This window comes from Marinomonas sp. FW-1, assembly GCF_005222245.1.
GTDB classification, from domain to species: Bacteria; Pseudomonadota; Gammaproteobacteria; order Pseudomonadales; family Marinomonadaceae; genus Marinomonas; species Marinomonas alcarazii.
Genome location: NZ_CP025987.1, coordinates 1 through 461,373, shown reverse-complemented (window position 1 = coordinate 461,373; position 461,373 = coordinate 1). Strand labels below are relative to the sequence as shown.

Annotated in this window: 426 protein-coding genes, 2 tRNA genes, 1 pseudogene and 1 riboswitch (1 of these 430 only partly in view); of the genes and pseudogenes, 198 read left to right on the top strand and 231 right to left on the bottom strand. The window is 45.0% G+C overall.

Features of this window, described 5'->3' with window-relative positions:
- On the top strand, positions 1–2,081 hold the 3' portion of the coding sequence (locus C1X04_RS02135) for a GNAT family N-acetyltransferase (protein ID WP_137169067.1). Its footprint begins 313 nt before the window's first position; only the last 2,081 of its 2,394 coding nucleotides appear in the window; the start codon falls outside the window, past its left edge; its stop codon occupies positions 2,079–2,081.
- On the opposite strand, the gene C1X04_RS02130 is transcribed toward C1X04_RS02135, so the two are convergent.
- Both C1X04_RS02130 and C1X04_RS18390 read right to left on the bottom strand, forming a co-directional pair.
- A complete protein-coding gene (locus tag C1X04_RS02130; protein ID WP_137169066.1) occupies positions 2,078–2,461 on the bottom strand; it encodes a septal ring lytic transglycosylase RlpA family protein in 384 nt (127 codons plus the stop codon). The genes C1X04_RS02135 and C1X04_RS02130 overlap by 4 nt on opposite strands.
- Positions 2,462–2,603: 142 nt before the next feature.
- Positions 2,604–2,741, bottom strand: coding sequence for a hypothetical protein (locus tag C1X04_RS18390; protein ID WP_175404879.1), 138 nt, complete (start codon positions 2,739–2,741; stop codon positions 2,604–2,606).
- On the opposite strand from C1X04_RS18390, the gene C1X04_RS02125 reads away from it, so the two are divergent.
- Positions 2,740–3,819 (top strand): AbrB family transcriptional regulator, encoded by a 1,080-nt coding sequence (locus C1X04_RS02125; RefSeq protein ID WP_137169065.1) that lies wholly within the window; start codon positions 2,740–2,742, stop codon positions 3,817–3,819. The genes C1X04_RS18390 and C1X04_RS02125 overlap by 2 nt on opposite strands.
- A gap of 83 nt (positions 3,820–3,902) precedes the next feature.
- Here the strand turns inward: C1X04_RS02125 and cdd are convergent, their stop codons facing one another.
- The 10 genes from cdd to radC all read right to left on the bottom strand — a co-directional run bounded on the left by cdd (position 3,903) and on the right by radC (position 12,753).
- A complete protein-coding gene (gene cdd, locus C1X04_RS02120; RefSeq protein ID WP_110574966.1) occupies positions 3,903–4,322 on the bottom strand; it encodes a cytidine deaminase in 420 nt (139 codons plus the stop codon).
- A gap of 1 nt (position 4,323) precedes the next feature.
- Positions 4,324–5,292 carry an ABC transporter permease gene (locus C1X04_RS02115; protein WP_110574964.1) on the bottom strand — a complete coding sequence of 323 codons (969 nt, stop codon included), beginning with the start codon at positions 5,290–5,292 and terminating at the stop codon, positions 4,324–4,326.
- A gap of 9 nt (positions 5,293–5,301) precedes the next feature.
- Positions 5,302–6,399 carry an ABC transporter permease gene (locus C1X04_RS02110; protein WP_137169064.1) on the bottom strand — a complete coding sequence of 366 codons (1,098 nt, stop codon included), beginning with the start codon at positions 6,397–6,399 and terminating at the stop codon, positions 5,302–5,304.
- Entirely contained in the window at positions 6,396–7,949 is a 1,554-nt protein-coding gene (locus C1X04_RS02105) for an ABC transporter ATP-binding protein (protein ID WP_110574960.1), read from the bottom strand. The genes C1X04_RS02110 and C1X04_RS02105 overlap by 4 nt, the downstream gene beginning before the upstream one ends.
- 93 nt (positions 7,950–8,042) lie before the next feature.
- On the bottom strand, positions 8,043–9,035 hold the full coding sequence (locus tag C1X04_RS02100; protein WP_110574958.1) for a BMP family protein: 993 nt from the start codon (positions 9,033–9,035) through the stop codon (positions 8,043–8,045).
- Between the two features lie 236 nt (positions 9,036–9,271).
- Positions 9,272–10,090 carry a bifunctional DNA-formamidopyrimidine glycosylase/DNA-(apurinic or apyrimidinic site) lyase gene (mutM, locus tag C1X04_RS02095; protein WP_137169063.1) on the bottom strand — a complete coding sequence of 273 codons (819 nt, stop codon included), beginning with the start codon at positions 10,088–10,090 and terminating at the stop codon, positions 9,272–9,274.
- A 162-nt stretch (positions 10,091–10,252) separates the two neighbouring features.
- Positions 10,253–10,423: a 50S ribosomal protein L33 gene (gene rpmG, locus C1X04_RS02090; protein WP_011978459.1), complete on the bottom strand. Its 171-nt coding sequence runs from the start codon at positions 10,421–10,423 to the stop codon at positions 10,253–10,255.
- Between the two features lie 11 nt (positions 10,424–10,434).
- The gene (rpmB, locus tag C1X04_RS02085; protein ID WP_063332439.1) at positions 10,435–10,671 is read right to left on the bottom strand and encodes a 50S ribosomal protein L28; all 237 of its coding nucleotides are present in this window, start codon (positions 10,669–10,671) and stop codon (positions 10,435–10,437) included.
- 228 nt (positions 10,672–10,899) lie between these two features.
- A complete protein-coding gene (locus C1X04_RS02080; RefSeq protein WP_137169062.1) occupies positions 10,900–12,054 on the bottom strand; it encodes an AAA family ATPase in 1,155 nt (384 codons plus the stop codon).
- A gap of 24 nt (positions 12,055–12,078) precedes the next feature.
- Positions 12,079–12,753 carry a DNA repair protein RadC gene (gene radC, locus C1X04_RS02075; RefSeq protein WP_110574954.1) on the bottom strand — a complete coding sequence of 225 codons (675 nt, stop codon included), beginning with the start codon at positions 12,751–12,753 and terminating at the stop codon, positions 12,079–12,081.
- Between the two features lie 103 nt (positions 12,754–12,856).
- On the opposite strand from radC, the gene coaBC reads away from it, so the two are divergent.
- The 4 genes from coaBC (at position 12,857) to slmA (ending at position 16,462) form a co-directional block, all read left to right on the top strand.
- Positions 12,857–14,080, top strand: coding sequence for a bifunctional phosphopantothenoylcysteine decarboxylase/phosphopantothenate--cysteine ligase CoaBC (coaBC, locus tag C1X04_RS02070; RefSeq protein WP_137169061.1), 1,224 nt, complete (start codon positions 12,857–12,859; stop codon positions 14,078–14,080).
- A gap of 35 nt (positions 14,081–14,115) precedes the next feature.
- Entirely contained in the window at positions 14,116–14,574 is a 459-nt protein-coding gene (dut, locus tag C1X04_RS02065; RefSeq protein WP_011978451.1) for a dUTP diphosphatase, read from the top strand.
- Positions 14,575–14,898: 324 nt separating this feature from the next.
- Positions 14,899–15,807, top strand: coding sequence for an acetylglutamate kinase (argB, locus tag C1X04_RS02060; RefSeq protein WP_110574950.1), 909 nt, complete (start codon positions 14,899–14,901; stop codon positions 15,805–15,807).
- A gap of 61 nt (positions 15,808–15,868) precedes the next feature.
- Positions 15,869–16,462, top strand: coding sequence for a nucleoid occlusion factor SlmA (gene slmA, locus C1X04_RS02055; RefSeq protein WP_110574949.1), 594 nt, complete (start codon positions 15,869–15,871; stop codon positions 16,460–16,462).
- Positions 16,463–16,504: 42 nt separating this feature from the next.
- On the opposite strand, the gene pyrE is transcribed toward slmA, so the two are convergent.
- On the bottom strand, positions 16,505–17,152 hold the full coding sequence (gene pyrE / locus C1X04_RS02050; protein WP_110575121.1) for an orotate phosphoribosyltransferase: 648 nt from the start codon (positions 17,150–17,152) through the stop codon (positions 16,505–16,507).
- A gap of 117 nt (positions 17,153–17,269) precedes the next feature.
- Here pyrE and C1X04_RS02045 point away from each other — a divergent pair, with 117 nt between their 5' ends.
- A complete protein-coding gene (locus C1X04_RS02045; protein ID WP_110574947.1) occupies positions 17,270–18,046 on the top strand; it encodes an exodeoxyribonuclease III in 777 nt (258 codons plus the stop codon).
- Between the two features lie 100 nt (positions 18,047–18,146).
- Here C1X04_RS02045 and C1X04_RS02040 read toward each other — a convergent pair whose 3' ends face one another.
- Complete coding sequence (locus C1X04_RS02040; RefSeq protein WP_137169060.1) at positions 18,147–19,067, bottom strand: D-hexose-6-phosphate mutarotase; 921 nt, start codon at positions 19,065–19,067, stop codon at positions 18,147–18,149.
- 224 nt (positions 19,068–19,291) lie between these two features.
- Here C1X04_RS02040 and C1X04_RS02035 point away from each other — a divergent pair, with 224 nt between their 5' ends.
- Positions 19,292–19,795 carry a RimK/LysX family protein gene (locus tag C1X04_RS02035; protein WP_110574943.1) on the top strand — a complete coding sequence of 168 codons (504 nt, stop codon included), beginning with the start codon at positions 19,292–19,294 and terminating at the stop codon, positions 19,793–19,795.
- Positions 19,796–19,873: 78 nt separating this feature from the next.
- Here the strand turns inward: C1X04_RS02035 and C1X04_RS02030 are convergent, their stop codons facing one another.
- The 3 genes from C1X04_RS02030 to C1X04_RS02020 form a co-directional block, all read right to left on the bottom strand.
- Positions 19,874–20,359 (bottom strand): PAS domain-containing protein, encoded by a 486-nt coding sequence (locus C1X04_RS02030; RefSeq protein ID WP_137169059.1) that lies wholly within the window; start codon positions 20,357–20,359, stop codon positions 19,874–19,876.
- Positions 20,356–21,375: a response regulator gene (locus tag C1X04_RS02025; RefSeq protein ID WP_137169058.1), complete on the bottom strand. Its 1,020-nt coding sequence runs from the start codon at positions 21,373–21,375 to the stop codon at positions 20,356–20,358. The genes C1X04_RS02030 and C1X04_RS02025 overlap by 4 nt, the downstream gene beginning before the upstream one ends.
- Before the next feature lie 165 nt (positions 21,376–21,540).
- On the bottom strand, positions 21,541–22,725 hold the full coding sequence (locus C1X04_RS02020) for a GAK system CofD-like protein (RefSeq protein WP_137169057.1): 1,185 nt from the start codon (positions 22,723–22,725) through the stop codon (positions 21,541–21,543).
- 253 nt (positions 22,726–22,978) lie between these two features.
- Between C1X04_RS02020 and C1X04_RS02015 the strand changes: the two genes are divergently transcribed.
- Positions 22,979–23,902, top strand: coding sequence for a DUF808 domain-containing protein (locus C1X04_RS02015; protein ID WP_137169056.1), 924 nt, complete (start codon positions 22,979–22,981; stop codon positions 23,900–23,902).
- A 21-nt stretch (positions 23,903–23,923) separates the two neighbouring features.
- Here C1X04_RS02015 and C1X04_RS02010 read toward each other — a convergent pair whose 3' ends face one another.
- The 9 genes from C1X04_RS02010 to C1X04_RS01970 form a co-directional block, all read right to left on the bottom strand.
- Positions 23,924–24,772: an HAD family hydrolase gene (locus C1X04_RS02010; RefSeq protein ID WP_137169055.1), complete on the bottom strand. Its 849-nt coding sequence runs from the start codon at positions 24,770–24,772 to the stop codon at positions 23,924–23,926.
- Positions 24,773–24,779: 7 nt separating this feature from the next.
- Positions 24,780–25,538: a DeoR/GlpR family DNA-binding transcription regulator gene (locus C1X04_RS02005; RefSeq protein WP_110574929.1), complete on the bottom strand. Its 759-nt coding sequence runs from the start codon at positions 25,536–25,538 to the stop codon at positions 24,780–24,782.
- A 32-nt stretch (positions 25,539–25,570) separates the two neighbouring features.
- Entirely contained in the window at positions 25,571–26,344 is a 774-nt protein-coding gene (locus C1X04_RS02000) for a glycerophosphoryl diester phosphodiesterase (RefSeq protein WP_137169054.1), read from the bottom strand.
- A gap of 7 nt (positions 26,345–26,351) precedes the next feature.
- Positions 26,352–27,419, bottom strand: coding sequence for a sn-glycerol-3-phosphate import ATP-binding protein UgpC (locus C1X04_RS01995; RefSeq protein ID WP_110574926.1), 1,068 nt, complete (start codon positions 27,417–27,419; stop codon positions 26,352–26,354).
- Positions 27,420–27,421: 2 nt separating this feature from the next.
- Entirely contained in the window at positions 27,422–28,270 is an 849-nt protein-coding gene (gene ugpE / locus C1X04_RS01990) for a sn-glycerol-3-phosphate ABC transporter permease UgpE (RefSeq protein WP_137169053.1), read from the bottom strand.
- Complete coding sequence (ugpA, locus tag C1X04_RS01985) at positions 28,267–29,145, bottom strand: sn-glycerol-3-phosphate ABC transporter permease UgpA (protein WP_110574922.1); 879 nt, start codon at positions 29,143–29,145, stop codon at positions 28,267–28,269. The genes ugpE and ugpA overlap by 4 nt, the downstream gene beginning before the upstream one ends.
- 98 nt (positions 29,146–29,243) lie before the next feature.
- Positions 29,244–30,545: a sn-glycerol-3-phosphate ABC transporter substrate-binding protein UgpB gene (gene ugpB / locus C1X04_RS01980; protein ID WP_137169052.1), complete on the bottom strand. Its 1,302-nt coding sequence runs from the start codon at positions 30,543–30,545 to the stop codon at positions 29,244–29,246.
- A 220-nt stretch (positions 30,546–30,765) separates the two neighbouring features.
- Positions 30,766–31,113: an Hpt domain-containing protein gene (locus tag C1X04_RS01975; RefSeq protein WP_137170696.1), complete on the bottom strand. Its 348-nt coding sequence runs from the start codon at positions 31,111–31,113 to the stop codon at positions 30,766–30,768.
- 43 nt (positions 31,114–31,156) lie between these two features.
- The gene (locus C1X04_RS01970) at positions 31,157–34,324 is read right to left on the bottom strand and encodes an ATP-binding protein (protein ID WP_137169051.1); all 3,168 of its coding nucleotides are present in this window, start codon (positions 34,322–34,324) and stop codon (positions 31,157–31,159) included.
- A 428-nt stretch (positions 34,325–34,752) separates the two neighbouring features.
- Here C1X04_RS01970 and C1X04_RS01965 point away from each other — a divergent pair, with 428 nt between their 5' ends.
- Together C1X04_RS01965 and C1X04_RS01960 are read left to right on the top strand one after the other, a co-directional pair.
- Complete coding sequence (locus tag C1X04_RS01965) at positions 34,753–35,724, top strand: calcium/sodium antiporter (RefSeq protein WP_110574912.1); 972 nt, start codon at positions 34,753–34,755, stop codon at positions 35,722–35,724.
- 21 nt (positions 35,725–35,745) lie between these two features.
- Entirely contained in the window at positions 35,746–36,597 is an 852-nt protein-coding gene (locus tag C1X04_RS01960) for a mechanosensitive ion channel family protein (protein ID WP_137169050.1), read from the top strand.
- A gap of 358 nt (positions 36,598–36,955) precedes the next feature.
- Here the strand turns inward: C1X04_RS01960 and C1X04_RS01955 are convergent, their stop codons facing one another.
- The 3 genes from C1X04_RS01955 to C1X04_RS01945 all read right to left on the bottom strand — a co-directional run bounded on the left by C1X04_RS01955 (position 36,956) and on the right by C1X04_RS01945 (position 38,044).
- Entirely contained in the window at positions 36,956–37,459 is a 504-nt protein-coding gene (locus C1X04_RS01955; RefSeq protein ID WP_137169049.1) for a DUF4760 domain-containing protein, read from the bottom strand.
- 349 nt (positions 37,460–37,808) lie between these two features.
- Positions 37,809–37,884, bottom strand: a tRNA-Phe gene (locus tag C1X04_RS01950).
- Between the two features lie 84 nt (positions 37,885–37,968).
- Positions 37,969–38,044, bottom strand: a tRNA-Phe gene (locus tag C1X04_RS01945).
- Between the two features lie 119 nt (positions 38,045–38,163).
- On the opposite strand from C1X04_RS01945, the gene trmL reads away from it, so the two are divergent.
- Together trmL and C1X04_RS01935 are read left to right on the top strand one after the other, a co-directional pair.
- Positions 38,164–38,637 (top strand): tRNA (uridine(34)/cytosine(34)/5-carboxymethylaminomethyluridine(34)-2'-O)-methyltransferase TrmL, encoded by a 474-nt coding sequence (gene trmL, locus C1X04_RS01940; RefSeq protein ID WP_137169048.1) that lies wholly within the window; start codon positions 38,164–38,166, stop codon positions 38,635–38,637.
- A 14-nt stretch (positions 38,638–38,651) separates the two neighbouring features.
- The gene (locus C1X04_RS01935; protein WP_137169047.1) at positions 38,652–39,755 is read left to right on the top strand and encodes a potassium channel family protein; all 1,104 of its coding nucleotides are present in this window, start codon (positions 38,652–38,654) and stop codon (positions 39,753–39,755) included.
- A gap of 12 nt (positions 39,756–39,767) precedes the next feature.
- Here C1X04_RS01935 and C1X04_RS01930 read toward each other — a convergent pair whose 3' ends face one another.
- From C1X04_RS01930 to C1X04_RS01875, 12 genes are all read right to left on the bottom strand, one after another.
- Positions 39,768–41,504, bottom strand: a complete 1,737-nt coding sequence (locus tag C1X04_RS01930) for a potassium/proton antiporter (RefSeq protein ID WP_217494989.1) — start codon at positions 41,502–41,504, stop codon at positions 39,768–39,770.
- 10 nt (positions 41,505–41,514) lie between these two features.
- Positions 41,515–41,766: a YfhL family 4Fe-4S dicluster ferredoxin gene (locus C1X04_RS01925; protein WP_110574892.1), complete on the bottom strand. Its 252-nt coding sequence runs from the start codon at positions 41,764–41,766 to the stop codon at positions 41,515–41,517.
- Between the two features lie 64 nt (positions 41,767–41,830).
- Positions 41,831–42,316 (bottom strand): pantetheine-phosphate adenylyltransferase, encoded by a 486-nt coding sequence (gene coaD, locus C1X04_RS01920; RefSeq protein WP_110574890.1) that lies wholly within the window; start codon positions 42,314–42,316, stop codon positions 41,831–41,833.
- A 169-nt stretch (positions 42,317–42,485) separates the two neighbouring features.
- Positions 42,486–43,028 carry a YggT family protein gene (locus C1X04_RS01915; RefSeq protein WP_110574886.1) on the bottom strand — a complete coding sequence of 181 codons (543 nt, stop codon included), beginning with the start codon at positions 43,026–43,028 and terminating at the stop codon, positions 42,486–42,488.
- Between the two features lie 18 nt (positions 43,029–43,046).
- Positions 43,047–43,874, bottom strand: coding sequence for a pyrroline-5-carboxylate reductase (gene proC, locus C1X04_RS01910; RefSeq protein ID WP_137169046.1), 828 nt, complete (start codon positions 43,872–43,874; stop codon positions 43,047–43,049).
- Between the two features lie 65 nt (positions 43,875–43,939).
- Complete coding sequence (locus C1X04_RS01905) at positions 43,940–44,668, bottom strand: YggS family pyridoxal phosphate-dependent enzyme (protein WP_137169045.1); 729 nt, start codon at positions 44,666–44,668, stop codon at positions 43,940–43,942.
- Between the two features lie 121 nt (positions 44,669–44,789).
- Positions 44,790–45,896 (bottom strand): GGDEF domain-containing protein, encoded by a 1,107-nt coding sequence (locus C1X04_RS01900; RefSeq protein WP_175404878.1) that lies wholly within the window; start codon positions 45,894–45,896, stop codon positions 44,790–44,792.
- A 113-nt stretch (positions 45,897–46,009) separates the two neighbouring features.
- Positions 46,010–47,287 carry a dihydroorotase gene (locus C1X04_RS01895; RefSeq protein WP_110574880.1) on the bottom strand — a complete coding sequence of 426 codons (1,278 nt, stop codon included), beginning with the start codon at positions 47,285–47,287 and terminating at the stop codon, positions 46,010–46,012.
- A 1-nt stretch (position 47,288) separates the two neighbouring features.
- Complete coding sequence (locus C1X04_RS01890) at positions 47,289–48,293, bottom strand: aspartate carbamoyltransferase catalytic subunit (protein WP_110574878.1); 1,005 nt, start codon at positions 48,291–48,293, stop codon at positions 47,289–47,291.
- A gap of 237 nt (positions 48,294–48,530) precedes the next feature.
- Positions 48,531–49,028, bottom strand: a complete 498-nt coding sequence (pyrR, locus tag C1X04_RS01885) for a bifunctional pyr operon transcriptional regulator/uracil phosphoribosyltransferase PyrR (RefSeq protein ID WP_137169044.1) — start codon at positions 49,026–49,028, stop codon at positions 48,531–48,533.
- 56 nt (positions 49,029–49,084) lie between these two features.
- Positions 49,085–49,555, bottom strand: a complete 471-nt coding sequence (gene ruvX, locus C1X04_RS01880) for a Holliday junction resolvase RuvX (RefSeq protein WP_110574874.1) — start codon at positions 49,553–49,555, stop codon at positions 49,085–49,087.
- A complete protein-coding gene (locus tag C1X04_RS01875) occupies positions 49,555–50,127 on the bottom strand; it encodes a YqgE/AlgH family protein (RefSeq protein ID WP_245927022.1) in 573 nt (190 codons plus the stop codon). Before C1X04_RS01875 ends, ruvX begins: the two co-directional genes overlap by 1 nt.
- Before the next feature lie 297 nt (positions 50,128–50,424).
- Here C1X04_RS01875 and C1X04_RS18385 point away from each other — a divergent pair, with 297 nt between their 5' ends.
- Both C1X04_RS18385 and C1X04_RS01870 read left to right on the top strand, forming a co-directional pair.
- Positions 50,425–50,580, top strand: a complete 156-nt coding sequence (locus C1X04_RS18385; protein WP_175404877.1) for a hypothetical protein — start codon at positions 50,425–50,427, stop codon at positions 50,578–50,580.
- A gap of 98 nt (positions 50,581–50,678) precedes the next feature.
- The gene (locus C1X04_RS01870) at positions 50,679–51,524 is read left to right on the top strand and encodes an isopenicillin N synthase family oxygenase (protein ID WP_110574871.1); all 846 of its coding nucleotides are present in this window, start codon (positions 50,679–50,681) and stop codon (positions 51,522–51,524) included.
- Between the two features lie 104 nt (positions 51,525–51,628).
- Here C1X04_RS01870 and C1X04_RS01865 read toward each other — a convergent pair whose 3' ends face one another.
- The 5 genes from C1X04_RS01865 to C1X04_RS01845 form a co-directional block, all read right to left on the bottom strand.
- Positions 51,629–52,540 carry a 5-dehydro-4-deoxyglucarate dehydratase gene (locus C1X04_RS01865; RefSeq protein ID WP_137169043.1) on the bottom strand — a complete coding sequence of 304 codons (912 nt, stop codon included), beginning with the start codon at positions 52,538–52,540 and terminating at the stop codon, positions 51,629–51,631.
- Positions 52,541–52,672: 132 nt separating this feature from the next.
- A complete protein-coding gene (locus C1X04_RS01860; protein WP_254682313.1) occupies positions 52,673–53,485 on the bottom strand; it encodes an NAD(P)-dependent oxidoreductase in 813 nt (270 codons plus the stop codon).
- 16 nt (positions 53,486–53,501) lie between these two features.
- A complete protein-coding gene (locus C1X04_RS01855; protein WP_110574867.1) occupies positions 53,502–54,785 on the bottom strand; it encodes a TRAP transporter large permease in 1,284 nt (427 codons plus the stop codon).
- A gap of 1 nt (position 54,786) precedes the next feature.
- Positions 54,787–55,299, bottom strand: coding sequence for a TRAP transporter small permease (locus tag C1X04_RS01850; RefSeq protein ID WP_245927020.1), 513 nt, complete (start codon positions 55,297–55,299; stop codon positions 54,787–54,789).
- Between the two features lie 114 nt (positions 55,300–55,413).
- Complete coding sequence (locus tag C1X04_RS01845; RefSeq protein WP_110574864.1) at positions 55,414–56,412, bottom strand: TRAP transporter substrate-binding protein; 999 nt, start codon at positions 56,410–56,412, stop codon at positions 55,414–55,416.
- A 274-nt stretch (positions 56,413–56,686) separates the two neighbouring features.
- On the opposite strand from C1X04_RS01845, the gene C1X04_RS01840 reads away from it, so the two are divergent.
- A complete protein-coding gene (locus C1X04_RS01840) occupies positions 56,687–57,412 on the top strand; it encodes a FadR/GntR family transcriptional regulator (RefSeq protein WP_110574862.1) in 726 nt (241 codons plus the stop codon).
- Between the two features lie 53 nt (positions 57,413–57,465).
- Here the strand turns inward: C1X04_RS01840 and C1X04_RS01835 are convergent, their stop codons facing one another.
- Positions 57,466–58,407 (bottom strand): AEC family transporter, encoded by a 942-nt coding sequence (locus tag C1X04_RS01835; protein WP_110574860.1) that lies wholly within the window; start codon positions 58,405–58,407, stop codon positions 57,466–57,468.
- Between the two features lie 146 nt (positions 58,408–58,553).
- Complete coding sequence (locus tag C1X04_RS01830; protein WP_110574857.1) at positions 58,554–59,270, bottom strand: GntR family transcriptional regulator; 717 nt, start codon at positions 59,268–59,270, stop codon at positions 58,554–58,556.
- Between the two features lie 193 nt (positions 59,271–59,463).
- Between C1X04_RS01830 and C1X04_RS01825 the strand changes: the two genes are divergently transcribed.
- The 4 genes from C1X04_RS01825 (at position 59,464) to C1X04_RS01810 (ending at position 64,187) form a co-directional block, all read left to right on the top strand.
- Positions 59,464–60,498, top strand: coding sequence for a TRAP transporter substrate-binding protein (locus C1X04_RS01825; RefSeq protein WP_137169042.1), 1,035 nt, complete (start codon positions 59,464–59,466; stop codon positions 60,496–60,498).
- 108 nt (positions 60,499–60,606) lie between these two features.
- Positions 60,607–62,685: a TRAP transporter large permease subunit gene (locus C1X04_RS01820; RefSeq protein ID WP_137169041.1), complete on the top strand. Its 2,079-nt coding sequence runs from the start codon at positions 60,607–60,609 to the stop codon at positions 62,683–62,685.
- Positions 62,686–62,700: 15 nt separating this feature from the next.
- On the top strand, positions 62,701–62,823 hold the full coding sequence (locus C1X04_RS01815) for a dihydroxy-acid dehydratase (protein ID WP_110574851.1): 123 nt from the start codon (positions 62,701–62,703) through the stop codon (positions 62,821–62,823).
- Positions 62,824–62,915: 92 nt separating this feature from the next.
- Positions 62,916–64,187: a glucarate dehydratase family protein gene (locus C1X04_RS01810; RefSeq protein ID WP_137169040.1), complete on the top strand. Its 1,272-nt coding sequence runs from the start codon at positions 62,916–62,918 to the stop codon at positions 64,185–64,187.
- 113 nt (positions 64,188–64,300) lie between these two features.
- Here C1X04_RS01810 and C1X04_RS01805 read toward each other — a convergent pair whose 3' ends face one another.
- The 11 genes from C1X04_RS01805 to C1X04_RS01755 form a co-directional block, all read right to left on the bottom strand.
- A complete protein-coding gene (locus tag C1X04_RS01805; RefSeq protein ID WP_110574847.1) occupies positions 64,301–65,254 on the bottom strand; it encodes a 2-hydroxyacid dehydrogenase in 954 nt (317 codons plus the stop codon).
- A 22-nt stretch (positions 65,255–65,276) separates the two neighbouring features.
- Complete coding sequence (locus tag C1X04_RS01800) at positions 65,277–66,215, bottom strand: AEC family transporter (RefSeq protein ID WP_137169039.1); 939 nt, start codon at positions 66,213–66,215, stop codon at positions 65,277–65,279.
- 88 nt (positions 66,216–66,303) lie between these two features.
- Complete coding sequence (locus C1X04_RS01795; RefSeq protein WP_137169038.1) at positions 66,304–67,890, bottom strand: aldehyde dehydrogenase (NADP(+)); 1,587 nt, start codon at positions 67,888–67,890, stop codon at positions 66,304–66,306.
- A 158-nt stretch (positions 67,891–68,048) separates the two neighbouring features.
- On the bottom strand, positions 68,049–68,795 hold the full coding sequence (locus C1X04_RS01790) for a FadR/GntR family transcriptional regulator (protein WP_254682312.1): 747 nt from the start codon (positions 68,793–68,795) through the stop codon (positions 68,049–68,051).
- A 67-nt stretch (positions 68,796–68,862) separates the two neighbouring features.
- The gene (locus tag C1X04_RS01785) at positions 68,863–70,188 is read right to left on the bottom strand and encodes an enolase C-terminal domain-like protein (protein ID WP_110574839.1); all 1,326 of its coding nucleotides are present in this window, start codon (positions 70,186–70,188) and stop codon (positions 68,863–68,865) included.
- A 75-nt stretch (positions 70,189–70,263) separates the two neighbouring features.
- Positions 70,264–71,172 carry a 5-dehydro-4-deoxyglucarate dehydratase gene (locus tag C1X04_RS01780; protein ID WP_110574837.1) on the bottom strand — a complete coding sequence of 303 codons (909 nt, stop codon included), beginning with the start codon at positions 71,170–71,172 and terminating at the stop codon, positions 70,264–70,266.
- 115 nt (positions 71,173–71,287) lie between these two features.
- The gene (garD, locus tag C1X04_RS01775) at positions 71,288–72,859 is read right to left on the bottom strand and encodes a galactarate dehydratase (RefSeq protein WP_137169037.1); all 1,572 of its coding nucleotides are present in this window, start codon (positions 72,857–72,859) and stop codon (positions 71,288–71,290) included.
- Positions 72,859–74,364, bottom strand: coding sequence for a tripartite tricarboxylate transporter permease (locus C1X04_RS01770; protein ID WP_110574833.1), 1,506 nt, complete (start codon positions 74,362–74,364; stop codon positions 72,859–72,861). The genes garD and C1X04_RS01770 overlap by 1 nt, the downstream gene beginning before the upstream one ends.
- 15 nt (positions 74,365–74,379) lie before the next feature.
- Complete coding sequence (locus C1X04_RS01765; RefSeq protein ID WP_110574832.1) at positions 74,380–74,817, bottom strand: tripartite tricarboxylate transporter TctB family protein; 438 nt, start codon at positions 74,815–74,817, stop codon at positions 74,380–74,382.
- An 81-nt stretch (positions 74,818–74,898) separates the two neighbouring features.
- A complete protein-coding gene (locus C1X04_RS01760) occupies positions 74,899–75,948 on the bottom strand; it encodes an ABC transporter substrate-binding protein (RefSeq protein ID WP_110574830.1) in 1,050 nt (349 codons plus the stop codon).
- A 260-nt stretch (positions 75,949–76,208) separates the two neighbouring features.
- On the bottom strand, positions 76,209–77,420 hold the full coding sequence (locus C1X04_RS01755) for a Gfo/Idh/MocA family protein (protein WP_137169036.1): 1,212 nt from the start codon (positions 77,418–77,420) through the stop codon (positions 76,209–76,211).
- 103 nt (positions 77,421–77,523) lie between these two features.
- On the opposite strand from C1X04_RS01755, the gene C1X04_RS01750 reads away from it, so the two are divergent.
- Positions 77,524–78,414, top strand: a complete 891-nt coding sequence (locus C1X04_RS01750; protein WP_137169035.1) for a LysR substrate-binding domain-containing protein — start codon at positions 77,524–77,526, stop codon at positions 78,412–78,414.
- A gap of 84 nt (positions 78,415–78,498) precedes the next feature.
- Here C1X04_RS01750 and dctP read toward each other — a convergent pair whose 3' ends face one another.
- Positions 78,499–79,569, bottom strand: a complete 1,071-nt coding sequence (gene dctP, locus C1X04_RS01745) for a TRAP transporter substrate-binding protein DctP (RefSeq protein WP_110574825.1) — start codon at positions 79,567–79,569, stop codon at positions 78,499–78,501.
- 238 nt (positions 79,570–79,807) lie between these two features.
- Between dctP and C1X04_RS01740 the strand changes: the two genes are divergently transcribed.
- Positions 79,808–80,545, top strand: a complete 738-nt coding sequence (locus C1X04_RS01740) for a GntR family transcriptional regulator (protein WP_110575107.1) — start codon at positions 79,808–79,810, stop codon at positions 80,543–80,545.
- Between the two features lie 75 nt (positions 80,546–80,620).
- On the opposite strand, the gene C1X04_RS01735 is transcribed toward C1X04_RS01740, so the two are convergent.
- The 5 genes from C1X04_RS01735 to araD form a co-directional block, all read right to left on the bottom strand.
- Positions 80,621–81,373, bottom strand: a complete 753-nt coding sequence (locus C1X04_RS01735) for a TSUP family transporter (protein WP_110574822.1) — start codon at positions 81,371–81,373, stop codon at positions 80,621–80,623.
- 63 nt (positions 81,374–81,436) lie between these two features.
- The gene (locus C1X04_RS01730) at positions 81,437–82,723 is read right to left on the bottom strand and encodes a TRAP transporter large permease (protein ID WP_137169034.1); all 1,287 of its coding nucleotides are present in this window, start codon (positions 82,721–82,723) and stop codon (positions 81,437–81,439) included.
- Between the two features lie 3 nt (positions 82,724–82,726).
- Complete coding sequence (locus tag C1X04_RS01725; RefSeq protein WP_110574818.1) at positions 82,727–83,275, bottom strand: TRAP transporter small permease; 549 nt, start codon at positions 83,273–83,275, stop codon at positions 82,727–82,729.
- Between the two features lie 10 nt (positions 83,276–83,285).
- A complete protein-coding gene (locus C1X04_RS01720) occupies positions 83,286–84,053 on the bottom strand; it encodes an HpcH/HpaI aldolase/citrate lyase family protein (RefSeq protein ID WP_137169033.1) in 768 nt (255 codons plus the stop codon).
- Complete coding sequence (gene araD, locus C1X04_RS01715; RefSeq protein WP_137169032.1) at positions 84,054–85,775, bottom strand: L-arabinonate dehydratase; 1,722 nt, start codon at positions 85,773–85,775, stop codon at positions 84,054–84,056.
- Positions 85,776–86,016: 241 nt separating this feature from the next.
- On the opposite strand from araD, the gene C1X04_RS01710 reads away from it, so the two are divergent.
- Both C1X04_RS01710 and C1X04_RS01705 read left to right on the top strand, forming a co-directional pair.
- Positions 86,017–87,477: an NAD-dependent succinate-semialdehyde dehydrogenase gene (locus C1X04_RS01710; protein ID WP_110574812.1), complete on the top strand. Its 1,461-nt coding sequence runs from the start codon at positions 86,017–86,019 to the stop codon at positions 87,475–87,477.
- A 74-nt stretch (positions 87,478–87,551) separates the two neighbouring features.
- Positions 87,552–88,316 carry an SDR family NAD(P)-dependent oxidoreductase gene (locus C1X04_RS01705; RefSeq protein ID WP_137169031.1) on the top strand — a complete coding sequence of 255 codons (765 nt, stop codon included), beginning with the start codon at positions 87,552–87,554 and terminating at the stop codon, positions 88,314–88,316.
- 83 nt (positions 88,317–88,399) lie between these two features.
- Here C1X04_RS01705 and C1X04_RS01700 read toward each other — a convergent pair whose 3' ends face one another.
- Complete coding sequence (locus C1X04_RS01700; RefSeq protein WP_175404876.1) at positions 88,400–89,569, bottom strand: beta-propeller fold lactonase family protein; 1,170 nt, start codon at positions 89,567–89,569, stop codon at positions 88,400–88,402.
- Between the two features lie 290 nt (positions 89,570–89,859).
- Between C1X04_RS01700 and C1X04_RS01695 the strand changes: the two genes are divergently transcribed.
- On the top strand, positions 89,860–90,528 hold the full coding sequence (locus tag C1X04_RS01695) for a DsbA family oxidoreductase (protein ID WP_110574805.1): 669 nt from the start codon (positions 89,860–89,862) through the stop codon (positions 90,526–90,528).
- 86 nt (positions 90,529–90,614) lie between these two features.
- On the opposite strand, the gene C1X04_RS01690 is transcribed toward C1X04_RS01695, so the two are convergent.
- A complete protein-coding gene (locus C1X04_RS01690) occupies positions 90,615–92,075 on the bottom strand; it encodes a benzaldehyde dehydrogenase (RefSeq protein WP_137169029.1) in 1,461 nt (486 codons plus the stop codon).
- Positions 92,076–92,403: 328 nt separating this feature from the next.
- On the opposite strand from C1X04_RS01690, the gene C1X04_RS01685 reads away from it, so the two are divergent.
- On the top strand, positions 92,404–94,167 hold the full coding sequence (locus tag C1X04_RS01685; protein ID WP_137169028.1) for a sigma-54-dependent Fis family transcriptional regulator: 1,764 nt from the start codon (positions 92,404–92,406) through the stop codon (positions 94,165–94,167).
- Positions 94,168–94,259: 92 nt separating this feature from the next.
- Here C1X04_RS01685 and C1X04_RS01680 read toward each other — a convergent pair whose 3' ends face one another.
- The 5 genes from C1X04_RS01680 to C1X04_RS01660 all read right to left on the bottom strand — a co-directional run bounded on the left by C1X04_RS01680 (position 94,260) and on the right by C1X04_RS01660 (position 99,173).
- Positions 94,260–95,024, bottom strand: a complete 765-nt coding sequence (locus C1X04_RS01680; protein ID WP_254682311.1) for a coniferyl-alcohol dehydrogenase — start codon at positions 95,022–95,024, stop codon at positions 94,260–94,262.
- 304 nt (positions 95,025–95,328) lie between these two features.
- Positions 95,329–95,922, bottom strand: a complete 594-nt coding sequence (locus tag C1X04_RS01675) for a Crp/Fnr family transcriptional regulator (protein ID WP_137169026.1) — start codon at positions 95,920–95,922, stop codon at positions 95,329–95,331.
- The gene (locus tag C1X04_RS01670) at positions 95,897–96,871 is read right to left on the bottom strand and encodes a DMT family transporter (protein WP_137169025.1); all 975 of its coding nucleotides are present in this window, start codon (positions 96,869–96,871) and stop codon (positions 95,897–95,899) included. Before C1X04_RS01670 ends, C1X04_RS01675 begins: the two co-directional genes overlap by 26 nt.
- Positions 96,868–97,713 carry an arylamine N-acetyltransferase gene (locus C1X04_RS01665; protein WP_137169024.1) on the bottom strand — a complete coding sequence of 282 codons (846 nt, stop codon included), beginning with the start codon at positions 97,711–97,713 and terminating at the stop codon, positions 96,868–96,870. Before C1X04_RS01665 ends, C1X04_RS01670 begins: the two co-directional genes overlap by 4 nt.
- Before the next feature lie 185 nt (positions 97,714–97,898).
- Positions 97,899–99,173, bottom strand: a complete 1,275-nt coding sequence (locus C1X04_RS01660; RefSeq protein WP_137169023.1) for an ABC transporter substrate-binding protein — start codon at positions 99,171–99,173, stop codon at positions 97,899–97,901.
- A 187-nt stretch (positions 99,174–99,360) separates the two neighbouring features.
- Between C1X04_RS01660 and C1X04_RS01655 the strand changes: the two genes are divergently transcribed.
- The 6 genes from C1X04_RS01655 (at position 99,361) to C1X04_RS01630 (ending at position 107,278) form a co-directional block, all read left to right on the top strand.
- Positions 99,361–101,892, top strand: a complete 2,532-nt coding sequence (locus C1X04_RS01655) for a hypothetical protein (protein WP_137169022.1) — start codon at positions 99,361–99,363, stop codon at positions 101,890–101,892.
- A 98-nt stretch (positions 101,893–101,990) separates the two neighbouring features.
- Positions 101,991–103,076, top strand: a complete 1,086-nt coding sequence (locus C1X04_RS01650) for a glycoside hydrolase family 105 protein (protein ID WP_137169021.1) — start codon at positions 101,991–101,993, stop codon at positions 103,074–103,076.
- A gap of 52 nt (positions 103,077–103,128) precedes the next feature.
- On the top strand, positions 103,129–104,220 hold the full coding sequence (locus C1X04_RS01645) for an ABC transporter ATP-binding protein (protein ID WP_137169020.1): 1,092 nt from the start codon (positions 103,129–103,131) through the stop codon (positions 104,218–104,220).
- Entirely contained in the window at positions 104,217–105,206 is a 990-nt protein-coding gene (locus C1X04_RS01640) for a carbohydrate ABC transporter permease (protein ID WP_110574782.1), read from the top strand. Before C1X04_RS01645 ends, C1X04_RS01640 begins: the two co-directional genes overlap by 4 nt.
- Positions 105,207–105,208: 2 nt before the next feature.
- A complete protein-coding gene (locus tag C1X04_RS01635) occupies positions 105,209–106,252 on the top strand; it encodes a carbohydrate ABC transporter permease (protein WP_137169019.1) in 1,044 nt (347 codons plus the stop codon).
- A 3-nt stretch (positions 106,253–106,255) separates the two neighbouring features.
- Positions 106,256–107,278 (top strand): LacI family DNA-binding transcriptional regulator, encoded by a 1,023-nt coding sequence (locus tag C1X04_RS01630; RefSeq protein ID WP_110574778.1) that lies wholly within the window; start codon positions 106,256–106,258, stop codon positions 107,276–107,278.
- Between the two features lie 52 nt (positions 107,279–107,330).
- On the opposite strand, the gene C1X04_RS01625 is transcribed toward C1X04_RS01630, so the two are convergent.
- The 3 genes from C1X04_RS01625 to C1X04_RS01615 form a co-directional block, all read right to left on the bottom strand.
- Positions 107,331–107,840, bottom strand: a complete 510-nt coding sequence (locus tag C1X04_RS01625) for a GNAT family N-acetyltransferase (RefSeq protein WP_137169018.1) — start codon at positions 107,838–107,840, stop codon at positions 107,331–107,333.
- A 22-nt stretch (positions 107,841–107,862) separates the two neighbouring features.
- A complete protein-coding gene (locus C1X04_RS01620; protein ID WP_137169017.1) occupies positions 107,863–108,621 on the bottom strand; it encodes a polysaccharide lyase in 759 nt (252 codons plus the stop codon).
- Positions 108,622–108,786: 165 nt separating this feature from the next.
- Entirely contained in the window at positions 108,787–109,656 is an 870-nt protein-coding gene (locus C1X04_RS01615) for a DUF4394 domain-containing protein (RefSeq protein ID WP_254682310.1), read from the bottom strand.
- Between the two features lie 196 nt (positions 109,657–109,852).
- Here C1X04_RS01615 and C1X04_RS18610 point away from each other — a divergent pair, with 196 nt between their 5' ends.
- Positions 109,853–110,014 (top strand): type II toxin-antitoxin system RelE/ParE family toxin, encoded by a 162-nt coding sequence (locus tag C1X04_RS18610; RefSeq protein WP_368073953.1) that lies wholly within the window; start codon positions 109,853–109,855, stop codon positions 110,012–110,014.
- Between the two features lie 92 nt (positions 110,015–110,106).
- Here C1X04_RS18610 and C1X04_RS01605 read toward each other — a convergent pair whose 3' ends face one another.
- Positions 110,107–111,330, bottom strand: coding sequence for an HNH endonuclease (locus C1X04_RS01605; protein WP_137169015.1), 1,224 nt, complete (start codon positions 111,328–111,330; stop codon positions 110,107–110,109).
- A gap of 340 nt (positions 111,331–111,670) precedes the next feature.
- Complete coding sequence (locus C1X04_RS01600; RefSeq protein WP_137169014.1) at positions 111,671–112,633, bottom strand: helix-turn-helix domain-containing protein; 963 nt, start codon at positions 112,631–112,633, stop codon at positions 111,671–111,673.
- A gap of 226 nt (positions 112,634–112,859) precedes the next feature.
- Here C1X04_RS01600 and C1X04_RS01595 point away from each other — a divergent pair, with 226 nt between their 5' ends.
- The 3 genes from C1X04_RS01595 to eat all read left to right on the top strand — a co-directional run bounded on the left by C1X04_RS01595 (position 112,860) and on the right by eat (position 116,628).
- A complete protein-coding gene (locus tag C1X04_RS01595; protein ID WP_137169013.1) occupies positions 112,860–114,296 on the top strand; it encodes an ethanolamine ammonia-lyase subunit EutB in 1,437 nt (478 codons plus the stop codon).
- Positions 114,293–115,147: an ethanolamine ammonia-lyase subunit EutC gene (gene eutC, locus C1X04_RS01590; protein WP_137169012.1), complete on the top strand. Its 855-nt coding sequence runs from the start codon at positions 114,293–114,295 to the stop codon at positions 115,145–115,147. Before C1X04_RS01595 ends, eutC begins: the two co-directional genes overlap by 4 nt.
- A 74-nt stretch (positions 115,148–115,221) precedes the next feature.
- Positions 115,222–116,628: an ethanolamine permease gene (gene eat, locus C1X04_RS01585; protein WP_137169011.1), complete on the top strand. Its 1,407-nt coding sequence runs from the start codon at positions 115,222–115,224 to the stop codon at positions 116,626–116,628.
- A gap of 89 nt (positions 116,629–116,717) precedes the next feature.
- On the opposite strand, the gene C1X04_RS01580 is transcribed toward eat, so the two are convergent.
- Complete coding sequence (locus C1X04_RS01580; RefSeq protein WP_110574766.1) at positions 116,718–118,154, bottom strand: NCS1 family nucleobase:cation symporter-1; 1,437 nt, start codon at positions 118,152–118,154, stop codon at positions 116,718–116,720.
- 266 nt (positions 118,155–118,420) lie between these two features.
- Between C1X04_RS01580 and C1X04_RS01575 the strand changes: the two genes are divergently transcribed.
- The 3 genes from C1X04_RS01575 to puuE are packed head-to-tail and all read left to right on the top strand — an operon-like array spanning position 118,421 to position 120,787.
- A complete protein-coding gene (locus C1X04_RS01575) occupies positions 118,421–119,086 on the top strand; it encodes a GntR family transcriptional regulator (RefSeq protein WP_110574764.1) in 666 nt (221 codons plus the stop codon).
- 7 nt (positions 119,087–119,093) lie between these two features.
- Entirely contained in the window at positions 119,094–119,825 is a 732-nt protein-coding gene (locus C1X04_RS01570) for an aspartate/glutamate racemase family protein (RefSeq protein WP_137169010.1), read from the top strand.
- A 38-nt stretch (positions 119,826–119,863) separates the two neighbouring features.
- Positions 119,864–120,787, top strand: coding sequence for an allantoinase PuuE (puuE, locus tag C1X04_RS01565; RefSeq protein ID WP_110574760.1), 924 nt, complete (start codon positions 119,864–119,866; stop codon positions 120,785–120,787).
- Between the two features lie 57 nt (positions 120,788–120,844).
- Here puuE and C1X04_RS01560 read toward each other — a convergent pair whose 3' ends face one another.
- The 7 genes from C1X04_RS01560 to C1X04_RS01530 form a co-directional block, all read right to left on the bottom strand.
- Positions 120,845–121,210 (bottom strand): cupin domain-containing protein, encoded by a 366-nt coding sequence (locus C1X04_RS01560; protein WP_110574757.1) that lies wholly within the window; start codon positions 121,208–121,210, stop codon positions 120,845–120,847.
- A gap of 496 nt (positions 121,211–121,706) precedes the next feature.
- Positions 121,707–122,933 (bottom strand): allantoate amidohydrolase, encoded by a 1,227-nt coding sequence (locus tag C1X04_RS01555; protein ID WP_137169009.1) that lies wholly within the window; start codon positions 122,931–122,933, stop codon positions 121,707–121,709.
- Complete coding sequence (locus C1X04_RS01550; protein ID WP_137169008.1) at positions 122,933–124,153, bottom strand: alanine--glyoxylate aminotransferase family protein; 1,221 nt, start codon at positions 124,151–124,153, stop codon at positions 122,933–122,935. The genes C1X04_RS01555 and C1X04_RS01550 overlap by 1 nt, the downstream gene beginning before the upstream one ends.
- A 9-nt stretch (positions 124,154–124,162) precedes the next feature.
- Positions 124,163–124,981, bottom strand: a complete 819-nt coding sequence (locus C1X04_RS01545) for a sulfite exporter TauE/SafE family protein (RefSeq protein WP_110574749.1) — start codon at positions 124,979–124,981, stop codon at positions 124,163–124,165.
- A 118-nt stretch (positions 124,982–125,099) separates the two neighbouring features.
- Positions 125,100–126,692 carry a gamma-glutamyltransferase family protein gene (locus C1X04_RS01540; RefSeq protein WP_137169007.1) on the bottom strand — a complete coding sequence of 531 codons (1,593 nt, stop codon included), beginning with the start codon at positions 126,690–126,692 and terminating at the stop codon, positions 125,100–125,102.
- Between the two features lie 6 nt (positions 126,693–126,698).
- Positions 126,699–127,886, bottom strand: a complete 1,188-nt coding sequence (locus C1X04_RS01535; protein ID WP_137169006.1) for an amidase — start codon at positions 127,884–127,886, stop codon at positions 126,699–126,701.
- 177 nt (positions 127,887–128,063) lie between these two features.
- On the bottom strand, positions 128,064–128,882 hold the full coding sequence (locus tag C1X04_RS01530; RefSeq protein WP_110574743.1) for a MurR/RpiR family transcriptional regulator: 819 nt from the start codon (positions 128,880–128,882) through the stop codon (positions 128,064–128,066).
- Between the two features lie 348 nt (positions 128,883–129,230).
- On the opposite strand from C1X04_RS01530, the gene C1X04_RS01525 reads away from it, so the two are divergent.
- From C1X04_RS01525 to C1X04_RS01510, 4 genes are read left to right on the top strand one after another with little or no spacing between them, the layout of a single operon-like run.
- On the top strand, positions 129,231–130,022 hold the full coding sequence (locus C1X04_RS01525) for a transporter substrate-binding domain-containing protein (RefSeq protein WP_137169005.1): 792 nt from the start codon (positions 129,231–129,233) through the stop codon (positions 130,020–130,022).
- Between the two features lie 10 nt (positions 130,023–130,032).
- A complete protein-coding gene (locus C1X04_RS01520; protein ID WP_137169004.1) occupies positions 130,033–130,695 on the top strand; it encodes an amino acid ABC transporter permease in 663 nt (220 codons plus the stop codon).
- Positions 130,696–130,731: 36 nt separating this feature from the next.
- The gene (locus tag C1X04_RS01515) at positions 130,732–131,382 is read left to right on the top strand and encodes an amino acid ABC transporter permease (RefSeq protein WP_110574738.1); all 651 of its coding nucleotides are present in this window, start codon (positions 130,732–130,734) and stop codon (positions 131,380–131,382) included.
- Positions 131,369–132,097, top strand: a complete 729-nt coding sequence (locus C1X04_RS01510; RefSeq protein WP_137169003.1) for an amino acid ABC transporter ATP-binding protein — start codon at positions 131,369–131,371, stop codon at positions 132,095–132,097. The genes C1X04_RS01515 and C1X04_RS01510 overlap by 14 nt, the downstream gene beginning before the upstream one ends.
- Positions 132,098–132,258: 161 nt before the next feature.
- Here C1X04_RS01510 and C1X04_RS01505 read toward each other — a convergent pair whose 3' ends face one another.
- A complete protein-coding gene (locus tag C1X04_RS01505) occupies positions 132,259–133,479 on the bottom strand; it encodes an MFS transporter (protein ID WP_254682309.1) in 1,221 nt (406 codons plus the stop codon).
- 171 nt (positions 133,480–133,650) lie between these two features.
- On the opposite strand from C1X04_RS01505, the gene C1X04_RS01500 reads away from it, so the two are divergent.
- Positions 133,651–134,262, top strand: a complete 612-nt coding sequence (locus C1X04_RS01500; RefSeq protein WP_254682308.1) for a TetR/AcrR family transcriptional regulator — start codon at positions 133,651–133,653, stop codon at positions 134,260–134,262.
- Positions 134,263–134,470: 208 nt separating this feature from the next.
- On the opposite strand, the gene C1X04_RS01495 is transcribed toward C1X04_RS01500, so the two are convergent.
- Positions 134,471–135,193, bottom strand: a complete 723-nt coding sequence (locus C1X04_RS01495; RefSeq protein WP_110574716.1) for an HPP family protein — start codon at positions 135,191–135,193, stop codon at positions 134,471–134,473.
- Positions 135,194–135,356: 163 nt separating this feature from the next.
- Here C1X04_RS01495 and C1X04_RS01490 point away from each other — a divergent pair, with 163 nt between their 5' ends.
- Complete coding sequence (locus C1X04_RS01490) at positions 135,357–136,208, top strand: LysR family transcriptional regulator (protein ID WP_175404875.1); 852 nt, start codon at positions 135,357–135,359, stop codon at positions 136,206–136,208.
- On the opposite strand, the gene C1X04_RS01485 is transcribed toward C1X04_RS01490, so the two are convergent.
- The gene (locus tag C1X04_RS01485; protein ID WP_137169000.1) at positions 136,191–136,766 is read right to left on the bottom strand and encodes a hypothetical protein; all 576 of its coding nucleotides are present in this window, start codon (positions 136,764–136,766) and stop codon (positions 136,191–136,193) included. The genes C1X04_RS01490 and C1X04_RS01485 overlap by 18 nt on opposite strands.
- 13 nt (positions 136,767–136,779) lie before the next feature.
- Positions 136,780–137,133 (bottom strand): DUF805 domain-containing protein, encoded by a 354-nt coding sequence (locus C1X04_RS01480; RefSeq protein ID WP_137168999.1) that lies wholly within the window; start codon positions 137,131–137,133, stop codon positions 136,780–136,782.
- Between the two features lie 149 nt (positions 137,134–137,282).
- Between C1X04_RS01480 and C1X04_RS01475 the strand changes: the two genes are divergently transcribed.
- A complete protein-coding gene (locus C1X04_RS01475; RefSeq protein ID WP_137168998.1) occupies positions 137,283–138,332 on the top strand; it encodes an AraC family transcriptional regulator in 1,050 nt (349 codons plus the stop codon).
- Here C1X04_RS01475 and C1X04_RS01470 read toward each other — a convergent pair.
- The 8 genes from C1X04_RS01470 to C1X04_RS01435 form a co-directional block, all read right to left on the bottom strand.
- On the bottom strand, positions 138,329–139,345 hold the full coding sequence (locus tag C1X04_RS01470) for an alpha/beta fold hydrolase (protein ID WP_137168997.1): 1,017 nt from the start codon (positions 139,343–139,345) through the stop codon (positions 138,329–138,331). The genes C1X04_RS01475 and C1X04_RS01470 overlap by 4 nt on opposite strands.
- A gap of 87 nt (positions 139,346–139,432) precedes the next feature.
- Positions 139,433–140,422 carry an aldo/keto reductase gene (locus C1X04_RS01465; protein WP_254682307.1) on the bottom strand — a complete coding sequence of 330 codons (990 nt, stop codon included), beginning with the start codon at positions 140,420–140,422 and terminating at the stop codon, positions 139,433–139,435.
- Between the two features lie 82 nt (positions 140,423–140,504).
- Positions 140,505–141,359, bottom strand: coding sequence for a fumarylacetoacetate hydrolase family protein (locus tag C1X04_RS01460; protein WP_137168996.1), 855 nt, complete (start codon positions 141,357–141,359; stop codon positions 140,505–140,507).
- Positions 141,360–141,420: 61 nt separating this feature from the next.
- Positions 141,421–142,368: an ABC transporter substrate-binding protein gene (locus C1X04_RS01455; RefSeq protein WP_137168995.1), complete on the bottom strand. Its 948-nt coding sequence runs from the start codon at positions 142,366–142,368 to the stop codon at positions 141,421–141,423.
- 98 nt (positions 142,369–142,466) lie between these two features.
- The gene (locus tag C1X04_RS01450) at positions 142,467–143,474 is read right to left on the bottom strand and encodes an ABC transporter permease (RefSeq protein ID WP_137168994.1); all 1,008 of its coding nucleotides are present in this window, start codon (positions 143,472–143,474) and stop codon (positions 142,467–142,469) included.
- A 22-nt stretch (positions 143,475–143,496) separates the two neighbouring features.
- Positions 143,497–144,987, bottom strand: a complete 1,491-nt coding sequence (locus tag C1X04_RS01445; RefSeq protein ID WP_137168993.1) for a sugar ABC transporter ATP-binding protein — start codon at positions 144,985–144,987, stop codon at positions 143,497–143,499.
- Positions 144,988–145,043: 56 nt separating this feature from the next.
- On the bottom strand, positions 145,044–145,793 hold the full coding sequence (locus C1X04_RS01440) for an SDR family oxidoreductase (RefSeq protein WP_137168992.1): 750 nt from the start codon (positions 145,791–145,793) through the stop codon (positions 145,044–145,046).
- Between the two features lie 81 nt (positions 145,794–145,874).
- Positions 145,875–147,395 (bottom strand): UxaA family hydrolase, encoded by a 1,521-nt coding sequence (locus C1X04_RS01435; protein WP_137168991.1) that lies wholly within the window; start codon positions 147,393–147,395, stop codon positions 145,875–145,877.
- A gap of 109 nt (positions 147,396–147,504) precedes the next feature.
- On the opposite strand from C1X04_RS01435, the gene C1X04_RS01430 reads away from it, so the two are divergent.
- The 4 genes from C1X04_RS01430 (at position 147,505) to C1X04_RS18605 (ending at position 150,173) form a co-directional block, all read left to right on the top strand.
- A complete protein-coding gene (locus C1X04_RS01430) occupies positions 147,505–148,197 on the top strand; it encodes a GntR family transcriptional regulator (RefSeq protein WP_137168990.1) in 693 nt (230 codons plus the stop codon).
- A gap of 68 nt (positions 148,198–148,265) precedes the next feature.
- Positions 148,266–148,703: an RbsD/FucU family protein gene (locus C1X04_RS01425; protein WP_137168989.1), complete on the top strand. Its 438-nt coding sequence runs from the start codon at positions 148,266–148,268 to the stop codon at positions 148,701–148,703.
- Positions 148,693–149,520, top strand: a complete 828-nt coding sequence (locus tag C1X04_RS01420) for an amidohydrolase (RefSeq protein ID WP_175404874.1) — start codon at positions 148,693–148,695, stop codon at positions 149,518–149,520. The genes C1X04_RS01425 and C1X04_RS01420 overlap by 11 nt, the downstream gene beginning before the upstream one ends.
- A gap of 116 nt (positions 149,521–149,636) precedes the next feature.
- Positions 149,637–150,173: a helix-turn-helix transcriptional regulator gene (locus C1X04_RS18605; protein ID WP_137168987.1), complete on the top strand. Its 537-nt coding sequence runs from the start codon at positions 149,637–149,639 to the stop codon at positions 150,171–150,173.
- 51 nt (positions 150,174–150,224) lie between these two features.
- Here the strand turns inward: C1X04_RS18605 and C1X04_RS01410 are convergent, their stop codons facing one another.
- From C1X04_RS01410 to C1X04_RS01400, 3 genes are all read right to left on the bottom strand, one after another.
- Complete coding sequence (locus tag C1X04_RS01410) at positions 150,225–150,539, bottom strand: 4a-hydroxytetrahydrobiopterin dehydratase (RefSeq protein ID WP_137168986.1); 315 nt, start codon at positions 150,537–150,539, stop codon at positions 150,225–150,227.
- A gap of 147 nt (positions 150,540–150,686) precedes the next feature.
- Positions 150,687–151,109: an organic hydroperoxide resistance protein gene (locus tag C1X04_RS01405; RefSeq protein WP_110574701.1), complete on the bottom strand. Its 423-nt coding sequence runs from the start codon at positions 151,107–151,109 to the stop codon at positions 150,687–150,689.
- A gap of 138 nt (positions 151,110–151,247) precedes the next feature.
- Positions 151,248–151,700 (bottom strand): MarR family winged helix-turn-helix transcriptional regulator, encoded by a 453-nt coding sequence (locus C1X04_RS01400; RefSeq protein ID WP_110574699.1) that lies wholly within the window; start codon positions 151,698–151,700, stop codon positions 151,248–151,250.
- A gap of 139 nt (positions 151,701–151,839) precedes the next feature.
- On the opposite strand from C1X04_RS01400, the gene C1X04_RS01395 reads away from it, so the two are divergent.
- On the top strand, positions 151,840–152,118 hold the full coding sequence (locus C1X04_RS01395) for a putative quinol monooxygenase (RefSeq protein ID WP_137168985.1): 279 nt from the start codon (positions 151,840–151,842) through the stop codon (positions 152,116–152,118).
- 13 nt (positions 152,119–152,131) lie between these two features.
- On the opposite strand, the gene C1X04_RS01390 is transcribed toward C1X04_RS01395, so the two are convergent.
- Positions 152,132–152,971: a LysR family transcriptional regulator gene (locus C1X04_RS01390; RefSeq protein ID WP_137168984.1), complete on the bottom strand. Its 840-nt coding sequence runs from the start codon at positions 152,969–152,971 to the stop codon at positions 152,132–152,134.
- Positions 152,972–153,089: 118 nt separating this feature from the next.
- Between C1X04_RS01390 and C1X04_RS01385 the strand changes: the two genes are divergently transcribed.
- The 5 genes from C1X04_RS01385 to C1X04_RS01365 all read left to right on the top strand — a co-directional run bounded on the left by C1X04_RS01385 (position 153,090) and on the right by C1X04_RS01365 (position 158,001).
- A complete protein-coding gene (locus C1X04_RS01385; RefSeq protein ID WP_137168983.1) occupies positions 153,090–153,710 on the top strand; it encodes a glutathione S-transferase family protein in 621 nt (206 codons plus the stop codon).
- Positions 153,711–153,988: 278 nt separating this feature from the next.
- Positions 153,989–154,750, top strand: a complete 762-nt coding sequence (locus tag C1X04_RS01380; protein ID WP_254682306.1) for an ABC transporter ATP-binding protein — start codon at positions 153,989–153,991, stop codon at positions 154,748–154,750.
- Between the two features lie 12 nt (positions 154,751–154,762).
- Positions 154,763–155,746: an ABC transporter substrate-binding protein gene (locus C1X04_RS01375; protein ID WP_110574689.1), complete on the top strand. Its 984-nt coding sequence runs from the start codon at positions 154,763–154,765 to the stop codon at positions 155,744–155,746.
- Positions 155,747–155,772: 26 nt separating this feature from the next.
- Positions 155,773–156,801, top strand: coding sequence for an iron ABC transporter permease (locus tag C1X04_RS01370; RefSeq protein WP_254682305.1), 1,029 nt, complete (start codon positions 155,773–155,775; stop codon positions 156,799–156,801).
- A gap of 81 nt (positions 156,802–156,882) precedes the next feature.
- Positions 156,883–158,001, top strand: a complete 1,119-nt coding sequence (locus C1X04_RS01365; RefSeq protein ID WP_137168981.1) for a PA0069 family radical SAM protein — start codon at positions 156,883–156,885, stop codon at positions 157,999–158,001.
- A 93-nt stretch (positions 158,002–158,094) separates the two neighbouring features.
- Here C1X04_RS01365 and C1X04_RS18730 read toward each other — a convergent pair whose 3' ends face one another.
- Positions 158,095–159,411 carry a PAS domain-containing methyl-accepting chemotaxis protein gene (locus C1X04_RS18730; RefSeq protein ID WP_137168980.1) on the bottom strand — a complete coding sequence of 439 codons (1,317 nt, stop codon included), beginning with the start codon at positions 159,409–159,411 and terminating at the stop codon, positions 158,095–158,097.
- A gap of 187 nt (positions 159,412–159,598) precedes the next feature.
- Here C1X04_RS18730 and C1X04_RS01355 point away from each other — a divergent pair, with 187 nt between their 5' ends.
- Positions 159,599–160,648, top strand: a complete 1,050-nt coding sequence (locus tag C1X04_RS01355) for a peptidase M42 (protein ID WP_110574680.1) — start codon at positions 159,599–159,601, stop codon at positions 160,646–160,648.
- A 310-nt stretch (positions 160,649–160,958) separates the two neighbouring features.
- Here C1X04_RS01355 and C1X04_RS01350 read toward each other — a convergent pair whose 3' ends face one another.
- From C1X04_RS01350 to C1X04_RS01335, 4 genes are all read right to left on the bottom strand, one after another.
- A complete protein-coding gene (locus C1X04_RS01350; RefSeq protein WP_137170690.1) occupies positions 160,959–162,011 on the bottom strand; it encodes a methionine synthase in 1,053 nt (350 codons plus the stop codon).
- 57 nt (positions 162,012–162,068) lie between these two features.
- On the bottom strand, positions 162,069–163,043 hold the full coding sequence (locus tag C1X04_RS01345; protein WP_137168979.1) for a DUF1852 domain-containing protein: 975 nt from the start codon (positions 163,041–163,043) through the stop codon (positions 162,069–162,071).
- A gap of 271 nt (positions 163,044–163,314) precedes the next feature.
- Positions 163,315–163,824, bottom strand: coding sequence for a hypothetical protein (locus C1X04_RS01340; protein ID WP_137168978.1), 510 nt, complete (start codon positions 163,822–163,824; stop codon positions 163,315–163,317).
- Positions 163,825–163,877: 53 nt separating this feature from the next.
- The gene (locus C1X04_RS01335; RefSeq protein ID WP_137168977.1) at positions 163,878–165,893 is read right to left on the bottom strand and encodes a sigma-54-dependent Fis family transcriptional regulator; all 2,016 of its coding nucleotides are present in this window, start codon (positions 165,891–165,893) and stop codon (positions 163,878–163,880) included.
- Positions 165,894–166,211: 318 nt separating this feature from the next.
- Here C1X04_RS01335 and C1X04_RS01330 point away from each other — a divergent pair, with 318 nt between their 5' ends.
- The 6 genes from C1X04_RS01330 to C1X04_RS01305 all read left to right on the top strand — a co-directional run bounded on the left by C1X04_RS01330 (position 166,212) and on the right by C1X04_RS01305 (position 172,324).
- Positions 166,212–167,300, top strand: coding sequence for an ABC transporter ATP-binding protein (locus C1X04_RS01330; RefSeq protein ID WP_110574671.1), 1,089 nt, complete (start codon positions 166,212–166,214; stop codon positions 167,298–167,300).
- A 2-nt stretch (positions 167,301–167,302) separates the two neighbouring features.
- Positions 167,303–168,460, top strand: a complete 1,158-nt coding sequence (locus C1X04_RS01325; protein ID WP_137168976.1) for an ABC transporter ATP-binding protein — start codon at positions 167,303–167,305, stop codon at positions 168,458–168,460.
- Complete coding sequence (locus C1X04_RS01320) at positions 168,450–169,319, top strand: carbohydrate ABC transporter permease (RefSeq protein ID WP_110574667.1); 870 nt, start codon at positions 168,450–168,452, stop codon at positions 169,317–169,319. Before C1X04_RS01325 ends, C1X04_RS01320 begins: the two co-directional genes overlap by 11 nt.
- A gap of 9 nt (positions 169,320–169,328) precedes the next feature.
- Positions 169,329–170,222 carry a carbohydrate ABC transporter permease gene (locus tag C1X04_RS01315; protein WP_245927016.1) on the top strand — a complete coding sequence of 298 codons (894 nt, stop codon included), beginning with the start codon at positions 169,329–169,331 and terminating at the stop codon, positions 170,220–170,222.
- Between the two features lie 11 nt (positions 170,223–170,233).
- Positions 170,234–170,506, top strand: coding sequence for a DUF2160 domain-containing protein (locus C1X04_RS01310; RefSeq protein ID WP_110574665.1), 273 nt, complete (start codon positions 170,234–170,236; stop codon positions 170,504–170,506).
- 93 nt (positions 170,507–170,599) lie between these two features.
- The gene (locus tag C1X04_RS01305) at positions 170,600–172,324 is read left to right on the top strand and encodes an ABC transporter substrate-binding protein (RefSeq protein ID WP_137168975.1); all 1,725 of its coding nucleotides are present in this window, start codon (positions 170,600–170,602) and stop codon (positions 172,322–172,324) included.
- Between the two features lie 118 nt (positions 172,325–172,442).
- On the opposite strand, the gene C1X04_RS01300 is transcribed toward C1X04_RS01305, so the two are convergent.
- Both C1X04_RS01300 and C1X04_RS01295 read right to left on the bottom strand, forming a co-directional pair.
- Entirely contained in the window at positions 172,443–172,625 is a 183-nt protein-coding gene (locus tag C1X04_RS01300; RefSeq protein WP_110574661.1) for a hypothetical protein, read from the bottom strand.
- Positions 172,626–172,806: 181 nt separating this feature from the next.
- A complete protein-coding gene (locus C1X04_RS01295) occupies positions 172,807–172,989 on the bottom strand; it encodes a hypothetical protein (protein ID WP_110574659.1) in 183 nt (60 codons plus the stop codon).
- A gap of 284 nt (positions 172,990–173,273) precedes the next feature.
- Between C1X04_RS01295 and C1X04_RS01290 the strand changes: the two genes are divergently transcribed.
- Together C1X04_RS01290 and C1X04_RS01285 are read left to right on the top strand one after the other, a co-directional pair.
- Positions 173,274–174,158 carry a phytanoyl-CoA dioxygenase family protein gene (locus tag C1X04_RS01290; protein WP_137168974.1) on the top strand — a complete coding sequence of 295 codons (885 nt, stop codon included), beginning with the start codon at positions 173,274–173,276 and terminating at the stop codon, positions 174,156–174,158.
- A gap of 19 nt (positions 174,159–174,177) precedes the next feature.
- Positions 174,178–174,516: a hypothetical protein gene (locus tag C1X04_RS01285; protein ID WP_137168973.1), complete on the top strand. Its 339-nt coding sequence runs from the start codon at positions 174,178–174,180 to the stop codon at positions 174,514–174,516.
- Here C1X04_RS01285 and C1X04_RS01280 read toward each other — a convergent pair.
- From C1X04_RS01280 to C1X04_RS01270, 3 genes are all read right to left on the bottom strand, one after another.
- Complete coding sequence (locus C1X04_RS01280) at positions 174,513–175,304, bottom strand: class III extradiol ring-cleavage dioxygenase (protein ID WP_137168972.1); 792 nt, start codon at positions 175,302–175,304, stop codon at positions 174,513–174,515. The genes C1X04_RS01285 and C1X04_RS01280 overlap by 4 nt on opposite strands.
- Positions 175,305–175,535: 231 nt before the next feature.
- The gene (locus C1X04_RS01275) at positions 175,536–175,919 is read right to left on the bottom strand and encodes a VOC family protein (protein WP_137168971.1); all 384 of its coding nucleotides are present in this window, start codon (positions 175,917–175,919) and stop codon (positions 175,536–175,538) included.
- A 134-nt stretch (positions 175,920–176,053) separates the two neighbouring features.
- Complete coding sequence (locus C1X04_RS01270) at positions 176,054–176,782, bottom strand: YafY family protein (protein ID WP_254682304.1); 729 nt, start codon at positions 176,780–176,782, stop codon at positions 176,054–176,056.
- A gap of 280 nt (positions 176,783–177,062) precedes the next feature.
- Here C1X04_RS01270 and C1X04_RS01265 point away from each other — a divergent pair, with 280 nt between their 5' ends.
- Both C1X04_RS01265 and C1X04_RS01260 read left to right on the top strand, forming a co-directional pair.
- Positions 177,063–178,157 (top strand): OmpA family protein, encoded by a 1,095-nt coding sequence (locus tag C1X04_RS01265; RefSeq protein ID WP_137168970.1) that lies wholly within the window; start codon positions 177,063–177,065, stop codon positions 178,155–178,157.
- Positions 178,158–178,516: 359 nt separating this feature from the next.
- On the top strand, positions 178,517–179,074 hold the full coding sequence (locus tag C1X04_RS01260; protein ID WP_110574647.1) for a porin family protein: 558 nt from the start codon (positions 178,517–178,519) through the stop codon (positions 179,072–179,074).
- A gap of 123 nt (positions 179,075–179,197) precedes the next feature.
- On the opposite strand, the gene C1X04_RS01255 is transcribed toward C1X04_RS01260, so the two are convergent.
- Both C1X04_RS01255 and C1X04_RS01250 read right to left on the bottom strand, forming a co-directional pair.
- Positions 179,198–180,439, bottom strand: a complete 1,242-nt coding sequence (locus C1X04_RS01255) for a TIGR03862 family flavoprotein (RefSeq protein ID WP_137168969.1) — start codon at positions 180,437–180,439, stop codon at positions 179,198–179,200.
- Positions 180,440–180,532: 93 nt separating this feature from the next.
- A complete protein-coding gene (locus C1X04_RS01250; protein WP_110574643.1) occupies positions 180,533–181,117 on the bottom strand; it encodes a DUF502 domain-containing protein in 585 nt (194 codons plus the stop codon).
- Between the two features lie 168 nt (positions 181,118–181,285).
- Between C1X04_RS01250 and C1X04_RS01245 the strand changes: the two genes are divergently transcribed.
- On the top strand, positions 181,286–182,203 hold the full coding sequence (locus C1X04_RS01245; RefSeq protein WP_110574641.1) for a LysR family transcriptional regulator: 918 nt from the start codon (positions 181,286–181,288) through the stop codon (positions 182,201–182,203).
- A gap of 12 nt (positions 182,204–182,215) precedes the next feature.
- On the opposite strand, the gene C1X04_RS01240 is transcribed toward C1X04_RS01245, so the two are convergent.
- Positions 182,216–183,487, bottom strand: a complete 1,272-nt coding sequence (locus C1X04_RS01240) for an amidase family protein (protein WP_217494988.1) — start codon at positions 183,485–183,487, stop codon at positions 182,216–182,218.
- A gap of 196 nt (positions 183,488–183,683) precedes the next feature.
- Here C1X04_RS01240 and C1X04_RS01235 point away from each other — a divergent pair, with 196 nt between their 5' ends.
- From C1X04_RS01235 to C1X04_RS18830, 16 genes and pseudogenes are all read left to right on the top strand, one after another.
- A complete protein-coding gene (locus tag C1X04_RS01235; protein WP_137168968.1) occupies positions 183,684–184,484 on the top strand; it encodes a putative hydro-lyase in 801 nt (266 codons plus the stop codon).
- A gap of 99 nt (positions 184,485–184,583) precedes the next feature.
- On the top strand, positions 184,584–185,561 hold the full coding sequence (locus C1X04_RS01230; RefSeq protein WP_137168967.1) for a TRAP transporter substrate-binding protein: 978 nt from the start codon (positions 184,584–184,586) through the stop codon (positions 185,559–185,561).
- Between the two features lie 175 nt (positions 185,562–185,736).
- On the top strand, positions 185,737–186,255 hold the full coding sequence (locus tag C1X04_RS01225; protein ID WP_137168966.1) for a TRAP transporter small permease: 519 nt from the start codon (positions 185,737–185,739) through the stop codon (positions 186,253–186,255).
- Complete coding sequence (locus tag C1X04_RS01220; RefSeq protein WP_137168965.1) at positions 186,255–187,562, top strand: TRAP transporter large permease; 1,308 nt, start codon at positions 186,255–186,257, stop codon at positions 187,560–187,562. The genes C1X04_RS01225 and C1X04_RS01220 overlap by 1 nt, the downstream gene beginning before the upstream one ends.
- 34 nt (positions 187,563–187,596) lie before the next feature.
- On the top strand, positions 187,597–188,358 hold the full coding sequence (locus C1X04_RS01215) for a 5-oxoprolinase subunit PxpA (RefSeq protein ID WP_137168964.1): 762 nt from the start codon (positions 187,597–187,599) through the stop codon (positions 188,356–188,358).
- An 8-nt stretch (positions 188,359–188,366) separates the two neighbouring features.
- Complete coding sequence (pxpB, locus tag C1X04_RS01210) at positions 188,367–189,071, top strand: 5-oxoprolinase subunit PxpB (RefSeq protein WP_110574628.1); 705 nt, start codon at positions 188,367–188,369, stop codon at positions 189,069–189,071.
- Complete coding sequence (locus C1X04_RS01205; RefSeq protein ID WP_137168963.1) at positions 189,061–189,984, top strand: biotin-dependent carboxyltransferase family protein; 924 nt, start codon at positions 189,061–189,063, stop codon at positions 189,982–189,984. Before pxpB ends, C1X04_RS01205 begins: the two co-directional genes overlap by 11 nt.
- Before the next feature lie 219 nt (positions 189,985–190,203).
- Entirely contained in the window at positions 190,204–191,397 is a 1,194-nt protein-coding gene (locus C1X04_RS01200) for an ABC transporter substrate-binding protein (RefSeq protein ID WP_110574623.1), read from the top strand.
- A gap of 17 nt (positions 191,398–191,414) precedes the next feature.
- A complete protein-coding gene (locus tag C1X04_RS01195) occupies positions 191,415–195,284 on the top strand; it encodes a response regulator (RefSeq protein WP_137168962.1) in 3,870 nt (1,289 codons plus the stop codon).
- A gap of 38 nt (positions 195,285–195,322) precedes the next feature.
- Positions 195,323–196,366, top strand: a complete 1,044-nt coding sequence (locus C1X04_RS01190; RefSeq protein ID WP_137168961.1) for a two-component system response regulator — start codon at positions 195,323–195,325, stop codon at positions 196,364–196,366.
- A 194-nt stretch (positions 196,367–196,560) separates the two neighbouring features.
- Positions 196,561–197,118 (top strand): alkyl hydroperoxide reductase subunit C, encoded by a 558-nt coding sequence (ahpC, locus tag C1X04_RS01185; protein WP_110574617.1) that lies wholly within the window; start codon positions 196,561–196,563, stop codon positions 197,116–197,118.
- Between the two features lie 145 nt (positions 197,119–197,263).
- Positions 197,264–198,811, top strand: coding sequence for an alkyl hydroperoxide reductase subunit F (gene ahpF, locus C1X04_RS01180; protein WP_110574614.1), 1,548 nt, complete (start codon positions 197,264–197,266; stop codon positions 198,809–198,811).
- 261 nt (positions 198,812–199,072) lie between these two features.
- Complete coding sequence (locus C1X04_RS01175) at positions 199,073–200,737, top strand: P-loop NTPase fold protein (RefSeq protein WP_137168960.1); 1,665 nt, start codon at positions 199,073–199,075, stop codon at positions 200,735–200,737.
- Complete coding sequence (locus C1X04_RS01170) at positions 200,730–200,930, top strand: hypothetical protein (protein WP_137168959.1); 201 nt, start codon at positions 200,730–200,732, stop codon at positions 200,928–200,930. The genes C1X04_RS01175 and C1X04_RS01170 overlap by 8 nt, the downstream gene beginning before the upstream one ends.
- Before the next feature lie 3 nt (positions 200,931–200,933).
- A complete protein-coding gene (locus tag C1X04_RS01165; protein WP_137168958.1) occupies positions 200,934–201,188 on the top strand; it encodes a type II toxin-antitoxin system Phd/YefM family antitoxin in 255 nt (84 codons plus the stop codon).
- A 25-nt stretch (positions 201,189–201,213) separates the two neighbouring features.
- A pseudogene (locus C1X04_RS18830) lies at positions 201,214–201,288 on the top strand (Txe/YoeB family addiction module toxin); the annotation flags it as partial.
- A gap of 75 nt (positions 201,289–201,363) precedes the next feature.
- Here the strand turns inward: C1X04_RS18830 and C1X04_RS01155 are convergent.
- Both C1X04_RS01155 and C1X04_RS01150 read right to left on the bottom strand, forming a co-directional pair.
- Positions 201,364–202,146: an SDR family oxidoreductase gene (locus tag C1X04_RS01155; protein WP_137168957.1), complete on the bottom strand. Its 783-nt coding sequence runs from the start codon at positions 202,144–202,146 to the stop codon at positions 201,364–201,366.
- Entirely contained in the window at positions 202,143–202,472 is a 330-nt protein-coding gene (locus C1X04_RS01150; RefSeq protein ID WP_137168956.1) for a nuclear transport factor 2 family protein, read from the bottom strand. Before C1X04_RS01150 ends, C1X04_RS01155 begins: the two co-directional genes overlap by 4 nt.
- Before the next feature lie 157 nt (positions 202,473–202,629).
- On the opposite strand from C1X04_RS01150, the gene C1X04_RS01145 reads away from it, so the two are divergent.
- The 3 genes from C1X04_RS01145 to C1X04_RS01135 all read left to right on the top strand — a co-directional run bounded on the left by C1X04_RS01145 (position 202,630) and on the right by C1X04_RS01135 (position 203,904).
- Entirely contained in the window at positions 202,630–202,953 is a 324-nt protein-coding gene (locus tag C1X04_RS01145) for a helix-turn-helix domain-containing protein (protein ID WP_137168955.1), read from the top strand.
- A 49-nt stretch (positions 202,954–203,002) separates the two neighbouring features.
- Complete coding sequence (locus C1X04_RS01140) at positions 203,003–203,470, top strand: GNAT family N-acetyltransferase (RefSeq protein WP_217494987.1); 468 nt, start codon at positions 203,003–203,005, stop codon at positions 203,468–203,470.
- 158 nt (positions 203,471–203,628) lie between these two features.
- On the top strand, positions 203,629–203,904 hold the full coding sequence (locus C1X04_RS01135) for a DUF3817 domain-containing protein (protein ID WP_137168953.1): 276 nt from the start codon (positions 203,629–203,631) through the stop codon (positions 203,902–203,904).
- Between the two features lie 108 nt (positions 203,905–204,012).
- On the opposite strand, the gene C1X04_RS01130 is transcribed toward C1X04_RS01135, so the two are convergent.
- The gene (locus tag C1X04_RS01130; RefSeq protein ID WP_110574595.1) at positions 204,013–204,354 is read right to left on the bottom strand and encodes a zinc ribbon domain-containing protein YjdM; all 342 of its coding nucleotides are present in this window, start codon (positions 204,352–204,354) and stop codon (positions 204,013–204,015) included.
- A 220-nt stretch (positions 204,355–204,574) separates the two neighbouring features.
- Here C1X04_RS01130 and C1X04_RS01125 point away from each other — a divergent pair, with 220 nt between their 5' ends.
- The 3 genes from C1X04_RS01125 to C1X04_RS01115 are packed head-to-tail and all read left to right on the top strand — an operon-like array spanning position 204,575 to position 208,964.
- Positions 204,575–205,894, top strand: coding sequence for a DASH family cryptochrome (locus tag C1X04_RS01125; RefSeq protein WP_137168952.1), 1,320 nt, complete (start codon positions 204,575–204,577; stop codon positions 205,892–205,894).
- Between the two features lie 11 nt (positions 205,895–205,905).
- Positions 205,906–207,414 carry a cryptochrome/deoxyribodipyrimidine photo-lyase family protein gene (locus tag C1X04_RS01120; RefSeq protein WP_137168951.1) on the top strand — a complete coding sequence of 503 codons (1,509 nt, stop codon included), beginning with the start codon at positions 205,906–205,908 and terminating at the stop codon, positions 207,412–207,414.
- Complete coding sequence (locus C1X04_RS01115; RefSeq protein ID WP_137168950.1) at positions 207,411–208,964, top strand: cryptochrome/photolyase family protein; 1,554 nt, start codon at positions 207,411–207,413, stop codon at positions 208,962–208,964. Before C1X04_RS01120 ends, C1X04_RS01115 begins: the two co-directional genes overlap by 4 nt.
- 37 nt (positions 208,965–209,001) lie before the next feature.
- Here the strand turns inward: C1X04_RS01115 and C1X04_RS01110 are convergent, their stop codons facing one another.
- Together C1X04_RS01110 and C1X04_RS01105 are read right to left on the bottom strand one after the other, a co-directional pair.
- Positions 209,002–209,520, bottom strand: a complete 519-nt coding sequence (locus C1X04_RS01110) for a glycine cleavage system protein R (RefSeq protein WP_137168949.1) — start codon at positions 209,518–209,520, stop codon at positions 209,002–209,004.
- Positions 209,521–209,639: 119 nt separating this feature from the next.
- The gene (locus C1X04_RS01105) at positions 209,640–210,863 is read right to left on the bottom strand and encodes an MFS transporter (RefSeq protein ID WP_110574585.1); all 1,224 of its coding nucleotides are present in this window, start codon (positions 210,861–210,863) and stop codon (positions 209,640–209,642) included.
- Positions 210,864–211,121: 258 nt separating this feature from the next.
- Between C1X04_RS01105 and C1X04_RS01100 the strand changes: the two genes are divergently transcribed.
- A complete protein-coding gene (locus C1X04_RS01100) occupies positions 211,122–212,756 on the top strand; it encodes a methyl-accepting chemotaxis protein (RefSeq protein WP_175404871.1) in 1,635 nt (544 codons plus the stop codon).
- Between the two features lie 93 nt (positions 212,757–212,849).
- On the opposite strand, the gene sstT is transcribed toward C1X04_RS01100, so the two are convergent.
- On the bottom strand, positions 212,850–214,070 hold the full coding sequence (gene sstT, locus C1X04_RS01095; protein ID WP_254682303.1) for a serine/threonine transporter SstT: 1,221 nt from the start codon (positions 214,068–214,070) through the stop codon (positions 212,850–212,852).
- Positions 214,071–214,293: 223 nt separating this feature from the next.
- Between sstT and C1X04_RS01090 the strand changes: the two genes are divergently transcribed.
- Positions 214,294–214,932, top strand: coding sequence for an NAD(P)H-dependent oxidoreductase (locus C1X04_RS01090; protein ID WP_110574581.1), 639 nt, complete (start codon positions 214,294–214,296; stop codon positions 214,930–214,932).
- Positions 214,933–215,114: 182 nt separating this feature from the next.
- Entirely contained in the window at positions 215,115–215,648 is a 534-nt protein-coding gene (locus C1X04_RS01085) for a DUF3750 domain-containing protein (protein ID WP_110574579.1), read from the top strand.
- Between the two features lie 85 nt (positions 215,649–215,733).
- Here C1X04_RS01085 and C1X04_RS01080 read toward each other — a convergent pair whose 3' ends face one another.
- Genes C1X04_RS01080 through prlC form a run of 4 tightly spaced genes read right to left on the bottom strand, consistent with a single transcriptional unit; the run spans position 215,734 to position 219,754 of the window.
- Entirely contained in the window at positions 215,734–215,994 is a 261-nt protein-coding gene (locus tag C1X04_RS01080) for a YheV family putative zinc ribbon protein (RefSeq protein WP_110574577.1), read from the bottom strand.
- Between the two features lie 13 nt (positions 215,995–216,007).
- Positions 216,008–216,748 (bottom strand): HIRAN domain-containing protein, encoded by a 741-nt coding sequence (locus C1X04_RS01075; RefSeq protein WP_137168948.1) that lies wholly within the window; start codon positions 216,746–216,748, stop codon positions 216,008–216,010.
- Positions 216,741–217,688, bottom strand: a complete 948-nt coding sequence (locus tag C1X04_RS18590) for a hypothetical protein (protein ID WP_137168947.1) — start codon at positions 217,686–217,688, stop codon at positions 216,741–216,743. Before C1X04_RS18590 ends, C1X04_RS01075 begins: the two co-directional genes overlap by 8 nt.
- 35 nt (positions 217,689–217,723) lie before the next feature.
- A complete protein-coding gene (prlC, locus tag C1X04_RS01065; protein ID WP_137168946.1) occupies positions 217,724–219,754 on the bottom strand; it encodes an oligopeptidase A in 2,031 nt (676 codons plus the stop codon).
- Between the two features lie 168 nt (positions 219,755–219,922).
- Between prlC and C1X04_RS01060 the strand changes: the two genes are divergently transcribed.
- From C1X04_RS01060 to C1X04_RS18725, 3 genes are read left to right on the top strand one after another with little or no spacing between them, the layout of a single operon-like run.
- Positions 219,923–220,465 carry a gamma carbonic anhydrase family protein gene (locus C1X04_RS01060; protein ID WP_137168945.1) on the top strand — a complete coding sequence of 181 codons (543 nt, stop codon included), beginning with the start codon at positions 219,923–219,925 and terminating at the stop codon, positions 220,463–220,465.
- On the top strand, positions 220,462–221,088 hold the full coding sequence (locus tag C1X04_RS01055) for an RNA polymerase factor sigma-70 (RefSeq protein ID WP_110574571.1): 627 nt from the start codon (positions 220,462–220,464) through the stop codon (positions 221,086–221,088). Before C1X04_RS01060 ends, C1X04_RS01055 begins: the two co-directional genes overlap by 4 nt.
- A 1-nt stretch (position 221,089) precedes the next feature.
- Complete coding sequence (locus tag C1X04_RS18725; protein WP_110574569.1) at positions 221,090–221,281, top strand: zf-HC2 domain-containing protein; 192 nt, start codon at positions 221,090–221,092, stop codon at positions 221,279–221,281.
- Between the two features lie 26 nt (positions 221,282–221,307).
- Here C1X04_RS18725 and znuB read toward each other — a convergent pair whose 3' ends face one another.
- The 8 genes from znuB to C1X04_RS01010 form a co-directional block, all read right to left on the bottom strand.
- Positions 221,308–222,099: a zinc ABC transporter permease subunit ZnuB gene (znuB, locus tag C1X04_RS01045; RefSeq protein WP_137168944.1), complete on the bottom strand. Its 792-nt coding sequence runs from the start codon at positions 222,097–222,099 to the stop codon at positions 221,308–221,310.
- 38 nt (positions 222,100–222,137) lie between these two features.
- Entirely contained in the window at positions 222,138–222,914 is a 777-nt protein-coding gene (znuC, locus tag C1X04_RS01040) for a zinc ABC transporter ATP-binding protein ZnuC (protein WP_110574564.1), read from the bottom strand.
- On the bottom strand, positions 222,911–223,411 hold the full coding sequence (locus tag C1X04_RS01035; RefSeq protein ID WP_137168943.1) for a Fur family transcriptional regulator: 501 nt from the start codon (positions 223,409–223,411) through the stop codon (positions 222,911–222,913). Before C1X04_RS01035 ends, znuC begins: the two co-directional genes overlap by 4 nt.
- Positions 223,411–224,388 carry a nickel/cobalt transporter gene (locus C1X04_RS01030; RefSeq protein ID WP_137168942.1) on the bottom strand — a complete coding sequence of 326 codons (978 nt, stop codon included), beginning with the start codon at positions 224,386–224,388 and terminating at the stop codon, positions 223,411–223,413. Before C1X04_RS01030 ends, C1X04_RS01035 begins: the two co-directional genes overlap by 1 nt.
- A gap of 113 nt (positions 224,389–224,501) precedes the next feature.
- Positions 224,502–225,122 (bottom strand): MarC family protein, encoded by a 621-nt coding sequence (locus tag C1X04_RS01025; protein WP_110574558.1) that lies wholly within the window; start codon positions 225,120–225,122, stop codon positions 224,502–224,504.
- 36 nt (positions 225,123–225,158) lie between these two features.
- On the bottom strand, positions 225,159–225,794 hold the full coding sequence (locus C1X04_RS01020) for a LysE family translocator (protein WP_110574556.1): 636 nt from the start codon (positions 225,792–225,794) through the stop codon (positions 225,159–225,161).
- 53 nt (positions 225,795–225,847) lie between these two features.
- Entirely contained in the window at positions 225,848–226,414 is a 567-nt protein-coding gene (locus C1X04_RS01015) for a DUF1007 family protein (RefSeq protein ID WP_254682302.1), read from the bottom strand.
- Positions 226,415–226,439: 25 nt separating this feature from the next.
- The gene (locus C1X04_RS01010) at positions 226,440–227,402 is read right to left on the bottom strand and encodes a homoserine kinase (RefSeq protein WP_137168941.1); all 963 of its coding nucleotides are present in this window, start codon (positions 227,400–227,402) and stop codon (positions 226,440–226,442) included.
- A 254-nt stretch (positions 227,403–227,656) separates the two neighbouring features.
- Between C1X04_RS01010 and C1X04_RS01005 the strand changes: the two genes are divergently transcribed.
- From C1X04_RS01005 to C1X04_RS00990, 4 genes are all read left to right on the top strand, one after another.
- Positions 227,657–228,754, top strand: a complete 1,098-nt coding sequence (locus C1X04_RS01005; RefSeq protein ID WP_137168940.1) for a GGDEF domain-containing protein — start codon at positions 227,657–227,659, stop codon at positions 228,752–228,754.
- Positions 228,755–228,896: 142 nt separating this feature from the next.
- On the top strand, positions 228,897–231,650 hold the full coding sequence (gene polA, locus C1X04_RS01000) for a DNA polymerase I (RefSeq protein ID WP_137170684.1): 2,754 nt from the start codon (positions 228,897–228,899) through the stop codon (positions 231,648–231,650).
- 28 nt (positions 231,651–231,678) lie between these two features.
- Positions 231,679–232,665 (top strand): Abi family protein, encoded by a 987-nt coding sequence (locus C1X04_RS00995; RefSeq protein ID WP_137168939.1) that lies wholly within the window; start codon positions 231,679–231,681, stop codon positions 232,663–232,665.
- An 882-nt stretch (positions 232,666–233,547) separates the two neighbouring features.
- Positions 233,548–234,633 (top strand): hypothetical protein, encoded by a 1,086-nt coding sequence (locus C1X04_RS00990; RefSeq protein ID WP_137168938.1) that lies wholly within the window; start codon positions 233,548–233,550, stop codon positions 234,631–234,633.
- Between the two features lie 2 nt (positions 234,634–234,635).
- Here C1X04_RS00990 and C1X04_RS00985 read toward each other — a convergent pair whose 3' ends face one another.
- Together C1X04_RS00985 and C1X04_RS00980 are read right to left on the bottom strand one after the other, a co-directional pair.
- Positions 234,636–235,307: a hypothetical protein gene (locus C1X04_RS00985; RefSeq protein WP_137168937.1), complete on the bottom strand. Its 672-nt coding sequence runs from the start codon at positions 235,305–235,307 to the stop codon at positions 234,636–234,638.
- Entirely contained in the window at positions 235,300–235,701 is a 402-nt protein-coding gene (locus tag C1X04_RS00980) for a hypothetical protein (protein WP_137168936.1), read from the bottom strand. Before C1X04_RS00980 ends, C1X04_RS00985 begins: the two co-directional genes overlap by 8 nt.
- An 858-nt stretch (positions 235,702–236,559) precedes the next feature.
- On the opposite strand from C1X04_RS00980, the gene C1X04_RS00975 reads away from it, so the two are divergent.
- Positions 236,560–237,420, top strand: coding sequence for a DUF6624 domain-containing protein (locus C1X04_RS00975; protein WP_137168935.1), 861 nt, complete (start codon positions 236,560–236,562; stop codon positions 237,418–237,420).
- 102 nt (positions 237,421–237,522) lie between these two features.
- Here C1X04_RS00975 and C1X04_RS00970 read toward each other — a convergent pair whose 3' ends face one another.
- On the bottom strand, positions 237,523–238,458 hold the full coding sequence (locus C1X04_RS00970) for an NYN domain-containing protein (protein WP_137168934.1): 936 nt from the start codon (positions 238,456–238,458) through the stop codon (positions 237,523–237,525).
- A 332-nt stretch (positions 238,459–238,790) separates the two neighbouring features.
- On the bottom strand, positions 238,791–239,651 hold the full coding sequence (locus C1X04_RS00965; protein ID WP_137168933.1) for a DMT family transporter: 861 nt from the start codon (positions 239,649–239,651) through the stop codon (positions 238,791–238,793).
- 129 nt (positions 239,652–239,780) lie between these two features.
- On the opposite strand from C1X04_RS00965, the gene C1X04_RS00960 reads away from it, so the two are divergent.
- The 4 genes from C1X04_RS00960 (at position 239,781) to C1X04_RS00945 (ending at position 242,733) form a co-directional block, all read left to right on the top strand.
- On the top strand, positions 239,781–241,169 hold the full coding sequence (locus C1X04_RS00960) for a PLP-dependent aminotransferase family protein (protein WP_137168932.1): 1,389 nt from the start codon (positions 239,781–239,783) through the stop codon (positions 241,167–241,169).
- 176 nt (positions 241,170–241,345) lie between these two features.
- Complete coding sequence (locus C1X04_RS00955) at positions 241,346–241,942, top strand: hypothetical protein (protein WP_137168931.1); 597 nt, start codon at positions 241,346–241,348, stop codon at positions 241,940–241,942.
- 55 nt (positions 241,943–241,997) lie between these two features.
- On the top strand, positions 241,998–242,153 hold the full coding sequence (locus C1X04_RS00950) for a DUF2256 domain-containing protein (RefSeq protein ID WP_137168930.1): 156 nt from the start codon (positions 241,998–242,000) through the stop codon (positions 242,151–242,153).
- Between the two features lie 196 nt (positions 242,154–242,349).
- Positions 242,350–242,733 carry an STAS/SEC14 domain-containing protein gene (locus C1X04_RS00945; RefSeq protein ID WP_137168929.1) on the top strand — a complete coding sequence of 128 codons (384 nt, stop codon included), beginning with the start codon at positions 242,350–242,352 and terminating at the stop codon, positions 242,731–242,733.
- Between the two features lie 30 nt (positions 242,734–242,763).
- On the opposite strand, the gene C1X04_RS00940 is transcribed toward C1X04_RS00945, so the two are convergent.
- Positions 242,764–243,486 (bottom strand): metal-dependent hydrolase, encoded by a 723-nt coding sequence (locus C1X04_RS00940; protein ID WP_137168928.1) that lies wholly within the window; start codon positions 243,484–243,486, stop codon positions 242,764–242,766.
- A gap of 268 nt (positions 243,487–243,754) precedes the next feature.
- Here C1X04_RS00940 and mtgA point away from each other — a divergent pair, with 268 nt between their 5' ends.
- From mtgA to C1X04_RS00920, 4 genes are all read left to right on the top strand, one after another.
- On the top strand, positions 243,755–244,432 hold the full coding sequence (gene mtgA / locus C1X04_RS00935; protein ID WP_137168927.1) for a monofunctional biosynthetic peptidoglycan transglycosylase: 678 nt from the start codon (positions 243,755–243,757) through the stop codon (positions 244,430–244,432).
- Positions 244,433–244,807: 375 nt separating this feature from the next.
- Positions 244,808–247,783 (top strand): NAD(P)-dependent oxidoreductase, encoded by a 2,976-nt coding sequence (locus C1X04_RS00930; RefSeq protein WP_137168926.1) that lies wholly within the window; start codon positions 244,808–244,810, stop codon positions 247,781–247,783.
- A gap of 107 nt (positions 247,784–247,890) precedes the next feature.
- A complete protein-coding gene (locus C1X04_RS00925; RefSeq protein WP_137168925.1) occupies positions 247,891–249,021 on the top strand; it encodes a glycerate kinase in 1,131 nt (376 codons plus the stop codon).
- Between the two features lie 106 nt (positions 249,022–249,127).
- On the top strand, positions 249,128–251,056 hold the full coding sequence (locus C1X04_RS00920; protein WP_137168924.1) for a radical SAM protein: 1,929 nt from the start codon (positions 249,128–249,130) through the stop codon (positions 251,054–251,056).
- A gap of 43 nt (positions 251,057–251,099) precedes the next feature.
- Here the strand turns inward: C1X04_RS00920 and C1X04_RS00915 are convergent, their stop codons facing one another.
- Complete coding sequence (locus tag C1X04_RS00915; protein ID WP_110574526.1) at positions 251,100–252,311, bottom strand: nitrate/nitrite transporter; 1,212 nt, start codon at positions 252,309–252,311, stop codon at positions 251,100–251,102.
- Positions 252,312–252,444: 133 nt separating this feature from the next.
- Between C1X04_RS00915 and C1X04_RS00910 the strand changes: the two genes are divergently transcribed.
- Entirely contained in the window at positions 252,445–253,314 is an 870-nt protein-coding gene (locus C1X04_RS00910; protein ID WP_137168923.1) for a LysR substrate-binding domain-containing protein, read from the top strand.
- A 136-nt stretch (positions 253,315–253,450) separates the two neighbouring features.
- A complete protein-coding gene (locus C1X04_RS00905; RefSeq protein WP_110574522.1) occupies positions 253,451–255,097 on the top strand; it encodes a diacylglycerol kinase family protein in 1,647 nt (548 codons plus the stop codon).
- Positions 255,098–255,246: 149 nt separating this feature from the next.
- Here the strand turns inward: C1X04_RS00905 and C1X04_RS00900 are convergent, their stop codons facing one another.
- Complete coding sequence (locus C1X04_RS00900) at positions 255,247–255,699, bottom strand: PA2169 family four-helix-bundle protein (protein ID WP_110574520.1); 453 nt, start codon at positions 255,697–255,699, stop codon at positions 255,247–255,249.
- Positions 255,700–255,960: 261 nt separating this feature from the next.
- Between C1X04_RS00900 and adhP the strand changes: the two genes are divergently transcribed.
- On the top strand, positions 255,961–256,971 hold the full coding sequence (adhP, locus tag C1X04_RS00895) for an alcohol dehydrogenase AdhP (RefSeq protein ID WP_110574518.1): 1,011 nt from the start codon (positions 255,961–255,963) through the stop codon (positions 256,969–256,971).
- An 86-nt stretch (positions 256,972–257,057) separates the two neighbouring features.
- Here adhP and C1X04_RS00890 read toward each other — a convergent pair whose 3' ends face one another.
- Entirely contained in the window at positions 257,058–257,519 is a 462-nt protein-coding gene (locus tag C1X04_RS00890) for an Lrp/AsnC family transcriptional regulator (RefSeq protein WP_137168922.1), read from the bottom strand.
- 140 nt (positions 257,520–257,659) lie between these two features.
- Between C1X04_RS00890 and C1X04_RS00885 the strand changes: the two genes are divergently transcribed.
- Entirely contained in the window at positions 257,660–258,700 is a 1,041-nt protein-coding gene (locus C1X04_RS00885) for a zinc-dependent alcohol dehydrogenase family protein (RefSeq protein WP_137168921.1), read from the top strand.
- Between the two features lie 96 nt (positions 258,701–258,796).
- Here C1X04_RS00885 and C1X04_RS00880 read toward each other — a convergent pair whose 3' ends face one another.
- Positions 258,797–260,086 carry a dicarboxylate/amino acid:cation symporter gene (locus C1X04_RS00880; RefSeq protein WP_110574512.1) on the bottom strand — a complete coding sequence of 430 codons (1,290 nt, stop codon included), beginning with the start codon at positions 260,084–260,086 and terminating at the stop codon, positions 258,797–258,799.
- 215 nt (positions 260,087–260,301) lie between these two features.
- Positions 260,302–261,582, bottom strand: a complete 1,281-nt coding sequence (locus tag C1X04_RS00875; protein WP_137168920.1) for an EAL domain-containing protein — start codon at positions 261,580–261,582, stop codon at positions 260,302–260,304.
- Positions 261,583–262,062: 480 nt separating this feature from the next.
- Here C1X04_RS00875 and C1X04_RS00870 point away from each other — a divergent pair, with 480 nt between their 5' ends.
- A complete protein-coding gene (locus C1X04_RS00870; RefSeq protein ID WP_110574507.1) occupies positions 262,063–262,338 on the top strand; it encodes an Lrp/AsnC family transcriptional regulator in 276 nt (91 codons plus the stop codon).
- A 27-nt stretch (positions 262,339–262,365) separates the two neighbouring features.
- A complete protein-coding gene (locus C1X04_RS00865; RefSeq protein ID WP_110574505.1) occupies positions 262,366–262,773 on the top strand; it encodes a GFA family protein in 408 nt (135 codons plus the stop codon).
- Positions 262,774–262,828: 55 nt separating this feature from the next.
- Here the strand turns inward: C1X04_RS00865 and C1X04_RS00860 are convergent, their stop codons facing one another.
- From C1X04_RS00860 to C1X04_RS00850, 3 genes are all read right to left on the bottom strand, one after another.
- Positions 262,829–265,081, bottom strand: a complete 2,253-nt coding sequence (locus C1X04_RS00860; protein WP_175404870.1) for an EAL domain-containing protein — start codon at positions 265,079–265,081, stop codon at positions 262,829–262,831.
- 310 nt (positions 265,082–265,391) lie between these two features.
- Complete coding sequence (locus tag C1X04_RS00855) at positions 265,392–266,549, bottom strand: methionine aminotransferase (protein WP_137168918.1); 1,158 nt, start codon at positions 266,547–266,549, stop codon at positions 265,392–265,394.
- A 179-nt stretch (positions 266,550–266,728) separates the two neighbouring features.
- On the bottom strand, positions 266,729–267,805 hold the full coding sequence (locus tag C1X04_RS00850; protein ID WP_137168917.1) for an alkene reductase: 1,077 nt from the start codon (positions 267,803–267,805) through the stop codon (positions 266,729–266,731).
- Between the two features lie 254 nt (positions 267,806–268,059).
- On the opposite strand from C1X04_RS00850, the gene gss reads away from it, so the two are divergent.
- The 4 genes from gss to C1X04_RS00830 all read left to right on the top strand — a co-directional run bounded on the left by gss (position 268,060) and on the right by C1X04_RS00830 (position 274,639).
- A complete protein-coding gene (gene gss / locus C1X04_RS00845; RefSeq protein ID WP_137168916.1) occupies positions 268,060–269,937 on the top strand; it encodes a bifunctional glutathionylspermidine amidase/synthase in 1,878 nt (625 codons plus the stop codon).
- Positions 269,938–270,092: 155 nt separating this feature from the next.
- A complete protein-coding gene (locus C1X04_RS00840; RefSeq protein ID WP_110574495.1) occupies positions 270,093–270,746 on the top strand; it encodes a TetR/AcrR family transcriptional regulator in 654 nt (217 codons plus the stop codon).
- Between the two features lie 13 nt (positions 270,747–270,759).
- Entirely contained in the window at positions 270,760–273,153 is a 2,394-nt protein-coding gene (locus tag C1X04_RS00835; protein WP_137168915.1) for a glycoside hydrolase family 3 C-terminal domain-containing protein, read from the top strand.
- Positions 273,154–273,253: 100 nt separating this feature from the next.
- Entirely contained in the window at positions 273,254–274,639 is a 1,386-nt protein-coding gene (locus C1X04_RS00830) for an MFS transporter (RefSeq protein WP_137168914.1), read from the top strand.
- Between the two features lie 207 nt (positions 274,640–274,846).
- Here the strand turns inward: C1X04_RS00830 and C1X04_RS00825 are convergent, their stop codons facing one another.
- The 5 genes from C1X04_RS00825 to C1X04_RS00805 all read right to left on the bottom strand — a co-directional run bounded on the left by C1X04_RS00825 (position 274,847) and on the right by C1X04_RS00805 (position 281,956).
- On the bottom strand, positions 274,847–275,815 hold the full coding sequence (locus tag C1X04_RS00825) for a carbohydrate porin (RefSeq protein WP_137168913.1): 969 nt from the start codon (positions 275,813–275,815) through the stop codon (positions 274,847–274,849).
- 403 nt (positions 275,816–276,218) lie between these two features.
- The gene (locus C1X04_RS00820) at positions 276,219–277,877 is read right to left on the bottom strand and encodes a GGDEF domain-containing protein (protein ID WP_137168912.1); all 1,659 of its coding nucleotides are present in this window, start codon (positions 277,875–277,877) and stop codon (positions 276,219–276,221) included.
- A gap of 175 nt (positions 277,878–278,052) precedes the next feature.
- Entirely contained in the window at positions 278,053–280,395 is a 2,343-nt protein-coding gene (locus C1X04_RS00815) for an ATP-binding protein (protein WP_110576549.1), read from the bottom strand.
- Positions 280,395–281,225, bottom strand: a complete 831-nt coding sequence (locus C1X04_RS00810) for an ABC transporter substrate-binding protein (protein ID WP_137168911.1) — start codon at positions 281,223–281,225, stop codon at positions 280,395–280,397. The genes C1X04_RS00815 and C1X04_RS00810 overlap by 1 nt, the downstream gene beginning before the upstream one ends.
- A complete protein-coding gene (locus C1X04_RS00805; protein WP_137168910.1) occupies positions 281,225–281,956 on the bottom strand; it encodes a response regulator in 732 nt (243 codons plus the stop codon). Before C1X04_RS00805 ends, C1X04_RS00810 begins: the two co-directional genes overlap by 1 nt.
- 696 nt (positions 281,957–282,652) lie before the next feature.
- Between C1X04_RS00805 and nhaC the strand changes: the two genes are divergently transcribed.
- From nhaC to C1X04_RS00780, 5 genes are all read left to right on the top strand, one after another.
- Positions 282,653–284,140 (top strand): Na+/H+ antiporter NhaC, encoded by a 1,488-nt coding sequence (nhaC, locus tag C1X04_RS00800; RefSeq protein ID WP_137168909.1) that lies wholly within the window; start codon positions 282,653–282,655, stop codon positions 284,138–284,140.
- 175 nt (positions 284,141–284,315) lie between these two features.
- Positions 284,316–285,563: a DEAD/DEAH box helicase gene (locus tag C1X04_RS00795; RefSeq protein WP_137168908.1), complete on the top strand. Its 1,248-nt coding sequence runs from the start codon at positions 284,316–284,318 to the stop codon at positions 285,561–285,563.
- 92 nt (positions 285,564–285,655) lie between these two features.
- Positions 285,656–286,732 carry a diguanylate cyclase gene (locus C1X04_RS00790; protein WP_254682301.1) on the top strand — a complete coding sequence of 359 codons (1,077 nt, stop codon included), beginning with the start codon at positions 285,656–285,658 and terminating at the stop codon, positions 286,730–286,732.
- A gap of 522 nt (positions 286,733–287,254) precedes the next feature.
- Positions 287,255–288,154 (top strand): hypothetical protein, encoded by a 900-nt coding sequence (locus tag C1X04_RS00785; protein ID WP_137168907.1) that lies wholly within the window; start codon positions 287,255–287,257, stop codon positions 288,152–288,154.
- Positions 288,155–288,257: 103 nt separating this feature from the next.
- Complete coding sequence (locus C1X04_RS00780; protein WP_110576538.1) at positions 288,258–289,115, top strand: PA4780 family RIO1-like protein kinase; 858 nt, start codon at positions 288,258–288,260, stop codon at positions 289,113–289,115.
- Between the two features lie 23 nt (positions 289,116–289,138).
- Here the strand turns inward: C1X04_RS00780 and C1X04_RS00775 are convergent, their stop codons facing one another.
- The gene (locus C1X04_RS00775) at positions 289,139–289,693 is read right to left on the bottom strand and encodes a TetR/AcrR family transcriptional regulator (RefSeq protein WP_110576537.1); all 555 of its coding nucleotides are present in this window, start codon (positions 289,691–289,693) and stop codon (positions 289,139–289,141) included.
- 110 nt (positions 289,694–289,803) lie between these two features.
- Between C1X04_RS00775 and C1X04_RS00770 the strand changes: the two genes are divergently transcribed.
- Entirely contained in the window at positions 289,804–290,301 is a 498-nt protein-coding gene (locus C1X04_RS00770) for an HPP family protein (protein WP_110576536.1), read from the top strand.
- A 154-nt stretch (positions 290,302–290,455) separates the two neighbouring features.
- The gene (locus C1X04_RS00765; protein WP_137168906.1) at positions 290,456–291,121 is read left to right on the top strand and encodes a 7-cyano-7-deazaguanine/7-aminomethyl-7-deazaguanine transporter; all 666 of its coding nucleotides are present in this window, start codon (positions 290,456–290,458) and stop codon (positions 291,119–291,121) included.
- Positions 291,122–291,205: 84 nt separating this feature from the next.
- Here C1X04_RS00765 and C1X04_RS00760 read toward each other — a convergent pair whose 3' ends face one another.
- From C1X04_RS00760 to C1X04_RS00745, 4 genes are all read right to left on the bottom strand, one after another.
- Positions 291,206–291,721 (bottom strand): YgjP-like metallopeptidase domain-containing protein, encoded by a 516-nt coding sequence (locus C1X04_RS00760; RefSeq protein WP_137168905.1) that lies wholly within the window; start codon positions 291,719–291,721, stop codon positions 291,206–291,208.
- Between the two features lie 63 nt (positions 291,722–291,784).
- Complete coding sequence (locus C1X04_RS00755) at positions 291,785–292,555, bottom strand: inositol monophosphatase (RefSeq protein WP_137168904.1); 771 nt, start codon at positions 292,553–292,555, stop codon at positions 291,785–291,787.
- A 37-nt stretch (positions 292,556–292,592) separates the two neighbouring features.
- The gene (locus tag C1X04_RS00750; RefSeq protein ID WP_137168903.1) at positions 292,593–293,594 is read right to left on the bottom strand and encodes a LacI family DNA-binding transcriptional regulator; all 1,002 of its coding nucleotides are present in this window, start codon (positions 293,592–293,594) and stop codon (positions 292,593–292,595) included.
- The gene (locus C1X04_RS00745) at positions 293,591–294,373 is read right to left on the bottom strand and encodes an MBL fold metallo-hydrolase (protein ID WP_110576531.1); all 783 of its coding nucleotides are present in this window, start codon (positions 294,371–294,373) and stop codon (positions 293,591–293,593) included. The genes C1X04_RS00750 and C1X04_RS00745 overlap by 4 nt, the downstream gene beginning before the upstream one ends.
- 183 nt (positions 294,374–294,556) lie before the next feature.
- On the opposite strand from C1X04_RS00745, the gene C1X04_RS00740 reads away from it, so the two are divergent.
- The 4 genes from C1X04_RS00740 (at position 294,557) to C1X04_RS00725 (ending at position 298,588) form a co-directional block, all read left to right on the top strand.
- The gene (locus C1X04_RS00740) at positions 294,557–295,654 is read left to right on the top strand and encodes an ABC transporter ATP-binding protein (protein ID WP_110576579.1); all 1,098 of its coding nucleotides are present in this window, start codon (positions 294,557–294,559) and stop codon (positions 295,652–295,654) included.
- Positions 295,644–296,792: an extracellular solute-binding protein gene (locus C1X04_RS00735; RefSeq protein WP_110576529.1), complete on the top strand. Its 1,149-nt coding sequence runs from the start codon at positions 295,644–295,646 to the stop codon at positions 296,790–296,792. Before C1X04_RS00740 ends, C1X04_RS00735 begins: the two co-directional genes overlap by 11 nt.
- Positions 296,793–296,888: 96 nt before the next feature.
- On the top strand, positions 296,889–297,737 hold the full coding sequence (locus C1X04_RS00730) for an ABC transporter permease (protein ID WP_137168902.1): 849 nt from the start codon (positions 296,889–296,891) through the stop codon (positions 297,735–297,737).
- Positions 297,737–298,588 (top strand): ABC transporter permease, encoded by an 852-nt coding sequence (locus C1X04_RS00725; RefSeq protein WP_110576525.1) that lies wholly within the window; start codon positions 297,737–297,739, stop codon positions 298,586–298,588. The genes C1X04_RS00730 and C1X04_RS00725 overlap by 1 nt, the downstream gene beginning before the upstream one ends.
- Positions 298,589–298,590: 2 nt before the next feature.
- Here C1X04_RS00725 and C1X04_RS00720 read toward each other — a convergent pair whose 3' ends face one another.
- Positions 298,591–299,316 (bottom strand): sulfite exporter TauE/SafE family protein, encoded by a 726-nt coding sequence (locus C1X04_RS00720; RefSeq protein ID WP_110576523.1) that lies wholly within the window; start codon positions 299,314–299,316, stop codon positions 298,591–298,593.
- Positions 299,317–299,444: 128 nt separating this feature from the next.
- On the opposite strand from C1X04_RS00720, the gene C1X04_RS00715 reads away from it, so the two are divergent.
- Entirely contained in the window at positions 299,445–300,350 is a 906-nt protein-coding gene (locus C1X04_RS00715; RefSeq protein ID WP_110576521.1) for a LysR family transcriptional regulator, read from the top strand.
- A gap of 3 nt (positions 300,351–300,353) precedes the next feature.
- Here the strand turns inward: C1X04_RS00715 and C1X04_RS00710 are convergent, their stop codons facing one another.
- The 4 genes from C1X04_RS00710 to C1X04_RS00695 all read right to left on the bottom strand — a co-directional run bounded on the left by C1X04_RS00710 (position 300,354) and on the right by C1X04_RS00695 (position 306,297).
- Positions 300,354–301,169, bottom strand: coding sequence for a DUF547 domain-containing protein (locus C1X04_RS00710; protein ID WP_137168901.1), 816 nt, complete (start codon positions 301,167–301,169; stop codon positions 300,354–300,356).
- Positions 301,170–301,173: 4 nt separating this feature from the next.
- Positions 301,174–303,324 carry an FAD-dependent oxidoreductase gene (locus C1X04_RS00705; RefSeq protein ID WP_137168900.1) on the bottom strand — a complete coding sequence of 717 codons (2,151 nt, stop codon included), beginning with the start codon at positions 303,322–303,324 and terminating at the stop codon, positions 301,174–301,176.
- A 650-nt stretch (positions 303,325–303,974) separates the two neighbouring features.
- The gene (locus tag C1X04_RS00700; RefSeq protein WP_137168899.1) at positions 303,975–305,183 is read right to left on the bottom strand and encodes a nitrate/nitrite transporter; all 1,209 of its coding nucleotides are present in this window, start codon (positions 305,181–305,183) and stop codon (positions 303,975–303,977) included.
- Between the two features lie 184 nt (positions 305,184–305,367).
- Positions 305,368–306,297 (bottom strand): DMT family transporter, encoded by a 930-nt coding sequence (locus C1X04_RS00695; protein ID WP_110576515.1) that lies wholly within the window; start codon positions 306,295–306,297, stop codon positions 305,368–305,370.
- A 122-nt stretch (positions 306,298–306,419) separates the two neighbouring features.
- Positions 306,420–306,581, bottom strand: a riboswitch (FMN riboswitch).
- 190 nt (positions 306,582–306,771) lie between these two features.
- Between C1X04_RS00695 and rarD the strand changes: the two genes are divergently transcribed.
- The 3 genes from rarD (at position 306,772) to C1X04_RS00680 (ending at position 309,252) form a co-directional block, all read left to right on the top strand.
- Positions 306,772–307,680, top strand: a complete 909-nt coding sequence (rarD, locus tag C1X04_RS00690) for an EamA family transporter RarD (protein WP_137168898.1) — start codon at positions 306,772–306,774, stop codon at positions 307,678–307,680.
- 177 nt (positions 307,681–307,857) lie between these two features.
- Positions 307,858–308,295, top strand: coding sequence for a hypothetical protein (locus C1X04_RS00685; protein WP_110576511.1), 438 nt, complete (start codon positions 307,858–307,860; stop codon positions 308,293–308,295).
- A 150-nt stretch (positions 308,296–308,445) separates the two neighbouring features.
- Positions 308,446–309,252 carry a RimK family alpha-L-glutamate ligase gene (locus C1X04_RS00680; protein ID WP_137168897.1) on the top strand — a complete coding sequence of 269 codons (807 nt, stop codon included), beginning with the start codon at positions 308,446–308,448 and terminating at the stop codon, positions 309,250–309,252.
- 127 nt (positions 309,253–309,379) lie between these two features.
- Here the strand turns inward: C1X04_RS00680 and C1X04_RS00675 are convergent, their stop codons facing one another.
- The 7 genes from C1X04_RS00675 to C1X04_RS00645 form a co-directional block, all read right to left on the bottom strand.
- Entirely contained in the window at positions 309,380–309,847 is a 468-nt protein-coding gene (locus C1X04_RS00675) for a hypothetical protein (RefSeq protein WP_137168896.1), read from the bottom strand.
- A gap of 288 nt (positions 309,848–310,135) precedes the next feature.
- On the bottom strand, positions 310,136–312,121 hold the full coding sequence (locus tag C1X04_RS00670; RefSeq protein WP_110576505.1) for a methyl-accepting chemotaxis protein: 1,986 nt from the start codon (positions 312,119–312,121) through the stop codon (positions 310,136–310,138).
- Between the two features lie 154 nt (positions 312,122–312,275).
- On the bottom strand, positions 312,276–312,545 hold the full coding sequence (locus tag C1X04_RS00665; RefSeq protein WP_110576503.1) for an amphi-Trp domain-containing protein: 270 nt from the start codon (positions 312,543–312,545) through the stop codon (positions 312,276–312,278).
- The gene (locus C1X04_RS00660; RefSeq protein WP_137168895.1) at positions 312,542–313,876 is read right to left on the bottom strand and encodes a metallophosphoesterase family protein; all 1,335 of its coding nucleotides are present in this window, start codon (positions 313,874–313,876) and stop codon (positions 312,542–312,544) included. Before C1X04_RS00660 ends, C1X04_RS00665 begins: the two co-directional genes overlap by 4 nt.
- Before the next feature lie 50 nt (positions 313,877–313,926).
- Positions 313,927–315,012 carry an HprK-related kinase B gene (locus C1X04_RS00655; RefSeq protein ID WP_137168894.1) on the bottom strand — a complete coding sequence of 362 codons (1,086 nt, stop codon included), beginning with the start codon at positions 315,010–315,012 and terminating at the stop codon, positions 313,927–313,929.
- A complete protein-coding gene (locus C1X04_RS00650; protein WP_254682300.1) occupies positions 315,009–315,953 on the bottom strand; it encodes a GAK system ATP-grasp enzyme in 945 nt (314 codons plus the stop codon). Before C1X04_RS00650 ends, C1X04_RS00655 begins: the two co-directional genes overlap by 4 nt.
- On the bottom strand, positions 315,943–317,613 hold the full coding sequence (locus C1X04_RS00645) for a phosphotransferase family protein (RefSeq protein ID WP_137168893.1): 1,671 nt from the start codon (positions 317,611–317,613) through the stop codon (positions 315,943–315,945). Before C1X04_RS00645 ends, C1X04_RS00650 begins: the two co-directional genes overlap by 11 nt.
- 105 nt (positions 317,614–317,718) lie before the next feature.
- On the opposite strand from C1X04_RS00645, the gene C1X04_RS00640 reads away from it, so the two are divergent.
- The 8 genes from C1X04_RS00640 (at position 317,719) to C1X04_RS00605 (ending at position 326,453) form a co-directional block, all read left to right on the top strand.
- Positions 317,719–318,357: a Vat family streptogramin A O-acetyltransferase gene (locus C1X04_RS00640; RefSeq protein WP_137168892.1), complete on the top strand. Its 639-nt coding sequence runs from the start codon at positions 317,719–317,721 to the stop codon at positions 318,355–318,357.
- Positions 318,350–318,949 carry a DNA-3-methyladenine glycosylase I gene (locus C1X04_RS00635; RefSeq protein ID WP_137168891.1) on the top strand — a complete coding sequence of 200 codons (600 nt, stop codon included), beginning with the start codon at positions 318,350–318,352 and terminating at the stop codon, positions 318,947–318,949. The genes C1X04_RS00640 and C1X04_RS00635 overlap by 8 nt, the downstream gene beginning before the upstream one ends.
- Positions 318,950–319,103: 154 nt before the next feature.
- On the top strand, positions 319,104–320,402 hold the full coding sequence (locus tag C1X04_RS00630) for a PAS domain-containing methyl-accepting chemotaxis protein (protein ID WP_137168890.1): 1,299 nt from the start codon (positions 319,104–319,106) through the stop codon (positions 320,400–320,402).
- Between the two features lie 258 nt (positions 320,403–320,660).
- Entirely contained in the window at positions 320,661–321,671 is a 1,011-nt protein-coding gene (locus tag C1X04_RS00625) for a LacI family DNA-binding transcriptional regulator (protein ID WP_137168889.1), read from the top strand.
- A 57-nt stretch (positions 321,672–321,728) separates the two neighbouring features.
- Entirely contained in the window at positions 321,729–323,084 is a 1,356-nt protein-coding gene (locus C1X04_RS00620; protein ID WP_110576483.1) for an ABC transporter substrate-binding protein, read from the top strand.
- Positions 323,085–323,291: 207 nt separating this feature from the next.
- Complete coding sequence (locus C1X04_RS00615; RefSeq protein ID WP_110576481.1) at positions 323,292–324,158, top strand: carbohydrate ABC transporter permease; 867 nt, start codon at positions 323,292–323,294, stop codon at positions 324,156–324,158.
- 9 nt (positions 324,159–324,167) lie between these two features.
- Complete coding sequence (locus C1X04_RS00610; protein WP_137168888.1) at positions 324,168–325,130, top strand: carbohydrate ABC transporter permease; 963 nt, start codon at positions 324,168–324,170, stop codon at positions 325,128–325,130.
- 213 nt (positions 325,131–325,343) lie between these two features.
- Positions 325,344–326,453, top strand: coding sequence for an ABC transporter ATP-binding protein (locus C1X04_RS00605; protein ID WP_137168887.1), 1,110 nt, complete (start codon positions 325,344–325,346; stop codon positions 326,451–326,453).
- Positions 326,454–326,464: 11 nt separating this feature from the next.
- Here the strand turns inward: C1X04_RS00605 and C1X04_RS00600 are convergent, their stop codons facing one another.
- Both C1X04_RS00600 and C1X04_RS00595 read right to left on the bottom strand, forming a co-directional pair.
- On the bottom strand, positions 326,465–326,971 hold the full coding sequence (locus tag C1X04_RS00600; RefSeq protein ID WP_254682299.1) for a GNAT family N-acetyltransferase: 507 nt from the start codon (positions 326,969–326,971) through the stop codon (positions 326,465–326,467).
- Between the two features lie 3 nt (positions 326,972–326,974).
- Positions 326,975–327,736 carry a sulfite exporter TauE/SafE family protein gene (locus tag C1X04_RS00595; protein ID WP_110576473.1) on the bottom strand — a complete coding sequence of 254 codons (762 nt, stop codon included), beginning with the start codon at positions 327,734–327,736 and terminating at the stop codon, positions 326,975–326,977.
- Positions 327,737–328,037: 301 nt separating this feature from the next.
- On the opposite strand from C1X04_RS00595, the gene C1X04_RS00590 reads away from it, so the two are divergent.
- The 3 genes from C1X04_RS00590 (at position 328,038) to C1X04_RS00580 (ending at position 331,879) form a co-directional block, all read left to right on the top strand.
- Entirely contained in the window at positions 328,038–329,999 is a 1,962-nt protein-coding gene (locus tag C1X04_RS00590) for a methyl-accepting chemotaxis protein (protein ID WP_137168886.1), read from the top strand.
- A 260-nt stretch (positions 330,000–330,259) separates the two neighbouring features.
- Positions 330,260–331,330, top strand: a complete 1,071-nt coding sequence (locus C1X04_RS00585) for a bifunctional transcriptional activator/DNA repair enzyme AdaA (RefSeq protein ID WP_137168885.1) — start codon at positions 330,260–330,262, stop codon at positions 331,328–331,330.
- A 138-nt stretch (positions 331,331–331,468) separates the two neighbouring features.
- The gene (locus tag C1X04_RS00580; protein WP_245927058.1) at positions 331,469–331,879 is read left to right on the top strand and encodes a gamma-glutamylcyclotransferase; all 411 of its coding nucleotides are present in this window, start codon (positions 331,469–331,471) and stop codon (positions 331,877–331,879) included.
- Here C1X04_RS00580 and C1X04_RS00575 read toward each other — a convergent pair.
- The gene (locus C1X04_RS00575) at positions 331,848–333,023 is read right to left on the bottom strand and encodes an aldose 1-epimerase family protein (RefSeq protein ID WP_110576463.1); all 1,176 of its coding nucleotides are present in this window, start codon (positions 333,021–333,023) and stop codon (positions 331,848–331,850) included. The two genes, C1X04_RS00580 and C1X04_RS00575, sit on opposite strands and share 32 nt — an antisense overlap.
- A gap of 350 nt (positions 333,024–333,373) precedes the next feature.
- Between C1X04_RS00575 and C1X04_RS00570 the strand changes: the two genes are divergently transcribed.
- Positions 333,374–335,359, top strand: a complete 1,986-nt coding sequence (locus C1X04_RS00570; RefSeq protein WP_137168884.1) for a methyl-accepting chemotaxis protein — start codon at positions 333,374–333,376, stop codon at positions 335,357–335,359.
- A 79-nt stretch (positions 335,360–335,438) separates the two neighbouring features.
- Here C1X04_RS00570 and C1X04_RS00565 read toward each other — a convergent pair whose 3' ends face one another.
- Positions 335,439–336,869, bottom strand: coding sequence for a coniferyl aldehyde dehydrogenase (locus tag C1X04_RS00565; RefSeq protein ID WP_137168883.1), 1,431 nt, complete (start codon positions 336,867–336,869; stop codon positions 335,439–335,441).
- Positions 336,870–336,962: 93 nt separating this feature from the next.
- On the opposite strand from C1X04_RS00565, the gene C1X04_RS00560 reads away from it, so the two are divergent.
- The 9 genes from C1X04_RS00560 (at position 336,963) to C1X04_RS00520 (ending at position 345,965) form a co-directional block, all read left to right on the top strand.
- Complete coding sequence (locus C1X04_RS00560) at positions 336,963–337,589, top strand: SGNH/GDSL hydrolase family protein (RefSeq protein WP_110576457.1); 627 nt, start codon at positions 336,963–336,965, stop codon at positions 337,587–337,589.
- Positions 337,590–338,036: 447 nt separating this feature from the next.
- Positions 338,037–338,903 carry an NAD(P)-dependent oxidoreductase gene (locus C1X04_RS00555; protein WP_110576455.1) on the top strand — a complete coding sequence of 289 codons (867 nt, stop codon included), beginning with the start codon at positions 338,037–338,039 and terminating at the stop codon, positions 338,901–338,903.
- Positions 338,904–339,482: 579 nt separating this feature from the next.
- Positions 339,483–341,075: an ABC transporter substrate-binding protein gene (locus tag C1X04_RS00550; RefSeq protein WP_110576453.1), complete on the top strand. Its 1,593-nt coding sequence runs from the start codon at positions 339,483–339,485 to the stop codon at positions 341,073–341,075.
- Between the two features lie 115 nt (positions 341,076–341,190).
- Complete coding sequence (locus C1X04_RS00545; protein ID WP_110576451.1) at positions 341,191–342,201, top strand: ABC transporter permease subunit; 1,011 nt, start codon at positions 341,191–341,193, stop codon at positions 342,199–342,201.
- Between the two features lie 10 nt (positions 342,202–342,211).
- Entirely contained in the window at positions 342,212–343,126 is a 915-nt protein-coding gene (gene dppC / locus C1X04_RS00540; protein ID WP_137168882.1) for a dipeptide ABC transporter permease DppC, read from the top strand.
- Between the two features lie 11 nt (positions 343,127–343,137).
- On the top strand, positions 343,138–344,106 hold the full coding sequence (gene dppD, locus C1X04_RS00535; RefSeq protein WP_110576447.1) for a dipeptide ABC transporter ATP-binding protein: 969 nt from the start codon (positions 343,138–343,140) through the stop codon (positions 344,104–344,106).
- The gene (locus C1X04_RS00530; protein WP_137168881.1) at positions 344,103–345,131 is read left to right on the top strand and encodes a peptide ABC transporter ATP-binding protein; all 1,029 of its coding nucleotides are present in this window, start codon (positions 344,103–344,105) and stop codon (positions 345,129–345,131) included. Before dppD ends, C1X04_RS00530 begins: the two co-directional genes overlap by 4 nt.
- Before the next feature lie 308 nt (positions 345,132–345,439).
- On the top strand, positions 345,440–345,712 hold the full coding sequence (locus C1X04_RS00525; protein WP_110576439.1) for a type II toxin-antitoxin system Phd/YefM family antitoxin: 273 nt from the start codon (positions 345,440–345,442) through the stop codon (positions 345,710–345,712).
- Positions 345,693–345,965, top strand: coding sequence for a Txe/YoeB family addiction module toxin (locus tag C1X04_RS00520; RefSeq protein ID WP_137168880.1), 273 nt, complete (start codon positions 345,693–345,695; stop codon positions 345,963–345,965). Before C1X04_RS00525 ends, C1X04_RS00520 begins: the two co-directional genes overlap by 20 nt.
- Here the strand turns inward: C1X04_RS00520 and C1X04_RS00515 are convergent.
- On the bottom strand, positions 345,962–346,300 hold the full coding sequence (locus C1X04_RS00515; RefSeq protein WP_254682298.1) for an antibiotic biosynthesis monooxygenase: 339 nt from the start codon (positions 346,298–346,300) through the stop codon (positions 345,962–345,964). The two genes, C1X04_RS00520 and C1X04_RS00515, sit on opposite strands and share 4 nt — an antisense overlap.
- A gap of 26 nt (positions 346,301–346,326) precedes the next feature.
- Positions 346,327–346,785: a DUF1456 family protein gene (locus C1X04_RS00510; RefSeq protein WP_110576435.1), complete on the bottom strand. Its 459-nt coding sequence runs from the start codon at positions 346,783–346,785 to the stop codon at positions 346,327–346,329.
- 240 nt (positions 346,786–347,025) lie between these two features.
- Between C1X04_RS00510 and C1X04_RS00505 the strand changes: the two genes are divergently transcribed.
- On the top strand, positions 347,026–347,643 hold the full coding sequence (locus tag C1X04_RS00505; RefSeq protein ID WP_110576433.1) for a LysE family translocator: 618 nt from the start codon (positions 347,026–347,028) through the stop codon (positions 347,641–347,643).
- A gap of 164 nt (positions 347,644–347,807) precedes the next feature.
- A complete protein-coding gene (locus C1X04_RS00500) occupies positions 347,808–348,941 on the top strand; it encodes an acyltransferase (RefSeq protein WP_137168879.1) in 1,134 nt (377 codons plus the stop codon).
- Positions 348,942–349,022: 81 nt separating this feature from the next.
- On the opposite strand, the gene C1X04_RS00495 is transcribed toward C1X04_RS00500, so the two are convergent.
- The 5 genes from C1X04_RS00495 to C1X04_RS00475 all read right to left on the bottom strand — a co-directional run bounded on the left by C1X04_RS00495 (position 349,023) and on the right by C1X04_RS00475 (position 353,908).
- Complete coding sequence (locus tag C1X04_RS00495) at positions 349,023–350,084, bottom strand: class I SAM-dependent methyltransferase (protein WP_110576429.1); 1,062 nt, start codon at positions 350,082–350,084, stop codon at positions 349,023–349,025.
- Entirely contained in the window at positions 350,074–350,682 is a 609-nt protein-coding gene (locus tag C1X04_RS00490) for a gamma-glutamylcyclotransferase family protein (RefSeq protein ID WP_110576427.1), read from the bottom strand. The genes C1X04_RS00495 and C1X04_RS00490 overlap by 11 nt, the downstream gene beginning before the upstream one ends.
- A 170-nt stretch (positions 350,683–350,852) precedes the next feature.
- A complete protein-coding gene (locus tag C1X04_RS00485; protein WP_110576425.1) occupies positions 350,853–352,379 on the bottom strand; it encodes a DHA2 family efflux MFS transporter permease subunit in 1,527 nt (508 codons plus the stop codon).
- Between the two features lie 10 nt (positions 352,380–352,389).
- Positions 352,390–353,454 carry an HlyD family secretion protein gene (locus tag C1X04_RS00480; RefSeq protein ID WP_137168878.1) on the bottom strand — a complete coding sequence of 355 codons (1,065 nt, stop codon included), beginning with the start codon at positions 353,452–353,454 and terminating at the stop codon, positions 352,390–352,392.
- A gap of 22 nt (positions 353,455–353,476) precedes the next feature.
- Positions 353,477–353,908, bottom strand: coding sequence for a MarR family winged helix-turn-helix transcriptional regulator (locus C1X04_RS00475; RefSeq protein WP_137168877.1), 432 nt, complete (start codon positions 353,906–353,908; stop codon positions 353,477–353,479).
- A 204-nt stretch (positions 353,909–354,112) separates the two neighbouring features.
- Between C1X04_RS00475 and C1X04_RS00470 the strand changes: the two genes are divergently transcribed.
- Positions 354,113–354,862, top strand: coding sequence for an SDR family oxidoreductase (locus C1X04_RS00470; protein WP_137168876.1), 750 nt, complete (start codon positions 354,113–354,115; stop codon positions 354,860–354,862).
- Between the two features lie 13 nt (positions 354,863–354,875).
- Here the strand turns inward: C1X04_RS00470 and C1X04_RS00465 are convergent, their stop codons facing one another.
- From C1X04_RS00465 to C1X04_RS00435, 7 genes are all read right to left on the bottom strand, one after another.
- The gene (locus tag C1X04_RS00465) at positions 354,876–356,540 is read right to left on the bottom strand and encodes a tannase/feruloyl esterase family alpha/beta hydrolase (RefSeq protein ID WP_137168875.1); all 1,665 of its coding nucleotides are present in this window, start codon (positions 356,538–356,540) and stop codon (positions 354,876–354,878) included.
- Positions 356,541–356,706: 166 nt separating this feature from the next.
- A complete protein-coding gene (cyoE, locus tag C1X04_RS00460) occupies positions 356,707–357,597 on the bottom strand; it encodes a heme o synthase (RefSeq protein WP_110576415.1) in 891 nt (296 codons plus the stop codon).
- 71 nt (positions 357,598–357,668) lie between these two features.
- Positions 357,669–357,989, bottom strand: coding sequence for a cytochrome o ubiquinol oxidase subunit IV (cyoD, locus tag C1X04_RS00455; RefSeq protein WP_110576413.1), 321 nt, complete (start codon positions 357,987–357,989; stop codon positions 357,669–357,671).
- Complete coding sequence (gene cyoC / locus C1X04_RS00450; RefSeq protein WP_110576411.1) at positions 357,989–358,612, bottom strand: cytochrome o ubiquinol oxidase subunit III; 624 nt, start codon at positions 358,610–358,612, stop codon at positions 357,989–357,991. Before cyoC ends, cyoD begins: the two co-directional genes overlap by 1 nt.
- A 2-nt stretch (positions 358,613–358,614) precedes the next feature.
- Entirely contained in the window at positions 358,615–360,594 is a 1,980-nt protein-coding gene (gene cyoB, locus C1X04_RS00445) for a cytochrome o ubiquinol oxidase subunit I (protein ID WP_110576409.1), read from the bottom strand.
- Positions 360,594–361,637 carry a ubiquinol oxidase subunit II gene (gene cyoA, locus C1X04_RS00440; RefSeq protein WP_137168874.1) on the bottom strand — a complete coding sequence of 348 codons (1,044 nt, stop codon included), beginning with the start codon at positions 361,635–361,637 and terminating at the stop codon, positions 360,594–360,596. The genes cyoB and cyoA overlap by 1 nt, the downstream gene beginning before the upstream one ends.
- Before the next feature lie 776 nt (positions 361,638–362,413).
- Positions 362,414–363,889: a PLP-dependent aminotransferase family protein gene (locus C1X04_RS00435; RefSeq protein WP_137168873.1), complete on the bottom strand. Its 1,476-nt coding sequence runs from the start codon at positions 363,887–363,889 to the stop codon at positions 362,414–362,416.
- 105 nt (positions 363,890–363,994) lie between these two features.
- Here C1X04_RS00435 and C1X04_RS00430 point away from each other — a divergent pair, with 105 nt between their 5' ends.
- The 3 genes from C1X04_RS00430 to C1X04_RS00420 all read left to right on the top strand — a co-directional run bounded on the left by C1X04_RS00430 (position 363,995) and on the right by C1X04_RS00420 (position 367,642).
- Positions 363,995–364,645 carry a pyridoxamine 5'-phosphate oxidase family protein gene (locus C1X04_RS00430; protein WP_110576400.1) on the top strand — a complete coding sequence of 217 codons (651 nt, stop codon included), beginning with the start codon at positions 363,995–363,997 and terminating at the stop codon, positions 364,643–364,645.
- A gap of 245 nt (positions 364,646–364,890) precedes the next feature.
- On the top strand, positions 364,891–366,012 hold the full coding sequence (locus C1X04_RS00425) for a hypothetical protein (RefSeq protein WP_137168872.1): 1,122 nt from the start codon (positions 364,891–364,893) through the stop codon (positions 366,010–366,012).
- A gap of 223 nt (positions 366,013–366,235) precedes the next feature.
- A complete protein-coding gene (locus C1X04_RS00420) occupies positions 366,236–367,642 on the top strand; it encodes a sodium:alanine symporter family protein (protein ID WP_137168871.1) in 1,407 nt (468 codons plus the stop codon).
- 130 nt (positions 367,643–367,772) lie between these two features.
- On the opposite strand, the gene C1X04_RS00415 is transcribed toward C1X04_RS00420, so the two are convergent.
- Entirely contained in the window at positions 367,773–367,988 is a 216-nt protein-coding gene (locus C1X04_RS00415; RefSeq protein ID WP_137168870.1) for a DUF2798 domain-containing protein, read from the bottom strand.
- A 174-nt stretch (positions 367,989–368,162) separates the two neighbouring features.
- Here C1X04_RS00415 and C1X04_RS00410 point away from each other — a divergent pair, with 174 nt between their 5' ends.
- Together C1X04_RS00410 and C1X04_RS00405 are read left to right on the top strand one after the other, a co-directional pair.
- Positions 368,163–369,053: a LysR family transcriptional regulator gene (locus C1X04_RS00410; RefSeq protein WP_137168869.1), complete on the top strand. Its 891-nt coding sequence runs from the start codon at positions 368,163–368,165 to the stop codon at positions 369,051–369,053.
- Between the two features lie 80 nt (positions 369,054–369,133).
- Entirely contained in the window at positions 369,134–369,940 is an 807-nt protein-coding gene (locus C1X04_RS00405; RefSeq protein ID WP_137168868.1) for a sulfite exporter TauE/SafE family protein, read from the top strand.
- A gap of 205 nt (positions 369,941–370,145) precedes the next feature.
- On the opposite strand, the gene C1X04_RS00400 is transcribed toward C1X04_RS00405, so the two are convergent.
- Complete coding sequence (locus C1X04_RS00400; protein ID WP_137168867.1) at positions 370,146–373,037, bottom strand: FAD-binding and (Fe-S)-binding domain-containing protein; 2,892 nt, start codon at positions 373,035–373,037, stop codon at positions 370,146–370,148.
- Positions 373,038–373,282: 245 nt separating this feature from the next.
- Between C1X04_RS00400 and C1X04_RS00395 the strand changes: the two genes are divergently transcribed.
- Positions 373,283–374,062 carry an FCD domain-containing protein gene (locus C1X04_RS00395; protein ID WP_137168866.1) on the top strand — a complete coding sequence of 260 codons (780 nt, stop codon included), beginning with the start codon at positions 373,283–373,285 and terminating at the stop codon, positions 374,060–374,062.
- A gap of 5 nt (positions 374,063–374,067) precedes the next feature.
- On the opposite strand, the gene C1X04_RS00390 is transcribed toward C1X04_RS00395, so the two are convergent.
- Entirely contained in the window at positions 374,068–375,432 is a 1,365-nt protein-coding gene (locus C1X04_RS00390; RefSeq protein WP_368073952.1) for an MATE family efflux transporter, read from the bottom strand.
- Between the two features lie 331 nt (positions 375,433–375,763).
- On the opposite strand from C1X04_RS00390, the gene C1X04_RS00385 reads away from it, so the two are divergent.
- On the top strand, positions 375,764–375,967 hold the full coding sequence (locus C1X04_RS00385) for a hypothetical protein (protein ID WP_110576385.1): 204 nt from the start codon (positions 375,764–375,766) through the stop codon (positions 375,965–375,967).
- A gap of 1 nt (position 375,968) precedes the next feature.
- Positions 375,969–376,394: a group II truncated hemoglobin gene (locus C1X04_RS00380; RefSeq protein ID WP_137168865.1), complete on the top strand. Its 426-nt coding sequence runs from the start codon at positions 375,969–375,971 to the stop codon at positions 376,392–376,394.
- A gap of 151 nt (positions 376,395–376,545) precedes the next feature.
- Here C1X04_RS00380 and norR read toward each other — a convergent pair whose 3' ends face one another.
- Entirely contained in the window at positions 376,546–378,126 is a 1,581-nt protein-coding gene (gene norR, locus C1X04_RS00375; protein WP_175404869.1) for a nitric oxide reductase transcriptional regulator NorR, read from the bottom strand.
- Between the two features lie 205 nt (positions 378,127–378,331).
- Between norR and hmpA the strand changes: the two genes are divergently transcribed.
- Positions 378,332–379,522: an NO-inducible flavohemoprotein gene (hmpA, locus tag C1X04_RS00370; protein WP_137168863.1), complete on the top strand. Its 1,191-nt coding sequence runs from the start codon at positions 378,332–378,334 to the stop codon at positions 379,520–379,522.
- Positions 379,523–379,548: 26 nt separating this feature from the next.
- Here the strand turns inward: hmpA and C1X04_RS00365 are convergent, their stop codons facing one another.
- On the bottom strand, positions 379,549–380,325 hold the full coding sequence (locus C1X04_RS00365; protein ID WP_254682383.1) for a TSUP family transporter: 777 nt from the start codon (positions 380,323–380,325) through the stop codon (positions 379,549–379,551).
- A 163-nt stretch (positions 380,326–380,488) separates the two neighbouring features.
- Here C1X04_RS00365 and C1X04_RS00360 point away from each other — a divergent pair, with 163 nt between their 5' ends.
- Positions 380,489–381,391, top strand: coding sequence for a LysR family transcriptional regulator (locus C1X04_RS00360; RefSeq protein WP_137168862.1), 903 nt, complete (start codon positions 380,489–380,491; stop codon positions 381,389–381,391).
- 90 nt (positions 381,392–381,481) lie between these two features.
- Here the strand turns inward: C1X04_RS00360 and C1X04_RS00355 are convergent, their stop codons facing one another.
- A complete protein-coding gene (locus tag C1X04_RS00355; protein WP_137168861.1) occupies positions 381,482–382,123 on the bottom strand; it encodes a glutathione S-transferase family protein in 642 nt (213 codons plus the stop codon).
- A gap of 179 nt (positions 382,124–382,302) precedes the next feature.
- On the opposite strand from C1X04_RS00355, the gene C1X04_RS00350 reads away from it, so the two are divergent.
- Positions 382,303–383,280 carry a YafY family protein gene (locus C1X04_RS00350; RefSeq protein WP_137168860.1) on the top strand — a complete coding sequence of 326 codons (978 nt, stop codon included), beginning with the start codon at positions 382,303–382,305 and terminating at the stop codon, positions 383,278–383,280.
- Positions 383,281–383,310: 30 nt separating this feature from the next.
- On the opposite strand, the gene C1X04_RS00345 is transcribed toward C1X04_RS00350, so the two are convergent.
- The 5 genes from C1X04_RS00345 to C1X04_RS00325 form a co-directional block, all read right to left on the bottom strand.
- Positions 383,311–384,471 carry a GNAT family N-acetyltransferase gene (locus C1X04_RS00345; RefSeq protein WP_137168859.1) on the bottom strand — a complete coding sequence of 387 codons (1,161 nt, stop codon included), beginning with the start codon at positions 384,469–384,471 and terminating at the stop codon, positions 383,311–383,313.
- A gap of 40 nt (positions 384,472–384,511) precedes the next feature.
- On the bottom strand, positions 384,512–385,312 hold the full coding sequence (gene aroE / locus C1X04_RS00340) for a shikimate dehydrogenase (protein ID WP_110576369.1): 801 nt from the start codon (positions 385,310–385,312) through the stop codon (positions 384,512–384,514).
- 40 nt (positions 385,313–385,352) lie between these two features.
- A complete protein-coding gene (gene hemF, locus C1X04_RS00335; protein WP_110576367.1) occupies positions 385,353–386,297 on the bottom strand; it encodes an oxygen-dependent coproporphyrinogen oxidase in 945 nt (314 codons plus the stop codon).
- A gap of 104 nt (positions 386,298–386,401) precedes the next feature.
- Positions 386,402–387,340 (bottom strand): lauroyl-Kdo(2)-lipid IV(A) myristoyltransferase, encoded by a 939-nt coding sequence (gene lpxM, locus C1X04_RS00330; protein WP_137168858.1) that lies wholly within the window; start codon positions 387,338–387,340, stop codon positions 386,402–386,404.
- An 81-nt stretch (positions 387,341–387,421) separates the two neighbouring features.
- A complete protein-coding gene (locus C1X04_RS00325; protein ID WP_110576363.1) occupies positions 387,422–387,985 on the bottom strand; it encodes a TetR/AcrR family transcriptional regulator in 564 nt (187 codons plus the stop codon).
- Between the two features lie 140 nt (positions 387,986–388,125).
- On the opposite strand from C1X04_RS00325, the gene lpdA reads away from it, so the two are divergent.
- Positions 388,126–389,529, top strand: a complete 1,404-nt coding sequence (gene lpdA / locus C1X04_RS00320) for a dihydrolipoyl dehydrogenase (protein WP_137170677.1) — start codon at positions 388,126–388,128, stop codon at positions 389,527–389,529.
- A 68-nt stretch (positions 389,530–389,597) separates the two neighbouring features.
- On the opposite strand, the gene C1X04_RS00315 is transcribed toward lpdA, so the two are convergent.
- Positions 389,598–389,951, bottom strand: a complete 354-nt coding sequence (locus C1X04_RS00315) for a hypothetical protein (RefSeq protein WP_137168857.1) — start codon at positions 389,949–389,951, stop codon at positions 389,598–389,600.
- A gap of 214 nt (positions 389,952–390,165) precedes the next feature.
- Here C1X04_RS00315 and C1X04_RS00310 point away from each other — a divergent pair, with 214 nt between their 5' ends.
- Genes C1X04_RS00310 through C1X04_RS00295 form a run of 4 tightly spaced genes read left to right on the top strand, consistent with a single transcriptional unit; the run spans position 390,166 to position 394,398 of the window.
- Positions 390,166–391,140 (top strand): dihydrodipicolinate synthase family protein, encoded by a 975-nt coding sequence (locus C1X04_RS00310; protein ID WP_137168856.1) that lies wholly within the window; start codon positions 390,166–390,168, stop codon positions 391,138–391,140.
- Between the two features lie 4 nt (positions 391,141–391,144).
- Positions 391,145–392,095, top strand: a complete 951-nt coding sequence (locus C1X04_RS00305; RefSeq protein ID WP_302629046.1) for a proline racemase family protein — start codon at positions 391,145–391,147, stop codon at positions 392,093–392,095.
- Positions 392,092–393,339, top strand: coding sequence for an FAD-binding oxidoreductase (locus C1X04_RS00300; RefSeq protein ID WP_137168855.1), 1,248 nt, complete (start codon positions 392,092–392,094; stop codon positions 393,337–393,339). The genes C1X04_RS00305 and C1X04_RS00300 overlap by 4 nt, the downstream gene beginning before the upstream one ends.
- 39 nt (positions 393,340–393,378) lie before the next feature.
- Positions 393,379–394,398: an Ldh family oxidoreductase gene (locus C1X04_RS00295; protein ID WP_137168854.1), complete on the top strand. Its 1,020-nt coding sequence runs from the start codon at positions 393,379–393,381 to the stop codon at positions 394,396–394,398.
- A gap of 21 nt (positions 394,399–394,419) precedes the next feature.
- Here C1X04_RS00295 and C1X04_RS00290 read toward each other — a convergent pair whose 3' ends face one another.
- On the bottom strand, positions 394,420–395,091 hold the full coding sequence (locus C1X04_RS00290) for a GntR family transcriptional regulator (protein WP_137168853.1): 672 nt from the start codon (positions 395,089–395,091) through the stop codon (positions 394,420–394,422).
- 140 nt (positions 395,092–395,231) lie between these two features.
- Complete coding sequence (locus C1X04_RS00285) at positions 395,232–395,636, bottom strand: TonB-dependent receptor (protein WP_254682297.1); 405 nt, start codon at positions 395,634–395,636, stop codon at positions 395,232–395,234.
- Positions 395,637–395,890: 254 nt separating this feature from the next.
- On the opposite strand from C1X04_RS00285, the gene C1X04_RS00280 reads away from it, so the two are divergent.
- Positions 395,891–397,357: an NAD-dependent succinate-semialdehyde dehydrogenase gene (locus C1X04_RS00280; protein ID WP_137168852.1), complete on the top strand. Its 1,467-nt coding sequence runs from the start codon at positions 395,891–395,893 to the stop codon at positions 397,355–397,357.
- A 91-nt stretch (positions 397,358–397,448) separates the two neighbouring features.
- On the top strand, positions 397,449–398,726 hold the full coding sequence (gene gabT, locus C1X04_RS00275; protein ID WP_137168851.1) for a 4-aminobutyrate--2-oxoglutarate transaminase: 1,278 nt from the start codon (positions 397,449–397,451) through the stop codon (positions 398,724–398,726).
- An 81-nt stretch (positions 398,727–398,807) separates the two neighbouring features.
- Here gabT and C1X04_RS00270 read toward each other — a convergent pair whose 3' ends face one another.
- The 7 genes from C1X04_RS00270 to manD all read right to left on the bottom strand — a co-directional run bounded on the left by C1X04_RS00270 (position 398,808) and on the right by manD (position 406,631).
- A complete protein-coding gene (locus C1X04_RS00270) occupies positions 398,808–399,791 on the bottom strand; it encodes a TRAP transporter substrate-binding protein (RefSeq protein ID WP_137168850.1) in 984 nt (327 codons plus the stop codon).
- Between the two features lie 216 nt (positions 399,792–400,007).
- On the bottom strand, positions 400,008–401,465 hold the full coding sequence (locus C1X04_RS00265; protein WP_254682296.1) for a mannitol dehydrogenase family protein: 1,458 nt from the start codon (positions 401,463–401,465) through the stop codon (positions 400,008–400,010).
- 17 nt (positions 401,466–401,482) lie between these two features.
- Positions 401,483–402,757, bottom strand: a complete 1,275-nt coding sequence (locus C1X04_RS00260; protein WP_137168848.1) for a TRAP transporter large permease — start codon at positions 402,755–402,757, stop codon at positions 401,483–401,485.
- Positions 402,757–403,302: a TRAP transporter small permease gene (locus tag C1X04_RS00255; RefSeq protein ID WP_110576338.1), complete on the bottom strand. Its 546-nt coding sequence runs from the start codon at positions 403,300–403,302 to the stop codon at positions 402,757–402,759. Before C1X04_RS00255 ends, C1X04_RS00260 begins: the two co-directional genes overlap by 1 nt.
- An 85-nt stretch (positions 403,303–403,387) precedes the next feature.
- The gene (locus C1X04_RS00250) at positions 403,388–404,344 is read right to left on the bottom strand and encodes a TRAP transporter substrate-binding protein (protein WP_110576336.1); all 957 of its coding nucleotides are present in this window, start codon (positions 404,342–404,344) and stop codon (positions 403,388–403,390) included.
- 46 nt (positions 404,345–404,390) lie between these two features.
- Positions 404,391–405,413 carry a Zn-dependent oxidoreductase gene (locus tag C1X04_RS00245; RefSeq protein WP_110576334.1) on the bottom strand — a complete coding sequence of 341 codons (1,023 nt, stop codon included), beginning with the start codon at positions 405,411–405,413 and terminating at the stop codon, positions 404,391–404,393.
- A 6-nt stretch (positions 405,414–405,419) separates the two neighbouring features.
- Positions 405,420–406,631, bottom strand: coding sequence for a D-mannonate dehydratase ManD (gene manD / locus C1X04_RS00240; RefSeq protein WP_110576332.1), 1,212 nt, complete (start codon positions 406,629–406,631; stop codon positions 405,420–405,422).
- A gap of 217 nt (positions 406,632–406,848) precedes the next feature.
- Between manD and C1X04_RS00235 the strand changes: the two genes are divergently transcribed.
- The gene (locus C1X04_RS00235) at positions 406,849–407,574 is read left to right on the top strand and encodes an FCD domain-containing protein (protein WP_110576330.1); all 726 of its coding nucleotides are present in this window, start codon (positions 406,849–406,851) and stop codon (positions 407,572–407,574) included.
- A 46-nt stretch (positions 407,575–407,620) separates the two neighbouring features.
- On the opposite strand, the gene C1X04_RS00230 is transcribed toward C1X04_RS00235, so the two are convergent.
- Complete coding sequence (locus C1X04_RS00230) at positions 407,621–408,559, bottom strand: LysR family transcriptional regulator (RefSeq protein WP_110576328.1); 939 nt, start codon at positions 408,557–408,559, stop codon at positions 407,621–407,623.
- A gap of 357 nt (positions 408,560–408,916) precedes the next feature.
- Between C1X04_RS00230 and C1X04_RS00225 the strand changes: the two genes are divergently transcribed.
- The 4 genes from C1X04_RS00225 (at position 408,917) to C1X04_RS00210 (ending at position 414,182) form a co-directional block, all read left to right on the top strand.
- Positions 408,917–410,806: a methyl-accepting chemotaxis protein gene (locus tag C1X04_RS00225; protein WP_137168847.1), complete on the top strand. Its 1,890-nt coding sequence runs from the start codon at positions 408,917–408,919 to the stop codon at positions 410,804–410,806.
- 397 nt (positions 410,807–411,203) lie between these two features.
- A complete protein-coding gene (locus tag C1X04_RS00220) occupies positions 411,204–412,229 on the top strand; it encodes a TRAP transporter substrate-binding protein (RefSeq protein WP_175404868.1) in 1,026 nt (341 codons plus the stop codon).
- 79 nt (positions 412,230–412,308) lie between these two features.
- Complete coding sequence (locus tag C1X04_RS00215) at positions 412,309–412,863, top strand: TRAP transporter small permease subunit (protein ID WP_110576324.1); 555 nt, start codon at positions 412,309–412,311, stop codon at positions 412,861–412,863.
- Positions 412,860–414,182 carry a TRAP transporter large permease subunit gene (locus tag C1X04_RS00210; protein ID WP_217494985.1) on the top strand — a complete coding sequence of 441 codons (1,323 nt, stop codon included), beginning with the start codon at positions 412,860–412,862 and terminating at the stop codon, positions 414,180–414,182. Before C1X04_RS00215 ends, C1X04_RS00210 begins: the two co-directional genes overlap by 4 nt.
- 84 nt (positions 414,183–414,266) lie before the next feature.
- Here C1X04_RS00210 and fabF read toward each other — a convergent pair whose 3' ends face one another.
- Entirely contained in the window at positions 414,267–415,535 is a 1,269-nt protein-coding gene (fabF, locus tag C1X04_RS00205; RefSeq protein WP_137168846.1) for a beta-ketoacyl-ACP synthase II, read from the bottom strand.
- Positions 415,536–415,662: 127 nt separating this feature from the next.
- On the opposite strand from fabF, the gene C1X04_RS00200 reads away from it, so the two are divergent.
- Positions 415,663–416,265, top strand: a complete 603-nt coding sequence (locus tag C1X04_RS00200) for a TetR/AcrR family transcriptional regulator (RefSeq protein ID WP_137168845.1) — start codon at positions 415,663–415,665, stop codon at positions 416,263–416,265.
- A 4-nt stretch (positions 416,266–416,269) separates the two neighbouring features.
- On the opposite strand, the gene C1X04_RS00195 is transcribed toward C1X04_RS00200, so the two are convergent.
- From C1X04_RS00195 to cysQ, 4 genes are all read right to left on the bottom strand, one after another.
- Complete coding sequence (locus tag C1X04_RS00195) at positions 416,270–416,857, bottom strand: hypothetical protein (protein WP_137170673.1); 588 nt, start codon at positions 416,855–416,857, stop codon at positions 416,270–416,272.
- Between the two features lie 133 nt (positions 416,858–416,990).
- Positions 416,991–417,578 carry a hypothetical protein gene (locus tag C1X04_RS00190; RefSeq protein ID WP_137168844.1) on the bottom strand — a complete coding sequence of 196 codons (588 nt, stop codon included), beginning with the start codon at positions 417,576–417,578 and terminating at the stop codon, positions 416,991–416,993.
- Positions 417,565–420,447, bottom strand: a complete 2,883-nt coding sequence (locus C1X04_RS00185) for a DUF2235 domain-containing protein (protein ID WP_137168843.1) — start codon at positions 420,445–420,447, stop codon at positions 417,565–417,567. Before C1X04_RS00185 ends, C1X04_RS00190 begins: the two co-directional genes overlap by 14 nt.
- Positions 420,448–420,634: 187 nt before the next feature.
- Entirely contained in the window at positions 420,635–421,480 is an 846-nt protein-coding gene (gene cysQ / locus C1X04_RS00180) for a 3'(2'),5'-bisphosphate nucleotidase CysQ (RefSeq protein ID WP_137168842.1), read from the bottom strand.
- A gap of 44 nt (positions 421,481–421,524) precedes the next feature.
- On the opposite strand from cysQ, the gene C1X04_RS00175 reads away from it, so the two are divergent.
- Complete coding sequence (locus C1X04_RS00175) at positions 421,525–421,941, top strand: RNA-binding S4 domain-containing protein (RefSeq protein ID WP_110576310.1); 417 nt, start codon at positions 421,525–421,527, stop codon at positions 421,939–421,941.
- 71 nt (positions 421,942–422,012) lie between these two features.
- On the opposite strand, the gene dprA is transcribed toward C1X04_RS00175, so the two are convergent.
- Positions 422,013–423,296, bottom strand: coding sequence for a DNA-processing protein DprA (gene dprA, locus C1X04_RS00170; protein ID WP_137168841.1), 1,284 nt, complete (start codon positions 423,294–423,296; stop codon positions 422,013–422,015).
- 232 nt (positions 423,297–423,528) lie between these two features.
- Here dprA and def point away from each other — a divergent pair, with 232 nt between their 5' ends.
- From def to gmhB, 7 genes are all read left to right on the top strand, one after another.
- Positions 423,529–424,044 (top strand): peptide deformylase, encoded by a 516-nt coding sequence (gene def / locus C1X04_RS00165; protein WP_110576562.1) that lies wholly within the window; start codon positions 423,529–423,531, stop codon positions 424,042–424,044.
- Positions 424,045–424,129: 85 nt separating this feature from the next.
- Positions 424,130–425,116, top strand: coding sequence for a methionyl-tRNA formyltransferase (fmt, locus tag C1X04_RS00160; RefSeq protein ID WP_137168840.1), 987 nt, complete (start codon positions 424,130–424,132; stop codon positions 425,114–425,116).
- Positions 425,113–426,462: a 16S rRNA (cytosine(967)-C(5))-methyltransferase RsmB gene (gene rsmB / locus C1X04_RS00155; RefSeq protein ID WP_137168839.1), complete on the top strand. Its 1,350-nt coding sequence runs from the start codon at positions 425,113–425,115 to the stop codon at positions 426,460–426,462. Before fmt ends, rsmB begins: the two co-directional genes overlap by 4 nt.
- Positions 426,463–426,833: 371 nt before the next feature.
- Positions 426,834–428,207: a Trk system potassium transporter TrkA gene (gene trkA, locus C1X04_RS00150; RefSeq protein ID WP_110576302.1), complete on the top strand. Its 1,374-nt coding sequence runs from the start codon at positions 426,834–426,836 to the stop codon at positions 428,205–428,207.
- Between the two features lie 160 nt (positions 428,208–428,367).
- Positions 428,368–429,816, top strand: coding sequence for a TrkH family potassium uptake protein (locus C1X04_RS00145; protein WP_137168838.1), 1,449 nt, complete (start codon positions 428,368–428,370; stop codon positions 429,814–429,816).
- Positions 429,817–429,837: 21 nt separating this feature from the next.
- The gene (ybaK, locus tag C1X04_RS00140) at positions 429,838–430,311 is read left to right on the top strand and encodes a Cys-tRNA(Pro) deacylase (protein ID WP_110576298.1); all 474 of its coding nucleotides are present in this window, start codon (positions 429,838–429,840) and stop codon (positions 430,309–430,311) included.
- A gap of 70 nt (positions 430,312–430,381) precedes the next feature.
- The gene (gene gmhB / locus C1X04_RS00135) at positions 430,382–430,939 is read left to right on the top strand and encodes a D-glycero-beta-D-manno-heptose 1,7-bisphosphate 7-phosphatase (protein WP_137168837.1); all 558 of its coding nucleotides are present in this window, start codon (positions 430,382–430,384) and stop codon (positions 430,937–430,939) included.
- 75 nt (positions 430,940–431,014) lie between these two features.
- Here gmhB and C1X04_RS00130 read toward each other — a convergent pair whose 3' ends face one another.
- The gene (locus C1X04_RS00130) at positions 431,015–432,145 is read right to left on the bottom strand and encodes a sugar MFS transporter (RefSeq protein WP_137168836.1); all 1,131 of its coding nucleotides are present in this window, start codon (positions 432,143–432,145) and stop codon (positions 431,015–431,017) included.
- Between the two features lie 202 nt (positions 432,146–432,347).
- Here C1X04_RS00130 and C1X04_RS00125 point away from each other — a divergent pair, with 202 nt between their 5' ends.
- The gene (locus C1X04_RS00125) at positions 432,348–433,091 is read left to right on the top strand and encodes a siderophore ferric iron reductase (RefSeq protein ID WP_137168835.1); all 744 of its coding nucleotides are present in this window, start codon (positions 432,348–432,350) and stop codon (positions 433,089–433,091) included.
- Positions 433,092–433,116: 25 nt separating this feature from the next.
- Here C1X04_RS00125 and C1X04_RS00120 read toward each other — a convergent pair whose 3' ends face one another.
- From C1X04_RS00120 to C1X04_RS00095, 6 genes are all read right to left on the bottom strand, one after another.
- On the bottom strand, positions 433,117–433,821 hold the full coding sequence (locus C1X04_RS00120; protein ID WP_137168834.1) for a glutamine amidotransferase: 705 nt from the start codon (positions 433,819–433,821) through the stop codon (positions 433,117–433,119).
- A 27-nt stretch (positions 433,822–433,848) separates the two neighbouring features.
- Positions 433,849–434,658 carry an ABC transporter permease subunit gene (locus C1X04_RS00115; protein WP_110576288.1) on the bottom strand — a complete coding sequence of 270 codons (810 nt, stop codon included), beginning with the start codon at positions 434,656–434,658 and terminating at the stop codon, positions 433,849–433,851.
- Positions 434,658–435,590, bottom strand: coding sequence for an ABC transporter permease subunit (locus C1X04_RS00110; RefSeq protein ID WP_110576286.1), 933 nt, complete (start codon positions 435,588–435,590; stop codon positions 434,658–434,660). Before C1X04_RS00110 ends, C1X04_RS00115 begins: the two co-directional genes overlap by 1 nt.
- Positions 435,587–436,741 carry an ABC transporter ATP-binding protein gene (locus C1X04_RS00105; RefSeq protein ID WP_137168833.1) on the bottom strand — a complete coding sequence of 385 codons (1,155 nt, stop codon included), beginning with the start codon at positions 436,739–436,741 and terminating at the stop codon, positions 435,587–435,589. The genes C1X04_RS00110 and C1X04_RS00105 overlap by 4 nt, the downstream gene beginning before the upstream one ends.
- Positions 436,742–436,816: 75 nt before the next feature.
- On the bottom strand, positions 436,817–437,908 hold the full coding sequence (locus C1X04_RS00100; RefSeq protein WP_110576282.1) for a polyamine ABC transporter substrate-binding protein: 1,092 nt from the start codon (positions 437,906–437,908) through the stop codon (positions 436,817–436,819).
- A 123-nt stretch (positions 437,909–438,031) separates the two neighbouring features.
- Positions 438,032–439,366, bottom strand: coding sequence for a glutamine synthetase family protein (locus tag C1X04_RS00095; protein ID WP_110576280.1), 1,335 nt, complete (start codon positions 439,364–439,366; stop codon positions 438,032–438,034).
- 542 nt (positions 439,367–439,908) lie between these two features.
- Here C1X04_RS00095 and C1X04_RS00090 point away from each other — a divergent pair.
- Positions 439,909–440,727, top strand: coding sequence for a response regulator transcription factor (locus C1X04_RS00090; RefSeq protein ID WP_110576278.1), 819 nt, complete (start codon positions 439,909–439,911; stop codon positions 440,725–440,727).
- Between the two features lie 25 nt (positions 440,728–440,752).
- Here the strand turns inward: C1X04_RS00090 and C1X04_RS00085 are convergent, their stop codons facing one another.
- The gene (locus C1X04_RS00085) at positions 440,753–441,406 is read right to left on the bottom strand and encodes a TetR/AcrR family transcriptional regulator (protein ID WP_137168832.1); all 654 of its coding nucleotides are present in this window, start codon (positions 441,404–441,406) and stop codon (positions 440,753–440,755) included.
- A 104-nt stretch (positions 441,407–441,510) separates the two neighbouring features.
- Positions 441,511–442,788 (bottom strand): FAD-binding oxidoreductase, encoded by a 1,278-nt coding sequence (locus C1X04_RS00080; protein ID WP_137168831.1) that lies wholly within the window; start codon positions 442,786–442,788, stop codon positions 441,511–441,513.
- Positions 442,789–443,026: 238 nt separating this feature from the next.
- Here C1X04_RS00080 and C1X04_RS00075 point away from each other — a divergent pair, with 238 nt between their 5' ends.
- The 4 genes from C1X04_RS00075 to C1X04_RS00060 all read left to right on the top strand — a co-directional run bounded on the left by C1X04_RS00075 (position 443,027) and on the right by C1X04_RS00060 (position 448,667).
- Complete coding sequence (locus C1X04_RS00075) at positions 443,027–444,370, top strand: glutamine synthetase family protein (protein ID WP_110576272.1); 1,344 nt, start codon at positions 443,027–443,029, stop codon at positions 444,368–444,370.
- Between the two features lie 83 nt (positions 444,371–444,453).
- Positions 444,454–445,575, top strand: coding sequence for an extracellular solute-binding protein (locus tag C1X04_RS00070; RefSeq protein WP_254682295.1), 1,122 nt, complete (start codon positions 444,454–444,456; stop codon positions 445,573–445,575).
- A 199-nt stretch (positions 445,576–445,774) separates the two neighbouring features.
- Positions 445,775–447,265: an aldehyde dehydrogenase gene (locus C1X04_RS00065; RefSeq protein WP_137168830.1), complete on the top strand. Its 1,491-nt coding sequence runs from the start codon at positions 445,775–445,777 to the stop codon at positions 447,263–447,265.
- Positions 447,266–447,383: 118 nt separating this feature from the next.
- Positions 447,384–448,667 carry an FAD-binding oxidoreductase gene (locus tag C1X04_RS00060; RefSeq protein WP_137168829.1) on the top strand — a complete coding sequence of 428 codons (1,284 nt, stop codon included), beginning with the start codon at positions 447,384–447,386 and terminating at the stop codon, positions 448,665–448,667.
- 153 nt (positions 448,668–448,820) lie between these two features.
- Here C1X04_RS00060 and C1X04_RS00055 read toward each other — a convergent pair whose 3' ends face one another.
- Positions 448,821–449,234, bottom strand: a complete 414-nt coding sequence (locus C1X04_RS00055) for a helix-turn-helix domain-containing protein (RefSeq protein WP_110576267.1) — start codon at positions 449,232–449,234, stop codon at positions 448,821–448,823.
- 84 nt (positions 449,235–449,318) lie between these two features.
- On the opposite strand from C1X04_RS00055, the gene C1X04_RS00050 reads away from it, so the two are divergent.
- Positions 449,319–450,164 (top strand): SDR family oxidoreductase, encoded by an 846-nt coding sequence (locus tag C1X04_RS00050; RefSeq protein WP_137168828.1) that lies wholly within the window; start codon positions 449,319–449,321, stop codon positions 450,162–450,164.
- Between the two features lie 87 nt (positions 450,165–450,251).
- On the opposite strand, the gene C1X04_RS00045 is transcribed toward C1X04_RS00050, so the two are convergent.
- The 4 genes from C1X04_RS00045 to C1X04_RS00030 all read right to left on the bottom strand — a co-directional run bounded on the left by C1X04_RS00045 (position 450,252) and on the right by C1X04_RS00030 (position 453,755).
- The gene (locus C1X04_RS00045) at positions 450,252–451,139 is read right to left on the bottom strand and encodes a LysR substrate-binding domain-containing protein (protein ID WP_110576263.1); all 888 of its coding nucleotides are present in this window, start codon (positions 451,137–451,139) and stop codon (positions 450,252–450,254) included.
- A gap of 37 nt (positions 451,140–451,176) precedes the next feature.
- A complete protein-coding gene (locus tag C1X04_RS00040; protein ID WP_175404972.1) occupies positions 451,177–451,896 on the bottom strand; it encodes an amino acid ABC transporter ATP-binding protein in 720 nt (239 codons plus the stop codon).
- Positions 451,897–451,930: 34 nt separating this feature from the next.
- Entirely contained in the window at positions 451,931–452,878 is a 948-nt protein-coding gene (locus C1X04_RS00035) for an amino acid ABC transporter permease (protein ID WP_110576261.1), read from the bottom strand.
- A 70-nt stretch (positions 452,879–452,948) separates the two neighbouring features.
- Entirely contained in the window at positions 452,949–453,755 is an 807-nt protein-coding gene (locus C1X04_RS00030) for a transporter substrate-binding domain-containing protein (protein WP_110576259.1), read from the bottom strand.
- A 280-nt stretch (positions 453,756–454,035) separates the two neighbouring features.
- On the opposite strand from C1X04_RS00030, the gene C1X04_RS00025 reads away from it, so the two are divergent.
- A complete protein-coding gene (locus C1X04_RS00025; RefSeq protein ID WP_217494984.1) occupies positions 454,036–454,935 on the top strand; it encodes a homocysteine S-methyltransferase family protein in 900 nt (299 codons plus the stop codon).
- Between the two features lie 96 nt (positions 454,936–455,031).
- On the opposite strand, the gene gyrB is transcribed toward C1X04_RS00025, so the two are convergent.
- From gyrB to dnaA, 4 genes are all read right to left on the bottom strand, one after another.
- Positions 455,032–457,455: a DNA topoisomerase (ATP-hydrolyzing) subunit B gene (gene gyrB, locus C1X04_RS00020; RefSeq protein ID WP_110576257.1), complete on the bottom strand. Its 2,424-nt coding sequence runs from the start codon at positions 457,453–457,455 to the stop codon at positions 455,032–455,034.
- The gene (gene recF / locus C1X04_RS00015; protein WP_110576255.1) at positions 457,456–458,562 is read right to left on the bottom strand and encodes a DNA replication/repair protein RecF; all 1,107 of its coding nucleotides are present in this window, start codon (positions 458,560–458,562) and stop codon (positions 457,456–457,458) included.
- 98 nt (positions 458,563–458,660) lie between these two features.
- Complete coding sequence (dnaN, locus tag C1X04_RS00010) at positions 458,661–459,758, bottom strand: DNA polymerase III subunit beta (RefSeq protein WP_110576253.1); 1,098 nt, start codon at positions 459,756–459,758, stop codon at positions 458,661–458,663.
- A 32-nt stretch (positions 459,759–459,790) separates the two neighbouring features.
- Entirely contained in the window at positions 459,791–461,341 is a 1,551-nt protein-coding gene (gene dnaA, locus C1X04_RS00005) for a chromosomal replication initiator protein DnaA (RefSeq protein ID WP_110576251.1), read from the bottom strand.
- Positions 461,342–461,373: the final 32 nt, after the last annotated feature.

Below are 461,373 nucleotides of genomic sequence, written 5' to 3'. Positions count from 1 at the left end.
CAGGAGACAGTCAGGAGTCGCTGATAGAAGCGCTGCGTAACCACAATGTGCGCTTACTTGGACCAAACAGCTTTGGTATTTGTCGTCCGAAACAAGGCGTCTTTGCTTGGCTTGGCCTGACTCAGCCATTATCAGGGCGATTAGCCTTAATGTCACAATCTGGGACGGTCGCCAGCGCCCTTGTAGACTGGGCGACTTGGCAAGGCATAGGCTTCTCACAAGTCGTCTCTATGGGATCACCAGTGGATGTGATGCCATCGCAAGTATTGGATTATTTATCCAATGATTTCGACAGTCAGGCTATTTTAATGTATCTGCAAAAAATTGGTCGCCCGACACGTTTCCTCAGCAGCTTACGCGCCACAGGGCGAAGCAAACCGGTTGCGGTTGTAACAGAGCATTCTATTGGCGCTGATGAACGCGTGTTGGACGCGGCACTCAGCCGAACAGGGGCCGTTCGCGGCCGACGCTTGAATGATCTAATCGCTGCGGCTTCGGTCATGACCAACGCCCGTCGTGTCAAAGACGGTTCCTTGTTAATCATTGGAAACGGCGCTGGGCCGGGCGAATTGGCAGCACAACGCGCCACCGAACTTGGTATAGATTTGCTCACGCCAGAAGGCGAGCTGCGTGATAAATTAGAAAACACCATGGCGGGTCGTGGCGGCATTGGCCCTGTGACAACCGTTTGGGCAAGTTGCGCGACAGATCTTTTCATCGACCTCGCTGCCGATGCGTTAAGCAGTCCAGACTGCGGAGCCGTGTTATTAACACTCAGCCCGACCGCTCTTATCGATATCGATTCCTTATACGATCTCATCATCAAATTACATCGCACCCAGAAAAAACTGGTCATGGTGTGTTTGCTAGGCGGTGGCAACATGACCAACATGCGCACGCGTATTAACGAAGCAGGAATCCCAACATTTAGAACGCCAGAAACCGCCATCGAAGGCTTTCAATTTTTAGTGCAGTTTCAGCGTAATCAATTACTCGCCAAGCAATCACCAGACAGCCATGCGTTTCGCTTTAAGATCGATGTATCAGAAGCCACAAACACACTTAACCGGCTTTATAAGCAAGGGGATAAAGCGCCCACAGCAGATGCTTTACGAGATATTTTTGAGCTGTTTCATATTCGATTAATTACTCGTCGTCAGTCATCCAATCAGCTGAACGCCCCTATCCATTTACGCGTCTTTCAAGACGCTGTGTTTGGCCCAGCCATTGGCTTATCTTTGGAAGGTGCCCAGCAGCATAAACAAGCCGAAGCCGTGGCTTTACCACCACTCAATACCATCTTGGCAAAGGATTTAATCCAACGCGCCTTTCCCGGGGAAGAATCCTTTGAATTAGAAAGCTTGCTACGCAACTTATCCACCATGGTGTGCGAACTGCCCGAGATTGAAAACTTAGAACTGGCCGATGTGAGACTTCACGACAGCGGCAGTGTTTACGCAGATGTCACAGCCAATCTCCGTCTTTGCAAAAACTGGCGACGCTATGAACACCTCGCCATTCACCCCTACCCAAGACAATGGGTATCGGAACGCATTTTAAAGAATGAAGAAATCGCTACGGTTAGACCCGTTTTACCGAGAGATTCTGGCATTTTGGCGGATTTTGTTCGAAGCATGTCTCACGAGACTCGTTACTTTCGCTTCATTTCGAATATCGAAGAGCTGACACCTCGCATGCTCGCAAGCATGTCCCACATCGATTACGACAGAGAAATGGCCTTACTCGCGGTTATCCAGCGAGATGACAAAGATTTACTTATTGGTACAGCACGCTATATCGACAACTTTGATGATCAGAGCTGTGAGTTCGCCGTGGTGCTGGGAGATGAATTCCAAGGTTTAGGCTTGGCCTCTTATCTAATGCGACGCCTGATGCAAGTCGCCGCAGACAAAGGCATTCGCGTGATGAAAGGGATCGTCTTGGCCGAAAACAAGCGCATGATCGAATTTTGCCGTCATTTAGGCTTTACGATTCAGCGAGACCCAGACGATTTCGGTCAGATGGTAGCGAGCATAAAACTCACACCAAGCATGCTGGAAAAGTGTCGAGATGCTTGCTAGTTCAAGACCTCAATATCAACCTCAACCACCCCTTCACGCGTATTAGCAATGCGCTGAAAAGCCGACTTACTAAGGTCAATAATCCGACCACGAACGAACGGCCCACGGTCATTAACTCGCACGACGACACTTTTGCCATTCTGAACGTTGGTGACTTTTACCCTAGAACCAAACGGCAAACGCTTATGAGCAGCAGTCATGGCTTTTTGATCAAACAATTCTCCACTGGCGGTTTTACGGCCTTGATACTTCATGGCGTAATAACTGGCTCCGCCGCTTTCTTCGAACCCGACTGAATCAGAGCGACTAATTGGGCCACTGGCGCACGCAGTTAAAACGAGCGAAGAGATGACCCAACATAAGATACTAATTGTTCGCATGGTTTTTTCTTTTCCTTTCAGTCGCATGGATTTTCAGACACTATGGTAACAGATACCTTCACCTAACAAACTCAACCTAACGAAACTTCCGTCAGCTTCTTGTCAGGGTTTTGGCGTATCTTTCTATGCGCTGCCTTAATGCTCACGTCAATTCCCAACATGACAATACATCAACATAAGTTGCGAGTATGGTTAACATCACCAGAGGCGCCAATAAAACCAGCTTATTTAAGGTATGCTTAGCACCATTAAACCACTGCTTTTTTCGATAGATAGACATGATCTCTCGCTTTTTATTACTTTGTAAAACCCCCTCTCGTTGGCCTACCACTTGGCGATTATCCGTCTTATTAGCCGTGTCTTTTGTTTTAGTGGTGTGCTTTGAATACGCCAATTTACCCGCAGCGCTTCTGCTCGGCCCCATGATTACAGCGATCATCTTAGCGGTTAGCGGAGCCGGAATGACAATGCCCAAGCCAATGTTTTTAATGGCTCAAGGCATTTTGGGCATGATGATAGCAAACAGCTTGCCACTCACAGTATTTGCGAAAATTTCCATGGAATGGCCGCTATTTCTGATGGGGACCGTCTCGACAATTTTGGTGTCTAGCTTTTTAGGTTGGCTGCTTAGTCGTAGTGGATTATTACCTGGCACCACGGCCATTTGGGGATCATCTCCCGGTGCCGCCTCGGCAATGACCATTATGTCTGAATCCTACGGAGCAGATATGCGATTAGTCGCCTTTATGCAATATTTACGTGTGGCGTGTTGCGCTATCGCAGCGACAGTCGTTGCAGCAACCTTTCACGTCGATGGTGTTGCGGCTGAACCGATTGATTGGCTGGGCGTTCCTTCGTGGTCAGGTTTTGCCATCACGCTTTGCACCATCTTGGTGGTGAGCATTATTGGCGTCAAGCTTCGCCTTCCCAGCGGACCGTTACTGCTTTCGCTTGCGATAGGGTTGGTGATCAAGTTTACCGGTGTTTTGCCTATTGTTCTGCCCCATTGGTGCTTGGCAATCAGCTTTGCCATATTGGGTTGGGGCATTGGTTTTCGTTTCACTCGACAAGTATTACAACATGCCTGGCATGTCTTTCCTCACGTGTTAGGTGCGATTCTAGCTCTCATTGCCATTAACGCTTGCTTGGCCATGCTGTTGATCACTTTTGCCGATATCGACCCACTCACAGCGTTTCTCGCCACAAGTCCTGGTGGTGCTGACTCTGTTGCCATTATTGCCGCATCGACCAGTGCAGATGTGTCTTTTGTCATGGCCATGCAGGTGGCGAGGTTTCTGCTGGTGCTGATTGCTGGGCCAATGCTTGCTCGCTGGCTTTCGACGAATAAGACCGCATAAATCAATCAAACGACTAAAACGAAAAAACCACCCGAAGGTGGTTTTCATAAACATCAAGCTTTCAATCAATATAGATAATGATACTAGCTAGCTGCTTGTTCTAAATTTTCAGGGCCGAAGGAAAATGGCAGCAATTCATTCATAGTAAGGGATTTTCTTACCCCTTCCTCACCACAAATATGAATCATAGTGTCCGCAGAAGAGAACTCACGAATCTTCTGACGGCAACCGCCACAAGGCGTGACCAGTTCTTCACCTTTACCAATAACATAGATGTCTTTAATCAAGGTTTCACCGCCCAGCACCATAGACGCAATTGCACCTGCTTCGGCACAAGTGCCTTCTGGAAACGCGGCGTTCTCTACGTTACAGCCGGAATAAAACTGACCATCCGCCGTTAAAATTGCAGCACCAACATGAAAACGAGAATAAGGCACGTAGGCTTTATTCATCGCCGTTTTCGCTAGCTCAAAAAGCTCAGTATTTTGCGCCCTATTAGACATACTAAGCTCTCTCTTTCACGTAAGGACGACCTATGGCCTTAGGACCAATGGCTTTGCCGATGAAGCCCGCAAGCAACAAGACAGTTAATACGTATGGTAACACTTCAATCGCCTGCACTGGCACTTGGCCAATACCTGGAATCTCAACGCCCTGCATACGAACCGCCACAGCATCTAAGAAACCAAACAGCAAACAAGCGAGCAACACAGGGACTGGACGCCACTTACCAAAGATAAGCGCTGCGAGTGCCATGTAGCCTTTACCTGCGCTCATGTCTTTCAGGAAGCCTGCATTGTGGGCTGTAGACAAGTACGCACCTGCAAGACCACACAAGATGCCACAAATGATCAAAGCACGATAACGAATGAAAGCCACCGAAATACCAGCCGTATCGACCGCATGAGGGTTCTCACCCACGGCACGAAGGCGTAAACCAAAACGAGTCTTATAAATCACCCAATAGGTCACAGGCACCATAGCGAATGCCAAATACACCAAAATGTTATGACCGCTGAGCAAATTCGAATAAATAGGCCCAATCACTGGCACACTTGCTATTGCGTCAGCAAATGGGAAGGTAATATCTAAGAAGCGCGCATCACCAACCAATGCTGGAGTTTGCCCTCCCATACCAAACCAGTACATAGATAAGGTCACCGTCAAGCCGGCAACTATGGTATTAATCGCTACACCAGACACGATGTGATCACCACGGTGAGTGATACAAGCAAAGCCATGGATCATCGCTAAGCAAATGGAAGCAACGATACCGAAGCACAAACCTATCCAAGCAGACCCAAAAACAGACGCTGCCGCTGCCGCTGCAAAGGCACTGCCTAGAATTTTACCTTCTAGACCAATATCAACAATGCCCGCACGCTCAGAAAATAAGCCAGCTAATGCAGCAAAAATAAGCGGAGTAGAAACGCGCATTGTCGCGTCCAACATAAGTATCAATGTTTCAAACATAATCTTCCCCTACGCGACCGCTCTGCGAATAAAAAAGCCTTCGATACGATCTTTGAACATATGCTCAAGCGCACCAGAGAACAAAATCACCAAACCCTGAATTACCACAACGATTTCAGGCGTAATGGTTGGTAGCTCGAATGCCAATTCGGCACCACCTTGATACAAGGCACCAAATAAGATTGCCGCCAAAATGATACCAATCGGATTGTTACGCCCCATCAAGGCCACCGCGATACCCGCAAAACCATAACCTGCTGTGAAGTTAAGCAATAAATTATGGTTCACACCCATGATTTCATTCAGACCAACAAAACCAGCCAAGCCACCAGAAATCAACATCGCCCAAATGGTTACTTTAGCAGTATCAATACCAGCATAACGTGCCGCCGTTGGATTGGTTCCCAATGTTCTTAACTGGTAACCCCAACGAGTATGCCAAACCAATCCCCAGACAAAGACACAGCACAACAAAGCCCAAATGAACGACAAGTTCAATGGCGAGTCACCGATATTAATACCTAGAGGCGAAAAGATTTCATGCAAATACGGCAGCCAAGCATTTTCTTCAAATGTTCGACTGTTTGGCGCCATACGGCCGTCTTCTTTTAACCAGTTCACTATCAAGTAAACCATCAACGAAGACGCAATAAAGTTAAACATGATGGTGGTGATAACAATGTGACTACCACGACGAGCTTGTAAATAAGCTGGGATGTAACCCCATGCGGCACCGAAAACCGCCGCCCCGATCACCGCCAAAGGCGCAATCACATACAACGGCATCGTGTGGTCCAATGACAAACAGATCAAACCAACACCTAGACCACCGATATAGGCCTGCCCCTCACCACCGATGTTGAATAAACCGCCTTTAAAGGCAACAGATACCGCCAAGCCAGTAAAGATCAAGTTGGTCGCGTAATACAATGTATAACCGATACCTTCATCGTAACCAAAAGCGCCATAGATCAAATAGCCAGCGGCCTCAATCGGATTTTCACCAATAGCAAGAATCACCAAGCCAGATACTAGAAACGCCAATAAAATATTTAACAGCGGGATAAGGGCGACATTTACCCAAGCAGGAACTTTTGCCTGACTCATGCAGATACCCCTTCTTCTTCATTAAAAGCGTTAGCCATCATCAAGCCAAGGGTTCGCTCGTCAGCGTCTTTTGCATCAAGCTCGCCAACAACCGCACCATCAAACATCACAATGATGCGATCACTTAGTGCCATAATTTCATCCAATTCAACGGACACAAGTAAAATGGCTTTACCTGAGTCTCTTAGTTTTACAATTTGTTCGTGAATGTTTTCGATTGCACCAATATCAACACCGCGAGTTGGCTGCCCAATCAATAACACTTCAGGGTTTTGTTCAACTTCGCGGGCAATAACGATTTTCTGCTGGTTACCACCAGAAAAATTCGCCGTTTTAAGGTGCGGGTTAGGTGGACGCACATCCCAAGCAGCCATACGCTCGTTACATTCATCAAGCATTGCCTTACGGTTCATTAGAATTTTACCGTTATAGACAGGCGAGTTATGGTAACCAAGAACCGCTGCCTCATAGGCTTCAAAGCCCGTCACCAAGCCCATTTTATGGCGATCTTCGGGGACATGAGCCATTTTTAAATCACGCATCTGTGCGGCATTTTTCGGTGCTTTTGCGTTAATCACTTGACCGGCAAAGTGAATCTCACCTTCGTCCATCGGCGTAATACCTGACAAAACATTCAATAATTCGCTTTGCCCATTACCTGACACCCCCGCAATACCTAAGATTTCACCAGCACGCAGCTCTAAACTCACATTTTTTAAACGCTTCACGCCCTGACTATCAAACTGAGACAAGTTTTTCGCAGACAGCAAAACATCGCTTGGCTGAGCGTCATCTTTATGAACAGTAAGACGGACTTTTTTACCTACCATCAATTCAGCCAGGTCTTCCGTACTGGTATTAACGGTTTCTCGGTGCGCAACCATTTCACCTTGACGCATCACCGATACATTGTCGGTGGAAGCCATGATTTCGCGCAGCTTGTGAGTAATAAGCAACACAGTTACGCCCTGTTCTTTTAGGGCTTTTAGGATACGAAATAGGTGATCAGCTTCCTGCGGCGTCAATACACCCGTCGGCTCATCCAATATAAGAATGCGTGCGCCACGATATAAGGCTTTTAAAATCTCAACACGTTGCTGTAAACCAACCGGAAGTTCTTCTACGATTGCGTCTACATCAATATCTAAACTGTATTCATGAGCTAAGCGCTGCAACTCTAAGCGCGCTGCACCGATACCATTCTTTAGTACCGCACCGCCTTCTGCGCCTAAAATAACATTCTCAAGAACACTAAAATTTTCCACCAACATGAAGTGCTGATGCACCATGCCAATTCCGGCATTGATCGCATCTTGAGAGCTACGAATATCAACACGCTTGCCATCCACTTCTATATGGCCCGTGTCGGCTTCATAAAAGCCATAAATGATACTCATCAAGGTAGATTTACCCGCACCGTTTTCACCGATGATACCGTGAATCGTACCCGCTGGAACTTGTAAGCAAATGTCTTTATTGGCCTGAACGGCACCAAAACGTTTACTGATGTCTCGCAACTCAATTGCGTATGGCATTGTTTTATTCGTCATATCTAAAAGTAATTCATCTGCTTAAGAATCAAACACACTAAAACAAAAAAAACAGTTACTCACATAACGCGAGTAACTGTTTTTCTTGGAAAGTTAGTAGTTACATGTGTTGTCAGACATGTAATCGTGAACTTTGATGTCACCACTGATAATTTTTGCGCGAATGTCTTCCATTTTCGCTTTCATATCAGCCGTGATTAGATTGGCATTATTATCATCCAACGCCCAATCAACACCGTCTTCGGCAAGACCCAATACAACTAGACCAGGTTTCCATGTGCCAGCGGCAGAATCCGCATAGGTTTTGAAAGCCGCTTCATCAACGCGCTTAACCATAGACGTCAACATAGTGCCTGGCTGAACATGGTTTTGGTTTGAGTCAACACCAATCGCCAATTTACCTTCGTCTTTTGCTGCTTGGTAAACACCAATACCTGTACCACCTGCAGCCGCAAACACAACGTCAGAACCCTTAGAGAACTGGCTCTTCGCAAGCTCTGATCCTTTAGTTGGGTCATTAAACGCTGCGCCAGTGGAACCCGTCATGTTTTGATAAACAGTTGCGTTAGGAGACTGATATTTAACACCTTGCTCGTAGCCACATGCAAACTTACGAATAAGAGGAATATCCATGCCACCAACAAAGCTTACTGTATTGGTTTTAGACGCCATCGCTGCCAAGGCACCAACAAGGAAGGAACCTTCATGCTCTTTGAAAACAACAGACTGAACGTTTGGAAGATCGATAACACCATCGATGATAGTGAAGTTGATTTCAGGGAAATCTTTCGCGACTTTCTCAACAGCAGAGGTCATGTTAAAGCCAACGGTAACGATTGGAGAGTAACCACGTTTTGCTAAACGACGTAGGCCTTGCTCTACTTGAGCTTCGTTTTTAGGTTCGAATTCGCGAACCTGAATACCCGTTTCAGCCGTGTATTTTTTAACGCCGTTATAAACACCTTCGTTAAAAGATTTATCGAATTTACCCGCTTGATCATAAACAACTGCAGGTTCTGATGCCGCTTGAGCTAAACTTGATGAGATAGCCAATGCAGTTACTGACGCAAGAAAGACAGCTTTCATTCCAATTCCTCTTATTTATGTAATATTTCCTAGGCAACCAAAAAATCTTGCCTAACTGGTCAAAAATAAACCGATTAACTCTATACCGCAACGCAATATGCACATTTTTAGCAATATTCTTACGTATATAGCAAAAAGCCAATCCAGAAAACACTTTTTCTAGGTAACGACAATTACCGATCATAGCTGAACAGCAATTCTTATGCCGCCATTCTTATGCAGACACAAACCATGGATCAAGATTGACAGTTTACACAAAAAACCGTGCTGCGCTGAGCCTGACGAATTTCTTTTAAGGGGGCATTACATGAGATACACGGCTTGTCCGCTCGACCATAAACCGCTAACTCTTGTTTAAAGTAGCCAGGCTTACCATCACCACCGACAAAGTCTTTTAGCGTCGTTCCGCCCTGTTTAATGGCAGCAGCAAGCACTACTTTAATGCATTCAACTAAGCGCGCTAAGCGTACCTTACTGATTTTACCCGCCATACGATCTGGACGAATGCCCGCTTTAAAGAGCGCTTCATTCGCATAAATATTGCCAACACCCACCACAACCTTGCTGTCCATAATAAAGGTTTTAATGGGCACTTTTCTCCCTTTCGCCCGCGCATACAACATATCAGCATTAAACAGGTCTGATAGTGGCTCAGGGCCTAAATGCGCGATTAGCTCATGCTTATTCCAATCATCTGTTGTCCACAAAATCGCGCCAAAGCGTCGTGGATCTGTGTATCTTAACCACACATCGCCATCGGTAAAGCAAAAATCAACATGATCATGAAATAGCGGTGGCGTCTCGGGAGGCACAAAGTACAAGCTACCCGACATACCGAGATGAACAATCAAGGTACCTTTTGATGTATGAATACCAATGTATTTACCACGACGAGAAAGATTCGTAATTTTCTCTCCCACCATGTCCAAGCTTAGATCAGGCGTGATCAACCAGCGTAATTTAGGCTGGCGAATATCCACTCTAGCAAGAGTGCGCCCAACTAATTTGGGTTCGATACCACGTAACGTGGTTTCTACTTCTGGTAATTCAGGCATGCTTGACCTCAATGATGACTAGATACACACAAACAATACTGAGTAAAAAATACAGTTCAGCTAATGGCCACAGAAAATACGCTGACCAAATGAACAAGGTGTTGCTACTAGATATAAAAAAACCGACTCAATGAGTCGGTTCCTTTTGACAAAGACCGAAAATTATTTAATTTTCGCTTCTTTGTACATAACGTGCTTACGTACAACTGGATCAAACTTTTTCATTTCTAGTTTGTCAGGAGTATTTCGCTTGTTCTTGTCAGTTGTGTAAAAGTGACCAGTACCAGCAGAAGATACCATGCGAATTAGATCGCGAGCGCCTTTAGAAGCCATGATTCAGATCCTTATACTTTTTCGCCGTTGGCACGAATTTCAGCAAGAACTGATTCAATACCTTTTTTATCGATAATACGCATACCTTTAGAAGATACACGCAAACGGATGTAGCGGTTTTCACCTTCAACCCAAAAACGGTGCCAGTGAAGGTTAGGAAGAAAACGACGCTTAGTACGACGCTTTGAGTGAGAAACGTTGTTACCTGTAACAGGACGCTTCCCAGTAACTTGACATACGCGAGACATAATTAAATACCTTTTGCTATCCAGAAAGTTTATTGGAAGTGTTTCACTTCCTCAGGCGGAGCATGATTCCTTATGAATCAAAAAAATCCCATACCGAGGATATAGCGGCGCGCATTTTCCCATAAGCCAACCCATTGAGCAATTCTTTTTGTTAAAAAATGATCAATTAACTGCCACTAGAGATGAATAGCAGCCATTCAGCCGATCATAATAGTCAATACAACATCGTTAACTTGGCCAATGCCACACAGGAATATCGAAGCGCTCTAACGAAGGTATCTGAGTCTGGCCGAGGTACTTTTCCAAACGAATTGAATTGCATTGCCCATGATCTTCTAGCCATTGGGTTAATATATCAGAGTGGGAAACAACCCACACTTGGCTACGCTCTGCAGCATACAGAATTAACCTAGCTAATGAAGGTATAAGATCTGGATGCAAGCTAGTTTCAGGCTCGTTTAAAACCATCAGTTCTGGCGGGCGCGGTGTAAGTAATGCAGCGACCCAAAGAATATAGCGCAAGGTACCATCCGATAATTCAGCGACAGACAAGGGCCTTAATAATCCTTTCTGATGGAACTCTAACGAGAATATCCCCTCATCCGAACGCCGAATAGTAAGATAAGCGCCAGGGAAAGCATGATCAATCGCTTGAACTAATGCATCAGGATCACCTGTTTCGAGAATGGTTTGAATGGCGGCCGCGAGGTTTCGACCATCATGATAAAGTACAGGGCTACGAGAACCTAGCTGTGACTGTCTTGCGGGTGCATTTCTATCAGTACGGAAATGATCATAAAACCGCCACTGGCGCATACGCTCTTTCATTAAATATATTTCTGGAACGGACTCAATATTAGACACTTGCTCAAACAAAGAGTCGAATGTAGATATATGATTCGAAATAACTTTCCAATGTCTGCCCTCTCGAAGAGTAATCACATTATTTTTACGTTCAACTAAGGCATTTTGAGGACGGTAGCTGCCAGCTGGCCAAATAGATTCTCTAACAATACCTGGATCCAAAAGGAACATGGAAGTAGAGCGGGGTTCGTATTCTGGCCGCCCAAATGCCACTGAATAACTATAAGAGTCCGAGGAAAAACCTAGTCTTAGCTGATTATTAGACGGTTTCTGTTCACCGACAATAGGCATTTTATCATTTGGCTTAGATTGTCCCGCCCAAAACGCCGAATCCAAACCGCCATCTATAGCTAAGGACTCTACAACACTCCCTCGCCCAGCTCTTGCCAACAAACTCAGTGCTTTATATAAATTAGATTTACCGCTGCCATTGGGACCAGTAACGACATTGAGCCGATCAAGTGGAATGATCAACTTCAAAATAGAACGGTAGTTTTCAATAGCAATGGTTTCAATCATAAACAATCCATCTAAAATTTGTATTTATACCAACCCTCTCTCTGCTAACGATACAGGCGAACCATCGCCGACCACAAAGTGATCGAGTAATCGCACATCGACAAGATCTAACGCACGTTTGATTCTTTCAGTAATACTGATATCCGCTTGGCTCGGCTCCGCCACGCCACTTGGATGATTATGAGCGAGAATCACCGCAGCGGCATTGTACTGCAACGCCGCTTTAACCACTTCGCGAGGATACACTGCGGCAGCGTCAATGGTGCCCATAAAAAGCTCTTGATAACGAATCAACCTGTGTTGAGTATCTAAAAAAAGCACGGCAAAGACTTCGCGTGGCGAATGACGCAGTTGAGAAGAAAGATAGGTTCGAACATGTTCAGCACTGGTAAACACGGTTTCGCGCATCAGCTGTTCTTGCAGATGTCGCTTGGACATTTCCAATACTGCTTGTAGTTGGGTGTACTTTGCATCACCAAGACCAAAACCTTGGCAAAACTCTTCACGGCTGGCAGACATTAATGCACGCAACCCACCAAACTGGCTCAACACTTGCCGAGCTAACTCTACCGCACTGATCCCTTGCGTTCCGGTACGAAGAAAAATGGCTAATAACTCTGAGTCACTTAACGCGCTAGCGCCTTGCTGAATTAACTTCTCTCGCGGCCGCTCTTGTTCTGGCCAATGCTTAATACTCATGATCTACTCCTTGATCCATGTTAATCTTGCACTCATTTTAAAGAAAAAGGCGTCCTGCCTCTTGCTAACCTTATCTATCACAGATCGGATTGAGAAGTTTTTTATGTCAAATCTCGCTCAAAAACGCATTCTATTAGGCATTACTGGTGGCATTGCAGCTTATAAAAGCATCGAATTAATTCGCTTACTAACCAAAGCTGGCGCAGAGGTTCAAGTCGTTTTAACAGAAGGTGCAAAAGCTTTTGTGACCGAGATGACACTGCAAGCCATTTCTGGTCACCCAGTTCGCAGTACATTATTAGATCCCAATGCAGAAGCTGGAATGGGACACATTGAATTGGCAAAGTGGGCAGACTTAATTGTCATTGCACCCGCTTCTGCCGACTTTATGGCTCGTTATGCTCAAGGCATGGCAAATGACTTACTAAGCACTTTATGCATCGCCACAGAGTCGCCCGTTTTACTTGCACCGGCAATGAACCAAGCCATGTGGCGCCATCCTGCAACACAAGCCAATGCGGCACTGCTCACTGAACGAGGTGTCTTAAGTATAGGGCCAGCTGATGGTGCACAAGCTTGTGGAGACATTGGACCTGGCCGCATGAGCGAGCCGAGTGATATTTTTACCGCCATAAATACCCATTTTCAATACTCGCACATCGAACAAGATTTATCCGGACAGCACTGGGTTATTACCGCTGGCCCAACTATGGAAGCCATCGACCCCGTTCGCTTTATCAGCAATCACAGCTCAGGCAAAATGGGGTACGCCCTTGCCAAGGCGGCGATTGCCCGTGGTGCGAAGGTCACCTTAATCAGCGGCCCAGTGCAAATAGCACCACCTGCTGGCGCAACAATCATTGCCGTAAAAAGCGCCGATGAGATGCTGGCGGCTTGCGAGCAGAGCATGACAACACAAGCGAATGTTTTCATTGGTGCCGCTGCGGTTGCCGACTTTAAAATGAAAGTTGCCAGCAGCCAAAAAATGAAAAAGCAGTCTGACACAGAAGAAGTGACTCTGACGTTAGTTAAAAACCCAGACATCATCGCCACGCTTGCCAAACACAAACGCGCAAAAACCATCGTTGGCTTTGCCGCAGAAACGCAAAATGTGATCGAGTATGCAAAAAGCAAACTAGAACGCAAAGGGCTGGATATCATCATCGCCAATGATGTCTCACGCAGCGACATTGGCTTTAACCAAGACGAAAACCAAGTCACCGTTATCACGCAAGACGCAACGTGGTCGCCTGACAAAGCCGCAAAAAGCGAACTGGCAACCCAACTTGTTGCGTTTATTCAGCAACACATTAAATCTGCGCTTTAAACACATACTGAATTAAGAGAAAAGAGAAGATAACCATGAAACAAGCGATTCAATTAAAAATCCTGAGCGACAAAATTGGCAAAGAAATCCCACTACCAACCTATGCAACGGAAGGTTCTGCTGGTTTGGATTTGCGCGCTTGCCTTGATCAGGCAATAGACCTTGCACCTGGCGAGACAACACTTCTACCAACAGGTTTGTCTATTTATATCCAAGACCCAAATTTAGCAGCAACTATTTTGCCTCGCTCTGGATTAGGTCATAAGCACGGTATCGTATTAGGCAATCTTGTCGGCTTAATCGATTCTGATTATCAAGGCGAACTTATGGTTTCTTGTTGGAACCGTGGCAACACGACCTTCACTATTGAACCAGGTGAGCGTGTTGCTCAATTGGTTTTACTACCAGTTGTTCAAGCAGAATTTAACATTGTTACAGAATTCGAAAGCACCGAACGTGGCGAAGGCGGCTTTGGTCACACAGGCACCAAATAAGCACAGAACACTTAGAAAAGGTGAGAATATTTCACCTTTTCTAAGTGCCTTACCACATTCACTCATCCATCTCCCGTTAGACTGATAATATTAAGTTTCATAAGTCAAAACTTCGTCAGTTTCCTATAAATTTCTATAGTTAATCCTTCAATATCACGCTATTATTTCAAACCTAAGTGGTTGCTTACACTCGTTACTGGCCTTATCTGTCATCGTTTTATCAAACTGGATAGATAAAATGCTTGTCTTAAAATAAGTATCGCCAGCAAGATTGTTTCTATTTTTTTGTGTGACCCATTCTTTGTTTACAGGAGTACATAACCCGTGGCTTTTTCTCGTGAGTCTGCTTTAGATGTTGCTAAGGTACTAAGCGAATCGCTTCCTTATATCCAACGTTTTGCCGGTAAGACGCTGGTCATCAAATACGGTGGCAATGCGATGACAGATGAAACCCTACAAGCAGGGTTTGCACGAGATATCGTTTTGATGAAAGCCATTGGTATTAACCCAATCGTGGTTCATGGCGGCGGCCCTCAAATCGGCGACATGCTAACGAAGCTGAACATCGAATCAAAATTCATCAATGGCATGCGTGTCACCGATACGGCAACCATGGATGTGGTTGAGATGGTGCTAGGTGGCCAAGTAAACAAAGAGATCGTTAACTTGATTTGTGAAGCGGGTGGTAAAGCCATCGGTATCACAGGTAAAGATAGCCGTTTTATTAAAGCGAAAAAGTTATTTGTCAAACATCAAGCCGAAGGCATGTCTACTCCAGAACAAGTGGATATTGGCCACGTTGGCGAAGTTGCCAGCGTCGACACCAGCTTCCTAAAGTTCTTTGAAAATAGCGACCTAATTCCAGTTATTGCCCCCATCGGTGTGGATGACGAAGGTAACTCTTACAACATTAATGCTGACCTTGTGGCTGGCAAAGTAGCGGAAGCCGTTGGAGCAGAGAAATTAATGCTGCTCACCAACATTTCAGGCGTACAAGACAAGCAAGGTAAGGTTTTAACAGGATTAAGCACAGCGCAAGTAGACGCGCTGATCGCTGACGGTACGATTTATGGTGGCATGCTGCCAAAAATCAGCTGTGCCTTGTCTGCAGTGAACGCAGGCGTAACAAGCGCACACATTATTGATGGTCGCGTACCGCACGCAACGTTATTAGAAATATTTACCGACACAGGTGTTGGTACGCTAATTTCCAATACCAAAGTAGGCGAATAGTCTCGGTAAACGTAATCAGCACAAGCAATGAATATCACTGGCAGAAAACTGGACTCGACACATGAGCAATAAGAAAAACGATCGCCGCACTCAAATACTGCAATCTCTAGCACAAATGCTAGAAAGCAGCCCAGGAGCACGTATAACAACGTCTGCGCTGGCAAAACAAGTTGGTGTATCGGAAGCTGCTCTGTATCGTCACTTCCCCAGTAAAGCAAAAATGTTTGAAGGTTTAATCGAATTTATTGAAGAAAGCCTTTTTACACGGATCAATTTGATCATCCAAGAAGAGTCGAATGTGGTTTCTCGTATAGAAGTGATCATGAAGCTTATTCTTGGCTTTGCTGAACAGAACCCAGGCATGTGCCGTTTGTTAACAGCCGATGCGTTGGCTGGTGAGACGGAACGACTAAGAGTTCGTATTGCACAAGTATTTGACCGTATCGAAACCCAACTAAAGCAGATCATTCGTGAAGCAGACTTAAAACAAGGTCTTCGACCTGCTATGGGCGTTGCGCCATGTGCGAATTTTCTGATTGCGATCATCGAAGGTAAGATCCGCCATTACGTTCGCAGCGAATTCAAAGTCAAGCCAATGGATATTTGGCAAGAGCAATGGGAAATATTGGCACAGAACTTGATGTTAAATCGTTAAGATTTTAGATTATCTCCTAAAATCTTAACGAGATGTTTCGCATCAAATGCCGTATTTATGACGGTATTCTTTAACCGCATTAAGATGTTTTGCAAATTCAGGAGAATCCTGTTCTGCTAAATACGTCATAATGTCATTTAAAGAAACAATGCTAATAACTGGCATTCCGAAGTCACGTTCGACTTCTTGAATGGCAGACAATTCACCCTGGCCTCGTTCTTGACGATCTAGGGCGATAAGAACACCTGCGGGAGTGGCATTAGCGTCTTTAATAATCGCCATCACTTCTCGAATAGCGGTTCCTGCGGTAATAACGTCATCGATAATCATGACATTACCCGCCAAAGGAGCACCGACAAGAGAGCCGCCTTCACCGTGAGTTTTTGCTTCTTTACGGTTGAAAACGTATGGTGTGTCTACATTATGATGGTCATATAAAGCAACTGCTGTTGTGGTTGCCAATGGAATGCCTTTATAGGCTGGACCAAACAGAACATCAAATGGAACATTTGCTTCCATTAATGAGGTTGCGTAAAAGCGCCCTAACTTTGCAAGTGCTTGGCCAGAACTAAATAAGCCGGCATTAAAAAAGTAAGGACTTACGCGTCCTGATTTAAGCGTGAATTCGCCAAAACGTAGCACATTTTGCTCAATAGCGAATTCGATAAAGTCTCTTTGGTAAGGTTTCATGCCAACTCCAGAAAGATAAAATAATACACAACAAAGCGCCGCCAAGAACGAGCGAAGCCATGCCAACATTGGATAGGTGCTAATATAACACACGGCTAGGAATTGTAGGGACCAGAAATGAAGGTCATCAGCCTTAATGTAAACGGTATAAGACAAGCAGCAGAACGCGGCTTTTTTGAATGGATGGTTCGTCAGGACCCAGATGTTGTATGTCTACAAGACATACAGGCAGACGAACGCTCGTTAAATGACAGTGTTTTTTTCCCTCCTGGGTACAACACATACTTCTTTGACTCCATGGAAAACCCAGAGCAAGCTGGGGTTGCGATCTATTGCAAAACCATGCCTAAAGCCATTATGACAGGAATGGGATTCCCTGAATGCGACTTTGAAGGACGCTTTATTCAAGCAGACTTCGATAAAGTCAGCATAGGTGCTTTTCTAACGCCTCATGGCTCCAATCATGAAGAAGCTCTGCAAGAACACAAATATCGCTTCATGGAAGGCTTTAAAAACCACTTAATAAAAACACGCCGCAAGCGCCGTGAATTTATTTTCTGTGGGACAGCCAACGTGGCGCGTTCACCTATTGATGTGAGCAGCTGGTTCGTTAACCAACGTAACTCTGGCTTCTTGCCAGAAGAGCGCAAATGGATAAACGAAATATTCAATGAGTTGGAATACGTCGATGCCTTCCGCCAAGTAAATAAGCAAGACAAGCAATACACTTGGTGGCCTGACTATGAGCGTGCTTGGAAATTGGATGAAGGTGGTCGTTTAGATTATCAAATCGCTACGCCTGGCATCAAAAACCTAATTCAAGGTGGCACGATTTATAAAGGTCAGCGTTTTTCTGACCATGCGCCATTAATAGTAGAATACAACATTGACTAAACGCGCTTAAGAACACGTCTTCTTAAACGTCTTTATTTGATGATCAAAAAAGCCCGCTAGGATCACCTAGCGGGCTTTTTGCGTTTAAGGAAAGTGAAGGCTATTCGCTCACCAGCGGCTTGTGCCTCACTTTCAGTTTAAGCTGATGAATTCCGCCCGGAGGAATATCGTATTCGTCTGTGAGAGCGTTAGCCGCCTCCACGCAAACAAATCGTCGATAGTCTTCGTCTTCCATATCTACGCGTTGTTTTGCCAAATCAGCACCTGGGTTCCACAACACAGTACTATGGCTCCCTTCGGTACTAATCACTAATTTTCTTTGTAAGCCTGGATCATGGATTTCGCACACATCTGGTGCAGATACATAAACACGATCCATATAATCACACGGCGTCACAGCACCTTGTTGAAGATAGCGACTACCATTATCAAACTTATCCACGTAAGTGACTTTATCTAGTCCATGCACTTCTGCAGTTTGGTTGTCAGAGATATTGAAGTAGGTGTGCAGCGCTTCGCTGACTGGCATGGCTTTATCGGATAAATTAGCGGCTGAGAAATTAATTCGGAATCCCTTGCTTGAAAAACGGAACACTTGGCGTAATTCAAAGGCAAATGGCCACATTTCTTCAATCAAGGGATGGTTTTCAGAGGCCAGACGAATCACAATTTTCACATCGCCATTTTTAAAACGCCCAGCTTCGATCAATTCCCAACGAAAATAGCGCGCTAGGCCATGTGCTGGGTAGTCATCATGAACATAATTGGCTCCAAACCAAGGCCAACATACAGGAACACCAAAATGACGGCGACCAAAGCGCCCTTCTCCACCTTGATTTGCTGATTGAAAAAGAAGGTCTTCTTGACCGGCAGGAATAAAGCTTTCTAAATGCCCGCCCCATAGCGCGATAGATGCGCTAAAGCCCGGTTGCTCAATAATGATTTGATCGCATTTTCTAAAGCTTGATGGGCGAATTTCACCACCCAGCTCTTCCAACTCTTGAATCAGTCGGCCATTCATTTATAACTCCAAAAAGTATTTTAATACGCCCATATTAACGGCAGTCGATATGATTACAATAGTTTGCAGTTATACTAACAATTCAGCGGAGTAGATAAGCGATCAGAACTGCAATTAAAACTTAACCTCGCCACACTTTTAAGCTATAAAACACAACAATCTAGCCGGTCTTTCCCTGATCCCTAGACTATTCTATTTTTCTTTCTAGAGGCGCTGTATTTTTTATGAATCAACAAAATGATCCAAAAATAGTCATTGGTTGTGAGGAGTGGTGTGCATTTCCCTCTCTAAACATCCCAGCCATTAAAGCAAGAGTAGATTCAGGAGCAAAAACCTCTTCTATGCACGCGCTTCACATCGAGCGCTTTACCCGCAACGATGAACATTGGGTGCGTTTTGAGGTTCATCCAATACAAAAAAATCGCAAAACAACCGTGCATTGCGAAGCTCAGCTTGTTGATCAAAGAGTCATTAAAAGTTCAAGCGGAGACAAAGAAAGCCGCCCTGTTATTCGTGTACCTCTGACACTTGGAGATAAAACATGGGAAGCAGAAGTCACCCTAACCAACAGAGATACCATGGGCTACAGAATGTTACTGGGTCGTGAAGCGATGAATGGGCGCGTGCTCATCGATCCTGAGGGACTCTGCCTACAGGGTGACAAGCAAGAAGAAACACTGGTGGAAATTTATAAAATTCCTGCCAAGAAAACAGCGAAAAAGAAATAGTAGCAAGCGCCTTCCTTTTCCAAAAACACGCAAAAGGAAGGTACTATTTAGAGAACAGTCATTTAAATTTATAGAACGCTATTTAGAAAGGGCTTGGCTCAAGCGTCGTAATTTGTGGTTAGCAGCAGATAGAGCCATTTTATTGGTCGCAATATCTGTAACATCATAGACAACCAAGCATATATTTTTGATTGACCCATCGGGGTTGGAAATCGGGCGTATTGCCACATTCTGATACATCTTATTTGCCATGCCAGTAATTGGACGATAACTTTTAAATGGAAAGAAGTGCGGTCGCTGCTCCCAAGATATAAAAATGGGTGTGTTCAAAGCAAAAACGTTATCCAACTTCTGGTGTAGCCATCCCGTATCCAGTTCTGGATAAAGCGCCAGCAAAGATTGCTCCTTAGCGATCGATGAACTCACACCGCTGTGATTTTCCATAAAGTTGTTCCACAGCTTTACGCGATATTTCGAGTCCAACACCACAAGCCCAACATCAATATGGTGAAGCATATCAAACATCCAATGAAGATCTACCATTCCATCCGCTGCATTACTCATTCGTCTTCCTCAACCAAAAAGGACAATAAATTTTCTAGTGTTGGCACAGAGTCTTCGGTGAAAAGCATAATTAAATCGCAACTAATCTGATAGTTTTCCACTTCATAGACAATTTCAACCGCTAACGTTCTTTTCCACGTCGCTTTCTTTTCATTAATCAAGTCGGCAATTTTAACGTGCTGCCCCAGTAAAATTGGATGGCTGTGACTAAAATCGATATTAAGCTGCTTTCCAATGGCAGCCATAAATGGGCCAACCAAAACGGAAGAGACATCCATCAAGAGCTCTGTTTCTAACTCTCTCGTAATCGCATCCGTTACACCCAATAGTTTCGCCATATCTGGGAAGCTGGAATCACTAAAAATGAGCAAGGTTTCAAACGCGATACCGGAGCCAACATAACCTTGTGACACAGCAGAGCAACTGTCTTTTTTAACGCTGTAGTCCAGCGCCATTTGCAGTTCACTGACTTCTAAAATATTCACAGTTGGCACAGGCAGCTTAATAAATACATTTAGCATCTCTGCCAGTACGCTGGCGGCACGCCCCATCGCAATGTTCGAAATTTCTTGTAAACATTCATTGAGAGTAAATTGCTCTGCAGCCGTCGGCTGCTCAACCACCTTGCCCTGCCAATTATCACCATCAACAGAAAAAAGGTTTAGCGAAATCAACAAACGACGCAGTTCTTCAGCAGAGGCTGGTTTTTTATGAAAGGCGATTGCCCCCATATCCTTTACCCGCTGAATCGCTTTAGGCTGCACGTCGCCAGAAACAACAATCACTGCTGGCGTCTTCGTAAAAGACTGCAACGCTTCAAGGGTTTCATAGCCGTCTTTCACTGGCATATTCAGATCTAGAAATAAGATATCAAAAGGTGTGGACGTCAACATATCCAGAGCCTCTTGACCATGCTCAGCAAATTCTACACTCACCTCCCAATCGGTAGGCAACGCTCTTGCGAGTTGCTTCCTAGCAATCTTAGAATCATCACAAATCAGTACTCGTGTACTCATTATTACTCTCTTTTGGTACGTTCCATATTTAGTGCGTTACGACATGAAAAACGATGCTCTCAAATTACAAATAGGCCGTTTGCACCCAATCAGTATATAACTAGTCTAAAAACGCTGCTTTTAATAAACGCAGCATATACTTTTTTTGTAAACCGAATAGACCCTTTATACAAAAGATAACAAAGCTCTAGCAACCAGATGTTCATCGTATTTGTGCTGCTTGCAAGTGATCAAAGGTGTTTTGATAACGGTCACTTTCAACTCATCCAAAAACGCGCTGTCTATTTCGCCATAATCATAAGCATCATCTAACAATAAATAATCCAATGAAGAATATGGCCCTGTATCATTAGTATCGGCCGATATCGTAGAAATTAAACGAGAAACACGTTCCATCAAGGATAAACCTTGCTGCTCAGGATCAACGCCCAAGTTTGGTAGGTAGACCTTGGGATTGGGGTTCGCACAAATTGAACGGCCAACGCCCTCGGGCATAAGGTTTGCCAACAAACTGCTATAAAAGCTCCCCGGAGGAAAACAAATCAAATCGGCGGTTTTAATAGCATCAACACGATCATCCGCAATATGACAATTGGTTGGCATAACATGGCGTAAACCTTTATTCAGCCACATACGCTTGATTGGACTGGGTAATATATCGGTTTCTTTTCCCGTTATACGATGCTGACCTAGCACATACTCCCCATTCTCAAGCTCCACACCTAGATGAAGGCTCGCATTTAATGTCGTCTTAACCTCGCCCAATGCTTTTACCAAACGAGAAAATAGAAAAACAATCGGATCTAACTGGTGCTGGTTGTTTAAATAACCACCCGCCATGATCAGGTTACCAATGCTTGCCCCACGTAAATCAAAATCCTCGTTGATATTTGCCTGCGTAACAGCAAGTTGATTCTGAATTAACGCTTTCATTGGATTAGGAATGGTTTCAATAAGCGGATGAGCGCCCATCACCAACTGCTGCAGTTGGTGCTTCAACGCCATAGGATCGGCTTTTTGCTCAAGCCGATGAGTAAATAGCGCATAGACCTCTGGCTGACCCATGACGGTTTCATCCGCCAGCGCCATTAAACGACTGCGCAAATCTCCCACAGCAGGAATATCAAACTCGGCACGCAAACGCGCTGAACTGCCGCCTGAATCAAACGGCGTGACCAAATGCACAGAGTGGTGCGTGTATTTTTTAAAAACTCGGCTAATTTTGTTTAACGCCGAGCCACCACTAAAAAAAAGCACTTTAGGGCCTTGTTCAGGCAAACTTTGATATCGATGAACACGAATAGGATCTGGCATTTCCATACGACGCCAAATGCGTAAAGAGTTCGTCATAAAAAACCTCTTATAAAAACCATAAGGCGAGCGATAACTAAGAGCGCCAAATCACTAACCAAGATTCCCCTATATTACAGAAGGCGAAACCGAACATACAAACTACTCAAACAATAACACGTATGTAGACAGTAAATGTTATGGAATCAATGAACGCCTATCTATAATATTCAAAAAGCGTCACTCTATACTTAAAAGCATAATTCCTAACCCTTACTTGTAAATATTTTATTTACCATCAGAGCAAACGATCATGGCAATGACAGGCTTATTGGCACTTCTTGATGACATCACAACCTTATTAGATGATGTCGCTGTTTTTTCGAAAGTCGCGGCCAAAAAAACCGCAGGCGTTCTTGGCGATGATCTTGCTTTAAATGCTGAGCAAGTGTCTGGCGTCAAGGCAGACCGAGAACTGCCTGTCGTTTGGGCGGTGGCCAAAGGCTCTTTTCTCAACAAGCTAATTCTAGTGCCTTTAGCATTAGCCATCAGTGCTTTTATGCCGTGGTTGATCCACCCCTTATTAATGGTTGGCGGCCTATATCTGTGCTTTGAAGGCGTGGAAAAAGTCCTTCATACCTTCAGGGACAACCACGAAGAAAAAGAAGCCTTAAGGAAAAACGTCAAACAAGCCACTTCAGCAAAAGAGCTATTAGCGTTAGAAAAGAGCAAAGTGAAAGGCGCTATTCGAACCGACTTTGTTTTATCTGCAGAAATCATCGTCATTGCCCTTGGAACGGTTGCAGAACAAAGCTTGTTAACACAGGCCATGGTAGTGAGTGTGGTCGCTTTTATTGTCACCGTCGGTGTGTATTTCTTGGTGGGATTAATTGTGCGCCTTGACGATATTGGCTTACACCTTAATCAGTCAAACAGTACCATCGTTAAACAGCTGGGCTTTGTCATATTGAAAGGCGCGCCAATGCTGATCCGACTGCTAACCATTGTCGGCACCATTGCTATGTTTCTAGTCGGTGGCGGCATTTTTGTTCATGGACTGCCAGCGCTGCACCATCTTGCAAACATCGCCGTGTCTGGTGGCATCGCCCAATTCCCTCTTATCACCAGCTTGATAAACACGGGGGTTAGCTTTTCGGTTGGCTTAATTTTAGGAGGCTTGGCCGTCGGTGTTGTGTCACTGTTCAATAAAATAAAACAGAGCAAGAAAAAAACCTGAGACACGCTATCGAGGGATCATTTAAGCCTGTCTTGCAGACAGCACAAACTCTGCTAGCTCGGCAAAGCCTAAGCCGCCCGGTTGCGTCGTCTGATAACGAGGTCGATGACGCATCATAGACAAATGCTGAGCAATATTGGCGACACCAACACTCAGTGGAAAACGCGCAAACATACTTTCATCATTCGGCGCATCACCAACATAAAGCACTTGTGCTTGCTGCTGCGCTTCACTCAGACCATACACATCGCTTAAAACGCGCTGCGCCATAGCAAACTTGTCATACCCTTGCGAACACACGTTAATGTGTATCGAACTGGCCTTAGCGTTGAGCCCCATACCAATGAGAGCCGCCAAACAGGCGTCTTTGTCAGCCACTGCGGCAGGTTTAACGTCTTGCGCATAATCAATAGCCACATCGGTCAAGCGATAAGCCTGATCCCTTGCCAAACGTAAACGCGGAAATTGGGTAAGCACCTCATTCACTTGAGCAAGAATCGCCGCTTGCTCTGCACGCATTTCATACTCATTACGCCAAAACGAATAGGTCAAATGACGATCCGCTGTCCGGCCAATAAAACACGCCCCGCCTTCAGTAATCACACCATCAACAGGCAGTGCTCTGGCGATCATGTCAGACCAGCCAGCACAACCACCTGTTACTGGAATCACCTTGATACCATGGCTTTCAAGTTGTGCTAAAGCGTGCAATGTTTCAACGGGTAACTGACCTTCCCATGTTAACGTGTCATCAAAGTCCGTTAAGATAAAACGTAAACTTTGACAGATGCTTTTGTCTATTGAGGAAAGAGCTAAAGCGGATCGCTCCAGACCAGAAGAGCCTAACGAAGAAGAATCAGGTATAGACATATTCGTCCTAAGAACAGAATTTAATTTGAACACCATGAGAGGTGAGCAATTGGGTTTGCGATTCGGTAAGCGCATCAGTAAAAAGCCAATCAATCGCAGAGAAAGGCTGCACCCGTGCCATGGCTTTGCGACCCCATTTATGTTGATCTGCCACCAATAAACAATGACGACTTTGTTCCACTAAAACGCGGCTCACGGCCGCTTCCTCTGGATCAAAATCCAATACACCTTGCGCTTCGTCCATGCCTCCACAACCCAATACACCGTAATCGAAATAGTATTGTCGTAATCCAGACAAGGTTTCCTCACCCACTAAGTCATGGTGCTGATGGCGCAATTTCCCAGCCAACACGCGCACACGCACCTCAGGGTAGTTACCCAAAATGCTCGCCACTGTTAAATTGTTAGTGAAGACTTGCAGATCATGATGAGACACTAACGCTTTCGCCACATATTCCACTGTGGTGCCAATCCCTAGAAACACAGAAGCGCCGTCGGGAATCACCTTAGCAACGTCAGCGGCAATCGCTTCTTTCGCATCACTGTTCAAAAACTGGCGATGGTCGAACGGCAAATTTTCGGTACTAGAAACCGGAGCGATACCACCATGAGTACGACGAACAAGATGACGCTCAGCCAACTGATTAATGTCTTTTCGAATGGTCTGTGGTGACACATTAAAACGCGCCACCATTTCTTCCACCAGCAACGCGTCTTCTTGTTGCACCCAGTTTAAAATCTGGTTTTGTCGCTCGTTCAAACCCACAAAATGACCCTAGTAAAATAGTTAAAAAATGGCTAAGCCAATAAAAAAGCAAATTTCGTCGGGTCATCGGTAATCACCGCATCCATCCCCCACTCCCAATGCTGTTCCACTTTCTTTGGGTCATTGGCGGTATAACACAGCAACTTATAGCCAGCGGCTTTTACCGCTCGCGCTTGAGCCTCGGTCAATCGTGAGTAATCACAATTCAGGCTGTAGGCTTTGATGGCCTTCAGCTGCTCCAGCCAATCTTCCGGTATATCTTCATACAATGGCGCAAGGTGACGCTGGGCATCAATCTCATAACACATTTCTAACGCCGCAAGGTTAAAGCTGGAAATCATCAGCTTATCATTGTCTTGCCAATGATCACGCAACATCGCCATAACAGCTGGCACAATGTTTTCCACATCAGAACCATCGTGCTTAATCTCCAGATTCAAGCCCAGACCTAACGACTGAATGCATTCCAACGCGTCCAACAAGGTTGGCACTTTCTCACCAGCAAACTTGTCCGAGAACCAAGCACCTGCGTCTAAGTTAGCCACATCCACCGGCCTTGCTTCACGAGTTAAGCCAGAACCATTGGTACAACGATCCAATGTGTCATCGTGGAAAATAACCAAACCACCTTCAGCGATCAGGTACACATCAATCTCAACCCAAGTCGCGCCTACTTCGGCAGCCGCTCGGATAGACGCCAAGGTGTTTTCGGGGGCCAATAACGCGGCACCGCGGTGCCCCATTACTTTGGTATCTAATACCTTATCTTTCACAATATAACCGGTAGAAACAGTGTCATTTGTCATATCGATCTCACAGTCGTTGTTGAGTTTTTGCATCAAATAAATGCCAATGCGACATCGGTGCTGTTAGCCACATAAGGCTATTTACGTCTGGCAAATGCGGCCCAGACAAACGCACCACCATCGACTCGCCGTTAGCAGATTCAGTCTCTATTTTGCCATGAATGAGCGTCTCTGCTCCCAAGGATTCTACCGCTTGGATACGCAAAGCGAAATCGCCATTTTGCTCATCACTTACTTCCAAATGCTCAGGACGAATCCCCCACACAATGTCGCCTCGGTGTTGATGAGACAAAGGTAAGGTTAGCGCCTCAGAAATTTTAACGCCTTGCTCTGTAAGGGTCGCATCAATCAAGTTCATCGAAGGTGAACCAATAAAGGCCGCCACAAAAGGCGTTGCCGGTTTATTGTATAAATCCATCGGCGTACCAATCTGTTCCGCCTTCCCCTTGTTCAGCACCACCAAACGATCCGCCAAAGTCATGGCTTCCACCTGATCATGGGTCACATACAAGGTTGTCGTACCTAATTTGCGTTGCAACTGACGAATCTCGACACGCATTTGCACGCGCAACTTAGCATCCAGATTAGACAAAGGTTCATCAAACAAAAACACCTTCGGATCTCGAACCATAGCGCGTCCCATGGCAACACGCTGACGCTGTCCACCGGATAATTGACGCGGTTTACGCTGTAACAATTCGGTTAATCCCAGCATTTTTGCCACATCACTGACTTTTTCTTCGATCAGATTCTTCGCTATTCCGCGGTTTTTCAAGCCATAAGCCATGTTGTCGTATACCGACATATGCGGGTACAAGGCGTAATTTTGGAACACCATAGCGATATCACGCTCAGCAGGCTCTTTTTCATTCATGCGCTCACCACGAATGCGTAGCTCGCCCGTGGAGATACTTTCCAGCCCCGCTACCATGCGTAACAAGGTGGATTTGCCACAGCCAGAAGGCCCAACCAAAACAATAAACTCGCCTTCTTCAATCGATAAATCAACACTGGGAATGGCTTGGTAGCCATTCGGGTACGTCTTACCCACTTTCTCTAAAATTACGTCCGTCATTACTACTTCTCCGAATCCACTAAGCCTTTAACAAACAGTTTCTGCATGCCTATCACTACCGCAACAGGTGGCAACATCGCTAATAAGGTGGTTGCCATAATTTGGTTCCATGCGATATCACCATCGGTCACCGACAGCATGCGTTTAATACTCATCACCAAGGTGTAATAAGCATCGTCTGTCGTAATCAACAAAGGCCATAGATATTGATTCCAGCCATAAATAAACAAGATCACAAACAAGGCCGCGATATTGGTTCTCGACAAAGGCAGCAAGATGTCAAAGAAGAAACGCCATGGCCCAGCACCATCGATTCGCGCCGCTTCCACCAGCTCGCCAGGAATACTCAAAAAGCATTGACGGAACAAAAACGTCGCGGTTGCACTGGCAATCAAAGGCAGCGTTAACCCTGTATAGCTATTGAGAAGGTCCAAATTCGCCACCACCTCGTAGGTTGGCACAATCCGCACTTCAACTGGCAACATCAAGGTCATGAAGATGATCCAAAAACACAGGTTACGAAACGGAAAGCGAAAGAACACAATGGCGTACGCTGATAACAAGGAAATGATGATTTTACCGAAGGTAATACCAAGCGCCATGATCAGAGAGTTCAGCATCATAAACCAGACTGGCGTATCGACGCCGTTACCGGCCTCTTCAAACAACACCGTTCCCCATGTTTCTGCACCGGCATCGCCAAACCATAAGGGAATGTGCCCAACACCAAATGCCGAAGCAGGATGCGTCGACGCCACCAGTGCCATCCAAACGGGTAATGCAACCAAGCCAATACCCAGCAATAATGTCGCGTGGCTAGCAAAAGTTAACCAAGGTCGATTTTCGATCATGAGTACTGCACCTTACGCTCAATAAAACGAAATTGAATAACTGTCATCAAACCGACAATCGCCATCAGCACAACAGATTGCGCTGCCGACCCGCCAAGATCCAAACCAACAAAACCGTCATCGAACACTTTATAAACTAGGGTTGTGGTGCTTTGCCCTGGACCACCTTTGGTCGTCGCATCAATCACACCGAAAGTTTCAAAGAAGGCATAAACTAGATTAACAACCAATAGGAAAAAGGTCGTCGGAGACAAGAGCGGAAATACAATCGTCCAAAACCGCTTAAAAGGGCTGGCACCGTCAATCGCAGCCGCTTCAATAAGCGAACGCGGCACCGCTTGCAAACCCGCTAGGAAGAATAAAAAGTTATAGCTAATTTGCTTCCAGGTCGAGGCAATCACCACTAAGATCATCGCTTGGTTGCCATCAAGATAATGATTCCAGTCGACACCCGCCGACTTCAACCACAGGGCAATCGGCCCCATGCTCGGATCAAATAAAATCCACCACAACACACCCGCCAATACTGGCGCGACAGCGTATGGCCAAATCAATAATGTTTGATACGCTAACTTGCCACGAATCACACGGTCCGCCATCACAGCTAAAAACAGCGCCAGCGACATGCCCACAATGGCAACGGAAAAACTGAATACCAAGGTCGTTAACATAGACTGGTAATACAAAGGGTCGGTAAACAAATCGATAAAGTTTTCCAAACCGATAAATTCACGACTCAAGCCAAAGGCGTCTTCTTGATAAAACGCTTGTTCTAAGGCTTGTTCAGCAGGCCAAAGAAAGAAAATCGCTGTGACCAACAATTGTGGTAACAACAACAGCCAAGGTAGGCCTTTTTGAGGAAAGGTAACTGTCATCGGACAATCCAAACAAAAGAGAACAACAAATAAAAAAACGAGCCAACTCAGAAAGAAAAAACGCCCCTATGCAAAAAACATAAGGGCGCGATTTTTATTTACTTGTTCGCTTTTTCAAATCGACGCAGTTGCGCATTACCACGTTCAACAGCCGTATTAAGAGCTGTTTGTGCGTCTACTTTACCGCTCCAGACAGACTCTAAAGCCTCATCGATAATGCCACGAACCTGTACAAAGTTGCCAAAACGCAAACCTTTCGTATTGGCCGTAGGAGTGCCTGTCGTCATTTGCTTAACGCCGGTTTCTGTGCCTGGGTTCGCCTTGTAGAAGCCTTGCTCTTTGGTCAAATCATAGGCCGCTTTAGTAATTGGCAAATAACCAGAGAACTGATGCCAGTCCGCCTGCACAGACGCTTTAGACAAATAGCTTAGGAAAGAAGCCACGCCTTTATATTCTTCTTTAGAATGACCTTGCAGCACCCACAAAGATGCGCCGCCGATAATGGTGTTGGAAGGCTGCTTAACCTTTCCTTCCCAATATGGAAGTTCACTCACACCAAAGTCGAATGTCGCGTTACGTTTAATGCCCGCGTAACCAGCTGAGGACTCAGTAAACATTGCGCATTCTTGGCTGTAGAATTTTGCAGCGCCATCGTTGGTGCGGCCAGAGTAACTAAAAATGCCACTCTTTTGCCATTCGCCCATTTTTTCTATATGAGCAACTTGCAAAGGACCATTAAATTTAAATTCTGTACCCAGACCTGCAAAGCCGTTTTCCAACGTTGCAAAAGGAACATTATGACGAGCGCTTAGGTTTTCCAATTGCACCCAAGACTGCCAAGCGGTTGTAAAGCCACAGCTAACGCCAGACGCCAACAATTTCTTCGACACACTTTCTACTTCTTGCCATGTTTTAGGCGCTTGGCTAATGCCTGCTTTTTTGAACAGATCTTTGTTGTAATACAAAACAGGTGTGGAACTGTTGAAAGGCATAGAAAGCATTTCGCCGTCAGTGTTCGAGTAATAACCCGTCACGGCGCTCAAGTAAGCACTTTCATCAAATGCCTGACCTGAATCTTTCATCAATTTGTAGACAGGATAAATCGCGCCTTCGGCCGCCATCATGCTCGCCGTACCCACTTCGAATACTTGCACAATGGCAGGCTGCTGTTTCGCACGAAACGCAGCAATCGCTGACGTCATCGTTTCGGTATAGTTGCCTTTATAGACAGGTTTTACTTCATAATCGCTTTGTGAATCATTAAAGGCTTTGGCAATCTCGTTGACCTTTTCACCATTTGCACCACCCATTGCATGCCACCATTCCACCTGCGTGGCAGCAAAGGCTGAACTTGCCATAGATAAACCAATAACAACTGACGCTAACTTCAAATTATGCATTTCCGTGTTCCTCACAATGAGTTTTTATTAGAAAAGAAAGAACCACTATAGAAAGAAAATATTTCACTTTGATGATAAATAGGTTTCATTTGAAATACAATAAACATTCAAATGAAACCAAAAACCGAAGAAAGGATAAAATTAAGCCAACGAAATCACCCGGTACAGCTGTATAAAAACAGCCATACCTGTGGATAATGAGAAAAATGAAGGGAAGGAATTAATGTAAAACGTGTTGTTTAAGCGCATAGACAAGCGCGTCGAATTCTTCTTTTAACATGCCATAACGGGATGAAATTACCTCAACACTGCCCTGCTTATAGAGCATTTCCATTTCTGCAATCAGCTTACAAAAACGATTACCAGACACTTCTAATGCAGCGCCTCTTAAACGGTGCGCCACTAATGAAAATTCCCCCCACTCTTGGTTAACAATATGCGCATGCAATATGTCCAATAAGCCTTGTGCTTCCTTAATAAACTCAGCAGCCACCAGCGCCATCAATTCTTCATTGCAGGCTAGGCGATTACTGTAATCGGTGCTATCAAACACTTGCGGCTCAATCATCACGAAAAATCCCTATATCTATGAGCATATTCAACATATCGCCTTATGAAAGCCACTTTGTAAGAATCGCTGTTAACTTTTCCTGTGAAATCGGTTTTGCAATATGGTCATTCATACCAGCAGCAAAACATTCGTCTTCATCGCCTTTCATCGCATTGGCACTAAGCGCGACAATCGCAACATCAGACGGCGTTGCGCCCCCTGTCGATTGACGAATCACCCGTGTTGCTTCATAACCGTCCATTTCTGGCATCTGACAATCCATAAAGATCATATCAAACTTAGTGGCTTGGGCTTCTTCCACGGCTTTTTGACCATCACTAGCCACCACAACCTCGACGCCATATAAGTTTAATAATCCTTTAGCCACAATCTGATTGGTTAAATTATCTTCTGCTAACAAAACCTTGGCATTAAAGACAGGACGCCCTTCTGGTGTGTTTTCCGTTTCTTTCGCAGTCATTATCTCCTCTCCTTCCAATACAGGTTTTATATTCTCTAATACTTTCAACAAAGACCGGATAAAAACAGGCTTAGTTAACCTATCGATGTATTTCCCTTTCTCAGGCTCTACATCGGAACACCCATGCAATAAAATTTGCGGCACCGATTTATCCGCACAAACGGCCTCCCATGCCAACACATCAGACTGGCTTCCAGCCGCTAAAGCATCGGCATCCAAGAACACAAACTGACCCATCACCTCTTTTTCAGACAAGGCTTGTGTAAGATCGCAGCATACGTTGTGAGCAATACCAAGCGAGTCAAGTAACCCACTAACATACTCTCGACCAGTGTCATTAATATACACTAACGTCGCCTTAAATTTGGGCATTAGCGGCGCGTCTTTAGCAGGCAAAGCACGTGTTTCAAATGGTATACGGAACCAAAAAGTGGCCCCTTTACCCTCGTCCGATTTGACGCCGATTTCCCCCGACATGGCCTCGACAATGTCTTTGCTAATCGCCAAACCTAAACCAGTCCCGCCAAACTTACGCGTCGTCGAACTGTCCGCTTGATTAAAGCGCTGGAACAACCGACGTTGACTTTCCTCAGACACACCAACGCCGGTGTCCTCAATACTAACCAGTAAAACCATATCCATATCAGACAGCGGCTCTACCTCGATACGTAAAGATACCTCACCCTGGCTCGTGAATTTAACTGCGTTACCCAACAAATTCACCAACACCTGCTTGAGTCGTAATCGATCTCCAAACAAGGCGACTTCAGGAACCAAAGTCGCAGGTGAATTTAATACGATGCCTTTATCCTCTGCTCGGAGCACAAAGATATTAGTCACTTCTTCAATTAACTCTGGCAATTCAAATTCGTGCTTATCTAACACCAACCGACCCATTTCGATCTTAGATAAATCTAAAATATCATTAAGAATATCCAACAAAGACTCAGCGCTTTGCTGAGATAAGCGCACTAATTTAGATTGCTCTGATTGCAACTTGGTATCCATCAACAAAGACAAGCTGCCAATTACGCCATTCAACGGTGTGCGAATTTCGTGACTCATGTTCGCCAAAAATTCACTCTTCGCACGATTCGCCTCCTGCGCCTCTTCTTTCGCCTTACTTTGCTCTGATTCCGAAATTTTTAGGCTTTCATTCGCTAGCTGCAAATCACGAGTTCGCAATCTAACGCGATTCTCAATTTCCGACGTATGACTACTGACGATCAATAAAAACCAACCAAATAAACCCGTGAACAAAAAGCCACATGCCAAAACAAATTTAACAATCCAAGGCGCTTTAAAGAAATAGCTGTCGCTCACCTGATAAAGTTGCCAGGACTTGGCGCCTACCTGAATATCAGACCGGACAGCATGTTCAAATTTTCCCGCGTTATAACGCGTGACTAATTCTTTGCCTGATAAAGCGGCCCCCGTACTTTTTGCCACAATAATAGGATCAGGAGTGCCGTTATCAGCGTCCACCAAATACAGACTTGTATTAGGCAGTCCCCCTTGTTTAACCAAGGTCTCAGTTAACGAACTCAGCTCAATCACCGCCGTTGCCACACCAATCACCGTATCTGTTTGACGGTCAAAAAACGGCAAAAATAAAAGTATACCCGTGGCATTTTGCACCAGCTTAAGCGGAGATGTTGGATAGGCCTGACGAAGAAAAATAGCCTTATCTAAGGCAAATCGCCGATCTGACTGAGAATAGACATCGTAACCCAATGCCGCCTCATTCTTCTTAAACGGGCTCACAAAGGTCACAACAATATGTTTCGGTCTTGGTGTCGCCGGTTTTAAGCTTCCTGTACTGTCTTTCTCTTTTACGCGAAACACATGCTCTGGATAATTTTTTTGGATACTTGCTTCAAAACTCGGAATATCTTCCCCGGCAACCACAAAATTCAGCGACACCGCTAAAATAGAATTGTCCCGCTGCATCACACTTTTCGCAAAAATATCAAACTCATTAGCTTGTATTTTTTCGCTGCCTTTCACCAACCCAACAAAACTGTGCAGCATATCCACACTATTTTTAACACGGTTTGCCAGTATCGTTTCTAACAATTCTGCATTAGTACGAAACTCTTTAGACTGCTTATTCCATTCTGAATAACTGGTAACCCATGACAAGATAATAGTAATGAATAAAACAAATATAAAACCGCCTATTAAACGCAACGGACGATGGGAATAATTACCAAAATACTGAGGGAAACAAACGGCAAGCAAAGGCACCATCACCAGCACGCCCATCATGTCTCCTCCCCACCAAACAAACCAATTGGTTAGAAAGGCTTCTTTGCCAATTACACCAAAAGCAAGTAACGAAGAGGCACCCACACTCGCGCCAATAAGAGAAGAAAGAACACCCGCTAAAAAGATAAACCGCACAACCAAAGCCGTACGATGAAACTCAAAAGGCACACCGACAAAACGACGTACAAGATAACTGGCAACGATAGACTGTAACGTCGACCCAAAAGCGATAAATGCTGGCAGAGCAAAAGCCCAAACATGATGGTTATACCAAGTCGCACCAATATTAAGCGACAAGGACCCGATGAAAATCCCCAGGGGCGCAAATTTAGGGTAAAAAATAGCCGCAGCTACCGCTAACCCAGAAGCAGGCCAAATGATTGTTGAATAGCCAGGGGAAATTGCCACAGCAAGTCCAACCACACCAAGGGCAAAATACCCCAGCGCCGTCACAGCAACGACGAACATCGCTTTCATCATATTTACTTGCTCCATCAAAACCAACTAATCATAGCGAAATCGAAGCGCCTTGAAGATTTAATATTAGTTACTTTATGTAAGAAAAAGCAATTTAGCTAAAACGGCTGTGATTCATACCTCAAACGAGACCATAAGGGACACAAGGGAACAGATAGGAAGCGTAGTAAAGAGTGTAGAACACTGTTTATTGACAACTCAAAGGAAGGTTACTGCCGCAAAAAACGAAAACAATGAAGAGAACACTCTGCCAGTGAGTTAGATGCTTAATTGATATTGCTCGCCGTAAGATTGAGGAATAAGATGCCATTTATTACTTTCAACTAACAGAACAAGCAGGTGCTTTAACGATTATTTTCACCTAAAGTGATCCAATAAATTATGCACATGACTCTACTCTCTCGTTTCTCTTTTTTCATTTAAGGTATGTTATGACTCTCGCTATTTTAGCAATATTAGGTGGCTTTGTTCTATTGGTCTGGAGCGCTGACCGTTTTGTTGAGGGCGCAGCTGCGACCGCTAGACATGCAGGAATGCCTTCGCTACTTATCGGTATGATAATTGTTGGTTTTGGAACATCTGCTCCTGAAATGGTCGTTTCTGCAATGGCTGCATTAGATGGTAATCCTAATTTGGCATTGGGTAATGCTATAGGTTCGAACATTGTTAATACTGGATTAATACTTGGTGTAACAGCACTGATTACGCCAATCATAGTTCAATCCAAAATAGTTCGAAAAGAAATACCTTTGTTGCTACTTATTGGATTGCTGTTGGGCTACTTTCTCTGGGATGGAAATCTAACGCGTTTTGAGGCTGTACTTCTACTCATTGGATTTTTTGCTTTGACAGGCTGGAGTATTTTTTCTGCAATCATGGGAGATGGCGACTCACTAGAAGGAGAAATAGAACAGGAGCTAGTCGTTCATGCCATGCCCATCAAGAAAGCTATTTTTTGGTTAATCTTTGGCCTTATATTATTGATTATAAGTTCGCGCGTTCTCGTATGGGGCGCAGTAAATATTGCTCATGCTCTTGGCGTTAGTGACTTGATCATAGGCCTAACTATCGTTGCATTAGGGACATCATTGCCTGAACTTGCGGCTTCGATTATCGCAGTACGCAAAGGAGAACATGACATTGCTATTGGTAATATAGTTGGGTCGAATATGTTTAACATACTGGCAGTAATAGGGATCGCGGGCGTTATAGCACCCACGACCAACATGTCTGCAGATATTTTATCTCGCGACTGGTTAGTCATGATGGCAATGACGGTGGCATTATTAATTATGGCATATGGTTTTCGTAGAACAGGTCGTATTAATCGATTTGAAGGCGCAGGTTTGCTAGTCGCTTTTTGTGCATACAACGTTTGGTTGGTGTCATCAGTCATTGGTTAGCATTAATTTAAAGAGAAGCATATGAAAGAAACACTCATTCAATTCTGGCAAAGCCACTCTGAGACAGTTATTGAACTCAGCTATAACTTAATATTGGCATTCGTTATATTTATTGCGAGTTCACTCATCGCTCGAGCTATTCGTAAAACAATCCAAAATACCAATTCGAAACTACAGAAACTGGACGCAACACTAATCCCCATATTTTCAACTGTAGCCAGCTACGTTGTTTACATTATTGGTGGTGTGTTTATTTTAGATATATTTGGTGTAAACACAGCAAGTTTAATTGCGCTTGTAGGTGCAGCGGGTCTTGCAATTGGATTAGCATTAAAGGATACGCTTAGTAATATTGCAGCAGGTATTATGCTACTAATACTGCGTCCATTTCGTACCGGAGATTTTATAGAATGTGGTCCAACACAGGCTACGGTTCGTGAAATTAACCTATTCACAACGGTTCTTGAAACAGTTGATGGTTTATATATCGCCTCACCCAACAGTGTGCTCTGGGGTGGGAGTATTAAAAACTTTACTAGAAATGGTAAGCGAAGAATGGATATAGTTGTTGGTATTTCTTACTCAGACTCTATTAACGAAGGGTTTGCAGTACTAGAGAAAATTGCAGAGAATGAATCTAGGCTATTGAGAGATCCAGCTCCTCAAATCATGGTCGTATCAATGATGGATAGTGCAGTTAATATCCAACTTAGAGCCTGGGCAAAAAATGAAGACTACTGGCCAACTTACTGGGATTTAAACAAACGAGTAAAAGAGTCTATTGAAGAATCTGGTTTGACAATTCCATTTCCACAAAGAACGTTACATGTTGTTACTGGACAAAGCTCCCCTATTGCCAATAAAAAACAATGAAATATTGACTCTTACCACCCTGTGAAAACAGTTTGCTAACAAACGACTCTGAGGCTTGCTAGTCAGGGAGGCAGGCCATTGAGAGAACGAGCATGCAGAGGAAAAGCCAGTCTGACAATCGCGGTGAGAAGCTTTATAAGGCATGGGGAAAACACTCTGTCAGTGAACTGGATGACTTGATTGATATTGTTCGTCGTAAGATCGATTGAAGAAAAGCGGCAGGCATGAATAAAGCTAAAGCAGTATCAAGATTTGAAAGGGAAATAATTTTTCATCTGCCTCTAAATTTCTAATGATATAGCCACTAACTAGCGAACACACCACGCAGCTAAGCCTACTTTTCTTTAATCAGCAGGATTTAATTTTTTCTTTTTTTTAGAGGATTATGTTCAAGCTTTTTAGCTAGCCATTCAAACTCTTGATACATCGTGGGATGTTTATTGATTTTACGCAGTTCATAGATAAAAGGCTGAAACTCAGCCCAATCTCGCAAGACTGTACCACATCGCATTCTTTTAAAGAGGTTAAAATCAAACGCTTCTTCTCGTATGCCTGTCGCTACGAATTCATAGTTATTAAGAACAAAAAGAATTGCTGTCCGTTCTTCTGAGCCAACATGGGTTTTATCCGAATACTTGGTAATGCTAATACTTTCATCACGCAGCAGTGGATTAACAACCAGGTTTGCAGCTTTCAAATCAGAGTCATTTTTTTGATGTAACACTAGATCAACCGTAGCGCGCCTACGGTTGATTACTGTATTTCTACGAATTGAATATAGTGCCGCAATGGCGGTGGCTGCCAATATGACAGTATCGATATCAAAATGGCTTAGGTAGGTTTGTAGTAACGTAAGTTCCATTTAGAGAAGAGTTATCTGTCTTCCCATTCATCTCGAATATACATAATTATCTCCTTTTTTGGCTCACGTTGTTCGCTTCGATGTTTATGCTTTTGCTGTTAACAGCGAAGCGATTCTTGATCAACCGTTCGAGATTTTTTTCAATCTCAGACCTAAATGTTATTGCATAAAACGTGAACTATCGATTGTTATTAGATGAAAGAATGCACAGATGACTACTTTTCAGCCACTTTTACACAGTTCTACCATACATCACAAAAACGCACTAAATAGCTAACTTATCGCGCCGAAAAGCTGGTTTTTCTTCGATAATCAGGCTTTTTATTAGGGTTTGAGAATCACTAGGAAGTGGTGCCCAGAGACGGAATCGAACCGCCGACACGAGGATTTTCAATCCTCTGCTCTACCGACTGAGCTATCTGGGCAAACAGAAAAAATGACTGTGGAGATATGAAAGCCATTTCGACCAAAAAAAAGCCTGCTAAATTAGCAGGCTTTCTTTTTAATCATGGTGCCCAGAGACGGAATCGAACCGCCGACACGAGGATTTTCAATCCTCTGCTCTACCGACTGAGCTATCTGGGCAAGTGGGGCGTATTATAGAGAAACCTTTTTTAGGGTCAATAGTTTTTTTGAAAAAAAATTAAAATCTTAGTTTCTTCTGTTGCTCTGGTATTATCTCTCTATATCAAGGAGATAAAACCATGCTGCATATTGTACTTTACCAACCAGAAATACCGCCTAACACAGGCAATGTCATTCGATTGTGTGCGAACACGGGCTATCACCTTCACCTTATCGAACCGTTAGGCTTTGAATTAGAAGATAAAAAGCTACGTCGAGCCGGGTTGGATTACCATGAGTTCACTCGACTAAAACGCTACCCCGATTTTCAGGCGTTTGTTGATCAAAATGAGATTGGCACTATCTACGCATTGACGACCAAAGGCAGCCGCACACACAGTGAAGCAAACTTTGCTGAAAATGATGTGTTGGTGTTTGGCCCAGAAACTCGTGGACTGCCTGCCGAGTTTATTGATGCATTGCCACCAGCTCAGCGTTTGCGTTTGCCTATGCAGCCGAACTCTCGTAGTCTGAATCTATCCAATACTGTTGCCGTGATGGTATACGAATCTTGGCGCCAGCTGGGTTATGCCATGCCAGCAGACAACGACTAATCAACAGAGGTACGATGAATTCTCTTTCACTGTTCTTAAAGAAAAAAAACAGTCGTCGCCAATTTCGTAAAAAAGTACACCTTCACGATACCGGCGATTTAAAAAAACGCCTCATCTTCTTGGCGGGTGTTATTGGCTTCCACAGTTTGGCGATGGTGTTCTTTGAGGACCTAAACTGGTGGCAAGCTTTTTGGTTAACCATGACGTCAGCCAGTACCACAGGTTATGGTGATATTTCTGCCGCCACTTTTTGGGGGCAGTTTTCGACCGTAGTTTTAATTTATGGCATGGGAATAACGCTGCTTGCTCAAATTGCTAGTGACTATGTTGAAATCAGGCTATCACGCAAAGAGATGCGTATTAAAGGCCGTATGAGATGGGATGATATGCAAAACCATATTCTTATTATCAATACTCCGCAATATGACTCGGAGCGCTATTTAGAGCTCTTAGTAGACCAGATCTGCCAAACCCCCGAGTTAGTCGATGTACCAATCCAAATCCTAACAGAGGCCTTCCCAGACGGCTTACCGTTGACGTTAAGATCTCAGGGTGTCGTTCATCACACTGGTGATGCTTTGGTAGATGGTATGTTGGAATCCGCTGGAGCACACACAGCAAAATACATTATCGTGCTCTGTCGAGATAACCAAGAAATCCATTCTGACAGCTTAACCTTTGACATATTACACCGTATCAAAGCGCTTAATTCATCCGCGTTCATTATGGCGGAAGCGGTAAATGATTCGAATCGCCCTAGATTCAAGGACGCTGGCGCACAAGCCGTTATTAGGCCCGTTCGCGCTTACCCAGAAATGCTCGTGCGTTCCTTGATTGCGCCTGGGACAGAACAAGTCTTAGAGGATCTATTTCGCCATCAAGGCGATCACACGATTCGACTAAATGTGACCTTGAAGAATGTGGAATGGGCAGAAGTTGTCACCAAACTGATCCAGCAGGACATAGGAACAGCACTAGGCTATGTTCATAAGAATGGCAGTATTGTGACTCACCCACAGGCGAAATCGGTCATCGATGCCGAGGGGCTTATTGTGCTGATCAATTATGATCAAACCGTACCATCCAGCGAAACAATAAGACGCTTATTTAACGCGTAATTGGAATTGGGCTTAGTTGTTCTGCAATTTAAGCCCAATGACTTCGATTTCCCCACCGTTCATTTGCCTTATCGTTAATCGAATATTGCCAAAACGCACTCGGTCACCTACCACCAAATGCTTGCCTAATTGGCGCTGCAACAATTCTGCGGCAGTGTCTGATTCGTCAATACCATCAAGCGGCACACCATACACTTTTGCCAAATCAATCAAAGACGCATCACCACGGATGGCAAATTCACCAAAGAAGTTTTGCAATAAGAAAGATGAAGAGGCTTTCTGCGAAAATATTTGCGCTACATCATTCACATCACCAGGGTGAAGTAGCATCCAAATACGGTCACCGGACTTTAGCTCTGTTTGTGCGTCAACGACCATAGGCTGCTGATTACGTATCAGCGATACTAGCTGAGGCGTAGAAACGGTTTCACTCGGCACATTGTGGAGAATAGTACTTGGAATACGTACACCGTCGGCTTGCACTAAGAACTCATACAATTCTAACGAGCGGTTCGCATCCGCATCATTGATCAAAGAAAAGCTTGTGATGGGTGCAGGCGCTGGTGGCACTTCGATTTTCAACCAACGCGCTACTTGTGGCACGGTTGAGCCTTGCAACAATAAAGAGATCAGCACGACCGTGAAGGTAATCTCGAATAGCAATTCCGAATTAGACAACCCTGCAATGACAGGATATAGCGCCAAGACAATCGGCACCGCGCCACGCAATCCGACCCAGCTGATATAAACACGTTCAGGCCATCGAAAATCAAATGGCAACAAACATAAAATTACCGCAATAGGACGAGCAACAAAAATCAAGAAAGCCGCTATCGCAACAGCCTGCCAACCATGGGTCAACAGACTAGATGGCGTTACTAACAAACCAAGCAATAAGAACATGCCAGCTTGGGCTAGCCATGCCAAGCCATCCATAACTTGTGAAATGGCTTCTTGCTGTTTGATGCGGCCATTACCAACAGTAAGCCCAACAAGATAAACCGCCAGAAAACCACTACCGCCTATCATATTTATGCCAGAAAACATCGCCAGGCCAAATGCAATAATAAGCAACGCATGCAAGCCTTCAACTAAAGGGATTCGACGCAATACCATTAATAGCAGCTTGCCGCCCAGTACACCTAACGCGCCACCTATCGCAAACTGTTGCACCATTTGCCCTAGGAACGCCAACACACTTAGCGGCTCAGAACTTTGCAACAAGCCCGTCAGCATCACCACCAGCAAGATGGCCATCGGATCATTGGCACCCGACTCAATTTCTAACGTGCCGCCCACGCGCTCGTTAAGTTTAACGCCGCTATTGCGCAGTAAGCTGAATACCGCAGCCGCATCAGTGGAACCAACAATGGCGCCCAGTAATAAACCATAAATGAGTTTAACGTCTAAGAGCCAAGCTGCGAATGTACCAACTGAGGCGGTGGTTAACACAACGCCAAGGGTAGCAAGAGATAAAGATGGCCATAAAGCCACTCGGAAGGTGCTAGTTTTGGTTTGCATGCCACCATCAAGAAGAATGATAGCCAATGCAAGATTACCTACGAAGAAGGCAAGATTTGGATTGTCGAAATCCAACCGGCCTACCCCGTCTTCTCCTGCCAACATCCCGATACCGAGAAAGACAAGTAATAAAGGTAAGCCGACACGAACAGTAAATGAGCTGGCGAGAATACTAACTAATAACAATATCCCCGCTAAAAAGATAAAACTATTAGCGTCGATAGCCACATCCTATAAGCTAAAGCTGACCTGTAAGCGTTAAATATTTTTCCATTAACTGCTCTTCTGTTTCCTTATGATTTGGATCCAGAGGAATACAATCAACAGGACAAACTTGCTGACATTGAGGTTCATCAAAATGACCAACACATTCGGTGCATTTTGAAGGCTCAATTACATATATTTCTTCACCTTGAGAAATGGCCTCGTTCGGACATTCAGGTTCGCACACATCACAATTGATGCATTCATCTGTAATAATAAGAGACATACTTCTCTCCTAAAACCGCCACACTATTCGGCGGTATCAATAACGACAATGAACAAAACCAAGATTAAATGGTTTTATAGTGTTCCTGTAAAACACGTTTGACTTCTGGGTTAACGAATTGCCCAAAGTCACCATTCAACGACGCAATTTCTCGAACTAATGTTGAAGAAATATAAGAGTGTTTCTCTGAAGGCGTCAGAAAAATACTTTCTACATCAGGTGCAATCGCACGATTCATATTGGCTAATTGGAATTCGTATTCGAAATCAGATACTGCTCGAAGACCACGAACAACCACCTGACCATTCACCGAACGAGTAAACTCGGTTAATAAGTTATCAAAACCCACAACTTCAACATTGGGCAAATGACCCAATACCTTTTTTGCCAATGAAATACGCAGTTCATGAGACAGGGCTGGACGTTTTTTCGGGCTCGCGGCCACCGCTACAATAACTTTGTTAAATAGCTTTGACGCGCGTTCAACCAAATCCGTATGGCCGTTTGTAATAGGGTCAAATGTCCCAGGATAAACCGCAATCGTACTCATAGCTTTCATCCAAAAAAATTAATAAAGGAGAACATGTCGGGCTGCTGGCGCTATAAATGCGCTCTAATTCCCGTTTAGGGGTCGCATCATATAGGAATACGACCTTGTTCTCAATTCGTCGAAACACAGTCCCCTATGTATCGACGTCATTGCGACTCATTTTATAGAATTAAATGCTGTAAGGTGCCAGCATTTGCTTCAAGAATGAAATCGCCAAGAAAATAAAGATCGGTGACAGATCAAGGCCACCTAAGGTTGGAATGAAACGCTGGCAAGTGCGATACAAAGGCGCGGTAATTTGCCCTACCAACATAGCGCCAGGATGATTTGCGCCCGGCGCCACCCAGCTCAGGATGACAGAAATAAGCATGGCCCAAAAATACAGATCCAGCAGATGATAAATGGTTCCTGCAACCGTATAAATAGCATAGCTGGTTGAAGAAATAACAGCACCACTAATCACGACAACTAATGCCACCGTAATAAACTGCACGAGAAACGCCAACACAAGAGTCGCTGTATCTAAGCGACCGATCGATGGAATCACTTTGCGCAAAGGCAACACGATAGGGCTAGTTGCTTTCACAATGCCTTGGCTAATTGGGTTATAAAAGTCGGCTCTTGTCAGTTGCAAAACCAAACGCAACAGCACAATAAACAAGTAAAGGTTACAAATAACCTTTACGAGCATTACAAATGGATCTGAGTACATGTTATTAATGTCCTTAAATTAATCTTTCGTGGCAGAAAAAGTTTTTGCCATTTCTTTCGAGCGCTCAACACACGCATGCATAGCATTCGCAACGATTTTATCAATATCAGCCGCCTCAAAAGACAACAAAGCCTGCTCTGTCGTTCCCTTTGGCGAAGTAATATTTTTTCGCAACTGATCAATAGGGTCTTCTAATTCAACAATCATTCGAGCCGCACCTAACATGGCATGGCTGGCTAGCTGACGACTTGTTTCTTCATCTAAGCCTTGTTCTTTCGCATTTTTCACCATGGCTTCCACAAAACGGAAGAAATACGCTGGCGCACTTCCTGATAATGCCGTTACTGTGTGCATGTGCGCTTCGTCTTCTATCCACACGGAGCTACCAATGCTAGCAAAAAGTTCGCTTACCCACTCTTTCTGAGAGTCGTCTGTATATTGGTTAGCAATCAAGCCTGTCATACCCGCACCGAGCTGAGAAGGCGTATTTGGCATACTGCGAACCACCGCTACCGATTTCCCCAACCAAGTCGCCAGTGAATCAAGCTCCACACCAGCTGCCACGGAAATGAATAGCTGATCTTCACGGACAAAAGAAGCAAATTCCTTCACCACTGATTGCATTTGCGCTGGTTTCACACACAGCACAACCACATCCGCTTCGCTCACGGCTTGCTCATTCTCCGAATACATTGAAATGCCGTATTGCTGCTGGTAATACTCGCGTTTCTCTGGTGTTCTAGACGTTCCCATAATTCTATCAGCTGGGTAACCGCTCGCCAGCAAACCACTAAAAATGGCTCTGGCCATATTTCCAACACCGATAAAAGCAATACTTGGTTTCATTTCAAATCCTATTATTTCATTCTTTAAGCAGAGGCTTTATCGCCGTCTATTTTAAAACTCTATTTTCATGCCTTAGCAGAATAATCACGCGCACCGAAAATCGCTGTTCCCACCCGAACCATTGTACTACTAGAGGCAACCGCTGCAGGTAAATCACCAGACATACCGATTGATAAGGTATCTATCATGCTATCGGATTTAGATAATTCAATGAACGCCTGCTGTAAAGGTTCATACACAAGACATTGCGCGGCAAAGTTTTCTTGTGGTGCCGGAATCGCCATTAGACCTCTGAGCTGTAAATTTGGCAAACTGGAAACGAGAGCGACCATGTCGTTTAACTGTGACAATGACACGCCTGCTTTGCTTTCTTCACCGCTGATATTAATTTGGATGCAGACATTTAATGGCGGCATGCTCTCTGGACGTTGTTCACTTAGACGACGAGCGATTTTTTCACGATCAATAGAATGAACCCAGTCCATAGATTCAGCAATTAATCGTGATTTGTTAGATTGGATAGGGCCGATGAAATGCCATTCAATATCGGCTAAATGCGCCAAAGCACTGCGTTTTTCTACGGCTTCTTGCACGTAGTTCTCACCAAATGCTCGCTGCCCTACATCGTAAGCAGCTTGAATTGCTTCAATGGGTTTGGTTTTACTTACCGCCAATAAACGAACGCTGCCCGCCGCTCGATCAAATTGCTGTTCAAGCTCTTCGATCTGTTGAGTCACGACCGCTAAATTCGCTCTAATCTCTTCAGTGTCGATGCGCTCTGCTTCAGTTGTCATATCGCCACGCCTCTTTGTTATCGATGTTAAAACCTAACGATCATTCCAATACATCAATCGATGATAAAGGAAGCGCCTCAAAAGGCGAAGCATAGCATTATTTTAAAAGACTGAAAAAAACTTAGAGGGTATAAAAATCCGTACTGGATTGAAAATATTTGCCATGGAATTCCATTCGGTAGCCGGGAGTATTTTTTAAAGAATCCGCAGCTGACGTTGCCGCGCTATAAAGCGCATCAAGAGATGAGTGCTCAGGATAAAAAGCAATACCAATAGACAAGCCGCCTTGTAACAGACTTTTGCCCGAGAACTGTTTGGCATTCAGAGACTGCAGTAATTTTTGCGCCACGATTTCAGCATCGGCTAAGTTCTGAATACGAATCCCCATCACCAGTTGACGTCCACCAAAATAGGCAATTAAGTCATTATCACGCACCGTTTCCTGCATCACCTCAGCCAAGATTTTTAACTCGGCGTCTTTGATTGCTGATGAAGAAAGAATTTTTATTGAAAATACTGCAGCGCGCAAAAAATGACGACGCGCGTCTTTCAAAATAATGTTAAAACTGTTCTCGAAACTGTGTCGTCGTAGCAAACCAGTTATGGGATCTCTATGACTATCTTCTAGTAATGATAGATCAGCTTGCTCCCTTTCAAATACGGCACTGAGCCAAGACGCATAACTGTCTAAAGCCAATGTCACCAGGTCATCAGCTAATCGATGGCGGTCTTGCTGAAATACCGCCAATAAATAAATCGTCCCCTTGCCATCCGACACACTAACCATAGAGACATCAGAAAAATCTTGTTTATCAATAAACGAATGCCAAACTTTCCAACCAGCGGCAGTTTGAATATTTTCCTCATGGCGTATTGGACAAGAAGGGCTTGCCGCAAAAGTCACTAACGCTTGGGGAATCTTACTAAGAAGGCTATTGGGAGTGAGCAAAGCGGCATTAACAGCGTCTGTATATTGCAGGCGCCATTGTAGGCAATCTTTGTCACTGGTAAGAAACAAACAATACGCGTTCGGCAGCTGCGCTTGCATCTTCACCCTGAAGCTATCCAGTAAACTACTGAGAACAGCGCCTTTGGCAATTGTTTGCAGCATGTGAGGCATGTCGCTGTACAATTTCTTTATGAAGTCTCGTTCTTTTTCAAGGCATGCAATACGAGACAGCATGGTCTGCTGCTGTTCTGACTGTATATTTAAGGTGTCGATAGACATAAAAACCACATCCGTTTGTAATTCAAACTAGATTAACGGGCGAATATCAAAAGTAAAGAAATAGTAAGGCCCGACCAAGGAAAATCTTGGCCAAACCATACTAAAAAGAACGTTTATGCAACTTGATAAACGCGTTGGCCAGAAATATATGTGGTCAACACTCTTCCCACAAATTCTTCACCAAAGTAAGGGGAGTTATGACCTTTTGTTCTACGCCCTTCATAATCCCAAGTCCAGCGCACAGTGCTATCAAACAAAACAAAGTCAGCAAAGCTACCCACAGACAAAGACCCTGCCTCTAAACCAAAGCAGGCAGCTGGGCCCGAGGTTAAGCATTTCAGAACGGTGGTGAAATCCAAATCCCCTTCGTCCATCAGTAACATGGCCAATGGTAACAAGACCTCGACGTTTGCCATGCCCGGTTCTGTTGCCGCGAAAGGAGCAGTTTTCGCCATCTTTTCATGGGGCTGATGATCAGAGCAAATCGCCGTAATCACACCTGCTTTGATCCCCTCAATAAGCGTCAAGCGATCTTCATCACTGCGCAAAGGTGGCAACACATGATAATGCCCATCAAAGCCACTTAACACTTGATCATTTAGCAGCAAGTTATGTACCGCAACATCGGCCGTCACATCCAAACCTGATGCTTTTGCATCGGCAATCATTTCAACAGACTTGGCGCAAGACAGTCGAGCAAAATGCGCGCGTACGCCCGTTTTCTCAACCAACAATAAATCTCGCATTAGAGCGATGGTTTCCGCTTCTTCAGGAATTCCTGCCAAACCGTGCATTGTCGACATCAAGCCTTCATGGGCGCAGCCCCCTTCTGAAAGACTGGACTCATCAGGATGGAAGACGACCAACAAATCATGCGTCGCTGCGTATTCAAGCGCTCTGGACAATACTTTTGTACTGGCCATTGGGTGACGATGATTCGACAGCGCAATACACCCCGCTTCCGTTAAGGCAACCATGTTGCTAAGTTGTGCGCCTTCTAACCCTTGGGTCAATGCACCAAGAGGAAACACATTCGCCATTCCGGCTTCATCGGCTTTATCTTGAATCAATGCCGCCACTGCAGGCGTATCGACAATTGGTCGCGTGTCTGGTGGGCAGACCAAGGTAGTAATACCGCCGGCGACAGCTGCACGACCTTCTGTCGCAATGCTGCCTTTTTGCGTTTGACCAGGCTCACGCAATGACACGGCAAGATCCACCAGGCCAGGTAAAATCCACTGACCAGAGGCATCAACCACTTCGGCATTCTCGAAGCCTTCTGGCGCCTCACCGATCGCAACGATTTTTTGATTATCGATGAACAATTCCGTTACTGCGTCGATGTCTTGACTTGGGTCGATCAAACGACCGTTTTGAATACGTAATTTCATACTATTCTTCATCCTTCACAGCTGGCGATTCGTCTCTTTGCAATTGCCCACTCATGGCCATAGACAATACCGCCATACGCACTGCAATACCGTTTGTCACTTGGTCTAAAATGACCGATTGTTTACCATCAGCAACGTCCGAGGAAATTTCCACGCCACGGTTAATCGGGCCTGGGTGCATCACTATCGCATCCGGTTTTGCCCAAGCGAGACTGTCTTCGGTCAAACCATATAAACGATAAAATTCGCTTTCGCTCGGTAGCAAGGCACCTTTCATGCGTTCTTTTTGAAGGCGCAACATCACCACCACGTCTACACCGTTAAGGCCCGCTTCTAGGTCGTGGCAAATTGTCGCGCCCATCTCAGCAAAGAAACTAGGCACTAAAGTTTTAGGCCCCACTAAACGCACTTCGCTCACGCCCAAGGTTGTTAGTGCTTGAAGCTGAGAACGGGCGACACGTGAATGAAGAATATCACCAACAATCGCGACTTTTAGCCCTTCAAAGCTACCTTTGTGACGACGAATCGTCAGCATATCTAGCATGGCTTGCGTTGGGTGTGCATGACGACCATCGCCAGCATTAATAATCGCGACATTCGGCGTGCAATGCTCAGCAATAAAATGCGCCGCACCGCTGTCGGAATGACGAACAATAAACATGTCGCTTTGCATCGCTTCTAAATTTTTTAGAGTATCTAGTAAAGATTCCCCTTTCGAAGTGGCTGATGTTTCAATATTTAAGTTGATAACATCGGCAGACAAACGCTTGGCGGCGAGTTCAAAAGTAGTACGTGTACGAGTGGAGTTTTCGAAAAATAAATTGACTACGGTTTTGCCACGTAGCAGAGGAACTTTCTTAACGGATTGCTCACCCATAGAAAGAAAGGAGTCGGCTCGATCCAGAATCTCCGTCAAAATGGTTTTATCTAATCCATCCAACGTTAGAAAATGCTTAAGCTGGCCGTGTTCATTTAACTGTAATGCCCGAGGCTCGGATCGCATCATGGTTTGCTTTCCTCAAACTGCAAAGACGACATGGTCGTCATTCTCTATTTTAAATAGGAAGTCTAGATAGGAAAATGCCCGGTACAGACAATCTGCAGCCGGGCATTAGTAGCACGAAACGGTTATTCCATCTTGTGTTCTGATGAAATGTCATTCTTGCAACCGCCGCACCGTTAATCTTATCCATACGTTAATTGTCGTACGTGTTCGACAAAAAATAAAGCTTTGTCGCGCATATTAATTAGCATCAATGATTGAGACACTCAAGTTTTCAGGGCCCACCAACTTGACCCTTTGCTCAGGATTAAGAGTCAATCGCTCACCGACAATATCCGCCGCAATCGGCAGCTCATGCTGACCAAGGTCATACAGAATGGCTAGAGTCACACTGGCTGGTCGGCCAAAGTCGAATATCTCATTCATCGCTGCACGAATAGTACGACCTGACATAAGCACGTCATCCACTAAAATAACATGACGGTCTTCTGTTGCAGGCAACAAGGTTTGATTCACTTTAGGGTTCAAACCTGCTTTGGTAAAATCATCGCGGTAAAAGGTGATATCCAGTGTCGCCAAAGGCTCACTGGTTGGCACGGCTGACATTAAACGCTCTGCCACCCACACGCCGCCAGAATGAATACCAACGACAATCGCGTCTTCAATGTTTTTCTGCTCACAATAGGCTGCTAATTGCGTTTGCATTGACGCTAGAGATTGCTCTAAATCTAACTTCATTATTTCTCAAACCTTGCTAATAAATTCTTTAAAAACCGCTACTCAAACCCGTTTGCTTAATGAGATTCTGCAAACCATGTTTCGACAATCATTTGTGCGGCCAACCCATCTACCGAGTTTTCTTTAAAATTACGGTTCCCCCCACGCGCGATAACCTGCCCTTTGGCTTCATAAGAAGACAAGCGTTCGTCCATCATATGGTATGGAAGATTAAAACGTCCATGCAAGCGTTTAGCAAACTTGCGCGCACGTTGACACATCTCATTTTCTGTACCGTCCATATCTAGAGGTAAGCCCACAACAAACGCATCCGGCTTCCACTCTTCAACGATACGAGTAATCTCTTCCCAATTAGGGATACCATCTTTTGCTTTTAATGGATCCAGCGGCTGGGCGGTGCCGGTGATACTTTGACCAATTGCCACCCCCATTCGCGTCGTGCCAAAATCAAAGCCCAACACTGAACGAGCAGTATTGGGCTTATGGTTATCGTCTAAAGACGTACCTGTCGAGATTGACGCTGTCATTAACCATGTCCTATATCCGGTGAAAGTCTTGTCATATCAATTCCCAACACGCGCGTCGCGGCGGTAAATTGCATATCACTTGGTGTGTGGAATAATACGTCTAAATCCGCCTCACATACCAGCCAATCATTATTGGCGATTTCACCTTCAAGCTGACCTGCGTCCCAACCAGCGCAACCTAACGTAATACGAAAGGCTTCAGGCCCTGTGCCTTGCGCAATTTCTTCCAACGCTTCTAACGACGCAGACAAAGAAACCTCATCGGTAACAGGCAAAGTATTACTCCAAACTTTATCTGCTGTGTGCAGAATAAAACCACGCTCTGCTTCTACTGGACCACCAGTGTATATTGGCTCAGAGGTTAAGCGTGGGTTTTGAATTTGAATGCCGAGATGGTCTGCCAATTCGGTAAAATCAACATTTGAGGGACGATTGATGATAATCCCCATGGCACCGGCTTTGGTATGTTCACACAGATAAATAACAGTGTGTTCAAAATGTGGGTCGTCTAGATGTGGCATTGAAATTAAAAAGTGATTTTTAAACGAATCGAAAAATGTATTCATAGTCATGTGCCCTCTTTAAATTGATGACAGCGCAAGAAACGCGCCTGTTACTAAAACCTAAGAAGTACTTGAACCTGAGACCAAACTTGCCAACAAAAACGAAAATATAGACAGTAGAGAAGTGCGAAAGAAGACGGCAAATGTAAACAGCCGACCCACCCAGTATAGGACAAACTGAGAATTAACCCACCCCTCTTTGACAATTTATTACCGAATCCCTTCAAAACTTGCTTTTCAAGCAGTAAACTAACCTTTCTGATCCTATAATCAGAATGAAAAAACCATGCGTTTAGGAGGCCTGCAGTGCCCTTAACATCATCACAACACGTACAAATTGAATCGGCTAACGCTGAGATGTTTGATCGTCTGCATTCGATGAGTTTGGCGCAATGGGTTCAGCACTATCAAGCAGAAACCGTGGACTTGCGCTACTTTTTCCACAGCGGCTGGTCGTCTTAGATTCCCTATATTGTTCTCGAAAATTCTCCGTATCCGTCTATGATCAAACGGTACCTATTCAGACAAAAAAGCCAGCATTTGGCCTATAGGAAACACTCATGCAATTACAAGCCATTGATTACACAAGCCCAACCGCCGCAGAAGACTTTGTAAAATCTCTACGTGAAACCGGCTTTGGTGTTCTAAAAAACCACCCAATAAAAAAACAGCTTGTCAGCGACATCTACCAAGATTGGCAAGAGTTCTTTGCGGATGAGAGTAAATACGACTACCGCTACAATGTGGGTCCTCAAGACGGTTACTTCTCGCCAAAAGTTGCTGAAACTGCCAAAGGCCACACCAAGCGAGATATAAAAGAATACTTCCATTACTATCCTTGGGGACAATGCCCAGCCAAGCAGAAGCCATTTTTAGAGCAATATTATGGCGAGGCCACCCGCTTGGCCGAAGAACTCCTCTCTTGGGTAGAACAGCATTCCCCTGCAGACGTAGCGAAGCATTACTCACAGCCGCTTTCCAGCATGGTAGAAGGTAGCCAGCAAACCTTACTGCGTATTTTGCATTACCCACCACTAAAAGGTGATGAAGAGCTCGGTGCGATTCGCGCAGGCGCTCATGAAGACATTAATTTATTAACAATACTTCCCTCTGCCAACGAGCCAGGATTACAAGTGAAAGCCAAAGACGGCACTTGGATGGACGTACCCTGTGACTTTGGTACGCTAATCGTCAATATTGGTGACATGCTACAGGAAGCCTCTGGAGGGTATTTCCCATCCACTTCACACCGAGTCATTAATCCAGAAGGCGCAGACAAAACCAAATCACGTATTTCTCTGCCTCTGTTTTTGCACCCAAAGCCAGAAGTCGTACTTTCTGAACGCCATACAGCAAAAAGCTATTTGCATGAACGCTTAGTCGAATTGGGTGTTTTACCCGCCTAGTATTAATGAAGTAAGAACACAAAAAAGCCACGGCTCATCATTGAAATATGAGCCGTGGCTTTTTTATTAAACGCTAAGGGATATCAACTAACAGCTGAAGACCTCTATTTATTCGCGTCGATTAATGCTTTAAGTCGACGCTCCTGTTCGGCTGTCGGCATAGTTAAAGGCGCTCTCACCGCCCCAGCAGATCGACCAATCTGTGACGCCCCAGATTTAATAAGGCTCACCGCATAACCCTTTTTCTCATCACGTAATCGACAAAATGGAATAAAGAAACCCTGAATAATAGAGGTAACTACCGCCTTATTTCCCTCTCGCAATGCCTTGTAAAAGCGGTTTGCCATTTCTGGCATAAAGTTAAAAACGGCTGAAGAATACGTATTTACACCAATTGAAAGGTAAGCCTCTGCAAAAATTTCTGCTGTTGGTACACCACCGATATACACCAATCTATCGCCAACTGTTTTAATCGTATCATTCAAAGCGGCGATGTTGCCTACACCATCTTTTAATGCAATTAAATTTGGATTATTCGCAGCCAACAATTTGACGTTTTCCGCACTTAAAATACCGTTACCACGGTTATAATAAATGAACTGAATAGGGCTGCTTTGCATAATCTGAGAAGCGTACTCAACAATACCGTCTTCTGGGCACTCTGTTAAAAACGGCGGCATTAATAGAATGCCATCACAGCCTGCTTCTTGTGCAGCCAGAACAAACGCCTTAGCTTCAGCAACACTGCGTCCTGCACTGGCAATAACAGGAACTCGGCCAGCCACAGTCTCAACAGCAATTTTTACAATTTGCTTATATTCCGCTAAATCCAAAGAGAAAAACTCGCCCGTCCCACCGGCAACAAACACAGAAGAGACATCATGCTCAATAAACCATTCAATCCGAGCCTTATAAGTTTCGGGATTAAATTGCCCTTTTTCATCAAAATCTGTCACGGGAAACGAAAGCAAACCATCACTAAGAGACGCCCGAATACGCTCGACGGAAAGTGTCATAACAACATCCTCTTTATTATTTTTTTAGGGTTAAAACGCATATTTTGGTTACACAAAACCCTACCCAATAAATTGGGTAGTAAAACTAATCAAGTTATTTTGATTTAATCGAAATCAACTCTGACGTAAGCGCTAATCTTCATAGTGCCCAGCACTGACGAATAGCCCTCCTTGAAAACGTACTGCAGGGTCATTTGGGTCTGTCTGCTCTTCTTGTAAATAGGCTTCATTTTCAAATACCGCAGAAGAATCCTTTGGCGTCCAACCTATAAACTTGGCATAGCGATTATCCCACCATGTACTTGGGTTATCAGATACACCATATATTACCGTGCAGCCTAATCGATCTGCGGCATATACTTTTTTGATCAAATCAGCCAAATCCCCTTCACTTAACCAAGTCGATAACATGCGACGATTGCGCGGCTTAGGGAAGCAAGAACCAATGCGGACTAATGCTGATTCAATACCAAATTTATCGTAATAATACTGTGCTAATAACTCACCAAAGCCTTTTGATAACCCATAAATACTATCTGGTCGCATTGGGCTGTGGGCATCTAACAGAGTTTCTCTCTCGTGAAAGCCAATTACATGATTGGAGCTAGCAAAAAAGATACGCTTTACGCCATTTTTCCTAGCCGCTTCATATAAATTGTAAGAACCTTTGATGTTGCCATGCAGAATACTGTCAAAGGTGTTTTCAGTTGAAACGCCTCCGAAGTGCACAATAGCATCACACCCTTCAACTAAGGACATAACCGCATCGGCATCGCCTAAATCACAATGCACATACTGTTCGTTCGCTTTTAAATCATCGACCTTAGCAATATCTGAAAGACGAATTTCAGTCGCCCAATCATTTAATCGGGAACGCATTACGTTACCTAAATGACCTGCAGCCCCTGTGATTAAAACACGTTTCATTTTTACTTCTCTGGTCATAAAAATGCCTCTATTGTTATGAGTTTATCCAGCTAGGCAAAGTCATAGACACCGCCGGAATATATGTCACCAGCATCAGTGCTGCCAGAATGGCCAAGTAAAATGGCCAAATGCTTTTTACTGCTCTTTGAATGGGCACTTCACCAATGGCACAACCCACAAACAAACAACCACCAACAGGCGGCGTACAAAGCCCCAACCCCAAGTTCATCATCAGCATCACACCAAATTGGATTGGGTCCATTCCCAGACCAACAGCAACAGGTAAGAAAATAGGAGTACAAATTAAAATCAGTGCCGCCATGTCCATAATCATGCCTAACAAAAGCAAAATCAGATTCATTAGCAAAAAGATAATTATCGGATTATCCGAAACCGACGTAAGCGCACTGGCTAGCACTTTAGGAACTTCATAGAGGGCCAGCATGTAACCAAATGCGCCTGCACAACCAACCAGAATCATCACCATTCCCGTTGTTTTTACCGAACGGATAACGGCAATCCAAAAGTCTCTTAAGCTTAAAGAGCGGTAAACAAACGCTGTAATGACGATCGCATATAAAGCACCAATAGCCCCAGACTCAGTCACAGTGAAGATGCCTGATAAGGCGCCACCGACGACAATAATCGCGGTGATTAAGCCAGGAAACGAGGCAATAAACGCCACAAAGATAAAACGCCATCCCGCAAATTGTTCTGTCGGAAAATTCCTGCGAATCGCGATCCAACGAGCAACAAAACCCAACAACAAACACATTAAAATTCCGGGGACAATGCCAGCAATAAACAAGCTGGCAACTGAAATGCCACCACCTGCTGCAACCACATACAAAATCATATTATGACTGGGTGGAATCATGATGCCTGCGATAGAAGAACTTACCGTTACGTTCACGGCATAGTCGTCGTCGTAGCCTTTTTCCTTCATCACAGGAATAAGCAAAGACCCTAGAGCAGATACATCCGCTACCGCTGACCCAGAAATACCACCGAACAACATACTCGAAAAGACGTTAACCTGCCCTAAACCACCACGCATCCAGCCTACACTGGCAGACGCCAAGCGAATCAAACGTGCTGCAATACCACCATGCAACATCAACTCACCGGCAAAAATAAAGAATGGAATAGCCAATAAAGAGAAGGTAGACATACCAGCTACAATACGCTGGAAGCCAATCATAATTGGCAGACCTTCGTACCAAAATGCACTGATCGCAGCCATACCTAGTGCAAACGCCACCGGCACACCAACCACAGTTAATAAGGCAAAAATGCCTAATAGAATTGCTAAGCCCATGCTATCGATCCCCTTCTGAAGCGGATTTATTCACTGCTTCCTGAGGCGAAAATAACGCAACTACGCCATTGAACACACGGAAGGAAGAGAAAAGAAAAATTAGAATGCCCGCAGTCACTACCGGAATGTAACGAATGCCATCGGGAATCCCTAATAAAGGAATGTTGCGACTCCAAGCAAAAGAAGCCAGTTCATGACTGAAATAAGCCATAGCAACACCAAATACCAAGAGCGTTAGATCAATAAAAATATCGACGCACCTCATGCTCTTCTCTGGTAGCACCAAAGACAGCATTTCAACGCTTAAATGCGTACGTTGATGAATACCGACTGAAGCACCTAAAAAAGTGATCGCAGTAACCAACAACATAGCCATTTGCTCGACCCAAGTTGGGGTATCATTTAAGACATAACGACCAAATACTAACCAACCGAACGACAAAACAAGAATGACCATACACACACCAGAAATGCTCATAGCAATGACTGACAACAGGTCAAGAAAACGCTTCACGATTGGTTCTTTTATAGGAGAAGAATTCATCACATTACTCGCGATAAAAAATCATCGAATTGCCGCCACCCAACACCAAAGCGTTCGATGGCGGCGCTTAATTCACTCTACGATTTATTTCGTGTTGCGAATTTTTTCGATTAATGGAGCCAAGGTAGGATTATCTTTGACCGCTTTAGCATAAACAGGCGCCATCGCATCTTGGAAAGCCGATTTGTCTTCGATTTCTGTGATTTGAATACCTGCTTTGATTAGCTTTTCACGGCTCTCGGTGACTTTTTCAGCCCACAGCTTGCGTTGAAACTCTGCACTGTCTTGTGCGGCTTTGCGAACGGCTTTTTGGTCTTCCGGAGACAACTTAGCCCATGCTTTTGCACTGACACTCAAGGTTTCAGGCAAAATAAGGTGCTGAGTCAAAGAATAATATTTTGCGACTTCGAAATGATTACTAGAGTCATAAGATGGCCAGTTGTTTTCAGCGCCATCTACTACACCAGTTTTAAGAGATTGGTACACTTCAGAGTAAGCCATTGGTGTTGCGTTACCACCAAGCGCTTCTACCATGCCAACATAAAGCTCGTTATTCATTACACGAAACTTCATGCCCTTCATGTCTTCAGGTGTTTTTATCGGTTTGCGTGAATCGTAAAAGGAGCGAGATCCAGAATCATACCAAGCCAAAGAGATGATCCCTTTTTTCTCCATTGCTTTACTTAACTCGTCACCCACAGGGCCATCCATAACACGATGCATGTGTTCAACATCTTTGAAAATGAAAGGTAAAGAAACGACATTGACTTCTGGCACAGAGGCGCCGATCGGGCCTAAGTTAAATTCCGCAAAATCGATACCGCCAACTTGCATCATTTGGATCGCATCTTCTTGGCTACCAAGAATAGCGCCATTATAAACTCGACCACTGACACGACCATCAGTCGCTTTCTCAGCTTCTTTTATAAAAGACTCCATCGCTACTGTCACTGGATAGCCAGCAGGATGGACATTCCATCCCTTCCAATCCGCTTGCGCTAAGGGTGCAAAACATGAAGCGGCTAAGGCACCACTAACCAGTAAAGCAGACCCGATTTTTTTAGTGGAAAATTTTTTTATCATTGTTATTTCTCCTTTTTCGTCACCAGTATCATTATAGGTGGCGGTTTATATTGTCGAGATGATCGTTTAGGCAAAACACATATAACCAACCATTAATTTGTATCATAAGATCTATTTGTAATACAACAGACATCATATGACTAACTCTAAAAAATACTATGAGCTACTTATAAAGTAGCCAGAATTTAAAGAAAAACCAGAGTCATCATATGTGATACACTACCTACCACTTATACACGTAATGTAAATCGAGAAATAATAGGCCATTATAAAAATGCCAGAAAAAGACAACACCAAATTACGCCTTCCACAACGAATCGCGATACGACTGCGGGATAAAATTACGCAAGAAAAACTCGTACCGGGAGATAAGCTACCAACAGAGCCAAGTTTGATAGCGGAGATGGGCGTCAGCAGAACCGTCCTTCGCGAAGCAATTGCTACCCTTAAAGCAGAAGGTTTAGTTGAAGCAAAACAAGGTGTTGGCGTCTTTGTATCCAGTCCTAAAACGGAAACCATGGCAAGCTTAGCGCAAAGTGAGATGACCTTAACGGCGATCATAGAAACGATCGAAATACGCATTGCACTTGAGGTTGAAAGCATTGCATTAGCGATATCACGCAGTTCACTAGCACAAGAAGCAGAAATTTATCGATGCTTTGATCTTCTGGAGCGTCAACTCAAAACCCAAAAAAATGCTGAAAAAGAAGACTATGATTTCCATCTTGCGATTGCTAACGCCAGTAACAACCAGCACTTTGTAGATCTACTGTCTATATTAGCTAAGCGTTCTATCCCGCGCACTCGCTTACATGATGAAGCGAACATCACTCAGCAACCAGGGCTTGAAGAGATATTAATACAAGAACATAAAGCCATCATTGATGCTTATGCAGAAAAAGATGTCGAAGCTGCAAAAAAAGCCATGAGAGCTCACTTAACAAGCGGACTTGGGAGATATAGAGAGTTGATTAGAGAAATAGACAGAGGTCATTCATAGTATGACTAAACAACCTCTTATCCAGTCTCTAGTTTTTTAAACGATTAAGCCCATTAAGCGCTCGTTAGCTTAACGATAATAGGCACACAAATTACAATGATCACCGACGAGATTAACGTCGAGCTCGCTATAGCATTTGCAGTCGACCTACCGTCATCTCCTTTCGACACAGCCGAAACATAAGCCGATGCGGCAGTGGGTGCACTTAAGAATAAAAAGAGATAGAGTATTTCTTTTTGAGTAAAGCCAAGCCAAAAAGCAATAAAGGTAAACAAAAACGGGCTGATCAGCACCTTACTCAGAATGGCAAAAGAAAAAAACCTAGGTAATTGAAGACCACTTGTTGCCAGAGCGCCACCAATACACACTAACGCCAAAGGCAATGTAACGCCGCCAATCAAGGAGCCAGTTTTTACAACAAAACTTGGCAACTGCAAGGCACACACATTCGCCAACACCCCAAGAATAATAGCCAGTATAAGCGGATTCTTCGCCATGTTTTTCAACATTGAACGAATGTGCAAAGCACCATCGCTGTATCGGGTCAAAATCACTTCTGCCAAAACATTAAACAGCAGCACACTTAAGCCTGACATAACCCCACCAATAGCAACCCCTTCTTCACCAAACATATTGACGGCCAGAGCCAAGCTAAACACACCACAATTGCCACGAAAGGCTATTTGTACAAAAACACCACGCTGGGCGGAAGGCAACGAAATGCGAATGGCGAGAAACCAAGCAAGCAAAAAAGTTAGAAAAATAGAAAGGACAAAATATAGCGCAAAATTCAAGCGGATAAGACCGCTGAGATTATTAGAGTACAAGCCTAAAAATAATAATGTGGGCATGCACACTTTAAAAACAAATCGAGAGCTAACAAAAATAAAATCGTCGTTAATCAGCTTAATTCGTCTTAAAAAAACACCCATCGCGACCATAAGCAAAACGGGGGCCGCCACATCCAATATAACGCTTTTTGCATCTAACAACATAAACTCCCTAAAAAGGGCTCAATTAACCTCATAGGTTCATTGAGCCCTCTATAAACATATAAAAATGTCTATTTTATACCAACTTCTTATTTATCAAATGAGGAATGTTCAAGGGATTTTATCTAAAGCCAAAACGTCTATAACGGTTAGCAGAAATACTCTGGAAACTCCTCCTGCAAAATACGTACTCGCGAAATAGTGCCCGCCAAATGATCACGCATCGCCTCAAAGGCCTTCTCTTGTGAACCACTCTCTATCGCATCAACAATTGCCGTATGTCCAGCCAGAACACTGCGAATCTTGCCTTCAGAAGGCAAATGTAAACGTCGCACACGATCCATATGCCCAGATCTTGAACGCACCAATTTATACAAAGACTCATGCCCTATTGCACTAAACATTGAGCGATGAAACAGCTCATCCAGTTTAGCAAACATGATAATGTCCTCGCTGTCTGCGGTAGAAACCTGTTCCTGCATTGCAACAATTTCTCGCAGTTGAGAAACAACCCCCTCATTTGGCATCTGCGTTAACTGTCGCACCACTTCAAACTCCAGCGCCTCTCGGAGAAAGTGACTCTGCTCTAACTGTTTTATATCTATATAAGATACTTCCGTACCAGACTGAGGCTTAACATTCACCAAGCCAACTTGTTCAAACCTCAATAAGGCTTCTCTGACCGGTGTTTGACTGACTTTATACTCACTACAGAGCTCACCTCGAACAAGCTGGGATCCTGGCGGAAGCTCTAAACTTACAATACGACGCAATAGATCATCATACACACGATCAACAGCAGTACGAGGCAAGTCGTTACTCTGCTCTAAATAATTTTTAATCAAATAATTATTCTTATGATTCATAAGATTGAAGCCATATTTTGCCTTAAATAGTGAAGTCATTATCTCAGAGGCGTTTACAGCACGGAAGAAAAAAGACTTGCGCATCACAATTAATATATTAGTATATGAATAACAAAACAAACTAATATATTAGTATATAAGAAGCCATGAAGAGTAATTCCTAACAATAAATCTAAAAATCAGGAGAAGAACAATGCCTCTCAAGTCCATACCTAAAACGCTTGCTGCAACTCTACTTACAACAGGGTTAGCATTCTCAGTAGCCCCAACTTACGCTGAAACACTGAAGGTCCAAACCAGCTTTAATGCGTCACACATCAGTTTGACTCGCTTAAATCAAGTATGGATTCCTAAACTAAAAGAAATGACCGGCGGCGATCTAGAAATAGAATTATTGCCAATAGGCTCTGTGGTCTCCCATAAAGAAACACCTGTTGCGGTTTCCATGGGGATTTTGGATGGCGATTTAACCGCAACCAGTTATTTTGCAGGTAAGGACCCCGCGTATGCCTTGATGGGTGACTTGATTGCAGGCTATGACACCCCAGCGCAAATTGAAGAATTTTGCATGCAAGGTGGCGGTAAAGAGCTACTACAAAAGATGTACAACAAATACGATCCAGGCGTTCATGTCATTGGCTGCAGTTCTGAAAAACGCGAAGCCTTCGTATCGAAAGTACCTGTTCGTGGTGTCGCTGATATGAAGGGGCTGAAAGTTCGCTCTCCCGAAGGCCTCGCTGCAGATGTGTTTCGTCGTGCGGGTGCAGCGCCCGTTTCTCTACCTGGCTCAGAGGTATACACCGCTCTAGAGAAGAATGTGATTGATGCCGCCGATTCCTCGGCTTACGCAAACAATGATGCCAGCGGCATGCACAAAGTCGCTAAATACCCAATTTATCCAGGCATTCACTCAATGCCTTTTATGCAATTCACCATCAATGAAGCAACCTGGAACAAAATCAATAAAGAAGACCAAGCTGCTCTAACAGAATGGTTCTTGAGCGCATACGCAGACCTACGCACCTATCTGGATGCTAAAGATAAAGAACTGGTCGCACGCGACAAAGCCAAAGGCGACATTACCGTCATCGACTGGCCTCAATCCGAGCGAGACGATTTCCGTAAAATCGCGAAACAAGCATGGGAAGCATTCGGTAGTGCCTCACCTCTGGCAACAGAAGTGTACAAAGCACACGTTAAATTCATGACCGAAAAAGGCCTACTCTAGCCCAAGAGTGATTTACCACTAGCAGCGGCTGGGCATTGTCCCGCCGTCGCATCTTCCACATAAAAATAAGCCTCCCCATGCAGTAGGCTGATAGATCAGGTGAACACTATGTCCAAAACTCAAAGCCTCAACGCTGATGACATTGTCGAAATTGCCGACGACAACCCGATTGAGCATGCGCAGCAGCATGAAGAATTCGAATACACACCCATAGATCACTTTAGCCACTTTTCTGGCATTGGGGTTTCGCTGCTTTACCTTGTTGCAGCCGGTGCCACCTTATGGGAAGTAGTTGCCCGCTATGTGTTTAACTCGCCAACACAATGGGCATTTGAAGTGGTGATGGTGCTATGCGCCGCAAGTTGGATGCTGTCAGCAGGCTACATCACACTAAAGAAACGCCATATTGGTATTACGGTGATTCATAATATCGTCTCCCCTAAAGCCCAATGGCGTCTTGACTTATTTGCATCCAGTATTGGTATTGTTGCGCTATTCCTGTTGCTATCCGATGCTTCCATGCGCGCCTACATGGCGATAGATCATATTGAACGTACCGGTAGTGCGTTTAACTCCCCCATGCCGATGCTATTAAAAACCTTACTGATGCTGGGTGGGTTTATGTATCTCGCTCAGCTAACCGTTAACCTATGGCGTCACGTGAACAGCCGATGGGCCAAAGCAGCGGTGAAGTTAATCGGTCTATTTATGGTGTTGTACTTTATTAATGGTGTACTGGCCTATATTTCTGGACCTGGATCGATCTTCGACGGCGTGAGTGGTTACTTCTCAGCGGTAGGCCAAAGCCTAGACCCAAGCGCAGCACTGGACATGCGCTCTTATAGCTTAGGGGTCATATCCTTAATCATGGTCGCGATGCTGGTGTCTTTGATGATGACAGGTATGCCGCTGGGCATCGTAACCTTGATCGTCTCAGTCGTTATGGCTGTTGCGTTTTTTGGACCGCGCGGGTTGTACCTAGTATCTGCTAACACAGCAGCATTGCTTGACCATTACACCTTGATAGCTATTCCCTTTTTCGTATTAATGGCGACGATCCTAGAAAAGTCAGGCATCGCAGAAGATTTGTTCGATGCCATGTCGATATTCGCAGGCAATCTACGCGGCGGCGTGGCAGTACAAACCGTAGTTGTGGCGGTTATTCTCGCGGCCATGTCCGGTGTGATGGGCGGTGAAATTGTAATGCTTGGCCTTGTGGCTTTGCCTCAAATGCTGCGCTTAGGCTATGACCGAAAAATGAGCATTGGCCTAATTTGTGCTGCAGGCGCCCTGGCTACCCTGATTCCACCTTCGATCATCATGATCGTTTACGGTCTATCTGCTGAAGTCGCCATTGGTGATCTATTTATGGCTGGAGCCGTACCTGGGCTAATGCTGGCTGTCTTCTATGCACTGTATGTTCTGATTCGTGTGCACATTAACCCTAAATTAGCGCCAACAGCGAAAGAAGTAGCAGAACTAACAGGTGAAGAGCGAAAGCTGTCTAAAGCTCGCCTGAGCGCAGTATTCTTGAGCATTATGCTAATCGGCTGTGTCATGGGATCCATCTATGGCGGTATTGCTTCAGTCACCGAAGCGGCGGCAGTGGGTGCCTTGGGAGCCATGATTGTTTCAGCGGTGCGCCATGAGTTCAAATGGTCCATGCTTAAAGCTTCATTAGTCGGCTCTATGGCGACAGTGGGCACAATCATTTGGTTAGTCCTTGGCTCAGTATCGTTTGTTGGTATTTTTAACTTAATTGGTGGCGCGGACTTTATGCGCTCACTCTTTATGAACCTTGGCATTCCAGCTATTGGCGTGATCTTGGTAATGATGCTGATTTTGGTGATCTTAGGTACTTTTATGGAGTGGATCGCCATCGTTCTAATTACGGTTCCTGTTTTTGCTCCTGTTGTTATGACTCTAGCACCTGAACTTGGACTGACAGCAGATCAAGCGAAAGTCTGGTTTGGTATTCTGTTTGTTCTCAACATTCAGATTTACTTCTTATCACCACCGTTTGGTCCGGCCTGTTTTTGGCTCAAATCAGTCGCACCAAAAGACATTTCCCTACAAGAAATTTTTATCTCTGTATTGCCATTTATCGGCTTACAAATTGTCGGGTTGATTCTCGTTATGAGCTTCCCTCAAATCGCCCTTTGGCTTCCCGAAGCACTCGGAAATTAACCTAGGAGAATCTTTATGATTGGTCACGATAATCAGTCTGAAATTGACCGTTATGGCGTTGCACCTTGGATTGCGGGGGGCATTGTAGCCACCATTCTAATTGTCTGTATGTTTGCTCTCGCTGCAGGTTTTGCCTAGCGCTATAGGATATTAACCATTTACATCTTTTAACCTTCTTATTGATGGCCAAAAGCCATCGATAAGACTCCCTTTTCTCAGGAGATAACCGTATGTCACGTATAAAACAAATTGAAATTACGCCTATTGCGTTCCGCGATCCTCCACTACTCAATGTTTATGGCGTTCATGAAGCATGGGCCTTGCGCACCATTATTGAAATAAAAACCGAAGACGGTAATTACGGTTTAGGCGAAAGTTATGGCGACGAACAGACGATCAGCCAATTGCGCCAAGTCGCGCCACATCTAGTGGGCATGGATGTTTTCAATGTCAATGCGATCCGTAACAAAATTGAATCCGTTGTCACTCTACCTGATCCAAATTCAGGGCTAGACATCGCCCCAGGTACATTGGGTGCAACCACGGTACCACGTATTTTCTCAGCCTTCGAAGTCGCTTGCTTAGACCTGATGGGCAAGATTACAGGCCGTCCTGTGTGTGATTTATTAGGCGGTAAAGTACGCAATGAAGTCGCCTACAGCGCTTATCTATTCTACAAATTTGAACGTCATGGCTTTACCGAAGATCCATGGGTAGATACGTGGGGCGAGGCAGTAACGCCAGAACAAATCGTTGCGCAAGCGAAGAAAATGATTGATCAATACGGCTTCCAATCGATCAAACTAAAAGCAGGGGTATTTGAGCCTGAACAAGAGATAGAAGCTCTTGAAGCACTGCGTGAGGCTTTCCCTAATCTGCCGCTGCGTATTGATCCTAATGGCGGTTGGACGGTGGAAACCACCAAACGTTTATTAGACAAATTTGGCAATGGTCTACTGCAGTATTTAGAAGACCCTGTCCACGGCCAAGAAGCCATGGGTCAAGTCAGCTCTATGACCGACATTCCATTAGCAACCAACATGTATGTGATTGGATTCTTTGACATCCCAAAAGCCATCAAACTGGACTCAGTGCAAGTCATTTTGTCTGATCACCATTACTGGGGTGGCCTAAAAGCCACACAAGAACTGGCACAGTTATGTAAAACATGGGATATCGGTTTATCAATGCACTCGAACTCTCACTTAGGCATCAGCTTAATGGCCATGACTCATGCCGCCGCAGCGATTGATAACCTAACGTACGCTTGTGACACACATTACCCTTGGCAAGAAGAGGAAGTCATTGTCGGCGGTAAGATCCCATTCAAAAATGGTGCTGTCGTGGTCCCTGATAAGCCGGGCTTAGGTGTGGAATTGGATAGAGATGCCTTGGCCGTGTTAGCCAAAAACTACGAAAACTGTGGCATTCGTGCCCGTAATGACGTTGCGGAAATGCGCAAGTACCAACCAGACTGGAAAGGGACCGTACCTCGCTTCTAAGAAATTGGCTCCTTTATGCCTTGCCGACTTAAAGGAGCAGTGTTCAGGCAAAAGTTGCGCTCTAGTTTGCTCGAATTTCCCAATGGAAATTCGAGCTTTTTTTATCTAGAAAATCAAAGAACAACAGGCGTAAGCAGAGGCTTATCCGCAAAATGCGCGGCTAAGTTATCCACGACTAATTGCGCCATGGCAGCACGGGTTTCAAAAGTGCCACTGGCACAGTGGGGTTGTAAGACCACGTGATCCATAGACAATAGTGCTTTAGGTACATTCGGTTCGTCCACAAATACGTCCAAACCTGCACCTTTGATCGCGCGCTTTTCGAGCAATTCTACTAACGCTTTTTCATCCACAACAGAACCACGTGAAACGTTGATAAAGTAGCTGTTTTCACCCAACGCGCTTAAAACCTCACGGCTAATTAGGCCTTCTGTCGCTGGACCACCGGGAATGACTGGCGCCAAAACATCCACGTCTTTTGCCAAGGCAATCAGGTCATCGTAATGACGATAATCGACATCCGCTTTAGCTTGACGGCTAAAGTAGCTGACGTTCATACCAAATGCCTCGGCACGGGCTGCGATCGCTTTACCAATTCGACCCAAGCCGACAATGCCAAGTGTTTTGCCTTTCAGGGAAGTATTCAATGGCATCATGCCTTTCTCGACCCAGTTACCACTCTGAATCCACTCGACAGCGGGCAACATGCGACGTAGTGTGGTCAAGGTGAGCATTATCGCCATATCGGCCACATCATCGGTTAACACATCTGGCGTGTTCGTAACTGGAATGCCGCGCTTGTGGCACGCTTCCACACAAATCGTATCCAAACCTACACTGGAAGAGCAAACGATTTCAAGATTCGGCAATTGCGCTAATAAGGTTTCATCAAAGCCGCCACCATGAGTTGTTACGACTGCACGAATCTTGTCTCCAACAGCGTCAATCATAGCGATTTTCTCTTCCGAGGAGGCCTGATCATAACGATGCAATTCATAAGTATCTGCCAGCATTTGCATTTGCTCTGGCCTGTTTGGCCAAACGACTAATACATCGATTTTACTCATGTAATAATTTCCTTCTATCCGTTTAAAGTATCGCAAGCAGCACTGGCGTGATAAATACGATCACCAGCGAGCCAACTAAGGTAGATGTTGCGATGGCATTAGCCGTTACTTTGCCGTCACTGCCATGCGCCACAGAAACGACGTAGGCTGACGCCGCAACGGGTGCTCCAAAGAACAAGAAAAGATACAGCTGCTCGTGTTCTGAAAAGCCTAGCAACGCAGCTAAGCAGGTTAAAATCACGGGGCTAAGAAAAACTTTCACAGCAATCGCTAACGAAATACGGCGCGGCAAAATAAAGCGACTGGTAGCCAACGAGCCGCCAATACATAACAACGCCAAGGGCAGTGTCACACTACCTAGATATTTACCTGTGGTAACCACTTGGCTCGGAATCGGTAAGCCGATGAAATTCACAATAATGCCAGCCACCACACCAATAATCATTGGGTTGCGCACAATAGTGCCAAGCAGTGCTTTATGGCTAATAGTATGGTCTTTTTGAAATCGAGATAACGCAATTTCTGCCAACACGTTAAACATCACAGAGGTGATACTGGCCAAAACACCGCCTATTACGACGCCTTCGTCACCAAACATGTTGACCACAAGAGCCAAACTAAAAACACCAGTATTACCTCGAAAGGCTATTTGGATAAAGATGCCACGCTCGTGTTCTGGCACCTTCACACAGCCTGACAACCACCATGCGAAACCAAAGGTAAGCAATATACCTACCGCAAAAAACAGCGGCATTTGCCATGACATTAAATTACTCGGACTCGCCCCAAGCATGCTAAAAAAGAGTAACGTAGGCATGCCGACTGCAAAGACAAAACGCGAGCCTGAAGCAATAAAGCTGTCGTCTATGACGCGGCGGTTACGTAAAAACGCCCCGACTAAAATCAGTAGTAATACCGGTATAGACACGTCCAAAATTGCCGAAAATGCAGTCGGTTCCATCGATCTCTCCCAAATATCACGGCAAGAAATAAAAAAAAGGGCACCGTAGTGCCCCTAAAATAGCGAGTATTGGAGCGTTATAAGCGACTTATTGAAGCTTTCCATCCACCAATTGCGGCACATTCAAAGGGTTTTGATCTTGAATGGCTTCTGGAATCAATGAGCTTGGGAAGTCTTGGTAGCATACAGGGCGCAAGAAACGATCAATCGCTGCGCTACCAACAGACGTAGAACGACTATCAGATGTAGCAGGGAAAGGACCGCCATGAACCATGGAATGACACACTTCCACACCAGTTGGGTAGCCGTTACATAGGATTCGGCCGACTTTACGCTCTAGCGTTGGCAACAAAGCTCGAACAGCTTCAACGTCCGCATCTGACATTTGAACCGTCGCAGTCAATTGACCTTCTAGGTGCTCAGCTACAACCTTATACTCATCCAATGTGTCGCACTCAATGATCAAAGAAGTTGAGCCAAATACTTCATCTTCCATGGACGCATCAGCCAAGAAAGCTTTCGCACTGGTCGCAAAGACATGCGGACAACACTGGTTAGGCTGTTCACTGTCATTACCTTTCGCCAAAAGTTGTGCGGCTGAGTTGCTATTTAGCTTCTCAACACCTTCACAATACGCTTGGTAAATACCTGGTGTTAGCATGGTTTGTGTACCCAATGCTTGTACTTCACTGATAACTGTCGCTTTAAAGCTATCTGCCGCTTCACCTTTCAACAGCACCACCATACCTGGGTTTGTACAGAATTGACCTGCCCCCATAGTTAACGAACCAACAAAACCTTTTGCCACTGCTTGTGCTTCAGCGGAGAGTTTTTCAGGCATCACGAAAACAGGGTTGATGCTGCTCATTTCTGCGTAAACAGGAATTGGCTCAGGACGATTCGCAGCGATATTCATTAGCGCCACACCACCACTACGAGACCCAGTAAAGCCAACCGCTTTGATAGAAGGATGCTCAACCAAGGCACTGCCGATTTCACGACCAGAGCCATAAAGTAAGGAGAACACACCCGCAGGCAAACCACACTTTTTAACAGCCGCCGTAATCGCGCGACCAACAAGTTCAGACGTACCAGGATGAGCAGAATGCGCTTTCACAACAACAGGGCAACCTGCCGCTAATGCAGACGCGGTATCACCACCTGCAACAGAGAACGCCAATGGAAAATTACTTGCACCAAATACCGCAACTGGGCCTAGGGCAATTTTTTGGAAGCGTAAATCTGCACGAGGTAATGGCGCACGATCTGGCATAGCAGGATCAATGCGAGCATCGGTTGCTTTACCCAAACGAACAACACCGGCGAATAAACGTAATTGGCCCATTGTACGGCCACGCTCACCTTCTATTCGCGCTTTTGGCAAACCAGATTCCGCCATAGCTCGTTCCACCAAGACATCACCTAGCGCCAGAATTTCATCGGCAATACATTCTAGGAAAGCGGCACGTTTTTCTGTACTTACAGCACGGTATTGATCAAATGCTTGCCAAGCAGCGCTCACAGCTTGCTCAACTTCAGCTTTTGTTGCGCCGTTATAAGCAGGCTCAAGTGTTTCATTTGTCGCAGGATTGATTGCATAAATGGCTTTTTGCGTGCCAGTAATATCGTTACCTGCCACCAATGAAGTACCTTTAAGAAGCCCTTTCGTATCCATGTTTCCCCCTAATTACTTATGAAAATAAGCTATGAAATATAAGCTATGAACAGCAAAAAATGCTGTAAAGAGACAGAAGTGAACAAGATTCACTTCTAGCAACCTCTTTTCTCAGGGCTTTGCAGGATGTTGCTATGAACGAAGTCGCTACAAAGCTCTCATTCTAAATCAAACTTGTTATCGCTCTGATAACGTTCGTACAAGTGGTAAGCACGGTATAAATGATTGTGCATAGCCTGTCTCGCACCTTCTCCATCTTTATTCTTAATACAATTCAGTATTTCAAGATGTTCGGTGCGAATACGATGCAAATATTCATCGGTTGCCACCTGTTTCAAGTTTGAATTAATCAATTTTGCTCTGGGGATAACGTTTTTATTAAACTGCTCATAGAACTGTTTAAGGAAGGGATTACGAGTCGCTGTACAAATAGCCAAGTGAAAAGCGTAGTCTTCTTTTCTAGCCAATTCGCCTCGGCTTAATGCCTCGTCAAAATCATTAAAATGCTTCTCAAGTATTGCTACATCTTCTTCTGAGCGACGCAAAGCGGCCAACTCACAAGCGGTTGTTTCAACACTCAAACGCATTTCTAAGATATGTAGAATATCGGTAATCGCAGTGGGATCAATCTGATAAGCAAACAACGTCTCACTGGACTGAGCACGAATAACGCTGGTACCAACCCCACGTTTCGTTTCAACCAGTCCAAGTGATTTAAGCTGTGTGATTGCTTCTCGGATAACGGTACGGCTCACACCAAATAGATCGCATAATGCATTTTCGGTTGGTAATTTATCTCCAACAGAAATATGGCCAGCCGATATTTGCTTCTCAAGTTGCTTTGCAACATTGCTTGCCAAGCTATCGCCTTTACCTACTCGCTCTATTTGTAGTGATTTAGCCACCGTTTCAACCCCATTCATTCTAAATACGCCGCATATTCTAAAACCCAGAACATTACCCCAGTGTTAACTATCTAACAAGCGCTGGTTTCTTAGAATCAAATGTCCAACCCGGAATAAGGAACTGCATTGCCTGACTATCGTCACGCTGTCCTAGGGTTAACGTTTTATATAATTCGTGCGCTTCCATCAGTTTTTCGCGGTCTAATTCAATTCCTAAACCTGGTTTAGTTGGTACGGTAATTTTGCCACCACGGATTTTTAATGGATCTTTCGTAACACGTTGCCCATCTTGCCAAATCCAATGGGTATCAATCGCGGTTACTTCACCAGGACAAGCGGCTGCAACGTGCGTCATCATCGCCAAAGAGATATCGAAGTGGTTGTTACTGTGAGAACCCCACGTCATGCCCCACTCGTTACATAACTCACCGACAGCAACGGCACCTTGCATGGTCCAAAAATGGCAATCGGCTAGCGGAATATCAACAGAATCTAGGCGTACTGCGTTTTTCAACTGTTTCCAGTCCGTCGCAATCATGTTCGTTGCGGTTTTCAAACCCGTTCTGCGTTTGAACTCAGACATAGTTTCACGACCAGACCAAGCACCTTCTTGACCACAAGGGTCTTCTGCGTAGCTCAACATGTGTTTGATTGGATCTAGATATTCAACAGCCTGATCAAGCGTCCAAGCGCCATTTGGATCTAATGTTAAGCGTGCTTCTGGGAAGGCTTCGTATAATGCACGAATACAATCAGCCTCTTGATGGCCATCAAGTACACCACCTTTTAGCTTAAAGTCTTTAAAGCCATAACGTTCGTAAGCCGCTTTTGCTAGTGTTGCAATAGCGTCTGGTGTCACCGCTTCTAAACCACGAACACGGTCCCATTCGTCCATTGGGTTGTCGTAGGTTGGGTATGGCAAGTTGGTTTTGGTGCGGTCACCTAGGAAAAATAAATAGCCTAGCGCTTCAACTTCGTCGCGCTGTTTGCCATATTGCCCGAGCAAATCCACAACAGGTAAGCCCATATTCTGACCCGCTAAATCCAACAATGCGGACTCAATCGCAGTAATAACGTGAACTGCCGTTCTTAGGTCAAATGTTTGGTTACCGCGCACATCGTCCGCTTTACCTGATGTCGCATTGCGAACATCGCTGATAATGCTTTTCCACTTTCCGACATTCTGTCCCTCAACTAGGGCACGACATTCTTCTAGTGTAGAAATAATTTTATCGGTTGCAGGTACTTCGCCCAGACCAATATTGCCATCATTATCTTCAAGTACTACCACTGTACGAATAAACCATGGCGCGTGACCACCACTAAGGTTCAGCAGAAAACTATCATAACCAGCAACTGGCACTACCTGCATTTTTTTAATTGTTGTAAACATATGATGGGCTCTCCCCGATTTATTAGATCGAATGGGAGAGTAAACTCTCCCACATTAACCTTTAGCTCTTAATACTTAATTTTGTTCGATAATCGCTTTTAACGCAGCAAGGTCTGCAGCGTTTGGCATAGTAAGAGGTGGACGCACATCACCAGCTGAGATGCCTTTCAGCGCCGCGCCCGCTTTAATTAGACTTACAGCATAACCTTTCTTAGTGTCACGTAGGCGACAGAAAGGAATGAAGAAGTTTTGAATAATACGCGTTACTGTTGCTTGATCACCAGCTCGCAATGCTTTGTAGAAGTCCATCGCCATTTCAGGCATGAAGTTATACGCTGCAGATGAGTAAGTGTTAACACCAATTGAAAGGTAAGCTTCAGCAAAGATCTCAGCCGTTGGTACACCACCGATATAAACCAAGCGATCGCCAACCGTTTTGATCGTATCATTTAATGCCGCAATGTTGCCCACGCCATCTTTCAGTGCCACCATGTTAGGGTTACGAGCAGCCAACTCTTTAACCGATTCCGCAGAAAGGATGCCATTGCCACGGTTGTAATAGATGAACTGAATATCCGCGCTTGCCATTACTTGAGATGCGTACTCAATAACGCCATCTTCTGGGCATTCTGTTAGGAAAGGAGGCATCAACAAGATACCATCACAACCAGCATCAGCGGCAATTTTAGAGAAATTAGACGCGTCTTTTACGCTGCGGCCTGCAGCAGCAATTACTGGCACACGACCTTTTACTGTCGCTACAGCGACTTCAACGATTTCACGAAAGTCTTCTTCATCAAGAGAGAAAAACTCGCCGGTACCACCAGCAATGAAAATTGAAGAAACGCCGTGCTTAATGAACGACTCTAGGCGCTCTTTGTATGTCTCAGCGTTAAATTTACCGTTCGCATCGAAGTCTGTTACCGGGAAAGATAAAAGACCATCACTTAGAGCGCCGCGCATTTGTTCAACAGAAAAAGCCATGTTGTTTTCCTCTCTTTTTGTTATTAACTTTAGCCTTAAGGCTGGTTATAAATAATTAAGTTGTAATACATCATACAACTATACATTCAAATAGCAATGAAATTTCGTCTAATAATTAGGTCACTGGTGCTGGATTAAACAAGACCAAATCATTATGTAAGCCCAACTTATCAGCTGCGACTTGCTTACGCCCTGACGCGACGTCAAGAATTAGATGGAACAACTCCCAACCCGCCTCTTCTAACGTAATCTCTTTACTGGCAATGCGTCCTGCGTCCATATCGATCAAATCGTGCCAACGCTTACCCAAAGTAGAGTTTGTTGATACCTTGATAACAGGTGCGACTTCCAAGCCATACGGCGTACCACGCCCTGTGGTAAATACTTGAATATTCATACCGGAAGCGAATTGCAAAGTACCGCAAATGAAGTCACTGGCTGGCGTAGCAGCAAAATTCAGTCCTCGCTTGCGAATACGTTCACCTGGGCTTAGAACATCGACAATGGGGCTATTGCCTGACTTAGTAATGGAACCTAGAGATTTTTCCACGATGTTATTAAGGCCGCCCTTTTTATTGCCTGGCGTGGTGTTGGCGCTGCGATCAGCTTGCCCTTGATTCAGGTAATCGTCATACCACTGCATTTCACGCAGTAAGGCTTTCCCCACTTCCACTGTTTCCGCTCGCGGCGTTAAAAGGTGAATAGCATCACGCACTTCGGTCACTTCAGAAAACATGACAGAACCACCGGCACGAACAATTAAATCCGACGCATAACCCACAGCAGGGTTAGCTGTAATACCAGAAAAAGCATCACTACCACCGCACTGCATACCAACGACCAATTCTGAAATCGAACATGGCTCTCGACGACGCTTATTTAAACGTTCAAGATGCGCTTCGGCCATCTCCATAATATGATCAACCATATCTTGGAAACCGTGATGATTTTCGTCTTGTAGACTAACCACATGATCTTCTAACGCCTTGGCCGCTTCAGAGTTAGGCAAAATGTTAATGGCCTGCTCATCGTCTATCTCAAGCAAACGCGATGGCGAGAGTTTTTCACACCCTAAACCAACCACCATTATTTCACCGCCAAAGTTCGGATTTTTAGCAATATTTTGCAAAGTACGAATTGGCACAATCGCCGCAGGCGCAGTAATTGCCACACCACAACCGTAGCTATGATTAAGCGCAACAACACCATCGACATTTGGATACTTTGGCAAAAGCGTTTTCTTGATCAGCTTAACAACATAGTCAGTGATACCTGCAACACACTGCACACTGGTACTAATACCTAAGAGGTTCTTGGTACCTGCAGAACCATCCGGATTTTTATAACCGTCAAAGGTGTAACCTTCCAAAGGCTCAAAAGCAGGCTTCTCGCGCGTCGCTAAAGGTAGCTCATCTAATGCAGGAGGCGTCGGCATATCGACAACCCTCTCGGACACCCATGAGCCTTGTTTAATCTCGTGTTTTGCGTAACCCACCACTTCATTGTAACGACGTACTTCACCGCCATTAGCGATATCAGCCAAAGCAACCTTATGACCCTGTGGCACGTCTTCTAACAAGACAACGCCACCTGGAAGCTCAGCCCCCTTTGGTGCACCACCTTGATTTAAGATGATGGCAACATTGTCACTTTCATGTATTTGAATCAGTACATAAGAATCGCTCATTACTTCGCCTCTTTATTCGCGTGTTGCTTACTTTTTCTGTGAATCATCACAGACACGACGATAGATAAAACAATCAATCCCCATAACACCATCGCAATCGGACTCTTAGTGAACAAAATAGAGTACTCACCGTAAGACTCTAAACTCTTCACAAAATACACTTCGGCACTGCTGCCCAAAATAAAGCCGATAACCAAAGGCGCAATCTCAATACCGATCTTAGTAAAGATCCAACCTGCTACACCGAATAAGAAAAGTGTCCACACATCAAACATAATGCCGTAGTTAATCGCATACGCACCTACTGCACACATCATCACTATAATTGGGTATAAGATAAATTTCGGAATTAATACCACTTTGGCGATATGACGAATGGCATAGAACATCACGATAAACATCACAATATTGGCAAACATAAGCGCCGTTATCATTGAGAACCATGTATCTATATTTTCGCCGATAAACAAAGGACCGACTTGCAAACCTTGCAATGTAAAGGCACCAATCAATACAGCCGTTGTACTATCGCCAGGAATACCCAACGACAACAAAGGAATCAAAGCACCACCTGTTAAGCCGTTATTTGCGGACTCAGACGCCACCAAACCTTCAGGCTCACCTTTACCCAACTTCTCAGGATGTTTAGAAAAATTCTTTTGCTGTGTATAAGCTAAAATTGACGCCGCGCTTCCACCAATACCAGGCAACATGCCGATGAATGTACCGATTGATGAAGAACGCATTAAGTTACTGAATTGGCCTTTAAAAATATTAAAGCGGAACGGCTTACCTTTATTGAGATTAACTTTATTTTCCAAAGAAGGCTCTCTGGCACCTTTTTCAGCCTCTTCAATGATGGTTGAAATACCAAAAAGACCAATTAACACAGGCAATAACGAGAAACCATAAGCTAAGTAAGGCTCCATAAACGGTGCCATAAGACGATATTCGCCATTACCACCGTTCGATACATCGTAAGTTCCTATCAAGCTAAGCAATACACCAAGTAACCCACTAAAAACACCCATTAGAATATTTTTAGACAATGACGCAATAACCGACATCGCAAAAAAGATCATGAGGAACTTTTCAACGTATGAGAATTTGATAGCGAAATCGGCCAAGACAGGCGCAAAGAAGAACAACACAATGGCACTGAACGTACCGCCAAACAAAGAGGCAACAATACAGGTTTTCAAGGCGCGCTCGGCTTCACCACGCTGCGCCATCGGGTAACCATCAAAAGTGGTCGTAATCGACGACGGTGTACCTGGGATATTCAGCAATACAGCCGGCACTAATCCACCAGAAATACCGCCAACATATAAGCCTAACAAAAGCGCTAAGCCTTCTTGCAAACCTAAGGTGTAAGTTAATGGTAGACACACTGCAACAGCCATTGTCGCGGTCATACCAGGGATAGCACCAAAAATGATGCCGATGATGGATCCTGCCGCCGCTAACAAAAAGAAGGACGGTGAAAGTAATTCTAAAAATTCCATAAAGTCACTCCGCCTCTAAGGCATCGACACAGCGAATAGGTGGTAAAGCACACCCCAAACAAAGGTCGGTGTTATTACTGCGTTGGAAACAATGATTATCAGATTGCGACGTGTCATATCGTGGCAGTACAACATCGACATCAGAAACACAAAAGGAATCGACGCCAGTAAGAAGCCTAGTCCCATATTAGGAAGCACTGCGCCTATCGCATCCATCCCCCAGAAATAGGCAGGAATCAAAGCGAATGTCATTAAGAGACGAAAGAAGTCTGCATTTTTAACAAAGAACTGATAACGACCGGTACGAATAGCCTGCATGACAGGACGAAAATAAGAAACGACGATCACCAAGCCCAAAATCAGCAACAAGGAAATAACGATCCTTGGAAAGAAGAGATGGGACGTGTCGAAGTCGATCACAACGGCATTGAGGGATGAAAACCAGTCAAACATAATAACTCTCTATAACCTTCTCTAAGCGAAAGATTAAGGCACCGTGGCCAAACTGCATTCCACGGTGCCGACTTACTTTAATTATTTGTGCAGGTTATTAATGATTTTGGCATAACTATCACGCTTTTCTTTGAAGTGCTTTTGCGCTTCTGCAGAAGTACGGAAGTTAGGGATAAAGAAGGATTTCTTAAATGTTTCTTGAACCTTGCCATCGGCAAATACTTCTGCCAACGCCTTGTCCAAGAACTCAATCACTTCTGGAGACATACGCTTGTTGTATAAAAAGTAGAACTCTTTATCGAAGGTAAAGTTATTCTCTGCATCCATTGGAATATTCACCCCTAGACCAGATGCATACTGCATCAACTGATCACGAGACGTTTCTCCCATACCATTAGGATTTGCTTTAGCAATTGTTGATGCTTTAGCAGTTAACCATACAAAATTCATGGCTTTTTGGTCATCAGCAGGAAGGCGAGTATATTGCTCGTTGGCCTGTACACTGCCATTGATAACATCCGCGAGGCCATCGAACAAAGCTTGGTTCTTATCAGATTGAGAACCCGTATTCAAAGCAACGAGATTATCCTCTTGACCTGGGTACGCCAAACGTACTGCGTTCTTCATAGCCGTGTAGCCGATCTCAGATACGCCGCCTGGCTGAATCGCAACACGAATTGTTTTACCGTTTCCGGCCGCATTTAGGATCTCATCCATATTTTTATAAGGAGAGTTTTTAGGAACCAAGTAGCCATTACCTGGGTTAGTAGCGAAAGATGGTCCTATCGTCCACTCTTTGAAAGGGTCTTCGTAGCCTTTTTGGCCATATAGATTCCCAAGATACGCTTGGTCGTGGAAAATCATTAGAGTGTTGCCTGTCGGCACTCTACCTAACGCCTGATATGCCGCAGAGAAGCCAACAGCATCAACTTTAATGTTCGCATCAATCTTTTGTGCAAGCGCTTCTGCGATAATGGAAGAAGCCTGATACGTATCACCACCTGTTGATTTTGAGCCAATTACAACGCGGATATTTCCTCGAATTGGATTGTCTAAAGCATAGGCTGCAGCAGGCGCTAATGCACAAGCCGCCGCCATCAAAATTGTTGTGCTCTGAAGTATTTTTTTCATAACCACTTTTCCTATAATTGTTTTTTTATTTAGGACGTTGTCATTAGTTCCATTTATCGAACGCAACAACATCATACATCATACAACTTGTATTTCAATATCAGATTATCTTTTTTATTACAGATTAAAAATAGCACTTCTTTCCCGTGGCAACCCCAAAAAAAGGGACGAAATAGAACGGTAAAACAAAAAAGCCCAGACCTTGAAAGTAAGGCCTAGGCTGTGATGTGATGTGATGTAACTTAATTTAAAAAAAATAATTAAAGATCAATACCTTTCGATTTAAGCAGTTCAGACACTTCAATGATTTTGCCCGTTTTTACGGATTCTTCCGCTGCGCAACCCACCACAACAGACCAGAAGCCTTCTTCGACTGTCGCGCTGTTGGTTTGCTTGCCAGCCATTTGATCGGCAAAAGCGATGTGTTCGAACCAAGTAGCGCCATTATGGCCAGACGCTTCGATCAATTTAGGATAGCTTGGCTGTGAGGTTTTAGAAGGACGGTTCTGACCACAGAAAACCTCCATTTCAGTACGCAAACGCGCGTTTTCACTGAAGTCTTCAATCTCTGCCGCTTTGACACGACCTTCGTCACCGCAGACCAACAACTCTTCATGGAACATAGGCGCAAACATGCAAAGGTTAAAGCCAGCACGAACACCATTTTCATATTCTACGGTAACAAACGCGCTATCAAGAATGTCGGATTTTTCACCTTTGAATTCGAAATCACGGAAGTTAGTAGATTGTGAGCCGTTAGCATAAACTCGTACTGGACGAGATTGAGCAAACAGATTCATCAAATCAAAGTAATGGCAGCATTTCTCTACTAAGGTACCACCAGAGAATTTAGAAAACTTATTCCACTGATTCACTTTATCAAGAAACGGAATGCGGTGTTCCATGATGTTAATCATCTTCACCTCACCAACCGCTTTGCGCTCTAGCACTTCATGAATCGCTTCGGAATAAATAGATTTATAGCGGTATTGCAAACCAATTTGTAAAACCGCGCCGTATTCTTTTGCCATCTTGGTAATTTCATAGGCATCTTCCAACTTGGTCGCCATCGGCTTTTCCATGAAGATGTGTTTACCAGATTTGATCGCGACTTTTAAAACATCAAGGTGTGTAAAGTTAGGTGTACAGATTAAAATACCGTCAACTTCTGGGTCATTACAGGCCGCTTCTAGCGTTTCGTAGACTTTGAAATCTTCATCGGTGATTTTGGCAAATTCTTCTTTGGCAACTTTAACGCTACGTTCGTTTAGATCGAACACACCATGAATAGCAGAACGACCAACGCGAGTCGCCACGCGCATATGCTCCATGCCGATCATACCGCAACCAATCAGGTTCACACGAAACTGTGCTGGCTCTTTGGCGAAAAAGTGACGCTCCTCTTCGTTGATGTAATGAAAAGCTGGGCCAGTGTAGCTAAATAGTTGTCCGTCGATTTTTTCTCTGCTCATGGTGTCTCACCTAACTTAGATTTATTTTGTAAGGTTAAGATAGGAAAAGCGCATCATTATGTCTAATATATGTTAATCACACACTTAATATGAAAAAGATATCATGCGCTTTAGAAAACTGAATTATTTTATTACCGTAGCAGAAGAGCTGCATTTTGGACGCGCTGCGGCTCGCTTACATATTGCCCAGCCACCGTTGTCACAACAAATCAAAGCCATTGAAGACGAACTCGGTGCTGTACTGTTTGAACGCAGCAGCCAAAAAGTCTCACTGACCCCAGCAGGAGAAGCATTGCTACCTCAAGCAAGAGCGCTTTTACAAAACTGGGAAAAGATACAAGAACAAGTTCGCAGCATTGCCAACGGCACCGCAGGCAACCTATCGCTTGGGTTTGTTTGGGCCGCTGGCACGCCGCATTTTTCCAAAGGCATTGCGCAATTCAAACAAGACAATCATGGCGTGACACTCAATCTAGAAGAAATGACCACAACCCATGCCTTGGATGCACTCAGAAGCGAAAAAATTGATTTGGCGATGATCTTCCTTAATCCCCTAATGGACATCACAGATTTAGAACACCAAGACTATGAAACACAAAAACACCTTCTTGCCTTGCCTGAGAACCACCCGCTCGCGCAAAAAGACAGCGTGCCACTGAGTGATTTACACCAGCTGCCGTTTATCTCATTTGTTAGACAAGCCCATCCGTCTTTGTACGACCAAATAATGCATCACCTGCATGCTGCTGGCGTTGAGCCTGATATTGTACAAATCGCCCGGCTGACGCAAACCACTCGAACCCTAGTTGCCGCCGGCGTGGGTATCGCACTTGTCCCAGAATCCACACAATTCGATCAACGGGAAGGTCTCACCTATCGCCCAATTGATGGCGTTTTACCAGAACTCGATATCCATTTTGTATGGCGTAAAAACAGCCTAACACCCTTGATGGAAAGATTAATCGCCCACCTTCAAGCGCAAGTACCAAGATAATCTGTCCAGACAAATTCCAGGCAAAAAAAGCCAGTGCGAGCACTGGCCTAACGGAAAATAACCATTCAGAAGAGTGTATTACGATCAGTTCTGTGCCATATAAGCTTCATTAATAGAGGCTTCACAGGATTTAACCGCGCTCTCTGTGGTTTCAACCCATTTCGCACCATATTCATTAACGAACCAATCACGTACTGGTTTTGCTGCTTCTTGGAACTGCGCTTTTTCTTCTGCAGTCGGCGCATAAACCGTGCCGCCAGATGCTTTGAACTCGTTATACGCTTCTATTTGACGACGTTTGGGCATCACGGTTGTGACTTCACGTAACGCATCAAAACCATCCATCATGATGTGCTGAAGGTCTTCTGGCATATCTTTCAGTGAGTCGTTATTCATCCACCACATAGACGCCATATAGCCATGACCATCTAGCGTCATGTATTTAATATGTTCGTTAAATTTCATACCCATGATGTCAGTAATGCCGTTTTTAGTACCTTCCACCAAGCCAGTTGCCAATGAGGTATACACTTCTGGCCAAGGCACGGCTGTTGGGCTGCCACCCATGGCTTTCACCAGCTGCATCTGAATAGGGGAATTGATCGTACGGATCTTCAAACCTTTCACATCGGCAGGCGTTTTAATCAATTTATTGGTTGTCGCAAAGTTACGCCAGCCACCCGTATTACCAATCGTCATTAAGCGCATAGTACCTGTTCGATCTAGCAACTCTTTACGAATTGGTCCGACCAACATTTCATTATTCAAGGCACATTCAGCAACACGGTCTGTTGGAAATATATAAGGAATATCCAGCGCTTGGATCTCAGGGAAAACATTCGACAAACCACCTGTCGTGGTATTAAACACTTGGATCAAGTTAGCTTGCAGCGCTTCAATACATTCTGTTGGGTTACCACATAACTGACCGCCAGAATAAATATTAACGTGAATACGACCGTTTGAGTGTGCTTCAACATAATCTTTCAACACGACAGCGCCGTCATAATCTTCATCGCTGGTATTAGAAAGATGAACAATATTGAAATCATAATCAGCCGACAGTGCAGGCATGGCAGCAAGAGATAAGCTCGCCGCCATCAATGTTGGAACAAAAGCAGCTGTGGTCTTTTTTAGTAAAGCGGTTTTTTTCATTTCGAAGGCTCCGTTTTTTTATTCTTGGATCACTTTTTTATTCTGAGTCACGCAAGTGCTAAACAAATAAACAGGTCATTCATAAGCGAGTCTCAAAGGAGATTACTTTTAGAAAATGCACTATTTTCTTGCCATGACTTGTTTTATATCTTATATAAGACATAAAGTGCAAGAAAATAACAGATTTTTTTATTACGTCTGGTATTCTAAATTGATTCGAGAGACAGCAGGGCCAACAATGACAACCAGCACATCGCAGCCATCACCAACCTTCAAACCTTTGTATAAACAGGTTCAAGAGTTAATTACGGAAAGAATTATCGAAGGTTCTTGGAAGCCCGGTGAGATTTTACCAAGTGAGTTTCAACTTGCAGACCTACTGGGTGTTAGCCAAGGCACAGTTCGAAAAGCTCTTAACGCATTAACCGAAGATAACGTATTATTTCGTCGCCAAGGCGTTGGCACCTTTGTATCCGAACACACACTGCAAAAAATGATGTTCCACTTTTTTCATTTCAAAAGTGATAACGGTGATATCCCCGAGCTGCCTTACGCTCAATTACTCGAAACACAATTAATCACACCGGATGAACACTTACGTACTGTATTTGATCTCACGTCAGATGAAAAAGTGATTGAAATCCATCGTGTGCGTTCAATTAACAATACCGCGTCTATCCGTGAATTGATCTACCTGCCCCATCGTTACTTTGCCGATTTACACAAAGAAGAAAAGCTACCACATTCCCTGTATCACTATTATCAGCAGCACTTCAATATTACGGTACACAAAGCCACGGATAGACTTAAAGCGGTATTGGCCGATGATCAAGACCAAAGCGTTTTAAATATCGCTGCAGGACAACCGCTATTAGAAGTAATCCGCACTGCTCGCGCATTGGACGGACGCACCGTGGAATATCGAATCAGCCGCGCCAACAGCGAAGACCTACATTATCTTGTCGAACTTAATTAACAAGTAGAATACTCCAAAAAAAGAGCGCATCGCCAACAAGGTGAATGCGCTCTTTTTTGTTTAATAAAAACCGATTTAAAAGCCCTGCCACATCAAGCTAATACCCGACAACAACAACAAAGTGAATGCCAAGAAACGCATTGCTCTCGCAGAGATAGGCGCTGGAAACTTTCTTGCCATTAAGGTTGATAGCACAACGACTGGAAAACCAAGCGCACACAATAGCCAAGTATCAATATCAACGCCTTGAGTCAGACTAACAGACCCCACACGCAAGGCTGCGGTACAACAAAAGATTCCTAATAAGGTCGCACGTATTCTGACGTGGTCGTCTGGCTGGCGATACATCATAAAGGTAATAGGTGGACCGAAGGTCGCAAACATGCCCCCCATCACACCGCCAATCACACCACTGACGGCAAAAGCCCCAGCAGAGGATGCCTTTCGTATCCTATTAGCTTGAAGCATCATCACCAAGCTACTGATGACAATGCACAAGCCTAAACTAAATTTGAGCCAGCCTAACGCATTCTCCCCAAGGTAACCCAGAAGCCATACACCAAGATATATTGCAGGTAGGCAAGGTAAAATAAATCCCCAAAATGCTCGAAGATTTATCTGTTTCCAATGCCCACCATAAAGCCCAATTCCCGCATTGATAAGACTTAATACGCTTACCGCAAACGCCGTTACCTCAATGGGCGCTAAGCCTAATGCCGACACGCTGCTCACGACAATCAACCCAAAAGCAAAACCCGTCGTCGCTTGAATGTAGCTACCTAGCGCAAAAAACAATAATAGAAGCAGGCTCGAACTATCCATAAGCATAAAAGCCTTCCTCGTCTCTTCTGTACTCAAACACACTTAAACTCGCCAGTGCTGCCCCCTTCATCAGGAGGCAAAACCGAGCAAGCGAGGCAAGGTCATCGTTAATGCTGGGATATACGTAATGAGCAAAATAACAAAGATATGCACCGCCAAATAAGGCAACATTTCACGGCTAATCGTCTCTACACGTTCGCCACTTACACTGGACGCAACAAACAACACCAAGCCCATGGGTGGCGTCGTCAAACCTATGGTTAAGTTGACACACATCACGATGGCAAAATGCAATGGATCAATACCAAACTGTGTCACGATCGGCCCAAGAATAGGACCCAAAATAAGAATCGCAGGGCCTGCATCTAGGAACATACCGACAAACAACAGTAGCAAGTTAATAATCAGCAGTAGCAACAATGGATTCTCAGTCAAAGAAACCATGATCGCAGCGACTTTTTGTGGCGCGCCAGATAGGCTGATCACCGAAGAAAACGCCACCGCACTGCCGACAAGGAACAAAATCACCGCGGACGATTTCGCCGTAGCGTAAAACAAACTAGGCAAATTACTAACCGTCATGGTTTTCGACAACAAGCTAACAACCAAGGCATACGCTGCCGCAACTGCTGCCGCTTCAGTTGGTGTAAACACGCCCGACAAAATACCGCCAAGCAAAATAACTGGCGTCAACAACGGCCAAAAAGCTTGCTTTACCGCTGCGCCACGCTCCGGCCAAGTTGCTTTTTCGGAAGCTACTTTATAGCCACGACGACGCGCCAAAAACCATGTCATAGCCATCAAGCTAATACCAACCAAAAAGCCAGGGACAAGACCCGCAGCAAACAATCCACCTACCGACACGTTCATTACAAACGCATACAGAATCATGATGCCACTTGGTGGAATAATCGGCCCAATCACCGACGATGCCGCCGTTACGGCCGCGGCAAAACGACGCGAATAGCCATTTTTTTCCATCGCTGGAATCAGCATTTTCCCCAACGCAGAACAATCCGCCACCGCAGAACCACTAAGGCCAGCAAACAACATGGAAGACAAAATATTGATTTGTGCCAAACCACCACGCAAATGGCCAATAAAGGCTTGGCTTACTTGCACAAGCGACAAGGTAATACCACTGCGGTTCATCACCTCACCCGCCAGCATGAAAAACGGAATCGCCATCAATGGAAAGCTATCAATACCGTTGTACAAACGCTGTGTCAGCAAGAGGTAGAACATCTCCTTGCCTTCTAGGAATAAACTGAGACCTGGCGCAAACAACAAGGCAAACGCAACAGGCATCCCCAAAAACATCACAGAAAGCAAAATCCAGAAAAATGAAATGCCCATGGATTACCCCTCGCTCTCGCTATCTGACAACACAAAATGGTCGTCATTGGATTCATTAAAAAGACGCGCAATACCAATTAGGAACAGCTCGAGATAGACCAACATCATGACGCCAAAACCAATCGGCATCGCCATGTAGGACCAAGCTTTGGTTATAGGCAGCGCTGTAGCCAACATGCGCGTTCCTTTTAGGGCGAAATCTAGGCTTTTATTAAACGCGTAATACAAAACAATCCCGACCAACACATACAACACCAACTCCAGCAGCAAGCTTAATCGTCTTGGTAAAGAGCCCAGAATAATATCGAGGGCCGCATGTTGCTTAGTACGGGAGACCACAGGCAGTGTTAGAAACGTCATCCAAACCATAAGATAACGCGCCAACTCTTCAGACCAAGGCAATGAGTCGTTAAGCACATAACGACAAAAGACCTGAACCAAAATCGAGGTGGTCATCACTGCAACCGCAGTGATTGCCAAATATTTGAAAACAAATACAAAAGCAGAATTCACCTGCCCTAGCAAAGTTATTATTCTTGTTAATAAAAGCATAGAGACACCTTTATGATTTATTCATTTGCGCCAAATGCGCTTTACACTGACCCAACATGTTCGCCAGATCATTGGCAATCGACACAAAACTAAAGCCAACTTCTAATGCCCATTTTGCATCGTCTGGCGTCGGCATCACGGTTCCCACAGGAATCCCAGCTTGATTACAAGCTTTCACACAAGCCACAATTTTGGCACGCACATCAGGATGATTGACTTGACCAGGCAAGCCCATTGTCATCGACAAATCACCAGGGCCGATAAATACCGCGCTCACACCATCAAGTTGACCGATTTCCACCGCAAGCTCTAATGCTTCAACCGTCTCCAACTGAGGAATCAAACACACCTGCTCATTGGCTGCCGCAGGGTAATCTTCACGAGTGGTATAACGTGCAGCACGATGCATTTTGGCAAAGCCACGTTTGCCCAATGGCGGATACATACTAGCCTGAACAATGGCTTTCGCTTCTTCGACCGATTCAACAAATGGGAAATACAAGGTCATACCGCCTTGATCCAATACTTGCTTAATCGCAATCGGATCGTGGCTTGGCATACGCACCACCGCTGCGGTTGGCGTTTGCTCAACCGCACGTAAAATCGGCGTAGTATCGTGAATGCTGGCAGGGCTGTGTTCTAAATCCACCACCAAATAGTCATAGTTCAAAAACGCCATAGCCTCTGCGACCGTTGGGCTACCAGACAGCGTCCAGCCTCCAATCAACTTTTGACCATCCAGTAAACGCTGTTTAAATGGGTTAATCGTCTTGCTCATTTAGAATATCTCCGGTTCATCGATGACAGCGTCACCTTGTAAAAAGTCAAAATCGCACCCTTCGTTTGCTTGGGTGACATGGGTTGAAAACATAGCGCCATAACCACGAGCAAACTTTGGTGGTGGTGGTGCCCAAGCCGCTTTTCTCGCCGCCATTTCTTCGTCACTAATTTCTAAATTCAGCGTGCGCTTTTCCACGTCCAAGGCGATCCAGTCGCCGGTCTGAACAAAGGCCAGCGGCCCGCCAACATAAGATTCAGGCGCAACGTGTAAAATACAGGTGCCGTAATGGGTGCCGCTCATGCGCGCATCGGAGATACGAACCATGTCACGCACACCTTTTTGCAAAAGCTTTTTCGGAATCGGTAAACCGCCCCATTCGGGCATACCAGGACCACCAATTGGCCCCGCATTTTTCAGTACTAAAACAGTATTTTCATCCACATCAAGCTCAGGATCGTCGATCTGCGCTGTCATTTGCGCGTGGTTTTCAAACACCAAGGCTTTACCACGATGATTCAATAAATGCGGAGACGCTGCTGAGGGTTTACACACCGCGCCATCTGGGCATAAGTTACCGGTGATCACACCTATCGTACCGCGGTCATTGACTGGGTTATCTAAAGAACGAATCACGTCGTCATTGTAAATTTCCACGCCTTCCAAGTTCTCACCCAAAGTACGACCGTTCACATTACCTTGATCGAGATGCAAGAAATCTTTTAGGCGCGTTAATAAAGCAGGCAGACCACCCGCATAAAACAGGTCTTCCATTAGGTATTCGCCCGCCGGCATTAGGTTGGCGATGACCGGCACTTTACGCGCCCATTCATCAAACAAAGACATAGGCAGATCAATGCCTGCGCGTCCCGCCATGGCGATCAAATGGATAATGCCGTTCGTAGATCCGCCCAACGCCACATAAGTGACGATAGCGTTTTCAAAGGCTTCTTTGGTAGCGAGGGTTTTAGGTGTCAGGTCTTCAAACACCATCTTGGTAATACGTTCCCCAGCAAGGGAGCAAAGGCGTTGATGGGCAGAATCGGCCGCGGGAATGGTTGCTGATCCCGGCAAACAAAAACCCAACACTTCGGCCATAGAAGTTAATGAAGACGCGGTTCCCATAGTGTTACAGGTTCCTACAGAACGCGTCATTTTGGCTTCGAGTTCGAGCCAGTCTTCATCACTTAAATTACCCGCACGTTTTTCATCCCAATATTTTCGAGTATGAGTGCCCGTTCCTATTTTTTCGCCTTTGAAATTGCCGTTTAGGCTCGCGCCTGCAGGAATATAAATGGCGGGAATGTTCATACTGATGGCGCCCATTAATAGGCCCGGTGTGGTTTTGTCGCAACCGCCCATTAAAATCGCACCATCAATCGGATGACTGCGTAGCAGCTCTTCGGTTTCCATCGCTAGGAAGTTGCGATACATCATGGTTGTTGGCTTAACCATCACTTCACCAAGTGACATGGCTGGCATTTCTAATGGGTAACCACCGGCACGAATAATGCCTTCTTTCACAAACTGGGCACGCTCTCTAAGATGAGTATGACAAGTACTGATGTCGCTCCAGGTATTAATGATGCCTATAACAGGGCGGTTCATAAAATCGCTGCGCTTGTATCCAGTCTGCTGCGTTCGTTGTCGATGCGCAAAAGCTCGCATATTGTCAGGAGCAAACCAACGCTGACTGCGAAGGTCTTCGATACGTTTTGCCATGATGTAGTCCTGTTCTTTCAGTGTTTATTTTTATCGTTCGAGCGCTTAACCAACAATGATTGTTTACGGCTTCTTCAAACTTATGATATAACTCTTATATAAGACATAAGAGAAGTCAAGAACTATCCCATTACTCACTAAAAATAATGAACAAAAGTGGCAACAAAAAGCAGCGACTTGAAATAGACACAATCCATAGCAATCTAAAAATAAGACACATTCATTAAAGAGAGGTACCGCAATGCTTGAACTAAAGAACAAAGCACTCCTACAAACAAAATGTTTAATCAATGGAGAGTGGGTCGAATCTGCAGAAGGCAACACGCTCGATGTATTCAACCCAGCGACCGGTGAATTAGTAACAACCATTGCGAGCGTAGGTCCAGCCGAAACACAACAAGCCATCGCAGCGGCCGAAGCAGCGCAAAAAACTTGGAAAAAGAAAACCGCCAAAGAACGCGCGGCATTATTACGCCGCTGGCATGATCTACTAATGGAAAACCAAGAAGACTTAGCGAAGCTAATGACCGCTGAGCAAGGCAAGCCATTGGCAGAGTCTCGTGGTGAAATCGGCTACGCTGCGTCTTTCATTGAATGGTTTGCAGAAGAAGGCAAACGCATTTACGGCGACATGATCCCAACTTACGCACCAGATCGTCGTATTCTAGTCATGAAAGAACCCGTTGGCGTGTGTGCCGCTATTACACCTTGGAACTTCCCTGCCGCCATGATCACTCGTAAAGCGGGTCCAGCGCTTGCGGCGGGTTGTACCATGATCATCAAGCCTGCCTCCGAAACCCCGTTAAGCGCGTTGGCCATGGGTGTACTAGCAATCGAAGCAGGTATTCCAGCAGGCGTGATTAATATCGTTGTGGGTAAAGCGAGCCAAATCGCCAAAACTCTAACCGACTCTTCTGTTGTACGAAAACTGACATTTACAGGCTCTACACCAATCGGCAAATTGTTAATGAAAGATTGTGCCGACACCATGAAAAAAGTCTCTCTTGAACTTGGTGGCAATGCGCCTTTCGTTGTCTTTGACGATGCCGATATCGACGAAGCGGTTAAAGGCGCCATGATGTCGAAATACCGTAACGCGGGCCAAACCTGTGTTTGTGCCAACCGCATTTATGTTCAAGCCGGTGTATACGACGCCTTTGTCGAAAAATTTGCGGCGCAAGTGGCCGCAATGAAAATCGGCCATGGCACTGAAAGCGGTGTCGAACAAGGCCCGCTGATTAACCGCGCGGCAGTGGATAAAGTTGACGAGCACGTACAAGATGCCATTAGTAAAGGCGGTAAAGTCGTCACAGGCGGTAAACACCATGAGCTTGGCGACAACTTCTACCATCCAACGGTTATCGCCAATGCCACGCAAGACATGTTGTTTGCCAAAGAGGAAACCTTTGGTCCTTTGGCCCCCGTCTTCAAATTTGAAACAGAAGACGACGTCATCGCCATGGCGAACGACACGGAGTACGGCCTAGCGTCTTATTTCTACTCACGTGATATTGGTCGTATTTTCCGTGTAGCAGAAGCGTTAGAAACAGGCTTAGTCGGTGTGAACGCTGGCGTCATCGCTACAGAAGTTGCGCCATTTGGTGGTTATAAAGAGTCAGGTCTAGGTCGTGAAGGTTCTAAATACGGCATTGACGATTACATCAACACCAAATACGTTTGTGTTGCCGGTTTAGATAAATAGCGGACAAACCAAAATTTACAAAGAGTGCTCACTCCAACGTGAGCACTCATTTTTTGTCGATCGGAGAATAATACATGCCGACATTAACCAACCAGTATCCTTCCTTAAAAGACAAAGTCGTGTTTATTACTGGCGGTGGCTCAGGGATTGGGGAATATCTTGTTCATCACTTTATGGGGCAAGGCGCACGCGTTGCTTATATCGATATTGATGACGTTAGCTCTAACGCTTTAAACCAAAAACTGAGTGACGAATTTAACGCCACACCTTGGTTTAGAAAAGTCGATGTCCGTGACATTGCTGCCTTGCAATCGGCCATTGACGACGCAGCACAAGAGCTTGGCAACTTAGACGTATTGATCAATAACGCGGGCAAAGATGACCGCCATAAAATCGAAGACGTTACGCCTGAATACTGGGACAACTGCCTAAATATCAATATGCGTCCGCATTTTTTTGGTATGCAAGCCGCAGCGAAATGGATGAAAGAAGGCGCAAGCATTATCAACATGGGGTCGATCAGTTGGATGCGTGGCCGTGCTGGCATGGTGGGTTACACCACATCAAAAGGTGCGATTCACACCATGACACGCACTATGGCACGAGAGCTTGGCCCGCGCGGTATTCGTGTTAACTCTATTGTTCCGGGAGCAGTAGTCACAGAACGCCAAAAAGCGCTTTGGCTAACGCCAGAGTTGGATCAAGAATTTATCGACGTACAATCCCTGAAATTTCGCATTCAACCAGACGATATTGTTGCCATGGCGCTGTTTCTTGCCTCCCAAGACAGCCGCGCCTGCGCAGGCCAGAACTTTATCGTAGATGCAGGTATTGTTTAGCCGTCTTAATTAATGAAAAAGCACTCTTCTGCTCTACATTAGGGTAAGAGCTAGTGGAGTGCTTTTTAGCTATCTATTAAGAGTTAAAGATCAACAATCTCAACCCAATTAGCCCCTTCACCAGTTGGCGCTTCATCAACCTTAGTGAGCTCGCCAGTCTCTACATCGACTCGATATAAACCTAAATTGGCGTCTTTTTCACCCGACACCACCATAAAGCGACCATCTTTACTGAGCGCAAAACCACGTGGTTGTTGCTCGACAGATGTCATGTTTTGGTAGCTTGGCAGGCCAGTTTTTTGGTCAATCGACAAAGTCGTTATGATACTTTTGGTTCTCTCAGACACATATAAAAAACGGCCATCAGAGGATAAATGCATATCAGCAGCCCAAACTTTAGGAAGGTCATTAGTGGCTTTTATAGAAGGCGGCACACCGTTTTCCAACGCTAATTCCTTAGCAGGAACACCTTCCGTTGCGCCTTTTAGCGCCAATAAACCAGACTTAGCATCATACTCGTAAGTCGTTACCGTTCCAGACAATTCCCCTAGAACATAAACGTAATGACCCTCTTTAGAAAAGACAAAATGCCTTGGGCCTGCGTATTGTTCCGTTTTAACTGCAGCAGGAGAATTTGGTGTTAATTGACCCGTTTGTTCATCAAATCGATACTGCCTTATTTCGTCATCGCCTAAGCTAGAAGAAAATACAAATCGATTGTCTGGGCTGGTGTGAATAGCATGGGCATTTCGGCCTGCATCCAGTACTTGCTGCGCCTCATGACGAACCACACCGTTATCATCGATAGGACTAACACTGATTAAATTGCCGCCGTAAGACGCTGCAAATAAAAACCGTCCCGATTTATCCGTATCAATATTCGCCATACTCGAGGGTAAGTTCGCCTCACCTTCCTCTGCTAAATCCCCTGAAGCAGGATCAATGCGGTAGGAGATAACACGAAAAGGTTCAGAACGAATAGATGCGTACAAATGAGACTTATCAGGACTGACTGATAACGGCATTACATTATTACCGGTTTTTGTGCTGCCAAGCGGCACTAACTTAATCTCTTTGCCATCTACCTGCTTGTTATCTAGAAGGTACCGAGTGATCGTGCTGTCTTTAGCATTGGAAACATACACATACTGACTCGCATTAGTATTCTGAGACATCATTCCTAATCCTGTTGCGCTCATAAACAGTAATGCTCCAGAGAACATACCATTCATTGATTTGTTAAATATCGTCATTATTGTTTTTATCCTTGCCGAGCTAAACAAAAGCCTTTTGTGGAGCTGAACAGAAAGCACCATACCAGCAGCTCTAGATGTATAACATCATACAGAAGTAGAATCAGCAACAAACATTTTATGACCATGGCAGGTCTGTTCTTCGTTAAATTACTCAGGTTTGTGTAAATTATCTGCAATGGTCACTGGCGGCCGTCTTTTTCTCTTTTAATTCTTACACACGCCCCCATCTATTTTTCAATGCACAATTTTTAACCTTAGCCTTTTATTTACAAGCGATGGGAACCACTATGAAAGAGCCATTAGATATTCAATTTGTTTCCGATGTGATGTGCCCTTGGTGCGTTGTCGGTCTTGGTAATCTCAACAAAGCACTTGAGCAACTAAACGATAAAGTCGATGCCACTATCACTTTTCAGCCCTTTGAGCTAAACCCAAATATGCCAGCTGAAGGTCAGGACTTAAGCGAACATATCACGGAAAAATACGGCATTAATAAAGAACAGTCAGACCAAAATAGAAAAATGATTGAGGCCCGTGGCAAAGAAATCGACTTTGATTTTAACTTCAATTCTGAAAGCCGCATGCGCAACTCATTTGATGCTCACCGCTTGCTGCATTGGGCTCAGCTTGAAGGCAAACAGACAGAACTTAAAAACGCACTATTTAAAGCGCACTTTACCCACAACCAAGATGTGAGTGACCACAAAGTACTCGCCAACCTTGCCGCTAGCGTGGGCCTAGACCCAGCAGCTGCAAAAGGTATTTTGGATAAGAACCACTTTGCCGATGAAGTCCACCAGCAAGAGCAAATCTGGCAGCAGAATGGCATCACTTCGGTTCCAACCGTCATTATCAACAACGCCTACGCGATTTCTGGTGGCCAGCCAGCAGAAGTCTTCAAAAGCGCAATAGAAGAAGTGCTTGAGAAACAAAAAGCAGAACAAGCAAACGCTTGATAAAAAGCCCCATGTTGTTTATCCATTCATTGGAAAAAAACGTGGGGCTTTTTAAGTTTAAAATAGCTTAGCCACTTTTACTTAGATTAAAATGGATAAGGCGTCGCATTTTGCTTAACCGTTACCCATTGCCAATGAGTATAAAGATCCCAATCCGCAGGGCCACAAACCGAATTGCCATTACCGGATGCACCACAACCACCAAAGGGGTTAATGCATTCATCATTAACGGTTTGATCATTTATGTGCAATAAACCAACATGCAACTGAGCCCCAATACGCTGCGCACGGGAAAGATCATTCGAGATCACCGCGCCCGCTAAACCATATTGCGTATTATTGGCCATCGCAATCGCCTCCTCATCGCTTTTAAAGGTAACGATATTGACCACTGGACCAAAAATCTCCTCTTCAAAGGAGCGCATGCCTGGTTTCACATTGCTCAATACTGTTGGCGAGTAAAAAGGCCCGTCATAGGTGCCGCCCGCTTCTAACTTAGCGCCCGCCGCAATGGTGTCTTGTACAATGGCATGAACTTTTTCAAGTTGACGCTGATTAATCAGAGGCCCCAAAGCCACCTTTCCGGATACAGGGTCGCCAACCGGTAAATGCTGCGCTTTTTCGACAATTTTTGCGGTCAACGCTTCTGCGATGCTTTCTTGAACCAAAATACGGCCAGATGCCATACAAATTTGCCCTTGATGGAAATACGCGCCCCAAGCAATATTGCTTGCCGCTACATCAAGATCGGCGTCTTCCAAAATAATCAGTGAGCTCTTACCACCTAACTCAAGAGACACTTTTTTCAAGTTACGGCCACAAGCTTCACCCACTTTCCGACCTGCCGCAGTAGACCCAGTGAACGCCACCATACCTATTTCTGGCGCGGCACAAAGTGCTTCCCCAGCGTCTACTGCACCTGGGAAGACTTGAAATACTCCCTTTGGTAAACCAGCGGCTTCCAAAGCAAGAGCGAGTATAAAACCACCCGTTACTGGCGTTTGAGGATCGGGCTTGGTTACCACAGCATTCCCCGTCGCTAAGGCAGGAGCAATCGACCGAATAGAAAGAATCATTGGAAAATTAAAAGGCGAAATAACACCCACCACACCAATCGACTTACGTGTTGCATAAGACATGCGTTCAGGCCCAGCAGGTAGCGTCAGACCATTAGGCTCCAATGTCATATTGGCTGCCAATTGCAGGATTAATATGGCTTCTTTTACTTCGTGTTGGCCTTTAGGAATGATACCGCCCGTTTCACGAGCGATATACAAAGCAAGCTCTTCCGCATTATCTTGAATAAAAGTCGCTGCTTTATGAAACAAGGCTGCCTTGTCTCTCGGTGGGACCTTTACCCATTCTTTTTGCGCTTTCTGCGCCCGTTCGCATGCGGCATATACATCGTCTGCTGTGGCGATGGCCACTTCACTTAAAACCTTACCTGTTGCTGGCTCTATCACCTCTTGCTTATTTGAGGCCGCAACCCAATCACCTGTAAAAAACGCCCCAGACCATTTTTTGGATGCCAGTACGGATACCGTCATATCTGCTCTCCTATTTATTTTTATTGATTGGTTTATGACTAGAATGACAACTGCAATGCAGACAAATTTGCCTGTTATCCATTGCATATTTTTCGTTCTAATACTTAAAGCAATACCTATGCCGAAATATGATTATTTTCTTTTCACCCTACATAGAGTAGCTAAACCATTGATAAACATTGCATTTAAGCCACATTGAAAAGAATCAACACGGTTTAGCATAGCTTAAATATTGCACAGCACACTTGACGATATCATCAAACACAATCAACACTAGGAAAAAAGCAGTTGATCATTTCATCAAGCAGATGAAAGAGGAAAAATAATAATGACAAACTCGCATCGAATTTCCTTGGCAGATTTGGCTAAAAGCAGCGAAAAGATCTTACTCAAAGGCAGCTCCCGTGAACTAGATAGCCAACACACTCCCACCGTAGAAGAGCTGACCGAATGCCTGTTTTTCTCGCCAGGAGATGGCCGTATTTGGTTAGACGATCAACGCATGCTGTTAATCCATAGTTCTTCATTTGGGCTCTTACGACGCGAAATGATTGACTCTCTTGGTCTTGATAAGTCTCGCGACATTCTCACTCGAACGGGTTATCTATCTGGCCTGCGCGACGCTGAGCTCATTCAAAAGCGTTGGCCCGATTCGGACCCCGCCTCCATTTTTGAAGCCGGTACTCACCTTCATGGTTTAGAAGGCGTTGTTAAAGTGGAAACGATTTTCTTTGAGTTTGATACTGAAAAGGGCCTGTATGACGGTGAGTTTTTTTGGCATCACAGCAGTGAAGACGAAGAACATATTGCTGCCTATGGCATTGGGAGCTCACCCGCCTGCTGGATGGAGTTAGGCTACGCCATCGGCTACGTCTCAGGCTTAGTGGGTTCTTTGGTAATTTTTCGCGAGGTAGAATGCCAGTCCATGGGACATTCCATCTGTCGAGTCGTCGGTAAATCTGCTGAACTTTGGGACGATATCGAAGACGACATTCGATTTCTCAACGTCACCACCAACGAAGCAGACATGCGTATAAAACCAGATACGCAGTTCGATAAGATGGAGTTGGATACACCGGATGATCAGCCCAAAATGATTGGCGTATCCGCTGCGTTTACCGCCGCGAATCATTCATTACAAAAAGTGGCACCAACGAATGCCACCGTTTTATTCACTGGCGAATCTGGCGTCGGCAAAGAGCTTTTTGCCAGCATGCTGCATAAGTTTAGTCGTCAAACAGGTCCTTTTGTGGCATTTAACTGCGCCGCTATTCCGGAAAACCTAATGGAGAGTGAGCTATTTGGAGTCGAAAAAGGCGCTTACACTGGCGCGACAAGCAGTCGCCTAGGACGTTTTGAGCGAGCAAACGGTGGCACTCTATTCTTGGATGAAATCGGCACGCTGAGCCTTGCAGGGCAAAGTAAATTATTACGGGTTTTACAAGAAAAAGAGGTAGAGCGAGTCGGAGGAGTCTCGGCGATTAAGGTCAATGTACGAGTCGTCGCGGCAACCAATGTCGACTTGCGTAAAGCCGTTGATAAAGGCGAATTCCGCGAAGACCTTTTCTTTCGTTTAAACGTATTTCCTATCCATTTACCGCCACTAAGAGATAGAAAAGCCGATATTCCACTGCTCGTTAACCACTTCTACCATCAGTTTTGCCAACAGCATCAAAAAGCCCCTTCGGGCATGACTCAATCTGCACGACAAGCGCTATTAAATTATGGCTTTCCGGGTAATATTCGTGAGCTACAAAATTTAATGGAGCGCGGTGTGATCGCTTCAGAAGAAGGCGAACCCATTGATCTGCCGCATTTGTTTAGAAATGAGTTTATTCCCGAAGACATTATCTATTCCGTAAATCACCAAGGCACGCTAAGCCATGTTGATGACAAAAAAGCATCCACAAACTCCCTCTTAGAATACATCACGCAATTTGTCGGCGGGGAAGATCATCTTGATATCGAAAAGCTTGAACAAAGCCTATTACAAGAAGCCGTCGATAATGCCCAAGGCAACTTATCAGAGGCCGCAAGGCGAGTTGGCCTAAGCAGGCCCCAACTGGCTTATCGATTAAAGAAGAATAAATAAGACCCAAACATTGCCATGCAAAATAAAAGAGCCCCATGAGGAAGCTAGATCACGGGGCTATCTTTTGCATCTGTCTGTCGTAGTAAACCTCATTAAAGATACGTTGAAGCTAAACCGCCATCCACAGGAATATTCACGCCACACACCCAGCGGGATGCATCAGAGCAAAGAAAGCCAATCACTTCAGCCACTTCATCCGAATACGCTGGACGAATCATTCGTTCTGCGTCTTTTTGGACACGTTCTTCGCCTAACATAGACACAAAGTCGCCTAAAATGGGCGTAAAAACAGGACCGGGAGCCACACAGTTCATGCGTACGCCATGATCACGAAACCAAGTAAAGGCTTGTTGCGTAGACCAAACAATCAGGGCTTCTTTAAAATATTGATAACAGGTTTCTTGTGGCACAGGGTTCTTTTTCAGCCAAGCAGCGCCTTCTTCAAAATAAGAGGTGTCCGCTAACGCCTTATGCTGTTCTAAACGCTCTGGCCATTCAATACCCAAGACAGAGGCTACATTGACAATGCTGGCACCCTTAGTGAATCGAGGAATAAGCGCTTCCGTTAAATGACGTAAGCCCAGATAATTCACCCGACCAACCAAATCAGCGTCAGCCGTACCGGGAACACCTGCAATATTACAAAGAGCATCGATTTTTTCTGGTAATGAATCTAAAGCAGCATCAATCGCGGTAGGATTACCCAAATCTATTTGTACAAAGCCATCCAGCGTCATACTGGGTTCATTACGATCAATCCCTATAACCCGCGCACCGCGGAAACGAGCAAGCCTTGCTACGTCTGCCCCGATGCCAGAAGACACACCAGTAATTACGATCGTTTTATTCGTTAGCATTATCTTGTTTCTCCTTATTTTTGTTATGAAACATAGACAAAGTAGAAAGACGCTACTTTGTCAGTCCGCAACAAGGAGAATTGCATGGAGTATGCCTAAACAGAAAAGCAGCCATAAATTTTCTTAATAGCATTTCAAGGCATTGATACTCATAAGATTTTCTTATCTAGAAATAAATAAATGGATGAAGGCTCTGGCGCCGTGCGTCCCAATTCATTTCATCAAATGGTCAAATCCAATAAAACAGCTAGGGACAAAATTGATGATTTAAAGAAATAGTCAAAAGGGAAAATGGCAGCAATTATCAGTCTTTCTGCCATTTCAGCTTCTGTCGAATTCTACTCAATGCCACCGGCGTAATTCCGATATAAGACGCAATTTGTTGCTGTGGAATCACATTTTTAAGTTCAGGATAGTCGGCACAAAAATCGAGATAACGACGCTCTGCTGAATGTTTTACAAAAGCATTTTCGCGCTCTTCTTTAGTAATAAAAATACGTTCAAGAAATTTGGCGTAACACTCTAAAAAACCAATATCCTGACGCATCTGCTCGTAAAAAGTTCGCCAAGGATAAGAAGAGACCATGCAATCTTCTAAAGCTTGAATTCCGAACAAAACACGTGCTTCGGTCACCATCGCCTTGGTTGAGCCAATGATTCTGGGACTCTTGGCAAAGGTTTGCGTGAACTCTTTCCCTTCATCAGAGACACTCACATAACGCACTAATCCAGAATGTAAAAAGAACAGACGATTCGCAAAATCCCCTTGCTGAAACAAATAATCGCCTTTTCGAATGACATGAATATCCATTGGCACCGTCAGTCTTTGCCAATCGATGTCATAGCCCAATTCGTTAAAATAGGCTTGAAAGCTATTTTGCAGTTGCATTCGATCCATGGGCTATTTTTACCTTGCTGAAATTGCCATCAATAAGAAACAGTGCGATAGCTAACAATACAATGCCAGAAGCGAAAGGCCAATCGACCAAGCTTAATAAACGCGATTGTGTCAGCGCGGTAAATAACGCCACCCAAACGGGTATCGTATAAGACATCGCAAGTAAGCGACTTGCCCCAACCGCCATCACCAAACGCTGCTGCAATACAAAGGTAAATAAGGTAGTAAACACCGTTAAATACAACACATTTACCCAGAAACCTTGCGACAACCATTGCACCTGACCAAGCTCCCCCCAAATCAACGCAATAGGCAGCAGCCACAAGGTGCCAAATAACATAATCATAAACGCGCCGGATAATGCCCCTAACGAACGGCCCCACTTTTGAACCGACACCACATGCAAGGCCAATAAGAAACACGCCCCAACAAAAATGTAATCACCGGAATGCCACTGAAATCCGTCGTTACCCTGAGCAGGAAAGCCTTTTGTAGAAACACCTTGTGTAGAAAACAACACAGTCATCGCGCCGATTGAGCCAAGAACAAACCCGACAACTCGCCACACAGGTGCGATTTCCTTGAGCCAAGCTCTCGCAATCATCACACCAATTAAAGGAACCAGTGTATACAAAACAGACGTATTCAGAGGCGTAGTCGACTGCAACGCCACAAACAATCCGATGAAGAATCCCACCAACGCGCCGCTTATCACCACATAATGAAAAAGCCGCTGACGAGAAGCAAACAACGCCTTAAACTGCTCGGTTTTATTCAACTTAGCTCGCTGCCAACTGAACAACAACGCTGGCAACATAATCAACATTGCCAATAAAAAGCGAAACGCTGAAGTCGCAACCGGACTGGCGTATTCCACCATATGACCCGATACGATAAAAGAAGACGCCATCAACCAAGCCCACAGCAACAAGGTAAAAAATGAGCTCATGACGTTACCCCGACTTTATTTTCGGCCAAAATAGGCGCCACAAAGCGGATAAAAAGATGCTCAATCACAGCTGGCTCAAGGGTAATATCAAACTCAGAGCTCAAAATATTGCCCAATGATTCAGGGCTTTCAATTAACTGCTTGCGCTCGCCGTGGCGATCTCTAATCGTAAGTTCGGCATTCACCAAAGCAACCGTCTGGTCTTGCTTCTTCAAGGTCACCATCAAGTTCTTTAAAAACACGGCACTAGGATGTTTATGAGAATAAAAATGCCCCAGCGCGCAATCAGCATCGGTATAAACAGCGCTATCAAAGCGATAAAGGGTAAAATAGTCATCGCCCTTCACGACCTGCAAATCATACTCACCATTGCCTCTGCCTAGCACTCGATAACGATCTAAACCAGCCGTTTGCGGCGTGTTTATATCTAACCGCAACGGTGCAATCGGCCCATTACCACCAAAACCGGTATCGACCAAATAACTCACGCCTTCTAAGGTTAACAAGGTCACTCGATGCGTTCTGCCCGCTTCACGCTCAACATTATTATTCAGTACTCTTGCCAACTTAAGCTGCACGTCATAACCCAAGGCTTTTAATAGCTCAAACGTCAACTTATTATGCTCAAAGCAATAACCACCCATACCACGCGTGACGATTTTCTCGCTGATTGCCTCTACATCCAGAGAAATATCTTCCCCTAGCACCACTGCCAAACTATTAAAGCTATAACGAGCCACATGCTTTTCTTGCAACGCCATAACAAATTCAATGTTCAGCTGCTCCGGAACCGCCAACCCAAGGTCGGATACATAGTTTTGTAGACTTGGTGATAACAACATAATTTGCGCCCTTTAATAATGAACAAACATGGAATACAACCAAGATTACAGGAGCCGAGCAGATAAGGAATTAACATAGGTTAAGGAGGCTTCCTTTATATAGTCAGATTTTAGACAAAAAAAAGCAGCGTTTTACCGCTGCTCAAACTTTCGCCGTAGAAGCCTTATTCATACTAGATAAAGCACTATTGCTTACTTAACTCCGCGTTACCTTTTGCAACATCGGAAGCCATTCTGTCATAAGTTTCCTCAAGGGTTAGTTCACCTACGATCAGCTGACTCATTCGTTGTACAGCGGAGTCATAGACGATATTGGCGCCTTTCGCTTTTTGAAGTCGACGGATGCTCTCAGTGACATTGCTTGCGTTATTTGCAAACACAGTCATCGCTGCTTTAGCGTTTTCATCATCAAGTTGGTAATTCAGGTTTTGTACATTTGCACCTAGGATAATAATAAACTCTTCTGCAAGCTCTCTTTGTACGGGCTCAGAACCCAAATACTCAATCAATTCAGCGACCGCTTCAGGGTGCTTAGTATGTTTAAATGCCGCCACATAAGTTGCTCCTGGCATAGGAATACAGCCACCATCACCACAAGGCGCATCCAAAGCACTCCATTCAAATGCATCACCTATTTTTTCTTTAAAAGGGTTTACCATCCAGTTACCCGCAAAATAGGTCACTACGTTGGCATTAATAAACTCGTCGCCCATATTTTTATAGCGAGTACCGCCTGCAGCTCCCCACATTTCTTTGGGGAAAGCCCCTGTTTGAGTCCAGTGATAAAGGTCTTTTATGTAAGCTTTAGTAGGCGCATCAGGGAAATTAAAGGTGCCATCATCATTAACAAAGTTGGCACCATAAGAATAGGCCGGTCCACTAAAACGGTGCCCTGAGCGGTCCATAGTGAAAGGAATATCGACGCCAGTTTTATCTGCTACTTTTACTGAAGCTGCAACAACATCAGCAAGCGTTGCACCTTTTTTAGGCAGCGGGACTCCAGCTTGTTCAAACAAGGTAACATTAACAAAAGGCTGGTTAAGAGTCTGTGATGCCACATAGCCACCAATCTTATCTGGGGCACTCTTTTCATCGCGCAATAAACTCAATGTGTTGCCATGCAGTTTCGCAAAGCCATCGGGATCCTTCATATAAGGACGTAAGTCTAAAGTGAATCTTATGAGTGAATTATCCGCGATTTTCGCAAGATCAGGGCCTTCTCCTACAGACAGCTGTAAAGGCAGCTGTTCTTTGGATTGCGCATAACTGGTCGTAACGTACTCCACCGAAATATCTGGGTGTGCTTTATCAAACTTTTCTACCAACTCACCCATTTTTTTTACATAGTTAGGATCATCATCGGTAAACCAAAAAGTTAAATTTTGTGTTGCAGCATGTGCCTGTCCAGCCAATAACGATGCGGCTGCAAAAGTACTTAGAACAAGATTCAAACGAGCCATTTACTTCACCTCATTTTCTTTTTATTTGATCAAGGTAATGAAAATATTTTCATTAAAATAATTCAATACTTACTATTGATAGCGATTAGATTATAGACATATACTGAAAAAAATTGCCAAATATATTTAAAACATCATTTTAAATAAAAAATAATGAAAAAAATTTCACTAAGATAAGAGACCCATAATGAATAAAAATAAAATCTATTGGGACCTTGCTACTAACAGCGCAATCAATCGCTGGGCTATGTCTCCTGCAGAAGAAACTTATTTTCCAGGCGAAGCCAGAACCATGCCTGACGCCGTAGACTATCGCTTTATTAACGGCTGGGTAGATACAGGGGATCTACCCTGTAGAGAAAGTTTGAGGGAACATATTGCTCAGCGGACCGTATCCCTTCCTAACGACCTTTCTTTCCCTGAAATCTATTTTGGCGGCGAAGACAATCGCGTAGACTTTTCCACTTTTCGCTTTCGCCCAACTTTAATAAAACGCTGGCTGACTTGCTCTTTATACTCCGAACAAGCCCAAGAAGCTGAGTTTTCCTTAGAAACTTGCGGCGGTGTCCACATTTGGCAAGATGGCGAAAAAGTGATTCAGCTTGACCATTATCAACGCAATGAACCAACAAGCCAGTCCTTCACCTTAAACCTTCCAAAAGGGAACTGTGAACTGATTGTCTTTTTGGAGGAATTACATGAACGTGACGCTAGCTGCTACTTTGTCTTGACGCTTAAAAAAGGCGATCAAATCAAAACGGGGCTATCCCTTGAAATCGACGAAGAAGAAGTAAAAGAAATCGAGAAAACACTCGAAGGGTTACGCACTAACCAAGTATTTTATTGCAATGAAGATCTATTAATTCAAGCAGATTACAAACCTAAAAAAGCCACCAAAGTACAACTTGATACTGGTAGCTATCCAAGCGAAACCGTTACTATGAATGTATTGCTTGATGGCATGAAGATGCAAGAAGAAGTCAGCTTTTTCGTTGAAAAATCATTTTCTTCAGCCACTCTTTTTAATACAACAGGGCTAAACGCAGGTTGTATCTCTCTACGTTTCTTAGTTAAAACTGGACCTCTTACTTTTAGCCGCAGCCTTGGCACGACCATTTTACCACCAGCGATCGATGTTACTGCTGAGAACTTAATATCTCGTAAAGCACTCGCCTTAGAAACCATGCTCAGCCATGGCAAAGAAGAACCAGCCAGAGCCTTAGCTGCTCTGGCCTTAAAACAACAGCCAGAATTAGCCAGCCGCCTTATTGAACGTGCTCTACTGCCTATTAAAGAGCGCCATGATTGCGCGGATTTCTGGATATTACCTCTTCTTTGGATGTACAAAAGCTATGGTTACTCTCAACTCGAACCAGCCCTTTGGGATCAAGTCAAACACGAAGTACTAAACTTCCGCTACTGGCTAGATGAACCAGGCAACGACGTCATGTGGTTCTGGAGTGAAAACCATGTTTTATGCTTTCACGTTGCGCAGTACCTTGCCGGCAGCTTATTCGAAGATGAGATCTTCCCCAATAGTGGTAAAACAGGCAAACAACACAAAGCTCAAGCCCACGCTCGTTTAATACGTTGGTTTGACTCAATGGATGATCACGGGCTGGCAGAATGGAACTCAGCGGCTTACTACCCGATTGATTTTCTTGGCTTATTTACTCTAATGACCAATGCAGAAGACGACAGTTTGGTTTCTAGGGCTAAGCAGTTGATTGATCAGATTTTTATCATGGTCGCCCTTCACACCACTGGCAGCGTATGCGCCGGCTCTCAAGGTCGCATTTATGAAAAAGAATTACTAGCAGGACCAGCAACCGAGCTTGGATCGATAGCCGCCATAGCTTTTGGTGGACAATGGTATCCAGGCTACGACCGAGTAACCGCGTTATTAGCAGTGAGCGACTACCAACCGCCTCAGCTTTGCCAGCGTTTACTAAGTGTGCCTGCTGGAGAATCCATTTACTCAAGATACACGCAAGGCTTAGATCACAACGCGAAGATCACCCTATGGAAGTCTACGTCATTGCAGCTATCGACTGTATCCGACTACAAGACAGGACAAAAAGGCCACCAGCAGCACTTTTTAGATGTGCAAACCAACGCCCACCCATTGGCTCGTTTCTGGATCAACCATCCTGGTGATCTAAAAGTTTGGGGAGGTAGTCGACCTTCTTATTGGGCCGGCAATGGTGTTCATCCTAAAGTGGCGCAATATAAAAACATAGGCTTTATGATTTTTGACCAAAGAGCCTTCACTGACTCTATTAACTTTACCCATGCGTTTGTACCAGCGCCAATCTGTGACGAATTTATTGAAGAGTCTAATTGGCTGTTTGCTCGTTCTGGTTCAGCGCTAATCGGTATTTATTCGTCTCAAGCCTTACAACCACTAAAACACGGACTTTACTCTGGCTATGAGTGGCGTGCCTACAGTAATCATTCCGCATGGATAGTGATTACTGGAGAAATAGAAGAACACACGAGTTTGGCCCGTTTTCGTGAGCACTGCTTAGCACACGCCCCTGAATTCCAAGACGAAAACAACCAAGTCAGTCTAAATTATGACAATGGCACACTGACCTTAAACTACCTTTCTGGTATTCATCTAGAAGGCAAACCTATCCCGTTTGCCCCCTTGTCGCCAATACCACACTTAGCTTTTTGCAACACCGAACTTATACCTTGGCAGGACTTATCCTCATAACGTCTTTTATCACAATGTATTAGGGCTATTTATCAGCCACAGTTTATCAAGGCTCTGTTTATTAAATGATAGAGGCTAAGTATTTGGAGAGCACAAACATGCAAACAAACATCAATACACATACTTTAAATAAGGCTTTAACATCATTGTCCAGAGGTTTTCGCTCACTTAAAGGCATAGGCAATGTCGAAGCAAAATCCAGTGATGATATTCTTTTCGACGAATGGGATTGGGAAGTTGGTGTCGGGTTATACGGTGATTTTCGTGATGCTAAAGAACGCAATGACCAAGCCGCACTTGAACGCATTGGCCGCTGGTATGATTGGCAGATCCAACGTGGTTTACCTCGCCGCCAAGTGAATTCCACTGCTCCTATGCTAACGCTAGCACTACTAGCTGAACACTTTCAACGGGATGACTGGAAAAGCATTGTCGAAGAATGGGCCGACTGGATTCACACAAAAATGCCAAAAACCGAAGAAGAAGGATACCAGCATCTCGTTAAAGAACGCGATAACGACGGTGAACTTTGGGATGACACCTTATTTATGGCCGCTTTGTTTATGGGAGCGGCAGGCAAACTTTGCCAACGCCCAGAATGGACACAAGAAGCACAATATCAGTATTTATGTCATATCCGCTTTCTTGGCGACACTCGAAGTGGCTTGTTTTACCATGGCTGGACTTTCCTTGGGCGTCACAACTTTGCCAACGCACTTTGGGCTCGAGGTAATGCCTGGCTAACCCTTTCCATTCCTGAACTATTCCGCATTCTTGAGCCACAAAGCGTCACCGCCCGACAGCTCAAAAATGTGTATTTAACACAAGTCAGAGCCCTAAAAGAATGCCAGCGTAAAGATGGCATGTTCCATACTCTGCTCAATGACCCTAGTTCACCTATTGAAGCATCGGCCACCGCAGCCATTGGTTATGGTTTACTGGCTGGCTGTCGCGAAGGGCTGCTAGACATTACTGAATACCAAGAAATGATTCATTTATGCCTAAATGCAGTGATCAAAAGGATCAATGAAAATGGCATTCTAGAAGAAGTTTCAGATGGCACGGCTATGGGTCACTCTTTAGAGTTTTATAAACAAATTGGCAACACCCCAACACCCTACGGCCAAGCACTTGCCTCACTCTTTCTATCTGAGTATCGGAGTTTTACTAACAAAACACACTAACACTCACATTAACAAATACTCTCATAACGATAAAAAAAAACAGGAGCAACACATGGCTGCCATTCAGCTCAAAAACCTTCACAAACGCTATGAATCTATTGATGTCATGCATCATGTCAATGTCGACATTGAAGATGGCGAGTTTGTCGCTTTAGTAGGGCCTTCAGGTTGCGGCAAGTCTACTTTATTACGTTTAATTTCTGGATTAGAAGACATTACTTCAGGAGAAATCCTATTTGATGGCAAAGTCGTTAATCGACTTTCTCCTGCTGAGCGAGAAATCGCCATGGTGTTCCAATCCTATGCTCTCTATCCGCATATGACAGTGAAAAAGAATCTTTCTTTTGGTCTTGAAAATCTCAATATGGACCGGGCCATCATTGAAGAGCGCATCCAAAAAGCAGCCAAGCTACTTGACCTTCTACCTTATATGGACAGAAAGCCTAGAGCTTTGTCTGGCGGTCAAAGACAACGAGTCGCTATTGGCCGAGCCATAGTCCGCAATCCAAAAGTATTTTTATTTGACGAGCCTCTATCTAACTTAGACGCTAAGCTGCGCGTACAAACTCGCGGAGAAATAACTAAGCTTCATAAAAAGCTTAATACCACCATGATATATGTTACCCACGATCAGGTGGAAGCCATGACCATGGCTGAGAAAATTGTTGTGGTAAACGCAGGTAAAATAGAGCAAGTCGGCAAACCACTAGACCTTTTCGAACGCCCTGCTAATCGTTTCGTTGCCGAATTTATTGGTTCCCCCAAAATGAACATGTTCAAGTCTAAAATTACCAATGTGTCTGACAGTGGAATTGAAGTAACTTCCAACACTATTGATCACTTCTGTATTCCTGTCGCCTCAGAGAACGCCAAAATCGGCGACAGTGTCACCCTTGGTGTTCGGCCTTCACACATAGAAATAGCCGAGTCTGGAATTCCACTGGAAATCACTCAACTAGAATGTATGGGACATGAAACTTTTATCTACGGGTCAATCAAAGGAGAAAGCGAAGATCTAGTGGCACACCTCCCACATCATTTTGAGGCCGAAATTGGCGACACAATCTATCTCCGCTTCAGCTCCCAATTTATGCACGTTTTTTGTGATAAAACCGACCAAGCATTTAAGAGGATAGAATCATGAAAAACCTGTCCGCTTTCCTTTTCTCGATTCTCGATAAATTCATGCGTTTCATTGAATTGCCGACAGTCTATCTGCAGAAAAAGATAGGCGTGCAACGCATGGGCTACCTGTTTGTCGCTCCAAACATGGTGCTATTTTCTTTATTCGTTTTTTTACCTGTTGGTTTAGCCATAGCTTACGCCTTTACCGGCGGCACTAATATGCTGATCTGGGATCGTCCATTTATCGGCTTCGAAAACTTTTCTCGCCTACTCAACTGTGGCAGCTACATGGACCCAGCTAGTTGTGAGTTTGACCTATTTTGGACAGCGATTCACAACACATGGTGGTACACATTACTTAACGCCACAGGCACTTTAGTCATGGCGCTTATCACCGCAGTGGTGCTAAACCGCCTAACCAAAGGCAAAGCGCTTTTCCGCTCCATTTTCTTTTATCCGGTACTGCTTTCTCCTGTAGTTGTCGGTCTAATCTGGAAATGGTTTCTTGCTCGTGATGGGTTGCTGAACTCGTTGGTTCTAGACCTTGGTGGCGAACGCACCATTTTTCTACTGGAGGTCTGGTGGTCTCGCTTTTGGGTAGTTTATGTCTCTATATGGTTTCATATGGGCTTCTTTACTCTGATCATTTTGGCGGGCCTACAAGCCATTCCAAGAGACATTTACGAAGCTGCAAAAGTCGATGGCACGAGTGAATGGCGACAGTTCTGGCGTATCACCCTGCCATTACTCACACCAAACTTATTAGTGGTTGCTGTGCTCTTATTGATTCGATCAGTGCAAGTATTCGATGAAGCCTGGGTACTGACAGATGGTGGTGGTCCCGGAACCGCAAACACCTTTATTGTGCAATTTATTTATCAAACCGCCTTCAGTTCAGAAGTTAGACTCTATGGTCTGGCATCTGCGGCATCGGTATTAATGGGCTTAGCCCTACTCGCGCTGACATTAATACAAGTCTGGCTAGCGAAAAAAGCGGAGTACTAATTATGCTTAAATTTTTAACCCGTACTCGTCATCACGGCAAAATGGACATTACCGATATTTTGTCTTGGCTTTGGCTAACACTCGGCACCGCTGTAATTGCCATTCCAATTGCTTGGGCTATGCTGTCATCACTTAAAACTGAAGCGGAAGTGAACAGTTTCCCACCTAGCCTCATTCCACAATCTACGGTCAATACTCAGGTAGAAGGCTACGACAAAGATCTTTCTGTTTGGGAGTGGACTCAACCTAATGGCGAAATCAAAAACGTCGCCTTAGTACGTCGCATCGGTATAAAAGCCACGGTAGTAGACATAGACAACCCTGAAAAAACGTTTCAAGTACCCACTTCAGAAATCACTCAACTAAAGGACGTAAATTTCCAATGGCAGAACTATACGGACCCTCTTGAACGTTTTGACTTTTTTACATACATCAACAACACGGTATTTGTCACCGTGGTCGCAACAATTTTGACACTACTGCTTAATTCTATGGCGGCCTTTGCTTTATCCAAGTATAAATTCCGTGGCAAAAACGCAATCTTCATGTTGATTTTGTCCACCTTGATGCTGCCACTTTCTGTCATAATGGTGCCCGCCTTCATTGTCATTGTCGGCTTAAATTTAGCCGATAATTTGTGGGGAGTTATATTTGCAACGGTCGCCACACCAACTGGTGTGTTTATGCTGCGCCAATATATGCTAACCATCCCAGATGATTTGATAGAGGCAGCACGAGTTGATGCGGCTTCAGAATTTCGTATTTACTGGCGCATAGTGTTACCGCTTTGTGCACCAGCTCTGGCGGTATTGGCCATATTCTCTGTAATATGGCGATGGAATGATTTCCTCTGGCCATTGATCGTGTTATCAAGTCCAGAGAACTACACGCTACAAATTGGGTTAAATGCTTTCCAAGGGCAATTCTCGGTAGAGTGGCACTATATTCTCGCGATGACCGTTATTGCACTGTTACCAGTGACCATCGTCTTTCTTGTTTTACAAAAATACATTACTGAGGGCGTAGCAGGCAGTGGAGTCAAATAAACTATGAGTTTAAAGAAAATATCAGAAAGAAGTGGCGTTGCCATCAGTACGGTCAGTCATGTACTGAATGGCACTGCCAAAATCTCTGATGATGTTCGCCAACGAGTATTACAAATAGCCAAGGACATTGGCTATTTAGATTCTCGTATCAAACGCGCGCAGACACCGACATTGCGTAAAATCGCCCTGTTTGTAGATTCTGATCGCCTAAGGCAAACCGACGTCAACTTCGTCTCATGGACCATACTTGAAACACTGCGTAAGGAATGCGAGCAAAAGGGGGTCGAAATTGAACCCATTTTGATTGACGAACTTAAAGGTGACTACAACAAGATATCGGAGCGCATGACAAAGACAAAATGTGACGGTATTTTGGTGTATTTTGACGAAAACCAAAAGCTCCTAAATGAAGTCATCAACACCAATTTGCCCTGTATTTTGCTCGCAGGGCAAGAACCCGGCATGCACATTGGATCAGTCGGTATTGGCGATAGAAATGGGGCTCGTCTGGGCGTTGAGCACTTAATTGAGCTGGGGCACAGAAACATAGGCATTGTCTCTTGGCCAGGACGTTATACCATCAGGCAACGACTTGATGGCTTTAAAGAAGCCATTAACGAGCACCTCGAACTTGGCCTTTCAGCGACTGATATTCAACTGGACAGTTTCCAGCCAGACATTGCTGAAAAAGGCATGAGTAAGTGGTTAGAACAGCATCCCGATTTGAATCAGATCACAGCCTTCTTTTGTCTTGCCGATAACGTTGCCATTGGTGTCTTAAACGCCTTACAAAAGAAAGACATTCAAGTACCTCAGGATGTTTCCATTCTTGGGTTTGATGACGTGTTTGCAGGCCAAATGATGCAACCCGCGCTATCAACTGTTCATACGCCGCTGCATCACATTGCCCGTTGTGCTTTGGAAGAGCTAGAACTTCTCACCCGTCGCACAAGCAAAAATGCACCTGCACGAAGAGTAGAACTCGGCTGTCGTCTTATTGAAAGGCAATCGTGTAAAGCAATATAGAAAAGCGACTTTAAGCCAAGCCCAATTTCGCAAAAGCGTTGGGCTTGGCTTTTTAATGACTTCCACCAACTTCTTTTTCGAACCATTCAACATCCCAGTATTGCCCGAACTTTCGGCCCACTTCGAGGTAAACACCTACGGATTCAAAACCAAATTTTTCATGGATAATACGCGAAGCTTCGTTAGGTAAAGTGATACCTGAATAGGCACGATGCACGTCTTCTGCTTCCAATTGCTCAAACAGTTCAAGGTACAAGGCCGTTCCCAAACCTCGGCCTTTTGTCTCGGGTTTTAGATAAATACTGACTTCCACCGAGGTTTCATAGGCGCGCTTTGGTTTGAATTGAGCACTACAAGCATAGCCAAGAATGTCACCGTCTTGATCCGCCACCAGTAAACGATGCCGACCTGTGAGCGCAAATTGTGCGAACCAAACCGCTCTACCCTCTAGGGTATAAGGCTCTATATCAAAGGTCGTCGCCGTATTCACTATGTAGTGATTATAAAGATCGGTTAATGCAGGTAAGTCATCAATGACAGCTGGACGAATTTGAACGCTCATTTTATCTCCCGATGGCAATTATCTAAGGCTGAAGCGATGCTCTATTTTTACCACGCTTCACATTGCTGTAATAGACAATTTGCGGCGGCACAGCGTTTAACTGCTTAGCTTGTTTATATCGTGATAAAAAAGATCGATACACACCGTATTTAAAATACACAATGTCTGCGTCCATCGTCGGGCCTTGGTAGTCGACTTTTTGTTCGCCGTTCACCCAAACTTGGAACACACCAGAATCGTCTTTTTCCCAACGAGCATGAACTTCAATGTGATGCCATCGACCACGCAAATCCGCCTCTTTAATCAACTCGAAGTGTTTTTTAGACCCAGAAATATGATCGTCTAGATGGTACCCGCCACGGCCATTTTGAAACATCCAAATAGGGTGAGAATTAGCTTGATGAAACTGGCCAAGAGCGACCTTAGTAGGGAAAATATTAGGATAATCATCAGGAAAATAAATCGACCAACCGTACCAGGCTTCGCTGCCTGCGGGTGTTGTTTTCTGCTGCTCAGACAGTTCACTGCGTTCGCGATCTTGCTCGCAATCGTTCCAGCCTTTATTCCAGTAGCAGTCTCCTGGACGCACCTCGAATTTCTCGATTAACTTGGTGGGTGCGCTAGCAGTAATGTCCTGAATGACTTGATAACCATAGCTCGTATTATTTAACGAACGCATAAAAGGACCAAAGTCCCCATGATTCATATCTTGCTCAACAGACTGCGCTTGAACAGGGATAACCAAAAAATACAGGCATAAGACCATTAAAAAACGAGACATGGGAAGCAAACCTTATTAATTACTCATCTCATCATTTTAAAGTTTGCGAGAGCAGTTCGCCAAATAGTTGTCGACTAATCAAGGTCAAGATGAAGAATACGGGGATTTTTCATCTTGACCTTGCCTATCATTGAATTACTACTGGTGTAAAAACACCCTTTGCAATTATTTACCGCCTGAGACGGCAAAGCCGCTAAAGCCACCCATTGGTAAGTCGGCCATTAAGGTTGCCGCACCTGTCGTCAGATCTATAGAGTAAAACCCAGCTTTTGATTCACCTTCGAGCTGTAATATTGCGTAAGCAGCGTCAGAACCTTCTTCGGCAGAAACAATATCGAAGCCACCCATTGATGATAGGTCAACGGCCTTGCCATCAATAGTGATCTTAGCGACGGTTTTTAATTCGCCTGCATTATTAGCAAGACTGACCAATGAGTCTGTTTTACTGTCTAACGCAAACTGGAAAGTGCTCGACGCTTTTGCACCGGCAATGGCATTAGTGTAAGCGTTCGCAAAAATTTCAGGCGTCATGCCTTCGTTGCTGTCGCCTTTTACATAAAATGTAGAAGTGAATTTCAATACTGAATTAGCACGCTTATCTTGGTCACCAAAACCGACTGGGAAATACACCAAGTTTGTACCATCAGACCCAACCATACGAACAGCATCGATAGCGTTATTAAAATCCATCGCGGTGGCTGACGCATCCTTGGAAATCATGGCGCCATTTGTGAAGGTCGCACCCAGATCGGTTAGCTTGCCGGACTTGGCATCAACAGAATAAACAGCACCGTTGGAATAACCCAACAACTCGCCAGTGACGGGACGATAAGCCACGGCATCCAGCTTATTGCTTAGGGTAAAAGTGTCCATTTTCGCGGGAGACGCGATAGACCCCATTGTGACTAAAGTCGTTCCGTTATTAGCAAGCGCGTACCCAGCAATATGGCTATCTTGGCCAGATGTTCCATAAAAGCCAGTTGAACAAGCAGAAACAGCGAAAGCAGTCGTGGCAGCAATAATCGTCTTTTTCATCATAATCATCCTATATGAGTTGTATTAGTAAACTAGGTGTCACCCAATTGGGCGGCTCATACAGAGATACTCATCTTTTAAAAAAAGGTTTCAGATAAACGATATTTTTTGAAAAATAATTTTCGGGGTGATGAAAAAGCAGGTATTACATTTACTCGAAACACATGAACACGTTACGACAGCGACTCGTTGATCAATGAACTCGATAACAAAGAGAGAGAATGAAATCAGAGATGTCTACCGAACGTTTCCCCAAGGAAGCCATGTTATTTTTTATCAGCAAATTGGTTGCCAGAATATTCAAATTATCAGGATCTTACATAAGAGTATGGATGTGAATCCAATGTTTGGGGCATAAAGCCGCGCTCTGCGGAAAATGAGAAGCGCAGCGAGTAATTTATAGGAATGCTAGTTAATTTTCATCTGACCCTAATTGTTTTAATTGTTTGCTCATTCCTTGCAAATCAGGTCATTTGTTTCCAGATATTTGGGGGATTGCACTTCCTGCTGGGGAGGTGGAGTTTCAGCAGTAGGGTTAGTTATACTCGGGGTTCGCTTTGTTCTCTCAATATTGAAAAGGCGATAGGTCATATCCACGTAATGGTTAGCCCTTATGTTCTTTGTCGCTTTCTCCTGCGATGAAACCCAAATAGGCTCATAATTGTCATGTTCATCAGAAGGGTTAACTAGTGTGCACTGCCCCTTATGATTGCTTGTAAGAACACCAATATATTCGCCTGTCAAAGAGGTTACGGTACCATCTTGATGGCTCGCAACCACTTCGTAACTCGAGTTTATAAGACAGTTACCTAGAACCCACCCACATTTGATGCCATTAACATTTATTATTTGCAATTCGTGCTTAGAAATTTGGTGAGCAACAGTCGCTTTTTTCCATTGGCCGCTGAAATCTCTGAATGGAATTGACGGTATACTTCCAATGTTTACAGCGGTATTGGCGCCCATCACTTGAACGTTATCTAAATGGAACGTTCCAAATGTGAGTTGACCAGCTTTATTAACTGTTACTTGGTTTCCTAAATAGTTCATGTTAATTCGCTCAACATGAACTGGCTTATCTCCCTCAATATTGAGAGTTAACCCGATCATTCCTTTTTGAGGGCGAATTTCAATTCGTGTCCCTTCTCCCCATACGTCATGTGTGCCTAAAACGCTTGTGAACTGATTTCTGTTAATGCTGGTAATGTATTGCCCCGCATTATCGTAAAATACAGCGCTAACTAAAAAAGGTTCATCTACTTTTTCGGGAGGTTCTAGCCATATTAGAGGTTTCCCATGAATTGCTAGGATGATTTCAACATCGTTAAATAGATTGTTACCGACTTTAAAGGTTGGTATTACTGAAGGGTCAATTTCTTCTCTTGTGAAATTATGTTTTTTACAGAAGGGATCTGCTTTTGCTTCCCACACTCGTCTTTTAGACTTACGCTTACCAGTTACTTTTCCGTGACAGCTCTCACAAAGAAGTGTCATCTTTTCAGGGTCATGCTCTTCAGCATCATGAAACTCTGGCTCTATGTGTTCGTAGTCGCAGAATAGTGTTCCACATACTACGCATCCGTAACCTGCATCTTCTCTGATTTTCTTACGAATAGGCTTTTCTATATAGCGTTTAAGGCCATGTTTGTTAGGGGTGCTGCTGGGAGTAGCCATTAAAGAGTCCTTCTATAAGAGCGTTATTGATCTAATTCTGAAAAAAGAATCATATCTGATGTAAAAAGTATTAGGGTCAGATGAAAATATAGCTTGATTTGCTTTTTTCGTGGTAGGACTTCCCTGTTATATAACTCGCTAAATACCAAAGCCTATGTGAACTATTCTGCTTCTGATGGTCTTTGATCGCCGCTATGTTGATTCTTTGTTTGCTCTTTTGTAGCGTGATTTGACCCGCGAGGCAAGCAATTCCCTCAGGCCTTATGACCTGATCCGTTTTATACACTGATCTCACCGAGCTTACGAGGGTGCCTTGTTAGTCCTAGTTGTTGCTTTGCTCTCAACCACTCAACCCCGTAAGTGTTTTTGAGGGCGTTTCACCAAACAGTTGTTTATAGTCTTTAGCGAACTGGCTCAGGTGCCAAAATCCCCATTGCGCGGCGATGTCGCTGACGGATTGATCACTTTTTGCCTGTACCAAAGAACGACGCACACCGTTTAGTCGGCTAATGCGTAGGTATTGAATCGGGCTGACGCCGAGGATGCTTTCAAAGCTGTATTGCAAGGTACGACGGCTGACGTTGGTGATTTCACACAATTGCGTCACGGTAACGGGCTCATCAAGATGACGGTCTAAAAACTGACGGGCGCAATCGACGACTTTTTTACGGTGATAATAGCTCTGTGTTTTGGCCGGTTGTGGGGTTTCTACTTTAAGCACTTCCAGTAGTGCCATCATGACAATGTCTTGCTGCAAACGTGGCGGTGTTGTTTTGTTTTGCACCGAGAGCAAACGCGCGAGTAAAAAGCGCACTTCCTCTAGCGTTTTATCTGGTACGCCAAGACGACCATATTCGGTGAGTTCTGTCCAATTTAGATCGACACCATGGATCAACGCCATCTTCATTAGCTTGGACTGATCTACCACTAATCCATATAAATCATAATCTTGCGGTGTGGACAGCTGAAAGTCACAATCTCCTGGACGGCACATAATATTATTGGGATGGATGGTTAAGCCGTTAATACGGCTTTCTTCTTGATCGGCAAGAGGAATCCCCAACCAAACAGAGTCTGGCCAAACGACACATTTTTGCTGCAATGCCTGACTGGTGTGTTCACAAAAAACTTGTAGGCCATCAAACGGCAGCTCAACAATACGACCGTAAAAACTACCACGACTGGTTTGATCGTACTCTTGCTGCCAGTTAGTCAAATTACTCGCGTGCAAATCAGCATCATGCGCTTCCGATACATGAGGATAAAAGCACCCTTTTGGTGCATCAATCATTAAATTCGACATAATCACGCCTGTCCATGTTTGTTTGTTTCCTTCGTACTGAATAAAAAACTAACCTAACAAATTGAAATATATAGCCTTTTCTAATTTTGCCATTATTCGATAACGTCGTTTTATGGAATTCCGTAATGTTAACTTATGTCATCTGTGTTCAAGCTATGCAAAATTGACACCCTTTTCGTTTGCTTTCTTGAACCTACACCCTCTCAGTAAAGCGCGCGAGACCACTATGAGTACAACACATTCGACCTTTAAACTGAAAAAGTTTCAATTTACCAACACAGTCGGAGAACGCACCTTCGGCTTTGTCGATCTTGCGGACTTAATGGCGAAAGCGACACCTGCACGATCTGGTGATCGCTTGGCAGGCGTTGCCGCCGCTAGCGCCGAAGAGCGTGTTATCGCACAAATGACATTAGCCGATGTACCGCTAAGCCTATTCCTTGAACAAGCTCTTGTTCCCTACGAAGAAGATGAAATTACCCGATTAATATTAGACGATCATGACAAAAACGCTTTTTCTTTGATTTCCCACCTTACTGTGGGTGGATTTCGTGATTGGTTATTAAGTGATTTAGCCACCAGCGAGGTGCTTACTCAGATTCGCCCCGGCGTGACGCCAGAAATGGCCGCCGCGGTCAGTAAGATTATGCGCAATCAGGATTTGATACTGGTCGCAAAAAAGTGCCATGTGAAAACCGCGTTTCGTAACACCATTGGTTTGCCGGGGCATTTGTCGACACGCTTACAACCTAATCACCCAACCGACGATTTAACCGGTATCGCGGCCAGCATGTTAGACGGTTTGCTCTACGCCAATGGCGATGCCGTGATTGGTATTAACCCCGCCACCGACAACGTGCAACAAGCTACACGCTTGATCAAGATGATGGATGAAGTCATCCAGCATTATGAAATCCCGACCCAATCCTGCGTTTTAACTCACGTTACCAACACCATTGAATGCATCGAGCAAGGCGCACCAGTGGATTTGGTTTTTCAATCGATAGGCGGAACCCAAGCGACCAACGACAGCTTTGGTTTTAACCTTGCCAATTTAGCCGAAGCCCAAGACGCCGCCTTGTCGCTGAATCGCGGCACGGTTGGCAACAACGTGATGTATTTCGAAACGGGACAAGGCAGCGCCTTATCGGCCAACGCCAACCATGGTTTGGACCAGCAAACCTGCGAAGCGCGCGCTTATGCAGTAGCACGTAAGTTCAATCCACTTTTGGTCAATACGGTTGTCGGCTTTATCGGCCCAGAATATTTGTACGATGGCAAAGAAATTACCCGCGCAGGTTTGGAGGATCACTTCTGTGGCAAATTGCTTGGCTTACCCATGGGTTGCGACGTCTGTTACACCAACCACGCCGAAGCCGACCAAAACGACATGGATAATTTACTGACACTTTTAGGTGTCGCTGGTTGCACTTTTGTTATGGGCATCCCAGGTTCTGACGATATCATGTTGAACTACCAGACCACCTCGTTCCATGACGCACTGTATGCTCGCAAGGTTTTAGGATTGAAGCCTTCACCAGAGTTTGACCTCTGGCTCGCCAAGATGGAAATTTTCAAAAATAACGAGCAATTCACTCTTAATCACCAATTGCCCGATGCGTTTCATAAGTCCCTGAATCGTCTTATTGGAGGTCGCCCATGAGCCAGTCTAAAAAGACTTTTCCAACGCACCCACATGCAGAGCCAGTAACGGAAAACGCATGGAGCAAGCTGAACGCCTTCACCGATGCTCGCGTTGGTTTAGGGCGTTCAGGTATCAGTGTTCCAACCAGACATCTACTCGCTTTCCAGCTTGCCCACGCTCAGGCCATTGACGCCGTTCACACACAGCTCGATAGCAATGCTTTATCGCAGGCACTCATGGAACAGGATTGGGCGAAAGATTGGACGAAACACTGTGCCCCCCTAATGCTGCACAGTCGCGCGACGGACCGCGCAACCTATCTTCAGCGTCCAGATTATGGCCGCAGGCTAGACGAAGAATCTGCCAATAAACTAGACGAGCACAGAGCTTCCACTTCACAAGATTATGATCTTGCGATTGTGGTGGTAGATGGTTTGTCCTCTCTCGCAATAGAACAAAATACCCTACCTTTTCTGCAAGCCCTCTCCAGCCATATTAAAGACTGGAAGCTAGCGCCCATCTGTTTTGTAAAACAAGGTCGCGTGGCCATTGGCGATGATATTTGCGAACGCTTAAACGCCAAATGCGTTTTGGTGTTAATCGGCGAACGCCCGGGGCTTAGTTCCCCCGACAGCTTAGGCTTATACCTGACTTGGGGCGGCAAAGTAGGCTTTACCGACGCCTACCGCAACTGTATCTCCAACATTCGCCCTGCGGGCTTGGTGTATCAAGAAGCGGCACGCAAAGCTTTTTATTTATTAAACGAAGCACGAACCCTGAAACTATCAGGCGTCAAACTCAAAGACAGATCAGACGATGATTTAATTATGGACACCAGCAAGGAGTCGAAGAACTTCCTAATCTCTTAGGGACAAGAAACACATAAGCCCATCGGGTAAAAATGACGGTTAAACCACTTAACTAGAGCATATAAGGAACGACAATGAGTGATCAATTAGATAAAGAATACCTGGCAAAACGCCAGTTAAAAAGAGGCTCTGCTGGCTGGATTCTGCTAGCGGGTTTGGGGGTTTCATACGTAATATCAGGCGATTTTGCAGGCTGGAACTTTGGTATCGCCGAAGCTGGCTGGGGTGGCTTTGCCATTGCGGCAGGACTCATGGCGGTTATGTATCTGACGCTGGTTTTATCCTTAGCTGAAATGTCTGCGGCCATTCCAGCAGCTGGCGGTGGTTACAGTTTTGCGCGCCAAGCCATGGGACCAACAGGCGGCTATTTAACAGGCTTAGCCGTATTAATCGAATACGCCTTGGCACCAGCGGCCATTGTTATTTTCATCGGTTCCGCGGTGGAAGCCCTCTTAGGCTTTAATGGACCTTGGGTTTATGCGGCGTTTTATCTGGTCTTTATTGCCATCCACTTGGCTGGGGTTGGTGAAGCACTAAAAGTTATGATGGTCATCAGTGGCTTGGCGGTTATCGCCATCTTAGCCACCGCGGTTGCCTTGATTGGTGATTTTGATACCAGCCGTTTATTCGATGTGGCCGTAACCGATGCGGCTGGAGCGTCTGAATTTATGCCAATGGGTTGGTATGGCGTTTGGGCGGCATTGCCATTTGGCATGTGGTTGTTCTTGGCTGTTGAAGGTGTTCCTCTTGCAGCGGAAGAAGCAAAAGACCCAGCGAAAGATGTGCCTAAGGGCATTATCGGCGCGATGATTTTCTTACTTTTCACGGCTCTTTTAGTGGTGTTCTTATTGGCGGGCGCCGCGGGTGCAGACGCCATGAGCAAAAGCGCAGTACCTTTGGTGGATGCCTTGAACTTTGCAGGTCACGGCACTCTGGCAACCGTGGTTAACGTCTTGGGGCTTGCTGGCTTAATCGCCTCTTTCTTCTCCATCATCTACGGTTACAGCCGTTTGGTATTCGCCTTATCTCGTGCGGGTTACCTTCCTAAAAGCTTGTCTGTTACCGATAAACGCAAAGTACCTTCTCGTGCTTTGATTGTCCCTGGCATTTTGGGCTTTCTTGCCTCTTTGACTGGCGAAGGCGATTTAATGTTAGCCATGGCCGTGGTTGGCGCGACTGTGTCTTATGCCTTGATGGCGTTAAGCCATATCTTATTGCGCATCAAGCAACCAAATATGGAACGCCCATACAAAACACCTGGCGGTATCTTCACATCGTCCGTTGCTTTCATATTGTCTCTATTGGCTCTAACTGGGGTTTACGCTTACGATCCACGTGCCTTTAACTACACTCTTATCTTGTTCGTGATTGGCGCAGCGTACTACTTCTTCTATAGCAAAAATCGCCTTGTGGCGAAAACACCAGAAGAGGAATTCGACATGCTGGCAGAGGCCGAAGCGGATCTTGCCGCCTCAGCTTAATTCGGTTTAATAGATCTCGTAACAACAAAAAGCCCCCGCATTTTTCAATGCGGGGGCTTTTAATTATCTAAACGTTTTCTTAACGTAAATTATGACTTCGCAAGGTTCATACTTTGCAAAGCAACACGCTCAGGCTCCATCATGTAACGATAAACCAACGCCGCGACAATACCGCCAATGAATATGGCGTAATTTGCCAAGGAGCTAAAAACAAAGGTCGCTAAGATAGAAACAAAACCCGCAATCAACAAAGCATAAACACTCTTTTTATTCACCCCGTTCTCATACCAGTAAGCCCCTTTTGGTGACTCTGTATACAAGGCTGCTATGTCGATGTTGCCTTTTTTGATAAAGAAGTAATCAACAATAATAATGCCATACAAAGGCCCGATCATCGCGCCCAATACATCCACTGTGTAATGGATCACTTCTGGGTTATTGAACAGATTCCAAGGCGTTAGCAATACCGAACCAAATGCGGCAATAAAACCACCCGCTTTAAAGCTAATTTTCTGTGGCGATACGTTGGAAAAATCAAACGCTGGCGCGACAAAGTTCGCCACAATATTAATACCCACTGTCGCAAAGATAAATGTCAATGCACCCAGTACCGTGATAAAACCAGAATCAAGACGTTTCACGGTTTCCACAGGGTCGGTAATCATCTGACCGAATACAGGAATCGAAGCCGAAACAATCACCACACTGAACAAAGAGAACAATACAAAGTTAACTGGCAAACCCAATAGGTTGCCTAGTTTCAATTTTTTATAGCTGCCGCAATAACGGGAGAAGTCACTGAAGTTCAACGTTGGCCCTGCAAAATACGCCGCCACCAAAGCAATCGCAATGAACATCTGAGCATAAGCATCCAGACCCGTTAAGTTAGATGAACTTAGGTTGAAACTGATGTTTTCCCAGCCAGCTAAATTAATCATGTAAATACACAAAGCAAACATAGCAATATAAATAGCAGGGCCAGACCAATCGATCACTTTACGGATCATGTCCATACCAAACATGAACACAACACCTTGAACAAGCCACATAGCAGTAAAGCCAATCCAGCCTAGATACGAAAGCCCAATAAAAGATTCATCGGCAAGCGATGCCATCTCAGGGAAGAAATAAAGCAGTAAGATAATAAAGGAACTGGATGCCAGAAAGGTTTGAATACCGTACCAAACCACGGCAATTAAGCCACGAATGATGGCTGGGATATTAGCCCCGAACACACCAAAAGACATACGCGCTACGACAGGAAAAGGGATACCGGCTTTTTGTCCTGGTTTGCCCATCAAATTGGCAAACACCAATACGATTGAAATGCCCAATAGCAAACTGATAAATACCTGAATACCATTCAACCCTAAGGCAAACAAACTGGCAGCAAACACATAACCACCCACACTGTGCACATCAGACATCCAAAAAGCGAAAATGCTATACCATCCCCACTTTTGATCTTTCTCCGGCAATAGATCGCTATTCGCTAATCTAGGGCTTTGCTCAAATTCTTGCTTCATGGTCTCGTTCCTTTTTAATTGTATACAATAACAAATACAATTTATGTGCCAAAAATAGAAACAAAAGAATCTAAGAAAAATCACGCCTCATAGGGCTAAAATCGCCATAAAAACGCACTAATGCGAGTCAAAAACAAAACAATCACACCATTATTGTGCAACATACTTGTGTTTTTATTTGAGATGTCCCCAACGAATTGTCGTGCTATATTATTTAACCAGCACATTTACTGAAAAAAAATTGTATACGATTAATAGAGACCATCATGTCCAATGACGAGAACATCTACCGACAAATATTAAAAGCGATTGTCGAGCACCAATTACCGCCTGGGGCGCGCTTACCAGAAGACCGTTTATCAGAGGCCTTTGGCGTAAGCAGAACAGGTATCCGCAAGGTATTGCAGCGACTCGCTTTAGAACATTTTGTGGTGATTGAGAAAAACAAAGGTGCGCAAGTAAACCGCCCAAGCAAAACCGAAGCGATAGAAGTGCTAGACAGCCGTATTTTGATCGAGCCACAACTCATTCCAGCTTTACTAACACACTGGGATACAGCGCAATCTGAACGCTTTCGCGCTATGGCAATAGAAGAAAAGCGCGCCGAAGAAAATAATCAACTCGCCGATGCCATTCAGTTAACGGCTCGCTTTCACTATGAACTAGCGACATTATCTGGCAATAAAGTACTAGCACATTTTGTTGAACAGCTTTGTTATCGGTCTTCCTTAATTTTAGCGGCTTACGGCACCCGTGGCAGTGTCGGCTGTGATTGTGGCGACCACTCTCAGTTGCTCGACATTCTTGATCAAGGACACTCAGACAAGGCACAAAACTGGATGAGCCATCACCTTAAACACATAAAATCTTCACTTATTCTCGAAACCAAACCTGAAGAAAACATTGATTTTCAAAAACTTTTTGGCCGCTAGGAGCACCATGCGAATTCAGCTCATAAACCCAAACACCAGTGCCGACATGACTCACGCGATGGCGCTGAGCGCCAAATCCGTTGCGCTAGATAGCACGCAAATTATCGCCTGCACTCCCGAACATGGCCCTAAAAGCATCGAATGCGCTTTTGATGAAGTCATCGCCAGCGCGGCGCTTCTTGATCTTATCGAACAAGGCAAGCAACAAGATGTCGATGCTCACATTATCGCCTGCTTTGGTGATCCAGCATTAGACGCAGCAAGAGAACTGGCCGATGCCCCTGTTATTGGCATTGCTGAAGCAGGCTTCCAAATGGCCAGTTTGATTTCTCATCGATTTGGCGTTGTCACCACGCTATCTAGAACCTTGCCAGCGAGCGAGCATTTACTACAAAAATATGGTCATAAGCATCATTGCAGTGGCGTAAGAGCCACCGACATTCCTGTTTTGGCGCTAGAAAATATCGACCCAGCGGCTTACTTACTACTAAAAACGGAATGCCTTGCGGCCATAGAGCAAGACGGTGCAGAAGCAATTGTATTAGGTTGCGCTGGCATGTCGAACTTGGTTGAAAAACTGTCTGCTGAACTGCCCGTCCCAATCATTGATGGCGTTGCCGCCGCCGTAAAACTGGCAGAATCATTGCATCAATTAGGTTTACAAACCTCTAAAAAAGGTCAATACGGACAGCGAGTTAGCAAAGCCTTTACTGGGCGATATGCTCACTGGAGTCTATAACCGCTGCCAAATTACATAACCAATAATGGAACCAGACCATGAAACACTATTTAGAACGCGACTACGCGGGTTATGGCCGCCAAGGGCTGCCAAACGTAAAATGGCCAAACAATGCCCGAGTTGCTCTACAGTTTGTTTTAAACTTTGAAGAAGGCGGTGAAAACTGCGTTTTGCATGGCGATGAACACGCCGAAACCTTTCTATCAGAAATATTCGGTGCACAGCCTTTCAAAGACCGCCACATGAGCATGGAATCCCTTTACGAATATGGTTCTCGCACTGGTGTTTGGCGCATTCTAAATGAGTTCGAAAAGCGTGGATTACCACTGACGGTTTTCGCCATTGCCACCGCATTACAACGTAACCCAGAAGTGGCAAAAGCCTTTGTCGAAGGTAATCACGAAATCGTTTGCCATGGATTAAAATGGATTCACTACCAAGACATGCCTATCGAACAAGAACGCGAGCACATGCAACAAGCTCTGGCGTTGATCGAAGAAGTCACCGGCGTTAAACCCATTGGCTGGTACACAGGACGCGACTCACCAAACACTCGCACATTGGTTGCAGAACAAGCACAACTCAAATACGACTCAGACAACTATGGCGATGACTTACCTTATTGGGTGAAAGTCGACACACCTGATGGTGGTAGCAAACCGCACCTGATCGTGCCGTATACACTCGACTGCAACGACATGAAGTTTTCCTCACCTTATGGGTTTAACCACGCAGAAGAGTTTTTCCAGTACTTGAAAGACAACTTTGATTGTTTGTATGAAGAAGGCGCGACCGCACCAAAAATGATGTCCATCGGCATGCATTGCCGCACACTTGGCAAGCCCAGCCGCATTATAGCGTTAAAGAAATTCTTAGATTATGTACAATCCCACGACAACGTCTGGATCGCCCGCCGCGAAGACATCGCCAACCACTGGATAGAAAATCATCCTCCAGCTTAAACATAAAAAAAAGCGGTTTCCTCATTGAGAAAACCGCCTTTTTATACTGTCCTTCGGTTAAAACACCACATCTTCCGGCACAGTAACAAAAATCGAATGTCTGACTTCATTAAACAGCGCTTTACTACAATGGCCTTCGCCTTCGGTGTCTTCTAACAAAACAACATCACCTGCGCCAAACTGACGAGTTTCGCCAGACGATACGGTAAACTCACAACGCCCTTTGATAATAAACAACAACTGACGCTGCGGCGCTGGATGCCATTTAAAATCATAGTCACTTGGGGTTTCGCGAAACATCAGTTCCCCCACTGGGAAACGCTCTGACAAAAAACCAATTGGGCCACCATCACGGACATCTACATTCAAATCACCGAAGTGGCTTTTGCCCTGATCGTCGTTAAAAATGCGCGTAAATTTCATCGAATACCTCTTTATTGACCTTCATAATAAGCGTCCATGTAATTCAATTGGCTTGCGTATTGTCTCGTTCCTCGACACGTCAACGCCCATTAAACACATGGAAACTTTTACCCGTATTCATAATTGCTCGTTTGCTGTAATCATAAGCGTCCATGCAATTCAATTGGCTTGCGTATTGTCTCGTTCCTCGACACGTCAGCGCCCATTAAACACATGGAAACTTTTACCCGTATTCATAATTGCTCGTTTGCTGTAATCATAAGCGTCCATGCAATTCAATTGGCTTGCGTATTGTCTCGTTCCTCGACACGTCAGCGCCAATTAAACACATGGAAGCTTTTAGTCAGAGCCAAAGCGATTCTTCAACCGCCCATCACCAACTGCGCCCAGAATCATGCTAGAGCGATTCTTCGAGCTTGCTCGGGGAGCGAGGCGTGATAATGGGTTCAGTAAAGCAGCAGCGAGACGTTATGCTGAGTAGCTAACCACAAAAACTTTAGGCTAAATTCTGTAAGGCCTCGTGAAGTACAGCCAATGTTACGGCTACATCGGGCGTATCAATCGCTTCCGCTGGATGATGGCTAATGCCTTTTTCGCAACGCATGAACAACATCGCCACAGGGCAAATATCCGCAATCGCCATGGCGTCATGTCCCGCGCCTGAAAACAAAGTATGCACGGGAATATTTTGTGTTTGTATCGCATTACGAAGCACGCTTTGCAGCTTGGCATCACAATGCACGGCGTTAGCAGCATGGGTTGCTTTTCGATCTATACGCACATTTCGACGGGCAGCAATAGCGTCTAACTCTTGCAAAATTTCATCGAGCGCGACGTCACGCTTGTCATCGAACTCACTGCGAATATCAAGGGAAAAGCCGGTGTTGCCAGAAATCACATTCACGCCATTGGGTCGATTCTGAATACGCCCAACAGTGGCAACGATGCCGTGATTCTGTGCGACTTTTTCCACTGCAAGGATCATCTCACTACTGGCACAAAGGGCATCTTGGCGCAGATTCATTGGCACTGTGCCCGCGTGTCCTGCCATACCGGTGATATTAAATTCAAAGCGTTTTGCCCCAGCAATGGCACTGACCACGCCGACGGGCAAATCTAAATCTTCTAAAACTGGCCCTTGCTCAATGTGCAGTTCAAGGTAACCCAGTAAGTTGTCGGTTGCGATGGCCGCGTTGGGAATGCTCGCGAAGTCCGATCCAAAATCTTTAAGTGCTTGCGATAAACTGATGCCATCGCTGTCTTTCACATCGGCCCAGCTTGCAGGCCATTGACCTGTTAAAGCCCGACTGCCAAGCAAGGTAGAGCTAAAACGCGTGCCTTCTTCGTCGCCGAAGCCCACTACATCTAAGTGAAACGGCAAACGAACACCCGCGGCTTGCATTGCTGCGATCAAGGTCACTGGTGTGATAACGCCGAGCATGCCGTCGTATTGACCACCGTTTGGCACCGTATCCAAATGGCTGCCCATGATAAATCGCGGTGCATCAGGGTCGGCTGCTTGCCAACGTCCCCATAAATTGCCCGCTTCATCCTGCCATGTTTGCATACCAGCTTCTTGCATCCAGCCGCCCACCAGTCCGTTGGCTTGTTTATGCTCCTTGGTGAGATAACGACGATCTAGGCAATCGTCGCTTTGACTGATTTTGCCAAGTTCGTCACAGCGGTCCATGACCAACTGAGCGAGTTTGCCGTAATCTGTCATTATTTTTCTCCTGCGTAAACCGACATGGCCGCATCCACGGCAGCGCCTGCAGGCAACACAAAACCAGCACGTCGCAATACGGTTTCAAGCGACTGCAAGGTATGCAAAACAGCGTCTTGGCGAGCGTTGTAACCCATGGTGCCAATGCGCCATACTTTGCCTTTTAATGGGCCAAAGCTGGTGCCGATTTCGATGTTAAAAATATTCAGCAAGTCATGACGCACTTGCTCGCCATCAACCTTTTCTGGAATATGAATCCCTACCACGTTAGTCATCTTGTGCTTCAAATCACCAAATGGCTTCAGCCCCATAGCTAGAACGCCTTGCAACATGGCATTGCCTGCCAACTTATGGCGTTCGATAACGGCATCCTGACCTTCGGTCAATAACTGAATGGCACACTCACGAGAGCCAAACAGCATGGTCGCCGCTTCCGTATGGTGATTCAGACGCTCTTCGCCCCAATAATCCATGATCATTGGCAAATCAAAATAGTTCGACCGAATACGCATGCCAGACGCCCCTTGGTGATGAGCATCACGAATTCCCGCTTCCACATGGGCTCTTTTACGCACACAAGACACAAAGCGGTCGCTCAAGGTAATTGGCGCGCTGCCTGATGGCCCGCCCAAGCATTTTTGTAACCCAACCGAAACCGCGTCGATTTTCCATGCATCGACTTCCAACGGATTACCACCGATAGACGCCGTCGCATCGGTATAAAACAACACATCGTGAGCGCGACAAATGTCGCCCAATTCTTCCAGCGGTTGGAACATGGTGGTTGACGTATCGCCCTGCACTATTGCCAATAATTTTGGCTGAACCTTTTTTATCGCGTCTTCAATTTGCTGCGGGTCAAAGACTTCACCCCAAGGCACTTCGATGGTGTGAACTTCGGCATCCGCACGCTCGGCAATCTCTGCCAACAAGTGACCAAAACGACCAAAGATAGGAATTAACACTTTATCGCCAGGCTCTAGACAAGACACAAGTGCCGCTTCAATGCCCGCACGAGACGTACCATCGATCAAAAAAGTTTGCTGATTCTGGGTATTAAAAACACGACGATACAAGGCCATAACTTCATTCATGTAATTCGTCATAGTCGGATCGTATTGCCCCACAAGCTGAGTCGACATAGCCGACAATACTCGTGGGTAACAGTTAATTGGCCCTGGACCCATTAATAATCTTGGTGGCAATGAAAGCGGCTGCATAATAATCTCCTAACCTAAAACCTGATAAAGCATTTTGATGCCAGTGAAAATCAACACAACCGCGAAGACTTTCTTCAACTTGGCCGCATCTAAACGGTGTGCTAATGCCGCACCAACAGGCGCGAATAATACCGTTAATGGAATGATGCACGCTGCGCCAATCAAGTTAACCAAACCGACAGTACCGTAAGGCGAGTCAATCGGGCTTTGTCCGAAGATCAACATGGTCAAGGCCGCTGGCAATGAAATAATCAAACCAACTGCTGCTGCGGTGCCCACAGCGCGGTGCGCAGGATAGTTACAAAAAGTCAGCATAGGAACAGTCAGCGTACCGCCACCGATACCAACCATTGAGCTAAAAAAGCCAACACACGTGCCCATCACACTTTGACCAGCATTACCTGGTAGGGATTTAAACATGCTGTCTTTTTTACCCAACAGCATATTTAGCGCAGACAAAGTTGCGATAATACCGAACAGCAAAGTCAGCCATTGACCATCAACTCGCGTTACGACAAAGCTACCCAGCATCACGCCCACGAAGATGAAAAAGCCCCAACGCTTCAACAAATCAAAGTCCACGTTGCCTTTGGCTTTATGGGCACGAATCGAACTAATCGACGTAGGAATAATCGTCGCCAGTGACGTTGCAGTCGCCACCAGCATGGCCGTATCCGCACTGACTCCCAGTCCTTGATACAAGAAAAACAACACAGGTACGATAACGATGCCGCCGCCAACGCCCAGTAAACCCGCTAAAATCCCGCCAACCACACCCGTGGCCATCATGGCGAGAATCATGGAATAATTTTCCATTATGAATGACATTTTTCTGCTTGCTCCTAAGTAAAATAACCAAAAAAAGTATTACTAGATCAAGGTGTTACCAGACCATCGTAGTACTAATCGAACATAGTACTCGATAATCTAAAGCTCGATAATCACGTTACTTGATAAAATCCCCAAAGATGGCTGAACCATCACTGCGCGGATCGGTTGCAGCATCGGTCTGTCCTTCGGGATGAAGAACCACTGCGCCAGCATGACCCATTAATTCATTTTGCGCGTCAACGATCACCAAATCGTGTCCACGCGCCGCCAATTCATCAGCGGCAATATCAGCAAAGTCACGCTCGACTTTTAAATTATGGCTAACATCACCCCACGTCCTACCAAGCAACCAACGCCCCTCGCTAATGGCCTGATCCAACGGCATCTGGTGATAAACATAACGACTAAACAAAGCGGCTTGCGTCTGTGGCTGGCCTTCGCCCCCCATGGTGCCGTAGCTCATACGACGACCATCGTTTAATTCGGCAAAAGCAGGATTCAAAGTATGGAAAGGCTTTAAATTGGGTCCAAGCTCTTGCAAAGAGCCTTTTTCCAAAGAAAAAGATGAGCCTCGATTATTCCAAACTATACCTGTGGAAGGACTCATCACACCGCTGCCAAATTCCCAATATAAGCTTTGAATATAGCTGACCATGCGGCCTTCACTGTCGCATGCCCCCATCCAAATGGTGTCGCCATGCTTAGCTTGATGAGGCCAAGGTTGCGCACGCTCTAAAGCAATCTCGTGACACATTTTTTCCAGTTGCTCATCATCCAATAGAGACGACAGGTCCATTGCTAAACGGGACTCGTCAGTGACAAATTGATTACGGGCAATAAAGGCTTGTTTGGTGCATTCGATTAACAAATGCGCCATGTCTGTCGCGGTTTTACCTTGCGTATAAAGTCTGTCGTACAGAGCCAGAATCAATAAAGACGCGATACCTTGCGTTGGTGCAGGTAAGTTATACAAAGTGCCAACGCTGGTTTTGACCTGCAAAGGAGTCAAGCGTTTCGCTTGGTACGAATGGAAATCGGCTAAGCGAATTGGTGATTCTGCCATCGCCAAGTCTTTCGCCAAGCGCGCGGCAATATCACCTTGATAAAAATCGTTTAAGCCGTTGTCAGCAAGTTGCTCCAAGGTGTGTGCAAGCGCCGGTAAGGTTAAATTTTCGCCCTGCTCATAAATGCCACCATTCTTTAAAAAACAGTCCGCAAACCCTTGCACACTCAGTAAATCTAGCTGTGTTTTTTTACTGGCATCCACATAAGTTTTAGTCACCTTACTGCCGTTTTTCGCCAGCTCAATAGCGTCGCTCAGTAGGGTCGATAAAGGTAAGTTGGCTTGCCATTCTTGACTCACAGCTAAGGCCTCTTGCCAACCTGCAACAGCACCCGCCATGGTCACAGCGGCTTTTCCTCCTCGAGTAGGAATGCTGTCATGACCACAATAAAACTCCAGCGTGGCCAGTTCAGCGGCTTTGCCAGACGCATCGATGCCAATCGGTGCTTTGCCCGGTTCACTGATCAACCAGAAACCATCACCACCCAAGCCATTCATATGGGGATAAACCACAGCAATCGTTGCCGCCGCCGCAACCATGGCTTCTATCGCGGTGCCGCCTTGCTCGAGGATTTTTCGCCCTGTTTCTGTGGCTTTAAAATGCGGAGCAGTAAAGGCGATTTCATTTTTTTTCACAGCATCCATGACAGACTACTCCATTAAGCGTTTTGCGAATTCAATTAATGCCAAATCAGTGCCTTTTGAACTCACCAAAGACAAGCCACATGGCGCACCATGTAAAGTACAAACTGGTAAATGCAACTGTGGAAGGCCTGCCAATCCAGCAATGGCAGTAATATCCATCAGCTGATTGCGATAAGCCGCAAGCTCTTCATCGGCCGCGTCAAATTGCGGAGCTAAGCCTGGCGTGGTGGGAATAATAAGCACCGCCCCTTCTATTTCATTTTCTAGCCAATTACTAAAACGCTGTCTTTGCTGTTTCGCAGTAGCCACTTCCGCCTCAGAAATAGTTTGGCACCACTCGAAACGTGACTGAATATCTGGCGCAAATACATCTTCAAGACTGTCTAAGCTGTTAATCCATTTGCCATGTTGCTGCCAGATTTCTGCGCCTTGTAGGGTGCGAAATGTCTCGCTGGTTTTCCATGCTTTAGTATCGATTACAATAGAAGATTCGCTAGGCAAAAGACCTTGTTCGCGCCACGCTTTTAACTGCGTTTTTAACTCATCAACATGCGCGACTTGATCAATTAAATTCTTAGCAATCAATACGTTAGTAAATTCTTTAGGCGGTTTATTTTTTAGTAAAGTGGTGGCCACTTTTTCTAATGTAGCTAAGTCTCTGGTGAGCCAGCCAACCGTATCAAAAGACGGCGCAAGGGCGACCATGTTATCGACTGGAATAACGTCGTGAGTCGGACGCAGTCCGAACAAACCATTGTAGCTTGCCGGCACACGAATCGATCCGCCAGTATCCGTACCCAGTCCGATGTCAGCAAGGTCGGATGACACAGCCACCGCCGAACCCGATGACGACCCGCCTGGGAGACGATTTGGTGTCACCGGATTTGAGGGTGTTCCGTAATGAATATTTTGACCATTGAGGCTATAAGCCAACTCATCCGTAATGGTTTTGCCACTGAAAATGGCACCGTTATTCAACAAAGCAACAACGCTAGAAGACGTTTTTGTCGGGATAGGATGAGTAGCCAGCCAAGTCGGATTACCTGCGGAAGTTGGCAGTTCTGCCATATGAAAAAGGTCTTTCACAGCCAAACGTAGACCACTCAATGGCAATAAAGAATCGTCAGAGGAACTATCATTCCAAGTCGTTTCACTTAAATTTAGAAAGGGATTTTGTACGATGAAATGTTTCATATGTCCTCCGCTTGTGTAGAACATATGAAACAATCGTTTCACCACTCTGTCAACTGAAACAAAAAAGAATTCTATTTTTTCTGCAAATGTGTCGCAAACAGTGTGGGTGTATTTTCTCTTAGAAATAAAACTTCAACGTCACAAAATACGACGTCACGAGCACAGTAGTCGTAACCGTTAAGGCTCCAATTCATCCAAATCTTCATACAACGCCGAAATCGCCTGCGTCTGACGGCTAGCTGCATCACCCAATACACCAAACACACGATTACACAACATAGAGATCAAACTCATCGGTGCGGCGTAACTGTCGAACGGGCTTTCGTTTCCAAGATGACAAAGCAACACATGGGACACTTGTTGGTTATAAACCTGCCCTGTTGGGTCGGTGATCAAAATGGTATGTCGTCCTTTCAACGCTTCTACGATCTGCTTGAACTGACGAGTGCGACGTCTAAAGCCGAGCAAGACAATTACTTCATCGTCGAGAATATCGTGAAGGTCTTCCCCTAATGTTTGACCTGGTTGTGGCAGTAAGCGGACAGAATGACGCACTTGTTGTAACTGCTGACGAAAATGCAACGCCAAGGGATACGCATTACGAAAGCCAATTAAGGTCACTCGACTCGCATTCGCTAAACGTTCGCTGATCTCATTCAGAGTGTCTGGTCGCAAGCCTTCAAAGGTCAGGGATAAGTTTTTTAGCTCTTGAGACGTTTGATCCAAAGATGAGCCTTGGGTAAAAATCGGCACGCCGCTTTCGCGTAATGCCAATTGCGCCTGCTTCGCGCCTTGCTGAGAATCGTAGCCAAGTTGACGAAAGAAACGGCTCACGGTCGCTTTTGACGTGTTGGTGTTATCCGCAATCTCGGCCGACGTTTGACTCACAATCGCCAAGGGATTCTGTTGTAAGTAATTCGCTATGGATCGCGCTGATGGAGACAGAGTCGGGTAGGTCTGCTCGATCAGGGATAGCACATCCTGCTTTGTAGCCACGTGTTAACCTCTATTCGGGGAATATTTTGCTCTACGGTAATCGATTATCGTTAAGCTGCCAACTTAGATTAGTGCTTTGAGGCCTCGTTGTACGCTTTAACAGCAAGAAACAATGATGACGCACCAAAAAATCATCATCGCCCTATATTGGCGCATAAATTAAAGCCAATCCTCCCCATTTCATAGCAAACCCTTTTGATGATCGAGCTTGATGATGAGCGCTTTAAGTCCTCTTTGAAGTGTTTTGTTACATAAATCAATAGCTAAGAAACTTTTGTTTCATATTGGCATGGGTGTTGCAAATTGCGTTTCAGGCATTCAACCAAATGAAATAGGAATCCCCCAACCATGAAAAGATTAACAAAACTGCTTAGCAAAACTTTAATCATTGCGGCCAGCTTCAGTGCACTAAGCGCAAGCGCTGATGTACTACAAGATATCAAAGATCGTAATCTTATCCGTATCGCCGTGCCTCAAGACTTTCCGCCATTTGGTTCCATTGGCACCGATTTAAAACCTCAAGGTATCGATGTGGATATGGCTAATTACATCGCGACAGAAATGGGCGTGAAAGTTGAAATTGTCCCAGTGACGAGTGCAAACCGCATCCCTTACTTACAAACAAAAAAAGTAGACTTGGTTATTTCTAGCCTTGGTAAAAACCCAGAGCGCGAAAAAGCCATCGATTTTTCAACGCCTTACGCACCTTTCTTCCTAGGCGTATTTGGTTCTAAAGACGTAGCCGTGACAAAAATTGACGAGCTAGCCGACAAAACCGTTGGCGTTACTCGTGGTTCAGTAGAAGATTTAGAACTTGAGAAAAACGCCCCTAAATCCGTTAACGTACGTCGCTTTGAAGACAACAACACCACGCTAACCGCTTACCTATCCGGCCAGGTGAACTTGATCGCCACAGGCAACTTGGTCGCCGCTGAAATTGCAAAACGTCAGCCAAAACGCGCGCCAGAAAATAAGTTCATGCTGAAAGATTCTCCTTGCTACATTGGTATGGCAAAAGGTGAAGAAGCACTACAAGCAAAAGTAAACGAGCTAATTAAAACCGCCTTAGCATCAGGCAAACTAAATGACATTTCGATGAAATGGCTAAAAGCACCACTACCTAAAGGCTTTGGCGCATAAGGGTTTCGATATGTTGTATTTCTCTGATCTGCTGCAATACAGTGACGTGTTTCTCAGCGGCTTAAAAACCACCGTTGAGCTGACTGTACTGACGACGATCTTGGGAGTGGCATTGGGTACGGTCTGCGCGACCGTACGCCAATACGGCAACCGAGCGAGTCAACGAGTTGTCAGTGTCTATGTGGAACTTATCCGTAACACGCCATTTATTGTTCAGCTCTTTTTTATCTTCTTTGGCCTACCTGCTCTTGGCATGATGTTGTCGCCATGGCAAGCCAGCATGATCGCACTGACGATTAACCTTGGCGCGTACAGTGCTGAAATCATTCGCGCAGGCCTTGCCAGTATTTCAAAAGGTCAAATGGAAGCCGCTAAAGTGTTGGGACTTAACTTTCGCCAAACACTGACCCGCGTGATCTTCATCCCGGCATTTGAAAAAATTTATCCAGCTCTTACCAGCCAATGCATCATTGTGATGCTAGGTTCTGCCGTTATCTCTCAAATTTCGGTGCAAGACTTAACCTACGCCGCCAACCTTGTGCAATCGCGTAACTTCCGTGCCTTTGAAAGCTATTTCGTTACCGCCTTGATGTACCTTGGTTTGTCGGTTCTGCTGAGGTTTGCTTTTAATGCCTTAGGTAAACGCCTATTTGCTTATCGTACAGCCAATTAAACGGTTCTCGATGAAAAGCGAAATGAGGGAAACTCAATGATCGAATTTTCTAACTACGACATTCTGCGCAATCTATTGTTTGCGACACAATGGACGATTTTATTATCACTAGCCGCCTTTATTGGTGGCACAACCGTCGCACTGACATTAACCGCTTTACGTTTGACACGTAACCCTACAATACAGCGCATCGTAAAAGTGTATGTGGAACTCTTTCAAGGCACGCCATTGCTGATGCAAATGTTCTTGTGCTTCTTTGGCTTATCCATGCTGGGTTATGAAATATCCGCTTGGGGCGCGGCCATTTTGTCGCTGACGTTTTTCACCAGCGCCTTCTTGGTAGAGATCTGGCGCGGCTGTATCGACACGCTGCCTAAAGGACAATGGGAAGCCAGCCGCTGTTTGGGGTTAAGTTTTTTACAAACCTTGCGTTTCATTATCTTGCCACAGGCTATTCGCGTGGCGACTGCACCAACAGTTGGCTTTTCGGTGCAAGTCATTAAAGGTACTGCATTGGCATCGGTCATTGGTTTTGTCGAACTGACTAAAGTCGGCACCATGCTCAATAATGCAACCTTCGAGCCGTTCAAAATATTCACTCTAGTCGCACTGATCTATTTCGTGCTCTGTTATCCACTGTCTTTGTACAGCAAGCATCTGGAGAAAAAATTCAATGTCTCTCGTTAACTTACATCAAGTCCATAAATACTATGGCGATCACCATGTGCTCAAAGGCATTGATCTAGACATCAAAGCAGGCGAAGTGGTGTCTATCATCGGCAAAAGTGGCTCTGGTAAAAGTACTCTTCTACGCTGTATTAATGGCTTAGAACAATACCAAGAAGGTGGCATTACTGTTGACGGTAAAGAAGTCACCACAGACGACATTCAGGTGCGTCGTCTTGCGCTTAGCGTTGGAATGATCTTCCAAAACTTCAACCTATTCCCGCACATGACGGTGGGCGAAAACGTCATGCTTGCGCCGACAATTGTGTTGAAGAAAAGCAAAGCCGAGGCCGAAGCAACGGCTCGCGCTATGCTGGAAAAAGTAGGGCTCGCAGATAAATTCGACAGCTTCCCAGAAAAACTTTCTGGCGGTCAGCAACAACGTGTCGCCATCGCCCGCGCCTTAGCCATGTCGCCTAAGGTGTTGCTGTGTGACGAAATAACCTCAGCACTCGACCCTGAACTGGTTGGCGAAGTATTAAAAGTACTCGAACAATTAGCTAAAGAAGGCATCACCTTGGTACTGGTGACCCATGAAATGAACTTCGCCCGCGACGTCGGTAGCCGAGTTGTCTTTATGCACCAAGGCAAAGTTTGGGAACAAGGCGATTCAAAAACCCTCTTGTCCAACCCACAGACAGATGAGCTAAAACAATTTATCGGGGCCGTGCTTTAAGGTTTTGAAAACTAAGCTAAAACCACACTCCAAATTTGGAGTGTGGTTAAAAAAAACGAAGTAATTCAAACCTTCGTACGCTTCTAGGAGCTTGCGGAAATAATAATATTCCGTAAAACTTTCTCAAATTGAAGCCCGAACTTAACTAACGATTCTTTCAATCAATGTTCAACGACCGATCTTCCACCGGTACGCGCCCCAGCCTTAAAGGCATGCGAGTGATATAACCAAGCGATGAGAAGTCCGACCGAAAGTAAAGCCAACACAGACCAAGGGAAAGAGCTAACACCTACTGAATCAAGCAGTATCCCACCAACGATTCCTCCGCCAGCAATAGCAGAATTCCATGCAACAACATTCATAGAAAGCGCCACATCAGCACCATCACCTGCCGCATCGGCCAATGCGGTTTGCAATAAGGTAGATGCGCCTCCAAAAGTGATACCCCACACTACGACACCGATATAGATAATTTCTGGAGAATGAGCACCAAATCCAAATAGCAAAGCAATTAAAGCGAATGCTAAAAGACTTGTTAGAACGGTAGTGCGCAAATATCGGTCCACCAGCATGCCTGCAAACCAAATACCGACAAGGGCTGCAAGACCAAAGGTAAGTAGGACTAAGTCAATTCGTTTCCCAAGCCCTGCTTGCTCCACAAACGGTGCAATATAGGTATAGAGAATATTGTGAGCTAACATCCATGTCATAACCACGCACAGTACTGGTCGAACTCCGGGACTCATGAAGACTTTCCTCAACGGTAAGCGCTCGTGAGCGGACTGCCCAGGATAGTCAGGAACCTTCGCTATCACCCAGACGATCAAGATAAGTGCCAAACCTGACATAACGCCAAATGCAGTTTGCCAACCGATAGCAGCGCCCATAAATGTGCCAAGAGGTACACCCAAAGACAAAGCAAGAGGGATACCGACCATAGCGACCGCCATTGCGCGGCCTTGCTGATGGGGCTGAACCATACGGCGCGCATAACCAGCTAATAGACTCCAAGCAAGTCCGGCTGCAACGCCCGCGAAGAAACGAGCGACCAATGTTAGAACATAGTTGCTTGATAACGCGGTAACCGAGTTGAAAATGAAGAAGCCGAAGATGGTCAGCAGCAGGACATTACGCCGCTTCCAGCCACGTGTGGCAATCGTCAACGGTATGGCCGCAAGTAAAGATCCCAAAGCATATGCAGTCACCATTTGACCTGCTATAGCCTGGCTGATATCCAGACCTACACTGATCTGAGATAACAACCCCGCCGGCAATGTCTCTGTGACAATACAAATGAATCCGGTCATGGCCAATGCAAGCAGTGCCGACATAGGTAAGCGATCCGGATCTTCGGCATTTGCTTTATTGAGAGAATTATTCACAAAAAAATATCCTTTAAAAATTTGGTGGGTTCCACGTTGGCACTTATGTGTCTCCGCGACGACTTTTAGATCGATCGGTACAAATGTATGGCAAACCACTTAATATTGTCAATGACTTATGTATCAAGTAGTATATAAGTCATAAAAGAAATGGAGAAAGAAATGGCAAAAATGGGCAGACCTAGAACATTTGATCGCCAGAAAGCAGTTGTACAAGCTATGCATCTTTTCTGGGAACATGGCTATGAAATGACTTCTCTAAGCCAACTAAAGGCTAATATTGGTGGAGGGATTTCTACGCCAAGCTTTTACGCAGCATTCGGCTCTAAAGAGGAATTGTTCAATGAAGCTGTACAGTGTTATTTAGAGACTTATGCATGCGTAACAGACTCCCTATGGGACGACGAAATTCCTCCCAGAGACGCTGTTGAGCTTGCGCTCCGTCGGTCGACAAAAATGCAATGTGAATCAGGGCATCCCAAGGGATGTATGGTGTCTTTAGGGACAATGAGCGCACCCACGCCAGAGCTTACTCACGTTGTTGAACCACTTACGGCCTCGCGCTCACGAACACTTCAAGGCTTTGTGCGATGCGTAGAACGCGCAATCGCTATGGGAGAGCTGGCCAAAAAAGCGAACGCTAGGTCTATGGGAATTGCCTTTAATAGTTTCCTGCAGGGCGTATCGATTCTAGCTAGAGATGGAATGGATGCCGCGGATCTCGACGCTTCCATTACAGAATTAATGAAACTATGGGATATCGAAGTGTGTCAGCCCAAATAGAATGTATCAATCGGTCAAAGAGCACTTACTTGGCTAGCATGTACCGAGGAAGAAAAATCAAGGTCTTATCGATATAGTTTGCTGTAACGAGGTAATCTCAAAAATCCATAGATTAAAAAAAGGATAATTGAAAAAAATATGCGAAAACATGCTAGCTCTTTTGCATTAGATATCAATCTCGAGATAAATCAACAAGAGCCATAGCGTCCTATCTCGACAATTTCGCGACACGTTTTTTATGTCGCTCTTTCGCGTGGTCTCTTGCAGCGTTGTAGATATGCATCAGCTCTTCAGCACTAACGTCGACAAAAATGTCTTCCTGCTCTAGCACATGATAAAGATCCTCCATTTCAAGCAAGTGTTGCTCATTGGAGTCTTGATGAAACGACTTGTTTAAAGAAGCAGGATAGCGCCGCCAAGAAAACCAATTATTGAGTATAACAGCGAGCACCAACATCGCGATGAGATTGATCAATAAAGGATAGAGTAAAAATTCATAGCCCATTGCATGTATGCTGCTGCCACCAATCACGCAGAATAATGCCGTCGATCCTCCTGGTGGATGCAAGCAACGCAGATAATGCATAACGACAATAGACACACCAACGGCAGCGGCTCCAGTTAAGAAAGACGCCCCAAACTGCTGATAAAAGAAAATGCCAATCAGTGCAGATATTAAATGTCCGACAGCAAAAGGCCACGGCTGAGACAAAGCGCCATGGGGAATAGCGAACAACAAAACCGCGCTGGCACCAATAGATGAAACCACCAGTAACGAATCAGGAAGAGACAAAAATAAACTCGAAAAATAGAACACACTGATCAAAGCGAAGCATGCCGTGATACCCGATACAAAACGTTCAACATGTGAGGTTCTATTTGTTTCAATCCCTATAAATAGAGCTGCATTTCGACATAACGAGAGGAACATGTGAGCAATAACGCCTTATGATAATAAATAGCGATTTCAAACAGCAAAGGCGAACGATCGTGTTTACCTAGTAACGGCGCCATTTTAATGATTAAAATAGCCTCATGTATAACGAATTAAAATGAGGCTTAAGTGCAAAATAGTTGCATTTAAAATAGAGCTTATGGATATAGAGCAAGCAAAGACTTTTCTCGAGATCATTCATGCGGGCACTTTTGCCCGTGCAGCCGAACGCTTATACGTCACTCAAACCACGGTGACCGCTCGGGTTCAAGCGTTAGAAGCATCGTTAAATTGTCGTTTATTTGTGCGTAATAGAGCCGGCGCAAAGCTAACCAAAAGTGGTGAAGCCTTCGTAAAGCCAGCAAAAAATATGGTGGAAGCGTGGGAGCAGGCCAAGCGACTTTGCGGCCTATCAGATTATCAGGCTCAACAAACCTTGAAAATCGGAGGCGAGATCAGCCTTTGGAATCCAATACTCATCGACTGGCTATTGGCAATGAATGACGAAATGCCTCACATGCTCATCAACAGCCAAGTCACGACAACCGACATGTTATATCAATCGCTACAAAGGCAAGAAATCGACGCCATTATTGTTCATAGCCCACGCTATTTGCCTGGCTTAGTTGTGGAACAAATAGCAGAAGAAAAGCTCATCCACGTCGCCTCAAACTTACAAACCATGCCTGATTTGTTTATCGAATGGGGGGAAGAGTTTACCCTTCAGTTTGATCGATGTGTGCCTTTTAATCGTCAGGCTGCGATGCAATTTTCTCTTGGTCCAATGGCTTTAAAATACTTATTAGCTAAAGGTGGAAATGGTTATTTCCGCACCAAAGTAGTCGACCGATATTTGGAGCAAGGTCTGTTGCACAAGGTAACAGGCGCGGCAGAGTTTACTTATCCCATTTACCTTGTCTCCCACAAAAATAATGCGCTGCCTGACAACTTCGAACAGGCCAAGAATATACTTCTAGACAGTATGAAAAACGTCTCAAGTTGGGCGATTTAATGCATTGCTATTAAGACTACAATTCACGTCCTTATGATCCAGCCCAAATACTGACGACCAAGACCATTCACCGGGGTTTAGCACAAAGCCATAACTGAGTGTTAAACCAGATTCAATTTTGATGTCGCCAAGTTGGTCATCACTTTGATTGGTTATCACATAATGCTCGCTGACAACTTCATCGCCAGCGATTAGCCTTTCTGCGACTTTATTAGAGTAAATAAGCAGCCGAATGGGCTCAACAGAGTCAATACCAATGCTGTCACCTCCAAAATCTCCTGCTGCGAACCGAATCGGTGAAGAAACACAGGCCGCTAGCTCTTCTTGCCGATTGTCTTTTTTGGCGATAAGCACACCTTTTCCTGCGATACCTCGCAGCTGCAATAAAGTCCCAACTTTCGGCGATTCGATGTAGACCACAGCTTTTACGTCATCTGAAAATGCCAAGTTACTTTCATTCGTGTTTTTTGCTTCACTGCTGCAAGCAGAAACCGACAAAAGTAGCAAAATTGAGCATAACATGGTGGATAAGTGAGGTAAGTTATTAACATCTTTCATGTTTGGCTCCTGTTTATAGCATCGGGGTGTTTTGTGGATAATTATAAAAATCACTGTCTGGCTCACTCGGTAAAGCCAATAACACCAGCAAAACAAGCATGCCTATCGCTGGAACCAAAACCACCAGCAACCACCAAGCGGAACGGTTCGTGTCATGTAATCTACGCACAGTCAAAGACAGCATGGGTAAAAAAACTAACAAGCTATAAAGCGCCTCCATTTTCCATGTCGATTGAAAGACTATTTCCAACACAACAAACACAACCGAGATCAAGCAGTTCACCAAGAAGAACATCCAAAATGCTTTTAGCGATGCTCGTCCAGAAAATTGCGCATAACGCTTCCACGCATCAAAATACCAGTCCATACTTTTCTCCTTTGATTAACCCAAAGAGTTATTGAAGGCTTAAAAGTACGTTGCGAAAGAAAGATTCGCGTCCTAAATCAGGTTTAAGGACGTTCTTGATAAGGATCTAGGACATAATAAAGATCTGAGTGATAAAAAATGGAGCCAAGATGATCGCTATTCCCTTACCTTTTGTGGTTGCCTTGCTGTTAGCTATCTTGGCTGGCGTCTTGTTTTTTCGTCGCGAAGAAACCACACCATCAGCGTTTGTTTTTATTGCTTTGTGTGCGCTAACAACGACCGTCGTTGGTTTGCGTTGGAGTTTTGATTATTCACTATTTCGTCTGATCCAACCTATCCTGGCCTCTTGTATTCCTGTTACTGCTTGGTACTGTTTTTCGAGCGCTCACCAACGCTATAAACTAAGAATCTGGCATTTCTTACCGCCAATTTTTGTCACCTTGGCGTCTTTTACTTATCCGTTCTGGCGGCCACCCTTGGACCCAATGTTAACGCTGCTGTACGTGGGTTACGGTATCGCACTCATTCGATCATCTTTTAAGACATCAAACCTTCCTGAACAAGTACGTTTATCCGATATCGACAGCGCTCTAAAAGCCGAACGTAGCGCAGGCGCCATGCTGTTAATGTCTGCCATGATTGATGGTGCTTTGGCGGTCGATTTTTCTTTTTTTGCTGGCGAACATGCACTGATCATCTTGTCTATTGGTCACGCAGTATTACTGCCTGTTTTGGCTATCAGCGTCATTATGATGAACCTTAGTATTGCACCCCACGTTAGCGAAGCATCTGATCAGAGTGAGGAAACAACATCTGCAGAACAATCAAAAGACAAACCTCAGCATCCGTTAACCGACGATGAAGTAAAGGACATAGTGCACAAAATAGACGTGCTGCTTAGCACGAAGGAAGTGTTTCTCGACCCAGACCTCACGCTCGATAGACTCGCCAGAAAAGCCTGTATTCCAGCCCGTCAAATCTCTGCCGCCATCAACCAAGTTTACGGTCGCAACATTTCACAAGTAGTAAACGAATATCGTATTGAACGAGCCAAAACACTGCTGCTCACAACCAACAAGGCCATCACCCAGATTTATATGGATTCTGGCTTTCAAACGAAGTCTAACTTCCATCGAGAGTTTTCTAGGGTGACGCAACAAACGCCGAGCGCCTTTCGGCGCGCGAATATGAAGAGTTAAGAAGCCTGGATAAATCGAATGATGTCTTGATACATTGCCTGATGAAGTTCATCTCGTGACCTGTCATTACCGTCTTTGCAAACAATGCCATCACCTGGATTTTCCTCTTCGATCAACTCAATGGCGCCGGGTTTACAAAGCTGCATAAAGCTAAAGTGCGCCGCATCTTGGTAGACTATGTATTCACGGTTATTTTGAGGAATATATTGCGCGAGAAAACCAGACTCTTCCGCTTGAGGTAAATCACCAATATCGACATCGGCGGCAAGAATTAAGGTCGGAGAGGTTAAATCCTGCAAACTCTGACGTGACAAGCTTCTCGCCAAACCTAAATCCAACGACACCACACGCTTGATTCGATCATCCTTTAAGCTGCCAGAAGGCTCACCAACTTGTGGTTTATCCAAGCCCAATTCAGGCGTCAAGCCGCACACTCGAGGACTATCTTGAAAAGCACATTCTTGTTTTAGCTGCTCACGATCAAATTGCGCACCAGCAAGCAACATCACCGTCCAGCCACCTAATGAATGCCCAATAGCCGTGACGTCGTTCGCATCGATATTTGGCAATAGGTAAGACTCGTTTAACAACCAATCCAACAAACGGGATAAGTCACCTGCACGCCGCCACCACTGAGCTGCCGCTTGCGCAGAATGATTAAACGACGTGGTTCCAGGGTGATCAAGCGACGCCACAACATAACCGTCTTGTGCCAATTTTGTCGCGAGCCAACTCTGATTACGCCAATTGCCACGATAACCGTGAGAAATCACTACCAGAGGAAATTGCCCCAGCATTGGCGTTCCTACACGTTCCACACTGCTTCCAAAAAACGCTACGTTTTCCGCAATTTTATCAGTGGGAAAGGTCGTCTGGGATGGATACCAAACACTGGCTTTTAACGGCCTATCGCTGTCCGTGTATAACTGAACCTGATCAAAACCCACCGAATACGCAGAAGCATTCGCCGCCCAACTGATGACCAATAAAACAAAACACGTAAATCGTTTCATGGAGATATTTCCTTTCAAAGTGCTTTTAAAAGAAGTCACAATAAAAGGAAAATGCGAGTAAAGCGTCCTAAAACAGGATGGAGGACGTTATAACGAGTAGATAACTGGAGATAACGCCTGCCAAAACTCCTCTGGGATGGATTCTTCGTACCAAGCGATATTTTGTACAACACGCTCTTCACTGGTCATGCCAATTAACACCGACTTAACGCAATCGTATCGCAATGCGTATTGAATCGCAGCCGCCTGTAACGAGACATTATACTGCTCGCAGATAGACTCTATAGCGATGACTTTGTCGACAATATCTTTAGGGGCATCGCCATAAAAGTAATGGCCTAAGTCTTTAGAGCCTTTGGCTAAAATGCCTGAATTAAAAGGCGCTGCAGCAATTAGAGAAACATTATTTGAGTTACATTTGTCGGTAAAATTTTGCGTAATATCGTTGTTTAATAAGGTAAAACAATTAGCTACCATAAAACAATCAAACTGGCCGTAGTTCATAGCTTGATCGCATATTTGCCATTCGTTCACACCTAGACCAATATTGCGGACTACACCTTGATCTCGTAATTCCATCATGGCTTTAAAACCACCATCAATGGCTTGTTTAAAATACATGGCATGCTGATCTTTATGGCTCAGTTCACCAATATCATGCATCAACAACATATCAATATGACTAACCCCAAGGCGCTGAAGAGAGTCCTCCAAGGATCGCATAACGCCATCGTAGGTATAATCATATTCACGATCAAATGGGCTAGCGCCAACAAAGCCGTCGGCTTCTTTTTGATCTACTTTGCAGTCTGGGTGCAGCAACCTTCCCACCTTGGTGGATAGAAAAATATCTTGGTGTGGCATTTCGCCTAGAGCCAAACCTAAACGACGCTCTGAAAGGCCCGCCCCATAGTGAGGAGCCGTATCAAAATATTCAATGCCTAATTCTCTAGCCTTACGAACAGCATCATTGATACTTTTATAAGAAACGGGACGAAACAAATTACCCGCACCAGCACAGCCAAACCCTATTTCTGAAATCGAAGAACCACTACTGTTTATTATTCTTGTTTTCATTACTTACTCACTAAATCACAACTCCTTGCAACCAAAGGGCTCACAAGGAGCTGAATTGCCCTATGAATATTGGCGTTTTTACTTACGCTTTAACCACTCTTTGACATTGCACGCCAAGCTTATCAATGCCAAGCTTCATTTCCTCACCGCCTTTTAGATAAATTGGCGGATTGAAACCCAAACCAACGCCTGGTGGCGTACCTGTTGAAATAATATCGCCTGGTTGCAAACTCATATATCGGCTGCAATAAGCAATTAAGTGAGGCACTTTAAAGACCATGGTCGAAGTCGAACCATTTTGGTAACGTTTACCATCAACTTCTAACCAAATACCAAGGTTATTGAAATCACCAACTTCATCAGGAGTTACTAACCATGGGCCTGTTGGACCAAAGGTGTCGCAGCCTTTTCCTTTGTCCCAAGTCCCCGTTCCTTCAAGCTGGAAAGCACGCTCTGACACATCATTAATCACACAAAAACCCGCAACGTGTTTCATGGCATCAGCTTCTGCAATGTCACTGCCGCCTTCGCCAATAACGATACCTAATTCCACTTCCCAATCGGTTTTTTCAGAGCCTTTTGGAATTTTCACATCATCATTTGGCCCAACAATCGCCGACGTCCATTTATTGAAAATCACAGGTTCTGCAGGAACAGGCATGCCAGATTCGGCAGCATGATCGGCATAATTCAAGCCAATACAAATAAACTTACCCACATTGGACACACAAGCCCCGAGACGCAGATCTTCTTGCGGTACGCCATCGACCAAAGGCAAGCTATTAATATCTAAGGTGTTTAGCTTTTTCATGCTTGCTAAGCTTAGATGCTCGTCAGATAAATCTGGAATGACTGACGACAAATCTCGAACTCGACCATTATCATCAAGTAAACCTGGCTTTTCTTTCCCTAGTGGCCCAAAGCGAACTAATTTCATTGTTTTCTCCTATCGGTAAAAATGCTGTGGTGAATAAGAGATTCACCACAGCATAGAGTTTTTATTTATATAGAACTGCAGCGATTTTTGGGTCATCGATATTTTCAGCGGTATAATAGTAGAAACCAGTATCAATAATTTTAGGCACTGTTTCCCCTTTAATTGTTTGGACCGCGGCTTTCACTGTTTCATAACCAATTCCAATTGGATTCTGCGTAATAGCGCCTGCCATCAAGCCACTACGAATCGCATTCATCTGAGCTGTACCTGAATCAAAGCCGATAATGACAAGATCTTTAGCTTTAGACTCACGGGCCGCATTTACCACACCGACTGCAGAGCCTTCATTAGTGCCAAACATGCCTGCTAGATTTGGATAAGAAGTCAAAATAGCACGAGCAACTTCTGTCGATTTCAATTGGTCACCATCGCCGTATTGAACGGTAACCACGTCAATATCTGGGTGGGCTTCTTTCATGCGTTTTAGAAAGCCATCACGGCGATCAATGCCTGTTGTCCCTGTTTGACTGTGAGCCACCACAGCGACTTGTCCTTTATTGCCAATCAACTCAGCCATTTTGTCTGCCGCTAATGCAGAAGCTGCCAAGTTATCCGTCGTTGCGGTTGTCACTGGTATATCACTTTCAACTCCACTATCGAACGCAACAATTGGAATACCGGCTTTTTGTGCTTTACGTAACAGAGGAATAGCCGCTTGGCTATCTAAAGCAGCAAAGCCAATAGCATCGGGTTTATTGGCTAATGCTGCGGCTAACATGTCGATCTGGCGATCCACTTGTGCTTCCGTATCAGGCCCTTCAAATGTAACGCGTACGTTGAATTCTTTTGCAGCCTGATCGGCACCTTGTTTCACAGCTTGCCAAAATTGATGCTGAAACCCTTTTGAAATCAGTGGAATATATGGCTGGTCATCTGCTTGCACAAAAGATGACGCTGCCATAATAGTAACAGCACTGATAAGACCTACTAATTTGCGACGTGACAACATGTCCGTTCCTCCGTTATGTTGTTATTTTCGAGGTTTGCTTTTTATTGTTGTGGCGATATGCCACCGATTATTTCTAACTCTTATTACCTTACATTGCCTTATTTAGACTTTTGACGGCGCATCATATCGGCGTAAACTGCTAAGATAATGATGATACCGGTGACAACAGTCTGCCATTCTTGTGCAACAGACAGTACGCGTAAGCCGTTCGTTAATACCGCCATAATAAGTGCACCGATTAGCGTACCGATTATCGTTCCACGCCCACCTGACAAAGATGTACCGCCAATGACTACAGCGGCAATCGCTTCCAATTCATAACCAAGGCCTAGGGCGGGTTGAGCCGAGTTCAAACGTGACGAAATTAAAATCCCAGCAATACCACAAATACCACCCGCTACCGCATAAATCGCAATTTTCCAAAAGTCTGTATTCACACCAGATAAACGTACAGCCTCTTCATTAGAACCAATACCGAAGCAATAACGACCTAGAATGGTTTTACTCAATACGTAACTCGCCACACCAGCAACAATGAAAAGAATCAACACACCGTTTGGAATAGGTAGAAAAGGTAAGACTTCACCAATTAGGGAACCACGTGAAATTTCGTCAAAACCTGGCGTGTTATTGAAGTAAATAGGACGCGCACCGCTTACAACTAATGACAAACCTTTTAAAATCAGCATCATGCCCAATGTGGCAATAAAAGGTGGAATCTTCATCTTGGCAACAAAAGAGCCAGAGCAGAAACCACAAAATGCACCTGCTAGAATGGCACCAAGCACACCTATTGGCAGTGGCAAATTCATATTGGTTAACAGTACACCAGCAACTACAGCGGTGAATGTCATCAAGGTTCCGACGGATAAATCAATACCACCGGAGATAATTACTAACGTGGCTGCCACTGCTAGAACACCATTAACAGATGTCGCTTGCAGAATCGCCAGCATATTCGACGTCTGCATAAAATTCGGGGATGCGATAGAAAACACGATCAATAATACGATCAAACTCGCAAAAGCGAGCACTCGCTGATGTGCTGACATTTTTATCAACTTACTGATAAAACTTGGTGATGCCTTTTGGCTTTCGGTTATCATTATTTTTCTCTCCTGTTAGCCTTTACTGAGTGGCTAATGCCATAATTTGTTCTTGATTTGTTGCTTTTCCACCGGGCAATATTCCAGTAAGTTTCCCTTGGCACATAACGGCAATTCGATGGCTTAGGCGCATTACTTCAGGTAGCTCCGAAGAAATGACAATAATCGCTTTACCTTGCTTGGCGAGAGATTCTAATAATTTATAAATCTCCGACTTGGCACCCACATCAATCCCTCGCGTTGGTTCATCAAAAATCAAAATGTCACAGTCTCTTAGTAACCATTTTGCAATGACTACTTTTTGCTGATTACCACCAGACAAAAAGCCGACTTCCTGTGTATCAGACGGGGTTCTAATACCTAACTGCTTAATATAGCCATTGGCTACAGAACTAATTTCCGATTCATTCAGTGCTCCTACAGAACCAGTAAAACGATTTAACGCCGCCATAGCGATGTTGGCTCGCACATCCATACCTAAAGCTAAGCCAAAGTGTTTACGGTCTTCCGACAAATACCCAATACCTGCAGCAACGGCATCACTGGGAGATTCGATTGGGCAGTGCTTACCATTCACCCAAACCTCACCAGAATCGATTGGATCTGCACCGAAAATAGCACGAGCTACTTCGGTTCGCCCTGCTCCCATTAAACCCGCAAAACCTAAAATTTCACCTTTCTTGAGAGAAAAACTAACATCCCTAATCTCTTTTCCACGATTCAGGCCTTTCACGGCAAGTAACTCTGGTTGATCAGACAAATCGGGGATATCAACCGTTTCATCTTTTACTTCGCGACCGACCATCATCGAAATGATTTCAGATAATGGCGTCTCTTTAGCCTCGACTGTGCCGATGAATTCGCCATCGCGTAGCACAGTAACGCGATCTGCGATTTGCTTGATTTCATCCATCTTGTGACTGATATAGATGATGCCAACGCCTTCCGCTTTCAGGCGACGGATAATGACAAACAACTCTGCAATCTCCGCATCATTCAAAGCCGCTGTTGGCTCATCCATAATGAGAACACGTGATTGAAAAGATAAAGCCTTGGCTATTTCGACCATCTGTTGCTTAGCGACCGTTAAACTGCCAATTTCAGTCATCGGATCAATATCGAAATTCATCTTCTCAAAGATGTCACTTGCCTGAGCATTTAAACGTTTTTCGTCAATCACCCCCCAAGCAGAACGAGGCTCTCGACCAATAAACACATTTTGAGCAACGGTCAGATCATTCATCAAACTCAGTTCCTGATGAATGATGCCAATACCCGCATTTTGCGCAGCTTTTGGGCCATCAAAGACAGCAAGTTGGCCATCAACTTTTACGGTGCCACTATCTTTTTGATACACACCAGACAGTATTTTCATCAACGTCGACTTGCCAGCACCGTTCTCGCCCATCAAAGCATGTACTTCACCTTTTTCAAGGTCGAAATTAACACCTCGAAGCGAATATACACCGGGAAATCGTTTTTCAATTCCACTCATTTCAACCAATAACGGCATCGTTTTTACTCCGTAACAAATAGTAGGCTGATTCGAATATCATCTACGTGACGTAATTAAATCGTCACACCACCATCTACGAGCAAAGACTGCCCCGTCATAAACGCACTTTCATCAGATAACAAGTACACAATAATTGGTGTAATATCACTTACCTCAGCTAGGCGCCCCATAGGTTGGCGAGCGATAAAATCTTTTTGCGCTTGAACAGGATCCGCAGCCGAAGCAATACGGCCTTGCAAAGAAGGTGTATTAACAGTTCCGGGGCAGACTGAGTTACAGCGAATTCCTTGCTTTACAAAATCCGCTGCAATGCCTTTTGATAATCCAATGACACCTGCTTTCGTCGCGCCATAGGCTGTTCGCATTGGGAAGCCTTTGATTGAAGAGGCCATAGAAGCCATATTGACGACAGAAGAAGAACCTGTGATTTCAGCTTGTTTCATCATGCCAGGTAGAAAAGCTCGACACATACGCATCATAGAAGTGACATTCAAGTTCACACTGAACTCCCAATCTTCATCACTAATATCTAGAACAGTGCCGTTATGAACAAAACCTGCGCAATTAAACAAACCATCTAGATTGGGCATCTGCTCTGCGAATGATTTAATCGAATTGGCGTCCATAACATCGAGTATATGTGTTTGTATAGCTGGGCAATCTTGCTGCAAAGATTTAAGCGCCTCAGCATTGATATCCGTCGCAATGACATTCGCCCCTTCTTTTAAACAGGCTTCGGCACTTGCTCTACCAATTCCTTGACCAGCAGCTGTTATTAATATTGTTTTTCCCTTGAGTCTCATAAGTTTTTCCCCGTTTAAGTAGTTGTCACCACCACTGCCAACAGCTACCTTTTATTTGTTTTTATTAAATTGAAAAAAGACCTACATCACTGCGCCAATTTGCCAAGGCACAAATTCTGCCCCACCAAAACCCAGCGCTTCACTTTTTGTTTCTTCACCTGATGCAATTCGAATTATTAGTTCAAATAGCTCTTTCCCTTTTTCTTCAATCGATACGCCAGCCGTGACAATATCCCCACAATTCAAATCCATGTCTTCTTGAAGACGGCGATACATCTCGGTGTTGGTAGCCAACTTAATACAAGGCGTAGGCTTATAACCAGAAACCGAACCCCGTCCTGTGGTAAAAATAATCATGTTGGCGCCCGATGCCACCTGACCGGTGACGGAACAAGGATCAAACCCTGGACTATCCATAAACACGAAACCTTTTTTATCAATCGCTTCGCCGAATAAATACACATCGGTTAATGGCGCGCTTCCGCTTTTCGCAACCGCCCCTAGGGACTTTTCAAGAATGGTTGTTAGTCCGCCGTTTTTATTACCGGGGCTTGGGTTATTGTCCATTTCGCCACCATTGCGGGCGCAGTAATCTTCCCACCAATGAATCCGATCAATCAGTTTTTGTCCGACTTCCGTAGACACAGCACGTCGCGTCAATAAATGTTCCGCACCATACACTTCAGAGGTTTCTGAGAGGATAGTCGTGCCACCGTGACGAACTAATAAATCAGAGGCATAACCTAAAGCTGGATTTGCCGTAATGCCGGAATAGCCATCGGAGCCACCACATTGCATACCGACCATAATTTCTGAGACAGGCGCAGGTTCTCGTGTTGCTTTATTTGCTTCTTGAGCTAATAAATGCAGTTCCTGTAAACCTTTTTCGATTGTTTTTCGCGTGCCGCCTTCAGACTGAATCGTCATATAACGAAAGGCAGCGCTCGGTTCTTGGCTGCCCACAAGGCTAGACACTTGTAGTACTTCACAGCCGAGACCGACTAACAAAATACCACCAAAATTTGGATTATTGGCGTAACCCGTAAGCGTGCGATGAAGAGTTTGATAACCTTCGCCTTGACCCGACATGCCACAGCCAGTGCTATGAACAATCGGTACGATGCCATCAATATTCGGATACTCTTTTAGGAAATCCGTTTTAGTTGCCGCTTCTTCGATAAAACGCGCGACGGAACCAGCACAATTGACCGAGGTTAAAATACCGAGATAGTTACGCGTACCAACTTTGCCATTTTCACGGTGATAACCGTTAAAAGTGCGAGGGATTAAAATTGGAGGTAATGAGTTGCTGCTTTGAGAAAACGCATAATCTTGAAGATGCTCGCCCATGCCCATGTTTTGAACATGCACATGTTCTCCCACTGCAATAGCTTGCGTGGCTTGGCCAATGATTTGGCCATAGCGAATAACATTATCGCCTTTCGCTATATTCTTAACAGCGACCTTATGGCCTCTTGGAACATAGCTAAGTAGCGTAACGCCAAATTCGTTTAATTTACTTCCTTCAGCAAGATCACTTAAGGCGATAACGACGTTATCATTAGCGTGTAAACGAATAGTTTGTTTGGACCCAATGATCATGGGCAATCCCCTGTTCTAAATTCACATTTAATTATTGTTGTTGTATATTCAAACTAGCACCAACAACTTCAATCGTCAACTAACATGTTAGTATTAAGGAAATAAAATTATGGCAGAGTCATCGCTTAATAAAATCCAGAACTTGAGCGGTTCACTGTCTCAGCGGGTATATCAATCATTGCGAGAGGCCATACTTTCCATGCAATACCCGCCCGGCACTGTGATTCGAAAAGGCGCAATTTGTGAGCAGCTGGGTGTTTCCCGCTCTCCGGTTGCTGAAGCATTAGCAAGACTTTCAGCGGAAGGTTTAGTCGATGTCATCCCACAATCAGCGACCAAAGTATCTTGTTTTTCCATGGATGAAATACGCGAGGCAAGCTTTTTAAGGCAAGCGTTAGAAGTCGCCGCTGTTGAAAAAGTAACGCAAGAGCGCAGCGATGAACAATTAGCTGCCTTGACTCGCAATGTGCGAATGCAAGCGTTATTGGTGGAAGACAAAGACTTCGTGGGTTTTTATCAAGCGGATGAAGAATTCCACACATTACTGATGAACTTCACGGGATTTAACGGTGTTTCACAGGTATTAGACAGCGTTTCCCTACACTTAGTGAGAGCGCGTATGCTGATTTTGCCTGAAGAAGGCAGACCAGCGGAAGCAGTGAAAGAACATCAAGCGATTCTTGCTGCGATCAAAGAACAAGATGTGGATGCCGCCCGAGAAGCTATGAAATACCACATTGGCCAACTGATCCCTAGAATTTTGCCATTGGAAGAATCTCATGCTGAGTATTTCAAAATGTAATTCATAAAATAGTGAAAGTACCGTTTTATTACAAAGCTCTTTCCATAATAAAAACAAAGAGGAACAACATGCTTTATCATATACCAAGTATCATTCCACCCGAACTGCTGTATGCTATGAGAGCCATGGGACACGGTGATGAATTACTCATCACCGATGCCAATTTTCCAGCCACCAGCCATGGTCGAGAGTGCATTAGGCTAAGCGGTGTAAACAGCTCTGAAACCTTATCCGCCATACTCACGCTCTTCCCTATCGATACTTTTGTTGAAAACCCTTTCGTTACCATGGAAACGGTTGACCATCCTGAGATCATTCCTCCAACGGTGGAAGATTTCACACAAATCATTCTAAAAAAAACCAACATCACCACCCGTCCAATTGGGCTTGAGCGATTCGAGTTTTACGAAAGAGCCAAAAAAGCCTTCGTTATTATTCAAACCTCAGACATTCGTCCCTACGCGAATATCTTCGTAAAAAAAGGAGTCATAAATCATGCGGATTGATGCTCATCAGCACTTCTGGCGTATAAAGCGGAACGATTATGGCTGGTTAACGCCTGAGTTAACAACGCTATATAAAGACTTCGAACCAGATGATTTAACGCCCTTATTAAACCGGCATAATGTCGATGGAACCATACTGGTTCAAGCTGCCCCCACAGAAGCAGAAACCCTCTTTTTATTACAACTCAGTGAACAATATGAAAGCATTAAAGGGGTCGTCGGATGGGTTGATTTTGATAATCTCAATGCACCGAAAAGCATAGTAAAGCTATCCAAACATCCTAAACTAGTGGGCATTCGTCCAATGATCCAAGATATTGAAGACATTGATTGGATGCTCAGCCCTGCCGTTTCCAATACGTTACAAAGCTTAAGCCAACATCAGCTTGTGTTCGATGCTCTCGTTAAACCTCAACATTTAAAAAATTTAAAACTGCTGATAGACCAACACCGTAATCTAAAGGTTGTAATCAATCATGGAGCGAAACCCAATATTAAAGAAAATAAATTACATCAGTGGCGTTCAGATCTCAGTGCATTTCGAGATTTACCGAACGTCAGCTGCAAGCTTTCTGGTCTCGTCACTGAAGCAAGCAATGATTGGCAAGCAAAGGATTTGTTTCCTTATATCGATACTATTTTTGACGTCTTCGGGGAACAAAGAGTCCTCTGGGGCAGCGACTGGCCAGTCAGCCTTTTAGCATCGTCTTACACTAAGTGGTTCGATACCGTTGAACGGTACTTGACACAAAACAACTTATCCAAGGCCAGAGTATTCGGTGGCAATGCTGTAAGTACCTATAAACTAAAAAAATAATTTAAATTATTTTGCTTTTGTTAATTATTGTTACTTATCTGTCATATTAGCTCTGTACCCTCACTTCATTAATAGTATTCAACTATGCTTTATTGAAAGCCTACGGAAATAAAAAAATGAAGATGAAAGATCTATTAGACAGCGCCCAACCGATGAAGAAACATAAATCTAAATCGAAAAAGAATGAGTTAAAAAAGAAGAAACAAGAAAAGTTAGAAGCTAAAAAGCAGGCGAAAACCAAGAAGGAGGTAAAGGCAAAGAAACCAGTAGAAGTGACTAAAAAACCAGCCAAGGTTTTGCCAGAAGATAGCTCGACGACGAGTAATCCAATTCGTCAGCGTGCGTCGAAAAGCCTAGAGCCGATGACAAATGAAGAACAGCTGATTGCGATCAATCAAATCATTAAACGCTTATTAATGAATGAAATCACACAAGGTATGGCCTTGCGGGAGCTACGTGTAAGTGTCCTAGGTTTAAGACAAGATGCGTACACGAAGCTGACTGGTGTATCGCGTAAAACACTGTCCGAAATCGAAAACGACAAGGGGAATTACACCACTGAAATCATCAACAAGGTGTTCAAACCTTTCGAGATCAAGGTCGGACTGGTGCCTACTTCTAGTCAATTATTAGCGGCCATAATGGCCAATTAATCGCTCAATAAAAGATATTGGAAGCCAAACTAGATGGCCTCGGTATTCGTACTATGCGTTACATTTTGATGCAAAGGCTTCCATTTTCTTCGCTAAATCAAAATCTTTATTAGACACACCTGACACATCGTGGGACGTCAGTTGAATGCTGACTTTATTGTACACATTGAACCATTCTGGGTGATGATCCTTCTTTTCCGCGTACATAGCGCACATCGTCATAAAACCAAAAGCATGCTGAAAGCTTTTAAATTTGAAGGTTTTACTGAGCTTTTCGTCTTCTATCGCCCAATTTTCTGACGCTTCTGTATTTAATTGGTTAAGTGCTTGTTCTATCTCATGCTGTTCAAGCTTTCGATGTGTCATGCTGTTTCACCTCTATTTAAATCAGAAAATTTATCGTACCAAGCACCAGTGTAGTCGCTTAAGCCCACGATTAAAACGCAACAAAAAATCCCTTCTGCAAATTCATGCAAAAGGGACTCTCAGACTAACGCTTCAAATTGAAAGCGTTTATTTGATAGTGAAGTTCACATCAATGTTGCCGCGTGTTGCATTGGAATATGGGCAAACTTTGTGAGCGGCTTCAACCAATTGCTCAACAACGTCTTTTTCTACGCCAGGTACATCCACTTCTAGATCTGCGCAGATAGTAAAACCTTCGCCTTTGGTGTTTTCACCGATACCAATAGTCGCCGTTATGCTGACATCATTTGGAAGTTTCACTTTTTGTTTGGATGCTACCAGCTTAAATGCGCCGATAAAGCAAGCAGAGTAACCAGCGGCAAATAGCTGCTCTGGGTTAGTCCCTTCACCACCCGCGCCGCCGAGTTCTTTTGGCGTGCTTAGGGCAAGATCCAATTTATTATCAGATGAAACAGAACGACCGTCACGGCCACCAGTGGATGTTGCTGTTGCGCTGTAAATAGGTTTCATAATATTGCTCCTTAATAACACTATTGATGAATATTGCTTACTTAATCATTATCGCGATAACTATAAAGTTAAAAATAAAGGCTCACTGAAATGAGCCGATGAATTTATGTTATTGCAATAACTATTATTGCGCAACCCCTATTTTGTAAGTTTTTTCCTAAGGGCAACGAGCTGCTCACGTAAAGCGACCACTTCATTCATATCGATTCCGCAGGCTTCAGCAACACAGCGGTTTACTTCTAAACCTTGTTCACGCAGCTTTTTGCCTTTTTCAGTCAAGGCAATACTCAAGCTACGATCATCGTCCACACCACGTAAACGCTGCACTAATCCATCAGCTTCCATACGCTTGATTACGGGCGTAAGCGCACCAGATTTTTGCCCAAGCGCATCGCTGATGTGCTTCAAGCTCACGCCATCTTGCTCCCACAAAATCAACATCACCGTATATTGCGGATAGGTCAGACCGATCGCTGAAAGCGGCTCTTTATAAAACTGCGTCATCGCAAGAGACGTCGAGTAAAGGGCAAAACACAACTGGTTGTCGAGTAATAATGGATTTTTAGGAAATAGCGAATTGTCAGAAGTCATAAGTTCTCATGGATGGTTGCGCGAATAGTTATAGCGATAATGATTAAACATTTTACACATTAACACCTTCCAAAACATCAAAATGACAATCTTGTTTTAAGACTCTGCTATTATCGAATATCACATAGGACGAACGACCATGTCAAAAGTCACCCTAAGCGGCCATATTGAAGTACCAACAGAAGATCTAGACGCGGTATTGGCAGAACTACCAAACCACATCGCGCTGACTCATCAAGAAGCGGGTTGCATCGCCTTCACGGTGACCCAAGATTCAGACAACCCTCAACGCTTTGATGTGTATGAAGAATTCACCGACAAAGTCGCATTTGAAAAACATCAAACCAGAGTGAAAGCGTCTCATTGGGGTCAAGTGACGAAAAATGTTGAGCGGTTTTATACGGTGACAGAGACTTAAACAGCCTCTAGATTTATTTTCTCACCCGCTCAATCACTTCTTCTATCCACGCAACCGTTAGCCAATCCGGTGCGGAGGCAGAGCGTGAGAAGGCTATTTGTACGGCAGGCAAGGCGGGCAATAAATCGCTCTCGATGATGTCTAGTGAGTCATTCACGCTGATGCTGGCGATAGCGGAGATGGCTTTTTCGGCCATCAGCAGGCTTTCAATCAGGGTGAGATTAGCCGTGACGCAGTACAGCTGATAATCCGTGCCTTTCTTCTGCAAACCATCAACGGCGCTGGAATGGAATTTACAGCTCGGTTCGTATAGCGCCAATGACAAAGGGTTCAGAGTCGTCCAGTCAAAGCCTTTTTTCGCCACCCAGACGCCTTTGTCTTGAAACAAGGTTAAGCCTTCGTCGCTATCAGGTGTTCGCGTGACTAAAGCCAAGTCCACTTCGCCTTTGTCCATCAATTCTCTTAGTTCAACCGATGTCCCCGTGCGAATTCGAAAGCGAATATTCGGCAACATGGCTTCCATGACAGACATAACGACAACGAGTAAATTCGCCACATAATCATTCGGACAACCAAGATTAAGCAAGACACCCTGCTGTGGACCTTTGATGGATTGCAATGCGCTTTCTTGCAGCTGCAAAATTCGCCGTGCGTAATGCACCAGCTGTTGGCCGTCTTCGGTGAGCACTTGCTCTCGACCTTGTTTGCAAAACAGCTCGGTGCCAACTTGTTCTTCCAGTCGTTTCATCTGCATGCTGATGGCCGATGGCGTGCGAAAGGTTTGCATAGCGGCACGCTGAAAACTACCGTGATCGACAATAGCCACTAGGGTTTTTAATAGTTCCGTATCCAATACCGTTCTCTCATTTGATCATTCATCAAAATGCGTTATGCCAGCCTTCAATTTAATTGGCTTTTTTCTGTTTCAGTCTTGTCACATGATCAGACCATCAACAAAGAAGGAAAGACTTATGATTCTGCACGATTTTTTACCCTCAGGGAACGGTTATAAAATCCGTTTGTTATGCGCTTGCTTAGGCCTGAAAGTAACACTGAAACAATATGACATTACCAAAGGGGAAACGCACACAGAATCTTTTTTGGCGATGAATCCAAACGGGAAAATTCCAGTGCTGGAGTTGGACGATGGGGAGTGCTTGAGCGAAAGTAATGCGGTGATTCTCTATCTTGCAGAACAACACCAATCGGCCTTGTTACCAAACAATGCCATGCTTAGAGCCAAGGTCTATAAATGGTTATTTTGGGAGCAATACAGCCACGAGCCAAACATTGCCTCGCCACGTTTTTGGCTGACTCATAACGCCATGACGGAGCTAAAAAAACACATGCTGCCAGATCGTATTGAGCAAGGCCGCGCCGCGTTAAAACAAATGGAAGACACGTTAGCCACGCAAACTTACTTAGTCGGTGATTCCATCACACTGGCGGATATTTGTTTGTTTCCTTATACCCATGTGGCGGAAGAAGGTGGCGCTTATCAATTATCCGACTATCCTAATATTCAGCGCTGGATTAAAGACATCGAAGCCTTGGATTGGTTTATTCCCATTAATCAAGCACACATTATTTAATTCCCACATGAGAAGATGAAAATTCACCAGCCAGCAAACCTTGTTGCGTGAAACACCCTTCCGTATAGTCTCTGCTCGTCTATATATCCTTCTCTCCGCTATTTTTCATCAGCAGGGAGAAGGATTGACTGTATTTACGACATTCGATGTTATCATGTAACAAACACCTCTACGGAACCCGATTTACCTTGATTAATGAAGCGCCTTCAACTCTACCAAGCGACACCCAACAAGAGGATTCTTCCTACTCGTTTTTTTCTAGTTGCCGACCTGCATGTATGCAGTTGAACGACGTGGCTTGGTCTCCATATCGAGACAAAGCATTACTTAAGCCTGTCACAGTGACGGTTCACCCAGGTGAATTTCTTGCCATTGTTGGCCCAAATGGATCAGGGAAAACCAGTTTATTACGCTGCCTTTATCGCACCAATAAACCCAGCAATGGCACAGTTTTGCTTGATGGTAAAGACATCTGGTCGCTATCGCCACGCCAATGTGCTCAACGCATCGCCACCGTTTTACAAGACACAGGAGGAGAATTTGGCCTCAGCGTTTTTGAAATGGTCGAAATCGGACTGACGCCAAAGTCTCTTGTCTGGGGGCGCTCCGAGGAAGATTCTCAAATCGTCGAAAACGCACTCGCCTTACTTGATGTGGCCCATTTGGCCGAGCGCTCCTTCGACTCTTTGTCTGGTGGTGAACGCCAGCGGGTAATTATCGCCAGAGCCTTAGCGCAGCGCCCTGACATATTGATTCTAGATGAGCCAACCAATCATCTAGACATTCGCCACCAACTCGATGTGCTCGCGTTATTAGCAAAACTGCCTTGCACGCTCATCGTGTCATTGCACGATCTCGCCTTAGCCTCTGCTTATGCTGATCGGGTACTGGTTATGCAGAATGGCGAAATGCAAGCTTGCTCGCCACCAAACGATGTCTTTACCAAACAACGCATAAAACAAGTATTTGATGTGGACACCATCATTGATGAGCACCCCATTACACAACGCCCAAGATTCTCTTTTTATATCAATGATTAACAGGATAAATTCATGACAACGAGTGTTACTACAAACATCAAACACACATCATTACTCGTTAGTGGCGCATTGTTAAGTCTTTTACACACAGGCTTAGCGAGTGCCTCTGATTACCCTGTCACCGTACAAAGCTGTGACCGCCAAGTTACCTTCAATCAAGCACCAAAAGCGGCTGTATCAAACGACGTCAACTTGACCGAGATGATGTTAGCACTCGGCCTGCAAGATCATATGGTCGGTTTTACTGGCGTGTCTGGCTGGAAAACCTTAGATCCAAAATTGCGTAATGGCATCGGTGAATTACCTGAACTTTCGCCAAAATACCCCAGCAAAGAAGTGCTTTTGGGTGCTGACGCGGACTTTTATTTTGCGGGCTGGAACTATGGTATGCGTGTTGGAGGTGGCGTTACGCCTGACACCTTGGCACCGCTTGGGATCAAGGTGTATGAGTTAACAGAAAGCTGTATTCACATCATGGACAAACCGAAAGTTTCCATGGATGACCTTTATGTGGATTTACTAAACCTAGGTCGTATTTTTGGCAAAGAAGAACAAGCACAGGCCTTGATACAAGGTTACCAACAAGACCTTGAGAATTTCCAAGCGAATCTAGCGCCATTAAAAACAGCACCAAAAGTCTTCGTTTACGATTCCGGTGAAGAACAACCCTTTACCTCGGGTCGCTATGGCATGCCAACCGCGCTAATCGAAGCCGCAGGCGGCAAAAACATCGTCGATGACGTACAAAAAAGCTGGACACAAATGGGCTGGGAAGCCGTCATTGATCGTGCACCAGACTTTATTATTATCGTTAACTATGGCGATGTGACCGCAGAACAAAAGATCAATTTCTTGCGCAGCAACCCTGCTTTTGAAAACATTCCGGCGGTGAAAAACAACCATTTTGTCGTTTTAGAATACGTGGAAGCCACACCCGGCCCGCGTAATATTAATGCGATCAAACGCTTAGCCGAGGCTTTTAGAACCGCGTTATGAAGCCTGCCAACAAAAAGCTCACCATTATGGGACGTGTTCCCTTGCCTGCTTTGTTAATCATGCTCAGCATCTTACTGCTGTTATTAATGGGCGTGGCAATTGGCGTGGGTTCCGTATCCATTAGCCAATCCACTGTGTGGAGCGTGATCGGTCATAAACTGTCGATCACCAATACACTGCCTAATTGGTCGATGGGACGAGAAAACATCATCTGGGCGGTGCGTTTGCCAAGAACGTTACTCGCTGCTATGGTCGGCGCGGCTTTGGCGATTGTGGGCGCCGCGTTGCAATCCGTAACTCGCAACCCTTTGGCGGATCCACATTTATTGGGTGTATCTTCTGGTGCGGCGTTAGGGGCGATTATCGCCTTGCTCCATACAGGCATGATTTTAGGCGTGGTGACGGTTCCCGTGTTTGCTTTTCTTGGTGCTTTGTTGGCGATGTTTCTAGTCTTAGCGGTGGCGAATTTTTCCTCAGCGCACAGCGCAGGACGTTTGATTCTGGCGGGCGTGGCGGTAGCCTTTGTGCTGACAGCCTTAGGGAATCTGTTCATTTTTATGGGCGATCACCGCTCATCTCATACGGTGATTTTCTGGATGCTCGGCGGCTTGGGGCTTGCTCAATGGGGACAGCTTTGGTTTCCACTGGTCACGCTTTTATTAGGTTCCGGCTATCTGATTTACAACGCCCGTTATCTAAATGCCATGACGCTTGGCGATGAAAGCGCCAGCACCTTAGGCGTTCCGGTTGAGCGATTCCGCCTGATTGTGATTGTTGTCTGCGCGCTGCTGACTGGCGCAGCCGTCGCCTTTTCCGGTGTCATCGGCTTTGTCGGCCTGATGGTGCCGCATATCGTGCGTTTATTGGTTGGCGGCGATTACCGCAAAGTCTTACCTCTATCCGCGATATTCGGCGCTCTGTTCCTCGTCGCGGCTGACATTGCTTCCAGAATCATCATGCCACCGGAAGACATGCCAATCGGCATTCTTACTGGCCTAGTCGGCGGCATCGCCTTCGTCTTTTTGATGCGCCAAAAGCGGAACGTCTCGCTCTAAATAAGCCAACAAAAGAAAACTTGCTTTATTAAAATTCAACACTCAAAATACTGTTTATATATACAGTATTTTGAGTGTTTTATGTCTGCTTCTTTTACCAATAACAGCGATCAAAAAGGCGAGCCATCGCCTTTCAATCATCCTATCAAGGGGCGCGGCACAGCCAATAATATGGCTGGGCGCTTTGCTATTACGCTGGTTGAAGTAGATGAAAACGACGAAGCGATTGCTTTGCTGGAAACATCATCGCCCAAAACAGAAGTTCGTCATGAACGCGCCAAAAGCATCATCAGCCGCAATTCCTCTCCTGACATTCCTTTTCACATGTCGGTGAATCCTTATAAAGGCTGCGAGCATGGTTGCGTGTATTGCTTTGCTCGACCAACTCATGCTTATTTAGATTTGTCGCCAGGGTTGGATTTTGAAACCAAACTGGTTGCCAAAACCAATGCAGCGTTTTTGTTTGAAGAAGAACTGGCACACCCAAAGTATCGCTGCGAACCCATTGCATTAGGCATCAATACTGATGCCTATCAGCCGATTGAGAAACAACTCAAAATCACTCGGCAATTATTAGAAATTGCCTTGGCCCACAATCAGCCCATCTCGCTAATAACCAAAAGCACTCTAATTCTTAGAGACCTAGATTTGCTCGCGCAAATGGCAGAAAAAAAGCTTATCCATGTGGCGATCAGCGTGACGACGCTCAATAACGATTTAAAGCGTATTTTGGAACCTAGAACGGCATCAGGAAAAACACGTTTACAAGTGATTAAAACCTTACGGGAAGCTGGGATTCCGGTTTCGGTTCTTGTCGCACCGGTGATTCCTTTTATCAACGATAACGAGCTAGAAGAAATCATCGCCGCTTGCGCGGAGGTTGGCGCGCAATCCATCAATTACATCATGTTGCGCTTGCCTCACGAAGTGGCGCCTTTATTTTCCGACTGGCTCCACCAGCATTACCCAGACAGAGCTGAACACGTTTTGCAGCGCATTATGGACATGTGCGGTGGCAAGCTCTACAACAGCCAATTTGGCAAACGCATGACGGGGGAAGGTATTTTTGCGGATTTAATTAACCAACGTTTTCACAGAGCCCGACGCAAGTATGGATTGGATGACAACCGCCTAAGCTATCTCGATTGTCGTCATTTTGCGGTTCCGCCAAAGGAAGGTGATCAGATGGCCTTGTTTTAAAGGCTCAGTATCAATTGCTTTTTTAGCATAAAAAAATCCCCTAAGAGTAAAAGCTTAGGGGATATTGATGTTATTTCTATATTTCAAAAGCGCTTATAACTTATTGTTAAATTGGCTTACGGCATCAACCACTTGTCTTGAGCCTGTCTGAATGTCATTCATCACATGACCCGCTTCGGTTGAAAGGTCGAGGGCTTTTTGAGCCTTCTCCATACTTTCTTCGATAAGTGATACGGCCTGCTCTGTCAGCTTTTTGTTGTCCCCAACCACACTGATGATTTCTTCTGTCGCCGAGCTGGTTCTAGAAGCAAGCTGCCTGACTTCATCAGCAACCACCGCGAAACCTCGTCCCTGCTCACCAGCTCGTGCGGCTTCTATCGCAGCATTGAGCGCAAGCAAATTTGTTTGATCGGCAATACCTCGAATACTTTCAACCAGTTTCGCCACCTTCATAGATTGAGTATTCAGTTCAAATATTCCTGTGCTTGCCTCGCTCATTTGCATCGACAATTCATTCATTGTTTGAATAGTAGACTCAATGACTTTTTTGCCATTAACGGCATCTTGATCGCTTTTTTTAGAGATATCGTAAGCAACCAGAGAGGTTTCTGAAATTGCAAGCTCACGCTTCATTTGCTCAGTAATAACCGTCGCGAACTTAACCACTTTGTACAGCTTGCCAGTTTCATCATGGATTGGGTTATAAGACGCTTCTAACCACACATCATGTCCGTGACTATCAATGCGTTTAAATCGATCGGAAACAAACTCACCTGAACGTAAACGCTGCCAAAACTGTTTATATTCCTGAGATTCCGCTTCTTTCGGTTCACAAAACATTCTGTGATGCTGACCTACAATTTGGCTTTTAGAATAACCCATGCCTTTTAAGAAGTTGTCGTTGGCATTCAGTATGATGCCATCTAGGCTAAACTCAATCACAGCTGAGGATCGATTCAATGCCGCCAACATGTCTTCGACTTCTTTAGACTGAGAGATGGTTCGTGTAAGTTCGGCTGAGTAAACTTCTAATATTACACGCCCACTGTCTGCTTGTTTTTTCGGTTGAATAATCGACCGATACCAGGCTTCTTTACCCTGCTTCGTTTCAAGCTGTAAAGCACCATGCCAATGTTTCTTCTCGCTAATTGCCGATAACATTTTTTTGCAGTGTTCTTTTTCTAAAGACTTGCCAAGAATAAAGTCTTTAATGTTTTTATCTGTTAATTCCGTTTTATCAAAACCACTGGATTGTAAAAAGAGTGTATTTGCATCGACTATTATTCCGTCTGGAGTCATAGAGAAATACAGCATCTCTTGTCTAAGATCCGCTTGCGTTTCTTGAAAGGAAGCTAGCTCTTTTTCTAACTCCTTCACTCTAGATAATAGTTTTTTTTTTCCAAATAGCATTTACACCTTCCCGTACCGATTAGAATTCGACATGCACTAGAGGGTAGCTGATCTTTACCAAGAGCACGATGCTCTTTTTGTTATCTGATGAAAAAATTAAGTTATTTTGAGATAAAAAGAGTATGTAAATTCTCTAATTCAGTTTATAAACAAGCTTCGACTTACCCCTTTTTTGGAACCTATTTGCATGCCTAGTGATGACTTTATCGATCTGCTCAAACTGCTTATTCGCGCACCCAGTGTGGTTGGCGCAGAGCATTCATTTTTCCGTGTTTTACAACGCGAACTGGAAGAGCGAGGGGCAAAGGTCACTTGGTACGAAGGTTTGTTGGTTGCCCAAGGCAGCGATCCGTTTAGCACCATGTTCTCTGCGCACATTGATCGTCATGGCTTGGTGTGTACGGGCCCGAACGAATTCCAATACGCCGCGTTTGTTTCAGCTAATCGCACCGATTTGTTGAATAACTCGGTTTCTGAGGAGTTGATGACCAAGGTTACAGAGCGTTTCAACCATGAAGAAATCTACGCCTACGAGCCTTGGTCTGGCGTATACCGTGGCAAAGGCACCATTAAAAGCTCATACGTTTGTGAATTTCGTAACAACTTAATTTTCGAAACAGAAGGCTTAGAGAGCGTTGTCGCTGGCACTCCCATTGCGTTTAAAGACCAATTACATGTAGTTGATAATCGCTTAGAAGGTCAGTTAGACAACGTGATTTCAGCCGCGGCTTTGGTGCATCTTTTTGACCATGGTTTCAAAGGCACCGCCTTTTTTACCGCACAGGAAGAAGCAGGAAAAAGCTGGCGCTATTTGCTTGAGTGGTTCCGCCGCTTTGGTGGCTCAACCAACCGCTTGTTTGTAGTGGATACCAGCCCATTTCCCAACGTAGAAGCCGCCAATGAACAGCTTCTGGTACTTAGGGAAAAAGACGCCAACGCCACCTTTAATAAAGACAGCACCAAGCTTCTTGAAGAACTGTGCGTCAAAAACAACGTCAGTTATTTATACAAGAACCGTTATGTAGAAAATGAAAACGCCAAACGGGCTGAGCAAGGTTTGCCGCCAAGCTCCCTCGGTAGTACCGAGCTTGGCCGTATTATCGCCGCATCCAATGGCTTGGTAGATGGCACAACCATTCAAATCCCCACTATTGGCTATCACACCATGCATGAGTCAGCGGCGGTAGAATCCGTGGATGCGTTTTTGAATATGTTAAAAGTTGTGTCGAATATTTAGATTCACCAGATTCTATTATTACAATTAGAAGCAACACATCAAAAATCCCGTTTCGATATATAAATTCGAAACGGGATTTTTTACGATTGAGGCAAAATACCCCCACACCAAGGGGCGAGGTATCGGTGTTTTATTGGATTAACGCTAGCTATATACATACGTCATTCCCGCGAAGGCGGGAATCAATCAATTATGCTCACCAAAAACAACCCTATTTAGACAACACCACTGGTTTCCCGCCTTCGCGGGAATGACAATCGTGACTATAGTTATTCGCGCCACGAGCAGCGAGCAATGACACCCGAAGAAATTAATTCGACAATAAAGCCAGCTCTTTTCGAATGATGTCTGCACCAGCGCTCAAGGCATTTAGCTTGCCTCTTGCAACCTCACGCGGCAACGGAGCCATGCCACAGTTAGTACAAGGATAAAGCTTGTCAGCATCGACAAACTGTAATGCTTTGCGCAGAGTATTGGCGACTTCCTCTGGCGTCTCAATGGCATGGTTCGCCACGTCGATTGCGCCGACCATGACTTTTTTACCGCGAATCAGTTCGAGCAATTCCATTGGCACGTGAGAGTTATGACATTCAAGGGAGATGATATCGATATTCGATTGTTGCAGCTTAGGAAAGGCTTCTTCATATTGTCGCCATTCAGACCCCAACGTCTTTTTCCAATCCGTATTGGCTTTGATGCCGTAGCCATAACAAATATGTACTGCGGTTTCGCATTTAAGGCCTTCGATGGCGCGTTCTAAACACGCGATGCCCCAATCATTCACCTCATCAAAAAACACATTAAACGCGGGCTCATCAAACTGGATGATATCTACACCAGCGGCTTCTAACTCTTTGGCTTCTTGATTGAGAATCTTGGCAAATTCCCACGCGAGCTTTTCGCGGCTTTTATAATGATCATCATAAAGCGTATCAATCATCGTCATTGGGCCTGGCAGCGCCCATTTAATCGGTTGCTTGGTTTGCTGACGTAGAAACTTAGCATCTTCAATAAACACAGGCTTGATGCGACTGACAGGGCCAACAACCGTCGGCACGCTCGCATCATAACGATCACGAATTCTCACCGTCTGACGATTCTCAAAATCCACACCGCTGAGGTGCTCAATAAAGGTGGTCACGAAGTGTTGGCGCGTTTGTTCTCCGTCACTAACAATATCAATGCCCGCCTGCTGTTGCTCTTGAAGCGAGATGCGCAACGCATCCTGTTTGCCGTCCAGCAATTGGTCACCTTCTAATTTCCAAGGCGACCAAAGCGTTTCTGGTTCTGCCAGCCATGTGGGTTTAGGCAAACTGCCGGCTGTTGACGTGGGTAGAAATGTGTTATTCGTCGCTGTTGTCATAATAAAAATACCGTCTATTAAATGTAATATTGACCAAGTCGTCATGGATTCTAGCGTTTATGCGTAATTCGCAGCCCACTGCTCAAGTAGCCTTTGGTGAGGTTTTATAAAGTGCTGTTCAGCAAATTTGCCTTGCTCACTCGCCAATTGACTGCGTTCTTCACGGTCATAAACAATTTGCGTTAGAGAGTGATCGAGGTTGTTTAAGTTGGGTTGATAGCACTTTCCAGCGACCGCGTTAGCATTGTAGATTTCTGGTCGGTAGATTTTCTGGAAAGTTTCCATCGTGCTGATGGTGCTAATCAGCTCAAGATTGCTGTAATCGTTCAGCAAGTCACCAACAAAATAAAACGCCAGCGGGGCAGCGCTGTTGGCAGGCATAAAGTATCGAACCTGCAAGCCCATCTTCTGGAAATAATGTTCGGTCAAAGAGGTGCCACTTGGCTCATATTCAACGCCCAAGACCGGATGCTGGTTTCCTGTTCGCTGATAAGTTTTATTGTCTGAAACACTCAGACAAATAACAGGTGATTTGCTAAAGTTTTCTTTAAAGCTGTCTGATGCCACAAAGCTTTTAAAGAGTTTTCCATGCAGATCGCCAAAATTTTCAGGGATGCTAAATTCGTTTTGGCCTTTGTTATGGTTTGGCAGCAAAACGCTGAAGTCATAATCACGCACATAAGAAGAGAAATTGTTTCCTACAATGCCTTCGATACGCTGCTCAGTGTGATGATCAAAAATATTCGTCTTTAAGATTTCAATGGTTGGAAAGGACTGACCCTTCCCTTCAATATCGACATCAACTGAAATGATTTCAAGTTCAACAGTGTAACGATCTCCCTTTGCGTTATCCCACTGCGCCAAGGCATTAAAGCGATTGTTAATCATCCTTAATGCATCGCGTAAATTCTCTTGTCGTCTCTCTCCCCTAGCCAAATTCGCAAAGTTCGTTGTGATGCGAGTGTTGCTAGAAGGGCGGTAGCTTTCATCGAAGCAAATGCTCTTAATGGTAAAGGTAAAATCGTTGCTCATGGTGATCTGGTATCCTATTTTCTGAAGTGAAATGGAGATCTATTCCTTATTCTCACTTGCCCGTTTGTTGCTTGTTGGCGATCGGCCTAATGAATATGTGAGTACCGTTATACGCAACTACAAACATGAACAAAAGTGAATTAAATTTAAACATAATGAATTATATTCATGATTAAAAAATAGACACAGCACGAAGCAGTTACTTTTTCTCGAGAATAAATAGATTGGGAAAGACGAGAACGCCCTAGCTAGAGCGTTGTTTTATCGGACTCTAATCAACAAGGGAAAACGGAATAACCGGACAATTGAGCACAATATTGGTCCGTTCGATGGTGACCAAGCCCTGATCTTCAGCCGTAAGAATGGCTTCTTCAGACCTAAGCTCTGTTGCCTTACTTGGGTCTTTCCACACTACGACGTACATCAACCAAAGTGGTGAGTAATGAGTATCTTGGCTTTCATAGCCTAATGGTTCGGGGACAGAAGCAAACACGCTCCAAGCTTGCTCTTTATTCGGAAACGCATACACACGCTCCAATACCGTTTTGACTTGGGGCGGTTTGGGATAATTTGGCACGGCATCACGCAACCGAGGCGCATAATTGGCATTTTTGGCTTTTGCCACCGCTTGATCTGATACATCGGTGGTAATGTAGCGAACTTCTTTGCCATCATGCCAGCCGTGCAACAAAGGCAAGCTAACCTGAGGCGTATCTTTCATAACGCTGCAAGCAGACAATACACACGCAAAAACAATGGCAAACACACTTTTAACTATCATGTATGTGAACGTCCTTAATAAGGTTAATTTTCTCATCCATTCTAACCTCGCAATCATTCTTCATTTTCGTCTTTTAACTTCGCGTATTTATAAACCGTATTTCGGCTGACGCCAGCCGTTTTTGCCGTTTGTGAAACATTGCCTTTAAACTCGTTTAAGAGCCTAGGTATCAAGTCTTCTAAAGGTTCATCTTGTTCGCTGGCAGCCTTTGATGATGCTGAATCATCAACTTGCCCCATCGCATCGAGGTCGTCAAAAAAATCATCAGGCAAATGCCATTCTTCTAGCTCTTCCTCATCGGCCATTGCCATGCCGACTTTCAGTACATGAGCAAGTTGACGCATGTTCCCCGGCCAAGGATGTCTAACCAATAATTCAAGCATATCTGACGATAAAGCAGGGCCGGGCTCTTCTTTTCGTAGACGTTCATGTAAATAACGAATCAATTCAGCCTTGTCGGTACGTTCACGTAATGCCGGTAATTCGATGTTTAACCCTGAGATTCGATAATATAAATCTTGGCGAAAGCGCCCTTCTTTCACTTCTTCTTTTAAGATGCGATTGGTGGCGGAAATCAGTTTAATGTCCACAGGAAAAGCTTCTGTTGAACCCAATGGCGTAACCACTCTTTCTTGCAAAACACGCAATAAACGCGATTGCACAGCCATGGGCATTTCACCAATTTCATCGAGAAATAACGTACCGTGATGGGCGCGACGAATCAGACCAATTGAGCCTCTATTTTGTGCACCAGTAAAAGCGCCTTTTTCATAACCAAAAAGTTCAGACTCAACCAATTCCGCGGGGATGGCGGCACAGTTTACCGCTACCAGCATCTCTTTAGAACGAGAGCTATGATAGTGCAAACTGCGCACAAAAATTTCTTTCCCAGCCCCCGTTTCGCCATGAATCAGAATAGGAATGTCTTTCTCCATAATCTTATGAGCCTGACGAACTAAACGCTCCACCCGATCATCACCATGCTGTAATTCGGACAGTGGAATCACGTTATCTGGAATCGCCGCAGAAGAAGGAGATTCCGCTTTTTTAATTTTTTCTTTTGGCGGATTTTTTTCATTCATAACAATGACTTCTGGTTGGCTAGGAGCAATATAATCGGCACGCTGACGAAAGTCTGGTATGCGCATAATTTGCTGTACGGGCGGAATGACTTTGACGTAAAACTGATAACGCCCCATGGCAATCAGTTTCATCGGTAAGCTAAAAGGATGATGCTTAATTTCACGCATTTCGATATCAAACACCTGATTGATATTTAGCAGAGCTAAATCTCTCGCCAACACCACTTCCGCACGACGATTTGCAGAGACAATCGTGCCATTTTCATCAAGCACTAAAATGCCCGACCAATGACTGTCCAAACTGACCACATTGGTATTAAAACTGAGAATGAAATGTTCCTGTTGGAAAGCGGAAAATATCAGGCGATTTTCCACACTCAGGGACATGAGCTTGACCATGCCAAAGGTATGATCTTGTGGCAAATACGCGTCTGATGAGATATCCAACACGCCAACCAAATCGTTTTTGGTGTTGTAAATAGGCGATGCAGAGCCAACCATGAAGCGATTAGCACGTAAGAAGTGTTCATCCCGACCCACTTGAATCGCTTCACCTGTAATCAGGGCTGTCCCAATGGCATTGGTGCCAACCCCCATTTCAGTCCATTGGTTACCACCCACCAAACCATGTTGTGCGGCACTGCCAAAACGTGGCTGCCCCCAAGTGTTCAGAACATGGCCTTGGCGATCCGCCAAAACGATCATACAAGCCGAATTGCTAAGGATGTTCTCATAATACGGCAATACTTCGTTTTCAGTGGTTTCCAACAAGCTACGATGCTGATCAACTAAATCGTTTAAGGTGCCTTTTGGTAGCGTCGCAAAATCAGGACGACTGCTGTGATCCAAGCCAAATTGCTCGCAACGATACCAAGACGCTTGAATGCGCTCTTTGTGAGTTTGCGCCAAATTCGTTTCTGAGCTCGGGTCTATAACCTTAGATTCCGCGGCATTTTTTTGTTGTTTTTGTTCTTCTTCGTCTTGCATTTACAACTCCAACACACCGACCTAGACAGTCAAAGTGTGCATGAAATGTTCACTTTAATTGAATGACTCTAAACACTTTGAACAGTCGTGAACAGTACTTTTTCGAATGTGAAAAACAGAATAACGAATAGGAAAAGACAATAATTTCTATATTTTTCATGATGTTAAGCGTCCTAATAAGCATAAAAATATTTTTGGCACGGCTTTTGTAAGTACTTATTACATACAGACAAAATTGCTGTGTGTTCATTTTTGAGCCTTGCACAAGACCAAAAGCGTGCACACAAGAAAACAATAACAACAAAAAAGGTACTTACAATGTCTCTGACGCTGCAGAATGTATCGCGCGTTGTTGAAGGCGAGACGTGGATCGATGACGTAAATCTGTCTCTCGAACCCGGCTCTTTCAACGTTTTACTTGGACGCACCCTGTCCGGTAAAACCACACTAATGCGCCTCATGGCGGGTCTTGATCGACCCACCAAAGGAAAAATCCTTATGAATGGTGTGGACGTGACAGGGGTTCCTGTTCGCGAACGCAACATTTCCATGGTGTACCAACAGTTCATCAATTACCCCAATCTCACGGTTTACGAAAACATCGCATCGCCACTGCGTTTAGCAAAAATGGATGAAAAAGAAGTCGACCGTCGCGTACGTGAAACCGCTGAAATGCTCCGCATTGATCCTTACCTTGATCGTCTGCCACTGCAACTATCTGGTGGTCAGCAACAACGTACTGCCATGGCAAGAGCCTTGGTAAAAGACTCGCAAATCATCTTATTCGATGAGCCTCTGGTTAACTTAGATTACAAATTACGTGAAGAGCTGCGCCAAGAATTACGCGCCTTGTTCAAAGCCCGTAATTGCATCGCCATTTACGCCACAACCGAACCTAACGAAGCCTTGGCTCTGGGTGGCAACACCGCTGTTTTAAACGAAGGTCGTTTGCTGCAAATGGGGCCAACCGCCGAGGTTTATCACCAGCCAAAAGACATTATCACTGCAGAGATGTTCTCTGAACCACCCATCAATGTGGTTCCTGGTCGCGTCAGCGAAGAGGAAGTCACTTTCGACGACACAGTGCATTTCCGTTTAAACAGCGATTTGCGTCGTCTTACACCGGGTGAATATCAGTTTGGTGTGCGTGCTTCTCATATCGGTTTAGTACCTCATTCCGACGATGATTTAGAACTGCCAGTCCGAGTGGATTTAGCAGAGATCAGTGGATCTGAAACCTTCTTACATGTGCACAATCCACACTTTGATTTAGTGCTTCATCTGTCTGGTGTTCATGCCTACCAAGTGGATCAAGAAATTAAGGTCTACTTCCCGACGCACAAGCTGTACGCCTTTGACGCTCAAGGCAAGATGGTGCATTCCCCAGCACGAATGAGGGATCAATAATCATGGCTTCTATTACCTTAAATGCCTTAGCGCATACTTATACCGATAATCCAACCAAGCCAGAAGACTACGCCATCCGCGAAATGTCTCATGTTTGGGAACAAGGCGGTGCCTTTGCCCTACTTGGTCCATCTGGCTGCGGTAAATCCACCCTACTGAATATTATTTCTGGGCTGCTAAAACCGTCTAATGGGGAGGTTTTATTTGACGGCAAACGCGTTAACGAATTAAAACCCGAAGAACGTAATATCGCGCAGGTTTTCCAGTTTCCTGTGGTGTACGACACCATGACAGTGTTTGATAACTTGGCTTTTCCCCTGCGCAATATCGGTGTGCCTGAATACAAGGTGAAGTCGAAAGTTTACGAAGTCGCCGAGATTCTTGAGCTATCTGACCAGCTAAAGCGCAAAGCCAAAGGTTTATCAGCCGATCAGAAACAAAAAGTCTCCATGGGACGCGGCTTAGTACGTGACGATGTGTCGGCGATTCTGTTTGATGAACCACTTACCGTTATCGATCCTCAACTGAAATGGAAGCTGCGCCGCAAGCTAAAGCAGATCCATGAGCAGTTCAACATCACCATGGTGTATGTGACCCACGACCAATTAGAAGCCTCGACGTTCGCCGATAAAATCGCCGTCATGTACAACGGGCAAATCGTCCAATTCGGCACGCCACGAGAATTATTCGAAAAACCAGCTCATACCTTTGTTGGTTACTTTATCGGCAGTCCTGGCATGAACTTTTTTGAAGCCGAACTAAAAAGCAACGGTGAAGAAAAAGCAGCGCTGATGTTTGGAGAGCATGAAATCTCCGTCAGCGATGCCATGTTAGCGCGTTTAAAAGCCATGGGAGCCAACAAAGTCACCTTGGGCATTCGCCCTGAGTTTGTTCATGTTTGGGAAGGCAAAAATGACGACGCTTTTTCTGTCAATGTGGATTACGTGGAAGACCTTGGCACCTACAAGATTCTGTCTTTCATGTTCCATGGGCAAGTAATGAAAGCGCGTTTGAGCGAAGACCAAAAAGTCCCTTCAGGGCAAATCTATGTGAGCTTTCCGGAACAGTGGACCAAGGTCTATGTGGACGAATATTTGGTTGATGTAGACGGTCAAGCAGACACAGCAGATCAGAATAAGGAGACCGACCATGCAAACTAAAGTCGAGAACAACAAGGCATGGTTCCTTGTTATGCCCGTTTTCCTGATCGTTGCTTTCTCTGCCATCATCCCATTGATGACGGTGGTGAACTATTCGGTGCAGGATATTTTTGACCCTTATACTCGCTACTTTGTTGGTACTGAGTGGTTCAAACAAGTGATGCTAGACAGCCGCTTACATGAAGCTCTGCTGCGTCAGTTCATCTACTCATTCACCATTCTGATCATTGAAGTACCACTGGGTATTTGTGTTGCCTTGATGATGCCAACGAAAGGTCGTGGTGCCTCTTTGGCTTTGATTCTCGTTGCCATTCCCTTACTGATTCCATGGAACGTAGTAGGCACAATTTGGCAAATCTTCGGCCGTGCTGACATCGGTTTGTTCGGGGCCTTTATGAGTAGTATCGGTGTCGATTACAACTACGCGTCTGATCCGACCGATGCTTGGTTAACTGTCGTCTTGATGGACGTGTGGCATTGGACGCCATTGGTTGCCTTGTTGTGCTATTCAGGTCTGCGAGCGATTCCTGAAGTCTATTATCAAGCGGCACGTATCGACCAAGCGTCCCGCTGGGCGGTATTCCGCTACATCCAGCTGCCTAAGCTTACTAACGTACTGATTATTGGTGTGTTATTGCGCTTTATGGATTCCTTCATGATTTACACCGAGCCTTTTGTACTAACAGGCGGTGGCCCAGGCAGTTCTACGACTTTCTTGAGTCAGTCCTTGGTACAGCAAGCCATCGGCCAGTTTGATCTTGGCCCTGCGGCAGCCTTCTCGCTGGTGTACTTCTTAATCATCTTGCTCGTGTGTTGGGTGTTCTACACCACCATCATGAACATGCAAAAAGACAAGTAGGAGCGGATCATGACGCAATTAAAAACATCAATGACACGCCACAATACAGGCACCAAAGAACAAGCTCCGGTTTACAGCAAAGCTGAACGTAAGACGCGTAATGCCCACCTTCGCGGTCGCTTTGGTTTGGTGCTGTATTTGGTTCTGTTATTACTGCCAATCTATTGGCTGATTAATATGTCATTTAAAACCAATACGGAAATTCTTAGCGGCTTATCTTTTGTCCCAGCGGATTTCACCTTGGCGAACTACGCCAAGATATTTGGCGATCCAACCTGGTACATGGGTTACGTAAACTCAATCTTTTACGTATCCATGAACATGGTTATCAGCCTACTGGTTGCCTTACCTGCTGCTTATGCGTTTAGTCGCTATAAGTTCATTGGTGATAAGCACATGTTTTTCTGGTTGCTATCTAATCGTATGGCACCGCCTGCGGTTTTCTTACTGCCTTTCTTCCAACTGTATTCGTCAGTGGGGTTGTTCGACACCCATATCGCCGTGGCGCTAGCACACTGTATTTTCACTGTGCCATTAGCTGTGTGGATACTGGAAGGTTTTATGAGCGGCGTACCGCGTGAAATTGACGAAACAGCGTACATAGATGGCTACTCGTTTCCGAAATTCTTCGTACGAATTTTCATTCCTTTAATTCGTTCCGGTATCGGTGTAACGGCCTTCTTCTGCTTTATGTTCTCTTGGGTAGAACTCTTGCTCGCACGCACATTAACGTCAGTCGAAGCAAAACCCATTGCCGCCATTATGACGAGAACGGTGTCTGCTTCTGGGATGGATTGGGGGCTGCTCGCGGCCGCAGGTGTACTGACAATTATTCCGGGAATGCTGGTCATTTACTTCGTTCGTAACCATGTGGCGAAGGGCTTTGCCCTTGGTCGAGTGTAAGGAGAATTATTATGGCTTGGATGTCTTGGACATTACCTACTGCCCTGTTTTTTATCGGCATTGCTGTGATCTTGGTCGGTATGACCACATGGCAATTGATCTCGCCTTGCGTAGAGCGTCGTGGCTTTTTGCCACTGGCAACCACGCGCGGTGATCGCTTATTCATTGGCCTGCTTAGCAGTGCTTTTATCCACCTTGCATTCGTTGCGTTAACGGATGTGAACATCGCGGTGGCAACCGCCCTATGTGCACTCTGGATGATTATCCTAATGCGCTGGGGCTAGTCAGCGTCCTTATCAGTAATAAAGGATGGAATTTTTGGCACGGAAGCCAAACCTAAAAACCAAAAGAAAAACCAAACTTTGTTGAGGTAAAATATGCACTACAATAAGAAAAAAATTGCACTCGCCGCCTTACCCTTTGCAGTCATGATGCATTCGGCAACCTTATGGGCTGACGCATACTCAGATGCAGCAAAAAAGTGGGTAGATACCGAATTCACCGTTTCTACACTAAGCAAGCAACAAAAGCTTGATGAAATGCAATGGTTCACCGACGCCGCAAAAAAATTCCGCGGCATGGAAATTAATGTCGCGTCAGAGACATTAACGACTCACAAATACGAATCTCAGGTATTGGCTAAAGCCTTTACAGAAATCACCGGCATCAAGGTCAACCATGACTTGATCCAAGAAGGTGATGTGGTCGAAAAACTGCAAACACAAATGCAGTCTGGCCGTAACATTTACGATGCCTACGTCAACGATTCTGATTTGATCGGTACGCATTTCCGCTACGGTAAAGTCGTGCCTATCTCTGACATGATGCAGGGCGACGGTAAAGATTTCACGTCACCAACCCTAGATCTTGCCGACTTCATCGGTTTGGATTTCACCACAGGGCCAGATGGCAAACTTTATCAATTGCCAACGCAGCAATTTGCTAACCTTTATTGGTTCCGCGCTGACTGGTTTGCTCGTCCAGACCTAAAAGCCAAATTCAAATCTATCTACGGTTATGAACTCGGTGTACCTGTTAACTGGTCCGCTTATGAAGACATCGCAGAATTCTTTACTGACAAAGTGAAAAATATCGACGGCGAACGTGTTTACGGTCACATGGATTACGGTAAAAAAGACCCTTCTTTAGGGTGGCGTTTTACTGATGCATGGTTCTCCATGGCTGGTGCTGGCGACAAAGGGATTCCAAATGGTCTACCTGTCGATGAATGGGGCATTCGCATCAAAGATGCCTGTTCACCTGTTGGTTCAAGTGTCTCTCGTGGCGGCGCAACAAACGGCCCAGCTGCCGTTTATGCGACCACTAAATACGTAGATTGGTTACGTAAGTACGCGCCACCAGAAGCACAAGGTATGACCTTCTCTGAATCTGGCCCAGTGCCAGCACAAGGTGCCGTGGCCCAGCAAATCTTCTGGTACACAGCCTTCACAGCGGACATGACAGCCAAAGGTCTACCTGTTGTAAACGAAGACGGTACGCCAAAATGGCGCATGGCTCCTTCGCCTGTTGGGCCATACTGGGAAGAAGGTATGAAGAAAGGCTATCAAGACGTAGGTGCTTGGACTTTCATGAACTCTACCCCAGAAGATCGTCGTTTAGCGGCTTGGTTGTACGCTCAGTTCACCACAGCCAAAACCGTTTCTTTGAAGAAAACATTGGTTGGTTTAACACCTATTCGTGAATCCGATATCAACTCGCCAGAAATGGCTGAAGCCGCGCCTAAATTGGGCGGTTTGGTTGAATTCTACAAAGGGCCTGCACGTAAAGAGTGGTCGCCAACTGGGATCAACGTGCCTGACTACCCTAAACTTGCGCAACTTTGGTGGCAGTACATTTCTCAAGCGGCAAGCGGAGAAGCCACTCCACAAGAAGCGCTTAACGGCCTAGCGGCAGCACAAGATAAAGTCATGGAGCGTTTAGAACGCGCCAACGTGCAACCGATCTGTGGACCGAAAATGAATGAACCACGTGATGAAGCCTATTGGTTAGCTCAACCTGGCGCACCAAAAGCGAAGTTATCCAATGAGAAACCACAAGGCGTTACCGTTTCTTATGACGATCTACTTCGTTCTTGGGAATAATATCACTCGACCCTCTCTGAACGTTTGACCGGCTTAGGCCGGTCTTTTTTTGGGTGGAGTCATGGGAGGATGACGTTGTGTGAGAAAATAGTTTCTATGGTGTGGCTTAACAAAAACATCAATGGGTCATTTGCTCATCATCTGACATCAAAGCTCTTAGCTCATCCTGTAAGCTCTCAATTTTTTCCGCCAATATATGCTGTTGTGATGGCGGTATTTGAGCAATATCCTGAAGCGATACTTTTTCTAAGTTTTCAAGCAAGCTAACCAAATGTTGTATGCGGTCATCTTTTCTGTTCATGCGAGTTCTCTCCGTAGATTGCATGGTAATGACTTAACCATAGACAACTTTAGGAAATTACTCTGTCTAATATTCGAAAATTTATGTTAAATACGGAAAAACTCACTATAAAGCTGACATGAAACAACTTCAATTCATGCCAGTTTACGTTAAAAAATAGGGATTATGTTTAGAGGTAAGGCTAACAACCACCTTTTTTAGCTTGTCCTGGAGGACAAAATTTACCCGAAGATCCGTTATCCTTGTGACCTTCATCGCTTTTCGCTTCTATATCAATACCAGCAAGCTTCCCGCCCACTCGGTTTATCTCGCAACCGGTTAACGAGACCAGACTGGCTACAATAATAAGTAAAGTGGCTTTCATTTTTATCTCCTCATTCTTCGAATGGGCGAGCATACCAAAGTACTTTTCTGACAACCCTTAGCCTTACAAAGTCATGACTGTAATTTGCATTACCCAAAGGCCGTTGACTGAATCCTTTCGGAGCCATCATCGATCAAACTAAAAGTGAATGAGTGGATTACAAAAAACACTGCCCAATATCAGTCGCTAAAATAGGATAGGAATACCTACCAGAGCACCTAATGGTATGATGGGTCTAAGACACAAATCACAGCGATGCTAACCCTGACAAGGACACCAATTTGATGACAGTACCTAAACATGAAGATTTCCAAAACAAGGGTGTCCTTAAACTTTCCAATGTCATCGATGTTAAAAAGGTTGCCGATGTTCAAACCCATCTTTGGCATGAAGTTAACCGCAAGTTTGGCATTAATATCGACGATCCTAGCACATGGTTTTCCAATGCCAGCAACCCTGTCGGAGACGCTCGGGCAAAACGCCTAAACGGAATGGGATCGATTATGCGAGAGCTCAAAGACTCGGGGCAATTAGATGAGATAGAGAGTGAAATCCAATCATCTTTAGATCAGGTATTCGGCACTCACACCTGGCGCCCATTGGATCTTTGGTATTCTTTATTAAGCTTTCCAGGCTCAGAGTCGGTTTGGAATGTCCCTCATAAATCTTGGCACAGCGATGAACCCAGTGTGGTAGGAGACGCGAAGCCTTGGAGTTTATTTGTTTTTGTATTTCTCGATGATGTAAGTGCAGACATGGGAGCAACAACCGTCATTTCTGGGTCTCATCGACGCGCGGAGCGTCTTGCCAAAACTCTTGGAACATCCAATAACGAGGAGTTAATAAACGCTTTTTCTTCGGTGAATAGCGGACTGTTTGAGAGACCTCAAAACGTAACGTTATTGCCTATGGATCAGGTGTTAGATCCCCTTGTTCAAGAAGACCCTTGGTTCCAAGAGTTGGTTCAAGAAGGCTCCCCTGATCAACGAATCCAACGATTCATTGAAGAAGGCAGTTCACTGCACGACATCGAACAGAAGGTTGTCACATTGACCGGCGCCGCAGGCGATATCATCGTATTTGATCCACGCTGCCTTCACACCTTTTCCGCGAATGTGTCCAATCTTCCGAGACAAGTATTACGACTCGATTTTAGACGCCAATTATAATCTAGCTTCCAAGGCCTTCATGACCACAATGACACGCAACGATAAACAGACAGATCATTCAGATGAGACTTTGAACAATGCGAGAAATGCATTTGAAATCAGCGTGTCTAATTTCACCACGGATCACACGGAGGTCATTAGCCACATGCAGATAATTGTCGAGATCTTGCTTAAACAAAAGCAATTTGCTGAGGCATTAAAAGAAATCGAGCAATTAAAGAAACTGGCGACATCGAATAAGAAGATCAAAATCGCCATGCTGGAAATGAAAGGTCGAATCAAACAAGTTGGCGCTAGATCTGGCTTTCGATCTCGCGCCACCAAAAAATATACGACGAAAAAACCTAAAAGCGCTTAATCAAAACGGAAGCTAGACGCCGTCCAACCACCAAACAATCCTTCATCATGATAAACGCAAGTTGCTTTGCCATTTTCAGCGGCGCCAAGGGCAACCATAAGAGGAATCAAATGATCTTCTCTTGGATGGCAAAGACGAGCGTATGGCGCCTTGTCCCATTCGACAATACTCGCACTGCGCTCGGCGGGCTCAGAGTCTAATAAGGTTTCTTGTAACCAAGCATCAAAGCCATTCGAAGGCTTGATGGCTTGCGGACCTCTTAATCCAAGGTTATGAAAGCTCAAACCACTGCCAACAATTAAAACGCCTTCTTCACGCAATGGCACCAAGGCACGACCTAACGCCATATGTTCTTCTGGGTTTAGATTCGATTTAAGTGACAATTGAACCAGTGGCATGTCCGCTTCTGGATACATGACAGCCATGGGCGCAAATGCACCGTGGTCGAAACCTTTTTTATCATCAAGATCCACCGCAAAGCCTGCACCTTTAATGAGTTCAGCAACACGAGCGGCGACGTCTGGCGCACCAGGAGCTTGGTATGTCACTTCATAAGTATGCGCAGGAAAGCCGTAATAATCGTATTCCATTCCTGGCGCTGGATTAGACTGAACAGCAAAGGTTTTGCGTTCCCAATGACCAGAGATCATCAAAATCGCTTTTGGCTTTTCAGGCAATTCTTGCGTCATGCGAACCAAAGACGCTTCAAGATTGGAAAACATCGCGCGCATATCCGCTATATAAGGCCAAGGGCCGCCGCCATGGGAAATAAAATAAGTAGGTAACATCATCATTCACCTGTAAAACTGGAGTAAGTAGCCAACGTACAAAACGCTGAATTGGCTTTATTGATGCAATCAGTCTAGGCGTGCTCATCGACTGGATCAATATGCATCCAGTTAACCCATCATTTCATTTTGATCAATAATCCTCAAAAAAGCCCTGCTGGTGTTTCTTTTCAATCAAAAAAAACACCGCCATTATGAAGTGACCGTGTTTTTCAGATTGCTCACCGAACCCTAAGCGTTATTGGCTTTTTCAGGCGTATAAACACGCAAACGATGGCCGTCAGGATCGAGCGCAGTAAAAGTCGTACCAAAATCCATTTCGGTTGGTTCTTGAATAATGTCGACTCCCAGCTCTCGCCATTTGATGTAGTTAATCTGCAAAGTAATCAGGTTATCAAGGGTCAGCGCCACTTCCATACTGCCCGCAGGGACATCATTGGCTTTTGGTAAAACATCTTCTCGCGCCCACAAGCCAAACTTCGCGCCCGTTTCCGAGACAAACAAGGCAAAGCCTTCTGTTAACTCCACAGGTTCGCGATCAAACAAAGGGCGATAAAAATCCACGCTGCGCTGAACATTATCCACATACAAGATGGTGAAATTTGAAAGATCCATACTGACATTCCTATTCGCTGTTTAGATTTCACATTAAAAGTTTAGTACCTTTTATCAGGCTTGAACCCGATGAAATGAGAATAAACAAGCAGAGTGTCAGATCTTGTCAGTAGTGATGGAAAACAACGGAGGTTTTATTGGGAAGACTTAGATTCATGCAGAGTGGCTCGCCATTGTTTTAGCAAGACAGGACGAGGCGTGGCATAGCACGTTTCTATTAGCTCACTCGACAGAATTCGGTCAGTACGAAAATTACGAATGTCTTGGCGCAATTCACACCAAGCAACCAACACTCGCACTTCGTCGAAATAGCCTAAAGCAAATGGCCATATACGGCGCTGAGAGTGTTTGCCTTTTAAATCTCGATAATCAATGAAAAGAATCTTTTCATCTCGAATCGCTTGGCGAACTTCGGCCATATTCACCGTATCTGTGGTCGTCTCTTTACTCGGGCCAATCAACAAGGTCGTATCATCAAGGATGTCTTTTAATTCCGCAGGCAATACCGACGCAATTTTATTCAAGGCATCTTGTGCGCCATCACTTAATTGGCTATCGGTACGTTGCGCCACCCAACGGGCACCCAGTACCAAGGCTTCTATTTCTTCCTCAGTGAACATTAATGGCGGCAGAAGAAAACCCGGTTTAAGTACGTAACCCACGCCAGCTTCGCCTTCGATATTCGCGCCCTGCTCTTGCAACGTCGCAATGTCTCGATACAAGGTGCGCAAGCTCACATTGAGCTTTTCAGCTAAGGCTTTCCCCGATACCGGATATCGATGACTACGCAGTAAACCAATTAAAGCAAGCAAACGCTGGGAACGAACCACAACTGCACCTATCAATAAAAAGACGTTCGACAATACCTCTCCATTCTGTAATGAACAACTCATCTCGCTAAGAAATTCACTCGCTGAAGTGAAAATCTCGTGTAATGAATATCTCCTTTGCTGCGCTTTTAAACGCCATTTCGATACGCCATGCGTGTTGAAAATGCCTGTTAAGTAAACACCGAGTCATGATTGCGCAATAGCAGATGACACAAGGGGTTCAGGTCATTTTTCTGTCAATTTTTAAGTACTGATAAACGCGTTATTCTGGAAAAAGAACAACCAACATAGCTATTTATCAGGAGATAAAAACATGTCTTTTAACATCGCAAAACGCACGCTTCTCAGCAGTATTATTGCAGCGTCCTCACTGTCCACATTGGCGCTTGCACAACAACAAGAAGGGTTCACAATTACGCCAAGTATTGGCTACTACAACATGGATAGCGACCGAGATATTAAGGATGACAAAGCTTATTCATTAGGTTTGGGGTATCAATTTAACAACCCATGGGCTGTAGAATTTGTTTACCTAAACGCCGACAGTAAACAGGCAGGTAATGATGTCGATGTAGATCAATACCGTTTAGACGGTCTCTATCATTTGCCAACCCTAAACAATGTAGATCTCACCCCTTATCTAGCTGCAGGTGTGGGCACCACAGACTTTAGTAACGATTCTGGCCACGACAATGTCCAAGTCAATGCCGGTGGTGGTTTAAAGTACGCCGTCAACGATACGGTATCAGTACGAGCAGACTTTCGTTTAGTAAACGATGTTGAAGACCATCACCTAGATAATGTGACCTCTTTGGGTGTGCAGATGACATTTGGCGGTCCATCCAAGCAATCTTCCTCTAGCGACGACAGTTACAACACGCCCGTCCAGCAAACTTACACTCAAACGGAGCCCGTACAGCAAGCTCAAGTTGAGCCAACCGAGGAAGAACCCGTAACAGACGAAATGGCAGAGCAGCCAGAAGAAATGGTTCAAGCAGAACCAGCAACTGAGGCACCAATGGCCGGTGAGTCAACTCAACAACCCGTTGTAGAAACGCTACCGCCGGAAAAAATAAACATTCAATTTGGTCTTAATGAAACCACTGTTGAGCAGAAGTTTTATCCAGATATAGAAAAAATCGCAGTATTCCTTAAAGACAATCCTGGTAGCACAGTGATTATCGAAGGACATACGGACGACACAGGTGCAGCAAGTTACAACCAAACCGTTTCAGAAAAGCGAGCTCAGTCCGTTGCTAATGTGCTAATCAACACCTTTCAGGTTGACGAGTCTCGTGTCGAGGCCATCGGTTATGGTGAGGAAAGACCTTTTGTCGAAAATGACAGTGAAGAGCACCGTGAAGCCAACCGCCGCATTGTTGCGATTATCTCCACCAGCGAAGCCTAATCGCCTAGCAACGATTATCAGCTAATGGTCACATTGCGCCCAATACTCAGTATTGGGCGCTTTTTTTTGCTTATTTGATACTTTGTGACGCGCTTCTTCATAGTCAGGTCACAATTACTTTTTGGCACTTTTTAAGTGAAAACTTAATGTAATAAGCGGCGCATTTCCTACACCCTTTCGAACACATTTTAACCACCCAACTGCTGGAATATAACCACTTAAGTAAAGCTTACGTCATGATTAGGCAGTCGCTGTTCACGTCCTATTTTTTGCGCATTTTAGGTGGGGTTTTCAGGGGGGAAAATCAGCGTAATCTAGATAGCGAACAACAAAACATTATGTTCATTAGGAGAAATAATATGTCTACTTCATTTAAAAAACGTACTCTTTTTAGCGGTGTCCTAATAGCTTCATCACTCGCTACCATGGCATATGCAGAAACACCAAAACCCGGCTTTACCGTTACACCAAGCATAGGTCACTACAACGCAGACGGCGACAGACAAGCTGGCGATGATACGTCTTACTCTATTGGTGTTGGTTATCAAACCAACAGTCCACTGGCTCTAGAAGCGGTTTATCTTCATTCAGATGCCAATAAACGCGGACGCAATAACGACCTAGATCAATATCGTGTCGATGGCCTTTACAGCCTTCCTGAGTTTACGACAGTCAACCTGACACCTTATGTTGCCGCAGGTGTTGGTATGACAGATGTTGATGGCGATTCAACCAACCTACTGGTTAACGCAGGTGGTGGTGTGAAATACGCGATTAACAGCGATGTCGATCTACGTGCCGACTTCCGTCTTGTGAAAGATGTGGAAGATAACCATTTGGATAACGTGACGTCTGTTGGCGTACAGTACAACTTCGGCATGCCGAATCAACCAGCGTCTCAAGGGTCTAACGAATAACTCGTTAAGCTAACCAAATCATTCTCGCACACGGATGTGCAGTACGACCAAGATAGAAAGAAAAAAATCGCCCAATGGCAACATTGGGCGATTTTTGTTTATTCAATCTAAGGCTTTTATATTTCAAGCTCTACTAAGAAAATCATCCACGCCTTTCGCAACCAAATGACCTGTTGCAAAACACGCTGTTAACAAATAACCACCCGTTGGCGCTTCCCAATCCAACATCTCGCCAGCGCAGAAAACACCGGGCATAGCGTTAAGCATGAGCGCTTCATTGACACTGCTTTCACACACACCACCCGCACTCGAAATCACTTCTTCTATTGGCTTAGTTTTATAAAAACTAACAGGCACAGCTTTTAAGCATCGAGCTAAGCTTTCTGGGGTTTGAAAGTCTTCTTTAGAAAATGCCTCATGCAGCAGCACAGCTTTCACGCCAGATATACCTAGAGTGCGTTTCAGATATTTACTAAAAGATTCTTTTGGTTTGATGTTTCGCAGCTTTTTAATGACTTGTTCTTCACTTTGTAACGGTAGGAAGTCCATCAACAAAGACGACTGGCCTGACTCGTTAATGCCATCACGTAGGTATTTAGAAAAAGCATAAATTAGACTGCCCTCCATACCATCTTGAGTGACAATGCATTCGCCCTTTTTTGTGACAACTTGTCCATTTTCTAAGGTAAAAGAAAACGCCACGTCTTTTAAAGGGCTGCCAGCGAACTTAGTTTTTAAGTGTTCACTCCATTCACTGTAAAAGCCACAGTTGGCGCTTTGAAGAGGAGCAACATCGACCCCTTTATCCATCAATACAGAAAACCAAGCACCATCAGAACCTAGCTTTGGCCAACTTGCACCGCCCATCGCCAACACAATCGCATCGGCCTTTGCCGTAACCTGTTCACCGACATGATCAAACACGACTTCATTGGCCGACAAGTTCGTCATTTTATGGCGCATATGAAACTGCACACCGGCATCCCGTAAGCGCTTTAACCAGTTGCGTAATAACGGAGCGGCTTTCATGTCTTTAGGAAAGACACGACCTGATGTACCAACAAATGTTTCTATACCTAGATCATGAATCCATTCACACAACGCATCCGCATTAAACTGGCGGATCGAGGTATCAAGCCATTCGGCTTTATCGTAATAACGCTGAATAAATTCTGGATACGCTTCGGAATGGGTAATGTTCATGCCACCAACACCGGCCAACAAAAACTTGCGGCACGCACTGGGTTTAGCATCGTAAACATGCACTTGATGACCTGCAGCACAAATACCTTCTGCTGCCATCAGACCCGCAGGGCCAGCGCCAACAACAACGACTGTTTTCTGCGTTTGCAACGCGTCTTGCATATTTACCAACATCACTTCAAAGAGTTACAAAAAAGAGGCGCATGATAAAGAATATTGACTCAAGGCCCAATGCTTTCTATAGAAAAACTCGCATTATACTTCAGGTTGTTTGCTCTGTACCCCAGCGGTTAAGGCAAGACGCATGGCTTCTTCTACCCCAATATCCAATACCGTTAAGCGGTCACGGGAGATATACAGCGTCATACCGCCAATTTGATAACTTAACGGTACGTACACACCGACAAGATCTTGCTCACCAAAAAGTTGCTGTCCGGTTTGTTCACCAGTAATAAAACCAATCACTTGCGCGCCATTCCACTCAATGGACACAACGCTTTTCATCTCCTTTTTCTCAGCCAAATTGAAGACCATCATCATGTCTTTAATCGCACCATAAATGGACTTCACTAACGGAATACGCTCGAAAATATTCTGGCTAATTTTAACCAAATAGCGGAAGCCGTATAAATTCACCAAGAAGCCAGTCACCACCAGCATGGACAAGCTCGCGATCAGACCTAGCCCAGGAAAATAAAGCGATTCAGGAATCAATAGCAGTAACAGCGGCTGAGCAATTGCTTCCCCCGTCGCCAACAACCAATAAATTAAAGATACGGTTATACCAATGGGTAAAACCGCCGCCAGCCCTTTAAGCAATAACTTAATCAATTTGTTCATGTCTGAAATGATCCTTTAAAATTGTTCACAGCATACCGCAAGCTTTGTGCCGCTCCTATTACTCCGAGTAAGACTTAACGAAAAGATTGCTGAAATCTGGTTAGCCTTATACCCTTTTGGACAATCCTTACTTTTTTATCTGTTTATTACACTAGAGGTCGCACTAACGTGAACTACAAACGTCTTGAAACTTTTGTTTGGGTTGCCTCTTTAGGAAGCTTCCGTAAAGCCGCCGAACGCCTCCATACCACGCAACCGGCGATTTCAGCCCGCATATCAGGATTGGAAGAAGAGCTAGGCGTCAAATTGTTCGAACGAGACGGCGGTTCCAGCCCCATTATGCTGACCTCAAAAGGCAAAGAATTACTCCCTTATGTGGAAAAAATTCTTTATCAGACTGAGCAGCTAAAAAAACGCGCTGGGCTGTCTACCGCTTATTCTGGAGTGCTACGCTTGGGCGTATCAGAAACCATAGTAAATACTTGGCTACCGGATTTCCTTTCACGACTGAACAAAGACATGCCCAACCTTGATGTAGAAATGACCGTCGACATCACCAGTAATTTGGCCAATGGCATACAAGACAGATCATTGGATTTAGGGTTATTGATGGGGCCGATTTCAGAGCCAAATATTGTCAACCGAGAGCTTTGTACGTTTGATCTTTCTTGGGTCGCCAGTCCAAATTTAAATCTACCAAATCGATTATTGTATTTAGAAGAGCTCGCCAAATGGCCAATCATTACCTACGCACGAGCCACCAAGCCTTATATCGAAATCAATCAAAAATTCCGCGAGCTTGATGGACCACCAGCACATTTTTTTGCTTCCACCTCATTGGCGGCATGTCGCAGTTTAGCCATTGATGCTGTTGGCATCTCCACCTTGCCAAACATCATGATTAAAAAAGAATTAGAAGCAGGAAGTCTGCGAAAAATCAGAGCCGTTTGGACTCCGAACCCACTGACCTTCACTGCCTCTTATTCTGATGAGCCTTTTAATCCGCTCGCAGAAGTCGCTACCAATATTGCCGTGATGGCAGCAGAGGACTACAACAAGCAGCAGCATTTTCCAAAGGACTCATAACTGAAAAAGCGCTTAGCTTTTAACAATAAGCTCTACCTTTTTTGCCAGATCTAAAATCAACTGATCCCTGCCTTCAGCCGCCGTCAACATCAGCCCCATAGGTTCTTGTTGAAAGCAAAAAGGCAGAGAAATACTGCAACCATTCAGTACATTGGCGAGCGAGGTATTACGCAAACACAGTAAGTTTAAACGGTCGTACTCGGCGTCTTGCTCTAAATCGGACAACTTAGGCGCGACAACCGCAACGGTCGGCAGCAAGAAAACCGTATTTGGCTCTTCTTCTGACATCCGCGTAATAAAAGCCTTTCTAGCCGCTTTCGTCTGCTCAAAATCGGCAACACTAATCGTGTTTGCACGGGCAATACGAGAAGCCACTCGCGGATCAATGTCCACGTGGTCTAGGTCATAGTGTTGACTATAAAACGCCTGACTTTCAAAAGCCGAAAACTGCCAAACCGGTAGGTTTTTATACTCTTCCAATGCCTCGACAAAGCGCCGCTCAATCGCCACACCTTCCGCCTCAAGGCGAGCCAGTATTTCGTCAAACCCATGCTCAACCTGCTCATCTAAATCGTTCATACCAAAATTGCTGGGTACGACAAGACGTATTTGCTGATTGTCAGTATTCTTATCGCCACCAGATGCAGGCTTTGTTCCAGACAGTACATGCCATAACAGTTCACATTCCTCTACTGTTTTAGCTATTGGACCAATAGAATCAAGTGACTCTGACAAAGGTAAACAACCATCTCTTGATACACTCTGTTGCGACGGTTTGAACCCAGTCAAACCGCAAAACGCAGCAGGAATACGCAAAGAGCCGCCAGTATCCGTACCAAGCGCCGCATCCGCCACCCCCAGAGCAACCGACGCTGCACCACCACTGGTTGATCCGCCCGTAATGCGGCCAGCGTTAATCGGATTATCTGGCGTGCCGTAATGAGGGTTTAAGCCTAATCCCGAATACGCCAGTTCAGTCATATTGGTGTGACCCAAAAAGCTGGCGCCAGCCAGTCTTAAATTGTTAACCGCTGCTGCATCTTGCTCTGCAATCTGTGGTTGAATAAACACCGAGCCTGCTTGAGTTTTATAGCCCTGTACTTGAAATAGGTCCTTGATCGAGATAATCGCCCCATTCAATGGCCCTGACTGAGGCTCAACATAATCAAATAACTCGGTGAAAACCGCTTGCCCTCTTGCATTAATAATATCTACAGCGCTCTTCCACTTGGCAGTCAAATTTTGGTCCTGCCAAGCCAAAGTCGATGAATTTGATTGCATCATACCTTCGCTCACTATTGGCTATTCATTGCTTTGAAAAACTACCCTCCTTGGTTCACTCCGTCAAAGGTATAATGAACATCACCAACCCTTTGATAAAACTTTTTTATCAAATCACCCAAAAAAACATGATTAGACTTTTAAGGTAGGCAAGATCTACTCTTGGTCTATAGATTGTGGCAAGAATAAGGAAACCTCCATGAAACCAGCTCAGTCACCACTACTGCAAAGCACTTATGAATTGCGTCAAGCAATTCGTAGTAAAGCGCACACTGGCCCTACAAGCGGTTTAGTACAGGGGGCAATGCAAGGTAATGTGGTTATTTTACCTGCGGATTGGGCAAGTGATTTTTTGCTTTACTGTCAAAAGAACCCAGTGTCCTGCCCTTTAATTGGCGTGTCCGAAGTGGGTGATTTTACAATGCCACAACTTGGTCATGACATAGATATGCGCCACGATATTCCAGAATACTATGTGTATCGAGATGGTGAAAAAGTCGAGAACCGTTCCGATATCGAAGATTTGTGGCAAAGCGACATGGTGGCTTTTGTCCTAGGTTGTTCTTTTTCTTTTGAAAATGCCCTGTCACAAGCGGGCCTAACACCAAGAAATATTGAAGAAGACGTCAACGTTTCTATGTATGAAACCAATATTGCCACCGTACCAGCCGGTCGTTTTTTCGGTAACACAGTCGTGACCATGCGCCCTTATGTACCAAAAGATGCGATCCGAGCGATTCAAATAACCACACGTTTTCCAAAGGCTCACGGTGCGCCAATACATTTTGGCTCGCCACAAGAGATTGGCATTACAGACTTAAATAAACCAGATTACGGCGATGCAGTCAGTGTGAAAGACGGAGAGGTGCCAGTGTTTTGGGCTTGTGGCGTCACACCTCAGGTGGCCATTCGTAACGCTAAACCACCCATTTGCATTACCCATTCACCAGGAAAAATGCTGGTTACGGACATTCTAGATACAGACTTTGCTGTTCTTTAGCTCATTTCAAAAGCTCTAGATCTGCACAACGAAGGTAGAACCTACCTCACCCTGAATAATAAGAACCACACAACAACATTTAAAATAGGAACGATTACTATGTCAAAGTTATCCAATGCATTAATTGTTAGCGGCATCGCTCTTGGCGGTCTGACCTCTACAGCCAGTTTTGCTGAAAAATGGCATATGCCAACGCCTTACGGTGATGGTAATTTGCAAACACAAATCGCTTATACATTCGCGAAGGAAATCAAAGACAGCTCTAACGGTGAGCTTGATATTTCCGTCCACTCTGGTGGCTCTTTGGTAAAACACCCTGAAATTCCACGTGCAGTAAGAAGTGGCCAGGTACAAATAGGGGAAGTCTTCTTAGGTATTTTGGGTAACGAAAACCCAATCTACAAACACGATAACATTCCATTTTTAGCAACGTCTTTTGAAGACGCTAAAAAACTATGGGAAGCCGCTAAACCTTCTATCGCTAAAGAGCTTGATAAGAACGGTATGATGCTGCTTTACACTGTGGCATGGCCAGCGCAAAGCCTTTATAGCAAAGAGCCTGTAAACAGCTTGGCTGATTTGCAAGGTCAGAAAATGCGAGCCTACAGCCCAACACAGTCTCGTCTTGCTGATCTAATGAATACCACGCCAATGACGATCCAAACCCCAGACATTCCACAGGCATTTAGTACTGGTATTATTCAAGCCATGATCACCTCTCCATCTACCGGCGTGGACAGCCAAGCTTGGGATTACGTGAACAACTACACAGATGTCAAAGCGTGGATTCCAAAAAACATTGTTGTGGTCAACAAGCGCGCATTCCGTCGTTTAGATAAAGCGACTCAACAAGTGGTACTAGACGCAGCGAAAAACGCGGAAGCAGCGGGTTGGACTCAAATCGCAGCGCGTGCAGCGAAAGACAAGGCAACCCTACTTGAAAATGGTATGACGGTTTCTGACCCATCTCCTCAGTTAGTTGAAGAGCTAAAAGCCATTGGTAAAACGATGACAGAAGAATGGAAAGCGGAAGCACCACAAGAGATTGGTGAAATCCTAACTCGTTACCAAAACTAAGTCTCTATAACGACCCCCACATTATCTCTCCCCTTGAAAATAAGAGGAGAGATAATAAGTGCTCCTCCCTAACCCTCCCCTTGAAGATAAGGGGAGGGAATAGTAAACACTCCTCCCCCTGCTAAGGGGGAGGCTGGGAGGGGGTCTCTAATTGCTCTTCAGAAAAGTGAACACTATGAGCCAATTAAAAGAAAAACTTTACCTCTGCTCTGGCCTGTTGTCCGGTTTGTGTATTGTTATTATTACCTCGCTTTTATTAGCACAAATCGTCGGTCGTTTATTCGGTTTTATTGTCCCTTCTGCAGAAGATTTTGCAGGCTACGCTCTGGCGGCATCAACCTTTCTTGGTCTGGCCTATACCTTTCGCGAAGGCGGTCATATTCGTGTCACCCTGCTAATACAACGATTTTCGCCAGTACCTCGTAAGATACAAGAAGGGATCATCCTGATCTTATCCTTCGCGCTATTGTGTTATTTGTCTTACGCCTGCGGTTATATGGTCTATGAATCCTATATTTATGAAGAAGTCTCCTACGGCTATATTCCAGTTCCACTGTGGATCCCTCAATTGCCCGTTGCCATTGGTGTGATCGCACTGAATCTGGCCATTTTAGACGCTTTAGTTAGCTTATTACGTGGTCAAAAACCCACTTACAGTGAACAAGAAGACGCGTTGTCTTTGGAGGAAATCTAATGGATATGATGTGGATTTCTATCCTACTCGCGTTTGCCTTAATCGCCCTATTATCTTTAGGGGTTTGGGTATCTTTTACTCTGATCGCGGTGGGTGGTCTGGGGTTAATTCTGTCTGAAAACTACCAGGTAGATTTGCTTTTCGCGACGTCTAGCTGGGGTGCTAGTACGGCGTGGTCACTCACCGCATTGCCGCTGTTTATTTGGATGGGTGAAGTCCTGTTTCGCACTCGCTTATCAGAAGATTTATTCAAAGGCCTCTCTCCTTGGTTAGGGGGCGTTCCAGGCAAATTGCTGCATGTGAATATTCTCAGCTGTGGCATTTTTGCCGCGGTATCAGGGTCTTCAGCAGCCACCGCTGCGACCATCGGACGTATGACATTGCCAGAGCTTCGCAAGCAAGGCTACAGCGACCGCATGGCCATTGGCACATTGGCGGGCTCGGGCACTTTAGGCCTATTAATTCCACCTTCGATTATTTTGATTGTGTACGGCGTGGCGGCCGAAGTGTCTATCGCACGCTTGTTTATTGCTGGCGCTTTACCCGGTTTATTGCTCGTGTCCTTGTTTATGGGGTTCACCATGATTTGGGGACACCTACACAAAGACGAATTGCCAAAAACAACCGGCCATGAAACCAGCTGGTCTGCTCGTATCAAAGGCTTGCGCAAGCTTTTACCCGTGGTCGGTTTAATCGGTTTCGTATTGGGTTCCATTTACGGTGGTATTACCACCCCAACCGAAGCGGCTGCCATCGGTGTAGCCGGTGCTTTAGTGCTGGCCGCGCTGACGGGGTCCTTAAGCCGCCATAGTTTTATGGACAGTTTATTGGGCGCTGTAAAAAGCTCTTGTATGATCGGTTTCATCCTCGTTGGCGCGCATTTTTTGACGCTAGCGATGGGCTTCTTGGGTATTCCTAAAGCCTTGGCGTTATGGATCTCAGGCATGTCCTTGTCGCCAATGGAGTTGATCTTATATCTAACGGTTTTATTCGTGGTATTAGGTTGCTTCTTAGATGGCATTTCAGTGGTGGTACTGACCGTTGCGGTCATTTTACCTATGGTGCAAGCCGCGAATATTGACCTATTGTGGTTTGGTATTTTCATTGTGTTGGTGGTGGAGATGTCGCAGATCACCCCGCCTGTTGGCTTCAATCTCTTTGTTATTCAAGCCCTGACAGGAAAGAACATTTTGTATGTCGCAAAAGCCGCTTTGCCGTTCTTTTTACTTATTGGCGTAGCCATTTTGTTGATCAGTATGTTTCCTGAAATTGTGACTTACTTACCAACAACCATGTCTCAAAACTAAGCGCTTAGCAGTAAACAAGCTTAAGGAATAAAAAATGAAATTAAATTGTGATATGGGCGAAGCATTCGGTGCTTGGAAAATGGGTTTAGACGATCAAATCATGCCGTTTGTTGATCAGGCAAACATCGCTTGCGGCTTCCATGCTTCCGATCCATTGACCATGGCAAAGACGGTTGCCTTAGCGAAACAGCACAATGTGACCATAGGTGCCCATCCAGCCTACCCAGACTTAGTCGGTTTTGGACGTCGCAATATGGACATCGCCCCTGCTGAATTAAAAGCCTTGATTCAATACCAAATTGGCGCCCTTAAAGGTATCTGTGAAAGCCAAAACGCCCAAGTGGATTACGTCAAACCCCATGGTGCTTTGTACAACACCATGATGGCAGACTTCTCTGTTTTGGATACGGTGATGCAGGCCGTGAGCGAACTAGACGCTACGTTGCCGCTGATGGTTATGGCGGTGCCAGAAGCCCCAGAAATCAAGAAGATGGCGAAGAAATACGGCTTGAGTGTTTGGTTTGAAGCGTTCTCCGATCGTTTGTACACAGACGAAGGTCGACTCATGCCACGCAAAGAACCCAACGCGGTTCACACAAGCTTTGATTTAATCGAAAAGCAAGTCGAGCAATTATGTGAAACAGGCACATTAACGACTGCCTCAGGCAAACAACTGGCCATCCATGCAGATACCATCTGTGTGCATGGCGATGGCGCTCATGCGGTGGATGCTGTGACGCGTATTCGAAGTCTGGTTGACCGATTAAAGCTTTCTCAAGCAACTAAACAACTGTGAAATAAATCATGAGCCGTGAAGATTTTCCAAGTATAGACATGGTCAGTAATCAGGCCTGCTTATTAACATTCAGTCAGGTAATCAGCGAAGCGACATCTAATTACATTACCCAAGTCACCCAACATTTGGCAAAGCTGGAAGGTATTGTCGATTTGGTGCCATCTTATACCACGATTTTAGTGGTGTTCGATGATGATCATTATGATCGATTTGCTATTTTCAAGACCATTCGTCAGACCATAGAAGTGATTGATCCTAATGATTTTTCTGTCACAGATCAGCGCGAAGTGGTGATTCCCGTTTATTACGGCAAAGAAGTCGGACCAGATATCGACGATGTGGCCAAACACTGTCAGTTAAGTATCGACGACGTTATTAAGCGCCACAGTGAAACAACATACCGCGCTTATGCTATTGGCTTTACACCTGGGTTTGCTTTTTTAGGCAATACTCCAGATGAATTGCACGTTCCCAGAAAAACCACTCCTCGCTTAAAAGTACCTATTGGCAGTGTGGCACTGGCAGAAAATCAAACGGCGGTTTACCCCAGCGTCACGCCAGGCGGTTGGCAAATTATTGGTCGTACGCCTGTCAATTTGATCGATTGGGGCAGTAAAAACCTTGCTCTTATCGCCATGGGAGACTCAGTACGATTCGAGCCTATTTCTCGCGATGAATTTTTAGTGCAAGGAGGTCAGCTCGATGGCTTTTAAAGTAATCAAACCTGGCTTATTGGCATTAATCCAAGACCTAGGTCGCCATGGTCATCAGTCGATTGGCCTGACGACAGGCGGTCCCATGGACGAAGTCGCTTTCCGTTGGGGCAATGCCTTACTCGATAACCACGACAACAGCCCTCAAATTGAGATCACCTTTGGGATGTTCGTGTTAGAAGCGCAAGCAGACACCTCGATTGCCATCACAGGGGCGGATCTTGGGGCGACGCTGAACAATAAAAGCATCTCGCCTTGGCAAACCTACGCCATTAAAAAAGGCGATGTATTGGCCTTTCAGCAACCCGTCTGGGGATTACGAGCCTATCTTGCGGTGAAAGGGGGCTTTCAGTGTGAGCCAACATTGGGCAGTGTCGCTACTGTCGTACGCGAAAAGATTGGCGGCTTAACAGGCAAGGGAGACAAACTCCAAAAAGGCGATCTGTTGGCCTATCAAGCCAGCTCTGATTATGAGAAAAGATCCGTACCACGCTTGGCTATTCCGAATTACAGCAACAAAGAAATTCCGGTCATTCTGGGTTATCAGTATCAGTCCTTTTCTTCTTTAGATCGGGCAAATTTTTTCTCTAGCGATTACACCGTGTCGTCAAACTCAGACCGCATGGGGTATCGCTTAGAAGGACAGAAAATCCACAGCGAGTTGAAAGGTATTATTTCTGAAGGGATTGCTTATGGTGCGATTCAAGTGCCAAAAGATGGCCAACCTATTGTCTTACTGCAAGACAGGCAAACCATAGGTGGCTACCCAAAAATAGGCTGCGTAACACGTATTGGCGGTAGCATTCTAGCTCAGCAAAAGCCAGGGGATATTATTCAGTTCACCCCAATCACGGTCGATCAAGCAGAAAAAGAACGTCTTTTACAAATGGCTCGCCTTGCTCAGTGGCGCTAACCTCCAACAATATGACGTTCATCAATTAGAAAACCCTACCTTCTATTGATGAGCGTTATATTACGTTACGCTGCACTCTGGTAACAAATTAAGACAATTCCACTCTAAATTCTTCCCATCTTTGCTAGAAAACACTCTACAATCTATTTAAGGTCGCAAGCTCTTATTCTAGGCTTATTTTCGGTCGTAAAATGTCATTCTACGGAGTACTTAAAACCCATGGTTTTGTCGCGCCTCGTCGTTTTTTCTTTTATGTTCATTCTCGCCAACCTAAGCTTTGCAAGCACAAGTCAAGCTGCACAGATTATCAAAGTGGGAATGAGCGGTGCTTTCTCGGGTGATAATGCCTCAATGGGAGAAGACTTTAGTGCGGGCGCACGCGCTGCTTTTTCTCGATTCCACAGCGAAACGGGCCATACGATTCAGCTCATGTCCATGGATGATGCCTACGAGCCTAGCCAGGTGGGATCCAATGTAAGAACCTTACTAAAAGATAGTTTCGTTGATGTATTATTTGGCAATATCGGGACGCCAACCATCGCCGTCAGTGCGCCCATTGCACTAGAAAATAAAACGCTTTTATTTGCCCCTGTCACCGGCTCTTCGGTTATTCGTCCCTCCACGCCCGACCGTTACATCATTAACTATAGAGCGAGCTATGAGGAAGAGTTAACTGCCATTTTTGATGCCTTAGCGAACGAGCTTAAGTTAACGCAAAATGACATTGCCTTCTTTAATCAACAAGACATGTTTGGTAGTACGGGACGAAAGTACCTTAACAAGCTGATTAAAAAGCACAATATAGGTTCAAAAAACAACCTGTTGCAAATGGAATATTCACACAACACCCTGGCAGTAGAACACGCCGTTGCAGACTTGCTTACCCGCACTCCAACCCCCAAGGTTATTTTTATGTTTAGCAGTGCTGGTCCCAGCGCAAAATTCATTCGACTAACCAGAGAGTACGGCCTAGATCCATTATTCGTCGGCCTCTCCTTTATGGGGAATCGATTATTTGTAGAACAATTACAGGATATACCAGCCCGAATTCTGATTACCCAAGTAGTACCGTCATTCAGAGACCAAACACTGCCTGTGGCGGCCGATTTTCGTCAAGATATGGCTAAATATTCTCCGCAGACTAAACTAAATGCACTAAGCTTTGAAGGTTATATCGCGGCTCGGGTTTTCACCAAACCATTTACCAATGAATTACCAACCAGCCGTGAGCAAATCATTGATGCCCTTGAGTCATTAGGGAGATTCGATATCGGTCTTGGCGTACCGCTTACCCTCTCGCCCCAAGAGCATCAAGCAAGCCACTCCGTATGGTTAACGCAGTTAAAAGTAGGACAGCTGGTTTCCATCCCTTTTAGCACTGCACCAAAACTCTATCTAGACTATATCAATTAGCGAAGGTGTCATACGGAATGAAAGTGTCGATTAAAATGCCTAAATCCAGTATCCGGTCCTTAGTCTGGCTGCTTACTCTTGTGGCACTAACCATGACAATCGCTTTTTCTATCATGCTTTCAACGGCGCTAGCCGAATTAAAAGTCACTTACAACGACGCAAGAACATCCCAAGACGAACTACTGTTTGCATCATCCGAACTACGAGAGCTTTTACCCGCTCATCAATATCGACTACGCCAAGTACTGCAAGAAGACTATGCTGCAGTTTATCCACCAGCAGAACAAATAGACCGAATAGATGCCGCCATAAAATCATTAGAAAAAGCAGGTAAAAAAGATACTGAATTTAGCTTTCTGTCTTCGGCACTAAATAGAAGTCTCAACCAAATATTACAGCTCACAATCGACATTCAAATCTGGAGCCAACAACGCAGCACGTTTAAAAAGAATTACCCTAACGATAACTATAAAGAAGACACTCTAGCAACGTTACAAGAAATGCGCGATTTACTTAACGATGTGGAAGGGAAGATTCATCTTAGTCAAGCGGCTATTCTGTACCGTTACAACAACAGCGTCGACGAACAAAAAGCCAAGCTCGCACAAGAGTACAGCGACTTCAGCAATGAGCGTCTCAACTCGCAAATACATCAAATTCTCATAAGCCTTTCTGACTTGAGGGTACTCATTAACTTTATGCTCACTGAGGCCGACATAGACAACCTAAGAGACATCAAAGACAATGGCGTAAAACCGATATTAGAAAGCCTAAACCGCCTCCCCATTTTATTAGAAAAAGATTTCAGTCTTACCTCAGAGAAATTAAAAACGCTCACGCAAGATCTGGCTAAAGAGATATTTGGTGATCGCTATTATGTAAACCAACAGAGGGACATCATTGTTCCTTCCGGCTTGAGTTTATATCAGATGCGTATCGACCAACTGCAAATTGAAAATGACCGAGCCCGCTTAGACAAACGCTTTTATAGTGCATTTCAAGACTTACCAAGGATGTTGGACTCCATTGGTGAACGCGTTCAAGTTCAGTCGAAAAAAACCAACTACGAAGTAGAAACACGTCTTGATGATTTCACAAAACGCATGTCCTCAAAAGCACTGATGGGTGTTTTCGCGTTGCTGATTTTATCTTGGATTGTGTCTCGTAAAGTGAAAAAACAACTGGCAGATTTGGTCGACAGCGAGAACCGCTTCCGCTCTATGTTCGAATTGTCTCCTGATCCAGTGTGGATCCTGTCGGGGCATGAGGTTGTAGAATGTAACAAAGCGGCCGTTGAACAAATGGGCTTCACCCATGAGCGAGACATCAAACAAAAAACCATGGAGGAACTCAGCCCAGCCACCCAAGCCAATGGTTATCAATCCTCCAGCGCTCTTGAAAACGTTCTAAGACGAGTAGAACAAGAAGGTTATCATCGCTTTGAGTGGCTGTTATCTGATGCTACCGGACAACCACTAATCGCCGAAATTACCATGGCCAGCATTGTGATTGCCAATCAGCCAGCCACGCTCTGTACTTGGCATAATATTCGTCAGCGTAAACAGGCAGAAAATGAGCTCAAAGCCCACCAAGAACAACTGGAAATCGAAGTTAAAAATCGTACCAATGAACTAGAGATTGCAAAAGACGCTGCCGAGCAAGCAAACCGAGCAAAAAGCGACTTTCTCGCCAATATGAGCCATGAAATTCGCACTCCAATGAACGCCATCATTGGCATGTCTCATCTTGCCTTATTAACCGACTTGAATAAGAAACAACGCAGTTATATTGAAAAGGTCAGCTATTCTGCTGAGTCGTTACTTGGCATCATCAATGACATTCTCGACTTTTCTAAAGTCGAGGCCGGCATGCTCACCATCGAACAAATAGACTTCAATATCAATACTGTATTTGGCGATGCTGCAAACATACTGGCATTAAAAGCCGAGGAAAAGTCCATCGAGCTATTGTTCGATATTTCCCCCAATGTGCCACACAATTTAATAGGCGACCCTTTGCGACTCAGGCAAGTCCTACTCAATCTAGGTAACAATGCCATTAAATTCACGGAGCAAGGTGAAATCATCATTTCTGTTCATCGTTTCAAACAAAAAGGTGATCAGATTGAGTTGCACTTTAGTGTCAAAGACACAGGCATAGGCATCTCAGTAGAAGAGCAGACCAGACTATTCCAATCTTTTTCTCAAGCGGATTCATCGACCACCCGCAAATTTGGTGGAACAGGCCTAGGGCTCGCTATTTCGAAAAAAATCATCGACTTAATGAATGGTAATATTTGGGTAGAAAGCAAAGTAAATGAAGGCAGTACCTTTCACTTCACCTTGGCCTTTAAACAGAGCAAGGATGTATCCCAAAAGTTACCTAATTTACCGCTTTCACACCGAGTACTGATTGTTGATGACAACAGCACATCACGGGATATTTTACATCATATCATTGAAAACTTTGGCTTAAGAGCCTCCACCGCCAGCAGTGGCAAAGAAGCCTTGAGCTTGATTGCAGAAAATCAAACCAGCGACCCGTTCTCATTAGTATTGGTTGATTGGAAGATGCCCGACATGGACGGTGTTGAAACCTGCCGAGCGCTCCTTAACCAACATCAAGGCAAAAAAGATTTCCCAACCATTTTAATGGTCACCGCTTATGGATTAGACGAAGCACGACGAGCCAGTATGGACATCGACATTTCTGGTTTTTTAACCAAGCCTGTCACACCCTCTTCGTTATTTGATGCCATCATTCAAGCCTCGCACTTGGAATACGCAACCCCAATAAAACACACTCTGCTTCCGCAGACGAATACGCGATCCCTCGTCGGTGCTCACATATTATTGGTCGAAGATAACCTGCTAAATTTGGAACTGGCTCAAGAACTGCTTTCTACTAATGGTCTTATCGTCGACACGGCTCAAAATGGTCAGGAGGCAATCGACAAACTCAAAGAAAATACCTACGACGGTATTTTGATGGATTGCCAAATGCCTGTTATGGACGGTTACACCGCGACTAGAATCATTCGCCAAGATGCCAAGTATCGCGATTTGCCTATCATCTCCATGACCGCTAATGCGCTCGCAGGGGACAAAGAAAAAGTGATTGAAAGTGGCATGAATGACCATATATCCAAGCCTATTCAAGTCAACGCGATGTTTGAAACATTAACGAAATGGATAAAACCGAAACAAACCCTCACCCAACACTCTTCATCCAAACCAACGCTCTATCAGCAGTCCCTCACCCTTGAGGAACAACGTGATTTAGAAAAACTAGTGGGCATTGATCTAGCCATTGGGCTTGCGATCACACAATATGACATCCACTTTTTCTGGCGCTTACTGTTGCGTTTTTATGAGTCGCAATCTTCATTTGTTAAACAATTTAGCGAGCTGTATCAAAAAGAAGACAAAGAAGACGCCCTACGTATGTTACACACATTGAAGGGCAATGCTGGCAATATTGGAATGACCGACTTAATGCACAAGGCTGCCGAATTAGAAAACGCCTGCCAGCAATCCGAAGCACAATTCACATCGGCGCTCAACCAACTGGCAGAAGAGTTGGAACGTGTTCTGCTACCCATTCAAAACCATAAAGATCGACAAGAGCACCTGACAAACGAAGCACCCTTGGCAACAAAAAAACGACAAAAAGTTTCATCAGACTACTATCAAGCATTACTCAATAAGCTGTACGATCATTTACTAAACGATAGACTGGATGCAGATATTGTTGCAGCAGAACTTGAAAGCATCACTGAAGGTAATGAAAGCATTGATGTTTTCCATAGTATTCGCCAGTCCATCACTCGTTATGACTTTGAGTCGGCCTTGACTAAGCTAAAAGACTTAATGCCAAAAAATGAGTGAACTATATATAAATCAATATAATAGCGGCGGTTACTTTCATGCTTACACAGGAACAACATAAGCCACTCATTCTGATTGTGGACGATACGCCAGAAAATATTGACGTATTGGCGGCGACTTTGCGCAACGAATACGACCTTAAAGTCGCCACAAATGGCAAAAAAGCACTGCAAATTGCTCAGCAAAGCTTGCCTAAGCCAGAAATGATTTTATTGGATGTTATGATGCCAGAAATGGATGGCTACGAAGTTTGTCGTCAACTAAAAGCCAACCCAATCACCTCTGACATTCCTGTTTTATTTGTTACCGCCAAAGCCAATCCTTGTGATGAAGAGCAGGGCTTCGCACTTGGCGCCGTTGATTACATCACTAAACCGATCAGCCCTCCGAGAGTAAAAGCGCGTGTTCGCACACATATCGCGCTCTACAATCAGAACCGCCAACTGCAAAAGAAAGTTAAAGAACGCACACTGTCACTGGAACAGAACCGCCTACGCATTATTCAGCACCTTGGGCGAGCCGTAGAGTACAAAGACAATGAAACTGGCGCACACGTTATTCGTATGAGCCATTACTCTAAATTCCTCGCTGAAGCCTATGGTGGCAACCCTGATTGGGTAGAAATGGTATTTAATGCTGCTCCCATGCATGATGTTGGAAAAATTGGCATTGCAGACTCCATCCTCCTAAAACCAGGAAAATTGGATCATGATGAATGGGACACCATGCAGCAGCACACTATTTTCGGAGCCAAGATCTTAGGCGATTGTGATGATGATCCAATGTTAAACATGGCGAAAGTCATTGCGCTCACCCATCATGAAAAGTGGGATGGCTCAGGTTACCCATATGGACTAAAGGGCGAAGAGATTCCTATCGAAGGTCGCATCGTTGCCATTGCTGATGTATTAGATGCACTGCTTTCTAAACGCCCATATAAAGCAGCCTGGACGCTTGAAGAAGCGTTAAACTATATGGACGAAAACGCAGGCCTGCATTTTGATGCTTCTTTAATTAAATTACTTCATACCGTCATACCTAAAATTGAAGAAATCCGTGCTGCCTATCCTGACGAAGAATAGTCAGCACTTCTCCCTCCCGCTCTAAGAACTTGCCCTCCTTCGTTGCCTACCTTTTTTGTTCCTCCCAAACTCCCACAGAACAAATAGCTTTTATCAATTAGGATTTTAGTTATTAACAATTTTATTAATCATCTTCGTTTCCCTAATATGAGTCCTGTTGGTAACGCACTCAAACACACATTAGGAGAAACACAATGATCAACACACAAATCAAACCATTCAATGCAACGGCTTTCAAAAATGGCGAATTCGTAGAAATTTCTGAAAAAGACGTACTAGGTAAATGGGCTGTATTCTTCTTCTACCCAGCTGACTTCACTTTTGTTTGCCCAACTGAACTTGGCGATGTTGCAGACAACTACGCTGAACTTCAATCTCGCGGCGTGGAAGTATTCTCTGTTTCTACAGACACTCACTTCACTCACAAAGCATGGCACGCAAGTTCTGACACAATCGGCAAAATCCAGTACTACATGGTTGGCGATCAAACAGGCAACATCACAAACAACTTCGGCGTAATGCGTGAAGGCCAAGGTCTTGCAGACCGCGCGACTTTCTTGATCGATCCAGAAGGCACTATCCAAGCAATGGAAATCACTGCTGAAGGTATTGGCCGTGACGCTCAAGACCTACTTCGCAAAGTAAAAGCTGCACAATACGTAGCCGCTCACCCAGGTGAAGTTTGCCCAGCAAAATGGAAAGAAGGCGAAGAAACACTGACTCCTTCACTAGACCTAGTTGGCAAAATCTAAGCTGACAACTGTCTAGACCCGTAAAGGGGTCAGATCCCTTAATAACACATTGAGGAATCCCTTTAGATGACTTTCGTCTAAAGGGGCCTGACCCCTTTTACTCTTAACGCACAGTACATTACTCAATCAAACAGGTTTTATCATCATGTTAGAAGCAAACTTAAAACAGCAGTTGGGCACATACCTGCAAAATATCGTTAATCCGATTGAAATTACTGTGTCCACAAACGGTTCAGCGAAATCCGAAGAATTACTTGAATTGGCTCGCGAAATTACCGAGCTAAAAAGCGACAAAATCACCCTAACGGTGGATGCAAATTCACAAGGCCGTGCACCGCAAATGGCCATCGCGCCAAAAGGCGAAGCAGCACGTGTACGTTTTGCTGGCATTCCAATGGGCCACGAGTTTACGTCTCTCGTATTGGCTCTATTACAAGCTGGCGGCCACCCATCCAAAGCCGCACAAGCGACTCTTGAGCAAATCAAAGGCTTGGATCAAAAACTCAACTTTGAGGTGTACATTTCCCTCTCTTGCCACAACTGTCCAGACGTTGTGCAAGCCGTTAACTTAATGGCGGTATTAAACCCTAACATTACAGCGACCATGATCGATGGCTCTTTGTTCCAAGACGAAGTGAATGAACGCAACATCATGGCCGTGCCATCTGTCTTCCTAAATGGTGATCATTTTGGCCAAGGCCGAATGACCCTGGATGAGATTTTAAACAAAGTCGATACTGGCGCAGCAGACAAACAAGCGGCGGAGTTATCCGAGAAAGCCCCATACGATGTCCTTGTCGTTGGTGGTGGCCCAGCGGGTGCCGCAGCGGCGATTTACTCAGCTCGTAAAGGCATTCGAACTGGCGTCGTGGCTGAGCGCTTTGGCGGACAAGTATCTGACACCATGGCGATTGAAAACTTCATCTCTGTAAAAGCCACCGAAGGCCCGAAATTGGTCGCCGGCCTTGAGCAACACGTACTAGATTACGATGTCGAACTGATGAAAACACAAAAAGCGGTTCGCCTTGAGAAGAAAGAATTCGTCGAAATTGAACTAGAAAATGGTGCTGTACTGAAAAGTAAATCTGTCATCTTAGCCACTGGCGCACGCTGGAGAGAGATGAACGTACCTGGCGAACAAGAGTACCGTAATAAAGGCGTAGCTTACTGCCCTCACTGTGACGGCCCATTGTTCAAAGGCAAGAAAACAGCTGTCATTGGCGGTGGTAACTCGGGTATCGAAGCCGCTATTGATTTGGCGGGAATTGTAGAACACGTTACCGTTCTTGAATTTGGCGATACGTTACGTGCAGACGATGTATTGGTGAAAAAAGCCAACTCTTTGCCAAACGTTACCATCATTAAAAATGCCATGACAACAGAAGTTCTTGGCGATGGTCAACGAGTTATCGGCCTAAAATACACTGATCGCTTAACCGACGAGTCTCACCTTGTGGACGTTGCTGGGATCTTTGTACAAATCGGCTTGGTGCCAAACAGCGAGTTCCTAAAAGACACATTGGAACTGACGAATAGAGGCGAAATCGTCATCAACGCTCACGGCGAAACCTCTATTCCAGGTGTGTTTGCTGCTGGTGATGTCACCACAACGCCATACAAACAGATCATCATCTCAATGGGTTCTGGCGCGACGGCTGCCCTCGGCGCGTTCGACTACTTGATTCGTAACTAGGCAAACAACTAGAGTCACATAAACCGCCATCTGGCTTAACTAGGTGGCGTTTTTTTGCGCTCCTGCAATTAAGTTAGAAACAAACTTCCCGCCTCGCTCCACGCGCAAGCGCGTAAAACCGCTCGGCGTGAGTTTGTTCCATCTTAATTAAATTGCAGTAAAGCATAGAAATGAATAGGCTAAATACAAACATTGCTAAACGTCAATTTGACGCTTTCTAAAGTAATACCAACCTATTGATTTATGTAAGGATACTCGTCGATGCCAGAAAAAATCTCTCTCGATTGGTCTAAAAAAGATGTTATCGAAGATGTGTCCTTTCCTAGAGATACATTAAACCGTGCTAAATACGCCGAGTTTTTAACCCAGTTTCTCGTGGGACAAGGTTACGATACGACAAGAGAGTCTGGCGATGAAAAGCGTAATTATGTGCTCAACCTCAACTCTGAATGGGGTTCAGGTAAAACCTACTTTTTAAAGCGTTGGTCAAACGACTTAAAAGATCACTTCCCTGTTGTTTATATTGATGCATGGCAACAAGACTATTCTGACGATCCACTAATGACCGTGATTTCTTCTGTCATTCAGCAGCTTAGAACACAAGCAAGTATGGAAGAAGACAACCCAGAGTTCAAACTACCAAGAAAGCTACTAGGGCTTTTAAAAGCAGCAGCACCTGGGCTTGCTAGAAGCATTGCCAAACGCTATTTCGATATTGATCCAGTTGTAGTAATGCAAGAAGATCAAGAAGCCAAATTAGGCGACGTTGAAAATGAAAATGGCGAATCTGTTGATATGGGTGAACTTGCCTCTAGCATGGTCAAACATCTCATAGATGAGCACGATGCAAAGCATATAGCGATCAAAAACTTAAAAGAAAACGTCGCCAATTGGGTTTCTTGCGTTACGAATGTCTCAAAACGACGCTATCCTGCCTTTATTTTCATTGATGAATTGGACCGCTGCCGCCCTAGCTATGCGGTAGAAATGCTTGAAACCATCAAGCACATCTTTGATATTCAAGGCATTGTCTTTGTCGTCGCCACAGACACCGAGCAACTGCAACATGCGGTCAAAGCAATCTATGGCGAAGGCTTCGATGCTCGTCTTTACCTTAGTCGTTTCTTTAACAGCCGCTTTAGCCTTAAAGCGCCAGACCTAAAAAGCTTTTTGGAAGTACATACCGACATCAGCAAATTATCGGGCGAGTACTTAACAAGCGCGGGGATTCAAATCCTACCCCCAAATGACGATGCAAAAGTCACACTAAGTAATATTTCCGTAATTTTAGATGCGTTTAAATTGCCTCCTAGAACCGCCATTCAAATTGCTGACCGTGTGGTCGCCACCATTTCCAATATGTCTAAAGGCTCCAAAATTGATATTTTGATGCTGACGACTTTGCTTTGCTTCTACGAGCAAGATCATAATTTATTTCGAAAAATCATCAAAGATACTCTCGAACACAAAGACAAAAAAGATAAAGATCAGGGACTTGCAGGATTTATTGAGCATCATTTTGAGAGCTGTAAATCAGTTATAGAAATAAGAACGAACTTCAAAGAGCACATACCAATGTTATCTCCTTCTAAATATGGCTCTAGAGATAATAAATGGGGGTTAGATACATACAAAACCTTATACAAGGATTATCTAAAAGACTGTTTTATCAAACACTTCGGTAAAAATCACAACTCTCTATTTTTCTTATTGGGAGATTCAAATCATAAAGAGACGCCACCAATTAAAATTTTGTTTGACCAATTAGTTAGTAAAAAACATTCTCCTCTAGAACTAGGCTCACTATGGCTTCAAATATTAAATTATCATTATGATTTTGTTTCTATATCACCTGAGACATACCAAGACTATGTCGAACTTGCTTCCGCGTTAGACCTGATTGAAGAGGACGCAGAACATGACTAACAAACACATTGGTTCTTCCTTTGATGAATTCCTTGAAGAGGAAGGAATCTTAGCTGAAACCAACGCTGTAGCTATAAAACGAGTAGTAGCTTGGCAGATTCAGCAGAAGAATGTCACCGACTCTTCACAGCCAGTAAGACACGCCAAAATCTTTGCGTACGGAAAAAAATCAAACACAGACTTGCAGGAGTAAAATATGGATACGCTAAGTTACTCAGCTTTTAAAGCAAATCTTGCTAGCACGTTTGATAAAGTGAATGACGATCATAAGCCTGTTCTCATTACTCGTCAGGGCGGGAAACCAGCTGTGCTGATTAGCTTGGAAGATTTCCAAGCCTATGAAGAAACCGCGTATCTAATGGCGAGTCCGAAAAATGCAGCGCGATTAAATGAAGCCATTGCCGAAATGGAAGCTGGCAACACAGTAGAAAGGAATCTAATCGAGGAATGATTTTTCTTGAGCCGATCATGCGTGGGATGATCATCTATACTGGCAACAAAAAGATAAGAAGACGCTGAAACGCCTCAATACATCAATAAAAGACGGTTAAATTATCGCCAATAAAACGCCCTGTCGATCAAACGGGGCGTTTTTTGACCTTCACGCAATATAGTGGCTAAAGCGTTTAGGCCGTAGGTACGGTACCGCCATCCACAATGTATTCCGTGCCAGTGATAGATGACGCTCTCGCCGACACTAGAAAAGTGATTAAATCAGCCACTTCCGAGGGCTGGGCTGGACGACCTAAAGGAATGCCACCAAGCGAGTCCATAATCATTTTCTTGCCTCCCTCATAATCCGTGCCAGCATGGTCAGCAAGCCGCTCAGCGAGTCGAACCGATGCTTCCGTTTCTATCCAACCGGGTGATACACGCACAACGCGTATGCCTTTTGGCGCTACTTCTTTCGATAAGCTTTTACTGTAAGTGGATAACGCCGCTTTCGCCGCGGCATAAGCTGTGGTGGACTCAGGTAGTGGCAGTTTATTCTGTATCGATGTGACGTGGACAATGACCCCAGACTTTTTGACCAACATTGCTGGCAATAATCCCCGATCAATACGCACCGCAGACAGCAAATTTTGATTCAGTGCATTTTCCCACTCTTGCTCATCAAGCACAGCAAAACCACCGCTTGGGGCACTTGAGCCACCCAGAACATTGACAATAATATCAACACCACCACACTTTTCTAGCACGGTATTTACAACGGCAGTACAACCAGCAGCGCTTAGCAAATCCCCCTCAATGTATGAAATATCTTCTGGCGCATCGCTGGGGACAGACCGAGCAACCGCAATGACCTTCACGCCCGCATCATGTAACGACGCAACGACGGCAGCCCCCAACCCCTTCGTACCACCAGTAACCAACGCTGTACGGCCCTTTAACTCAAGATCAAAGCTCATAGCGTGATCTCCAATGAGGTAATTTTATCGCCATCCAGCGTGAAAGCGTATTGAAGATTCACAGGGCTCCCAGGAAAGTTCCCTGTCACTAAACCCGTAACTATCGTTTGCTCTGCGTTTTCGTTTAATGCCTGTGGTTCAACTGTGTAGGTATATTTCGTCGATGCATTCGCTTTCCACTGTTTAATTGCGTCCAGCCCCGTATGAGTCTGCCCTTCATCTTTCACCATAGCATTCTCGGAAAAGCAGGTAACAATTGCCTCACTATCCCCTTTATCTGCTTGGAAATAGTTTGCGATTGGTCTTGGAAGATCAATAGTCATCATAAAACACCTCTACTTAAAATCATTTTCTTAGAACACGCCAAATTGCTGTCTGAAAAGAATGGCGTTAAGCTATCTGGAAAACAAGAACCGACAAAAAAGTAGGGTACTTACTAAGAAGTAAGTTTTTGATCTCATAAGGGCTAAGGCCATAAAAAAAATGACAAAAAAATGGACGCCAGCTTCTGCAGCCGATGGCGTAGAGCAAGTACTAAAGATTCTGGAAGGAAAATGGAAGTTGGTCATCCTCTTCCATCTCTTTGGCGGACAAGTAAAACGCTTCTCTGAATTAGAAAAAGCCATCCCGGCCATCACCCAAAAAATGCTCATTCAGCAGCTTCGTCAGTTAGAAGCGGATGGAATCGTCACACGGACTATTTATCACCAAGTCCCACCAAAAGTAGAATACCGTTTAACGGAATGGGGACAGGAGCTTTGCCCAGCGTTAGACGCCCTACTCAAGTGGGCTGGAAATAAGGCATGATGTTAATACTCTCTATTTAGTTCAATGACTTTTCGTATTAAGGACAATGATGACAGTCTCATTCCTCGCCGACAAAAAACAATTCATTCCCACGATTGCTCAGTGGTATTTCAACGAATGGGGACGTTTAACGCCCAGCAGATCCCTTGAGGATATTGCGATAAAAGTTTCAGCGATGGCGGAAAGCAGAGCCACTCTCCCACTGTCTTTTGTGCTACATGATGATGACGAGCTGCTGGCTGTAGCAGAGTTGAAGTTCCATGAACACCCTGATTTTCCCGACTACAAGCATTGGTTAGGAGGTGTTTTTGTTCCGCCTGATAAACGTGGAAAAGGGTATTCCAATATTATTCTGCCTCACACTTTCCGTCATGCTAAGAGCGTTGGAATTTCGTCTCTGTATCTACAATGTGAACAACACAATATTGATCTGTATTTAAAGCATGACTTTGAAGTGGTACATAGAATGAATGATGACGGTGTCGAGAAAGCAGTGATGGCTCTTAAGTTTGAATAGGGAAGAAAAAAACTGTGTAGGTTCTCACACTTAATACCTCTGCCTGCATTATTCAACACCTTAAATAACCGACCTTATGATGAAATTAAAATGCTATTCTGGGGTCTGATTATCGCTGAAGACATTCTTTCAACACACTTCAACCAAAGAGACATAGTATGAAATTTTTACGTTTAATCTCCATTTTAGAAGGCACGTCGCTTTTACTGCTGCTCTTTATTGCCGTGCCATTGAAGCGCCTGATGGACATGCCAGAGTATGTGAGCATCATTGGCCCAATTCATGGTGGGTTGTTTATCTTGTTTAACATTCTTTTGATGTTAAGTGTGTCTCGATATGGGGTGTCATCAAAACACGCCTTGATGGGATTTGTTGCGTCATTAGTACCATTTGGTAGCTATGTCTTTAAAGCGAAGGTCTTAAATAAATACTAATTAGCCCCTTCCAATAACATTGATCCAATAAAAAAGCAGAGAAAAAGACGACCCTCTTCTCTGCTTTTCGTATTATGTTTCTGATCATTTATAACAGATCAATCAGCCTTAAACAGAAGACTTCTTCACAAACTGAGATTTCAGCATCATTTCACCGCCGCCATCTAATTTGCAATCGATGTCGTGGTCGCCATCTACAAGGCGCTTAATAGTCGCTTTAGTGCCGATTTTTAGCACTTGAGAAGAGCCTTTGACTTTAAGATCTTTCGCTAGGGTCACTTTATCGCCTTCTTGCAATAAGTTACCGCCCATGTCTTTGATAATGAGTGCATCTTCGTCAACGACAACTTCGTTCGGATTCCACTCGTGCGCGCACTCTGGGCAAATCAACATAGCTTGATCTTCATACACGTAGGCGGAATCGCATTTTGGGCAATTTGGAAGACTCATAATTATCACTACCTTCTAACGTAAACAGGAAAATTTCGCGCATTATAACCCTATTTTCATTATGGTTTTTGTCTAGCCGCAAAAAATTCAGTAAAAACTTTCAGTTGTACAACAAAATCCTCCTATGCAATCGACACAGAATCGATTTGCATCTTAATTAAACCAATACTCTCTTCAATACGTACTAAAGTTAGTTAAAACAAATAAATAGGGTTATGTGATGAAATTGGGTGTGGTTTGGTTCGGAGATGATTTGCGCTGCGCAGATCAGAACATGCTTTGGCGAGCAACTCAGGAGGTCGATTATCTTGTCTGTCTGTATTGCGATGAACCTCATAATAACCGCCCTAGTCGCTATGCAACACAAGGCATGTCTGCCAACCGCCGCCGATTTTTAGACCAAGGTCTGCAAGACTTAGCCATGCAGCTACAAGCCTTAGGGCAGACGCTATTCGTTAGTTCTATGGATGCGGCCACCAGCTTAAGCTTGCTGCTCAACGAAGTGCCAATCTCACACATTTATCGTAATCATCACCCTGGTTGGGATGAACGGCAAACACTCAAGCGTATCGCCAATAACTTTCCTGATGTTCGCATTCATCTGGATCATGGTTTGAGCTTATTCACGCCCTCTCAGCTGCCATTTGATACGGCAGAATTGCCCGATTCTTTTTCCAAATTCCGGCGTTTAGTAGAGAACTTAGATACGTTCACGCCCCTGCCAGCCTTGCAAAAACTGCCACCCGTTCCGAAGTTCGATCTGCAACGCATTCGACCTTGGCAAATCAAAGTCATTGATGACAACAAAGCATTTACGGGTGGTGAACAAGCCGCAATAGATCAGCTAAGCGATTATTTTTCCACTGATCTACCAGACAGCTATAAAGAAACACGTAATGAATTAGACGGTTGGGAGAACTCCACTAAATTTTCCCCTTGGCTTGCACAGGGCAGTCTGTCAGCCAGACAAGTCAAAGCCAGCATCGAGGTCTACGAACGAGATCATGGCGCAAATGAATCAACCTACTGGATCTATTTCGAGCTCCTCTGGCGCGAGTATTTTCATTGGTACGCGACTCGTTACGGCAAACGCCTTTTCTTACCCAGCGGCATCACGGGAAAACACACTCAAGGCAGTTATTATGCGGAACGTTTTCGCAAATGGAGCCAAGGCAACACGCCTTACCCTTTGGTTAACGCCTGTATGAAACAGCTCAGTGAGACAGGCTTTATGAGCAATAGAGGTCGCCAAATTACCGCCAGTTGTTTGATCTATGAATTAGGCATCGACTGGCGTTATGGCGCGGCGTACTTTGAAGAACAATTGATCGATTACAGTGTTGGCTCAAACTGGGGCAATTGGCAATACATCGCGGGCGTCGGAGCAGACCCAAGAGGTGGCCGCCACTTTAATTTGCAAAAGCAAACCGAACAATACGACCCAAATCAGCTCTTTATTCATAAATGGCAAGGCCAAATTTTTGATACGCAACTGGACTCGGTCGATGCGGCCGACTGGCCCATTTATCCGGCCAAATGAGCGACCACCAGATGACAAGCAATATTGCCATAAAACCAGCGGTAGTTTGGCTTAAGCGAGATTTACGCCTTAGCGATCATCTACCTCTTGCATCGGCCATGGCGAACAACAGACCGATTATCCTGTTGTATATCTTTGAACCCAGCCTGATCGCTGATCCACATTACAGCGAGCGCCACTGGCGCTTTGTTTGGCAGTCTTTAGAGGATATGAATCGCCAACTCACCGAGCATGGTGGGCATATACACATAGTTTGGCAAGAAGCCCTGCCTGCACTTGAAGCGCTTCATGACGCCACGCAATTCGATGAATTATTCAGTAGTGAAGAAATTGGCATAGGCCTCACTTTCCAGCGTGATATTGAGATCAAATCTTGGTGTCAGCGACAAGACATATCGTGGCATGAGTCACCAACAGGCGCGGTAATACGACCACTTGATAACAGAAAAAATTGGGATGAGGATTGGCAACATGTCATGCGCGCCCCCTTGGCTGACATCGACCTTAAAGCAACCACTTGGTATCAGATAGACTCGCCACCCCTTTCGGTTCCAGCCTCATGGCAAACACCACAAAAAGGCATGCAAACGGGCGGCCCTACGCTGGCTTGGAAAACCTTAGACAGCTTCTATGAAGGGCGCGGCAAAGACTATTATCGATCTATTTCCAGTCCTCTTAGCAGCCGATCAGCCTGTACAAGACTGTCTCCTTATCTCGCTTGGGGGAATATCAGTCTCCGAGAAGTCTATCAAGACCTGCTATCGCGTTGGAAAACCGCTGGCTGGAAACGAACCCTTATTGCACTCAGCTCTCGATTGCATTGGCACTGCCACTTTATGCAAAAATTTGAAAGTGAATGCCGCATGGAGTTTGAACCTGTTAACCGAGCTTACGCCCACTTCCCTTATCGGCAAGATGATCAAGTCGAGGCAGACTTAATTGCTTGGCAACAAGGACAAACGGGTTATCCGATGGTTGATGCGTGCATGAGAGCTTTGCATCACACCGGTTACATTAACTTTCGTATGCGCGCCATGCTGGTAAGCTTTCTATGTCATCACTTAAGCATTGATTGGCGCCTAGGCGTGCATCACCTAGCCAGGCTATTCCTCGATTTTGAGCCGGGGATTCACTACCCACAATTTCAAATGCAAGCTGGTGTCACAGGCTCAAATGCCATTCGGATTTATAACCCCGTAAAGCAGGCTCAAGACCAAGATCCAGATGGCGAGTTTATTCGCCGTTGGGTGCCGGAATTGGCTGAAGTCCCTGTACCATTGATACACTCTCCTTGGGAAATGTCACCGATGGAGGAAGCCTTGTATCAATTCAGCCTTGGAGAAAACTATCCAGCGCCCATTGTTAGTCTCAAAGAGGCCGCAAAAGAGGCCCGAGATCGCCTTTGGGGATACCGCGAGAACCCCAATGTTCAGCAGGAAAAACAACGCATTTTAGCGACGCATGTACGTTCGAATAGTCGGGCAAAATCCAGACAACCGAAAGTAAGGACATCCTCATGAAACCATTCCACACACTGCGCGTTATTCTTGGTGATCAACTTAATTCGACACATTCTTGGTTCAAACAACAAGATCAAGGTGTGCTGTATTTGATCGCTGAACTGCACCCAGAAGCTACCTATGTCACACATCATATTCAAAAGCTTTGCGCGTTTTTCCTCGCCATGGAACGCTTTGCTAGTGCCTTAAAAGAAAACGGCCATGACGTGTGTTATCTCACTTTGGATGACACGCAAAATCAGAGCCTAGAAGAAGTCATTTTAAGCCTCACTAAACAACATAATATTGATCGTATAGAGCTGCAGCGCCCCGACGAATATCGCGTGCTTCAACAATATCACCAGTTAATCACAAGCGATTCAAAGCCAACATTTAACATGGTTGATAGCGAGCATTTCTTATTACCATTCAACGAAATTCCTAACTTTTTTCAGGCAAAAAGTACCGTTCGTATGGAGCATTTTTATCGCAAGATGCGCCAACGTTTTAATATCTTAATGGCGGACGAAAGAGAGCCTGAAGGCGGCCAATGGAACTACGACGTGGCCAATCGCAATAAACTCAAAGCAAAAGATCTGGACGACATTCCAGCGCCCTTATGTTTTCAGCATGATGTGGCACATTTACTTGAGCGCATTCAGCGTCACGAGATTCCTTTTCTTGGCAAAGCAGAATCCAATTTACTTTGGCCTGTTACCAGCCAAGACGCGCTGAATTTGCTCGCCTTTTTCTGCGAGCACTTGCTGCCGAATTTTGGCCGCTTTCAAGACGCCATGACAAGCCAAACACCCCATAGTTGGAGCTTGTACCATTCACGTTTGTCTTTTGCGCTTAACGCGAAATTGATCAGCCCAAAGCACGTCATAAAAGCCGCCATTTCGGCTTATCGAGAAAACGACAATATCGACATCGCCCAAATAGAAGGCTTCGTGCGGCAAATTCTCGGCTGGCGCGAATATGTGCGCGGCATGTATTGGATCAATATGCCAGATTATCAACAACAAAATGCCTTAAACGCCGAGCGAGCTCTGCCCAGTTTTTTCTGGAACGGGCAGACAAAAATGAAGTGTCTTGCTAACGCCATAGGGCAATCTCTCGATTATGCTTACGCCCATCATATTCAACGCTTGATGGTGACAGGCAACTTTTGCCTATTAACCGAAATTCGGCCGCAGCAAGTCGACGAATGGTATCTGGGGATTTACGTGGACGCCCTAGAATGGGTGGAATTGCCCAACACGCGTGGTATGAGTCAATTCGCTGATGGCGGTTGGATTGCTTCTAAGCCCTATGCGGCAAGCGGCAGTTATATGCAGAAAATGAGTGACTACTGCGGGAATTGCCACTACAAGGTAAAAGAGAAAACCAGCGCAGAGTCATGTCCTCTTAACAGCTTATATTGGCGCTTTATGGTCAAGCATCGAGACCGCCTTGCTAAGAATCATCGCATCGGTATGATTTACGGCAACTGGGACAAGCAAGACGACGCACAAAAGCACGCCGTCTTAGAAAGAGCACAGTGGTGTTTAGACAACCTAGAATCGCTCTAACCCCAACTATGAGCGGACAAAAACCTAATTTATCGGACTAGGCAAACTGATTAACAGAAAGCTCGACGATTAAATCGCTACTAATTTTTTCTAATGCCGCTTCCAATTCTGACAAAGGTAGATCTTTCGGCACAGCCAACACCATGTCGGTTTTAAATAACATATCAGAGCTCATCGGCGCGGGTTCGCACGTAGTGGTGAGCTCTTTAACGTTAACCATCAAGGAATGCAGCACTTGAGACACTTCTTTAACAATCCCCGGACGATCATTCCCTACCACGGATAAAGACAAGGTAGAGCCAGATCCTGCACTTTGTTTCGCTATTTCAACGGTGACATGCAGACCCAATTTTTCAAAATCACGCAAAGCACTCACTAGGGCTTCTTGCTGATCCAAAGGCACAGAGACAGTCAAAATACCGGCAAATTTATCTGCCAAATGCGCCATGCGGCTTTCTAGCCAATTGCCATTATAACGCGCGATGGTGTCGGACAGACGCTCAACAAGGCCTGGGCGGTCTTCGCCAATAAAACTCAATACAAGATGCTGCGACATACACTTCTCCATCGATATTGTTAGACTGGTACAAATTACATCAATTCAAGACTACTGTAGTTAGACACAAGTGCCAAGCACACGCCAATTGAGTTACTCACCCTAAATTATAGTGAATCCTATCGCTTTGTGTTTACCTGTTGGCGCAAAAACCAGAAGCCCAAGCTGGCAGCGAGCAGACCCGAAAAGCTGCCCACGCCAATGGCCCATCTCGCGCCAAAGAAGTCTGCAACCCAGCCAACCAAAGGTGCACCCAACGCGGTGCTGCCCATTGCGGTTGCCAGAACCACAGCCATCACTCGGCCTCGATAGCGCTTCTCCGTTGCCACCTGCATATAAGAAGCCGTCGATGTGGTAAACAGCTGCAAACTAAGACCGAGCAAAATAAGCAACACAGCGAACGCCCAGAATGACGTGCTAATCGCGACCAAGAAGCAACTCACCGCAAACATAGCAGCGACATAGATCATAAAACGAAATGTCGGTGAGGAGCGGCGGCTAGCAGTGACTAAAGCGCCACTAATCGAACCGATCGCCATCATAGAAATTAAGAAGCCATATTGATCTGCATGGCCTTGAAACACATGCACTGTCATCGCCGAAAGATAAACCGAAAAATTCATACCTAAACTGCAAATTAAAAATGACATGACCAGTATGACGGCCATCTCACGATGCAGCCAAATGTACCGAAAACCATCCAGAAACTTGGCCACATCTGGCGTCTTTTTACTGTTATCCACCTCCACTTTTGGCAAGCGACTCTTGAAAAGATGCAAAGCCATTAACAAAGGAATAAAAGACAACACGTTGATCATAAACACCCAACCCGTCCCGATTAGGGCGATCAGTATGCCTGCAATAGCTGGACCTACAAGACGTGCAGAGTTGAAGGACACGGAATTCAGGCCAACGGCGTTTGATAGCTCGTCTTCACTCACAAGGTCCGACACAAAAGCATGACGAGCAGGCGCGTCAAAGGCGGCAACGCAACCTAATGCAAACGCACAAGCACACACTTGCCATAGCTCAACATGACCACTCAATACCAATATGCCAAGAATTAATGCCAGTGCTGCCATCAAACACTGAGTAATAAACAGCAGCTTTCTACGATCCATCCTATCTGCAGTCCACCCCGTCACGGGCAAGAGTAAAATCTGCGGTGCAAATTGTAAAAATACCACCAGCCCTACGGCTGAGGCATTCTTATCTGATAGTTCGGCAATGACGATCCAGTCTTGCGCCGTTCGCTGCAGCCAAGTACCGATATTCGAAATAACTGCGCCACCAAACCAAAGCCTATAATTCAGGTTTGATAGCGATCGAAATGCATTACTCAATACACACCTCTTAAACTGATTAATAAAACATCAAATATTACTTAAATGTGTCATTTTTTAGGGGTAATATAAGAACCCCCTTACACGAGGAGCTCAAAAATTACTGATTAAAGACGGTTTTCTTATACTCTCGTGCATTTTCTCAACTAATCGACCAAGCATATCTTGCTCTGTAAAACATAAATGGACTTTGAGTTTCACAGCAATGGCGTAATAAATATAACTTACTGTGGGTAATACATCGTGATATTCAACAAAATGTCTCTAAAAGCTCAATTTATTTCCGTAATAGCACTGCCTTGCCTTGTGCTCTTACTTGTTAGTTGGGCTGGCTTACGCGGCCTTTCTAGTGGACAAGAGCAAACTAAACAATTAGCCGAAAATACAAGCGCACCACTGCGATCTCTGGCAGAAGTGGCATCACGTATACCTCGTATGCGTGTTGGTATCGATATTATCTTGCTGCAAGAAATTCCAGCCATGCAAGATCAAAAAGGCGCTCTCACTCGCGTTAAAGAAACCCGTACCGAAGATATCCCAGAAATGGATATGGCGCTCAAGGAAGCATTAAATTCCCAAGTTAATCCTAAAATGCGTGCTGAAGTACAAAAACTCATAGACGTGTTTGCTAAAGTTAAACGTGACGAACTAACGCCTATGCTGGCCGCCATTGAAAATAATGACTTGCCGACCGCGCAAGAAATATACAAAACAAAATACGCAAACAGCTATGGCGTTATGCGTAAAGCTGTCAATGTGCTCCTAGACGAACTGCTTGAGCAAGGCCAGCAAAGCTATGCCCAAAGCCAGCTAAATTATGAAAAAAGCCGCAACAACATGATCAGCTTAATCGTGGTTGCCTTATTGGCTTCTATTCTCTTGGCTTGGTTGATCTTACGTCGTCTTAACAGCCGCGTGTCTTATCTACAGCAACATATTTCAAGCGCGAGTGACAAACTGGACCTTGGCTCTGTGATGTCTCTAGATGGCAAAGACGAACTTAGCGATATCGCCCAACATTTTAATCAGTTTATCACTAAAGTCCGCACGGCTATTGAAAACGTTGCTGAAAACTCCCGTCAGCTTGCCCATACTGCAAACGACGTCGCATCGAAAGCCAAAGCAACGCACACCAACTGTTTAAATGAGCGCGACCGTACCACTCAAATCGCCACCGCCATTCATGAAATGGGCGCGACCGTTGAAAACATCGCTGAAAACGCGTCTCAAGCGGCCAAGGCTGCCCAAGAAGCGGATAAGCAAGCTCATCAAGGCGCTGGCTTAGTCGCACGCGCTCGCCAAGGAGTAACGGCGCTATCTACTGAAATACAACACATCAGTGCCGACATTGATTCTTTAGCAACGCAGACTGATTCGATTGGTAGCATTCTAGACACCATTCGTAGTATCTCTGAACAAACGAACTTATTGGCTTTGAACGCCGCGATAGAAGCGGCTCGGGCTGGTGAACAAGGTCGAGGCTTCGCCGTCGTTGCCGATGAAGTACGTAACCTTGCCAGCCGCTCTGCTGCATCGACTGACGAAATCCAAAAAATGATCGACAAGCTCCAAGAACAGTCGGCCAAAACCGTTGCGACCATCCAATCTGGACAAGATCAAAGCACCGAAGTAGTTGGTCAGGCGAATGAAGCCAATACATCGCTGGAGCAAATTACAGCGCACATTGGCCAGATCAGTGACATGAACATTCAAGTTGCCACTGCGACAGAAGAGCAATCTCTCGTGGTAAACGACATGAGCAAAAACGTTGAAGAGATTAATCAGCTAACAACAGAAACGTCGGAAATCGCCGATGAACTGACAGCATCAAGTACCAACTTGCAAAAACTGTCTGTACAACTTGATAAACTGGTTACCCAATTTAAGCTTTAAAACAGCCTAAACCAGCACATTATAGAAACCAAAAAGGGAAGCACTTTGCTTCCCTTTTTTGTCATCGCAGAGCGATAATCACATTATGGCAATCTAGTTCTTATCATTAGAAAGACAAGCCGCCGCTGTAAATAACGCATCCGTCGAGCTATTTAATGCCGTTTCAGCAGAATCCTGTAAAACGCCAATAATAAAACCAACCGCCACAACCTGCATGGCAACTTCGTTGGAAATATTAAATAAGCTACACGCCAACGGAATCAGCAACAGCGAACCACCCGCCACACCAGAAGCACCACACGCAGAGACAGCCGCAATCACACTAAGCAATAACGCGGTACCAAAGTCCAAGGTAATACCTAAGGTATTTACGGCTGCCAAAGTTAACACCGTAATCGTGATGGCAGCGCCAGCCATATTAATGGTCGCACCCAAAGGAATAGACACGGAATAAGTATCTTCGTCCAAGTCTAAGCGCTTACAAAGGTCCAAGTTAACCGGAATGTTCGCAGCAGAGCTGCGGGTAAAAAATGCGGTTACGCCACTTTCTTTTAGACACTTAAATACTAAAGGATAAGGGTTACGACGAAGTTTCCAGAATACCAATAATGGGTTCGTCACTAACGCAATAAACAGCATGGCACCAATCAATACAGCCAACAAATGGGAATAGCCAAGCAAGGCATCAAAGCCTGTCGCCGCAATCGTACTGGCCACCAAACCAAAGATACCAAACGGCGCCAAGCGAATAATAAAAGAAACAATGCCGGTCACGCTGGATGATAAATTCTGAAGAACGGATTTTGTTGTATCGGAGGCATGACGTAGTCCCAAGCCCAAGCCAATCGCCCAAGTCAGAAGACCTACATAATTGCCCTGCACCAAAGCGTTTACAGGGTTATCGACCATCTTAAATACCAAGGTATGTAAGACTTCACCTATGCCTTGTGGTGCACTTTTACTTAAATCAGGAGAGACCAAATTTAGCTCGGTCGGAAAAGCAAAACTGAACACAACCGCCGTTAATGAAGCGATAAAGGTACCAATAATATAAAGCAGAATCACTGGGCGAATATGGCTTTGCTGACTTTGCTTGTGATTGGCAATCGACGCCATCACCAGTATGAACACCAAGATTGGCGCAATGGCTTTGAGGGCCTTGACGAAGAAGTCACCAAGCAAACTGGTCGATAAAGCTATACTCGGTGCGACATAGGCGAGAACAATACCACACACAATACCGATGGCAATTTGCAACACTAAACTACCGCGAAGATAACGCTGAAACAACGAAGGTTTTTGATCAAATGTCATTAGAAGGGGGTCCATTGAAATTTTCAAAGCCGCACCTTACTTCATCCTCGCTTAAAAATGAACCATTTTAGGGCGTTATTGCCGATATTATTGCAACATACCAACCAAATCGGAGAATTAACCGATTATTCAACTTCCTTACTTTATGCTTAAAGTTCGACTTGAACTTAATCATTACAAGACCAATATTAAGGGAATACAAAAACCTTATTTAGGAATAACCATGTCGAATTTGTTAGAAAAATTAAACTGGCGCTATGCCACAAAGAAAATGGACTCAAGCAAAGTCGTTGAGCAAGAAAAAGTAGACCGCATTCTAGAAGCGATCCGCCTAACAGCGACATCAAGCGGCCTTCAGCCTTACGAAGTTATTGTTGTAAAAAACAAAGCCCTGCGTGAAGCCATCGTCCCTCATGCTTGGAACCAAGCGCAAATCACTGACGGTTCGCATCTTTTGGTTTTCGCTGCATGGGATAACTACACAGAAGAACGCATTAACAAAATGTTCGACCTAGTAAACGATGAGCGTGGCTTTAAAAATGAAGGTTGGGAAAACTACCGTCAAATGATTTTAGGTGCTTACCCTCCTCGTGATGCTGAAGTGAATTACCAACATGCTGCTCGTCAGGCTTACATTGGTCTAGGCACGGCTCTAATTGCCGCTGCTGAAGAAGGCGTAGACAGCACGCCAATGGAAGGCTTTGATCCTGCAAAAGTTGACGAGATTCTAGGTCTAACAGAACGCGGTCTGCGCTCTGTGATTCTGCTTCCTTTGGGCTACCGCGCAGACGAAGGCGACTGGTTGAAAGATCTGAAAAAAGTCCGTCGTTCGAAAGAAGATTTCATCACTGAAATGAACTAATTTTCTGTTTCATTGAAACAACAGATCTAAAACGCCAGCCTGCTGGCGTTTTTTTATGCTTCTTTCTTGAACTTGGCAAAAAATAGGGAACAGTGCTGCCAAGCTCAAAAAGAATGACCCAAACCGGCTGAAACCTGCGTATGTTAGTAGAACTAAAACTATCCAATTGCCAAGGACTCAGCATGCCAAAGTATCTAGGACTTCTATTCATCACACTATTCTTAAGTGCTTGCTCTTCAAACGACAACTGGCGCACCGCAAGCCGAGAACCAGCGGGTATCGCACCCTCACCAGAAACAGAAAAACAAGCCGTTATCGAGTTTTATGCCGCCGATGCTTTTAGTTGGCGAGGCTGGTTTGCGGTTCATACTTGGGTGGCAACCAAAGAAAAGAACGCGTCTGAATACACTGTCCACGAAGTCGTCGGTTGGCGAGTAAAAAGAGGACTTCCTGCCCTATCTGAATACACAACGACAACACCGGACCGTTATTGGTTTGGTGCGAAACCAGAGAAAGTGCTTTCGATTATTGGCCCTAAAGCCGAAGCATTGATTCCGAAAATAGACGAAGCGGTAAAACGTTACCCCTGGAAAAACGAATACACAGTGTTCCCAGGGCCAAACAGCAACACTTTCCCAGCGTGGATTGGCTTGCAAGTGCCAGAACTGGATCTTGATATGCCATTTCGCGCCATCGGCAGTGGTTATGCAGATTAAAAACGCTTAATCGCAAGAAAACTGAGCAACAAAAAAGCGAATGGTGGGAGCACCATTCGCTTTTTATCATCTAACCTATCCCAGCTTAGTGCTTAGTCGAACCGGGATTTGGGATGAAGTTAATCACCACTTCTTCCGCTTCTGGAGAACTGCTATGGGGCTGATTCACTCGAGTAGGAATCTCGGTTGGCTGCGCCTGTATTACCGTAGATTGCTCATCCGTGTAACCACAACCAACGCACTCACGATATTGCTTTTCAGCATCATCGTCGCGCCAAGCACGAATTTTATCCATCTCACTACAACGAGGGCACACAGCCCCTGCGATAAAGCGTTTTACTGTCATAATACAAATCACCTTAATTGGTTAGTGGTAAATACTCATCACTAGCCATAAAAATATTTTTTGACTCTGGTGGAATTTTTCCCTTAACTCTACAAAGCAACTTATAGCTCTCTGGTGCCTCACTAGAAATTTTATCTACACTAAAAACCACTGTTTCAGGACGCTCTCTCAAAATTTCAGACAATTCTAAAGATAAATATCTAGGCACATACCCTAAGACCTCAGGTAAGTTATTTGTTCTGAGGAGAATTGCATTTTTGTCGAACTCATTCTGGACATCCAGACACGGATACAAATTATCACCAGAGCTAATATTATGAATTCTCTTTTGTGAACTTTCTGACAAATATCGCCCTCCATGAACAAAAAAAACATGCTCAAAATGACCATCATTTTCTAAATCGACCTTGGGAAATAGTTGTAAGTTATCAGTTCCCCTTACCCCACCAGACCTAGTGAGTAAATCCATACTATTTGCGGTTTCACTATCCAACCCTAGCCAAGAAATGAACTTGGGAAACTCTGGCCTTTTAGATGATAATAAACGATTCTGGAATACTGGAAATAAATCAAAAGACCGATACTCTTTCGTCAAATTATCCATACCACTAAAAGGAACAAAGTTTTTTGTGTTTTTGCATCCTTGCGTATATCTAAATGAGTATTGATCGTTTTCGTAGTTCAAAACACCGATAACGTGCCAATCTCTTGAATCAGGATCTTGCCAAGTTAAGAATGCGGTTTGTTTACTCATAATACTTTAATAACCTTTTTCGATTTTCAATAACCACCTTGTAGGCAAACTCCCTACCAACTTCTGATAACAGATCTGGTGGTATTCGATCGAATACTCTCTTAATCTTTGCTTCTGTTAATAAGTCTAACTTTGACAACCAGTGTACCTTAGCCAAAGGATACTTCTGCACTGCATGAATAAAAGCGTCGAGTGTTTTCATAGGTTTTTTATCAGTTTTAAATTTATATAACTGTGATTGTGCCTTTTGCACAAATTTCTCAACCGATCGATTTCTATCTTTAGTAGTCAATCTTTCTCTACGCTCTTTATCTAACAATTCTCTTCCCATACTTGCTGCATGATCGTATGTTGGACACAACCTAAATATAGGAGATCCACTCATAGCCTCAACTATAACAGCCCAATTTTCGTGATGCCTATCCTGATTACTGATTAAAGCATCTAACATTAAATATCCACAAAAAACTCCTGCAGCGTCCAAGCCATCCAAGTCAAAATCAGATTTAGGTGGCTGGATCTTAGACTTGTATAGAAACGCTAAAACCCTAGTAACGGTGTGACTTGTAATTCTCTGTTTATTATCAGCAAAGTCCACTGGTGCAGGATATTCATCAGGATCATCTTTATTTAGCAGCTCATTCCCCATCACTAAATGTTCGTTCTTATCAACAATATTTGGAGAGACCACGCCATAACGATCATCATGTATAGCAATATCATACTTAACATGTGGTATTTCTAATAATTCACATAATTGCTCCGCACACTTCTCAGACCAATGCTCTCCAGTATTAGGTCTAGAGTATTTAAATAGTGTTCTTTGGCTATCTGGAGAGCTTAAATCTCGAAACCAAAATTTTTCCTTGGTTCCTAACTGCTCATATAACTCAGCATTTTCTGTTAGCTTTTGAACAATGTAATAGTCTCTAACGTCCATGTATTATGCCCATCACTACATTCATCAACAAATATTCATGCCGCGATGCCGCTGTGTCTCAATAAGGCATCGGTGCTTGGCTCACGGCCACGGAATTCAGCGAATAATTCCGCTGCTGGACGAGAGCCGCCATTGGCCAATATGGTATCACGGAAGCGTGCGCCCGTATCTTTATTGAAGATACCCTCTTCTTCGAATTTCGAAAAAGCATCCGCCGACAAAACTTCCGCCCATTTGTAGCTGTAATAACCCGCCGCGTAGCCACCAGCAAAAATATGCGAGAAGCTGTTTTGGAAGCGGTTAAATTCAGGTGGTGTGGTCACCGCCACTTTGCTACGAACATCATCAAGTACCGATTGAACGGAAATGCCCTTTTGATATTCCATGTGCAAACGGAAATCGAACAAAGAAAATTCCAATTGACGCATCATCTGCATACCAGATTGGAAGTTCTTCGCCGCTAGCATCTTGTCTAATAAGTCCTGTGGCAGCGGTTCACCGGTTTCGTAATGACCTGCAATATGAGCCAGCGCTTCAGGCTCGTAGCACCAGTTTTCCATAAATTGACTTGGTAACTCGACCGCATCCCACGCCACGCCATTGATACCCGACACAGAAGAAACGTCCACCTGCGTCAACATGTGATGCAAACCGTGACCAAATTCATGGAATAAGGTGGTCACTTCGTTATGAGTAAGCAAAGCAGGATTGTCACCTATAGGTGGCGTAAAATTACACACAAGATAGGCAATTGGCAGCTGCAAACGGTCATCACTCAAACGTCGACGAGTACGACAAGAATCCATCCATGCCCCACCGCGTTTTGCTTCGCGTGCATACGGATCGAGATAGAAGCGAGATACGTCTTCGCCATCCTTGCTAATGGTGAATAACTGCAAGTCCTTGTTATAGCTATCAAATTCTTTTTCTTCGCGAATATCCACGCCAAATAAGGTTTGTGCCACGTGAAACAATCCGGATAACACTTTGTTCATCGGGAAGTAAGGACGCAGCTCTTCTTGGGAAATACTGAACTTATGTTGACGCAATTTCTCTGCGTAGTAAGTCATGTCCCAAGCGTTCAATTCTTCCACGCCATTTTCGTCTTTTGCGAAGGCCGTCAATTGTGCAAGATCTTGTTCTGCCGAGCTTTTTGATTTTTTAGCAAGGTCTTCCAAGAAATCGATCACCTGCTGACCATTGTCGGCCATTTTCGTGGCAACGGACAATTCAGCGTAATTATCAAAGCCGAGAATATGAGCCATTTCATGGCGTAACTCTAAAATTTCGTCGATCAAAGGTGCGTTATTAAATTTGATGTCGCCACCTTGATCAGACGCGCGAGTCGCAAAGGCACGATACATTTCTTCGCGTAATTCCGCGTTGTCAGCGTAACTCATTACTGGCATGTAAGATGGAAAGTCTAGGGTGAATAACCAACCGTCTTTGTCTTTGGCTTGTGCCATTTGCTTCGCTTGCGCCAGAGCAGACTCAGGCAAGCCTGACAACTCACTTTCGTCGGTGATTAATTTGCTCCACGCTTGTGTCGCATCCAAAACGTTTTCGCCAAATTGGCTGCTAAGTTCAGACAAACGCTGGCTGATCTCACCATAACGTTTCTTGGCATCGCCTTCTAAGCCGACACCAGACAATTCGAAATCACGAATCGTTTGCGCCAAGGCTTCGCTTTGAGCTTGGCTTAGCGTTTTCGCTGCCTCACTTTCAGCAAGATTTTTGTAAGCTTGGTACAAAGCTTTATTTTGCCCAAGATCGGTATAGAACTGTGTCAATTTTGGCAAACAAGCGTTGTACGCTGCTCGCAAATCTGGGGTGTTTTTTACTGAGTTCAAATGGCTGATTGGAGACCAAAAATTGTTTAAGTCGTCGTGCAGTTGATCCAAGGGCAAAACAAGGCTTTCCCATGTTGGATTGCTGTTCTCGCTCACACAAGCCTCAATAGCAGCTTGACTGTGCTTCAGCAGTTTCTCTAGATCTGCTTCGATGTTCGCAACATCAATTCCAGTAAAATTCGGTAAGCTGGTCGCGTCCCATACAGACTGTGACATATCATGATATCCTTTTATAAATTGAACGCTGCATTGCATTAATCAATACTATTCCTACTAAGATAGGTTGTCTTAACACTTTTTCAATGCATAAAACGCTATTGTGTTAATAGTTCCTTCATTTATTAGCACATTCTATAAACCAACCTCTTTGTAAGTGAGCATTATATGGTGATGAAATCTTTCCGTGGCAAAACACCACAACTTGGTGACCGTGTTTGGGTCGACGACAGTGCCGTGATTATTGGCGACGTTAACATTGGCGAAGACAGTTCAGTATGGCCTTTGGTTGCAATTCGTGGCGATATGCACCGTATTCGCATTGGCGCTCGCACCAGTATTCAAGACAACTCCTGCTTGCACATTACGCATGCCAGCACTTACAAGCCTGAAGGCCATCCGCTTACCATCGGCGACGATGTGACCGTAGGCCATATGGCGATGTTGCATGGCTGCACCATTGGTAGCAGAGTACTGGTGGGTATGAGCACAACCATTCTTGATGGTGCTGTGATTGAAGACGAAGTGATTATCGGCGCAGGCTCTTTAGTACCACCAGGCAAACGTTTAGAGTCTGGTTTTATGTACATGGGGTCGCCAGTCAAACAAGTTCGTCCACTTAACGATAAAGAAATCGAGTACTTTCAATATGCGGGCCTTAACTACGTCAAATTGAAAGACGAGTACCTTGCGCAAGCAGAAAACGAATGACAAATGCGAACCTCGCTGCAGAATTAGACAATTCTGCAGCAAGCCTCTTTGAAGATACGGCTTTTATTGAAGCATTACGCTCGCAAATGCTGAAATTCGCAAGGCTTCAAGTACGAGACAATCAGTTAGCCGAAGACGCCGTGCAAGAAGCGATGATCTCTGCCTTTCAAAACATTGATCGCTTTGCACGCCAAGCGGCTTTTAAAACTTGGGTATTCTCTATCTTAAAGAACAAGCTAATCGACCAGTTGCGTAAGGAAAAACGCCTCACTGCAGCCAGTCAGCTCGAAAACGGGCCGAACCTCAATGGCGATGCCTTAATAGAGCATCTGTTCGAAGCAAATGGTCATTGGCAAAAAGACGAACGTCCGAAGAAATGGGATCAGCCCGAACACAGCGTAGAGAACCAACACTTTTGGCGAATTTTCGATGCTTGCTTAGATGCGCTACCCACCAAATACGCTCGATTATTTATGATGCGCGAATTTCTTGAAATGGACACACCCGAAATTTGCCATAACGAAGAGGTATCGGTAAGCAGCCTAAACGTCACTTTATACCGCGCTCGTCTACGATTAAGAGAATGTTTAGAAGATCACTGGTTTCAAAAGGAGACGTCGTAATATGATGAAATGCAAACAAGCGACCCAATTGCTCTCGGAGAAACTGGATCGCCCTTTATCCGCTAAGGAAAAAATCCATCTAGCCATGCACATATCAATGTGTGGCCCCTGCCGCCAATTTGGCAAACAAATGGAGATGATCCGCGACTTATCAAAGTCCTATTCCAAAACAAAAGAATCGGACGATCAATAAGTTCGCCGAGCATACGACCGACTCAACTAGCGAAGACGCTTAAACGGCAAGGTATAAGCCACTAAAAACAGCAAAGCCGCGCAGACAACAACACTTGGACCAGTTGGTGTGTCCCAACGATAAGACGCCCACAAACCACCGCAGACAGACAAGCAACCAATCATGCTGGCGAAAGAGGCCATCTGCACAGGCGTCTTCGACAACTTACGCGCCGTGGCAGCAGGAATGATCATCAAAGAGGTAATCAACAACACACCGACGATTTTCATCGCGACCGCAATCACCAAGGCCACCAACAACATTAACAATAAACGAATGGCTTCTACCGGATAACCTTCTACTTTTGCCAGCTCCTCGTTTACAGTAACCGCAAGTAGAGGCTTCCAGAAAGCCACCAATAAGGCGATAACCGACAAACCACCAGCATAAATCCAATACACATCGGCCTGATTAATCGCCAACAAATCGCCAAACAAATAGGCCATCAAATCGATGCGGATATTGTCGAGAAAACTCACCGCCACCAAACCTAACGATAACGCGGAATGAGCCAAAATCCCCAACAAAGTATCGGTGGCGATAATGTGCTTCTTCTGCAAGGTAACCAGCACTAAAGCCAAACCCACACACAACACAATAATCGCTAGATTCAAGTTGATGTCTAATAAGAAACCTAACGCCACCCCTAACAAGGCAGAGTGCGCCAAGGTGTCACCGAAATACGCCATGCGACGCCAAACAACAAACGCCCCTAACGGACCTGCGACCGCCGCCACACCCAACCCACCAAACAAGGCTCTGAGCAAAAGATCTAACATGGTTTTACTAACTCCAATATCGGCTAACTTAGGTGTGATTAATGATGTTTACAATGGGCGTGAGCATCGCCGTCGTCCGACAAAATACTGCCGTGTTCATCATGAACGTGATCGTGCTGATGGGCATAAATAGCGATGGACTCGTCTGCTCCCGGCACGCCAAATAAGGCTTGATAAGCGGGGTGACCCGTGACGTGTTGTGGGCTGCCAGAACAGCACACGTGCTGGTTAATACACACCACGGTATCGGTTTTTGCCATCACCAAATGCAAATCATGGGAAACCATCAAAACGCCGCAATTTAGCTCATTTCGTATGCCTTCAATCAGGTTGTAAAGTTCCACCTGACCATTCACATCCACGCCTTGCACTGGCTCATCGAGCACCAATAAATTCGGTCGATTCAGCAAAGCCCGCGCTAATAAAACACGCTGCGTTTCACCGCCTGACAAAACATGCACCTGGGATTGCAACAAATGAGCAATACCCAGTTTTTCTAAGGTCGGAAGGATTTGCTGTTTATCAACACCACGAACCAAGGCTAAGAAATGCTTCACCGTTAATGGCAAGGTTGGATCAATATGTAGCTTTTGCGGCATATAACCAATGCGCAATGTCTTATGTCTTACCACTTCGCCAGAAGTGGCTTCTTGCAAACCGAGCAGGGTACGAATCAGCGTACTTTTGCCGCTGCCGTTAGGGCCAATCAAGGTGACAATCTCACCTTCACTGATTGTCATATCGATGTTTTCGAGCAACACCCGACCGTCAAACGCAATGCCAATATTGTCAAAGGCAACCAATCGCTTACTCACGCGCTTGCTCCTACTGATTTTTCCTTACACTTCTCACATAAACCCGTTAATTCGATGGTTTCTGCTCGTAATTCAAAGCCTTGGCGCGCGGCTTTTTCAACCAACGCAGCGTGAATGTCTTGGTAATCAAATTCCATAACATTGTGACATTCATCGCAAATCAAAAAATACCCTTTGTGCGCTTTGTCTGCATGGGCACAACCAAGGTAGGCGTTCATCGATTCCACTTTGTGGATAAGACCCGCCCCCAGCAAAAAATCCAAGGCGCGATACACAGTTGGCGGTGCCGAGTTGAACCCTTCTTCCGCCAGTTTCGCCAATAACTGATAAGCGCCTAGCGGACGATGGCTTTCCCAAATCAACTCCAAGGCACGACGGCGTACTTTTGTCAGGCGCTGCCCTTGCTGAATACATAATGCTTCCGCCGTGCTTAGCGCGCTCTCGATACAGTCATTATGATTGTGGTGTACGTGCTGATGTGCGTCTTCATGTTTCATTAGAAAGCCCTTCCTGCATTACTTAAGTAGCTCCAAATCATTGAAGTACTGATGATAATCAAAGCGAAAGCGGCAATAAAACCAAAGGTGCGCGATACTCGTTGTCGCCAAACACGATGCTCACTGCTTAACGCAAAGCCGGTATCACGAACAAAGACACTGACGCCCGCCAAAGCCGCCACTGTAATAGCGGTGCCTAGCGCCATGGCAAAAGTCGCCACCAAGCCCCAAACAAAAATGCCCGTACTCACGGAAAATAACAAAACCAAAATCGCCCCTGTACAAGGCCGAATACCAACCGCAGCCACCATCGCCCAAATACTTCGACGAGCGGTCTTCGCTTCATTCGCGTGATGCGAACAACAAGCGTGATCATCAGAATGACCGTGTGAGTGTGCATGACCGTCATGGCTATGCCCATGATGTGCGTGATCGTGGCTGTGATGCTCTTCTAGGTGATCTTGCGAGTGATCATGACCACAACCAGATTTACCGCGTAACAAACGCACAAAGATCCACACGCCGATCAAACCAACGGCAGCAAAACTCGCTACTTCAAAAAAGCGGCTGATTTGCATCGCTTTTCCCGCCAAAGAAAACACTTGGCTCAGCACCACAATAACCAATATAGCCATCACCGCCTGAACGCCAGCACACAAGAACGCAAGGCTAATACCACGACGAAGCGGGGCTTTGCTTGCCAGCATATAAGCGGAAATAACCGCCTTACCATGACCTGGGCCTGCCGCGTGAAACACACCGTAAAAGAAGCTCGTAGAGATTAATCCCCACAACAAAACCGGACTGCCGCCCTTACTAATAGAGCGAACTAAAGACACTAGCTCACGATGAAACGTTGCCTGCTGAGAAATCACCCACTGGATAAAATCTTGATACACCGCAAAATCCATCGCGGCATAAAGAGGCGAGTTGAGACATAAAAAAGATAACAATAAAAAAGCGACGTTCTTTGCCATAATTGGCTCTCACCGAGATTGGATAGAATTTTGTTATGATATAACAAGTAAAACCCAAGGAGAAGCCAAAGCCTAGAAACGCCGCATTTTGTACAAGATTAACGCATAACCCTTTAGCTAACAGCCGTTGTGACTGGTTCTATAAAGCCCATCACACCGCTCATAAAGATTTGCGCAGCCATGGCCGCCAAGATCAAACCGGTAATTTTAGACAACACATTCAACCCTGTTCGACCCAACATTTTCTCGATCAAGGAACCAGAATACAGAATGATCGCCAAGGTTCCCAAGGCCAACAACAAACCGCACAAACCGATGAACAAATCCCAGCCTTGCAACTCAGCACCATAAACCAGAATCGTACCTATGGTCGCAGGCCCAATAATGGTCGGCACCGCTAATGGCACAACCGACACGTCATCACGTTCTTCACTTGGCATGCCAACGGCATGGTTACGCGTTCCGTCTCGCACCAAACTCAACGCCGACATAAACAACAATATACCAGAGCCAATACGAAAAGAATCCAGCGTGATACCCAATACGGCAAACAAACTGCCGCCAAAAAACAGCAACACAATAGAAATCGCGACCGACGCAATAATGGCTTTATTTGCCACTTGTCGACGGGATGCCGAAGATTCTCCGCGGGTTAACGCAAGAAACATAGACAGCACAAAAAACGGCGCGAAAAGAAAGAAGAACTTAATCGAAGTCGAGATCAATAAACTCATTTAAGGGAATCACCAGTAAAGCACAAAGCCCCGCGATCAGCGTTGACTCAATGCGAGTTTTACACCAAAGCCCAATAGCAATACGCCAGTTAGGCCATCTAAGACCAACGCCACTTTTGGTCGCGCCAGCCAAACTCGCGCCTTATGAACCATAAGTGCAAGAAACGTTTGCCACACCATTGCGATGATAAAGTGCAGTGAGGCCATGAAAAGAGATTGCGCCAAGGCAGAATGGCTAGGGTCAATAAACTGCGGCAAAAATGCCATGTAAAAAATAATCGGTTTTGGGTTCAACACATTAGACAAAATGCCTTGGCGAAAGCTGCCCCATGCCGTTATTGCTTTTGGATTTTTAGCATCATTAAACGTCATGCCGACAGGTTTCATCGCACTGCGAATCGCTTGTACACCCAAATACACCAGATACGCAGCGCCCGCTAATTTAAACGCCGTAAATAATCCCGCAGAACCTAGCAGAATGACCGACAACCCCAGCGCCGATACGGTTGCATGAGCAAACAGCCCCATGCAAATCCCCAAGCTAGTCAAAAAGCCCAATCGCCAGCCGCCAGACGCCGCGTTACGCATCACCAAAATAGTATCCACACCCGGACTCATCGTCAGTACCGTGATAGCGGCTAAGAAAGGCAACCATTGGAAATGTTCTAACATGTGCTTAAACCTTTGTATGAGGCGTTGAAAAGAATCACGAGATGATCATTAGATTAAGGCTGACACGTTAAATCAACCCAAACCGCCACCGATGTTTCGGTCGCTTCACGTTCTACTGGCGTACACACTTCGGATAAAGCACCAGACAAACGCACTAGCCCTTCTTCTAATGGCTCCATGGCGAAATACAATTCGTCGTCACCAAAGGCCAAGCTTAATGTCGATGTTTCCAGATTCACAGGACTAGGCAAATCGATGGCTAGGCGAATCCACAACATTTGGTCACGAATGCGAACATCCGCAACATGCACTTGTTCTGGCAGCAAATCTGCGCCATCTTGCTTCATTTTGATAAAAAAGCCGTAATTTTCAAAGCTCTTAAGCACGTCGATCATGTCGAGCTTTTCTTGGCCTGTTAGCTCGCCATCACCGTCTACGTCGTATTCTGCAATCAAGCTTGTCGATGTAAAAAGATCCAGCTCCCATGTGGCTTCCAGTTTGTCGATCTTCGCTTGATCCACTGTGACACGATACTGCGAATCCACCCAAACATGTGGATGCGCCATCGCAGACCCTGCAAATAGTGCCGTAACGCATAAACACAACCAAAAACGCATCATACTGTGACCCTTTATAAACAGTGCCTTATAGGAACTCGACTAAGCTTGGAGTGTATTGCACTCGAGATTCTAAAATACGTTGGAATTCGAGCGGATCATGTTGCTGCGCCAAACGCTCTGGATCATGCTTCGCGCCATGCCAAGCCTCCAAACGCGACAACCAAAAACGCAACGCGGCGATTTTTAACATATGCGGCCAAGCAAGCACTTCTTCTGGGCTCGCTTCACGCTCATGCAAATAGGCTTTTATTAACGCCTTATACTTGGCTTTATCTAACTCACCTGTCGCCATATCCGAACACCAATCGTTTACCACAATAGCTAAGTCATACATTACCCAAGAATGGCAGGCATTGTAGAAATCGATAATGGCAGACAACTTGTTGCCTTCAAACAAGGTGTTGTTGTAAAACAAATCACCGTGAATCGTGGTCTTAGGAAGGTTTGGGTGTTCCGCGATAAACGCATCAAATTCAGCGATTTGTGATAACAATAACTCGGCTTGTTCAGGCTCTAGCTCACTGGCAATAGCTTGGCTGGTTTTGTGCCACCACGCCACACCACGGTGGCTATCGCGATGAACAGGGAAGTCTTCGCCCGCAATGTGCAGCTTCGCCAAGGCTTCGCCCATTAGTCGGCAAGAGTTTTCATCCGTGCCTTTTAGCTCTCCACCGGGGAAGCAATCAACAATAATAGTCGGGCGACCATTTACTTCACGTAAGCGCTCACCATGGATATCAATCAAGGCCGCTGGAACATTAAAACCTTTGTGTTTCAAGTGTGCGACTACATCTAAAAAGTAAGGAACTTCGTCTAAATCAAACTCTTCAAACAAGGTCACCACATACTTTCCTGTGGTGGTGTTCAAAAAATAGTTGGTATTTTCTACCCCGCCGGAAATGCCTTGGAACGAAACCAGTTCACCTAAATAATAATCGGCCACTAAGGCGCGCATGTCAGAGTCCGAAAGGGAAGTGTAAACAGCCAAGTTTTTACCTATTGTTGTCTAAAAGGGGTGGAATGAAAAAATTATTGCCTATGCTCTACAATTCGCTTCGAAAGGTCAATTCTAACTCACATAAATAGGCCTTTTTCTGTACACAATTTATCTCACCTCCCTCTTTTCCCTTTACATCTCAGACAACTTAAAAAACATATGTTCACGAAGAGACAACAGACGAAAAGAAGCAAACTATCTATTATAGAATTTTATAATGGTGGGAACACCTTACAATCATAGAAATGAAAAACCAAAACGTACAAAATGACATCAAGATATCCACCATCTACAGAATGCTGATCGCCTTTTGTTTGAGCAGCTTTTTATTTTTGGTGTTCTTCGCTGTGTTTCCACGTGGTCACATAATTGATGTGCTTGTCCCTGGATTTAATGTCGCCAGCATGCTGATATTACTGGCGTATTTGCATCAGAACCCGCTAAAACACGCCAACCTTGTTATTAAACTTTGTGCCTTCGTTGGATTGTTTTCCTTGGTTCCCGCCACTTACTATTTTCTTATCATGGCGTGGCTTGGGAAGTGGCGCTTCATTGATGAATTCCCTCCAATAACCGGTGTAATGATCTCAGCTGTGGCAATTGGCATGATCATGCTGCCCAAGGCCTACAAAAATACCGTCGCGCTTGTTTGGCTAATTATCAGTCTACCGATTTTGCATTACTTGGTACTTCACCCTAATGAACTCCATTCGCAGCGCGGTTATGAAATTTTGTCACTACTGGGACCCGCCAGCCTTTTGCTCTGCTCTATTTTGCCTTATCAAAGACGAATCCTGCGTCATTTAGACAGCGTCGCGTCTTTATTGAGAAGAACGGAAGAAGAAGCAGGACGAGACTTCTTAACGGATCTGTACAATCGTCGAGGTTTACAGAATTGGATGGGGCAACTCAATCAAGATGATAAAATCTGTGTCTTACTGATCGACATAGATTATTTTAAAAATATCAATGACCGTTACGGTCATGGTACTGGCGACCATGTTTTAGTAGAAGTGGCCTCTCGCCTTCGCTCTATTTACTTTGAAAAACACATCATAACGCGCTGGGGAGGCGAAGAATTTGCTGTTGTATTGGTCAACCCTAAAACCAGCACCTTGCCCTACATTGGCACTATGTTTCAAAACTCCCTAGGAGCCTTGCCTTACAAAACCGTAGGAAAAGTAACCGTTAGTGTGGGTGTTTCAAACATCGCGGCTCATGAGCACTTTTTTGCATTGGTCGAACAAGCAGACAAGGCGCTCTATAGCGCAAAAAACAATGGCCGAGATCAATCCGTTATTTACAACGACAGTCTATCGCAGCAACGTTCGCCAGTAAGCTAGAACCTCCACAGAAAAAGCTTTCAAAACTTATCCGCCATTTTGGCTGTAAAAACACGCTCAAACACATAGAATAGACCTCATATTTGCCGATTCACAAAGAGGTTCTATTTTGGCTACGGATTCTACAACACAAACTCCACCTATGGTTCTAGTAGACGGCTCGTCTTATCTTTACCGAGCATTCCACGCGATTCCACCCATGCACACCAGCGACGGTCACCCGACCAACGCCACGCGTGGAGTGATCAGCATGATCCGCAGCCTAATCAAAACGTACCCGAACTCTCCAATGGTGATCATTTTTGACGCCAAGGGCAAAACCTTCCGCGACGAGATCTACAGCGAATACAAAGCGCACCGTCCACCCATGCCAGACGACCTGCGCCCACAAATCGAACCGATTCACCGCATGGTGGAAGCCATGGGCTTGCCGCTGGTCATCATCGATAATGTAGAAGCCGACGACGTGATCGGCACCATCGCCAAACAAGTGGGCGAAGCGGGTCGTGAAGTGATTGTCTCTACTGGCGACAAAGACATGGCGCAGCTGGTTACTGAAAAAGTTACCCTTGTGAATACCATGAACAACACCGTCATGGACATCCAAGGCGTAAAAGACAAATTCGGCATTCCGCCAGAACTCATTATCGATTACCTAGCTCTAATGGGCGACAAGGTCGACAACATCCCCGGCGTACCGGGCGTGGGTGAGAAAACGGCCCTAGCCTTATTGCAAGGTCTTGGCAGCATCAAAGACATTTACAATCGCTTAGACGAGATCGCCGATTTGGGCTTCCGTGGTTCCAAAACCATGGCGAAAAAGATGGAAGACAACAAAGAGATGGCCGAGCTGTCTTACACCCTAGCGACCATCAAATGCGACGTGGAACTGCCCTTCGACCCTCAAGAATTGAAAAACGGCGAAGCAGACAAAGACAAACTGCGAGAATGGTTCACCAAGCTAGAATTCAAAACTTGGCTAACTGACCTAGACAAAGCGCCAAGCGTCGAAAGCGCCAGCGACACAGTCGGCAACATCGCCTCTGAACAAAAAGACGGACAAGTAGAAACGCCCGTTAAATCCGATATTGAAGCCAACTACGAAACTGTCTTAGACAAAGCCAGCTTCGCCAAGTGGCTGGAAAAAATCCAAGCCGCTGATCTTGTTGCCTTCGACACAGAAACCACGTCCCTCAACTACATGGCAGCAGAGCTGGTTGGCCTGTCCTTCTCCATCAAAGCAGGCGAAGCCGCTTACGTTCCAGTGGCGCACGATTACGAAGGCGCACCAGAACAGCTGGATCGCGCTTGGGTGCTAGAGCAACTTAAACCTTGGCTCGAAGACGACAGCCAAGCGAAAGTCGGCCAACATCTTAAATACGACGCTAACGTGCTAAACAACTATGGCATCACCTTGCGCGGCATCGCTTACGACACCATGTTGGAATCTTACGTTTACAACTCAGTAAGCTCCCGCCACGACATGGACACATTGGCGAGCAAGTTCCTCGGCCACACCAACGTGAGCTTTGAAGAGATCGCCGGCAAAGGTGCCAAGCAAAAAACCTTCAACCAAATCGACTTAGAAGTGGCTGCCTTTTACGCCGCCGAAGACGCCGACATTACCTTGCGTTTGCATCAAGCGATTTGGCCAAAAATCGAAACCACACCAGAATTGGTCAGCATCTTTAAAGACATCGAATGCCCACTGATTCCGGTCTTGGCGAAAATGGAACAAACCGGCGCCTTGATTGATCCTGAACTGCTTCACGCCCAAAGCGCTGAAATCGCAGGCAAGCTACAAGAGCTAGAAATCAAAGCCCACGAAGAAGCGGGCGAAAGCTTTAACCTAAGTTCGCCAAAACAACTTCAAGTTATTTTGTTCGAAAAACAAGGCTTGCCCGTTATCAAGAAAACCCCAAAAGGCCAGCCATCCACCGCCGAACCAATCTTGCAAGAACTGGCGCAAGACTATGAACTGCCTCGTTTGATCATGGAACACCGCAGCCTGTCTAAGTTGAAATCCACTTACACAGACAAACTGCCGGAGATGATCCAAAAAACCGGCCGCATTCATACCTCTTACCACCAAGCCATTACCGCGACGGGACGTTTGTCTTCGACCGATCCAAACTTGCAGAACATTCCGATTCGTTCTACTGAAGGCCGTCGTATTCGCCAAGCTTTTGTTGCGCCTAAAGGCTACAAACTGGTTGCAGCCGACTACTCGCAAGTCGAATTACGCATCATGGCGCACTTGTCGCAAGATCCGGGCTTATTAGACGCCTTCACCAAAGACGCCGACGTACACAAAGCCACCGCAGCGGAAGTCTTCGAAGTCAGCCTAGACGAAGTCACCACAGAACAACGCCGCCGCGCCAAAGCCATCAACTTCGGCTTGATCTACGGCATGTCTGCCTTTGGTCTCGCTAAGCAGCTTGGCATCGGTCGTCCAGAAGCCGGTAAATACATCAAACGCTACTTCGAACGTTACCCAGGCGTACAGCAATACATGGAAAACACCCGCGAAGGCGCGAAAGAAAAAGGCTACGTAGAAACCATCTACGGTCGTCGTTTGTACCTGCCAGACATCAAAGCGAAAAACGCCATGATGCGCCAAGCCGCCGAACGCACCGCGATCAACGCACCGATGCAAGGCTCCGCCGCCGACATCATCAAACGCGCCATGATCAAAATGCACGACTGGCTAGCAGACACCGACCTAGACGTGAAAATGATCATGCAAGTACACGATGAACTCATCTTCGAAGTCGCCGAAAAAGACCTCGACGCAGCCAAAGAGAAAATCGTCGACATCATGCAGAATAGTAGCCAGATTGACGTGCCTTTGCTTGTAGAGGCTGGGATTGGCAATAATTGGGACGAGGCGCATTAAAAATAACATTTAAAAGCAAGGATGCTTTATGAAATACCAAAAACCTTGGAAATCCTTTGAAGAGCAACTGAGATTGCTCAAAGTTCGTGGAATGAACATTGGTGAACCTAATCAGGCTCGCTCATACCTAGAGCGAATTGGCTATTATCGGTTAAGCGCATATTGGTACCCATTTCGTACCTTCCAATTAGAGATGAATAAACAGAACAATAAACTCGTTCTGAAAGCGCAAGATGATTTTTATAAAAACACCCACTTTTTAGATGCCGTTAACCTATATCTATTTGATAAATCTTTGCGCCTGAGTCTCACCGATGCACTAGAAAGAATCGAAATCGCGCTTAGAGTCGATATGGCCTACTTACTTGGTACTAAAGATGCTTTTGCATACCGAGACAAAACTCTCTTCCACCCCACATTTGCCAATAAAAAGTTTCGTGGTAAACCTGCCTTCGAGGCATGGCAAGAAAAGTACTCGGGATTACTAAAGCGCTCTAAAGAAGACTTCGTAAAACACTTCCATACGCGATACCCAGGCGAAGACCTACCAATATGGATAGCGATCGAAATTTGGGATTTTGGCTCCATGTCTCAGCTTTTTTCGATGATGCAAACCAAAGATCAGGCACAAATTGCTCAGAAATATGGAGTACAAGATTTCTCTGTATTCGCCAGTTGGCTAAGGTCACTAAACTACTTAAGGAATATTGTTGCTCATCACAGCAGACTTTGGAACCGCAACATCATTGATCAGCCTAAACTACCAAACCTTGGTCAGATCGAATGGTGCGATAACTTTATCGGAAAGCAAGACTTGATCGCTAAGCCACTTCTACTTATCGCGATTGTAAGACACCTTATTTTAGGGATTTGTCCAAATACTCATTGGCATATCAGGATAGAGCAGATGCTAGAGAGCTTTCCTGAACTAAAATCAGATAAAACCTGCTCGATTAAAGACATGGGTGCACCAGAATACTGGCAAGAATGGTGGACACAAAAAACCCCCGCGTAAACTCCGAAGAGCCAAGAGGCAGGGGCCGTGTTAAATGCAATACTAAAACACTCGCTAGCTTTGCGCAATGTTATAAACACATTGAAACATGTTCTCAGAACCTTTTACGGCATTGTAAGCGCCTATCACAGCCCCCCTCTGAACAATCATTGCGACTTTTTAACAAACATAAAAAAGAGAAAGACAAATGCTCTCTTTTAAAATGAAAAATGATAGTTCGTGGCAGCCCTTTAGCTCTTTGGGGTCAGGGTGACTAAACAATGTTTAGTCTAACCATCAACAATGATGTCACTGGCGAATCATTGGTAGCGTAAGAACATATGGACAATCCAGTAATGAGTCATATGTTAAGCCCTTCTACATGGTCAATTTTAGTACTGACGCCAACCCATCGCAACCGACAACAAACAGTCTGTGATAAAGACCCTTCAGGTAGACTGTAAAACAACCAAAATGGTCTAGTCGAGAGCTTTTTTAAGCATAAAAAAACTCCTAAGCAAATCAGCTACATCAAGTAGCCTCATTGAAAGGAGCCGTGTTAAGAGTAATTATGTATCAGTCGTTCATTCTTCGCAACGCCGAAATAATTAGGCTAGATATAAGTGCCAAATTATTATCAAATAGATCATAACAATAATGCACGGCTGATAGCGGAAACGACATGGACGTGAAAATGATCATGCAAGTACACGATGAATTGAGCTTCGAAGTGCCGAAAAAGACCCAGGAAAATTTCAAACAAAAATCGTCGACATCATACAGAATAGTAGTTAGATTGATGTACCACTACTTGTAGAAGCAGGAGTTGGGAACAACTGGGACGAGGCGCATTGGGCGCCTAACGTAAAAAGAATAAATTTACATCTAGTTAATGGAATAGTTATGCACAGCTCTCAGGAAGCAATAGAACTAGCAAAGTCATTGTTCAAAAAAATGCCTTGGGAAAGTCAGCTTAGGCCTTTATTAAAATATTATGATTACGAGGTGCACTTAGGTGTCGAAAAAACCCTAAATCCTTTAATGGAAGATTTTCAAAAGGATGAGATGAAGAGCAGAACTTTCCTACTCATATTTAAGAAAATCTATGATGAGCTCTTACTTTGTGGGAATAGAACAGTTCAAATATTTAAGCTTGATGATGATTCAATTGACCATATCAAGAAAGCATCGAAAGAAATCTTTATCTTAGATAGTCCTGAAAAGGAAAGCTTCCCATACTATTTGGATGAAGAAACACTAGAATTATCAGACGAGAAAGCTAAACTAATCCATCTAATTGAAGACGGAGACTTATTAACATTTTACTTTTCTTCGAACAGAAAAATAACTGAACGAATAAGGTTAGAACCAACCCTAAATGATGAAAACGAAGAGATTTTCACTTTTCTAAGCAAGTTTGACAAGGTCACTGCATATAGAAATTTATCAAGACAGTATATTGACATTGTCAACATAGACCTGTCAAAAAAAATCTTGGATATCCGTATAGATGCGACAGACATAAGCAACAAGAAAGATATAGATTCCATATTAGAATCAATTAAGAATGAGTTCAAAGAAGTTTCAAAATGTAGCTTAGAAACCTTCCGGAATAAAGTGAATTTCTTTAAGTCTATTGATGAGTTATATAACGACAACAAAACTGGCCGTGTTGTTGAAATTAGCTTCACAACGGATGATGGTTACATCCACCACGAAAAAGATCGAGGAAGGAATGCATCTGGAGACGTACGTACAAGTTTATTTCATGAAGGAGGAAGAGAAAAAACAGAAATAGACCCATTTAAAATATCTAAACGATGGAGCGATAATTTCAATAAAGAATCGATCAGTTACGAGTTTGAGCTAACTTTGAACTCGAAATATAGAGATTTAAGCAACTCAAGTATCACACTTTTAGATCACTTAATTGTCAAGATGGCCTCAAAGAAATCAAACTATGACAAAATCATAGACCTAGTTTCTTAATTTCATTTTTTCCTATTTCTTCCACTCTTATCCGTTGGATTAAATCGTATAGAAATAGGAATATGCTTAACAGTAAAAGATGTTCCACTTACAGAGTGCGGATGAATACTTCTAAAAAAAAGTTTATCTGCATCTAAGTCCTCTGTTTTAATTCCATTAGTATAATAATAACTATCTGAAATGAGTTTTTTACGCCATTTTTCCATCAAAATTTTTATGCTGCTATTTTTAGTAATAATGAGAATAGCACCCTCATGCTCATTATCTAATCCAGATGAATAGCGCTCACATAACTGTCTAAAACCCTCTAAAAGATACTCATATGAACTATGGATTTTAGACTCACCAATCCATTTAAACCCCTTAGTACTCTCAACCAGTATATCAGGATGACCATTAGTCCAAGAATCATGAGATGCCAGATATCCTAAAAGCTTTAGGCTTGAAGCAATCTCCAAATTAAACCAGTCTTCTTGATAATCTTGCATGTAGGAAGCCATTGGCCTAATTTTCTCTTTTATAATATTTTCTATATCAGAATAAAGTTGCAATAACCAGACATCATATCCCCTATCCGCGGCCAAAATTCTACTCGGAAAACCACCTGCTGTAGGCATATAGTCTTGTATAGCTTCCAGTTCCTTTAATGAATAATCAGAAATCTCTTTACTCATCCCTATCCCTCGAACTGATATAGAAAAACATATAAACATCTGCTTTTACATTCTCTATTACTTCACCAGTTTCTGGATGAGCTATGGCACCTTCAGTTTTAGCATAATAGCTATTTTCTGAATCAAGAATGAAGCTTTCATTTTCTCCAATATATTCAAAACCAACTTTAAACAAGGGCACTCTTTCGCCACTTAAGTATTGAACCAAACAAATCAGCTGATCCCTGCTTAAATCTAATTTTGAAATCCTATGGATAGAGGTAAATGTGAGGTGCGAAAAAGAATCAGGCGTTCCTTCCCTAATTCTTTTCACAATATTCTCACAGGCTGCGGCTATGGGGCTTTCATCTCCCCAATCAACGTATGCGATTCGTATCATTTCATCATATGTCATGACATTCGACTTCTAAATTCCCCATAGAGTCCTTTCTTATCAGATTCTGGCATAGATAAGCGATATTTGCACGACGAACAATTGTTTTAAAAGGCTACTCGCCATTAACAATTGAACAATTGGGGCCACCCATAAGTCAGCCGGAGTCAATGGTGCGATAGAGTCCGGATCGCTTTCATACGAACATAATTCGTAACAATTGTAACAATTGGGGGCAGATGAAAAATCAATCCATCTGACTCGATTTCCTACCGCGCTTTCTTGGCGTCACTCGCCTACCCGTTAGCTTCTCGATCTCCTCTTTGAAACGTTCGTTTCCCAGTGCCATATCTGAATGCGTAGCGGATCGAATCCGTCCGAGTTCTTCTTCTGGGATGTGGTATTTGAATAAAGCTTGGTAACGCTTCGCTCGCGTTTCTTGCTGACGGCTCAGCTTGATATTAAAGCTCAGAGAACAAGTGAGACATGAATTTCCATATCCATATTGGTTAATGAACAATTGGGGGCAGATAAAAATTAATCCTAAAACGAAAAAAGCCATGCTAAGCATGGCCTTCTACTTCGTATGTCTTCGGTGAGCTGCCTAAGCAGGGATATCCGAAGCTCTCACTGGCTATGCTAGTGAAAATAAGTATATTTTTCAATAGAACTAAATATTTACCAACAATTGCCTACAACTGAAAAATCTATTTCCCTTGCAACCCATACTGGAAATTTTTAGAATCACACACAGTGCTTCAGGGCGCATCCGACTCGCGGAAAAAGGTTAACCTTACCTGTAATGCTCCACTCTTTTATATGACATTTTAGCTTTCTGTGCTTTCGCGAGTTAAGTGCAACCTATGTAGGAGAGCTTAAATGAAAACCTTGCCAAATAATCCCAGCATTGAATATCTCCATCGTGCCGCACGTGCTTTGCGATCTAAACATCGCGCAGGCGATCCAAGTGTCGTCGAGCTGATCAGTCATTTCGATACTTCTTTTCAAGATTTGCAACCTGAGCAAGTCTTAGCGCAACCTTTTTCTATTCTAGATGCACAGAGAGTCACGGCCCGACAGTATGGCTTTGCCAGTTGGCGCCGCTTGAAGTTATTCATTCAAAAATCCACTCAACCAAGTGCCGACTATGACCCAGCTCTAGCTGAGCAGTTAACTCGACGCAATGCTATGCGTATCGCTATGATGCGCCGTTATTCACCTAAAAAAGCTGGTTGGTTCGACCACTTAGATGATTTTAATGAAGAGTCCGTCGAGATGCTCGAAGCGATCTATGACAAATACGGATGGGTCGGCCCTCAAATCGTTGGACGAGAAGGAATGGAGGCGTGTTACTGGTTAGGTATTAACTGCTTGAAGAACAGTCAATTTCAGTATCAAAGTGCTGAATTAATGCGTGAGGCTTTGCCTTTAGGCGAGTGCTATGGAGGGTATTACGCAGTCTCGATTGATCGTTGGTTAACGCTCTCTTATCAACCATCCATCTTTGGCGCATTCAATGACTTCAATGAGCGCAGTGATCGGGTGGAATACAGCGACAATGTCGTTGACCCAAAGAACCTAAACAAGAGACGCGCGCAATTCGGTTTGATGAATTTAAACAAAGCCAATGAAGAATGGGCTGATATGATTCGTCAGCGTAAAGCTTACCGATACACCAAAGATGAGTGGCAGGCACTAATGCGCAAATGGGCATTAGAAGGCGGCTATATTGCTGCGTAGCAGCCATTAGCCTATGTGCACCACTGCAGTCAGATAACCTTTCATCTGACTGCAATTCTTCGAAAATTGGGCCAGATGAAAAATTAATCGGATCGGAATACATCAACTTCGTTGTTTGTAGTCTGCATAGGCTTGCGCATGTTGATGGATGATTTCTAATGCAATTTCATCATCCATAAGTTCGGCTGGAATACCTTCAATATATTCCAGCCCATCGGCTGGATGTAATGGTCGCTCTAGCCATTTCCACGCTTTTGGCACACTACCTTCAACGCCTTTCTGGCTAAGGGTATTCAGAACCTCTTGAACTTTTTCTGGATACTTAAACCAACTAACAGGCTTTATGGCAGATTTCGCCCCAGCAACGCGACACGGTAGCTGTGAGGTTTGCAATTCTTCTTCATGTATATACTTGATCGTCCAATCCGCAAAATCTTTTAAAGACTTATTTCCTTGTCTTTCTGAGTCGCCCTTTCTCATTGGAATAATTAAGCCTATTTTGACGGGAGAGCGTTGTTTCAAGGCATTATGAGACTGAATTTTTTGTAATGCAGGAATGATATCGGTATCGTTGGTCACAAAAACAATGTGCTCAAGTGTTAAGTCTGTCACTGCATCATAGACTGCTTCCAAAGCCACATTAACATCGCTTTGCTTCTCTTCCATTTTCCATATTTTCACCCGCTCAGAAAACTTAGGCTCTTTTTCTTTGCCTCTTTCATCTCGCTCAACTTTTGGAAATTTGGTTTTATCAATTGAGTAGTTGCCCTTTATGGTCTGCAATCTACCTTGGCGGTGATTATGCAAAGCAAGATGGTAAGCGCGTTGGTCATTCAAAGAGCTGCTATCCGATGCTGCACGTTCAGATATTTCAGCCGTGAAGAACTTCACTGCTAGCTGGTCGAGAGTAGATTCGGGTGCACCAGAACGCACCAATAAGGTTTCAACAAGCGAAACTGGGTCAAGCCATTTATAAGATGTACCTTTTAAACAGCCATAATAGAAGTTGTAGCCATCGATGTAGACTCTCGTATTCATGCTAGATATAGGCTTTTTGGAAAATCTTAATGATTGATAAGCTTTACACAAAAGCTCAAAGAAGAAGCGAGACATGAATTTCCATATCCATATTTGTTAATGGCCTTCCGAGGCCTAGATGTGAAAAAACCGGCACTAGGCCGGCTTCATCGTCCAACTCCAGGGGTCTGTATGTCGCCACGCGTGGAAGAAGGATAAGTTGTTTTCAGAATATAACCAAATAAGATTAATATATCAATATTTACATATTTTTTATTCTGAGAAACAGCCAACATAATTGGGCCAGATCCCTTAAACACCTAAGGGATCTGGCCCCTTTTATTATGTGCCCATTAACAAAATTTCTTCGTTCCCACCACGCACAAAACGGCTGCCAGTGTCACCCACAGCATGGTTAAACTGATGCTTTCTTGTAGTAGCCAAGCCGCCAGTAAAAATCCTATAAATGGTTGAATTAATTGCAACTGGCTCACCGCCGCAATGCCGCCTAGCGCCAGCCCTCTATACCAGAAGATAAAGCCAAACAGCATGCTAAAAAGAGAGACATAGCCAAGCCCCAGCCATGCCGATGTCGTCACCGAAGCAAATGAGCTGGGCCATAACACATACAGCAAGGGCAGCATCACGGGCAAAGACACGACTAAAGACCAGCAGATCACCTGCCATCCACCCAATACTCGTGACAAGCGTGCGCCTTCCGCATACCCCATGCCGCAGGCAACAATCGCCGCCAGCATCAAACTATCCCCGATTAATGAAACTTCACCCACACCCAGGGCTGCATAGCCCATCACTAAGGCTGCGCCCACCAATGAAAAGAGCCAAAACGGCCAACTGGGTCGCTCACCACCTCTTAGCACGGCAAACAGCGCAGTACAGATAGGAAGCACGCCCACAAACACCACACAATGCGCTGAGGTGACATATTGCAGTGCCAACGCCGTCAGCAAAGGAAAGCCGACCACGACGCCCATTGCACTCAATAAGAGGGTGACAATTTGTGAGGCATTAGGGCGTGGTTGTTTGAGTAGCAGTAAAAACAATAAACCTAATATTCCAGCAATCGAAGCGCGAGCCACCGTCAAGAAAGTAGGATCAAAGCCTTGCAGCGCGATGCGTGTTGCCGGTAGCGAGCCAGCAAAAGTCACCACACCCACGAAGCCACTAAGCCAACCTTGTGTTGCCTGTTTCATATCATTCTCCCTAAAAACAATAGCGCTATAAAACCGAAAAAAGGGTGATAAGAGGAGATACAAACCGACACAATTTAAAAAAACTGTTATGGTTATATTGGCAATACAGTTTGAAAATAGAGGAAGAGTATGGCTCGTGCAGGCACATTAATTGAATCGGTCATGAAGGATATTGAGTCAAAAATCGCGTCGCGGGCCTATTTGCCTAATACGCGTTTACCTTCCGTTCGTGCACAGGCGAAAGCCATGCAGGTTTCGATCTCTACCGTGGTCGAAGCTTACGATCGCCTCGTAGCAGAAGGTTGTATTGTGTCTCGTCCCGGAGCAGGCTTTTATACTTCCGGCCCTATTGCGCCCTTAAACCTCACTCATATTGGCCCTAAAGTAGCGCGGGAGATCGACCCGTTATGGGTCTCACGAGAATCGTTGGAATCAACAGCTGGTTCACTTATGCCGGGCTGTGGCTGGCTTCCCTCTGAATGGTTCTATCAATCAGGTATAAAGCGCGCGCTGCGAAACCTTGCCAGAACTCATTCCTTAGATTTAACTGAATACGCGCCTCCGAAAGGCTCCCAAGCGTTTCGTCATTTTTTACAACGTCGGATGTTGAGCCATAATATTGAGGTCACTGCTGAACAGATTATGCTCACTGAGTCTGGGACTCACGCCATTGATTTAATTGGTCGCTTTCTGCTGTCACCAGGCGATACCGTGCTGGTCGACGATCCCTGCTACTTTAATTTTCACGCTTTATTAAAAGCACATAGAGTCAAGATTATTGGAATTCCCTATACGCCCACAGGGCCTGACTTAGAGCGTTTCGCGCAAGCAATAAAAGACTATAACCCTAGGCTTTATCTCACCAACTCAGGTGTCCATAACCCCACTGGGGCTCATTTAGCGCCACATGTTGCCCATAAATTACTCACACTAGCCCAATCATCCGAACTGGTTATTGTTGAAGATGATATTTTTGCCGACTTGGAAACCACTCGCTCACCCCGTTTAGCGGCCTTGGATGGTTTAGATCAAGTCATTGAAATTGGGAGTTTTTCCAAAACAGTATCGGCTTCAGTACGCTGCGGTTACATTGCCACAAAGCAAGATTGGATAGAGCAACTGGTGGACTTAAAAATCGCCACATCATTCAGTGGCAATCGCCTCGACAGTGAAATCGTTTTACAAACACTGACAGACAGTGGCTATCGTAAGCACATGGAAAAACTTCATCACTGGCTTGCTAAACAACGACAAAGCACAACGAAGAAGCTGATCAACTTAGGTATTCAGCCTTGGATTCAACCGAAAGACGGTATGTTTTTATGGTGCCAATTACCCACAGGTAAAAACGCCACTCAACTAGCCCGTGACTGTCTGAGTAAAGGAGTCGTGCTCGCCCCCGGCAATGTTTTTAGCCAGTCTCTTAATGCCCATGACTATCTTCGTTTCAATGTGGCGCAATGTACGGATGAGAAAATTTTTGAGGTATTGGCTTGGGCTTTAGACCAGCAGATATAAAAAACGTTTACCTCTGGCCGCCTTGTAGATTTTGGAACAATTAAAGTCGATTGAAAATGATACCATCCACACAAACCGACCTATTTTGGTGCAAATTTGACGCATTTTGTTCGCCTGTTTCATGATGAAGTCGGTAGAATCAAGTTCTACCATGATGGATGTAGCAGGAGCGGCAGATGGATTTTAATATAAAGCTTATTTTTAGCAGCATTGCGATTGCATTGGCTGTGGCTGGTTTTGTGCCTTACATTGCGTTGATTTTGCGTGGCAAGGTGAAGCCTCATGTGTTTTCGTGGGTGATTTGGGGTATTACCACGACCATCGTATTTTTTGCTCAGCTAGAAGCCGAGGGCGGCGTAGGAGCATGGCCCATTGGGTTATCTGGGTTTATTACGATTTTCATTGCCTTCTTAGCCTATATAAAACGCGGTGATGCCACTATTACAAAGCTGGATTGGGGCTTTTTGATCGTTGCGTTGGCCTCTTTGCCGTTGTGGTATCTCACCAATGATCCTTTGTGGACGGTGCTGATTCTAACCACGATCGATATGATAGGTTTTGGGCCGACCTTTCGGAAAGCTTACCATCGTCCATTTGAAGACAGCCGTGTGTTCTTCATTATCATGATTTTACGAAATGCCTGTTCCGTTGTGGCGCTCGAAGCCTATTCGGTGACAACTGTGCTGTTTCCATTCTGTTTGGCTGTCGGCTTTTTGATTTTGCTGATTATCCTACAGCTGCGTCGCAGCGCATTGGCTCATCAAGCAGCCTAATACGCTCGCTCATATTGGTTGATCCTAAATCATAGCGGCTTACGTATAGAGAATTATGGCTCACAAGAAACCACATTTACCCGAGAAGATTTGTCCAATCTGCCAGCGCCCTTTTTCGTGGCGTAAAAAATGGCAACGCGATTGGTCAGAGGTGAAATATTGTTCTGAGCGTTGCAAACGCCAAGGCAAAAAGCCGTCTGTCTTGGCGTGATACAGCCAAGAACAAAACTCGATTATGGGTCTTCTTGTAGAGATTCACCCTTTTTCTATTATCTTTGCTGACATTTCTAGCAAAAAGCGCAAACAACAGGCTGCTTGCTGACAATCTATGCTGAGTTAATCAACTTTCCTACTGGCAATTTTGTTCTAAAGTAACACCATCGATAAGCGCTTTTTAGGAGCTGGTTATGTCTAATTACACAAATGGTGTTTCGCTGAATGCAAAGCGCTTTAACGACAAATTGTTACTGAATATGAAAACGTCAGGCCACCCAAGTGATCTGGACTTTGAAAGCATCACGCCCAAAATAGAAGCGGCGCTGTACACTATCCATTCGCCTTATGCGGGTTTGTTAGTCGATATTAGTGAGTTTAAAGGCTGGAGCATGAAAAGTGCTTGGTCGGAGTTTTTATTAAGCCAGCGACTTGGCGGTGAATTTAATCGGATTGCCATTTATGGAAAGAATCGCTGGCAGAACCGATTTATTCGTGTCATTAGCTGGTTTATTTCTGCGGACATTAAGGTGTTTAAGCGTAAGAAAGAAGCGACAGACTGGGTTATGTCTTCATAAGCCAGTCTTGATCCGATGCCCATTTATCCCCTAACCCCAAAGCTGACGTAATTCGTTTAGCTCTTGTGTAAACCAGTCTGATAACTGTACGTTATCCGGCCACCAAGCAAAGGCGGTTAGCCAAGCCTCTGCACTTGGGCTTAGCCAATAACCCACAACACAGCCAAGCACCAACACCAGCGACGCCAGCGGCTCGCCCCAGTCGGTGAGCTTCATCGCAGTACCAAACGAGCGTTTGATGCGCATGCCAGACAATTCAATGCTGTATAGCTCATCCAATATGAGATGGATGGTCGCCCCAAGGAAGATAAAACCACCAATGCCCCAAGCGGTTTTTGCCTCAAGAGCGAACAGGTGATGCATTATGGGTACGGAAAGAATGGCAAACATCACATTGGCTAAAAGGCTGTGGAGCGTACCACGGTGCACGGTGAATTGTTCAAACACCCAGCGAACCGGAAAACGCACTACTAAATAGCTAACGATCGCTAAGGCGAGCACTTGCCAATGCAGCAATTTATCTATTCCAAATGCAATCGCCAGTCCACCAGCCAAGGCACCAAAAAGCCGAAAAATCAGACGAATAGCGGCAGAGTCATCAGCATCAATATCAGGTAATAACCCACCCAGCGTTCCAGCCAAGGCATAAAAAATGGCTTCGTTCATATTAGCCACCCCAGCAATAAAGGTACTTGCTGCCAATGGTGTACTGAGTATGGCGGCCACAGTCACGTGGGTTTTAAAATCGGCCATGTAATCTTGCCCTTATCGCTATGTTATTAAGTAAGCTGTTGTTTTATATATAATTAAAATTGGTAAGCGGATATTACAGGAATCGCACAACAGGATTAAAGGCAATCTCACGTAAAGGAATAATAAACTTCCAAGACGGCCAATTGCTTATTCGTGCTTTTAATAGCGGAACCCTTGATCAGATTTACAGGAGACAGTGGCCGTTTTTGTTTATACTTACATAAATCACGAGCTAGCAAGCCTCGTTAAACCGATTAAGAGACAATGAATGGCAAAGCGTAAACAAGGTATTTTAAGCAGGGTTTGGTTTGTTGCATGGCGTTTTTTACTGTTGCTGGTTTTCGTTTTATTGCTGTTTCGCTTTGTGCCACTACCGACAACGGCGTTTATGCTGCAAAGCCCTTATCCAGTCACTCAAGATTGGATCAGCATTGATAAGCTACCGCCTTACATGCCGCTCGCCGTGGTTGCTTCGGAAGACCAACGCTTTCCCAATCACTTTGGGGTTGATTTTACCGCGATAAGTAAAGCGCTTGACCAATACGATGATGGACAAGGGCTTCGTGGTGCCAGCACGATTACCCAGCAAACCGCAAAAAACCTTTTCCTTTGGTCTGGTCGAAGTTTTATTCGTAAAGGACTGGAAGCAGGCATTGCCGTTAGCCTTGAAGCACTGTGGGGCAAAAAACGCATTCTTGAGGCGTATTTAAATATCGCCGAATTTGGGCAAGGCATTTATGGCGTCGAAGCCGCAAGCCAACATTATTTTGGTCGCTCTGCGAGCAAGCTTACGATGAACCAAGCCGCGCGTTTGGCTGTTATGCTGCCCAGTCCACGTACTCGAAACCCTAACGAGTTAACCTATTATCTTCGTCAACGAGTGGCTTGGGTTGAACAGCAAATGCAGCAACTCGGACCAGACTATTTGACGACTATTCTGAAGTAGTCTGCAAAGCTCGTTCGTCATCGGTCTGCTACGAGCTTTGCGTCAATTTCTCCCTTCCCTTAGCGCCATCACCTGCGCTTTTTCACTTTTTAGTCGATTTATCACGCCCATATGTAGGAGACACGCATTATTTTGGCGTTTTCAGAACACTTTCATGTCGTTGAACAAGATTACACTGCTGCACTAGCACAACGTAATAAAGATTCTCATTAATCGTTTTGTGTTTAAAAAATAAAACCATGCTCTGTTTGGGTACTGCCTATAGGTAAAGATTCTGACCTATAGAGAAAGGACAGGGACTCTTCTCTGCCTGGTCTTAGAACAGCCATTAAAGCCAGAGCGAACGTATAAACTATCTTGCAGGTAATGAAAACGATGACTTCAATTGAGCAACTTAAAGCCGCTCGCGCGAGTGCGCTTTCTCTGACACAAAATGGCGCTCCTAAGGCTACTAGCAACCAGTTCTTCGGCGTCGGTCCGATTACAGACATGACATTAAACGAAGTAGATGCTCGTCAACTTCGTTTTGAATTTGATGCTTGGATAGAAGAAAACTACCCAAAACTAGACGACAAAGGCAATCGCATTGGTAGCTTCACGACAGCTGAAATCGGTCGTGGTATGCACCGTGGCTACCCTGCAGACAAAGTCCTAAACGACATGATGCGTGAAATTCACCGCTACTTTGGTTTTCCTAAAGCCAACTGTATGGCGGTTGGTCTTGGTGGTGGTCACAGTGGCTTTACCGCAGCCGCACTGCATTTAATGACTGCAAACGATGCCTCTCAAATTGTGTACGTTGATACGCCTAAGCCCGAATCGGCTGAAGGCAAGGCGGGCGGTTTCTTCCGTCAATCTTGGGGGACTCAGCTAACAGAATTACAGCGTTATGCAACGAACGGTGACGAAAACCGCATTATCTTTGCAGAGGGCGAAGGCGCGATTCCAAGCGCAGATTTCCTAATCGAAAAAGGCGTTAAATTATTTTTCGGGGTGGGCCATGAAACCACTGGCGCGACCACTTACACAGAGCAAGAAATTACCAATCTATTGGCTTGGATTGACGCTAACCCAGAAGAACACCACGCCGTAATCGATGCAACGTCCCTACTTGGTGCTATGCCTTGGGCGAAAGAATTGGTGGATGGCGTACTAACAAAATGCAACCTATTCATGCCGTTCCAAAAAGCCATCGGCGGTATTTCTGGTTACTTCATTGTTTCTTTGACGAAACCGGCTTTGGCACTGATCAATGCCAACCAAAAAGCCCCTTCTTGGGCGATTCCTCGTCAACTTAAAATTGCCGTGCCACGTGATGCAAAAGAGCCACTAACCAGCGAGAAAACCACTGATCTTGGCCCAATCTACGATGCAGAAAAAGACCAGATGCTGGGCGGTATTATCAATACATTCAGTACCTTAGCATTTGCAGAAACCACCTTTGCCATCCTTCGTAACGAACGCATGATAGGTGATGTTTACCAGCTTAACGCTCGCTCTGCAGCAAACCGCCAGGCTGTAGACAGCTGGATAGCAAGCAGCGACTTGTTCAAGCTGGGTGTATCTAATGCAGACTCTCGTGGTGCAGCCGTAACGCTATTAAAAGTCACGGATAATGACATCACTGATGCCGACGTTCACGCTCGCATCATTGCTAAATCTAAGCAAATGCTCGGCTACGAGGGCATCACTCACACTGACGGCGCACACGAGAAAGGTTTAGACGTTGCGCGTTACGTGAACGCCTTCCCTGGCACGCCAGGCGACTACCGTGCATGGATCGGTGGTATCCGTCCGGCACAAGACATCACAGCGTTACTAGAAAATATTCAGTACTGTTACCTGCGTGCGAAAAACGCGGTTCTTGAAGAATTACTCGCTGAGCAAGGCGAATCTTTCGAAAGCGCTGTGGCGACAAAAGCCGAAGGCGATGTACGAGTAGACGACGCAAATCGTGCTTACAAAGTTCTGATCGCCGACCTTGTTGGCATGGTCTTCGATGCTGACGGCAACGCAGATTGCACTGAAGTTGCGGCTTACATCAAGTCTCAAGGCGGTGAGTTCCATTTCGGCTCTGTTGCTGACGCTGGCGACCTAGCGAAAGGCAAAGTGCACTTTTTCTATCAACCAAGCCTAAGCCGTGAAGACGAGTTACTTGCAGAAACGGGCGAAGGTCAATACGACGCGGTTATCGCGGCAGCCACATTCTTCCCAGCTGAATCTAAATTCTCACTTGGCGGTGTCCGTATTGGTGCCGGTACAGGCAACATGGGTTCTGCAAGCTGGGGCGGCGGTAACGGTGAAGGTGGTGTCGCACCACTGATGAACACGCCAAGCTTCAACTCTCGCGCTACGGCACAAGCGGCAATGAAAGCGCTGCTTAAAGTACTGCCAGATCTACAAGTTTCTGCTATGCACGATCGCGTTGTGGCTGGTGACTTCGACACAGGTAAGAACCTTGCTGAGTTCCCAACGACTAAGCTTGAAGGCAAGAAACTTGCCGTTGTGGGTTATGGCAACATAGGTCGTGAAGTCGCGAAACTCGGTGCCGCATTCGGCATGAAGGTATCTGTCTACGCGCGCCCAGCTCACCAAAAATGGATCGAGTCAGAAGGCTTTACTTACGCTTCTAGCATCGTTGAAGCAGCACAAGACGCTGACGTTCTTAGCCCACACACTGGTCTAGGTGCATTTAATGCCGATACAGGCAAGTTTGCTAACTCAGACATCATCAATGCAGACGTTTTCTCTGCAATGAAACAAGGTGCGGTACTGGTTAACTACGACCGCGGTGAAGTGGTTGATATCGAAGCGTTAGACGCCGCGCTAGCAAGCGGTCAAATCCGTTACGCAGCAATCGATGCGGATCTATTCAAAGATCCAGAAACTGGTGAATTATCTGGTCCAATGGTTCCATACCGTAACATCTACGAAAAACACGTTGGCAAAATGGAGCTTCTACCACATGCGGCGGCAGACACTGAGCACGTTTCTCGGGTCGAAGGTGCCAAACAAGCCGTGGATCAAATCCTAAGTGTGATCCAATACGGTAAAGTGATTAACCTAAAAGGCGATTTACCTGAAGGTTTCACTAACGGTGGCGCGAAGACAGTTAACGGCGTGGGTAAGGTAAATACGAGTTCTGTTAAGGCGCTATCTGCCGAGCAAATCAAGCAACTAGCTGACAGCGCGACGCAGATTGCGGCATACTGGGGAGCAATCAACGCAACCGAAGATACAGACAAACGCGCAGCACTTATTGCTGAATACTCGCAGATGATGGTATTGAACTCGAATATCTACACGACCTTACTTGCTCAAAATGGCCTTCAAGGACCACTTGGCAATTAAGTCATACTGTCGTTAGACATTCCATAAACCGCATCAAGGTCGTGATTCTGTCCTGTTGATGCGGTTTTTTTGTTTTACGCCTACAAGGCAAGTAAGGGAGAACTGGTTTGCACTCAGACGATAAAAACTCTGCCGTCACTATTTATAACGCCGCGATTGATGCTGTTGCTGGATACAATGCGACTTACCGTGCAGTCGCTGCTTTTGAAGACTTTCAGCCAGATCAAATCATCGCTGTCGGTAAAGCGGCCAGCGGCATGTGCGCCGGCGCGTTAGCGGCTCTTGATAACGACTGCCCAGCCTTGTTGGTGACAAAATACGATCACACAGACCAAACCATGTGGGACGCCCACAACGTCACCGTGATCGAATCCGCACACCCAGTGCCGGATCAGAACTCATTGGATGCGGGTCAAACAATGCTTTCCACTGTCTCGCAAATGCCATCCGGTAGTCGGCTATTGCTGCTCGTTTCTGGAGGTGCATCAGCGTTATCTGAAGCCTTACCCGATGACGTATCACTGGCTGACTGGCAACAGCTTACGGATCAAATGCTGGCGGCTGGTTACAATATCGGCCAAATCAATACCCGCCGCAAAGAAACCTCTCTTCTGAAAGATGGCAAATTGTTAGCAGGGTTTAAAGGCGCAGACGTTCGAGTCTTGGCTATCTCTGACGTGGAAGGCGATGACATTAGCGTTATCGGCTCAGGTACAGGGTCGATTAAACGTTGTCCATCACCCGCCAGTGTTGCCTTAATCGGAACCAACCAAGTTGCCCGAGAAGCAGCGGCCAACAAAGCAATCGAGCTTGGTTATCGCGTTATCGAAAATACAGAAAACCTGTATGACGATGTTGAAATACTGTCTTCTTATATTGGTCAGCAACTGCTGAATGCTGAGCCGGGTGTATACATCTTTGGTGGCGAGCCAACGGTTAAACTGCCAGAAAACCCAGGCAATGGTGGCCGTAACCAAGCACTGGCGCTCGGCATTGCAGAACATATCGCTGGTCGCGATGATATCTTAGTTCTGGTTGCTGGCACGGATGGCAGCGATGGTCCAACCGATGCCGCTGGCGGTATCGTAGACGGTTCAACGGCGAAAGATATGCACGCTGTTCGCGATGCCTTGAAACGTGCAGACGCAGGAACTTACTTGCGCGAACAGGAGGCCATCTTTATTACAGGCCCCACCAATACCAATGTCATGGACGTATTAATTGCCATTATTCGCTAGCTTTCTCTAATATAAACCGTCACCAGCCCCGAATTTACGGGGCTTTTCTTTAGGTCATTTGCTAGAATCCGCCTATTCCGATTAGGTTTTACTGTAAAGGCAAGCTATGACCGTTCTTCTAATGACCCCACCCATGACGCAACTGAATACGCCCTACCCAGCGACGGCGTATCTGACAGGCTTTCTGCGCTCTCGGGGTTATGAGGCGGAACAAAGAGATCCTGCTATCGAGTTATTTCTTGAGATGATGACAGCCCCTGCGCTGGATATTATCCGCCAACACGTAGAAGATAACTTCGAGTCCTTTGAAGACGACGAACTACCCGATGCCATTTTTACCTTTCTAGCAGAGTTTGATCGTTATCGTCTTTGCGTTGAGCCCGTGATTCGCTTTTTACAAGGCAAAGATTCCAGCCTTGCTTTACGCATTACTTCACGCCGTTTCCTACCCGAAGGCCCAGCATTCGATGCCATTGCCCAAATGGAAGCCGTATCAGGTGATATTCTGAAAACGGCTTTCGGTCAGCTTGGTGTGCAAGACAAAGCAAAGTATTTAGCGACTTTGTTTATTAATGATTTGTCTGCGGTGATTACCCAAGGCGTCGACCCGTATTTTGAAGTCAGTCGCTATGGCGAACGTCTCGCCGCAGCGAACCCAAGCTTTGATGATCTCTACAACACTCTGATGGGCGAGCCTAGCTTTAGTTCTGAGATTCTAGAACAGTTAGTCGAGCAATATCTGGAAGAGACCCAACCCAGCGTTGTCGCTTTAACCGTGCCGTTCCCAGGCAATATGTTAGGCGCTCTGCGTATCGCGCAAACCTGTAAAGACATTAATCCCGATTTGCCTGTGGTGCTTGGCGGTGGCTTTATCAACACAGAGCTACGTGCACTAAAAGACCCTCGCGTATTCGAGTTTGTGGACTTTATTTGTCTGGACGATGGCGAACGCCCGTTTATGACGCTGTTGGAATTCTTTGATGGCCAGCGTGAAATAGACGAGTTAGTACGTACTTACTTCCTCGCAGAAGACGAAAATGGCGAGCCATTCGTTCACTATAACGAAAACGCGGAACTGCACGATATTCCTCAAACCGATGTCGGCACGCCAATTTACGATGGTCTGCCATTAAGCGAATACTTGTCCTTATGTGAAATGCTCAACCCAATGCATCGCATTTGGAGCGATGGCCGCTGGAACAAGCTGACCATTGCCCACGGCTGTTACTGGCGAAAATGCAGCTTTTGCGATGTGACACTGGATTATATCGATCGTTACGATGCAGCGGGGGCGGATATCTTGGTGGATCGGATTGAAGAACTGATTGCCGAAACCGGACAAACAGGCTTCCATTTTGTCGATGAAGCCGCACCCCCAAAAGCCTTGTTTGCCTTAGCAAGACGCCTAATCGAACGCGGCGTGGTGATCAGTTGGTGGGGCAATATTCGTTTTGAAAAAACCTTCACGCCAGAGCGTTGCCAGCTTTTAGCAGATTCTGGCTGTATCGCCGTCAGCGGTGGTCTTGAGGTCGCATCCGATCGATTACTCAAACTGATGAAAAAAGGGGTCAGCGTCGAGCAAGTAGCGCGCGTCACTAAAGCCTTCAGCGATGCAGACATTCTGGTTCACTCTTACTTGATGTATGGCTTCCCAACCCAAACCGAGCAAGAAACCATTGATGCGCTGGAAATGGTGCGTCAGATGATGGCGCACGGCTGTTTTCAGTCGGCTTTTTGGCACCGCTTCGCGGCTACCGCCCACAGCCCAATTGGTATTAATCCAGACGAATACGGCATTACCTTGGCAGAACGACCTGATATTTTATTCGCCGAAAACGATGTGGATTTTACCGACCCAACGGGAACCGATCATGACATGCTAGGCGACGGACTGCGTAAAGCGCTCTACAACTACATGCACGGCATCGGTTTTGATCAACCAATGTCGTTCTGGTTTGATAAACCAGTAAAGCCGACATTGGTAAAGCCGAATTTGATCTCCAACGCCTTGAACAACTTGATCGCCAGCCATTAAAGCTGGCGATCATTTACAGATAATTCCGCTCTAGTTGCGAGCCTCAAACACCAGGCTGTAAGAAGCTATCAGAGCGAGGCTTATTGGATTGACGTTCATGCAAGAAGATATACATTGCCAATACAAACAGCACGACACTCAGTCCGCAGATCAGCAAATACACATTAGCTAAACTGCCCGTTGTGTCATAAATCATCCCTGCCAACACGTTCCCCAAGGCGCCACCAAGCCCAAACGTCACCATGCCAATACCATTGATCTGCATGGTCGCTTTGGAAGAGTATTGTTTGCTTATCCAGCCAGCAATAATGCCCCAAATAGGAAAATACATCATGCCGTAGCCAAAGCCTGCAAGCATAACGAACTGCTCAGGACGATAAGTGAAAGCCAATAATCCTAAAGCAAACACACCGAAAATAACCAAAAGCGTGACACTATGGCCTTTCTTATCCGCCAGCTTGCCAACAAAGAAACCCGCAATCATGCCCGTTAACCCGATGATACCCCAAGTGTAACCACCTAATGCTGGCGGTAGTGATAACTCGGCCAGATAGGTATTCAGCCAGGTGGTAAATGTCATGGTTGACGCGCCAACCAGTAACAATATGAAGCAAGCAAGAAAAGCGGTGCGTTCACGCAATACGGTTTTAAACAACTGTCGTGTGCCCATGGCAAAAGTAACATCAATGTCTTGATCTTGTACTTCAGCGCGGACACTTTTAAGCAAACTAAGCGTCGCGAATAACGTCACCAATCCAAGTACGGATGCAGCCATCCAACCACTGCGCCAACCCAAGAGTGGGACAATCAGTAAAATGATCAAACCGTTGACGCTATAACCCCAAGCGGTGCCACTTGATGCAATAGACAGGTTGGTTGCTGTTCTGTCTGGGCGACCATAGCGAGTAACCAGTTCTACAATCGATCCCCAACTAATTGCGGCACTCGCCGCCATCACGGTGAGAACAACAATCATGACAGTCGTATTATCCAGCCACGCCATGGTAAACAGCAAAGAGGTGGTCAGACTACCTGTGATCAGTAACAAGCGCCCCGAATCCAAACGTGGGCCAATCACACCCAATAACATGGCACCAACAAGATAGGACACCTGTGTTAGCGCCCCCGCTAAAGCGAGATGCCAGCTGGTGATATCAAGTGAGTTTTGCATGGTGGGGACTAATGCCGCAAACAAGAAAATACCAAAACCGTGACTGATAACCTGATTAAAGCCGAATGTTATTGGAATACGCATCACAAACCCCTTGCTTCAATACCTTTGAAAGGCATGTACGAAAAACGATCAATGTCGCCATATTAGGAGCTTGCTTTTATTCGGTAAATCGATAAATATTCATATCTACGTTCAACTAAATTGAAAACTAAAAATGCGTGATTTACCGATAAATTTACTTCGCACTTTCATGGTCGTGGCTGAAACGCTAAACCTGACTGAGGCTGCCAAACAACTGCACAAGGCGCCATCCACAATCAGTATGCAGCTTAACCGCTTGGAAGATTTAATCGCTAATCCACTAATGGAACGTGGCCAACATGGTGTGCGATTAACCGCTGTTGGAGAACAACTAAAAACGCATGCTCAGCAGCTTTTGAATCTTCACGATCAAATTGTGGGCTCGTTTCAGAATATGGACATCAGTGGTGTGGTTCGGCTAGGAACGCATGATCAATACGCCAGCCGCACACTTGCTCCACTTTTACAGGACTTTATTCTGAGCTACCCAGAAGCGGAGCTAGAAGCCGTTTGTGATTATCGACCAGATTATTTGCTCGATCTTTTGGACAAAGGCAAGCTGGATATTGCTTTAGTTGAAATGCTGGCTGACACCGAAGGCGGCGTTCGCTTACGCCGTGATGAATTGGTGTGGATTGGCCCAAAAAATCATTTTGTGCATACCCAGAGCGTACTGCCTTTGGTGGTATTTGCAGAGGGGTGTAAACATCGTCAATTCGCCTGTGAAGCACTCGACAGGGCAAATATTCCTTATCGCATCGCGTTCACCAGCCAAAGCCGTTCTGGCGTCCTAGCTGCGGTGCGTGCTGGCGTTGGGATTGGGATTGTTCCTTACCATACTTTAGAAGAGGATTTGGCTATTTATCAGGACTTGCCTACTCTTCCTGATATGGAAGTAACCTTGTTCACATCGCCAAAAGCCAATGAGGCAACGCGACGTTTAGAAAAAATCATGGTCGAAAATGCGATTTTTAATCCACTAATGGTCGGTGTCAAATACTAAGACGATGTTGCCAAATGTCTGTCTTTTATAGTGTATTTCTTTTTTTCTACCTGTACCTTTACAGGCTACTATCTTACTTTTAAAAAACAGTATGTTACTCTGTTTACACTATGGCTGGACTCTAGGGAGAGTTGTATTGTTTAAACCAAATTATTACTTATTAGTGTCTGCAGTATTTGTTTTGTTGGTTATCATGACCAGCAATATCTATTTTCAGCTCGCTTGGGCATGGTTTGCCCTGTCTTTTTTCACTGTCAGTCTGGCCTACCTTCTTAATAAACCAACAATATTTCGCAAACGTTCCGATGGCACTGTGCCCATTTATGTACGTTGGATATTTCTGCCGTTTTTGTGGAGTACCCAGCTTTATAACAGTTGGGCGAGAAGCACAGATTCTGTGCCAGCGCTGCAGAAAATAGATGACGGTTTGTTCTTAGCACGACGCTTGTTCCCTTCAGATATTCATGAAATAAAAAGCGAAAACATTAGCGCTGTTTTAGACGTAACCGCTGAGTTTAGCTCTTTGAATTGGATGTCTTACCAAGACAGTGTGGACTACTTAAACATTCCCATCCTTGATCATTCAGTGCCTTCCGATACGCAAATACAGAAGGCACTGAACTGGATACATACACACCGTAAAACAGGGCGCTCTGTGGTCATTCATTGTGCCTTAGGGCGCGGTCGCTCAGCCTTTATGATGGCTGCGTATTTATTAAGCCAGAACCCAAAGTCCACTCCCAGACAGGTGATGGAAAAAATACGTGAAATTCGCCAAACCGTTCGCTTAAACAAACGTCAGTTTAAACATCTAAAAAGCGCGTTGGAAAATAAGCTTTTGGTGGTGCATAACTCCGCTTGGCTGATTGCCAATCCGGTGTCCGGAACACGCCAGTGGGAAGAACAACAAGACGTCATCCTGCGTTATTTATCGGCATATTTTGATGTCACAGTGAAAACCACCACGCCAGAGAAAAATGGTACCGCATTGGCCAAAGAAGCAGTTAAAGCCTCACCCGATATGATTATTGCCTGCGGTGGCGATGGAACAGTTACAGAGGTTGCCGCAGCTATGGTCGGCACCAACATTAAGCTGGGCATTATTCCATTTGGCACCGCCAATGCGCTAAGCCACGTTTTGTGTGGCACGATGTCAAAAGTCGCGCCTTTGGAAACCATTTGCTTAAACCTCATTGATGGCTGCGAACAACGCATCGATACAGCCACCTGTAACGGCGAGTTAATGCTGTTACTAGCGGGCGTTGGTTTTGAACAACAGATGATCGAAAAAGCGGACCGCAGTAAAAAGAACACCAGTGGTCAACTCGCTTATTTAAAAGGTCTTTGGGAAGCGATTGGTCAAAACGAAGTGCATGAATTCACTATTCAACTGAACGACGACGAACCCTTCACCATCAAAACGCCAAGCCTAACCATTGCCAATGCCGCACCGATCACAACGCTTTTGGCACAAGGCAAAGGTGTTCCAAATATTATGGATGGCGAGCTGGATTTAACCTGGTTAGACCCAGAGCGTATGCAAATATTAAACTTGGCCGAATTGGCTATGCTCGGTTTGGGTGATCAAAATGAAGACAGTGAGGCCCCAGAAGGGAACAATGGTGTATTCCACCGCGCTGCCTCAAGGGTAACAGTAGACATCAGCCAAGTAGGACACTATGTGTTAGATGGCGAAGAACGCGAAGCTGAGAAGCTAGAAGTCATCGTCAGACCTCAATCGTTGAGTGTCATCGTCCCTGAATCCGTCATTAGCGACAAATAAAAAAGCCAGCATGGATCCCTAATCTATCCATGCTGGCTTTATAACATTAACAATGATCCGTAACGCTTTGCCTAAGTTCCTGCCTTGATGCTAACCCAAAAAGCAAAGGCAAGTTAAAGGCCAGCGTACGGACTATGAGTTCACATTAATTACTGTTGCGCTGCGACTTGTAGCGCCTTCATTTCATCATGGCACTCTTTCATTCTGACTTTAACTCGGCGCAACGTGGCGTCACAATCTTGCATTTGGTTTCTCTCAAGTGCTAAATCGAGCTCTTCAAGTACCTTGTCTTCCACTTCTTCTAACTGGTCAACATAGGTAAAAACGGTTCCTTCAGTAGAAACTTTCGCCATCAACTTAGTGTAAGTCTGACGCGCTTTGACTAAATTATCCGTATCGGTTTCTACTTCACCTTGCTGAACAACTGCAAAAGGTTGTAGCTCTTCAACCGCTTCCTCTTTAGCATCAATCATGCGATTGAAAAATGCGTTATACGTACTGTCATCAAGCTTGTTCTTCGCTTCTTGGTAGAATTCAATACCGCCGTTCATTACTTTGATGATGTCTGTAATGTGGTGGGCATGTGCAGTTTGATTTTGCATATTTTCCTCCTAGTTAGCGTTTGCTTTATTTCGTCTTCCTACATACATAGTTGGCGATGGCAGGATGAAAAACAACCGCATTTCAAGAGATGCACTTAGGCTGCATGTTTACTGCACTAAGTAGAGACGCCCTTACAAAGTCTTTTTTTCTTATAAAAAATTAAGAGCTAACACTGATCTAACGCAGTTCTTGCCTTCTTCATCTGTGTCACTATGACCTCATAGCATTGCGTCTAATTAAATCAAAAGATGGAGTTTGTCATGAAAGCAGCTGTAGCCAGTAAGTTTGGCGCCATTCTAAAAATTGAAGATGTCGCTAAGCCTAAGATCGAACCCAATCAAGTACTCGTCAAGATTCATGCTTGTGGGGTGTGCCATACGGATTTACACGCTTGCCACGGAGATTGGCCTGTCAAACCTACTCTGCCCTTTATTCCAGGTCACGAAGGCGTCGGTGAAATCGTCGAGGTTGGCAGCGCAGTAAAACATTTGGCCTTGGGTGATCGAGTGGGTATTCCTTGGTTATACAGCGCCTGCGGACATTGCGAGTACTGTCTAACAGGTAATGAAAACTTGTGCCTTGAACAACAAAATGCGGGGTATTCGGTCGATGGCGGTTACGCTGAATTTTGTGCCGCCCATGCAGAATATGTGGTTAAAATTCCTGAAGGCTTAGGTTATGTAGAAGCAGCACCGTTATTTTGTGCTGGTGTAACGACATACAAAGCTCTCAAAGTATCTGGTGCAAAACCTGGTGATTGGGTCGCTCTGTTTGGCATTGGTGGACTAGGGCATTTAGCCGTGCAATACGCTGTTGCCATGGGGTTTCGAGTCGTAGCGGTTGATACAGGCGAAGCCAAACGTGAATTAGCCATGTCGCTCGGTGCGGAATATTTCTTTGACTTCAAAACCGACGATGTCGTTAAAAACATTTTAGACGCTACTTCCGGTGTGCATGCCTCTGTTTGCACTGCTGTGAGCAAAGCGGGCTTTAGACAAAGCTATGACGTGATTCGTCGCGGCGGCAAGTGTGTCTTGGTTGGTTTGCCCCCAGAAGACATGCCATTACCCATTTTCAACACTGTTCTTAATGGTGTCAGCGTGGTTGGCTCCATCGTTGGCACCCGCAAAGACTTAGAAGAGTGTTTGGAGTTTGCTGCGCGCGGTAAAGTTAAAGCGATTATCGCCGAAAAAACACTGGATGATATTAACGAGATTTTTGCCGATATGGAAAAAGGCGACATCACCGGCCGTATTGTAATGACCTTGTGATTGTTTGTTTTTCTATCGTGTGAAGCACAAAGCCAACCCTTACCGGTTGGCTTTGTATTATCTGCATCTTCTCTAAAATACAGTCATTATACTGGCAGTCGTGTTGAGGCTTTCAGTTCTCGCAGTGAGATATTCGAGGCAATCGCCGACACACCGGGTAGTTTTCTCAACACCTGATCCACAAAACGACTGTAGTCATCTAGGTCTTTGGCAACCACTTGCAACAAGAAATCAGCTGCACCTGTGGTGTTGTGACAGGACAAAACATTGTCGCATAGTTGGATCATTTCTTCGAAAGTTTGAGTCGTTTCTGCATCATGCTGATTACAGGTCAGCTGCACAAACGCCATCACGCCGAAGCCCAGTTTACGACGATCAAGGTTCGCCTGATAATCGGTGATGATGCCCTCTTCCTCTAGACGTTTGAGACGACGCCAACAGGGCGTTTCACTTAACGAAAGTTCGTTAGCTAATTTTGCGTTAGTTAGCTTGCCATCTTGCTGCATACGCCGAACGATATCAGTGTCTACCTTATCCAAAGCCGTCATTGAAAGATTCCCCTCTTATTAACCTCATATCTGAAATAGTATTTCTTAAGCTCTCCAATATACAAGAAAAAGAGCAAGGTAATTTCTCGTATATTCAGTAGTCTATTAGGCTGTCGTACGGATCAGCAAAGGAGCAAACTATGAAAGCCGTTGTCTACGAAAGCTTTTCGTCCACCCCCAAAATTATGAATGTAGAAGACCCGACACCAGAAAAACATGGTGTGGTGATTAAAGTTGAAGCGACTGGTGTATGTCGTAGCGATTGGCACGGCTGGATGGGACACGATCCAGACATTGTCTTACCACACGTTCCCGGCCATGAGTTTGCAGGTGTTATTGAAGCCGTAGGCAAGGATGTTCAGCGCTTTAAAGTAGGCGATCGAGTCACGGTACCTTTTGTTAGCGGATGCGGTTCTTGCCCAGAATGCCACGGTGGCAATCATCAAGTCTGTGGTAATCAAACTCAACCTGGTTTCACTCATTGGGGATCTTTTGCGGAATATGTCTCCATTCATCACGCAGATGTAAATCTGGTCACCTTGCCAGAAAACATAGACTTCACCACAGCAGCGAGCCTTGGGTGTCGCTTTGTGACCTCATTTAGAGCCGTCGTCGATCAAGGTAAGGTCAGCGCTGGTCAATGGGTCGCCGTACATGGCTGTGGTGGTGTTGGCTTGTCGGCCATCATGATTGCCAACAACATTGGTGCCAATGTCATTGCAGTGGATGTGACGGACGATAAACTTGAACTAGCAAAAGCCCTAGGCGCTTATGCGACCATTAATGCCACCAGCGTGGCAGATGTGGCTGAAGCGATTAAAGAAATTACCCGCGGTGGCGCCCATGTATCGATCGATGCACTCGGTCACCCAACAACCTGCATAAACTCCATTAAGAGTTTGAAAAAGCTGGGGAAACACGTTCAAGTTGGTTTGTTATTAGCCGATCAAGCTACACCACCGATTCCAATGAATTTGGTCATTGCCCATGAGCTCGAAATTATTGGCAGTCACGGCATGCAGGCGTTCCGTTACGATGCAATGTTAGCCATGATCAAGACGGGTAAACTCAGCCCAGAAAAGCTGCTTGGTCGAACCATCAGTTTAGAGGAATCCATTGCCGCGCTAACCAATATGGATAAAACCAACCCACCAGGCGTAACGGTTGTTACACGTTTTTAACACCTGTTTCGCACGCGAAAAAAAGAGCGCATACCGAAGTAAGCGCTCTTTTTTTCGTTCCAATCGCATTTTACTCAGAACAATATTTCGTGCTGATTAAGCTTGTTTTTTCTCTAAATGCAGATCAGACAAATTACCCGCATCAGGATCGTTATAGACGTTCTCATCTAGCTGACCTTCGCTTTTGGCAACGACGATGGAAACCACAGCATCACCAGAAACGTTAACCGCTGTACGAATCATGTCTAACAAACGGTCAACACCCAAAATCAAGCCAATACCTTCAATCGGTAAGCCGACTTGTGCGAACACCATAGACAACATTATCAAACCAACACCTGGTACGCCTGCGGTACCGATAGATGCCAATACAGACATCAAGATAACGGTTAAATACCCCATCATACCAAGCTCTACGTTGTAGATATTAGCGATAAAGACAGTTGCTACACCTTGCATGATCGCGGTGCCATCCATGTTGATGGTCGCCCCAAATGGCACAGTAAAAGACGCTACCGAGTTTTTCACGCCCATACGCTGCGTTACGGTACGCAAGGTTACTGGAATCGTCGCATTGGAGCTTGAAGTACTAAAAGCAAACACTTGTGTGTTACGCATTTTTTTCATGAAAGTTATAGGATTTAAACCAGACAAGACTTTCAGAATAAGCTGTAAGGTCACAAAGAGGTGGAATAACAACACTCCAATCAAGACCAATACATAACCGAGTAGCTGAGCAAGCAAATCCATACCTAAATCTGCAATAGCTCTAGCGATCAAACAGAACACAGCGTAAGGCGCAACCGCCATGATGATGTTAACCATCTTCATCATGATTTCATTTAGTGCTTCGATAAAGTCGCTAACAACAGTGGCTTTTTTCCCAACCATTAAGATACTGACCCCAAACATGATCGAGAAGAAGATCACTGGCAACATGTCGCCTTCCGCCATCGCGCTAATTGGATTAGAAGGAATAATATTGATCAGAACAGTGGAAAGTGGTGGTGACGCTTTACCTGTAAAGCTCGAGGAAGACTCAGCATTCATGCCTTCACCGATACCAAATCCTGTGGCGATAATTAACGCAGCAGCAATCGCGATTGCTGTGGTCACTAAGTATAAAAAGAAAGACTTTGAACCGATTCGGCCCAGCAACCTAATGTCACCGATACCGCACACACCGCAAACTAATGAAAAGAAAACCAACGGCACGACAAGCATTTTTAACGCATTAACAAACATGGTGCCGACAACTTTAAACATACCGTCAGTCAAGTAACTGTTCGCCCATGTTCCGTCTGCGTTTAGTCCTGTTAAGTTGAGGACCAACCCAACTATGATGCCAAGCACCATTCCAAGTAACACTTTATAGGTTGTATTCATAACACTCTCTCTAATTCCATTTTCCCATTGATTTGGATAGCAAAATGGCTATGGCTCTAAAATAAAAGTTAGGCATAGTACATGCCATTACCGAGCATAAAAACTATTTTTTTGGCGTGGAAGAAAAGACAGTATTACTTTAAAAGAAGGTGTGTGCAATAAATGTACAGCAATGACACCTTATAGACACCTCAGAAAAGGCTTAAAACAAAGCATCAAGCCTCACAAAAGGCTAACGCATCTTTAAGTGGTAATGGGTGGCAGAAAAAATACCCCTGTATTTTTTGAGCACCTAACTCTTGAAGCACTTCCAGCTCCGCCAAAGTCTCCACACCTTCACCAAGCACCTTGCTTTTGGTTTCTTTTGCAAAGCCAATCAAAGCAGCGACCAAGGCTCTTTTTCTTTGATCTGAATTCAGATTAGCAATTAAGCTTCTATCTAATTTAATAATGTCCGCTTGCAGCTCCAATATGTGTTGAAAACTGGCAAAGCCGGCTCCTGCATCATCGACAGCAAGACGCATACCTCGCTCCCGAAAAGACTGAATGGAATTCCGAAATGCTTTGTAGTCTGGAATAGACTCTCGCTCAGTCACCTCCATTACAATGCGATGCAAAGGCGCTTTATCTAACATAGCTTGCAGATAAGACGATGTGAGGTGTTTAGGAGAAACATTCAACGTTATGTAATATTGCTCAGGGATAGCTGACAATAAATTGATTGCCTCTTCAATGGCAAACAACTCTAGTACTTCGCCAACACCCGACGCATTGGCTTTATTGAACCAATAATCAGGGGAATAATAGGGCTTGGTTTGAAAACGAGACAAGCATTCAAAACCTGTAATCGACTTTGTTTTAAGGTCATAAATTGGTTGAAATACGATGGAGAGTTGCTTGTTACGAATGATTTCAAAAATATCATCACGAGCGTCCTGCTGCGATTTTGATACGTTAAATTCTTTTTCTATGTTACGAGCGGCAAACTTTGCAAAAAGCGTCAATATAGAGAGGTCTTTATTCGTCAATGACTCATCTGGTTGCTCACTGAAACAACACAAGGTGCCATAAAGAGAATCATCGGAAAAATAGATAGGCACGCCAACATAACTGCCTATATTTAATTTTTTTGTTACCGCTAACGCCTTGGTGATTTCGTTCTCCGACGTATCAGGAATAATCTTCGGCAGTTTTTCATCAGCAATAAGCTGGCAATAGGTTTCTTCGTTTTTATCCTTATGGCCTTTATCGAGCGGGTTATTAAAAACATCTTTTTTATCAATATGTAATATTTCACGATCACCATTATGAAAACGAGACAAAAAAGCAACGTCCATTCCTAGGTGTTGTCGAATAGTTTGTACTAGATGCTCCAAATCATTATTAAACGAATTGGTCAAAAGCTCTTCTTCCATTGTGCTTTGATCTTGGACACCCAAAATAGCCTTCATTAAATCAACGCTATTATTTATTTTCGCTGTGTTTTTCTCGAACACACCCTACCTCTAAGAAATCATTTTATGATTGGGTATTATGAATGCTCACCCCAATACTTAGATAAATCATACTAAAAGCACTAAACCTCTTACTATGTTTTTTCTGCAGTTTTACGTAATGATATTAGTCTAGCGTTTTCTATTAATAACATTGCGTAAACAAATGAATAGTTGCGTCAGATAATCAAAGTAAAATATAACTTTTGCGCTTTCTATAACCTTCTCTTATTAAACTTTATGCCTAAATGCTTCTCGCTTTCCAAACGGCAGAGCCTATGCCTATGTACGTCGCTTTCGTCAGTAAAGCCTCTTTTTCATTATGCTGCTTTCCTATTTGGCGTGAGCGGCTAGCTGTCTGTTCCTTTGTAAATCGACGCTTAAGGTGCTTTAATTCTCCAACTATTCGCTGGCGCTCACAGGCTTGAAAAGCAACTTTATCCAGACACCAGCGTACACTCACCATACGAAGAGGAGATTCTCGTGGTTACCGCTATCATCATGCTTTCTGTAGAGAAAAAGTACATTAACCAAGTGGCCGAAAAATTAGCGTCCATTGAAGGTTTATCTGAAGTGTATTCTGTCAGTGGCTCATACGACATCACCGCCATTGCCCGAGTGCAGACCAATGATCAGTTATCTGAATTAGTGACACAGCACCTTGCACAGATCGATAACATTCTGAAAACAGAAACCATGTTGGCGTTTCGTGCCTATTCAAAACATGATTTAGAAGGCATGTTTTCTGTCGGTGTTTAACCTTTAATTGTATTGGGGGATTTCGTTATGAGTCATATTCACGCAGGATCTTGTTTGTGTAATGCCGTTACGTTTGAGCTAGAAGGAGAATTTACGAAATTTTTTCTTTGCCATTGTAGCCGCTGTAGAAAAACCTCTGGCACGGCCCATTGCGCCAACCTATTTGCTTCAGGCGCTACATTAAACTGGTTAAGCGGCGAAGATAAGCTCAGCTTTTATCGTCTAGAAGACACGAACTTTGCCCGTACATTTTGCTCTGTATGTGGCTCTAATATGCCAACAGACGCGAAAGCTCGTGGTTTAGTTGTGGTGCCTGCGGGTTGCTTAGACACAGAGGTCGATATCACCCCACAAGCTCATATATTCATGGACAGCAAAGGCAATTGGGATGAAAACTTAGGCGATATCCCTACGTACGAGGGCCTGCCAAGCTAACGCCGCCATTCATGGTGGCTGTAATCTAGCAGCACAAATCACTTTCCTTATGCTGCTAGATCTCTTTCTGAATTGGATATAAAAGCGCTTCTTCTAAACGTAATGGCTTAGCAAAATAATACCCTTGCAGAAAATCACAGCCATATTGCAACAACAAGTCGGCTTGTTGTTTGGTTTCAACCCCTTCAGCAACGACCATAATCTTCAGTTTGTGAGCCATGTTAATAATCGCCTCACAAAGCGAAGAGGAGGAAGACTCAGGGCTAAGTGTTTGCACAAAACTGCGATCGATTTTTAAGAAATCAATGTCGTAATTCATTATGTACGCCAATGATGAATAACCGGTCCCGAAATCATCTAAAGCCACTTGTATGCCATTTTTTCTGAAATCCATTAGCACTTGACGCGTACGCTCATCCATTTCCATTAAAAGGTTTTCAGTAATTTCCACAACCAAGCCATTCTTTTCATCTGCACTACGGTTTAACTCACCAGAGCCAGTTATCAGGCTCGATAAAAACACATCGGCACCTTCACGGCGATTTAATAACTGCAAAGGAGACACATTGACCCCTATTTGCACATCAGGACCACGAGCAACTTGTAATTTAGATAACGCAGCCTTGGCTTCTTGAATAACCCAGCCGCCAATATCTACTATTAGACCAGACTCTTCTGCTGCTGAAATAAATTCATCGGGACTAATAAGCCCTTTTTCTGGGTGGTTCCATCGAATCAAGGCTTCAAACTTGAGCGCCTTACCCTCTCGGTCAACTATGGGCTGATACACCAAAAAGAACTCATCATTCTTTAATGCTTTATTTATGTCTTTAATCAACTCGACTTTATCTAACAGCGCCTGCTTCAATTTCCAATCAAAGCGTTTCACACAATCCCGACCACTGGCCTTCGCATGATACATCGCTTGATCCACCGCCCCCATTAAGGCTCGACTATCACGACCATCATCAGGATAAACCGCCACGCCACAACTTGCTGATACCATCACATTATCATTCAATACAGAATAAGGTTGTTTGATCAGGCTTTGAATGCTTTCCGCCAACTTAAGAACCTGTGATAAATCGACCTGTTGACCATCAAACAAGAAGACAAACTCATCTCCACCCAGGCGGCTAATGCTTTTGGCATGAAAAGGGTATTGCGTGATGCGCTCAGCAATCTGCTGCAAAATAGCGTCTCCGACTTCATGCCCTCGGGTGTCGTTTATTTCTTTGAAATTATCAAGATCGAGCAAAATAACCGCCAACTTGCCATGTTGAGGGTCAACTTGCGCCAAAGTATCAGCGAGTACCTGGCTGAATGCCTCACGATTTGAAATGCCCGTTAAGCGGTCTGTTTGCGCTTGATCAATAATGTCTTGCTCTGCTTTTTGCTTCAATGACGCCATTTCCAAGAAATGCTGCTGTAGATAATCCATTTCCTGAACGCCAATGGGACGATTGGTCGGCATTTTTTCATTTCGGCCTAAACGAATGACTAAGTCAGTCAACACATTAAGCGGCTTTAATAGTGAGTTTGTTAAAAAGAAATGGAGCAATATCAACATAAATAAAATCAAAACGGAAAATACCGCAGTAATCATAATGTATCGTTTATTTACCGCACTTAATGCAGAATCAACCGCAATACCCGTTAAAAAAGTCAGTTGCACATTGCCTTTTTCATCGATTATCTGGCGCTTGTGAAATACACGACTCACGCCATCTTCTCCTCGCCAAAAGCGGTTCAAAAGGGCTGGGGGAACATATTGATTGCCTGCAGGATAAGTTACGACTGGTTGATCATTAGCATCCAAAATATAGGCAACACTGTCTGGGGGCAATTGACTTCTTTCTAGAAAAGAACTCCACCAATCTAACGAAATAACCACCACAGCAGCCCCAACAATGTCGTTGCTATTTTGCAGGTTAAAAACGGGATAAGCGAAGTTAACCGTCGGGACGCCCGTCACACGATCTACTTGTACCCCACTGGTGGTGAAATACTGACCAGAAATCGCTTCACGGATGTAGCTGCGATCGCTAACATCAATCGCTTCAGATAATGGCATGCTATTACAGGTAAGAATCCCATTTCGATTCGGCACACCAATGTTGACGTAATAATCGTACAGCGGAAGCAACTCGACGAGAAACTGTCGGCATTCGTCAGAGTCAGGGTCTTGTAACTTGGGAGAGGCGGTTAGATTAGATAAAAAAACATACGCAGACTGGACAAGATGCTCTTGAATATCAGCCACTTGGTAAGAAACGATGTCTGCGACTTTTCGTACTTCTTCTTTCACAATGTTTCGACTGTAACCAAAACTCTCGTATATAAAAAGATAGCACGGAAATATTATAAGGATAGCCAGAAAATACAGCCGTCCTTTTAACGTGTTAAACATAATAGATGGTCATACCCTTGCGACAACAAAAAATTATTGGTCTAAAATATATTGCAGATATAACCTCTAGACACTCAGCGAAACACGTGACTTACCAAAAATTATGATCTGATGATTAACAGTATAGCGTTAGTTAAGTAGCAATTAAAAAGACATATACAACACGAATCAATATGACACATATTATACTCAAAAAGCTCACCAAACTTTACAATTGAGAAAGCCTTTTCGCGGCGTCTAACAGCGTGCCTTCTTCTTTCGCAAAACACAGCCGAATTATGCGCTGGTTATCGGGAGCTTGCTGATAAAACACACTTACTGGAATCGCCGCTACGCCAGCTTGATCTATTAGCCATTCGCAAAACGCCACATCATCAAGACCGCTTATCTGACTGTAATCAAGCAATTGAAAATACGTCCCTTCACAAGGTAATAGCTGAAAACGGCTGTTGGCCAATGCATCTCTAAGCACATCGCGCTTTCGCTGATAAAAGCTTGCCAAGCCAGCACTCGCTTCTGGCAAAGCGAGAAGATGTTCCGCCAAGGCTTGTTGCAAAGGCGTTGCGGTACAAAAGGAAACAAATTGATGCACCTTGCGCAGCTCCGCAGTCAGCGCTGCAGGCGCTACAATGTAGCCAACTTTCCAACCTGTTAAATGAAAGCTTTTGCCAAAGGAGGATACCACCAAACTGCGTTTTGAAAGCTCTGAGTGTTTGTGAATACTTACTGCGGATTCACCAAAGTGGATAAATTCATACACTTCGTCAGATAAAACATAAATGTCGCGACTTGCTACGGCTTGCCACAAGGACTCTAAATCTTCCGCCTTCCAGCAAGTCCCCGTTGGATTGTGTGGTGTATTGATTAATACCAATCGCGTCTTGTCAGTCAGCAGTTCAGCAAATGCCTGCCAATCAGGACGAAACTCGGGGGCAGCCAAGGTTACTCGCTTACAAATCCCACCTGCTAGGGTCACTGCTGGCTCATATAAATCGTATGCAGGATCAAATAAGATGACTTCATCACCGTGATGTACTAAAGCTGCAATGGCATCAAAAATAGCTTCAGACGCACCGCTGGTCACGGTGATTTCATCTAATGCACTGACTTTTCGGTCATAGTGACGCGCAATCAGGTTGGCTATTGCTTCTCTTAAAATCGGCAAACCAGTCATAGGCGAGTATTGATTATTACCGGTTAAAATCGCTTGCGAAGCACGCTCTAATAATCGAGCATCCGGAGGAAAGTCAGGAAAGCCTTGCGACAAATTGATCGCCCCCTTTTCCGCCGCCAACGCAGACATTCTGGTAAAAATAGTGGTGCCGACGGACGGTAATTTGGAAGTAAGAGAAGAAGAAATGGTCACGATGTTTTGCCTTAAAAAAGAGTTGTCTTAAGAAATACTAATTTGGCTAAGTTAAAGGACACCGAGATCGGACGTCAATCTTCTTTCATGCCTGATGACCTAAAAGAAAACATTCATAACAAAAAAACGCCAAGGCATACCGCCTTGGCGTTTTAAGTGTGAACCGGTATGAATTGGAATTACGCAGTCATAAACGGATAATCTGTATAGCCTACTGCACCCGGTGTGTAAAAGGTATTTGGGTTAGGCTCGTTTAATTCCGCGCCAGCCTGAATACGTTCGACAAAGTCTGGGTTGGCAAGAATACCTTTACCAAATGCCACGCTGTCCGCTTTATTATCTGCTAGTGCTTGATTGGCTTCTTCTGGAGAATAACCCATGTTGACCATCAAATGGCCTTTATAAGCTTCACGCGCTACACTGACAACATCGGCTTGTTGCTCGCCGAAAAAGTCCGCACGCATCAAATGCAAATACGCTAAATTAAAACGGTTCAAGTGTTCGCTCAAGAAACGAGTCCATGCCAGAGGATCGCTCTCTTTCATGCTTTGGAAGCTATTAAGCGGAGAGAGACGTAAGCCAACGCGGTCACTGCCCAACACGTCTGTAACCGCCTCAATCACTTCCGTTAAAAAGCGCGCGCGATTTTCCAAAGAACCACCATATTCATCGGTACGCTGGTTAGAGCTTTCACGCAAGAACTGATCAATTAAATAGCCATTGGCACCGTGAATTTCCACACCATCGAAACCCGCTTCTTTGGCATTGATCGCTGCTTGGCGAAAGTCAGCCACAATGTCTTTGATTTCGGCAACCGTTAATGCTCGAGGAACAGTGTATGGTTTTTTGCCTTCTGGAGTATGAGTTTCACCATCAATCGCAATCGCGCTTGCTGACACGGCCTCTTTGCCACCGTTCAATAATGGATGCGCCGCACGGCCAGCGTGCCAAATTTGCATAAAGATACGACCGCCCGCTTTATGAACCGCATCTGTGGTGAGCTTCCAACCTTCGATCTGCTCGGCAGAATACACACCAGGATCGTCGCCAAAAGCGGAGGTGCCTTCCGTAACCATAGTACACTCGGTGATCAACAAGCCGGTGCTAGCACGTTGGGAGTAATATTCAGCCATCAAGGCATTTGGCTGATGACCAGGCGCTCGCGTACGAGTCAAAGGCGCCATAACAATACGATTAGGTAACTCTAGATTTCCCACTTTTACTGGGCTAAACAGTTTTTTTTCAGTGCTTGACATTATAAACTCCAGAATCTATTTCAGTCTTTATAGAAAGTATAAGCACTACATAGGGCAGTTATTGAAAAATACAATCTTGTGCACTTTCTTTCCTGAATGATCGTTCAAATTTTATTCAAGAGCAACTCAAAAAATAAGCCCTAAGAGTGCTTGCAGACCCGCTTTTCAGGGACTATATTGCGGACATCAGACGACCATTTTGTCGCCTTTCTTTTACCCGTTTGAACACGTTTCGTGTGAGGGAAATCAAACTAATGACACCCGACTCCAGTAGACCCATTGCTCCTTTTGGCACCCTGTTAGGCATCGCGCCGGGCAATGTACCTGTTTACTCTTCCGATTACGATTCCGCCGATGATAATGAACTGCCTAACCGCCATGCTTATCGCAGCTATGTGGACGGGATTTTTATGGGCTATAAATGGCAATGTGTTGAATTTGCTCGCCGCTGGCTGTATCTCAACAAAGGTTATATTTTTGATGACGTCGCTATGGCATACGATATTTTCCGCCTAACATCAGCTCGACTTATTGCCGATGAAAGCCGATTACCACTGAAATCCTTTCACAATGGCTCGTTGCGTCATCCGGAAGTCGGTGCTCTTTTGATTTGGAACGAAGGGGGTGAATTTGAAGTCACAGGCCATGTGGCGATTGTTACCAAAGTCTTGCCTGATCGTCTCTATATAGTCGAGCAAAACGTCGGCCATCAAATCTGGCCTGAAGGCCAAGATTACTCTCGAGTGTTAGATGCCCGCATAAGCGAAGACGGCGGTTATTGGCTTCGTTGCTCCTATGGCGATGCTTCGATTATGGGTTGGGTCATCCAAACCGACGATGATTTGCATGCTGAAAAGATTGAGCCTGAAGATCCGGCCTTGTTTGATTTACAAATACGCCATGTCGCTAACAAAAGCCAAGCCTCTCGTGCTTGGTTAAATGTGGCGAACCCTGCCGAAGAAGCCTTTGTTGAGATGATGGGCGGGCACAAACTCGCCAGCCGACCGGAAGACGACTACAAATACATGGTGATGACAGAAACCGCTGAGCGTGAGCTAAAACGCGCCACCAATGAATTGCACGCCTTATTTATGCACGCCACAGATTATGTACTGCAAAACGATGATCTGCTTTCTAGCTTTAATATTCCTCCAGCTTTATGGCCGAAGATTCACCAATCTTGGGACAACCGTCGTAACCAGATGATCACTGGGCGCTTTGATTTCAGCCTGTCAGCTAACGGTATCAAGGTATACGAATACAACTGCGACTCAGCCTCATGCTACATGGAAGCAGGCATAATTCAGGAAAAATGGGCCAAGCATTATGGCGCGAATGAAGGTGAAGGCTCAGCAACAGAATTGGTCGATGAGCTCATCGAAGCTTGGAAAAACAGTGCTGTCAAAGGCGTGATTCACATCATGCAAGACACAGACTTAGAAGAAAATTACCACGCGCTTTTCATGAAACGTATCATGGAAAAAGCGGGTCTAGATTGCAAAGTCATCAAAGGCGTCAGTAGTTTACGCTGGGATGCAGACGGTGATGTCGTTGATACTGACGGGGTCAAAATCCGTTGGGTGTGGAAAACTTGGGCATGGGAAACCGCTCTGGATCAAATCCGTGCCGAATGCGATGACGATGAACAACGCCTTCGCGATTACAAGACCGATATCCCTCGAAGTGAAGCCCCGCGTTTAGTCGATGTTTTATTACGCAAAGACGTCATGGTTTACGAACCACTTTGGACTCTTATTCCTAGTAATAAAGCGATTTTACCGGTTTTATGGCTACTTTTCCCCGACCATCCCTATTTATTGGAATCGTCTTTTGAGTTAAGTGATGCACTAAAAACTCATGGTTATGTAAGCAAACCTATCGCTGGTCGCTGCGGCTTTAATATCAGCCTGTACGATGGCAAAGACGCCCTAATGGAAGAAACCGCTGGTCGCTTTTCTCATCAAGATCAAATTTTCCAAGCTCTTTGGAAGTTACCGGACATAGAAGGCTATCGCTCACAAGTTTGCACTTTCTCGGTGTCTGGACATTACGCTGGTAGCTGTTTGCGTGTTGATCCAACCTTGGTCATCACCAAAGACAGTGACTTAATGGCTTTACGAGTCATTGAATAACCAGTAACTCCCTCTCAAGCAATTGATTTTAATTGTTTTTATATAAAAGCCTTTGCCTCAAGTGATGAGGCAAAGGCTTTTTTTGTTAATTAATGATTGACTGCAATTGTACCAGCCATTAGATTGATGAAAAAATATAACACGTGTAACATTTTATGAATTCAAGAATGGTTCACCAAACCGAGGCTACTCGGGACAAAATTATCAACATTGCCGAAGCACTTTTTATCGAAAATGGCTTTGCTGATACTCAAATGAAAGACATCGCGGCAGCCACTGGCATGAGCCGTAATACTTTATATCGTTATTACCAAGACAAATACGATTTGGGCTTTGCCATACTGGTTGTGGTGCTCACTCGTAAAAACGATATTTATGAACACATCATAGAAAAAATCAAAGCTCGCCATTACGCCACTATTCTCGAAGGCCTTGGCGTACTCATGCAAGCCTATGCAGACCCCCAATATGAAGACGATGACCGCTTCATTGCCGAATTTGACGGTTACTATGCTGGATCACGTATCCCCACTGAATTCCGCGAAAAACTAACACAACTATTGCCAGAAAAAATCGGCCAATCGCTTAACGATATTGTCTCTCTAGGACAGGCTGAAGGCAGCATTCGCTCTGACGTTCCAGCACCTTATTTGGCCGTCACCTTATTTAATGCGGTTCCTACTTTTTTCCGCCGCATGCTGTTACGTCAAAATGCTTTGATGGAAATTGAACAAGAGGCCATTCCAAAACTTTCCCCTGTATTAATTCAGCTACTGATCGATGGTCTGAAACCATCACCACAAATCTAAAAAGGATGAAACGATGAGTGATACAAAAATAAATCAACTCTTAGCCGAACTAACCCTAGAAGAAAAAGCCATGCTCTGTACCGGCAAAGACTTTTGGACACTTCATGGGATTGAACGTTTGAGCCTACCATCAATCATGGTAACTGATGGCCCTCATGGCTTGCGAAAACAAGCAGGAGAAGGCGATCATGTGGGCCTAAATGCGGCCGTTAAAGCCACCTGCTTCCCAACGGCATCAGGACTGGCTGCGTCGTGGAATACCAAACTCGTTGAAGAGATGGGCGTCGCGCTAGGCAAAGAATGTCGCGCTGAAGATGTGTCCGTGTTGCTTGGCCCTGGCACAAACATCAAACGTAACCCTCTGGGTGGCCGTAACTTTGAATATTTTTCTGAAGACCCTTTATTAGCTGGCGACATGTCAGCCGCTTGGATCAAAGGCGTACAAAGCCAAGGTGTCGGCACCAGCCTAAAACATTACGCAGTAAACAATCACGAACATTGCCGTATGACAGTCGATGCTGTTGTCGACCAACGAACCTTGCGTGAAATCTATCTGCCTGCTTTTGAAAAAGCCGTTAAAAAGACCCAGCCATGGACCGTCATGTGCTCTTACAACAAGGTAAACGGCACCTACGCAGCTGAACACAAGCAATTACTCGATGACATTTTAGTCAAAGAATGGGGCTTTGAAGGCATTATTGTGACGGATTGGGGCGCTAATAACGACCGCGTTGAAGGTGTCAAAAATGGTCAGCATTTAGAAATGCCAAGCTCTGGCGATATGAATACCAAAAAGATTATTGCCGCAGTGGAAAACGGTCAGCTAACGATGGCAGAGTTAGACAAATCTGTCGCTCGCGTACTAGCGCTGATATTAAAATCACAAGCTTCTCTAGAAAGCGATAAAGTAGAAGCCGACTTAAATGCTCACCATGAACTCGCTGCGCGAATCGCTGAAGAAACCTGCGTACTGTTAAAGAATGATGGTTTATTGCCAGTTGCGCCAGGTAAAAAGGTCGCTGTCATTGGCGCGTTAGCCAACAGCACTCGCTACCAAGGTGCGGGCAGCTCCAAGATTAATCCATTCAAATTGGAACAGCCTCTCGACGAAATCAAAAAACAATTTGGCGACGATAATGTCAGCTATACAGCTGGCTACCATCTTAATGACAAAGAAGACTCAGCAGAAATCGCCAAGGCTATTGAGTTAGCCAAACAAGCAGACGTGGTGTTTTTGTTCGCAGGCCTAACGCCAAAATATGAATCCGAAGGCTTTGATCGTCAGCATTTGAATCTGCCACAAGTGCAATTGGATCTAATTGCCGCGCTAGGCGAACAACTCAACAAGACCGTTGTTGTTCTTCAGAATGGCGCGCCAGTCATTCTTCCATTTGTCGAAAAAGTACCCGCCATACTGGAAGCGTATCTAGGCGGTCAAGCCGGTGCTTCAGCGGTGGCCAAAGTACTGTCTGGTGAGGTGAACCCAAGCGGTAAGTTGGCTGAAACTTTCCCTGCAAACTTAGACGATGTTCCAAGCCAACCATATTTCCCTGGCACCACAAAGCAAGTGCAATACCGTGAAGCTATTTGGGTCGGTTATCGCTATTTTGATACCACCAAAACAAAAGCACTTTTCCCTTTTGGTCATGGCTTATCGTATACCAACTTCACTTACTACCATTTAACCTTACTAAGTGGCGACAAAGCGTCCTTTAATGAAAACGACTCTATTAAGCTACAAATTACTATTACTAACACAGGAAACAAAGCCGGAGCGGAAGTTGTGCAGTGTTACGTGGGACAAAAATCACCTTCCCAACCGCGCCCAGCAAAAGAGCTAAAAGCATTTGAAAAAGTGTTCTTAGAGCCAGGTGAAAGCAAAGAAATCGAGTTTGAGCTGGATTATCGTGCTTTTGCTTATTGGGATGAAGCGCAATCCTCTTGGGTAGCTGAAAGCGATGAATATCAGATTCATATCGGCTCCTCGGTAGAAGATATTCGCGATACTGCCACTGTTTTTTTGAATACGACTGTAGCCAAAAAACAACCTAATGCAGCCCTAAAAGCTTACTTTGAGCCTGAAAAACGTGACTTTAATGACGCTGCATTCACGGCCTTATTAGGTTACGACATTCCTGCGCCAACACCGATCACGCCTTACACGGTGAATTCAACCCTAGGAGAAATTGCCAATGAACCACTAGGCAAACCTGTGTTTGACAGCATGCTGTCTGTGTTTGATCAAATGATGGGCGGTGATCAGAATGACTCAGCAGCGGAAGCCGATCGCCTAATGGCCGAATCTATGGTGGCAGATATGCCGTTACGTAATTTGCCAGTGTTCAATAGTCAGCAATATTCTGAAGAGAAGGTTGTACAGCTTATTGCCTCACTAAATGGCAAGTAAATAAGAGTCTAAAACACTGCTTTAAACTCTGTTCAATACCGTCATTACCTACATCAACGAGGGGTAATGACGGTTAATCAATAAAAATAACGAGGCGAAGATGTCCAAAGCAAACTATGAAACCAGCCGCCGTGAGCGACTCGGCTATTACACTTTTTTCACCGGTCAAAACATTATTTATATGTTTGTGACTATATTTATTAGTGTTTATTACACTTCTATATTGGGTTTATCCGCCGCGACAGTCGGGGTTCTCTTTCTGTTAGCCAGAGTATGGGATGCAGTGAATGACCCGATACTCTCCATTATGGTCGAAAGAAGTCGCTTAAAAGGCGGTAAATTCAAGCCTTGGGTGAACGCCATCGCTTGGGCGGTTCCGATTTCCACCATTTTGATATTTGCTTTTGGTGATTATCTTGCCGAGCAACCAATGTGGCTTCGTGTTACTTACGCCTTTGTCACCTATGTTGGTTGGGGAATGCTATATACCGTATCAGACGCGCCTGCTTACGCCATCGGTACAGTAATGACGCAAAATAAAGACGAGCGAAATGTTATTTATTCTTTTGTGCGTTTTGGTGGTTTTGTCGGCATGGTCCTCGCTATGGTTAGCGCACCTTGGCTAGTCGAAAAAATGGACGGGAAATGGACTTTAGCGGCGGTCATTATGTGTGTCATCGCCATGTTTTTGATGTTAACCATCCGCACCGTACAAGAACGCCATGTTGTCGAACAAGAGGTTCCTACCCTTAAACAAATAGTAGGCACAGTGACTGGTAATAAATACCTGCTGATGTTTATCCTTGCCTTTGTCTTTATTGGGGGATCTAACGTTGCTTTCACTTTAATGCCTTACATTGCGCGCGATGTCTTTGATGACCCCTCTCTTTCCGGCTTATTCCTTTTCGCTATGATTGGTCCTGCTATGCTGGCCTCGCCACTAGCACCCATTGGTATTCGAAAAGTCGGCAAAATCGCCACCTTTGCTTGGGCCTCTGCAGCTATCGTTATATTGTCGACTATCACCTGGATGATAGGCTACGATCATATTGAAGCCTTCATTGCCTTAACCATGCTTAAAGCCATTCCACTGGGCATCACGCTGGTTATGCCAAGTATCTTCATTGCAGATTGTATTGAGTATGGCCATATTCGCTCAGGAAAACGCTTAGAAGCCGCTACTTTTGCGACCCAAACCTTTGCAAATAAAGCGACTACAGCTGTTGGTGGCTCTATCACTATGGCTTATCTCGCTATGGTAGGATTTGTTGAATCTTCTGGTGGCGTCATCGTTCAGCAATCACCACAAGTCATTCAAGGCATGTGGGATGCTCTCAACTTAGGTAATGCATTTGGAGCGGCAACTGGCTTAATCATCTTTTTATTAAGCTATAAGTTGACGGATAAAATGCTGGCTGATTTGGAAGCGGGCAAGCTAGAAACAGAAGACAGCTTGCAACAAAACAGCTTCGAAGCGGCTAAATAATTTATCCACTTCTCATACAGACACCTTGGCACATTTATTTTTGTCTTGGTGTCAGTGTGAGATGTTACATATTGAAAGGTTATAAAACGCTATCTATTTCTCTGAAGAACGTATTAAAGAAAAACAAGGTAGAAAAAACCACGATGAAGAGCAATACCATCAGAAAAGGGAATAACCAACAATATTGCTCTTACCTTTAACTAAACGCTAGAAGCCATAGTTAAAACGAATTCGTGCTGCTGTCACTTTGTCATTCGCAGCGCCAACATCTTTAGCCGTGGAATGCGAACCCGCTAGGGTCACAGTCGCATTTTCAATATCCAACACTGGCACTGTGTAGGCAATATAAGTGGTTAACAAAGAAGGATCATCACTCGTTCCTTCATCGACAGAAGAAGCAATAAGGCCTAGACCAAAGTTACCGTATGTCATATTTGCCATCATAGAAGTAACTTTTTCATCGGTTTCATGATCTTTACCAAACGTTGCGGCAAGATTAACGTTCGCAGCGGCCACATCAAAATTAGCAGAGACTGCATAACCAGATTTTTTAACTTCACCGCCTGCTGCCAAATCATACTTAACACTTTCATAGCCCGCTGTAATAGTGGCAGCACCTGCGGCAAAGGTTACAGAAGGTCTAATACCAGAGATAGCAGTCGCTTTATCTTCTGTGGCTTCATCGATATTTGGGTCACCATAAAGAGTAGCGAGTTCAAATTTAACACTTTCGCTTGCATTTAAGTGCAAAGCAAATTGACCAGTATCATCGCCTTCACGGCCACGAGCCATATTCGCTTCGTAAACATCTACCGCTTCTACGTGTTCAATGAGAGTATCTTTGCCTTTTGGGAACAGATTCACCGCCTCAAAACGACCCGCTTGAAGGTCCCAAGTGCTGTTGCCAAACTTGATGTAAGCATCATCAACGGTTGCATCACCTGTTGTTTTAATAAGAAGAGAGCCTCTGCCAGCGAAGAAGTTATCGCCCATTGTGTGTCTGCCTGTCACATTGAGTTCAAGGCGACCATCTTGCTTGTATGTGGAATCACCTTCTGCTTTAGAAATGGCATCGGTATTTAACTCGAAGTTTCCGTCAAAGGAAGGTGCGGCGTGAACTGCACTGATAGATAATAAGCTTCCAACAATAGCAGTATGTAGAATAGTTTTTTTCATAATTTTCAGACCCAAATGTTATTTTTATATTTAAATTAGAGCTTCATAAAAACATGTGTTTTCATAGTTAATAATACATTTAGGTAACTTTATTACAACAATGCAACAACGATAATAATTCTTATTTTTTACTTAATTTTTTAAAAATTTTAAACCAATGTTTAAGATATTGTTTTATATTGATTTTTTATTCTTGTTAGAATTTAAGATGGCTTCCGAATCTGAAAAATTAAGAATGAAATGTGGACTTCGGGATTTCTTGAATGTTTTATGATTTTTAATTACTTGATTATGTAATTTTAAAAATTCCAAAAAAATCCGCTTTTGAGCAAGACAAAACCCCTTCTAATAGACAAAAAAATCCCAGCATATCGCTGGGATTTGTGGTTGAAATACAGAAGGATTACTGACGATTAAACTTCACCGCATACATAGCTTTATCAGCTCTATGTAAAAGCGACTCCAATGTATCTTGGTCCTGAATAAAGGCATTACCAATACTAAATTGAACCGAAACCCGATCCCCATTAAAGTCAATTTCATGCAACACTTTATCACTACGCAGTCGTTCAGAAATACGATCTTGTTCTTGCTTATCTCTAACCAAAATTAAGAACTCATCTCCTCCCCATCTTGCCACTACCCCTTTTTCATCGACCACACTCAATAGATAAGACGCAATTTTCTGCAAGACAAAGTCTCCGGCTGCATGGCCAAGTCGGTCATTGATTAGCTTAAATTCGTTCACGTCCACGTTAATCAGCCCAAAGGATTGCTGGTCCTTTTGCCAGGACGCTAAATACTCTTTCATATACATTTCAAAACCACGGCGATTATACAATTCCGTCAAAGGGTCTAAGATTGAAAGCCGATTCAATTCCGCCGTTCGTTCTTTTACTTTTTCTTCTAGTTGGTGCTGATACTCTAAAAGAGTGGTCGACATTTTTTCATAATGGGATACTAATCGCTTAATTTCAGTACCAGCAAAATAGCTTAATTGGGGAACACGATAGCGATTTTTACCTAGCTGACGAATCGATAAATCCAACTCTGCCAAGGGTTTCGTTACAATCAATGACAACAGAACATAAAAAATAATTAAGGCGACAACAAGGCTCACAAAGAAGACAACAAACAAGCTTGAAAACTCGCTCAATGGTAGAAAACGTCCAATATCAATAAAGTTCACTTGCAGCCAATCAATTTCGGGAATGTAAATAACACTGGCTAACTGATGAGTTCCGTCTTTATCAACGCGGGTCATTTCGATCTTATTTGGGCGATTTTTCGCGCTTTTAAGTGCTTGCTTTAAGCGCTCTTTTGACTCTTCGTTATCGAGCAATTGGAATATCAGCTTTTTGCCCTCAGCATTTTTTGTAAGAGAGGAATAGTTAATAAGTTCCTTTTGCTGATAAAGCTGAATTGCCCCTTCATAATTGGTAAAAACAATGGCCGAATAGACATCTTGCTTTTCAACCATCTGATTCAAAAATTCGGACAAATCAAGCCCTGTCCCAACCACCCCTAGAATCTCGTCACCTTGACGAATCAGCACATCAGCCCACAGTTTTATCACTCCTAGCTCTACATCAGGATTCACATTAAGGTGCAGGTCTAGATTGTGCTCCATAATTTGATAGAACCAAGCGTCTGATTCCTTTGAAGATTCAAGGGTATAGCGATAGAATTTTCCCGATGCGTCGTCATCGCTGAAGTAATAGCGCTCGTTCTTTTTCAAGGCAATAAAATAGGACTTCTCTGCAAAGCGCATTCTGAACGCTTCTGTATCGATAAAAGCTTGTTGCTTTAAAGATTCATTATTAGGCTGTTCAGCCCATGCTTTTAAAGAGTCCAGCTCTGCAAATTCTTTCGATAGGTTTATTTCTTGAATTAGAGGCAATAACGTTCTGGCTTTGTCGTATCTAGCTTGCTTCTCGGCATAGCGCTCAACCCAACTCTCCACAAGATCTTCCGCAAGCACACGAATTGAAAGCCAAGAAAAAAAACAAGTTAATAGCAAGATGCCTGTGGTAGATAGCAAAAAACGCGACTTAATCGTCATGTGCAAGAAGATTCCATCTAATTAAACAAAAGCAGGTACATAATGTACAAGCAACAACTACGCCACACAAAGCGAGAGACCTAATGAAACACTTTATTTAAACAGTATAAAAGATGAGTTTTGTAACAATCTTACAAAAAATGGGCCGCGCTTCGAAATCAATACCGACTGATTTTTAGGCATTGCTTAACGCTTCTTTTAATAACGCTATTGTGGAAATATAAAGTGGTGTCAACTTCTCGATATCACGACTCAAGTCTATTTCGCCATTAGCACTAGCATGACTTTCCAACTCACGAAACGCTGCGGCCAAAGTCCGTGCCCCCACTGCATCGGCATCCCCCGCCAAGCGGTGCGCAATATCAGAAATCTCATAGAAGTCTTGCTGGATATTCATTTCCGCCATCTCTTCCAGACCTTGCTCTACTGAAGAAGAAAACAATGACACCAGTTTCTGCAAACGCTGTTTGCCTAAAGCCGCTAAATGAGAGTGTATGAGGCTCGTGTTAATCAGCCCAGTCGCAATTTCCTGACTCTCCTCCAATTGGTAACTCCGGCTTAATTGCTCACCCATCACTTGATATAATAATTCGCGTTTAAATGGTTTTGGAATAACAGCCCGAATGCCAATGTCGTGGCATTGTTTAACATTACTTGGTAACACATTCGCAGTTAGCGCAACGATAGGTGTTCGTGCATTGATGTGGTTAATGTGACGGATTTGATTCGCTACATCTAAGCCACTTAATAAAGGCAAATGTATATCCATTAAGATTAAATCAAAGCGGTGCTCAGACGCTTTATTTAACGCTTCCTGTCCGTCTGTAGCGAGTGTGACCTTGTGGCCGTCTTTTTCTAACAATTCCGTGGTGACAGCTTGGTTAATCGGTGTATCTTCAACCAACAAAATAGACATAGGCGCCAGCTTTTTCGGTAATTCTATCTCATCATCACTGGAGTTTACTGGAGGATCTAGCGCTAAAAGAGGAATATAAAACCAGAAAACACTGCCTCGCCCTTCTTCACTTTCTACTCCCATTTCCCCTTCTAAAACATGTACCAACTGAGCCGTTATTGCTAGCCCTAACCCAGTTCCCCCAAAACGTCGTGTCACGCTTTCATCGGCTTGACTAAAGCGTTCAAAAATATGAGGAAGGTACTGATTAGGAATCCCTACTCCGGTGTCTTCTACTTCAATTAATACACCTTGCCCTTGTTCCCCATGTTCTTGGGCGGGCTCCACGCTAATGGTCACAGAACCATCGTGAGTAAACTTGATGGCATTAGAAATCAAATTCGACAATATCTGCCGCAGTGCTCCTGCGGCACCTTGGTAACGGTCTTCTAATTGTTCGCTAATACGGACAGTCAGAGTGGTATTTTGTTGACGAGCCTGTGCCAAAAACAACAAGCTCGTAGAGTTTACTAATTCACTCAAGGAGAATGGCAGTATCTCGGGGCTGTACATGCCTTCTTCTAGGCGAGCATAATCCAATAAGCCATTAAGGATCTCTAACAAGGCTTCGCCAGATTGATAAATCGCACTGAGCTTTTCGGCACTTTGAGGAGTCTGAGATTGGCTTTGAAGCAGTTCTACCATGCCCAGAATGCCATTTAATGGTGTTTTTATTTCGTGGCTCATGGTCGCCAAAAATTGACTCTTGGCCACATTGGCTTTCTCTGCGGCCTCTTTTGCGTCTTGTAGACGTCGTGTTCGTCGGCTCACTTGTTCTTGCAGCTGATCACGGTGATAACGCAACTCGGCTTCAATCAAATCTTTCTGTTTAATATCTTCCAGAATCGCTTCCCGCATATCATTCATTGCATTGACTACAGCATCAATTTCATCCGTGTCTTGACGAGGCGCTTTATGGGGTAGCACCAACCTCGTTTTCAGGTTTCCAGCACCAATAGAGCGCGTGTAGCTGGCCATGTACTCAAGATGGCGGGTCACCATCAAATGCACGATCAACAGTAACAACACCCCATTAATGAGCACCAATATGCTCTGAAAAAGCGCAATCTCTATTGCCGAACGCAGCAGTTTTGACTGGATCGCAGCCAAATCATGGTAAACCGTCAATTCGCCTAATAAACGGGAGGTTGGCTCACCGTAACGATCAATGTAGTAAATCGGCAATGTCGTTCCATTATTCTCAGAAATGGCGGATTTATCGCCGACGACAATACCTTCTTTCCAATCAGCTGAATGCAGTGTCACCGCATTAACATTGGAGAAGTTCATAATGCCTTTTAGCTGCAACTCTAGTTGCTCACTGTCCAAATCCCAAAGCCCCTTTCGAAGCCCTTCAATATGAGACGATGTAATGTAGTCCGTTTGCTGCTGCATCGACGCCTTCTCACGACGATATTCATTGAACACCTGAATACTGGTAGAAATGAGTGCTAGCAATAAACTGAGTGATAACAGCTTAATAAAAATTCGATACGCCAGAGGATGCATTTGCTTGTAGCGTAGAAGATTTGGCAGCAAAGCGTACTTCGATGATCGAGACATTAGCTTCCAGAACCCCCTCTTTTTAAATCAAGGTCTTCGCTGTAAACCTTATGATATTGGGTAACGAGCTTGGGGACTGTTGCAGGGTCTTTCAAAAGCTGCTCCAAGCGTTGATTTAACAATGGCAGCCATTTAACTAAGAAAGATTTCTTGGAAATCGCCAAATACCAAAAATCACTTACATCCGTCTCGGTGTAACCAATTTTATCCTCTAGCCCTAAACGACGGAGGTCTAACTGACCTGATAAGCCGCCCATGGGGACAACATCTAAACGATTGTCAGCCAGTTTTAATAAGTTTTGATCTTGCGTGGAGACAAATTCAAGACTGGGGTATTTATGCAGAGCAGCGTCAACCTTATTGCCAAAACTATCGCCCATTAGCACTCCCACCCGCAAGCCTGCTAATGCTTCCCAACCTTCAAAATTAAGGGGGTGTTCGAGCGGATAATAAAGATAAATAGATTCTCGAATAATAGGCGCGTCGAGATAAATCATCGATTGCTGGCGAACATCCGTTTTGAAGCCAGACAAGATATCGACATTGCCTAATTCCACTTCTTTAATGCAGCGTCGCCAGTTGCTGTCTTGATAGGTGTCAACGGTGACATTAAGCGGCTCGAGCAAACGTCGAATAACAGCCACATTAATACCATCTATCTGCTGGTCTTTGTTTATCCAAGTAACCGGAGGATAGGCATTGTTACCACACACTCGTACCGTTGAACCAGATAACCCATCTAACTCAGCCGACGACTCTGCCAACGCAGGCACAGAAGCGCTTACCACCAAAATAACCGCCAGTGCCCTCTTATATGCAACAGCCAGCATTAGCAATCATCTTGCACAGGATGACTAAACAGATAACCAACACCATGGACGGTAATGATCATTTGAGGGCATAAAGGGTCTTCGCTTAACTTGCGGCGAATTCGTCCGATCAAGACATCAATGGTCCGATCTGTGGCGTTCCACGTACGATTCTTAATCCTGTCCATTAATTGGTCTCGGGTTAGGACAGTCCCTTCGCTCATCTTTAACGCCAACAGCAGTTGAAATTCCCCTTCCGTCAATTGGCTCACACTGCGGTCAGATTTCACTAACACTCGTCGAGACGTGTCCAGTTGCCATGTTCCAATCGTTTGCAGCACAGGCTCTTCAACCACGGTTTTAGACAATTCTCGCTGCTTTTGGACGCGACGAATCAGGTTCTTGCCTCTAGCCAAAACTTCACGGGCATTGAATGGTTTACAAACGTACTCGTCAGCCCCACATTCCAACCCAATAATACGGTCAATATCGTCCTGTTTGCCGGTAACCAAAATAATGCCCACTTCAGAACGGCTTCGCAGCTCTCTCGTCAGGGTTAAGCCATCTTTGCCAGGCAAACGGATATCCAGCAAGATAAGATCGAACTCTTGCTCGCTCAGTAACAACTCTGCAGCTTCAGCTGTTTCAGCACTGATGACGGTATAACCTTCTTCTGCAAAATAACTCTCTAAGGTCTCTCTGATGACACTTGAATCGTCAACAATGAGGATTTTACTGTCTGACTTTAACATAGTGATGCACTGCACAAGGTGTAAGTTAGATCCAATATTTCATGGTCATTTTTATCGTTATTTTGTCATATTGAACAAGTTATTAGGTGACTTGCTCCAGAACTATAACAACTAAGGCGGAGAAAGATAAGAACTCTATTTGACCTCTAACATATAAACAAAATGTAAATGAAAATCCAGTTTGTAAACAAAATGTGTTTATTCAGTAGAGTGACATTATCAAACAAAGCCATTTAATGACGCAGGTGCAAATTTGCTCCTTTAACCAGCCTAAGAAAAGCCTCTCCTTGTCTAATAATATGCGGCACAAAAGATTATGACTTTTCCAAAAACCGGCCTAATGTATCTACGTATTGCCTTGTGAATCAGAGACAGCGCAAGGAATTAGGACAACTTTATAAATAGCCAAGGGCGTTGTTTATTTGCCTAAAAACAGCGGCGAAAATAATGGCAATGTTTTTCTATTAGACTGTTTGCTATTACGCTTCCTTCTAGAATATACCGTTATAACGTCCATAAAATGTCACTTAATACTCCCATCTGGCTTTCACATTGTTCATACAAAGTATTACGACTTGTTTGTGAATAAATTCAGCCTTCCTGCTAAAACTTGTTCAAAGCAAAGAAGAAGATTGCATGCTTTCATGCCACCTTCTTCTTTACTCTCTATAAAAAAAGAAAGCAAAGGAACTCTCTATGTCGATAAACACAGAATCTACGGAGACTAACAAGCCAAGCTTAGGGCTTGCTCTTATTCCCGTTGTACTGACGCTTGCGTTGCTAGGTATTCAAATCTTTTACTTCGGTGATTTCACCCCACACATTCCTCTGGCCATTGGTTTAGCTCTCACCTCGTTGGTTGGTATCAAGCAAGGCTTGAAGTGGAAACAAATTGAAAAAGGCATATTCAATGTCATTCACGTCTCTATGCCATCGGTTTCGGTATTGATTCTTGTCGGTATGCTGGTCGGTGTGTGGATTGCCAGTGGTACGGTTCCAACACTTATTTATTACGGTTTAACTCTATTATCACCACAGATTTTCCTTGCGGCTGCCATGCTTCTTTGTGCTGTGGTTTCTCTGTCACTTGGCACATCATGGGGAACCGTGGGCACGGTTGGTTTAGCGCTTATGGGCATTGGTGCGGGTTTTGAAATACCTATGTATTGGACAGCCGGCGCGGTTGTGTCTGGTGCCTTCTTTGGCGATAAAGTATCACCTTTGTCTGACACCACAAACCTAGCTCCTGCAGTGACAGGCACCGATGTGTTCTCCCACATCAAAAACATGATGCCAACGACTATTCCAGCGATGTTTATAGCCTTGGTTATTTATTTGATCGCAGGCTTCACGTTGATCGGCAACGATAACGGTTCTTTTGAACGCATTAATGCCATCACTTCTTCTTTGCAGAATAATTTCGAAATTTCCGCTTGGTTACTGGCCCCAGCTTTGGTTGTTATCGTACTTGCTGTGCGACGCATGCCTCCTATTCCATCTTTGTTTGCAGGCGTCCTAGCGGGTGCGGTGGTTGCAGCCATTACTCAAGGTGCTGGCGTCCATGACATCATCACCTACGCCAACAGTGGTTACTCCATTACCACAAGCTCAGATGCGATCAACAGTCTTTTAAATCGCGGTGGTATCCAGTCAATGATGTGGACTATTTCCTTGATTTTGATTGCACTTGGTTTTGGCGGCGCCCTTGAAAGAACGGGCTGTTTAGAGGCCATCATCAGCGCCATTATGACCAAGGTAAGAACCTTCAAAGGCGTTCAGACTTCCGCTACTTTAACTTCTGTTGCCACTAACCTAGTCGCAGGTGACCCATACTTATCTATCGCGCTACCAGGCCGTATGTATGCGCCAGTTTATCGTGGTATGAAATACTCAACGCTGAACCTTTCAAGAGCAATCGAAGAAGGTGGCACATTAGTTTCTCCGCTTGTTCCTTGGAATGCCGGTGGTGCTTTTGTTATTGGCGCTTTAGGTTTAAGCATCGGTGACGGCAACTTTGAAAACTTACTTTATATCCCATTAGCCTTTGCTTGTTGGGTCTCTCCTGTGCTTGGTTTATGCTATGCGCAATTAGGGTTTTTCTCTCCTAAAGCCTCTCAAGAAGAGCAGGACGCATGGAAGAAAAATAATGAGTTAGTCATGGACTACAGCGTAGCGACGAAATAATCGACTCGTCATCTCACCCATGACACGCAAAACACCAAAAGGCAGATCTATACTAGATCTGCCTTTTTTCGTATTGTCCCCTGCCCCTGTCTAAGCTCAATAAAAGCTCATCCGTATGAAAAGCAAAGTGCTACAATACTCCTTAACTTTGCATTTTATTATCAGCAGGAACCCCATGAGCTTTGCGTCACTAGGACTTCATCAAGACATTCTTCTACAAGTACAGAACCTTGGTTATCAAACCCCTACACCTATTCAACAGGCAGCGATTCCTGCGGTGCTTGCTCATAAAGATCTGATGGCAGGCGCACAAACAGGTACGGGGAAAACCGCGGCATTCGCCTTGCCTCTTTTACATCAAATTCTTTCTACAGAAGGGGATAACCCTTGTGCGATCCAAGTTCTAGTACTTACTCCAACACGTGAACTGGCCCAACAAGTTCACGCAAGTTTTGAAAAATACAGCGCGAATACTTCTGTTCAATCTGTAGTGGCTTACGGTGGTGCCAGTATTAATGTCCAGCTCGATGCCCTTAGAAAGGGTTGCCAAGTACTGGTCGCAACACCTGGCCGCCTACTTGAATTGATAATGAAAAACCTCATCGATTTAAGCTTCCTGAAAACACTGGTACTGGATGAAGCCGACAGAATGTTGGATATGGGTTTTATCATCGACATCCAAAGGATATTAAAAAAGCTGCCTGAAACCCGCCAGACGCTCTTCTTTTCAGCAACGTTTAATGACGAAATTTTCGCACTAAGCAAAACTCTATTAAAAGACCCTCAGCTGATCGAAGTCGACAATCGCAACACCACCGCGACTCAGGTCGAACAAACCATTTATACGGTAGATAAAAACCGTAAAAGTGCGCTTATTTCCTACCTCATTGGCTCAAAAAACTGGCAGCAGGTGCTTATTTTTACTCGCACCAAGCAAGGCGCGGATGAACTAGCAAAAGAAATGGAAAAAGATGGGATCGCAACTCAGTCCATTCATGGGGACAAATCCCAAGGCGCAAGAGATCGCATCTTAACCGACTTTAAACATGGTAAAGTGCGTGCTCTCGTTGCCACCGATGTGGCAGCCAGGGGCATTGATATAGAACAACTGCAGTACGTGATCAACCACGAATTACCCTACAATGCCGAAGACTATATCCACCGAATAGGACGAACTGGGCGAGCAGGTTCAACGGGCATTGCTATTAGCCTAGTTACTGAAAAAGAACGCTACCTACTAACCGACATTGAAAAGCTGCTTAATGAGCAATTCATCCCGCAATGGTTTCCTGGTTTCGAACCCGACCTTAATAATATCGATCAGCCAACAAAACGACGTGAACCTTCTAAAAAAGAGCTAAGAGCCAAAGCGCTTGGCTTTTCTTCATCAAAAGACAAAAAAACGAAACGAAAGCGGCGCTGAACCTATATTTAAGTTGCATAGTGTAGTTTTCCATAAGCCTATATCATGCAAAAACGATATACTCTACATTCCTATATATCTTTATAAACCTAATGATGAAAACTCAGCCGAACAAAAGCATAGATAAGAAATTAACTGCGGCCCAAATTTCCCCACCCTTGTTCCGTCAGTTACTGATTGTTGCCATTTTGGGTTTTAGTGCAATCTGGGCAATTGATGCTTACAGCGGTATTATTGCAGTATTTGACGCCTTCTCTTATCCAATATGTATAACCGCATTTATTCTGATTTACCTAATTAGTTTTTCACGTGCCAATCAGCAGAGCTTACATTATCTTGCCTACCTCGTTGTTGCAGGTTACTTAATAAGCTGCAGTATTTGGCACCATTTACCCGGTAATGGCCAATTTTCTAACTCGGCGCAGTGGCTCGGACTAAATTACGTCATCGTCTATCTTTTTCTTGACGTCAAAAAGGCCGCTCCAGCAACCGCTATTGTTTTTGTTGCCACCATTACAGGCCATTACTTTGCCCTGATACAAAACCATACTACCGGCGAAGCGCTTGTTGTCACATTAAACATGGCCATAGCCCACGCTATTTATATTTTCTTATTGTGGACGGTTATCAAATTGAGGGTTACAACAGACCAAGTGATAGCCCGCGCAGACATGCTTGAAGACTTTGCCTATATAGATGTACTCACCCGAGCACTAAACCGACGCGGAATTGAGAAGGTGTTTAATGAGCTTAACCTTGATTCAGCGGAACAAAAGAAGAATTACGCAATCCTCATCATCGATATTGATCATTTTAAACAGGTAAATGACCTTAATGGCCATCTTATTGGCGACAAAGTACTTACCAGCATAGCAGGTAAAATCAGACGATCTATCCATCCGAATGATATATTGTGCCGCTGGGGCGGAGAAGAATTTGTCGTACTTACTTTGAATAGAACACCACAGCAAGTAATGACCCTCGCCGAAAATCTAAGACTGGCAGTCAGCCAACTTGTTATCGACGATATTACCAACATTACGGTTAGTATTGGTGTTGGCCACTCTCATGAAGCCTCCTCAAAAGAAGCCGTATTCAAAATTGCGGATGATCATCTTTATGATGCCAAACAATCCGGCCGAAACACCATACGAGCCTCCCAAGCTTAGATAAGCTTCTTTACCCAAGCTTTTCCATACGAAAAACCAGCCAATGCGCTCTAAAAAGCCAATCTAAATAGATTAACTTCTTGCAACCAATGAAACACCCAGCCCTAAGGGGCGAGGTATCTGTGTTTCATTGGATTACACCCAAAAAGATTAATAGAAAGATATAAAAACTTATTGATATATAAGGTTATTTTCTCACTTAGTAACCCCACATATATTTAAAACAGCCTTATCTAAAATTAAGTACGGAACCTCCCTGTCCAATATTATTAACCGCACAAATACCAGAAACCGCTCCTTTCATAATCATCCCCAACATCTAGATCCAACCTTTTCGCAAAAGAACCAAGCCTCAATTAAGTCAAAATTATTAAATTTGAAACCGTATAAGAGGGATTAAAATCCATAAATTCACTGTAAAATTATTGTAAATCTACAAAAATACACGTAAGGTTTACGAAAAACTCTACACAGTAATATTTTGCATTTTTTGAGCATAAAACAACTAAAAAGGTCTGTCGCATGATTAGAAGCAACTCAGAAGTTTTAGAAGCAGCATCAGAAAGAGAATGTGCCTTTTATGTGGATTATTTACTGAAGACAATAAAAGCAAGCTCAGCCAGAAATTTACGAGGGGAGTCGCTCGAAGAGCGTTTGTTGAAACTCAACGAAGAATTAGAAACCTTAATTAATAAAAATCGAGCCCCTAAAAACTTTGCATCGCAAATGCGTACCGCTTTTAGATCAACACAACTGCCGTCGAGTTATTTCAGATGGATCGATAAAAAAGATGAACGTTTATGCAACTGGTTGTGGTGCTATTTAAAACGCCTCTCTAAAAAACCAGAACTCGACACCGACGATGCCCATAACTCACTACAATTGCTGTCAAATAAGGCCTTTATTATTGAAAGGGAAACAGCAGCAGAGAGGCAAACCGACATATTAACGGCCTTTTATGATGGCGAAGCCGATCAAAAACAGCAGCAAGACATATTAGAGACACTGAAAGTAAAGTGGCAGGACGTTCAAAGCCGTAATACGCTGATCAATTGGCTGGAGGAAAACAACCCAACACAATGGCGTTGGGCATGGTCTTATCTTCAAAATATCACTCAAAGACCTTTAGAGCCGGCCTGGGTACCGCACTCAGATACAGAAAAAAAAGCGGCAGTTATTGCTACTATAGATTTATCTGATAACGTAGACCGTAAAGAATTAATCATTGATAAGATGAAGAAAGCCTGGAGCCAGAAAAAGTTTCGCGAGAAATCCAGCGGCAAGAAACCTTACAGCATTAGCATGACGCTTAATACCAAGCAAAAGCTCAATGCGCTGGCAGAAGAAAAGAACATGAAAATCAATGAAATGATCGAATATCTGGTGAGGAGCGAATATAACAAGCGTGAAATCAACGAATAAAACCGTAATGGCAGATAAACACGATTTCGTAACACCAGTGAAAAAGTCTATTTTCTGTTCCTGGTTGTTTCATTAGCCACCTAATCACTGTATAACGAGCCGCATGAAAATCCCTAAAAGAATACAACCACTCATCGAAGACGGCTTAGTAGACGAAGTACTTCGACAATTAATGAGCGGAAAAGAAGCGACTGTCTACGTAGTTCGCTGTGGATCTGAGATCCGCTGCGCTAAAGTCTATAAAGAAGCCGGTAAACGTAGCTTTAAACAAGCTGTTCAATACCGTGAAGGCAGAAAAGTTCGCAACAGCCGTCGTTCGAGAGCGATGGAAAAAGGCTCTAAGTTTGGACGTGACGAACAAGAAAGCCTATGGCAAAACGCTGAAGTCGACGCTCTGTACCGTTTAGCCGCAGCCGGTGTTCGTGCGCCGACGCCTTATGGTTGCTTCGATGGTGTCTTATTAATGGAGCTCGTCACCGATGATAGTGGCGATGTTGCCCCACGCCTGAACGATGTCGTGCTTACCCCTGAGCAAGCAAGGCGCGATCATGACGCCATAATAAAAGACATTGTTCGCATGTTGTCTGCAGGCATCATTCACGGAGATCTATCAGAATTCAATGTCTTGGTAGACTCCCATGGCCCCGTCATAATCGACCTACCACAAGCGGTTGACGCTGTAGCAAACAATAATGCCGAATGGATGCTCGAACGCGATGTAAACAATATGCGTAACTACTACGGTATGTTTGCGCCAGAACTGCTGGAAACCAAATACGCCAAAGAAATGTGGGCACTATTTGAGGCAGGCAAGCTAACAGCACACACAGAATTAACAGGTCATTTCGAAGAGCCGACCGAAGAAGCGGATGTGGACTCTGTGTTACAAGAAATCCAAGACGCCTTTGAAGAAGAACAAGATAGATTGGCTCGCATCAACAGCGCAAACGATGACGATTGAAAATAAGGTACAGAACTAAAATTTTACTTCAAGAGGGCAACAGCCATGGCTTTTGCCCTCTTCGCCGCATCTAAGTCACCAGCAACATACGCTTGAGCAATCGCTCCCTCTTTTAGCACACTGATACTCTGGGCCAAATAGGCTGCTGATAATTCTGAAGAATCACCAACAAGATTCGCTTGTATAAAGGACGTGATATTTTGCTTATGACGCTGACAAAGATCGTTCACCGTATGATCAGAAAATTCAGCGTTGGCTTTAACAAAAAAGCAGCCTTTAAATGGAAGTAAAACTTCAACTCTATCGTGAAACCAGTCATCAAGCGCATCAAACAAGGCTAATACCGCCATTTTACCTTCACCGGCTGCCATCATCCTCGATGTTAACCAATCCATAAATACTTGATCGCGATAGATCAAAACCGCCTCTACTAATGCCTCCTTGCTGGCAAAATGATGGTACAGCGTTTTCTTCGCTACGCCTGTTTCCGCCAAAATAGTGTTGATTCCAACCGCGTGAATACCATGCTGATAAAACAACTTAAACGCAGCATGTATCAATAAATCAGGTTTGGTCACTGTATCTCCCCTTTATAAACAGATAATAATATTGACATTAGTGGACAGACTTGTCTACCATAAAAAGAGACCATTCGGTCTACTTTTTATTAAATGTAAGGAAGCCCAACATGTCGATACACTTTTTAGAACGGCTCTACCAATCACGCTTTTTCACCATTTTTCTCGCAGGTGTCGGTGCTGCACTGTGCATTTTTATTATTTCGTTAGGGGCTGAAACCGCACCAGAATACATCGGCATGATGGCACCTTTTGGCGCAACCATGGTGATACTCTTTGCCTTACCTAAAAGCCCTCTGGCTCAACCTAAAAATATTTTAGGAGGCCATCTAATAACGGCCACAATAGGCCTAATAACATTACAATTTTGGGATGTGACGCCTCTGAGCATGGCGTTGAGTGTAGGAGCAGGTGTTTCCATCATGATGCTAACAAACACCCTTCATCCTCCCGCTGGAGCTAACCCACTGCTGATCTTATCGCTGAAAGTGTCTTGGGTATTTCTCTTCAATACCGTACTAACTGGTTGCTTGCTGATTATTTTATTTGGCTGGCTTTACCATAATGGTGTTTCACGCATAGGTTATTCGCTAAAACCAAAAGGCTAAGCTTAATTGCACATTTTTTGTTACTGCCTCTTTTTTAACCAGTCGTTTAATGTATAATCTCGCTCCGCATTTGACCACTAGGTCAAATGCGTAACCGACAAATTAGTCAATCACTTGGGTTCCCTAACCCCAATCAAACGAAAAAGGCCACAACATGAGTTCGTTCACTTCCGAGCAAAAAGCTAAGGCGCTTTGCTACCTTGCACTATTTCATTTGCTCATTATTGCCTCGAGCAATTACCTAGTACAAATCCCCTTTACCATTGCAGGTTTTCATACCACATGGGGCGCATTTACCTTCCCCTTTATCTTTTTGGCAACGGATCTAACGGTCAGAATTTTCGGAGCAGCATTAGCGAGAAAAATTATTTTCTTAGTCATGATTCCATCATTAATCGTGTCTTACGTGCTCTCTGTCATCTTTGCACAAGGTCAGTTCCAAGGCTTCGGCGCACTGGGGGCATTCAACGAGTTTGTTGGCCGCATTGCTATAGCAAGCTTGATGGCTTACTTGCTAGGACAAGTGCTGGATATTCAGGTATTTAATCGACTTCGTCAGCTAAAAGCCTGGTGGGTAGCACCTGCTGCTTCAACCGTCTTTGGTAACGGTTTAGACACCTTGGCCTTCTTCGGTATCGCCTTTTATCAGAGTCCAGATGCGTTTATGGCAGAGCACTGGCAAGCCATTGCACTTGCAGATTTCGGCTTTAAACTGATCATCAGTCTTGGATTATTTATTCCAATGTATGGCGTGTTATTGAACTACCTAACTAAGAAACTCACCGCTATCAAGCCAGACTTTTCTTTAGCCAACGCTTAAGCTTTTCTGGCACACAGTGAATATTGCACAAAGCCTATTTTTGAAAATAGGCTTTTTTTTCAAAAAAATATCTCGATAATCGATTTACCACAAGTCACCAAAGCGCTCTCGATGACTCAAATATAAACGTAAATCAAACTCTAACTGGTGATAATCCGCTTCCATATAACAACAGAGCTTATAGAACGCCTTGTTGTGATCCTTTTCTTTAAGGTGCGCCAATTCATGCACCAAAATCATCTTTAACAAAGGCTCGGGAATACGACGAAACAAAGATGAAATACGAATCTCATTCTTGGCTTTCAGCTTACTTCCCTGCATCCGTGACACATAAGTATGTAACCCAAGAGCATTATTAATAATGTGGATTTTATCGTCATAAATCACTTTGCTAATCGGCGGTGAACTGCGCATAAAAGCGTTTTTTAAATCCATCGCATAATCATACAAAGCGCGTGGACCGTTTAGCGAATGGGCAACCGGGTATTTCTTTAATAACCAAGCGGCAGACTGCTCAGTATCCAGAAGCTGCTGCGCCTGTTGTTGCACCTGAGCACTGTAAGCACCAAGGTATTTTTTTACTTCATTACTTTGAGTCATAGACACTATCGACTAACACAGAAAAGATCGACAAGTGTCGCAGAACTGAGGTTGAAAAACCATTCAAGCACCCAGCAATGGCCGTAATTCTTCCCACAACTGAGGGCTGGCCGCCCAGACAAGATTACCGTTTAACAACCCATCATTTTTAAGAAAGTCAGTCACTTGGCCACCCGCTTCTTCGATTAACAGCAAGCCTGCCAACGCATCCCAACTGTTTAAATGGGATTCAAAGTAGCCATGAACCAGTCCAGATGCCACATGAGCCAACATCAGAGCACCCGCTCCAAAACGTCGGTATTCGATACCCTGTTTGTCCAACATCAAGATAAGATCACAATACGCTTGTACAGGTCGACGATTAGATCGTCCTAACCCCAGAAGTACCTGACCTTTTTGAGGATCATGAATCGTTAATCGAACGCCATTCAAATACGAGCCTTGGCCTTTCTTGGCAGTAAAAAATTCCTCCCTATCCGGCGCATAAACAAAGCCCATCTGGATTTCATTGTGCTTTATATAGGCTACTGAAACACACCAATAATCCATACCTTGAACGTAATTTGTGGTGCCATCAATGGGATCAATCACCCAGACACCGCAGACCTCTGGTTTAGAAGCTTGAACAAGGCCACTTTCTTCCCCCAAAAAACCATCATCGGGGAATAAAGCGCGAATCACTTTTTTCAGCTCAGCTTCAACCGCAATGTCTGCCTGAGACACAAAATCTTGTCTGCTTTTTGTTGTTACAGATAATCCCGACTGACGAATGGCTTGAGCACGTTTGCCTGCGGTTTTAATTGCCGCTTCTAAAACTTGATAGTCATCTTGCATGTTATTTTGTCCTTATGCTGGTCAATTCAAAACTTGGTTAAGTATTTCTAATCACCAATTTGACCGGTATTTCTTCTATGCTTTGATCAATAGATGGATCTTTCCCTCTGGCTTCCAAGCAAGACAAAACCCGCCTGGCGGTTTCCTCAACATCTTGATGAATCGTCGTCAGGCGATAACTGTATTGCGCTGTTTGCGGCGTATTATCAAAACCAATAATGCGGAAGTCATGTGGGGCATCAAGGCCATTTTCTCGCATCCCATCCAAAAAGCCGCAGGCCAGCTGAGCATTAGCGCAAAACACACCATCAACGTTTCTCCCTTCTGCACAAAATACATGGGCCGCTTGCCTTCCACCTTCGTAGCCATCCGCTTCAGCAACTATTTCGAATAAATCTCTGCTCGTTTCAGCCATCACCTGCTGAAACATATCGCCACGATTGATACCGGACCAAGTGGATTCACGATAATTCAACCAAGCAATCGACTGACAGCCGCAAGCTATTAGCTGTTCCGCCACCAACTCGGCGGCCATCTTGTTATCAGAACAAACAAGGTCTACCTCGGGAAACTCCACATGGCGGTTAATACCGACCACAGGGACATTGTGCTGAACGCATTCCTTCACTAAATCCGCAGGCGGTTGACCCGATGTGACAACGACCCCAGAGACTCGAAACTGCGTAAAACGCCGAATAGTCATTTCCAATTCATCCGCATCACGCACTTCTGTGACGAGGGCTTGATAACCCTTACGTTGAATTTCACTCAACAACCCCTCTAGCAAACTGCTACGAAAAGGGTCACTTAATCGCGCCACCACCACACCAATTAGCTGACTGCGTTTGCGATTTAAGCCCTGCGCCAAAAAATTGACTTGATAGCCAAGCTCATTCGCTGCTTGTAAGATTTTTTTGCGAGTCTCGCGTGCAACATTGCCCTGATCGCTAAACACCCTTGATACCGACGCACGGGATACACCAGCGAGCTTTGCCACATCTTCAGCAGACACAGACCGACCACCTCGAGGATTCTTCAAAGCACCTCTCCTTGATTCATCGGATGCGAACTAAGATCAAAATTATTTAAGTCAAATTGCAAACCATCTCGACTTAAAAATAGCGCAGGATGACCAGACGTAGCGGCCAACAAACTAGGGATGGCCTCATCAAAACAATGATAAATCCCCAATGCTCTTACATTTGTCTCTGCCAGCAAACGCTGACAGTCAGGGAAATCCCCATGGGAAGAGCCGCCATCCAAAGCATGAAAAGAAGCACATTCCTGAAAAGCGATATCCACACCTTCCATCAAGGCTTCGCTCGCCTTGGTAGGACGGCCATCGCCACTGTAAAAGACACTTTTTCCCTCTATGGTGATTCTCAGCGCTTTATTCGCCATTTCATGCTGCGTGTTGGCCGTGCGAATTTGCCAGTGCTTCCACTCGAAGTCGTCCGCAATATCTTGCCAATGAATGTCGAAACACAGCTGCGTTTCTGGCCACACAGCCAAATCAACGAGGGCCTGAAGCGGCTGTCGTTGATCCGATTGACAGAAAATAGTCAAAGGCTCCGTACGCTTGAAGCTTTTCCATTGGTTAATAAGGGCAGCTAAACCTGAACTGTGATCTGGGTGAATATGAGTGAAATAAATTACTGCAATGTCATTAACGCCAATATTGCGCTGCCAAATGGCCCGAGGAATCGTTGGGCCACAATCAATAAGCCACTGATTCTCAAGGCTATCTGTGATTTTTATCGCGGAAGTATTACAGCGCTTAGAGAACGCACTGCCACTGCCAATTACATCAATTTTCATACTGTCTCACCAAGATGTCTTTTTAGCTTAATTAAATTGTCATAAAGATCCGACAAAGTAGGCCACCATAATGTCGGTTAGAGATTGCATTTTTTTTACAAACCACTGAACACGTGTTCATTTGTTAAAAAAACTCAAAAAACGGCCGGCAATCGTTTTATTGGCTTGGGGAAAAAGAAAGGAATGGCGCACTTACACATACAAAACTTGCAGGCTGGCTACGGTAAAAAATTGATTTTAGACAAGATCAATTTAACTGTTGAGCAAGGCGAAATGATTGCCTTACTTGGTCCATCTGGTTGTGGCAAAACGACGCTGCTTAATGCGTTATGTGGCTTCGTTCCTGTAAGCGGCGGAGAGATTTTTGCGGGGTCTCGGTCCGTTTCTCAATTGCCAGCCGAAAAACGCAACATCACCATGGTTTTTCAAAGCTACGCTCTATGGCCTCATATGACTGTCGCACAAAATATTGGTTACGGACTTAAAGTTCAAAAAGCCAAACGCGCAGAAATAAACCGCCGCGTCAGCGAATTATTGAGCATCGTAAAATTAGAAGGGTTAGAAGACGAGAAGGTAACGGCTTTGTCAGGAGGACAACGCCAACGAGTGGCATTGGCACGCGCCTTAGCGATTCGTCCCGATGTCCTAGTGCTTGATGAACCGCTTTCCAATCTTGATGCGAAAGTTCGATTAAGCGTTCGCCATGAAATCAAAGCCCTGCAAAAGCAACTTGGCTTCACCTCTTTAATTGTCACCCATGATCAGGAAGAAGCCCTAGTCATGGCGGATCGGATTGCCGTGCTAAACCAAGGAAAAATCGAACAAATCGGTACCCCAGAAGAAATCTATCACCACCCAAGTACCCCTTTTGTTGCTGATTTTATGGGGGCTGAAAACCATATCAAATGGCCAACTCACGACGACGCTTTTCGCCTAAATACGAGTAACCCAGCCGCTGAATTAGATCTTTATTTTCGCAGCGAAAATGCCGTGCTAGCAACGCCACAGGCGGCAAGTAAAGATGACTTAAATGCGGGCTTAATTATTCACGGCCACGTCGAACAAAGTGTTTTCTTTGGCAATAACTACCAAATTAGTGTGCGCTGCGGGAAGCACACCATACAGGCAGATCATGACCAGAACCTGTCTGAGAACACTCCCGTAACCTTAAGTGTTCCCAATAATGCTCTGCATGCTTTTGATAAAGAAGGAAAACTTGTAGCGCATCAAAAAAACCATGCCGTTTCTGTCAAATCAATGAGGATGAATCATGTTTGCTAAAACTAACATCGCTGTAATCGCTGCTGTCGGCCTTACTCAATTTTCCAGTTTTGCATTCGCAGAAACCACACTTAATGTGGCCTCTGCGGGTAGTCAAAATATGGTGGATTACGTGAAAACATATCTTGCCCCAAAATTTGAGGCGACACACCCTGGAGTAAAGGTAAACGTCGTAGGCACAGGACCAGGTGATGCAGGTTCTCACAAAATCATGGAAAAACTGTCGGCACAAAATGACAGCGGCCTTGCTAAGTGGGACATAGATGTAGCCGTTGTGCATCAAAAAATTGGTGGGGAAATGGTAGAAGATGGCTTGCTGTCAAAATACCGCAGCGAAGTGAAAACCGGTGACATGGTCTCTCGCGACAGTGCTAAAAATGCGCTAGGTATCAATGTGGATGGTTACGTTATGCCAATGTTCCACAGCCAAACCGCCATTGCTTACAACAGTGATTTTGTTGAGAACCCACCAACGTCTTATGACGAATTGGTTCAATGGACAAAAAAACACCCTAAAGCCTTTGGCTACAATGGCATCAAAAATGGCATGTCTGGCGTAAGTTTTGTAACTGGCTGGATTTATGCCTACGGCACAGATGCAGAAAGACTGTCTTCTGCGCCATACGATAAGAGCGTCGAATCCACTTGGAATAAAGCCTTTTCTGAACTTAAAGAGTTCAACAAAAATATCACCTTTACTCCGGGCAACGCTGGCACCTTAGACATGCTCAATCGGGGAGAGATTTTCATGGGCCCAGTTTGGGTAGATATGTTCTACAGCTGGAAAGAGCAAGGCAAAATCCCACCATCACTCAAACTTTCTTTGATTGCACCAGGCATGCCGGGTCAGCCTATGTACTACGTAGCACCAGCCAAAGCCGCACATCCTCAACTGGCTCGCGAGTTCATTGAATTAGCCACCAGCCCAGAAGTTCAAGCCAACGGTATTGTTAAGCAATTCAACTGGTATCCAGGCATTGATGCGAACTATGTGGAAGCTAAGCTAGATAAAGCGACATGGGAAAAACTGTTCGCAGAAATCACCCCTAGCGATTTATCAAAATATGGCAAAAGTTTCCCTATTGGACCGTACTTTGATGACATCAAAGAGGGCTACGAGCGCAACGTTTCTAACTAATAATTAGTTCAGAGAGACGTTCAACATAAGTCCTGAGCAATTATATTTTAAGCTGCTCAGGACTATTTATTCTTGTGTTGGTTATTGGAAGTAAACATGCGTCAAACGACATCACCCAATCTACTAAAGCATCGCCTTTGGTTAATCGTCCCAGCAGCTTTAATGGTTGGTATTTTCTTTTTATATCCTTTGGTTTTTTCACTCTATTCAGCCATTACATTAGACGACGGCGGTTTTACGCTCAGCCATTTAAACAAAGCCTTTGATCTTTATTCAAAAGACATTCTCTTCACCATCATTATTGTATTGGTCTCAGTCGCTATATTGGCAGTTCTGTCCATTACCATCGCCGCTCTCATTACTTTATCGCCTTTTCGTTCTTTGACGAAGACACTGGGCTTTCTTTATCGTTTGCCTTTATTCATTCCCTTTATCGTCACAGCGCAAATGATGCGTACCTTTTTAGCGAAAAATGGCTTAATGAATAATGCTTTTGTCGCCTCGGGCTTACTAACGCCCATGGACACCGTATCTTTCCTTGGTTGGAGCGGCATTATTATTACCTTTGTCTGGAAGCAATTGGCCTTTTCAACCTTATTAATTTCTGGCGCCATGGCCGCATTAGACGAATCGCAAATTCGCGCAGCCCGCAATTTAGGCGCTTCACGCTTAAGTATTTTGTTCCAAATTATCTTGCCACAAATTACATCAACGCTTGGTGTTGCCATGGTTCTATCCATTGTCACCATGATGTCCGTATTATCGGTTCCTCTCATGATAGGAACAGGCTCACCTACTATGATGACAGCTGACATGGCATTTCGTATCAATTCTTATGGCGATTACCATGTAGCAAACGCACTAGGTTTAGTGTCCTACTGTATTTGCGCTGGATTGGCTTGGTTTTATTTACGCCAAAACCTCAAAGAAAAAGGGGCTAACTAATGAGCTATCCACAAACCAATAGCCTGCTAGCAAAAGTGAATATCCGCTATTTGCGTCCGAGTTTCTGGCTACAATGTGTCTTTATATTGTTACTCGCACTCGTCCTATTCGGGCCAATCATGAACTTACTAATTTGGACAGTAACGGAAAGTTGGTATTTCCCACATGCGTTACCTAGCCAATGGGGATTTAAATATTGGCAGCAAGTATTTAACCCATACAGCGATGTTTCAGGCTCATTATTTACCAGTTTATTGATTGCCGTGCTCACCGTTGTGGTTTGTTTGATTGTCTCTATTCCAGCGGGTTATGCACTCTCTAAACGTAGCATGCCATTCCGAATTTTCTGGATGCTGCTGTTTTTAATCCCTCAAGCATTTCCAAACCTAACCGTGTACATGAACATAGCTAGATTGTTTTATGATTTTGGCTTAAACGGTACCTTATTGGGGGTGATCATCGTCCATAGTGTTCATGGATTGATGTTTTCTATTTGGATCAGTGTGGCGGCATTTTCATCGACTGACCCTATGCTAGAGCGCGCATCACGGAATCTTGGGGCTGGACCTTTCTACACCTTCTTTCATATTGTATTGCCACAAGCAGCACCAGGCTTAATTGCCAGCAGCATATTTGTCTTTTTGGAATCTTTAGATGAATTTACTGGCACTTTCTTTGTTGGTTCACCGAATATAACGACATTGCCACTTTTACTTTACACTGCCAGTATGGAAGGAAACTATCAGATCGCTTCAATCACCGCATTGATCCTTCTTGTCCCTTCCATCTTATTTATGGTCATTATTCATAAATTTATGAAACCAGAAATGCTGTCTAAGCTCGGAAAATAAGGCTATGAAAAAAGAAACAGTTTCACGGCGGCGATGGTCGACATGATGCGGATTAGCCATTTGAATTGGATTGGGTTCACTTTCTTTAACACGTGGAAGCCAATGAAAGCCCCCACGACCAATCCAGGTACCGCGTACAAGCTGGCTTTTGTGCTCTCGACAGACAGTAAACCAAGGCTAATATAAAATGGCAATTTCACCACGTTCATAATGAAAAACGCCCACGCACGGGTGCTGACATAGGTCTTCTTATCCAGCTTTTGCTCCAATAAGAACAGACTGAATATCGGGCCTGCTGCGTTGGCCATCATGGTGACAATACCACCTATAAAACCCATCGAATAAGCGGCCAGAGGCTTTTGCATAAAGGACGTCGGACGGTAATCTAAATAAAGTCCCAACGCGATCATCGCAATAATCATCACGCCAAGAAAACTCACAAACTGCTCCGCATTAATATTCGCTAACAAATGGCTGGCAACAAAAACACCTAAAAAAGCCAATGGCAAAAATCGCGCTAGCACCGACCAAGCGATTTTAGATCGATAACTAAACACCGCCATAATGTCGGTAATAATATACAAGGGCAATAAGATGGCTAACGCCTCGGGGCCTGGGAAGGCGATCATCACAATGGGCAACACCAGCAACCCCATTCCGCCGATCGAAAACTTCGAAAAGCCACTGATCAGTCCAGCCAGAAACAACACAATAACCGTAATATCCACGTTCTCTCCTTCAAATAACTTACGAGATAACTCGTTTTTATGCGTGCAATAATACGGCAATTAATGAACAATAAATAATCTCGTTTAATTATTATAATGATCACAAATAGTGATCAAGTGTGAGACTTATGAAACTGGACCAACTCAGGGCTTTTATTGCCGTCGTTGAAACCGGAAGCTTTCGTTCCGCTGCAGACGCCATCCACAAAACTCAGCCTGGAATCAGTGCGGCAGTAAAAGCATTAGAAGAGCAATACGGGATTTTATTATTCGATCGTAACAGTTATCGGCCTACGCTGACCGCCGAAGGTCATGCCTTCTTTTTACAAAGCCAAAAGCTCATGTCACAAGTTTTGCAATTGGAGAACCTAGGTCATGACCTTGCTCAAGGCACCGAAGCGCCACTTCATCTCTGTTTAAGTCAAATGGCGTTAGACAATGACTGCATGTCACGAATCAAAGCCTTTCAAAACCAACACGCGGATATCGCCTTAGACATCACCACAGATCACCTTTATGGCGTGCAAGAAAAACTCGCCAAGAACAAATGCGAGATCGCCATTGGCCCAAGGTACGGTCTCGATGACAGACATGCGTTTATCGAACTGAATAAAATCACCATGATCGCCGTAATTAGTCCAGAATTACTCGCCACGCTCAACACAAGCGACACCAAGATCAAGCAACAATCTCTTTATGCCATTCCCCAAATTTTAGTCAACGATACGACGGCCAACGCCTCAGAAAATGGCCACAGGTTCGTGTTACCAACAGGCAAGCGCTGGTATGTGAACGATTTCCAAGCAAAGAAAACCTTGTTGGTGCATGGGCTTGGTTGGGCGCGAATGCCAAAACATTGCATTCAGACAGAATTGAATAACGGACAGCTGGTGCCAATTGAAGTGGAAAATTTCACCTCACAGAATCAGCTGCCCATTTTTATGATCCGCTTACGCCACCAAACTCAGAGCTCTCAGGCGAACCTATTTTGGGAAATGATGAAAAGCCTTAACAGTTCGGGAAGCGATCTATAAAGATTAGATCTTATTTAATGCCCAATCATAATCTAAGAAGCGGATGGTCATATCTTTGTCTTTCAACTTCTGAATCTCTTCAGAGGTTAAAGACAAATCCATTGCGTGATCGACTAAAAATTGCTCCAGCGATGAATAGCCCTGCCAGCCTTTTTCGAAGTCTTCTCGATACCATTTGAAAATGGAAGATAGCCACAACTTGCCGCCATCTATTCGGTTTCGACTGCGATCTTGCAAGAAAAGTCGCGTTTGTTCGTCTAGCTGAGTATCTAAACGCTTGCCTGTGTAAGCTTCATTTCGCAACGAAGGACAACCGATACTCGCGCAATTCACCGCAAAATGAATGCGTGGATCCTGATAATGATCGGAACCGCGAATCAAGGTATGCTCAATATCATCCAAAGAGCGAGTTTCGCCCAGTAGCGGAATAAAAGATTGACTCCATGGCGAACGAAAGAAGCTCCCCAAATCTTTAATCGAGTCCAGATCTGGCCACTTGGTAAGAATCAAATCAACCGTCCAAGCGTTATAAGCATTGATCAAAAAAGCCAATTGCTCGTCTTTGGACCAGTTATCAAAATCAGCGTTATCGACTTGAGACAAATCCGCTAAATAGCGATCCAGTTGTGCCTTATCATCGGCAAAGCCTTGATAATCCACTTGGCTTGCCTGACCACCATTGAGCGGCAACACATGCTCTTTTAGCAATGTGTCCCACTGGCTATGATCAAATGCGTTTGCCGCGCTTACCTGAACACTGAACAAACCAGCGAAGGTAAAGCTCAATAGCGTGAAAACCAATAAGCGAAGTTTATTCATCACATTAACCTCGACGCCAAGCATGGTATTTTTCCAGCCAATTCAAGATACGCTGTGGCGCGTGCGCACGCTTCCACTCGCCTGCGGCGTATTTATTGGCTTCCGCCCATGTTGGATACGTATGAATGGTGCCGAGCACTTTATTCAGGCCAAGGCCGTGTTTCATCGCCAATACAAACTCAGCCAACAAATCCCCAGCGTGCTCACCGACTATGGTCACACCCAAGATCTTATCTTTACCCGGAACGGTAAGCACTTTGACAAAACCTTTGGCGGCACTGTCGGCAATGGCGCGATCCAGATCATCTAATTCGTAGCGCACCATTTCATAAGCAATGCCTTTGTCTTTGGCATCTTGTTCACTCAAGCCAACGCGAGCCACTTCAGGGTCAACAAAAGTGGTCCAAGGAATCACTCGGTAATCGACACGGAATTTTTTCAGCGAGCCAAACAAAGCATTCACCGCGGCATACCAAGCTTGGTGCGACGCCACATGAGTAAACTGATAAGGGCCTGCCACATCGCCCGCGGCAAAAATATTTGGATAGAGCGTTTCCAGATAATCATTGGTGACGATGGTACCTTTGGTCTCAATACCCAGACTTTCTAAACCGTAACCTTCCAGCCGCGCTTCACGACCCACTGCACAAATCAGAGCATCAAATTCCACAACAGATTCTTGCCCATCACGCTCAACGATCAAACGCTTCACATCGCCTTCTTTCTCACAGCGCAGCGCATTGTGAGAAGTCAGCATAATCACGCCATCTTGAATTAGGCTTTCTTGTGCCAGCTTAGACACTTCTTCGTCTTCTCGCCCCATAATACGAGCCGAGCGTTCCACTTGTGTCACCTTGGACCCTAAACGAGCAAAGCTCTGCGCTAATTCACAACCAATCGGGCCACCACCTAAAACCACAAGGCGCTTCGGCGGCTCATCGAACTTAGCAAAGGCTTCCCACATGGTATCGCTGGTGTAATAACCCACCTCGTCTAAACCTGGTAAATTCGGAATGAAAGGCCGAGCGCCGGTTGCCAACACAATACTGCGCGCCGTCAAACGTTGCGTGTCGCCGTCATTTCGTTGAATTTCCACCGTCCAAGGATCGATCAATTTGGCGTAACCTTGCACCACATCGACGCCCATTTTGCTGTAACGCTCAACGCTATCGTGAGGCTCTATTGTTGCGATCACATCGTGAATTCGCTGCATGACTTTTTTGAACGAAAAGGTCGGCTCGCTGCTGTTCAACCCGTAGTTTTCAGCATGGCGCATTTGATGAGCGACTTTCGCACTTTTGATCAATGCCTTACTCGGAATACAGCCGTAATTTAAGCAATCGCCCCCCATTTTATGAGCTTCTATTAGCGTCACTTTGGCTTTTACCGTTGCCGCAATGTAAGCACTTACTAAGCCACCAGCACCTGCACCAATAACAATTAAATTACGATCAAAAGATTTTGGCTTGCTAAATCCGGCATACACTCGTCGCGCTTTTACCACGTCGACGATTTTCTTCGCGATAAGCGGGAAAACACCCAACAACACAAAAGACAGCAGCAAAGATGGCGACAAAATACCCGACAAACTTTCTAACTGCCCCAACTGAGTTCCCGCATTTACGTACACCAAAGTGCCCGCGAACATACCGATTTGGCTTACCCAGTAAAAGGTGAAAGCACGAATCGTTGTCAGCCCCATCAACAAGTTAATTAGAAAGAAAGGGAAAATAGGCACCAAACGAAGGGTAAACAAATAAAAGGCACCGTCTCTTTCGACGCCTTCGTTAAATGCGGTTAGACGATTGCCAAATCGTGACTGCACCATGTCTTGTAACAAATAACGAGATACCAAAAACGCCAAAGTCGCCCCAATGCTGCTGGCAAAGGATACGATCACGGTTCCCCACAGCAAGCCAAATAACGCGCCTGCCGCCAAGGTCATAATCACCGCACCGGGCAAAGACAAGGCTGTAACGATAACGTACAAGAGCAAAAACCCGCCACCCACCAACAAAGGGCTTTCATCTCGCCATGTATCAAACTGTGCAAGGCCAGATTTCAAACCGTCTAGTGTTAATAACTGGTTCAAATCGAAATAGAAAAAGCCCACTGCCAATGCGGCAATAAGTACCAACAATCCAATTTTCTTCATTAGTAGAACTCCGAAAGAGTTTTTGCAACTCCATATAAAACCAAACAATCTTGCTATGCGAAACCGTTTACGACTAATGCACTCATCAATACTATGTTAGAAAAGATTCAACGCGCGTATTCCTAACCAATGCCACTCTTGTCATTCCCACGAAGGCGTTCTCTTGTCATTCCCGCGAAGGCGCTCTCTTGTCATTCCCGCGAAGGCGCTCTCTTGTCATTCCCGCGAAGGCGCTCTCTTGTCATTCCCGCGAAGGCGCTCTCTTGTCATTCCCGCGAAGGCGTTCTCTTGTCATTCCCGCGAAGGCGTTCTCTTGTCATTCCCGCGAAGGCGGGAATCTATCTCTTATGTCCATAGAAAATAACCTTATTTAAACAAGACCACTGTATTCACGCCTTCGCGGGAACGACGCTGAATGAAGTGATGGCTCATGCAAAGCTTCTATGTATAGAGGTTAGACTCAACCTAGCCCTAAATTATTACAGTAACGACTAAAATATTTTTAAGTTATGAGAGTAAGGCAAAAAACAGAATGCTGCACTTAATTACAAAAACGGATTGAGTGAAGGAGAAGACAAAGAAGATTTAAAAGGAAGAAAAGGCCGCGTTTGGAAATACAAACACGGCCTATCGAAAAATACGCGCAAAGCCTACGAGACTGTTCTAATACGTCCTGCCCACAAGCTAAACAACACACCAAAACAGCAAATACACAAGATCAATACAACCAAACCAGAAAGCCCATAGGCAGCAATGGCTGTAGCAAACGTCGGCGGCCCAACCGTCGCACCAAGGTTACCAAACTGTGCCAGTAAACCATAACCTTGCGCTTGCTCACTTGGATTACGAGCAAGGGTTGGGATCATTGCCAAAGCGGAGCCTGGCACCATACCAAGGAACAACACCATCGCGCCAACCACCAGACAAAACAGTTCTGGCGAACCGCTAATAAGAGACAGCAAAAGCACACAACTGGCCACACCACAATACGCCATCAAAGCAACCCTTTGTGGTCGCATCAAATATTGTGCAATTGCCCCTGCGAGAAAGGTGCCGCCTGTACTAATCAATGGCAACACCACCATCATCAATTTTTGTAATGTCGAATCACCAATCAAACCGGGTACATAAGTCAGCACCGACACCAAAGTGCAGGTATAAAACAAGAATACGCAGCTTGGTAACAGAGCCCGAGGATTCTGATAGATTTTAGCCATCTGTCTTAAAAATCCATCCTGCATTTCCGTCACAGGAACCAAATCCAAGACCGGATTCTTTCTTAGCTTGAAAAACAACACCACACCGATTGTGGTGATAAAAAGTCCATGGCTTAAAAACAAAGTCTGCAAACCGTATTGGTCTAAAATATTTTTTCCAGCCCAACCACATAGCGCAAACGCAACACCAAAGAAGGTGCCCCAAATTCCCATGGTTAAAGACTTATGATTTGATGCACTTAATTTGGCAATCAAAGTCGGCGCCGCAACCACCACGCCCAATTGCGAAAAGCCTTCCAGCATTCGTGTCACGAATAACACATTAAAAGTTGGCAACGTGGATTGAATCAGAGACAGACTGCCGCCCAGCAACAAGGCACCAACCAACACCTTCAAATAACCAAACCGACTGGCAATCATGCCCGCCGACACCCCGAAGATTAAGCCAGCAATACCAACCGCAGACAACGCTGCGCCTGTTGACGTCGGCCCCATTTGATAATGCTCAAGCAAACCATCAAACGATACCGAGAACTTCGCAAACTGCATCGCCGCAGAAATACCTGCTACCCACAATAAAATAACGTTTAGCCACTGGGTTTTCGGCTCAGGGATAGATGATTGAAAAGAAGAGTTTGGCATCTCGCTTCCTTATTAGAATGAAAATTAAGCCATCGACCAAGAAGATGCACTTAAAAGCTGACCTAACGGACAAGTTGTGGGCGCTATTCTAAAACAAAAAGCACCAAAAATGGGCAGGTATTTCTATTAAAATAAGGAATGGTCTGACAAACTCTCTGCCAGACCATTAAAGGAAAAACTAAACCTACTGAGTGACAGCTGTTAATTCGGCTTTTCTCAGCTCTTTCATGCGCAAGCCGATGTTGCCGAGGATGAGCATCAAGCCACCGATGATTTGGTAAGCGGTTAAGCCCATATCAAGGAATAGCCAGTTGATCGCAGCGGCGAAGACAGGGAAAGACAGCTCAGCTAAAGTAGCGAGTTGCGCAGGGACCGTTTTTAAGCCTTGGTAATAGAACCACATGCCGATAAAGCCACTGAGTAATGCCATTACCACTAATAAGCTTAAGTCGATCGATGTCATCACCTTCAAACCATCAGACTGCGCCAATGCCATCGGTAGCAACACCAATAATCCAGCAACAAAACGGCCTGACATAATCGCGTTGGCAGGCATATGTTGGTAAGACAAGTATTTGCCACAGACCGTGGCCGCGCCCCAAGCGATGACTGCAATCAGGGTATAACCGTAACCCTTCATGATGCTTAACGTATCATCTGAGTAATGCCATTGCGCGTCGCCTAGTTGACGCAAATCCGGCCACATCATCACAAAGCTCCCCATTAAAATCACCGCAGCCCAGCGAACAAATTGTCCTTCAATGCGCTCTTTCAATAGCCAATAAGCCAGCAAAATCGCCACGATTGGCTGTAGTTTTTGTAGCAAGATAACGACCGTTGGATTCAAATAGTGAAAGGCCTCGGTAAATGCCAAGGTGCCCATAGCCGAACCGATACCACCAATAAAAAACAAACACGAAAAACCGCTTATCGACATATGACGATAAACATGGCGATAGCGCCACAGCATAGGTGCGACAAACAGCACCAAGGTAAGGTGTTCAATTAGGACTATTTGCAGTGTGGAATAACCCGCCCCTAATAAAGGGTAGCGAATTAAGGTATCTAATGCCCACGTGAAACACGCGATCATGATAAAAAATGTGCCTGCCATCTTTGGTTTCTCCAAATAAAATAAGATGCACAGGGGTGATGAGAACGAATAGTACCAAGATCTGCACACGAAAATGCACAGTTCAGATACACCTAACCAACCATTAGGCGTAACAAAAGCTTGGTCGACTTCTATCATCCGGACTATGACCGTCGGCTCTGGAGTCTCACCAGATCTGCTGACCTTTGTTTATAAAAACAAAGCGCTCGCGGGCTGTTGATAGATTCTTCAATCTAGTCAAATCACCGCCGGTGGGGAATTTCGCCCCGCCCCGAAGTTCGATTAATGTAAATATACATTTGTATAAAAATATATGGCTTAACTTTAAACGCATCCCGCTCTTTAGGCAATAAGCGCAACGTACGTGTTTATGAAATGCTGTATTTACTAAACAACAAAAACCTGACCAAGTATCCAATATTGATATACACTGACTCACCTAAAAATTCTCTTACATTGAATAGGAAGATTTCAATGCAAACCTCGTCCAAAAGCGGCATCCTTTACGCACTAACGGCATTCACCTTATGGGCCATCGCACCGATTTACTTTAAGGAAATGTCATTTGTTCCCGCGACAGAGATTCTTGCCCATCGAGTCATTTGGTCTTGCGTCATTGTCCTCGTGCTAATCGTCCTATTGCGGTACACCAATGCCTTAAAAAAGGTATTAAGTTCACCTAAAATCCTGATGGCCATGCTGATATCAACCCTCCTTATTGGCTTGAATTGGGGCACGTTTATTTGGGCAGTACAAAATAACAAAATGCTAAGCGCCAGCTTGGGTTATTACATAAACCCGCTCATTAGTATTTTATTGGGTATGATTTTCTTCAAAGACAAACTGGATAAAGTGCGCAAAGCGGCAGTGGTTTTATGTTTCTGCGCCGTGGTATTTGAAGTTATCCAATTTGGTTCTTTACCTTGGATTGCTTTAATTCTAGCGATGACCTTTGGCTTTTATGGCTTAGTTAGGAAAAAGATTGCGGTGGATAGTTTTACTGGAATGGCGATTGAAACTGCCATTATGCTGCCTTTGGCTCTTACCTATTTGATACTCAGCCCTTCACCAAGCGCTAACATGTTTGAAAACAGCGCAAGCGTCAATTGGCTACTGTTTGCAGCTGGCCCAGTCACTATGGTTCCGTTGATGTGCTTTGCGGCAGCGGCAAACAGAGTCAGCATGGTGACTCTTGGCTTCTTCCAGTACATCGGACCAACAGGCATGTTTTTTCTAGCGGTCTTTTTGTATGACGAGCCACTTAGCGCCGAAAAACTCACCACTTTTGTACTAATTTGGTCGGCATTGGCAATGCTGATTATAGACTCTATTCGTCGTATTCGAAAAACGAAACCCGTACTTACTGATAAAGAAGCAGTCTAGCTTCTTAATAAACTGATGGGATGGGAGCGAAGTGCGTGATCCACTTTCGCTCATTCGTAAAGACTGAAGATTCCCCGTAATCAACAAGGAAGCATCGCGGTAACGCGTAGGCCTCTCTTTTTATTGATATAAGAAGCTCTATTGTTAGAAACATCTTCAATAAGGTGACTTCTTTCCATGAACATTAATATCCAAAAAACCTTTGCTAAAACATTCTCAACGATCTTTTTTACCCTCGCAGGCTTTGTTGTTTTCGCCAGCTTCGCCGGAGCTTTCAGTGAATACAATCACGGCGAAAGCCTCACCCAAGTGATCATTAAGATCATCAACTCTAACATCATCGCCATTGCCGTATTTGAGCTGGCGATGGTGATAAATAAAGAATACGGCAGCGATAACGAGCATGACATTATTGTTTTATTACGACGAACCTTGCCGAGGTTTATCGGTACAGTTTGTGTTGCTATGGCATTAGAAGGCTTAATTATGGTGATCAAATACAGCCAGCTCGATATGGCGGGGAACTTGTATTACCCCGTAGCCATTGTTGCTAGTGCAGGGTTCTTGCTTATCTCTCTTGGCGTTTTTCTAAAATACGCACCTCGAGAACATTAATTTGTTAAAGCTTGAGGAACTGAAAAAAAGCGTCCATAAAATGACCTTATGCAGCACCATAAGGTCATTAAAATTATGGTGTTTTTTTTGTTTCTTTTTTAGCAATCAAGCCTCACAATCGCGGCATGTTTAGCTACTGATTATTACCAAATGAAGATCATCTCTTTTGACGCCCTAAGAACACTACATTTACCCCAGGTCCGCTACATCAAACCTGAATCTATGTACGACCACCTTGATGAGATCAAAGAAGCCGACTGGCTATTATTTCCTCAATACTGGCAGCTTAATGCATTAGTTCACGGGCTAAAAAAGCGAATTTTCCCTAGTCTTGCTACTTATATGATTGGCCACGACAAAGTAGAGATGACTCGAACTTTTCGTACCGTTGCGCCACTGCAGCACCCCTATACAATTATTGCGGCGAATACGCCCTATGAAGCGGAAAAAATTTGGGATGAAATGCCATCGCCTTTTGTCGCTAAAATCCCTCGCAGCAGTATGGGTAATGGCGTTTTCTTGATAGAAACCATTGGTCAGTGGCGTGATTACCTTGCTCAAACCGACGTATTGTATGCGCAAGAATATCTACCAATAGACAGAGACATGCGTGTTATTTGGGTGGGCAATAAAATTGTCAGTGGTTATTGGCGTCTGCAGTCAGACAATGGTTTCCATAACAACATCAGCCAAGGCGGGCAGGTGGAAGTTGCCTTAATACCAAAAGAAGCGCAGGACTTAGTCACATATTTAGCTGAATCACTGGACATTAATCATGCCGGATTCGATATTGCCATGGTAGGTTCTACGCCTTATGTGATTGAAATCAATCGCATATTTGGCAATCAAGGTTTGCCCAATATCCAACATGATGTAAATACAGAGCTGCTTAATTACCTCAATGAGCAGCATTTGCTATCAATGACCACTTTCACAGATCAGCCAATCGGATTTTGATTCTTTAATGAATCTTGCAAAGAAAAACCACTCTTTGCAAGATTCATGCATCAAATCACCACCGCACCAACGCCGCTGTAAACCTATCAGTACTGACTGCTATTTTTACATGGAAGCATCTAAGCGATTACTTAACTTGCCTACCCATCAAGATCATCCGATCAAGCGCAGTGTTCAAAGACTTGACGACCTCAGGTTTGATACGAGTGTAAGCCGTACAGTCATTAATCGCTGCGGCGTAGTCTGTGAAGAGCTTTTTTTCGGTGTAGCGTTCGTTAAGGTGAGACGCAAACGTTTTCTTTTGTCGATCAAACAGCGTCTGCATTAGTTTCGCCTGAACGGCATTGCCGCCATACATGCTTAATAATTTTGGCGTAACCACATCATCCTGCAGGAAGCTTCTATACGCAGATAAACCACGGTGAACGACAGCCATGTCTTCCGAGGAATAATGATCGGCATAATCATCCAGCTTGGAGTCAACAAATTCAACCAAAGCAACGCAGGTATTCAGCTTGTTGATAGACGGATTCGCGGCCCATACGGAGGAAAGCGAATACAGTAACCCAACCATAAAAACTAGGTATTTGGACATACTTAGCCCTTTCGTTTTTTATAATTATAGTGGTAATGAGTATCAGGTATTTCTTACTACTATAATGACAATTCAACTGTGGGACAATCAGAGATAACGCGCTCTGTTGAAGGTGGTAGATCTTTATCACCATACACGAAGTTAAGTCACAGTAGTAACATCGGCCACCTTTCATGGTTAAAGTCCATGCCAATACGGCAATAAAAAACCACTAACACTTTAAGGCGTTAGTGGTTATTTAAGCATTTATGTGACCAAAACAGCGTAAAGCCGAATGATTAACCAAAGTTAGCTTGCCAGTGTAAAGCGCTCCATGGTTTGTTTCATCGCAGCACTTTGCCCACTTAGCTCTTCCGCTGCGGCAGCGCCTTCTACAGAACCCGCCGCATTTTGCTCAACCACATCACCAACTGATGCCATCGCTTGAGACACTTCGTTTACCGCCAATGCTTGCTCATTACTCGCCGCAGCAATTTTCGCCACTATGGCCGAGGTTTCATTAATACCATCGAAAACATCTTTAAGAGATTTATCGGTACTTTCTGCAATAGCAACGCCATTCGCGGTCTTACTGGATGACAATTGGATCAACTTAGCCGTTTCAGCAGCCGCACCGGTACTTCTTGACGCTAAGCCACGCACTTCATCGGCAACCACCGCAAAGCCACGGCCTTGCTCGCCCGCTCTGGCAGCTTCAATGGCCGCATTTAATGCCAGCAAATTCGTTTGCTCTGCAATTTCATCAATGGTCTTAATAAAACCGGCAATACTTTCGCCAGCGGCTTTGATTTCATTCATTGCCACTATCATGGCCCGCATCTGTGATTGGCCTTCCACAACTGCTTTTTGAGCTTTATCAGCTAGCTGATTCGCCTCTTTAGCACTTTCAGCGTTTTCACTCGTTTGTACTGACAACTGTTCCAATGCCGCAGAAATTGTTTGTAGATTATCTTTCTGTTGAGTCGCACCTTCGGCAAGAGAGTGGCTGAAAATAGAAACCTGTGAACTACCCGCTGCAATTTGCTCCCCAGCATTTTGAATATCCAACAGTATAGAGTTAAGGTTTTTCACCATATCTTTCAAAGCTCGTCCTAAACTGTCTTTGTCAGAGGCTAATACAACTGTAGCAGTCAAATCGCCATCTGCAATTTTTTGAGCCAAAACCGCTTTCTCTTTCAAGCTTGCCACCATGACTCGAATAGCAGCATATAAGCTGGTTTCTTGTTCATTATTGCTTGGTAACTGAACTTCCAAGTCGCCTTTTGCCACGCCTCTTACGACTTGCGTGACCAAAGCAGGATCGCCACCTAATTGCGATGTGGTTGAACGGGTAATTAGCCAAGCAATGAGAGCCCCCAATAAGATGGCTATGACAACAGACACTTCAATAAGCACGATCGTAAACTCATTACTTTCGGTCAACTCGGGGCCAAGTTTATCTTGCTCGTTTTTAATGGATAACTTCAGGTCTTCTGTCATTTTTGTCACAACATTACCGATTGGATTCAATACATCATTCACAATCGCATTGCGATCTAATATAACAGCAACGGTTTGATCAAAGGCTTGCTTATAAATCACCATTTCTTGAGAAACCAAGTTTAATAAGGCCTTATGGGCTGGTTTTTGCAGCTCTTGATCAAGCTTCTGCATTTCCGCATTAAGATCAGTCACCTCTTGAGTAACCCTCTCAACAGCCTCAATATCGTTGGATTCTAGAAACTTCAGTACATACAAACGCGCGAGCAATAAATGCCTCATCGAAAGAGAAGCATGAAATGCCGCGTTAACATTGCCATCCTCTTTGGCTGAAATCAGTATTTCAGTCAGGTTTTTCTCAATCGTCGGACCTTTAAGGTTTAACACTTTTTCAACTAATTCGTTTCTTTGCCTTTTTAAATTCACCACCTCTTCAAAGCCATTAGAGTAATTGGTCATTGACTCTTCTAGCTCCTGTATAATCTTCAAGTCTTCGGGTGATTTAAGGTCTGTCGCGGCCTCATCAATGAGCGTCTGAGTTTTACCCCAGTAATAGTCAAATGCTTCTTTATCTTTTTCACTTCCGGTCGCAATATAGCTTTTCTCATCCATACGGACCATCAGCATATTTGCTTGCACCCGACCTACGGCATTCGTTGCCCTTGCCATCGATCGGTATTCATCAAAACCGCTCGATGCCTTGTTAAGAGCAAAAAATGCCGTCGTGCCAATCAAGGCTAAAAGACTAACAACAACGGCGAAGCCTAAATAAAGTTTTTGAGAGAACGAGAGCATATCCTTTTACCCCTAAGAGACAGTGATTAAAAATCAAACAGCTTACAACTGTACAGTATATGTGCAATTGTGAAAATAAATGTGTTTTTTGTCAATGTAACGGATAAAATTCTGGATATTTTTAAAAGTCGCCCAGAAGAGGGCGACAGAAGGGTCAAGAGGCAATATTAGGCGCTGTTTTATTCAGTCTTTTTGGCTGTTTTTCCCAACGAACTTTGACTTCAAATTGCTGGCTGTCTTCATCTTCAGAGGCAGTTACTTTCAAGCGCAGTAATCCATTTGGATTAAGCAATAAAGCACCTTCCTTTTCATCACTAAATTCCAGTTTTCCTTTGCCCAACCCCTTGGAAAGCGCTTTTAATACATCCTGAATGTCTTCTGGGTTTAATAGCGCTTCGTGTTTAAATTCGGTTTTTGATTTCATAATGATTCCGCGTAAATTCCTTGTAGTTCAGTAGCAGTCATGACTTTTGCAGTAGGATAGTCACAACTAAGGCCCACAATACCGACATTTTTATCAATTAAGGTGGCGCCTATGCCATAACCATTTAAACCTTCGGCACTTCGAGAATGACAATCTAAGGTGATGTCGGCTTCAACATGCACCAAGCCTTTTTTAATGGTCACTCGCTGGCCTTCTTGGCGGTTAATGTGGCCTTGCACCACCACATGAATACCTGCTTTGTGAATGGCATGTACGCCACGGTGCGTCAAAGGCAGATCTGCGTCGCGGTATTTTGTTCGAAACGTATTGGCGATCGAACTGTAATAGAAACTGAATAAATCACGACGTTTTAGATTCTGATGAAACGCTTTGTTCGCATACTTAGTGCCGTTTTTCAGCAGCATTAGCCCCATGCTGTCGTCCAGCCCGGCATGCAAAAACAAAAAGGAGCCCCGCTTGGCAACCAATTCCATCTTGCGGAAAAACCAGTTGAATTCGCCTTTCTTATGTAAAAACAACTGTTGGCATTTCAACGAGGTTGCGTAGATTTGTCGCAGACTCAATCCTGCTGACAAACAATGTTTTTCAAAGCTATGGTTTTTCGACTCCATTTTTCGCACTTCACGATCAATCCCCTCAGCGGTCAAAAAGCCAGCAGCATGAAACGGAAACGCTTTAAACCAATCATCACCTGGGAATAGCAACTCACGACATGAGTCTTCATCGGGAATTTTTTTATCCCACTTTGTATCCGCTAAATATTCGTCGAAGACTTCACGAAACAGAGGCACGACTTTTTTGCCCATGCGTACAAAAAAGTGCTGGTTACCCACGTCTTTTTTACGCGCCAACGCCAACAAGCCCATCAGTAAACGCAAATCATGATTACCAGCCAACAAGGTGACACGCGCTTTAAGCTTATAAAGCTGTTTTACACTCCGCAGTAATTCTAAGTTGCTGGGACCTTTATCTAAACAATCACCACCCACAATGATTTCAGATCGCTTGCCTTTTTTCGTCAAGGTAAGGTGCCCTAGCCCCGCTTTTTTCTTACGTTCAGCGACACCAGCCGCAATCAAGGAAGCCTCAAAAGCAAGCGCGTCCGCATGAGGATCAGAAATAAACACCACAGAGCGCTTAGGCCAACGTAGTTTATTCTTTTGATAACGCTTAGGCGTATCTTGAGCCGCGAGTACATGGCTGTTCACCGAACTGTTATCACGCGGCCATGTTGTCCAAGCATTTGGCAAACGCTTGATAATGTCCGTATGGTTTGGGTGCTCTGTAATCACAGGGATAGGGCTTTGCATGGTGAAAATTACCTTTTATTTAAAAGTGCCATTAATCGAGCACTTAAGTTTCAATCAAGTGCAGCGATTAATTCATAGGCGCGATCAAAATCGATCTTACCGGTGAGCCGATAAACCTTCACATGCTCAAGTTCATTGCCATAATGCGCCACAGAATCTATGGCGTTAAGATCAGCAAAAGCACCGGATTTATCTTGATAAAACGGCCCCGGACGTTTGCGCAGCCCTTCGATCACTTCCGGCTGAGAAGCCAAATCAACCCTCTCAAGTTGCGTCGACTCAGCACTGTCTAGCGACCAATCCAACATAATGAGGCGAGACAGGTTGCCAGCTAGACGTACGCGGTTTGGCCCGTATTCATCTTCGATTTGCACATCGTATTTTTCTTCCAAAGACCACAGCTCACTTTGTGGCATTTGGCGCAAGGCTTGTTGACGAGACTCAGGCAAAATATGGCGTAGACGATCGGAATGCAAAAGGGTGCCGGGATTCACCCGCGGCAGCTTTGCCAAGCCGATGGTTTGCGTACCTTGTTCGGTCTTCTTAAACAGAATACGGTCGTTGGTGAGGAAATCGCGCTCTGACTGTTCCAAGCAACGCAGCATCAAGGTGGACTTACCACCGCCTGAGCCTGCGGCAATAGCCGTCGTTTCACCATTCACACAAAACGCCGACGCATGCCCCAAGGTAAAGCCTTGACGCAAATAATGATTCAAAAACTGGTTGTTAATAAAATTGATAATCTGAGCCAAATTAGACGAACAAGGGCCAACAGCAACGGTATGATCCGGTCGCTGTAAAAACGTCATGCCGGTTTTAAATTTCTTAATCCAGCGTCCACCAGCCACATCGATGAAACCTTCCTTGCGTCCTTGCTTGCCCTCTTCACGAGGCACTTCTAGCCATTCCAATTCATCGCCAACGACGCTTTGCTCCATCACGTAAAGGTTCAAAGACGTTGTGGTATGGACTTCCGCTTTTAAATAACTGCGATAATAATCGGCGATACCTGCCAACAACATAGCCTCATTAGAATGCACAGTGATAGATAACTCGGCAAAATGAAGTCGAATCGTTTCGGCACACTGACTTAATGCTTCGTTTACATGGGGCAAGTTCAATAAGGTTTTCATCATGATGCGATCTCCTTCTTCTGTAATGTGCCTGTTTGTTGGACACACTCTTGTAAGGCGCATTGCTCTAAAACAAAATCCGCGTACACACTAGCAGCGTCAATATCACAACCTTCTAACGCGCCTTTAAAACCACCAAAAGCCGACACTTCAAAGACCACTGGGCCTTGATCCGTCAAAGCGATGTCCACAGTGGTAAAACTCAGGTCGTAACAGGATTGGGCTCGGCGGCCTAATTCAATCAACTCGGCATCTGGCTCAAACTTCTCATATTTACCACCACTGTTAATCGTGGTGTTCCAAGAATCTTTATTGCCAACACGTGCGTAAGTACAAAGGTATTCACCGCCAACAAACACCATGCCCAAATCTCGGCCATCTAATTTCACGGTTTGCTGAATATAATAAATCGACTGACTCTGACGATACTCTTCCAATGCGTTACGAACAAATTCGTCACTCTCGTCTTCGGTCAACATAATCATGCCGCGGGCTTTAGTAGAATACAGCGGTTTTAAAATCGCTGAACCAAACTCTCTTACGGTGGCAAACGCTTGTTCTGGATTTTCTGTAATGCGCGTCAAGGGCATAGGAATATTGCCCTGTTGCAAGGCCAAGGTGCCACTCAGGCGGTTCACTAAGTTACCGACACTTTGCGTCGGGCTAAACAATTTAACGCCAGCGCGTTCTGCATAGGACAACAGATGAATACGATCTTCTGTGGCAGGTGAATAGACGTCACTGATCTTCTTAATCACTAGACCATCTAAGGTCATCAGATCCAAATTTTTGTACATCAGTTGATTGGTATCTAAACGCAATTCTACTTGGCTCATATCAATCACGGCACGAAAGCCGGTACGTTCTTCAAGACGATCCGCCAATACTTCTGTGGACCATTTTCCCGGGATGCCAATGACCCCGATTCTCGGCTTATTCAACATAAAGCTCCTTAAGCGGTAAAGTAAATGTTTGGGCTTGTTCTGGTGACAGTCTCGCTAAGCACTCCAGCAAATAGCGAGCACGTAAATGCATTCGGGAAGCGAGTTTTTTATCGAAAATAAAACGTGTAGAAGTGGCAAACGAGCGAGCAAGACCCGCGGCTAAGCGCACTTCAAAAGTGATATCTTGCTGGCGAGAGGCAAAACGACGACCAAAGCGATATACCTCTTTGGCGCTTTCCATCATCTGCGTCCGCGTCTCACCACTTAACACTTGTAAGCGATAAATCGAGACCATTAGCACCGACAAATCCTGAACATAATCAAAATAAGACGCACGATGCAGATCAATAAAATACACGCGCTTTTCCGCGTCATCGTAAATCAGATTGTCGACGTTAAAATCCCCATGGGTGAGCACGGAAAACGGCGCTCGCCAACGCGTTTCTTGTATCGCGACGCGACGTATTAACTCATCAAAGCTTAGACTGATGTAGCCACAAATGCGTTCTTCCTCTTTGAAAAACTCAGGATGAACCTTACGACTGTCGCCAATACGCTTTTGCAACTGTCCCATGAAATTCGCTGTGCAAGACTCTGGCGTCAGGCTCACTTTCCACGTTTGGTTCAGGGTTTTAAATAAGGCTTTTAACGCGGCTTTCGTAGCGTCTTGGTCACCGTCGAGCAGCAAAGCTTCCAAGGTCTTTCCCGGAATGTGTTCGATCAATAAAGACGATTGCTCATTGCTGTCATCCTTCTTCCCATTGACTTGAGATGTGCCTGTTTGAGAAAGAACGCTAGGGGCTAATCTAGGATCAATATTGCGCCATTGATTGACGCCAGCCACTTCTTCTTCAATCTTGGCGCGATCGCCTTCTTTGTAAACCGCCAACACCTCTTTACCGGATTCATCCTTATGAGTAATCGCCGCAATAGCACTGCCAGAGCGTGTTAACGCCAAACGGCGAACTTTCAAATCTCGCAGGTCATAATTCAGGTTGGTCGCGCTGTCCAATAAATGAGGGTAATTTTGCAATGTTGCCACTTGGCCGAGATCCGCCTTGATCAAAGCTTCTGCCACCACACCTAATTGCTCGATCAAACGTTTCACACTGACATTGCTAAGAATAGATGCACGCAACTGGTCATCACTCAGGTCGAACTTCGCTTGCAACGTTAACGCTTGCAGCTCGTTATAGCTCACCAGCAGCTTATGCGTGCGTCGACCTAACTTGATACCTGTTCGGCGACGATTGTCACCCACACCAACTTTCACAAGGCGCAAAGCACGTCTGATGCGCTTCACTAACTTGCGGCACTCTTGCCCTACAGGATGCTCGTAACTCTCCTCTAAAGCACCTTCCCGAATACAGTCAAAACAATGTTGAGTCAGCATTTCAAGGGCGATCACCAAGGAATGCATGCCTTTGACCTGAGCGTGAAAACTGGTATTGGCTTTACGACGCTCTAACAACCGCGCCGTTTCAATATCGGCTTTTTCACGTAACGCTTGCACATAACCACGACGACCACGAATACTCGACAGCAGAGCCGTTGAACTGGAGGTAAAAAAAAGCTCCACAAGATGGCAGTGTGTTTCGACTTCATGCAAGAGAAAAGACACATGCTCTTGCAAAGTCGCCACAACTGGGGTTGAAGGCATAACTGTTTTCCCTTATTACTTCCCTTTGACTATACAGACAGTAGAAAGCATCTAGATGACAGTTCTGTGACAATCTGTCATCAGAACCTTTTACAAGGAGACAAAATGAAAGGACCCAACCCAGATAACAAAGCGCCGATGAAGGGCTTTCCGCAAGTCGGTTATCTTAAAAACTTCATTACCCGCGACAATATCATCGTTGGCGATTACACCTATTACGACGACCCTGAAGGGCCAGAACGCTTCGAAAGCAACGTGCTTTATCACTTTGATTTTATTGGCGATAAGCTCATTATTGGCAAGTTTTGCGCCATTGCAAAAGACGTGACATTCATCATGAATGGCGCCAATCACGCCAACGCCGGGTTCTCGACTTATCCGTTTTACATCTTCGGCCATGGTTGGGAAAAGGCCGCGCCCAAAGCCGGTGATTTGCCCTACAAAGGCGATACGAATATAGGTAACGATGTGTGGATTGGCTACGACGCCACCATCATGCCAGGCGTGCAAATCGGCAATGGCGCTATCATCGCCAGCAAATCCGTGGTGACATCAAACGTACCAGCTTACAGCGTAGTCGGTGGCAATCCCGCCAAGGTCATCAAATACCAATTTGACGAGCAAACCATTCAAGCATTACAAGACATTGCATGGTGGGATTGGAGCGCCGAAAAAATCACCGAACATTTAGACGCCATCGCCGGTGCAGATTTAAGTCAGTTACAAGCAGCGAAAGATGAGTAAAACTAGGCAACCCAAAACCCGCTGCGCATGGGCAAGTTCAGCGCCAGACTTTCCCCATTATCACGATACAGAATGGGGTTTTCCTGTCGACGACGACCAACGTTTATTTGAAAAGCTTTGTCTGGAGACCTTTCAGTCTGGCTTGAGTTGGCGAACCATTTTGACTAAGCGAGAAAACTTTCGCCTCGCCTTCCAGCAATTCGATTTTCATAAAGTGGCATTATTTGGTGAAAAAGAAATAGCAGAATTACTCAGCAACCAAGGCATCGTGCGAAATAAACGCAAAATCCTCGCAGTGATTAACAATGCCAAACGTGCTATTGAAATGGTCGAAAAAGAAGGTTCATTAGCGGTGTTTATTTGGCGCTACGAGCCTGACGAAAACACCCTACCACTGCCCGAAACCCAAACCACCTGCGCCGAATCCATAGCCCTTTCTAAAGAACTCAAAAAACGCGGCTGGCAATTCGTCGGCCCAACGACCATGTACGCCTTCATGCAATCCATGGGACTCATCAACGACCACGCAGAAGACTGTTTTATGCGGGAGGAAATTGATCGAGCGCGGAAAGAGTTTGAAAGGCCAAGATGATAAAAATATTTATTTTTTGATTACGCAAATATCAATCCCTTAATCCATAATTAAAAAATAAATATGGAATGGAAGTTATCTTCTTCCTTATTTAGCAAAAAATAACCATCCGTTTGTTAAGCAGGTTAAAAACCGTTATTTAAGGATAGCCTAGATGTTTTTCAGCAAAAAAGAAGATAAGCCCTCGGTTTCAACACAGCAAGTTCAGCAGTTAAAACAATGCCACGATGAATTAAACGCTATAAAGCAAAATACGGCGTGTATCAGCTTCAATTTGGAAGGCATTATCTTAGATGCCAATCCCATTTTTTTGGACGCCATCGGTTACACACTAGAAGAAATCGTCGGTAAACATCATCGTATTTTTTGTGACGTAGAATATGCAAAGTCAGCAGAGTACAAAACCTTCTGGGATGACTTAAAAGCGGGCAAATCCTTTAATGGCACTTTTTTGCGTTTCAAAAAAGACAAGCAACCCATTCATTTAGAAGCCAGTTACTTTCCCGTATCTGGTGATAGCGGCAAAGTGACAAAGATCCTCAAAATAGCCAATGACATCACCGAAATGCAAGAATCCTTAGCAAGCAAAAATGCGGTGTTGACGGCATTGGACCGCTCCCTTGCGGTCATAGAGTTTGACCCAGAGGGCTATATACTTCATGCCAACAGTAATTTTTTAAGAACCATGAAATGCGAACTGAAAGAGATCGTTGGCAAACATCATAAAATGTTCTGTGATGAAAAATTTTACAGGGAGCATCCTAATTTTTGGACAGATTTGGCCCGTGGGCAGCATTCATCCGGACGCTTCCAACGCTTTAATGGTGATGGAAAATCCATTTGGTTAGAAGCGACGTACAATCCAATTTTTGATGATAAAGGTCGAGTACACAAAGTCATTAAGTTCGCCTCAGACATTTCAGAGCGCGTAAACAATGCCATGAACGCGATTGAACTCGCTGCCGCCACGTCTGAGCAAACCAGCCAGGTATCATCAAACGCTGTAAATATCCTCAATGCTTCAGTACAAACCTCTAATGAAATTGCTGAAAAAGTAAAAAGCGCTGCAGACATAGGAGATTTACTCAAAACACAATCCAAAAGCATTTCCGACATAGTCGTCACCATTCGATCCATTGCAGACCAAACCAATTTACTCGCCCTAAACGCAGCAATAGAAGCGGCTCGAGCAGGTGATGCTGGACGCGGTTTCTCTGTAGTAGCTGATGAAGTTCGCAAACTCGCCAGCAACACCGCTGCGGCTACGGCTGAAATTGGCCAAGTGGTAGAGAAAAACCATAATTTGATCAATGAAATGGATAACATGTTGAGTTCGGTTACAGGCATTGCGCTTCACGGACAAGAAAGTATTAATGAGGTGTCTCGTGGTCTTACTGAAATTTCATCTGGCGTAGCGAGATTCGTCGAAATGGTCGATAAAATGAAAGATTAGCCCTTTTCACCCTAAGAGCTAACTCAATCAAATCGAGTTAGCTCTTTCACTTCAAGTCTTACTTCACCTACTTTCCAGCAATATCATGTTTCAGTAAAACGCCCTCAAATTGTGCAAAAATAAAGTATTGCATCGAAACATTTTCGGTCTTAACGTCAATTAATGCTGGTCACAAAATGCACGATTAAGTCTTTTAAATTCGGCTTAAATGATGGACAGTAAGAATAATAAGAATGGTTTAGGTGCATCTAAAACACTATGTCAATTAAAGAGATAGCAACCCAGTTGGAGTTATCAGTATCCACAGTGTCACGAGCACTGAATGATTACCCAGATATTAGCCCAAGTACAAAAAAGCGAGTTCTAAAAGAAGCGGCACGTCAGGGTTACCAATTGAAAGGGCCAGAAATGGCACACTGGGTGCAAGCAAAGCGTGTGATCACAGCGATTATTCCTTGCCAAGACACACAATATCTCGACCCCATTCTTTCGAAGGTGTTAGCTGGAACTCGACACGCGCTGCAAGCAGAAGGTTATTTACTGCAAGTGGTCGCAATCGATACCGACAAACAGGAATTAAGTGAGTTTGAACGCCTTGTCAAAGCAGGCGATCAAGACGGTTTTCTGCTCCTTCGCACTCGGGTTAATGACCCGAAAGTCCATCGTTTACTGAAACTTAATGTGCCTTTTGTGTGTTACGGACGCACCGAGCGCGCGGCGCAATTTGCTTGGCTAGATTTGGATAATTACCAAGTCGGTCATTTAAGCCTGAGTCGCCTAAGCGAACAAGGCCACCAGAAAATTGGCGTGGTATCAGTAAGCGAACGGTATTTTTTCGCCCAAGAAAGGCGACGTGGCATCCAAGATGCAGCCGAGCAAATTGGGCTTTCTCTTGCGTCTGAACAATGGTTAGAAGTGGGCTTTGACGAGGAAGAAAGTTACCTCGCTTGTGCTGAATTTTTGCTCCAGCACCCAGATATCACCGCGTTGATTTGCTTAACCAGCACCAGCGCGCGAGCCGCTGCATTGGCGGCCATGCGATTGCACAACTCACAGTTAAATGAAAGAGAAAAACCTGTGAGTGTCATTGGTTGTGATACACCCACTGATGAGCTAACCGCCAGTATGGGGATCACCAGCATTCAGCAAGCACCACCAGCACAGCTTGGTAAACAGCTTGCCGAAATGATGGTAGCGCGCATCAAAGGGACTCCGGTGAAGGACCTGCAAGTCGTTTTAGCTCCGGGGGTTGTGACGATAGGACTTTAATAACACGTGTTTTTAAAGCCACAAGAAGCAGACAAATAAAAACAAGAGGAAGCCATAATGAAAACTAAAACTTCACTATTCGTTGCCGGCACAGTGCTGGCAAACGGACTCCTGATAAGCCAACTCGCTCACGCCGCCACGGTAGAATTTTGGACAGCACAAACTCAAACTGACCGACTACAAAATATTGAATTGCTGGCCAGTACCTTTGAAGCCTTAAACGATGGTGTGACCGTCAAAGTCGTCGCCGTCGATGAAAACGAAATGGCGACACAAATGGCTGCCGCTGTCGCAGCAGGTACAACACCGCAACTGATTGAGGTCAATTCCGAGATCATCATGGCGCTTGGCGAAGAAGGCATTGTCGATACCAAGACTCATCAAGGCGTCATTCAAGATATTGGCAAGAGTCGTTTTCATAAAGGGGCTCTGACCACTCTGACATCGCCTTCTGGGGAATACTATGGCTTGCCCTATCATGGTTTTATTCAGGGAATTTGGTACCGCAAAGATTGGTTTGATGAAAAAGGCTTAGCAGCGCCAAACACTTGGGAAAATATCGAAAAAGCGGCCAAAGCGCTCACTGACAAAGCCAATAATCAGTACGGCATTTTGGTCGGCACCAAGCAGGACAGCTACACAGAACAAGTCTTCACTCAACTGGCGCTTTCCAATAATGCCAGCCAGTTCGATGCCAACGGCAATTTAGTCTTCAACAGCCCTGCCACACTCGAAACCATCGAATATTACAAAGAATTAGCGAAATACAATCCACCAGGCCCACAGAATTGGCGTGCTCGAGATTATTACTTGCAAGGCAAGATGGGCATGTTCTTTTATTCCACTTACATAATGGATGATCTCGCTTTGGCAGAAGTGGCCAAAGGCTCACTGTCTTCAGCAAACTTCAAAGAGCTCAGCGGTGGCACCTTTGACCCTGAGTTGGTTAAAAACACTGAGTTCGCACCAATTATCACCCACAAAAGCGCCGCGTCTTATGGCACCTTGTCTGGCCTTGTCGCCTTGAAAGCGAAAAGCGCAGAGGACACCAAAGCCACCAAAGACTTTATTGAATTCATGTACGACCCTGCCAGTTACATCACTTTCCTACATATGGCACCGGGTGGCATGAACCCAATGCTGAAAGGCATTGCAGAAGATCCAGCGTATTTGGAAGATCCAAACGGCGTATTCAAACTTTATGGCGCAGACAAGATGAAACAGATCGTGTCTGGTTTTGACAACCTTCGCTCCTTTTCTGTCGTTGAAGGCAAAACCTTCCCAGCCTCTGGCGCTATCTTTGCTAAATCTGTCATTCCGCGAATGATCTACAGCGTCACCATTGAGGGAAAAGACCCGCAAGCTGCGCTGAATGATGCTGAAGCGGAAATGAAATCGATTATAGGCCAATAAGTCTCAACCCCCTCCCAACCTCCCCCTTAGCAGGGGGAGGAGCAGTGATCAGTTCCCTCCTCTTATTAAGGGGAGAGCTAGGGTAGGGTTTTAGTGATTTTACTCCCTCCCAACCTCCCCTTAGCCGGGGAAGGAGCAGTGATCAGTTCCCTCCCCTTGTTAAGGGGAGGGTTAGGGTGGGGTTAAACGTAAAAAAGGGAAGAAAATATGTCTTCTGTCTTAATAAAAAATGAATCTCGACTGGGTTTAAAGCTGGTTGCACCAGCGGTCGGAATCATTGGCCTGCTGGTGATTTACCCGATCCTGTTCAACATCTATCTGAGTTTTTTTGATGTTCAGCTCAACGGCACTAAAACCTTTGTTGGCATGGAGAACTACACGGACTTGCTCGGCAACCCGCGTTATTACCATTCCATTGGTGTCTCGGTTATTTATCTGATCGGCACAGTTGCTGGCACCACTATTTTAGGCTTGGCGGCAGCGATTCTAATGAACCAAGAGTTCCGTTTTCGCAATCTTGCCCGCGGCCTGATTCTTTTGCCCTACTTTGCCCCTGTGATCAGTGTGGTGTTCGGCTGGCAGTTTATTTTCGATCCTGTAAACGGCATTTATAACCACGTGGTGGTCGATGTGTTACACCTGACCGACACTCGGGAAAACCTCATCGGTAACCCAGATTCAGCTTTGTTTGTGGTGATCATATTCGATATTTGGAAGCATTTTCCTATCGCCTATTTACTGTTTCTCGCCAAGCTGCAAAGCGTGCCAAAAGACTTATACGAAGCTGCTGCGATAGATGGGCAAAATGCTTGGGGACGCTTCTGGCACGTTACCTTGCCAGAGCTAAGATTCGTCATTGCCACCGTGGTGTTATTACGCATTATCTGGAATTTAAACCGCTTCGAAGACGTCTACTTACTTGCACCGAACGTGGAAACCTTGCCGATTTTCACTTACTACCAAGCGTTCGCTGGCATCGTCGATCAAGGCGTGGCCGCCGCAATTTCGGTGATTCAATTACTCGTGCTGGTCGGCTTGATCTGGCTGTACGTTCGTAAAGTCCTTAAGTGGTAGGGGAAGAATATGATGAATAAACGCTCAACCACCCAATCTGTGATCTTGTATGCCTTGGTGCTCGCTTTGGTGATTTTCTGCGTGTTTCCATTTTTGCAGATTCTTTCAACCTCGTTAAAGCACCCTATCGATTGGGGCAATCCATCGCTTATTCCGCGTGTCTTACATTTGGATGCTTACAAAGAGCTGCTTGGTTTGATGCCAGCAAAAGAAGCCGACATTCCAGCCAGTGTACAACGCTTACTGAGTAATCCAGCGCTGTCGGAAGATCAAAAACAAAAGCTATTGGCAAAGTTCAGTTCTGGTGGCGATGTGTTCCCGTTCGGACGTTACATGCTCAATACTTTTGTGATCTCCTTTGTGACAGGGATTTGCTCGACTTTCTTGGCCTCTCTCGCGGCGTACGCCATTGCGCGCCTACGTTTCCCAGCGCAATCCTTGATGGCAAACGGCGTTTTGTTTGTCTACATGGTTGGCGGCGTGTTGCTGATGGTTCCGCTCTATCAAATGAGCGTTAACGTCGGCTTGGCGTCCAGTGCCGCTGGGACGATTTTTAGTCTGTTTTTGATCTATCTGATTCAGACCTTGCCAGTCGCCATGTACATGTTGGGAAATTACTTCCGCACCATTCCCTTCTCCCTAGAAGAAGCGGCAATGATGGACGGTTGCTCAAGGGTAGAAGCCTTCTGGCGCATCATCATGCCCTTGTCGAAGCCAATGCTGTTTACCGTGTTTATCTATTGTTTTGTCATCGCTTGGAACGAGTATTTGTTTGCTTCCGTGTTCCTCAAACAATACCAAGATTTCCAAACCTTGCCGTTGGCATTACAAACTTTGTTTACCTCGAAAAACGCCATTTGGGATCGCATCATGGCCGCGTCCATGTTGACGCTATTGCCTGTGGTGATTTGTTTCATGTTGGCAAATAAACATTTGTCAGGCGGGCTTACCGACGGCGGCGTGAAAGGATAAATATGACTAATTTCAAAATAAACAACGCTAATTTTTGTATCCGTCATTCCCGCGAAGGCGGGAATCGAGCCCTTATGGCCATCGAAAATAACCTTATTTATACAACACCACTGGATTCCCGCCTTCGCGGGAATGACAAAGATATCTTTTAATTTTTTACGCCACAGTGGCGAGGAATTAAACCCGAAGAGATTAAATAAAAGGAATATTACGATGAATTCCGTAATCTTACGAAATGTTAATAAGTCTTACGGCAATTTGCCGATCGTGAAGAACCTCAATTTAGAAGTAAAAGACGGTGAGTTTGTCGTGCTGGTTGGCCCAAGTGGCTGCGGGAAAAGTACCACGCTTCGCATGGTGGCAGGTCTAGAAGACATCACCCAAGGGGAAATACAAATTGGCAAACGTGCCATTAACGATTTGCCGCCACACAAACGCAACATCGCCATGGTGTTCCAGAACTACGCCTTGTATCCGCATATGTCAGTGCGAGAGAACATCGTCTTTGGTTTGAAAAAGTCTGGTGCAGACGCGGAAACCATTAAAGAGAAACTCGCCGACGTCTCGGAAATGCTCAAGCTCGACGATTATTTGGATCGCAAACCCGCAGATTTATCTGGCGGTCAGCGCCAACGTGTCGCCATGGGGCGCGCCCTTGCTCGCGATGCAGATGTATATTTGTTTGATGAACCGCTATCGAACCTAGACGCCAAACTTCGCCATCACATGCGAACCGAAATCGCCCGTATTCAACATCAATACAACATGACCGCGATCTACGTCACCCACGATCAGATCGAGGCTATGACCTTAGGCGATAGAGTCGTGGTGATGCGCGATGGCATTGTCGAACAAGTCGGTACGCCAATGGAAATTTACCTACAGCCAACCAACACCTTTGTCGCAACCTTTATTGGTTCTCCAGCAATGAACTTGATTGAAGCAAAAATCGAAGGCGACGATCTGCTATTCGACAACTACCGACTGCCAGCAGCGAAAATCGCCAATGTGGACTTACACGACCTAAAATCCCACGACACAGTATTGGTTGGCATTCGCCCAGATTTCTTTGAAGACAGCGCACTGTCCTCACCAAGCGATAACCTATTTGAATTCAACGACATACAAGTAGAGCTGGTAGAAAACCTCGGCTTCGACAAAGAAATCATGTTCAAGCTCGGTGGTGAAGACGCCAAAGCCCGACTCGACCTACGTTCCCACGTTAAACGCCAAGAACGTATTTCTTTGTCGGTCGACTTGAATCGCGTCTTATTATTCGACACCAGCCCACAAGGCATGCTGTTGAACTCTGGGGAAATTTGAAAGGAGAATAACTAAGGCTTTGGCGCACCAATCATAGAATAGTTGATCAATTCTTGGTGGTTCTTTTGAACAATGTTTTCAGCTTGTACGTCAAAGCCCATTTTCTCGAAAAAGGCTTTAGCAAGAATACTGGCCTCAACATACATGGTCTCGCATCCATTCTTTATCGCTTCGTCACTGGCGTGTTTAAAAAGCGCCAACGCCACACCTCGGCGCTGGTAATTGCGATGCACATACAGGCAATCTATGTGACCATCCGATTCTAGTTCGATAAAGCCAACAACGACGTCATCAATCGTCGAAACGAACGGCTTGGTTATCGCTAACCGCTCTTTCCACATAGTGTAATCTGGTGGCGTTGGCGCCCATGCTTCCAGCTGTGCTGCTGAATAGATATCAGAGCTTATTGAATGCACTGAGCCATGAAAAAGATCAGCTATTTCGGTTGAATCTGAGGGTTTGAAGTGTCTTATTTTCATAGCCTGCTTGGGGAAATGATCTTGCCTTAACTTGCCCATGAATCAATCACTCAACAATGCGGCCGCACTGCCACAAACGGTCATAATGAATAGGAACCATTTTAGGTGTTTTGGGTTGGCTTTAATGGCCATTTTTACGGCTAGGAAAGAACCCAACATGGTGCCAGAGGCAAGGATTAACCCGGGGATCCAAAGGATCTGATCATTCCAAATAAATACGCCTAGCGCCAAGGCGGTAAACCCCAGTGTGCAGACCATTTTTAGCGCGTTGGTACGAACCAGATCGTAACGCAATGTACCAGCCAAAGCCGCAATAAGAATAAATCCAACCCCCGCCTGAACGAAGCCACCGTAAACACCAGCGATAAACAAAGCTATCCACGCACTCGGCTTTTCCGTGACTTTAAAAGGCACAGTGCCTTCTGGTGGCGCAATCATGGTCGGACGCACAATCATAATAATTGTCATGCCAATCATGGCACTCAGTAAAAGCGGTTTTAACCAGGTTTCTGGCGCATAACTGGCAGCAAATGCGCCTACAACACCACCGAGCAATGACGGAATCATCACTGGAAGGATATCAGCGTTATCCAATTTCTTCGCTTTACGAAAGCCAAACGTCGCCGCCACATTCTGTAAAAACACGCCAACTCGGTTCGTGGCATTGGCAATATCTGCCGGCATTCCCATAACCATTAGCGCTGGCAATGTTAGGTTAGAACCGCCTCCAGCCAATGTATTGATAATACCAGCAATGAAACCTGTGCCGATCAAAAGCGAAATGGTGAATACGCTGTAATCCATAACATTATCCTTAAGTGGCTCATGAGCGAGTCGGGGGAGAATAAAAAGAGGAACGAATAATAAAGACAATTCGATCAACTGACAAAAGGTTCTTAACGCAAATCGACAGCGAAATAAGATTGGAGTTAATCGGCTATATAAGAAATAACAAGACAAGCGTATAAAAATAGATTATTTTTCGTGCCCAAGAAGTACAAGGAACGTAACTTCAAAGAAACGAACATTATCTATGGTTTTTTCTGTGCGTTAAACATTCCCAAACTTCTTAATTTTATTGGATGAAATAAGTAAAGAGGTTTCAATGACAGTTAAGTCTAAGATTATTGCATTAATGGCTGCAGGGGTAATTCTCCCGATATTTATCATCTCTGCCGTTATTATTCAGAATGTGCGCTCTAGCGCCCTGCAAAGTTTCGAACAACGAAGCCAAGCTGAAATTGGTCATGTTGATACCATTTTTTCGATGTATTTTAATAATCTAGCGGAAAATGTAGCCTTTCTTGCTCAATCAAACGCACTAAAAAAATTGACACCTGGCAGTATCAAAAGCTATGTCAATCAATCCACTCAAGAAGAGATGACACCGCATAAAAACTCCCCTCTGGAGCAAGAAGCGTTCGCTCTGATGGATGCTTTCGGAGACTCTCACCCAGATTTAACCTATATTTGGTTAGGAGCCAATGATACTGGCTACCTCCAATGGCCAATTGCTAAGAACTCGAAAAATTACAACCCTCTCGAAAGAGGGTGGTATAAGCAGTCAATCGATAGCCGTACTCCCGTTCGTATTCCTGCCTACCGAGATAGCGCAACCAACGCACCTCTTGTCGATTACATACAACGCTTTGATGGCCAAAATGGTTTTTACGGCGTCGTTGGTATTGATGTGACATTGAAAAAGCTAACTGAGCTATTAGCTAACGTGAAGTTTGGCGGCGAAGGTTATGTCGTCATGGTAGAGGATTCCAACACCATTCTAGCGGACCCTTCCGATCCTAAAAATAACTTCAAATCGATTAAAGAAGCATCACGTCCCTATGCCACGCTTGCTGATATAAGCACGGCTCAAGAGCTGACCATTAATGGTGAAACTTGGTTTGCCAAAGTGTATACGTCACCTGAACTGAATTGGAAATTTATTGGTTTAGTTCCCAGTAAAGTGATTTATGCACAAGCCAATAGTCTAATTATTATGATTGTTATCATCTCCTTGGTGATGATCGCTATATTCATGACTATTGGTGCGACACTGTCTAGTGTTGTGATTCGCCCAGTGAGAAATATGGCGGATCGACTTACTGACATCAGCCAAGGCGAAGGGGATTTAACGCAACGCCTAGAAGTTAAAAACAAAGACGAAGCAGGACAAATGGCCTCTGCTTTTAATCAGTTCGTTTCTTCAATCGACAGCATTGTTGGTCACGCAAAATCTTCAAGCGAACAAATCAGCCAGGTTGCCCATCAGTCTGAGAACCTATCTTCGGAACTCAGCGAAGTCGCCTCACACCAAGTTAACTCTGTTGATCAGGTATCAACGGCCTTTAATGAAATGGTAGCGACAGCCAATGAAGTTGCTTCTAGTTGTAGCAGTGCCGCCTCGGCAGCGGAAAACAGTGAATCTCAGGTAAAAGAGGGCAACAAACTCATTAGAGAAACAATGGAATCGCTTAATGGCTTAGAAAAAGAAATTAATAGCTCTAATGAAAGCATGATCGAACTGTCAAAAGAGTCAGAAAATATCGTCGGCATTTTAGACACCATCAAAGCCATTGCCGAGCAAACCAACTTACTTGCTTTAAACGCTGCCATTGAGGCGGCTCGTGCCGGTGAACAAGGCCGAGGCTTTGCGGTAGTGGCCGACGAAGTTCGAACACTTGCAGGCCGAACTGCGCAATCCACCGAAGAAATTGACAAGATGCTCACCAAGCTACAACAACAAACCGGCTTTGCCACGACGAGAATGAATCAAAGTGTTAGCGTCGCAAAAGATACGGTTGTCTTGGCTTCTAAAACCCATCACGTCTTTGGCGAAATTCTCCGCTCAGTACTTGAGATTAAAGACATGATGATTCAAATCAGTGCCTCAGCGGAAGAGCAGCATTTGGTAGCAGAAGAAATCAATACGAATGTCATTGTGATTCACGATGGCACAATCAAGTCCAGCGATCTATCCAATCAAGTTGCTGAAACGGCTGCCGCGCTAAATAAATTATCAGATGAGTTAAAAGTCATGGTTGGGCACTTTAAATCCAGCCAGATGTAATCGCTCAAGCACCGAAAAGCCTAGCATAAAGAGATAAACTGCCCCCCAATAGTTGGATATTCCAATTATTGGGGGTCTTTTTATGAGCCAAAATCATAGGTTGTTTCTTAAGCTTCTCATTCATACTTGAGAGCAAAACAAACCTAAAAAAATACTCGTCCAATTTTCGGTTGTTGCTTAATTGGGAATAAAGCACTCTATCCCAATAAACAATCTCCCAATACACTGAACGTAAGTATTACCTAGAAACAGGGCGCAACATGCTAATAACCGATGAAAAACAAGCCGACGACTATTACCGAGCCTTAATAAACCGTGAACCTAGTTATGTTGGCGTGTTTTTCGTGGGTGTTAGAACCACGTCTATTTTTTGCATTGCGACTTGTCGAGCACGTAAACCCAAGCGGGAAAACGTTGTGTTTTACACACATTTCAAAGACGCAATGGACGCAGGCTTTCGTCCCTGCAAAGTCTGTCGCCCCACCGAAAACACCCATGAGACGCCTTATGAAGTGCAAGCAGCAATAGACCTTGTGCGCGATTGTACAAAAGCGAAAATCACCGACCAGCAATTAAGAGAGTCGGGAATCAGGCCAATCTTTGTGCGCCGCTGGTTTAATCAACATTACGGCATGACGTTTCAAACCTTTCAACGTATGTATCGAATTAATTATGCCTTTCAAGAATTAAAGACAGGGAAAAGTGCCACCAATACAGCGTTAGATTCAGGCTACGATTCTTTAAGTGGTTTCGGTTACACTTTTAAAAAGTTACTCGGTCATGCACCGACCCTAAATTTGGAGAATGCTGTGATTTTAATTGATAGGCTAACAACGCCGATTGGCCCTATGTTTGTCTGCGCCACAGACGAGGGTATTTGTCTGTTGGAATTCGTCGATCGACGTATGTTAGAAACCGAGTTTGAAGACTTACAGCGTCGCTTAAAAGCGCCGATTATGGCCGGTGAAAATGCCCATATTAGACAGCTAAAACAAGAGTTAGAAGAGTATTTTCTAGGTACACGTGGCGAATTCAGTGTGCCGCTTCATACACCAGGAACGGATTTTCAAAATGCCGTCTGGAACATGCTTGGCAACATTCCGTTTGGTGAAACCGCCAGCTACCAAGAGCAAGCATCCCGATTGAATAACCCCAAAGCCGTACGAGCGGTGGCCAGAGCCAATGGCATGAACCGTGTCGCGATCGTCATTCCTTGTCATCGAGTGATTGGAAAAGACGGCAGTTTAACCGGTTACGCCGGAGGATTAGAGCGAAAACGCTGGCTACTGGATCATGAAAAAGCACACCGTCAAAATGTCGTGAAAGACTGACTCAAACGATTCAAACAGCTGTAGTTTCATGAATGTATCAAGGTTGCGTCATGGCATTGTAATTTCCATCTAGAGGACTTGAAATACCCTGCCACCAAGTTCATCTTGTGCACTTTGATTGTCATTATGGAATTCAATATGCCTACAAACATTGTTGCTGTATACGGAACGCTTCGTGAGGGGCTCAATAATCATGAACTTCTTACCGAATGCAAACGCATCGGTTTAGGCTGGCTAACTGGTTTTCGCATGCACAACCTGGGAAATTACCCAGGCATTGCTTCGACCCATGACGAAAGCGGCCGAATTCGAGTGGAATGGTACGACGTCTCAGATGAGATACTCGCGTCTTTGGATCAGCTGGAAGGCTACGACCCAAAAGCGCCAGAAAGCTCTATGTATATCAGAAAGCGGGTTTTCTCACCTTATGGTAAAGGCTGGATTTATGTCTATAACAAGCCACTCGATAACGCACCCTACATGGAAGCGGGCGATTGGGAGCGATACTCCCGAACCTCTATGCTTCATCAAGGCGCACAATCGGCGTAGACAATACTTGAGTCGTTTGAGCACTTTGCATTCGAGCGATATTCGCCACACTGGCGTTGATTTGACTTTCATCCGTTAACAAACCAAAACGCACCACAAAGTGCTTCGACTCACCCGCGCCAATCGTCGGAACCAAACCTAATTCACGCTGATAAGAGCGGTTATAAGCAAAACTAGTACCCGGCTCAATGCCTACAACGTAACCTTGCTCTAGTGTGTCCGTATTTTTCCATATGGTCAGCACTGGCAAGGTATCTGTTTGGTAGCTCACTTCAATGCCGCAGCTTGCCGCTGCATTGTGTAATAACGCGTGAGAAAAGCCCTTCTCGTCACTCAGCGGACGAATATTAAATACCATTTCGTCAAAGTCTTTGGTTGGCTCAGGCATCTGGCTCCAATCACTCAAACCACCAGCGGCGTAGTCATTAAAAGGGGATAATTCCGCCATAGGAACATGCAGTTTTGCCCCCTTTTCAAGGATCGGCTGAGCAAAATTATTGTGGTAAATCGCTTGGTATTCGCGCGGATAACTGCCTTTGTTGGTTAAGGTGTCTTCAACCAATAAATAAGGCTCATCTGGCGTCAGAGATAATACAGTCTGCAATTCAAAGTTAGTGAATTTAAAGCGTTTTTCATCTACACGCCCACGTAAAGTCACACGATAAGGTGGCACTTGCTCAACCTCTAAAATCACTTCGTCGGCTGGCGTGTTTTGAATACGACCATGTAATGTCAAAAACTCATCGCCGTCTTGACCTGGGTGACCTGCCCACTGATAACCACACCGCACAATCATCTCGTTAAAACCATCTAACCAACCTAAGCCGCCAGACGCTTCTTGATTAACAAAGCTTGGATGAACCACTTCTTTAACAGGCGAATCCCAACCAAATCGTACGTCTTGTCCTGACGCATCTTTCCTAATGACATCCAGAACCGCCATGCCGCGAGTCGGCACAACACGAACAACAGAGTCACCTACTGTTAACGTGATCAAGCGCGAACCGGTTTGCTTACCGCCCATTAGACAAGTTTGCTGCACAGTAATTGGAATGTCTTTCGGCAAGCCCATTAATTCCGCAGACAATGACAAATTCGCCACATCGATATGTTGTTGATTACTTAGAAGAACAAGTTGAAACATGGTTAGGCTCCAAAGGAAATTGCCTCATGCTAGCGCAAGTAAGAAAGCAAAACTAATAAAAAATAAGCGATTATGAATGCTTAGCGACGGACAAAAAACTTCTTTAGTTCTTATTAAGTATCTAATTTTTTTAAGACGCTTTAAGTCACTTAAATAAGTTAAGTTATTCGGACATTGCAATACAGTCTTAACAATCGCAGGTCTAAAATATAAAATTGATAACCATTTTTGGAAACTAAAACAGGATAATACCTTTATATGGATTATATAAAAAATACGCTTGCCCTCACTCTTTATAAAAGATTATTGTCTTCTATACCCTACCCGCGTTGCACAGAATGAGGTTGTTCATGAAATCACCTATTAGAATTAGACAGCAAATTAATATTGGTTTAGTCATTATTCTCTTACTGGCTCTTGCTAGTATTTATCTCGTAATAGAAATGAAAGTGAAACCTGATTTAACCGCAGAGCGACAAAGTCAGATTTCTGTTAATCAACAAGGCTTGAGTGAATTACTCAGCGCCAAACTAGAAAAAATCCAACTTCTTACCAGTACTCTTGCTTTGGCTGGCTCTCAACTTCCTAAAGATGAATCTCTCTTTAAGCAAGTTTTTCCCAGCATTATTAATAATCATGGTGATAAAAGTATAGCTGGAGGCGGTATTTGGCCGGAGCCTTCTGCCTTTACCGCCAATACAGAACGCCGTAGTTTTTTTTGGGGGCGGGATGGTTCTCAAATGAGCTATCTAGACGATTATAATGACCCTGCAGGGTCAGGCTATCATAATGAAGCTTGGTACACTGTCGGCAGAACCTCTTCACAAAAGCTTTGCGCTTGGTCTGAAGCCTACATTGACCCGGTCACTAATACGCCGATGGTGACCTGTACGATTCCAATGAAAGAAGGCAATAAATTCACCGGTGTTGCAACCGTCGATATGATGCTCGATGGCATCACAAAATCACTTGAAGAATATGGTACTGCAAACCAAGGTTATGTCTTCGCAATTGACCAAGCTGGACAAGTGCTAAGTTTTCCTAAAGGCAAAGCTAACCTAGTTAAAAGCGATGGCAGCATGCTGACCGCTAAAGAGCTAGGGAATCAACTTCCATGGTTAAAAGAATCATTAGCAGGCCTAAATGGAGAAGAAAAAGTTATCTCTATTGATCACGACGGTATTTTAGACGGAGCCGCCTATGTGGATTTAATCAAACACCCACAAACAGGTTGGACCATTGGCTTAGTTGTTCCTAAAGAAAGAATGACAGAAATCGCTCAAAGCATGGGCCTTTTCCTAATGATCGTCATTGGCGCCTTATTGATCATAGTAAGCGTTATTGCCGCTTCTTTCTTCCGCAGCTTGCTTGGCCAGATCAACCAAACAACTCAGCAAATTCAAGAGTTGGCTGATGGTGGTAGCAGTCAAGAGCTGAAAGTAGGTAAGCTAAATGAACTTGGTGATTTACGCCAGGCCGTGAATGCTTATGGCGATAAACTTAAAAAACTGCTTGAGCAAATTCATATTGAGTCCGCTAACCTAGTGAAAGATGCTGGGCGCTTAAGTTCATTTAGTAATGATTTCTTACACAAAGCGAATAGCCTGAGTGATGAGAACACCACCTTAGCAGCCGCAACAGAAGAGCTAGGAGCCACCTCTCATGATGTTGCCATGTATGCAAACGAGACCAAAGCAACCGTCGAGCGTATCCACCAAGACGTGCGCAGCAGTGGCAATGAAATGAATACCGTTATAGAGACAATGCGCTCTCTTACTAGCGCCATGACACAAGCACAAGCCAACATACTTAAGCTAGACGAAGACAGCCGTCGTGCAAACGGCATGTTAAGCGTGATCCGTGACATTGCCGAACAAACCAACTTGCTGGCATTAAACGCAGCAATTGAGGCGGCAAGGGCTGGAGAAACAGGTCGAGGCTTTGCGGTTGTTGCCGATGAAGTGCGTAACCTTGCCGCGAAAAGTGAAAGCTCTGCGGTAGAGATAGAAGAGGTCTTAGGGCGCTTGCAAGTGGCATCAAAAGAATCCGTAAGTTCTATGGAACTTGGCCACAGCGAAACAGAACGCGCCGTTGAGACAGCAGAATCGACAGCAAACCACTTGCATCAGGTTGTTAGTGCTTTCTCTCAAATCACCGATCAGGCGACACAAATTTCGGTGGCCGCTGGTGAGCAGCAAAAAGTATCGCAAGACTTGAGCAAATTCGTTTCTCGACTACAGGAACTTACTGGTAGCAATGCCAGCGATTCGAGTCATCTTAGCCGTATGAGCCAAGAGATTGACGCCATTGCCAACCGACTCAATGCGTTAAAATAACAACACTCTAGCAATACAACAGATCAAAAATCCCCCACTAACCTAGTTAGTGGGGGATTTTTTTTGCAGACTTTTAGTTTCAAAGACGGTGCCAAAATTTTGCAACTAATCGATGCATAAAATGCCGATACGGTGGACGCAGCAAGGTAAGTACATTCGGCCCTCGTTTACGCAATATCGACTTACTATGAGAAAAGGTTCGAAAGCCTTCTTCAGCGTGATAAGCCCCCATTCCCGACGCACCTACACCACCAAACGGCAAATCTGCTTGCGCTACTTGCACTAAGGTGTGATTAGTCACCAAGCTGCCGCTCACGATGCGTTCTGCACACAGCACTTGATCATCAGCGTTTTGCGTAAACAAATACAAAGCAAGGGGCCGAGGTTTCTGCTGGATGTAAGACAGGGCATCGGACATTTCGGTATAGGTAAGAATGGGTAATAAAGGTCCGAACACTTCCTCCTGCATCACGCTTAATTCTTCGTCAGGCTGATTTAAAACATGCAACGCTAGCTTACCTGCGCTTTCTACTGGCCCTTGTGGCATAAGATTGTCACATTGCACACCAGCGGCTTGCGCTTGCTTTAAATAGCCTTTCAGGCGGTCTAATTGCCGAGTGTTAATCAAATTGGTGTAATCAGGGCTCAACACACCATCGGGATAGTAAGCGGCAAGCTCCTGCTTTATATAATCGATTAAGGTCTGCTTTTGATCAGCATGGCACATGACATAATCCGGTGCGACACAGGTTTGCCCCGCATTTAGAGCCTTACCAAACACCAGCTTCTTGGCGGTATCGCGTAAATCCGCTGACGGTGCCACCAGTAATGGTGATTTACCACCTAGCTCCAGAGTAACAGGCGTTAAATGCTTCGCAGCGTTGCGCATAATAATGTAGCCAACAGCGGTTGAACCGGTAAATAAAAGATGATCAAAGGGCAAAAGACTGAACTCATTGGCGATATCGCCCTCACCTTCAACTACTTCTATCCAATCCTCACCCAAGGCGTGGCTCACTATGTCGCGTAAGACGCGATTGGTTTCAGGACAAAATTCGGACAGCTTCATCATGACTCGGTTGCCGGCGGCTAAAGCGCCCACCAAAGGCCCTAAAGACAGCAACACCGGATAGTTCCAAGGTGATATGACGCCGACAACGCCTTTAGGCTGATAGAACACCTGAGCGCTTGCAGGCAAGGTGCTGACGTGGAGATTACGCCTTGATGGTTTCATCCATTTAGCGAGATGACGTTTCGCGTGTTTTATTTCCCCAATCAAAGGAACAAGTTCAAGCAATCGGGATTCTTCATGGGCACGCTGCCCAAAATCTTTTTGCAACGCATCTAATAAAGAAATTTCATGGTCCATGAGCGCTGCTTGTAAACAAGTAAGACAATGCTGACGCTCTTTAATCGATGGGAAAGGGGTTTGATTTGCCAAGTTTTTCAGACGAGAAAAAGCCGAATGAATGTCGTTTTTAGAAGAAAAACTGGAAGAACTTATATTCATGTTGGCCTCTAACAGCTCGTTATTATTTTGTGATGAAACGCCGTCGATTTACTACACTATGTAATGATTCACAAAAAAAGCAAGGAGCAGATTATGGCGACTATTTTGTGCTACGGAGACTCCCTTACTTGGGGTAGCATCCCTAATGGTGGACGTTATCCAAAACATTTACGCTGGCCCAATATCTTAAATGACCTTTTGGGGAAGCATCACCAAGTCATAAACTTTGGATTACCTGGCCGAACCACTATCTGGAATGACCCTTTCTTGGAAGGAAGAAACGGCTTGTCATACTTACAAGCCGCCTTAGAAACCTTTGGCCCAGTAGACATTTTAGTACTCATGCTAGGCACCAACGATCTTAAACGACATTTCAATGTGGGAGCCTTTGAAGCAGCAAAAGGCATAGAGAAGCTGATCGAGAAGTCAAGAATGCCGAATCCTCACGGTTTCCCAAGCCCAACCCTTGTGGTCATCGCACCGCCAAATATTTTATCCCCAACGGGCTCTATGGCAGAGAGCTTCAACGGAGCCATTGAAAAGTCACAACATTTTCATCAGTACTATCAAGATATTGCTGCGCACAACCAATGTATTTTCCTTAATGCTGCCGGGGTTTTACAGCCTAGTGAGGTCGATGGCGTACATTTAGACGCTCAAGGGAATGAGGCATTGGCACACGCCTTATATGAGGCTATCAAGCACAAAATTCAGTCATAACGTATTGTTTTTCATTACTTTTGTTTAAACTTTGGCCATGCAGTTTGTCAAAATTAAAAACGAATCAATCTCAACAATGAATAAGACTCATGCTAAATACGTTATATCAGAGCGACGATGAACTTTGGCTAAAAGAGGGACGTCTGCCAAAGCAAAAGGAAAAAACAAAATCTGTACAAAATATGCACGATTATTTGAAAATATTCGTATTTAGACGAAATAATCGCTCATTCTATTTTTCGTACACAAAGTTATCCACAAGCAATTAGGGCAGGCATTTTTTCACTGCGAGACGCCCATGACACTTAATGTCCCTGTATTTTGCTTCTGTATGCTCAAATTCCCTCTTTTTTGTACCTCGCAATCAAATAATAAATCCGTATGATCTTGGGCATTGGATTGATGCATTAGATCAATATGTCGAACAAAGCAGTAAGGAGAAAGGCAATGAAAGTAAGCTTCATCGGACTTGGAACAATGGGCTACCCAATGGCTGGGCATGTAAGCAAGGCAGGCCATGAGGTTGTCGTTTTCAATCGATCAACACAAAAAGCCCAAAACTGGTGTAGCGAATACACCGGCACCTTTGCGACCACTCCCGCTATCGCTGCAAAAGACGCTGATATTGTATTAACTTGTGTCGGCAACGATGATGATTTGCGCGCGGTGTATCTAGGTCCAGAAGGAGCCTTTCAGCAGGCAAAAGCGGGCACTCTGTTTATTGATCACACAACCGCCTCAGCAGAAGTGGCAAAAGAGCTTCATCAAGCGGCTCAAGAAAAAGGTTTTCACTTCATGGATGCACCCGTTTCTGGTGGCCAAGCTGGAGCCGTCAACGGCGTATTAACCGTAATGATCGGTGGTGAGCAAAGCGACCTAGATAGAGCGCAGCCAATACTGGATTGTTATGCAAAAGCGTCAACATTAATGGGACCTATCGGAAATGGCCAAATTACCAAAATGGTCAATCAGATTCTAATTGGTGGTGTGCTGGCGGGCTTGTCAGAAGGTATTCGCTTTGCGCAAAAAGCAGGCTTAGACATCGCAACGCTGGTCGACACACTAAAGCATGGAGCGGCAGGATCGTGGCAATTAGAGAACCGTGGTGAAACCATGGCGAAAGATGAGTTTGATTTTGGTTTTGCCATCGAGTGGATGCATAAAGATTTGGGGTTGAGTCTTGCTCAGGCCGAAAAAATGGGCATCCAGATTCCTTTAACTCAGGCAGTAGATCAAGACTATCAAGCACTCATGGCCGAAGGCCGTAGTCGCCAAGATACTTCTGTTCTCATAAAAGCATTTGATAAAAAGTAACCCCCTCCCAACCTCCCCCTTAGCAGGGGGAGGGGCTTGTGCTATTCCCCTTCACACTCCCTCTTATTTTCAAGTGGAGGATTAAGGAGGGGTTGTTCTCTTTTTTGCCACACAAGGACTCACTGAAAAACGCCTTTTGATCTCTCTTTTTTCCACTTCTTGCAGATTTCTTAAAAAATATCCCCCCTTTTCTTCCCTATTCCTTACGCAGTAATTCACCTGCTAGGCCTTTGTTTTCAAGCCTTTCATAGCTTTATGTAAATTTTGTATTCATTCCACGTATAGGACATATCATTATTTCGATTGGTTATTTAAATTGGCTTAAGTACTCTTCAATGACGCTGTTTTTGAGGTTTCTGTTTAATCAGACTCATCATTTATAGCTAAAGGGGGCTCAAGGACGAGGCAGAGCAGCCCCATTCGAACTAGGAGTTTGGATGGGGTTTGTTTTAACGCAGTGAAACTCGCACTAACAAGATGGCTCTTAACCTACCCAAGAAATTCACAAAAGTAACGAATACCTTGATTCGACTTCCCACGTGTTCAACACGAATATAATTATGCTAATGGAGAGTTACAATGAAAAAAGGGTTAGCAAAACTGACGCTTGCACTCATGGCCGCTGGAGCAATTGGCACATCTGCTCACGCTGCATCCACACTAGTTTATTGCTCAGAAGGTAGCCCAGAGGGCTTTAACCCAGCATTCTATACTGCTGGTACAACTTTTGATGCGACATCAAAAAACATGTTCAACCGTTTAGTCGAATTCAAACTTGGAACGACTGAAACAGAGCCTGGCTTAGCAACAAGCTATGATGTATCAAGCGATGGCCTTGAATACACTTTCCATTTGCGTAAAGGCGTGAAGTTCCACTCTTCAAAAGACTTCAAGCCAACACGTGACTTCAACGCTGACGATGTGATCTTCACTTTCGATCGTCAAGGCAACAAAGAAAATCCTTACCACACAGTATCTGGTGGCTCTTACGAGTACTTCACTGGCATGGGTATGGACACGCTAATCAAGAAAATCGAAAAGATTGACGACTACACGGTGAAGTTCGTTTTGACTAAACCTGAAGCGCCATTCATTGCTAACCTAGCAATGGACTTTGCGTCTATCTTTTCTAAAGAACAAGCCGACGCTTATATGAAAGCGGGCACGCCTGAGAAGTTGGATATCGATCCAGTTGGCACAGGTCCGTTCCAAAAAGTTCAGTACCAAAAAGACTCTTTGATTCGCTACACTGCATTTAAAGATTACTGGAAAGGCAAAGCAAAAATCGACCGTCTTGTTTTCTCTATCACGCCAGACGCATCTGTTCGTTACGCGAAATTGAAAGCCGGTGAATGTGATGTTATGCCGTACCCGAACCCAGCTGACCTTAAGCAGATGGAAGCGGATCCAAACATCAACCTAATGAGCCAAGAAGGCTTGAACGTTGGTTATTTGGCATTTAACACGCAGAAAAAACCCTTCACTGATGTTCGTGTTCGCCAAGCGCTAAGCTTAGCAACAGACAAGAGCGCGATCATTGATGCCGTGTTCCAAGGCGCAGGTAAAGCCGCGAAAAACCCAATTCCACCGACTATGTGGTCTTACAACAAAAACGTTGTAGATTATGCATACGATCCAGTAAAAGCGAAAAAATTGCTTGCTGAAGCGGGTTATCCAGACGGTTTCTCAACGAATATTTGGGCAATGCCAGTACAACGTCCATACAACCCAAATGCGCGTCGTATGGCTGAAATCATGCAAGAAGACTGGTCAAAAATCGGCGTAAAAGCGGAAATTGTTTCCTACGAATGGGGTGAATACCTAAACCGTTCTAAGAAAGGTGAACACGATACCGTATTGCTAGGTTGGACTGGTGATAATGGTGACCCAGATAACTTCCTATATGTATTGCTAGGTTGTGATGCTGTTGGAGGCTCTAACCGTGCACAATGGTGTAACGAAGAGTTCAACAACTTGCTTCTAAAAGCAAAACAAACTTCTGATAAAGCGGAACGTACGAAAGACTACGAAGAAGCTCAGGTTGTTTTCAAACGTGAAGCGCCTTGGATCACTATCGCGCACTCAGTGGTTTATGAGCCAATCCGTAAAGAAGTAAAAGGTTACAAAATCGATCCACTTGGTGGTCACTACTTCTACAACGTTAGTAAATAGAAGTAAGTCCTTACTCGGACGATGACAAAGAGTTTACTCACTGGGACGTGGGTAAACTCTTTGCTGACCGAGCGATTTGCTCGATCACATAATATCTCAAGAGAGCCTGTCCTTTATGTTCCAATTTATTTTCCGTCGTCTAAGCCTCGTCATTCCGACCTTTATCGGGATTACCTTGCTGACCTTTACCCTTATTCGCCTTATTCCCGGTGACCCAATCGAGGTCATGGCTGGTGAGCGCGGTGTGAGCGCAGAACGTCACGCCGAGCTAAGTGCTCAACTTGGCTTTGATCAGCCGCTATATGTGCAGTACTTCCATTACGTCACTGGCGTTTTACAGGGGGACTTAGGCAACTCCCTCATTACCAGAGAACCGGTAATGAAAGAATTTCTTACGCTTTTCCCAGCCACCATAGAATTGGCTGTTTGTGCGGCTATTTTCGCTATTTTAATCGGTTTGCCTGCGGGTATTTTTGCTGCGGTAAAACGTGGGACAGTCATTGACCATTCGGTGATGACTTTCTCTCTGACTGGTTACTCCATGCCCATATTTTGGTGGGCGCTACTATTGATGTTGGTATTTTCCGTTAATCTGGGTTGGACACCCGTCTCTGGACGGATAGACGTGGTGTACTGGATAGATGACGTTACCGGCTTCATGCTGATTGACTCATTATTATCGGGTGAGGAGGGCGCGTTTTCTTCTGCGGTATCTCATCTTATTTTGCCTAGCATCGTACTCGGCACGATTCCTATGGCGGTGATCGCCCGTATGACACGCTCTTCTATGTTGGAAGTATTAAGCGAAGATTACATTCGTACCGCTCGCGCGAAAGGCATTGCCCCATGGCGTGTCATTGTCATTCATGCGCTTCGCAACGCCTTGATTCCCGTTATTACCGTGATCGGTTTACAGGTAGGGATTCTGTTGTCCGGTGCCATTTTGACCGAGACAGTCTTTGCTTGGCCAGGCATTGGTAAATGGTTGATCGAGTCCATCGGACGCCGTGATTACCCCGTTGTACAAGGCGGTATTTTGATTGTTGCTTGTATCATCATTGTCGTGAATCTCTTGGTGGATATCACTTACGGCATTGTTAACCCACGAATTCGACATAGCCGATAAGGAGGCGTTTATGACTACATCTACAAAAACGTCCACGACAGACGCGCCATTGACTGCACCAGTGCCTATGACGCCAATGCAAGAGTTTTGGCATTATTTCAGCAGCAACAAAGGCGCTGTAGCTGGCTTAGTCGTGATTGCGATTATTTGCTTCATGGCCGTCTTTGCTAATTTTGTTGCACCGCACTCACCGTCTGACCAATACCGCGATGCGCTGTTATTACCACCAGCGTGGTTAGAAGGCGGTAACTGGTCTTACGTATTAGGTACGGATGACGTAGGCCGAGATATATTATCTCGATTGATTTATGGTTCACGCCTTTCTATTGCCGTCGGCATAGTCGCAGTTACTGCGTCTTTGGTAATGGGTATTTTGCTGGGTCTGATTGCTGGTTATTTTAAAGGCGTAATCGACACGGCAATCATGCGTATTGTCGACATCATGTTGGCGATGCCAAGCTTGTTGTTGGCGATTGCGATCGTTGCCATCTTAGGGCCAAGCATTGTGAATGCAGCTTTAGCCATTTCCATTGTTTCGCTACCGCATTATGTGCGTTTGACTCGCGCGGCGACCATGGCAGAAATGTCCCGAGATTATGTGACATCTTCTCGCGTAATCGGTGCTAGCCCACTGCGTTTGATGTTTATTTGTATCTTGCCAAACTGCTTAGCGCCTTTGATCGTGCAAGCAACGTTAGGCTTCTCCAGTGCCATCCTAGATATGGCGGCCCTAGGCTTTCTTGGCCTTGGCGCACAACCACCAACTCCTGAATGGGGTTCTATGTTAGCCGATGCGTTGCAGTTTGTTCAGCGCGCTTGGTGGGTGGTTACTTTCCCAGGTTTGATGATTTTGATCACAGTACTGGCGTTTAACCTCATGGGCGATGGCTTGCGTGATGCCCTTGATCCCAAGTTGAAACAGTAAGAGAGGTTGTTATGTCACTGTTACAATTGGAAAATTTAAGCGTTACCTTCGGCAATTTCCGCGCCGTAGATAACATCAGTTACAAGGTCGAAGAAGGGGAAGTTCTCGGCATCGTTGGGGAATCTGGCTCAGGCAAGAGTGTGAGTTCATTGTCCATCATGGGCTTGATCGATTTCCCAGGTAAAGTGAGCGCAGACCAATTAACCTTCGATGGTCAAGATCTGCAAGCTATGCCAGAAAAGCAACGTCGTAAGCTAACAGGCTCAGACATTGCGATGATCTTCCAAGATCCAATGACCAGCCTTAACCCATGTTTCACCGTGGGTTATCAGATCATGGAAGCGTTAAAAACGCACCAAGGCGGCAGTAAGAAAGAACTGCGAACCCGTGCGATTGAGTTGCTAACACAGGTCGGTATTCCAGCACCGGAATCGCGTTTGGACAATTACCCTCATCAGCTTTCAGGTGGCATGAGCCAGCGTGTGATGATTGCCATGTCTATTGCCTGTGATCCGCGTCTATTGATCGCTGACGAGCCAACAACCGCTCTAGACGTGACCATTCAAGCGCAGATCATTGATCTATTGATTGAGTTACAACGCAAAAAACAAATGGGCTTGGTGCTAATCACTCACGATTTGGCTCTCGTGGCCGAAGTGGCTCATCGCGTTATCGTTATGTACGCGGGTCAAATTGTCGAATCAGGTCCAGCGTCAGAAGTCTTCAGCACCCCAAGACACCCTTATACTCAGGCGTTACTGGCTTCTTTGCCAGAATCTGCTTCCGGTAAAGCTCGCCTTGAAGCGTTACCAGGTGTGGTTCCAGGTCAATATGATCGTCCGCTGGGTTGCTTGCTCAGCCCTCGCTGTCCTTATGCGACAGATCATTGCCGTCAGGTTGAACCTGCAAACCAAGGGGATCTTGATCGTCAAGTAAAATGCCATACGCCATTGGACCGCGAAGGGAGACCAGCCGCATGAACCAATCCGATAGCCAGTTAATCTTAAAGGCTGAAAACCTAAAACAGCATTACCACGTCAAACAAGGTTTGTTTAAACCTGACGCTGTCGTTAAAGCGGTTGATGGCATTAGTTTCAACCTTGAAAAAGGCAAAACCCTTGCGGTAGTAGGCGAATCTGGTTGTGGTAAATCCACTCTTGGCCGCATGCTGACCATGATTGAAACCCCGACAGGTGGTAGCTTGGCTCACCTAGGTGAAGACTTACTAACCTTGAGTGCAGACGCGCAAGCGAAGCTACGCCAGAAGATCCAGATCATCTTCCAGAACCCTTATGGCTCGCTGAATCCACGTAAGAAGATAGGTGCAATTCTGGAAGAGCCTTTGGTCATTAACACCAAGCTTTCCAAAGAAGAACGCAAAGAAAAAGCGCTCTCTATCATGGCGAAAGTCGGTTTAAAAACCGAACATTACGACCGTTATCCGCACATGTTTTCGGGTGGCCAACGTCAGCGTATCGCCATCGCGCGTGGCTTGATGCTGGACCCAAATGTCATCGTCGCTGACGAGCCTGTGTCCGCACTGGATGTATCGGTTCAGGCGCAAGTATTGAACTTGATGATGGATTTGCAGGAAGAGTTTGGTTTGAGCTATGTGTTCATCTCCCACGATTTGTCAGTGGTGGAACACATCGCCGACGACGTGATGGTGATGTACTTAGGTAAGGTGGTTGAACAAGGTACTCGCGAACAGCTGTTCGAGAACCCGAAACACCCTTATACCTTAGCATTGCTGTCTAGTACGCCGCAGCTTTCACCAGATAAACGCCGTGTGCGTATTAAGCTACAAGGCGAATTGCCTTCTCCACTGAATCCGCCTTCTGGCTGTGCTTTCCACGGACGTTGTAGCTATGCCAACGACCGCTGTAAAAGCGAAACGCCATTGCTACGATTAGATGATCAAGCGGAGCAAGAACAAGGCCACATGATTGCTTGTCATGCTGTGGAAGAAAAGCGTATTGAAGCGATTGAGGTGGGTGCAGCGTGATTCAGCAAAAGACTCCTACAAGAGAGCGGTGACCACTTAGGTGGTTCACCAAACTCACCTCTCGGTGAGACCTTGAACGCCCGTAAGGGCGTTTTTTATGATTAGATCCATTGATTCTCTATCCGCTTACATACGTCGCTTAAAATTAGACAGTATTCATTGCAAATTAAAAAAGTAACTTGACTAAGGTTGGCCGGTTTTTAAGGTTACAATTTCGAAACACTCTCTTTCCGATTCAATTTCAGAGTTCATATTTTAATCAATTTGATATATTATTGTACGGAATTACCGTACTTAATGGTGGAACCATGGACTCTATTAGCGTAAACAAATTCAGAGACAATTTAAAAAGTGTTGTCGAAAATGTCATTAATCAGCATGAGCCAGTGAAAGTCACTCGTCGTTCAGGTGAGGATTTTGTAGTGATAAGCGCAGAGGACTGGGAACGTGAACAAGAGAGCTTGTATGTACTACAAAACAAAGGTTTGACTCAGCAAATTAGTGAATCAATTGAGACTCATGCCCAAGGAAAGGGTCGCCAAGCAACAGATGGAGAGCTTAATGAGATCCTTGGTCTTTGAAGGTAATACATGGCATGCGTATGAAAAAATGCGCGAACAGGATAAGAAACTACACAAATCTCTATGCAAACTCTTAAAAGAGATGCTCAGATCTAATGATCCCAGCTCTGGGCTAGGCAAACCAGAAGCGCTAAAGCATAACCTGTCTGGATTATGGTCAAAGCGTATCTCTCAGAAAGACCGACTCATCTATCGCTTCGATGACAAATCGATCTATATCTTCGCCATTGGTGGGCATTATGATCAGGGTTAAACCCATTGATTCTCTATCACATCGTAATGACGGACAAAGGTATCCGGATCTAACTCATATTCAGCATCTTCAGGATAAAGTTTGGCAACTTCAATATCCTGACCAGCAAACGCAATAATTGACTCACGAGTCGGCCAATAAGTAATTAAAGTCACTTCGAACGTTAACTCCCCCACCTCTCGCCCAAAAATTTGCGCGCCTTTAAAGCCTTCTGTAGCCGATGTGTCTTTCACACCCGTTTCATATAAGTAGGCAATGAAACCGTCTTTTTTAGACATTGGGCAACGGGCTTTCCATTCTCTTGCGATCATCGTCATGAATCCAATTTTTGCCATATTTATCTTTGTGTTAAAAAACTGCTTCAAGCCCTAAATTGCTTTTGCAATCCCATTAAGAAATTACGCAAGATTTGGTCTTTGCATTCACAGTAGTGGCGGTTATCTGGTTTACGAAAGAAAGAACTTAGCTCATGTTTGCTAAGGTTGAATTCCGCTAGCGACATAATATCGAGGATTTCCTCTGCCTGCAGGTTCAAAGCAATACGTAATTTCATGAATACCGCGTTGTTGGTCAAACGCTTCTCAGGCACGGGTTGTGGGCCTTCACGTTTGCCACGTTTAGTATTAATAAAGCCGTTCAAAAACGTCGCCATTTCGACATCAACCATTTCCACATAGCCAGCATCGTCTTCTTTCTTTAACCAGCTAGTCACTTGCTCTTGTGATGCCATGCCATCCGCTGCAGCAAAGATATCCACTATCTCTAGCTCCTTTAGGTCAAAAGTGTAGCGAAGGCGGCGTAAAATATCGTTATTGTTCAAAATGATTTCCTAGTGTTAGGGGTGCGAATATGACTAAGGCGTGACTCTAGCAGAAGTCGTGAGATATACCTATCGATGTCACTAGATCTGCAAAGATATCAGCAATTTTATACAGGTATCTGTCTTCTATTTTCGTTACCTTAGGTGGACATCAAGCAAATTACGGCATAAATTTTAAGGTCGTTTTTGATGTAACAACAGCCCACCAAACTCACGACTCTTATTAAAAGGATATTAGTTATGGTTAGTATGGAGTTTTTACTTACGTCTTTAATTTTAGTACTTATTCCTGGTACTGGTGTTATTTACACCATTTCTACTGGGATTTTTCTGGGTGTTCGTGCCTCATTCGCGGCAGCACTTGGTTGTACCTTGGGTATATTACCTTCGATGCTGGCCAGTATTTTTGGTCTTGCTGTAATTCTTCATACCAGCGCTTTGGCTTTTCAGGTGATTAAGTTTATCGGCGTTGCTTACTTATTGTATCTCGCTTGGAGTATCTGGAAGGACAGCGGAGAAATGCAACTAGAGAATAAACAAGAGCTGAAAGTAAACTTGCTACAAGTTGCTTTGAAAGGCTGTTTAATCAATGTCTTAAACCCAAAACTAACCATCTTCTTTTTAGCATTCTTGCCTCAATTTATTTCTTCTAGTGTGGGCTCAGTAACCAGCCAGATGCTACTTCTTGGTGGTATTTTTATGGCCATGACATTCTTTATTTTTATTCTGTACGGAATGCTCGCGAGTAAAGTCCGCCAATACCTAATCGGCTCTTCAAAAATCACCAAATACTTACAACAGACCTTTGCAGCAAGCTTCGCGCTTTTAGGCGTAAAGCTCGCACTTACCGACCGCTAGACTACACAGAGGATTTCACCTCGATCTACCGATAAAATCGTAATAATTTCGTCGAAAATGCATGTTTAACGTAAAATTTTAGATTCTGCCTGCTGGCTATATTGATTAGTAACGGAACTGGCGACTTAATAGCTTATATTTCTCAATTTCATGGATGTAAGCCAGTGAACATTACCCAAAAACCTACACTGATGGATATCGAGGTTTCCAAGAAGCCTTCGGTTGATGAATCAAGTCCAGCCAAAGCAAAAAAATCGACTCGGATCATTGAATTTGATTATCTGCGCGGATTGGCCATTGTGCTCATTGTAATGGGGCATTCTGTGACCAATACCAATGACGGTTTCCCTGTCTGGTTAGAAAATTTAATACGAGGTGGCACAGGCGTCTTTGTATTTATTTCGGGTTTTTTCTTTCACCATATTTTCGCCCAACGCTTTGATTATAAAAACTTTATGTCAAAGAAAGTGAAGAATGTGTTGGTGCCATTCCTGTCTGTTTCAGCGTTTGCTCTTGTAGCCAATTTCTTCGTTTTTCTGTTCGTAGATCACGCAAATGTGATGGAAGCTTTATCAATGTGTTGGGAGCTCATACAGCAAGGTTTTGTGCTGTTTCCCCATTGGTACATCCCTTTTATTATGGTGACTTTTCTTTGCTCTGGGCTGCATTTTCGTTATTTAAAACAGCCCTTATTCACTCAGTTGTCTATCTTGGCATTATTTTCACTCACTGCCGTCGTTATTCATCGACCAGATGGCAACATCAATGTGCTGCAGTCTGTTGTGTATTTTACCCCTTTCTATTTAGTGGGCATGCTTTACTCGCAATATTTAGATTGGATGAAAAAACACTATCGCTACTTTTTGATCGCTGCGATTATCGCTGTGGTCACAACAGTTTGGTTGCAAACTAGTGTGTTATTCCATGCCGGTGGCTATCACAAACCAGCATTTGAATGGGCAGGCATCGATTTACAATTTATTCAAAAAATGGGCCTGTGCGTGTTATTTGTTGGATTTTGCTCGCATCTTGTCTGGCCAGCACTTGGCAAGCATTTAATAATGCTCGCCTCTATTAGCTTTGCGATTTTCTTTTTGCACCCCTTGCTCAGTATGATCTGGGGTAATACCAAATACATATTACTCAATGCTGGGTATATCGAGCCCAACACCACTCTGGCTTATAGCCTAATTTCATCCGTGTGTTTATTCGTTTTTCAGTTCTATGGATCGGTGTGGTTGATAGGAAAGCTGAAACGTTTATTTGGCTCAAAAAGCCGATTATTGATTGGCGCTTAATGAATGAACGCAACCTTCTAAACACAAAAAAACGCCCATTTTCACAAATGGGCGTTTTTTGTTGTGCAAAAGCCTATAACGTTATTTTTTCTTTGGTTGGCGGCCATGGTAAATAGCAAAGCCTTTGTCTCGATACAGACGAGTATGAGACCCCAGCGCCGCATCTAAAATTGGCGGGTAACGCAAGAAATCGTTGGCAACCACAAATAATTCACCATTTAAGGTAAGGTGCTGCTTAACCGTCATAAAGAAGCTTTCCGCTATGCTGTAGTCGGTATTGACCCCCGTATGAAACGGCGGATTTGTCACAACATAGTTAAAGCGGCCTTTTACTTCACTCAAGCCATTTGAAGCGATCAAAGTCACTGCGTCGCTGATTTGGTTAGCAGCAAAAGTCAGTTCGGTCGCTTTCAAGGCTAATACACTGTCATCTAGAGCGGTAATGCGTGCGCCTGTTTTGTTATGCAACCAAAGTGAAATGATGCCATCACCACAGCCGAAGTCGAGTATACGCGCACTGGCGACATCGCTCATGAAACGATGTTCATTTAGTTGGTTCAACAAAATGCCCGTGCCTTTATCAAGCTTGCCATGGCCAAAAACGCCCGGCAAACTGCACAAAGTTAACGTTTGTCCTGCGACGTCTTGTTGCCAAGTCACAATCCAATCTTCGAATACAAATGGCTTCGCAGGGCGACGCTTGTAGCCGGTGTAAAGCAAACAATGTTTGGCCCCGTCAACCTTACCTACTTCATCTAAACCAGCCTCTAAACGCTTCATAGAGGATTTCACGCCACTCTTATTGTCGCCCACCAGCCAAATCTGACCACCCTCTTTTAGTACAGGCAAAACCGCTGCAATCAGGTAATCAAGCAACTCTTTGGCTTTTGGCTGATAAATCACGACATGATCAAAATCACTGCCATTTTCCAATGCCCATTGAGCAGACAGGAATAACTTTTCCTCTACAAAGCCGACTCGCAACAGAGCATCGTAAAAAGTTTTAGATTGGCACCAAGCAGATACATCCGCCTTTCTGCTCAGTTCCAATGGGTAAGTGTCTTCAGGGTTAGCAAATAAAATCTTGCCAACCAATTCTTCTTCGTTGCGCGCCAGTAATTGGCTCGTCGAGTTAAGATTCATAAGTTACAGATAGCTCTTTAATAGAAAGGGTGGTTACAGGTGCGAGTAAATTATTTAAGCGCTCTGTAGGAAGATCGGGTTGTACTCTTGGGTAACGTGGCGCTTGTCGGTCATTTAGCAAAGGCGACGTCCAACCTTGAGTTAAGACTAAAAAGTCCTGTGTAAACGCATCACCATGCTCCAAACAGCCAGACAGAATAACATCCAGATAGCTCAAAGCAATTGGGCATTCCTGATGCGGTTCTACCACATCATGGGTGTGATAAACCCAATAAGTGCCCGCTGGAAGTGGCTCATCTTGGTAGGTGGTAAGTTGCTCAGCATCAATCTGTGCTCGCTGATAACCTCGCTCACGTTCATCGAACAAGGGAAATTGATCAAAAGGCACTTCAACCAAAACCCCATTGCAGGCTTTTTCTGGAGCATGAACAACAGCCACTGAACTCATTCCGTAATCGACAGACATCACTGACCAATGGCGTTCAAAACCATGAAGTTTCACTGGCCATACGTTACCAGTTTCTCCTGTTTTTGCGCGGCTTTCTCCATTGATTAGGCTGCCATAGCCCAAAATAAAATGTCGATCTAATGAGCTCATATTCACCTCCATACAGAACCAGTTATCGCATGATAACGTGTGCCTCTAGACAGTGCTAGCTTATGTCCAAATTGATCAATATGACGCCCTACTAAAAGGCGCTAGTGAGAATAAAAAAGCCCTGAAAAATCAGGGCTATTTAGGTGCGATCTAGAGTTGTTGCTGTCTATTTAAGCGGGTGACTTTTTCGCAGGACTTTTCAGTAGAAAAACCAAAGGTACTGCCGCAACGGTTACCCACATCATTAGACGAAAATCTTGCAAGTACGCCAGCGTCGTCGCCTGAACGGTCACAACTTGATTTAACGCCGCCAAGCCCGCTGTCGTGGCAGTATTATATGCCCCACTTTCTTGAGCCATTTGCAGCCCAAGGTTAAATGGGTTGATATAGTCTGCAAATGCCGCATGGTTAATTTGCGAACGTTGCGCTAAATAGGTTGTTACCACCGAGATGCCAATGCTGCTACCAATGTTACGCAACAAGCTAAACATAGCCGTACCTTCATTACGGTATTTAGGATTTAATGTGGCAAAGCTAATGGTGGATAACGGCACAAAAATAAAGCCTAAACCAACCCCCTGAACCATACCTGTACGTATGATGTCCCATGCAGTGATTTCTGTCGTAAACAGGGTCATTTCCCACATAGACAAGGTGATTAGTGCCAAACCTAACGTAATGAAATAACGTGCATCCACTTTGTTTGCTAAACGCCCGACAATTATCATCGCCCCCATGGTACCAAAGCCACGCGGTGCTAAAATGGCCCCTATGTCGACCACAGGGTAGCCCATCAAAGAACTCATAAAGGGCGGCAATAATGCCATTGATGACAATAGGATTACCCCAACGATAAAGATAAACACCATGCCAACACTGAAGTTTCGATCATGGAACATCTTAGGGTCAATAAACGGATGATCATGGGTAAAAATATGCACCAAAAACATATAACCACAAACAACAGCCAGCATACCCTCTATAATCACTTCTAGGCTTTCAAACCAGCTTTGAGATTCCCCTCTATCAAGCATCATCTGCAAACTGCCGATGGCAATGCCAAGTAACACAAAACCATAAAGGTCAAAGCTGCGTTTTTTATCCAAAGGAGACTCTTCTAAGAAGCCAGCCAACCCCAGCCATGCAACGATGCCGAACGGCACATTGATATAAAACACCCAGCGCCAACTGTAATATTCCGTCAGAAGACCGCCAAGGTACGGGCCTAATATTGGCCCAACCATAACACCGACACCCCACATAGCCATTGCTGAGCCGTGCTTCTCTTTAGGATAAGTATCCAGTAATACGGATTGTGACAAAGGCACTAAGCTTGCCCCAAAGACCCCTTGTAACAACCGAAAGAAGACGATTTGATCTAAAGATTGTGCTGCACCACATAAGATTGAAGCCACGGTAAAGCCAACCACAGACCACATAAACAATCGCTTACGACCAATCTTGGCAGACACAATACCTGTCAGAGGCATACAAATCGCAGCCGCAACAATGTAAGACGTTAAAACCCAAGAAATCTGATCTTGAGTCGTTCCCATTGCCCCTTTCATGTTCGGCAATGCAACGTTAGCAATCGTGGTGTCTAACGCTTGCATGATGGTGGCCAGCATGACGGATATCGTAATCATGATACGAGTTGTGCCAGCGTCTCTAGGTTGTACGCTTTGTGTTGCCGCCATAACTATCGCCTCACAAAGCTACACCGAGCAAACGTCGATGATGTTCTGTATCTATGGTGACATTTGCACTAAAGCCTGTACGCAACACGGGAGTGTCTTGTGCCTCATTCACGGATACTTTCACCGTGAGTCGCTGCACTATTTTCACCCAATTACCCGTGGCATTTTCGGCAGGAATAACGGAAAAACTCGCACCTGTTGCAGGACTAATGCTTTCAACCTTGCCATGCAAGGATACTCCAGGATAGGCATCTACTTCGATTTCAACTTCTTGACCAGGCTGAACATAGGTCAGATCTTTTTCGGTAAAGTTCGCAGCAATCCATTGCTGTTGATCAGACACCAATACCATAGAGGTGGAACCTGCCGTTACATACTCTCCGCTATTAGGAACCTTAGCGACCACGCCAGATGCTGGCGCTCTAACATTAACGTGACCAAGGTTGATTCTTGCTTCATCTAGTGCCGCTTGAGCGGCTTGATAACTTGGATGGTCTTCCAGTGGCGCACTAGGGTCTCCGCCCAACGCTTCTTTCAAACGGAATAAATCTTTTTTCAATGTCGCGACCTTAAGCTCGCTGACTTCTGCCGCTTGTTTCGCTTGGTCAAACTGAGTATCAGAAATGAACTTTTGCTTTAATAGATTGGCCTGACGTTTTTCTTCTCGTTGGTTAAAAGCGAACTCGTTCTCAGCTTGATTAATCTCCGCTTTTTTCTCTTCGTATGCGGCTTTTTGTTCCAAGATATTCAATCTGACTTGCTGAAGCTGAGCTTGTGCTTTGGCTTCCGCAACTTTGAATGGCGTAGCATCAATACTAAATAACAACTGGCCTTTGGAAACTTTTTCGTTTTCTTTAACAGCAATGAACTGAATAGGCCCAGATACTTCGGTGTTTATCGTCGTTATATCGGACTGAATATAGGCATTATCAGTCTCTACATAGCGGCCGCCTTTCATATAAATATAGGCCGATGCCACAACGACAACCAAAGGTAATACCACTAACAAAGCTCGGCGCGTTTTACGCTTTGCAACATGCTTTGGTAATGCTGGGGTTGTTTCTTGCTCACTCATAGTGGGTATTTCTCCGGGTACATTAGTCTATATTAGGCAAATCGGTTGATAAATTTGTGTGCACAATGAGTAAAGCGTTCAACATAGCGCTGGCTTGTTCTTCTGTTAAACCTTGCAAGGCTTTCTCTTGAACTCGCTTAACTTCCTCGTCAATTTTCTCTAACAACGGACAAGCTTGATCCGTTAAATACAAACCATAGGCTCGTCTATCAGTTGGATCAGGTCGACGCTCAACGAGGTTATCCTGCGCTAATTGATCGATAAGACGAGCAAGCGTAATTGGCTGGATATCTAACATTTCAGCTAAAGCAACCTGTCGAATACCTTCGCTACGGGCAACATAAACCAATGCTCTTGCCTGCATAGGCGTCATTTCTAAATTGCTTTTTGTGTATTCCCGACGCATCAGCCGAATGATATCTGTCAAAAGAAAACCGAGATTTTGTGTCTGCATTTATATCACCAAAATTAATACCCTATAATTATTATATACATTACTTACTATATTCAACGCCACCTAATCAATCTGACAAATGATTCCTTAATCTAACTATAACGCCATGGACTGCTTCCTTAATTCATAGGCAAGGACCAACTGGTTTCGACCAGAGGAGCATAGTATCGTTAACGGATGATCGGATAATAAAAAGGACATTTCATGAAAAAACTAACCCTCTTAGTAACAGGTGGCGGCAGAGGTATTGGAGCAGCCAGCGCAATACTGGCAGCCAAGCAAGGCTATCGAGTCGTGATCAACTATAGAAAAGACGTAGACGCAGCTGAGCAAGTGGCAGCGGATATTCTTGCCTTAGGAGGTGAAGCGTATTGTATTCAGGCTGATATCAGTAAGGAGGAAGAAGTTCGTGCAATGTTTTCTTTGATCAAAGAAAAATGGGGAAGGATTGATGCTTTAGTGAATAGTGCGGGCATACTCGATAAGCAAGCACGCTTTGTTGATACTCAAGCAGAGCGCTGGCAACGCATCTTCGAAACGAATGTGTTTGGCACCATGCATTGTTGCAAAGCGGCGTTTCAGGACATGGCTGTGAGCTGTGGCGGTCAAGGCGGGGCTATCGTCAATGTGTCGTCGCTTGCCTCTGTTTATGGGTCACCCAATGAGTACGTAGACTACGCCGCCAGCAAAGGGGCTATCGATTCATTTTCGAAAGGCTTTGCCTTAGAAGTGGCAGGAGATGGCATACGCGTCAACGTCGTGCGACCAGGCTTGATTTATACAGACATGCACGCCGACGGAGGCGAAGCTGCCCGTGTTGACCGCATAGGCCCTACATTGCCTTTGCAGCGTGGCGGTCAGCCAGAGGAAGTCGCAGAGGCCATTTTATGGCTACTAAGCGACAAATCCAGCTACACCACGGGCGGTTTTATTGATGTCGGTGGTGGCCGCTAAACAGCGGCATAGTTTATTTACTCACGACACACTGAAAGGAACTCGCCTTCTGCAAACTGCCTTGTCGATATCTCGCATAGGATGGGTAAGGACAAAGAGGGCGAGTTAATCCAGCCATACGCGCTGTGATTTCTGGGTTATTCAAACGCGTTGCCGCCACGATACTTTGAGGCGCATTTTTACGCTCTACCCACGCAATAAGCGGTTGAAGCATATCAAACTGATCGACAGATAAACCACCTTGTCCATGAGGCATTCCTGGAACACGATATAAACGTACGAACTCAGAGGCTCGCCCTTCAAGAGCAAAGTCCAAGAAATCATACCAGCGTACAGTGTCTTTTACAGAGAAAACAGGGTCACTATTGCCATGGAAAATAATCATTTTCCCACCGTGGTTGCGAAACCCTGTTAGTTTTGGCTTAGCGGCATCAGGCGGAGTCATGAACGACATCGCAGATTCTTTAAATTGACTATTCGTCGAAAAGATTTTCGGTGCATCTTTATCAAAATCAAAGTTCAATAAATAGTTTTCCAAAGAATACACATCGCCGGCCACATTGGCGTAAGGAGTCGTGAAAATATGCGCTAGGGAAGCACCGCCCATGACTAAACTAATTGGCTTATTGCTCCACGCTGAAATATTACTTTCCAGCCTCCACATACGCCAATTATTAGAACGAATACCGCTGTCATAAACCCAATCAGTATACAGCGCTTGGTTTTTAGAATTATGTGGGCCCATGTGCATACGCATCAATGCCGCAACTTTATTTAATGGCAGGCAATCTCTATCTAGATCACTCTTACAAACCAATGCCTTTGGATTAAATATTTTTTGACAAGCATCCACTGCGAAAATCAAATCATCGTTAACACCGTCTAATTTATCGCATTGAGTGAGTAGCTGATTAGTAAAAAACTCTAAATCCCGCTGACTCAAAGCCTGACTGATATCATCGTCGACACGACGTAAAGCCTGAATGTCCCAAGCATGCTGTAAGGCTGCTTTGGGTAAATTAAAGCCGGGATAGCCAACTAGCAATCCATCAAACATCTCAGGGAACCGAGACGCAGCCACCATCGCCATACGACCACCGTTAGACTGCCCAAGCCCGTAAGCATATCGAATCGGAGATTGGTAATAACTTTCAACTAAGGATCGCGCTACAGGGTTGAGCTTTTGCACAGCACTATAGCCGTAATCTCGACGAGCCTCAGGATCATGACCAAACGCCGCACCGCCAGCTAGCCCCATTTCAGGGTAAGCTTGTGCATCGTGGCCACCATTGCTTGAAACCACCGCAAAACCTTGGTTAATAGCATATTGAGCGTTAACCAGACCTGTAATTTTACCTAATGCAGGCTTTACCACTCCGTCGTTGCCACCATTAAATTGATAAGCAAAGCGGCCTTGCCAGAAGCTCGGCAAACGTAACTCAAATTTGATCGAATAAAATTTGTTATCGACACCCATACGACGAGCCATAACGCCAGAGACTAAACAATAAGGACTTCGAACATCTCTATCAGCCCTTATCATTACTGTCTTAATGTCTACATTTTTAGGTGCTTTTGTGACGAGCGCTTGGCAATTCTCTACATTCGCATAAATAGGGTTTGCCGCAAAAATAAGCCAAACAGCAATAGATGTCGTCAAAGCAGAAAGCAATTTCATTCAAATCGTCCTTTTTGATACTAGGTGCCAAATCGAAAAGTCACACTTAACGATGAGATGCCATAGGCAAGTATTCAAAATAACCAATAATGAAAAAAATAGAAAGTTATCAAGATGGGGAAGAGAAATAAAAAACGGGCTAAAAGCCCGTTTTGATAAGCGTGAATTAATGAGCGCTGAACACCAATAAGTTAGGTGAAACTTCATTAAAATCCACTGCCATAGTCACACTTAGCGCAGTTACCGTAATGATAGAAAAGAAGAACACTTGTCGTGCCCAACCATTCACATCTATACCAGGACGGTAGCCTCGTAACGCCATTGCAAGCCACCAAAGGCTAGTCGCCAGAGCAACCACCATAAAGCCTATCCCGACATATCCTGTTAGCGGTAATAAGGCCGCAACAACCGCAAAGGCGGCGATATGAAGAATAATATGGCGTTTTGCCTTTGCAATGCCTTGTGACACTGGCAAAACAGGAATACCTGCTGCTTCGTAATCTTTATAGCGAAAGATAGCAATCGCGTAAGAATGTGGCATTTGCCAAATACAAAACATAGTTAACAAAATAGCAGCACCAGCATCAAACTGACCTGCTGCAGCGCAATACCCTACAACTGGAGGAACCGCGCCTGATAAACTACCAACAAACGTGCCATAAACGGACTTACGCTTGAAGTACAATGTATATAAGCCGACGTAAACTACGTAACCAAATACCGCGAAAGCAACCGCGACCCAGTTCGTAAAATACGACAATAAAGCCAAACCAATTACACCTAATACAACGCCATGGAAGAATGCCGCTTTACCTGACATTTCACCATTCACCGTCACACGGTTACGCGTGCGCTGCATTTTTGCATCAATATCTCTATCAACATAGTTGTTAATGGCACAGCCAGAAGCAACTACCAACGACAAGCCAATGACTGTCGCTAGCATAAGAATCCAATCAATCTCGCCACGAGAGGCTAAAAAGAAGCCCCCCGCAACAGAGATGAGGTTGCCCATAATGATGCCAGGCTTAGTCACCTGAAGATAACGCTTAAACATTTTTATGGGCTCCCATCGGACACGTATCACTTATCATGAAAGAAGTCCGCATAATCATCAAACAACTCTGCTTACATCATCATTGCGTTGGAAGCGTAGATAATCCATACGGACAACGCGACAACCATCACAATGATTACTGCAGAAAAGATGAATGAATAAGTGTCCAACTTGCCTTGTTCAGAGAAGTCCAAATGAAGGAAGTACTTCAAGTGAACAAAGATCTGAATAACAGCCAACACAACGATTGTGATATAAGTTGGACCTTTATCAAACGCTTCTGTCATAACCATCCAAAACGGAATACCAGTCAAAATAACGGACCAGATAAACCCAATGATATAAGACTTAACACTACCGTGTGAGTGCGCTTCAGAAGAATGATCGCTCATTAGATCGCCCCCATCAGATAAACAACGGTGAAAACACAAATCCAGATAATATCCAAAAAGTGCCAGAACAAGCTTAGGCAAGACAAACGAGTCAATGATCGGCTTGTTAATCCTGTAACTATGATTTCGACAGCTAGAATAACCATCCAAATCAAACCAGCTGTAACGTGCAAACCATGTAATCCAACAAGGCTAAAAAACGCTGACAAGAATGCACTGGCTTGAGGGCCGTTACCATTATGGATCAAATGCTGAAATTCATATATTTCTAGGGCTATAAACACACCACCAAAAATAAAGGTCGCCAGCAACCACATTAACGTGCCTGAACGATTTTTGTTATGAGCACAAATCATCGCAAAACCGAATGTGATACTTGAAACAAGTAACGCAGCCGTTCCTGCTAGGATTAGCTCAAGATCAAAAATCTCTTTACCAGAGACACCACCTGCTGTGTTCATAAAGAGCACAGCGTAGGTAGCGAAGACTGATGCAAAAAGCAAGCAGTCTGTCATTAGGTATAACCAGAACCCGAATACGGTGTTGCCACCAGTATCGTGGTGCTCGTCGTGGTGTGCACCAGCTTCGTGAGCGTCGTGCGTATTCATATGTGTAGTGCTCATGATTACCCCTTAGCCACGTTATCTAGATGCTCATTTTCGATCTGAGCGATTTCATCAGGCTGAACATAGTAATCAACATCTTTGGTGTAGGCGCGAGCAATAAAGGTCACGATAGAACCTACCAAGCCAACGATTGCTAACCACCAAATATGCCAGATCATTGCAAAACCAAATGCTGTAATAAGAGCACCGATGATAATCCCAGCCTTAGTATTCTTAGGCATGTGGATAGGGGCATAGCTTGCTTTACGAACGTAAGCAGTGCCTTTCTCTTTCATATCAGTGAAAGCATCGATATCAGACACAACTGGAAGTTCAGCAAAGTTGTAGAACTGTGGCGGAGAAGCCGTAGACCACTCTAGCGTATGACCATTCCATGGATCACCAGTCGTATCCAAGTTTTGCTTGCGATCGCGGAAGCTGACGTACAATTGTAGCAACTGGCAAATAATACCCGCCATGATAACAAAAGCACCAACAAGAGCGATGTACAACCAAATGTTCCAATCTGGGTTATCCGTGTGGTTAAGACGACGAGTCATACCTAGGAAGCCCAAAACGTACAATGGCATGAAGGCTAAGAAGAAACCAACTAACCAGCACCAGAACGCCGCTTTACCCAATTTCACATTTAGGTGGAAGCCCATTGCTTTAGGGAACCAGAACGTGAAACCAGCTAGATAGCCGAATACCGCGCCACCAATGATGGTGTTGTGGAAGTGAGCAATCAAGAATAGGCTGTTGTGCAATACATAGTCAGCGCCAGGTACAGCAAGTAGAACGCCTGTCATACCACCAACGGTGAAGGTCACCATGAAACCAAGAGTCCAAAGAACCGGCACAGTCACACGAAGGCGACCACGGTACATAGTGAACAACCAGTTAAATAGTTTCACACCTGTCGGTACGGCAATGATCATAGTCATAATACCGAAGAAGGCATTAACGTTCGCGCTGGAACCCATGGTAAAGAAGTGGTGAAGCCATACGATGAAACCAAGAATGGAAATCGAAGCTGTCGCCCAAACCATAGATTTGTAGCCGAACAAACGCTTACCAGTGAAGGTAGACACAATTTCAGAGAAGATACCAAATGCTGGAAGTACAAGAATGTACACCTCAGGGTGACCCCAAGCCCAGAACAAGTTGATATACATCATTGAGTTACCGCCGCCATCATTCGTAAAGAAGTGGAAGTCTAAGTAACGGTCAAGCGTTAGCATTGCTAGTACAGCAGTCAAAATTGGGAAAGATGCTGCGATCAAAATGTTGGCCCAAGTACAGGTCCAAGTGAAGATCGGCATATCCATCAATTTCATGCCTGGAGTACGCATTTTGAATACTGTCGCCAAAAAGTTAACAGCCGTTAATGTCGTACCAATACCGGATATCTGGAGTGCCCATATATAGTAGTCAACACCAACCCCCGGACTGTATTGCAAGCCAGCCAATGGTGGATAAGCTACCCAACCAGTTTTAGCAAACTCACCAAGACCCAAAGAGATGTTGATCAATACCGCACCAGAAACCGCTAGCCAGAAACTAAGGTTGTTCAAGAACGGGAAGGCAACGTCACGAGCACCAATCTGTAGCGGTACAATGATGTTCATCAAGCCGATCATAAATGGCATAGCCATAAAGATGATCATGATGACACCGTGTGCCGTAAAGATTTGGTCGTAGTGACTTGGAGGTAGATAACCAGGGTCACCGTTCGTTGCAAGTGCAAGCTGCAAACGCATCATGATTGCATCCGCAAAACCACGCAGCAACATCACAAATGCTAGAACGATGTACATAATACCCAGTTTTTTATGGTCAACTGACGTCAACCAATCATTCCAGAGTACACCAAGCAATTTGTTTTTAATAACTAGGAAGGCGACCACGCAACCCAAAACCGCAACCACACACAAAGTGGTGATAACGATCGGATCGTATGGAAGAGCGTCCCACGATAGTTTGCCTAAGAGTGCAGACATTATTTTTCAGCCTCCATATGCATATCATGCGATGAGTCTTGAGACTCGCCATGATTCATATCACTTTGATTCATTTCGCCATGGTTCATTTCACCGTGAGCTGAATTATCGTGAATCATTTTAGAATCAAAAACAGTTCCTTCAAGCAACTCAACTTTGCCGTGATCTTTCATGAACTTCATAACATTGTCCATAAAGATGCTTGATTCAATCGAGTTGTAATATTGAACAGGTGTTGGCTCAACGTGATGCGCATCGATTTCATGTTCAGCAAGTTTCTCATAGGATGCTTGATTCAAGACGCCATTATTGATGACATCATGAGTTCCAGCTTTAACGCCCTCAACCCAAGCATCGAAATCTGCTTCTGTTGGTGTAGCGATTGCTTTGAACTTCATTCCAGAGAAGCCGGCACCACTGTAGTTTGCTGACATACCGTCAAATGAACCAGGCTCATTTGCAATCAAATGAAGCTTAGTCACCATTCCCGCCATTGAGTAAATTTGGCTACCCAATTGAGGAATGAAGAACGAGTTCATCGTGCCTTCAGATGAAATTTGGAACGCAACAGGAACGTTTGCAGGGAATCGCAATTCATTCACGGTAGCAATGCCAAGATCCGGATAGATAAACAACCACTTCCAGTTCATCGAAACGACCTGAACGTTGATATGATCTTTATCCGACTTCAAAGGTTTGTAAGGATCCAATGAATGGGTTGATTTCCATGTAATCACACCAAGGATGATGACGATCACAATTGGAATAGACCAAACAATAGTTTCAATTTTTGTGGAGTGTGACCATTTTGGTTCGTAGATCTCGTCACGACCTTCACGGTATTTCCAAGCGAAATACAGTGTCATGAAGATGACAGGAATTACTACAAGCAGCATCAACAAAGTCGCAACTATAATTAGCTGCTTCTCTTCAATACCAACTTGCCCTTTAGGATCGAGCACACCACCCTGACAACCGGCGAGCAAGCCCACCATTAGCGCCAAAGCGACTTTACTTAGGATACGAGTTAACAAGAGAATCATCCTCTAACCCCGAGGTTCACAAAACTGCCACTTGAATATCAAGCAACAGAACGAAAATCCGGCTAATGCCGGGTATTTCAGTAAAGATCACCATACTGAGAACAGCACAAAAACCATTACTAAGTTAATACTATTAACGCAGTAATGATTTTTTTGGATCACCTAAATCTGAAAAAGGGAGCTCTACATCTCAACATGCGTCGGGCCTCAGCACGACTTGCTTGCTCATTAGGAGCAACATGAACTAAAGAGAAGGCCATTTTCTGGCGAGCAGGGTTGATATTGGTCATAACGGGCCAATAACTAACCAATAATAGAGTGATAAAAACAAGGCTAAAAAGTAGCCCTGCTTTAAAAATAAGGTCTGAACTGATAACGCTTAGGTTATCTGCAAAGGAAGGAGCGGCTGTAAATATAAAGAAACACACGAACAAGCAAGACACAGCTATCACAGGGCGTAAAGAATCCGCCAAGACGCTGGATACTGTATGCATAAAATGATGCAAAATGTCTTGAAAATTGTTCAATTTATCCATCCGATTCATAAAAACAAAAGTGTAAATGCCGTCTTTACTCGCTTCATACGAATTCAAGTGGGCGAAATATAGCAAAATTTAAGCAACCACACAAAGCGTAGTTTAGCCTTTGTTCTTCTTTGCTTCACTGTCTTTTTATAAAAATTCACATTCTAAGCAAAGGAAAATCTCTGCTTTTTGCTCTCATCCAAAGAGCAACGCCCTTAAAAGACGATTTCTTTACAATTTGCAAATCCTACTTTATCCCAGTTTTTTCTTAAACCAATGCTCCAATGCGACAACAATGTGCACCATAGTTTCATCTTTCGCACCACTAAAGCCCAATAAAAAGCCCAAACGTGAAGCACAATGAGCGTCACTATAATGTGAGGACAGAGGCGAAAGCTCGATGCCTTGTTGCGCAAGATCCTGCGCTATATGTTGATCCAATGGCGTCTTCGAAGACAAAGCAGATACAACAGAGGATTTCAGTATTATTAAGACATGCATCCCCCCTCGCGGCTTTCTCCATTCAAACCAAACGCCTAACTGTCTCTCAAGCAGCTGAATTAGGAAATCCCGTTTAAAACGATAATGGCGACGCATCTTATTTACATGGCGATTAAAGTGACCTTGTTGCATAAAATCCGCGACAGCAGGCTGCATAGGTAACGAAGCAGACGTCCCCAGCACTCGCTGACTTTTATGCAATGCCGCAACATGCCTTGTCGGAGCGACAATAAAACCAAGCCGCAAGCCACGAAACAGCACTTTCGAAAAACTCCCCACGAAGAACACGCGATCACGAGCCTGTTCATGCATACTCGCCGTTTGCATAAAAGGTACATTACTGCGGCCTTGGTAAATAAACTCATTATCGTAATCGTCTTCTACCAACCACCAGCTTGAAGAGTCATTGTGCAGCGCTTGCAACCATTGCTGACGTCGCGCCACACTGATATTAACGCCAAGAGGGTATTGCCGATTTGGCGTGACAATCGCCACATTTGAAATTTGTTCACTTTCTGGTAAGCATGGCCCATCGTCATCAATATAGAGATCGCCCGTTTTGACCGATGCAGAAATGGCTTGGCGAATCGGCGGGTAAGTAGGCTCTTCAAACCACCATTTCATTGACGAGCCAGCAGCCCCTTCCAACGCTGTAATGGCATGCTGTAATAAAAACAGCGAATCCCGACTGCCAGCCGTGACAATAATTTGCTCTGCCGAGCAATCAAGGCCGCGAACACGATACAAATAATCGGCTATTTCGGCTTTTAAATCCGGGTACCCTGTCGCATAACCACCTTGCAATACAGTCATGTCTGGATTTAGCCAACTGCGTCGCATACTGGCCGCCCATTCCTTAGTAGGAAAAACAGACACATCAGCACCAGAATCAAACGCCCATTTTGTAGATAATGTACTACGTGATAAGAAATCCGCTCTGAATTGTTTTGTCACACTCTGATTCACCATGGGCAACGCAGCAACAAACACACCACGCTTTTCTTCGCTGGTTAAAATGCCTTCCGCAATTAACTGATCATAAGCTCGCGACGTAGTACTGCGTGAAACACCCAACGAACCAGCGAGCAAACGCGAGGAGGGTAATTTGTCACCCACAGATAACGCTCCCGAAACAATGCCTTGCTGGATTTGCTCAATCAACTGTTGGTAATAAGGAGCGCCTTCGTCATCAAGTGAAAAGCGCACACTGCCTATACCGTGCTTCATATCTGGCCTGCTTTTTTATATTGATTCTGGCTATTTTTATAAAAGCCAGATTTTCTTAAAGTCTTGTTATAGCCAACACCTCAACAAGACTCAAGGGAAGAATGCATGGGCCAGTCACTCGAAGAAACAGCATTAAGCAAAGTGAAAAGAGGGCCGAACAGAGCCTCCTATGATAAAGACCTAGCGCTAGACATTATTGATGCCGCGCTAATGTGTCACGTCGGGCAAACCAAAGATGGCCAAGTTTTTGTTACGCCAACGAGCCATTGGCGCGAAGGCGACTACTTCTACTGGCACGCTCACTCTAAAGCGCGCAATGTGAAAGGCCCAATCGACAAGCCGGAAAAGGTCTGCATTAACGTGAGCTTATTAGATGGCTTGGTTTTAGCTCGTTCCGCCATGCACCATTCGGTGAATTATCGCTCTGTGACCTTATTTGGGGTGCCGGAATTGATCGACGATAAAGATGAAAAAGTGCGCCAGTTCAAACTTTTCTTAGACAAAGTCAGCCCTGGACGCTGGGAAACTCTACGCCCGGTCAACGATCAAGAGATCAAAGCCACTGGCGTCGTGCGCATCAAGATCGACGAAGCCTCGGTCAAATTCCGAGCAGAACCACCAATCGATGATCCAGCCGATAACAACTGGCCTGTGTGGGCAGGTGTTATGCCTCTAGAAAGACGCTGGGGTGACGTTGAACAAGATCCTATTCAAACGGCGCACTATCCAGCACCCAAGGCTCCCGATGCTTTTTAACCTCAGGGACAAGATCTGCACCAAAGGATCTTGTCCCTCCTAATCGAGCCTGCTAGTATCAAAATCATGACGTATCTTATTGCACGATCACATCGATTTATCAGCCTCCGAGTCCCTAAACTGGACGCGGCGGCTTTGCTCTTTCTGAAATAACCTTTCAAAGACAAGCTCTCTCCGAGTCCTGACTCGGAGGAATCCAAAAAGATTGCATTGAATTTTTTATCTTGGATTTATGGAGCTTTATTATGTCTACGCACAACTATCTAACCCACGAACAATTACTTCACGCACTGTCTCTACGTGACCTGAGCAACCCTTGTCACGGCATGCATGCCATGCAGCAACTCATTAGCGAAGCTGAAACCGCAGTTTCATCACTTTGGCCTTGTTACTTACAACGTGTAAATGCTAATCCTATCGTGCCAGTCTACGAAAACTACGACGCCCTCGGTTATCCGACCGATGGAGCATCAAGAGACGCTCGCTACAGTCGCTATATTTCAAATAGCTTAATGCTACGCACGCAAACATCCAGTACTGTGCCAACCTGGTTAAAAAGTTGGCAAAGTCTGCGACCGGAGTCTGTCGGGATAATCAGTCACGGATTGGTTTATCGTCGCGACTGCATTGATCGCTGGCATTGCGCAGAACCTCATCAACTGGACATCTGGATTGTATTGCCAAAACATCAAGCAGAAGACAATCAGATATTGAAAGAATCCATTTCAGCGCTGATGAAAACCTTGTTACCGAATCATGTCGTACAACAATCCAAATCGCCGCATCCTTACACCATGAATGGCACTCAGCTAGACGCTGTAGAAGATCAAAATCTAATTGAAGTAGGCGAGTGCGGCAATATAGATCCAGACTTATTAACCAGAAATGGTTGGCCAGAAAATGACTATACTGGCGTCGCCATTGGGTTAGGATTGGATAGAATACTGATGCTGCGCAAAGGCATTCCCGACATTCGATTGCTTCGAGATGCAGATCCACGGATTGAGCAACAAATGCTCGATTTATCCCCTTGGCGGCCCGTCTCGCGACAACCGAAAGCCGAGCGAGATATTTCGATTGTGGTGGACCAAAATTGCGATATGGACATTATCGGCGATCAAGTTCGTATCGCCTTAGGAGAACAAGCCCATTGGCTAGAAGAGCTTAAACTTTTATCTCGAACACAATACCAACAGTTACCAAAATCAGCGGTAGAAAGGCTAGGAATGACGCCTTCACATGTCAATTTACTGTTACGAATTAGTTTGCGTCATCCAACCAAAAGCGTACCAACTCGTCTCGCTAACGAACTGAGAAATGAAATTTATTTATCGCTAAATCAAGGACATAACTACTTAGCAAACTAATTCAAACAGCAAACACCTACAACCCCCCAACCACTTTTATGCACTTTTTATGTGCATGGAAGTGGTTTTTTTCTTGCGGTTTTCCGTAAAATCGCTACCCTTGCACACTTTTTTACGACTCCGCGCGTTTCTTGGAAAGGTCTTTTTATCAAAAAAATCTTTCCAATATTCAACCCACGAACAATAAAACAATCGATATTATCGAATAAAGGGAGTGCCCTACATGGCAGCCATCATCAATTTTTTAAATGACATTTTCTGGGGTTATATCCTCATTTACGGACTACTGGCCGTTGGCGTTTATTTTACATTGCGCCTTGGCTTTATTCAGGTTCGACGCTTTCCCGAATTCATTCGCACCGTCCTTAAAGCACCACAAACTGACCGTGGCGGTATCTCTCCTTTCCAAGCACTTTGTACCAGTTTGGCTTCCCGAGTAGGCACTGGCAACATGACAGGTGTTGCTGTTGCTCTTTATCTAGGTGGCCCTGGCGCTATTTTCTGGATGTGGGTTGTCGCTGTTATTGGTATGGCTACCGCTTACGCAGAGAGCACCTTGGCTCAGCTTTACAAAGTACGCGACCAAAATGGACAATTGCGCGGCGGTCCAGCGTTTTACATCAGCAAAGGCTTGAAAGCGCCTTGGGCTGGCGCTGTCTTTTCGCTTGCGCTTATCTTGGCATTCGGTTTGGTATTTAATGCGGTTCAAGCCAACTCAATTGCGGGTGCAATGGAAGGCGCATTTGGCATCGATACTAATGTTACTGGCATCGTCATCATGTTGTTGGCAGCGATTGTTATCTTCGGCGGCATCAAAAAGATTGCACGTTTTGCTGAAGTCGTTGTGCCATTCATGGCCGTTTTATACCTACTGCTTGCCTTGTATGTCATCTTCACCAATATCTCTGACGTCCCTGCGGCCTTCGCGTTGATCTTCAAAAGCGCATTTGGTATTGAACAAGCGGCTGGTGGTGTTTTAGGTGCGATGCTAAACGGCGTTAAACGCGGCTTGTTTTCTAACGAAGCGGGTATGGGTTCTGCACCAAACATTGCAGCGGTTGCTACGCCAAACCCTCATCACCCAGCATCTCAAGGCATGGTTCAATCATTAGGTGTTTTCATTGATACGCTACTGATTTGTACAGCAACAGCCTTGATGATTCTATTGTCTGGTGCCTTGGGTAACGGTCAAACTGGTATTATGTTGACGCAAACCGCCCTAACAACTCACATTGGTAGTGCAGGTCATTACTTTGTTGCTATTGCGATTTTCTTCTTCGCTTTCACGTCCATCATCGGTAACTACAGCTACGCAGAAAATGCGCTGACTTACCTAAAATGGGCGAACAAACCAGGCATTTTTATCCTTCGCATCTTAGCGCTTGGCATGATCCCATGGGGCGCTTATGAAAGTGTGGCAATGGTATTCAATGCCGCGGATGCAGCAATGGGTCTAATGGCAACGATCAACTTAATCGCCATCATGATGCTATCTGGTTTAGTCGTGAAGTTAACCAAAGACTATTTCAATCAATTGAAAACGCATACACCAGTTTTCAATTCCGAAGACTACCCAGAAGTTCGTGACGATATCGACCTTAGTGTTTGGGATGAAAAACCAAGCAAATAAGTCGTTCTTGCTGATTTCGTTCTTACAGATTTAAAGCTGACTTAGCTTTATGGCAAAGACAAAAAAACCCGCTGCACAAGCGGGTTTTTCGTTTCTGATTTTTATACTGAATAAGGTGTTATCACAAGCACTAAATTTTCGCGGCCAGCTTATGCGCCAAGCCGTGCAAAAATGGCCCTGCGATAAAAGAAATAATCCCCGCAGCAGGCCAAGCCAATACCCAAGCTCCCATCCAGAAAGAGACGAAATTTGGATGTAACCCAATATTCAGATACGTAATCCATGCAGACATCATCAACGACAAAGTAAAAGACATAAGCACGGCAAAAATAATTCGATGTTTCATTTTTCTCTCCTGATAGACTTACCGCCTTCTCTGCATCGCTCCAACGCATAAAAAAACCAAAACAGAGCACCAGGCGGCAGTAGCGAATCGACTAAACGTATTGCAGAGATATTAGCAAATATCAATATTTGTAAATATACTGATTTTTTAAAATCAAATTTACGAAAATGCAAAATGCTTGATGACCTAAAGATCTTTATCACCGCAGCGAATAAGAATAGTCTGACTGCCGCCGCTCAACATCTTGATATGACAATAGCGACCGTGTCTCGTCGTATCAGCGCCCTTGAACAAAAACTCGGCTGCGAGTTATTACATCGCTCAACAAAAGGGCTCACGCTCACGCCAGTGGGAGAAAGCTACTACGAGGAATGCGCGGAATTTATTGATGCTTTGGACCAACGCATATCCAACCTTGATCAGACTTTAAACAGTTTGAAAGGGGATTTAAAAATACTGGCTCCAGTCAATTTAGGCAGCGGGCCTCTGGATGCATTTTGGAAAAACTTTGTTCAACAGTACCCAGAAATTGAATTAAATATCGAACTTAGCAATGCCCTTCAGGACATCAGAGACACAAGGGCAGACATCGCACTGCGTTCAGGTAATCAAACCAGCTCGTCATTAATTCAAAAGAAACTCGGTCACATTATTCCAATTCTAGTTGCTTCACCAAAGGCCTCCTTCCCGTTACCTAAAACGATAGAAGACCTACAGCAAGTGCCGAGCATAGCCTCCAAAATGTTTGCCGATTGGTTGCTGACGAACAACCAAGGAGAGCTTCATTCGCTCAACAAAGAGCACCGACACCTTAGTAACGATATGACCATCACGCTAAATCTTACTAAAGCGGGTGCAGGCATTGCGTTAATGCCCATGAGCATGGTGATGAGCGCTCTAGAAACAGGTGAACTGGTTCGGGTCTTACCAGAGTGGCGTGGACAAAATCGAGAGATTTTCTTGGTTTGGCCTTATCGACGTAGCTTATCAGCCAGAGCAAAACTATTGCGTGATGAACTCACTCAATACCTTCACCAACAGACTTGGTTTCATCCAAGCCCTTAGTCTAAAAGGGAAACTTTGGTTACACTAACGGACATTGCTCTCACACAATTCAATCTCATTGCTAAGCACGAAGGACAATCATGGAACACTTACTTTGGTGGCAATACGCCCTAATCGGCGCCATTTTTATATGGAGCGGCTTTGTTCGCAGTGGCTTAGGATTTGGCGGCGCCGTGTTAGCGTTACCTTTCCTATTATTGGTAAAAAATGATCCGCTGTTATTTTTGCCAATTATTTCCATTCATCTTTTAGTGTTTTCCAGCTGGATTGCTTGGCAAGGATCAAGAACCCTAAAGAAAGAAACGAAATCTGCAACAGATAATAGTGACATACCAAAAGAGGCACAAAGCAACATCGCTTGGGGTTATTTAAAAAAAGCCCTCGGCATCATGATAGTTCCGAAACTAATCGGCGTATTTGGCTTATTAACTTTACCGGGCAACATAGTCACTGGCGTAATTTTTGTCATCGTTGCCGTTTTTGCCGTGTCTTACATATTGAATAAGCCGTTTTATACCAACAACAAATTCCTAGACACGGTTTTCCTTATGCTGGGCGGTTACGTGAGCGGCACTTCCTTAATTGGCGCACCGCTCATCGTCTCTGTCTTCGCTACAAAAGTACCGCGCCATCAACTGCGCGATACCTTATTCGTACTTTGGTTTATTCTCGTCATGATCAAAATGGCATCCTTCCTAATCGCCGGCGTCGACTTACAGCTCATCCACCAACTTTGGCTACTGCCTTGTGCCTTGATTGGTCACGTCTTTGGGCAAAAACTACATGAACGCATCCAAAAAGCCGAAACACCCGTCTTCTTCCAATTCATCGGCTGGGCGCTACTCATCGTCTGCGGATTTGGCTTGTACTCGACGTTTATGCTTTAGTCCGCATTAACGCTGTTTCCAGATCAACTCTCGCTCCGGCGCTAAAGCGCAAACATCCGCGAGATGTTGATCTGGAAACCGCTATATCAGAGTCAATTGCTCAAAAACATTTATGTGCAAATATCCGTGAGATATTGGTCTGGTGACATTCGCTAAATGAACAATAGTGTCGACATAACAAGTTCAAGCGGTTCAAGAGGACTGTCTAGGCTCGCGAAGATTCGCTCAGTTGATCGACAAGATAGACAATAGATTGATACTCGATGCCGCTGTGTTCCGATAAGCCAATCTCGCAGGTGCGGCTGTTGGAATAACCCGCTTCGCAGCCGTCTACGGCTTTGGCTAGGGTTTTCAAGGCGCTGGCGTTGAGTTCTGGAGTGGAAAAGCCTTTATCGCCTGCAAAGCCGCAGCAAGTAATGTCTGGCGGAATCACCACTTCATTGGCGAGTTGATGAGCAAGCTGCACGAAGCTGTCAGCGAGTCCCATGCGGGTTGTGCTGCACGTTACATGCAGCGCAATTTTACCAAGCTTCTCTTTTACCATTAGGTTTGGCATCACATGAGTCGAGACAAAGCCTACTTGCTCATGCAGTTCCAAACAAGGATCAAGGCTTTCTTGCATTCGTAACAGGCAAGGGCTCACATCACAAACGATAGGGATTCGTCCGTTATCGCTGGCGTCGAGCAGTAAACGATTGAGGTCATTGGCTTTTTGGTTGGCTGCGTCGAATTGCCCTTTGGACTGAAACGCCATACCGCAGCATTGACTGTCGATATTATTAGGTACAGTGACTTTGTAGCCTGCTTTTTGCAATACAGAGAACATCACCTCCATGACGGAGCGTTTATCGTCGGCATTTGGCCCCGCGCCCATGACACGAGTCGCACAGCTAGGGAAGTAGATGACTTCTTTTTGTAGGTCATTGCTTTGCATATCATCACATTGCAAGACAGGAATAGACTTCAATGATGACGCAGCATTGGGCATTTGTTTATGCCACTTCGGTACAGCGCCTTGGGAAACTTTATTCATTACCGAGGTAATGGCCGTCATTCCTGAATCGCCAATAATACGACGCGTGCCGCTGGCAAGGTTGAGGCCGACTCTTGCAGTTTTGGTCACGCCTTCAAAATGATCGGCAATCCAATAACCGACTTTGCTGTTTGGATGGCGATCATGACGTAATTCGCGGGTTAAATCGCCGGTATTGATGCCTACGGGACACTGCATCGAACACAAGCCACAGCCAGCACAGGTATCAACCCCTTGATAATCATAGTCTTTTTTTAACTCCGCTAAGCGTTGCGGATCTGTACCCATTGCGGTTAATCGCTGAATCTCACGCCAAATCACTATGCGCTGACGCGGCGTTAAGGTAATGGATTTGGATGGACAAGAGGATTCACAAAAGCCACATTCGATGCAGGTATCGACTTTGTCATTGGCCCTTGGCAAGGGTTTGAGATTCTGGACATGCAAGTTGGCATTGTGCGACAAAATCACATCTGGGTTCAGCAAGCCTTGCGGATCAAACGCACGCTTGATTTCCCACATGATGTCGTAGGCTTCTTTACCCCACTCCAACTCCACATAAGGCGCCATGTTACGGCCTGTGCCGTGTTCCGCTTTTAACGAGCCCTTGTATTTCACTGCAACGAGTTGCGCTACTTCATCCATCAGTTGTTCATAGCGCTTTACTTCGTGCGGGTCATCGAAGCCTTGGGTAAAGACAAAGTGTAAGTTGCCTTCTAAAGCATGACCGAACAAAATCGCTTCACGGTAACCATGTTTTTGAAACACGCCTTGTAGCTCCAAAACACCTTCCGCAAGCTGTTCGACAGGGAAGGCGACGTCTTCGATAATCACCGTGGTGCCAACTGGACGCACTGCACCAACGGCAGGGAACAAGCCTTTGCGGATCTTCCAATAGGAATCGTAAGTGACTTTGTCTTGGGTAAATTCAATCGGGTTCAGCGTTGCTTGGTCGCTTAATGCTTGTCTCACCAAGGCCAAATTGGCGTCTAATTCTTCGGCATCTGCGGCGCGTACGTCGACCAATAAACCGGCCGCTTGCGTGCCAAGAGACGACAACAGTTCCGGCATCCCAGGTTTGCCTTCCACCGCACGTAAGCCAGCACGGTCAATCAATTCTACCGCAGAAACCGGTGAGCTTTTTAACGCCGTCACCGCTCGGCAGGTGACTTCCATATCTTCAAAGAAGATCATCGCCGCCGCTTTAATAGGGTGATCGACCACGGTTTCGTAGGTAACTTCGCTGATAAAGCCCAAAGTCCCTTCGGAACCGATCATCAGATGCAGCAAGATATCAAACGGATCATGGTAATCGGTTAGGCTGTTTAAGCTGTATCCTGTCGTGTTTTTTAAACGGTATTTGTGTCTAATTCTTTCAGCCAGTTCGCTATTGGCTTGCACGCTTTTAGACAAACGAACCAGCGTATCAAGCAAGTCTGCATGACGATTGCCAAACGCCAATCGGCTTGCGCCGTCAGCGGTATCCAATAACGAGCCATCGGCAAAAATTAAACGCGCACTTTGGATAGTATGATAGCTATTTTGCGCTGTGCCACAGCACATGCCGCTGGCGTTGTTGGCGGCAATACCGCCAATCATACAAGCATTGATAGAGGCGGGGTCTGGGCCGATTTTACGCTGAAAGGGCGCCAATAGTTGATTCGCGCGCGCACCGATAATGCCTGGTTGAAGTGAAATATGATGGCCGTGTTCGTGGATCCTATGGCCTTTCCAGTTATCAGACAATTGCATCAAAATGGAGTCGGTGACCGCCTGCCCAGATAAACTTGTGCCCGCCGCACGAAAAGTCACTGGCAAATTACGTTTTCTGGCTTTTTTCAGCACCAACTGCACTTCCGCTTCGTTATCGACTCGCACTACCAGCTGCGGAATCAGCCGATAAAAGCTCGCATCTGTGCCATACGCCAAGGTGCGCAGTGGATCGCGGATCAATCGAGTCTCATCAATCGCGCCACTTTTCGCGTTTTTCAGCGCCAAGTAAAAGTCGTGATATTGAGCCGTTTTATCAGCAAGTGAGTCGGTAGCAGTTGTGGCTGTGTTCATCAGAAGTCCCACGGCGAGTCGCCTGTTTTTATTATTTATACTAAAAATTAAGCTAGACAAATTGGTAAGACCAATTTACCTTTTGAATATAAGGCACAGTAAGAATTCAAAGAAACTTTGTCAACTGATAGTTTAGTCGATATTTCGTGAATTTTAGCAGCAAGATCAATTGGTTTTACCACTTTTAAACTTATACACAGAAAGCGCTAAAGCCAACTTTATAGAATACATTTTTAGGAAAAGTCATGGAATCCAATCACTTTGGTCGCGTTAAACAGCCGAAAATTTCCGACATCATCATGAAAGAGTTAGAAAGCATGATTTTGGAAGGCAGTTTTACGGCGGGGCAAAAACTGCCACCAGAAAGGGAATTAGCCGCACGCTTTGAGGTATCTCGACCTTCGTTGCGGGAAGCCATTCAAAAGCTGATCGCGCGCGGCGTGTTATTCAGTCGTCATGGCGGCGGCACTTATGTGTCGGAACAGCTCGGCAGTTCCTTTGCCGATCCCCTGCAAGATTTGCTCAGTTCCCACGATGAGTTTTTATACGACCAATTGGAATTTCGCGATGCGCTAGAAAGTCTTGCTGCTTACTATGCGGCGTTGCGCAGTACCGATGCAGACAAGACCAAACTTACGCATTGCTTTAATCAGCTGATAGAAGCCAACCAAAACAAAGCTTTCGCCTTGGAAGCCAAGTTAGACGTGGAATTTCACATGATCATTGCGGAAGCGGCGCACAATGTGGTGTTGCTGCACACACTTCGCGGCCTGCACGCCATGTTAGCGAAAAGCATTTCGAGTAACCTTAGGAATCTATTCGAGAAACAAGCCGCCCGTCAGCGAGTGATGGAACAACACACCAACCTTTATCAAGCCATCATGGCTGGCGACGCCGAAGCCGCTCGCACGGCGGCACATGCGCATTTGGTTTTCGTCGAAGACAATTTATTGAAAATGCGCCAAGAAGAAACACGTATCCAGCGCTCGCTACGCAGAAACGAGCACCAGAAATCAGATAATTAAAGAGGTTAAAGGTTCTCGAACCAAACACCTTTTTTCATGTTTTGCAGATAACACCAATAAAGTGTAATCGCTCTGGCGATAAACAACATGGCTTGGCTGAGCCATAAGCCATGATTACCAAGATCTTGGCTAATAAACCACACAGGAAAAAACACGCAGACCACACAAATGATCATGGTGTTTTGCATTTGTTTTACGCTGGTTGTGCCGATGAAAATGCCATCCAGCATAAAAGACCAAATACCCAACAGAGGGAAGAAGATAAGCCAAGGTAGGTACAGAGCCGCATCATCTCGAACAGTTTGCACGTTAGTCAATAACGCAATGATTTGATTACCAAAAAGCCAAAATACCAGCATCAAAATAACCGCTGCAAACAGCGCCCAATAGGTAGAAAGCTGAATCACTTTTTGAAAATTGGCTTTGTCTTTGCGGCCATAATATTCACCACATAAGGCTTCTACCGAAAAAGCAAAGCCATCCAAGGCGTTAGAAATAATCATCAAGAAAGTTAGTAACACCGCGTTGGCGGCAAGAATAGAATCGCCTTGGCGCGCACCTTGTGCGGTAAAAAACAACATCACTAACAACAAGAGGATGGTCCGCACAAACAGGTAGCGGTTCACTTTTACCAAGGCCATGTATTCACGCCATTTTGCTAACACACTTAGCGGCACATGACCGGAAAAGCCTTTTAGCTTATGCCAAGCCAATACGCCAGCAACAGTGACGCCAATATAATGCGCAAACACGGTCGCCCATGCCACACCGTCACTCGCCATGCCTAATCCATAAACCGCGACATAATCGAGCACCATATTGGCAACGTTGATCACCAACAGCATCCACAGTGGCCCCTTGGAATATTGCACACCAAAGAACCAGCCCATTAAGGCATAACCCGCTAGTACGGCTGGCGCACTAAGTATGCGCGCTTCGCAATACAAGCGTGCCCAAGGTTCAACCTCAGCACTGGGTTCCATTAAGGTGATCGCCAAATCAATCAAAGGCGCTCGGAACAAAATCAGCATTAAACCGATGAATACACCCATCAAGATTGATTGCAAAAGCAGCTCTCGAACGCGTCGTTCGTCACCTTGCCCCAGAGCTTGTGCGGTCAATCCGGTTGAGCCCATGCGCAAAAAACCAAATGCCCAAAAGATAAAGCTGAAAATACTTGCGCCAATTGCCACTGCAGCAAGGTGCGTTGCCGTACCCAAGTGTCCGACGACGGCGGTATCCACTAAACCCAACAAAGGCGTGGTGATGTTCGACACCATTGGCGGCCACGCCATGCGCCAAATTTTCTGGTTCAAAACGGCATTTGCACGAAACGAGCAAAAAATAGAACTGGGGGATAACTTTGACACACGGATCTCACTTGTGAGTATTTAAAATTCTGTGGATAAAAAATAGTCAAAACGGAAAAACAGGAACACACTGATCTGTGGAAAATAATATCAGTTATTCACAATTCAGGGCAGTTCTTAATGACTTTGTGCAATAATTGGTCAAAAAATGGTAGTTAACAGGTATAATTCTCGTTTATCACCTACTTACCCACAAAAATAGGCCGAACACATTCGCTAAAATTCAATGTTTCTAATATTGGATAAGTGATGCTTTTTTCCACAATCGTGCTCACATCGTCGCGGAAATTTGCTAGACTCGCGTTTATTTTTTATCGTTTGGAGAACTGTTATGCCCAAGAAACTCAAACCCTTTATTGAAGGTTTAGCCGTAGGGTGTGTCTTCATCAGTATTACTATGCTGTTTCAAATTCCACTTTACATGAGTTTCATCATTGGCGCGTTGGCGGCACTGGGCGGTTATCGCAACTCAATCAAAATGGACAAAGAGAAAGAAGCGAAAAAAGCACAAAACCAACCAAAAGACGCCGAATAACATGACGGTGTCTAACCCTCCCGTTTATGGCGAAGGCGATGCGACTCTACAAGCTGTCGGCGGATTACCGGGCTTGCAAAAATTAGTCGAAACCTTCTATCGCATCATGGAGAGCACGCCAGAGTATCGACCGCTGTTTGATATGCATCCAAGTGATATCGAACTGACCATCGACAAGTTGGTGTCATTTTTATCCGGTTGGATGGGCGGCGAGAAATTGTTCTCGAAAAAGTATGGCCCAATCAGTTTACCTCAAGCTCATGCCCACCTAATCGTCACTGAAAAAGAAAAAGCCATGTGGCTAAACTGCATGGCAGCGGCACTCGACGAACTGGGTTACGCAGACGAATTAAAAGCGTATTTGCTGCCTAAACTCGAATTTCCTGCTGAGCGTATTCGCCAAGTAAGTGCAGCGAGGCATGGCTAAGAACTTGCAACCCCTCCCTAACCCTCCTCTTGAAGATAAGGGGAGGGAACAAAAAGTCTTAGCTCCTCCCTACTTGTGTATTGAAAAGGGAGGGAACAAAGCGGTACTGCTCCTCCCCCTTGTGTCTTGAAGGGGGAGGCTGGGAGGGGGTCTAAGAGCGTACTTCCTTAGCAACGACAACACCTAGGCGTTTTGCCAAGCGGGCTAGGTTGGCGCGGTCCATAGACAGCTGTTGAGCAGCTTTAGTCCAGTTCCCTTCGTTCGTTTCCAATGCTTTACGAATCATATTTCGTTGGTAAGCTTCTGTTTCTAAACGCAAATCTATTGTTTCTTGATGGCCTGTAATGGGCCGTAATGTTTCATTGCTCTGTATCTTTTCTTGAATGCTGTTATCAATTTGTAGCCCTGTTAAATGCGCTGGAGAGATAATAGTGATGCCATTTGTTTGTCCTGTCTTAACAGTTTCGGCCTTAGAAAAGAGCGCCGCACGGGAAATGACATGCTCTAATTCACGTACATTTCCTGGCCAGTGATACGCTTCAAGCATGTCGATAGCTGACGCAGATAACGTCAGTTGCTGAAGCCCTAATTTACGTCGGAAACGCTCAGCGAAGAATCCAGCCAACACAGGAACATCGCCTTGTCGTTCTCGTAATGGCGGTACGTGAATCGGGAAGACGCTGAGGCGATGGAATAAATCCGCACGAAAGCGATTTTCTGCGACTTCAGCTTCTAAATGTCGATTAGTCGCCGCGATAATACGAACGTTTACTTTGCGAATTTGATCTTTGCCAACCGCCTGAATCTCTTGATTCTGAATGGCTCGGAGTAACGTTCCTTGCACTTCCAACGGTAATTCACCAATTTCATCCAGCAATAAGGTTCCGCCGTCTGCCAACAAGAACTTACCATCTCGGTCTCGGTCAGCTCCCGTAAACGCTCCTTTTACATGGCCAAACAGCTCACTTTCGATGAGGTGGTGCGGAATCGCGGCGCAGTTTACATAAACCATAGGCGCTTCAGCGCGAGAAGAATGCTCATGCAGCGCTCTTGCCACCAGCTCTTTGCCTACGCCCGTTTCACCTTCGATCAGAATAGAAAAATCCGACGAGGCAACCAGATTAATCGACTGTTTAAGGTCTTGCATCGCTTTGCTTTGGCCGATCATTTCACTACTTTGCTCGCCAATTACCTTCAATACATTTTGGGCATGTTGCGACTGGTTTTCTAATTGTTCCATCAAGATGGCGGTATTTAGTGTCATGGCTGCCATGGTGCCGATGATTTCTAACGCACGCGCGTCGATATCATCAAAAACGCCCGGTTGGATACTGTCTAAGGTGACAACTCCGATTAATTTCCCTTCCAAATACAAAGGCACGCCCATGCAGGAATGCACAGGCAAATTCTCGTCATGGCCTAACACCATGCCATCGTAAGGGTCGGGAAGAGGTGAGTCTGTTGGAAAACGAACCGGATAATGGTCACTGCTAATCGCTTTCAAACGTGGGTGTTCATCGATAATAAATCGGCGTCCCATCAGGTCTTCTGATAAACCGCGCTGGGCAAGCGGTGTCAGTACGCCATTGCTGTGAGAAAGCAGCACAACAGCATCGCAGTTGATCGTTGCCCGCACAGCATAAACCAATTGTTCGAAGCGATTCGGCTGTGTCACCGCGCTAGCAAGATCGAGGGCAAAACTCAGTAAAGCGTTGTTAGAAACCTGATTCATAGTTATCAGCTCAAAAGGCGAATTGGCTTTCGTGTCAATTTGACTCAAAGATATCATATAGACTTTTTTATTAGCGAGTCTTATTGACTCTTAATTTAACGAATAAAATACAAACCATTGATTTTCAATGCCATTTTTTAGTTGGCACACACTTCGCTATATAAAAGTTAACACGCTTTATTCACCCCTTTAAAAGGATACAAACATGTTAACTCAACATCATATAGATACAGTAAAAGCCACTATCCCACTTCTTGCTTCTGCAGGGACCGCGATTACTGAGCATTTCTATCAACGCATGTTTTCTCATAACCCAGAACTAAAAGATGTGTTCAACATGACGCATCAAAGAACCGGTGGTCAGCCTGCGGCTTTGTTCAATGCCATCGCGGCCTACGCGACACATATCGATAACCTCGAAGTGCTGACCAGCGCCGTGATGCGAATTGCTCATAAGCACACCAGTTTTAATATCCAACCAAATCAATACGATATCGTTGGTCACCACCTTATTGAAACCTTACGTGAGCTGGCTCCAGAAGCGTTCACCAAAGACGTAGAAGAAGCTTGGGCGGCTGCGTACACTCAACTCGCGGATATCTTTATCAAGGTCGAAGGCGATCTGTATAAAGAGCGTGCCGCGCAACAAGGTGGCTGGAAAGATTTTCGTCGCTTCCGTGTTGCCTCCAAAACACCTGAATCCGATTTGGTCACCAGCTTTGTGTTTGAGCCAGTCGATGGTGGCGCAGTGATCGACTACCAACCTGGTCAATACTTGGGCGTTAAGTTACATCCAAAAGGCAATGAGTTCGATGAGATACGTCAATACTCTCTATCAACCGCGCCAAATGGTAAAAATTATCGTATCAGCGTCAAACGTGAAGGAACGGGCGATATCAAAGGGGTTATGTCGAACTACCTACACGATCATTTAAACATTGGGGACGAAATAGAAGTCATGCCACCAGCAGGGGATTTCGTATTCAAAGACAAGCAAACACCTGTGGTACTGATTTCTGGTGGCGTTGGCTTAACACCCATGCAAGCCATATTGGATACACTCGCCAAACAGCAATACAGCCACCCAGTGAGCTATTTACACGCTTGCGCTCACCAAGGTCAGCATTCTTTTAAAGAGCACGTAAACGGTCTGAAAAACCAACTAAACTTGTCTGTTCATACTTGGTACGAACAAGCTGACAATGAAGAAGAAGGCGTGTCAAAAGGCATGATGCAGCTAGATGCGATAAAAGACAGCCTACCGCTGACAAATGGCGAGTTTTACTTGTGCGGACCTGTTGGTTTCATGGTGTTTGTGAAACAGCAATTGCTAACCCTTGGCGTGGAAGCCGACCGAATTCATTACGAACTATTCGGCCCGCATCAAGAGGTGTGATAGTTAACCCATCCCGACCCCTCCCCTTAGGAAACAAAAAGGGAGGGAGTTAATACAGCAAGACTAGCTCCTCCCCCTGCTAAGGGGGAAGAGCCTAATAGATTAAGCCCCATACGCCCAATTAAAAAAATCAGTAAGATTAAAAACAACACTCGAATGAAGCCGCTGCCAAATCGAAGTGCTAGAAACACACCAACAAATGCGCCAAGAATATTACAAACAGCAATGACTCCACCTATCTGCCACAATACATTTCCACTGGGTATGAAAAACAACAAAGCAGAGGTAAATGTCCCTAGGTTAATGAGCTTGGCCGAGGCGGAGGCATTTAAAAAATCAAAGCCAAAGCCTCGAATAAAAAGAAATATTAAGAAGCTTCCGCTTCCTGGACCAAACATACCATCGTAAAACCCAATTAAACCTCCAAACATTATTCCTTTGAATAGCTCGATTCTTTTGCCTTCAAGAACCGTGTGATTTAGGCCAAGATCTTTTTGTCTAAACGTATAAACAGCCATACTGATTAACAACAAAAACACCAAATACTGCATTAATTCTTCTGGTATTTTGGAAATAGATTTAGCGCCTAAATATGCAAAGACAAACGCAGAGATAGCGGTTGGAATCATGATGCACCAAACAATGTTGATACGCTTCATGTATGAGCGAATGGACGATAAAGTTCCAGCCCAAACGGCTAATTTATTGGTACCAAACACCGTTGATAATGCCTGCTCAGGCAACGCATGCAGCAAAGCCGGTATTAAAATTAACCCACCACCGCCAACAGCGGCATCGATCAAGCCACCAAAAAATGAAAATACGCCAAGCGTAATAATGTCTATTGTAATCTCCTTATATAAGTTACCAATGTTTACTGCCAATACTTTGGAACTTTAAGAGGCTCGATAAATGAATAAAAGTGACTTATATTGAACTTATAATTCACTTAAAATGAGCATCTGAATGGAACTTCAACAATTACGAATGTTCAAAGCCATTGCCGATTTAGGCAGCATCGCAAAGGCTGCAGAAAAACTTCATTGCGTCCCCTCCAACATCACCACCCGTATAAAACATCTAGAGGATGAACTAGGTGAACCATTACTCATTCGTCAGGGAAGAGGGGTAATACTGAGCCCGTCGGGAAACTTATTTTTGGAGTACACAAACAAGATTCTTATGCTGACTAAGGAGTCTAAAAGAGCAATAGCAAGAGATAGCACCCCAGCAGGAAAGCTCAGCATTGGTGCTATTGAATCGTCTGCAACGAGTCGATTACCTAAGCTTTTATCGAAATACCATCAGCTGCATCCTAGGGTCGACATAGAATTCTCAACCAGTACATGGGAAAACTTAGAAGAAGCCGTCGCAAAGCATGAGCTAGACAGCGCTATCATTGCCGTGAAACCTGTAAACCCAAACATCGAATGTATCGAAATTTATCATGAGGAATTGGTGCTCATTGCATCGCCTTCTTTTGAGCCCATCACATCGCCAACCAGCCTAATTGGCAGAACTATCTACATGTGGCCGACAGGATGTCCTTATCGAAAAGCGCTTGAAAACTGGCTAGAAAAGAATAGCGTATCGGTGCCAATAACCAGCATTGCGAGTTATGGCACTATTTTAGGATGTGTAAGTGCTGGCGCTGGCGTATCTTTGGTGCCAAGGGGACTTTACGAGCAATTCAAGCAAATAGACGGGATAAAAGGATATGTTTTTGATCAATTACACCCTGTTGCAAATTACTTTATTTGGAATAAAAACACTGGATACCACAGCGCAAAAGAAGCGTTTTTAGAGCTGATTTGCACAGAATTAACTACACTGAATGTAAACACTTCAGCACATAACATGACACCGTAATTTCCAGTCATATTGGTAAATCGTCTTTTAAAAAAACAAAAAACTTGAGTATATGGTGATACTCAAGCTCTGTTTTATTTAGACAATTGATTATGACTGGGCAAGCAACAACACTTGCTCTTGTTTCTCCACGCTTGTGAAGGTAGGACGAGAGGTGACACGGTCAATATAGGCGTCGACCACAGGGTTCGTCGTAATTAATCCAAACATGCGGCACCACTTCAAACTCAAGCCCCAAAGAATATCCACTGCGTACAGCTCCTCTCCCAATAAATAAGGGCCTTTGGCGATTTGATCGAATAGTGTTTGCAGCATTTTATCAAAGCTACCATAAGATGATTGTGAAGCCTCAACGGGAGGACGATTAAAGGCTTTATCAATCACAGCTGGCTCAAAACTGCTACCTTGGTAGGCCATCCAGCGTAAATACGCTCCACGTTTGGGGTCATTTAAGGCTGGCGCCAAGCCCTTTTCGGGAAATAAATCGGCTAAATACAAATAGCAGGCGACTTGTTCCGTTACCACGGTGCCGTTATGAACAAGCGTTGGAAATTTCCCCAAAGGGTTGATAGCGAGAAACTCCGGTTGTTGATTTTCACCGGTTTTGAAATTCAGCACTTTCATATCATAGGGAATCCCCAACTCTTCCAGCAATACCCAAACGCCAGTGCCTCGGGTTTGTGGAGCATGGTACAGAGTGATGGTGTCTTGGTTGCTTTGAATCTCGCTCATATCCGTTACCTCATTAGGTTGTTAGATCATTTTTGGTTGTTACATGAGCTATATTAGTGACTAAACCTGACATCTAGTGTCAGGTTTATACTTTATACTGACGAAAAAACATTCGCTTAGTGCTGTTAGTTGGCAAGATGACTTAGCTCGACGACAAAGAACAGTGAAAGGAGAGCCTCATGCGAGCCAGCCGAATACTCAAAATACTGATGATGTTGCAAACCCACGAGAAGGTCACGGCCGCTGAATTGGCTGACGCCAGTGAAACCTCTATTCGTACGGTTTATCGAGATATCGAGGCGCTTAGTGCTATTGGCGTACCCGTCTACAGCGAACAAGGAGTGCAAGGTGGCTATCGGTTGTTGCAAGGCTACCGTACCCGTTTGAACGGACTTTCCGCCAAAGAAGCAGAAACACTGTTTTTGGCCGGGTTGTCTGGCCCAGCCCAAAAGATGGGATTGGAGGCAACGCTGGCTGACGCACAACTGAAGCTAAAATCCGCCTTACCAGACACGGTTCGGCACGAAGCAGAACGCCTACAAAGTCGATTTTTACTGGACACGCCAAATTGGTTTTCTGACGATGAACAAGTCACCTACTTGCCAACATTGATGACAGCCGTATTGGAGCAACGGCTTATTACCATGCGCTATCAGAGTTGGAAAGGCGAAATACAACGTCAGACCCAACCTCTAGGCATCGTTTTAAAAGGTGGACAGTGGTATTTAATGGCGAAGGTCGATACAGACGTTCGAACATATCGCGTATCTCGTATTGAATCGCTGACCTTACTGGGTGAGACATTCGAGCGGCCTAAAGACTTCAATTTAGCCGCGTTTTGGCAAGCCAGTTTACGCCGTATGGAAGCGCTTCAATTTCCAATTATCGCCGAAGTACGTTTAACCGCGTTGGGTGTTAAAATCATGGAGTACGTGTGTTCTTCTTATGTGATGAAACAGGCGACGATTGAGCCGATGGATGATTCAGGCTGGCACCGAGCTAGATTTCCAGTGGGCGAATCGTCACATGGCTGTGCTGAACTGTTGCGCTTTGGTGCCGAACTAGAAGTCATTGACCCACCAGAACTGCGTTTAGCAATGGAAGAGCTGGTGTCGTCCTTGGCAGTGCTATATCAGAGAAATGATTCTCCAAATTAAGCAAATTTCCTCCCGAGCCATTGGCAGTAATCAGCTTTCCTGCTTAAACGGCAGCATTTCATGGGTATCTTGATGATACTCACGCACGGCTTGGGCTTCTTCTTCACAGAAGTTACCTATGGCTTCACGGAAACCTTCATGGGCGATGTAGTGGACGCTGTGGCTGAACACAGGTTCGAAGCCTCGGGCGATTTTGTGTTCCCCTTGAGTACCTGGATCAAAATGCTGTAACCCTTTTTCTAGGCAAAACTCAATGCCTTGGTAGTAGCAGGCTTCAAAGTGCAGGCAATCTACTTCTTCCATACAGCCCCAGTAGCGGCCATACAAAGAATGATCATCAAAGAAACACCAAGACGCAGCGATGGCTTCGTCACCTCTGAAAGCTTGCACCAAGAGGATTTGCTCGCCCATATTTGCCGCTAGTTGACCAAAAAATTCTCGAGTTAAATAGCCTTGTTGACCACGTTTGGCGTAAGTGGATTGATAGCACAGATAAAAGAAGTCGATGTCTGCAGTAGTTAGGTCGCTGCCGATGGTTCTAGTCAGTGTAATGCCTTCCTTAGCGACTTTCTCTCGTTCCTTGCGCGCGGTTTTACGCTTACGGCTGGAGAAGTGCGAGAAGTAATCTTCCATGTCTTTATAACCGCGGTTAAACCAATGGAACTGACAGGAAATTCGGTGCAGTAGGTCTTTATTTGGTGCAAATAGAGCCGCGTGTTCTGGCTTAGCAAATAACAGATGCCAGCTTGAAAATGCTCGCTCTTGGTTGGCACTTGTCATGAGTTCGGCAAGCGCTGGGTACAGATGGGAAAATGCGGCATCATCGCCTTTCGGATCAAGGTGCGAAAAAAGCCGTACACCTGTTACTGGTGAGAAGGGAATAGCCCAAATACGCTTAGGAAAGTAGCGCATGCCGTAACGTTGGTAAGCGTCCGCCCATGACCAATCGAAAACAAACTCACCCTGAGAGTGGGTTTTCAAATAGGTTGGGGCGATGGCCAGCGGGCTGCCATCGTCGTCCATCACCAGCAAGTATTCTGGGTACCAGCCGGTACCGTCGCCAATGCTTTTGCTTTGCTCTAAGGCCTGATGAAAGGCAAATTGCGCAAACGGATATCGCGTTTCTCCAATAGCGTCTTGCCATTTGGCTTCGCCTATTTGATCAACCGAACTGAACCATTGCGCTTTCATACTGCTTTCCTTTCTCCGCTTATTGCTCATACCGCTAGATTTACATCTGTTGGCGCATTGCCTCAACTAAGCTGGCTGTTTCAGGACGAACTTGGCGCCACAAATAGAAAGCTTCTGCGGCTTGTCCCACCAACATACCTAGACCATCGGCTCCTTCGGCACCACGCTCGTATGCCCACTGTAAAAACACCGTTCGCTCTTTGCCATACATCATGTCGTAACACCATGTTGCTGCATTTATTAGCTCATCTTTTAATGGCGGTAAACTGCCAGACAAGCTCGCTGAAGTACCATTGATGATGATATCAAAAGGGCCTTCTAGCGCTTCGAAAGACGACGCCAGGCAATCAAATTGATCCGCCAGAGATTGTGCTTTTTCAAGGGTGCGATTCGCAATGGTGACCGATTCAGGATTTTCTGACAAAACAGGCTCAAGTACCCCTCGAACAGCACCACCCGCACCCAAAATCAGGATGCGTTTGTCGGTTAAACTTTGCCCGTGGTTTTTAATAATGTCACTAACCATGCCAATTCCGTCGGTATTGTCGCCGAAAAGGTCGCCATTTTTACCCATGAGCAAAGTATTCACCGCGCCGGCTTGTTTGGCGCGTTGGCTTAAAATATCGCACATGGCATAAGCACGTTCTTTGAACGGCACCGTAATATTTAAACCTTTGCCGCCTTTTTCAAAAAAGTCTCTGACTTGATTTTCAAATGCAATCTCGTCACCAAGTAAGGTCGAATAGACTAACTCTTGTTTCGTTTGCTCTGCAAAATGCGCATGAATGCTTGGCGATTTACTGTGAGCAATTGGGTTACCTACAACAGCGTATTGATCCACAATGTATCCTCTTCATTGTTGTTCTATTCGTAAGCAGCGGTTAGCTCGCAGCCAACCAATCTTTTGATGTTAGGTAGTAGTCGGTTAATTTGGCTTCTTCACTGTTTGGCTCTATTTGATACTCGTAGGTCCAGCGAACTTCTGGCGGCAATGACATCAGAATCGATTCCGTGCGGCCTAAACCACTTTGCAGGCCAAAATGCGTTCCGCGGTCAAACACTAAGTTAAATTCAACATAACGTCCGCGACGATGCAATTGAAAGTCTCGCTGTTGTTCGGTGAATGGTAGGTCTTTACGACGCTCTAGAATTGGTAAATACGCTTCAGTATAAGCGTTACCTACCGATTGCATCATGCCGAAACAATGCTCAAAGCTGCCTTCGTTAAAATCATCATAGAACAAACCACCGATACCACGTGGTTCGCCACGGTGCTTCAAATAAAAGTATTCATCGCACCATTTTTTAAAGCGCGAATAATACCCTTCACCGAATGGCTCAACTGCATCGTGAGACGCTTGGTGCCAATGGATACAGTCTTCTTCAAAGCCATAATAAGGCGTCAGATCAAAACCACCACCAAACCACCAGACTGGCGCCATATCGTCTTTATAAACGATGAACAAACGCACATTAGCATGAGACGTCGGAGCCATGGGATTATTAGGATGAATAACCAAAGACACGCCCATGGCTTCAAATCGGCCACCCGCTAATTCAGGACGATCAACCGTCGCCGAGGGTGGTAAGTTATCACCCATGACATGAGAAAAGTTAACGCCACCTTTTTCAATCACCTCACCACCCGCGATAACACGCGTGCGTCCGCCACCACCATTTGGACGATCCCAAGCATCTTCTTTGAAGCGCATAGACGGCTCAATACTTTCTAACGTCGCGCAAATATGATCTTGAAGAGACAGGAGATAGTCTTTAACGGCTTGTACATCAAGGTTCGTTACCGTAGCAGGTGAGCTTGTTGACATGAAATGCTCCATCTTGTGGTGTCGATTGCAGGATAAATAAAAAAACGGCCTAATCATTTAGGCCGTAGTTTATCACTTAATAGACTGTTTTCGTGAGCATATCGCTAATAAAGGCGGGAACCATCAGGACGAGTTCGCAACAAGTTAAGCACCCACATGTATTGCTCAGGGTGCTTGGCAATCATCGCCTCTAGCGCTTGATTCATGATTAATGCATCCGTTGTCTCATCGCCACTTGGAAAGTTTTCCAAAGGAGGAGAGATAAACAATTCGTATCGACCTGTTTTGGCGTTATAAGCTGGTAGCATAGGTACTACTTTCGCATTACTTAATTTTGCCAATTTCCCCAAGCCCTTCATGGTTGCTTTGTTTGATGCAAAAAAAGGCGTGAACACCGAGTGCTGGGCACCCAAATCTTCATCCGGTAAGTAATACCCTAAATAGCCCTCTTTGATCGACATCATGAAGGGTTTGATTCCCGCACTGCGGCTATATACACGCGCCCCATAGCGGATGCGTTGTAAATGAATCAGCCAATTCAATATTGGGTTCTTCTGAGTACGAATCATGGCAACCGTTTTGTGACCTTTTGCCGTCAACATCACGCCCGCGTAATCAATGGCCCAACAATGCGGGACTAACGCAATCACATTTTGATCACTTTCCAAAAGAGGGAACAAATGCTCTTGCCCAGACATGATACAGCGGTTTTCACAATACCGTTTACTGCGGACAATCAGCTCACCGTACGCAATGAAAAATTGCGCCGCAGTTTGAAAACTTCTCTTTAATATGTCTTCGCGCTCCTCCAGAGACTTTTCTGGAAAGCATTGCTCTAAGTTAATGCGTGCTCTTTTTAACGCTTTGCTTTTTGTGTGCAGCAATCGACGCGCAATCCAACTGGCTAAACTGTCTCGCAAACGCTGAGGCAAAAAGGCAACTAACAGAGAGCAAAATACACCAAGCCACGTTAACCAAAAACGAGGATGAAGAAATCGCCACTCAAAAGTAGGGTTGTACAAATGCTTTTCGGCTGGACTCATTAAGCAAACTTTTCGCATAAAATATGGAAGCTTTATGATACCTCAATCATGCCATGCCTGAAATTAGTATCTCGTAGGTTTTTATAGATAACGGCTGCGCCATTCAGATAATGCGTGATCGAAAAATTCAGACTGATTCGTGCCTTGCACTAAAATAGAAGCACCATGCAAACAAGCCAATAACTGACTCGCTAGTATCAACCCTGAATCCTTATTAATAGGATCTAAACGCACAAAAACCTGTGAGAGCCAGTCCAAAATAAGCTGGTAAAATGCCGCTAATTCCGCACCAACAGATTCTGGCAAAATGGCTTTATTCGATGTCAGCATAGTACATAAACTCATATCTCGCTGATCTACCACCTTATCTTTGAATCCCTTGATAAAGCCATCTAACAACATTTTAGGATCAAACTTGTCATCATTTGGATTAGGTAATAACTCAGAAAAATCACGGGTATAACGTCCCATCACTGCCGACACTAAGTCTCCTTTAGTCGGATAATGATAGTGAACACTCGCACTCTTGATACCCACTGCGTCAGCAATGTCTCGGAAGCTAAACGCGTTATAGCCACCTTTCACAATAAAGCCTTCGGCGATGTCCAGAATTTTATTTTTGGTATCGTTCCTCTCAACGGTCATTCTGTGTCTCTTCATTATGTTGTCTATCAGGTGATAGGTATTTTATTGACCAAGCCTAAATACTCAAGTTATATTCTACCTACCTAGTGATAGATAGAATATAGCTTGAGCTTTGTTAAACAATTTAGGAGAGTAACGTGATGTACGATCTAGTGGTTTTGGGTAGTGGTCCTGGCGGTTATGCAGCCGCATTTCGAGCTGCAGACTTGGGCTTAAATGTTGCCATGATAGAACGCCACGACACCTTAGGTGGCGTTTGTCTAAATGTTGGCTGTATTCCATCAAAAGCCTTATTGCATGTGGCGGGAAAAATCCTGATGGCAGAAGAACCGGCTCATGGCGTGACATTTACCAAGCCGACCATCGATCTTGAAGCCATTCGACATCACAGACAATCCACCGTCGACACATTAACAGGTGGCCTAACAATGATGGCTAAAGGTAGGAAAGTCACCGTTATTCATGGCGAAGGCAAGTTTGATTCCACTAACTCCATCACTGTCACGAAAGACGGTTCAGAGAAAAAAGTCGACTTTAAAAACGCCATCATTGCTGTCGGCTCTCGAGCAATTAAACTGCCATTTGTACCTTATGACGACCCGCGAATTTTAGATTCAACCAGCGCCCTACAGCTCGAACGTATTCCAGAACACTTATTAGTTCTCGGCGGCGGCATTATCGGTTTAGAAATGGCTACGGTTTACCAAGCACTTGGCGCGAAAATTACCGTCGCAGAACTTGGCGAACAAATCATGACGGGCGCAGACAAAGACCTAGTGCGTGTCTTCGAGCAAGTAAACAAAGACCGTATGAGCTTTTTAACCAACACCCAAGTCACCGATATAGAAGCCAAGCCAGAAGCGTTAAACGTTACCTTGAAGGACAAAGATGGCGAACGCCAGCTCGCGGTAGATGCCGTACTGGTTGCCGTTGGCCGCTCGCCTAATGGCAAAGCGGCAGGTATTTCTGACATAGGCGTCAAATTAGACGAACGTGGTTTTGTATTGACTGATGATAAGTGCCAAACATCTGTACCCAATATTTATGCTATTGGCGATGTCACCCATGGCCCGATGCTGGCGCATAAAGCCTCTCACCAAGGCCATACCGCCGCCGAGGTGATTGCGGGTCACAAGGTCGATTTTCAACCGCTTGCAATTCCTTCTATTGCCTACACTTTTCCAGAAGTGGCTTGGGTTGGCTTGACCGAAACCGAAGCGAAAAAGCAGGATATTCCAGTTAAAACCGCCATTTTCCCATGGACAGCCAGCGGACGAGCCATTGCCTCTGGGGTAACCCAAGGCAAAACCAAACTCATTTATGACGAAGCAACAGAGCGAGTCTTAGGCGCTGGTGTTGTAGGCTCTCATGCAGGGGAATTACTCGGTGAACTGACACTCGCCATCGAACTAGGTGCCACATTAGAAGACATCGCCTTAACCATCCACGCCCACCCAAGCCTCCACGAAACCGTTGGCTTAGCGGCCGAGCTTGGCGCAGGGACGATTACCGACTTGCCGAATAAGAAGGCAAAGAAAGCTTAATGAATACTGAACGCTTTACGTGAGCAACCTATGGTTGTTCACGCACCGTCATTTCCTCACAGAGGAACTCAACTCACGTAGACGATATGTTGCTCGTCATCATAGCTAAAATTGAGATGGATCTGGATTTGGCTTTCTTCAAGGTGCAGCTTAGAAACAAGATCAAATGTGCCGTTTTCGGCTTTATTCGCCAGAGCTTTTAATTGCTTTTCCAACATCACCCAAGCAACACTATCCCTCTCCTCATCAATTCCAGCAAGCTCGATAGAATGCGTCCTCAACCAAGCAAAATACGCCAATGAATTGGCTTTGATATCAAGGCTGTCCCCAGCGTCCGAGGTGACGTAACTCAACCCACATAGAGAAAGCTGCTGCATTAAATACGCTTTCCATTGCAGCATAAACTGATCTAAATACGGCAAACAAACCTCTTTCAACTTATTAAACGTTATAGGCAAACATATAGAACACACTTCTTCAAAAGCCAGCAAGTAGAACAGTATAAATCTTTGCAGAAATCGCACCTATGCAGATAATTTATTGACTACTTTTTAGACTAGGTATATTTTGGATACAAAATACATTTTTATTATTGGGTAGCAAAATCCTTCAACTTCTTTGAAAAGGTATCGATTTATGAGCAGTTCTGTTTTAGACGCGAGTGTTTTCAATGGCATTATGCCGGCGTTGATGACGCCTTGTAAGGCGGATCGCACGCCAGATTTCGATGCCTTGGTGAAGAAGGGTAAGGAGATGGTCGCGGCGGGCATGTCGGCCGTGGTGTATTGCGGTTCTATGGGCGATTGGCCTTTATTGACCGATGCAGAACGGATGGAAGGCGTGGAGCGTTTAGTAAACGCTGGCATTCCTGTGGTGGTTGGAACAGGAGCGATTAACACAAAATCCGCTGTGGCACTGGCCGCTCACGCTCAAAAAGTCGGTGCGGCAGGCTTAATGGTGATTCCTCGTGTGTTGTCTCGCGGCTCCGTCATTGCAGCACAAAAGAACCATTTCAAAGCGATATTAGCGGCCGCTCCCGATGTGCCAGCGATTATTTACAATAGCCCAGTGTATGGTTTCGCAACACGCGCCGATTTGTTTTTTAGCTTACGCGCTGAGCATTCGAATTTGGTTGGTTTTAAAGAGTTTGGTGGGGAAGACGACCTTCGTTATGCCGCGGAGAATATCACCTCAAAAGACGACAGTGTCTTGCTCATGGTTGGCGTCGATACCGCGGTTTTCCATGGCTTCGTCAATTGTGGCGCAGTCGGTGCGATCACAGGTATAGGGACAGCATTACCAAAAGAGGTACTTTTGCTGGCGAATTTGTCACGCAAAGCAGCCGCCGGCCATGCCGAAGCGCGAGTACGAGCAAAAGAATTAGAAGAAGCCTTTAGCGTATTAGCCAGCTTTGATGAAGGGCCAGAATTAGTGCTTTTCTTCAAATATTTGTTGGTGTTGAATGGGGAAGAGGAATACCGCTTACATTTCAATGAAACGGACGAATTGAATGACGCCCAACGCCATTATTGCGAACAGCAATATGCCTTGTTCAAGGCGTGGTTTGCCGATTGGTCTAAACAAGGTGGAGTAATTACAGAATGCAGGTAACACAATGATAGTTGTTGTCGATAGCCATACGGAAGGCGAACCAACCCGCGTAGTACTCGAAGGTGGCCCTGATCTTGGGTCTGGCCTTTTGGCTGAACGCGCCAAACGCCTTGCCACAGAACATAAAGACTTTTATCGCTCTTTGGTGGTGGAACCTTACGGCCAAGAAGCCATGGTTGGCGCACTGTTGGTCGAGCCAACAAACCCTGAGTGTGTGACTGGAGTGATTTACTTTGATGCTGCAGCGGTAATTGGCATGTGCGGTCACGGCACCATTGGTCTTGCGGCGACCCTCGCTCACATCGGCAAGATAGGAGTAGGCACCCATAAGATAGAAACGCCCGTGGGGATAGTCGAAGTTACTTTGAGCGACAGCAATACTGTTACGGTGCAAAACATCGACAGTTATCGCTTCAAAAAAGCCGTTACTCTGGAAGTAGAAGGCGTTGGTACGGTTACTGGGGATATCGCTTATGGCGGTAATTGGTTTTTTATTGTCGATGAAAGCCCAACCCCCGTATTACCCAGCAACATTCGGACATTGACCGAAGTGGGGATCAAGGTACGAGAAACCATTTATGCCAATGGCATTGAAGGCGAAAACGGCGGCATTATTGATCATATTATTTTTTATGGTCCAGCCCTGACAGACAAAGGGCACAGTCGTAATTTTGTTTTGTGCCCAGACAATGCGTATGACCGTTCGCCTTGTGGCACTGGTAGCTCAGCCCGCTTATCCTGTTTGGCGGCGGATCAGCGTCTTGCTCCTGGGGAATCAATCTATCAGGAGAGCACCATCGGCAGCGGTTATACGCTGAGTTACCAGCGATCCACGTCCGCGAAAGCGCCTGCTGGCGCTATCGTGCCGTCCATCACAGGGCAAGCCTTTGTGACCAGAGAGGCGAAGATAATGACAAACGCTACGGATCCACTGCGTCACGGAGTGTCTCTATGAACGCCCAACATGATGTCATCGTCATTGGAGCAGGCATCATTGGAATAAGTACGGCTCTAAAACTACAGCAACAAGGCAAGCAAGTGCTTGTGTTAGACAGTAAAGGGGTCGCAGCAAAAACCTCATCTGGCAATGCAGGTGCATTCGCGTTTGCCGATGTAATTCCACTGGCAACACCAGGCATTATGCGCAAAGCACCAAAATGGTTGATCGATCCGCTCGGCCCTTTGTCTTTGCGTCCGGCCTACGCACTCAAAATTCTCCCTTGGATGCTGCGTTTCTGGCGCGCGAGCTGGAAAGACAAATACCAAGACGCTTTGGCAGCGCAAGCCAGCTTAATGGACTTTTCAAAAGCCGCGTTAGAACGTCAGATTAAGGCCGTTAATGGCGAAGCCATGATTCGTCGAGAAGGGCAGCTACAGCTTTATGAAGGCCAAGCAGAATTTAATGCCAGCCTTGCTGGTTGGCAAACTCGCCAAGAACACGGCGTGGTGTACGAGTTCCTACTAACGCCAGAGGCGATCGCCAAAGTCCAGCCCGGTATTCACCCTAGGTTTACTCATGCCGCTTTTACCCCAGAATGGAAAAATGTCGTCGATCCAAAAATATGGACTGAGCATTTAGCCAATGAGTTTGAAAAACTCGGCGGTAAAGTCGCTATTGCAGACGTTCATGCCATTGATTTGAAAGAGGATTCGGTGAGCTTGAAATGCGATTCAGCGGACTATGAAGCCAATCAAATAGTACTGTCAGCAGGGGCTTGGTCAAAAGCTTTAGCCCAATCTATTGGAGACAGTTTGCCATTGGATACTGAGCGAGGGTACAACACAACCTTGCCCGCTGGTGCCTTTGATTTAAAAACCCACCTCACTTTTAGTAATCATGGTTTTGTGGTCACCAAGGCGGGCGGTGGCGTACGGGTTGGAGGGGCTGTCGAGTTAGGTGGCTTATCATTAGCGCCAAACTTCAAGCGTTCCGAAATTTTACTCAATAAAGCCGCTCAGTTTTTACCTAATCTGAATATTGAAAATGGCAAGCAATGGATGGGCTTTCGGCCTTCTATGCCTGACAGCCTGCCGGTCATCGGCTATTCCAGCCAATCTAAGCGGGTGATATACGCATTTGGGCATGGTCATTTAGGCTTAACTCAATCGGCAGGCACCGCGGAGTTGGTCGCAGAGCTGATACATCATCAGCCTTCAAGTATTCCGCTTGATGCCTATTCTGCTCTGCGTTTTAAGTGATTTAAAACGCCTTTTATCGAATCTTGGAGACGCCACACCATGAGCGACAATATTACTCTTAGCTTAAGCCAAGTACGTGAACTCAGTGAATCTGTTCTCATCAGCAATGGCTTTAATGCTGAGCACGCCAGCGCTATTAGCGACATTATTTACACGAACCAGCTCGGAGATTGCCACTCCCATGGTTTGTATCGCTTGTTTATGTGCGTTGAAAGCATTCGCTCTGGTCGCGCCAGCGGCACGGCAACACCAACCATTAGCGATGCGGGCCCAGCGGTTGTTCGCGCCGATGCAAACGATGGCATTTCACTCTTGGCAATGAAGGCAGCGATGCCGCTATTAATCGAAAAGGCGAAGAAGAACGGTGTTGCAGCATTAGCAATAAATCGCTGTTTTCATTTTTCAGCACTGTGGCCAGAAGTGGAAATGTTGTCAGCGGCAGGTCTTGCAGGTATGGCCATGCTACCAAGTCATGCATGGGTAGCACCAGCTGGCGGTAAACGCGGCTTACTAGGAACCAATCCTTTTGCTTTCAGTTGGCCACGTCATGGCAAAGCGCCATTTACTTTTGATTTTGCCACCAGCCAATTCGCTCGCGGTGAAATTGAGCTGTACCGACGCGCAGGCAAACCACTACCAGAAGGGGTCGCAATTGACAGTGAAGGCAATCCGACGACGGATGCCGAAGCCGCCATGAATGGCGCAATGCTGACGTTTGGAGGACACAAAGGATCGGCTTTATCCTTGATGATTGAATTAATGGCAGGGCCATTGATCGACGACCTGACCAGCAAAGAAAGTATGGCTGCAGCTGGCGGCAAGCCAGAAGCGCCATATCATGGTGAAATCATTCTGGCGTTCGATCCTAATATGCTCAGCGGTGGCCGTGTCGCTGAGAACAACGACCGCGCAGAACGTCTGTTTGCCGATGTCATCGAGCAAGGCGCGCGCTTGCCATCACAGCGACGCCAAGCGGCTCAAGTGTTTAATCTTGAACGTAATGAATTAGAAATTCCACGCGCGCTTTACGAGGATTTATTAAAGCTAAAGAAAGGATAAGGAGAATAGGGCACAGTGCGTTTACTGGGCCCTAGTGTGTTTAACAAATTCTATTACTTGGTTTTTAGTGTTTACCAGATGACGGCGAAGTTGCTCTGTCGCCCCAAGCACATCACCTTGGCGCGCCAGTTCCAGTAATTCATGGTGATCATGGCTGGCGCTTTCACGCTTATTTTGCTTATCGATGTGCATGCTGACATAGCGGTTAGCCTGCAAAGTAACTCTTACTAATAGCGCTTCTGTTAAATGACGGCCAGCTGCTTCGTACAATTTCGCGTGATACTGTCCATTAAGCGGCCCCCATTCGGCGACGTTACCGGCTTGATAGGAAGCATCCATCGCGTCTAATAACACTTCGCACTCAGCCACCTGCTGCGCAGTCATATTTGGGATCGCACGCTGAAACAAATCGACTTCCAGTAAAATACGAACATCAAAAATTTCAGCGATTTCTTCCAGTGAATGCTGAGTCACCGTCGCGCCGCGATTATTCTGGAATACCACTAAACCTTCGGCATCAAGACGCTTCAAGGCTTCACGAATAGGCATCCGCGATACATCGTATTCTTCTGCTAATAATTCCTGACGAATCAACTCGCCTTCAGCAAGGTCGCCAGACAAAATACGCTGACGTAAGTCTTCGGTAATCACATCGGGTAAGCTCTGACGAACAACCGCTCTTTTTTGCGCCAATCTACTACTCCTTCGCGAGCTGAAACTTCAGAATCAAAAGTGTCGAATATTGGCCTATTATACGCAAAAGCGCCGCTAACGTGAGATTAGCGGCGCTTTTTTTAGTGCATTAATTTTATCGTTTTAAGCAGTCAAAACCGTTAGAACGTAAGATTACCTGTCACGCTGTAGGTACGACCCAAGGCTGGATAACGACCCATAGGGCTGGTATCAACACCGCGGAAGTAGTATTCCTTGTCAAAGAGGTTGTTTACCGCCACATCAATACTCAACTTAGTGTTACCTTGTTCATAAAGATCTTTACTAACATTAAGATTCCACACCGTGTAAGAAGGTATTTTCCCTAACGAGCCGCTCGCGTTTTCCTCTTTGGTATTAGCCGAATCCGAGAAAGCGTCGCTGTAGTAGTAACCCGAGATCGTTGATTGGTAACCAGCTAGGTTGTAACTCGCATCCCAAGAGATCTGATGTTTAGACGCATCAACCAGTGTATTGCCTTTATCATCGCCTTCTTCATAAGTCGCATCGAGGTAGGTATAAGCCAAACCTAAGCTCAAGTCAGGTAAAGACTCATCTGCTCTTTCCAGTTGGTTATTTTTTTATCGCCCTACAAAGCTTTATTTCCCCTTGCGTGATGAACTCTCTATTACCTAGCCACTAATGTTTGAAGGGCATCAAACATTGAATTGATAGCTTCTCATTTTTCAAACTCTGACCATTGCCTACTATCGATAGACATTAAAAGTGCGGCATTGTGATGTCCACTCACCATCCTCCGCAATATAGTCTGGAGTGTTTTATGACAGCAATACTATCTCAGCCTTCTCTACTCAAAAGCCACTCCTACATTGGTGGCGAGTGGGTCGCAGCAAAATCCGGCAAGACCTTCGCTATTACCAATCCTGCCAACGGTGATCATATTATCGACGTTGCAGATCTAGGCGCAGAAGAAACCACACTTGCCGTTGAAGCGGCTGAAAAAGCACAGAAAGAATGGCAAGGCCGCACAGCCAAAGAACGCGCGACGTTATTACGCCGTTGGAACCAGCTTATTCTAGACAATCAAGACGACTTGGCGACCTTGATGACCTTGGAACAAGGCAAACCGTTTGCGGAAGCGAAGGGCGAAGTCGGTTATGGCGCGTCTTTTATTGACTGGTTTGCAGACGAAGCTCGTCGCTTGAACGGCGATGTCATTCCAACGTTCGCCAAAGACAAGCGTATTTTGACCATTAAACAACCTATCGGGGTGGTCGCAGCCATTACGCCTTGGAACTTTCCAATCGCCATGATCACACGTAAAGCCGGTCCTGCACTTGCAGCGGGTTGTGCGATTGTTATTAAGCCTTCTGACGAAACCCCTTTGTGCGCCTTAGCACTAGCAGAATTGGCGCATCAAGCCGGTATTCCAGCAGGCGTATTGAACGTGGTTGTCGGTAAAGACGCAAAAGCCATTGGCGGCGTATTAACTGGCCACCCAACGGTGCGTAAATTGTCATTCACAGGTTCTACACCAGTCGGCAAGTTGTTGCTTTCTCAGTGCGCACAAACCGTAAAACGTACGTCCATGGAATTAGGTGGTAACGCACCGTTCATCGTATTTGACGATGCCGACCTAGACGCGGCAGTCGAAGGCGCCATTGCATCTAAATACCGTAACGCTGGCCAAACTTGTGTTTGCGCAAACCGCATCTTGGTACAAGAGGGTGTATACGATGCTTTTGCAGAGAAACTCGCCAAGCGTGTTGCAACCTTCAAAACAGGCGATGGCTTTGCCGAAGGCGTCAACATTGGTCCACTGATCAACCCAGCGGCGATCAGTAAAGTGGAACAGCTTGTTGGCGACGCCATGGCAAAAGGTGCGAAAGCGCTCATCGGTGGTGCAAAAGCCACAACCGCTGGCACGCAGTTCTTCGAGCCAACTATTTTGACCGGTGTGACGGAAGAGATGGACATTTTCTCTAACGAAATCTTTGGTCCAGTCGCGCCATTGTTCAAATTTAAAACCGAAGACGAAGCCGTTGCCATGGCAAACAATACCCCATTTGGTTTGGCATCTTACTTCTATTCCCAAAATATCGCCCGTATCTGGCGCGTATCTGAAGCATTGGAATACGGCATGGTGGGCATCAACGAAGGCATTATTTCCAGTGAAGTCGCGCCTTTCGGTGGTGTTAAAGAGTCTGGCAGTGGCCGTGAAGGTTCCCAGTACGGCATCGATGAATACGTGGAAATCAAATACTTGTGCATGGGCGGTTTGGCGTAAGGGCATTCTTACCAAATCACTCTATCCCGATTAACTGAGCGGTATTGAAACCGCTCCATGTACAGAGCTTGCTCTAAAGGTGAAAGACGATATGAACAACGCAGATCTACAAAAACGCAAAGAAAGCGCCATTGCTCGTGGGCAAGGCAACATGGCTCCAGTGTATGTTGACCGTGCTCTGAACGCAGAAATCTGGGACGTGGAAGGCAAGCGTCACATCGATTTTGGTGCGGGCATCGCAGTGGTTAACACAGGTCATAACCATCCAAAAGTAAAAGCAGCGGTTCAAGCACAACTTGAGCGCTTCACTCACACTTGTGTGATGGTTAGTCCATACGAATCCGCGGTCGCATTGGCAGAGAAGCTAAACGCTGCAGCACCAGGCGATACACCGAAAAAATCCATCTTCGTTACTACAGGCGCAGAAGCGGTTGAGAACTGTGTGAAGATTGCTCGTGCCTACACAGGCCGTCCAGGCATTATTGCCTTCAACGGTGGCTTCCATGGCCGTACCAACATGACCATGGGTCTAACGGGTAAAGTGAACCCTTACAAAATTGGTTTTGGTCCTTTCCCAAGCGATATTTTCCATATCCCTTACCCAAATGACTATTTAGGCATTACTGAAGAGCAAGCACTTGCTGACCTTCAAATGCGCTTCACTTGCGACATCGAGCCTTCTCGCGTGGCTGCAATCATCATCGAGCCAGTACAAGGCGAGGGTGGTTTCTATATCGCATCTGCAAGCTTCCTACAGAAACTTCGTAAGCTATGTGACGATCACGGTATTCTATTAATTCTTGATGAGATCCAAGCAGGTTTCGCGCGTACTGGTTCTATGTTCTGCCACGAACAAGCAGGCATTGAAGCGGATCTTATGACAGCGGCAAAAGGCATTGCTGGCGGCTTCCCAATCGCAGCGGTGGTGGGTAAAGCAGACATTATGGACGCACCGATTCCTGGCGGCTTAGGCGGCACTTACGGTGGTTCTCCAGTAGGTTGTGCAGCAGGTCTTGCAGTATTCGATGTGATCGAAGAGGAACAACTGTGTGACCGCGCAGTGAAAGTAGGCGCTCACTTCGTTAAACACCTAAATGCTATGCAAGCTGAGTATCCACAGATTATTGGTGAAGTACGTAATGCAGGTGCAATGATCGCAGTGGAATTTGTACACGATGGCGATGTGAACAAACCTTACCCTGAACTTGCTAAAAAGCTATCTGCAAAAGCGGCAGAAAATGGTCTAGTTCTACTTTCTTGTGGTATTCGCGGTAACGTAATTCGTTTCCTACCTGCTTTGACCATCGAAATGGACATCATCGATGAAGGCATGGAAATCTTCAAACGCTGCTTTAAAGAACTTGTTTAAGTTTTAGCGTGACAACAAAAATGCGGTTCTGAATCATCAGAACCGCATTTTTTTATACCAATCAAACGTGCCCAATAACAGTCAATCCGTTCTGTAGTCACTAATCATCTTCTGCAGCTGTACCACACGCTCGAAAGGCACACCATTTACTTGCTGATTCATTGTCGCCACTGACGCCTTAAACGTTAATAGCTCCTCTTCTGTTGGTTTATAGACCGTTATACCTGCATCAACCAGTGCTTTATGATAATTGTCTTCTGACACTTTCACCCATTCAAACACCTCTTTCTGTGCGGCAAGCGACAAGGTCGTGAACTGTTCTTTTTCGGCTTGGGTTAAATTATCCCACCAATATTGGGAAGCCAACACCAAACGGGCAGACATAATCACCTTGGCATCAGTAAAATATTTTAACAGGCCTGTATGGTTGAAAATAATCGGCACAGACGATGCATTTAAATACCCATCCGCAATGCCGACACGCAACGCATTAGGCACCTCTGAAAAGGGAATTAATACGCCATTCGCGCCCATCTTTTGAAAAATAGTAAGCTGGTTTTCATCTAACGCCCTCATACGCAAACCGGACATATCTTTGACCGTTCTAATGGTTTTCTCATCATTAAAAATGCCTAAAAAGCCACCCGTTGGTACAACCGCTAATATCCGCAACCCTTCACCTGATAAGCGTCTATTCACGCTATCAAGATAATGGCTGTTTACAAAAAAGTTATATTGATGATCTGTGTCTTTGAATATATAAGGAAGCTGCAAGACCCGCATTTCAGGAACAAACTGCGCCGCTGAAGAATATTGGGACATAGATATGTCTAAGGTCCCTGTACGCACCATAGAAAGGCGTTCGTTTTCCCCTCCTATACTGTTACGAGGGAACGACTCAGTCTCCCAACCCGCTTCATTCAAAGAGAGCAATAAGTTGTCGACGTATCGATATGTGCCAGAACCTTCTCGATTAGGAGCGGCATCTAAAGCGATGCTCACAGAAGCAGCATGAGCGGTAAACGCCATTAACAAAGTGGAGGTCAGTATCATGATTTTTTTCATATCGCTGCCCTAAATGTCTGTCCTAAAAATAACAAAAAAGTAAAAATTGCTTTTACCAATATGTAATTAACAATACACCCTTCATCTCAGAAAAACTTTTCGAATTTTCAGCTTTTGGTTAAAAATTGTATCCTGCCACTGCATAAATTCAACCGATAAAAAAGGCGCTCTTATTAAAATAAGAGCGCCTAGTAATCATGCTTTGCCATTCACCTATCAAGCTTGTTGGTATATTTTCTCCATCAAGCTCTGAACCTTAACGCCCGCTAACAGGTCATCCAATAAGTGCACAAGACGTGACAATAACGCCTCGTTTGTAGCCAGAGCCGCAGGGAAAATATCGTTACGCTGCAATAGAGAGGCAACTAAGCTGACCGAATCACCTCGATAACGCGTCACCAACTCAAACAAAACACCTTCAAGCGGATCATTAATACTCTGCTGATTCTGCTCCGCATTACAAAGAAAGGCCATCCAACCAGCAATACCAAGCTCAATCCCTGGTGCCGCCAGTGTTTTTGCCTGCAACTCCGTTAAGCCACTCAACCAGCGTTGTGGTAGTTTTTGGCTGCCATCCATCGCAATTTGCTTGAGTTGGTGCTGCAAACTGTCGTTTTCAAACCGTGCTAACAGCTGCTGGCAATACGTCGATAATTCCGTTGGATCGAAGCTAGGTAAAGTCGGCGCGACTTCTTGCATCATATAATGTTCAAGAAAGGCACGAATTTTCTTGTCTTGCATCGCATCAGCGACCGTTTTTAAGCCAGCAATAGAGCCCAAATAAGCTAATAATGAATGGCTACCGTTCAGCATCCGCAACTTCATCATTTCGTAGCTAGACACATCAGCCACCATCTGCACACCTGCAGATTCCCACTGCGGACGACCAGCAGGGAAGTTATCCTCTATTACCCACTGACTAAATTGTTCACACTTCACCGCCGTAGGCTCAGTGATGCCTGTGTCTGCTTTTATCATCGCAAGATCTTGCTCAGATACCGCAGGAACAATGCGATCTACCATGGAATTTGGAAATGCAACGTTGCTTTCAATCCATTGGGCGAATTCATCATCCTGCGTCTTGGCTAACGCCACTACGGCGCCTTTAGCACGAGCACCGTTATGTGGCATATTGTCACAAGACAACACGGTAAAGGCAGCAAGGCCTTTAGCACGACGTTGTTTTAATGATTCTAGGATCAAACCTAAAGCCGTTTTAGGTTGTGATGGCGACGCCATGTCGTGTTGAATCTCAGGCGCATCTAGCAACAACTCGCCAGTAGAAGGCGATAAATAATAGCCTTTTTCTGTAACCGTTAGCGTCACAATCTTGGTCGCAGGTGCACTCATTTGCGCAAGCAGTGCTTCTCTACCTTCATCTGAGCCACAGAAAAACGTGTTTTTAATTGCCTTAATTTCTCTTAGATTTGCATGGCTCGTATCAGCATATTCCACCACATGATAACAATGCTGCGCCGCATGCATTTGCTCAACCAGACTATAATTCGAGCGAATGTTGGCACTGGCGATCATCCAATCACCGCCATGCACAGCAAGCGTTTGCTCTACATAGACGGCTTGATGAGCGCGATGAAAAGCCCCTAAACCAATGTGGACGATGCCTATATCATGCTTACTAACGTCGATCTGGCTCTTTATATCTTGTACTTTCATTATTTATATAATCCTAATTAACCCAACAGCGAAGGCAGCCATAATGAAATAGCTGGGACATAAGAAACCAGTAAAAGCACAGCAAGGTTACATAACAAGAAAGGCCAAATCGCTTTTACAATTGCCGTCATAGGCAATTCACTGATACCTGCGGCCACAAATAAACACACCCCAACAGGCGGCGTTGTTAAGCCGATAATCAAGTTAAGCACAGCCATCACACCAAAGTGAATGGGATCCATGCCTATGCCTTCCGCCACTTTCAATAACGTAGGGAATAGGATAATCAGTGCCGCGATGGTTTCCATAAAACCACCAACAATCAATAATACGATGTTGATAATTAGGATGACGACCAATGGGTTCTCGCTGATGCTAAAAATAGCACTCGCCAGCATTTGTGGAATTTGCTCACTGGTTAGAATCCAACCGAATAAATTCGCCATCCCAACCAATAACAGCAAGCTGGTAGAACTTAAAACAGTATCAACTAATAATTTAGGAAGGTTTTTCCAAGTCAGACCTTTGTAGACAAACATGCCGACAACAAAAGCATAAAGGCTAGCCATAATAGAAGCTTCAGTTGGCGTAAAGAGCCCACCTATGATCCCGTAAAGGATGATAAAGGTCATCAAAAGTGCCCAGAAAGCCCCTTTACCTACCGTAAAGATTTCCTTTAAGGTTGCGCGCTTTTCACGAGGGTATTGACGCTTCACGGCAATAATATACGCCGTCACCATCATAGCTAAACCCAACATGATACCGGGGACGACACCCGCTAAAAACATTTTGCCAACGGAAATACCGCTTAATGAACCCACAATAATCATCGGGACGCTAGGTGGAATAATCGGTCCAATCGTCGAAGACGCCGCTGTAACGGCGGCGGCAAAAGGTTTGTCATAACCACTTTTCGCCATACCAGGAATCATCACAGCACCAATACTTGCCGTATCGGCAACGGCCGTACCGGAAATACCGCCAAAGATCATTGAGCCACCAACATTCGCTAGACCAAGACCACCACGAATATGACCTAATAACGCATTACTGAAGCGAATAATATAATCGGTGATATTACCCACGTTCATTAAATTACCGGCCAGTATAAACCCTGGAATACAGAGCAATACGAATGAATCCATACCGGCATATAAACGTTGAGGCACTATTGTTAAAGGGATTCCCGCCATCGTTAAATAGGTTAGTGAGGCAACCCCCAAACAGAAAACAATTGGCACACCCACAAGTAGTAATAGAAAAAACACGGCAAACAATAAAATGATTTCCATTATGAGGTTACCTCTTGATCATCTCGATCGAGCAATACAAGCACAACACTCATAAAGCTATAAAACGCCGTTAAGGCAAAGAAAAAACTCACGGATAAAAAAGCCCAATACATGGGGACTTCCAGAGCAGGAGAGGTTTGCCAACGCCCAACTTGCGCGTATTTAATTGCATACGGCAGAATATAAATGGCAAAGCTACCCGCCAAAAGGTGGCAAAAAATTTGATATACCTTGTTCCAGAATCTATTTAATGCACCTTGAAACAGTTCCAGCCGCACATGGCGATTATGACGAATCACCAACCCTGAGCCCATGACGATAAGATATACAAATAAATAGCGAGAGAGTTCTTCAGTCCAGATAGGAGAACTGGGCAACAAGAAGCGAGAGAAAACTTGCAAAACAACAACGGCTGCAATTGCCAGCAAAGCCGATACGGCTAATACAGAAAATACCCAATCAGCTATGCGCAATAACAATTGGATGCCGTATTCCAACTTGCCAATATAGCCTTTTGGGTTATTGGTTTGAGATGAGGTACTCATCGCACTTTTCTCCAAAAAAGGCCCGTTCTTGCTGGTCTACAACAAAAACGGGCGTTTGAAACGCATCTAGATTTTTTATAAAAAACTAGATCTTGTTATAAAGTGCAAGTTGCTCAGGTGTAAGCGATTCTTGTACTGCTTTTTGAGCCGCAGCTTTAAATGCTTCAAGATCTGGTTGCACAAACTCCATGCCACGAGACTCTAGGGTAGAACGCAACTTCGCTTCATCTGCTGCAAACATACCATGCTCATAACTTTGCATTTGCTTACCAGCTTCTAAAACAATAGCGCGCAAGTCTGCAGGCATGCTGTTTAGCTTGTCTTGACCAATTACCACATAAATCCAGCTACGAACGTGACCCGTCAAATTCACATATTTCTGAACTTCGTAGAAACTCGCGCTGTTAATCAAGCTAAGTGGGTTTTCTTGTCCATCAATCGTATTCTGCTGTAACGCAGTAAACACTTCACTAAACGCCATAGGAATAGGTTTGGCGCCTAATGCTTGCCACGTTTTCACAAACAAAGGAACGTTAGGTACGCGCAACTTCAAACCATCTAAGTCGCTTGGAGATTGAATTTTACGGTTAGATGTTAGATGACGTGGACCACGCTCAAACCAAGCAATAGGTTGTAGCCCGGTACGCTGAGTAATTTGATCCGTGATTTCTTTACCCACTTCACCATTAACCGCTTTTTGCAGTTGTTCTGAGCTAGTGAACGCATAAGGAACCGCCATCAAAGCCGCTTTTGGAGCCCAGTTTTGTAGCGACTCACCTGTTATAGTCATATCTGCTGTACCAAGCTGAATGCTATTGATCACCTCCATTTCTTTACCCAATTGCTCATTAGGGTAAAGCTTAACGTCGATACGACCATTGGATTGTGTTTCGGCTACTTCTTTGAATTTCAACGCGGCTTTATGCCAAATATTTTCTTCATTGGCAGGGTAGCCAAACTTCAAAGTAACATCGGCAGCGTGGGATAGACCCGCCATCAATATAGAAGAAATAACGGCGGCTTTTAGCATTGGTTTAATCATGGGGAACTCCGTTTTTATTGTTAGATTTATATTATGGGTTTATCAATCACTTACTCATCTCAACAAGCACTTTACGAGTGAGTTCTGGGTGGTTTTCCATTAACTGAATACCATCGCCAATGTCGTTTAACGCGATTCGATGGCTGATTAAAGCCAAAGGATCCAAACGGCCTGACGAAATCATTTCAAGCACTTGAGGAAAACGGCGGTTATTAAGGCGAGAGCCAACTATCGTCAGCTCTTTCTTAATCACTTCAATTTGCGCAAGATCGCTTGGCGTAGAGGTAAAGCCCAACAAGCCAATGCGTCCAGCAGGGCAGGCGATACGTAAAATTTCAGGTAGAAGAGCTGGAATACAAGCGGCATCGGCAATCAAAGGTACACCTTCACCGTTAGTCCATTCTTGGATACAGTCTTCTACTTTGTTTACTCGACTATTGATCACGTCCGTTGCACCAAGCGCTTTGGCTGTTTCTAAGCGCTCATCAACAATATCGGTAACAATGATGCGTTCGATGCCCATGGCTTTCGCCACTTGCACGATCGTCAGTCCAATCACGCCAGCGCCGTACACCAGCAAGGTGTCACCAGCAATCGGCTCCATGCGCGATAAGACATTCGTTGCAATAGAATACGGCTCAACTAATGCCGCTTGCTCAAGCGTGACATTATCTGGAAGCACTAATACGTTGCTTGCTGGTGCACTGGTGTATTCGCCAAAGCCGCCATTACGGTGTACGCCAAACACTTGCAATTTTGCGCATACATTAAAACGGCCAGCGCGGCAGGCATAACATTCGCCACAGCTAATAACAGGGTCGACGCAGACTTTATCGCCTACTTTAACGTGCGTAACGCCTTCGCCAATCGCTGCAACAACACCCGAAAACTCATGCCCTGTTATGCGGGGAAATTGAACAAATGGGTTTTGCCCATGAATAATGTGAAGATCAGATCCACAAATTCCGGCAAAGGCGGTTTTAATCAATACTTCACCAGCTTCTGCAACAGGCTGTTTGGTATCGATCAATGCATAGTCATTTACATTTGCTACTTGAAACGCTTTCATAGTTTTCTACCAATTCCACAAGGTGCCATCTTCTAGGCGGTTCACCGGAAGATAGGCTGGTTTATAAGGGTATTTAGCCGCAAGCTCTTCATCAATGTCGACACCGTGGCCAGGTACATCTCCCGGTGTAAAGAAGCCATCTTTGAACTCATACGCATGAGGGAAAACAAGATCCGTTTCCTTGGTATGCGGCATGTGTTCTTGAATGCCGAAGTTCGGCACCCAAGTATCAAAATGAAGCGCAGCCCCCATACAAATAGGGGAAAGATCCGTCGCGCCGTGGAAGCCTGTTTTAACATGAAATATTGACGCGAAATCGGCAATCCGACGAACATTGGTTATGCCACCAGCATGGGTAATGGTGGCGCGGATATAATCGATTAGCTGATTTTGAATCAACTCTTGGCAATCAGACAGACTATTGAAGATCTCACCAATCGCGAGCGGCGTTGTCGTATGCTTACGAATCAATTCATAGGAAGACTGATTTTCAACAGGCGTACAATCTTCTAGCCAGAATAAGTGAAATTTCTCCACTTCTTTACCCAAACGAGCGGCTTGGATAGGAGTAAGGCGATGATGTACATCGTGCAGTATATGCAAGTCTTCACCGAACTCTTTGCGTACAGCAGCAAAGAGCTCAGGAACATGATTAAGGTACTTTTCCGTCGACCATACATTCTCAGAAGGTAGCGCAGAATCTGCAGGCTCATAGGGTTTGCCCGCTTCTTTGGACACACCATAGGTCGTTGGTATACCTGGTATGCCACATTGCACTCGAACCGCTTTGTAGCCTAGTTCAACGTGCTTACGAACTTCCTCAAGACAAGAATCGATATCTAGCCCAGTGGCATGACCATAAACCATGACTTTTTCACGGCTTTTGCCACCCAACAATTGATACAAAGGCATACCAGCGAGCTTGGCTTTAATATCCCACAAAGCAACATCAACAGCGGCAATCGCCGTCATGCCAACAGGGCCTCGACGCCAATAAGCACCACGGTACAAGTACTGCCAAATGTCTTCTATTCGCTGTGGGTCTTTGCCAATTAGGGTAGGGATAACATGGTCTTCAAGATAAGAAACAACCGACTTTTCACGACCGTTAAGCGTCGCGTCACCAATGCCATAAACACCTTCGTCTGTTTCTATCTTTAATGTGACTAGGTTGCGACCTGGACAGGTCACTATTACTTTTGCAGATCGAATTTTCATAAACTACGATACCTAATTATTTTTTTTGGTATGCCAAATACCTATTATTTTGACAAAATAGCTGAAAAATTCACGCCTAACAAGTAGAAAAGACAAAATTGGCATACCAAATCACAATTCCCTGCCACTGAATTGATTAAAATATCGACTTTAAGTACAGCTTGCGTAAAAATGGCATACCAGATTATTGATAATGAAAGTAACTAAGAATCCTCCTATGGCAGAACGACTCTACAGAGAAATTGGCGAGAGCATTAAACAAGAAATTGCAAAATCCACAATGAAGATTGGTGATAAGTTACCAACGGAACGTGTTTACGCAGAATTATTTGGCGTCAGCAGAACCTTGGTAAGAGAAGCCTTCATCATGCTGGAAATTGAAGAGCTGATAGAAGTTAGAAAAGGCTCAGGCAGTTATTTGAAAAATAGTCTCTCTTCTTTACAGGCCATTGCTCAGGTCTCGGATGTCGGTCCGTTTGAGCTATTGCAAGCGCGTCAAGAGATTGAAAGCTCAATTGCCGCCTGCGCAGCACCAGTCATCACTAAACATGACCTACAAAAACTGCAGGATATTCTAGATATCGAAAGTGCAGAATTAGAAATTGTTGAAAAAGCCAATAGTGCGGATCGAGACTTTCATCTCTCTATCGCTCAAGCAACTCAAAATACTGTCTTGCTTGATACAGCGACTCGCTTATGGGATATGAAAGATGGCAATCCTATGTGGAAAAAACTCCACGCTCGCATACAAGACACGTCATATCACGATCAATGGTTAGACGATCATAGAAAGGTACTCGTTCAGCTGCGCAAACGAAATGCAGAGGGAGCAAGACAAGCCATGTGGCAGCATTTAGAGAACGTTAAACAAACCTTATTTAAGCTGTCAGATACGGAAGCCCCAGATTTTGATGGCTACCTTTTTGCTCAACCGCATAATTAGTTATACGGTTGAGGTTTGCTACATGTTTCGAGCTGTGTCAAAACCTCTAATACGGTGCCGAAATGAGTTCTTCAACGGTTTGATGCAACACTTTCAGGAATAATTCACGAGGTTTATTAGGCTGAGTGGTTTTCTTACAAATCACCGCAACACCTAAGGTGTAAGAGCGGTGTTCAGGCGCGACAGCAACAATTTTCCCAGACTCTATATAAGCCGCTGCATAGCGTTCTGGCAAAAAGCCGATATAACGACCGGATAAGATCAGCGCCAGACGACTGTCATAAAAATACGAAATCGCCGTGAGGTTCATTCCTGAAATTTGTTCACTGATCGCTTCGTGCGGCTTTAATCCCGCGTGAGTCGCTGGAAATTGGTTAACCTGTTCGTTCTGCTCTTCGGCAGACATCAGCGCCAAAGGATGATCCTTACCACAGTACAGATAACAATCGTCGCTGTATAAATGCACGTAACTTAGTCCGTCCAGTTTACGATGATAAGGAATAAAGCCGATATCAGCCTCGTCATTCAAAATCATGCGTTCAATGTTCGACATGGAGGACACGTTAGTAGTGATCGATACTTCTGGCGCTTCAGTGGAAAAACGCTGAATTAATTCAGGGAAGTGACTACGCGGATCTAAACTCACTTTGTCAGAAAGCGCGAGGCGAAGCTTTCCCGTCAAGCTGGCGTTTAAGTTATTAACCGTGGTTCGAAACGCGTCTAATGATTCGAGTAAGTTCTCGGTCATTTTATAAATGATGACGCCTTCTTCCGTCAGAGAAAAACCACCACGGCCACGCTTACACAAAACAAGATTCAGACGGGCTTCTAGATTAGAAATATGCAGGCTAATGGTCGATCGACCAATATTAAGAGAGGTTTCTGCAGCCGAAAATCCACCGCAATCAACGACGGTTTTAAAGACTTTTAACTGTTTGATTTCATAATCACCGACCTGTCCCAGTGAATAATTTTTAACGCTCATTGCCTCTCCCCACCTGTACTAACCTAATCGTCGCAATTTAAGTTCGTTGATTCTCTAACTTTACATTGATTTAAGCTACTTTCATCCCCCTTTCTGCTTCTTTAAGGTAAGAGATGTCGGCTACCGCAGACAAAATGCCTTCATGACGGCGTTTTGTGCATTCAGGATGATTCGTATCCGCATGGTTATACCCTGAAATGATTTGGCAATGCTCTTAAGTTAACAACTGGATACAGGCCTTTCATTTCGTTCTTCCAGCACGTTATTTTGGCCTGTTTGTCTTACTTGATAAACAGGCCTTTTTTGTCGTTTTGATTGCTTGCCCTTCTTTTTAGAAAGGGGTTTAAAGGAGGTTATATGTCTATCGCGTTATCCGTTCGTCAGAAGCTGATTGCTATTGTGGTGTTGGTCTGTATTGGTTACGCAGGCTTTGGAGCTTATTCCATTTATAACTTATCGCAAATGTCCAGAGCCTCAGACGATGCCACCGAACTAAGCAGACTCACCAGCGAAGTCAAAGACGTTGAAATTGCCCTGCTAAAATTTGAACGCGAAATGACCACTCTCTCCCCTGATAACATTGATGCGATCAGCGCAACATTAGCGGATATCAAACATGCCACTTCTACCGGGTTCAGCATTCGAGCGGATTTACTCGATACCCAAGGTAAGACTCTCTTAGCAAACAGCCAAGCTCTACAGCCTAACTATTTATCCGCGCTTGAAAACAACCTGCAAAACTTAACGACACTTGGGTTAAGTAGCAACACTGGCGCACTGGGTCACTTGAATCAATCTGCACAAGCGTTAGCGGAACAGCTCAAATCATTAGCAAGTTTTGCCGCCAGTTTCAAAGAGGTGAGGGCGAAAGAAAAAGACTTTCTGGCTTACAGCGATGCGACACACCAAGCAGACCTTCAGACCGCGATTCAAACGCTCAAGAACAATGTTAATAACATCGGCTTTGGCGATGTCTTCGGCCCAATGATTCAAACCTATGAAGATGCCTTAGCACCGGTTATTGCTCTCTCTATTGCCATAAAGGAACAACAACGCGAACTCACAACATTAAGCAATCAATACACGCAAGCCATGGATGAAAGCGCCTATTACCTGCAAAACACCTTACTGGCTAAGGCTCAAATACGTTCAACAGAAACAGCGACACAAGCCCGTAGTTCTTTGGTGATCGCCTGTATTGTATTGGCGCTGGTTATCGGTTTTATCTTGTCGACTGTGATTCGCTCTTTGAGTCGCAACCTAACAGCTGTATTAGCCGTATTAAAAGAGGTGGCGCAAGGCAAGCTTCGTTCCCGTCAACAGAACCAAGATTCCAGCAATCCAGATGAATTCCAACAGCTTTTTATTGCTTCCAACCAAATGTCCGATAGCCTGCGCTTATTGATCAGCCACTTAATTAATAGCAATGAAAAGCTGGTGCTCACGGCCGATGAGCTGGACAGCGGTATTCAAACCATCGTCAGCGGCAGCGAGCGTATACGAGATCGCAGTAACACTTTGGCTGCCTCTACAGAAGAAATATCTGCCACCGCAGATACAGTGCAGTCTATGACACAAAATGTGCAGAGCGCCGCCAATGTTGCTTATGAATCCGCAACCAGCGGTGTCACTGCCATGCGTGACGCCATGACCAGCATTAGCGATGTGGCAGACACTATTCAAGACACCAACGAACGAGTTGATCGTCTTGGTGCACTGTCTAAAGAGATTGATGTGGTTATTGAGCTCATCGTCGGTGTCGCAGAGCAAACAAGTCTATTGGCTCTTAACGCCGCCATTGAGGCTGCTCGTGCTGGGGAAGCTGGCCGAGGCTTTGCTGTTGTCGCCGACGAAGTTAAAACGCTTTCAGAGCAAACGGTCAAAGCATCGGGAAGTATTACAGAGAAAGTCGAAAATATTCAGAAAGAAACACAAACAGTCATTGATGCTATGACGCTGAGCCTTAAGAAAGTTAGCCGAAGTAAAGAGCAAGGTGAAAACGCTGTCACAACGATCCATCGAGTCGAGCAAAATACACTAGAAGCAATGAACCATACGCAGGAAATTACTCAAGCGATTAAAGAGGTGGCATTAACAACAGCACAAATGGCGCAAGATATGGACATCATTGCTCAGGATATAAAAGACAATCACGCCGCAACCCAATCTATCCAAATGGCGAATAAAAATGTTCATCATCAAACAAACGAATTAGCTCAACAGATACAAGGTTTTGACATCAATTAACGATTTTTAAAGCCTGCTTGAATGATCTGAAAAAATAACACGCCCCGCTTTGGGGCGTTTTTGTTATTGAACGTTATATTCAGATCTATATTTAGAAAAAGCAAAAAACATGCACGTTTTCAACACCATAGATCAATATTATTCACTATAATGATGCACTCCTTTCACCTAATATTTGCTCTGTTATGGTGCGTTACGCACGATTTTTGTGCGTAGAATTCCTTTAGTTAACTGATTTTAAAAGGCTTTTCACTTTTTTAATTGTTTGATAGCCACAAAACTTTAGATAGATTTTACGCGCTTTAATGGTGACAGCCTTTTTGAAAGTATCGAATACAAGGCGTCACAACAATAAAGACGTGACTTTTTTATGCACTTTTGCACTCGAGGTAGCTCAATGATTAAGACGATACTAAAAGTAAAAAAACGATTGGTTGTAAGCTCTCTAGCGGTAGCTCTTGGATTAGGCGCTGTCGCTTCTTCTGCTAACGCTGCGGATTATAACTGGCGCTTCGCCAACCTATACAGCCGAGGCTCTGCATTTGGTGCAGTGTATGAAGATTTAGCCAAAAACATTGAGACTATGTCTGACGGACGCATCAAGGTACAAGTTTTGTACGACGGTGAAGGTGTAGGTTCTTCTGGCATTTTTGGTGCCGTAAAAACAGGCCTAATCACCATGGGCGCGACCTTCCAATCTTTGAACGCGGGCGAGCTTCCAGCAGGCTTGGTTGAAATCGGTTTACCTGGCGGTACCAGTGACGTTGGTGAGCTAACGACTTTGTTCCAAGAAAAAGGCTGGGCTCCTATTCTTAAAGAAGCGTACGGTGCTCAAGGTCTAGTTTGGCTTGACCCTTACATTCAGCCAGCGGTTTACGTTATCACTAAGGAACCAATCAACTCTGTTGAAGACTTCAAAGGTTTGAAAATCCGTGCGCCAGGTGCATACGGCAAATTCCTACGTAATCTAGGTGCTTCTCCGGTTTCTCTTGCTTGGTCTGAAATTTACACCTCGCTATCTACTGGTGTAATCGACGGGTCTATTGGCTCTAACATGATCGACCACCGCGATGGTAACCACGTTGAAGTAGCGAAATACATGTACCCACTTCCACTAGCTGGTGCACAAGTGTTACCTATCATCGTAAACCAAAGCGCTTGGAACAAACTGCCAGCAGACTTGAAAGCGATTGTTAAAGCGGCGACAACTGTCCACGCTCAAGAGCAAATGACTAAGTCTAAACTTTGGGAATCTGAAGCGGTTGCTGATATGGAAGCAAAAGGCCTTCAGTGGAGCCCAGAGCCAAGTGCAGAAGACAAAGCAGCTTGGAAAGCAGCAGGTGCGAAACTTTGGGATGAGTACGCAGCAGCAGACAAATACAGCAAAGAGTTGATTGACGTTCTACGTAAAGAACAGAAATAATTAACCTAGCACTGACCAAAACGGCCTTCTTGATGAAGGCCGTTTTAGTTTTCCGATCCATCCTTACAGGTACAATACAATGATAATGACTGCGATTAGACGCTATTGTCTAGGCGTCCACGCATTGGTGGCGTTCATTGGGAATTCCGTTTCCTACCTAATGCCAGTATTAGCATTTGTCGTTGCTTTCGAGGTTTTCTCTCGTTACATCTTAGACAGTCCAACCATTTGGGCTTACGACACGTCGTTATTTATTTTTGGGTATATTGCGGCTCTAGGCGGTGCTTATGCCCAACAGCAACGCGCCCACATTAATGTCGACATTCTTTACAACAAAGTCTCTGCTCGAACCAAAAGCATATTTAACCTATTTTCATTCGCTCTCGCCATGTTCTTCATGATCATCGTCTGCAAAATGAGCATAGGTAAGTTTGAAGAAGCGCTCGAGTTTAACTACCGACGCCAAAGTGAATGGGCTCCTCAAATGCATCATTACTGGTTAATGATGGCAATCGCTAGCGTGCTGCTAATTTTGCAACTTTCCAGCGACTGGATTGATTCCTTACATCAAGCAATTACTGGCAAACCTTTATTGCCAAAAGCACAGACAGAGCAAGAGGAAACGGCACCATGATTAGTATTGAATTATTAACGGGCATTTTATTCGCCTGCATCATAGCGTCGTTTGCCTTGGGTGCGCCTGTTGGTTTAGCGCTTGGCGGTATCGCCATGGGCATAGGTTACATGACTTGGGGCGATGCGCTCTTTAACGTTATTCCCACTACGCTTGAGTCGACTCATTTTAGTTTCATCCTGCTGGCCATACCTTTGTATATTTACATGGGGCAATTGCTGACTCGCTCCGGCATTGGCGATGCCATGTTCAACGCCAGCCAAATGTTAATTGGTCGAGTGCGTGGTTCATTGGCCATCAGTGTGATTGTCGTGTGTTCTATGATCGGTGCCATGGTCGGTATTATCGGCGCAGGTATCATGACGTCTGGCAGTATCGCACTGCGTCCTATGTTGGAACGTGGCTACGACAAACGTCTAGCGCTTGGCGTGATTATGGCTGGCGGTGGCTTGGGTATTTTGATTCCACCCAGCATCCCGATGATCATGTTTGCTTCATCAACACAGAACTCAGTAGGGCGCATGTTTATTGGTGCCTTGATTCCTGCGCTGATCACCATCGTCTTGTTAATCACTTACGTGGTGATTTCTTGTAAGTTGAACCCTAAACGCGCGCCTATGGATGTGGTGCCAGAAGTTCAACCTACACCAAAAGAGAAGTTCCTCACCGCTCGCGATGGCATATTATCTCTGCTGCTGATCGTTGCAGTGCTTGGCAGTATCATCATGGGTATCGCGACACCGACCGAGTCCGGCGCAATAGGCGTTGTCGGCGCGATTGTATTAGCGATTTTATTTAAACGCTTTAAACCACGCATGGTGCAAAAGGCCGGTATGCAAGCGGCGTTGCTGGTCAGTGTCGCCATGTGGATTATTGTTGGCGCGTCGGTTTTCAGTAACTTCCACTTACTGATGGGCGTACAAAGCATGGTAGCTGGCTTTACCCAAGACTTGGGCTTGCCTCCAATTGTCGTCATCATGTTGTTCCAATTGATCATGCTGTTGCTAGGCTTCATTATCGATGAATTTATCATCGTTCTAATGTGTGCACCTATCTTCACACCGATTGCTGTATCGCTGGGTTACGATCCTATTTGGTTCGGTATCTTGATGATTCTAAACATTGAGATTGCTGTACAAACGCCACCTTATGGTTTTGCCTTGTTCTACCTAAAAGGCATCGCACCGCCAAGCATCACCATGTTGGATATCTACAAATCCATTACGCCATTTGTATTACTGAAACTTCTGGTTCTTATCATCGTAATGATGTTCCCTGAATTGGTAACCTGGTTGCCTAGCCAATTAATGGATGGTTAAAACAGGTACCGAAAGGGCACCCATATTAAAAAGGCGACTCAACTATTCGTGAGTCGCCTTTTTTGTTTAAGTTTGCTCGATTAGTTAATAGCGCTTCAAAATAATCGCAGCGTTGACACCGCCAAAACCAAAGCCGTTACACAGAACATAATCGACACTTTTTTCACGTGAAACCAATGGGATAAGATCCAAATCCGCCATGCTGTCTTCTGGATTTTCAAGGTTTAAGGTCGGAGGCAAAATGCCAGTGATTAACGCCTGAGCACTGAAAATGGTTTCCACGCCACCGGCAGCACCGAGCAAATGACCTGTTGCGGATTTCGTCGATGAAATCGCAACCTCTGTCACTTTTTCGCCAAACACGCGACGCAAAGCATTAATCTCTCCACGATCACCCACTGGCGTCGACGTAGCATGCGCATTCACGTAGCCAATTTGATCAGCTGAAATGCCCGCCATAGTCAGAGCCGTTTGCATCGCACGGGCAGCACCGTTGCCGTCTTCTGGGCCAGACGTTAAGTGATAAGCATCGCCACTGGTGCCATAGCCAACGATCTCTGCCAATGGTGTCGCGCCTCGTGCTAAGGCATGTTCAAGGGTTTCAAGCACAACAAGGCCAGCACCTTCGCCCATCACAAAACCTTCACGGTCTTTATCAAAAGGACGAGACGCTTTTTCAGGCGCATCATTTCGAGTAGAAAGCGCCTTCAAGGCACCAAAGCCAGCAAGGGACAAGGGATCGATGCAGGCTTCTGTACCGCCCGCCAGAGCCACTTTTGCTTCTCCCGTTCGCAACAGGCGCATAGCATCGCCAATCGCCTGTACGCCCGCCGCACAAGCGGTCACTGGCGTACCAATCGGTCCTTTGAAACCATATTTAATCGAAACATTACCCGCGGCAAGATTGGCAAGAAAGGCTGGCACTGTAAAAGGCGACAAGCGCCGCGCACCTTGTTCCGTTAAAACAGATTGCGCGTGAGTAATGGTTGGCAAGCCACCAATCCCCGTCGCAATGATGGTGGCGGTGGCTTCTTGGTCTTCAGCCGTCGTTGGTCGCCAATTGGCTTGGGTTAATGCTTCTTCGGCAGCAGCAAGAGCAAATAAGGTAAATAGATCAACGCGTTTGCGATCCTTAGGAGTCAAATAGTCCGATTCATTCAAACCGCTTTCTTGCTCTGTCTGGCTAGGAACTTGCCCCGCAATATGCGTATTTAGCCCTTCCGATAAGGTGGTTGGTAATGAGCGAATTCCAGATTCACCACGAACCAATCTATCCCAGACTGAAGCCACGCCTAAGCCCAGCGGTGACACCAAACCCATACCTGTAATAACAATGCGTTCTTTAAGCGACATGAGATAACCCTCTTAAGTTTCAGCAGAAAGAAAGTCACCATGCTAGGGTGAGTCTATATATGATCAAGATAATATTTAGAATCCGATTTATACTGAGATAGAAAGGAACTTACCTAGGAGGTTAAAAATGTCTTACACGCCAAGACACAAAGAACAAACTAGACAACGAATATTACAAGCGGCGGCAAAATTATTTTGCTCCCATGGCTTTGATCGCGTCACGCTGAATCAAATTATGAAAAAAGCCAACATGACGCACGGTGCCTTCTATGCGCATTTTTCTGGTAAGAGCAGCCTGTATGAAGCGGCCATGCAATTCGCTAGCTCCAACGCTTTTTGGGCGAGGGACGACAAACAGACCGAAGGAAAAGAAACCCATATCAAGGCACTAGTGACTCGCTACCTTAGCTGGGGACGAAATGACAAAGAACATCCATCACCATTGGAGTTTTTAGTAACTGATGCCGCGCACAAAGAAGAGAAAGTTCGCCAAGCCTACCAAGCGTGTTTTGATAGCCTAGTCGACCGTCTTGCAGGCATTCTGAAAAAGCGTGGTAGCCAAGAAGCCGAAGCACTAGCGGAAGAGACCGTGGTTTCATTAGTGGGAACCGTCGCCATCGCACGGTCTTTTGCGCAACCATTGCAAAGCGACTTTTTAAAACGCGCCCAAGAACGCATCGTCAGTCGACTCAACTGCGGATTAAAAAATAGCGAGCCAGTGGAAGGTTAGTAACTTAATTTTCATAAGGTGAATCAGGGAACGGGGTTAGAGACATTTCGCCCTTACCATCAAACAGAACGACAACATCTAAACCTTTTATCGGCGAATCAACGACCCAACCATTAGGGTCAGCACCTTCTTTACCGCTGCAATCAAAACGGTTGGAGGGGCAAAATAAGGAATATAATACTTGAATTCGCTCTTTTTCCACCAACACCTGCATGGAGCCATCTTTTCGTTCAAAGTGTTTATAATAGTTCTGCAATGTGCGAATCTTTTTCTCCGCCAATTCACTGTCGATGTCGGCGGAAATCCGGTAAAAATATTGAAAACCACCTTGTGGATATTTTTTTGCCCAATAGCCTTCTATGTGCTTAGGCACCCCCATACGACCGATGTCGGCACTGGCTCCGGGGTAGCCATTCACTGCGCCATAACCAAAGCCTGCGCCGCCGCCTAATACATCCGCGACACTAATTGTTCCCAAGCTGTATGGGCCATCTAAACTACCGCCATTGCCTATACTGGCGACATAAAAGGGTTTTTCTTCACACCCTGTGAGCATGAATACGGTGATTAACATGATGAATAACTTATTCATTGTCATAGATGTCTCTTGTTGGTGTGTTCAATGGGGTATTGGGTTGATACCCTATAAAGGCCTCTAGGTTAGCAATGCCGCTCACTTGGCCATTGATTGAGACAGTGAGCAATCTTGTTAAACAAACAACGGCTTAATTTTCATAAGGCGAATCTGGAAACGGGGTCAATGACATCTCGCCTTTGCCATCAAATAGCACGACGACATTACGTACCGACTCTGGTGCTTTTTCTACCCAACGGTTTGGATCGGCATTTGGCTTCGGTGTGCAGTCATCATAAGAAGGAGAGCAATATAATGTATAAAAAATCCTCACTCTCTCTCTTTCTACCAGCACTTGCATTGAGCCAGTTTTCCCTTTAAAAAACTGGTAATAATTCCTCAATGTCCGAATCTTTTTCTCCGCCAACTCACTGTCGATGTCGGCGGAAATTCTAAAGTACGTGGTTGTATCCTTGTCGTATTTAGCCCAAAAACCCTCAATATGTTTTGGTACTCCCATACGACCGATGTCGGCACTGGCTCCGGGGTAGCCATTCACTGCGCCATAACCAAACCCTGCGCCGCCGCCCAATACATCGGACACCGACATATCTCGAATACCGTATTGACCATCTAAACTGCCTGCATTGCCAATACTGGCGACATAGAAGGGTTTTTCTTCACACCCTGTGAGCATGAATACGGTAATTAACATGATGAATAACTTATTCATTGTCATAGATGTCTCTTGTTGGTGTGTTCAATGGGGCATTAGGCTGATAACGTTTAAAGGCCTCTAGGTTAGCAATGCCGTTTACTTGACTATCGATTGGGTCACTGCAACCGGGGTTAATCACACTATCATGAGAACGATGAATGCAGTTATTGGGGACTTCCGTCTGCCACTCTTGAGGAGAAATTTTCCCTAAAGGCAGAACCTCTAATTTACTCCATAATGCTTTTTGGGCAAGATTATTCTCATAATCATGGGGGAGCCTGTATTCCTTCTCAAACCATTCCACCCCAAATCGTTCTGCCTGTTGCTTCATTCGCTCTTGAGCCAATCCGGCAAGGCTGGCATCGATGGGCTGTAAACGATAAAAATAGAAGGTGTTGTCTTCAAGGGCAACCCACCCTTTCTGACCGTATTGAGCTTGGCATTCTGGTTCCCATTCCTTTTGCAGACGTCGTTGTTCCAACTCCGGATAATCCGCGATAGCACCTCGGTAATGGTTTTGATAATGGTCATAATTAAGGGGCTCCACTTTGACCAATTCGCGATTGTACGTACTGTTTACGGGGTAGCCAAAATGTGGGTGTAAATCATCTTTATAATATTGCTCTACAAAAGGATAACCACCGCCCACATCGGTGTGAGCCCCGGGGAAAATCTCTTCATAAAAGTTAGGCGCGAGCTGCCCACGGGTTTTCAAGGAGGTGAGAGGGAAGTTAATTCTGTATTCATGGCGAGCACAGATCTGCAACGCATGACCCACATCCGCCGAGTTGACGTGCAAGTTAAACACGCCATTGTCGTCATTGCCCGGCATATAGAAGGAACCCACCGTATCAAACAAGCCCAAAAAGCGCACACTGGCGCTGCGTTGGCTGTCCGCTTGGTAGCCCTCGTATGGGTTGTATTGATCGCCTTCTGTGGTGCCCAATAAATTCGGGGCAAGGTGTCTGGTATCTCTACCTGAACGGGGTTGGCTGTAGTCTGGTAAACCCATTTTCAAGGCATTGACGAAGTGTCGTGCTAACGCAGCTCCACGGCTAAACCCGAAGACATCAAAAGCGAGATGGGTAATGGATGAGTACTTATCCTTATCCTCCAAATCAGTAATGACACGCCTTAACTGAATAAGTAACGTCTGCCATTTCTGAAAGGCACCATTGTCATCGTAAAGACCCGTTGCACCAGACCAGCGACTTTCGTCTTTACCTTCGTCGATCATTTGGGGCGTTTGCCATACCCCATCTACTGTGCCGACTCCTGAGACATAAATTTTTGCCGATTCGCCTGTTTTTTCTGGGTAGGCTTCAAATAACCTAGCGATATTGGTACGGGACTTGTCGCCCTTGTCTTCTTTGTAGGCATCATTTTTGTTGTTTTGCCCTGTGCCATCGAAGAAGAGACCAATGCGCAAAATGCGCTCGGGTTTGACGTTGACTAAGGGTAAGCCCTTTTTGACCTTACGTTGTTCTAAGGGCAGAAGCGGCGCGCCATAGGCGAAAGTGAAGCGTTTTTTGTCACTGACGTAATGACTGTTTTGTGCGCTGTTGTAAGTGCTGGGGGCTTCGGGTGGCGTTTCAAAACGCTCAAACTCGACCGGCGCTTCGGCTGCATTTTGGTTTATGGTCAGCACATTGCCTACTTTTAGCGCGCTGGGGTTGGCATTGTAACTGAGATTCTGCTCAAGTAGTGCTTTGGCGGATAAGCCGTATTGGCTGGCGATGTCCGCCCAGGTTTCACGCTGCTGAGTCGCAGGATTGTCTGCCACGGTATGATAAATCAGGTTACTTTTGGGGGCCGCTTTTTGGTAAGCGTCTCGTGGTAATTCGGCGGTTTCGGAAGCCGCTAAAATGGCTTCGGGATCCAGCTTCACCGCGTGCTCGTCTAGCCAGTCGGTGGAAATTGTGTTTAATTCGTCATTCGTTAAGGAGTCGGTTCGATACAGTAAATGTTGGTCCGTAATCACCTGACCGGCCATTTTCCAGTAGATCAGCAAATAGAGACTGGTATGACGAAAGGCGTCTGTACTCTTGTTATCTGGCAAAGGCGTTAATGTGCCATCTTCCAGCCATTGGTATTTTTGAACCAGTTCGGTGCCTTTGAAATGGTACACATAACCCGCGGTCGCAAAGGCCAAACGCTCGCCGAATTGCACTTGCGGCATGACAGGAATAAAAGCGTCCCCGATTTTACCAGAGCCAATAGGCACCAAGTTCACGCCTTTACGAGAGATCCCCATGGCACGATTTACAGCATCAATTTGCAGGTGATGGGGATCTTTATTCGTGGTGGTGATGGTGTATCGCGTGCCGTATTGGGTTGGGGTCGCTTGCCAGTCACCTTTTATTGATTTGCTCTTAGTGTCATAGAGTGTCACGCTGAGCTCAACGGGATGTTGGGGCTTGTTCTTTGAAAAAGCGATTTCTAGATTGTATTCGGCAACAGGCTCGGTGGGATCTTGTGTAGAATCGCGCGTGGGAACAACGGGTTCAGGTGTGTAATCTGGCTCTTTGGCTGGATGTAGGTTACCTCGATGACTGTCTTCAGACGCGCCAGCCCCTTGTCCCATCATGTTGATACGTTGCGTTACTGCACCCAGCAATCCTGCTGCTACACTGTCTTTTGCATCGGAATTAATGCGCCATTCATTAGCACCAAATTTCTGACGCTCTTGAATCAGTAACGGTTTGGCGGGACGGTCGGTCAGCAGAGCGTATTCACCAGACTGGACCTTATCGATCAGTGTGGCGTTGCTCCAGCCTTTTGGGAGGGCGGGCTGCAACTCACGTTCATCAATGTGCGCTAAGTTACTACCTTCAACGTTCGCAAAATCCATTGCCATTAAGCTATCCAGCTTAATCAAGCGGTATGTCATGGACAAATCCTTGTCGCAGTTTATGAATGTTAATTATGTAGATTTTATTGGTTGCAGAGAAATGAATCAATTCCAATAGAAAATATTAAGACACAGATTGAATATATTGAGTTTTTTCACGTGAAACAATCAGATAAGACGTTTAGGTATAGGTAAGTAAAGGAGGGATATAGAAGAAGAGTAGTGCTTACTCTTCTTCGTTTTCTAGATACCAGTTCATCACATACGGGGCGAGTTCAGCACCCGATACAAAGAAGTGGCCATTAAGTAGGGTTTCTCTTTGGTTGTAACGAAACGGCTTTCCATCCGGGGTGACGAGCATGCCGCCCGCGGCTTCGATAATAGCTTGCTGAGCGGCGGTGTCCCATTCACTGGTTGGGCCACGACGCAGATGCAAGTCCGCAATCCCTTCGGCAATTCGGCAGCCTTTAATTGAGCTGCCTTTTGGCAGTTCTCGTACTTGCTCGTAGCTTTGCTTTAATTTGTTTTTTAGCGAGGCTGGAAGAGCAGGGCCGTGGCTACGACTGGTCATGGCAATAATAGGTTCGCGAGGCTCACGAACGTTGATGCGTTCGTACTCGTCGCCTTGCCATTTGAACGCACCAACAGGCAAATCTTGCCACGCTTTGGTCACGCCGAAATAACCTTCCGTTGTGGTTGGTAAATACACCACGCCAAGAATGGGCGCGCCATTTTCAACCAAGGCGATGTTGATACTGAATTCGCCATTACGCTTGATAAATTCTTTAGTGCCATCGAGCGGGTCTACGATCCATAACATTGACCATTTAGAACGCTCTTCAAACGTCACCACCCCCTCTTCTGAAAGAACAGGAATATTGGGTGTAAGTGCTTGCAAACCTGCTAGAATCACTTTATGTGCAGCGAGATCGGCAGCGGTCACTGGACTGTCGTCCCGTTTTTGCTCGATACCCAAATCGGCACGTTGATAAATATCCATGATCACATCGGCGGCATCGTGTATTATTTTTTGAAGAGCTTGGAAAATTGGGTGGTTATTTACGTCCTGCATAACAGCCTCAAATATGACAACAGAATAGGGTCAACGCATTCTTTATGAGTAAACCAGAAAAGCAGTCGGCACCACAAGCCGTTCGTTTAGATAAGTGGCTATGGGCCGCACGTTTTTTTAAAACTCGCTCACTTTGTAAAGACGCCATCGATGGCGGCAAGGTGACTTACAATGGAAGTAAGGGTAAAGCCAGTCGCAATGTGGAAGTTGGCGCCTTAATTGGTATACGTCTTGGCTGGGACGAAAAGATCGTGGAAATCAAAGCAATTAGCGAACAACGCCGTGGCGCACCAGAAGCACAATTGCTTTATGAGGAAACCCCAGAGTCGATCGCAAAACGTGAAAAACGCGCCCTAGAAAACAAATCGTTTGGCGGCCGGATTATGTCCGACCACAAGCCGAATAAAAAAGAGCGCCGTGATATTAAGCAATTAAAGAAAGATATTTTTAGCGATATTTAATCGCTGGCTGTCTAGAAATCACGGCCTATCAAGAGTGTCACTTTGAAAGCGAGAAGGTCTGCAACGTTTACTTAACAACGACAATAAAGACCTTCTCGATTCTCCACACAACCATACAGCTCCAATTCCATTAGCACCTGCATCATCAGCCCCGCATCCATTTTGCTTTGCCGAATCAAGGCATCAAAATCCATTGGTTGCGCTTCTTGTTCCATCATAGCAATAACGGCCTTGGCATTCTCCGAGGTAGATTCCGGTAAAGCACGCAGCTGATTCGATACTAGAATAGGGGAGCTGTCCACCGCCAGATGTCTATTTGTAGATTGCGATCTTGTATTATCCTTGCTTGCGCTAGCCGAGCTCTTTAGCAGTGGAACAGAAGAAAGCGCTGAACACTCAGCGAAGATATCATCCACATGGCGAACTAAAGTCGCACCTTGTCTCAGTAGCTGATGACAGCCTTCTGATTTGGGATCCGTTAAACGCCCAGGCAAGGCGAATACTTCTCGGTTTTGCTGGATGGCATAACTGGCACTGATCAAAGAGCCACTTTTTACCGATGCCTCAGATACCAATACACCCATACTCAAACCGCTGATGATTCGATTACGCGGCGGGAACAGGTGAGGGCGAGGACTGGTTGATAGTGGGTATTCACTTATTAATGCGCCATCTTGTTCTAGAATCTCTTCAAACATCTCACGATTATGATGTGGATAACGGTGAAATAAGCCTGTTCCCATGACGGCAATGGTGGGCGTTGTTTTGCTGTATAAGGCCCCTTGATGGGCGGCGGTATCAATTCCCATCGCACCACCACTGACCACGCAAATACCACGAGCGGACAATTGCTCAGCGAATTGAAAGGTGGCATCTCGGCCATAGCGTGAACACTTACGCGCACCCACAATGCCAATTTTCGGAAACGCCAACCCATCTGGGTTGCCTTCCACATACAGGAAGGCTGGCGCCACGGAAATTTCTTTTAACGCTTTTGGGTAGTGCTCATCTTCTTGCAGTACTAAGTGATGGTTGGCGTCTTCTAGCCATGCTAGCGATTCATCACGTTTGGTTTCTTGCTCCTTGCTAAGGGTGCCGTTGGAAAAGTATTCCATGGCCTGACATGCAGTAATGTCTGGCCACTTTAAAGCGGTTAACAAATCATGAGAAATGGTTGCTGTTGAAGTCTCGGTAGCAAACAAGGATAAGGTTTCAGCGTCATCTGTTGGCTCAGGGTGATCAAGCTGACTAAGGTAAGTATAAAGACGAGAGAGTCGAGACGGACCGATTCCCGATAAGAGACTGAGGCATAACCAATCGGTTTTGGACAAACCTGTGGTGTTATAAGTCGACATGTTAATAGCTTCCTTACAAATGAATTTTGAGCATTCCTTGCCCAAACGAATAATAAAAACACCAAGCTGAGAATAAATAGTCTCAGCCTATTGGGGCTATTCAATCATATTGACCAAAAAACCGCCACGAGAAGACTGCTCAATAGCCAGACTTGCGTTACAATAGAGTCAATGAAAAGAGTAGGAGAAAGTGTCTCCGCTCATGAACAAAGACACATCGTTGGAAAAGATCATGGCTGTTTTAACTGTACTTGAATACCCAGACAAACGCTTACGCAAAGTTGCGGAGCCTATTACCGAATTTACTGATGAGCTGCAAACTAAAATCGACGACATGCTAGACACCATGTACGACGAAAATGGTTTGGGCTTGGCAGCAACACAGGTGGATTATCACTACCGCCTTGTTGTGATGGATTTTTCTGAAGAACGTAACGAGCCGATCGTTTTTATCAACCCTGAATTTGAAGTATTAGACGAAGAACCAAACGAGTTCCAAGAAGGCTGTTTGTCTGTGCCAGGTTTTTATGAGCACATTTATCGTGCGGCTAAAGTGCGCGTCAACGCATTAGATCGTCACGGCAAAGCTTTCTCTTTAGAAGTCGACGAGCTAATGGCGGTTTGTGTGCAACATGAAGTCGATCACCTTGATGGCAAATTGATGGTTGATTACTTGTCGCCATTAAAGCGCAACCGCATCAAAAGCAAACTAGAAAAAGCCCACAAACTGGCTCAGAAACAAGGTTAAGAAGAACGCTCTTTTTGACCCAAAGAACATTGATACTCGAATGATAAAATCAGGCTTTGGCCTGATTTTTTGTTAAGGAACCGTTATGCCAACCTCACCACTTCGTATCGTTTTTGCTGGCACACCCGAATTCGCAGCGGCTAGCTTACAAGCAGTCTTAGACTCCAAAACAGAAAACCAATATGAGATCGTCGGCGTTTATACTCAGCCAGACCGCCCAGCAGGCCGAGGCCAAAAATTGGTTCAGAGCCCAGTTAAGCAACTTGCTATCGCCAACAACATTCCTGTTTATCAGCCACTAAACTTCAAGCTGGATGAAGACAAAGAACAGCTGGCGGCTTTAGAGGCGGACATTATGATTGTCGCTGCGTATGGCATCATTCTTCCGAAAGTTGTTTTGGATACACCCAAACTTGGTTGCATCAATGTTCACGCTTCCTTGCTGCCTCGTTGGCGTGGAGCGGCACCTATTCATCGCTCTTTGATTGCAGGTGACAGCGAAACAGGCATCACCATTATGCAAATGGATGTGGGCTTAGATACGGGTGACATGTTGTTAAAAGCGCACTGCGATATTAAGCCAACAGACACGTCTGCAACACTGCATGATCGCCTAGCAGTGCTTGGTGGTAACGCCTTAATTGAGGCGTTAGAGAAATTGAAAGCTGGGACGTTAGTGCCTGAGCCGCAAGACGAAAGCCTTTCTTGTTACGCAGCAAAATTAACCAAACAAGAAGGTGATGTGAATTGGGCATCGTCTGCGGAATTGATCGAACGCCAAATTCGCGGCCTATCGCCATGGCCTGTGGCTTACACCAACAGCATTGCTGGCGTGATGAAAATCCATGCCGCGAACATTGCTAGCGTGAGCGACGAAGCTTCCACACCCGGTGATATTTTAGTTGTCAGTAAAGAGGGCGTTATTGTTGCAACAGGACAAGGTTCTATCCTCATTACTGAAATCCAGTTTGCCGGTGGCAAGCGCATGAAAGTTCAAGACGCACTTAACGGCAAACATAAAGCCGCCCTAGAGATTGGCCAACGTTTTGGTCTTAACGAGCAAACAGCATGAATCAAAAAGATAGCGCGCCATCCATCCAACACAGTGCAAGACAAGTCGCGATAGAAGTCATTACCAATATTTTACTTCAACAAGGTTCGCTCAGTACTCAGCTTGCTCGGCACCAAGCGGATGTAGCAAGTGAACACATCCCCTTATTAAAAGAACTATGCTTTGGCGTTTGCCGACAGTACCCAAAACTAAACAGCATCGCCTTACACTTATTGGCTCATCCTTTTGAAGAAAAGGACACAGATTTATATGCAACCTTACTTCTAGGCTTATACCAATTAAGCTACATGAACACACCAGATCATGCAGCCGTTAACGAAACGGTAGAAGCGTGCCGACTGCTTAAAAAAGACTGGGCAACCAAATTAATGAACGCCGTTCTTCGACGCTACCAACGCGAAGCTGACGATATTATTGCAAGCCTTGAATCGACACCATCCGTTGAATACAACCAACCAAAGTGGCTGCTAAAGCGTTACATTAAGCATTGGCCAGAGCAATTTGAAGCCATTGTTGATGCCAGCAATACTCATCCACCCATGTGTATTCGAATTAATGAAAGCCGAGTTTCACGTGAAACATACCAAGAGCAACTTAACGAATTAGGTATAAAATCCTATCCGGGCGACTTCTCTACATCGGCTCTGTACCTTAAAAATGCAGTGCGCGTTGGCGAGTTACCTAGTTTTGAAGAAGGCTTTGTCAGTGTGCAAGATGAAGCGGCTCAATTGTCAGCGCATATTCTAAATCCGAAACCCGGTGAAAAAATATTAGACGCGTGTGCTGCTCCAGGTGGAAAAACAGGACACCTATTGGAAAAAGGCAATGGCATCGACTTAACCGCTGTTGAGCTAGAACCTTGGCGAATGGAAAAAATCGAGTCTAACATTGAACGCCTAGGCTTTAATAATGCGAACTTGATTTGTGCTGATGCTGGCGCGACGGATTCGTGGTGGGATGGTGAGCAATTCGACAAAGTACTGCTAGATGTACCTTGCTCTGCCACAGGCGTTATTCGCCGAAATCCGGATATCAAAATTAATCGCAAACCAGCAGATATTGATGAGCTGGTGCTTATCCAGCGCGAAATACTGAGCAAGGTTTGGGGGACGCTAAAATCAGGCGGCTACCTGTTATACGCAACCTGCTCATTAATGCCTGAAGAAAATGAACGTCAGATCCAACACTTTCTTGAGCACCAAACAGACGCAAAAGAAGTTGCGATGAATACTTTGGCTCCCGAATTCGCATTAGAGTGGGGGATTCCTGTGAGTCATGGTCGGCAGCTATTTCCGACCATTGAAGGGCACGATGGCTTCTATTATTGCCTGCTGAAAAAATCCTAGCCAAACTCTAGCCAAGCCAAAGTAGGCACAGACAGGTCATTGTTGTAATAGAAAATTTATAGAAAGCCCGGTAATTTGTTTCACATGGAACACAGATTACTGGGCTTTTTTCTGGAAAAAACAGGTTGTCACTGACAGAGCCTTTTCGCCATTTCGTTACTCTGATCGTTACCAAAACATGTCTTAATAACCGATCAACCGCTGTGCCGTAGAATCAACAAAAATAATTACGACTATTTAGCAACTTCAAGTTAAATAATGATCTTTATGTGGGTAAACTTGCATTACTGGATTCGAGTAAAAATACACTCTGACATACAATCACGAGCTCACAACAAACAATGCTCACTCTAAGGTGAATAAGGCAAACTATGAAAATCATCATTATAGGTGCGGGCCAAGTCGGCGCGACGCTTGCAGAAAACCTAGCAAGTGAAGATAACGATATTACCGTCATTGATACAGACCTCACTCGCCTTAGAGAGCTTCAAGATCGTCTCGATATTCAAACCGTAGAAGGTAGCGGGTCACACCCGGATGTATTGGATCAAGCGGGTTGTAACGACGCCGATATGTTGATCGCGGTAAGCAACCAAGACGAAACCAATATGATCGCATGTCAGGTCGCTCATACTTTGTTTAAAACACCGACCAAGATAGGTCGTGTTCGTTCTAGCGCTTATGCAAAATACCCAGAGCTATTTGCTGATGCCGCCATCCCATTGGATGTTCGTATCAGCCCAGAAAAAGAAGTCACCAAACACCTTAGCCGATTAATACGTTATCCAGGCGCGTTGCAGGTAATGGAGTTCGCCGAAGGCAAAGTGCAATTGGTTGTGGTGAAAGCAGAAAAGGGCGGCCCTCTCATCGATCAGCCAATCAGCTTTTTGAAAGAGCATATGCCATCGATTCAAACTCGTATTGCTGCAATCTACCGAGATGGCAAGTCGATTTCTCCTGACGGCAATACGCACATTCATGCCAATGACGAAGTCTTCTTCCTGACCGCACAGCGTGATGTATTGGATGTCATGAGTGAGCTGCGCCCATTAGACGTTCCATATCGACGCATCATTATTGCCGGTGGCGGTAACATTGGTGAACGTTTGGCGCAAAGTTTAGAAAAAGAATATCGCGTTAAAATTATCGAGCGCGATCCTGAGCGTTGCCGCTATTTGTCTGAAACCCTCGACAACACCATTGTTTTGAATGGCGATGCTTCTAAACAGGAATTGTTACTGGAAGAGAACATCGAATCCACAGATGTATTCTGCGCCTTAACCAACAACGATGAAGCCAACATTATGTCTTCCATGTTGGCAAAAGTGCTCGGCGTACGTACGGTTATGACCATCATTAATAACCCTGCGTATGTGGACATTGTTCAAGAAGGCATGATCGACATTGCGATTTCGCCTCAACAAACCACCATTAGTTCGCTGCTTAGTTATATCCGACGCGGTGACGTGGTTAACGTACACTCCATGCGTAAAGGTGCGGCGGAAGCATTGGAGGCAGTAGCGCATGGCGATTATCGCTCTTCCAAAGTGGTTGGCCGCAGCATAGCGAATTTGAACTTGCCGGAAGGCGCAACCATTGGTGCCATCGTTCGCGAGGACGATATGCTTGTCGCTACCAGTGAATTAGTGATTCAGGCGGAAGATCACGTCATTATCTTCGTGACGAATAAGAAGCAAATTCCTGCAGTGGAGCAACTCTTCCAAGTAGGACTGACTTTCTTCTAGTCGCTCCCTACATGCCTGCCTTAACACGACCAGTCGTTAGGGTTTGTTAACGTTGCTTAAGAAGAAATACGGTAAGATAAGTAAGAAGCCCAATAAGGGCTTCATCAGAAATTTAACGCAGACCTAACGACACAAGAGCGTTAGGCTCTAGGAAGCAAGTATGCATTTTAGTGTTATTTTACGAGTCATCGGATTATTGGTTATGGTATTCAGTGTGTCACTGATTCCACCAATCATTGTCTCTTTAATTTACTCTGATGGTGCGCTCAATGCGTTTCTTTATGCGTTAGGTATCAACTTAATCGGTGGTTTTCTACTCTGGTTTCCAGTTCGTCGAGAACGTGGCGAGTTAAAAATTCGTGACGGTTTCTTGGTTACTGTACTGTTCTGGACGGTGCTAGGCTTGTTCGGTTCTGTGCCATTCTTTCTAGCCGAAAACCCAGAACTCACTTTTACCGATGCGCTATTTGAATCCATTTCTGGTCTCACAACGACAGGGGCGACGATTCTCACTGGCATCGATGATTTGCCTCAGTCGATTCTTTTTTATCGCCAGCTTCTCACTTGGTTAGGTGGTATGGGTATCATCGTATTGGCCGTTGCCATCATGCCGATGTTGGGTATCGGTGGTATGCAGCTCTATCGAGCAGAGACACCAGGACCCGTAAAAGACACCAAACTGACACCTCGAATTGCCGAAACCGCGAAGGCCCTTTGGTATATTTACGCCACGTTAACCACTGTCTGCGCATTAGGTTATTGGATCGCAGGTATGAGCTTGTTCGATGCGATTTGTCACAGTTTCTCCACCGTGGCGATTGGCGGCTTCTCGACTCATGATGCCAGCATTGGCTACTTTAATAGCGTTGCAATCGAGTTGATTTGTACCTTCTTTATGATTGTCTCAGCATTCAACTTTGCTTTGCATTTCTATGCTTGGCGTCATAAGAGTGTTTGGCATTACTTTAAGGATCCAGAGGCGCGCTTTTTTCTGTTAATTCTTGGCAGTACCGTTCTTTTAACGACGCTCGTTTTGGCGATGACATCCACTTATGACTGGGTAACATCAATTCGCTATGCAGTCTTCGAAAGTGTTTCTATCGCAACCACCTCTGGTTTTGGCACCTCAGATTTTGCTAGCTGGCCGCATTTCTTACCTTTCTTGTTGATCGTCACGTCATTTGTCGGTGGCTGTGCCAGCTCGACAGGCGGCGGTATGAAAGTCATACGTATTCTGTTAATCCTTAAGCAGGGCATGCGAGAAATCAAACGCTTGATTCACCCAAATGCCGTTATTCCCGTTAAGGTTGGCGGCAAGGCAATTAATGAGCGTGTGGTCTCTGCAGTATGGGGATTCTTCTCAGCCTATTTGTTGGTTTACGTGGTACTGATGATAGGGCTTATGGCCACAGGATTAGATCAAGTCACGGCTTGGTCTGCGGTTGCAGCAACATTGAATAACCTAGGTCCAGGCTTGGGCGATGTCTCATCCAGCTTTACCAGCGTCAGTGATCCTGCAAAATGGATGCTGTGTTTTTCTATGTTATTGGGTCGTTTAGAAGTCTTTACTTTGCTGGTATTATTCACGCCTATGTTTTGGCAAAAATAAAAACCATAAGAGAGGCAAGCTTTGACACCCGCTATCAACCAGCTTAAAAAGCTGAAAGTTGCGTTTAGTATTCATGAATATGAACACGACAGTAGTTGCTCAAACTTTGGCGAAGAAGCCGCTCAAAAGTTAAACCTAGATCCAGCTTGCGTCTTTAAAACATTGTTAGTCACCGACGAAAAAAACACCTTCGTCACCATTGTGCCAGTAACAGGTACATTGAACTTGAAACGAGCAGCCAGTGCCTTGGGCGTAAAAAAGCTGCGCATGGCCGACACCAAAGATGCCGAACGACTTACTGGCTATTTAGTTGGCGGCATCAGCCCAATTGGGCAAAAGAAAAGTCTAATCACCTGCATTGATGAAAGCGCCCAAGCCTTCGAAAAAGTCTATGTGAGCGGCGGACAACGAGGCTTAGACATAGGTCTTGCACCCAAGGATCTAAGCTTAGCTTGTCGTAATGCTTCTTTCGCTGCCATTGGTGAAAGTAAATAGACAGCGATACATAACGCCAAATACTATGGGCAAATCAAACTTCTTCACTCACTAAACAGAGCATCTTTCCATGGCGCAAATTAAACCTATTATTCTATTAGACCGAGACGGCGTCATTAACCAAGACTCAGACGCTTATGTAAAATCCGTCGATGAATGGCAGCCCATCCCAGGCAGCATAAAATCCATATCAGCACTGTCTAAAGCAGGCTTTAAAATCTTTGTCGTTACCAACCAATCAGGGATTGCGCGCGGTTACTATGACGAAACAACATTGCAAGCAATGCACGATAAGATGACAGCATTGGTGGCAGCAGAGGGCGGTAAAATTGATGGCATTCAATATTGTCCACATGGCCCAGACGATAACTGCCAATGTCGTAAGCCAAAAAGCGGCATGATTGAAAACATTGAAGCTGAGCTAGGCTTATCCTTCGAGGAGCACCCAGCCATTATGGTCGGAGACTCTCTCAGAGACCTTCAGGCGGGAAATGCACGCGGCTGTTCACCAGTGTTGGTTTTAACCGGAAAAGGCCGTGAAACGCAGTACAAGACGATAGATTTCCCTTTCAGCGTTTATACAGACCTTGCGGCCTTCACCATCGCGACGCTTCACAAATACAGCTAATTGAATCAAGCGACCATAGTCTAGCTGAAGCAACTTGTTAGTAAGTGGTTACTACTAAGTTGCTTCAGATACAAACTAGGTGTCTCGTGTCATGCCCGCTAATCTGTGCCAGCTCAACGATATTAACAAGGCCAAAATCAATAGCAGATATGGAAAGGCTTTGGCGCTAAAAGCATCAATAATGACCCCAGCCAAAGAGGGAGCAAACAAGGCACCAAAACCACAACACACAAAGACATAACCTGTGCGTTTGCCGTTCAGTGCCATGATGTTATTCGCATACGAAAACAACATAGGGAAAAAGGCTGAGCAACCCAAGCCCAACCACAAGGCAATCAGCACCAGCGGCGCATCGGATAATACCATTGCCAGACACCCCGTACAGCTCAGCGTCAGCAAACCATAAATACCCTGTCTTGGGGCAATCCAGCGCAACAAAAACACAGAGATCAAACGTCCAAGGGATAAACTCACAAAGAACCAAGTCACGAGAATCGCGGCGGTGTTTTGATCTTCTCCTGACAAAACCGCATAAGTACTGATCCAACCCGCAATGCTAATTTCAAATCCGACATACAAAAAAATAACCACCAAAAATGCTAAAAAACTGGCTTTTTGCTTTGTCGCTGGAACCGTCTCACTGGCCCTTACTTCAAAGGTCGGGCTAGGTTGTCGCCACAGGAAAATAGGCAACAGAACCGCATACAAGGCCACCAGCCAATAGCCGGCACCGTAGCCATGACCAGTCCATTGCGCGAAGACAAGAATCAGAGGCGCCAGCATGCAACCAGCACTGTGGCATAAATGCAAAATCGTAACGTAAGAGCCAACTTTCTCTTTATGCAGCCACAACATCATCATGTTGCCGCCTGCGTTAGCAGACACTTCCGTTGCCCCAAGCAAAAAGAATAACACCACCAGCATCGATAAGCTGGTCGAGAAGGGCACCATCACCAATCCAGCAACCATACACAGCAACATCACAATCAGGTAATGATGACCTTGCCAGCGGTCGAACATTCGACCCGCCAATAGAGCACCAAAAATGTTGCCTATTGCTCGGGCGCTAAACACGATGGAAATTTCCGCCACGGAGGCATCAATAAGATCCGCTAAATAAATTAGACTGGGACCCAATATACCCGCAACCGCACCAACGGCAATAAACATGGCGCAGTACAGCGCAGTTCGAGTTAATTCCTTCATCGAGCAGTATCCATTTGTCTAGTTTATAAAGTAAATCCGGATTTAATCATGCAACCTGATTAATTAATAGGCACTTATGTCTAGGCGGGTAACAATCTTCAAACACGTAGCTTAAAAAAATAATTAGATGATAATGGTTATTATTATGTAAAATAGCCATGACTTTTGGCTTTCTCATGACGCAACTTGGAGGTAAGGAAATATGGAAAGACTTATAGATCGTCTTTTCAACACAGCAAGATCTTACATTCCTGCATTAGACGGAGAAGAAGGCCGCTCAGATGAGATGCCAAACACCGCAAACCTGTCCGCCAAAAACCCAGAACAAGCATTACGTGTGTTGCATAACAAATTACAAGAAGCACACCCAGAAACAGGCTCGCCTTATTGGCGGGTAAGGAGTTGGGGGTTAGTTTGTTGGCAACCAGTGTATTTGGCGATGATTTGCGTCTATCAACTCAAAGCCATACCTCAGCGTTTACAAGACTTAGAACAAAAGCAAAGCGGCGAGATGATCGCGGGCTATTGTTTACCTGATGGGATTTGGTATGAAGGCAATCACGAGTTTCTTATCAGCCGTGTTTGTCAGCAACTCAATGTTCTTTTCCAATCGTTTGCCAACGCACATGTAGATGCTTTTGGTGGACAACCAGCACTTTATAGAGGCTTGCTGGCAGATCAATTAATGAGTGCATTAATAGCCATCGGCAACAGGCTCCCCATTGAACAAAAATTCGATCTTGAGCAGGATTTTCGCGATTGGGCAGAAGCAATGACTTTACCGTTAAAACCACTAGCGGGGCTACGCCTGCAAGAAACCGACGCACCGGTTTTTGTGCGTCACACTTGCTGTTTGCACTTTCGCCGCGACGACGGAAAACTTTGTGCGAATTGCCCAAGACTGCGCACAAAAAACACTAAGAAAAAGCAACTTATTAGCCATTAATTGCCAACAAGTTGCTGTCAGTTCGTTAACCTTTTAAAAACTGTCCCACCCAAGCCATCAGCTGCTGATTGTCTATCGACTCATTAGCAACCGTCTGACGTGCTTTCGCAGCCACATCAGGCGCTAGAGTCACACCATCATATAAGTCGATCAATTCGTTCTCATAAGCCTTGGAAAATTCAGGATGGCCCTGGAAAGTCAAAATACGATCTTCGTAAATGAGTCCCGCGTGCTGACAAAAATCACTGCTCAAAAAGCTCGTCATTTTCTCGGGTTTTTCTAATACTTGGTCTTGGTGAAAAGCGCAAAAAGCGATGTCTTTCTGAGTTAAAGGCGTTTTTACATTATCTGCAATTTGGTAATGATGAACCCCCACACCCCAACCGCCATCAAATTTAGCAACGCGGCCACCAAGTGCTCTGGCGATAACTTGATGGCCAAAGCAAATCCCGACCAACACTTGGCGCTTGGCATCCACTTCACGTATAAACTCACATAAACGAAGAATCCATGGCTCATCTGCATACGCATCCGCTTTAGAGCCAGTAATCAACCAAGCATCACAGGTGTCCGTACTGTCTGGAAACTCATCCAAACGAACGTCAAATATCTCAAACGACAACTCAGGCTCTAATATAGCAATCTGCTGAGCAAACATTTCAGCATAGGTTGGGTACTTAGAGCGCAGTTCATCAGGTGTAATGCCCGCAGCGAGAATTCCTATCTTCATTAATTATTTACCTCAAAAAAACAGCGGTTAAGGATTTTGAAAACGACTTTGGCGGCGCATGATAAAAATGGCAGCGATGACGGCAATCGAGACAACCAAGATCATCAAGGTCGCTAGCGCATTTATCTCTGGCGTAACGCCCAGTCTCACTTTAGAGAAAATCACCATAGGCAAAGTGGAATTACCAGGACCAGACACAAAACTAGCAATAACCAAATCGTCCAATGATAACGTAAAGGACAGCAACCAACCTGATAATATCGCTGGTGAAATCAATGGCAAAGTAATCAGGAAAAATAACGACACGGGCTTAGCCCCTAAATCCATTGCGGCTTCTTCCAACGTCTCGTCCAGCGACGACAAACGCGATTGAACGACAACAGCAACGTACGCCAAACAGAAGGTCGTGTGCGCAATGACAATGGTGGTCGTGCCTCGACCTGCGGGCCAACCAAACATACTTTCCATCGCCACAAACAACAGTAACAACGACAAGCCAGTAATGACCTCAGGCATCACTAATGGTGCTGTTACCCAGCCAGCCATCATGGTTTTGCCGCGGAATTTACCCATTCGACTCAACACAAAGCCCGCTAAAGTCCCCAATACTGACGCCAGGGTTGCACTGATAAAGGCGATTTTTAAACTGACCCAAGCCGCGTTCATAATCTGCTCATTCTGAAACAGCTCTACATACCATTTGAGAGACCAGCCACCCCATACGGTCACCAGTTTAGATTCGTTGAAGCTGTAAATAATCAAAGCAACAATGGGGGCATATAAAAACAAAAAGCCGAAGCCAGCACTGAGCTTAAGTGCTAAAGAATGATTTTTCATTACAGAGCCTCCTTGTTGCCATTACGCATAAACATAATAGGGCCCACCAAGACAATCAGCATAATGATCGCCACAGCAGACGCTAAAGGCCAATCTCGATTCAAGAAGAATTCATCCCATAAAACTCGACCAATCATCAAAGTGTCTGAGCCACCCAATAACGAGGGTATGACAAACTCACCGACAGCGGGGATAAATACCAACAAACAGCCAGCGATGATGCCAGGTTTTGCCAATGGTAAAGTGACAAAGCAAAATGCTTTCCATGGCTTGGCGCCTAGGTCTTTCGCGGCTTCAATCAAGCTCATGTCCATTTTTTCTAGCGTGGTATAAAGCGGTAGGATCATAAACGGCAAATAGGTGTAAACAATACCAATATACACCGCCACATCCGTTTGTAGGATTTGTAATGGCTGATCAATCAAGCCTAAAGACATCAATGTATCGTTGACCAAACCATTCTTTTTCAGCAACGACATCCAAGCATAGACGCGCAATAAGAATGATGTCCAAAAAGGCAAAATGACCAATGATAACAATATCGTACGCGCAGTCGGACCACTACGAGCAATCAGATAAGCAATCGGAAAACCGATAATTAAAGTGAAAAAAGTCGACACCGCCGCAATACGCAAAGAGCTTAAATAAGCGTCTAAGTAAAAACGCGATTCGAACAAAAACAAATAGTTGCCAAAGGTAATCTTTAACGTTGCGTAAGCGCTACTTGGATCCCACTCCAATAAAGGCGAATAGGGCGGCACCGCAATCATTGCCTCTGAAAGCGATATTTTAAACACCACTAAAAAAGGGATAAAGAAGAACGCAGCCAACCACAACATTGGAATTAGGATAACGAACCAGCGCCCCAAACGAATGGCTTGCAAACGCTGCAGCAGCGTCGGCTGTGTTGTATTGGTCGGTGCGTTTATCATGATGTTAATACCACGCTGCTGTCGGCATCCCAAGATAGGTAAACATGATCATCCCATGTTAGACGCTCCCCAGTATCTCGATGGGAATTGGGTTGTGTAATACGCACTTCTTTCCCTGACAGCAAACGCACTTTGAAGATGGACTGGCTCCCCATGTACGCCACTTCCGTAATAACCCCTTCTGCGGAGTTATTTTCGGCACTGGATGTTTCTCGGGCGATACGCATTTTTTCAGGGCGAATCGCGACATTTACCACTTGGTTAGGTGCGCAGCTGATACCATGATCCAAGTAAATAAGGCCATTGGTATCATCACATTGAATCGCAGCGCTATCACGCTCATCCGACACCACAATGCCGTTAAACAAATTCACGTTACCGATGAACTCAGCGACAAAACGATTACTAGGGTATTCATACACCTCATGGGGTTCGGCAGTTTGGACGATGACACCGTTGTTCATAACGCCAATGCGCGTTGCTAACGTCATCGCCTCTTCTTGGTCATGAGTGACCACCACAAATGTGATTCCAAGCTCGTCTTGTAAGCGCATTAATTCGAATTGTGTTTCTTCACGTAACTTCTTATCTAATGCCCCCAAGGGCTCATCCAGCAAAAGAAGTTTAGGGCGCTTGACCAAAGAACGCGCCAATGCAACACGCTGACGCTGGCCACCAGATAACATATGCGGTTTGCGACGAGCAAGGTGACCTAATTGCACCATCTCTAGAATATCCGCTACGCGCTGCTTCACTTCACGGCTTGGCAAGCCCTCACGCTTTAAACCAAACGCCACGTTCGCTTCAACCGTCAAATGAGGGAACAAAGCATAAGACTGAAACATCATATTTACTGGGCGTTCCCACGGTGGCACATGAGACATGTCCACGCCGTCGATGATAATTCGACCCGAGGTGGGGGATTCAAACCCAGCTAACATTCGTAACAAAGTACTTTTACCCGAACCAGATCCGCCCAGCAGACAAAACAGTTCGTTCTTATAAATATCCAAAGAGACATTATTCACGGCAGTGAAGTCTCCAAACGCCTTATTAATTTGTTCAATGCGAACAAAAGGCTCTGCGTCTTTTTGACGCCAAGTTGGCATGGATTGCGAAGTCACAATAGGAGAAACAGAAGATACAGACATAAACGCACCAGTCAGCATGGTAAGTATTCAAGAAAAGTGACGCCGAAACGACGTCACTCACGCACAGATGGCTGCTTAGCGCCCAGTTTTGATGTTAGTCCAAGCACGTGTCAATAAACGATCGAAGCGCGCAGTGTGAGCTACTTGTACGAACAGTTTCTCTTTGATTTCCTGAGTTGGGTACACACCTTTATTGGTTGCCACTTCTTCATCTAGCAATGGCGCCGCCGCCGTGTTGGGCACCGCATAGAAAACGTAGTTCGAAATCGCTGCGGCAATGTCCTTTTTCAAAATAAAGTCGATGAATTTGTGGGCAGCTTCAGGATGGGGAGCGTCAGCAGGAATTGCCATTAAATCAAACCACACCAAGGTGCCTTCTTTTGGGATCACGAACTTAATATCAACGCCTTGACCCGCTTCTTCAGCACGGCTTTGCGACTGCAAAATATCACCGTTGTAACCAATCGCCACGCACACATCACCGTTAGCTAAATCGGAAATGTATTTGCTGGAATGGAAATAACGAATGTTATCCTGAGCCTCTGACAGGAGTTTTGCGGATTCCGTTAACGCATCTTTGTCTTCGGAGTTTGGATCCACGCCACGATAATTATTAACAACCGACATCACTTCTGCAGGAGAATCCAACACAGCAATACCACAGTCGTTCAACTTAGCCGCAATACTTGGATTAAATAAAATATCCCAAGAATCAATATCCGCCGTACCCAAACGCTCTTCAATCATTTTAGTATTGTAGCCAATACCGATCGTGCCCCAAGCATAAGGAATATTATGAACATTACCGGCATCGTGCTTTTCAATTTGCTTTGCCAGTGTTTGATCCAAGTTGCCATAGTTACTCAGCTTACTTTTGTCGATGGCTTGATACACGCCTGCTTTCACCTGTCGCTCGAAGAATGAGTTAGATGGCATAACCACGTCGTAGCCAGAACCACCAGCCATGAGTTTTGCTTCCAACACTTCGTTGCTGTCATAAACGTCGTAATTCACCTTGATGCCCGTTTCCTTAGTAAACTGCTCCAAAGCACCTGGCGCCATATAATCCGACCAGTTATAAACGTTTAAAACATCTTCAGCGTAGCTACTAACAGCAAAACTAGACGCTGCACCAGCGATCAATATACTCAATACATTGCGTTTCATGTGGAGTTCTCCCATATACAGCCAACGTGACATTGGCTGGTTCCTGTTGTGATGTTGTTTTCGTATTCAAGCTAAGCCTCTGATGGACTCTAAATTCTAATGTCGCTGTGCTTTGCAGCGCTTTTACAAATAGGCTTCATATTCCACATTGGAAATACGGCCATATATTTTTTGTTGTTCTTGTTCTTTTGCCGCGCCATAGACACGCACAAATTCGCTCCCCAAATACTCTGTTAAAAACGCGCTGTCTGCAAAAGATTCAGAAGCCAGTTCCCAACGATTCGGTAGCGGCTCAAAACGTTCCGACATAGCATAAGCATCGCCTTCAATGGGCTGTGGCGGAGACATTTTCGTTTCAATGCCATGCAACGCTGCCCCCAACACCGCCGCCAATACTAAATAAGGATTCGCGTCTGCGCCAGCCACTCGATGCTCAATTCGACGAGCAAAATGATCACTTTCTGGAATACGCACTGCAACAGTGCGGTTTTCATAGCCCCAGCTCGCAAATGTTGGCGCATGTGCTCCATTTTGGAAGCGGCGATAAGAGTTCATATGCGGTGCAAACACCAGCATAGAATCGGACATATGGTTCAATAATCCAGCAACCGCTTGCAGCAATAAAACCGAGCCTTCGTCTGTGCCGTTGTTAAATACGTTATTACCTTGCTCATCAAGTAAACTAAAATGAACATGGAAGCCATTGCCGCTCTTGTCTGCATAGGGTTTTGCCATGAAGGTCGCACCAAAGTCATGTTGACGAGCAACGCCTTTAACCAAACGCTTAAACATAATCGCATGGTCTGCCGCTAGAACAGCGTCGTTGCTATGCTTCATGTTGATTTCGAATTGACCAGGACCTAATTCAGAAATAATAGTGTCCGCAGGAATGCCTTGGATCTCACACGCTCGGCGAACTTCCGCAAAGAACGCTTCCAAGCCATCCATTTCTTCGATGGAGTAACAGTCCGTTTTATTCAAACGCACACCGTTGCCTTCTACGATGATAGGAGGAGAAGGCTGGCGTTTGGCTTCTGATTGACCATCTAATAAGTAAAATTCTAGCTCTGTTGCCACAACGGGTGTGTAGCCGAGATCCTTAAAACGCTTAACAATGCGCGTCAATATTTGACGAGGGTCTGGATAAAATGGTGTGCCATCGGCGTTGTACATCATGGCCAAGATTTGATCACGAGCGGACTCTGCCCACGGCACAGAAATAGGTTTAGGATGAACAGCGAAACACACGCCATCACTGTCACCCGTCTCAAAGACCATACCATTATCGAGAACGTCATCACCCCAGTGGTCGAACCCAATGACTGAGTGAGGCAGTTTTACCCCTTGCGTCATCACGCTTTTTAAACCACTAGAGGGCATACGCTTGCCACGCAAATTGCCGTTTAAATCTGTAATAAACAGATCAAATTCGTTGTTCCCTTCGTACATATCAGACATAGAATGTTCTCTTATGAAATGAGTCTTACTGCAGAAGAAGTTGTGCTCTCTAAGATGATAATCGAGTTTTAATTCGATTTTCATATTGCTTAAACAGGATTTAAGTCAATTTCTTCCGATATAAATCACCTTAACCTGAGCAAATGATGCGAGTAACTATCCCCGAGTGGGTATATGCAAAGATAGAACCACTTATATATAAATCACGCTTAAAAAGATCACTGCTTTTCTTCACATTCAGCTAATTTGCTGATATTTATTAATAAAGCATCATCTTAATGTGTTTTGAGAAGATAACTTTCGAACACCATAAGCCGAAAAATCATTCAGGTTATGTATTCATTTTTACTACAGAAATTACGCGAAAGTCGATGGAAATTTTGCAGAAGCAGAGCAATTTTAGGAATAAAAGCAAAACCGATAAATAACTCGACTTAAACTTGATCGAATAGAGCACTATTTAAAATAGCCAATGGTTTGTGTATTCATCACTTTCATGCCGCACCTCACTTAAGCGATGCATGCGGAAGGACTTCAACATAATGCAAAAAAGCACTCTAAGAGGACAATTATCCTTACCCGAATTAATGAAAGACCTAGGCGCTCTCACTAATCACATTCGGGTACCCAGCTTTCCCATTGCGTTAGAGGGAGTTCTTAGCAACATTTGCTATTTCGATACCATTATCATGGTCACTTACAAAAAAACGCTGAAACCGCTGCTGATTCATCCAAGTGACCCAAGCGAGCAAAGTCAAACCCTGCGAATGTATTTGAACAAGGCGTATTTGTTAGACCCCTTATTTAACACCATTCAGCAGGGCATCTCGCCGGGCGTATATCGTTTGGCCGACATGTCTCCAGACTCCTTTGAGGAAACTGAGTACTACCAAACTTGTTATCGCAACTTTGACTTAGTCGATGAAATTAATATTTTGGTGGAATTGGACACAACCACAACCTGTGTGATTTCGTTGGGGCGTCAGAAAGCAGTTGGCTCCATTCGTCGAACAGAATTGAATAACTTGAAAAGCGTTTTTCCCATGCTAGAAGCCTTGATTCGTCAGTTTTGGCTAACACAAGCAGGGGAGTTCGTTGAAAGGGAATCTAGGTCTGGACCATTAAAGTACGCGCTCAAAACCTTTGCTCATGGCGTGTTAACCACCCGCGAGCAAGAAATTTTAGGCTTGTTGCTCAAAGGTCACTCGTCAAAATCCATCGCTAACGAGCTGGGCATCAGTGCCGGTACGGTAAAAGTACACCGTAAAAATATCCACGCACGCTTAGACACATCAACGCAGTCGGAAATCTTCACCTTGTTCCTCAGCCACCTAGATTCACTAGACAGGGAAAAAAGTTAATATGAAAAGCGGGCAATTAAGACAACTATTCAGGATCGTTTAGATGTCGTTCTAAAACGCTGGTTAACATCAATTTTAAATCATCAAGCGTGCGCGCGGCACGACGTTCGTTTTGGTTTACGACGACCAGATACGTACTGTGTGTTACTTCTAGGTAGAGACGCGCGATGCGCTCTCGCTCCCGAATGTGCTTGTTTAACCCTAAGCGTTTGAACACCTTGGCCATTTTCGAAATGACCATATCATCATGGCGTTCATCCAATTCACGTAACTCTTGCACCGAAAACATAGCTTGTACTAAACGTAATACCGCACGCTGCTGACGATAAGTGCGTAAATTGATATTAACAACTTGATCGATAAAGTCGGACAGCGTCATCTCTTCCAGACGCCACTCCTGAATGTCTTTTAGCACTTCTTCAATACTGTCCAGCCAAGACTTACCCATGGCATAGAGAATAGCGTGCTTATTTGGGAAATAGTGGTACAAAGATCCCACAGAAATGCCAACTTCTTTTGCAATAATGGCCGTATTCAGATCATTCAAACCAACGGTTTCCAACAATTCGCTAGTCACGTCTAAAATTTGTTGTGCGCGCTTAATGGAGCGAGACTGCACAGGCTCGCTACGAGGCGAAACAGATTGCATGGTTTTCATTGTCGTAGGGGGAGTTGCCATAATAAAGATTGGCTTCCTTATAAACAGAGAAGTTCAATTAAAGTGATTAAATTATACACATAGCAATGAAGACTAAACATACCCATCAGTCGCCATTCATCACATTAGGGTAAACGATCTAACATTGAGTAATACAGCATCCCAGCGACTAAACCAGGCCAACGGAGTAAGGTGCCGCCAGGAAAATCACGCATGGGAAGCCGTTCAAATGCATCCACGGTTTCTAACGATCCTTGCACGGCTTTGGCAAAAATCGCCCCCGCATACGTTGCCATTGCCACTCCGTGACCAGAATAACCATGAGCTACAAAAATATTTTCTTGCTGGCGCGCAATATGCGGCATGCGATTAAGCGTAATCGCTAAGGTACCGCCCCAAGCGTAATCAATGCGGTATTTGCCTAGCTCAGGGTAGGTTTCCAACATATGTTTTTTAACAAACTCTGCAATATCTTTTGGAAAACGCTGACTGTAGTTTTCACCGCCCCCCCACAACATTCTTCTGTCTTTTGATAAGCGATAATAGTTCACGACAAATTTTGAATCTGCCACAGCAATGCGGTCTGGATTAATTCGATTGGCAACACTTTCCGGTAACGGTTCTGTTGCAATAATAAAGTTGTTAATCGGCATGATCTTTCGTGCAGCAGGACCATTCAAATGCCCAAGATAGCCATTGCACGCAAACAATAAATAACGACAACGTACACGACCTTTGGCCGTCATAACCTCAGGTTGCTTGCCATCGGTGTATTCCAATACTGCGGAATGGTGATACAACTTAGCACCGTGAGCTTCCGCAGCGCTCGCCAAGCCAAGCGCAAAGTTCAGCGGGTGAATGTGCGCACCTTCTTTATACCATTCACCACCATGATAACGATCTGTACCCAATTTATCGGCAACAGCGTTCGCATCCAAAAACTCAACCTCTTCGTAATTGAGTTGCTGGCGTTTGTATTCAACGGCTTCTTTAATCTCATCCGCATGACGCGACTTAGACGCCACATGCAATACTCCAGCAGCCAGGTCACAATCGATTTGATACTTCGCAATCAGCTCCTTTACCAAATCAACCGATTCGACCGAGGTTTGCCACAACACATCGGCAGTGTCTTTACCGACCTTTTTGACCATCTCGGCGTGGCCCATGTTGTGGCCTTGGCAAATTTGTCCACCATTACGCCCAGATGCTCCCCAGCCAATTTCATTGGCTTCCAGTAAGACCACTTGAAAACCCGCTTCAGCAAGGTGAAGCGCCGCAGAAGTGCCAGTAAACCCACCACCTATAATACAAATATCGGTACTGTGATCCCCGACTAACTGAGGACGGCTTTGGTACGCTTTTGCCGTAGCTTCGTAGTAAGACGGCTCATGTTTGCTCAAGGAAAACTCCTGTAATAGTTCAAAACCCAATAACCGAATGATTGATCGAATTTATAGTCAGTGTCAATTGTAATATAAACTTATTTTTTGACCAGGTGTTGATTTAATGATCAAAGTAAAATAATGTTTAAACCGAAGTATTATTCGGGTTGTGAGAAAGAGTACCCCAATAGCAAGAGCCAGTAAAAAAACGTTACGGCTTAAAAACGTTCGTTAAGCAGCCAACTTAAGGTGAGTTATGACAGAGTTTGAAGCTTTTTTAAAAGAGCATGCAATTACTGAAGTCGAGTCAACATTAGCTGATATGACAGGGAATGCGCGAGGTAAGTTTTACCCAACATTCAAGTTCCTTGCGGAGAAGACAGGGCGCATCCCTGAAACCGTTTTGGTGCAAAGTGTGACGGGGGATTGGGCTGACAATCACTACGATATTGTCGACGCCAGCGACCGCGACATGGTGTTGAAGCCAGACCCAAACACCATACGCATGGTGCCATGGGCCGACGAACCCACTGCTCAAGTCATCAATGACTGTTATACCACCGACGGCAAGCTTCACCCATTGGCAAGCCGTACAATCTTGCGTCATATTTTGTCACTCTATGAAGCCGAAGGCTTAAAACCCGTCATCGCGCCAGAAGTCGAGTTTTATCTGATCCAACCTAATACAGACCCAGATTATGAACTAAAACCGGCAGCAGGGCGTTCTGGCAAACGTGAAACATCGCGCCGCTCATACAGCATTGATGCGGTAAACGAGTTCAACACCATCATTGATACTCTGTACAGCTATTGTGAAGCTCAAGGCTTGGACGTAGACACCTTGATTCATGAATCCGGCGCCGCGCAAATGGAAATTAACTTTATTCATGGAGATCCACTGGACTTAGCCGACCAAGTGTTTGTGTTCAAACGCACTTTACGAGAAGCCGCACTAAAACATGGTGTGTATGCCACTTTCATGGCAAAACCGATGAAAGACGAGCCTGGCAGTTCGATGCATATTCACCAGAGTTTGGTCGATGCGAAAACAGGTCAAAATGTCTTTGATGACAACGGTAAACCAAGCGAATTGTTCTACCATTATTTAGGCGGTTTGCAGAAATACACGCCAAATGCGATTTCTTTCTTCGCGCCAAACGTTAACTCATACCGACGTTTTTCACCAGAAATGGCCGCGCCCATTAATATGAACTGGGGGTTTGATAACCGCACAGCAGGACTACGCATTCCATTTGCACCACCACAAGCAACGCGCATCGAAAACCGTTTCCCTGGCGCAGACTCCAACCCGTATCTTGCCATTGCTGCCACCTTGGCGTGCGGTTATTTAGGCATGAAGCAAAAGCTACAACCAACCGACCCGGTCAAAAATAATGAGCCGCCATCCGATTATCCCGAAGTGGAAATTGCGAGAACACTAGAAGAAGGCCTACGTCTATTAGAAGAATGTGAACCATTATGCGACATCTTAGGCAATGACTTTGTCACAGCTTATATGGGTGTCAAACGCAGCGAGTTCGAAACCTTTAACCGAGTTATTAGCTCTTGGGAACGGGAGCATCTATTGTTGAATGTGTAATTATTTTTAATCCGCTAAGCATCGCGACAAGGATAAAAAAGCCTTGCGTAATGTCAGTATCGATATCACTAAGGAACCAAATCATGACACAAAAAAACCATAAAATGCGTCAATTATTACCTATTGCAGGTATGGTCTGTGCGTTAGGCACATCGGCAACGTCCGTTTATGCTGACACGTTAAAATTTTTCAACTGGTCAGATTACATGGCCGAAGACACCGTTGAACGATTTGAAACAGAAACCGGTATTCAAGTCATTCAAGACGTATTTGACAGTAACGAAGTACTAGAGGCAAAACTGCTGGCGGGTAATTCTGGTTATGATTTGGTGGTGCCTACTGCGTCTTTCATGGGGCGTCAAATACAAGCAGGCGTGTTTAGCAAACTGGACAAAGCCAAATTGCCCAACCTAAAACACCTCGACCCTGAACTATTGTCCTTTCTTGAAGCCGTTGACCCCGGCAACCAATACGGTGTGCCTTACTTATGGGGAACCACGGGCATCGGCTATAACGTCGATAAGGTCAAAGAAGTCTTAGGTGAAGATGCGCCAGTAAATAGCTGGGATCTGGTCTTTAATCCAGACAACATGGCAAAGCTACAACAGTGTGGTGTTATGTTTTTAGATTCACCAGACGAACTGTACCCACTAACATTAAATTATTTGGGTAAAAACCCCAATAGCCGTAATCCGCAAGACTATGCGTTAGACAGTGACGCCGTACAATTGCTGAAGAATGTACGTCCTTATGTGACGCAATTCCATTCTTCCCAGTACATCAGTGCATTGGCTAACGGTGATATTTGCGTTGCCATTGGCTGGTCTGGGGATGTTATTCAAGCCCAAGATCGTGCTATTGAAGCCGATAACGGGGTGAACATCGAATACAGCATCCCTAAAGAGGGTACGCAAATCTGGTTTGACATGCTTGCTATACCGAAAGAGGCTGAAAATAAAGAGGCGGCGTACAAGTTCATTAACTTCTTATTACAACCAGAAGTCATTGCCGACATTTCAAACTACGTTGCGTACGCAAACCCAAATCTAGACGCGATGGATCTGCAAGACCCAGATATTTCGAGTAATGAAGGCATTTACCCAAGCAACGAAGTGAAAAAGAAACTCTTTGCGCAAAAGGTGCGAGGCTTGAGAATCGAACGTTTGATGGTACGTTTATGGACGGACATTAAAACCGGACGCTAAACATCCGTCTTTCATTCCAACGTAAACACCAAAAAATGCCTAGCAATGCGCCGCTAGGCATTTTTTGTACTTCTAAGACAAGAGGAAAATGACGATATACCCCCACGGGGATATGGTCAGAAAGGGCGCTGCTCAGTTAGTTTAGATTCATAGCAACTCATTTAGCGTTTTTGATAGACGCCAGAGAAAGGAATTACGTATGAAAACTTACCAAGAATGGCAAGCACTTCGTAACACAATTAGCCTGCATTCCGACGCCTACATCAATGGTGTTTTTACACCAGCACAAAGCGGTGACACGTTCGATTGTATTAATCCAACGGACGAGTCCTTGTTAGCAAAAGTAGCGAGTTGTGATGAAGCCGATGTGAATCTGGCGACCGCCGCGGCCAACGCCGCGTTTAAAAGCGGTGTTTGGTCAAACATGGCACCAAACAAGCGCAAGCGTATTCTACAAAAATGGGCGGATTTGCTAGAAGAACACCAAGATGAACTGGCCTTAATCGATACTTTGGATATGGGTAAGTCTATTTCAGAAATGGTCGGTATCGATGTACCAGATTCAATCGACTGCTTACGTTGGTCAGCGGAGTGCATTGATAAATTGTACGGTGAAATCGCACCAACAAATCCAGATAATCTGGCGCTCATTAGCCGCGAACCTCTTGGTGTTGTCGCCATCATCACACCGTGGAATTACCCATTAATGATGGTGATGTGGAAAATTGCGCCGGCGCTGGCGGCAGGCAACAGCATCATTCTAAAGCCGTCTGAGAAATCGCCTTTAAGCGCGCTCAGAATTGCCGAATTGGCGACACAAGCAGGGGTTCCAGATGGCGTATTCAACGTCCTCCCGGGTTTTGGTCACACCGCTGGGAAAGCCCTTGCGCTGCACCATGATATCGGCACCTTGGCGTTTACAGGCTCTAGCCGCGTTGCAGGCCTGTTAATGCAATACGCGGGGCAATCGAATATGAAGCGTGTTTGGCTAGAAGCGGGCGGTAAATCACCTTGTATCGTCTTTGAAGACTGCAAAGACATTCAAGCCGCAGCCAAAGGTGCTGCAACAGCCATCTTCACCAACCAAGGTGAAGTGTGCATTGCCTGCTCTCGCTTGTATGTTCACAGCAGCATTAAAGACGCCTTCATGGTCGAACTGCTTGCAGCAGCGAAAACTTACGTGCCAGGAGATCCGTTAGACCCAGCCACAAAAATGGGCCCAATGGTCGACAAAGCACAGCTTGATACCGTGACTGGCTTTATCGAAAGTGCCATTGCTGACGGCGCAAAATTGGCGTTAGGTGGCCTTCCAGATTATCAAGAAGGCCAAGGTTTCTATGCAAAACCGACCATTTTTACGGATGCTAACCACACGATGAATTTCGTTAAAGAAGAGATTTTCGGTCCTGTATTAGCCGTTATGACGTTCGATACTGAAGCCGAAGCCATTGAATTGGCAAACGATTCAAAATACGGCTTAGGGGCTTCCATTTGGACCAATGATTTGGGGCGTGCTCACCGTGTCAGCCGTCAATTAGAATCGGGCATGGTGTGGGTAAATACATGGGGTGATGGCGATACCACGGTACCATTTGGTGGCGTTAAAGCGTCTGGAAATGGTCGCGATAAATCTTGGCACGCACTAGAGAAATACACGGAACTTAAAAACACCTGGATTAGCCTGAAATAAACTCATCCTTGGATAGGCAATAACCGTTAGATTAACAGAGGGGCGTTAATAGCCCCGCTTTTTTACTTATGTGCAGACGCTGGATCATAATGTCTACACGCTATAGGAGAGGTTCTCTATGTCATCACCTACTCATGCAAACTCATACTACGCGGCCTCCGCAAATGATAAAGCCATTCGCCCACAGTTAACGGGTGAGCATCGTTGTGATGTCTGTGTCGTTGGTGCTGGGTTTACAGGCATATCGACCGCTCTGAGTCTGGCAGAAAAAGGAAAGCGCGTTATTGTCGTTGAAGGGTCGCGCATCGGCTTTGGCGCTTCTGGTCGCAATGGCGGTCAGATCGTAAACAGCTTTAACCGCGATATTGACTACATCTTCAAGAATTATGGCGACAATATCGGCCAGAAAATGGCAAAAATGGCGTTTGCAGGTTCTGAGTTGATTCGTCACCGCATTGAAAAGTACAACATAGAGTGTGACCTAAAACACGGTAACCTCTTTGCAGCATGCAACAAAAAACAGTTCGAAGAACTGAAAGCCAAAAAAGCATTGTGGGAAGCTCATGGCCACAATGAGCTGGAATTACTAACGGCATCCTCTATCCAAGACCACATCGGCTCGGATCGTTACGCAGGCGGTTTGCTGGACAAGAAGGGCGGGCATATTCAGCCATTAAACCTAGTGCTTGGCCAAGCCAAAGCATTTGAAGCACTTGGTGGACAAATTTTTGAAGACTCCGAAGTCATTCGCTTAGAGCAAGGTAAGCTAGGCAAGGTAGTGACCAAACAAGGTAGCGTCATTGCGGATAAGATTGTTGTTGCCGGCAACGCCTATATGTTTGGCTTATTGCCAGAAGTAGAGAAGAAGGCCATGCCATGCGGAACTCAGGTCATCGCAACGGAGCCGTTGCCGGAAGAAATCCAAAAACAATTGTTACCAACAGATCACTGTGTGGAAGACTGTAACTATTTATTGGATTACTACCGTTTATCAGGCGATGGTCGACTCATCTATGGTGGCGGAACGACCTATGGCGCCCGTGATCCAGGCAAAATTGAGTCCATCATAGTGCCAAAAATGCTGAAAACCTACCCAATGCTTAAAGACGCAAAAATCGATTTCGCATGGACAGGTAACTTTCTTCTTACCATGATGCGTATGCCACAAGTCGGTAAAATTGGCGATAATCTCTATTACGCACAAGGTTATTCAGGACATGGCGTGACCAATTCACATTTGATGGGAGAGATCTTATCCGATGCTATCGACGGTGAAATGGAGCGCTTTGATGTTTTTGCCAGCATGCCGCAATATCAATTCCCCGGCGGTCGTTTATTACGCGTACCTTATACAGCAGTGGGTGCGGTTTACTACAACATGCGCGATAAGCTGGGGATTTAGTCTTTATTGGGCTTTATGAATCCATTCGCTAAGCCGCTTTAAAGCGGCTTTTTTATTATTGGCTCTAAGCGATATGTAAAAATGAGTGATCTCATGCAATAAAATGTTAGTGAGTATTCACTCTAACTCTAGAGCTTTGATAAATAATATTATTTAATTACTTAGGTCGTCTGCTTTTTGAGACTGAGCCGACAAAATATCCGTAATATTATCCTCAATCCAATCCGCTAAACTGGCGACTCGAGCAGCCACCTCTACGCCTAATTCCGTCAAACTATATTCCACATGAGGCGGCACCACAGGATAAGAAATTCGTAGTACAAAGCCATCTGTTTCCAAGGCTTGAAGCGTTTGCGCAAGCATCTTTTCACTCACCCCGAGGATCTTACGACGCAGTTCACTAAAACGATGTGTTTGACCATCTTTTAAAGCAAACAGTACCAAAACGCCCCAGCGGCTCGTCACGTGTTTCAAAATATCGCGAGAAGGGCATTTGTCTGAAAACACATCGCCTTTTTCAAATAAGTGCGACAACCCATTCTGAGAGTCTTGTAGATTATTTTTCATACTTACCTTTTTGTAGGTACTTACCAAAAGTTTGTTAGTAATATATTCTACTTCTATCAACTTAAAAACTCAAAGGAGAATAGTATGATTTTAGTTACTGGCGCATCCGGTCAACTTGGCCGTCTTGTGATTGATTCCTTGTTAGAAAAAACCGCAGCAAGCAAGGTTATCGCTGCAGTGCGTAATCCAGACAGTGTAAAAGAGTTAGCAGAGAAAGGCGTAAACGTGCGCCAAGCGGATTATACCGATCCAGATTCTCTTGCTAGTGCCATGCAAGGCGTTGACAAAGTACTGCTTATTTCTTCAAGTGAAGTAGGCCAGCGTGTTGCGCAGCACCAAAATGTTATCAATGCCGCTAAACAAGCGAATGTTTCTCTGATCGCATACACCAGTATTCTAAAAGCCGACACCTCGCCTCTGTTACTTGCACAAGAGCATGTGGCGACCGAAAATCTGTTGGCGGAATCAGGCGTACCTTACGTGCTACTTCGCAATGGCTGGTATTCAGAAAACTACACGATGAGTGTGGCAGCGGCATTGGAACATGGAGTGGTGGGCTGTGCAGGTGACGGTAAACTGTCAACTGCAACACGTGCCGATTACGCAGAGGCCGCGGCAACAGTGCTGCTTCAAGACGGTCAGGCAGGCAAAGTCTATGAGCTTGCTGGCGACAATGCCTTCACCCTAAGCGAGTACGCAGAGGCCATTAGCAAAGTAACGGGCAAAACAGTCTCCTACCAAAACGTTCCAGAAGCCGAATACACCAAGATTCTAGTTGGCGTAGGCCTACCTGAAGGGTTCGCAGCTGTTCTTGCGGATTCAGAAGCTGGCGCAGCTAAGGGCGGTTTGTTCAGTGACAGCAAAGCATTATCTACCTTGATTGGACGCCCAACGACATCCATTGAAGACAGTATTAAAGCCGCGTTGTAAATTGACGCAGTGACAGACTAAGGCAAACTTATCCGCCTTAGTCTGTCATAAACGTTTTATGAAAATATGAGCAAAAGTAGGGCTTTGTTAGGAAAGACGCGCTTGACGCTCTAACCATTCAAAAAATTGCATAGCTTCAACCGAAATTTCTGGACCCGATTTGCGTACCAGATAAAAGGATTCACTTGCAGGAATACGCAGGTTAAAAGGTTCTACCAACCGACCATCTGCCAACATATCTTCCACCATGGAGGACCTCGCCAACGCCACACCAATACCAAGCTCAGCTAAACGCAACGACGCCAATAGGGTATCCACTTGCATTCCTCTGGATGGATCCACTTCCGCTTCATTAACCATAGACAACCAATACCCCCAACCTTCCTCGTAACCCAATACATGCAGTAAAGTATGGTCAGCAAGATCTGTTGTGGCATTCAGCGGTAAGCGCTCCAACAACTCAGGTGAACAGACTGGAAATAGACTGTCCCAACTTAAGCGCTGAGAAACATAACCCGGCCATTGCCCATTCCCCCAGCGAATTTCAAAATCATCATCGGCTTCAGTGTCTTTCACCCACAGGGAACTGATGTATCGAATATCAATATTAGGGTACAGACGATGGAATTCCGTTAATCTTGGTGCTAGCCAATGGACAAAAAAAGACAAGCTGCCACGTATTTTGACTGGGGTTCGCTGGTCTTGATTAAACAACTCATTGGTTGCAGCCGCTAGGCGTGAGATGGAATCCTGCACCACAGGAAGATAAGACATCCCTTCATCGGTGAGCGCTAATCCTCGAGGCAAGCGAGTAAATAAGGACACACCTAGATGACCTTCGAGCAAGCGTATTTGTTGGCTAACAGCCCCTTGGGTTAAGTGCAGCTCTTGTGCGGCCTTAGTAAAGTTCAGGCTGCGCGCAGAAACCTCAAAGGTTCTTAACCAATTTAACGGTGGAAGTGACTTTTGGTTCATTCGGTACTTTAACCATCGCGCAAAGAAAGACGAAGCGTTAGAGTACCTGACCTAAAAAGCGTTGCAAGCGTGGATGATCAGAATGAAAGAAACGCTCTGGAGATTCTTCTAAAACAAGCTCTCCTTCTTCCATGAATACAACGCGATCAGCCACTTCACGGGCAAAGCCCATTTCATGCGTTACAACCACCATGGTCATACCTTCGCGCGCGAGTTCTTTCATCACATCCAAGACTTCTCCAACCATTTCAGGGTCAAGCGCACTGGTCGGTTCATCAAACAAAAGCACCTTAGGTTTCATTGCTAGCGAACGGGCAATGGCGACTCGCTGTTGCTGGCCGCCAGACAATCGGGTTGGGTAATTGCCCATTCGATCCGCCAGACCAACTCGATTAAGCAAATCCGTGGCCGTTTTTCGTGCTTCTGCCTTAGTTTGTTTCAGCACTTTCATGGGTGCCAACATAACATTGCCTAGTGCGGTTTTATGGGGGAACAAGTTAAACGCTTGGAACACCATACCCACTTCTTCACGTACCTTATTGATATTGGTGCGCTTATCAGTCAGATCCACTTGATCTAACAAAATACGGCCAGATGTGATGCTTTCCAATTGATTCAGGGTACGTAAGAAGGTCGACTTTCCCGAACCGCTAGGCCCAATAATAACCACCACTTCACCTGGTTGAACATCTAAGGAAACGTCTTTGAGAGCATGACAACCATTAGGGAAAACCTTGTTTACCTTATGCGCTTGAATAAGTGCTGGCTGGCTAGATTGCTCTTTCACTGGATCAATCACTGACTGATAACCTCTTTTCTAAACACTGAATAAGCAAAGATAAGCCCCCAGTGACCACCAAATACAAAACGGCGACCGTAAACCAAACTTCAAATGGGGCAAAGCTGCCACTGACCACTTCACGACCAGCCTTGGTTAAATCAGTAATAGAAATAACCGATACCAATGAAGAGTCTTTAATCAAATTAATAAATTGCCCAGCAAGCGGTGGTAAGGTGCGTTTAATTGCCTGTGGCATGATGACGTACGCCATGGCTTGCACATAATTCATTCCAAGAGAGCGCGCCGCTTCCATTTGTCCTGCCGAAACCGACTGAATTCCCGCTCTTACTATCTCGGCAACATACGCGCCAGTAAAAATAGACAATGCCGCCACACCGGATGTGAAACGATCTAAGTCAAACACGGTACCAACAAAGAAATACACGATGAATATCTGTACAAGCAGAGGCGTACCACGGATCACTTCCACATAAGTCATCGCCAAATTTCGCCATACTTGACCATGGGCCACGCGCATCAAGCCAAACATAACCCCTAATAAAACGGCAAAGATCAGCGAGATAAACGAGATTTTAATGGTCACCCACAAACCCTCAGCGATTGGCCCAAAACGCCAACCCTCAATACGAGCAATGGTGTCGCCTTGGAATATTAAATCCCCATCTCGAGCCACTAGGGTATCGTAAACTTTAACTAACTGAGGGTCATCGCCATAATCAGGCAGAACAGACAAACGGCCCGCTTTATCTACCACAGCAGTGCCATCCGTGATCGCCACAATGTCTTGGGATTCGGTGTTTATGATGTAGGGCCACAAGCGTTCCCAATGCCAGGAGTAATTGATTTTCTGACCAGCAAAGTAGACGCCAGAAACCAATATCGCCATGATCACTAGGTATAAACCGTGTCCAAGCCAACGTGAAGATTGTGTTTGCATGAGCTCTCTTAAATATAAAAAGAGCCTATAATATATAGACTCTTTGAAACGCGGTAATTAACGTCAATTATTACTGAATGCTATCGACCCAAGCATCCGATTTAAACCACTTGTCATAAATACGGTCATAAGAACCGTCTTTTTTGATCTGCACAAGATAGTTATTTAAGAAGTTAAGAAAGTTCGGATCATTTTGGCGAATCGCCCAACCTAGTGGTTCATAAGTGAATGACTGATCCAAGTGAACGACTTTGCCTTTGTGCTGAGAAGCGTAAAGCGCATTATATGGTAAGTCATAAACAAACCCATCCGCTTTACCATTTGCTACTTGAAGTACCGCATCGGCAGACGTTTCAAACAGGTTCAAAGTGGCTTTCGGAAAGTATTTTTTCGCAGCTTGTGCGCCTGTGGTGCCAATTTGAGATGACAAGGTGTACTTCTCATCGTTCAAATCACGGTACGACGTTACTTTGCCTTGTAAATCAGGCTTAATCAGCACCGTTTGACCAATTTCGATGTAAGTATCAGCAAACATAACTTTCAAGTTACGCTGCGGTGTAATCGCCATACCACCAATAATAATGTCGCATTTTCCCGTCTGTAGCGCAGGAATGATACCGTCCCAAGCCGTATTAACAGGAACGAACTTCACATCCATGGAACGTGCCATATGCTTCGCAAGATCGATATCAAAGCCAATAAAACGGCCATCTTTGGTCTTCATTTCGAAAGGAATATAACCCGCCTCAAAACACACTTTCAGTTCGCCACTGGTCAAAATGTTATCAATAGCAGAATCGGCAGCGTAACTATGAGCAGAGAACAAAGCACCAACCAATGCCAAACCGGACAGAGCTTTTTTAAGACCTACTTTCATATCATTCCTCTCGTTGTTCATCCAAGACGCAATAAAACGCATGAATCTCGACTTTTTATGGGGTATTTGGCGGACAATATAGCGGAAATGGGATGGTAAGAATAACCATTGAATCCGCCCCTAAGACCAAGGTTTTTTAATGGATAGAGGGAGTTTTCTAATGGTTACGACTATTATAGACATAAAAAGCTGAAATTGACCCAAAATTTATAATCAAACTAATTTCTATCTGTAGAACTCATGGTTAAAATGCCCAGTATTAATAAAACTGGGGACAGTAATGCAATCAATCACTATTCTAGATGGCGGCATGGGTCGCGAATTAGAGCGTCGCGGCGCTCCCTTTAAACAACCAGAATGGTCTGCTTTGGCCATGATGGAAGCACCTGACACTGTTAAAGAAGTGCATAAAGCCTTTATTGCAGCTGGTTCTCGCGTTATTACCACCAACAGCTACGCATTAGTGCCTTTCCACATTGGCGAAGAGGTTTTTCAGCAACGCGTAACAGAGTTGGTCATTGAATCTGCTCGCGTTGCTCGTGAAGCCGCAGAAGAAGCGAACCAAGACGTGAAAGTGGCAGGCTCTTTGGCTCCTTTATTTGGTTCCTACCGCGCGGATTTATATGAAGCCGATCGAGCCGAGCAAATTGCTCGTCCAATCATCGAAGCATTAGCCCCACGAGTCGATTTATGGCTAAACGAAACACAAAGTTTGCTCGCGGAAACCCTACAAATAAAAGCCCTAGTCGATGAGATCGACGGTCAACACAAACCTTACTGGGTCTCTTTCACCCTTGAAGACGCAGAAGTAACGGATCAGCCACGCTTACGATCAGGCGAAACCGTGAAAGAAGCCGTTGCCGCCATGGCCAAAGCCGGTGTGAATGGCATTCTATTTAACTGCTGTCAGCCTGAAATTATTGCCGACGCAATCCAAATCTCAAAAGACGTACTGTCCAAAATAAACGACCAGATACAACTAGGCGCATACGCCAATGCCTTTCCTCCTCAGCCTAAAAATGCGACAGCAAATGATGGCTTAGACGAACTGCGAAAAGACTTATCACCTGATTCTTATCTGGTATGGGCACAACGTTGGAAAGAGCAGGGTGCCACCTTGATTGGCGGTTGCTGCGGTATTGGACCAGAACACATCAAAGCGTTGTCTGAACACCTTTAAGAGACAAAGGGCAAGCGACACCCTCGCTAACCCCTAGAAACTAAAAAGCCCCAGCTTCATTCGAAACTGGGGCTTTTTGTTCTATAGAGCAAACACTTAAACGTCTAGGTTAGCTACATTCAAGGCGTTGTCTTGGATGAAGTTACGACGCGGCTCTACTTCGTCACCCATCAAGGTGGTAAACATTTGGTCTGCAGCAACAGCGTCGTCAATGGTAACGCGAAGCATGCGACGAGCATCAGGGTCCATAGTGGTTTCCCATAGTTGCTCTGGGTTCATCTCACCCAGACCTTTATAGCGCTGTACCGTCATGCCGCGAGAAGCTTCTTTCATCAACCAAGCTTTCATGTCGCTGATGGTTTTTACTGTTTCACGGCGTTCGCCACGTTGGATGTAAGACTCTTCACCGAACAATTCAGCAACGGTTTCAGACATAGCCACGATACGCTTGTATTCCGGCGAGCTGAAGAAAGTACCTTCAAAGCGGTAACGGTTTGATACACCATGAGACATGATATCCACCACGGGTAGGTAGATATTACGTTCATCGTCTTTCTCTACAGAGAAATCAAAACGGAAACCGGTACGAGCGTCTTGTGGCATTTGGCTACGGATGGCTTCGACCCATTCCATGACCGTTGTTTCATTGGTTAAATCTTCTTGTGTTAGTGCTTTACAATACAGAAGTTTACCCATTACATCTCTTGGGTACACACGAGACAAACGCTCTACATCGGCTTCAATGTGAATGTAGTCACGCATCAGTTTCGCCAAGTGCTCGCCTTGAATGCCTGGCGCGTCTTCGTTGACGTGCATATGAGCTCCATCTAAAGCCACTTCGATCAAGTGCTGATCCAGAGCCGCTTCGTCTTTGATGTACTGCTCTTGCTTACCACGTTTGATTTTGAACAGCGGTGGCTGGGCAATAAAGATATGACCACGTTCGATGATTTCTGGCATTTGACGGAAAAAGAAAGTCAACAGCAGGGTACGAATGTGCGATCCATCGACGTCGGCATCGGTCATGATAACGATGCTGTGGTAACGCAATTTGTCTGCGTTGAATTCGTCACGGCCGATGCCACAACCCAATGCGGTAATCAGAGTGCCTACTTCAACAGACGCGAGCATCTTGTCAAAACGGGCTTTCTCAACGTTCAAGATTTTACCTTTAAGAGGCAAAATCGCTTGCGTACGACGATCTCGACCTTGTTTTGCAGAACCACCCGCAGAGTCACCCTCCACTAGGTAGATTTCAGAAAGCGCTGGGTCTTTTTCCTGACAGTCGGCCAATTTACCAGGCAAGCCTGCGATGTCTAGCGCGCCTTTACGGCGAGTCATATCACGGGCACGACGTGCAGCTTCACGAGCACGAGCCGCATCAATCATTTTATTAACGATGATTTTGGCTTCGTTTGGTTTTTCTAGCAGGTATTCCGCAAAACGCTTACTCATTTCCTGCTCAACGGCGGTTTTCACCTCAGAAGAAACCAACTTGTCTTTGGTCTGAGAAGAGAACTTAGGATCTGGAACTTTTACCGACACAATAGCTGTTAAGCCTTCACGGCAGTCATCACCTGTTGTCGCCACTTTTTGCTTCTTCGCCAAGCCTTCCGATTCAATGAAGTTATTTAAAGTACGAGTCAAAGCGCCACGGAAACCCGCAAGGTGCGTACCACCATCGCGTTGTGGAATGTTGTTGGTGTAACAGTAGATGTTTTCTTGGAAGCCTTCGTTCCACTGCAAGGCCACTTCAACGGCAATGCCGTCTTCAAGGTCTTCACGCTGGCAAATGAAGTGAAAAATATCGTTGATTGGCGTTTTGTTGGTATTCAAATGCTCAACAAAAGAACGCAAACCACCTTCATAGTTAAAGAATTCTTCTTTACCAGAACGCTCATCTTTTAATTTGATGGCAACACCAGAGTTCAAGAAAGACAACTCACGCAGACGTTTTGCCAAGATGTCGTAATAGAATAGGATGTTACTAAAGGTATCTGCAGACGGTTTGAAGTGAACGGTTGTACCCTTGCCATCAGAATCGCCAACAATAGCAAGAGGAGCTTGTGGTACGCCGTGTTTGTAGTGTTGCTCGTAGACTTTACCGTTCTTGCGAATCGTCAAGGTTAGTTCTTCAGATAGGGCGTTTACCACCGAAACACCTACACCGTGAAGACCACCAGAAACTTTATATGAGTTATCGTCAAACTTACCACCAGCATGCAGTACCGTCATGATAACTTCGGCAGCGGAAACGCCTTCTTCTTCGTGAATATCAACAGGGATACCACGGCCGTTATCCGACACAGAAATAGATTCATCAGGGTGAATCAGGACGGTAATCGTGTCACAGTGACCAGCAAGGGCTTCATCAATGGAGTTATCCACGACTTCAAATACCATGTGGTGCAAGCCTGTGCCATCGTCCGTATCGCCGATATACATTCCTGGGCGTTTACGTACGGCATCTAGCCCTTTGAGCACCTTGATACTGGACGCTTCGTAATTATTTTCACTCATTTAACTCTCCTGCAAACCTTTGCTCAATAAAGACAATTCGCCGTTACTCATAGCAAATTGACGAACGTCGGTTGTATCGGCCCAAGTAAAATCCGTTGTATCAGGCTCGACACTGGTAATAAAAATTTGGCTGTTTAATGACTCCAACAACTGACAAAGTTTCTGTCTGTGGTTGGCGTCTAACTCAGCTGGTAAATCATCCACTAAAAATACCAGAGGGCGACCCATATCGATCAATAACTGTCCTTGAGCAATCTTCAGTGCAGAAACCACCAGCTTTTGCTGACCACGGGACAAGGTATCTAACGCATCTCCCGTTGCAGTTTTTACACGTAAATCCGCTCGCTGAGGGCCGGTATGTGTATAACCTAGCTCGATATCTCGCTCGCGCCCCGCAGCCACCGCCATCGCTAAATCTTTCTGTGCATCCCAGCCTTGGAAGAACTGAAGACTTACTGACAGCTCTGTGGTTAGGAGCGCTAAAACCTTCTCAAAATGTGGTGTTAGCTTTTCCACATAGTCTTTTCGAGATTGATTTACTTGCTCGCCCAGCCGGATCAATTCCTGATCAAATGCCGCTAATAAACTGTTGGATATTTTACCACGTCTGAGCAAGGTATTCCGCTGTTTTAATGCTTTTTGCCAGCCTCGCCACGCTTGAATGAAATCTTTATCGAAATGAAAGGCTCCCCAGTCGATAAATTGGCGTCGAATGCTGGGTGATCCTTCTAATAATCGGAAAGCATCGGGGTTAATCAGCTGTACTGGAAGACGCTCTGCCAGCTCAATAACCGACTGAGCACGTTGCCCTTGTATACGCACATCAATTTGACCATCACGATAACGCTGCAAACCGACACGAATAGGGCTGCCTTGTGCTTGGTGCAGCTGGGCAAAGACAATGCAGGCTTCGTTTTCGTGCTGTATATAGGTTTTGTGCTTATGACTACGAAAGGAACGACCAAACGACAAAAGGTGAATAGCCTCTAAGACTGAGGTTTTACCACTGCCATTTTTACCAACAATCACATTCACTTGGGGCGAAGGTTCAAAGCGCACACTAGAAAGGTTGCGAACATGAGAGATGTCCAAACGCACCAGCGGCATAACTCTTAAACCTTAATTGGGGGAGGGAAGACAACCCACCAAGCATTGGATTTTCTCAAGCACTTGGTGGGTGATAGGTCTATTCATCTAGCAGATAATTATAGACGCATCGGCATCACAACGTATTGTGCTGCGTGGCTTTGTGCTTCTTCGATCAAGGCACTGCTGTTAGAGTCATTCAATGACAATCGCACTTCTTGAGAATCCACAACGCCCAATACATCTAATAAATAACCCACGTTGAAGCCCACTTCCATATTGTCGCCTTGGTATTGCACCAATACGGATTCTTCGGCTTCTTCTTGCTCTGGGTTATTGGCAAACACTTGCAACATGCCATTAGACAGAATCAAACGCACACCACGATATTTCTCGTTAGAAAGAATCGACGCACGTAGGAAAACTTGACGAAGTTCCAAACGGTCAGCGATAACGATTTTTTCATTGTTACGTGGAATAACGCGATGATAATCAGGGAATTTGCCATCAACTAGCTTAGAAGTGAACACATAATCCGCGACTTTGGCACGAATATGGTTTGTACCTATAGTTAGCTCAACCACTTCATCGCTATCGTTTAGTAAGCGGTTTAGTTCCAATACCCCTTTGCGCGGCACGATGACTTGCGTCAGATCGCCACTTACTTGGGCATCTTCAACCGCAGTCGCTAAACGGTGTCCATCGGTTGCTACTACGCGCAGTTGGCCATCAGCCACTTCTAACAACATGCCGTTAAGGTAATAACGCACGTCTTGGTTCGCCATAGCGAAACCAGTACGATCGATCAAACGACGTACGCTGTTTTGTGCGATAGACACAGACAAATCACCTTGCATATCTTGGATATTCGGGAATTCATCTGCTGGTAAGGTAGACAGACTAAAGCGTGAACGACCTGAGCGAATCACCGCTTTTTGATCATCCAAAGTAAATTCAATCACTGCGCTGTCTGGTAAACTTTTGCAAATGTCCATTAGCTTACGAGCAGGTACCGTGATACGGCCTTCTTCGCACTCATCTAATGGCACATGCCCAACTAACTCTACTTCTAAGTCAGAGCCAGTCAGTGTTAATACTTGGTCTTTCACTTCCACCAATACATTGGCCAAGACAGGCATAGTTTGTTTGCGCTCTACAACGCCTGCCACTAGTTGAAGTGGCTTAAGAAGTGTCTCGCGGACGACTGAAAATTTCATTATTTTCCTCGTAAACTCAAAGTCTTAGACCATCAGGTGGTCAGGATTCGCATCAATTGCTTATAGTCTTCACGGATATCCGAATCGGTGTCTTGCAGCTCTTTAATCTTACGAATCGCATGCAATGCAGTCGTATGATCTCGTCCACCAAACGCATCACCAATTTCTGGCAAACTGTGGTTGGTCAATTCTTTGGCTAATGACATCGCCACTTGGCGAGGACGAGCCACTGACCGACTACGACGTTTGGACAACAGATCACTGATCTTAATTTTGTAATATTCCGCGACAATTCGCTGGATATTATCAATGTTAACTAGCTTATCTTGCAAGGCCAAAAGGTCTTTTAACGACTCACGCACAAAATCAGGCGTAATCGCACGCCCAGTAAAATGCGAGTTGGCAATAACACGCTTTAGTGCACCTTCTAATTCACGCACGTTAGAGCGTATTTTCTGGGCAATAAAGAAAGCAGAATCGTAGGATAACTTAATGCCACTTTCATCGGCTTTGCGCATCAAAATCGCCACACGAGTTTCTAATTCCGGTGGCTCGATGGCGACCGTTAAACCCCAGCCAAATCGAGACTTAAGACGGTCTTCCAAACCTTGAATTTCTTTAGGGTAGCGGTCACAGGTCAAAATCATCTGCTGGCCACCTTCTAATAAGGCATTAAAGGTGTGGAAAAACTCTTCCTGCGTTCTGTCTTTGCCGGCAAAAAACTGAATATCATCAATCAGTAAAGCATCCACAGAACGATAATAACGTTTAAAGTCGTTAATCGCGTTCAACTGCAAGGCTTTTACCATGTCGGCAACAAAACGCTCAGAATGCAGGTAAACCACCTTAGCATTCGGGTTGTGACGCATCATCTCTGTACCGACGGCTTGCATTAAGTGAGTTTTACCTAGGCCAACCCCACCGTATATAAATAGAGGGTTGTAAGCTCCGCCAGGATTTTCTGCGACTTGTAAGGCTGCGGCATGAGCCAGCTGGTTCGATTTACCCTCGATAAAGTTATCAAAGGTAAAAGAATTGTTTAGGTTCGCTCCGTGGTTAATACCACCTTCAACTTGCACTTTACGTTTGGGCGCCGTTAACGGCAATTGGCCCTGTTCATAAGGTTCAAGTTCGCCACGCAGGCCCGTGCCAGACAAAGTTAATGGTGCTTCAAATTCAAGATCGGCGTGTGGTGGCCCATCTTCTTCATCCATTAAGCCAAATCCTGGACGATAGCCGGACTCTCGTGCGACTTCATTATTCAAAGGGCTTACCGTCGGCTCACTTGACACTGGAGGCGGTGGCGGCGACATCTGATTCGTTTGAGCGAAGTTTTGTGATTTAACTTCCAACTTTAAAGCAGGAGCAAGGTCGTCCCCTGCAAATTCAGACAATAGCTCTTTTATGCGCGTTTGATATTTGTTACTCACCCAATCCAACACAAATCGGTTTGGTGCGCTCAGACGCAATTCTCCATTAGGCATCATTTCAGCCTGTAATGGACGAATCCAAGTGTTGAACTGAGATGTGGAAAACTCACTCTGCAAGCGCTGCAGACAAAGATTCCAATGCTCCAAAGACACTGTAGACGTACTCCCTGGTTGAGTGACAGACA

What these genes read in the sequence shown, in the direction of transcription:
- C1X04_RS02130 (WP_137169066.1), bottom strand. Translation starts at nt 2,461, where the DNA reads ATGCGAACAATTAGTATCTTATGTTGGGTCATCTCTTCGCTCGTTTTA.
- C1X04_RS02125 (WP_137169065.1), top strand. Translation starts at nt 2,740, where the DNA reads ATGATCTCTCGCTTTTTATTACTTTGTAAAACCCCCTCTCGTTGGCCT.
- C1X04_RS18390 (WP_175404879.1), bottom strand. Translation starts at nt 2,741, where the DNA reads ATGTCTATCTATCGAAAAAAGCAGTGGTTTAATGGTGCTAAGCATACC.
- cdd (WP_110574966.1), bottom strand. Translation starts at nt 4,322, where the DNA reads ATGTCTAATAGGGCGCAAAATACTGAGCTTTTTGAGCTAGCGAAAACG.
- C1X04_RS02115 (WP_110574964.1), bottom strand. Translation starts at nt 5,292, where the DNA reads ATGTTTGAAACATTGATACTTATGTTGGACGCGACAATGCGCGTTTCT.
- C1X04_RS02110 (WP_137169064.1), bottom strand. Translation starts at nt 6,399, where the DNA reads ATGAGTCAGGCAAAAGTTCCTGCTTGGGTAAATGTCGCCCTTATCCCG.
- C1X04_RS02105 (WP_110574960.1), bottom strand. Translation starts at nt 7,949, where the DNA reads ATGACGAATAAAACAATGCCATACGCAATTGAGTTGCGAGACATCAGT.
- C1X04_RS02100 (WP_110574958.1), bottom strand. Translation starts at nt 9,035, where the DNA reads ATGAAAGCTGTCTTTCTTGCGTCAGTAACTGCATTGGCTATCTCATCA.
- mutM (WP_137169063.1), bottom strand. Translation starts at nt 10,090, where the DNA reads ATGCCTGAATTACCAGAAGTAGAAACCACGTTACGTGGTATCGAACCC.
- rpmG (WP_011978459.1), bottom strand. Translation starts at nt 10,423, where the DNA reads ATGGCTTCTAAAGGCGCTCGCGATCTAATTCGCATGGTATCTTCTGCT.
- rpmB (WP_063332439.1), bottom strand. Translation starts at nt 10,671, where the DNA reads ATGTCTCGCGTATGTCAAGTTACTGGGAAGCGTCCTGTTACAGGTAAC.
- C1X04_RS02080 (WP_137169062.1), bottom strand. Translation starts at nt 12,054, where the DNA reads ATGATTGAAACCATTGCTATTGAAAACTACCGTTCTATTTTGAAGTTG.
- radC (WP_110574954.1), bottom strand. Translation starts at nt 12,753, where the DNA reads ATGAGTATTAAGCATTGGCCAGAACAAGAGCGGCCGCGAGAGAAGTTA.
- coaBC (WP_137169061.1), top strand. Translation starts at nt 12,857, where the DNA reads ATGTCAAATCTCGCTCAAAAACGCATTCTATTAGGCATTACTGGTGGC.
- dut (WP_011978451.1), top strand. Translation starts at nt 14,116, where the DNA reads ATGAAACAAGCGATTCAATTAAAAATCCTGAGCGACAAAATTGGCAAA.
- slmA (WP_110574949.1), top strand. Translation starts at nt 15,869, where the DNA reads ATGAGCAATAAGAAAAACGATCGCCGCACTCAAATACTGCAATCTCTA.
- pyrE (WP_110575121.1), bottom strand. Translation starts at nt 17,152, where the DNA reads ATGAAACCTTACCAAAGAGACTTTATCGAATTCGCTATTGAGCAAAAT.
- C1X04_RS02045 (WP_110574947.1), top strand. Translation starts at nt 17,270, where the DNA reads ATGAAGGTCATCAGCCTTAATGTAAACGGTATAAGACAAGCAGCAGAA.
- C1X04_RS02040 (WP_137169060.1), bottom strand. Translation starts at nt 19,067, where the DNA reads ATGAATGGCCGACTGATTCAAGAGTTGGAAGAGCTGGGTGGTGAAATT.
- C1X04_RS02035 (WP_110574943.1), top strand. Translation starts at nt 19,292, where the DNA reads ATGAATCAACAAAATGATCCAAAAATAGTCATTGGTTGTGAGGAGTGG.
- C1X04_RS02030 (WP_137169059.1), bottom strand. Translation starts at nt 20,359, where the DNA reads ATGAGTAATGCAGCGGATGGAATGGTAGATCTTCATTGGATGTTTGAT.
- C1X04_RS02025 (WP_137169058.1), bottom strand. Translation starts at nt 21,375, where the DNA reads ATGAGTACACGAGTACTGATTTGTGATGATTCTAAGATTGCTAGGAAG.
- C1X04_RS02020 (WP_137169057.1), bottom strand. Translation starts at nt 22,725, where the DNA reads ATGACGAACTCTTTACGCATTTGGCGTCGTATGGAAATGCCAGATCCT.
- C1X04_RS02015 (WP_137169056.1), top strand. Translation starts at nt 22,979, where the DNA reads ATGGCAATGACAGGCTTATTGGCACTTCTTGATGACATCACAACCTTA.
- C1X04_RS02010 (WP_137169055.1), bottom strand. Translation starts at nt 24,772, where the DNA reads ATGTCTATACCTGATTCTTCTTCGTTAGGCTCTTCTGGTCTGGAGCGA.
- C1X04_RS02000 (WP_137169054.1), bottom strand. Translation starts at nt 26,344, where the DNA reads ATGACAAATGACACTGTTTCTACCGGTTATATTGTGAAAGATAAGGTA.
- C1X04_RS01995 (WP_110574926.1), bottom strand. Translation starts at nt 27,419, where the DNA reads ATGACGGACGTAATTTTAGAGAAAGTGGGTAAGACGTACCCGAATGGC.
- ugpE (WP_137169053.1), bottom strand. Translation starts at nt 28,270, where the DNA reads ATGATCGAAAATCGACCTTGGTTAACTTTTGCTAGCCACGCGACATTA.
- ugpA (WP_110574922.1), bottom strand. Translation starts at nt 29,145, where the DNA reads ATGACAGTTACCTTTCCTCAAAAAGGCCTACCTTGGCTGTTGTTGTTA.
- ugpB (WP_137169052.1), bottom strand. Translation starts at nt 30,545, where the DNA reads ATGCATAATTTGAAGTTAGCGTCAGTTGTTATTGGTTTATCTATGGCA.
- C1X04_RS01975 (WP_137170696.1), bottom strand. Translation starts at nt 31,113, where the DNA reads ATGATTGAGCCGCAAGTGTTTGATAGCACCGATTACAGTAATCGCCTA.
- C1X04_RS01970 (WP_137169051.1), bottom strand. Translation starts at nt 34,324, where the DNA reads ATGATGAAAGCGATGTTCGTCGTTGCTGTGACGGCGCTGGGGTATTTT.
- C1X04_RS01965 (WP_110574912.1), top strand. Translation starts at nt 34,753, where the DNA reads ATGACTCTCGCTATTTTAGCAATATTAGGTGGCTTTGTTCTATTGGTC.
- C1X04_RS01960 (WP_137169050.1), top strand. Translation starts at nt 35,746, where the DNA reads ATGAAAGAAACACTCATTCAATTCTGGCAAAGCCACTCTGAGACAGTT.
- C1X04_RS01955 (WP_137169049.1), bottom strand. Translation starts at nt 37,459, where the DNA reads ATGGAACTTACGTTACTACAAACCTACCTAAGCCATTTTGATATCGAT.
- trmL (WP_137169048.1), top strand. Translation starts at nt 38,164, where the DNA reads ATGCTGCATATTGTACTTTACCAACCAGAAATACCGCCTAACACAGGC.
- C1X04_RS01935 (WP_137169047.1), top strand. Translation starts at nt 38,652, where the DNA reads ATGAATTCTCTTTCACTGTTCTTAAAGAAAAAAAACAGTCGTCGCCAA.
- C1X04_RS01925 (WP_110574892.1), bottom strand. Translation starts at nt 41,766, where the DNA reads ATGTCTCTTATTATTACAGATGAATGCATCAATTGTGATGTGTGCGAA.
- coaD (WP_110574890.1), bottom strand. Translation starts at nt 42,316, where the DNA reads ATGAGTACGATTGCGGTTTATCCTGGGACATTTGACCCTATTACAAAC.
- C1X04_RS01915 (WP_110574886.1), bottom strand. Translation starts at nt 43,028, where the DNA reads ATGTACTCAGATCCATTTGTAATGCTCGTAAAGGTTATTTGTAACCTT.
- proC (WP_137169046.1), bottom strand. Translation starts at nt 43,874, where the DNA reads ATGAAACCAAGTATTGCTTTTATCGGTGTTGGAAATATGGCCAGAGCC.
- C1X04_RS01905 (WP_137169045.1), bottom strand. Translation starts at nt 44,668, where the DNA reads ATGACAACTGAAGCAGAGCGCATCGACACTGAAGAGATTAGAGCGAAT.
- C1X04_RS01900 (WP_175404878.1), bottom strand. Translation starts at nt 45,896, where the DNA reads ATGTCTATCGACACCTTAAATATACAGTCAGAACAGCAGCAGACCATG.
- C1X04_RS01895 (WP_110574880.1), bottom strand. Translation starts at nt 47,287, where the DNA reads ATGAAATTACGTATTCAAAACGGTCGTTTGATCGACCCAAGTCAAGAC.
- C1X04_RS01890 (WP_110574878.1), bottom strand. Translation starts at nt 48,293, where the DNA reads ATGATGCGATCCGAGCCTCGGGCATTACAGTTAAATGAACACGGCCAG.
- pyrR (WP_137169044.1), bottom strand. Translation starts at nt 49,028, where the DNA reads ATGAAGTTAGATTTAGAGCAATCTCTAGCGTCAATGCAAACGCAATTA.
- ruvX (WP_110574874.1), bottom strand. Translation starts at nt 49,555, where the DNA reads ATGACAGCGTCAATCTCGACAGGTACGTCTTTAGACGATAACCATAAG.
- C1X04_RS01875 (WP_245927022.1), bottom strand. Translation starts at nt 50,127, where the DNA reads ATGACTATGAATACATTTTTCGATTCGTTTAAAAATCACTTTTTAATT.
- C1X04_RS01870 (WP_110574871.1), top strand. Translation starts at nt 50,679, where the DNA reads ATGCAATTACAAGCCATTGATTACACAAGCCCAACCGCCGCAGAAGAC.
- C1X04_RS01865 (WP_137169043.1), bottom strand. Translation starts at nt 52,540, where the DNA reads ATGACACTTTCCGTCGAGCGTATTCGGGCGTCTCTTAGTGATGGTTTG.
- C1X04_RS01860 (WP_254682313.1), bottom strand. Translation starts at nt 53,485, where the DNA reads ATGACCAGAGAAGTAAAAATGAAACGTGTTTTAATCACAGGGGCTGCA.
- C1X04_RS01855 (WP_110574867.1), bottom strand. Translation starts at nt 54,785, where the DNA reads ATGGGCTTAGCAATTCTATTAGGCATTTTTGCCTTATTAACTGTGGTT.
- C1X04_RS01845 (WP_110574864.1), bottom strand. Translation starts at nt 56,412, where the DNA reads ATGATAAAAAAATTTTCCACTAAAAAAATCGGGTCTGCTTTACTGGTT.
- C1X04_RS01840 (WP_110574862.1), top strand. Translation starts at nt 56,687, where the DNA reads ATGCCAGAAAAAGACAACACCAAATTACGCCTTCCACAACGAATCGCG.
- C1X04_RS01835 (WP_110574860.1), bottom strand. Translation starts at nt 58,407, where the DNA reads ATGTTGTTAGATGCAAAAAGCGTTATATTGGATGTGGCGGCCCCCGTT.
- C1X04_RS01830 (WP_110574857.1), bottom strand. Translation starts at nt 59,270, where the DNA reads ATGAATCATAAGAATAATTATTTGATTAAAAATTATTTAGAGCAGAGT.
- C1X04_RS01825 (WP_137169042.1), top strand. Translation starts at nt 59,464, where the DNA reads ATGCCTCTCAAGTCCATACCTAAAACGCTTGCTGCAACTCTACTTACA.
- C1X04_RS01820 (WP_137169041.1), top strand. Translation starts at nt 60,607, where the DNA reads ATGTCCAAAACTCAAAGCCTCAACGCTGATGACATTGTCGAAATTGCC.
- C1X04_RS01815 (WP_110574851.1), top strand. Translation starts at nt 62,701, where the DNA reads ATGATTGGTCACGATAATCAGTCTGAAATTGACCGTTATGGCGTTGCA.
- C1X04_RS01810 (WP_137169040.1), top strand. Translation starts at nt 62,916, where the DNA reads ATGTCACGTATAAAACAAATTGAAATTACGCCTATTGCGTTCCGCGAT.
- C1X04_RS01805 (WP_110574847.1), bottom strand. Translation starts at nt 65,254, where the DNA reads ATGAGTAAAATCGATGTATTAGTCGTTTGGCCAAACAGGCCAGAGCAA.
- C1X04_RS01800 (WP_137169039.1), bottom strand. Translation starts at nt 66,215, where the DNA reads ATGGAACCGACTGCATTTTCGGCAATTTTGGACGTGTCTATACCGGTA.
- C1X04_RS01795 (WP_137169038.1), bottom strand. Translation starts at nt 67,890, where the DNA reads ATGGATACGAAAGGGCTTCTTAAAGGTACTTCATTGGTGGCAGGTAAC.
- C1X04_RS01785 (WP_110574839.1), bottom strand. Translation starts at nt 70,188, where the DNA reads ATGTTTACAACAATTAAAAAAATGCAGGTAGTGCCAGTTGCTGGTTAT.
- C1X04_RS01780 (WP_110574837.1), bottom strand. Translation starts at nt 71,172, where the DNA reads ATGGCTTTTTCTGTTGAACAAATGCGCGGCGCTCTAAGTGATGGTCTT.
- garD (WP_137169037.1), bottom strand. Translation starts at nt 72,859, where the DNA reads ATGAGCGATTCTTATGTACTGATTCAAATACATGAAAGTGACAATGTT.
- C1X04_RS01770 (WP_110574833.1), bottom strand. Translation starts at nt 74,364, where the DNA reads ATGGAATTTTTAGAATTACTTTCACCGTCCTTCTTTTTGTTAGCGGCG.
- C1X04_RS01765 (WP_110574832.1), bottom strand. Translation starts at nt 74,817, where the DNA reads ATGTTTGACTGGTTTTCATCCCTCAATGCCGTTGTGATCGACTTCGAC.
- C1X04_RS01760 (WP_110574830.1), bottom strand. Translation starts at nt 75,948, where the DNA reads ATGAAAAAAATACTTCAGAGCACAACAATTTTGATGGCGGCGGCTTGT.
- C1X04_RS01755 (WP_137169036.1), bottom strand. Translation starts at nt 77,420, where the DNA reads ATGAGCAGAGAAAAAATCGACGGACAACTATTTAGCTACACTGGCCCA.
- C1X04_RS01750 (WP_137169035.1), top strand. Translation starts at nt 77,524, where the DNA reads ATGCGCTTTAGAAAACTGAATTATTTTATTACCGTAGCAGAAGAGCTG.
- dctP (WP_110574825.1), bottom strand. Translation starts at nt 79,569, where the DNA reads ATGAAAAAAACCGCTTTACTAAAAAAGACCACAGCTGCTTTTGTTCCA.
- C1X04_RS01740 (WP_110575107.1), top strand. Translation starts at nt 79,808, where the DNA reads ATGACAACCAGCACATCGCAGCCATCACCAACCTTCAAACCTTTGTAT.
- C1X04_RS01735 (WP_110574822.1), bottom strand. Translation starts at nt 81,373, where the DNA reads ATGCTTATGGATAGTTCGAGCCTGCTTCTATTATTGTTTTTTGCGCTA.
- C1X04_RS01730 (WP_137169034.1), bottom strand. Translation starts at nt 82,723, where the DNA reads ATGGGCATTTCATTTTTCTGGATTTTGCTTTCTGTGATGTTTTTGGGG.
- C1X04_RS01725 (WP_110574818.1), bottom strand. Translation starts at nt 83,275, where the DNA reads ATGCTTTTATTAACAAGAATAATAACTTTGCTAGGGCAGGTGAATTCT.
- C1X04_RS01720 (WP_137169033.1), bottom strand. Translation starts at nt 84,053, where the DNA reads ATGAGCAAGACGATTAACCCATTTAAACAGCGTTTACTGGATGGTCAA.
- araD (WP_137169032.1), bottom strand. Translation starts at nt 85,775, where the DNA reads ATGGCAAAACGTATCGAAGACCTTCGCAGTCAGCGTTGGTTTGCTCCT.
- C1X04_RS01710 (WP_110574812.1), top strand. Translation starts at nt 86,017, where the DNA reads ATGCTTGAACTAAAGAACAAAGCACTCCTACAAACAAAATGTTTAATC.
- C1X04_RS01705 (WP_137169031.1), top strand. Translation starts at nt 87,552, where the DNA reads ATGCCGACATTAACCAACCAGTATCCTTCCTTAAAAGACAAAGTCGTG.
- C1X04_RS01700 (WP_175404876.1), bottom strand. Translation starts at nt 89,569, where the DNA reads ATGACGATATTTAACAAATCAATGAATGGTATGTTCTCTGGAGCATTA.
- C1X04_RS01695 (WP_110574805.1), top strand. Translation starts at nt 89,860, where the DNA reads ATGAAAGAGCCATTAGATATTCAATTTGTTTCCGATGTGATGTGCCCT.
- C1X04_RS01690 (WP_137169029.1), bottom strand. Translation starts at nt 92,075, where the DNA reads ATGACGGTATCCGTACTGGCATCCAAAAAATGGTCTGGGGCGTTTTTT.
- C1X04_RS01685 (WP_137169028.1), top strand. Translation starts at nt 92,404, where the DNA reads ATGACAAACTCGCATCGAATTTCCTTGGCAGATTTGGCTAAAAGCAGC.
- C1X04_RS01680 (WP_254682311.1), bottom strand. Translation starts at nt 95,024, where the DNA reads ATGCTAACGAATAAAACGATCGTAATTACTGGTGTGTCTTCTGGCATC.
- C1X04_RS01675 (WP_137169026.1), bottom strand. Translation starts at nt 95,922, where the DNA reads ATGGATCGAATGCAACTGCAAAATAGCTTTCAAGCCTATTTTAACGAA.
- C1X04_RS01670 (WP_137169025.1), bottom strand. Translation starts at nt 96,871, where the DNA reads ATGAGCTCATTTTTTACCTTGTTGCTGTGGGCTTGGTTGATGGCGTCT.
- C1X04_RS01665 (WP_137169024.1), bottom strand. Translation starts at nt 97,713, where the DNA reads ATGTTGTTATCACCAAGTCTACAAAACTATGTATCCGACCTTGGGTTG.
- C1X04_RS01660 (WP_137169023.1), bottom strand. Translation starts at nt 99,173, where the DNA reads ATGGCTCGTTTGAATCTTGTTCTAAGTACTTTTGCAGCCGCATCGTTA.
- C1X04_RS01655 (WP_137169022.1), top strand. Translation starts at nt 99,361, where the DNA reads ATGAATAAAAATAAAATCTATTGGGACCTTGCTACTAACAGCGCAATC.
- C1X04_RS01650 (WP_137169021.1), top strand. Translation starts at nt 101,991, where the DNA reads ATGCAAACAAACATCAATACACATACTTTAAATAAGGCTTTAACATCA.
- C1X04_RS01645 (WP_137169020.1), top strand. Translation starts at nt 103,129, where the DNA reads ATGGCTGCCATTCAGCTCAAAAACCTTCACAAACGCTATGAATCTATT.
- C1X04_RS01640 (WP_110574782.1), top strand. Translation starts at nt 104,217, where the DNA reads ATGAAAAACCTGTCCGCTTTCCTTTTCTCGATTCTCGATAAATTCATG.
- C1X04_RS01635 (WP_137169019.1), top strand. Translation starts at nt 105,209, where the DNA reads ATGCTTAAATTTTTAACCCGTACTCGTCATCACGGCAAAATGGACATT.
- C1X04_RS01630 (WP_110574778.1), top strand. Translation starts at nt 106,256, where the DNA reads ATGAGTTTAAAGAAAATATCAGAAAGAAGTGGCGTTGCCATCAGTACG.
- C1X04_RS01625 (WP_137169018.1), bottom strand. Translation starts at nt 107,840, where the DNA reads ATGAGCGTTCAAATTCGTCCAGCTGTCATTGATGACTTACCTGCATTA.
- C1X04_RS01620 (WP_137169017.1), bottom strand. Translation starts at nt 108,621, where the DNA reads ATGTCTCGTTTTTTAATGGTCTTATGCCTGTATTTTTTGGTTATCCCT.
- C1X04_RS01615 (WP_254682310.1), bottom strand. Translation starts at nt 109,656, where the DNA reads ATGAAAAAGACGATTATTGCTGCCACGACTGCTTTCGCTGTTTCTGCT.
- C1X04_RS18610 (WP_368073953.1), top strand. Translation starts at nt 109,853, where the DNA reads ATGAACTCGATAACAAAGAGAGAGAATGAAATCAGAGATGTCTACCGA.
- C1X04_RS01605 (WP_137169015.1), bottom strand. Translation starts at nt 111,330, where the DNA reads ATGGCTACTCCCAGCAGCACCCCTAACAAACATGGCCTTAAACGCTAT.
- C1X04_RS01600 (WP_137169014.1), bottom strand. Translation starts at nt 112,633, where the DNA reads ATGTCGAATTTAATGATTGATGCACCAAAAGGGTGCTTTTATCCTCAT.
- C1X04_RS01595 (WP_137169013.1), top strand. Translation starts at nt 112,860, where the DNA reads ATGAGTACAACACATTCGACCTTTAAACTGAAAAAGTTTCAATTTACC.
- eutC (WP_137169012.1), top strand. Translation starts at nt 114,293, where the DNA reads ATGAGCCAGTCTAAAAAGACTTTTCCAACGCACCCACATGCAGAGCCA.
- eat (WP_137169011.1), top strand. Translation starts at nt 115,222, where the DNA reads ATGAGTGATCAATTAGATAAAGAATACCTGGCAAAACGCCAGTTAAAA.
- C1X04_RS01580 (WP_110574766.1), bottom strand. Translation starts at nt 118,154, where the DNA reads ATGAAGCAAGAATTTGAGCAAAGCCCTAGATTAGCGAATAGCGATCTA.
- C1X04_RS01575 (WP_110574764.1), top strand. Translation starts at nt 118,421, where the DNA reads ATGTCCAATGACGAGAACATCTACCGACAAATATTAAAAGCGATTGTC.
- C1X04_RS01570 (WP_137169010.1), top strand. Translation starts at nt 119,094, where the DNA reads ATGCGAATTCAGCTCATAAACCCAAACACCAGTGCCGACATGACTCAC.
- puuE (WP_110574760.1), top strand. Translation starts at nt 119,864, where the DNA reads ATGAAACACTATTTAGAACGCGACTACGCGGGTTATGGCCGCCAAGGG.
- C1X04_RS01560 (WP_110574757.1), bottom strand. Translation starts at nt 121,210, where the DNA reads ATGAAATTTACGCGCATTTTTAACGACGATCAGGGCAAAAGCCACTTC.
- C1X04_RS01555 (WP_137169009.1), bottom strand. Translation starts at nt 122,933, where the DNA reads ATGACAGATTACGGCAAACTCGCTCAGTTGGTCATGGACCGCTGTGAC.
- C1X04_RS01550 (WP_137169008.1), bottom strand. Translation starts at nt 124,153, where the DNA reads ATGCAGCCGCTTTCATTGCCACCAAGATTATTAATGGGTCCAGGGCCA.
- C1X04_RS01545 (WP_110574749.1), bottom strand. Translation starts at nt 124,981, where the DNA reads ATGTCATTCATAATGGAAAATTATTCCATGATTCTCGCCATGATGGCC.
- C1X04_RS01540 (WP_137169007.1), bottom strand. Translation starts at nt 126,692, where the DNA reads ATGGATGCTGTGAAAAAAAATGAAATCGCCTTTACTGCTCCGCATTTT.
- C1X04_RS01535 (WP_137169006.1), bottom strand. Translation starts at nt 127,886, where the DNA reads ATGAAACATTTCATCGTACAAAATCCCTTTCTAAATTTAAGTGAAACG.
- C1X04_RS01525 (WP_137169005.1), top strand. Translation starts at nt 129,231, where the DNA reads ATGAAAAGATTAACAAAACTGCTTAGCAAAACTTTAATCATTGCGGCC.
- C1X04_RS01520 (WP_137169004.1), top strand. Translation starts at nt 130,033, where the DNA reads ATGTTGTATTTCTCTGATCTGCTGCAATACAGTGACGTGTTTCTCAGC.
- C1X04_RS01515 (WP_110574738.1), top strand. Translation starts at nt 130,732, where the DNA reads ATGATCGAATTTTCTAACTACGACATTCTGCGCAATCTATTGTTTGCG.
- C1X04_RS01510 (WP_137169003.1), top strand. Translation starts at nt 131,369, where the DNA reads ATGTCTCTCGTTAACTTACATCAAGTCCATAAATACTATGGCGATCAC.
- C1X04_RS01500 (WP_254682308.1), top strand. Translation starts at nt 133,651, where the DNA reads ATGGGCAGACCTAGAACATTTGATCGCCAGAAAGCAGTTGTACAAGCT.
- C1X04_RS01495 (WP_110574716.1), bottom strand. Translation starts at nt 135,193, where the DNA reads ATGTTCCTCTCGTTATGTCGAAATGCAGCTCTATTTATAGGGATTGAA.
- C1X04_RS01490 (WP_175404875.1), top strand. Translation starts at nt 135,357, where the DNA reads ATGGATATAGAGCAAGCAAAGACTTTTCTCGAGATCATTCATGCGGGC.
- C1X04_RS01485 (WP_137169000.1), bottom strand. Translation starts at nt 136,766, where the DNA reads ATGAAAGATGTTAATAACTTACCTCACTTATCCACCATGTTATGCTCA.
- C1X04_RS01480 (WP_137168999.1), bottom strand. Translation starts at nt 137,133, where the DNA reads ATGGACTGGTATTTTGATGCGTGGAAGCGTTATGCGCAATTTTCTGGA.
- C1X04_RS01475 (WP_137168998.1), top strand. Translation starts at nt 137,283, where the DNA reads ATGATCGCTATTCCCTTACCTTTTGTGGTTGCCTTGCTGTTAGCTATC.
- C1X04_RS01470 (WP_137168997.1), bottom strand. Translation starts at nt 139,345, where the DNA reads ATGAAACGATTTACGTGTTTTGTTTTATTGGTCATCAGTTGGGCGGCG.
- C1X04_RS01465 (WP_254682307.1), bottom strand. Translation starts at nt 140,422, where the DNA reads ATGAAAACAAGAATAATAAACAGTAGTGGTTCTTCGATTTCAGAAATA.
- C1X04_RS01460 (WP_137168996.1), bottom strand. Translation starts at nt 141,359, where the DNA reads ATGAAATTAGTTCGCTTTGGGCCACTAGGGAAAGAAAAGCCAGGTTTA.
- C1X04_RS01455 (WP_137168995.1), bottom strand. Translation starts at nt 142,368, where the DNA reads ATGTTGTCACGTCGCAAATTAGTAGGTCTTATCAGTGCTGTTACTATT.
- C1X04_RS01450 (WP_137168994.1), bottom strand. Translation starts at nt 143,474, where the DNA reads ATGATAACCGAAAGCCAAAAGGCATCACCAAGTTTTATCAGTAAGTTG.
- C1X04_RS01445 (WP_137168993.1), bottom strand. Translation starts at nt 144,987, where the DNA reads ATGCCGTTATTGGTTGAAATGAGTGGAATTGAAAAACGATTTCCCGGT.
- C1X04_RS01440 (WP_137168992.1), bottom strand. Translation starts at nt 145,793, where the DNA reads ATGAGACTCAAGGGAAAAACAATATTAATAACAGCTGCTGGTCAAGGA.
- C1X04_RS01435 (WP_137168991.1), bottom strand. Translation starts at nt 147,395, where the DNA reads ATGATCATTGGGTCCAAACAAACTATTCGTTTACACGCTAATGATAAC.
- C1X04_RS01430 (WP_137168990.1), top strand. Translation starts at nt 147,505, where the DNA reads ATGGCAGAGTCATCGCTTAATAAAATCCAGAACTTGAGCGGTTCACTG.
- C1X04_RS01425 (WP_137168989.1), top strand. Translation starts at nt 148,266, where the DNA reads ATGCTTTATCATATACCAAGTATCATTCCACCCGAACTGCTGTATGCT.
- C1X04_RS01420 (WP_175404874.1), top strand. Translation starts at nt 148,693, where the DNA reads ATGCGGATTGATGCTCATCAGCACTTCTGGCGTATAAAGCGGAACGAT.
- C1X04_RS18605 (WP_137168987.1), top strand. Translation starts at nt 149,637, where the DNA reads ATGAAGATGAAAGATCTATTAGACAGCGCCCAACCGATGAAGAAACAT.
- C1X04_RS01410 (WP_137168986.1), bottom strand. Translation starts at nt 150,539, where the DNA reads ATGACACATCGAAAGCTTGAACAGCATGAGATAGAACAAGCACTTAAC.
- C1X04_RS01405 (WP_110574701.1), bottom strand. Translation starts at nt 151,109, where the DNA reads ATGAAACCTATTTACAGCGCAACAGCAACATCCACTGGTGGCCGTGAC.
- C1X04_RS01400 (WP_110574699.1), bottom strand. Translation starts at nt 151,700, where the DNA reads ATGACTTCTGACAATTCGCTATTTCCTAAAAATCCATTATTACTCGAC.
- C1X04_RS01395 (WP_137168985.1), top strand. Translation starts at nt 151,840, where the DNA reads ATGTCAAAAGTCACCCTAAGCGGCCATATTGAAGTACCAACAGAAGAT.
- C1X04_RS01385 (WP_137168983.1), top strand. Translation starts at nt 153,090, where the DNA reads ATGATTCTGCACGATTTTTTACCCTCAGGGAACGGTTATAAAATCCGT.
- C1X04_RS01380 (WP_254682306.1), top strand. Translation starts at nt 153,989, where the DNA reads ATGCAGTTGAACGACGTGGCTTGGTCTCCATATCGAGACAAAGCATTA.
- C1X04_RS01375 (WP_110574689.1), top strand. Translation starts at nt 154,763, where the DNA reads ATGACAACGAGTGTTACTACAAACATCAAACACACATCATTACTCGTT.
- C1X04_RS01370 (WP_254682305.1), top strand. Translation starts at nt 155,773, where the DNA reads ATGGGACGTGTTCCCTTGCCTGCTTTGTTAATCATGCTCAGCATCTTA.
- C1X04_RS01365 (WP_137168981.1), top strand. Translation starts at nt 156,883, where the DNA reads ATGTCTGCTTCTTTTACCAATAACAGCGATCAAAAAGGCGAGCCATCG.
- C1X04_RS18730 (WP_137168980.1), bottom strand. Translation starts at nt 159,411, where the DNA reads ATGCTATTTGGAAAAAAAAAACTATTATCTAGAGTGAAGGAGTTAGAA.
- C1X04_RS01355 (WP_110574680.1), top strand. Translation starts at nt 159,599, where the DNA reads ATGCCTAGTGATGACTTTATCGATCTGCTCAAACTGCTTATTCGCGCA.
- C1X04_RS01350 (WP_137170690.1), bottom strand. Translation starts at nt 162,011, where the DNA reads ATGACAACAGCGACGAATAACACATTTCTACCCACGTCAACAGCCGGC.
- C1X04_RS01345 (WP_137168979.1), bottom strand. Translation starts at nt 163,043, where the DNA reads ATGAGCAACGATTTTACCTTTACCATTAAGAGCATTTGCTTCGATGAA.
- C1X04_RS01340 (WP_137168978.1), bottom strand. Translation starts at nt 163,824, where the DNA reads ATGATAGTTAAAAGTGTGTTTGCCATTGTTTTTGCGTGTGTATTGTCT.
- C1X04_RS01335 (WP_137168977.1), bottom strand. Translation starts at nt 165,893, where the DNA reads ATGCAAGACGAAGAAGAACAAAAACAACAAAAAAATGCCGCGGAATCT.
- C1X04_RS01330 (WP_110574671.1), top strand. Translation starts at nt 166,212, where the DNA reads ATGTCTCTGACGCTGCAGAATGTATCGCGCGTTGTTGAAGGCGAGACG.
- C1X04_RS01325 (WP_137168976.1), top strand. Translation starts at nt 167,303, where the DNA reads ATGGCTTCTATTACCTTAAATGCCTTAGCGCATACTTATACCGATAAT.
- C1X04_RS01320 (WP_110574667.1), top strand. Translation starts at nt 168,450, where the DNA reads ATGCAAACTAAAGTCGAGAACAACAAGGCATGGTTCCTTGTTATGCCC.
- C1X04_RS01315 (WP_245927016.1), top strand. Translation starts at nt 169,329, where the DNA reads ATGACGCAATTAAAAACATCAATGACACGCCACAATACAGGCACCAAA.
- C1X04_RS01310 (WP_110574665.1), top strand. Translation starts at nt 170,234, where the DNA reads ATGGCTTGGATGTCTTGGACATTACCTACTGCCCTGTTTTTTATCGGC.
- C1X04_RS01305 (WP_137168975.1), top strand. Translation starts at nt 170,600, where the DNA reads ATGCACTACAATAAGAAAAAAATTGCACTCGCCGCCTTACCCTTTGCA.
- C1X04_RS01300 (WP_110574661.1), bottom strand. Translation starts at nt 172,625, where the DNA reads ATGAACAGAAAAGATGACCGCATACAACATTTGGTTAGCTTGCTTGAA.
- C1X04_RS01295 (WP_110574659.1), bottom strand. Translation starts at nt 172,989, where the DNA reads ATGAAAGCCACTTTACTTATTATTGTAGCCAGTCTGGTCTCGTTAACC.
- C1X04_RS01290 (WP_137168974.1), top strand. Translation starts at nt 173,274, where the DNA reads ATGACAGTACCTAAACATGAAGATTTCCAAAACAAGGGTGTCCTTAAA.
- C1X04_RS01285 (WP_137168973.1), top strand. Translation starts at nt 174,178, where the DNA reads ATGACCACAATGACACGCAACGATAAACAGACAGATCATTCAGATGAG.
- C1X04_RS01280 (WP_137168972.1), bottom strand. Translation starts at nt 175,304, where the DNA reads ATGTTACCTACTTATTTTATTTCCCATGGCGGCGGCCCTTGGCCTTAT.
- C1X04_RS01275 (WP_137168971.1), bottom strand. Translation starts at nt 175,919, where the DNA reads ATGGATCTTTCAAATTTCACCATCTTGTATGTGGATAATGTTCAGCGC.
- C1X04_RS01265 (WP_137168970.1), top strand. Translation starts at nt 177,063, where the DNA reads ATGTCTTTTAACATCGCAAAACGCACGCTTCTCAGCAGTATTATTGCA.
- C1X04_RS01260 (WP_110574647.1), top strand. Translation starts at nt 178,517, where the DNA reads ATGTCTACTTCATTTAAAAAACGTACTCTTTTTAGCGGTGTCCTAATA.
- C1X04_RS01255 (WP_137168969.1), bottom strand. Translation starts at nt 180,439, where the DNA reads ATGCAAGACGCGTTGCAAACGCAGAAAACAGTCGTTGTTGTTGGCGCT.
- C1X04_RS01250 (WP_110574643.1), bottom strand. Translation starts at nt 181,117, where the DNA reads ATGAACAAATTGATTAAGTTATTGCTTAAAGGGCTGGCGGCGGTTTTA.
- C1X04_RS01240 (WP_217494988.1), bottom strand. Translation starts at nt 183,487, where the DNA reads ATGATGCAATCAAATTCATCGACTTTGGCTTGGCAGGACCAAAATTTG.
- C1X04_RS01235 (WP_137168968.1), top strand. Translation starts at nt 183,684, where the DNA reads ATGAAACCAGCTCAGTCACCACTACTGCAAAGCACTTATGAATTGCGT.
- C1X04_RS01230 (WP_137168967.1), top strand. Translation starts at nt 184,584, where the DNA reads ATGTCAAAGTTATCCAATGCATTAATTGTTAGCGGCATCGCTCTTGGC.
- C1X04_RS01225 (WP_137168966.1), top strand. Translation starts at nt 185,737, where the DNA reads ATGAGCCAATTAAAAGAAAAACTTTACCTCTGCTCTGGCCTGTTGTCC.
- C1X04_RS01220 (WP_137168965.1), top strand. Translation starts at nt 186,255, where the DNA reads ATGGATATGATGTGGATTTCTATCCTACTCGCGTTTGCCTTAATCGCC.
- C1X04_RS01215 (WP_137168964.1), top strand. Translation starts at nt 187,597, where the DNA reads ATGAAATTAAATTGTGATATGGGCGAAGCATTCGGTGCTTGGAAAATG.
- pxpB (WP_110574628.1), top strand. Translation starts at nt 188,367, where the DNA reads ATGAGCCGTGAAGATTTTCCAAGTATAGACATGGTCAGTAATCAGGCC.
- C1X04_RS01205 (WP_137168963.1), top strand. Translation starts at nt 189,061, where the DNA reads ATGGCTTTTAAAGTAATCAAACCTGGCTTATTGGCATTAATCCAAGAC.
- C1X04_RS01200 (WP_110574623.1), top strand. Translation starts at nt 190,204, where the DNA reads ATGGTTTTGTCGCGCCTCGTCGTTTTTTCTTTTATGTTCATTCTCGCC.
- C1X04_RS01195 (WP_137168962.1), top strand. Translation starts at nt 191,415, where the DNA reads ATGAAAGTGTCGATTAAAATGCCTAAATCCAGTATCCGGTCCTTAGTC.
- C1X04_RS01190 (WP_137168961.1), top strand. Translation starts at nt 195,323, where the DNA reads ATGCTTACACAGGAACAACATAAGCCACTCATTCTGATTGTGGACGAT.
- ahpC (WP_110574617.1), top strand. Translation starts at nt 196,561, where the DNA reads ATGATCAACACACAAATCAAACCATTCAATGCAACGGCTTTCAAAAAT.
- ahpF (WP_110574614.1), top strand. Translation starts at nt 197,264, where the DNA reads ATGTTAGAAGCAAACTTAAAACAGCAGTTGGGCACATACCTGCAAAAT.
- C1X04_RS01175 (WP_137168960.1), top strand. Translation starts at nt 199,073, where the DNA reads ATGCCAGAAAAAATCTCTCTCGATTGGTCTAAAAAAGATGTTATCGAA.
- C1X04_RS01170 (WP_137168959.1), top strand. Translation starts at nt 200,730, where the DNA reads ATGACTAACAAACACATTGGTTCTTCCTTTGATGAATTCCTTGAAGAG.
- C1X04_RS01165 (WP_137168958.1), top strand. Translation starts at nt 200,934, where the DNA reads ATGGATACGCTAAGTTACTCAGCTTTTAAAGCAAATCTTGCTAGCACG.
- C1X04_RS01155 (WP_137168957.1), bottom strand. Translation starts at nt 202,146, where the DNA reads ATGAGCTTTGATCTTGAGTTAAAGGGCCGTACAGCGTTGGTTACTGGT.
- C1X04_RS01150 (WP_137168956.1), bottom strand. Translation starts at nt 202,472, where the DNA reads ATGATGACTATTGATCTTCCAAGACCAATCGCAAACTATTTCCAAGCA.
- C1X04_RS01145 (WP_137168955.1), top strand. Translation starts at nt 202,630, where the DNA reads ATGACAAAAAAATGGACGCCAGCTTCTGCAGCCGATGGCGTAGAGCAA.
- C1X04_RS01140 (WP_217494987.1), top strand. Translation starts at nt 203,003, where the DNA reads ATGACAGTCTCATTCCTCGCCGACAAAAAACAATTCATTCCCACGATT.
- C1X04_RS01135 (WP_137168953.1), top strand. Translation starts at nt 203,629, where the DNA reads ATGAAATTTTTACGTTTAATCTCCATTTTAGAAGGCACGTCGCTTTTA.
- C1X04_RS01130 (WP_110574595.1), bottom strand. Translation starts at nt 204,354, where the DNA reads ATGAGTCTTCCAAATTGCCCAAAATGCGATTCCGCCTACGTGTATGAA.
- C1X04_RS01125 (WP_137168952.1), top strand. Translation starts at nt 204,575, where the DNA reads ATGAAATTGGGTGTGGTTTGGTTCGGAGATGATTTGCGCTGCGCAGAT.
- C1X04_RS01120 (WP_137168951.1), top strand. Translation starts at nt 205,906, where the DNA reads ATGACAAGCAATATTGCCATAAAACCAGCGGTAGTTTGGCTTAAGCGA.
- C1X04_RS01115 (WP_137168950.1), top strand. Translation starts at nt 207,411, where the DNA reads ATGAAACCATTCCACACACTGCGCGTTATTCTTGGTGATCAACTTAAT.
- C1X04_RS01110 (WP_137168949.1), bottom strand. Translation starts at nt 209,520, where the DNA reads ATGTCGCAGCATCTTGTATTGAGTTTTATTGGCGAAGACCGCCCAGGC.
- C1X04_RS01100 (WP_175404871.1), top strand. Translation starts at nt 211,122, where the DNA reads ATGTCTCTAAAAGCTCAATTTATTTCCGTAATAGCACTGCCTTGCCTT.
- sstT (WP_254682303.1), bottom strand. Translation starts at nt 214,070, where the DNA reads ATGACATTTGATCAAAAACCTTCGTTGTTTCAGCGTTATCTTCGCGGT.
- C1X04_RS01090 (WP_110574581.1), top strand. Translation starts at nt 214,294, where the DNA reads ATGTCGAATTTGTTAGAAAAATTAAACTGGCGCTATGCCACAAAGAAA.
- C1X04_RS01085 (WP_110574579.1), top strand. Translation starts at nt 215,115, where the DNA reads ATGCCAAAGTATCTAGGACTTCTATTCATCACACTATTCTTAAGTGCT.
- C1X04_RS01080 (WP_110574577.1), bottom strand. Translation starts at nt 215,994, where the DNA reads ATGACAGTAAAACGCTTTATCGCAGGGGCTGTGTGCCCTCGTTGTAGT.
- C1X04_RS01075 (WP_137168948.1), bottom strand. Translation starts at nt 216,748, where the DNA reads ATGAGTAAACAAACCGCATTCTTAACTTGGCAAGATCCTGATTCAAGA.
- C1X04_RS18590 (WP_137168947.1), bottom strand. Translation starts at nt 217,688, where the DNA reads ATGGACGTTAGAGACTATTACATTGTTCAAAAGCTAACAGAAAATGCT.
- prlC (WP_137168946.1), bottom strand. Translation starts at nt 219,754, where the DNA reads ATGTCACAGTCTGTATGGGACGCGACCAGCTTACCGAATTTTACTGGA.
- C1X04_RS01060 (WP_137168945.1), top strand. Translation starts at nt 219,923, where the DNA reads ATGGTGATGAAATCTTTCCGTGGCAAAACACCACAACTTGGTGACCGT.
- C1X04_RS01055 (WP_110574571.1), top strand. Translation starts at nt 220,462, where the DNA reads ATGACAAATGCGAACCTCGCTGCAGAATTAGACAATTCTGCAGCAAGC.
- C1X04_RS18725 (WP_110574569.1), top strand. Translation starts at nt 221,090, where the DNA reads ATGATGAAATGCAAACAAGCGACCCAATTGCTCTCGGAGAAACTGGAT.
- znuB (WP_137168944.1), bottom strand. Translation starts at nt 222,099, where the DNA reads ATGTTAGATCTTTTGCTCAGAGCCTTGTTTGGTGGGTTGGGTGTGGCG.
- C1X04_RS01035 (WP_137168943.1), bottom strand. Translation starts at nt 223,411, where the DNA reads ATGAAACATGAAGACGCACATCAGCACGTACACCACAATCATAATGAC.
- C1X04_RS01030 (WP_137168942.1), bottom strand. Translation starts at nt 224,388, where the DNA reads ATGGCAAAGAACGTCGCTTTTTTATTGTTATCTTTTTTATGTCTCAAC.
- C1X04_RS01025 (WP_110574558.1), bottom strand. Translation starts at nt 225,122, where the DNA reads ATGAGTTTATTGATCTCGACTTCGATTAAGTTCTTCTTTCTTTTCGCG.
- C1X04_RS01020 (WP_110574556.1), bottom strand. Translation starts at nt 225,794, where the DNA reads ATGTTAGAACATTTCCAATGGTTGCCTTTCTTAGCCGCTATCACGGTA.
- C1X04_RS01015 (WP_254682302.1), bottom strand. Translation starts at nt 226,414, where the DNA reads ATGATGCGTTTTTGGTTGTGTTTATGCGTTACGGCACTATTTGCAGGG.
- C1X04_RS01005 (WP_137168940.1), top strand. Translation starts at nt 227,657, where the DNA reads ATGAAAAACCAAAACGTACAAAATGACATCAAGATATCCACCATCTAC.
- polA (WP_137170684.1), top strand. Translation starts at nt 228,897, where the DNA reads ATGGTTCTAGTAGACGGCTCGTCTTATCTTTACCGAGCATTCCACGCG.
- C1X04_RS00995 (WP_137168939.1), top strand. Translation starts at nt 231,679, where the DNA reads ATGAAATACCAAAAACCTTGGAAATCCTTTGAAGAGCAACTGAGATTG.
- C1X04_RS00990 (WP_137168938.1), top strand. Translation starts at nt 233,548, where the DNA reads ATGCACAGCTCTCAGGAAGCAATAGAACTAGCAAAGTCATTGTTCAAA.
- C1X04_RS00985 (WP_137168937.1), bottom strand. Translation starts at nt 235,307, where the DNA reads ATGAGTAAAGAGATTTCTGATTATTCATTAAAGGAACTGGAAGCTATA.
- C1X04_RS00980 (WP_137168936.1), bottom strand. Translation starts at nt 235,701, where the DNA reads ATGACATATGATGAAATGATACGAATCGCATACGTTGATTGGGGAGAT.
- C1X04_RS00975 (WP_137168935.1), top strand. Translation starts at nt 236,560, where the DNA reads ATGAAAACCTTGCCAAATAATCCCAGCATTGAATATCTCCATCGTGCC.
- C1X04_RS00970 (WP_137168934.1), bottom strand. Translation starts at nt 238,458, where the DNA reads ATGAATACGAGAGTCTACATCGATGGCTACAACTTCTATTATGGCTGT.
- C1X04_RS00965 (WP_137168933.1), bottom strand. Translation starts at nt 239,651, where the DNA reads ATGAAACAGGCAACACAAGGTTGGCTTAGTGGCTTCGTGGGTGTGGTG.
- C1X04_RS00960 (WP_137168932.1), top strand. Translation starts at nt 239,781, where the DNA reads ATGGCTCGTGCAGGCACATTAATTGAATCGGTCATGAAGGATATTGAG.
- C1X04_RS00955 (WP_137168931.1), top strand. Translation starts at nt 241,346, where the DNA reads ATGGATTTTAATATAAAGCTTATTTTTAGCAGCATTGCGATTGCATTG.
- C1X04_RS00950 (WP_137168930.1), top strand. Translation starts at nt 241,998, where the DNA reads ATGGCTCACAAGAAACCACATTTACCCGAGAAGATTTGTCCAATCTGC.
- C1X04_RS00945 (WP_137168929.1), top strand. Translation starts at nt 242,350, where the DNA reads ATGTCTAATTACACAAATGGTGTTTCGCTGAATGCAAAGCGCTTTAAC.
- C1X04_RS00940 (WP_137168928.1), bottom strand. Translation starts at nt 243,486, where the DNA reads ATGGCCGATTTTAAAACCCACGTGACTGTGGCCGCCATACTCAGTACA.
- mtgA (WP_137168927.1), top strand. Translation starts at nt 243,755, where the DNA reads ATGGCAAAGCGTAAACAAGGTATTTTAAGCAGGGTTTGGTTTGTTGCA.
- C1X04_RS00930 (WP_137168926.1), top strand. Translation starts at nt 244,808, where the DNA reads ATGACTTCAATTGAGCAACTTAAAGCCGCTCGCGCGAGTGCGCTTTCT.
- C1X04_RS00920 (WP_137168924.1), top strand. Translation starts at nt 249,128, where the DNA reads ATGACCGTTCTTCTAATGACCCCACCCATGACGCAACTGAATACGCCC.
- C1X04_RS00915 (WP_110574526.1), bottom strand. Translation starts at nt 252,311, where the DNA reads ATGCGTATTCCAATAACATTCGGCTTTAATCAGGTTATCAGTCACGGT.
- C1X04_RS00910 (WP_137168923.1), top strand. Translation starts at nt 252,445, where the DNA reads ATGCGTGATTTACCGATAAATTTACTTCGCACTTTCATGGTCGTGGCT.
- C1X04_RS00900 (WP_110574520.1), bottom strand. Translation starts at nt 255,699, where the DNA reads ATGCAAAATCAAACTGCACATGCCCACCACATTACAGACATCATCAAA.
- adhP (WP_110574518.1), top strand. Translation starts at nt 255,961, where the DNA reads ATGAAAGCAGCTGTAGCCAGTAAGTTTGGCGCCATTCTAAAAATTGAA.
- C1X04_RS00890 (WP_137168922.1), bottom strand. Translation starts at nt 257,519, where the DNA reads ATGACGGCTTTGGATAAGGTAGACACTGATATCGTTCGGCGTATGCAG.
- C1X04_RS00885 (WP_137168921.1), top strand. Translation starts at nt 257,660, where the DNA reads ATGAAAGCCGTTGTCTACGAAAGCTTTTCGTCCACCCCCAAAATTATG.
- C1X04_RS00880 (WP_110574512.1), bottom strand. Translation starts at nt 260,086, where the DNA reads ATGAATACAACCTATAAAGTGTTACTTGGAATGGTGCTTGGCATCATA.
- C1X04_RS00865 (WP_110574505.1), top strand. Translation starts at nt 262,366, where the DNA reads ATGAGTCATATTCACGCAGGATCTTGTTTGTGTAATGCCGTTACGTTT.
- C1X04_RS00850 (WP_137168917.1), bottom strand. Translation starts at nt 267,805, where the DNA reads ATGTCAAGCACTGAAAAAAAACTGTTTAGCCCAGTAAAAGTGGGAAAT.
- gss (WP_137168916.1), top strand. Translation starts at nt 268,060, where the DNA reads ATGACACCCGACTCCAGTAGACCCATTGCTCCTTTTGGCACCCTGTTA.
- C1X04_RS00840 (WP_110574495.1), top strand. Translation starts at nt 270,093, where the DNA reads ATGAATTCAAGAATGGTTCACCAAACCGAGGCTACTCGGGACAAAATT.
- C1X04_RS00835 (WP_137168915.1), top strand. Translation starts at nt 270,760, where the DNA reads ATGAGTGATACAAAAATAAATCAACTCTTAGCCGAACTAACCCTAGAA.
- C1X04_RS00830 (WP_137168914.1), top strand. Translation starts at nt 273,254, where the DNA reads ATGTCCAAAGCAAACTATGAAACCAGCCGCCGTGAGCGACTCGGCTAT.
- C1X04_RS00825 (WP_137168913.1), bottom strand. Translation starts at nt 275,815, where the DNA reads ATGAAAAAAACTATTCTACATACTGCTATTGTTGGAAGCTTATTATCT.
- C1X04_RS00820 (WP_137168912.1), bottom strand. Translation starts at nt 277,877, where the DNA reads ATGACGATTAAGTCGCGTTTTTTGCTATCTACCACAGGCATCTTGCTA.
- C1X04_RS00815 (WP_110576549.1), bottom strand. Translation starts at nt 280,395, where the DNA reads ATGTCTCGATCATCGAAGTACGCTTTGCTGCCAAATCTTCTACGCTAC.
- C1X04_RS00810 (WP_137168911.1), bottom strand. Translation starts at nt 281,225, where the DNA reads ATGCTGGCTGTTGCATATAAGAGGGCACTGGCGGTTATTTTGGTGGTA.
- C1X04_RS00805 (WP_137168910.1), bottom strand. Translation starts at nt 281,956, where the DNA reads ATGTTAAAGTCAGACAGTAAAATCCTCATTGTTGACGATTCAAGTGTC.
- nhaC (WP_137168909.1), top strand. Translation starts at nt 282,653, where the DNA reads ATGTCGATAAACACAGAATCTACGGAGACTAACAAGCCAAGCTTAGGG.
- C1X04_RS00795 (WP_137168908.1), top strand. Translation starts at nt 284,316, where the DNA reads ATGAGCTTTGCGTCACTAGGACTTCATCAAGACATTCTTCTACAAGTA.
- C1X04_RS00790 (WP_254682301.1), top strand. Translation starts at nt 285,656, where the DNA reads ATGATGAAAACTCAGCCGAACAAAAGCATAGATAAGAAATTAACTGCG.
- C1X04_RS00785 (WP_137168907.1), top strand. Translation starts at nt 287,255, where the DNA reads ATGATTAGAAGCAACTCAGAAGTTTTAGAAGCAGCATCAGAAAGAGAA.
- C1X04_RS00780 (WP_110576538.1), top strand. Translation starts at nt 288,258, where the DNA reads ATGAAAATCCCTAAAAGAATACAACCACTCATCGAAGACGGCTTAGTA.
- C1X04_RS00770 (WP_110576536.1), top strand. Translation starts at nt 289,804, where the DNA reads ATGTCGATACACTTTTTAGAACGGCTCTACCAATCACGCTTTTTCACC.
- C1X04_RS00765 (WP_137168906.1), top strand. Translation starts at nt 290,456, where the DNA reads ATGAGTTCGTTCACTTCCGAGCAAAAAGCTAAGGCGCTTTGCTACCTT.
- C1X04_RS00760 (WP_137168905.1), bottom strand. Translation starts at nt 291,721, where the DNA reads ATGACTCAAAGTAATGAAGTAAAAAAATACCTTGGTGCTTACAGTGCT.
- C1X04_RS00755 (WP_137168904.1), bottom strand. Translation starts at nt 292,555, where the DNA reads ATGCAAGATGACTATCAAGTTTTAGAAGCGGCAATTAAAACCGCAGGC.
- C1X04_RS00745 (WP_110576531.1), bottom strand. Translation starts at nt 294,373, where the DNA reads ATGAAAATTGATGTAATTGGCAGTGGCAGTGCGTTCTCTAAGCGCTGT.
- C1X04_RS00740 (WP_110576579.1), top strand. Translation starts at nt 294,557, where the DNA reads ATGGCGCACTTACACATACAAAACTTGCAGGCTGGCTACGGTAAAAAA.
- C1X04_RS00735 (WP_110576529.1), top strand. Translation starts at nt 295,644, where the DNA reads ATGTTTGCTAAAACTAACATCGCTGTAATCGCTGCTGTCGGCCTTACT.
- C1X04_RS00730 (WP_137168902.1), top strand. Translation starts at nt 296,889, where the DNA reads ATGCGTCAAACGACATCACCCAATCTACTAAAGCATCGCCTTTGGTTA.
- C1X04_RS00725 (WP_110576525.1), top strand. Translation starts at nt 297,737, where the DNA reads ATGAGCTATCCACAAACCAATAGCCTGCTAGCAAAAGTGAATATCCGC.
- C1X04_RS00715 (WP_110576521.1), top strand. Translation starts at nt 299,445, where the DNA reads ATGAAACTGGACCAACTCAGGGCTTTTATTGCCGTCGTTGAAACCGGA.
- C1X04_RS00710 (WP_137168901.1), bottom strand. Translation starts at nt 301,169, where the DNA reads ATGAATAAACTTCGCTTATTGGTTTTCACGCTATTGAGCTTTACCTTC.
- C1X04_RS00705 (WP_137168900.1), bottom strand. Translation starts at nt 303,324, where the DNA reads ATGAAGAAAATTGGATTGTTGGTACTTATTGCCGCATTGGCAGTGGGC.
- C1X04_RS00700 (WP_137168899.1), bottom strand. Translation starts at nt 305,183, where the DNA reads ATGCCAAACTCTTCTTTTCAATCATCTATCCCTGAGCCGAAAACCCAG.
- C1X04_RS00695 (WP_110576515.1), bottom strand. Translation starts at nt 306,297, where the DNA reads ATGGCAGGCACATTTTTTATCATGATCGCGTGTTTCACGTGGGCATTA.
- rarD (WP_137168898.1), top strand. Translation starts at nt 306,772, where the DNA reads ATGCAAACCTCGTCCAAAAGCGGCATCCTTTACGCACTAACGGCATTC.
- C1X04_RS00685 (WP_110576511.1), top strand. Translation starts at nt 307,858, where the DNA reads ATGAACATTAATATCCAAAAAACCTTTGCTAAAACATTCTCAACGATC.
- C1X04_RS00680 (WP_137168897.1), top strand. Translation starts at nt 308,446, where the DNA reads ATGAAGATCATCTCTTTTGACGCCCTAAGAACACTACATTTACCCCAG.
- C1X04_RS00675 (WP_137168896.1), bottom strand. Translation starts at nt 309,847, where the DNA reads ATGTCCAAATACCTAGTTTTTATGGTTGGGTTACTGTATTCGCTTTCC.
- C1X04_RS00670 (WP_110576505.1), bottom strand. Translation starts at nt 312,121, where the DNA reads ATGCTCTCGTTCTCTCAAAAACTTTATTTAGGCTTCGCCGTTGTTGTT.
- C1X04_RS00665 (WP_110576503.1), bottom strand. Translation starts at nt 312,545, where the DNA reads ATGAAATCAAAAACCGAATTTAAACACGAAGCGCTATTAAACCCAGAA.
- C1X04_RS00660 (WP_137168895.1), bottom strand. Translation starts at nt 313,876, where the DNA reads ATGCAAAGCCCTATCCCTGTGATTACAGAGCACCCAAACCATACGGAC.
- C1X04_RS00655 (WP_137168894.1), bottom strand. Translation starts at nt 315,012, where the DNA reads ATGATGAAAACCTTATTGAACTTGCCCCATGTAAACGAAGCATTAAGT.
- C1X04_RS00650 (WP_254682300.1), bottom strand. Translation starts at nt 315,953, where the DNA reads ATGTTGAATAAGCCGAGAATCGGGGTCATTGGCATCCCGGGAAAATGG.
- C1X04_RS00645 (WP_137168893.1), bottom strand. Translation starts at nt 317,613, where the DNA reads ATGCCTTCAACCCCAGTTGTGGCGACTTTGCAAGAGCATGTGTCTTTT.
- C1X04_RS00640 (WP_137168892.1), top strand. Translation starts at nt 317,719, where the DNA reads ATGAAAGGACCCAACCCAGATAACAAAGCGCCGATGAAGGGCTTTCCG.
- C1X04_RS00635 (WP_137168891.1), top strand. Translation starts at nt 318,350, where the DNA reads ATGAGTAAAACTAGGCAACCCAAAACCCGCTGCGCATGGGCAAGTTCA.
- C1X04_RS00630 (WP_137168890.1), top strand. Translation starts at nt 319,104, where the DNA reads ATGTTTTTCAGCAAAAAAGAAGATAAGCCCTCGGTTTCAACACAGCAA.
- C1X04_RS00625 (WP_137168889.1), top strand. Translation starts at nt 320,661, where the DNA reads ATGTCAATTAAAGAGATAGCAACCCAGTTGGAGTTATCAGTATCCACA.
- C1X04_RS00620 (WP_110576483.1), top strand. Translation starts at nt 321,729, where the DNA reads ATGAAAACTAAAACTTCACTATTCGTTGCCGGCACAGTGCTGGCAAAC.
- C1X04_RS00615 (WP_110576481.1), top strand. Translation starts at nt 323,292, where the DNA reads ATGTCTTCTGTCTTAATAAAAAATGAATCTCGACTGGGTTTAAAGCTG.
- C1X04_RS00610 (WP_137168888.1), top strand. Translation starts at nt 324,168, where the DNA reads ATGATGAATAAACGCTCAACCACCCAATCTGTGATCTTGTATGCCTTG.
- C1X04_RS00605 (WP_137168887.1), top strand. Translation starts at nt 325,344, where the DNA reads ATGAATTCCGTAATCTTACGAAATGTTAATAAGTCTTACGGCAATTTG.
- C1X04_RS00600 (WP_254682299.1), bottom strand. Translation starts at nt 326,971, where the DNA reads ATGGGCAAGTTAAGGCAAGATCATTTCCCCAAGCAGGCTATGAAAATA.
- C1X04_RS00595 (WP_110576473.1), bottom strand. Translation starts at nt 327,736, where the DNA reads ATGGATTACAGCGTATTCACCATTTCGCTTTTGATCGGCACAGGTTTC.
- C1X04_RS00590 (WP_137168886.1), top strand. Translation starts at nt 328,038, where the DNA reads ATGACAGTTAAGTCTAAGATTATTGCATTAATGGCTGCAGGGGTAATT.
- C1X04_RS00585 (WP_137168885.1), top strand. Translation starts at nt 330,260, where the DNA reads ATGCTAATAACCGATGAAAAACAAGCCGACGACTATTACCGAGCCTTA.
- C1X04_RS00580 (WP_245927058.1), top strand. Translation starts at nt 331,469, where the DNA reads ATGCCTACAAACATTGTTGCTGTATACGGAACGCTTCGTGAGGGGCTC.
- C1X04_RS00575 (WP_110576463.1), bottom strand. Translation starts at nt 333,023, where the DNA reads ATGTTTCAACTTGTTCTTCTAAGTAATCAACAACATATCGATGTGGCG.
- C1X04_RS00570 (WP_137168884.1), top strand. Translation starts at nt 333,374, where the DNA reads ATGAAATCACCTATTAGAATTAGACAGCAAATTAATATTGGTTTAGTC.
- C1X04_RS00565 (WP_137168883.1), bottom strand. Translation starts at nt 336,869, where the DNA reads ATGAATATAAGTTCTTCCAGTTTTTCTTCTAAAAACGACATTCATTCG.
- C1X04_RS00560 (WP_110576457.1), top strand. Translation starts at nt 336,963, where the DNA reads ATGGCGACTATTTTGTGCTACGGAGACTCCCTTACTTGGGGTAGCATC.
- C1X04_RS00555 (WP_110576455.1), top strand. Translation starts at nt 338,037, where the DNA reads ATGAAAGTAAGCTTCATCGGACTTGGAACAATGGGCTACCCAATGGCT.
- C1X04_RS00550 (WP_110576453.1), top strand. Translation starts at nt 339,483, where the DNA reads ATGAAAAAAGGGTTAGCAAAACTGACGCTTGCACTCATGGCCGCTGGA.
- C1X04_RS00545 (WP_110576451.1), top strand. Translation starts at nt 341,191, where the DNA reads ATGTTCCAATTTATTTTCCGTCGTCTAAGCCTCGTCATTCCGACCTTT.
- dppC (WP_137168882.1), top strand. Translation starts at nt 342,212, where the DNA reads ATGACTACATCTACAAAAACGTCCACGACAGACGCGCCATTGACTGCA.
- dppD (WP_110576447.1), top strand. Translation starts at nt 343,138, where the DNA reads ATGTCACTGTTACAATTGGAAAATTTAAGCGTTACCTTCGGCAATTTC.
- C1X04_RS00530 (WP_137168881.1), top strand. Translation starts at nt 344,103, where the DNA reads ATGAACCAATCCGATAGCCAGTTAATCTTAAAGGCTGAAAACCTAAAA.
- C1X04_RS00525 (WP_110576439.1), top strand. Translation starts at nt 345,440, where the DNA reads ATGGACTCTATTAGCGTAAACAAATTCAGAGACAATTTAAAAAGTGTT.
- C1X04_RS00520 (WP_137168880.1), top strand. Translation starts at nt 345,693, where the DNA reads ATGAGATCCTTGGTCTTTGAAGGTAATACATGGCATGCGTATGAAAAA.
- C1X04_RS00515 (WP_254682298.1), bottom strand. Translation starts at nt 346,300, where the DNA reads ATGGCAAAAATTGGATTCATGACGATGATCGCAAGAGAATGGAAAGCC.
- C1X04_RS00505 (WP_110576433.1), top strand. Translation starts at nt 347,026, where the DNA reads ATGGTTAGTATGGAGTTTTTACTTACGTCTTTAATTTTAGTACTTATT.
- C1X04_RS00495 (WP_110576429.1), bottom strand. Translation starts at nt 350,084, where the DNA reads ATGAATCTTAACTCGACGAGCCAATTACTGGCGCGCAACGAAGAAGAA.
- C1X04_RS00490 (WP_110576427.1), bottom strand. Translation starts at nt 350,682, where the DNA reads ATGAGCTCATTAGATCGACATTTTATTTTGGGCTATGGCAGCCTAATC.
- C1X04_RS00485 (WP_110576425.1), bottom strand. Translation starts at nt 352,379, where the DNA reads ATGGCGGCAACACAAAGCGTACAACCTAGAGACGCTGGCACAACTCGT.
- C1X04_RS00480 (WP_137168878.1), bottom strand. Translation starts at nt 353,454, where the DNA reads ATGAGTGAGCAAGAAACAACCCCAGCATTACCAAAGCATGTTGCAAAG.
- C1X04_RS00475 (WP_137168877.1), bottom strand. Translation starts at nt 353,908, where the DNA reads ATGCAGACACAAAATCTCGGTTTTCTTTTGACAGATATCATTCGGCTG.
- C1X04_RS00470 (WP_137168876.1), top strand. Translation starts at nt 354,113, where the DNA reads ATGAAAAAACTAACCCTCTTAGTAACAGGTGGCGGCAGAGGTATTGGA.
- C1X04_RS00465 (WP_137168875.1), bottom strand. Translation starts at nt 356,540, where the DNA reads ATGAAATTGCTTTCTGCTTTGACGACATCTATTGCTGTTTGGCTTATT.
- cyoE (WP_110576415.1), bottom strand. Translation starts at nt 357,597, where the DNA reads ATGTTTAAGCGTTATCTTCAGGTGACTAAGCCTGGCATCATTATGGGC.
- cyoD (WP_110576413.1), bottom strand. Translation starts at nt 357,989, where the DNA reads ATGAGCGATCATTCTTCTGAAGCGCACTCACACGGTAGTGTTAAGTCT.
- cyoC (WP_110576411.1), bottom strand. Translation starts at nt 358,612, where the DNA reads ATGAGCACTACACATATGAATACGCACGACGCTCACGAAGCTGGTGCA.
- cyoB (WP_110576409.1), bottom strand. Translation starts at nt 360,594, where the DNA reads ATGTCTGCACTCTTAGGCAAACTATCGTGGGACGCTCTTCCATACGAT.
- cyoA (WP_137168874.1), bottom strand. Translation starts at nt 361,637, where the DNA reads ATGATTCTCTTGTTAACTCGTATCCTAAGTAAAGTCGCTTTGGCGCTA.
- C1X04_RS00435 (WP_137168873.1), bottom strand. Translation starts at nt 363,889, where the DNA reads ATGAAGCACGGTATAGGCAGTGTGCGCTTTTCACTTGATGACGAAGGC.
- C1X04_RS00430 (WP_110576400.1), top strand. Translation starts at nt 363,995, where the DNA reads ATGGGCCAGTCACTCGAAGAAACAGCATTAAGCAAAGTGAAAAGAGGG.
- C1X04_RS00425 (WP_137168872.1), top strand. Translation starts at nt 364,891, where the DNA reads ATGTCTACGCACAACTATCTAACCCACGAACAATTACTTCACGCACTG.
- C1X04_RS00420 (WP_137168871.1), top strand. Translation starts at nt 366,236, where the DNA reads ATGGCAGCCATCATCAATTTTTTAAATGACATTTTCTGGGGTTATATC.
- C1X04_RS00415 (WP_137168870.1), bottom strand. Translation starts at nt 367,988, where the DNA reads ATGAAACATCGAATTATTTTTGCCGTGCTTATGTCTTTTACTTTGTCG.
- C1X04_RS00410 (WP_137168869.1), top strand. Translation starts at nt 368,163, where the DNA reads ATGCTTGATGACCTAAAGATCTTTATCACCGCAGCGAATAAGAATAGT.
- C1X04_RS00405 (WP_137168868.1), top strand. Translation starts at nt 369,134, where the DNA reads ATGGAACACTTACTTTGGTGGCAATACGCCCTAATCGGCGCCATTTTT.
- C1X04_RS00400 (WP_137168867.1), bottom strand. Translation starts at nt 373,037, where the DNA reads ATGAACACAGCCACAACTGCTACCGACTCACTTGCTGATAAAACGGCT.
- C1X04_RS00395 (WP_137168866.1), top strand. Translation starts at nt 373,283, where the DNA reads ATGGAATCCAATCACTTTGGTCGCGTTAAACAGCCGAAAATTTCCGAC.
- C1X04_RS00385 (WP_110576385.1), top strand. Translation starts at nt 375,764, where the DNA reads ATGCCCAAGAAACTCAAACCCTTTATTGAAGGTTTAGCCGTAGGGTGT.
- C1X04_RS00380 (WP_137168865.1), top strand. Translation starts at nt 375,969, where the DNA reads ATGACGGTGTCTAACCCTCCCGTTTATGGCGAAGGCGATGCGACTCTA.
- norR (WP_175404869.1), bottom strand. Translation starts at nt 378,126, where the DNA reads ATGAATCAGGTTTCTAACAACGCTTTACTGAGTTTTGCCCTCGATCTT.
- hmpA (WP_137168863.1), top strand. Translation starts at nt 378,332, where the DNA reads ATGTTAACTCAACATCATATAGATACAGTAAAAGCCACTATCCCACTT.
- C1X04_RS00360 (WP_137168862.1), top strand. Translation starts at nt 380,489, where the DNA reads ATGGAACTTCAACAATTACGAATGTTCAAAGCCATTGCCGATTTAGGC.
- C1X04_RS00355 (WP_137168861.1), bottom strand. Translation starts at nt 382,123, where the DNA reads ATGAGCGAGATTCAAAGCAACCAAGACACCATCACTCTGTACCATGCT.
- C1X04_RS00350 (WP_137168860.1), top strand. Translation starts at nt 382,303, where the DNA reads ATGCGAGCCAGCCGAATACTCAAAATACTGATGATGTTGCAAACCCAC.
- C1X04_RS00345 (WP_137168859.1), bottom strand. Translation starts at nt 384,471, where the DNA reads ATGAAAGCGCAATGGTTCAGTTCGGTTGATCAAATAGGCGAAGCCAAA.
- hemF (WP_110576367.1), bottom strand. Translation starts at nt 386,297, where the DNA reads ATGTCAACAAGCTCACCTGCTACGGTAACGAACCTTGATGTACAAGCC.
- lpxM (WP_137168858.1), bottom strand. Translation starts at nt 387,340, where the DNA reads ATGAGTCCAGCCGAAAAGCATTTGTACAACCCTACTTTTGAGTGGCGA.
- C1X04_RS00325 (WP_110576363.1), bottom strand. Translation starts at nt 387,985, where the DNA reads ATGACCGTTGAGAGGAACGATACCAAAAATAAAATTCTGGACATCGCC.
- lpdA (WP_137170677.1), top strand. Translation starts at nt 388,126, where the DNA reads ATGTACGATCTAGTGGTTTTGGGTAGTGGTCCTGGCGGTTATGCAGCC.
- C1X04_RS00310 (WP_137168856.1), top strand. Translation starts at nt 390,166, where the DNA reads ATGAGCAGTTCTGTTTTAGACGCGAGTGTTTTCAATGGCATTATGCCG.
- C1X04_RS00305 (WP_302629046.1), top strand. Translation starts at nt 391,145, where the DNA reads ATGATAGTTGTTGTCGATAGCCATACGGAAGGCGAACCAACCCGCGTA.
- C1X04_RS00300 (WP_137168855.1), top strand. Translation starts at nt 392,092, where the DNA reads ATGAACGCCCAACATGATGTCATCGTCATTGGAGCAGGCATCATTGGA.
- C1X04_RS00295 (WP_137168854.1), top strand. Translation starts at nt 393,379, where the DNA reads ATGAGCGACAATATTACTCTTAGCTTAAGCCAAGTACGTGAACTCAGT.
- C1X04_RS00280 (WP_137168852.1), top strand. Translation starts at nt 395,891, where the DNA reads ATGACAGCAATACTATCTCAGCCTTCTCTACTCAAAAGCCACTCCTAC.
- gabT (WP_137168851.1), top strand. Translation starts at nt 397,449, where the DNA reads ATGAACAACGCAGATCTACAAAAACGCAAAGAAAGCGCCATTGCTCGT.
- C1X04_RS00270 (WP_137168850.1), bottom strand. Translation starts at nt 399,791, where the DNA reads ATGAAAAAAATCATGATACTGACCTCCACTTTGTTAATGGCGTTTACC.
- C1X04_RS00265 (WP_254682296.1), bottom strand. Translation starts at nt 401,465, where the DNA reads ATGAAAGTACAAGATATAAAGAGCCAGATCGACGTTAGTAAGCATGAT.
- C1X04_RS00260 (WP_137168848.1), bottom strand. Translation starts at nt 402,757, where the DNA reads ATGGAAATCATTTTATTGTTTGCCGTGTTTTTTCTATTACTACTTGTG.
- C1X04_RS00255 (WP_110576338.1), bottom strand. Translation starts at nt 403,302, where the DNA reads ATGAGTACCTCATCTCAAACCAATAACCCAAAAGGCTATATTGGCAAG.
- C1X04_RS00250 (WP_110576336.1), bottom strand. Translation starts at nt 404,344, where the DNA reads ATGATTAAACCAATGCTAAAAGCCGCCGTTATTTCTTCTATATTGATG.
- C1X04_RS00245 (WP_110576334.1), bottom strand. Translation starts at nt 405,413, where the DNA reads ATGAAAGCGTTTCAAGTAGCAAATGTAAATGACTATGCATTGATCGAT.
- manD (WP_110576332.1), bottom strand. Translation starts at nt 406,631, where the DNA reads ATGAAAATTCGATCTGCAAAAGTAATAGTGACCTGTCCAGGTCGCAAC.
- C1X04_RS00235 (WP_110576330.1), top strand. Translation starts at nt 406,849, where the DNA reads ATGGCAGAACGACTCTACAGAGAAATTGGCGAGAGCATTAAACAAGAA.
- C1X04_RS00230 (WP_110576328.1), bottom strand. Translation starts at nt 408,559, where the DNA reads ATGAGCGTTAAAAATTATTCACTGGGACAGGTCGGTGATTATGAAATC.
- C1X04_RS00225 (WP_137168847.1), top strand. Translation starts at nt 408,917, where the DNA reads ATGTCTATCGCGTTATCCGTTCGTCAGAAGCTGATTGCTATTGTGGTG.
- C1X04_RS00220 (WP_175404868.1), top strand. Translation starts at nt 411,204, where the DNA reads ATGATTAAGACGATACTAAAAGTAAAAAAACGATTGGTTGTAAGCTCT.
- C1X04_RS00215 (WP_110576324.1), top strand. Translation starts at nt 412,309, where the DNA reads ATGATAATGACTGCGATTAGACGCTATTGTCTAGGCGTCCACGCATTG.
- C1X04_RS00210 (WP_217494985.1), top strand. Translation starts at nt 412,860, where the DNA reads ATGATTAGTATTGAATTATTAACGGGCATTTTATTCGCCTGCATCATA.
- fabF (WP_137168846.1), bottom strand. Translation starts at nt 415,535, where the DNA reads ATGTCGCTTAAAGAACGCATTGTTATTACAGGTATGGGTTTGGTGTCA.
- C1X04_RS00200 (WP_137168845.1), top strand. Translation starts at nt 415,663, where the DNA reads ATGTCTTACACGCCAAGACACAAAGAACAAACTAGACAACGAATATTA.
- C1X04_RS00195 (WP_137170673.1), bottom strand. Translation starts at nt 416,857, where the DNA reads ATGAATAAGTTATTCATCATGTTAATCACCGTATTCATGCTCACAGGG.
- C1X04_RS00190 (WP_137168844.1), bottom strand. Translation starts at nt 417,578, where the DNA reads ATGACAATGAATAAGTTATTCATCATGTTAATTACCGTATTCATGCTC.
- C1X04_RS00185 (WP_137168843.1), bottom strand. Translation starts at nt 420,447, where the DNA reads ATGACATACCGCTTGATTAAGCTGGATAGCTTAATGGCAATGGATTTT.
- cysQ (WP_137168842.1), bottom strand. Translation starts at nt 421,480, where the DNA reads ATGCAGGACGTAAATAACCACCCAATTTTCCAAGCTCTTCAAAAAATA.
- C1X04_RS00175 (WP_110576310.1), top strand. Translation starts at nt 421,525, where the DNA reads ATGAGTAAACCAGAAAAGCAGTCGGCACCACAAGCCGTTCGTTTAGAT.
- dprA (WP_137168841.1), bottom strand. Translation starts at nt 423,296, where the DNA reads ATGTCGACTTATAACACCACAGGTTTGTCCAAAACCGATTGGTTATGC.
- def (WP_110576562.1), top strand. Translation starts at nt 423,529, where the DNA reads ATGGCTGTTTTAACTGTACTTGAATACCCAGACAAACGCTTACGCAAA.
- fmt (WP_137168840.1), top strand. Translation starts at nt 424,130, where the DNA reads ATGCCAACCTCACCACTTCGTATCGTTTTTGCTGGCACACCCGAATTC.
- rsmB (WP_137168839.1), top strand. Translation starts at nt 425,113, where the DNA reads ATGAATCAAAAAGATAGCGCGCCATCCATCCAACACAGTGCAAGACAA.
- trkA (WP_110576302.1), top strand. Translation starts at nt 426,834, where the DNA reads ATGAAAATCATCATTATAGGTGCGGGCCAAGTCGGCGCGACGCTTGCA.
- C1X04_RS00145 (WP_137168838.1), top strand. Translation starts at nt 428,368, where the DNA reads ATGCATTTTAGTGTTATTTTACGAGTCATCGGATTATTGGTTATGGTA.
- gmhB (WP_137168837.1), top strand. Translation starts at nt 430,382, where the DNA reads ATGGCGCAAATTAAACCTATTATTCTATTAGACCGAGACGGCGTCATT.
- C1X04_RS00130 (WP_137168836.1), bottom strand. Translation starts at nt 432,145, where the DNA reads ATGAAGGAATTAACTCGAACTGCGCTGTACTGCGCCATGTTTATTGCC.
- C1X04_RS00125 (WP_137168835.1), top strand. Translation starts at nt 432,348, where the DNA reads ATGGAAAGACTTATAGATCGTCTTTTCAACACAGCAAGATCTTACATT.
- C1X04_RS00120 (WP_137168834.1), bottom strand. Translation starts at nt 433,821, where the DNA reads ATGAAGATAGGAATTCTCGCTGCGGGCATTACACCTGATGAACTGCGC.
- C1X04_RS00115 (WP_110576288.1), bottom strand. Translation starts at nt 434,658, where the DNA reads ATGAAAAATCATTCTTTAGCACTTAAGCTCAGTGCTGGCTTCGGCTTT.
- C1X04_RS00110 (WP_110576286.1), bottom strand. Translation starts at nt 435,590, where the DNA reads ATGATAAACGCACCGACCAATACAACACAGCCGACGCTGCTGCAGCGT.
- C1X04_RS00105 (WP_137168833.1), bottom strand. Translation starts at nt 436,741, where the DNA reads ATGTCTGTATCTTCTGTTTCTCCTATTGTGACTTCGCAATCCATGCCA.
- C1X04_RS00100 (WP_110576282.1), bottom strand. Translation starts at nt 437,908, where the DNA reads ATGAAACGCAATGTATTGAGTATATTGATCGCTGGTGCAGCGTCTAGT.
- C1X04_RS00095 (WP_110576280.1), bottom strand. Translation starts at nt 439,366, where the DNA reads ATGTCTGATATGTACGAAGGGAACAACGAATTTGATCTGTTTATTACA.
- C1X04_RS00090 (WP_110576278.1), top strand. Translation starts at nt 439,909, where the DNA reads ATGCAAAAAAGCACTCTAAGAGGACAATTATCCTTACCCGAATTAATG.
- C1X04_RS00085 (WP_137168832.1), bottom strand. Translation starts at nt 441,406, where the DNA reads ATGGCAACTCCCCCTACGACAATGAAAACCATGCAATCTGTTTCGCCT.
- C1X04_RS00075 (WP_110576272.1), top strand. Translation starts at nt 443,027, where the DNA reads ATGACAGAGTTTGAAGCTTTTTTAAAAGAGCATGCAATTACTGAAGTC.
- C1X04_RS00070 (WP_254682295.1), top strand. Translation starts at nt 444,454, where the DNA reads ATGACACAAAAAAACCATAAAATGCGTCAATTATTACCTATTGCAGGT.
- C1X04_RS00065 (WP_137168830.1), top strand. Translation starts at nt 445,775, where the DNA reads ATGAAAACTTACCAAGAATGGCAAGCACTTCGTAACACAATTAGCCTG.
- C1X04_RS00060 (WP_137168829.1), top strand. Translation starts at nt 447,384, where the DNA reads ATGTCATCACCTACTCATGCAAACTCATACTACGCGGCCTCCGCAAAT.
- C1X04_RS00055 (WP_110576267.1), bottom strand. Translation starts at nt 449,234, where the DNA reads ATGAAAAATAATCTACAAGACTCTCAGAATGGGTTGTCGCACTTATTT.
- C1X04_RS00050 (WP_137168828.1), top strand. Translation starts at nt 449,319, where the DNA reads ATGATTTTAGTTACTGGCGCATCCGGTCAACTTGGCCGTCTTGTGATT.
- C1X04_RS00045 (WP_110576263.1), bottom strand. Translation starts at nt 451,139, where the DNA reads ATGAACCAAAAGTCACTTCCACCGTTAAATTGGTTAAGAACCTTTGAG.
- C1X04_RS00035 (WP_110576261.1), bottom strand. Translation starts at nt 452,878, where the DNA reads ATGCAAACACAATCTTCACGTTGGCTTGGACACGGTTTATACCTAGTG.
- C1X04_RS00030 (WP_110576259.1), bottom strand. Translation starts at nt 453,755, where the DNA reads ATGAAAGTAGGTCTTAAAAAAGCTCTGTCCGGTTTGGCATTGGTTGGT.
- C1X04_RS00025 (WP_217494984.1), top strand. Translation starts at nt 454,036, where the DNA reads ATGCAATCAATCACTATTCTAGATGGCGGCATGGGTCGCGAATTAGAG.
- gyrB (WP_110576257.1), bottom strand. Translation starts at nt 457,455, where the DNA reads ATGAGTGAAAATAATTACGAAGCGTCCAGTATCAAGGTGCTCAAAGGG.
- recF (WP_110576255.1), bottom strand. Translation starts at nt 458,562, where the DNA reads ATGCCGCTGGTGCGTTTGGACATCTCTCATGTTCGCAACCTTTCTAGT.
- dnaN (WP_110576253.1), bottom strand. Translation starts at nt 459,758, where the DNA reads ATGAAATTTTCAGTCGTCCGCGAGACACTTCTTAAGCCACTTCAACTA.